General features: G+C 30.4%; 347 protein-coding genes, 15 tRNA genes, 1 other RNA gene, 14 pseudogenes and 1 CRISPR repeat array (1 of these 378 only partly in view). Of the genes and pseudogenes, 146 read left to right on the forward strand and 231 right to left on the reverse strand.

Annotation, left to right across the window (positions count from 1 at the left end; genetic code table 11):
• Nucleotides 1-503: the 3' portion of an enterochelin ABC transporter substrate-binding protein CeuB gene (gene ceuB / locus FBF20_RS06910; protein ID WP_002852385.1), read on the forward strand. The gene continues 490 nt to the left of window position 1, outside the view; 503 of the gene's 993 nt are visible here — the last part of the coding sequence; the start codon falls outside the window, past its left edge; its stop codon occupies nt 501-503.
• 72 nt (nt 504-575) lie between these two features.
• Here the strand turns inward: ceuB and FBF20_RS06915 are convergent.
• From FBF20_RS06915 to nrfH, 4 genes are all read right to left on the reverse strand, one after another.
• Nucleotides 576-665, reverse strand: a tRNA-Ser gene (locus FBF20_RS06915).
• 63 nt (nt 666-728) lie between these two features.
• A complete protein-coding gene (locus tag FBF20_RS06920; protein WP_002855904.1) occupies nt 729-1,283 on the reverse strand; it encodes a membrane protein in 555 nt (184 codons plus the stop codon).
• Between the two features lie 135 nt (nt 1,284-1,418).
• On the reverse strand, nt 1,419-3,251 hold the full coding sequence (locus FBF20_RS06925) for an ammonia-forming cytochrome c nitrite reductase subunit c552 (protein WP_002867305.1): 1,833 nt from the start codon (nt 3,249-3,251) through the stop codon (nt 1,419-1,421).
• A 14-nt stretch (nt 3,252-3,265) separates the two neighbouring features.
• A complete protein-coding gene (nrfH, locus tag FBF20_RS06930) occupies nt 3,266-3,781 on the reverse strand; it encodes a cytochrome c nitrite reductase small subunit (protein WP_010891930.1) in 516 nt (171 codons plus the stop codon).
• Nucleotides 3,782-3,945: 164 nt separating this feature from the next.
• Between nrfH and FBF20_RS06935 the strand changes: the two genes are divergently transcribed.
• Nucleotides 3,946-6,054, forward strand: coding sequence for an RNA degradosome polyphosphate kinase (locus FBF20_RS06935; protein WP_223209681.1), 2,109 nt, complete (start codon nt 3,946-3,948; stop codon nt 6,052-6,054).
• An 84-nt stretch (nt 6,055-6,138) separates the two neighbouring features.
• On the opposite strand, the gene ssrA is transcribed toward FBF20_RS06935, so the two are convergent.
• Nucleotides 6,139-6,497, reverse strand: a transfer-messenger RNA (tmRNA) gene (gene ssrA, locus FBF20_RS06940).
• Nucleotides 6,498-6,908, reverse strand: coding sequence for a hypothetical protein (locus FBF20_RS06945; protein WP_002783915.1), 411 nt, complete (start codon nt 6,906-6,908; stop codon nt 6,498-6,500).
• Between the two features lie 90 nt (nt 6,909-6,998).
• On the opposite strand from FBF20_RS06945, the gene ruvB reads away from it, so the two are divergent.
• Both ruvB and FBF20_RS06955 read left to right on the forward strand, forming a co-directional pair.
• Nucleotides 6,999-8,006 carry a Holliday junction branch migration DNA helicase RuvB gene (gene ruvB, locus FBF20_RS06950; RefSeq protein ID WP_002856258.1) on the forward strand — a complete coding sequence of 336 codons (1,008 nt, stop codon included), beginning with the start codon at nt 6,999-7,001 and terminating at the stop codon, nt 8,004-8,006.
• Between the two features lie 3 nt (nt 8,007-8,009).
• A complete protein-coding gene (locus FBF20_RS06955) occupies nt 8,010-9,053 on the forward strand; it encodes an AI-2E family transporter (protein WP_002859651.1) in 1,044 nt (347 codons plus the stop codon).
• A 29-nt stretch (nt 9,054-9,082) separates the two neighbouring features.
• Here the strand turns inward: FBF20_RS06955 and fumC are convergent, their stop codons facing one another.
• Genes fumC through FBF20_RS06975 form a run of 4 tightly spaced genes read right to left on the reverse strand, consistent with a single transcriptional unit; the run spans nt 9,083 to nt 17,807 of the window.
• The gene (gene fumC, locus FBF20_RS06960) at nt 9,083-10,474 is read right to left on the reverse strand and encodes a class II fumarate hydratase (protein ID WP_002889950.1); all 1,392 of its coding nucleotides are present in this window, start codon (nt 10,472-10,474) and stop codon (nt 9,083-9,085) included.
• Between the two features lie 55 nt (nt 10,475-10,529).
• Nucleotides 10,530-13,655, reverse strand: a complete 3,126-nt coding sequence (locus tag FBF20_RS06965) for a S8 family serine peptidase (RefSeq protein ID WP_002889952.1) — start codon at nt 13,653-13,655, stop codon at nt 10,530-10,532.
• A 2-nt stretch (nt 13,656-13,657) separates the two neighbouring features.
• A complete protein-coding gene (gene glmS / locus FBF20_RS06970; RefSeq protein WP_002855784.1) occupies nt 13,658-15,454 on the reverse strand; it encodes a glutamine--fructose-6-phosphate transaminase (isomerizing) in 1,797 nt (598 codons plus the stop codon).
• Between the two features lie 4 nt (nt 15,455-15,458).
• Nucleotides 15,459-17,807, reverse strand: a complete 2,349-nt coding sequence (locus FBF20_RS06975; RefSeq protein ID WP_002898705.1) for a hypothetical protein — start codon at nt 17,805-17,807, stop codon at nt 15,459-15,461.
• 142 nt (nt 17,808-17,949) lie between these two features.
• Here FBF20_RS06975 and mqnE point away from each other — a divergent pair, with 142 nt between their 5' ends.
• The 6 genes from mqnE to FBF20_RS07005 are packed head-to-tail and all read left to right on the forward strand — an operon-like array spanning nt 17,950 to nt 24,593.
• The gene (gene mqnE / locus FBF20_RS06980) at nt 17,950-19,014 is read left to right on the forward strand and encodes an aminofutalosine synthase MqnE (protein ID WP_002858079.1); all 1,065 of its coding nucleotides are present in this window, start codon (nt 17,950-17,952) and stop codon (nt 19,012-19,014) included.
• Between the two features lie 9 nt (nt 19,015-19,023).
• A complete protein-coding gene (locus FBF20_RS06985) occupies nt 19,024-20,343 on the forward strand; it encodes an NCS2 family permease (protein ID WP_002889957.1) in 1,320 nt (439 codons plus the stop codon).
• Nucleotides 20,344-20,356: 13 nt separating this feature from the next.
• On the forward strand, nt 20,357-20,800 hold the full coding sequence (locus tag FBF20_RS06990) for a phosphoribosyltransferase family protein (protein WP_002852389.1): 444 nt from the start codon (nt 20,357-20,359) through the stop codon (nt 20,798-20,800).
• Between the two features lie 44 nt (nt 20,801-20,844).
• On the forward strand, nt 20,845-21,543 hold the full coding sequence (locus FBF20_RS06995; RefSeq protein WP_002853724.1) for a VacJ family lipoprotein: 699 nt from the start codon (nt 20,845-20,847) through the stop codon (nt 21,541-21,543).
• A gap of 9 nt (nt 21,544-21,552) precedes the next feature.
• The gene (locus FBF20_RS07000; RefSeq protein ID WP_002852394.1) at nt 21,553-22,122 is read left to right on the forward strand and encodes a phospholipid-binding protein MlaC; all 570 of its coding nucleotides are present in this window, start codon (nt 21,553-21,555) and stop codon (nt 22,120-22,122) included.
• Complete coding sequence (locus FBF20_RS07005; RefSeq protein WP_002858465.1) at nt 22,122-24,593, forward strand: RND family transporter; 2,472 nt, start codon at nt 22,122-22,124, stop codon at nt 24,591-24,593. Before FBF20_RS07000 ends, FBF20_RS07005 begins: the two co-directional genes overlap by 1 nt.
• Nucleotides 24,594-24,623: 30 nt before the next feature.
• On the opposite strand, the gene rdgB is transcribed toward FBF20_RS07005, so the two are convergent.
• Complete coding sequence (gene rdgB / locus FBF20_RS07010; RefSeq protein WP_002853680.1) at nt 24,624-25,226, reverse strand: RdgB/HAM1 family non-canonical purine NTP pyrophosphatase; 603 nt, start codon at nt 25,224-25,226, stop codon at nt 24,624-24,626.
• A gap of 166 nt (nt 25,227-25,392) precedes the next feature.
• On the opposite strand from rdgB, the gene FBF20_RS07015 reads away from it, so the two are divergent.
• Entirely contained in the window at nt 25,393-26,688 is a 1,296-nt protein-coding gene (locus FBF20_RS07015; RefSeq protein WP_002857990.1) for an MFS transporter, read from the forward strand.
• Complete coding sequence (locus FBF20_RS07020; protein WP_002855690.1) at nt 26,685-27,494, forward strand: alpha/beta hydrolase; 810 nt, start codon at nt 26,685-26,687, stop codon at nt 27,492-27,494. Before FBF20_RS07015 ends, FBF20_RS07020 begins: the two co-directional genes overlap by 4 nt.
• On the opposite strand, the gene FBF20_RS07025 is transcribed toward FBF20_RS07020, so the two are convergent.
• Complete coding sequence (locus tag FBF20_RS07025) at nt 27,487-29,148, reverse strand: 4Fe-4S dicluster domain-containing protein (protein ID WP_002857979.1); 1,662 nt, start codon at nt 29,146-29,148, stop codon at nt 27,487-27,489. The two genes, FBF20_RS07020 and FBF20_RS07025, sit on opposite strands and share 8 nt — an antisense overlap.
• Nucleotides 29,149-29,225: 77 nt before the next feature.
• Here FBF20_RS07025 and selA point away from each other — a divergent pair, with 77 nt between their 5' ends.
• The 4 genes from selA to FBF20_RS07045 are packed head-to-tail and all read left to right on the forward strand — an operon-like array spanning nt 29,226 to nt 33,645.
• The gene (gene selA / locus FBF20_RS07030; RefSeq protein ID WP_002858009.1) at nt 29,226-30,548 is read left to right on the forward strand and encodes an L-seryl-tRNA(Sec) selenium transferase; all 1,323 of its coding nucleotides are present in this window, start codon (nt 29,226-29,228) and stop codon (nt 30,546-30,548) included.
• Complete coding sequence (selB, locus tag FBF20_RS07035; protein WP_002857930.1) at nt 30,545-32,350, forward strand: selenocysteine-specific translation elongation factor; 1,806 nt, start codon at nt 30,545-30,547, stop codon at nt 32,348-32,350. The genes selA and selB overlap by 4 nt, the downstream gene beginning before the upstream one ends.
• Before the next feature lie 48 nt (nt 32,351-32,398).
• Nucleotides 32,399-33,109: a DsbA family protein gene (locus FBF20_RS07040; protein ID WP_002858436.1), complete on the forward strand. Its 711-nt coding sequence runs from the start codon at nt 32,399-32,401 to the stop codon at nt 33,107-33,109.
• A gap of 5 nt (nt 33,110-33,114) precedes the next feature.
• Complete coding sequence (locus tag FBF20_RS07045; protein WP_002858393.1) at nt 33,115-33,645, forward strand: lipoprotein; 531 nt, start codon at nt 33,115-33,117, stop codon at nt 33,643-33,645.
• A 44-nt stretch (nt 33,646-33,689) separates the two neighbouring features.
• Here the strand turns inward: FBF20_RS07045 and fldA are convergent, their stop codons facing one another.
• The 3 genes from fldA to FBF20_RS07060 are packed head-to-tail and all read right to left on the reverse strand — an operon-like array spanning nt 33,690 to nt 35,193.
• Nucleotides 33,690-34,181 (reverse strand): flavodoxin FldA, encoded by a 492-nt coding sequence (gene fldA / locus FBF20_RS07050; RefSeq protein ID WP_002855629.1) that lies wholly within the window; start codon nt 34,179-34,181, stop codon nt 33,690-33,692.
• A complete protein-coding gene (locus tag FBF20_RS07055) occupies nt 34,181-34,876 on the reverse strand; it encodes a hypothetical protein (RefSeq protein WP_002855633.1) in 696 nt (231 codons plus the stop codon). Before FBF20_RS07055 ends, fldA begins: the two co-directional genes overlap by 1 nt.
• Before the next feature lie 2 nt (nt 34,877-34,878).
• Nucleotides 34,879-35,193 (reverse strand): DUF2325 domain-containing protein, encoded by a 315-nt coding sequence (locus FBF20_RS07060; RefSeq protein ID WP_002855637.1) that lies wholly within the window; start codon nt 35,191-35,193, stop codon nt 34,879-34,881.
• Nucleotides 35,194-35,363: 170 nt separating this feature from the next.
• Between FBF20_RS07060 and FBF20_RS07065 the strand changes: the two genes are divergently transcribed.
• Together FBF20_RS07065 and FBF20_RS07070 are read left to right on the forward strand one after the other, a co-directional pair.
• The gene (locus tag FBF20_RS07065; RefSeq protein WP_002856117.1) at nt 35,364-36,788 is read left to right on the forward strand and encodes a catalase; all 1,425 of its coding nucleotides are present in this window, start codon (nt 35,364-35,366) and stop codon (nt 36,786-36,788) included.
• A gap of 56 nt (nt 36,789-36,844) precedes the next feature.
• On the forward strand, nt 36,845-37,315 hold the full coding sequence (locus FBF20_RS07070) for a Cj1386 family hemin-binding protein (RefSeq protein ID WP_002855628.1): 471 nt from the start codon (nt 36,845-36,847) through the stop codon (nt 37,313-37,315).
• On the opposite strand, the gene FBF20_RS07075 is transcribed toward FBF20_RS07070, so the two are convergent.
• On the reverse strand, nt 37,316-37,972 hold the full coding sequence (locus FBF20_RS07075; RefSeq protein ID WP_002855654.1) for a transcriptional regulator: 657 nt from the start codon (nt 37,970-37,972) through the stop codon (nt 37,316-37,318).
• Nucleotides 37,973-38,139: 167 nt separating this feature from the next.
• On the opposite strand from FBF20_RS07075, the gene FBF20_RS07080 reads away from it, so the two are divergent.
• The 7 genes and pseudogenes from FBF20_RS07080 (at nt 38,140) to feoB (ending at nt 45,988) form a co-directional block, all read left to right on the forward strand.
• The gene (locus tag FBF20_RS07080; protein WP_002852401.1) at nt 38,140-38,502 is read left to right on the forward strand and encodes a RidA family protein; all 363 of its coding nucleotides are present in this window, start codon (nt 38,140-38,142) and stop codon (nt 38,500-38,502) included.
• Between the two features lie 3 nt (nt 38,503-38,505).
• A pseudogene (gene dcuC / locus FBF20_RS07085) lies at nt 38,506-39,945 on the forward strand (C4-dicarboxylate transporter DcuC).
• 12 nt (nt 39,946-39,957) lie between these two features.
• Nucleotides 39,958-41,120: pseudogene (locus tag FBF20_RS07090) on the forward strand (PLP-dependent aspartate aminotransferase family protein).
• 9 nt (nt 41,121-41,129) lie between these two features.
• On the forward strand, nt 41,130-42,497 hold the full coding sequence (gene purB / locus FBF20_RS07095) for an adenylosuccinate lyase (RefSeq protein WP_002857989.1): 1,368 nt from the start codon (nt 41,130-41,132) through the stop codon (nt 42,495-42,497).
• Between the two features lie 8 nt (nt 42,498-42,505).
• Nucleotides 42,506-43,846 (forward strand): annotated as a pseudogene (locus FBF20_RS07100) (MmgE/PrpD family protein).
• 79 nt (nt 43,847-43,925) lie between these two features.
• Complete coding sequence (locus tag FBF20_RS07105; RefSeq protein ID WP_002779147.1) at nt 43,926-44,150, forward strand: ferrous iron transport protein A; 225 nt, start codon at nt 43,926-43,928, stop codon at nt 44,148-44,150.
• A complete protein-coding gene (gene feoB / locus FBF20_RS07110) occupies nt 44,147-45,988 on the forward strand; it encodes a ferrous iron transport protein B (RefSeq protein WP_002865443.1) in 1,842 nt (613 codons plus the stop codon). The genes FBF20_RS07105 and feoB overlap by 4 nt, the downstream gene beginning before the upstream one ends.
• On the opposite strand, the gene FBF20_RS07115 is transcribed toward feoB, so the two are convergent.
• The 5 genes from FBF20_RS07115 to gap are packed head-to-tail and all read right to left on the reverse strand — an operon-like array spanning nt 45,985 to nt 51,181.
• The gene (locus tag FBF20_RS07115; RefSeq protein WP_002903876.1) at nt 45,985-47,478 is read right to left on the reverse strand and encodes a hydrogenase small subunit; all 1,494 of its coding nucleotides are present in this window, start codon (nt 47,476-47,478) and stop codon (nt 45,985-45,987) included. The two genes, feoB and FBF20_RS07115, sit on opposite strands and share 4 nt — an antisense overlap.
• Nucleotides 47,479-47,481: 3 nt before the next feature.
• Entirely contained in the window at nt 47,482-48,306 is an 825-nt protein-coding gene (gene fabI, locus FBF20_RS07120; protein ID WP_002780456.1) for an enoyl-ACP reductase FabI, read from the reverse strand.
• Nucleotides 48,307-48,309: 3 nt separating this feature from the next.
• The gene (locus tag FBF20_RS07125; protein WP_002855528.1) at nt 48,310-48,981 is read right to left on the reverse strand and encodes a triose-phosphate isomerase; all 672 of its coding nucleotides are present in this window, start codon (nt 48,979-48,981) and stop codon (nt 48,310-48,312) included.
• A complete protein-coding gene (locus tag FBF20_RS07130) occupies nt 48,978-50,180 on the reverse strand; it encodes a phosphoglycerate kinase (protein WP_002855324.1) in 1,203 nt (400 codons plus the stop codon). Before FBF20_RS07130 ends, FBF20_RS07125 begins: the two co-directional genes overlap by 4 nt.
• 2 nt (nt 50,181-50,182) lie before the next feature.
• On the reverse strand, nt 50,183-51,181 hold the full coding sequence (gene gap / locus FBF20_RS07135; RefSeq protein ID WP_002780453.1) for a type I glyceraldehyde-3-phosphate dehydrogenase: 999 nt from the start codon (nt 51,179-51,181) through the stop codon (nt 50,183-50,185).
• Nucleotides 51,182-51,240: 59 nt separating this feature from the next.
• On the opposite strand from gap, the gene nadD reads away from it, so the two are divergent.
• Nucleotides 51,241-51,786: a nicotinate (nicotinamide) nucleotide adenylyltransferase gene (nadD, locus tag FBF20_RS07140; RefSeq protein ID WP_002855470.1), complete on the forward strand. Its 546-nt coding sequence runs from the start codon at nt 51,241-51,243 to the stop codon at nt 51,784-51,786.
• A 27-nt stretch (nt 51,787-51,813) separates the two neighbouring features.
• Nucleotides 51,814-52,140, forward strand: a complete 327-nt coding sequence (rsfS, locus tag FBF20_RS07145; RefSeq protein WP_002855339.1) for a ribosome silencing factor — start codon at nt 51,814-51,816, stop codon at nt 52,138-52,140.
• A gap of 30 nt (nt 52,141-52,170) precedes the next feature.
• Here the strand turns inward: rsfS and FBF20_RS07150 are convergent, their stop codons facing one another.
• On the reverse strand, nt 52,171-52,548 hold the full coding sequence (locus tag FBF20_RS07150) for a DUF1090 family protein (protein ID WP_002855539.1): 378 nt from the start codon (nt 52,546-52,548) through the stop codon (nt 52,171-52,173).
• Nucleotides 52,549-52,595: 47 nt separating this feature from the next.
• Nucleotides 52,596-53,985: pseudogene (pgmL, locus tag FBF20_RS07155) on the reverse strand (phosphoglucosamine mutase PgmL).
• A gap of 102 nt (nt 53,986-54,087) precedes the next feature.
• Between pgmL and fliL the strand changes: the two are divergent.
• Nucleotides 54,088-54,624, forward strand: coding sequence for a flagellar basal body-associated protein FliL (gene fliL / locus FBF20_RS07160; protein WP_002855429.1), 537 nt, complete (start codon nt 54,088-54,090; stop codon nt 54,622-54,624).
• A complete protein-coding gene (acpS, locus tag FBF20_RS07165; RefSeq protein WP_002825806.1) occupies nt 54,624-54,971 on the forward strand; it encodes a holo-ACP synthase in 348 nt (115 codons plus the stop codon). The genes fliL and acpS overlap by 1 nt, the downstream gene beginning before the upstream one ends.
• On the opposite strand, the gene FBF20_RS07170 is transcribed toward acpS, so the two are convergent.
• The 18 genes and pseudogenes from FBF20_RS07170 to FBF20_RS07245 all read right to left on the reverse strand — a co-directional run bounded on the left by FBF20_RS07170 (nt 54,972) and on the right by FBF20_RS07245 (nt 73,522).
• Entirely contained in the window at nt 54,972-55,391 is a 420-nt protein-coding gene (locus FBF20_RS07170; RefSeq protein ID WP_002855518.1) for a hypothetical protein, read from the reverse strand.
• On the reverse strand, nt 55,388-56,749 hold the full coding sequence (locus FBF20_RS07175; RefSeq protein WP_002890764.1) for a cytochrome P450: 1,362 nt from the start codon (nt 56,747-56,749) through the stop codon (nt 55,388-55,390). The genes FBF20_RS07170 and FBF20_RS07175 overlap by 4 nt, the downstream gene beginning before the upstream one ends.
• Entirely contained in the window at nt 56,746-57,867 is a 1,122-nt protein-coding gene (locus FBF20_RS07180; protein WP_002890766.1) for a hypothetical protein, read from the reverse strand. Before FBF20_RS07180 ends, FBF20_RS07175 begins: the two co-directional genes overlap by 4 nt.
• 72 nt (nt 57,868-57,939) lie before the next feature.
• Nucleotides 57,940-59,124, reverse strand: coding sequence for a capsule polysaccharide modification protein KpsS (gene kpsS / locus FBF20_RS07185; RefSeq protein WP_002890768.1), 1,185 nt, complete (start codon nt 59,122-59,124; stop codon nt 57,940-57,942).
• On the reverse strand, nt 59,121-61,190 hold the full coding sequence (locus FBF20_RS07190; protein WP_002903881.1) for a capsular polysaccharide biosynthesis protein: 2,070 nt from the start codon (nt 61,188-61,190) through the stop codon (nt 59,121-59,123). The genes kpsS and FBF20_RS07190 overlap by 4 nt, the downstream gene beginning before the upstream one ends.
• Complete coding sequence (locus tag FBF20_RS07195) at nt 61,187-61,699, reverse strand: cytidine diphosphoramidate kinase (RefSeq protein ID WP_002818256.1); 513 nt, start codon at nt 61,697-61,699, stop codon at nt 61,187-61,189. Before FBF20_RS07195 ends, FBF20_RS07190 begins: the two co-directional genes overlap by 4 nt.
• Entirely contained in the window at nt 61,689-62,450 is a 762-nt protein-coding gene (locus FBF20_RS07200; protein WP_002875234.1) for a CTP:phosphoglutamine cytidylyltransferase, read from the reverse strand. Before FBF20_RS07200 ends, FBF20_RS07195 begins: the two co-directional genes overlap by 11 nt.
• A 1-nt stretch (nt 62,451) precedes the next feature.
• Entirely contained in the window at nt 62,452-63,054 is a 603-nt protein-coding gene (locus FBF20_RS07205) for a gamma-glutamyl-CDP-amidate hydrolase (protein ID WP_002872737.1), read from the reverse strand.
• Complete coding sequence (locus FBF20_RS07210; protein ID WP_052791404.1) at nt 63,045-65,384, reverse strand: PEP-utilizing enzyme; 2,340 nt, start codon at nt 65,382-65,384, stop codon at nt 63,045-63,047. The genes FBF20_RS07205 and FBF20_RS07210 overlap by 10 nt, the downstream gene beginning before the upstream one ends.
• Before the next feature lie 14 nt (nt 65,385-65,398).
• Nucleotides 65,399-66,160 (reverse strand): class I SAM-dependent methyltransferase, encoded by a 762-nt coding sequence (locus FBF20_RS07215; protein ID WP_002859690.1) that lies wholly within the window; start codon nt 66,158-66,160, stop codon nt 65,399-65,401.
• A 52-nt stretch (nt 66,161-66,212) separates the two neighbouring features.
• On the reverse strand, nt 66,213-66,986 hold the full coding sequence (locus FBF20_RS07220; protein ID WP_002857879.1) for a class I SAM-dependent methyltransferase: 774 nt from the start codon (nt 66,984-66,986) through the stop codon (nt 66,213-66,215).
• A 66-nt stretch (nt 66,987-67,052) separates the two neighbouring features.
• On the reverse strand, nt 67,053-67,514 hold the full coding sequence (locus FBF20_RS09000) for a DUF2972 domain-containing protein (RefSeq protein WP_314725330.1): 462 nt from the start codon (nt 67,512-67,514) through the stop codon (nt 67,053-67,055).
• The gene (locus tag FBF20_RS09090; RefSeq protein WP_002917703.1) at nt 67,514-67,750 is read right to left on the reverse strand and encodes a DUF2972 domain-containing protein; all 237 of its coding nucleotides are present in this window, start codon (nt 67,748-67,750) and stop codon (nt 67,514-67,516) included. The genes FBF20_RS09000 and FBF20_RS09090 overlap by 1 nt, the downstream gene beginning before the upstream one ends.
• 423 nt (nt 67,751-68,173) lie before the next feature.
• Nucleotides 68,174-68,926: pseudogene (locus tag FBF20_RS09005) on the reverse strand (capsular biosynthesis protein); the annotation flags it as partial.
• 55 nt (nt 68,927-68,981) lie between these two features.
• A complete protein-coding gene (locus tag FBF20_RS07230; RefSeq protein WP_168952610.1) occupies nt 68,982-70,841 on the reverse strand; it encodes a DUF2972 domain-containing protein in 1,860 nt (619 codons plus the stop codon).
• Between the two features lie 43 nt (nt 70,842-70,884).
• Entirely contained in the window at nt 70,885-71,607 is a 723-nt protein-coding gene (locus FBF20_RS07235; protein WP_002917465.1) for a glycosyltransferase family 2 protein, read from the reverse strand.
• The gene (locus FBF20_RS07240; RefSeq protein ID WP_002917464.1) at nt 71,604-73,127 is read right to left on the reverse strand and encodes a capsular polysaccharide biosynthesis protein; all 1,524 of its coding nucleotides are present in this window, start codon (nt 73,125-73,127) and stop codon (nt 71,604-71,606) included. The genes FBF20_RS07235 and FBF20_RS07240 overlap by 4 nt, the downstream gene beginning before the upstream one ends.
• Nucleotides 73,124-73,522 carry an HAD-IIIC family phosphatase gene (locus FBF20_RS07245; protein WP_002917463.1) on the reverse strand — a complete coding sequence of 133 codons (399 nt, stop codon included), beginning with the start codon at nt 73,520-73,522 and terminating at the stop codon, nt 73,124-73,126. Before FBF20_RS07245 ends, FBF20_RS07240 begins: the two co-directional genes overlap by 4 nt.
• Nucleotides 73,523-73,640: 118 nt before the next feature.
• Between FBF20_RS07245 and FBF20_RS07250 the strand changes: the two genes are divergently transcribed.
• On the forward strand, nt 73,641-73,790 hold the full coding sequence (locus FBF20_RS07250; RefSeq protein ID WP_079460345.1) for a sugar transferase: 150 nt from the start codon (nt 73,641-73,643) through the stop codon (nt 73,788-73,790).
• Nucleotides 73,753-74,850, forward strand: a complete 1,098-nt coding sequence (locus FBF20_RS07255; protein WP_224168543.1) for a class I SAM-dependent methyltransferase — start codon at nt 73,753-73,755, stop codon at nt 74,848-74,850. Before FBF20_RS07250 ends, FBF20_RS07255 begins: the two co-directional genes overlap by 38 nt.
• Nucleotides 74,851-74,875: 25 nt before the next feature.
• Here FBF20_RS07255 and FBF20_RS07260 read toward each other — a convergent pair whose 3' ends face one another.
• From FBF20_RS07260 to FBF20_RS09010, 4 genes are all read right to left on the reverse strand, one after another.
• A complete protein-coding gene (locus tag FBF20_RS07260; RefSeq protein WP_052791390.1) occupies nt 74,876-76,798 on the reverse strand; it encodes a hypothetical protein in 1,923 nt (640 codons plus the stop codon).
• On the reverse strand, nt 76,792-77,928 hold the full coding sequence (locus tag FBF20_RS07265) for a methyltransferase domain-containing protein (protein WP_002891092.1): 1,137 nt from the start codon (nt 77,926-77,928) through the stop codon (nt 76,792-76,794). Before FBF20_RS07265 ends, FBF20_RS07260 begins: the two co-directional genes overlap by 7 nt.
• Entirely contained in the window at nt 77,921-78,955 is a 1,035-nt protein-coding gene (locus FBF20_RS07270; RefSeq protein ID WP_002891091.1) for a radical SAM protein, read from the reverse strand. Before FBF20_RS07270 ends, FBF20_RS07265 begins: the two co-directional genes overlap by 8 nt.
• A 118-nt stretch (nt 78,956-79,073) precedes the next feature.
• Nucleotides 79,074-80,837, reverse strand: coding sequence for a hypothetical protein (locus FBF20_RS09010; protein WP_248276691.1), 1,764 nt, complete (start codon nt 80,835-80,837; stop codon nt 79,074-79,076).
• 107 nt (nt 80,838-80,944) lie between these two features.
• Here FBF20_RS09010 and FBF20_RS07280 point away from each other — a divergent pair, with 107 nt between their 5' ends.
• From FBF20_RS07280 to FBF20_RS07290, 3 genes are read left to right on the forward strand one after another with little or no spacing between them, the layout of a single operon-like run.
• Entirely contained in the window at nt 80,945-81,244 is a 300-nt protein-coding gene (locus FBF20_RS07280) for a hypothetical protein (RefSeq protein ID WP_002891079.1), read from the forward strand.
• Nucleotides 81,244-81,966, forward strand: a complete 723-nt coding sequence (locus FBF20_RS07285; protein ID WP_032599106.1) for an SDR family oxidoreductase — start codon at nt 81,244-81,246, stop codon at nt 81,964-81,966. The genes FBF20_RS07280 and FBF20_RS07285 overlap by 1 nt, the downstream gene beginning before the upstream one ends.
• Entirely contained in the window at nt 81,959-83,299 is a 1,341-nt protein-coding gene (locus FBF20_RS07290) for a fatty acid--CoA ligase family protein (protein WP_002917584.1), read from the forward strand. The genes FBF20_RS07285 and FBF20_RS07290 overlap by 8 nt, the downstream gene beginning before the upstream one ends.
• Before the next feature lie 54 nt (nt 83,300-83,353).
• On the opposite strand, the gene FBF20_RS09015 is transcribed toward FBF20_RS07290, so the two are convergent.
• The 20 genes from FBF20_RS09015 to FBF20_RS07395 all read right to left on the reverse strand — a co-directional run bounded on the left by FBF20_RS09015 (nt 83,354) and on the right by FBF20_RS07395 (nt 107,274).
• Complete coding sequence (locus FBF20_RS09015; protein ID WP_224168545.1) at nt 83,354-85,105, reverse strand: hypothetical protein; 1,752 nt, start codon at nt 85,103-85,105, stop codon at nt 83,354-83,356.
• 92 nt (nt 85,106-85,197) lie between these two features.
• A complete protein-coding gene (locus FBF20_RS07305; RefSeq protein WP_002890917.1) occupies nt 85,198-85,863 on the reverse strand; it encodes a nucleotidyltransferase family protein in 666 nt (221 codons plus the stop codon).
• Complete coding sequence (gene gmhA2, locus FBF20_RS07310; protein WP_002890914.1) at nt 85,851-86,456, reverse strand: D-sedoheptulose 7-phosphate isomerase; 606 nt, start codon at nt 86,454-86,456, stop codon at nt 85,851-85,853. Before gmhA2 ends, FBF20_RS07305 begins: the two co-directional genes overlap by 13 nt.
• On the reverse strand, nt 86,444-87,463 hold the full coding sequence (hddA, locus tag FBF20_RS07315) for a D-glycero-D-manno-heptose 7-phosphate kinase (protein ID WP_002917287.1): 1,020 nt from the start codon (nt 87,461-87,463) through the stop codon (nt 86,444-86,446). Before hddA ends, gmhA2 begins: the two co-directional genes overlap by 13 nt.
• Nucleotides 87,460-88,491 (reverse strand): GDP-mannose 4,6-dehydratase, encoded by a 1,032-nt coding sequence (locus FBF20_RS07320; protein ID WP_002917288.1) that lies wholly within the window; start codon nt 88,489-88,491, stop codon nt 87,460-87,462. Before FBF20_RS07320 ends, hddA begins: the two co-directional genes overlap by 4 nt.
• Nucleotides 88,492-88,499: 8 nt before the next feature.
• The gene (locus FBF20_RS07325; protein WP_002890912.1) at nt 88,500-89,540 is read right to left on the reverse strand and encodes an NAD-dependent epimerase/dehydratase family protein; all 1,041 of its coding nucleotides are present in this window, start codon (nt 89,538-89,540) and stop codon (nt 88,500-88,502) included.
• A complete protein-coding gene (locus FBF20_RS07330; protein ID WP_079460764.1) occupies nt 89,533-90,720 on the reverse strand; it encodes a GDP-L-fucose synthase in 1,188 nt (395 codons plus the stop codon). Before FBF20_RS07330 ends, FBF20_RS07325 begins: the two co-directional genes overlap by 8 nt.
• Nucleotides 90,721-90,723: 3 nt before the next feature.
• Complete coding sequence (locus FBF20_RS07335; protein WP_002889995.1) at nt 90,724-91,653, reverse strand: FkbM family methyltransferase; 930 nt, start codon at nt 91,651-91,653, stop codon at nt 90,724-90,726.
• A 2-nt stretch (nt 91,654-91,655) separates the two neighbouring features.
• On the reverse strand, nt 91,656-92,201 hold the full coding sequence (locus FBF20_RS07340) for a dTDP-4-dehydrorhamnose 3,5-epimerase family protein (RefSeq protein ID WP_002889981.1): 546 nt from the start codon (nt 92,199-92,201) through the stop codon (nt 91,656-91,658).
• Complete coding sequence (locus tag FBF20_RS07345) at nt 92,201-94,069, reverse strand: hypothetical protein (RefSeq protein ID WP_002917295.1); 1,869 nt, start codon at nt 94,067-94,069, stop codon at nt 92,201-92,203. Before FBF20_RS07345 ends, FBF20_RS07340 begins: the two co-directional genes overlap by 1 nt.
• Entirely contained in the window at nt 94,053-95,327 is a 1,275-nt protein-coding gene (locus FBF20_RS07350; RefSeq protein ID WP_002917297.1) for a hypothetical protein, read from the reverse strand. The genes FBF20_RS07345 and FBF20_RS07350 overlap by 17 nt, the downstream gene beginning before the upstream one ends.
• Nucleotides 95,312-100,048, reverse strand: a complete 4,737-nt coding sequence (locus FBF20_RS07355; RefSeq protein WP_002917300.1) for a CDP-glycerol glycerophosphotransferase family protein — start codon at nt 100,046-100,048, stop codon at nt 95,312-95,314. Before FBF20_RS07355 ends, FBF20_RS07350 begins: the two co-directional genes overlap by 16 nt.
• A gap of 27 nt (nt 100,049-100,075) precedes the next feature.
• On the reverse strand, nt 100,076-101,014 hold the full coding sequence (locus FBF20_RS07360) for a LicD family protein (RefSeq protein WP_224168547.1): 939 nt from the start codon (nt 101,012-101,014) through the stop codon (nt 100,076-100,078).
• A 215-nt stretch (nt 101,015-101,229) separates the two neighbouring features.
• Nucleotides 101,230-101,619 (reverse strand): adenylyltransferase/cytidyltransferase family protein, encoded by a 390-nt coding sequence (locus FBF20_RS07365; protein ID WP_002874993.1) that lies wholly within the window; start codon nt 101,617-101,619, stop codon nt 101,230-101,232.
• Entirely contained in the window at nt 101,619-102,566 is a 948-nt protein-coding gene (locus tag FBF20_RS07370) for a KpsF/GutQ family sugar-phosphate isomerase (RefSeq protein ID WP_002874992.1), read from the reverse strand. The genes FBF20_RS07365 and FBF20_RS07370 overlap by 1 nt, the downstream gene beginning before the upstream one ends.
• Nucleotides 102,567-102,575: 9 nt before the next feature.
• Entirely contained in the window at nt 102,576-104,234 is a 1,659-nt protein-coding gene (locus tag FBF20_RS07375) for a polysaccharide biosynthesis/export family protein (protein WP_002781121.1), read from the reverse strand.
• 1 nt (nt 104,235) lies between these two features.
• Nucleotides 104,236-105,354, reverse strand: a complete 1,119-nt coding sequence (locus FBF20_RS07380; protein ID WP_002874991.1) for a capsule polysaccharide transporter — start codon at nt 105,352-105,354, stop codon at nt 104,236-104,238.
• Nucleotides 105,354-106,016, reverse strand: coding sequence for an ABC transporter ATP-binding protein (locus tag FBF20_RS07385; RefSeq protein WP_002781126.1), 663 nt, complete (start codon nt 106,014-106,016; stop codon nt 105,354-105,356). The genes FBF20_RS07380 and FBF20_RS07385 overlap by 1 nt, the downstream gene beginning before the upstream one ends.
• Nucleotides 106,013-106,795 carry a capsule polysaccharide transporter KpsM gene (gene kpsM / locus FBF20_RS07390; RefSeq protein ID WP_002871866.1) on the reverse strand — a complete coding sequence of 261 codons (783 nt, stop codon included), beginning with the start codon at nt 106,793-106,795 and terminating at the stop codon, nt 106,013-106,015. Before kpsM ends, FBF20_RS07385 begins: the two co-directional genes overlap by 4 nt.
• A gap of 71 nt (nt 106,796-106,866) precedes the next feature.
• Nucleotides 106,867-107,274: a hypothetical protein gene (locus FBF20_RS07395; protein WP_002818956.1), complete on the reverse strand. Its 408-nt coding sequence runs from the start codon at nt 107,272-107,274 to the stop codon at nt 106,867-106,869.
• A 74-nt stretch (nt 107,275-107,348) separates the two neighbouring features.
• On the opposite strand from FBF20_RS07395, the gene ciaI reads away from it, so the two are divergent.
• The 3 genes from ciaI to FBF20_RS07410 are packed head-to-tail and all read left to right on the forward strand — an operon-like array spanning nt 107,349 to nt 109,352.
• A complete protein-coding gene (gene ciaI, locus FBF20_RS07400; RefSeq protein WP_002867263.1) occupies nt 107,349-107,912 on the forward strand; it encodes an intracellular survival protein CiaI in 564 nt (187 codons plus the stop codon).
• A gap of 35 nt (nt 107,913-107,947) precedes the next feature.
• A complete protein-coding gene (gene dut, locus FBF20_RS07405) occupies nt 107,948-108,637 on the forward strand; it encodes a dUTPase (RefSeq protein WP_002876056.1) in 690 nt (229 codons plus the stop codon).
• Between the two features lies 1 nt (nt 108,638).
• Nucleotides 108,639-109,352 carry an EI24 domain-containing protein gene (locus tag FBF20_RS07410; protein ID WP_002819467.1) on the forward strand — a complete coding sequence of 238 codons (714 nt, stop codon included), beginning with the start codon at nt 108,639-108,641 and terminating at the stop codon, nt 109,350-109,352.
• Here the strand turns inward: FBF20_RS07410 and tilS are convergent.
• Complete coding sequence (gene tilS, locus FBF20_RS07415) at nt 109,335-110,300, reverse strand: tRNA lysidine(34) synthetase TilS (RefSeq protein WP_002867260.1); 966 nt, start codon at nt 110,298-110,300, stop codon at nt 109,335-109,337. The genes FBF20_RS07410 and tilS overlap by 18 nt on opposite strands.
• A complete protein-coding gene (gene rimO / locus FBF20_RS07420) occupies nt 110,290-111,609 on the reverse strand; it encodes a 30S ribosomal protein S12 methylthiotransferase RimO (RefSeq protein ID WP_002904227.1) in 1,320 nt (439 codons plus the stop codon). The genes tilS and rimO overlap by 11 nt, the downstream gene beginning before the upstream one ends.
• 74 nt (nt 111,610-111,683) lie before the next feature.
• Here rimO and FBF20_RS09020 point away from each other — a divergent pair, with 74 nt between their 5' ends.
• Together FBF20_RS09020 and prfB are read left to right on the forward strand one after the other, a co-directional pair.
• Complete coding sequence (locus FBF20_RS09020; protein WP_052821006.1) at nt 111,684-113,330, forward strand: alpha-2,3-sialyltransferase; 1,647 nt, start codon at nt 111,684-111,686, stop codon at nt 113,328-113,330.
• 137 nt (nt 113,331-113,467) lie between these two features.
• A complete protein-coding gene (prfB, locus tag FBF20_RS07435) occupies nt 113,468-114,565 on the forward strand; it encodes a peptide chain release factor 2 (protein WP_002890491.1) in 1,098 nt (365 codons plus the stop codon).
• Between the two features lie 157 nt (nt 114,566-114,722).
• Here the strand turns inward: prfB and FBF20_RS07440 are convergent.
• The 3 genes and pseudogenes from FBF20_RS07440 to FBF20_RS07450 all read right to left on the reverse strand — a co-directional run bounded on the left by FBF20_RS07440 (nt 114,723) and on the right by FBF20_RS07450 (nt 117,067).
• Nucleotides 114,723-115,037 (reverse strand): annotated as a pseudogene (locus FBF20_RS07440) (hypothetical protein).
• Between the two features lie 121 nt (nt 115,038-115,158).
• On the reverse strand, nt 115,159-116,277 hold the full coding sequence (gene truD / locus FBF20_RS07445) for a tRNA pseudouridine(13) synthase TruD (RefSeq protein ID WP_002890496.1): 1,119 nt from the start codon (nt 116,275-116,277) through the stop codon (nt 115,159-115,161).
• Nucleotides 116,246-117,067, reverse strand: coding sequence for a thiamine-phosphate kinase (locus FBF20_RS07450; RefSeq protein ID WP_002867254.1), 822 nt, complete (start codon nt 117,065-117,067; stop codon nt 116,246-116,248). The genes truD and FBF20_RS07450 overlap by 32 nt, the downstream gene beginning before the upstream one ends.
• An 86-nt stretch (nt 117,068-117,153) precedes the next feature.
• Between FBF20_RS07450 and FBF20_RS07455 the strand changes: the two genes are divergently transcribed.
• The 10 genes from FBF20_RS07455 (at nt 117,154) to FBF20_RS07500 (ending at nt 124,851) form a co-directional block, all read left to right on the forward strand.
• Nucleotides 117,154-118,227: a DUF5644 domain-containing protein gene (locus tag FBF20_RS07455; RefSeq protein ID WP_002904232.1), complete on the forward strand. Its 1,074-nt coding sequence runs from the start codon at nt 117,154-117,156 to the stop codon at nt 118,225-118,227.
• The gene (locus tag FBF20_RS07460) at nt 118,224-118,607 is read left to right on the forward strand and encodes a hypothetical protein (RefSeq protein WP_002899071.1); all 384 of its coding nucleotides are present in this window, start codon (nt 118,224-118,226) and stop codon (nt 118,605-118,607) included. Before FBF20_RS07455 ends, FBF20_RS07460 begins: the two co-directional genes overlap by 4 nt.
• Nucleotides 118,600-119,283, forward strand: coding sequence for a 16S rRNA (guanine(966)-N(2))-methyltransferase RsmD (gene rsmD / locus FBF20_RS07465; RefSeq protein ID WP_002899073.1), 684 nt, complete (start codon nt 118,600-118,602; stop codon nt 119,281-119,283). Before FBF20_RS07460 ends, rsmD begins: the two co-directional genes overlap by 8 nt.
• A 58-nt stretch (nt 119,284-119,341) precedes the next feature.
• Entirely contained in the window at nt 119,342-120,388 is a 1,047-nt protein-coding gene (locus tag FBF20_RS07470) for a flagellar basal body P-ring protein FlgI (protein ID WP_002826014.1), read from the forward strand.
• Nucleotides 120,388-120,729, forward strand: a complete 342-nt coding sequence (locus FBF20_RS07475; RefSeq protein WP_002851191.1) for a hypothetical protein — start codon at nt 120,388-120,390, stop codon at nt 120,727-120,729. Before FBF20_RS07470 ends, FBF20_RS07475 begins: the two co-directional genes overlap by 1 nt.
• 62 nt (nt 120,730-120,791) lie before the next feature.
• Nucleotides 120,792-120,989 (forward strand): flagellar biosynthesis anti-sigma factor FlgM, encoded by a 198-nt coding sequence (flgM, locus tag FBF20_RS07480; RefSeq protein ID WP_002779262.1) that lies wholly within the window; start codon nt 120,792-120,794, stop codon nt 120,987-120,989.
• 42 nt (nt 120,990-121,031) lie between these two features.
• Nucleotides 121,032-121,466, forward strand: a complete 435-nt coding sequence (locus FBF20_RS07485) for a flagellar protein FlgN (RefSeq protein ID WP_002779263.1) — start codon at nt 121,032-121,034, stop codon at nt 121,464-121,466.
• A 9-nt stretch (nt 121,467-121,475) separates the two neighbouring features.
• Complete coding sequence (flgK, locus tag FBF20_RS07490) at nt 121,476-123,302, forward strand: flagellar hook-associated protein FlgK (RefSeq protein ID WP_002851396.1); 1,827 nt, start codon at nt 121,476-121,478, stop codon at nt 123,300-123,302.
• Between the two features lie 16 nt (nt 123,303-123,318).
• Nucleotides 123,319-124,083, forward strand: coding sequence for a TIGR02757 family protein (locus FBF20_RS07495; RefSeq protein WP_002851318.1), 765 nt, complete (start codon nt 123,319-123,321; stop codon nt 124,081-124,083).
• Between the two features lie 3 nt (nt 124,084-124,086).
• The gene (locus tag FBF20_RS07500) at nt 124,087-124,851 is read left to right on the forward strand and encodes a TSUP family transporter (protein ID WP_002851426.1); all 765 of its coding nucleotides are present in this window, start codon (nt 124,087-124,089) and stop codon (nt 124,849-124,851) included.
• On the opposite strand, the gene FBF20_RS07505 is transcribed toward FBF20_RS07500, so the two are convergent.
• The 30 genes from FBF20_RS07505 to FBF20_RS07650 form a co-directional block, all read right to left on the reverse strand.
• The gene (locus FBF20_RS07505) at nt 124,844-126,025 is read right to left on the reverse strand and encodes a type II secretion system F family protein (RefSeq protein ID WP_002851165.1); all 1,182 of its coding nucleotides are present in this window, start codon (nt 126,023-126,025) and stop codon (nt 124,844-124,846) included. The genes FBF20_RS07500 and FBF20_RS07505 overlap by 8 nt on opposite strands.
• Nucleotides 126,022-127,581: a GspE/PulE family protein gene (locus FBF20_RS07510; RefSeq protein ID WP_002864463.1), complete on the reverse strand. Its 1,560-nt coding sequence runs from the start codon at nt 127,579-127,581 to the stop codon at nt 126,022-126,024. The genes FBF20_RS07505 and FBF20_RS07510 overlap by 4 nt, the downstream gene beginning before the upstream one ends.
• A complete protein-coding gene (locus tag FBF20_RS07515) occupies nt 127,571-128,158 on the reverse strand; it encodes a membrane protein (protein WP_002851370.1) in 588 nt (195 codons plus the stop codon). The genes FBF20_RS07510 and FBF20_RS07515 overlap by 11 nt, the downstream gene beginning before the upstream one ends.
• A 3-nt stretch (nt 128,159-128,161) precedes the next feature.
• Entirely contained in the window at nt 128,162-128,770 is a 609-nt protein-coding gene (locus FBF20_RS07520; RefSeq protein WP_002851464.1) for an ATP-binding protein, read from the reverse strand.
• A complete protein-coding gene (gene mshL / locus FBF20_RS07525) occupies nt 128,763-130,175 on the reverse strand; it encodes a pilus (MSHA type) biogenesis protein MshL (protein ID WP_002862130.1) in 1,413 nt (470 codons plus the stop codon). Before mshL ends, FBF20_RS07520 begins: the two co-directional genes overlap by 8 nt.
• Nucleotides 130,153-130,464: a hypothetical protein gene (locus tag FBF20_RS07530; RefSeq protein WP_015016496.1), complete on the reverse strand. Its 312-nt coding sequence runs from the start codon at nt 130,462-130,464 to the stop codon at nt 130,153-130,155. Before FBF20_RS07530 ends, mshL begins: the two co-directional genes overlap by 23 nt.
• 23 nt (nt 130,465-130,487) lie before the next feature.
• Nucleotides 130,488-134,048 carry a pyruvate:ferredoxin (flavodoxin) oxidoreductase gene (gene nifJ / locus FBF20_RS07535; protein ID WP_002851382.1) on the reverse strand — a complete coding sequence of 1,187 codons (3,561 nt, stop codon included), beginning with the start codon at nt 134,046-134,048 and terminating at the stop codon, nt 130,488-130,490.
• Nucleotides 134,049-134,140: 92 nt separating this feature from the next.
• Nucleotides 134,141-134,782, reverse strand: coding sequence for an HAD family hydrolase (locus FBF20_RS07540; protein ID WP_002851542.1), 642 nt, complete (start codon nt 134,780-134,782; stop codon nt 134,141-134,143).
• Complete coding sequence (gene cadF / locus FBF20_RS07545) at nt 134,782-135,741, reverse strand: fibronectin-binding outer membrane protein CadF (RefSeq protein WP_002851185.1); 960 nt, start codon at nt 135,739-135,741, stop codon at nt 134,782-134,784. Before cadF ends, FBF20_RS07540 begins: the two co-directional genes overlap by 1 nt.
• 124 nt (nt 135,742-135,865) lie before the next feature.
• Nucleotides 135,866-136,255 carry a 30S ribosomal protein S9 gene (gene rpsI / locus FBF20_RS07550; protein WP_002851459.1) on the reverse strand — a complete coding sequence of 130 codons (390 nt, stop codon included), beginning with the start codon at nt 136,253-136,255 and terminating at the stop codon, nt 135,866-135,868.
• Between the two features lie 2 nt (nt 136,256-136,257).
• On the reverse strand, nt 136,258-136,683 hold the full coding sequence (gene rplM / locus FBF20_RS07555) for a 50S ribosomal protein L13 (protein ID WP_002779321.1): 426 nt from the start codon (nt 136,681-136,683) through the stop codon (nt 136,258-136,260).
• 83 nt (nt 136,684-136,766) lie between these two features.
• The gene (locus FBF20_RS07560) at nt 136,767-139,532 is read right to left on the reverse strand and encodes a RecB-like helicase (RefSeq protein WP_002851192.1); all 2,766 of its coding nucleotides are present in this window, start codon (nt 139,530-139,532) and stop codon (nt 136,767-136,769) included.
• Entirely contained in the window at nt 139,529-141,895 is a 2,367-nt protein-coding gene (locus tag FBF20_RS07565; RefSeq protein ID WP_002890523.1) for a PD-(D/E)XK nuclease family protein, read from the reverse strand. The genes FBF20_RS07560 and FBF20_RS07565 overlap by 4 nt, the downstream gene beginning before the upstream one ends.
• Nucleotides 141,892-142,413 carry a FixH family protein gene (locus tag FBF20_RS07570; protein ID WP_002869790.1) on the reverse strand — a complete coding sequence of 174 codons (522 nt, stop codon included), beginning with the start codon at nt 142,411-142,413 and terminating at the stop codon, nt 141,892-141,894. Before FBF20_RS07570 ends, FBF20_RS07565 begins: the two co-directional genes overlap by 4 nt.
• Nucleotides 142,400-143,002, reverse strand: coding sequence for a hypothetical protein (locus FBF20_RS07575; protein ID WP_002851454.1), 603 nt, complete (start codon nt 143,000-143,002; stop codon nt 142,400-142,402). Before FBF20_RS07575 ends, FBF20_RS07570 begins: the two co-directional genes overlap by 14 nt.
• Complete coding sequence (locus FBF20_RS07580; RefSeq protein WP_002858872.1) at nt 142,999-143,100, reverse strand: hypothetical protein; 102 nt, start codon at nt 143,098-143,100, stop codon at nt 142,999-143,001. Before FBF20_RS07580 ends, FBF20_RS07575 begins: the two co-directional genes overlap by 4 nt.
• Entirely contained in the window at nt 143,097-143,318 is a 222-nt protein-coding gene (locus FBF20_RS07585; protein WP_002864471.1) for a DUF4006 family protein, read from the reverse strand. Before FBF20_RS07585 ends, FBF20_RS07580 begins: the two co-directional genes overlap by 4 nt.
• Nucleotides 143,315-144,178: a cbb3-type cytochrome c oxidase N-terminal domain-containing protein gene (locus tag FBF20_RS07590; RefSeq protein ID WP_002851306.1), complete on the reverse strand. Its 864-nt coding sequence runs from the start codon at nt 144,176-144,178 to the stop codon at nt 143,315-143,317. The genes FBF20_RS07585 and FBF20_RS07590 overlap by 4 nt, the downstream gene beginning before the upstream one ends.
• On the reverse strand, nt 144,178-144,441 hold the full coding sequence (locus FBF20_RS07595; protein WP_168952611.1) for a cytochrome c oxidase, cbb3-type, CcoQ subunit: 264 nt from the start codon (nt 144,439-144,441) through the stop codon (nt 144,178-144,180). Before FBF20_RS07595 ends, FBF20_RS07590 begins: the two co-directional genes overlap by 1 nt.
• Before the next feature lie 4 nt (nt 144,442-144,445).
• Nucleotides 144,446-145,111: a cytochrome-c oxidase, cbb3-type subunit II gene (ccoO, locus tag FBF20_RS07600; RefSeq protein WP_002851187.1), complete on the reverse strand. Its 666-nt coding sequence runs from the start codon at nt 145,109-145,111 to the stop codon at nt 144,446-144,448.
• 12 nt (nt 145,112-145,123) lie between these two features.
• Entirely contained in the window at nt 145,124-146,590 is a 1,467-nt protein-coding gene (ccoN, locus tag FBF20_RS07605) for a cytochrome-c oxidase, cbb3-type subunit I (RefSeq protein WP_002851405.1), read from the reverse strand.
• A gap of 125 nt (nt 146,591-146,715) precedes the next feature.
• Nucleotides 146,716-147,396: a butyrate response regulator transcription factor BumR gene (gene bumR / locus FBF20_RS07610; RefSeq protein WP_002864474.1), complete on the reverse strand. Its 681-nt coding sequence runs from the start codon at nt 147,394-147,396 to the stop codon at nt 146,716-146,718.
• 2 nt (nt 147,397-147,398) lie between these two features.
• Nucleotides 147,399-148,610: a butyrate sensor histidiine kinase-like phosphatase BumS gene (bumS, locus tag FBF20_RS07615; protein ID WP_002851243.1), complete on the reverse strand. Its 1,212-nt coding sequence runs from the start codon at nt 148,608-148,610 to the stop codon at nt 147,399-147,401.
• Entirely contained in the window at nt 148,607-149,266 is a 660-nt protein-coding gene (locus tag FBF20_RS07620) for a sulfite exporter TauE/SafE family protein (RefSeq protein ID WP_002851528.1), read from the reverse strand. The genes bumS and FBF20_RS07620 overlap by 4 nt, the downstream gene beginning before the upstream one ends.
• Nucleotides 149,263-150,381 carry a glutamine-hydrolyzing carbamoyl-phosphate synthase small subunit gene (gene carA / locus FBF20_RS07625; RefSeq protein WP_002851156.1) on the reverse strand — a complete coding sequence of 373 codons (1,119 nt, stop codon included), beginning with the start codon at nt 150,379-150,381 and terminating at the stop codon, nt 149,263-149,265. Before carA ends, FBF20_RS07620 begins: the two co-directional genes overlap by 4 nt.
• The gene (locus tag FBF20_RS07630; protein ID WP_002851269.1) at nt 150,381-150,932 is read right to left on the reverse strand and encodes a DUF507 family protein; all 552 of its coding nucleotides are present in this window, start codon (nt 150,930-150,932) and stop codon (nt 150,381-150,383) included. The genes carA and FBF20_RS07630 overlap by 1 nt, the downstream gene beginning before the upstream one ends.
• Nucleotides 150,933-151,024: 92 nt before the next feature.
• A complete protein-coding gene (locus FBF20_RS07635; RefSeq protein ID WP_002851265.1) occupies nt 151,025-151,543 on the reverse strand; it encodes a MotE family protein in 519 nt (172 codons plus the stop codon).
• Nucleotides 151,536-151,964, reverse strand: a complete 429-nt coding sequence (locus FBF20_RS07640; RefSeq protein WP_002797496.1) for a flagellar export protein FliJ — start codon at nt 151,962-151,964, stop codon at nt 151,536-151,538. The genes FBF20_RS07635 and FBF20_RS07640 overlap by 8 nt, the downstream gene beginning before the upstream one ends.
• Nucleotides 151,961-153,211, reverse strand: coding sequence for an adenylosuccinate synthase (locus tag FBF20_RS07645; protein ID WP_002851458.1), 1,251 nt, complete (start codon nt 153,209-153,211; stop codon nt 151,961-151,963). The genes FBF20_RS07640 and FBF20_RS07645 overlap by 4 nt, the downstream gene beginning before the upstream one ends.
• A gap of 27 nt (nt 153,212-153,238) precedes the next feature.
• A tRNA-Sec gene (locus FBF20_RS07650) sits at nt 153,239-153,336 on the reverse strand.
• Between the two features lie 139 nt (nt 153,337-153,475).
• Between FBF20_RS07650 and yedE the strand changes: the two genes are divergently transcribed.
• Nucleotides 153,476-154,684, forward strand: a complete 1,209-nt coding sequence (yedE, locus tag FBF20_RS07655; protein ID WP_002858372.1) for a selenium metabolism membrane protein YedE/FdhT — start codon at nt 153,476-153,478, stop codon at nt 154,682-154,684.
• Nucleotides 154,685-154,687: 3 nt separating this feature from the next.
• Nucleotides 154,688-154,915: a sulfurtransferase-like selenium metabolism protein YedF gene (yedF, locus tag FBF20_RS07660; protein WP_002855447.1), complete on the forward strand. Its 228-nt coding sequence runs from the start codon at nt 154,688-154,690 to the stop codon at nt 154,913-154,915.
• 15 nt (nt 154,916-154,930) lie between these two features.
• Here the strand turns inward: yedF (FBF20_RS07660) and putP are convergent, their stop codons facing one another.
• The 13 genes from putP to nspC all read right to left on the reverse strand — a co-directional run bounded on the left by putP (nt 154,931) and on the right by nspC (nt 172,345).
• The gene (gene putP / locus FBF20_RS07665; protein ID WP_002851539.1) at nt 154,931-156,400 is read right to left on the reverse strand and encodes a sodium/proline symporter PutP; all 1,470 of its coding nucleotides are present in this window, start codon (nt 156,398-156,400) and stop codon (nt 154,931-154,933) included.
• 17 nt (nt 156,401-156,417) lie between these two features.
• Entirely contained in the window at nt 156,418-159,906 is a 3,489-nt protein-coding gene (locus tag FBF20_RS07670) for a proline dehydrogenase family protein (RefSeq protein ID WP_002851452.1), read from the reverse strand.
• A gap of 130 nt (nt 159,907-160,036) precedes the next feature.
• Entirely contained in the window at nt 160,037-161,059 is a 1,023-nt protein-coding gene (gene selD / locus FBF20_RS07675) for a selenide, water dikinase SelD (RefSeq protein WP_077409355.1), read from the reverse strand.
• 9 nt (nt 161,060-161,068) lie between these two features.
• Entirely contained in the window at nt 161,069-161,641 is a 573-nt protein-coding gene (gene yedF / locus FBF20_RS07680) for a sulfurtransferase-like selenium metabolism protein YedF (RefSeq protein ID WP_002851218.1), read from the reverse strand.
• Between the two features lie 110 nt (nt 161,642-161,751).
• Nucleotides 161,752-163,854, reverse strand: coding sequence for an aspartate chemotaxis receptor CcaA (gene ccaA / locus FBF20_RS07685; protein WP_002851362.1), 2,103 nt, complete (start codon nt 163,852-163,854; stop codon nt 161,752-161,754).
• A gap of 109 nt (nt 163,855-163,963) precedes the next feature.
• Nucleotides 163,964-164,701 carry a winged helix-turn-helix domain-containing protein gene (locus tag FBF20_RS07690; protein ID WP_002822570.1) on the reverse strand — a complete coding sequence of 246 codons (738 nt, stop codon included), beginning with the start codon at nt 164,699-164,701 and terminating at the stop codon, nt 163,964-163,966.
• Complete coding sequence (gene fdhD / locus FBF20_RS07695; RefSeq protein WP_002851178.1) at nt 164,694-165,476, reverse strand: formate dehydrogenase accessory sulfurtransferase FdhD; 783 nt, start codon at nt 165,474-165,476, stop codon at nt 164,694-164,696. The genes FBF20_RS07690 and fdhD overlap by 8 nt, the downstream gene beginning before the upstream one ends.
• A 166-nt stretch (nt 165,477-165,642) precedes the next feature.
• On the reverse strand, nt 165,643-166,575 hold the full coding sequence (locus FBF20_RS07700) for a formate dehydrogenase subunit gamma (RefSeq protein WP_002851174.1): 933 nt from the start codon (nt 166,573-166,575) through the stop codon (nt 165,643-165,645).
• A complete protein-coding gene (gene fdh3B / locus FBF20_RS07705; RefSeq protein WP_002851264.1) occupies nt 166,572-167,213 on the reverse strand; it encodes a formate dehydrogenase FDH3 subunit beta in 642 nt (213 codons plus the stop codon). Before fdh3B ends, FBF20_RS07700 begins: the two co-directional genes overlap by 4 nt.
• A complete protein-coding gene (locus FBF20_RS07710; RefSeq protein ID WP_010891941.1) occupies nt 167,210-170,014 on the reverse strand; it encodes a formate dehydrogenase subunit alpha in 2,805 nt (934 codons plus the stop codon). Before FBF20_RS07710 ends, fdh3B begins: the two co-directional genes overlap by 4 nt.
• Nucleotides 170,014-170,205 carry a twin-arginine translocation signal domain-containing protein gene (locus tag FBF20_RS07715; protein ID WP_002851537.1) on the reverse strand — a complete coding sequence of 64 codons (192 nt, stop codon included), beginning with the start codon at nt 170,203-170,205 and terminating at the stop codon, nt 170,014-170,016. The genes FBF20_RS07710 and FBF20_RS07715 overlap by 1 nt, the downstream gene beginning before the upstream one ends.
• Entirely contained in the window at nt 170,180-170,893 is a 714-nt protein-coding gene (locus FBF20_RS07720; protein ID WP_079005335.1) for a molecular chaperone TorD family protein, read from the reverse strand. Before FBF20_RS07720 ends, FBF20_RS07715 begins: the two co-directional genes overlap by 26 nt.
• A gap of 303 nt (nt 170,894-171,196) precedes the next feature.
• Nucleotides 171,197-172,345, reverse strand: a complete 1,149-nt coding sequence (gene nspC, locus FBF20_RS07725; protein WP_002858431.1) for a carboxynorspermidine decarboxylase — start codon at nt 172,343-172,345, stop codon at nt 171,197-171,199.
• Nucleotides 172,346-172,468: 123 nt separating this feature from the next.
• Between nspC and cueO the strand changes: the two genes are divergently transcribed.
• From cueO to FBF20_RS07745, 4 genes are read left to right on the forward strand one after another with little or no spacing between them, the layout of a single operon-like run.
• Nucleotides 172,469-174,010, forward strand: a complete 1,542-nt coding sequence (gene cueO / locus FBF20_RS07730; protein ID WP_002868028.1) for a multicopper oxidase CueO — start codon at nt 172,469-172,471, stop codon at nt 174,008-174,010.
• Between the two features lies 1 nt (nt 174,011).
• Nucleotides 174,012-174,233 (forward strand): MoaD/ThiS family protein, encoded by a 222-nt coding sequence (locus FBF20_RS07735; protein ID WP_002779488.1) that lies wholly within the window; start codon nt 174,012-174,014, stop codon nt 174,231-174,233.
• Nucleotides 174,234-174,680 (forward strand): molybdenum cofactor biosynthesis protein MoaE, encoded by a 447-nt coding sequence (locus tag FBF20_RS07740; protein ID WP_002781229.1) that lies wholly within the window; start codon nt 174,234-174,236, stop codon nt 174,678-174,680.
• Between the two features lie 3 nt (nt 174,681-174,683).
• Nucleotides 174,684-175,874 (forward strand): molybdopterin molybdotransferase MoeA, encoded by a 1,191-nt coding sequence (locus FBF20_RS07745; protein WP_002858151.1) that lies wholly within the window; start codon nt 174,684-174,686, stop codon nt 175,872-175,874.
• Between the two features lie 119 nt (nt 175,875-175,993).
• Nucleotides 175,994-176,227: direct repeats of the CRISPR family, unit length 35 nt; unit sequence TTTTAGTCCCTTTTTAAATTTCTTTATGGTAAAAT.
• 144 nt (nt 176,228-176,371) lie between these two features.
• Here the strand turns inward: FBF20_RS07745 and cas2 are convergent.
• The 3 genes and pseudogenes from cas2 to cas9 all read right to left on the reverse strand — a co-directional run bounded on the left by cas2 (nt 176,372) and on the right by cas9 (nt 180,646).
• Nucleotides 176,372-176,803, reverse strand: coding sequence for a CRISPR-associated endonuclease Cas2 (gene cas2 / locus FBF20_RS07750; RefSeq protein ID WP_002876340.1), 432 nt, complete (start codon nt 176,801-176,803; stop codon nt 176,372-176,374).
• Nucleotides 176,796-177,686: a type II CRISPR-associated endonuclease Cas1 gene (cas1, locus tag FBF20_RS07755; protein WP_002819068.1), complete on the reverse strand. Its 891-nt coding sequence runs from the start codon at nt 177,684-177,686 to the stop codon at nt 176,796-176,798. The genes cas2 and cas1 overlap by 8 nt, the downstream gene beginning before the upstream one ends.
• Nucleotides 177,683-180,646, reverse strand: a pseudogene (gene cas9 / locus FBF20_RS07760) (type II CRISPR RNA-guided endonuclease Cas9). Before cas9 ends, cas1 begins: the two are co-directional and overlap by 4 nt.
• A 207-nt stretch (nt 180,647-180,853) precedes the next feature.
• Between cas9 and dcuC (FBF20_RS07770) the strand changes: the two are divergent.
• A pseudogene (dcuC, locus tag FBF20_RS07770) lies at nt 180,854-182,308 on the forward strand (C4-dicarboxylate transporter DcuC).
• Between the two features lie 20 nt (nt 182,309-182,328).
• On the opposite strand, the gene purM reads toward dcuC (FBF20_RS07770), so the two are convergent.
• Complete coding sequence (gene purM, locus FBF20_RS07775; RefSeq protein WP_002876346.1) at nt 182,329-183,318, reverse strand: phosphoribosylformylglycinamidine cyclo-ligase; 990 nt, start codon at nt 183,316-183,318, stop codon at nt 182,329-182,331.
• A gap of 60 nt (nt 183,319-183,378) precedes the next feature.
• On the opposite strand from purM, the gene coaE reads away from it, so the two are divergent.
• From coaE to FBF20_RS07790, 3 genes are read left to right on the forward strand one after another with little or no spacing between them, the layout of a single operon-like run.
• The gene (gene coaE, locus FBF20_RS07780) at nt 183,379-183,984 is read left to right on the forward strand and encodes a dephospho-CoA kinase (protein ID WP_002890120.1); all 606 of its coding nucleotides are present in this window, start codon (nt 183,379-183,381) and stop codon (nt 183,982-183,984) included.
• Nucleotides 183,981-184,730, forward strand: coding sequence for a diaminopimelate epimerase (gene dapF, locus FBF20_RS07785; protein ID WP_002876348.1), 750 nt, complete (start codon nt 183,981-183,983; stop codon nt 184,728-184,730). The genes coaE and dapF overlap by 4 nt, the downstream gene beginning before the upstream one ends.
• Nucleotides 184,705-185,436: a glucosaminidase domain-containing protein gene (locus FBF20_RS07790; RefSeq protein WP_002851407.1), complete on the forward strand. Its 732-nt coding sequence runs from the start codon at nt 184,705-184,707 to the stop codon at nt 185,434-185,436. The genes dapF and FBF20_RS07790 overlap by 26 nt, the downstream gene beginning before the upstream one ends.
• Here the strand turns inward: FBF20_RS07790 and FBF20_RS07795 are convergent.
• From FBF20_RS07795 to tupB, 7 genes are all read right to left on the reverse strand, one after another.
• The gene (locus FBF20_RS07795) at nt 185,433-186,470 is read right to left on the reverse strand and encodes an ATP-binding protein (protein WP_002851155.1); all 1,038 of its coding nucleotides are present in this window, start codon (nt 186,468-186,470) and stop codon (nt 185,433-185,435) included. The two genes, FBF20_RS07790 and FBF20_RS07795, sit on opposite strands and share 4 nt — an antisense overlap.
• A 64-nt stretch (nt 186,471-186,534) precedes the next feature.
• Nucleotides 186,535-186,984 (reverse strand): Dps family protein, encoded by a 450-nt coding sequence (locus FBF20_RS07800; protein WP_002851546.1) that lies wholly within the window; start codon nt 186,982-186,984, stop codon nt 186,535-186,537.
• 129 nt (nt 186,985-187,113) lie between these two features.
• Nucleotides 187,114-188,334 carry a glucose-6-phosphate isomerase gene (locus FBF20_RS07805; protein WP_002855462.1) on the reverse strand — a complete coding sequence of 407 codons (1,221 nt, stop codon included), beginning with the start codon at nt 188,332-188,334 and terminating at the stop codon, nt 187,114-187,116.
• Nucleotides 188,328-189,152 carry a UTP--glucose-1-phosphate uridylyltransferase GalU gene (gene galU / locus FBF20_RS07810; RefSeq protein WP_002851421.1) on the reverse strand — a complete coding sequence of 275 codons (825 nt, stop codon included), beginning with the start codon at nt 189,150-189,152 and terminating at the stop codon, nt 188,328-188,330. The genes FBF20_RS07805 and galU overlap by 7 nt, the downstream gene beginning before the upstream one ends.
• 81 nt (nt 189,153-189,233) lie before the next feature.
• On the reverse strand, nt 189,234-191,207 hold the full coding sequence (gene acs, locus FBF20_RS07815; RefSeq protein ID WP_002851288.1) for an acetate--CoA ligase: 1,974 nt from the start codon (nt 191,205-191,207) through the stop codon (nt 189,234-189,236).
• Nucleotides 191,208-191,344: 137 nt separating this feature from the next.
• A complete protein-coding gene (gene tupC, locus FBF20_RS07820; RefSeq protein WP_002868367.1) occupies nt 191,345-192,340 on the reverse strand; it encodes a tungstate ABC transporter ATP-binding protein TupC in 996 nt (331 codons plus the stop codon).
• 1 nt (nt 192,341) lies between these two features.
• Nucleotides 192,342-193,028, reverse strand: coding sequence for a tungstate ABC transporter permease TupB (gene tupB, locus FBF20_RS07825; protein WP_002851481.1), 687 nt, complete (start codon nt 193,026-193,028; stop codon nt 192,342-192,344).
• Between the two features lie 78 nt (nt 193,029-193,106).
• Here tupB and tupA point away from each other — a divergent pair, with 78 nt between their 5' ends.
• From tupA to FBF20_RS07845, 4 genes are all read left to right on the forward strand, one after another.
• Nucleotides 193,107-193,916, forward strand: coding sequence for a tungstate ABC transporter substrate-binding protein TupA (gene tupA / locus FBF20_RS07830; protein ID WP_002851335.1), 810 nt, complete (start codon nt 193,107-193,109; stop codon nt 193,914-193,916).
• A gap of 141 nt (nt 193,917-194,057) precedes the next feature.
• Nucleotides 194,058-194,825, forward strand: a complete 768-nt coding sequence (locus tag FBF20_RS07835; protein WP_002851457.1) for a LamB/YcsF family protein — start codon at nt 194,058-194,060, stop codon at nt 194,823-194,825.
• Nucleotides 194,826-194,834: 9 nt separating this feature from the next.
• Nucleotides 194,835-195,575: a 5-oxoprolinase subunit PxpB gene (gene pxpB, locus FBF20_RS07840; protein WP_002851148.1), complete on the forward strand. Its 741-nt coding sequence runs from the start codon at nt 194,835-194,837 to the stop codon at nt 195,573-195,575.
• Nucleotides 195,556-196,521 carry a biotin-dependent carboxyltransferase family protein gene (locus tag FBF20_RS07845; protein WP_002858255.1) on the forward strand — a complete coding sequence of 322 codons (966 nt, stop codon included), beginning with the start codon at nt 195,556-195,558 and terminating at the stop codon, nt 196,519-196,521. The genes pxpB and FBF20_RS07845 overlap by 20 nt, the downstream gene beginning before the upstream one ends.
• Here the strand turns inward: FBF20_RS07845 and FBF20_RS07850 are convergent.
• Nucleotides 196,518-197,414: a DMT family transporter gene (locus FBF20_RS07850; protein ID WP_002869215.1), complete on the reverse strand. Its 897-nt coding sequence runs from the start codon at nt 197,412-197,414 to the stop codon at nt 196,518-196,520. The two genes, FBF20_RS07845 and FBF20_RS07850, sit on opposite strands and share 4 nt — an antisense overlap.
• Nucleotides 197,415-197,446: 32 nt before the next feature.
• The gene (locus FBF20_RS07855) at nt 197,447-198,025 is read right to left on the reverse strand and encodes an NAD(P)H-dependent oxidoreductase (RefSeq protein ID WP_002851227.1); all 579 of its coding nucleotides are present in this window, start codon (nt 198,023-198,025) and stop codon (nt 197,447-197,449) included.
• 99 nt (nt 198,026-198,124) lie between these two features.
• Here FBF20_RS07855 and FBF20_RS07860 point away from each other — a divergent pair, with 99 nt between their 5' ends.
• Both FBF20_RS07860 and FBF20_RS07865 read left to right on the forward strand, forming a co-directional pair.
• Nucleotides 198,125-198,472, forward strand: coding sequence for a helix-turn-helix domain-containing protein (locus tag FBF20_RS07860; RefSeq protein ID WP_002855295.1), 348 nt, complete (start codon nt 198,125-198,127; stop codon nt 198,470-198,472).
• Nucleotides 198,460-198,909 carry a lipocalin family protein gene (locus tag FBF20_RS07865; RefSeq protein ID WP_002851461.1) on the forward strand — a complete coding sequence of 150 codons (450 nt, stop codon included), beginning with the start codon at nt 198,460-198,462 and terminating at the stop codon, nt 198,907-198,909. Before FBF20_RS07860 ends, FBF20_RS07865 begins: the two co-directional genes overlap by 13 nt.
• Before the next feature lies 1 nt (nt 198,910).
• On the opposite strand, the gene FBF20_RS07870 is transcribed toward FBF20_RS07865, so the two are convergent.
• From FBF20_RS07870 to FBF20_RS07895, 6 genes are all read right to left on the reverse strand, one after another.
• Nucleotides 198,911-199,987 (reverse strand): alcohol dehydrogenase catalytic domain-containing protein, encoded by a 1,077-nt coding sequence (locus FBF20_RS07870; protein ID WP_002851455.1) that lies wholly within the window; start codon nt 199,985-199,987, stop codon nt 198,911-198,913.
• Nucleotides 199,988-200,214: 227 nt separating this feature from the next.
• Complete coding sequence (locus tag FBF20_RS07875) at nt 200,215-203,310, reverse strand: type I restriction endonuclease subunit R (protein ID WP_002858356.1); 3,096 nt, start codon at nt 203,308-203,310, stop codon at nt 200,215-200,217.
• Nucleotides 203,311-203,312: 2 nt separating this feature from the next.
• Entirely contained in the window at nt 203,313-205,079 is a 1,767-nt protein-coding gene (locus FBF20_RS07880; protein ID WP_002851428.1) for an ATP-binding protein, read from the reverse strand.
• 10 nt (nt 205,080-205,089) lie between these two features.
• The gene (locus FBF20_RS07885; protein ID WP_002851154.1) at nt 205,090-206,232 is read right to left on the reverse strand and encodes a restriction endonuclease subunit S; all 1,143 of its coding nucleotides are present in this window, start codon (nt 206,230-206,232) and stop codon (nt 205,090-205,092) included.
• Nucleotides 206,233-206,450: 218 nt separating this feature from the next.
• Nucleotides 206,451-207,917, reverse strand: a complete 1,467-nt coding sequence (locus FBF20_RS07890; protein ID WP_010891943.1) for a helix-turn-helix domain-containing protein — start codon at nt 207,915-207,917, stop codon at nt 206,451-206,453.
• Entirely contained in the window at nt 207,914-209,416 is a 1,503-nt protein-coding gene (locus FBF20_RS07895; RefSeq protein ID WP_002851467.1) for a class I SAM-dependent DNA methyltransferase, read from the reverse strand. The genes FBF20_RS07890 and FBF20_RS07895 overlap by 4 nt, the downstream gene beginning before the upstream one ends.
• A 54-nt stretch (nt 209,417-209,470) precedes the next feature.
• On the opposite strand from FBF20_RS07895, the pseudogene FBF20_RS07900 reads away from it, so the two are divergent.
• A pseudogene (locus FBF20_RS07900) lies at nt 209,471-209,774 on the forward strand (SAM-dependent DNA methyltransferase); the annotation flags it as partial.
• 11 nt (nt 209,775-209,785) lie between these two features.
• Here FBF20_RS07900 and FBF20_RS07905 read toward each other — a convergent pair.
• Nucleotides 209,786-210,421, reverse strand: a complete 636-nt coding sequence (locus FBF20_RS07905) for an NAD(P)-dependent oxidoreductase (RefSeq protein WP_002851545.1) — start codon at nt 210,419-210,421, stop codon at nt 209,786-209,788.
• Nucleotides 210,422-210,613: 192 nt separating this feature from the next.
• Here FBF20_RS07905 and FBF20_RS07910 point away from each other — a divergent pair, with 192 nt between their 5' ends.
• From FBF20_RS07910 to FBF20_RS07920, 3 genes and pseudogenes are all read left to right on the forward strand, one after another.
• A complete protein-coding gene (locus tag FBF20_RS07910) occupies nt 210,614-210,946 on the forward strand; it encodes a helix-turn-helix domain-containing protein (protein ID WP_002851392.1) in 333 nt (110 codons plus the stop codon).
• 84 nt (nt 210,947-211,030) lie between these two features.
• Nucleotides 211,031-211,978: pseudogene (arsP, locus tag FBF20_RS07915) on the forward strand (organoarsenical efflux permease ArsP).
• A gap of 9 nt (nt 211,979-211,987) precedes the next feature.
• Nucleotides 211,988-212,310 (forward strand): annotated as a pseudogene (locus FBF20_RS07920) (metalloregulator ArsR/SmtB family transcription factor).
• A gap of 7 nt (nt 212,311-212,317) precedes the next feature.
• Here FBF20_RS07920 and FBF20_RS07925 read toward each other — a convergent pair.
• Nucleotides 212,318-212,749, reverse strand: coding sequence for a MerR family transcriptional regulator (locus tag FBF20_RS07925; RefSeq protein ID WP_002851141.1), 432 nt, complete (start codon nt 212,747-212,749; stop codon nt 212,318-212,320).
• Between the two features lie 79 nt (nt 212,750-212,828).
• Between FBF20_RS07925 and FBF20_RS07930 the strand changes: the two genes are divergently transcribed.
• Complete coding sequence (locus FBF20_RS07930) at nt 212,829-214,817, forward strand: methyl-accepting chemotaxis protein (RefSeq protein ID WP_010891944.1); 1,989 nt, start codon at nt 212,829-212,831, stop codon at nt 214,815-214,817.
• A gap of 42 nt (nt 214,818-214,859) precedes the next feature.
• On the opposite strand, the gene FBF20_RS07935 is transcribed toward FBF20_RS07930, so the two are convergent.
• The 21 genes from FBF20_RS07935 to FBF20_RS08035 all read right to left on the reverse strand — a co-directional run bounded on the left by FBF20_RS07935 (nt 214,860) and on the right by FBF20_RS08035 (nt 238,241).
• Nucleotides 214,860-217,226: a paralysed flagellum protein gene (locus tag FBF20_RS07935; RefSeq protein WP_002871959.1), complete on the reverse strand. Its 2,367-nt coding sequence runs from the start codon at nt 217,224-217,226 to the stop codon at nt 214,860-214,862.
• A 21-nt stretch (nt 217,227-217,247) separates the two neighbouring features.
• Nucleotides 217,248-218,636: an NADH-quinone oxidoreductase subunit N gene (locus tag FBF20_RS07940; RefSeq protein WP_002871958.1), complete on the reverse strand. Its 1,389-nt coding sequence runs from the start codon at nt 218,634-218,636 to the stop codon at nt 217,248-217,250.
• The gene (locus FBF20_RS07945; RefSeq protein WP_002871957.1) at nt 218,626-220,113 is read right to left on the reverse strand and encodes an NADH-quinone oxidoreductase subunit M; all 1,488 of its coding nucleotides are present in this window, start codon (nt 220,111-220,113) and stop codon (nt 218,626-218,628) included. Before FBF20_RS07945 ends, FBF20_RS07940 begins: the two co-directional genes overlap by 11 nt.
• A gap of 1 nt (nt 220,114) precedes the next feature.
• A complete protein-coding gene (gene nuoL, locus FBF20_RS07950; protein WP_002890154.1) occupies nt 220,115-221,905 on the reverse strand; it encodes an NADH-quinone oxidoreductase subunit L in 1,791 nt (596 codons plus the stop codon).
• Between the two features lies 1 nt (nt 221,906).
• Nucleotides 221,907-222,203 (reverse strand): NADH-quinone oxidoreductase subunit NuoK, encoded by a 297-nt coding sequence (gene nuoK, locus FBF20_RS07955; protein WP_002851490.1) that lies wholly within the window; start codon nt 222,201-222,203, stop codon nt 221,907-221,909.
• A complete protein-coding gene (locus tag FBF20_RS07960) occupies nt 222,200-222,718 on the reverse strand; it encodes an NADH-quinone oxidoreductase subunit J (RefSeq protein ID WP_002864418.1) in 519 nt (172 codons plus the stop codon). Before FBF20_RS07960 ends, nuoK begins: the two co-directional genes overlap by 4 nt.
• Nucleotides 222,715-223,356, reverse strand: coding sequence for an NADH-quinone oxidoreductase subunit NuoI (gene nuoI, locus FBF20_RS07965; protein WP_002851456.1), 642 nt, complete (start codon nt 223,354-223,356; stop codon nt 222,715-222,717). The genes FBF20_RS07960 and nuoI overlap by 4 nt, the downstream gene beginning before the upstream one ends.
• 9 nt (nt 223,357-223,365) lie before the next feature.
• Nucleotides 223,366-224,364 carry an NADH-quinone oxidoreductase subunit NuoH gene (gene nuoH, locus FBF20_RS07970; RefSeq protein ID WP_002851149.1) on the reverse strand — a complete coding sequence of 333 codons (999 nt, stop codon included), beginning with the start codon at nt 224,362-224,364 and terminating at the stop codon, nt 223,366-223,368.
• Complete coding sequence (locus tag FBF20_RS07975) at nt 224,357-226,819, reverse strand: NADH-quinone oxidoreductase subunit G (RefSeq protein ID WP_002851440.1); 2,463 nt, start codon at nt 226,817-226,819, stop codon at nt 224,357-224,359. The genes nuoH and FBF20_RS07975 overlap by 8 nt, the downstream gene beginning before the upstream one ends.
• Entirely contained in the window at nt 226,816-227,508 is a 693-nt protein-coding gene (locus FBF20_RS07980; protein ID WP_002851266.1) for a hypothetical protein, read from the reverse strand. The genes FBF20_RS07975 and FBF20_RS07980 overlap by 4 nt, the downstream gene beginning before the upstream one ends.
• Nucleotides 227,505-227,732 (reverse strand): NADH-ubiquinone oxidoreductase subunit E family protein, encoded by a 228-nt coding sequence (locus FBF20_RS07985; protein ID WP_002824979.1) that lies wholly within the window; start codon nt 227,730-227,732, stop codon nt 227,505-227,507. The genes FBF20_RS07980 and FBF20_RS07985 overlap by 4 nt, the downstream gene beginning before the upstream one ends.
• Nucleotides 227,729-228,955: an NADH dehydrogenase (quinone) subunit D gene (gene nuoD, locus FBF20_RS07990; RefSeq protein ID WP_002864417.1), complete on the reverse strand. Its 1,227-nt coding sequence runs from the start codon at nt 228,953-228,955 to the stop codon at nt 227,729-227,731. The genes FBF20_RS07985 and nuoD overlap by 4 nt, the downstream gene beginning before the upstream one ends.
• Before the next feature lies 1 nt (nt 228,956).
• Nucleotides 228,957-229,751, reverse strand: coding sequence for an NADH-quinone oxidoreductase subunit C (locus FBF20_RS07995; RefSeq protein WP_079263777.1), 795 nt, complete (start codon nt 229,749-229,751; stop codon nt 228,957-228,959).
• The gene (locus tag FBF20_RS08000; RefSeq protein WP_002777888.1) at nt 229,748-230,251 is read right to left on the reverse strand and encodes an NADH-quinone oxidoreductase subunit B; all 504 of its coding nucleotides are present in this window, start codon (nt 230,249-230,251) and stop codon (nt 229,748-229,750) included. The genes FBF20_RS07995 and FBF20_RS08000 overlap by 4 nt, the downstream gene beginning before the upstream one ends.
• Complete coding sequence (locus FBF20_RS08005) at nt 230,233-230,622, reverse strand: NAD(P)H-quinone oxidoreductase subunit 3 (RefSeq protein ID WP_002890158.1); 390 nt, start codon at nt 230,620-230,622, stop codon at nt 230,233-230,235. The genes FBF20_RS08000 and FBF20_RS08005 overlap by 19 nt, the downstream gene beginning before the upstream one ends.
• Nucleotides 230,623-230,734: 112 nt before the next feature.
• Entirely contained in the window at nt 230,735-231,400 is a 666-nt protein-coding gene (locus FBF20_RS08010; protein WP_002876088.1) for an ATP-binding cassette domain-containing protein, read from the reverse strand.
• Nucleotides 231,393-232,103, reverse strand: coding sequence for an ATP-binding cassette domain-containing protein (locus FBF20_RS08015; protein ID WP_002890160.1), 711 nt, complete (start codon nt 232,101-232,103; stop codon nt 231,393-231,395). The genes FBF20_RS08010 and FBF20_RS08015 overlap by 8 nt, the downstream gene beginning before the upstream one ends.
• A complete protein-coding gene (locus tag FBF20_RS08020; protein WP_021034254.1) occupies nt 232,100-232,894 on the reverse strand; it encodes an ABC transporter permease subunit in 795 nt (264 codons plus the stop codon). Before FBF20_RS08020 ends, FBF20_RS08015 begins: the two co-directional genes overlap by 4 nt.
• The gene (locus tag FBF20_RS08025; RefSeq protein WP_002890163.1) at nt 232,881-233,825 is read right to left on the reverse strand and encodes an ABC transporter permease; all 945 of its coding nucleotides are present in this window, start codon (nt 233,823-233,825) and stop codon (nt 232,881-232,883) included. Before FBF20_RS08025 ends, FBF20_RS08020 begins: the two co-directional genes overlap by 14 nt.
• Nucleotides 233,825-235,360: an ABC transporter substrate-binding protein gene (locus FBF20_RS08030; RefSeq protein ID WP_002890164.1), complete on the reverse strand. Its 1,536-nt coding sequence runs from the start codon at nt 235,358-235,360 to the stop codon at nt 233,825-233,827. Before FBF20_RS08030 ends, FBF20_RS08025 begins: the two co-directional genes overlap by 1 nt.
• A gap of 109 nt (nt 235,361-235,469) precedes the next feature.
• Nucleotides 235,470-238,241, reverse strand: a complete 2,772-nt coding sequence (locus tag FBF20_RS08035; protein ID WP_100626455.1) for an FAD-binding and (Fe-S)-binding domain-containing protein — start codon at nt 238,239-238,241, stop codon at nt 235,470-235,472.
• 151 nt (nt 238,242-238,392) lie between these two features.
• Between FBF20_RS08035 and cgb the strand changes: the two genes are divergently transcribed.
• Nucleotides 238,393-238,815 (forward strand): single-domain globin Cgb, encoded by a 423-nt coding sequence (gene cgb, locus FBF20_RS08040; RefSeq protein ID WP_002814418.1) that lies wholly within the window; start codon nt 238,393-238,395, stop codon nt 238,813-238,815.
• Nucleotides 238,816-238,834: 19 nt separating this feature from the next.
• Here the strand turns inward: cgb and FBF20_RS08045 are convergent, their stop codons facing one another.
• Both FBF20_RS08045 and FBF20_RS08050 read right to left on the reverse strand, forming a co-directional pair.
• On the reverse strand, nt 238,835-240,466 hold the full coding sequence (locus tag FBF20_RS08045) for a multidrug ABC transporter permease/ATP-binding protein (protein ID WP_002851469.1): 1,632 nt from the start codon (nt 240,464-240,466) through the stop codon (nt 238,835-238,837).
• 49 nt (nt 240,467-240,515) lie between these two features.
• Nucleotides 240,516-241,811: an MFS transporter gene (locus tag FBF20_RS08050; RefSeq protein ID WP_002851344.1), complete on the reverse strand. Its 1,296-nt coding sequence runs from the start codon at nt 241,809-241,811 to the stop codon at nt 240,516-240,518.
• 86 nt (nt 241,812-241,897) lie between these two features.
• On the opposite strand from FBF20_RS08050, the gene FBF20_RS08055 reads away from it, so the two are divergent.
• The 16 genes from FBF20_RS08055 (at nt 241,898) to hisIE (ending at nt 253,160) form a co-directional block, all read left to right on the forward strand.
• Nucleotides 241,898-242,695, forward strand: coding sequence for an MBL fold metallo-hydrolase (locus FBF20_RS08055; protein ID WP_002851251.1), 798 nt, complete (start codon nt 241,898-241,900; stop codon nt 242,693-242,695).
• 87 nt (nt 242,696-242,782) lie between these two features.
• Nucleotides 242,783-243,001 (forward strand): translation initiation factor IF-1, encoded by a 219-nt coding sequence (gene infA / locus FBF20_RS08060; protein ID WP_002781436.1) that lies wholly within the window; start codon nt 242,783-242,785, stop codon nt 242,999-243,001.
• Between the two features lie 171 nt (nt 243,002-243,172).
• The gene (gene rpmJ, locus FBF20_RS08065) at nt 243,173-243,286 is read left to right on the forward strand and encodes a 50S ribosomal protein L36 (protein ID WP_002781429.1); all 114 of its coding nucleotides are present in this window, start codon (nt 243,173-243,175) and stop codon (nt 243,284-243,286) included.
• 2 nt (nt 243,287-243,288) lie between these two features.
• The gene (rpsM, locus tag FBF20_RS08070) at nt 243,289-243,654 is read left to right on the forward strand and encodes a 30S ribosomal protein S13 (RefSeq protein WP_002800121.1); all 366 of its coding nucleotides are present in this window, start codon (nt 243,289-243,291) and stop codon (nt 243,652-243,654) included.
• A gap of 9 nt (nt 243,655-243,663) precedes the next feature.
• A complete protein-coding gene (rpsK, locus tag FBF20_RS08075) occupies nt 243,664-244,056 on the forward strand; it encodes a 30S ribosomal protein S11 (protein ID WP_002779544.1) in 393 nt (130 codons plus the stop codon).
• Nucleotides 244,057-244,083: 27 nt separating this feature from the next.
• Nucleotides 244,084-244,710 (forward strand): 30S ribosomal protein S4, encoded by a 627-nt coding sequence (rpsD, locus tag FBF20_RS08080; RefSeq protein ID WP_002851551.1) that lies wholly within the window; start codon nt 244,084-244,086, stop codon nt 244,708-244,710.
• Nucleotides 244,711-244,722: 12 nt separating this feature from the next.
• Entirely contained in the window at nt 244,723-245,736 is a 1,014-nt protein-coding gene (locus tag FBF20_RS08085) for a DNA-directed RNA polymerase subunit alpha (RefSeq protein ID WP_002851403.1), read from the forward strand.
• Between the two features lie 3 nt (nt 245,737-245,739).
• Entirely contained in the window at nt 245,740-246,093 is a 354-nt protein-coding gene (gene rplQ / locus FBF20_RS08090) for a 50S ribosomal protein L17 (RefSeq protein ID WP_002890899.1), read from the forward strand.
• 172 nt (nt 246,094-246,265) lie between these two features.
• The gene (gene hisG, locus FBF20_RS08095) at nt 246,266-247,165 is read left to right on the forward strand and encodes an ATP phosphoribosyltransferase (protein ID WP_002858407.1); all 900 of its coding nucleotides are present in this window, start codon (nt 246,266-246,268) and stop codon (nt 247,163-247,165) included.
• 7 nt (nt 247,166-247,172) lie between these two features.
• On the forward strand, nt 247,173-248,459 hold the full coding sequence (hisD, locus tag FBF20_RS08100; protein ID WP_002858444.1) for a histidinol dehydrogenase: 1,287 nt from the start codon (nt 247,173-247,175) through the stop codon (nt 248,457-248,459).
• Nucleotides 248,456-249,514 carry a bifunctional histidinol-phosphatase/imidazoleglycerol-phosphate dehydratase HisB gene (hisB, locus tag FBF20_RS08105; protein ID WP_002858024.1) on the forward strand — a complete coding sequence of 353 codons (1,059 nt, stop codon included), beginning with the start codon at nt 248,456-248,458 and terminating at the stop codon, nt 249,512-249,514. The genes hisD and hisB overlap by 4 nt, the downstream gene beginning before the upstream one ends.
• Nucleotides 249,511-250,098 (forward strand): imidazole glycerol phosphate synthase subunit HisH, encoded by a 588-nt coding sequence (hisH, locus tag FBF20_RS08110; protein WP_002869766.1) that lies wholly within the window; start codon nt 249,511-249,513, stop codon nt 250,096-250,098. Before hisB ends, hisH begins: the two co-directional genes overlap by 4 nt.
• On the forward strand, nt 250,095-250,826 hold the full coding sequence (hisA, locus tag FBF20_RS08115) for a 1-(5-phosphoribosyl)-5-[(5-phosphoribosylamino)methylideneamino]imidazole-4-carboxamide isomerase (protein WP_002851391.1): 732 nt from the start codon (nt 250,095-250,097) through the stop codon (nt 250,824-250,826). The genes hisH and hisA overlap by 4 nt, the downstream gene beginning before the upstream one ends.
• On the forward strand, nt 250,811-251,767 hold the full coding sequence (locus FBF20_RS08120; RefSeq protein WP_002851346.1) for a COG2958 family protein: 957 nt from the start codon (nt 250,811-250,813) through the stop codon (nt 251,765-251,767). Before hisA ends, FBF20_RS08120 begins: the two co-directional genes overlap by 16 nt.
• On the forward strand, nt 251,768-252,535 hold the full coding sequence (gene hisF, locus FBF20_RS08125; RefSeq protein ID WP_002851492.1) for an imidazole glycerol phosphate synthase subunit HisF: 768 nt from the start codon (nt 251,768-251,770) through the stop codon (nt 252,533-252,535). It begins immediately after the preceding gene.
• A gap of 1 nt (nt 252,536) precedes the next feature.
• Nucleotides 252,537-253,160, forward strand: a complete 624-nt coding sequence (gene hisIE, locus FBF20_RS08130) for a bifunctional phosphoribosyl-AMP cyclohydrolase/phosphoribosyl-ATP diphosphatase HisIE (RefSeq protein WP_002890904.1) — start codon at nt 252,537-252,539, stop codon at nt 253,158-253,160.
• A gap of 24 nt (nt 253,161-253,184) precedes the next feature.
• On the opposite strand, the gene FBF20_RS08135 is transcribed toward hisIE, so the two are convergent.
• Nucleotides 253,185-254,345 (reverse strand): 2,3,4,5-tetrahydropyridine-2,6-carboxylate N-succinyltransferase, encoded by a 1,161-nt coding sequence (locus FBF20_RS08135; RefSeq protein WP_002851311.1) that lies wholly within the window; start codon nt 254,343-254,345, stop codon nt 253,185-253,187.
• A gap of 25 nt (nt 254,346-254,370) precedes the next feature.
• Nucleotides 254,371-255,477, reverse strand: a complete 1,107-nt coding sequence (locus tag FBF20_RS08140) for an Mrp/NBP35 family ATP-binding protein (protein ID WP_002851177.1) — start codon at nt 255,475-255,477, stop codon at nt 254,371-254,373.
• A gap of 122 nt (nt 255,478-255,599) precedes the next feature.
• Between FBF20_RS08140 and FBF20_RS08145 the strand changes: the two genes are divergently transcribed.
• From FBF20_RS08145 to prfA, 6 genes are all read left to right on the forward strand, one after another.
• The gene (locus tag FBF20_RS08145; RefSeq protein WP_002851397.1) at nt 255,600-256,715 is read left to right on the forward strand and encodes a bifunctional 2-C-methyl-D-erythritol 4-phosphate cytidylyltransferase/2-C-methyl-D-erythritol 2,4-cyclodiphosphate synthase; all 1,116 of its coding nucleotides are present in this window, start codon (nt 255,600-255,602) and stop codon (nt 256,713-256,715) included.
• Nucleotides 256,712-257,599, forward strand: a complete 888-nt coding sequence (locus FBF20_RS08150) for a response regulator (protein WP_002851295.1) — start codon at nt 256,712-256,714, stop codon at nt 257,597-257,599. Before FBF20_RS08145 ends, FBF20_RS08150 begins: the two co-directional genes overlap by 4 nt.
• Entirely contained in the window at nt 257,577-258,737 is a 1,161-nt protein-coding gene (locus FBF20_RS08155; protein ID WP_002851486.1) for a sulfate adenylyltransferase, read from the forward strand. Before FBF20_RS08150 ends, FBF20_RS08155 begins: the two co-directional genes overlap by 23 nt.
• 4 nt (nt 258,738-258,741) lie before the next feature.
• On the forward strand, nt 258,742-259,242 hold the full coding sequence (locus FBF20_RS08160) for a phosphatidylglycerophosphatase A (RefSeq protein ID WP_002851418.1): 501 nt from the start codon (nt 258,742-258,744) through the stop codon (nt 259,240-259,242).
• A gap of 78 nt (nt 259,243-259,320) precedes the next feature.
• A complete protein-coding gene (rpsT, locus tag FBF20_RS08165) occupies nt 259,321-259,584 on the forward strand; it encodes a 30S ribosomal protein S20 (protein ID WP_002851317.1) in 264 nt (87 codons plus the stop codon).
• 18 nt (nt 259,585-259,602) lie between these two features.
• A complete protein-coding gene (gene prfA, locus FBF20_RS08170; RefSeq protein WP_002851189.1) occupies nt 259,603-260,670 on the forward strand; it encodes a peptide chain release factor 1 in 1,068 nt (355 codons plus the stop codon).
• Between the two features lie 13 nt (nt 260,671-260,683).
• Here prfA and FBF20_RS08175 read toward each other — a convergent pair whose 3' ends face one another.
• Nucleotides 260,684-261,439 (reverse strand): HugZ family heme oxygenase, encoded by a 756-nt coding sequence (locus FBF20_RS08175; protein WP_002851503.1) that lies wholly within the window; start codon nt 261,437-261,439, stop codon nt 260,684-260,686.
• A gap of 193 nt (nt 261,440-261,632) precedes the next feature.
• Here FBF20_RS08175 and FBF20_RS08180 point away from each other — a divergent pair, with 193 nt between their 5' ends.
• The 4 genes from FBF20_RS08180 to FBF20_RS08195 are packed head-to-tail and all read left to right on the forward strand — an operon-like array spanning nt 261,633 to nt 266,302.
• Nucleotides 261,633-263,762, forward strand: a complete 2,130-nt coding sequence (locus FBF20_RS08180; protein WP_002917123.1) for a TonB-dependent receptor — start codon at nt 261,633-261,635, stop codon at nt 263,760-263,762.
• Complete coding sequence (locus tag FBF20_RS08185) at nt 263,737-264,723, forward strand: iron ABC transporter permease (protein WP_002851460.1); 987 nt, start codon at nt 263,737-263,739, stop codon at nt 264,721-264,723. Before FBF20_RS08180 ends, FBF20_RS08185 begins: the two co-directional genes overlap by 26 nt.
• Nucleotides 264,723-265,499, forward strand: a complete 777-nt coding sequence (locus FBF20_RS08190) for an ABC transporter ATP-binding protein (RefSeq protein WP_002851136.1) — start codon at nt 264,723-264,725, stop codon at nt 265,497-265,499. The genes FBF20_RS08185 and FBF20_RS08190 overlap by 1 nt, the downstream gene beginning before the upstream one ends.
• Entirely contained in the window at nt 265,496-266,302 is an 807-nt protein-coding gene (locus tag FBF20_RS08195) for an ABC transporter substrate-binding protein (protein ID WP_002851399.1), read from the forward strand. Before FBF20_RS08190 ends, FBF20_RS08195 begins: the two co-directional genes overlap by 4 nt.
• Here the strand turns inward: FBF20_RS08195 and FBF20_RS08200 are convergent.
• Complete coding sequence (locus tag FBF20_RS08200; protein WP_002851158.1) at nt 266,299-267,156, reverse strand: radical SAM/SPASM domain-containing protein; 858 nt, start codon at nt 267,154-267,156, stop codon at nt 266,299-266,301. The genes FBF20_RS08195 and FBF20_RS08200 overlap by 4 nt on opposite strands.
• A 165-nt stretch (nt 267,157-267,321) precedes the next feature.
• Here FBF20_RS08200 and FBF20_RS08205 point away from each other — a divergent pair, with 165 nt between their 5' ends.
• The gene (locus tag FBF20_RS08205; RefSeq protein WP_002851199.1) at nt 267,322-268,581 is read left to right on the forward strand and encodes an MFS transporter; all 1,260 of its coding nucleotides are present in this window, start codon (nt 267,322-267,324) and stop codon (nt 268,579-268,581) included.
• Here FBF20_RS08205 and mutY read toward each other — a convergent pair.
• Nucleotides 268,567-269,586 carry an A/G-specific adenine glycosylase gene (mutY, locus tag FBF20_RS08210; RefSeq protein WP_168952612.1) on the reverse strand — a complete coding sequence of 340 codons (1,020 nt, stop codon included), beginning with the start codon at nt 269,584-269,586 and terminating at the stop codon, nt 268,567-268,569. The two genes, FBF20_RS08205 and mutY, sit on opposite strands and share 15 nt — an antisense overlap.
• A 72-nt stretch (nt 269,587-269,658) precedes the next feature.
• On the opposite strand from mutY, the gene FBF20_RS08215 reads away from it, so the two are divergent.
• The 7 genes from FBF20_RS08215 to FBF20_RS08245 all read left to right on the forward strand — a co-directional run bounded on the left by FBF20_RS08215 (nt 269,659) and on the right by FBF20_RS08245 (nt 272,573).
• Nucleotides 269,659-270,411 carry a hypothetical protein gene (locus FBF20_RS08215; protein ID WP_002851224.1) on the forward strand — a complete coding sequence of 251 codons (753 nt, stop codon included), beginning with the start codon at nt 269,659-269,661 and terminating at the stop codon, nt 270,409-270,411.
• A gap of 71 nt (nt 270,412-270,482) precedes the next feature.
• Nucleotides 270,483-270,557 (forward strand) — tRNA-Gly (locus FBF20_RS08220).
• 9 nt (nt 270,558-270,566) lie between these two features.
• Nucleotides 270,567-270,655 (forward strand) — tRNA-Leu (locus FBF20_RS08225).
• An 18-nt stretch (nt 270,656-270,673) separates the two neighbouring features.
• Nucleotides 270,674-270,747 (forward strand) — tRNA-Cys (locus FBF20_RS08230).
• A gap of 21 nt (nt 270,748-270,768) precedes the next feature.
• Nucleotides 270,769-270,856, forward strand: a tRNA-Ser gene (locus FBF20_RS08235).
• A gap of 204 nt (nt 270,857-271,060) precedes the next feature.
• Nucleotides 271,061-272,071 carry a bifunctional diaminohydroxyphosphoribosylaminopyrimidine deaminase/5-amino-6-(5-phosphoribosylamino)uracil reductase RibD gene (gene ribD / locus FBF20_RS08240; RefSeq protein ID WP_010891948.1) on the forward strand — a complete coding sequence of 337 codons (1,011 nt, stop codon included), beginning with the start codon at nt 271,061-271,063 and terminating at the stop codon, nt 272,069-272,071.
• Nucleotides 272,052-272,573, forward strand: coding sequence for a hypothetical protein (locus FBF20_RS08245; RefSeq protein ID WP_002851161.1), 522 nt, complete (start codon nt 272,052-272,054; stop codon nt 272,571-272,573). The genes ribD and FBF20_RS08245 overlap by 20 nt, the downstream gene beginning before the upstream one ends.
• Nucleotides 272,574-272,580: 7 nt before the next feature.
• Here FBF20_RS08245 and FBF20_RS08250 read toward each other — a convergent pair whose 3' ends face one another.
• The 4 genes from FBF20_RS08250 to FBF20_RS08265 form a co-directional block, all read right to left on the reverse strand.
• Nucleotides 272,581-273,945 carry an L-serine ammonia-lyase gene (locus tag FBF20_RS08250; protein ID WP_002851484.1) on the reverse strand — a complete coding sequence of 455 codons (1,365 nt, stop codon included), beginning with the start codon at nt 273,943-273,945 and terminating at the stop codon, nt 272,581-272,583.
• Between the two features lie 14 nt (nt 273,946-273,959).
• Nucleotides 273,960-275,210: an amino acid transporter gene (locus FBF20_RS08255; RefSeq protein ID WP_002851351.1), complete on the reverse strand. Its 1,251-nt coding sequence runs from the start codon at nt 275,208-275,210 to the stop codon at nt 273,960-273,962.
• A 259-nt stretch (nt 275,211-275,469) separates the two neighbouring features.
• The gene (locus FBF20_RS08260) at nt 275,470-275,886 is read right to left on the reverse strand and encodes a PepSY-like domain-containing protein (RefSeq protein WP_002843383.1); all 417 of its coding nucleotides are present in this window, start codon (nt 275,884-275,886) and stop codon (nt 275,470-275,472) included.
• A 63-nt stretch (nt 275,887-275,949) separates the two neighbouring features.
• Nucleotides 275,950-276,693, reverse strand: coding sequence for a DUF4261 domain-containing protein (locus FBF20_RS08265; RefSeq protein ID WP_002890186.1), 744 nt, complete (start codon nt 276,691-276,693; stop codon nt 275,950-275,952).
• 157 nt (nt 276,694-276,850) lie between these two features.
• On the opposite strand from FBF20_RS08265, the gene exbB reads away from it, so the two are divergent.
• Genes exbB through FBF20_RS08280 form a run of 3 tightly spaced genes read left to right on the forward strand, consistent with a single transcriptional unit; the run spans nt 276,851 to nt 278,338 of the window.
• A complete protein-coding gene (gene exbB / locus FBF20_RS08270) occupies nt 276,851-277,276 on the forward strand; it encodes a TonB-system energizer ExbB (RefSeq protein ID WP_002851166.1) in 426 nt (141 codons plus the stop codon).
• Nucleotides 277,269-277,658, forward strand: a complete 390-nt coding sequence (gene exbD, locus FBF20_RS08275) for a TonB system transport protein ExbD (protein WP_002851470.1) — start codon at nt 277,269-277,271, stop codon at nt 277,656-277,658. The genes exbB and exbD overlap by 8 nt, the downstream gene beginning before the upstream one ends.
• Nucleotides 277,655-278,338, forward strand: coding sequence for an energy transducer TonB (locus tag FBF20_RS08280; protein ID WP_002851568.1), 684 nt, complete (start codon nt 277,655-277,657; stop codon nt 278,336-278,338). The genes exbD and FBF20_RS08280 overlap by 4 nt, the downstream gene beginning before the upstream one ends.
• A gap of 12 nt (nt 278,339-278,350) precedes the next feature.
• Here FBF20_RS08280 and FBF20_RS08285 read toward each other — a convergent pair whose 3' ends face one another.
• Nucleotides 278,351-279,220: a hypothetical protein gene (locus tag FBF20_RS08285; RefSeq protein ID WP_002851445.1), complete on the reverse strand. Its 870-nt coding sequence runs from the start codon at nt 279,218-279,220 to the stop codon at nt 278,351-278,353.
• Nucleotides 279,221-279,223: 3 nt separating this feature from the next.
• Nucleotides 279,224-279,385, reverse strand: coding sequence for a hypothetical protein (locus FBF20_RS08290; protein WP_002778908.1), 162 nt, complete (start codon nt 279,383-279,385; stop codon nt 279,224-279,226).
• 94 nt (nt 279,386-279,479) lie between these two features.
• Here FBF20_RS08290 and FBF20_RS08295 point away from each other — a divergent pair, with 94 nt between their 5' ends.
• Complete coding sequence (locus tag FBF20_RS08295; RefSeq protein WP_002851386.1) at nt 279,480-280,463, forward strand: MnmA/TRMU family protein; 984 nt, start codon at nt 279,480-279,482, stop codon at nt 280,461-280,463.
• A gap of 85 nt (nt 280,464-280,548) precedes the next feature.
• On the opposite strand, the gene aroC is transcribed toward FBF20_RS08295, so the two are convergent.
• Genes aroC through FBF20_RS08315 form a run of 4 tightly spaced genes read right to left on the reverse strand, consistent with a single transcriptional unit; the run spans nt 280,549 to nt 283,711 of the window.
• Nucleotides 280,549-281,637, reverse strand: coding sequence for a chorismate synthase (gene aroC / locus FBF20_RS08300; protein ID WP_002851463.1), 1,089 nt, complete (start codon nt 281,635-281,637; stop codon nt 280,549-280,551).
• Nucleotides 281,637-282,311: a ribonuclease III gene (rnc, locus tag FBF20_RS08305; protein ID WP_002851153.1), complete on the reverse strand. Its 675-nt coding sequence runs from the start codon at nt 282,309-282,311 to the stop codon at nt 281,637-281,639. Before rnc ends, aroC begins: the two co-directional genes overlap by 1 nt.
• A complete protein-coding gene (gene rnhA / locus FBF20_RS08310; RefSeq protein ID WP_002851277.1) occupies nt 282,298-282,738 on the reverse strand; it encodes a ribonuclease HI in 441 nt (146 codons plus the stop codon). The genes rnc and rnhA overlap by 14 nt, the downstream gene beginning before the upstream one ends.
• Nucleotides 282,725-283,711, reverse strand: a complete 987-nt coding sequence (locus FBF20_RS08315; RefSeq protein ID WP_002851401.1) for a CDC27 family protein — start codon at nt 283,709-283,711, stop codon at nt 282,725-282,727. Before FBF20_RS08315 ends, rnhA begins: the two co-directional genes overlap by 14 nt.
• A 69-nt stretch (nt 283,712-283,780) precedes the next feature.
• Between FBF20_RS08315 and dnaG the strand changes: the two genes are divergently transcribed.
• The 13 genes from dnaG to FBF20_RS08380 all read left to right on the forward strand — a co-directional run bounded on the left by dnaG (nt 283,781) and on the right by FBF20_RS08380 (nt 295,796).
• Nucleotides 283,781-285,598 (forward strand): DNA primase, encoded by a 1,818-nt coding sequence (dnaG, locus tag FBF20_RS08320; RefSeq protein ID WP_002851181.1) that lies wholly within the window; start codon nt 283,781-283,783, stop codon nt 285,596-285,598.
• An 81-nt stretch (nt 285,599-285,679) separates the two neighbouring features.
• The gene (locus FBF20_RS08325; protein WP_002858971.1) at nt 285,680-285,952 is read left to right on the forward strand and encodes a NifU family protein; all 273 of its coding nucleotides are present in this window, start codon (nt 285,680-285,682) and stop codon (nt 285,950-285,952) included.
• Nucleotides 285,939-286,490 (forward strand): hypothetical protein, encoded by a 552-nt coding sequence (locus FBF20_RS08330; RefSeq protein ID WP_002851410.1) that lies wholly within the window; start codon nt 285,939-285,941, stop codon nt 286,488-286,490. Before FBF20_RS08325 ends, FBF20_RS08330 begins: the two co-directional genes overlap by 14 nt.
• Nucleotides 286,474-287,757 (forward strand): UDP-N-acetylmuramoyl-L-alanyl-D-glutamate--2,6-diaminopimelate ligase, encoded by a 1,284-nt coding sequence (locus FBF20_RS08335; RefSeq protein WP_002865460.1) that lies wholly within the window; start codon nt 286,474-286,476, stop codon nt 287,755-287,757. Before FBF20_RS08330 ends, FBF20_RS08335 begins: the two co-directional genes overlap by 17 nt.
• Nucleotides 287,758-287,760: 3 nt before the next feature.
• A complete protein-coding gene (locus FBF20_RS08340) occupies nt 287,761-288,072 on the forward strand; it encodes a YbaB/EbfC family nucleoid-associated protein (RefSeq protein ID WP_002851172.1) in 312 nt (103 codons plus the stop codon).
• Nucleotides 288,069-289,163, forward strand: a complete 1,095-nt coding sequence (locus FBF20_RS08345; RefSeq protein ID WP_002851505.1) for a PDZ domain-containing protein — start codon at nt 288,069-288,071, stop codon at nt 289,161-289,163. The genes FBF20_RS08340 and FBF20_RS08345 overlap by 4 nt, the downstream gene beginning before the upstream one ends.
• Nucleotides 289,160-290,005 (forward strand): polyprenyl synthetase family protein, encoded by an 846-nt coding sequence (locus FBF20_RS08350; protein ID WP_002851379.1) that lies wholly within the window; start codon nt 289,160-289,162, stop codon nt 290,003-290,005. The genes FBF20_RS08345 and FBF20_RS08350 overlap by 4 nt, the downstream gene beginning before the upstream one ends.
• Before the next feature lie 10 nt (nt 290,006-290,015).
• Nucleotides 290,016-291,914: a transketolase gene (tkt, locus tag FBF20_RS08355; protein WP_002851237.1), complete on the forward strand. Its 1,899-nt coding sequence runs from the start codon at nt 290,016-290,018 to the stop codon at nt 291,912-291,914.
• Nucleotide 291,915: 1 nt separating this feature from the next.
• On the forward strand, nt 291,916-293,025 hold the full coding sequence (locus FBF20_RS08360) for an MlaE family lipid ABC transporter permease subunit (RefSeq protein ID WP_002851140.1): 1,110 nt from the start codon (nt 291,916-291,918) through the stop codon (nt 293,023-293,025).
• The gene (locus FBF20_RS08365; protein ID WP_002851414.1) at nt 293,026-293,748 is read left to right on the forward strand and encodes an ABC transporter ATP-binding protein; all 723 of its coding nucleotides are present in this window, start codon (nt 293,026-293,028) and stop codon (nt 293,746-293,748) included.
• Between the two features lie 2 nt (nt 293,749-293,750).
• On the forward strand, nt 293,751-294,641 hold the full coding sequence (locus FBF20_RS08370; RefSeq protein ID WP_002851168.1) for an MlaD family protein: 891 nt from the start codon (nt 293,751-293,753) through the stop codon (nt 294,639-294,641).
• A complete protein-coding gene (locus tag FBF20_RS08375) occupies nt 294,641-295,240 on the forward strand; it encodes an ABC-type transport auxiliary lipoprotein family protein (RefSeq protein WP_002851511.1) in 600 nt (199 codons plus the stop codon). Before FBF20_RS08370 ends, FBF20_RS08375 begins: the two co-directional genes overlap by 1 nt.
• 55 nt (nt 295,241-295,295) lie before the next feature.
• Entirely contained in the window at nt 295,296-295,796 is a 501-nt protein-coding gene (locus FBF20_RS08380) for a flagellar FLiS export co-chaperone (protein WP_002851413.1), read from the forward strand.
• A 368-nt stretch (nt 295,797-296,164) separates the two neighbouring features.
• Here the strand turns inward: FBF20_RS08380 and map are convergent, their stop codons facing one another.
• From map to FBF20_RS08410, 6 genes are all read right to left on the reverse strand, one after another.
• Complete coding sequence (gene map / locus FBF20_RS08385; protein ID WP_002858416.1) at nt 296,165-296,923, reverse strand: type I methionyl aminopeptidase; 759 nt, start codon at nt 296,921-296,923, stop codon at nt 296,165-296,167.
• A gap of 1 nt (nt 296,924) precedes the next feature.
• Complete coding sequence (murI, locus tag FBF20_RS08390) at nt 296,925-297,677, reverse strand: glutamate racemase (RefSeq protein ID WP_002851499.1); 753 nt, start codon at nt 297,675-297,677, stop codon at nt 296,925-296,927.
• Nucleotide 297,678: 1 nt separating this feature from the next.
• A complete protein-coding gene (locus tag FBF20_RS08395; protein WP_002851417.1) occupies nt 297,679-298,137 on the reverse strand; it encodes a C40 family peptidase in 459 nt (152 codons plus the stop codon).
• An 8-nt stretch (nt 298,138-298,145) separates the two neighbouring features.
• On the reverse strand, nt 298,146-299,315 hold the full coding sequence (nhaA, locus tag FBF20_RS08400; protein ID WP_002851220.1) for a Na+/H+ antiporter NhaA: 1,170 nt from the start codon (nt 299,313-299,315) through the stop codon (nt 298,146-298,148).
• Nucleotides 299,312-300,460 (reverse strand): Na+/H+ antiporter NhaA, encoded by a 1,149-nt coding sequence (nhaA, locus tag FBF20_RS08405; protein ID WP_002890191.1) that lies wholly within the window; start codon nt 300,458-300,460, stop codon nt 299,312-299,314. The genes nhaA (FBF20_RS08400) and nhaA (FBF20_RS08405) overlap by 4 nt, the downstream gene beginning before the upstream one ends.
• 142 nt (nt 300,461-300,602) lie before the next feature.
• Nucleotides 300,603-300,785: a YjfB family protein gene (locus FBF20_RS08410; protein WP_002787583.1), complete on the reverse strand. Its 183-nt coding sequence runs from the start codon at nt 300,783-300,785 to the stop codon at nt 300,603-300,605.
• 322 nt (nt 300,786-301,107) lie between these two features.
• Here FBF20_RS08410 and FBF20_RS09025 point away from each other — a divergent pair.
• From FBF20_RS09025 to traF, 9 genes and pseudogenes are all read left to right on the forward strand, one after another.
• Nucleotides 301,108-301,310, forward strand: a pseudogene (locus tag FBF20_RS09025) (hypothetical protein).
• A 351-nt stretch (nt 301,311-301,661) separates the two neighbouring features.
• Complete coding sequence (locus FBF20_RS08420; RefSeq protein WP_002890195.1) at nt 301,662-303,752, forward strand: FTR1 family protein; 2,091 nt, start codon at nt 301,662-301,664, stop codon at nt 303,750-303,752.
• Nucleotides 303,749-304,288: an iron transporter gene (locus FBF20_RS08425; protein ID WP_002778842.1), complete on the forward strand. Its 540-nt coding sequence runs from the start codon at nt 303,749-303,751 to the stop codon at nt 304,286-304,288. Before FBF20_RS08420 ends, FBF20_RS08425 begins: the two co-directional genes overlap by 4 nt.
• An 82-nt stretch (nt 304,289-304,370) precedes the next feature.
• On the forward strand, nt 304,371-305,774 hold the full coding sequence (locus tag FBF20_RS08430) for a Fe-S-containing protein (RefSeq protein ID WP_002851347.1): 1,404 nt from the start codon (nt 304,371-304,373) through the stop codon (nt 305,772-305,774).
• Nucleotides 305,761-307,053: an ABC transporter permease gene (locus tag FBF20_RS08435; RefSeq protein ID WP_168952613.1), complete on the forward strand. Its 1,293-nt coding sequence runs from the start codon at nt 305,761-305,763 to the stop codon at nt 307,051-307,053. Before FBF20_RS08430 ends, FBF20_RS08435 begins: the two co-directional genes overlap by 14 nt.
• Nucleotides 307,043-308,161: an FtsX-like permease family protein gene (locus tag FBF20_RS08440; RefSeq protein WP_011050013.1), complete on the forward strand. Its 1,119-nt coding sequence runs from the start codon at nt 307,043-307,045 to the stop codon at nt 308,159-308,161. Before FBF20_RS08435 ends, FBF20_RS08440 begins: the two co-directional genes overlap by 11 nt.
• Nucleotides 308,158-308,811: an ABC transporter ATP-binding protein gene (locus FBF20_RS08445; RefSeq protein ID WP_002860103.1), complete on the forward strand. Its 654-nt coding sequence runs from the start codon at nt 308,158-308,160 to the stop codon at nt 308,809-308,811. Before FBF20_RS08440 ends, FBF20_RS08445 begins: the two co-directional genes overlap by 4 nt.
• A complete protein-coding gene (locus tag FBF20_RS08450; protein WP_002851267.1) occupies nt 308,808-309,296 on the forward strand; it encodes a TlpA disulfide reductase family protein in 489 nt (162 codons plus the stop codon). Before FBF20_RS08445 ends, FBF20_RS08450 begins: the two co-directional genes overlap by 4 nt.
• The gene (traF, locus tag FBF20_RS08455) at nt 309,257-309,760 is read left to right on the forward strand and encodes a conjugal transfer protein TraF (protein WP_002867533.1); all 504 of its coding nucleotides are present in this window, start codon (nt 309,257-309,259) and stop codon (nt 309,758-309,760) included. Before FBF20_RS08450 ends, traF begins: the two co-directional genes overlap by 40 nt.
• A gap of 9 nt (nt 309,761-309,769) precedes the next feature.
• Here the strand turns inward: traF and FBF20_RS08460 are convergent, their stop codons facing one another.
• From FBF20_RS08460 to recA, 12 genes and pseudogenes are all read right to left on the reverse strand, one after another.
• Nucleotides 309,770-310,207 (reverse strand): DUF411 domain-containing protein, encoded by a 438-nt coding sequence (locus FBF20_RS08460; protein WP_002867532.1) that lies wholly within the window; start codon nt 310,205-310,207, stop codon nt 309,770-309,772.
• A gap of 299 nt (nt 310,208-310,506) precedes the next feature.
• A pseudogene (locus FBF20_RS08465) lies at nt 310,507-310,915 on the reverse strand (hypothetical protein).
• A gap of 175 nt (nt 310,916-311,090) precedes the next feature.
• Nucleotides 311,091-311,175, reverse strand: a tRNA-Leu gene (locus FBF20_RS08470).
• Between the two features lie 5 nt (nt 311,176-311,180).
• Nucleotides 311,181-311,257 (reverse strand) — tRNA-Arg (locus tag FBF20_RS08475).
• A gap of 14 nt (nt 311,258-311,271) precedes the next feature.
• Nucleotides 311,272-311,348: transfer RNA gene (locus tag FBF20_RS08480), tRNA-Arg, on the reverse strand.
• 4 nt (nt 311,349-311,352) lie between these two features.
• A tRNA-His gene (locus FBF20_RS08485) sits at nt 311,353-311,429 on the reverse strand.
• A 24-nt stretch (nt 311,430-311,453) separates the two neighbouring features.
• A tRNA-Pro gene (locus tag FBF20_RS08490) sits at nt 311,454-311,531 on the reverse strand.
• Between the two features lie 42 nt (nt 311,532-311,573).
• Nucleotides 311,574-312,422, reverse strand: a complete 849-nt coding sequence (locus tag FBF20_RS08495; RefSeq protein ID WP_002867530.1) for a DNA ligase — start codon at nt 312,420-312,422, stop codon at nt 311,574-311,576.
• The gene (gene cgpA / locus FBF20_RS08500; protein WP_002867529.1) at nt 312,422-313,084 is read right to left on the reverse strand and encodes a glycoprotein CgpA; all 663 of its coding nucleotides are present in this window, start codon (nt 313,082-313,084) and stop codon (nt 312,422-312,424) included. Before cgpA ends, FBF20_RS08495 begins: the two co-directional genes overlap by 1 nt.
• Nucleotides 313,074-313,277 carry a hypothetical protein gene (locus tag FBF20_RS08505; RefSeq protein WP_002839177.1) on the reverse strand — a complete coding sequence of 68 codons (204 nt, stop codon included), beginning with the start codon at nt 313,275-313,277 and terminating at the stop codon, nt 313,074-313,076. The genes cgpA and FBF20_RS08505 overlap by 11 nt, the downstream gene beginning before the upstream one ends.
• Nucleotides 313,278-313,342: 65 nt before the next feature.
• Nucleotides 313,343-314,587, reverse strand: coding sequence for a phosphopyruvate hydratase (eno, locus tag FBF20_RS08510; protein ID WP_145699601.1), 1,245 nt, complete (start codon nt 314,585-314,587; stop codon nt 313,343-313,345).
• Entirely contained in the window at nt 314,587-315,618 is a 1,032-nt protein-coding gene (gene recA / locus FBF20_RS08515) for a recombinase RecA (protein ID WP_002851424.1), read from the reverse strand. The genes eno and recA overlap by 1 nt, the downstream gene beginning before the upstream one ends.
• Nucleotides 315,619-315,723: 105 nt before the next feature.
• Here recA and FBF20_RS08520 point away from each other — a divergent pair, with 105 nt between their 5' ends.
• The 5 genes and pseudogenes from FBF20_RS08520 to FBF20_RS08540 all read left to right on the forward strand — a co-directional run bounded on the left by FBF20_RS08520 (nt 315,724) and on the right by FBF20_RS08540 (nt 323,144).
• On the forward strand, nt 315,724-316,584 hold the full coding sequence (locus tag FBF20_RS08520) for a menaquinone biosynthesis family protein (RefSeq protein ID WP_052797069.1): 861 nt from the start codon (nt 315,724-315,726) through the stop codon (nt 316,582-316,584).
• Between the two features lie 11 nt (nt 316,585-316,595).
• Nucleotides 316,596-316,865: a flagellar biosynthesis protein FliQ gene (gene fliQ, locus FBF20_RS08525; RefSeq protein WP_002851290.1), complete on the forward strand. Its 270-nt coding sequence runs from the start codon at nt 316,596-316,598 to the stop codon at nt 316,863-316,865.
• Nucleotides 316,862-317,638, forward strand: coding sequence for a UDP-N-acetylmuramate dehydrogenase (locus FBF20_RS08530; protein ID WP_002874559.1), 777 nt, complete (start codon nt 316,862-316,864; stop codon nt 317,636-317,638). Before fliQ ends, FBF20_RS08530 begins: the two co-directional genes overlap by 4 nt.
• A 209-nt stretch (nt 317,639-317,847) precedes the next feature.
• Nucleotides 317,848-321,188: pseudogene (locus FBF20_RS08535) on the forward strand (hypothetical protein).
• A gap of 201 nt (nt 321,189-321,389) precedes the next feature.
• A complete protein-coding gene (locus FBF20_RS08540) occupies nt 321,390-323,144 on the forward strand; it encodes a hypothetical protein (protein ID WP_002851245.1) in 1,755 nt (584 codons plus the stop codon).
• Between the two features lie 3 nt (nt 323,145-323,147).
• Here FBF20_RS08540 and FBF20_RS08545 read toward each other — a convergent pair whose 3' ends face one another.
• The 6 genes from FBF20_RS08545 to topA form a co-directional block, all read right to left on the reverse strand.
• A complete protein-coding gene (locus FBF20_RS08545; protein ID WP_079462637.1) occupies nt 323,148-323,915 on the reverse strand; it encodes a hypothetical protein in 768 nt (255 codons plus the stop codon).
• A 39-nt stretch (nt 323,916-323,954) separates the two neighbouring features.
• Nucleotides 323,955-324,719: a 3'(2'),5'-bisphosphate nucleotidase CysQ gene (locus tag FBF20_RS08550; RefSeq protein ID WP_002868269.1), complete on the reverse strand. Its 765-nt coding sequence runs from the start codon at nt 324,717-324,719 to the stop codon at nt 323,955-323,957.
• 79 nt (nt 324,720-324,798) lie between these two features.
• On the reverse strand, nt 324,799-326,067 hold the full coding sequence (locus tag FBF20_RS08555) for a citrate synthase (protein WP_002858460.1): 1,269 nt from the start codon (nt 326,065-326,067) through the stop codon (nt 324,799-324,801).
• A gap of 114 nt (nt 326,068-326,181) precedes the next feature.
• Nucleotides 326,182-327,357, reverse strand: coding sequence for a cation:proton antiporter (locus FBF20_RS08560; protein WP_002855678.1), 1,176 nt, complete (start codon nt 327,355-327,357; stop codon nt 326,182-326,184).
• Nucleotides 327,338-328,174 carry a biotin synthase gene (locus FBF20_RS08565; protein ID WP_002851400.1) on the reverse strand — a complete coding sequence of 279 codons (837 nt, stop codon included), beginning with the start codon at nt 328,172-328,174 and terminating at the stop codon, nt 327,338-327,340. Before FBF20_RS08565 ends, FBF20_RS08560 begins: the two co-directional genes overlap by 20 nt.
• A 1-nt stretch (nt 328,175) precedes the next feature.
• Complete coding sequence (gene topA, locus FBF20_RS08570; RefSeq protein WP_002878738.1) at nt 328,176-330,278, reverse strand: type I DNA topoisomerase; 2,103 nt, start codon at nt 330,276-330,278, stop codon at nt 328,176-328,178.
• Between the two features lie 194 nt (nt 330,279-330,472).
• On the opposite strand from topA, the gene FBF20_RS08575 reads away from it, so the two are divergent.
• Nucleotides 330,473-331,744: an MFS transporter gene (locus FBF20_RS08575; RefSeq protein WP_002851183.1), complete on the forward strand. Its 1,272-nt coding sequence runs from the start codon at nt 330,473-330,475 to the stop codon at nt 331,742-331,744.
• A 27-nt stretch (nt 331,745-331,771) separates the two neighbouring features.
• On the opposite strand, the gene secY is transcribed toward FBF20_RS08575, so the two are convergent.
• From secY to rsmA, 24 genes are all read right to left on the reverse strand, one after another.
• Entirely contained in the window at nt 331,772-333,037 is a 1,266-nt protein-coding gene (gene secY / locus FBF20_RS08580; RefSeq protein WP_002864789.1) for a preprotein translocase subunit SecY, read from the reverse strand.
• Complete coding sequence (gene rplO / locus FBF20_RS08585) at nt 333,037-333,429, reverse strand: 50S ribosomal protein L15 (protein WP_002851292.1); 393 nt, start codon at nt 333,427-333,429, stop codon at nt 333,037-333,039. The genes secY and rplO overlap by 1 nt, the downstream gene beginning before the upstream one ends.
• A gap of 4 nt (nt 333,430-333,433) precedes the next feature.
• Complete coding sequence (gene rpsE, locus FBF20_RS08590) at nt 333,434-333,877, reverse strand: 30S ribosomal protein S5 (RefSeq protein WP_002779428.1); 444 nt, start codon at nt 333,875-333,877, stop codon at nt 333,434-333,436.
• A gap of 11 nt (nt 333,878-333,888) precedes the next feature.
• Nucleotides 333,889-334,245: a 50S ribosomal protein L18 gene (gene rplR, locus FBF20_RS08595; RefSeq protein WP_002785535.1), complete on the reverse strand. Its 357-nt coding sequence runs from the start codon at nt 334,243-334,245 to the stop codon at nt 333,889-333,891.
• 9 nt (nt 334,246-334,254) lie between these two features.
• Nucleotides 334,255-334,791: a 50S ribosomal protein L6 gene (rplF, locus tag FBF20_RS08600; RefSeq protein ID WP_002851302.1), complete on the reverse strand. Its 537-nt coding sequence runs from the start codon at nt 334,789-334,791 to the stop codon at nt 334,255-334,257.
• Nucleotides 334,792-334,869: 78 nt separating this feature from the next.
• Nucleotides 334,870-335,265: a 30S ribosomal protein S8 gene (gene rpsH, locus FBF20_RS08605; RefSeq protein WP_002851353.1), complete on the reverse strand. Its 396-nt coding sequence runs from the start codon at nt 335,263-335,265 to the stop codon at nt 334,870-334,872.
• A gap of 9 nt (nt 335,266-335,274) precedes the next feature.
• Nucleotides 335,275-335,460, reverse strand: coding sequence for a type Z 30S ribosomal protein S14 (locus FBF20_RS08610; RefSeq protein WP_002851478.1), 186 nt, complete (start codon nt 335,458-335,460; stop codon nt 335,275-335,277).
• A 1-nt stretch (nt 335,461) separates the two neighbouring features.
• Complete coding sequence (gene rplE / locus FBF20_RS08615) at nt 335,462-336,007, reverse strand: 50S ribosomal protein L5 (protein ID WP_002851453.1); 546 nt, start codon at nt 336,005-336,007, stop codon at nt 335,462-335,464.
• A gap of 3 nt (nt 336,008-336,010) precedes the next feature.
• A complete protein-coding gene (gene rplX, locus FBF20_RS08620) occupies nt 336,011-336,244 on the reverse strand; it encodes a 50S ribosomal protein L24 (protein WP_002779437.1) in 234 nt (77 codons plus the stop codon).
• Nucleotides 336,244-336,612, reverse strand: coding sequence for a 50S ribosomal protein L14 (rplN, locus tag FBF20_RS08625; RefSeq protein ID WP_002779438.1), 369 nt, complete (start codon nt 336,610-336,612; stop codon nt 336,244-336,246). The genes rplX and rplN overlap by 1 nt, the downstream gene beginning before the upstream one ends.
• Entirely contained in the window at nt 336,612-336,863 is a 252-nt protein-coding gene (rpsQ, locus tag FBF20_RS08630; RefSeq protein ID WP_002851549.1) for a 30S ribosomal protein S17, read from the reverse strand. Before rpsQ ends, rplN begins: the two co-directional genes overlap by 1 nt.
• A 9-nt stretch (nt 336,864-336,872) precedes the next feature.
• Nucleotides 336,873-337,058 (reverse strand): 50S ribosomal protein L29, encoded by a 186-nt coding sequence (gene rpmC, locus FBF20_RS08635; protein ID WP_002851566.1) that lies wholly within the window; start codon nt 337,056-337,058, stop codon nt 336,873-336,875.
• Nucleotides 337,045-337,470, reverse strand: a complete 426-nt coding sequence (gene rplP, locus FBF20_RS08640; RefSeq protein ID WP_002779441.1) for a 50S ribosomal protein L16 — start codon at nt 337,468-337,470, stop codon at nt 337,045-337,047. Before rplP ends, rpmC begins: the two co-directional genes overlap by 14 nt.
• Nucleotides 337,471-337,472: 2 nt before the next feature.
• Nucleotides 337,473-338,174: a 30S ribosomal protein S3 gene (gene rpsC, locus FBF20_RS08645; RefSeq protein ID WP_002851138.1), complete on the reverse strand. Its 702-nt coding sequence runs from the start codon at nt 338,172-338,174 to the stop codon at nt 337,473-337,475.
• Nucleotides 338,174-338,599, reverse strand: coding sequence for a 50S ribosomal protein L22 (gene rplV, locus FBF20_RS08650; RefSeq protein ID WP_002851214.1), 426 nt, complete (start codon nt 338,597-338,599; stop codon nt 338,174-338,176). Before rplV ends, rpsC begins: the two co-directional genes overlap by 1 nt.
• Nucleotides 338,600-338,609: 10 nt before the next feature.
• Nucleotides 338,610-338,891 (reverse strand): 30S ribosomal protein S19, encoded by a 282-nt coding sequence (rpsS, locus tag FBF20_RS08655; protein ID WP_002851509.1) that lies wholly within the window; start codon nt 338,889-338,891, stop codon nt 338,610-338,612.
• Nucleotide 338,892: 1 nt separating this feature from the next.
• Nucleotides 338,893-339,723, reverse strand: coding sequence for a 50S ribosomal protein L2 (gene rplB / locus FBF20_RS08660; protein WP_002825501.1), 831 nt, complete (start codon nt 339,721-339,723; stop codon nt 338,893-338,895).
• Nucleotide 339,724: 1 nt separating this feature from the next.
• A complete protein-coding gene (locus FBF20_RS08665) occupies nt 339,725-340,006 on the reverse strand; it encodes a 50S ribosomal protein L23 (protein WP_002878732.1) in 282 nt (93 codons plus the stop codon).
• A 2-nt stretch (nt 340,007-340,008) separates the two neighbouring features.
• Nucleotides 340,009-340,623 (reverse strand): 50S ribosomal protein L4, encoded by a 615-nt coding sequence (gene rplD, locus FBF20_RS08670; RefSeq protein WP_002783544.1) that lies wholly within the window; start codon nt 340,621-340,623, stop codon nt 340,009-340,011.
• Entirely contained in the window at nt 340,620-341,195 is a 576-nt protein-coding gene (gene rplC / locus FBF20_RS08675; protein ID WP_002779987.1) for a 50S ribosomal protein L3, read from the reverse strand. The genes rplD and rplC overlap by 4 nt, the downstream gene beginning before the upstream one ends.
• A 9-nt stretch (nt 341,196-341,204) precedes the next feature.
• Complete coding sequence (gene rpsJ / locus FBF20_RS08680; RefSeq protein ID WP_002779353.1) at nt 341,205-341,516, reverse strand: 30S ribosomal protein S10; 312 nt, start codon at nt 341,514-341,516, stop codon at nt 341,205-341,207.
• Nucleotides 341,517-341,713: 197 nt separating this feature from the next.
• Nucleotides 341,714-342,475: a pseudouridine synthase gene (locus tag FBF20_RS08685; protein ID WP_002853086.1), complete on the reverse strand. Its 762-nt coding sequence runs from the start codon at nt 342,473-342,475 to the stop codon at nt 341,714-341,716.
• A gap of 35 nt (nt 342,476-342,510) precedes the next feature.
• A complete protein-coding gene (locus FBF20_RS08690) occupies nt 342,511-344,505 on the reverse strand; it encodes a ribonuclease J (protein WP_002864793.1) in 1,995 nt (664 codons plus the stop codon).
• Nucleotides 344,474-345,274: a 16S rRNA (adenine(1518)-N(6)/adenine(1519)-N(6))-dimethyltransferase RsmA gene (rsmA, locus tag FBF20_RS08695; RefSeq protein WP_002853083.1), complete on the reverse strand. Its 801-nt coding sequence runs from the start codon at nt 345,272-345,274 to the stop codon at nt 344,474-344,476. Before rsmA ends, FBF20_RS08690 begins: the two co-directional genes overlap by 32 nt.
• A gap of 80 nt (nt 345,275-345,354) precedes the next feature.
• On the opposite strand from rsmA, the gene FBF20_RS08700 reads away from it, so the two are divergent.
• From FBF20_RS08700 to FBF20_RS08710, 3 genes are read left to right on the forward strand one after another with little or no spacing between them, the layout of a single operon-like run.
• Nucleotides 345,355-345,891: a purine-nucleoside phosphorylase gene (locus tag FBF20_RS08700; protein ID WP_002853142.1), complete on the forward strand. Its 537-nt coding sequence runs from the start codon at nt 345,355-345,357 to the stop codon at nt 345,889-345,891.
• A gap of 22 nt (nt 345,892-345,913) precedes the next feature.
• On the forward strand, nt 345,914-346,984 hold the full coding sequence (gene rlmN, locus FBF20_RS08705) for a 23S rRNA (adenine(2503)-C(2))-methyltransferase RlmN (protein WP_002853156.1): 1,071 nt from the start codon (nt 345,914-345,916) through the stop codon (nt 346,982-346,984).
• Entirely contained in the window at nt 346,981-347,079 is a 99-nt protein-coding gene (locus tag FBF20_RS08710) for a hypothetical protein (RefSeq protein ID WP_032584024.1), read from the forward strand. Before rlmN ends, FBF20_RS08710 begins: the two co-directional genes overlap by 4 nt.
• Nucleotides 347,080-347,092: 13 nt before the next feature.
• Here FBF20_RS08710 and FBF20_RS08715 read toward each other — a convergent pair.
• Nucleotides 347,093-347,169: transfer RNA gene (locus FBF20_RS08715), tRNA-Met, on the reverse strand.
• Nucleotides 347,170-347,304: 135 nt separating this feature from the next.
• Here FBF20_RS08715 and FBF20_RS08720 point away from each other — a divergent pair.
• The 4 genes from FBF20_RS08720 (at nt 347,305) to FBF20_RS08735 (ending at nt 348,151) form a co-directional block, all read left to right on the forward strand.
• Nucleotides 347,305-347,392, forward strand: a tRNA-Ser gene (locus FBF20_RS08720).
• Between the two features lie 46 nt (nt 347,393-347,438).
• Nucleotides 347,439-347,514: transfer RNA gene (locus FBF20_RS08725), tRNA-Ala, on the forward strand.
• Nucleotides 347,515-347,517: 3 nt separating this feature from the next.
• Nucleotides 347,518-347,593, forward strand: a tRNA-Val gene (locus FBF20_RS08730).
• A gap of 27 nt (nt 347,594-347,620) precedes the next feature.
• Nucleotides 347,621-348,151 (forward strand): GNAT family N-acetyltransferase, encoded by a 531-nt coding sequence (locus FBF20_RS08735; RefSeq protein WP_002878728.1) that lies wholly within the window; start codon nt 347,621-347,623, stop codon nt 348,149-348,151.
• On the opposite strand, the gene leuD is transcribed toward FBF20_RS08735, so the two are convergent.
• Genes leuD through leuA form a run of 4 tightly spaced genes read right to left on the reverse strand, consistent with a single transcriptional unit; the run spans nt 348,131 to nt 352,742 of the window.
• Nucleotides 348,131-348,733, reverse strand: a complete 603-nt coding sequence (leuD, locus tag FBF20_RS08740; protein ID WP_002853150.1) for a 3-isopropylmalate dehydratase small subunit — start codon at nt 348,731-348,733, stop codon at nt 348,131-348,133. The genes FBF20_RS08735 and leuD overlap by 21 nt on opposite strands.
• Nucleotide 348,734: 1 nt before the next feature.
• Nucleotides 348,735-350,147, reverse strand: a complete 1,413-nt coding sequence (gene leuC / locus FBF20_RS08745) for a 3-isopropylmalate dehydratase large subunit (RefSeq protein WP_072227287.1) — start codon at nt 350,145-350,147, stop codon at nt 348,735-348,737.
• Complete coding sequence (leuB, locus tag FBF20_RS08750) at nt 350,134-351,210, reverse strand: 3-isopropylmalate dehydrogenase (RefSeq protein ID WP_145699603.1); 1,077 nt, start codon at nt 351,208-351,210, stop codon at nt 350,134-350,136. Before leuB ends, leuC begins: the two co-directional genes overlap by 14 nt.
• On the reverse strand, nt 351,207-352,742 hold the full coding sequence (gene leuA / locus FBF20_RS08755) for a 2-isopropylmalate synthase (protein ID WP_002867508.1): 1,536 nt from the start codon (nt 352,740-352,742) through the stop codon (nt 351,207-351,209). Before leuA ends, leuB begins: the two co-directional genes overlap by 4 nt.
• A 319-nt stretch (nt 352,743-353,061) precedes the next feature.
• Between leuA and FBF20_RS08760 the strand changes: the two genes are divergently transcribed.
• Nucleotides 353,062-353,691 carry a hypothetical protein gene (locus tag FBF20_RS08760; RefSeq protein ID WP_002853105.1) on the forward strand — a complete coding sequence of 210 codons (630 nt, stop codon included), beginning with the start codon at nt 353,062-353,064 and terminating at the stop codon, nt 353,689-353,691.
• A gap of 35 nt (nt 353,692-353,726) precedes the next feature.
• Here FBF20_RS08760 and FBF20_RS08765 read toward each other — a convergent pair whose 3' ends face one another.
• Together FBF20_RS08765 and queF are read right to left on the reverse strand one after the other, a co-directional pair.
• Nucleotides 353,727-354,371 carry an outer membrane beta-barrel protein gene (locus tag FBF20_RS08765; RefSeq protein WP_002890434.1) on the reverse strand — a complete coding sequence of 215 codons (645 nt, stop codon included), beginning with the start codon at nt 354,369-354,371 and terminating at the stop codon, nt 353,727-353,729.
• Between the two features lie 137 nt (nt 354,372-354,508).
• Nucleotides 354,509-354,892 carry a preQ(1) synthase gene (queF, locus tag FBF20_RS08770; RefSeq protein WP_002834281.1) on the reverse strand — a complete coding sequence of 128 codons (384 nt, stop codon included), beginning with the start codon at nt 354,890-354,892 and terminating at the stop codon, nt 354,509-354,511.
• A 159-nt stretch (nt 354,893-355,051) separates the two neighbouring features.
• Between queF and FBF20_RS08775 the strand changes: the two genes are divergently transcribed.
• Nucleotides 355,052-355,651, forward strand: coding sequence for an NAD(P)/FAD-dependent oxidoreductase (locus FBF20_RS08775; RefSeq protein ID WP_002783528.1), 600 nt, complete (start codon nt 355,052-355,054; stop codon nt 355,649-355,651).
• A gap of 4 nt (nt 355,652-355,655) precedes the next feature.
• Here FBF20_RS08775 and metA read toward each other — a convergent pair whose 3' ends face one another.
• The 4 genes from metA to ruvC form a co-directional block, all read right to left on the reverse strand.
• The gene (gene metA / locus FBF20_RS08780) at nt 355,656-356,537 is read right to left on the reverse strand and encodes a homoserine O-succinyltransferase (protein WP_002783526.1); all 882 of its coding nucleotides are present in this window, start codon (nt 356,535-356,537) and stop codon (nt 355,656-355,658) included.
• Nucleotides 356,538-356,620: 83 nt separating this feature from the next.
• Nucleotides 356,621-357,892: an O-acetylhomoserine aminocarboxypropyltransferase/cysteine synthase gene (locus FBF20_RS08785; protein ID WP_100608099.1), complete on the reverse strand. Its 1,272-nt coding sequence runs from the start codon at nt 357,890-357,892 to the stop codon at nt 356,621-356,623.
• A 425-nt stretch (nt 357,893-358,317) separates the two neighbouring features.
• On the reverse strand, nt 358,318-360,885 hold the full coding sequence (gene flgE / locus FBF20_RS08790) for a flagellar hook protein FlgE (protein ID WP_070254005.1): 2,568 nt from the start codon (nt 360,883-360,885) through the stop codon (nt 358,318-358,320).
• A gap of 203 nt (nt 360,886-361,088) precedes the next feature.
• Nucleotides 361,089-361,571 (reverse strand): crossover junction endodeoxyribonuclease RuvC, encoded by a 483-nt coding sequence (ruvC, locus tag FBF20_RS08795; protein ID WP_010891952.1) that lies wholly within the window; start codon nt 361,569-361,571, stop codon nt 361,089-361,091.
• Between the last annotated feature and the right edge of the window lie 95 nt (nt 361,572-361,666).

Here is a 361,666-nt window from a genome sequence, read left to right on the forward strand (position 1 = left end):
GCTCTTTTGAAAACAATGTCTTAAGCGTTGCAAAACTTTATGGTTTAGAAAAAGAAGCTTTAGAAAAAATTTCAGATATTAAAAATGAAATTGAAAAAGCCAAAAGTATAGTTGATGAAGATAAAAAAGCTCTTATCATTCTTACAAATTCTAACAAAATTTCAGCCTTTGGTCCTCAATCTCGCTTTGGGATTATTCACGATGTTTTAGGGATTAACGCGGTAGATGAGAATATAAAAGTAGGCACACACGGAAAAAGTATCAATTCTGAATTTATATTAGAAAAAAATCCTGATTATATTTTTGTTGTTGATAGAAATGTCATCTTAGGCAACAAAGAACGTGCTCAAGGCATACTCGATAATGCACTTGTCGCTAAAACCAAAGCAGCGCAAAACAAAAAAATCATCTATCTTGATCCAGAATACTGGTATTTAGCAAGTGGAAATGGACTAGAGTCTTTAAAAACTATGATTTTAGAAATCAAAAACGCTGTAAAATAATATAACTTCGCAAGGGCTAGTCTCTTGCTTCGATACTTAATAAAATACTTGGGATTTTCAAGAAAGTTTTAGTGGCGGACAGAGAGGGATTTGAACCCTCGAGACCCGTTAAGATCTGCACCCTTAGCAGGGGTGTGGTTTCAGCCACTCACCCATCTGTCCAATAAAGTAAAGTATGATTATACAAAAAAATAAATAATACCTAGCTTAAAAAGCTAGGAAAAATCAAAGGCTAAGATAAGCCAAAAGCAAAGTTACAACAACCCCTACTCCAAGAACTGCAAATTGTTTACTTCTATCTTTTTTATTTGCAAACAAAGTAATCATAAGCCCTGAAATATAAAGCATAAATAAAGTAATACCAAAACCTACGCTAAGCACAGAAAAATACCAAGCACCCTTATCTTTATGAAGCATAATCATATCTCCAAGTAAAGATCTTGTTTTTAAGGTAATATTGTATTCATTAGTAGAATTTTGAGTTATATTAGCACTATAATGAGTTCCACCTATTGTTATACCTTTATCTTTACTTTTAATTATATTTGTATTAGATGGTACTTTTAAACCATTTGTTTTTAAATACTCTATTAAAGCTTCTCTTTCTTTACCACTTTCTATAACTTTTGACAATTGATACTGCTCAACTTTTAAGCCCACATCTTGATTAATACCAAAAATATACGCTATACCCGTTAAAGCAAAAAGCAAAGCACAAGGCAAAAAGAACAAACTAAGATAGATATGAACCTGTCTAAACAATTTATTTTTATTGATCATTTTAACTCCTTTTTGATTATCAAAATTTGTGATATTTTGACAAAACAAAGTGAAGCAAAAGTGAATTTTAAATAAAAAGTTTATATTTTTTAAAACAAAGAAAAGAAAAAGCCCTATGATTATAGGGCTTAAGAATTATTTTTTATCAATCACTTGATAATTATAAGGAGCAAGCTCTTTATCATGCTCTAAAAGTTCTTTTGGAGGATTGCCATTAACATCTTTTTCATCTGCATAGTAACGCTCTCCAGCTTTATGATTATTAACATCTACTTTATAATAAAGCTCTCCTGGATTAAATTTTTGAATATCTTCAAAACCTAAATTTGAAGTTTTAAAATCTTTAATTCCATTTGCCGCTGCAATTTCTACAAGTTTAGTTTGTCCCATTCTTGCCATATCAACAGCTTGCAATAACATTCTTGAAGCTTCGCGAGGATTATGGAAACCAGTTGAGTTTTCAGCATTAACAAAATCCGCTCTCATTTGAGCTTTACGATGAAGTTCTAAAACTTCTTTTAGCTCTTCGCTAATTTTTTTCGCATCAGCTTTTCCATCGCTTTGGAATTTTTCCATATTGCCTAGTTCATCGCGTAATTTTTTAGTATCCATAATCAAACTAACAATTGCATACTCTGCAGTTCTTTGATCATGTGCAACGCTGTTTTGTATGTCAAGCACTTGAGCTTTTAAATAATCTTCACTTTGTTTATGACAAGACTTACAAGCAGAGTTAATATCTCTTAAAGGAGAAGTGATATTGTGTTGAGTAACCTTTTTAGCTCCTTCTCTAACATAAGGCATATGACAATCCACGCAACTTACTCCATTTGCAGCATGCACACCGCCACTATAAAGTTCACTTTCTGGATGTTGAATTTTAATAATTTGCGCTCCTGTTAATTTATGAGTAAAATCAGCTCCAAATACTCCACGAACTTTATCATAATAATCATCTAGCATTTCAATTCTAAATGGTTGTCCTTTTTTCCACTCACTCCAAGGAAAAGTTAAAACTATACCATCGGTTTCAATCTCTTTAGCTTTATTGCCATCTCTCCAAAACTCATACTCATCATAATTTTTCTGAGTTCCATTCCACCATTTTTTAGAACTATCATCTACAATAGTTTCACCCATTACTTTTACTTTTTCCCCTGTTGGTTTAAAATAGTATTCAACATGACATTGAGAGCAAACTAAAGTTCTCATTTCTTCTCTTGTAGCTTTTACGCCTTGTACTGGATCTTTTTCATATCCTCTAGAAACTAAAGCATTAATAGCTGCTGGACGAGTAAGTCTTAAACTCATATCATTTGGATTGTGACAATCTGCACAAGTTACACCCATTCTTTTACCACCATGTGGGCCTGCATGTTCAGGTGAATTTTCTACTATACCATCAACAGCTGGGATATTTTTAATCATAGTCCAATAATTTGTAGAGTTAAAAGCAGTAAAATCTCCTTTAGCAACATTTTTTATAAGCCATGGAGTCCATCCACTATGACAATTCATACAAGCTGCAGGTTGACCTTTAAAAGCAGCAAGTCCATGGGCATTAAGAAAATCTTTGTTGTTTCTTGCTGTTTTCATTTGATCTACTTGAACCCAAAAATGCCCTCTTTCTTCATTGAAATCAAGACTAAAAGGATATCCTGCCCAAAGTATGGTTAATTGAGGAAAGCGAATTAATTTTGAATAAGCTAAATTACCACCAAATTCAGTAGCCTTAGGCTCTTCTTTTTCAACCGTTAAATACATTTTTAGTTGCTCTGGAAAAACCTTACCCCATTTTTCAAAATTTGGATCATCATCGCTAAGCAAAGAAAAATCAGCATTTGCTGCAATGGCATTTTTATTTGCTTCATCTTCTTTTTTTTGATTGATATCATTATTTAGCCATAAAACTCCCGCTATAAGTAAAACCAAAACGACAATACCTAAGCGTAAAATATTTTTTTTCATTCATCTTCTCCTTATTAAATTCCGTGTTTATGTCCAACATCTTTATGACAAGAAGCACAATTTAATGACTTGTCTGCATGTGGATTTGTTGTAGCATTGATAGCTGTTTGAGCAAAATCTGCATGACAGCGTATGCAGTTTTCTTGCACCATTTTTCTGCTTTTTTCAGTCGCACTCAAATTTGTAGGCAACTCATCAAGTTTAAAAGTAAAAGCATAAGCATGTCCTAAACCACTTTGCGCTTTAGCTATCCACTTAGCTACAAAATTATGTGGCAAATGACAATCCACACAAGTTGCTCTTGGTTCGCCTTTGACTTTTTGAGAGTGTGGTCCTGCCATGTATTCGTTATAAACTTCATTCATAATATGGCAGTTATTACAAGATTCACTTGCATTGCTTAAATAAGATGTGCCCTTAGCGTTATAAAAAGTATAAAACCCAACCGCAAAGAAAACAAAAAGCAAAACAAGAAAAATAGTAAAAAGATTCGAAGTTTTCTTCAAAATTTTCCTCCTTAAAATTATCATTTCTTAAAATCTTCAATGAAACAACAATGTCACAGAATTTCCCAGAAATAAATTTTGTGATTCTAACATAGATGAATTTAATATAATTTTAAAGATATATTTACTCTTAATTAATCTAAAAAAATTTAAAACTTTTATTCAATAATTTCAAAATAAATGATAAAATACAACTAAAAAAGGAAAAATTAATGCAAACAAGTCCTGATATGTTTATCAATCGCGAACTTTCTTGGCTTCGCTTTAATTCTCGTGTTTTAGACCAATGTTCTAAAAATTTACCCTTGTTAGAAAAATTAAAATTTATAGCTATATATTGCACTAATTTAGATGAATTTTATATGATACGCGTCGCAGGCTTAAAACAACTTTTTTCAGCTGGAGTTAATGCAAGCAGTAGCGATGAAATGACCCCGTTACAACAATTAAAAGCCATACGCAAATATTTACACCAAGAAAAAGAACTTTTGGAGCGTTATTTTAATGAAATCACAAGTGAATTAGAAAAAGAAAATCTTTTCATAAAACATTATGAGAATTTAGATGAAAATTTAAAACAAAAATGTGATGAGTATTTTTTCTCTAATATTTTTCCTGTTATTGTTCCAATAGCTGTTGATGCTACTCACCCTTTTCCGCATTTAAACAACTTATCTTTTTCACTAGCGGTTAAAATTTGCGATAAAGCGCATCCTGAACTTGTAAAATTTGGAATGATTAGAATTCCAAGAGTTTTACCTCGTTTTTATGAAGTAAGTGCAAATATTTATGTTCCTATAGAAAGTATAGTCCATCAACACGCAGAAGAAATTTTTCCAGGCTATAAACTCTTAGCTTCAGCAGCATTTAGAGTGACTAGAAATGCAGATATGGTAATAGAAGAGGAAGAAGCTGATGATTTTATGATGATTTTAGAACAAGGCTTGAAGCTTCGCAGAAAAGGAGCTTTTGTAAGATTGCAAATTCAAAAAGATGCAGATGAGCAAATCGTAGAATTTCTTAATACTCACATGAAAATTTTTCATAAAGATGTTTATGAATATTCTATTTTACTCAATCTCCCTAGCCTTTGGCAAATCGCAGGAAATAAAACCTTTACGCATCTTTTAAGCCCACTTTACACGCCTAAAACTTTACCACCTTTTGATGAGAATTTATCTATTTTTGATGCTGTAGAAAAAGAAGATATACTCATTATACAACCTTTTGAAAGTTTTGATCCAGTTTATAAATTTATCAAAGAAGCAAGCAAAGATCCTGAAGTAATTTCCATAAGAATGACACTTTATAGAGTTGAAAAAAATTCCAATATAGTTCAAGCTTTAATTGATGCTGCAAGCGATGGAAAACAAGTAACTGTGATGGTAGAATTAAAAGCACGCTTTGATGAAGAAAACAATCTTCATTGGGCAAAAGCTTTAGAAAATGCCGGAGCTCATGTTATTTATGGCATTACAGGTTTTAAAGTCCACGCTAAGGTTTCTCAAGTCATACGCAAACAAGGAGATAAACTTAAATTTTATATGCATTTAAGTACGGGAAATTATAATGCAAGCAGTGCTAAAATCTATACTGATGTGAGTTATTTTACAAGCAAAGCAGAATTTGCAAGAGATACGACAAGCTTTTTTCACATCTTATCGGGCTTTAGCAAAAATCGTCGCCTTCAAACTCTTTCAATGAGCCCAAATCAAATCAAAGAAAAAGTTTTAGAAATGATACGCATTGAAACAAGCAAGAAAAATGAAGGTGTGATTGTAGCTAAAATGAATTCTCTTGTAGATAGTGATATCATACAAGCGCTTTATGAAGCAAGTATGGAAGGAGTGCAAATCGATCTTATCATACGCGGAATTTGTTGCTTAAAACCTGATGAAGAATACAGCAAAAACATACGCGTTAGAAGCATCATAGGAAAATACTTAGAACATGCTAGAGTATTTTATTTTAAACATAGTGAGCCAAATTATTTTATATCGAGTGCAGATTGGATGCCAAGAAATTTAGAGCGTCGCTTAGAACTTATGACTCCTATATATGATGAAAGAAGTAAAGCTAAATTAGCTCAATTTTTACGCTTGCAACTTAGTGATAATGTTTTAGCTTATGAGCTTAAAAACAATGGAGAGTATGAAAAAATTCCTTCTTCTGAAAAAATCATAGATTCTCAACAAACCTTAGAAGAATATGTAAGTAAAATTTATAAAACACTTAAAAAAGATACAGATCAAAGTCGTGCAACGCACTTAGCTTCCAAACTTTTTAAGGAAAACTAAAAGTTTTTAGGGTTTTACACCTTAAAAACTTTAAACTATGAATTTTTATTAATCTTCAAATTTCAATAAACATTGATTTAAAACTGGTGGAAGCGAGGGGAATCGAACCCCTGTCCAAAAATAATCCCACAAAGACCTCTACATGCTTAGCAAAGATGACTACTTCACCCTACTTCGCTCATCTTCCAAAACTCAAAAGCAAGGCTAAGACTTTATTTCACCTCAACGCTTGTCAAACGCAAGGCTACACTATCAAAAATGACCGAAAATTAAGCTAGATAGTATGACTTAAATTTCAGGCTCAACTGAACTTACGCAGCTTTAGCGTAAGCAGGAGCGAATTTAACGTTGTTTGCGTTTAATTTTATTTGGGCTTTTTACGCTTTGCCCAAAGCGACATGCCATCTAAGCAGACTTACTCCTGTCGAAGCCAAGTCGCTCCCTTATTTAGAAATAATATTTGGAACATTAACAATTAAAGGATTAAAAACCGCTAAAACAGAATCATCATTTTCATATGAACGACAATATTTTTCAAACTGATCACTCATCAAAAGCATCCAATCCGTAAATTCATCACTAGCAGGCCCATTAAAGCGATTTGCTTGCGCCATCATCTCTTCACAAAATACACAAAAATCAGTCACTTCTTCAAGATTTAAGCGTCTTGCTGCCCAAGCGGTATTGTGTGCTAAAGTTTCAAGCTCTTTTATGGCTTCTTTATAACGCACACTATCGCTTCCAAGCTTGATGATTAAAGGTTCAAACCTATCGCACATGGTTCTAAAAAATTGTAAAAATTTTTCTATATCGTCAATTTCATAATCTAATTCTAATTTTGTTAAAATTCCCATTTTTAAACCATAATCATTAAAGTTTAATGTAAATTCTAGCAAATTTTAGCTAAAATCTTATTTTAATTTTTCCAAAATATAAGCAAAGATATGGATAGAATAGTAGAAATAGAAAAATACTCCTTTGATGAAACTTACGAAACTTCGTTGCGTCCTTCAAATTTTGATGGTTATATAGGTCAAGAAAGCATTAAAAAAAATTTAAATGTCTTTATAGCTGCAGCCAAAAAACGCAATGAATGTTTAGATCATATACTTTTTAGTGGTCCTGCAGGACTTGGAAAAACAACACTAGCTAATATCATCTCCTATGAAATGAGTGCAAATATCAAAACAACCGCCGCTCCTATGATAGAAAAAAGCGGAGATTTAGCCGCTATTTTAACCAATCTTAGCGAAGGGGATATACTTTTTATCGATGAAATTCATCGCTTAAGTCCTGCTATCGAAGAAGTGCTTTACCCTGCAATGGAGGATTACCGCCTTGATATTATCATAGGTAGTGGTCCAGCTGCTCAAACCATAAAAATCGATTTACCAAAATTTACTCTTATAGGGGCTACAACGCGTGCAGGTATGCTTAGCAATCCTTTACGTGATCGTTTTGGTATGCAATTTAGATTAGAATTTTACAAAGATAGCGAACTTGCCCTAATCTTGCAAAAAGCAGCTTTAAAACTTAATAAAACTTGCGAAGAAAAAGCCGCACTTGAGATCGCTAAAAGAAGTCGTTCAACTCCTAGAATAGCTCTAAGGCTTTTAAAAAGAGTTAGAGATTTTGCCGATGTTAATGATGAAGAGATTATCACAGAAAAAAGAGCTAATGAGGCCTTAAATTCTTTAGGAGTTAATGAGCTTGGTTTTGATGCGATGGATTTAAGATATCTTGAACTTTTAACCGCTGCCAAACAAAAACCTATCGGACTTGCAAGTATTGCTGCGGCTTTAAGTGAAGATGAAAATACCATAGAAGATGTAATCGAGCCTTATTTATTAGCTAATGGCTATATAGAACGCACTGCAAAAGGGCGTATAGCAAGTGCAAAAAGTTATAGTGCTTTAAAACTAAACTATGAAAAAACTTTATTTGAGGAGTAAATTTTGCAAAATGGAAAATTCTTTCTTATAAGCTTTATTTTAGTCATTTTATTTCTTTTACTTTACCTTTTTAAAGGTTTTTTACTTGTAATTATCATAGCTAGTTTAATGGCGGTAGCTACCTCAAACATCAATGCAAAATTTTTAAATCTTACTAAAGGACATAAATTTTTAGCTTCCATTCTTACAACAGCTTGTATGGTTTTGCTTTTCTTTGCACCTTTTGTTTATGCTATGATAGAACTTGCCAAAGCTTTAAAGAATTTTGATATTAATTTAGTTACACAAACACTTGATTATGTCAAAAACTATCAATTCACCTTGCCTGAAAGCTTTAATTTTTTAGAACCTAAAATTAAAGAATTTTTAGCTTCTATAGATTTAAATAGTATTTCTAAACAAATTCTAAGTTATGCTTCAAGTTTTACAAAATCAGGAGCTAAATTTCTTATAGATATGGTTTTAATTTGTGTGTTTTATTTCTTTGCAAATCTATATGGAACAGAACTTGTTATCTATCTTAAATCCATCATTCCTATTGATAAAAAAGAACTCGATGATGTTTTAAGCGAAGTGGGTAATGTTATGGCTGTTGTGCTTTACTCTATGGTAATTGTAGCAATATTTCAAGGTGCACTTTTTGGTTTAATCACAATATTTTATGGTTATGATGGAATTTTAATGGGAGTAATTTTTGCTGTAAGTTCTCTCATACCTGCTATAGGAGGAGCTTTAATTTATGTGCCTGTAAGTCTTTATGAATTTGCCTCAAACAATCTTAACTCAGCTCTTGTTATTTTTATTTATTCTGTAATTGTAATTTCTTTTATAGCAGATACTTTAATCAAACCTTTAATCATCAAATGGATCAACAAAAAACTTGTAAAAACTCCCACTAAAATCAACGAACTTTTAATTTTCTTGGCCATGATAGCAGGAATTTCAACCTTTGGTTTTTGGGGTATTATACTAGGTCCTGCGATTTTAACTTTTTTTGTATCAACTTTAAGAATGTATGTGATTTTAAAAGATAAGAATTTAATTTAACTTGCCTTAAAAAAGGCAAGTTTTATGTTCTAGGCTTTTGGGCCTATCATTTTAGTAGGATCAACAAATTTATTGAAATCTTCTTCGCTAACCAAACCAAGCTCCATTGCGCTTTCTTTTAAAGAAATACCTTTTTTATGGGCATTTTTGGCTACTTTAGCAGCGTTTTCATAACCTATGTATGGGTTTAGAGCGGTAACTAGCATTAAAGAATTATGAAGATTATGATCGATTTTTGCACGATTTGGTTCTATGCCTACAGCACAATGGATATTGAATGAATGCATAGAATCAGCTAACAAATCAAGACTTTGCAAGAAATTATAAATAATCACAGGCTTAAACACATTAAGTTCAAAATTTCCTTGACTTGCTGCAAATCCGATAGCTGCATCATTTCCCATCACTTGTACAGCAACCATAGTAACAGCTTCACACTGGGTAGGATTTACCTTACCTGGCATAATCGAACTTCCTGGCTCATTTTCAGGGATGATAAGCTCACCAAGACCGCATCTTGGGCCTGAAGCTAACCATCTTATATCATTTGCAATTTTCATTAAATTTGCAGCCAAACCCTTCATAGCTCCATGAGTAAAATTAATCGCATCATGACTTGTTAAAGCATGAAATTTATTTGGACTTGAAATAAATTTTGTACCTATAAGTTGAGTTAGCTCTTCACTTACTTTTTGGCTTAATTCTGGATGCGCATTAAGCCCTGTTCCTACTGCGGTTCCTCCTATGGCAAGTTCTCTTAAAGTTGGTAAAGAAGCGATGATTTGCTCTTTTGAATGCAAAAGCATAGAAAGATATCCACTAAATTCTTGTGCTAGAGTAAGTGGAGTAGCATCTTGTAAATGCGTGCGTCCTATCTTGATAATACTATCAAATTCTTTTACTTTTTTTTCAAAAGTTGCAATAAGCTCATCAAGCGCAGGGATAAGCTTTTTCTCTACTTGCTCAACCGCAACGATACTCATAGCTGTTGGAAAAGTATCATTTGAACTTTGACTCATATTAACATGATCATTTGGATGTACAAGCTTTTCTTTGCGAAAATCCCCGCCCATGATTTCAGTGGCACGATTTGCAATAACTTCATTCATATTCATATTGCTTTGTGTGCCTGAACCTGTTTGCCAAATCGCAAGTGGAAAATTATCATCAAATTTACCTGCGATAATCTCATCGCAAGCTTGAACTATAGCATTTTTCTTAGCATCATCAAGTTTGCCAAGTTTGTTATTGACCAAAGCTAAAGATTTTTTAAGATTTGCAAAAGCATAGATTAAAACCTTTGGCATTTTCTCGCAACCGATTTTGAAATTTTCAAAACTTCTTTCAGTTTGAGCTCCCCAATATTTGTCATTTGGGACCTTAACTTCACCCATGGTATCATGTTCAACTCTGTATTCCATAATTTTTTCCTTTGATTAAAATTTTATTTATTATAAGCTAAAAAAATAAATACTTTCAAAAACGTTTTCCTACTGAACTCATTAAATGCAATTCATAGGCATTATGAGAAAATCTATTCATTAACATAAACTGCCAAAATACATTGTTTTTATATAAAAATTCTGAATTAAAACCTTGACTTAAAATATTATCTTTTAATTTATATTTTTGAATAAAAGTAATAGGAAAATCAACAAAACTAGCCTTATTTTCTAAAGTTCTTCCATAAATTCTTTTTTCAAAAATTACAAAAGTAGAAAAAGAAGCTTGATAATCATCTTGCTCTATATTTTTAGCAAGATTAAAACCTAAATTTGCATTTATGCTATGATGTTTTAAACTTTCATAATTTTTAGCAAAAGGACTTTTATTTTCTTTAAAATCTTCTTGATAAAAAAAACTATGTGTAAAATACATTAAAGGATTAAAAATAAAATCTTGACCTAAAATAATATCTTTAGTTACACCAAGCTGGGCTGAAGTTTGCAATGTTTTATATTTGCCTTCAATTGGCTGCTCTACTACAAAACGATTAAGAGTATTAAATCCTACACCTATACCTAATCCACTTAATATTTTTATAAAATCTAAATCATGGTTATAATTAAGCAATAAATCCATGTTATAACTCTTCAAATCACTACCATTATTAAAATTAAATTTAGCGCTAGAAAGAGATAAAGCATAAGCTAAAAAGCCTGATGAGAAATTTTCTCCTAAAGAGATATTAGCACCTGTTTTTTGACCTGAAAAATCTTTATCTTTATAGTATTTATAACTTGGAGTAAGATGCCAAAAATATTCTTCATTGCTAAAAATTCTAGGTAAATAAGTACTAGCAAGTAAGATATTATTGTTTTGTGCAAAATTATTAATATTAAGAGGATGAAGGGTAAATAACATATTATTTTGCATTAAATTAGATTGATTATGATTACTAAAAGTGCTTAAATACCCTGAACCTTCTATTCTATTTAATTTAGTCTTTACATCTATTCCATTATCTAAAGAAGCAAAAAATTCCTGATAAGTCTGACTCAAGTCTGCCCTAGATCGCAATTGTCTTAAAGCATTTCCCAAGCTTGTATTAGGAATTTCGTAGGCATTTGGCTTTAAATTAGGTTTTATTAAGGTTTTATTAATACTCACTAAATCATCACTTAAAATAAAATCAAAATTTAAAGCATAGGTATTTTGTATCAAAACATGATTAAAAGATGATAAACTTTTTTCCAAATCTCCTAAATTAATTTTCACTGGCTTATTTAAGATATAGTATTTAGGTAAAGGAATATATTCTAAATTCCCGCTCTTAATATCATAAGTTTTTGCAATCAGTTTAGAATTTTTATAATTACCAAAATCAAGTTGCAATTTAGAGTCAACTCCTTCTTGAGTATAAGTTCCTTGCACGGTTAAATCATTCAAATCTTCATTTCCAGGTCTAACTATGCCTTTATTGTTTAAATTTTGCCCTACAATACCATTACCGCTTAATATTGCTTTTTGTTCTACATAAGCATTATTTTTAACTTTTCCTTTAAGCTTTAATTCTCCTTGTTTGATTAAAGTTGCACCCTCATAAGTATTTTGACCACTGATAATCAAAATACCTTCACCTTCTTTAGATAATCCTATGTTAAGATTAGCTAAATGTGTAGGTTTATTAATAGCACTTGATAAATGAGTACTTTCATCCCATTTTCTTTGACTAATATCATTAGAAAATTCAGCATCATAACCTGCAGTGTTTATAGTATAATAAGCTGTATTAGGTTCTTGCTCATATTTTAATACATCCTGATCACTGAGTCTGTTTGCATCTAAAATACTCAGTCCTTTTAACGCCTTTTGTGCATCTAAAATTCCTTGTCCAAATAATTCTTCTTTCTCAACTCTAACTACTCCATTAATAGAACTAATAGTAGAAGTATTAAGTTTTTGTGACTGCGCACTATCTCTATTATCCCAAATATAATCACTATAATCAATCCATTGTCCATTAACTTGAACTTGTATTCCATTGTAAAGCTGTTTTAAATCCCGTTTTATTTCATCTTCTATCCTAGGTGGATCTTGCGAAATATACACAATAAGAAATTTAGGTTGATTTGTTCCATCGGTTACTTGTTTAACAGTAAATTTTGGAGCCTTATAATTTTTATTTGCTGTACTTAACAGTATATCAGCAATTTGCTTACCATCCAAAAAGGGGAAATTTTGCTTGACCAGTGCCGCTGTTCCACTTACCATAGGTGCTGCCATAGAAGTTCCACTTTTTTTTGTAAACTTATCATTAGTGCTTGAATCAACATTATTAATATTTACTCCAGCAGCAACTAAAGAAAAATTCGTAGCTCCCTTAAAACCATTACTAAAATCAGCCAAACCTTGACTTTTAATTATTAAAGTCCCATCTGATTCTAAAGTAATCTCATTTGCATCCAAAGCTCCAACAGCCAACCAAGCTCTTAAAGATTCATCATAACTTGGTAAAATCGCATGCAAAGCAGGGCTAAGAATTCCTTCATTACCAGCAGCAAATACATTTAATACTCCCTTGTCCTTGCTAAGCCTCATCATATCATTAGCAACCTTATCTGCTTTCATAACATATTCCAAAGGAGTATTACAGATATTATAGCTTGTCCCTTGATTAGTTTGAGTACAATCTACTAATCCAGAATTTGAAGCCTTAAGATTAAAATAAGGATAAAAATTAATACCCCAGCTATTATTAATAATACTCACATCTTTGAAAAAATTATAAATATCAGGAATTTGAGTGTAAGAGCCATTTGGAAACACCCCAGCTCCATAAAATTTTGCCCCATAAGCCACTCCATAAGGTTTGCTATCGCCTATCTTTGCTCCAACAGCTATACCTGCTACATGACTTCCGTGTGTTGATTTTTTCAAATCAGGTATAAGCTGTTTCCCAGCTGTATCAGTAGGATAAGTAGACTTTAAAATCTTATCCTTTAAACTAATATGATCTTGATTAAAAGCATCATCGGCTACACCTATTATAATAGTATCTCCACTATACCCTAGCTTATGTACTTTATCAATATGATGAAGTTCAAATTCGCTTAAAGCAAAAAGTTTACAAACTAAAGTTAAACAAAAAAATTTTTTCATTTCTATTCTACCGTTACGCTTTTAGCCAAATTTCTTGGCATATCCACATCATTGCCAAGTCTTATGGAAATTTCCATCGCCAAAAGTTGAGTAATGACCATCATTTCAAAAAATTCACACATATAATGATCTTGCTCATTGGTTTTTATAAAATCATCACTTAAATCAAATTCTAAAGGTGAAATGCTAAGCACTGTAGAATCCCTAGCAATAAGCTCTTCAACATTTGATTTTGTTTTTTCATAAAGCATGTGCTTTGGCATTAAAGCTATAGTATAAAGCTTAGAATCAGCCAAAGCAATAGGGCCATGTTTCATCTCTCCTGCAGGATAACCCTCAGCGTGAAGATAAGATAATTCTTTAAGTTTCAAAGCTCCTTCTAAAGCCAAAGGATAAAACACATCTCTGCCTATAAAGAAAAAGCCATGTCCATCTAAATAACGCTTGGATAAACGATGAATTTTTTCATGTAAAGCCTGTTTTACACTCACGCAATTTGGAGTATGCAAAAGTGCTTTAATTTCAGCAGAAACATTTAAATTTCTTTTTTGTGCCATAAAAATAGCAAGCATCCAAAGTGTTAAAACCTGAGTAGCAAAAGCTTTAGTTGAAGCAACTCCTTTTTCTATGCCCGCACGAGTTAAAAGACTTAGATGTGCTAAACGCACTATATTAGAATTATCCACATTGCAAATTGCAAAAGTCTTAGCACCCTGCTCTTTTGCAATCTTTAAAGCCTCTAAAGTGTCTGCTGTTTCTCCACTTTGAGAAATAACGATAAATAAAGAATCTTTTTTTATAATTGCTTCACGGTATCGAAATTCACTTGCAATTTCTACTTTAGCTTTAACTTTAGCAATTCTTTCAAACAAATAAGCACTTGCCATTGCAGCATGATAGCTTGTTCCACAAGCACAAAGCGTGATTTCATCTACTTGACTTAAATCTTCATTGTTTAGCTCATCAAAAACGACTTCATCGCCTTGAATACGCCCCATTAAAACTTCACTCATCACGCGACTTTGTTCATAAATTTCTTTTTCCATAAAAAAACGAAAGCCGTCTTTTTTTGCATAAGCCTTATCACCTGAAAGCTTAGAAAAACAAAGTGATTTTAAAATATCATTTTCATAAACGACAAGCTCATCTTTACTCGCGTATCCCAAGCTTAAATCTTCAAGATACATTACCTCATCACAACTTCCTATCAAAGGCGCATCACCTGAAGAAAAATACCATTCTTTATTTGCATTTTTACCGATAATCAAAGGAGCAGCATTTTTTGCAAAATACACATGATTGGGATCTTTTTTTGTTACTAACAAAGTAGCAAAAGCACCGCGAAGTTCTTTGATGGTTTTTTGCCAAGCTTCAAAAACTCCCAAATTTCTTGCATAAAATTCAAAAAGCTGAACAATCACTTCTGTATCTGTTTGACTTAAAAAACTCACGCCTTCTTTTTCAAGTTTATCTTTAATTTCTTTATAATTTTCTATAATACCATTGTGAATCACGCAAGAATACTGTCCTAAATGAGGGTGTGCGTTGATTTCAGTAGGTTTACCATGGGTTGCCCATCTTGTATGACCTACAGCAAAACCATAACCTTGACTTTCAAAATCTGTGCATTTATTCGCCAAATTTTCAAGCTTTCCTACAGCTTTAAAAAAACTAAGTTCGCCTTCTTGCATCACTGCCATACCCGCACTATCATAGCCACGATATTCTAATTCTTTAAGTCCATTTAGTATAATTTGTTTTTTTTCATTATTTCCTATATAGCCTACGATTCCACACATTTTTTTACTCACTTATTAATAAATTAACTAACTTTTGCTCGCTATGTTCTAATTTTTCATTCTTTTGAAAAATAAAAATATTACGCGTCCTTTGTCTTATGGTTTGAATTTTTGCTGCACATAAAACAAGTTCAAGTTCATTAAAAACATTCATCAAATACGCCATTAAACCCTGCTGATCTTTAGTATTAAGACCTAATTTGGCATACATTTTAGAATAGTTTAAGTCTAATTTTAACTCCTCTTTTTTAATGATTGGCTTTTTAATTTTTTTCAAATTAAAACCAGAAAGATTTGAATTTAAAAGCTCACAAAGTTTTAGTTTTTGCTCATCACTGATAATATTATCATATTCAAACCTTAAATAAATTTTATCATCAAAAAGTTCAAAAAAATTCATGAAAATAAGATTTAAATTTGTTAAAGAACTTAAAATAATGGCAATATTAAAATGAAGTGGTGCAACAATTTGCAAACTAAGATTTGTTTCATTACTAAACCAAAATTTAAAATCATTTTCTTTGGCTAATTTAGAAATCATAACAATATCTTCAAAAGTATTTTTTATAATAAAAAGATTTGATTTGATATGTATGATTTTATCCTGCAAAATTTCATCTTGCTCTAAAAAAATCTTACTTCTTTTAAGTGTTAATTCTTTTTTTACCCTTCTTGCACTTTCTTCAAGTAGATTTTCATCTTCAAAACCTTGTTTTGCATTTTCTAAAAGTTTATCAAGAACTCTAAAATAAAAAGCATTATAATTTAAAGCCTTAGCCTTTAGCCAAGTTAAAGTATATAAAAGCTCTAAATTTTCTAAATTTTCTAGCTTAGAAACCAAACTACTTACAACAATAGGATTGTATATATCTTCTTTTTCTACAAGATCTTTTAAGGCATTATTGTTTTTAAATATTTTAAGACCCCATTCTAAAATTTCATTCTTTAAATCAAATTTGGAGCAATACGCTCTATATATGCCTGCTAAAGAAATTTCATTTTCACTTTCTATAGCACTTAAAAGTATTACGAGCTTTAAAATCATTTTTTCATCGGTTTTAAGTTTTTGGAGTGTCTCAAGCTCATCTTCGTATTTTTCAAATTCACTTAACATAAGAAAAACTTGCTCATCAAAACTATAATTTCCTTCTTCATCGCTTAAAAAACGAACTGTCCAAAAAGGCTTGCATAAATCTTTTAAAATTCCACTATCAAGCAAAAGTTTTAAAACACAAAAACTATGCCTTTTATAAAAAATTTTCTCAAAAAGTATTAAAGCTTTTTCTATATCTTTTTTACCGTATTTCAATCTTCTTAGGGCAAAAACCAAGTGAAGATCGAAAATAACCTGTTTATCTTCAAGTTTTAATAAGTATTCTAAAACTTCCACAAGAGTTTTAAATTTATATTCTTGTTTAAGAGTATGATTTAATCCATCTTGAATTTGCTTTGCTAAAAAGTGTGTATAAAAACCTATAGTATGCATACTTTGTAAAGCCTTTTGAACCAACAACTCATTTGCTCCAAAATGTTTTTTAGCTTTTTTATACATTAATTCACTCAAATCATGAACATTAATAAGTAAAAACTCATCCTCATCTTTAGCACTTAATAAATTCATCGCTGATTTTAAAGAAAGTAAAAAATCTCCAGCTAAACGCAACTCGCTTAAATTTTTTTCATCTATAAAATTTAAAGCATAATTTTTTGGAGAAGTCTTAAAAAGAACAAGCAAACTCTCTAAGGATCTTAAATGATTTAATCCGCCAAAATCTTTTAAGATATTAAATTCCTGCTTTATAAATGGAATATCAAATTCTTTAAAATTTTCTAGCAAAAGCTTGGCAAAATCATTTTTATTTTCTTTTAAAATACTCTCAAATTTTGTCTTAATCCCTTTAAATAAAATCCTAGAACCACATATGAAACGAGTTTGTATTATAGAAGTCTTAAGCTCATTGCTAGCATTATAAAGTCCGTTAAATTCTAAGATAACAGAGTCAATTTGCAAATGCGCATCATTTAAAATTTCGATAAAAGCCTTAATCATAGGTTTTAAATGAAAAGCCTTAATATCTTTATAAACAAAAATCAAAGAAATACTTTCATTAAAACAAAGACTATTATTTGCATATGCTTTGCTTGCTAAAACACAAAAAGGGATATTATCACCTGGAGGTGAAAAATCATCAAAATAATCTTTAAGAACTATATCATAAGCTTTTTTTATGAAATTATCCATATTTTTAGAATGATATAAGCTAAACGCCCCTTGCTTAAGAAAAAATTTTCTACAACTTTGGGTATAGGAACTAAGATTTTTTTTAAAAATTTCCAATTCTTTATTTAACAAAATTTCTACTCTCTTTAAATTTTAATATTTTAATAATAATCTTAACAAAAATATCTTTTATTTTGGCTTTTTCTATAAACTCTTTTTCAGTAAGCAAAAATTATAATGCTTTATTTAAAAACAGCAAAAGAGTAAAATTAAAATGAAAAATTTAATCACCAAACTAGAAAATGAAGAAAGATTAAACCAAGAAGAAGCCAATGCACTTTGGGATCTAGATCTTTTTACCTTAGGCAAATACGCTCACAAAAAACGCACTAAACTTCATGGAAAAAAAGTCTATTTTAATATCAATCGCCATATCAACCCAACTAATATCTGTGCAGATACCTGTAAATTTTGCGCCTTTTCAGCGCACCGAAAAAATCCTAATCCTTATTTGATGACTCATGAAGAAATCATGAAAATCGTCGATGAAACCGTAAAACGAGAAACCAAAGAAGTGCATATCGTTTCAGCTCACAACAAAGATACAACTTGGCAATGGTATTTAGAAATTTTTAAAATGATAAAAGAAAAATATCCTAATCTTCATGTAAAAGCTATGACTGCTGCTGAAATTGATTTTTTACATCGTCGTTTTAAAATGAGTTATGAAGAAGTGATAGAAAAAATGCTTGAATACGGCGTTGATTCCATGCCAGGTGGTGGAGCTGAAATTTTTGATGAAGAAGTGCGTAAGAAAATTTGTCATGGAAAAGTTAGCAGTGAAAATTGGCTTAAAATTCATAAACTTTGGCATGAAAAAAGCAAGCAAAGTAATGCTACCATGCTTTTTGGACATATAGAAGAAAGACATCACAGGATCGATCATATGTTAAGACTGCGTGATCTTCAAGATCAAACCGGTGGATTCAATGCTTTTATCCCTTTAGTTTGGCAAAGGGATAAAAGCTTTATACAAACTGATAAAATCATGGATAGTGAAGAAATTTTAAAAACCATTGCCATTTCTCGTTTAGTGCTTGATAATATCAAAAATATCAAAGCTTACTGGGCAACAATGACTTTAAATTTAGCCATGGTAGCACAAGAATTTGGAGCTAATGATTTAGACGGCACTATAGAAAAAGAAAGTATACAAAGTGCAGGTGGTGCAAAGTCCGCCAAAGGCACAAGTTTAAAAACTTTTATCGATATGATAAAAACTTCAAATCTTATTCCTGTAGAACGCGATAGTTTATACAACGAGCTAAAAACCTACTAAGGAGAAAAAATGAGCTTTTTTAAACTCAAAGAAAACAATACGAGTTTTAAAACCGAAGTTATAGCAGGACTTACTACTTTTTTAGCTATGGTTTACATTATCCCCGTAAATTCTAGCATAGTAGGAAATACAGGAATGCCTATAGAAGCTTTAATCACCGCAACAGCTTTAATTACCATAGTTGCAAGTGCTTTTAATGCTTTTTTTGCCAATACTCCTGTAGCTATGAGTGTAGGAATGGGTTTAAATGCTTATTTTACCTTTGCGGTTTGTTTAGGTCAAAACATAGCTTGGCAAAGCGCCTTAGGAGCTGTTTTTATTTCAAGTATTATTTTTCTCATACTTTCTTTTACGCATTTTCGCCTTTGGGTAATCCGCAATATCCCAAAAGATTTACGCCTTGCAATTTGTGCGGGCATAGGTTGTTTTATTGCATTTTTAGGCTTAAGTCAAATGGGTGTGATAATGCATAATAAAGATACCTTAGTCAGCATAGGAAATTTCAAAAGCCCTCATGTGCTTTTTGGAATTTTCACTCTAGCTTTAATCATCTTTTTTTGGGCTATAAAACTTCGCGGAGCTTTTATTTTGGGGGTATTAGCAAGCTCTATTATTGCTTGGATTTTCCATTTAGACAATGCAAGTTTTCCTGTGCAAATCTTTTCTTGGCCAAATTTTAGCATGGAAAATGGTTTAGGAGCCATCTTTTTACAACTTAATATCAAAAGCGCCTTAAATATTACTATGATACCTATAATTCTTACTTTTTTTATCACTCAACTTTTTGATAGCATAGGAACTATCACAGGTGTGGGTGAAAGAGGAAAGATTTTTGATGATCCCAAAAATGGAGAAAAAAAACTAAGCAAAACCTTAATGGCAGATGCAACAGGATCAGCCTTAGGAGCTATGACAGGCACTTCTACAGTTACAGCCTTTGTTGAAAGCACTACAGGGGTTGAAAGCGGAGGAAGAACTGGGCTTACAGCTTTAGTTGTAGCTATTTGTTTTGCTTTTACACTTTTTTTACTGCCACTTTTTAAAGCCATTCCTGCAAACGCAATATACCCCGTACTTGTAATGGTTGGAATTTTAATGTTTATGGAAGTTAAAAATATAGATTTTAAAGATAGTGCTATAGCTGTAGCAAGCTTTTTTACTATTATCATGATGCCTTTTACTTACTCCATCACCACAGGTTTTGCTTTTGGTTTTCTTTCTTATTTACTTGTAAGAATTTTTAAACGCGAATGGGATAAAATCAATCTTGGCATTATAGTTTTAAGTTTATTATCTTTGGGTAATTTTTTACTTATGGCACTACAATAAATAAGGATATATAATGATATTTTACTCCTATGAAGAATTTAAAGAAGATGTAAAAATTCTTGCTAAAGAAATTAAAGAAGATTTTAACCCTGATGCACTTTTAGCTATAGCAAGAGGGGGGATGAGTTTAGGACACTCTTTAGCAGTGGCTTTAAAAACGCGTCAACTTTTTGCTTTAAACTCAATTCATTACGATAATACGAAAAAACTTGATACTATTGAAATTTTTAACATTCCCGATTTAAGCAAGCACAAAAAAATTCTACTCATTGATGATATAGTAGATAGTGGAGAAAGTTTAGCAGAAATAAAAAAAGTTTTGCTTGAAAAATTTCCTCATATAGAACTTAAAATTACAACCATTTTTTACAAAAAAACCGCTCTTTTAGAGCCTGATTTTAAAGTAAAAGAAGCTACTGAATGGGTGGATTTTTACTGGGATATAAATCTTGATTAAAAATTTGCTATAATTTTACTTTTAAAATTTTTAGGAGTTTTTGCTTGAGAATAAAATTTATATCTTTTATTTTAATTTTTTTTACTATTTTTGCTTTTGCTAAAGAACAAAATTTAGATGATTTTGAACAAGAATACCAAAACTATCAAGTAAACGATCCACTTTCAGGATATAACAAAGCTATGACAAGCTTTAATGTGGCTTTGTATGATTATGGTTTGCGTCCCGTTCTTAAGGGCTATAACGCTATCACTCCTGAATTTATAAGATTAGGGGCAAGAAATTTCTTTGATAATTTACTTGCTCCTTTGCGTTTTGTAAGCAATGTTTTGCAGTTTAAATTTGAAGAAGCTGGAGAAGAATTTAAAAGATTTACCGCCAATACCATCATGGGTTTTGGTGGACTTATGGATGTGGCATCAAAAATGGGTCTTAAAAAACATCCCGCGGACTTAGGAACCGTTTTGGCTCACTGGGGTGTAGGAAGCGGTTTTCATATTGTCTTACCTATACTTGGTCCTAGCAATCTTAGAGACACTCTTACTTTACCTGCAACTTGGTATGCAAGTTTTACCGCTTACATTGATCCTACTTGGGCAAGTATAGCTATAAGTGCTTATGGATTTGGTAATGAACTTAGTTTTAGGCTTGATGAAATTGATGAAATTTATCACAACACGCCTAATTTATATCCATTCTTGCGTGATGCTTACGAGCAAAGACGCAATGAACTTAGCAAATAAAGGAAATTAATGAAAAAAATATTTTTAATCTTGACTTTATTTTTTAATGCTTTTGCCTTACAACTAGATGAAATTTCTAGCACTATGCAAAAAAACATTGATGCAAGCTTAAAACTTTTACAAGATAACAAAGAAGACAAAAAACAAGCTGCTAATGGAATTTTTAAACTTTTTGATAGCATAATAGATTATAAACTCATGGCGAAACTCAGTCTTTCGAAAAATTATTCTAAATTAACCCCAAAAGAACAAGAAAAATTTACCACAGCCTTTGAAACAAGTCTTAAAAAAAGTTTTACCGATAAACTCAGTCTTTATAAAGATCAGGTTTTAAAGGTCAAAAATGGTGAGTTAAAAAATGAAAAACGCTATTTTTTAACCACTTCTATGGTAGTAGATGGGGAAGAAAAAAATATCATTTTCAAATTTTACAATGATAATAACAACTGGCTTATTTATGATGTAGATGTTTTAGGTGTGAGTATAGTACAAACTTATAGATCACAATTTGGAGATATTTTAGCCAACCAAGGCTTTGATGCCCTACTTCAAAAACTTGAAAGTATTGTCATAGAATAATGTTTGCAAAGCTTTTAAAGTTTTTTATTTCTCGTCCAAAAAGTACTTTTTTTGGAACGTTGTTTATATGCCTGTTTTTAAGCTTTTTTGCTTTTAAGCTTAGCGTAGATGCAAGTGCTGAAAGTTTACTTTTAGAAGATGATGCAGATTTAAAAACTTTTAGAGAAATTTCAAAACATTATAAAAGTGATAATTTTTTACTTTTAGCCTTCAAACCCTATGATGAAAAACCTTTTTCAAATGAAAATTTAGCCAAATTAAAAAAACTTCATGAAGAATTAGAAAAAGCCCCTTTAGTAGAACGCGTTTTTAGTATCATCAATGCCCCTTTGCTTCAAAGTTCGCAAAATACGGATTTAAAAGAACTTTTAAAAAATATCCCAAATATAGAAAGCCAAGATATAAACCGCACAAAAGCCCAAAATGAAATTTTAAATAGTCCCTTTTATAAAAATAATATCATCTCAAAAGATGGAAAAGTAACAGGGCTTATTATTTACTTAAAGCCTGATACAGTTTATAATAATCTTATAGAAAAACGCGATCTTGCTACCGATGAAAAAGAAAAAGATCAAATTCGTCTTGCCATAAAAGAACATCAAGACAAGCAAAAAGTTATCACGAAACAAAGTCTAGATACTATTAAAAGCATAGTTCGAAATTATGAAAAAAATAAAGATACGCTCTACCTTGGTGGCGTAAGCATGATCGCTGATGATATGATAGCTTATATAAAATCTGATCTTGTGCTTTATGGTGTTTCTCTTGTATTTTTACTAGGACTTGCACTTTATTATTTTTTCCGCTCATGGCGCTTTGTTTTTTTACCTCTTTTTATTTGTTTTATAAGCTTAAGTGCGGCTAGTGGAGTTTTTGCGCTTTTAAATTTTCAAATCACGGTTATTTCATCAAATTACGTTGCTTTGGTTTTAATTATCACCTTAAGTGTAGTTGTTCATTTGATCACGCATTTTATCGAAAGCACCCAAAATCATCCCAAAGCTAAAGTTGAGCGCATAGTGCTTGAAACCTTACTAGCGAAAGCAAATCCTAGCCTTTATGCCATTGTTACAACGATGATAGGATTTTTTTCTTTAATCCTATCAAATATCGAACCTATCATAAAACTTGGCATTATGATGAGTATAGGTATAGGTTTAGCTCTTATCTTTAGTTATTTGTTTTTAGCAAGTATCTTAGTTCTTTTAAAACCAAAAAATTATCATAAAAAAGAGTTTAAATTTAATCTTTTAGCCTTTTGCGCCAAAACCGCTCTTGATCCTAAAAAGCGTCGCATGATTTATGAAATTTCAGTTCTTGCTATAATCTTAGCTTTAATAGGCATTTCAAAACTCAGAGTTGAAAATTCTTTTGTCAATTATTTCAAAGATGGTAGTGAAATCAAAAAAGGACTTTTGGTTATTGATAAAAATCTAGGTGGAACCTTACCTTTAGAAGTGATCATTCGTTTTCCAAATAATAAAAACGATCAAAATGCAAGCGATACTCTTGATAGTTTTGAAAGTGAATTTGAAAATTTAGCCACACAAGAAACTTATTGGTTTGACTCTAAAAAAACACGCATTGCAAAAAAAGTTCATGAATTTTTAGAAAACAAAGAATTTGTAGGTTCGGTTTTAAGTCTTAATAGTCTTTTAACCCTAGGGAAAAATATTAACGATGGAAAAGAGTTGGATGATTTTGCCCTTGCGTTTTTAAATGAAAATTTGCCTGCCAAATTTAAACAAGACTTGCTTTCACCTTTTGTAAGTATAGAAAATAACGAGTTAAGATTTAGCATGCGTATTGTTGATTCTGATCCGAATTTAAGACGTAATGAGTTTTTAATAGATCTTAAAAAACAGCTCAACGAGCTTGTAAAAAATGATGGAGTAGAAGTTCAAATCACAGGCATAATGGTGCTTTATAATAATATGCTCCAAAGTCTTTTTTCATCGCAATTTGATACTCTTATATTTGTAATTTTAGCTATTTTTATACTTTTTATCATTGTTTTTAGAGATTTAAAATTTTCAGTTGCGGCTATATTGGTAAATGTTATTCCTTTAAGTGTGGTTTTTGCTCTTATGGGGCTTTTAGGTATTCCTTTGGATATGATGAGTATTACTATAGCTGCTATTGCTATAGGCATAGGCGTTGATGATGCTATACATTATATTTATCGTTTTAGAGAAGAAATTAAAAACAAAAGCCTAGAAGAAGCCATTATGATTTCTCACCTTAGTATAGGTTCGGCACTTTATTATACTACCATTAGCATAGTTTTAGGTTTTAGTGTTATGATGAGTAGTAATTTCATTCCAACAATTTATTTTGGAATTTTAACCGTTTTTGTAATGATTTTGCTTTTAAGTGGAAGTTTGTTCTTATTACCAAGCTTTTTAATCACTATTTATTCTAAGAAAACCAAGTTTCCAAACCAACATAAAGAGCATATATTAAAACAATAATAGCTATATATTTTAAAAAATTTTTCATTTTTATCCTTTATTTAAAATCTTTAAAATGATTTTTGCAAGCTCTAAAGCTTTAAAACGATGAGAGATATTATTCTTCTCATCCACGCTAAGCTGGGCTAAGGTTTTATCAAAACCCTTTGGAATAAAAAGGCTATCATAACCAAAACCATTTTCACCTTTTTCTGTATCTATTACTTTTCCATGCATGGTTCCATGCGTACTAAATTCCCCCATCAAACCTACCATAGCAATAGCAGCAACATAATATGCCTTACTTTGTTTAAAACCTTTTTTTATCATTTCATTGACAAGTTTATCACGGTTACTTTTATCATCGCCCTTACCGCTAAATCGAGCAGAATAAATTCCTGGATTTCCTTCTAAAACATCTACACAAATGCCACTATCATCACTTAAAGCGATAAAATCTTTTTTTTGCTTTTCATCCAAAGCATTAAAAACCGCTCTTGCTTTAATCAAGGCGTTTTCTTTAAAAGTTTTTCCATTTTCTTCAATCTCAAAAGGCATTAAAACTTCATCAAAAGCATAAATTTCAAAATCTTTTAAAATTTCTTTAAGTTCTAAAACTTTATGTTTATTGCTCGTAGCTAGGATAATCTTCATAACAAAAGCTCCAAAATAATATCAAAAACAAAAATATGATTTTATAAAATTTATCCTTGTGCGTAGCTTTTAAATACAAAATGGTAAAACGATGTTAATCAATGCTTAATCCATTTCATAGTAAAATTATCCTAATTTAAATTTCAAATTTAATAGGAAATTGATAATGCTAAATAATGTCTTACCCTTATCTTTCATAGTTGGAACAAGATTTTTTGGGCTTTTTATAGTTTTGCCAGTTTTAAGCCTTTATGCTTTAAAACTTGAAGGTGCTAATGAATTTTTAGTGGGACTTTTAGTTGGTGTTTACGCCTTAACCCAAATGATTTTACAAATGCCTTTTGGGATTTTAAGTGATAAAATTGGTCGTAAAAAAACCATGCTCATTGGACTGATTATTTTTATAATAGGCTCTTTAATCTGCTCTTTTGCAGAAAATATTTACACCATGCTTTTAGGGAGAATGCTCCAAGGTGCAGGAGCTATTGGAGCAGTAGCTACGGCAATGATAAGTGATTTTATCACAGAAGAAAATCGTGGTAAAGCCATGGCGGTAATGGGTTCTTTTATAGGACTTAGTTTTGCAGCTTCTATGGTAATTTCTCCTTTAATGAGTGCAAAATGGGGTTTATCTAGCCTTTTTGATCTTAGTGCGGCTTTGTCTCTTTTATGTATAATTTTACTTTATACCGTTGTACCTAAAGAAAATAAAATCACTCATGAAAATGAAAAAACTCCTTTTTTTCATCTTATTAAACAAAAAAATTTAGCCCTTATGAATCTTACTAATTTCATGCAAAAAATGCTTATGAGTATAGCATTTTTAAGTATTCCTATTATTCTAGTAAAACATTTAGGCTTTGCTTCTGATAAACTTTGGATTGTTTATAGCGCTTCTATGGTAGCAGGTTTTATCGCTATGGGCTTTGCTGGAAGTTTAGGCGAAAAAAAAGGTTTAGCTAAACAAATTTTACTCTTAGGAATTGTTTTTTTCATACTTTCTTATCTTTTTTTTGCTTTTAGTAATTCTATTGATTTTTTTATCATAGCAGTTGTGATTTTTTTTATAGGTTTTAATTTACACGAACCTATTATGCAAAGTTGTGCATCAAAATTTTGTAAAGTTCATGAAAAAGGTGCAGCATTAGGGTTATTTAATGCTTTTGGATATGGTGGAAGTTTTATAGGTGGTATTATCGGAGGGATATTTTTACATCTAGATACCTTAAATCTTTTAGCTATTATTTTAGTAATTTTAGCTCTAATTTGGCTTGTGGCATTATTTTTCTTAAAAAATCCAGCTGATTTTAAAAACCTTTATCTACCTTTAGAAACGCCTTTAAATTTCAGTACTTTTGGTGAAAATTTAGGGGTTGTAGATATTTATAAAAACTCTAAAAATCTTGTTGTTAAATTTGATAGCAAACTTACAAGTAAAGAAGAATTAGAAGGCAAATTATGAAAAAAATATTATTTTTATTCTGTTCTTTTTTTCTAGCTTTTGCAAAACCAAGTCTAGAGATACCCAAGCTCTCAAAACAAGCAAAACAAAACTTTATTTTAGAAAATGTCAAATTTAATTATAATGGCACAATATATAAAATTTTTATAGCTAAAAACAAGAATGAAAACTCAAATTATAAATATAAAATCATTTATTTACTCGATGGAAATGCCTTTTTTCCTCTTTTTTTAAATCTTTTCAACACTCCTGTCAAAGAAAATCTTTTAATTATTGGAATAGGTTATGATAATAATTTAGCTTTTGATACACAAAAACGCACTAAAGATTATACGCCTACAACAAATTTAAATAAACAAGGTGGAGGTAGTAAAGAATTTAGAAATTTCTTAATAACCCAACTCATCCCTTATATCAACAAAATGTATCCTATTGATTTTAGCCATCAAATTCTCTTTGGACATTCTTTTGGAGGACTTTTTGCCATTGATACACTTCTTTATGATAGTAAGATTTTTAGTCATTATTTTATTATTTCACCTTCTTTATGGTGGGATAATAGTGAGTTTTTACCTAATATCATAAAATTACAAACTTGCCCTAAAATTTACATCGGATTAGGTTCATTGGAAACAAATTCAAGTATTATCAAAGGTGTAGCTAAGCTCAATGCTCAAAAACTTAGCGAAAAAATATCCAAAGAAACTAATTGTAAAACTCATTTTAAACTTTTTAAAAATGAAACTCATGGAAGTGTCATATCTAAAGCTATGCTGTGGATGAAAAAGCTTCTTGATCTTAATTAATCATTGCTTTTATCATCACTTTTGCCTTGCAATCTGCACAGCAATAAAGTGTTTTGATTTTATTCTCATCATTACCAAATTTAGGTTTCATTAAATTGGCTATTTTTTCTACGGCTTTTTTGGTCGCAAATTCTTTACCACATTCTATACAGGCAAAAAGCTCATCTTTTGCCATGGTTTGATATTCAAAATAAGAAGCTCTAAACTCCATTCCACTACGAAATAATTTTAAAGTATCTTTTTCAGCACAACTTAACTCACAATACCCACAAGTCGTACAAAGAGAAGCATTAAATTTCAAAGCATTTTCTTGTTTATCAGCGATTAAAGCTCCTACATTACAGGCACCCACACAAGAAAGACAAAGCGTACAGGTGTTAGGATTGATTTCTACCTTACCATAACGCAACCATTCGCCACTTTCCATACTGCCAAAATCTTCATTTTTTATCATTTCCTGCATTCTTTTGGCAAAATTTTCTCTTGTAGTTAAGGTGTTATTATGAAAATCATATTTTAAATCTTGTATGAATTCTTGCTCTTTTAAAACATTTTGCAATTCTTTTTCATCTTTAGCAACAAAAATAGCTTTTTTTTGAAATTTTCTCTCAAAAAAAGTATTTAAAAGTACAATAGCCTCGTTGCTACCACGAGATACAAAATCCGTATAAAAAACCAAATTTGCTCCACTATTTTGCAAAAGCGTTAAAAAATGCATAGAAGAAAGCCATTTTTCACCCTCTATCATAAAGGGTAAAACATCTTTTGGTAAAGCAAGATTTAAATTTTCTAAAGACATTTTTTTAGGAATGATTAAAATTTTTTTATCTTTATAAAACTCACAAAGGGTAAAGAAACTTTCTCTTGGCATAGGAGCATAATCAAGCGATCCGCTAGGACACACGCTAATACATCCTCCACAACCCAAACAATCCACTTGAGAAAATTCCAAATGTTTGTTTTCATCATCTTTTAAAATCGCCACAGTAGGACAAATTTCAGCACATTTTGCACAATGCTCACTGCGTCTTTCGTGGTATTGACACACACTAGCATTATAGCTAATATAAGTTTTATAATGATATTTTGGACTTTTGCTTTGCAAAAACTCAAACAATACTTCAAGATTTTCAAAATTTAAAAGATTATAACATCCACTTTGTCTTGTAAAATCTTTACGCACAACGCTTAAATCCTCAGCTTTAAAAAGTAAAAAATCAAAATCTATTTCCACTTCTTCGCCTTGATTTTTAACCACAGCACAAAGCTCCCCTACACTTCCAAAAACAGCTAAAATTTCTGCACTGCTTAAAGCAATAACCTTAAATTCATGTTCTTTTAAAAACTCTACAGTTTGAGCGTCACCATCTGCGACAATCAAACGATTTTGCACTTCTTTGCTTTGTTCTAAATCAAGCCCCAAATCATAAACGCTAGCTCTTGCTTCATAAAGCGTTAAAACATTTTTACTTTGCTCTAAAATTTCATCTTGAGAATTTTTAAGATAAAAATTAATCTCAGGGGCATAAATTTGTGCTTTTTGATTTTTATCATTGCAAATTAATGCTTCTTTATCATTTGCCTGATCTAAAATTTCAATAGCATCAGGCAAAGGGATTAAAACATCATTTTTTATATAAACAAAATCTTGCATTGTCTTCCTTAATCTCTTTAAAACATCATTTTATAAATTCTATGTTAAAATAACCAAATATTTTCTTAAGGCTTAAGATGAACAAATTTAGAACTTTTCCACAAATTAACACTCTTATTGAAGATGAGAGTTTAAAATCCTATCCTTTTTATATCAAAGCATTTTTTTGTAAAAAAGTTGTCGCAAAACTAAAAGAAAATTTTTTCCAAGATGAAATTTCTAAAGATAAACTACTTTTAGAAATCAAAAAAGAAATCAAAACTTTTTACCGCAAAGATTTACAAAGTGTGATTAATGCAAGCGGAGTGGTTATACACACAAACCTTGGTAGAAGTGTAATCCATGAAGAACTTTATGAAGCGTGTAAAGATATCATTTGTAATTATTCTAATGTAGAGTTTGATTTAGAAAATGGAAAAAGAGGCTCTCGCTATGCTTTGGTACTAGAAAAACTTAAAATGCTTTTTGAATGTGAAGATGCTTTAGTGGTCAATAACAACGCTGCGGCAGTTTTTTTAGTGCTTAATTCTCTTTGTTATGATAAAGAAGTCATAAGCTCAAGAGGAGAACTTGTAGAAATTGGCGGAAGTTTTCGTGTGCCTGAAGTGATAAAAGCTGCAGGTGTAAAGCTTTGCGAAGTTGGAACTAGTAATAAAACACACTTAAAAGACTATGAACAAGCTATCAATGAAAATACCGCTCTAATTTTAAAAACCCACAAGTCTAATTTCGCTCTTATGGGTTTTCACAGTGAAGTAAATATAAAAGATCTACATGAACTAGCAAAAGAAAAAGAGCTTTTGAGTTATTATGATCTAGGTTCTGGCTGGTGTGAAAATTTAAATGAAAAGCTGATTAAGAATGAACCTAAAATCAGAAAACTCGTGCAAGAATGTGATATTTTAAGTTTTAGCGGAGATAAACTTTTTGGCAGCGTACAAGCGGGCATTATACTTGGAAAAAAAGAACTCATAGAAAAACTTAAACAAAATCAACTTTTAAGAATGCTAAGAGTGGATAAATTAACCCTATCTTTTTTAAACGAAAGCTTAAAAGCTTATTTACAAAAAGATTATGAAAAAATTATTACCTTAAAACTTTTAAATGATGACTTATCCTTTATAGAGAAAAAAGCTTTAAGAGTGCAAAAAGAATTAAAATTTCAAACCCAGCTTAAAAAAAGCAAAAGTTTAGTAGGAGGAGGTTCTATGCCTGATAAAAGTTTAGATACTTATATACTAACTTTTCAAGGAGATGCTTTAAAACTACAAACTCGATTTAGAAAAGAAAATATCATAGGACGCATTGAAAATGATGAATTTGTTCTTGATTTTAGAACTATACGAGAAAATGAACTTCAAAAACTTATTCTTACAATCAATCAAATGGAAAACTTATGAAATCTGTTATTATAGGAACCGCAGGACATATTGATCATGGAAAAACTTCACTCATTAAAGCTTTAAATGGTTTTGAAGGCGATAGTTTAAAAGAAGAACAAGAAAGACAAATCACCATTAATTTAAGTTTTTCAAATCTTAAATTAAAAGATAAAAACATTTCTTTTATCGATGTTCCAGGACATAAAGATTTGGTTAAAACTATGGTAAGTGGAGCTTTTGGCTTTAGTGTTTGTTTATTTGTCGTAGATATTAACGAAGGTTTAAAAGAACAAAGTTTAGAACATTTAGAAATTTTAAAAATTCTTGATATTAAAAATATCATTTTAGTGCTTAGCAAATGTGATCTTTGTGAAAATATAGAGCAAAAAAGTGTAGAAATTTTAGAAGAGTTAAAAAATTTAGATTATCCCATTTTAAAAGTATTTCACACCAGTATAAAAAATAATCAAGGCATAGAAGAATTAAAAAATTATCTTTATACCATAGAAAACAAAGAAAACGATGAAGAACTGATTTTTCATTATTATATCGATAGAGTTTTTTCTCTAAAAGGCATAGGAACTGTCGTTACAGGCAGTCTTAATGAAGGAAGCATCACTTTAAATGAAAAAATCATCTGTTTAGACACTCAAAAAGAACTCATTGTTAAAAATATACAAAACCACGATACTAATTTAGAGCAAATCAAAGCTTGTAACCGTGTGGCTTTAAGTTTAAATTGTGATTATAAAGAGTTGAAAAAAGGTTATTTGCTAAGTAAAAAAGGTTATTTTAAAGCCTTTAAAGAATGTGATGCTTTAGTTAAAGCAAAAAATTTACAAAATAGCAAAATGATTTTTTGTGTAGGTTCAAGACAAATAGAATGCAAAATAAATATATTAAAAAAACTAGAAAATGATGAATTTTTTGTGCATTTTAGTTTTGATAAAAATGTATTTTTAAGTTTTGATGAGGCTTTTATTTTATTACAAAATAATCGTGTTATAGGCGGTGGTAAGGTTTTAAATCCTTTAAGCGAACCTTTAAAAAAAGAACAAAAAAATAAATTTTTAATGTTTTTGAAAAATAAAGATTTTAAAGCAGCTTTTTCTTTCTTAAAAGACGCACATAAATACGGCTTTGGTTTGCTTTCAAGCTATCAGAGATTTAAACTCTCTCATCAAAAAGCATTGAAATTAGCAAAAGAATTAAATCAAGTATTTGTTGATGAAAAAAATCTTAATGTATATCATTTACAAAGCCTAGAAGAAATTAAAAATTTCATCAAATTCATACTTGAAAAAAATCCTTATGCCATGCTTTCAGCACATTCTTTAGCTTTAAGGATTACTTGGGCAAGTGAAAATTTTTGCGAACTTGGGCTTAAAGAAATGTCAAATTTATTGGATTTTCAAAATGGAATTTATTTTAAAAAAGGTATAGATTTTGAAAAACTTCAAGAAAAAAACAATAACCAAATGTATGAAATTTTAAAAAAACAAGGTATTAAACCCGAAGCTCCTTATAATCTTTATGATTTTTTAGAACTTGATAGAAAAAGCGGAGATAATATACTCAAAAAACTTACCCAAAAAGGCTTGGTTGTAAGACTTTCACACAATCTTTTTATAGAAAAACAAGCTCTTGAAAAACTTATGCAAGAATGTTTAAATTTATTAAAAAATCAAAGTCTTGATGTGCAAAGTATGAAAGAATATTTTAATCTTTCAAGAAAATATGCTATTGCTTATTTAGAATACTTAGACAAATTTCCTCAAGTAAGTAAAGAAGCTGAAAAAAGATTTTTAACAAACATTTAGAAAATCATTATAGAATTAAACATAATTTATTTAAAGGATTTATAAACTATGAAAAAATTAAGTTTAATTCTTGTCTGTTCAGCATCTTTGTTTGCTGCAAGTAATTCAGAAATTAGTGATTTTTATTCAAAAAGCATTAAAGCACAATTTCCAAATGCTACCGTTAGTGTATCAAATCGTCAAAAGGTTGGTAATACGGGTTTTGAAAGTGTTATTGTAAGCGTTGAATTAAATGGACAAAAACAAGAAAACATTCTTTTTACAAAAGATAGTCTTATTACCCCTGATCTTATCGACTTGAAAACGGGAATTTCTTATGCTCAAGAATATGAAATGAAAAAATTTCAAGAAGCAAGAGAAAATTTTACAAAAAATGCTAAAGCTGTAGCACAAAAAGAAACCATGGTAATAGCTTTGGGAGATAAAAATAAACCTGCAATTTATGTTTTTTCAGATCCTGAATGCCCTTATTGTAGAGAACATTTAGCTCAAATTGATGATGAACTTAAAAACTATCAAGTTAATTATATTTTAACTCCAGTACATGGAAAATCTGCTTTTGAAAAATCCGCTCTAATCTACAAGGAAGCAAAAAAAGCAAAAAATGATAAAGAAAAAATCGCAATTTTAAACAAATACTATGATGCAAATATCAAAAATTATCCAAAAGTAAGTGATGCAGAATTAAAAGAAGTTTTTTCCTTATATGAAAAATATCGCTCATTAGGTCTTAGCGCTACTCCAACTATTATTAAATAAACCTAATGTCTAAATTTGCTTTAATTTTAAGCTTTTTTATAGCACTCTTTATGAGTGCTTGCACCAATGCAACTTTCACACAAAGCTTTATTCAAACAAGCAATGAAGGCATTTTTATCAGATCACAAAAACAACAAAGTTTTAAAATTTCCTTTCAAAATCCTAGTCAACTTCAAACTACTCTAGATAGAGATTTGGCTTTAAAACTTAAAAATTTAGGCTTAAAAGAAGTAAAAGAGAATGCAGATTATGAAATTTTAATCAATCTTGTAGATATGAAAAAGCATTCTTATGCTCAAAAAATCACAACTTCAGCAAGATTTTTTTATGATTTTGATCCTTTGGAAAGCGATGGAGAATGGATGGTAGAAAACTACTATACTATGCAAGTTAATTTACAAATCAACTCTAAAAATCACAATTCTCAAAAAACAAGTCTTCTTGCAAGAACAGCTTATCTTGGAAATAAAGAACGCTGTCAATTATCTTTAGAAAATAAAATTATAAATCAAATAGTGAGTTTTTTTTATTTTTAAGAAAAGACAATCAAGAGTATAAAAACTCTTGATTTTAAGAATTATTAAGCAAAATAAGGTTTGATTTGTTCTACCCAAGCATCAATTCTTGATTCAGTTTGATCTTCTTGATTATCATTGTCAAGAGCAAGTCCAACAAATTTACCATCTACAACCGCATCGCTTGCTTCAAATGTATAACCATCAGTTGAAACTTCTCCTACCAAATTTGCACCTGCATCTTTTAAATTTTGAGCTAATTTACCCATGCCGCCACAAAAAGTGTCAGAATAACTTTCACTATCACCCATACCAAATACAGCTACAGTTTTTCCACCAAGACTAAGCCCTGAAAAATCAAAACCATCCCAATCATCTTGTAAATCACCACTTCCCCAAGTTGAAGTTCCACAAATTAATTTATCGTAAGAATTCATTTTAGCTGCATCAATATCTGAGATATTAAAAACATCGCTAATTCCAAGTTTTGAAGCAATTGTATTAGCCGCTCCTTCTGTATTTCCCATAGCACTACCATAGATTACTGCTACTGACATTATTTTCTCCTTATAATTTGATTTGATATTTTATACGGAACTAATTTTAACATAGTTTTGTTTAAATCACACAAAAAATGTTTTATTTCAATAAAATGTGTGAAATTTTTGTTACGCGGACAAACAATATAAAATTTTTCAAAATTATTTTCTTTTATTAAATTCAATAATTCATAAATTTCATTTTCAATTTCTAAATTATGTGTATTAATCTCTTTGCAAAGTGGCAAAATTGCAAATTTCTTATCTATTATAATAAGATCACCATCTTGATCTATATTTTTTCCATTATTTTGAAAAGAAACCTTATCATAAACATAGGAGCTAAATAAAATTTGCGCATCAAAACAAATGCCATAAAGATAAATTCTTAAAAGTCTTAAAAGATCGACATTCTTAGATATTTTAGTATTAAAAATCAAGCTTTTTCTTTTTTGAAAGTAAAAAGCGTATGTATTAAGCTTGATATTTATATTTTGAATCTTACCAAATGAAACATGCATTATATTATGCAAAAAATTTCCAAATATCATTTTTAAACTCTTGGTATTTTTTGCATATAAAAGAGGAATTTTTAGAGCACTATCAACGCTCGCATTATATTGAGTTAAAAAAGTCAACATAAGCTCTTGATTGTTTAAATAGCGATAAATTTGCGGTATAAATTCTTGCTTATCATCAAATCCAAATAACATCTTTAACCTTTATAGCAAGAAAATTCTTTATTAAGATTAAAAATTTTACAATATTCACAATACACACAACTTACACTTCTTTTTGCACAAACTAATGGAATTTTACGCTTTTTAGCTTCATTTTTGATTTTTTTCATAGTATTATGATTTAAAAAGCTTGTTAACATTACTATACATTCTGTATCACAAGGAATCGGCTTGCGATTAACTCTATTTTCATTACGTGCATCCCAGTGTTCTATTTTTTTAGCACCTAAATCATGTAAAACAGCTCTAATAGGAGTGATTTCATCTGCACCAATAACCAAAACTGACATAAATTCTCCTTTGTGATTTTTAAAATATATTTTGATAATTATTATTATAATATAAAAAAACTAAATTTATTTTGAAATTTATTATCAATAAAATGCAATTATTCAGTTAATTTTAATTTTTAATAGATATAATTTACTAATTAATAAAATTTATTATTTAGGAGAAAACAATGAAAAAATTGACTAACGATTTTGGAAACATTATAGCTGATAACCAAAATTCATTAAGCGCAGGCGCAAAAGGACCTTTACTTATGCAAGATTATCTTTTGCTTGAAAAACTTGCTCATCAAAATAGAGAAAGAATTCCAGAAAGAACCGTTCATGCTAAGGGAAGTGGAGCTTATGGCGAAATAAAAATTACAGCAGACTTAAGTGCTTATACCAAAGCTAAAATTTTTCAAAAAGGCGAAGTTACTCCATTATTTTTACGCTTTTCAACAGTAGCAGGTGAAGCAGGTGCAGCAGATGCTGAACGCGATGTGAGAGGTTTTGCTATTAAATTTTACACTAAAGAAGGAAACTGGGACTTGGTAGGAAATAACACTCCGACATTCTTCATCCGCGATGCTTATAAATTCCCTGATTTCATCCATACTCAAAAAAGAGATCCAAGAACTCATCTAAGAAGTAATAATGCTGCTTGGGATTTTTGGAGTTTATGTCCTGAAAGTTTACATCAAGTAACCATTCTTATGAGCGATAGAGGAATTCCTGCAAGTTATCGTCATATGCATGGATTTGGAAGCCATACTTATAGTTTTATTAATGATAAAAATGAAAGATTTTGGGTGAAATTCCATTTTAAAACCCAACAAGGGATTAAAAATCTTACCAACCAAGAAGCTGCCGAGCTTATAGCAAAAGATAGAGAAAGTCATCAAAGAGATCTCTATAATGCTATAGAAAATAAAGATTTTCCAAAATGGAAAGTTCAAGTTCAAATTCTTGCTGAAAAAGATATAGAAAAACTTGGATTTAATCCTTTTGATTTAACAAAAATTTGGCCTCATAGTTTTGTACCTTTGATGGATATAGGCGAAATGATTCTAAACAAAAATCCTCAAAATTATTTTAATGAAGTTGAACAAGCTGCCTTTAGTCCAAGCAATATCGTTCCTGGAATTGGCTTTAGCCCTGATAAAATGTTGCAAGCTAGAATTTTTTCATATCCTGATGCACAAAGATATAGAATAGGAACTAATTATCATCTTTTACCAGTAAATCGTGCAAAAAGCGAAGTGAATACTTACAATGTCGCTGGTGCTATGAATTTTGATAGTTATAAAAATGATGCTGCTTATTATGAACCAAACAGCTATGATAATAGCCCAAAAGAAGACAAAAGCTATCTTGAACCTGATTTAGTCTTAGAAGGCGTAGCACAAAGATATGCTCCACTAGATAATGACTTTTATACTCAACCAAGAGCTTTATTTAATCTTATGAATGATGATCAAAAAACTCAACTTTTTCATAATATCGCCGCTTCTATGGAAGGAGTTGATGAAAAAATTATCACTAGAGCTTTAAAACATTTTGAAAAAATTTCACCTGATTATGCAAAAGGAATTAAAAAAGCTTTAGAAAAATAATTTTTACTTGCCACTTTTGGTGGCAAACTAAAGATTATAATAATTAAGGAAAAACAATGACAACTCTTAGTTTAGAAGAAGAAAAAAGATTTGAAGAGCTTTGTAAAATGGCTTTTAATTTTGCAAGAAATAATGAATATGAAAATCTTAAAATCATGATAGAAGCAGGTTTAAATGTAAATTTAAAAACTCATAAAGGCGATAGCTTGCTTATGCTTGCAGCTTATAATAATTCTTATGAAAGCGCTAAAATGCTTTTAGAAAAAGGTGCAAAAGTAGATGAAAAAAACGATCGTGGACAAACCCCATTAGCGGGAGTTTGTTTTAAAGGATACTTACCTATGTGTGAACTTTTAGTTAAATATGGAGCAAATATTGACGAAAATAATGGTTTAGGAATGACACCTTATACCTTTGCTATTATGTTTGGACGCAAAGATGTGGCAGAATTTTTACTCAAAAAATCTAAAAATAATTTTTTAAAGAAAATGAGCCTAAAAATACTAAAATTTATCAAAAAATTTTAGTTATTTTTTAAATTTCTTCAGATACCTATAAACACTAGGTTCTGAAATTTTTAAAAATTTTGCTACGATAGGAACCGCTCCTTTTATATTAAAAATACCTTTTTCATATAGCTTTTCAGCAATTTCTTCTTTTTGAGCAATGCTTAATTGATAATCAGAATTTAAATAACTAGAATCTACACTTTGAACTAAAATATCCTCTATCGAGTGACTTAATGTTTCTATGCTTGAATCATTTTGAGAAAAACTAATATTTCCTAAAATATCACCCATATCTCCAATTTTTTCTAAATCAATCATCTTGCATATTAAATCTCTCATAATGCTAGTATCATGATTGATACACAAAATACCTACTAATTTGTCATGATTTTTAATAAAAAAAGTAGATCCTCTAATTAATTTTGATTTTCCAACAAGAGCCTTATAATCACATAAAAAATCTTTTTCTAAATATTTTTTATTTTGCATAAGCTCACTTGCAAAAGCAGTCAAGGGAGAATCTAAACTTCTCCCACTAATGTGATTGTTAGCAATTGCCGCAATATAGGCCCCATCTTCAGTAATTACATGAAAAACTATCTCATATTGCTCACCTAAAACTTCTCCTAAAAAATATGTCAACTTTATAAATTGTTGTTTTTGTCCCTCATCCATAAAACTGCCTTCAATAAAAAATTAATATAATATTAAATTCTACTCTTTATACTTTAAAACATTTCTTAAAAATAAAATTTTATTATTATGATAATAAACTATTGACAAATTATTATTGTAGTGATAAAATGCATTCTGCTTAATCTATATTTAACAAAGGAGAATTCATGTCAAACTATCCAAAGGCCATTGGTCCATACTCAGCTTACAGAGAAGTAAATGGACTTTTATTTATATCAGGACAACTTCCTATCAACCCTGCTTCAGGAGAAATAGAAAGCTCTGATATCAAAGAACAAACCAAACAATCTTTAAAAAATATCGGTGCTATCTTAGAAGAAAATGGTATCAGTTATGATAAAGTGATTAAAACCACTTGCTTTTTAGCTGATATTAATGATTTTGTAGCATTCAATGAAATTTATGCTGAATTTTTTAAAGCTCCTTATCCAGCAAGAAGTGCTTTTGCGGTAAAAGATCTACCAAAAAAAGCTAAAGTAGAGATAGAGATCATCGCTCAAAAAGGATAAAACATGCTAGGTATTGTTTTTTCTTTATTTAGTGTTTTTTTGCTTGTTTTTATGCTTTATAAAAAAATCAATGCTCACATGGCATTGCTTTTAAGTGGTTTACTTTTACTTTCCTTAGCTGCTCTTTTTGGACTTTCTCCACATATTGTCGCTAAAGGTTCTTTAAATTTAGGTTTTTTTGATATTTTTCAAGTTTTCAATCAAACCATGTCAAGTACATTAGTAGGGCTTGGACTTACACTTATGACTATAGCAGGTTTTTCTGCTTATATGGATCATGTAGGGGCTTCTTATGCACTTTTTAAAGTTTTTGAAAAACCTTTAAAAGCCGTAAAATCTCCTTATGTTTTACTCATAGTTGCTTATTTTATCGTGCAACTTTTAGTTCTTTTCATCCCTTCTCACGCAGGCTTGGCACTTTTACTTATGGTTACTATGTATCCTATACTTGTACTTCTGGTGTTTCAAAACTTTCTGCCTTAAGTGTGATTGCGATTTGTCAATATATCGATCATGGACCTGGAAGTGGAAATGTGATCATGGCATCAAAAGTAGCTGAAGTTGATCCTGCAATTTATTTTGTTCATTATCAACTCCCTACAACCTTGCCTATCATTATAGCTGTAGGTATTGCGATATATCTTTGCAATAAATTTTTTGACAAAAAAGATAATTTTGCCTTCAATGCACAAGAAATTGAAAAAGAACTAAATGAAAATGAAGGTAAAGAAAAAGAACTTAAAAAGCCTCCTAGAATTTATGCGATTTTACCTATAATTCCTTTGGTTTTAATCCTAGGATTTAGTTCCGTGCTTGATAGCATCTTGGTTTTAATGGGAATAAGTAGTGCCCAAGAAGTTAAAGCAGCTGCTAGCACTGCAATTAAAATGAATGTTCCAGTAAGCAATGGTGATTTCAACTTTTGTGGCTATTATTTTTGAAATGATACGCTATAAAAGCGTTGTAGAAACTCTTAATTCTATTATGATTTTCTTTAAAGGAATGGGACATTTATTTGTTATCACAGTTTCACTCATCGTTTGCGGTCAAGTATTTGCAAGTGGTCTTTTATCTGTAGGTTTTGTAGATACTTTAATAGAATTTTGCAAAAATGCAGGATTTGGAGTTTTGGCTATTATTATCGCCGTTTCAATCTTGCTTGCGGTTTGTGCTTTCTTAATGGGTTCAGGAAATGCGGCATTTTTTAGCTTTGCTCCACTTATCCCAAATATAGCAAAACACTTTGGAGTTGAAACTATCACCATGATAGCACCAATTCAAATCATGACGGGCTTTGGAAGATGTGTTAGTCCTATTGCACCAGCGATCTTAGCTATCTCAGCTATTGCAAAAGTAAGTCCTTTTGCCGTAGTTAAAAGAACAGCTATTCCTATGCTTGTAGCGGCTATTGTAAATGTTATTATGACTTATATTTATCTTTAAAAAGGAGAAAAAATGAACTCAAAAACTAAACTTATTCATTGTGGCAGAGGCGATCAAGGTGCTGAAGTAAGATCAGTCAATCCTACACTTATGCGTGCATCAACCATACTTTTTAAAGATCACGCAACTTGGAAAAATACAGAGAATTAAGAAAAACAGATCGTGTTTTAAGCTATGGAGCTAGAGGAACAACAACCAATTTTGAACTTGAAAAACTTATTTGCACTCTAGAGGGTGGTTATAGAGCACAACTTTTTCCAACAGGACTTGCAGCATTAGCCATGGTACTTTTAAACTATGCAAGCAAAGATGCACATTTTTTAATCACTGATGCAATTTATGGGCCTGTAAGAACGATTTGCGAATTATTTTTAGACAAAATAGGCGTTGAAATTGATTTTTTAAAAGCTGATGCAAGTGATATAGAAGAAAAAATCAAACCTAATACCAAGCTTATCCTATGCGAAAGTCCAGGTTCTATACTTTATGAAATCATAGATTTACCAAAACTTTGCAAAATTGCTCATGCATATAATATCCCTGTAGCTATTGACAATACTTATTCTAGTGGATATTTTCTAAATCCTTTAGAACTTGGAGTAGACATTTCAGTTATCGCCGCTACAAAATATCTTAGTGGACACTCTGATGTAACCATGGGTATAGTAGTAATCAACGAAAAAGAATGGAAAAATTTTGACAAACTTCCAGAAGCTTTAGGCTTTACAACAAGTCCTGATGATGCTTACTTAGTACTTCGTGGTATGAGAACACTAGATGTAAGAATGAAAGCTCATGAAAAAAGTGCTGATGAAATTGTAGAGTTTTTACAAAGCAGAAAAGAAATTAAAACAATTTTCTATCCAAAACTCAAATCCCACCCAAATCATGAAATTTTCATGCGTGATCATAAAGGTGCAAATGGTATGATTACCATAGAATTTGCAGAAGGTTATAACAAAGATGATGCTATTAAATTTGTAGATAAACTAGAATACTTTTCAATTGGTGCTAGCTGGGGTGGATATGAAAGCTTAGCCACCGTAACTACTCCGCCTAGAACTGCAACAGACCTAAGTGCAAGAGGACTATTTGTAAGATTTCATATAGGTCTTGAAGATACTAAAGATTTAATTGCTGATTTAACACAAGCTTTTGATAGTATTAAAAAATAAGGAGATAAGATGACAGGAATTAGCGTATTTGATCATAGATTACTAGCAGACTCATGGAGCACGCAGGAAATGCGTGCTATTTTTTGTGAACAAAACCGCATACAAAAATGGCTCGATGTTGAAGCAGCTTTAGCAAAAGCACAAGCAAAACTTAAAATTATCCCTAAAAAAGCAGCTGATGAGATCGCAAAAAAAGCTCATTATAAATTTATGGATATGGACTTTATCTTTGCTGAATTTAAAAAGACCAAACACCCTTTAGTTCCTACTGTAAGAGGATTAGAAAAAGCTTGCGATAATAATTTAGGCGAATATGTACATTTTAGAGTAACCACTCAAGATATCATCGATACAGGACTGGTTTTACAATTTAAAGAAGCAATGACTCTTGTAAAAAGCGAATTAAAAGCTATCGCAAAAGCCTTAGCGAAACTAGCTAAAACCCATAAAAACACTGCTATGATGGGAAGAACTCTTGCTTTACAAGCTTTACCGATCACCTTTGGGCATAAGGTAGCCATCTGGCTTAGCGAGCTTGATCGTCATTTTGAAAGAATACTTGAACTTGAAAAAAGACTTTATGTAGGCAGCATAGTAGGAGCTGTTGGAACCAAGGCGAGTTTAAGCGATGAATGCAACGAAGTAGAAAAGCTAACTTTAGAGAATTTAGGACTTGAAGTGCCTAATATCTCTTGGCAGAGCACACGTGATCGCTTTATAGAGCTTGGTTTTGTACTAGGCAATATCAATGCAACTTTTAACAAAATCGCTCATCAATTACTCATACTCTCACACAATGAAATCGATGAAGTAGCAGAACCTTTTGGCAAAGGACAAGTAGGATCTAGCACTATGCCACACAAAAGAAATCCTGCAGTAAGCGAAAATGCAGTTACAGTAAGCAATGCCTTTAAGGCAAATTTAGCCATTTTAAGCGATATTGAAAGACACGAGCATGAAAGAGATGGGCAAGTTTGGAAAATGGAATGGAAACTTTTACCTGAAATGTTTTTAATGCTTTCTGTGGTTTTAGCAAATATGAAATTTGCTCTTAGTGACCTAGAAGTTAAAAAAGATAAAATGCTTAAAAATCTTGACACTCTTAAAGGCTTTGTACTGGCAGAACGCGTTATGTTTGCACTAAGCGATCATTACGGCAAACAACACGCTCATGAAATCGTTTATGAAAACGCTATGCTAGGTATCGAACAACAAAAAACTTTCAAAGAAGTATTGCTTGCAGATACAAGAGTATCTCAAGTCTTAAAAGAAAAAGATATCGATGCTTTACTTGATGCAACAAGTTATGTAGGATATGCACCAAAACTTGTAGATGAATTTTTGGCAAAAATCAAAAATAGCGCTATCTTAAAATAGGAAAAATCATGTTCTATAGCGAAATTTTGGCGGATTTTATTTTCAATCTTCAGTATGAAAATATCCCTAATACAGTTGTTCAAAGAGCTAAAGAGCTTATGCTTGATAGCCTTGGAACGGCTATAGCAGCGAGTAAGGAAGAATGCGTTTTAAATGCCTTTAAAGCTTTTGAAAATTTAAGCACAGAAAAAAATACCCCTGTATGGGTACATGATAAAAAATTAGATCCCATTTATGCAGCCATGCTAAATGGCATTGCTTCTCATGCACTTGATTTTGATGATACGCATACAGAAGCTATTTTGCACGCAAGTGCGATTTTAACTCCTCTTTGTTTAAGTTATGGTTTTCATGTTAGCAAAGATGCGAAAAAAATCATCAAAGCTTTTATAATAGGCTGGGAAATTGCAGCTAGAGTAGGCATTGCAAGCAAAGGCACTTTTCATAAGCGTGGTTTTCATACCACTGCTATTGCAGGAATTTTTGGAAGTGTGAGTGCAAGTGCAATCTTGCTGGATCTTAACAAAGAACAAATCATCAATGCTTTAGGACTTGCTGGAAGTTTTGCAAGTGGGATTAATGAGTTCTTATCCAATGGCTCTAATTCAAAAGTCTTACATATAGCAAATGCCATTAAAAATGGAATTTTAATCGCTAACTTTGCTAAAAATAACATGAGTGAACCTCTAAGCATTTTTAAAGGTAGGGATAATATCTTTAAATGTTTTGGTATAGAACAAGAATGCGATAAAACAGAACTTGATAAAGGCTTGGGTGAAATTTAGCAAAGTATGCAAGTTTCTATAAAGCCTTATCCAAGCTGCCATTTTGCTCATGGTCTTATTGATTGTGCCATAGCTTTAAAAAATGATGGCTTAAAAGCAGATGAAATCAAAAGCATTCGTTGTTTTGTAGATGAAGTTCCTATTTCTTTTATTTGCGATCCTTTAGAAGCAAAATACACTCCAAACAGTGCTTATGAGGCCAAATTTTCCATGCCTTTTTTAATGGCTCTAGGATTCTTTGATGGTAAAATCACTCTTGAATCTTATGAAAATTTAAAGCGTGAAGAAGTACTAGAATTTGCTAAAAAAATCAGTTACAAAAAAAGGAAATCTCAAGGCTTTCCAAAATATTTTCCAGGGCATTTAGAAGCCAGTTTGCAAGATGGACGCATAATCCAAAAAGATGTTTTTATCAATAAAGGTAATTTTGATAATCCACTAAGTTTTGAAGAATTAAAAGCTAAATTTTTAGCCAATGCACAAATTTACCTTGATAATACTAAAGCTAACAAAATTCTAGATCAAATCATCAATCTAGAAAATTTAAACCACTTTTCTTTTTAAATATTTATCCTTCTTTTTAAGAAGGATAATTTCATTACACTTTTTTATTATAATATTTATTATTAATTTAGGAATTACAATGACTTTAAACGAGTTAAAAGATGGACAAAAGGCTATTATTGTCAATTTAAACGCTCACAAAGAACTCAAAAATAGACTTTTAAGCTTTGGATTTATTAAAAATAAAAACTTGAAAAAAATTCACTCCTCTTTAAAAAATGCCACCATAATGGTAGAACTTGATACAAGTTGTGTTATCCTAAGATCTGATGAAGCTAAAACCATAGAAGTGAATCTTATATGAAAAAAATCAAAATAGCTCTTGTAGGTCAGCCTAATGTAGGCAAAAGTCTTCTTATTAATGCACTTTGCAAAGCCAATATGAAAGTAGGAAATTTTAGCGGAGTTACTATAGAAAAAGCAAGCGCAAAAACTTTTTATAAAAACTATGAATTTGAAGTCATTGATTTGCCAGGAACTTATTCTTTAGATGGATATAGCGAAGAAGAAAAAATCACACGTCATTTTTTAAATCAAAATGACTATGATGTTATTGTTAATGTTTTAGATGCTACCAATTTAGAACGCAATCTTATCCTTAGTGCAGAACTTTTAAGCCTTAATAAAAAAATGCTTTTAGCTTTAAATATGTGCGATGAAGCCAAAAAAGAAGGTATAGAGCTTGACACTTCTATTTTAAGCCAAGAATTTCAAAGTCAAGTTGTTGAAATTTCAGCAAAAACAAAAGAAAATTTAGAACTTTTGCTGCAAAAAATTATTATTTTATTTGAAAGTAAATTTATTCCAAGATCTCAATTTTACACTCCGCTTTGCGAAAAAAGTCCGGAAAAAGAAGATTTATTATATTTTATTAATGAACTTTCAAAAAAAATTATTACACACAAAAAAGAAGAAAGAAATTTAACCAAAAAAATCGATGCCTTACTTATCCATAAATTCTTTGGCTTACCTATATTTTTATTTTTAATGTGGCTTTTATTTCAACTCACCTTTAGCTTAGGGCAAATTCCTATGGATTATATAGAATCGGGCTTTAATACCTTAGGTGAATTTGTTAAAAACAATATTTCTAATACCTTTATCGCTTCAGCTTTGGCTGATGGGATTATCGCAGGTGTTGGTGCTGTGATACTTTTTTTGCCTAATATAATGATTTTATTTTTAGGCATAGCTCTTTTAGAAACCACAGGCTATATGTCAAGAGTAGCTTTTTTACTTGATGGGATTTTACATAAATTTGGTTTGCATGGTAAAAGTTTTATTCCGCTAATCACTGGTTTTGGTTGTTCGGTACCTGCTTTTATGGCTACACGCACTCTTAAGAACAAAAGAGATAGGCTTTTAACTCTTTTTGTGATCAATTTTATGAGTTGTGGGGCAAGACTTCCTGTATATGTGCTTTTTATCGGTGCTTTTTTTCCAAGTGAAAAAGCAGGAAATTATCTTTTTGGAATTTATATTTTAGGTGCGATTTTAGGACTTTGTGCTGCAAAATTTTTAAGAATGACAGCATTTCGTGGACTTGATGAACCTTTTGTTATGGAAATGCCAAAATATCGTATGCCAAATTGGCATTTAGTTTGGTTTATGGTTTATAATAAAGCCAAAATGTATCTTAAAAAAGCAGGAACTTTCATACTTTTGGCCTCTTTGCTCATATGGTTTGCTAGCAATTTTCCAAAAAGTGAAGAAAATTTAAATGATTTTAATGCTCAAGAAAGAGCTATAGAACAAAGTTATTTAGGACAATTTGGCAAAGGCATAGAACCTATTTTTCAACCCCTTGAGTTAGATTGGAAATTAAGCGTATCTTTAATCAGTGGTTTGGCTGCTAAAGAAGTGATGATCTCAACTATGGGCGTGCTTTATTCACTAGGAAAAGATGTAGATGAAACAAATAATGATTTAAAAGGAATTATCGCTAAAAACATACCTATACCAAGTGCAGTGGCTTTTATTTTATTTGTAATGATTTATAATCCCTGCTTTGCAGCAACTATAGTTTTTTCAAAAGAAAGTGGAAAGCTAAAATATACTCTCTTTCTCTTTCTTTTTACCTGCACAAGTGCTTATATAGTAGCTTTTATAGGGCTTCATATTGCTAAAATTTTATTAAATTAACTTGCTTTTAATGATGAAATTTTAGTGATATTATCCCCAAAAGTTTTTAAAATACTATAAGCAATACCTTCAAAATCAAGCCCACCGCAAAGATAGATCAAAGTCATACGAAAAGATTTACTCACATCAAGCTTTGGTTTTTCAGCGTTCATATTTAACTTAAAATCATAAGGACTTGCATGTTTAAAAGCATAATTTTTTGCCGCAATTAAAAAATCATTCTTATCTTTTAAAAACTCTCCTTTAACTAAAATAAAGCTTATTTCAAGATATTTCCAAAAATCTTTTGAAGGCATAGGATTTTCATCAAAATTTTGCTCTATAAAAGTATAGTTTTTTTCAAAGGATTTTTTATAATTTTCTACAAGCAAAGCACCTAATTTATTTTTAGCTATATTTTGTAAAATAAGTTTTATATTGCTTTCAAATTCAAAATCTATTTGTTCTAAAATTTTAATTTGCTCTTCTAGAAAAAATTCTTGTTTTAACTCTTCATTACAAAGTTTAGCGTAAGAAAAAATATTTGCCATAGGCTTTTCATAATTCCCAAACTCATCCCAAAAATTTTTCTCACTACAGGCTATACAACCATGTCCTGCGGCCACTGGCCAAGAAGTTTTAGCATTGAATTTCACTTTAGGACAGTTATTGTAAGTATAAGGTCCTTTACAACCTATCTTAAATAAACAAGCTCCATTCTTTGCAGCCTCATCGTCAAAATGTTCAGCAAAAATCCCACTTTCAAATTTTGCCTTTCTTTCACACATATCATGCAGGCATTTACCATAAGCCCAAACAGGACGATTTTGCTCATCAAGTTCAGGTAAAACTCCAAATAAAGCAAAAAAACTTAAAGTCGCAATGATATTTATATCACTTGGAGGACAACCTGGGATATTTACTACTTTCTGACTTAAAACTTCACTAATACCACAAGTTTTACTAGGATTTGGATAAGCAGCCTGAATACCACCATAACTTGAACAAGTACCCACTGCAAAGATAGCCTTGGCTTTAGCGGCTAGTTTTTCTAAAATTTCATAGCCACTCTCTCCTTGTGCTCCTATAGTAAGAAAAAAGGTATCAATGGCTGCAACACCACCTTCAACCGCTAAAATAAAATCTTCTTCTAAAACATGCTCTAAAAGCTCTTCAGCTTTAGTGCCATTTGCTGCCATTAAAGTTTCATGATATTCTAAAGAAAAAAAATCAAAAATAAGCTCATCAAAACTTGGCAACTCAGAACGCAACAAACTCTCACTACACCCTGTACATTCACAAAGATGAAGCCATACTAACTTTGTCTTAGGTGCGATTTGAAAAAATCTTTGAGCAAGAGCTGGAATTTCATTGCCTAAAGATAAATGCCTAGCAAGAATTTTTACACTTTCTTCATTAATAACCTTATCCTCTTTTAAAGTAGAATTTTCAAGTTTTTTAATGCGATCTTCAAGTATATTTTTTAATTCTTCATTGCTAAGCTTTGCCATTTTTTATCCTTTTTGATTATCCCAACAAAGAACAGTTTGCCCTTCTTCATTTTTTTCAACATCACCCATACCCATGATGTTATATCCTGCATCGACATAATGTATTTCACCTGTAACACCATTTGCCAAATCGCTAAGTAAATACATAGCCGAATTTCCTACATCTTCTATACTAACATTGCGTTTTAAAGGAGAATTGATTTCATTGTATTTTAAAATCATTCTAAAATCCCCTATTCCACTTGCTGCCAAAGTTTTAATAGGACCTGCTGAAATAGCATTAACACGGATTCCTTTTACCCCTAAATCTCTTGCCAAATAACGCACAGAACTTTCAAGTGCAGCTTTTGCTACACCCATAACATTATAATGAGGCACATATTTAACCCCTCCAAGATAACTTAAAGTCAAAATCGAACCCTTATCTTTTAAAATAGGTAAAACTGCACGCGTTAAAGAAAGTAAAGAATACACAGAAGTTTGCATAGCTATATCAAAAGCTTCTTTTGAAGTTTCTAAAAAAGAATTTTCTAAAGCTTCTTTTGGAGCAAAAGCAACCGCATGCACTACAAAATCAATCTCGCCTAAATCTTTTTTGATTTTTTCAGCGATAGAATCTAAATGCTCGTTATTATTTACATCAAGCTCATAAACAAAATTAGAATTAAACTCTTGTGCTATAGGTTCTACGCGTTTTTTTAAAGCATCATTTAAAAAAGTAAAAGCAAGCTCGGCTCCTTGATCAAAACATGCTTTTGCTATGCCATAAGCAATAGATTTATTATTTGCAACCCCTACAATAAGGCCTTTTTTACCCTTCATAATCATCTTTTATCCTTTGATTAATTTTATAAAATTTTCTACTTTTAAAGCTGCAGAGCCTATCAAAACTCCACCACAATGATTTACACTTAAAATTTCTTTGATATTATTTTCATTCACACTTCCACCATAAAGCAAAGGTACTTTGGTTAAACTCGCTAAAAATTCAAGCACTTTAGCGATATCTGTACTTTGTGCGCTCACTCCCGTTCCTATAGAATAAATAGGCTCATAAGCGATGATGAGTTTTTCATAATTTAAATCAATAATTTCAAGTTGTTTTTTTAAAAACTCTAAAGTCTTGCCTGAATTTTTTGTATCTAAATTTTCACCTATACAAAAAACAATTTTATAACCATGCTCTTTAGCAAAATCAAATTTAGCCTTAATAAATTCTTCATCTCCTAAAGCTCTTCTTTCAGAATGCCCGATTAAGACACATTTAATCCCAAATTCGTCCAAATGTTCTTTTCCAAGCTCGCCTGTAAAAGCACCATTAACACAAGGATAAAAATTTTGCGCTCCTTGTATGAAGTTATTTTCATTTTCTAAAAATGCTATACTAGGTGGAAAAACGATAATATCATCGCATTTTACCCCCATAGTTTTATTTAAAATTTTAGCATAAATTTTAAAGCTTGCTCTTGTGTGATTGCATTTTAAATTTGCAGCAAAGATCATTCATTTTCCTTAGATCTTAAAGCTTTTACACCTGGAAGTTCTTTGCCTTCTATAAGTTCAAGAGAAGCACCACCTCCAGTAGAAATAAAAGTCATTTCATCTGCATCACCTGCACGCGCAACCACATCAGCCGTATCACCGCCTCCAACAACAGAAGTTGCATGTCCTTCGCTGATATAATGACTCATTTTAATGCTACCTTTTGAAAATTTATCAATTTCAAAAACACCCATAGGTCCATTCCACCAAATCGTTTGCGCATCAGAAATCACCTCCTTAAAAAGTCTCACACTCGCAGGTCCTATATCTAAACCCATCCAACCATTTGGAATTTCTTGCGCTGGAACAAATTTCATCGGCGCATCTTGTGAGCACGCAGGAGCGGCTACAACATCTACTGGAAGATAAATTTTCACTCCTAAATTTTTACCCTTGGTAAGAATTTTATTAGCTTCTTCTAAAAGTTCTTCTTCTAAAAGTGAATTTCCTATATCATAACCTAAAGCTTTTAAAAAAGTAAATGCCATACCTCCGCCTATGATTAATTTATCTACCTTTGGTAATAAATTTGTCAATGCTTGAAGTTTTCCACTTACCTTTGAACCTCCAACAACAGCGACAAAAGGACGTGCTGGATGTTTGATAAGATTGCTTGCAAAATCAATTTCTTTTTGGAGTAAAAATCCTGCGCCTTTGTGTTTTTCATCAAAAAATTTAGTAATCGCCTCTACACTAGAATGTGCTCTATGGCATACTCCAAAAGCATCATTGATATAAACTTGAACCATAGAAGCAAGTTCTTTGGCTAAATTTTCATCATTTTTAGTTTCGCCTTTTTCAAAACGCAAATTTTCAAGAAGTAAAATTTCACCCGCTTTTAAATTCATAGCTTTGGTTTTTGCATCTTCGCCGATAACATCTTTTGCCATAACAATTTCTTTATCTAAAAGTCTAGCAAGACGCTTAGCCACAGGTTCTAAAGAATATTTAGAGCTAATTTCTTTTGGACGCCCTAAATGAGAGGCTAAAATCACACTACAACCATTATCCAAACAATATCTTATCGTAGGAATAGCTGATCTTATGCGTCTATCATCAGTGATATTTAAAAAATCATCTTGAGGAACATTAAAATCACATCTTATAAAAACTTTTTTCTTAGCTAAATCAATGTCTTTTATAGAAATAATATCACTCATGATTAAGCCTTATTTGCAATATATACTGCCATATCTACTAGACGACTTGAATAGCCCCATTCATTATCATACCAAGCAATTACCTTGATAAAATCATCCGCAATCACTTGAGTTAAATCACTTGCTACAATAGCTCCATAAGAACAAGTGATAAAATCGCTTGAAACTCTTTCATCATCATCTACCATTAAAATGCCTTTTAAATTTGTAGCTGCAGCTTTTCTGAAAGCTTCATTGATTTCATCTTTGCTAACTTTACGGCTTAGTTGTGCAGTTAAATCCACGCTTGATACATCAATCACTGGCACACGCATACTTTGTCCATGAAGCTTGCCATTAAGTTCAGGCATAACAAGTTTCATAGCTTTTGCTGCGCCTGTAGAAGTTGGAATGATATTTTGCGCTGCAGCACGAGAACGGCGTTTATCTTTAGCTTTAGCATCAATAATACTTTGTCCATTTGTATAAGCATGTATTGTTGTCATAAGTCCTTTTTCTATGCCAAAATTATCTTGTAAAACACGACAAACAGGACCTAAACAATTTGTTGTACAACTTGCATTAGAAATAATGCTTTCACCCTTGTAAAGTTCTGAATTTACTCCTAAAACATAAGTAGGAGTATCATCTTTTGCAGGAGCACTCATGATCACTTTTTGTACTCCCATATCTATAAATTCTTGACATTTTGCCATAGTTAAATGCGCTCCTGTGCACTCTAAAACAATTTGTGCGCCGTGTTTTGCAAAGTCAAGATCTTTTACATTGCGACTTTTAAATACTTTGATTTTTTTACCATTTACCACTAAATCATCGCCTTCACTATCAACACTGCCTTTAAATTCACCATGTACTGTATCGTATTTAAAAAGGTATTTTGTAAGTTCAATATCCGTAGTATCATTTATCGCCACAAGCTCAATATCATTTCTTTCTAAGATGATTCTTGCAACACATCTGCCTATGCGTCCAAAACCATTTATAGCAACTTTTACAGCCATTTAATTTCCTTTTGCAAAATATAATGCTAATATTCTACAAAAAAAAGGTTAAAATTTTAATGAAGATAGCACTTTTTGGTGGCAGTTTTGATCCACCACATAATGGACACAATAGCGTTATTTTAGAGGCTTTGGAAAAATTAGATATTGATAAGCTTATTATTATGCCTACTTATATCAACCCTTTTAAACAAAACTTTAGTGCTGATGAAAAGCAAAGATTCTTATGGGTTAAAAAACTTTGGGGACATTTTCCAAAAGTTGAAATTTGTGATTTTGAAACCAAGCAAAAACGCCCTGTTCCTAGCATAGAAAGTGTTAAGTATCTTTATAAGCTTTATAATCCTAGTAAATTTTATCTTTTAATCGGCGCAGATCATTTAGAAAAACTTCATCTTTGGCATGATTTTGAAAAACTTAATTCTTTAGTAGAATTTGTTATTGCTAATCGCAATGATATAGAAATTCCTAAGAATTTTAAAGATTTAAAAACCGATAAAAAAATCGCTTCTTCTTTCATACGCAACACTTTAAATACAAATGAAGTTTGCGAAGAAATTAAAGATGAAGTAAAAAAATATTATGAAAAATTACAAAAAAATTGATACAATTTCAAAAATTAAAGGACAATAATGCAAGAAAGAATAGATTTAATCGTTAAAATTTTAGATGAAAAAAAAGCTGAAGATATCAAAACCATTGACATGAGCGAGCAAGAATACTTTGTAAAATATGTCATTATCGCAGCTACTTTAGGAGAAAGACACGCTCTATCCTTGATCGATGAGCTTAAAACACAACTTAAAGCCAAAGGTGAGGAATTTTTAAACATAGATAGTAGCGAAGAATGGAGTGTGATTGATCTTGGTGATATTTTAATCCATCTTTTAACACCAGAACACAGAGGAATTTATAATATAGAAGAATTACTAGAAAATCTTAAAAAAGGTAGGGTTTAAAAAGGCTAAATTTAATTAGCCTTTTAATTTTTAGAGATTATCAATATATTCTTTAATTTCTTTTTTGATTTTCTCTTTTTGTTCTTTTAAAGCTTCTTTTTTAGCTTTATACTCAGCCTTACTCATATAATCTTTTTGTTCTTTTAAAGCATCAAGTTCTTTTTCGATTTTTTCTACTTCTTGTTCTTTAAGTTTTTTAGCTTCTAACTTTTTATCATAAAACATAGGATCTTTAGCACAATCATTTTGTACTTGTTTTAAAGCAAGCTCTAAGCTTAAAGTTCTAGCTGTATCATTATGCGCTTTAGAAAAACTGATTTCTTTATTGATACGATCAATTTTTCTATCACATTCACTTGCGCCAAAAGCAAACGCACATAACAAAAGTAGAACAAGTATTTTTTTCATTTTTAATTCCTTTTTAAAATAAATTTAAATCGCGAAATATTATCTCATCAATTCTTAAGCCTAGCTTTTATCTCATTAAACAAACTAAATACCGTACTTTCAAGCTCTTTTGCTCTTTCTAAAGAAGTTGCTTCAAAGCGTGTGATAAGATAAGGGCTGGTGTTAGATGCACGAAGCAAAGCCCATCCATCGCCAAAATCTATCCTAGCTCCATCAATTTCACAAAGACTTTTAACACCTTTTAAAGCTCCTTTTTCAATCTCTTTTTGAAATTCTTCCACAAGTTTAAATTTTTCTTCTTCATTTACAGGAATTTTAATTTCAGGTGTAGTATAAAGTTTTGGTAAAGCTTTAATCATACTTTCTAAATCAAAACCTTTATAAACAAGTTCTAAGGCTCTTAAAAATGCGTAAATTCCATCATCATAACCAAAATATCTATGTTTAAAGAAAATATGTCCACTCACTTCAGCAGCTAAATCAATATCTTTTTCTTTCATCATTTTTTTGATATTAGAATGTCCTGTTTTTCCCATAAAAATAGTTCCAAATTTAGCCACTTCATCAAAAAGATTTTTAGAACATTTTACCTCACCTAAAATGCGTGGATTAGGAATATTTTTAGCAAACAAATAACAAAGCTCATCTCCACAAAATACATAAGTTTTACTCAAAGCAACCATTCTATCAGCATCCCCATCAAAAGCAAAAGCTAAAGAATAATCTTGATTTTGATTTAAAAACTCTCTAATCGCACTTAAGTTTTCTTCTTCTGTAGGATCTGGAGCATGGTTTGGAAACTGTCCATCAGGCTTTGCAAACATTACATGAGCTTTTAAATTTAAAGCCTTGATTAAAGGCTTTATCACCACTCCAGCCGCACCATTTGTGCAATCAACACCAAATTTATAATTAAAATCCTTTAAAAAACTAAATTGCTCGCACATAAATTTCACATAAAGGCTTAAAATATCGTATTTTTCTACTTCTAAATTTTCTTCAATATCATCATCTAAATGCTTATAAACTTCTTTTGAAAACTCTTTTAATTCCACGCCAAAAAAACTTTCTTTATTGATAGTGATTTTAAAACCATTATAATCTTTTGGGTTATGAGAGCCTGTTATCATAACATTTGCATCAAATTTCAAGCCCTCATAAAGACTAAAATATCCCAATGGAGTTGGTACAAGCCCTATATCATAGATTTTTATTCCCGCTTTGTTAAGTCCACTCACTAGATAATTAAAAAGTTCATTTGCACTATATCTTGCATCATAGCCCACACTTACATTTTTACAGCCTTTATTTAGCATGGTTTGTCCCAAGCAAAAACCTATAGCCTTAACACTTTTTTCATTTAATTCTTTGCCATAAAGCCCTCTTATATCATATTCTCTAAAAATCACATCTAACATTTTTTTCCTTCAAATTCATCTCTTCTTTGACCTAAATTTATCGTTTTTCTAAAGCAAATTTGGATAGAAAAGAAATTTTTGCTACAATTTTACATTAATTTCACTAAATGAAGGAAAATTTATGGATGAAGAATTAGAAAACGAAGAAACGAAAAAGAAAAAAGGTGGTTCACTTGTAATTATTATTGTTATTTTACTTTTTGTTTTACTTCTTAGTATTATGGGAGTGATTGCTTGGCTTATTTCAAGCAGTTCAAGTGATGAAAGCGAAGTCAAAGAAGCTCCAAAAGAAGAAGCAAAAGCCGATAAACCTAAAGTTTCAGCTCCTACTCAACGAGGTAGTGATTTTGCTAATATAGGTCCTATGTATCCACTTGATCCTTTTACCCTAAATCTACTTAGCGATAGTGGCTCAAGATATGTAAAATGCACTATAGAACTAGAACAAAATAGCGAACTTTTAAAACCTGAACTTGATAAAAAAGTCCCGGTGATTCGTGATATTATTATTCGTACATTAACAGCTAAAACTTTTGAAGAAGTAAGTACACAAAAAGGCAAAGAACGTTTAAAAGATGAGCTAGTTGGAAAAATCAATGAAATTTTAACCGATGGCTTTATTAAAAATGTTTATTTTACGGATTTTGTAGTTTCTTAATGCGTGTAGGCTGTGATATCATCGCCATTTCTAGGATAGAAAAAATTCATTCTAGACATGGCAAAAATTTTTTGGATAAATTTCTAAGCCCAAAAGAACAAATACTCATTAAAAATCCAGCAACTCTAGCAGGTCTTTGGGCTGCTAAAGAAGCCGCTAGCAAGGCTTTAGGTGTTGGAATTTGTGAATTATGCAGTTTTTTTGATATTGAAATATCAAAAGATGAAAAAAACGCACCTAAATTAAAATATTCTCAAAAAATTACAAAAGATTTTAATATCACTCAAACTTCCCTAAGCATTTCTCATGATAATGGTTTTGCTATAGCCATAGTGGCTATAGTTTGATTATTTTCCTATAGTTTGCTTGTCTAAATTTCTTGAAATTATGAAATCTACCACAGGTTGTTCTCTTTTATTTGCTCTTTTACAATGATCTTTTTGAAAAAAATCTGTGATTTTTATAACAATCCTTGCCCATTTTTTACGATTTCTTTCACGCCACGCATGAGAAGAAACGCTCTCCCAAGCATAGCCATTAAACAAGCTTGCATTTACAAAATGATCTAAGGCTCTAACACCCTGTCTTGCTCGTGCGGTATTAAAAAAAGTTCCTATAATCACGATAAAAAGATATCCTAAAACTGCTAAAGGTACTATTGCACAAAGCAAAATAGTACCTGCTAATTTTTCTTTTAAGCTTCCTTTTAAGGTGCGTTTTACACGACGACGAAAATTGGCGCGAATTTTAGTTCTAACTCTTTTCATAGCTTTCTTTTGCTAAATTTTATCCTCATACCATTAGCCGAACGCACTGTTAAACGCCCTACTACATCAGGTACAAAACCTTCTTCAAGTTCTAGTTTGTAAGTTTTTAAAATATTAGCCAAAATCAAAATCGCTTCTTGCATAGCAAAACCTTGTCCTATACAAATTCTTTCCCCTACCCCAAAAGGCAAATAAGCATCTTTTTTGTACTCTCCTTCAAAACGAGAAGGATTAAATCCATGCGGATTTGTCCAAAATTCTTCATGTCTGTGTATCAGCCAAGGAGCAATCACCACCCCAGAACCTTTTTTAATAAGCTTATCTCTAACTTGGGTATCTTTTTTTGCCTCTCTTGCAAAAAAACCAACAGGAGGATAAAGTCTTAAAGATTCTTTAAAAATATTTGTTAAGTATTTAAACTGTCTTAGATGCGAAATTTCAATGGCTCCACCCTGTAAAACCTGAGTAATCTCCTCGTAAGCTTTTTCTTGCTCCTTAGGATAAAGACTGAGCAAATAAAGCGTCCATGTCAAAGAACTTGCTGTGGTTTCATGTCCTGCTAAAAAAAGCATAGCCACTTGATCTAAAATTTCCTCAAAAGAAAAACGCTTATTTGTATCAGCATCCACTACTAAAAGCAAAGATCCTAAAATATCTTCAAATTCTGCATTATCTGCCATATCATATCTTGGTTTTATGATATCACTTAAAACCTGTCTGATCACATCTCCGGCTTTAGCACGCTTACGATCTCCTAACACATAAGAAAGCCATTTTGGAAAACGAAACATACGACGCATGGCTGTATGCACGCTTTGCTCTTGAAAAGTCACAAATGCGTTTAAGATTTTTTTACCTTTTTCCTCATCGAGTTTTGAAGACATAATGGTGCGAAAAATCACATCAGCGGTAATAAAAGTCATAGCTTCATCTACTTCGATAACAGCATGATTTGGATACTTGCTAAAACGATCCATCATATCTGCCACAGCTTCACTCATAAGATTAAACACTTTATTGATACGAGTCATTTCAAAACTTGGACGCAAAAGCTCTCTTTGTTTTTTCCAAACTTCACCATTTGTAGTAAAAATACTCTCCCCTAAAAGCGGACTTAAAAGCTCATGTAAAAATGCACTTTTAGGAAATTCTCTAACCTCATCAACCATCATTCTTTTAACTTCTTTAGTGTCATTTATGACATAAAGATCAAAATTTGGCATCTTCACATAGCCTGTTTGCATTTTATAACTACGCTCATAAAGCCCGTCAAGCCAAGATCTACGCTTTAACAAAAAAGTTAAAAGCGTAGAAGCTTTATTTTTATAAGGTTTTGGAAAAAAGGGGCATTCACTCATATTTTTACCTTTTCTTCTAAAAATTTAGGCATTATGATGAAAGAAAAAAAATCATAATCACCTTTAACACTAATACTATAAAGATATAAAAAGTGCGCTTTGTTTTTATCTCTTTTTATTTTTTTATACTCATGTTTTTCATATAAAGTGTGAAATTTAGCACTTAAAAATGGGGGTGTAAATTTAGCATTTACGCCACTCGTGCGGAAAAAATCCACTTGAGGAAAACATGCTCCATCAATAATCGATGTATAATCATACCATTTTAAATCAAACCTTGAAACAAATTCAAGCTTCTTTCTAAATTCATCCGCTTTTTTTTGATAACTCACTAAAGGAATGCATTCTCCTAGAGTAAGAATTTTTAACTTATGAAGTAAAGATAAATCTAAATTTTGTCTTAAAATACACTCCAAAACTTCTATACAAACTATAGTTCCAACACTATGTGCTACTAAAACAAGTTCATAATCTTGTTTATTTTCATTTTGTTTTAACTTATCTACTATGGTATTCGCAAAAAGCTTGATTCTTTCTTGCATAGTGCCTGTTTTTTTATCTTGCCAAGTAGCACAAAAAGCACAAATTCTTGCTATCCAAAATACAGCTAATTTCTTACCTAATTTAAATAAAAAATGATTTAGTAAAAATCCTAAAAAACATCCTATGATGATAGCTAAAGAAAAATGCATATAATTTTGCAAAAAAGCAAAACTTCCAAAAGCCACAACCAAAGAAAATAGTAAAGAAAATAACACATAAAAAAAAGGATAATAACCTGTGATAAGTTGATAAATCGACTCTTTGCCAAATTTGATAAAAAGCCCTGTGATAGTATAAATTCTAAAAAAACTATAACAATCTGCCAAAGCATCTTTATAATTTTCTGACCAATTTTTCTTAACAATATCATTCCATGTTAAAAAATGATATGTAGTTTGTACTCCTTCGCAAGAAATTTGAAAAAAAGGAAATTGCTCATTTTTTTCAATTTTACTTAAATCAACTTTAATGTTAAAAGCATGAGAATAATCTTTTAGGTTTTTTTTAAATAAATCATAATAAAATCTATAACTTTTAGGATCATATCCTGCTATATAAAATACTTCCCTATCCATACAATAATTTCTTTTTGCTTTTAATTATAACAACTTTGCTTTAAAAGCTCTCTTAATCAAAGCTTTTTAGTCTTATTTGTCTAAAAAGAAATTTTTATAAAAATTGCCGTTGAATTGATTAGTTTGTAAAAGATATTTTTTAAAATTACATACTAAAACAGGATTGGGTTTATAAGCATGAGCTTCACGCCAAAAAAATTGAAGTTTTTTTGGATAAGATAAGCCTTCAAAATCATAAAAAGCATTGCCACAAACCTTAGTCGGACAGCCTTCTAAAATAGCACTAAGGCCTACTGTTGAATTTATAGTAATACAACCCAAAGCCTTTCTTAAAAGAACTGGCAAGTGGGTATCATGAACATATAAAACCCTTCCTTCTACATGATATTTTTGACTTAAATCATTTATGAGTTTAGAATAATTCTTATAGCCCCTATCCATGGGATGGTGTTTAAAAACTAGATAAGATTTAGCTCTTGCATGGTTTGCAAAAGAAAGTATGGTTTCCTCTATAAAGTGCTCTATGCTTTTTTTGTAATGATATTTAATTTGCGTATCGCTATAAACTTGTAAAATCGCCAAAAAGTACTTTTTTTCTAAATTATAAATCTTTTCATTTAGTTTTTTTTCTGTAATCTTATAAAGATACTTTCTATACAATGATCTAAACCAAAATAAAAATTCAAAAGGATATAAAGTGCGATGATGAAGTTTGTTGTTAAAAAATGGAGCCAAAATAAAAGCAAACAACCAATACAAAAAAGCATCAAAAGCCATAAATTTAAATCCACCTGGAATTTCTTTTATGCTTTCTTTGGTAAAAATATTTTGAGAAAGATAAAAATTTTTATCACGCGGTAAAGAAGAATTTGCATTCACTCCATCTTTTTCCAAAGTAATACAATAAGGCCTTAAATATCCTTCTTCAAAAATCCATATTTCAATTCCTAATTCTTTAGCCACTTTAATAGCCTTAGTATGTATAATGCGACAGTCATTATACATTAAAATAGCATCGATTTTTTTGCTTTGAAAAAAATCTCTATAGAAATTTTCAAGATCTTTTTCATCGCACTTACACCTCGTTCCACTAGGATAGAAAAAAAAATCTCCACCGTTAAAATTGAGTTTAAAAACTTTGGTTTGTTTTTTTTTCATTTTTATTGCAAGATGATGAAAAAAATTTCCCACAGGCCCTTGCAAGAGTAAAACATTTTTACCGCTAAATTCTTTTTTAATTTTAGTGCTAAATCTCATTTCTTTGCTAAAAATTCATAAAATCTTCTTATTTTTCTAAGCATAAAAGTTTTAAAATCTATTGCCAATTTTATATATTTTTTTGAAAAATAAGCTTTTTGTAAATTTAGCATTATATCTAAACAAACTTCAATTTCACATAAAGTTTTTGTTTTAGGATTTATATATCTTGGATATGCTATCAAAGCACCTGCTACAAGCTCTTCTAGGCTTAGTTTTCTTGTTCTTCTTTCGCATCTATATTTATCTTTTGTTAAACCCCAGCCCGCATAAAAAGGCATACCATAAGTAAAAACTTTTTTAGCTCTTAAAAGAGCATCAAAACCACTTGTAGAAGTAATAGTGTGAATTTCATCAGCAATTTTTATAGCACTATCGATACTGCAATCTTTTACAATCTCATCACAAAATTCCAAGATGAGTGTTTCATCTTTTAAACCTACACGGTTGCCACTTAACACATCAGGATGAGGCTTAAAGATGATATAAGCATCTTGATTTTTAGAACGCACCTCCTTAAGCAAATCAAGAGTAGATAAGCCAAAACCCCCTAAAATCATCGAAGCATCATCTTCAACTTGAGCAGGGATTAAAATAATTTTTTGCCCTGTTTTGACATTGATTTTTAAGTCTTCATGCTTTAAGCCATTATATTTTGAAAAGCGGTTCTCAAGTAAGATTTTTATAATATTTTTTGCCCTATTTAGCATATTTTCATCAAAAATTTCGTTTTGCAAAAGCTCTTCTAATTTACTTGCTTTATTTGGATCTATGTAAAGTCCTTTATCATCAACAATTAAAGAAAAAGGGCGCGTAAGATCAGAACCTAAAGAGATTGAGCGAATAAATCCATCTTCAACTAAAGAAATTTTGGGAGTAAAATGGAGCAAATTCTCATCTTGCGCTTTTTTTATAAGAGTAGTTTTAAGAGCGTTATAATCTATCCTTTTACCCCAAATGAAAAATTTATCATTTTCTTTTAATTGTATATTCTTTAAACAATCTAAGAAATCTAGAAATATGATTTCATTGTTTTTAGCTATAAAAAAAGGTTTTACAAATTTCCTTTTCCATTTTGAAAATCCAAAGAAAAAAAGTCTATTAGAATTTGCCTTTTCTATATCTTTATATTTTGCTAAAGTTTGAATAGTATCAAAAATATTACTTTTTTGATTTAAATAAGGATTAAAATACTCAGCATAAAGTATATAAGCAACATAGAAAACTTCTTCTAAACTTCTTTTTTGCATCCTTCTTTTACACTCTAATTTATCTTTTGTTAGACCCCAACCTGCATAAAAAGGCATACCATAACAAATACATTCACATTCTTGCATCAAAGCTTCAAAACCCATACCAGAAGTTTTGGTATAAACCTTATCAAAAAACTCAAGCAAGGCTACGGGATTAAAATTTTCAGTAATTAAAATACATTCTTTAGGTAAGGAATTTATATCTAAATCACTTTGTTTTTTACCGCTTAAAACATCGGGATGGATTTTTATATAAATTTTAGATTTAGGATTTTCTTTTATGGCATCTTTTATCATATCGACGGTTTTAAAACCTTTAGCAAGCCCAAATTCAAGTGAGGCATCATTGGCCGTTTGGGTGATGATTAAAACCCTTTTTTCATCTTTTTGAAAATAATCATCTGGAATATCAAGATTGTTATTATACTTGCTAATTTTATATTTTTTGATAAGCTCTATAGCTTTTTTAGCTTGCTTGATTTCTTCATCTTTAAATTCATAAGTATTTAAAAGATTTTCAAGCTTTGAAGGTGCTGTTGCATCATAATAAATGCCTATATCATCTTTAACCATAGAAAAACTTGGGCTATTTTCAACCCCTAAGTTTAATGAGCGGATAAATCCATCTTCTAAAAGTATGAATTTAGCCTTATATTTTTTAGCTAAATTTATAGCTTTTAAACCTGATTTTTTGCGTCCCCAGCCAAGGAAAAGATCATCTTTATTTATTTTTGAATTTTTCTTATACAAAGAAATGGTGTAAAAATTTCTAACATTAGCAATAAGTTTTTTTGATATTGAGTAATGCTTCACAATGCCAATTTCTTTATTATAAGTTCAACTTTTTCTTCTAAATTATTTCGACAAGAATTATTGATCACTAAATCAGCCTCTGGTTTATCAAATTCTATATCAACACCAACTACATTATCAATTTCTTTATTTAAAGCCTTAGTATAAAGCCCTTTTTGATCTCTTTGTATTAATTCATGCATATCGCATTCTATATAAATTTCATAATAATTTTTTAATTGCTTTCTATTGTAATCATAAATCTCATTAAACATTGAAATCGTAGTGACAATAACCATCATACCTTGATCGTTTAAAAATTTTGCAAATTTAGCTCTTTTCAAAGCCATATCTATGCGACCTTGTCTATCGTATGCATAATGTCCTAATATTTCTCTTAACTCATCTCCATCTAGATAAATAAGGTTTTTATATTTTAGTTTTAATTTCTCATACAAAGCTTGACCTATAGTTGTTTTTCCACTTCCAGCTAAACCAGTAAGCCAAATAATATAAGGACTATTTATCAATTTGCACCTCTAAATCACTCATAAAATCAATTTCACACCAATTGCCATCAATTTCCACTGCTTTTGCGTTGTTGTATTTTTCAATTAAAGCTTGCAAAAAACTTGTCATGTACATATTTTCAAAATTTTTATTATCATATAAAATATCTCGATCAAGCATTCCATAAAAAGCAATAACTTCGGAAAGAAATTGATAAGAAAATTTAAAAAGTCCTATATATTGAGCTTCTATCTCATCATAGGCATTAGCTTTTTTTCCAAGTTCTATAATATAACCATTTGTCATCTTTAATGTTTCAGCATCTTCTAAAGGATTTGCAAAGCGTTTGCTCCAAAGCTTACGCCAAGACTTATCAACTACTATAGCAAGTTCTTCTTTGGCATTTATAAGCTTTTGCACGCAATCTTGAAAATAAACAATATCCGCATAGGAAATAATCAAATCTTGTTTTTCTTCGATGCATTTTAATATAAAATCTTTAGCGCAAAAAAAAGTATGAACCATATTGGTTTTATCATATTTTGAATTAATAAAAAAATGCTCGATATCATATTTATTAAGATAATTTTTTAGCACTTCGTTTAAATATCCACCCACAACAGCTATTTCATTTATACCTGCTGATTTTAAAGCTTCGATTTCATAATCTATGATTTTTTTATTCTTATACTCAACCATACACTTTGGTTGATCTTTTGTTAAAGGCATCAGCCTTGATCCAAAACCTGCTGCTAAGATAATTGCATTCATATTATTCCTTGATTAAACTAAACCACTCTTTTAAAATTTGAATATTATTAAGTCCATTTTCTCTTTCAATATGCCACATTATACCAAAAATATTTTCATACTTATGTTTAAAAGCTTCTATAGTATTATCTTTTGCTAAGCAAAGTTCTACAAGATCTTCGCCTAATTTTTCAATAGCAAAATTATGAAAAGAATTACTTATAAATTTTTCTTTTGAGAAAAATATTTCATGTTTGCCTATATGATTTTCACAAGGACTTATATGGCTGTTAAAATAATGAGCTATCATCTGAGCCCCTCTGCAAATTCCTAAAAGTGGTATTTTTTCTTCTAAACAAATTTCTATAACTTGCTTTTCATATAAATCTCTCTTTTTGGATAAAACATTAGGACTATAAAAACTTAAATCATTGCCACCGCTTAATATCACAGCTTTTATTAGATGTTTATAATAAGAAAAATCTATTTCATAGCTAAGAGGAAGAGGAGTAAAATTTTTAAATAAATCTTTATTAAATAATTTTCCCCAATCCAAAGCCAAACATTCTCTTTCTTCATGATAACTATCGTTGCAAATAAGCCTTTGAGTAATACCTATAAACAAAATATTTGCTCACTTTCACATTCTATATTTATTTTTTTAGCTTTTAAATATTTTTCAAAATTTTCTTCTCCAACTCCTATAACAGCAGGCATTCCAAGTTCTGAGGCACGAATGGCCATATGCGAATTAGCACCCCCATAACATGTAATAAGTCCTGCTATATTTTTTGTAAATAAATAATCATATCCGGGATCTGCCGCATAAATTAAAACAATCTTTCCTTCTAAATCTTTATCATTTTCCTTTGCCGTAAATGCAGTAATACTCTTTTGTGTAATGAAATTTGGAATAATGCTATGATTATAAAAAGAAAAAATTTCATCGGCATTGCAAAGCAAAGAAGGAAGTTTTATAGCTTGTGTAAGTTCATATTCTTTTTTATTGCGATTAATTTCTTCTACAAACTGCTCTTTTGGATTTATAGAATAAAGACTAGAATAAAGATTTAAAATGCTTTTTATATCAAGATGAGCCAAATCTTCTTTTTCAATGCCATAATATTTGCCTAATTCTTCTATATAAACTATAGCTTTAGAAAGCAATCTAGTGAATTCAAATTTAACGAGCTCTCTACCCTCGATAGCCTGTTTTAAAAAATCAAAAAATTCACAAGCATTAATCTCTAATCCATGCTCTCTAAGTAAAGCATTTAAAGCTTTTGTCTTTTCTTTTGAAAAAACAAAAGCTTTATCTTGTAAATAAACTTTACTATCTTTTTGATCCACATCAAAATAAAGTTCAAAATCTTCATCATATCTTGGAGATAAAATATTATAAGTTCCTGCTCTTAAATGTCCAAAATCTTTCAAAAATTGATCTTTGTTGTGAAAATTAAGATGGTTTGTTTGTTTGCTTAAATTTTTGCTCACTGTATTGAGTGAATTTAAAAAATCATCTTTTTCCTCTTTGGTTATAAAATCAATCTCAACTAAAGAATTTAAAAGTTGCATTGCTACAAATGCAGCCCTAGCCACCCCCGCAAAAGGCAAGGTTCCATAACGCTTGCATTCTTCAATAAGCCAATAAATTTTATCAATTAAAGAAAAATTAGAATTAATAATGCCATCATATCTTTCTTTTAGCTTATAAGCTTTTTGTATATCTTTTAAATAAAGCCCTGATCTAGGATTAATAATCTTATTTGTAAGTTCTAATAATGAAAATTCTAATCTTTTGATTTCATTTTCATTAAAACCATGATTTAAAAGTTCTTCTAATTTTTTAGAACTATTAAAGTCATAACAAGAATAAACAATATTAAATTCAATCTTATCGTGCAATTCATGATTTTTATTAAGCTTATCTAAGTAAAAATTGACAAGTTTTTGTGCGATATTTTCATCTAATTTTTTTGGTATAAAAGAATTAAAAGATAATCTTACATCCACATAAGGAATGCCTAAAAAAGAATGGATTAAAGGATGGGATCTTAGATCTCTATAACCATAATTATCTCTTTGATACGCCCAGATATTATCCGTAATGATTTCTTTATATAAACTAAAAGCTAAACGCTTAGGTCTTAACCCTATGATTTCAGCTGGATTCCAATCAGGCATTACCCCAAAAATGGCTTTATCTCCCAAAACTCTAGATCTTGATTCTTTTAAAGACTCAAAACGTTTATAAAATCTATATAAAGCTTCTTTTGGTAAAGAATGAAATAAATTATTTTTTTCATGCATAACCAAAGGACGCACTTGTAAGCAAAAAAGTTCTTCCTTATCATCTTGAATAGCAAATGCAAATTCAACATCTAAAAAATGACAATCATATAAAACTTCTAATTCTTTTATAAGTTCTATAATTTTTTGAAGTCTAATATCTTTAAATTCTAAATAATTTCTGTAATGATAGTAAGTTTTTGCACTCTTACTGCTTCCATCTGTAATAGAGCTATTTGAACCATTTTCATCATATTGAAGACAAAAATAAGGGGAAAAATTATCTTTATCAACACTAAAACCAACTCCACAAAGAGTAATGTTTTCAAGCATAGGTTGAACTAAAATTTCATCGCTTTTTGATGGCATAGAATTGGCAACTTCATATAAAGCTTTTAATAACTCATCTTTAGAATCAGCTTTAATATTTGCCAAAGAAAGAAAAGCACCTGCATTGGAGTTTTTCATACTATCTTCACTTAAAGAAGAACTTCTTATAATGAGTCTATTAGCCTTTAAGGTTTGAATGTCCTGTAAAACTTTATCTTCATTTGATATTAATTCTTCAAGCGAAGTTAAAACCAAAGGTAGAACTTTTGCTTTTTTTAATTTTGTTTGTAAATTTTTTAAATTTTGTGCTTTGGTTTTAAAATTTAACTCCGCCATGTTTTTCCTTAGTTTTATATTTTTTTAGCACTCCAACAACGAGTGGTATATTTTATGCTAAATTCCTTAGGAAGTCTTTGTGAAATTTTATTACTAATTTTATTAAAAAGTTCACTTCCTTCATCAGTCTCCAAATCCCAGTAAGGATTTTTAACACTTTTCCATGCATTAATATAATTTTCAATGCTTTGATGAAAATAAAAATCCTCTTCAATATAAACAATATTATCAAAAAGATCCTTTCGACTCTCTATAATTGGTCTTTGATCTTCTCTTCTTGTTCCCCTTGTATAATTTGGTACAAATTCTACAATAGTATCTTCAGCTATTTTTTGCACAGGATCGTTTAAATCCCTGTGATTCCACATACAAGAAAAATATCCCTCTGATTTTAATAAGCGATGCGCTTCCTCTAAGGCTTCATTTCTATCCATTACATTAAAACTACTACCAAAAGTCACCCAATCAAATTCACTATTTTGGAGTGTTGAGTTTAAGCCTGTTGCTCTAACCCAGTCAATCTTTTGATCCTTGGTTCTTTCTATCCCGATCTCACGCATCGCATCATTTGGTTCTACAGATACTACCTTACATCCTCTTTCTAAAAGCATAATACTTAAATTTCCAGTTCCTGCACCGATATCAGCGACTTTAATATCTTTTTTTCCAACTAAGCTAATAAGCATATCTATAGTTTTTGGAGCATAATTTGGTCTATAGCTATAAAATTTAGCATGCTTGGTATAATCCCACACTTGTTCTACTAGTTTTTGCATTTTATTTCCTTTTTTTCATCTTTGACAAGCTTGATGAAAAAAAGGAGGTATTTTATGCTTTTCTAGCTGTCCATGCTCTTATTTTATAAGGAATCTCTATACTTTGCATATGAGAAATTTTAGCTTCTATCATCTCTAAAATTTCCTTCCATCTTTTTTCACCTGCTTGTGCTTGTATATCATTTACAGAATGCCAAGCTCCAAGATAACGCTCTTTATCCCAAAACTCTTTATAGTCACACTCCATAAAAAAGCAGTCTATGAAATCTCCTGTTGAAACAAGAATTTCTTCCCATTTTTTAACATTTTGAGTGCCACTGCTTACACGAGCAAGATCTGGAACAATATGTTTAATCTCCTTTTCAATTTCATCAAAAACCGAACCCTCTACAATGTGGCGAGGATTCCAAATCGCAGTAAAATACCCCCCCCCTGTCAATATACGATTAAATTCTGGGAGAGATTTTTTAGGATCTGTCCAATGGAAAGAACTAGCCATGATGACCCAATCAGCTTGATTATTGCTCATGCAGGTTTCTTCGCCACTCCCTTTATGCCAAGAAATATTTGATAAATTTTGTGTAAATTTTTGCCCTTCTTCACGCATATTATCGTTTGGTTCCACAGCACTAATTTGGCATCCAAACATTTCTCCCAACATCTTAGTAAGTTTTCCAGTTCCAGCTCCTACTTCAACAATATTTAAATCTTTTAAATTTTTATTTTTATCATTGATACAAGCTACAAGTTTTTCAAGTAAAAACGGACTATAAGCAGGTCTATTGTGATAATGTTTTGCAACTTTTGTAAAATCCCCTTGTTTCATATTGATTCCTTTCTCTAATTTTAAACACAATTATATCTTTTTTTTATTAATTTACAAATCTTTCTCCTAAATATTACCATTCAACTCCTTGCACATTTGTTCAAATTCTTGATAGTATTTCCAAGAAGCTACTATATCTGGACGATGTTGTTTAATATGAACAAGTTCTTTATCTAATATGTTTTTTAACTTAACTCTTAATTCTTTATTTTCTTTTAAATAGTTTAACACGTCTTTTTCTTTAAATAATTTAGCTTTTTCTAGGTCTATTCTCTCTTCTAAAGCTTCAATAAAATTATTCAAATATCTTTTAGCAACATCAAATAGCTTAGAATCTTGCTTTAAACGCTCAAATTCTTGTGGTTTTAAAAATATTCCCAAATTTTCATATTTCAAAGGTTTATCAAAAAATTCTTTAGTAAAGTTGATATATTCTTTAGATTGTTTATAAATTTCAATTAAATTTGTAGATGTGATTTGAAGATGGATGCTATCATTATCTTTATAAATAACTTTGTTATTATAAATTAAATTTTTTTATCAATAAATAAATTAATAGGTATAAAACCTGCTAAATCTCCATTCATAACTCCTTCAAAAAATTTTTTATCCGTTGGTTTCTTAAAACCAAATTTGTTAGCTAAATCACACATTGTATCGAATGCCTTTGCTGGTTTTATTTCTTCCATGTCAATATAAGTAATATCTCTATTTGAAAATAATAAGCAAAGCGATGTCTGATACATTGTATCTTCATTAATCATCTAGGTAAATATTTCATGCTTGGCTTTTCTGAATAGTAAAAATTTTTTCCAATATCGCCAACATACATTTTATTCTTAAACACATCACTATAATCATTGTTTAAACATATCTCCTTCATACTTTTTGGATTTAGAATAGGATGATTTACTCCGGTTTTTAGTCTTGATATGGGATCTCTTACCAAAAAAAAGAATTGGAATTTTATTAATTAAAGTCAAATATTTACCTATATTATTCATTCCTTGCGTTAAACTGTATTGTCCATATGTTATAATTGAATATAAATTTTCAATCCTAGAAAAATGGTAATAATCTATATATCTATTTTTCATTAAATCCATATGATGATACAAATATCCAATGCCACAAACATTAAAAAATGACATCATTGCAGCATGCCCAGATAATCCACCAGATAAAAACACAAATTCATAATTATCAGGTAAAGGTAGATTCATTTCCCAAGCAAGTTCAGCTGATATGTTTTTATAGTTTATTTTTTCTTTTTCATCATTTAGTTTTTTAGGATCAAATAATGAAGGGTAAGGATGGTTTTCTTTTTTATATTTTTCATTAAAATCATTTGATAATAGCCATTCTTCTATAAGATCAAAATTTTGTATAAAATAATTAAAATTATAGAAAATATTATCAAGTATAGGTTGATAATCTTGATGAATTTTTAATATATTTTGTATTCTTGAAAATTCTTTTAAAAAGAGTTGTTTATTTTTAGAAATTACTTTAACGATATTTGGACTTAATTTCGCAAAATCATTAAAAATTTCTTTAAATATTTTAAATTCTCTATTGGCTTTTTTAATATTTTTAGCTAATTTAAATATACTTCCTTTATGTAAATTTTGAAAAGTTTGTATAAGAACTTCACCAAGCATATAAGATAAATGAAATTTATATTTTAAAGCCTGCTCATAATCGCTGCATGTTTCTAAATTTGGATATTTGAGTTGAGGAAAAACTTGTATGGTTTGTTGATAAATTTTTTGTTCTTTTTTGTGTTGTTTGTTTATTTGATAAAGTTTTTTAAATAATGCTATATACCCCCCCCCATATTTATAATTATTTCTTTGATGACTAAAGTCAATCATAACTTTGCCTAATTTATAAGCTAAATGATTTTTTATTCTTTCTATGGCTGAGTTTGGGTTATGCATAAGGGGCATCCTTGTTTAAAATAAATATCTTATAATTAATTATAACTCATTTATACTAAATATTACCATCCAACTCTTGACACATTTTTTCAAATTCTTGATAGTATTTCCAAGATGCTACTATATCTGGACGATGTTGTTTAATATGAACAAGTTCTTTATCTAATTTGTTCTTGTATTTCATTAAAATATCAGGATTTATTCTCATAAAATTTAAAATTTCGCATTCATTAATTATTTTTTTTCTTTCTTCTTTATAAAACTCCTCTAAATTAAATATGAATTTTTTAAAATAATTTATTACTTTAATATTTATGTCTTGGTTGCAATGTAAATATTTAACATTATTTTTGCTTAAATATATATTAACTCCAATATCTTGCAATAAAAATGGACTATCTATAAAATATTTCGTATAATCCAAATATTCATCTGAAGATAATTTATATTTTGTAACTTCAAATTCTATTCTATTTCCTTCATACTCCATATAAAATGTCTTTGGAAAAAACAAATAATCAACATGATTATCAGACGAATTTAACTTTGAACTAAACAAAACAGAAGACTCTGGCGGATTAAAATGAAGTATTTGAGACAACCGAGTTAAAGTTTTGAAAGAATTTTCAGGCATGATATCAATCATATCTAAATAATATATTTTCTTAATTACATTTTGCAATTCTTTAATTTTAATATTTAGAATATAAAAATTTCCATATTTATCATCTGCATATTCTTTAACGGTATTCAAGGTTGGCTTACCATTCTCATCTGGATATGCGTAAGGGACTTGAATATTAAAAATTTTCTCTATAGGATAATTATCTATATCTATATAATTACAAATTTTATCTTTAGGATGTTTTAAATTTCCATAATGATTTACAATAGGTCTTAAAACTGATATGGGATCTCTCATAACACAAATTGCAGGAATTTTCTTTTGAATCAAATTATAAAACTTAATTCCAAAATTGAAACTATACTTATTTAAACATCCAGCAAGAATAATTGCATTATAAGCCTTTGAGTTCACAAGCATACGATAAGAATCTATATACTGAAATAACGGATCTCCCCAATGTCTATTAACATTAATGTCACATAACCTTAAGTATCTTGTCATAGCAGTTGTTCCAGCACCATGAACCAACAAAAACACAAATTCATAATTATCAGGTAAAGGTAGATTCATTTCCCAAGCAAGTTCAGCTGATATGTTTTTATAGTTTATTTTTTCTTTTTCATCATTTAGTTTTTTAGGATCAAATAATGAAGGGTAAGGATGGTTTTCTTTTTTATATTTTTCATTAAAATCATTTGATAATAGCCATTCTTCTATAAGATCAAAATTTTGTATAAAATAATTAAAATTATAGAAAATATTATCAAGTATAGGTTGATAATCTTGATGAATTTTTAATATATTTTGTATTCTTGAAAATTCTTTTAAAAAGAGTTGTTTATTTTTAGAAATTACTTTAACGATATTTGGACTTAATTTCGCAAAATCATTAAAAATTTCTTTAAATATTTTAAATTCTCTATTGGCTTTTTTAATATTTTTAGCTAATTTAAATATACTTCCTTTATGTAAATTTTGAAAAGTTTGTATAAGAACTTCACCAAGCATATAAGATAAATGAAATTTATATTTTAAAGCCTGCTCATAATCGCTGCATGTTTCTAAATTTGGATATTTGAGTTGAGGAAAAACTTGTATGGTTTGTTGATAAATTTTTTGTTCTTTTTTGTGTTGTTTGTTTATTTGATAAAGTTTTTTAAATAATGCTATATACCCCCCCCCATATTTATAATTATTTCTTTGATGACTAAAGTCAATCATAACTTTGCCTAATTTATAAGCTAAATGATTTTTTATTCTTTCTATGGCTGAGTTTGGGTTATGCATAAGGGGCATCCTTTAAATAAAGTCAAATGGTAAAATGTTAATTTTATATTGAAATTAATCTTTCGTAATCTTCTGGAGTTCCGCAAAATATAATTTCATCTAATGAAATTTTATGATATTTTATATGTAAGCCTTTTTTTATAAGATAATTATACATAGGAGCTATATACAATTCTCCCTTGCTGAAATCATTTTCAGCCTTCATTCTATCAAAAATTTCTTTAAAATCTTTTATTTTTTTAAAATAATAAAGTCCGCTGCTGCAAAGATTTGAAATTCTTTCTTTCTCAGCAGTTTTAATCACATTGTCATTTTCATCAGCTAAAACAAAACTCCATTGTTCTCCATCTGCCTCAAATACCTCTAAATAGCCATCAATTTTACAAAAATCTAGAATAGTAGGTAAAGAAAAATTTGGCCTAAAGGTATCGATGTTAAAAATTAAAACACTCTCATCATCTTTAATATTTGCCCTTTCTAATCCAAGTCTTACTGTATGGGCTTGACCTAAAGTTTCTTGTTCTAATCTTACACTTTCGTAAGATTTTATTCCTAGTTTTTTACATTCTTCTTTTATAAAATTGCTAGTATTCTCAATATCTCTATATATAAAAAGAAATTTAAAGTCTTTAAAATATTTTTTAAAACTATTTACGGCATGAAAAAAAACACTATTTCCTTTTAAATCAAGCATATATTTAGGTTTATCATAGCCAGCCTTTGTAAAACGACTACTAAGTCCTGCCATAGGAAAGATTATAATCATTTACTCTCCTTAAAAAAATTATCATAAAGCATAAAAGTATTTGCCAAAAAAGCCATTTGTTTTTCTTTAAAATCATTATGCAAAGGTAACATAGATAAAAACAAATGCAAAGTCAAAGCTTTAATATTATCATCTATATCAAACACATCTAAAAATTCTTTTTGAATATCCAAAATATTTTTATCTTCTTCTATAAAAAACTCTATATTATCGTTATTAACTTTACACTCAAAAAATCCTGCAATAATAAAATCATAAAGCCCAAAAACAGAATGAACTAATTTTGCAAAATCATATTTTTTATCTCCATAAGGGGTAATTTTTCCATTAAAATCAAACCCTCTTGGATCAAAGGTTTTTATGGCACCAGCTCTAAAATCATACATAATATTTGAAAAACAAAAATCTCCATGTATTAATGAAAATTCATCAATATCGTTCATATAAAAATCAAGCTTATCTACTAAAGTCAAAATACTTGGATAAGATTTTGAATTGATAACAATATTTTTGTGCAAATCAATTCCACTTTGCATGCTAAATTCTTGCAATCTTTTTAAAGTTTTTTCCTTACAATTAAAATTTATATCTTTATCATTGCTTTTAAAAGAATGCAACTTATCTAAAAATTCTTTTAAAGACTTAAATATTCTTTTCCAAACATAACTAGGTAATTTTCCAAAAACATACAATTCTGCTAAAGTATTATTGCAAATATATTCTATTTCATAACTATCCTCATAAGTTATAACTTTAGGGGTATAGATAAATAGTTCTTTGGGCAAATTATCAAACCAATTAATCTCTGCTTTTATTTTTTCTTGCCAAGAAGAAGACTTTTTTATATAGCCATTTGAAATATCTATATTGTTAAAATTTCTTTGTGTGCTTACAGCTTTTTTAGAGTGGAAATAACTTGTTATAAGACCAAAATCAAGCCAAGTATCATTTTTTATAATATCAAAAGCATAAGCTTTAGAATAAGATTTTATACCGTCTACAAAAGAATAACTACTTTCAACTATACATTTTATCAAAAACTGAGGATGAGAAAAACTATAAGCTCCTGCTAAAATCAAATCATCTTCTATTGTTTTTAACGGTGTATGAAATTCATTATCCAAATAAGCCCAATCATAATTTTCCTTAACTTTTGCAACCTGTAAAGAATTTTCTTTGAATGCAAGTTCTTTGAAAAAAGTATCCCCGTGTAAAATATAAAGTTTTTCATCAAAAGCACAACAAACATTTAAACAATAAACCACAGATTCACCTAAAGATAAATTATTTGGCACAAATAAAATTTCAACATTAAGTTCTTTTAATTTTTTCTCATCAAATTTACTTAACTTAAAATCGCTGGGTAAAGATAAAAAAACTTTTTGATTACAATTTTTAAAAAGCTCTATTTGATATTCATACAATCTTTTATTACCAAGCGGTAAAAAAGATGGAGGAATTTTTCCAAATTCTAAAGTAAAATCAGAAGATGAATATTTCGCAGAAGTTATGAGTATCATTTATTACCGCCATCTTTATGAGGATTTTCTTTTTTTAAAAGTTCTTTAATTTGCTCATAATTTAAACTTATAAATTCGGACGGACGAATGGCTTTATCATCAACATAAAATCCTTCATACCCACACCAAGGTTTACCTATGATTATTTCATCATACGGTACATCATGTTTTTTAAGCCAAGAAATAATGATAGGCAAAGTATGAAATTTAATTTTTTCAAGATCGCCATTAAATGTACGCATGTTACGACTTGTGAAAATATTGATTTTAAAGCCTTGTTTTTTATACTCTTTTAAAGTTTGAATTAAATCAAAATTTGGCTTTTTATCAATATAATCAACATTCTCTTCATCAATTGTTAAAGTTCCATCCAAATCAATAAGTAGAGTTTTCATGATTTTACACTTAGTTTTTTATAATTTCATATTTATTTTCTATACAAAAAGAACAATATTAACATATTTTATATAATATATGGAAAAATCTAAAAGAATTTTATAAAAAAGGAAAATTATGCACTGTCCATTATGTCAAAACAAAAACAATCAAAAAGAACTTTTTAAGACTTTAAATGCTTTTACTTCAACTGTAAAGTTTGATACTAAACAATTTATTAACAACCTTGATGATAGCAATAGTAGCTGCGGGGGGGGGGTATTGTAAAGGTAACAATATTATAACTCTAGTGCAATGTCAAAATTGTGGCTATGTATTTAATTCTACATTTGACTTAAATAAAATCTCACAAGAATATCAAAACAAAACCTACCTTTCTAGAAAAATAGTATCAAAAGCTATGAATAATACGACAAAATTAATCAAAGAAAATTTGTTAAAATATATCGACAAAAACAGTACTTGCTTAGAAATCGCTCCAGGAAGCGGAGATATGGTAAATGCTCTCATACATGATATAAAATTTATGTACACCATTGACCCATCTTTAATTTCTTTAGAAATGGAAAATATAAATAATCTTAAACATATACAAGGGTTTTTTAATTTTAATACATTAAAAACAACATTAAAAGATAAAATTGATTTAATAATTTTTAGACATTTATTAGAACATATTAATACTCCATTTCATTTCTTAAGCGATGTTGCAAAACTACTGAAAAATGATGGATTAGTATATATAGAAATTCCAAATTTTTCAAAATCGGTTCAATACTCTAGGTTTTATGATATTTATAATGATCATTGTGGATACTACTCAAAAAACACAATTATTAATGTGATGTTAAAACTTAATTTTACTTTACTAGAAGATATAATTTTACATAATGGCGATATATTAGGCTTAATTTTTAAAAAAGAGTTATCTAAACCACAAAATACCATATATCCAATAGAATTATTTGATAATACTGCCGAGAAATTTAGTTTAAACATTCAAAAATTAAATAATTTATTAAATAACCATAACTCTATAGGAATCTATGGAGCTGGTTCTCAAGGTTGCTCTTTGCCTTGCTATATCAATCAAGCAAATTGTATTAAAATTAAAAAATGTTTTGATCTTGATGCAAGAAAACATGGGATGTATTTGCAAAATTCTTCAATTATCATTCAAGAACCAAATATAGAAAATTTTAAAGACCTTAAAGCCATTATCATAGCAGCGCCTTTATATGAAGAAGAAATTATAAAATCTTTGAGAAAAAAAGGATATAAAGGAGATATTATTACCATGGAAAAAGAAATTTTTATTATAAAATAAAAAATACTCGAACTAAAAAGAACGCCTAATCCAATTTCCTCTTCAATCTAGGCACATCTTTGAATATAAATTTGATATACCCACCTTTATACCAATTTTTGCTTGCTTTAATAAAAGCTTCACCTAATTTATATGAAAAATAATTCTTAATTTTTAATGCCTCTTCATAATCAGAACAATCTTCCAAAGGAGGTAAAACTAACTCTGGATTTATTTTTCTTCTTTGAATATAATCAAGCTGTTCTTTTTGATGCTTGTATCGTATATAGAATAAGACAAAAGGCATTTTTATATATCCCCATATACTTTTTGAATTATCTATTATGGCTTGACCTAATTTATATGCTAAGTGATTTTGTATTTTTGTTTTTGCTAAATTACTGTGATTTTTAGAAATTATTTTATATTTCTTAGCAATTAAATCAAAAAAATCAATAATTTTACCAATCTGAACTTCATTAAATATCTTATTTTTTTTAATATGCCAAATATCTTTATTTAGTTCATTCTTTACATCTGGAAAACTTATATTATCAAATAAAAAATTATTAAGATATGAAAATTTTATATTCATTTTCACTACTCTTAGTTTTAAAAAATCTACCCATTGGCTTAAAAAATAATGCGATAAAAATCCATTTCCTGGACTCATACAAGTTTGCGGAAAATTTTTAAGAAATGTATTAAAATAAGGATTTTCTTTATTTTCTTTAGCATATGCCCAAGTTTTCATATAAATTTCCATTGCATTTCTTCTACCTATTTGCAAACTTCCATCTAGACCACAAAAATACCTTGCATCATAGATATCATTTAACTCTAATAAATGCAAGTCTTCAATTTTTATATCATTCTTTTCTATAACATAATCAGGTCTAACACGTATAATAAAATCATATTTAAAATTATTTTGCTTTTCATATTCTTCCATACTTTTATAAACTTGGTAGATTCCATAATATATTTTAGAATCATTTTTTAATTCCCCTAAACGATTAACAACTTTAGAATATGATTCTAAAGTCACTTTTTTTATTTTATTATTTAAAATCAATATATCTTTAATAGAAATTGTTTTATTCAATTCTTTTGAAATTACATTAAAAACATTCGGAAATTTCTTAGAAAAATCGATATTAGACATTATGAGTTCAGGAGGACATCTATGAAGCATAGGATGAAAAAATCTTCTAATCCATCCTATACCATTTCCACCAGAACCTGGCCATAGATTTTCCATATTCCAAGAGTATATAAAAACATCAATATTGCCAAGATGAGAGAAAGAATCAATTAACGCTTTAATACTATCACGCCAACCAGGTCTTAACTGCCCATTTAGACATAAAGCTATCCTACTTCCTGAATAAGATTTTTTTTGATAAAAATATTCTCCTGCAATAACTCTTAATTTATCATAATACAATCTTCCACCTAAAGTATTTAAAAAATTACTGTATATAATTTCTAGCATAATAAAATAAATTCCATCTCTAAAAAAAATATTACTTGAATTGATGTAAAAAAAATCTATTGAATTTTTTAAAAAAAAAGACTGTAAGATTAAATCTTGAGAATTTCTTACTTCATTTAAAATTTTTAAAAATAGTTGGCAATCTTCATAATTTATAATATCTAAACGAGAAGATAAAAATCCTATATATGAAGTCTTATATTTACCAGATAAGAAATTCTCATTTATAGACTTTTGCTTTAAACATAAAGACATAAAATCATATAAGTCTTTAGAATCAATACCTAAAAATAATGATAATTTATTAATATAATCAAAATTTTGTAATAAAAAATCATATTTCCCTAATTTATATACTAAAAGTAAATATTCATCAGATAAATTTTCTTTATTTAAAAATTTGTCAATAAATTCATAACTCCAATTATCTATAGCTTTTTTAACTAAACTGTCCACATTATTTATATTTAACATTTTATAATCTCTACATTACTATTAATGTTTCTTATAATATCCTTTTCTATCTCATCATTATAAATACCAGCATTTAAAATAACTAAACAATTATCATTATGTTTTAAATTTTTTGGACATTCAACCATAAAGCTAGTACCATATAGTCTTTTTCCTTGTTTATTTAAGTCATTGTCTAAAATATTCACAATTTTATTGGTTTTTAACCCTTTAAAAACTAGGTACTGGGAGAATAAATGCGCCCCAAAAAGATAGACTTTTTTAGTAGTATTTTCTAGAACTTTATTTAACTCAACAATTTTTTCTCGATAATATTCTTTCATATCCAAAAATAATTTTTTATTTTCTTCGTACTGATTTTTCAAAGTTGCTTTCTCATTATTAATACTTTCATCTTTACAAATACAATAAAAAATACTATGTTCCTTAAAATATTTTTTATCAAGAATTTTAAATTTGTATTTATGCAACAAAAATTCTAAAACACATTCACTTAGAAGTATAGTATGCTCAAAATTAAAACAATTGGGAAATTTATTTCTAAGCCATTTTTGCATATTTGGTAAAGAAAATATCATTTTATCACCATTTGCTAAAATAAAAGAAATTTCTTCTAAAAATTTACATGGATCATAAATATGTTCAAAGGTATGACTATGAACAATAGTATCAAATTTTTTATTATTAAAAATTTCCTTACAAAAAAATCCATCTATATAGTCAACATTTTCATATTTATTTTTAGAATTTGGTTCAACTATAGTCCAATTTAAATCCAATAAATTTAAGCAATTCTGTGAAAGCTTTCCATGTCCTCCGCCTATTTCTAAAATACTTTTAGGATTATTTTCTACAATAAAATCTGCGAATTTTTTATGATGTTCTTCCCAAAGTTCTCCAATCGTTCCAGAATTATGTCCATTTTTATACAATAATTCTAGTGGAATAAGATTTTTAAGTTGAATTACGCCATATTTTGAAATAGCCCATTCTTGTTCACAAATCAAATCATCTTTCAAATCAGTTTCAACACAGCCGCAAAATAAAGGAAATGTATCTTTAGATAAAAACTCTAATTCTGTATTGCTAATAACACATTTTTTTCGCGAAATATATTTTATACTATTCATATAATGCACCTTCTATGCATTTTTTACAAATAGGATTCTTGGCATAATCGCATTTTTTATGCAATTCTCTTAATTGTTTTATTTTAGCATGACTCCAAAAATATTTTAAGATATTCCCATCTTCTATCTGATTTTCTCTTAAAAAATCATAAATATTCCCCAATGGCATCTCTTCACCATAAAAATTACAACAAGGGAGAACTTTCCCTTCTGCTGTAAATACTAATAATTTATATGGCTGAGAACATTGAAATTTCTTTTTTCTTTCAGTTGTCCTACTAAATAATTCTTGTGTACTTTTTGGCGGCTTAACCATTTCTTGAACACCTATCATATCTACTTTATTTTTCCAAAAATCAATAAAATTATCTAATTCATGTTCATTAATTTCTGTACGAACAAAGTTTACCCTTACTAGAGGAGTTAAACTTTTCATCTCTTTTTTTAACTCCACTAAAGTTAAAATATTAGAAAGAACTTGATTATAATTTCCACCAGGTCTAATTTTTTTGTAAAGTTTTTCAGAGTTTGCATCAATAGAAATTTGAATTCTATCTAGACCCACTGCTATAAGAGACTTTATTCTTTCCTTGTTAAGAAGCATACCATTTGTTGAAAAATAAATATCTTGAACACCTTTGTTTTTTGCATAAAAAATAAAATCCTCCAAATCATCTCTTAAAAGTGGCTCGTTTAAATAGTTTAATCTTACAGCCTCTAGCCCATATTTTACTCCTTCGTCAATAATTTTACAAAATAATTCAAACGGAAATTTATATTGCTTTTTTTCACTATTTAACTCGACAGATAATGGACACATTGGACATCTAAGATTACAAGTAGCATTAAGTTCAAAATCAATCTGAATAGGAAAATTTTGAATTATCTCTAATCTGGAAAGTTTCTCATATCTTTCTCTATAATCGTTCCATTTCCTTTCATTTTTAATTTTACAAAGATCATTTATTTTTTCACTCCCAACAATTCCTGTAAATGAAGTTATATTTCTTTTCAATTCGCTAGTCATAATTATCTCCCTTTGTTAAGATATCATCTTAATTTATAAACATTTTAACAAATTTTACATTAAAAAATCTATTATTACAATTTCTTATGCTTTGTGAAAATTTAAAAAATTTCTTATTTCACCCCTTCTTCCCAAACTCCCTCTTCAACCTAGGCACATCTTTGAATATAAATTTGATATACCCCCCCCCATACCAATTTTTATTAGCCTGCATTAAAGCTTCGCCTAGTTTATAAGTAAAACATTCTTTTTCTTTTAAAGCTTCATTATAGTCAGGATAAGTTTCTAAAGGAGGTAAAGCTAAATTTGGATTTTCTTTTATTTTTTCTTCATAGGCTTTTTGTTCAAATTTATGTTTGTCTTTTATATAAGATAATACATAAGGTATTCTTATATATCCTAATATACTTTTTGAATTAGCGATTAAAGCTTGTCCTAGTTTATAGGACAGATGGTTTTGAATACGAGCTTTAGCTGAATTAGCTTGAATAAAAGTAATTTTAGGATTTATTATGCTCATTTTTATACCCAAAGATTTAGCAAGTTTTTTACTTTCTAATTTTTTAATAATCAAATCTTGTTCTAGATTAGCTAATTCTAAACGTTGTTTTTTAATAGGAAAAGAATTAAGTTCATTTTGTAGGGTTGTTTTTTCTTGATTTAAAGTAGAGATGATATTATCTTTTTCTTTGATTTGTTTTTGCAAAGGAGCTAATTTAACTGGATCCATTCTAAAATTATATTCTTCTATAGCTGTTTTATAATCCTCTACTGGAGGAACTAAATAAGTAAAATCATATTCTTTGTCAATTGTAATATTTTCATTTTGTATAAGTTTAATTTCTTCACTAAAGTCAAATTTTCCATTTTGATCAGCTAATAGAAAAGCGGATACGTCGATGTAATTTAACGTATTTTTCTTATTTTCGGAAAAAACTACCATAAAAGAATTTTCTGTTGCAGGTTTATTTGTTTCAAATTTAATATAAGTATTCTTATCAATTATAAAATGTTTTTTTATATCTAAAAAAGTATTATAGCATGCTGCTGCTTTTACAATACAACATGTATCATTAGTTATTGCAATATTTCCGTAACTTTGTCTTTTTTTCATCCAATTTTTTATTTTTAATTCTTCATTATATGTGTGCATCCCTATTAAAATGAAATTACTATACTTTGTTGGAAATTTCAATTTAGTATTTAATTCTATTCTATATGTTTGACATTCTTGAAACAATGGATGTTTTTTTAAAGAGTATTGTAAATTACCTTCGATTAAATCCAAATCAAGAGGTGTTAAATACAAAAATAGAGGATTGTGTTGTTTTATATTTATTTTTGATTTTTTGAAATTTTCTATATTGGTTACTATATTTTTTCCAAGATTATACATAATTGTAGAAATTTGATGAGCTGGATCTGGATGCGATAAGAAAAAATTTAAAATTTCTCTACTTTCGTAATAACTATGCATATCTATACTATTAAATCCATATTTATTACACAACAACTTATGAATATTTCTTATATATTTTTCAACTTCATTCTTGTGAGTATTTACCAACAAAAGATTTAAAACTTTTTCATTAATTTTATATAATTCTTCATATAGCCAACAAGTATTTCTAATACACTCTTCAAAACCAATATCATCAAATACAACCCTATCAACATCTGCTAAGTTACATTCTAAAATCACTAAATCTGCTTCTTTTATACGTTGTTTATATTTCAATATTGTATAAATTTTACTAGAAGCAATTGACCCACCTATTGATAAATTATCGAAATCAACATTACTTTGACTTAAACCAGCTCTAAGTCCGCCAGGTAATATAGAATTGCTTGCACCCATTATTAAAATTTTATTTTTTCTCATTACATTTTCCCATATTGATAATTTGTTATACTTTTTAAGTATAATTATATCTCATATATAATAAAATATAAATTATTTAATCAAACACACAACAAAGGATTTGTTAGATGAAAAATAAAATTCAACAACATATTATACAAACACTTCGATCATCAGCAGATGAATATGAAGTAGATGAATTAAAAATAGCAGATGAACATACAAAATTATATAATGGTTTTGGTGGTTGTTTAGACTCGCTAGCTCTAGTAAATTTAGTTGCTGATTTGGAAGAACTTTTAAGTAGAGAATTTAATAAAGAAATCATTTTAGCAGATGAAAAAATGATGAGTGCAAGAAATTCTCCATTTAAAGACGTTGAAAGCTTGACCAATTATATAGTTAAAAAACTCCAAGAGCAAGAATGATGCAAAAAATTATCATTATCACAGGAACTAGAAAAGGCATAGGCAAAGAATTAAGTGAATATTATTTAGCAAAAAATCATATAGTTTGTGGTTGCTCAAGAGGTAAAGCAAGTATAAATCATAAAAATTATAGACATTTTGAATTAGATGTTTGCGATGAAAAAACTGTAGTTTCTATGGTAAGAAGTATAAAAAAAGAATTTGGAAAAATTGATATTTTAATTAATAATGCTGGCATAGCAGCTATGAATCATATATTAACCACTCCATTTAAAAGCTTAGATAATATTTTTAAAACTAATGTCTATGGTAGTTTTTTGTTTATAAGAGAAGTTTCAAAGATTATGAGTCAAACTTATAAAAAAGAACAAGTTGCTATGCCTTATAGGATTGTAAATTTTTCTACTGTTGCAGTTGCTTTAAGGTTGGAAGGGGAAGCTATATATGCTGCATCAAAAGCAGCTATTTGCAATTTAACTCAAGTTTGTGCTAAAGAATTAAGTTCATTTGGCATTACTTGCAATGCCATAGGACCTACCCCAGTTCCTACTGATTTAATTAAAAATGTCCCAAAAGATAAAATACAAGATTTACTTAATAAACAAGCTATAAAAAGATTCGGAAATTTTCAAGACCTTGCTAATGTGATTGATTTTTTTATTAATGAAAAAAGTGATTTTATAACAGGGCAGATAATATATCTAGGTGGAGTAAATGGATAAATTTAAAAATATCTTTTTAAATAAAGTTTTTAATAAAAATCAAGAGCAATATGCTTTAATCTATGAAGAACAAAAATATACTTACAATGATTTGTATAATAACATCATCAATAAAATCAATTTATTAACAAAGCTTAAAGATATAAATATTGTGGGTATTACAGGAGATTATGATTTTGAAAGTATAAGTTTATTTTTAGCATGTATTGAGCTTAATAAAATAATCATTCCATTTATCAATGAAAGTGAGATTGACAACAAACTTGCCGAAGTTAATTGCGATATTTTATTTAAAAACAATCAATACGAGCTACAGAAAAAACATTGTAACAATCATGATTTAATCCAAAAACTCATAGATGATAACAAACCTGGTTTAATTTTATTTTCAAGTGGCAGCACAGGTAAACCTAAAGCTATGGTGCATAATCTTGATAAGATTTTAAATGCCTATCTTAATAAAAAATCAAAAAAACTTAATATTTTATTGTTTTTAATGTTTGATCATATAGGTGGTTTAAATACTTTGTTTAACTGTCTTAGTATGAATGCTTGTGCAATTGCTATAAAGGAAAGAAAAAATATTGAAGCTCTAGCTCAAACCATAGAAAAATATCAAATTTCACTCTTACCTGCTTCACCTTCTTTACTTAGTTTAATGTTGGTAGCAAATGTAATTGAAAAATATAATTTAAGCTCTTTAAAGATTATTAGCTATGGCACAGAAAAAATGCCAGAAGCTTTGCTTGTAAAATTAAAACAAACTTTTCCAAAAGTTAAATTTCATCAAACCTTTGGTACAAGCGAAGTAGGCATAGCTCAAACAAAAAGCTTCGGAAATTACTTTAAATTGGAAAATATAGCATATAAAATTATCAACAACGAGCTATTTTTAAAAAGCAATATGCAAAGTTTGGGTTATTTAAATGCTGATAACTCTGTTTTTACAAATGATGGATACTTTGCTACTGGCGATTTGGTTGAAGTGATTAATGAAAATGGTGAAGAATATATTAAAATTATCGGAAGAAACAAAGAAGTTATTAATGTTGGCGGAGAAAAAGTATTACCCCAAGAAGTAGAGGGTATATTAATGCAAATACCATTTATACAAGATTGTTTAGTCTATGGACAAAATAATCCTCTAACGGGCCAAAGTGTCTGTGTAAAGATTGTATTAGAACAAAATGAAAATCCTGCTAATTTAGAAGCCAAAAAGGAAATAAGACTATTTTGCAAAGATAAACTAGCTAGCTATAAAATACCAACCAAAGTAGAGATTGTTCAAAAGTTAGAAATCAGCGAACGGTTTAAAAAAATAAGAAATTCTTAACTCTTTCTTATTTTTTGTAAATTTCACCCCTTCTTCCCAAACTCCCTCTTCAACCTAGGCACATCTTTGAATATAAATTTGATATACCCCCCCCCCATACCAATTTTTATTAGCCTGCATTAAAGCTTCGCCTAGTTTATAAGTAAAACATTCTTTTTCTTTTAAAGCTTCATTATAGTCAGGATAAGTTTCTAAAGGAGGTAAAGCTAAATTTGGATTTTCTTTTATTTTTTCTTCATAGGCTTTTTGTTCAAATTTATGTTTGTCTTTTATATAAGATAATACATAAGGTATTCTTATATATCCTAATATACTTTTTGAATTAGCGATTAAAGCTTGTCCTAGTTTATAGGACAGATGGTTTTGAATACGAGCTTTAGCTGAATTAGCTTGAATAAAAGTAATTTTAGGATTTATTATGCTCATTTTTATACCCAAAGATTTAGCAAGTTTTTTACTTTCTAATTTTTTAATAATCAAATCTTGTTCTAGATTAGCTAATTCTAAACGTTGTTTTTTAATAGGAAAAGAATTAAGTTCATTTTGTAGGGTTGTTTTTTCTTGATTTAAAGTAGAGATGATATTATCTTTTTCTTTGATTTGTTTTTGCAAAGGAACTAATTTAACTGGATCCATTCTAAAATTATATTCTTCTATAGCTGTTTTATAATCCTCTACTGGAGGAACTAAATAAGTAAAATCATATTCTTTGTCAATTGTAATATTTTCATTTTGTATAAGTTTAATTTCTTCACTAAAGTCAAATTTTCCATTTTGATCAGCTAATAGAAAAGCGGATACGCCAAAAAAATTTAAAACATTGATTTTATTATTAATTAAAAGAGTGCCTGCTGAATTTTCGGTATGAGGTAAATTGTTATAATTAAAGAAAATATATGATTGCTTATCAATTATAAAATTAGTTTCATAAAATCCAAAACAATAATTATAAGCCGCTGCATTCTTAACTATACTTTTTTTTAGATTTTGTATAACTATGCTAGAATAAGTTTTTCTAATCTGATCATTAGTTTTAGCATATTTTACCTTATTCCATACATGTATTGCACATATATAATAATTAATGAAAGTATGTGGAAATTGTAATTTTATATCATTTTTTAAATAATATACTTTTTCTCTATGTTGTAAATCTTTTTCCTCTGTTAAAATTATATCTTCTTTATCGCATATAAACATATCTGGGGTACAAATAGAAAAGTTGGGGTTAATTTTACACATATTCAGTATTCTAGGAGGATAAAAATTCTCTATATTATGTGCAATATTTTTTCCAAGATTATACATAATTGTAGAAATTTGATGAGCTGGATCTGGATGCGATAAATAAAAATAATGGATATTTTTATTTATATAAAAGTCATGAACACTTATAAAATTAAATCCATATTTTTGACAACATTGTTTGTGTGCAGAATGAATAATATTGGCGAGTTTATTATGTTGATTAAAAAAATGTTGTTCAAATAATAATAAATCAACTACTTTGATATTTAAAAAAAATAATTCCTCAAATAACCAGTTAATATTTCTATAAGACTGCTCAATAGTCATATTTTGACAGATAACTTCATATAAATCTACTATATTAGTTTCCACAATTATTAAATCAGCTTCTTTGATTATTTTAATATTTTCTTGCTTATGTAATGTATATATTTTCGATAATGCAGAACTTCCACCTAAAGACAAATTATACAATGTGATATTTTCTTGCCTTAAGCCAAGTTGCAAACCATTAAAAACCAACGAATTGCTTGCGCCCAATAAAACAATTTTTTTCATAAATAATTCCTTAAATATTATAATTTATTTTTTAATTTTTAAAATTAATTTAGTTTATAGAATTATTGCCATCATCAAGCAAAACTACATTTTTATTGTTCATTTTTAAACCTTTCGTAATCACTAGGCACACCAATATCTATAAAATAATCATTAAAAATTTCAGCTCTAGTCTTTAATTTTTCACAATTTTCTTGTAAAAACTCTTCAAAAGAAAATTTTTTCTCTAAATCAAATTCATTAAAAATATCTTTAGTTAAAAGATAAATTCCACCATTGATTAAACTTTGCTTTTTAAATATTTTTTCCTCAAAAGAAATCACAAAACCTTGCTCATTAACATTTACTGTGCCATATCTATCAAAATCATTCATTTGTTTTAAAGCAAGGCAAATTTTACTTCCATTTAGCTTTAATTTGCTTAAATCTATGCCAAAAAAAGTATCGCCATTTAAAACATAAACTTCATTTTTTATAAATTTCAAAGCCTCTTTTATAGCTCCACCCGTTCCTAGAGGCTCTTTTTCTATACCGTATTTTATTTTTATGCCTAAAAACTCATCTTTAAAATACTCTTTTATCACTTCATATTTGTATGATACCGCTAAGATAACTTCTTTTATGCCTTGCTTTTTAAGATACTCAAAAATAAATTCTAAAAAAGGCTTATCATTTATCGGTGCCATAGGCTTTGGAATGTCTTTTATAACACTTTTAAGCCTTGTTCCTAAGCCGCCACAAAGTATTATTGCTTGCAAGAAAAACCTTTGCCGAAAAGCTCTTCTTCAACGATAGCACAAATAATATGTCCTATTAAAATATGCGCTTCTTGAATTCTTGGAGTGCAAGTTGAAGGCACTTTGATACAATAATCACAAAGCTCATTCATAGCCCCGCCATTAGCTCCGCTTAAGCCTATGCTTATGATTTCTTTTTGCTTGCAAAGCTCTAAAGCCTTTAAAATATTTTTACTATTTCCACTTGTAGAAATTCCTATAAAAACATCTCCCTTAACTCCTTGAGCTTGCACTTGTCTTGCAAACAAATTTTCATAACCATAATCATTGCTAATAGCAGTTAATATACTCGTGTCCGTTGAAAGTGCAATACTTGCGATCCCTGGTCTATCAAAATAAAATCTACTTACAAATTCCCCTGCAATATGCTGTGCATCTGCTGCGCTACCACCATTTCCTGCAAGTAAAGTTTTGTTACCATTTTTATAAGCTTTTATGACTTCTAATGAAGCATTCTTAATAAGAGTTATTAAATTCTCATCTTTTAAAATTTGCTCTTTTGCTAAAATAGAATCTGTAAAATGTTCTTTTATATAGGAATTTAAATTCTCCATGATTTAACCCCCTCTTTTGTAAATGAAAAATCTTGCACATAACCTTGCTCTTTGCTTAAAGCTTTGATTAAGTTGTATTTTTTTGTAGGATCCACAAAGAAAAACATAAATCCACCTGCTCCTGCTCCACTAGTTTTGCCACTATAAGCTCCATTATCTATAGCTAGTTTATAAATTCTTTCAAGCTCATCATTGCTAACGATTTCTGAAATGATTTTTTTTGACTGCCAAGACTTGCCTAAAATTTGTGCCAAAGCATCAAAATCCGCCTTAAACAAAGCTTCTTTCATCTTTATAGCATCTTGTTTTATAGCGTGCATAGCTTCAAGGGATTTTTCATCTCCGAGCTTTCCTTTTTTATGTTCTTCTATATCTTTTGCTTCTCTTGTAATATTTGTAAAATAAAGCACAGTTCTAGCTTCAAGCTCACTAGCTATCCAGTTTTTAATACGCAAAGGATTAACAATGACTCTTTTATTATCATAAAATTCCATAAAATTAAAGCCACCAAAAGTTGCGGCGTATTGATCTTGTGCTCCGCCTACTATGCCTAAATCTTCTCTTTCTATCTCATAAGCAAGCTTAGCGATTTCATATTCTCCTAAAGGTAGATTAAGCCATTCTGCAAAGGCTTTTATAACCCCTACAACCAAAGTTGAGCTTCCGCCCAAACCACTACCACTTGGTACATCTGAGTATGTATGCAAAGAAAAACTTAAAGGTTTTTTTGTAAAATCTTTTACAATGCGATTATAAATACTTTTAAAAATATCTAATTTTCCATCATCTCCTAAGAATTCTTTACTTTCGTACTCAGAGTAAGAATTTGTATCAGGAGAATCAAAAATGATTTTTGCATCTTCTCTTTCGATCAAAGTACAATGTATGTATAAAGATATAGTCGCATTTAAAACATAACCTGTGTATTTATCACAATATAAATTTATATCAGTCCCCCCACCTGCTAAACCAAGGCGGAGAGGAGTTTGCGTGCGTATGGTTTTCATCTATTTAAAGGAATCCTTCCTTTTTTTATCTCATCTCTCCAATGATTTAACAAATCCTCAAACATTTTTCTAGCTGCAATTTCTGGCTTCCAGCTGATATAGTTTTTGATTTTAGTATTGTCAAACATTTGATAGTCTGCATCAATAGGACGTAGTCTTTCTTCATCTTGTTCTATTTTTATATCTTTTCTTGTAGAAAATCCTAAAAGTATATCTATAACTTCAGGAAGCTTAAAAGCCTCTTCTCCTGCTATATTAAAAGCTTCTCCGCAAGGAATATTACCCTTTTGACTCTCAAGAGAAAGTAGATAATAAGCCCTTATAGCATCACGACAATCTTGAAAGGTTCTTACACTCGAAAGATTTCCAACCTTAACAACAGGCTCTTGATAACCCGCTTCAATTAAAGCAATTTGTTTTGCAACTGTACTTTCAAAAAACACATCAGAACGTCTTGGACCACTATGTGTTCCCATTCTTGTAACAAAGGTGCGAATGTTATAAGCTTCACCATAAAATCTTCCCAAATAATCAGCGCCGATTTTGCTTATACTATAAGGACTTGCACCGTGAAAAGCTGTTTCTTCATTAAGTTTAATCCCTACTTTTGCTTTACCATAAACTTCACTTGAAGAGCAGATATGCACTACAGGGTCATATCCATCTTTTGCCTTTAAAATTCTAATGTTTTCCAAAATATTTGCTGTGCCTATGATATTTGTTTGTAATGTTTCTATAGGTATGTCAAAAGAAGTTTTTGGGTAAGACTGTGCGGCCAAATGAAAGATCACATCCGGTCTTTGACTCTCAAAAAGTTTTTGAAGACTAGAGTAATCATTTAAATCTGCATAAAAAATACCTATTCTATCTTTTTTATTGATCCTATCACTTAAGTGATAGATATTGTCCATAGGTTCTTGCCAACGCATCATACCTATAACATCATAATCCGTATTTTCTAGCAAAAAATCTGCCATTTGCGAGCCAACTTGCCCTGTAAATCCTGTGATTAATGCTGTTTTTTTCATAACTGTTCCTATTGTCTTATATTTTGCTCTTTTAAATACCATTCGTACATCATTTTAATGCCGTCTTCAAGCTTGATTTTTGCCTTCCAGCCTAAATTTTGCAACCTTGAACTATCTAACATTCTATCCATTGTAGAATCTGGTTTTGAATTGTTAAACATAATTTCACCCTTAAATCCAACAATATTTTTAATCAAAAAAGCAAGTTCTTTTATACTTAAAAATTCCCCACTTCCTACATTAAAATGCGGTTCATTAGATGAAACAATATCTTTAAAATCTATATTTTTCATCACATAAATAGAAGCATCAGCTAAATCTTTTGCATGAATAAATTCCCTAATTACACTACCGCCACCCCAAATTTCTACGCTATCTTTACTTACACCAAATTTTTGTAAATATTCCATTGCTTGCTCTAAGGAATTCATTTGCAAATCCTTTAGAACCTCATCAATTTTATTTTCATCTAAAAGTTTTGCTAAATGAAATTTGCGAAGTAAAGCCGGTAAAACTTTTGCTTTTTGTAAATCAAACTCGGTTGTCTCTCCATACAGGTTTGCAAGATATAAAGTGATAAAATTTGTTCCATATTGTAAGTTATAACTTTCGCACATTTTTGTTCCTATAATTTTTGGCAAACCATATGCAATGGCTTTTAAATCTAGCTTTCCATCTAATAAATTCTCTTCTTTAATAGGATTTATAGCTTTTTGAGGGTAAGCCCAAGCAGATCCATAAAAAACAAGCTTTTTAACATTATTTTGATAAGATGAATGAATAATATTTGCTTGAAGTACGCTATTTTCATAAATTACATCGGCTGGAGTAAAAAGCCCTAAGGTATCAAGCTTGGCAGCACATAAAAAAACATATTCTGGTTTTTCTTTTGCGAAAAAATCAGTCACAGCTTTTTGATCTACTAAATCTAATTCTTTTCTTGTTTTTACGATAATATTATTAAAACCCTCATCTATAAGTGTATTATAAAGAGTTTTTCCTAAAGTGCCACCATGCCCTGCTATATAAATTTTAGAATCTTTAAGCATTGCAAACCCTTTTTGTAGAATTTGCAAAATCATAAATATTATTTGTATAAAAAGATTGAATGTTTGAAAAGATAAAGTATTCAAAGTTTAATCCCCCCCCCCATCTAATCGAGCTGTTATTATTATTCTGAGTTTCTTGATTATTTTTATACCATTCATACATCATTTGAATTCCTTTTTCTAAATCAATTTTATGTTTCCAACCTAAAGAATGAATTTTTGAGCAATCTGTAAATTTCTGCATTGCACCATCTGGGCGATTTAAATTAAAAACTAAATTTCCCTTAAATCCTACTATATTTTTGATTAATTCTGCTAATTCTTTAATAGTGATATTCTTATGTGGGCCTATATTTAAATGAGTGTTGATAATCTCAGTATTACCACCTTTTAAATCTTTAAAATCTATATTATTCATGATAAATAAACAAGCATTTGCTAAATCTTGACTATGTAAAAATTCTCTTGTCGGTTTTCCACTACCCCAAATTTCAACATTATTCTCATCTACACCAAATTTTTTTAAATAATTCTTAGCTTCTTCAATGGAATCAAATTTTAAATCATTTAATAAGTCCTCATATCGTTTTTCATTTAAAAGCTTCGCTAAATGCATTTTTCTTAAAATTCCAGGCAATACATGAGATTTTTCAAGATCAAATTTATCGTTATTGCCATATAAATTTGTAGGAGTGATTGCTATAAAATTTGTATTGTATTGCAAATTATAACTTTCACAAAGCATCAAGCCTGAAATTTTAGCAATTGCGTAAGGTTTGTTAGTATACTCAAGATCTCCACTTAACATTTGATCTTCACTAGTTGGTAATGTTGCATTTTTAGGATAAACTGTAGTTGAAGCTATGAAAAGTAGCTTTTTTACTTTATGCAAATAAGCATTATGAATAACATTGCACTCTATCATTAAATTTTGATAAATAAAATCAGCACGATAAGTATTATTAGCTAGAATTCCACCCGCTTTAGCTGCTGCTAAAATAACATATTCTGGCTTTTCTCTCTCAAAAAAATCAGCCGCAGCCTTTTGGTTTGTTAAATCGAGCTCAAAGTGAGTTTTAAAAACAAGATTTTTATAACCTTGTTGCTTAAGTTCATTAAGTATAGCACTGCCCACAAGACCACTATGACCCGCTATGTAAATTTTAGAATCTTTTTGCATCATTTATCCTTGAAATCTTAATGGAATTTCAGGATTAGATGGCCAAACTGGAAAATCTAAATTTTGCAAATTTCCGCATTCTTTTCTGTAATGTAAACCCTGCATTAAATTTAACTCATTTCTTCTTAGATAACTTACTTCTAAGGTAGTGCTAAAAAATAATCCCTTAGAATAAAAAATCTTTCCGTGATTATTTAAATGTGTATGTATTGGAATAAAATATTCATTAAGTTTTTTTAGTAAACTTATTCTTTTTTCAACCCCATCTTGCTCTTCAGGATTACACCCATGAAATTCGAATATAACTTGTGAAAAATATTTATTTAAAATACTTATATCAATATTTTCAAGCATATCCCATTCACAATTTTCAATATCACATTGCAAAATATTTGGCCTACTCTCATCTAAATTATTATCTTTTAAAGCTTGTGCTAAAGTAATTGTATTTTCGTTATTTGTATTGCCTATAAATTTTTTATGAAAAATAATATTTTCATGACTATAAGGACATTTTTCTATGCTAGCATCATATTCAATTACCTCAAATCCTCTTTGAGCCATTTCCAAATCCCAAGGGGAACTGTCTGAAACACCTAAAGAAAGAGCTTTTGCATCAATATTGCTCATACACCCCCCCCCATTATACATTACATAACCACCATCTCCATTACCACCAATTCTTAGTAAATTATACAAAGGCAGTTCCAAAGGTCGAATAAGATTTAAATAATTTACAATATTCCTATAACACTGCTCATTGTTATTTATGCGAATATAATTTCTATCTCTATCTTGTAATAATAGGAATAAAATTTCCTTATCTCTTTTATCAATATCTAAATTTGAAATAATATTTGACATTAAAATTTGATAAGACAATTGATTGCCAACTTTAATATTAACATTTAACTCTTGTAATAATTTTTCCATATTTATCCTTTATTTTTAGTTGCTAAAATATCACGTTCTGAAAGAATAGGAGAATTTGTTGGCCAATCTATACCAATTCTTTCATCATTCCATGCATAAGTAAATTGATCATGTGCATCCATATATTCTCCTAAATAAGCACATTTATAGTAATACACTGCACTTTCACTGCTAACATAATGAGCATTTCCAAAACCTGCTGGAACTAAAATGATTTGCTGATTATCTTGATTTATGATGAATCTTTCATGCTTCAAATAAGTTGGTGAATCTTTTCTGCAATCAACCACAACTTGATGCACTTCTCCATAAACACAAGTGGCAAGCTTATAAGTTTTTACATCGCCATGGATACCGCGGATAACATTATGTTTAGAATGTATGAATTTATCGTGTATAAATTTTAATCCATTTGGTAAAAGCTTATCTACAGCCTTGCTTGTAAAAGCTGTCCAAATTTCACCCCTTAAATCTCTAAATTTGTTAGGAGTTATAATATACACTCCTTTTAAAATTTTTGATTCTTGTATATCAAATTTTATTGCCATTATTTGCCTTTTTTATTTTTATATTCTTTTTTAAGTTTATATAAATCAAACCAAAATTTAATATATCCACCTTTATACCAATTCCTACTTGCTTGTATAAAAGACTTTCCTAGTCTATAAGTAAAACTTTCTTCTATAGTTTCAGAGTGACAATTATAATAATTTTTCGATATTAAATGTCTAGTGCGATACCGATGATGATACAAACAAACAAGAATTTTTATAGGTATTCCTAATATACCTATAAAAGTTTTAGAATTATGGATTAATATCACTCCTATTTTATAAGATAAATGACCACATGACTTATTAACCATATTATACAATTGACCTTTTTTAGAGTATTCTTCATATTTTAACAAAAAGTCAATACTGCTAGATAGTTTTTCTTCCAGCTCAATATTATTTTTTATTCTTTTGCAATCTAACTTCAATTCTTTAGTAAAATTTGGAGGTATAAAATCTACAAAATAAAAGTTCTTTATAGTATTAGATTCCAAACATATACAATTTATTTTCATTAAAGAACAAAATTGCTGCAAAAGATTATGAGCTGAATTAAAATTAGGAAAATTTTTAAAAAAATCTATGGATTTATTCAAAAAACCATATTTCCATAGTGATAAATAAATTTCCATTGCTCCTCTTCGTCCAGCAGCAAAATTATCGTTAAGTCCACCATATAAACTTTCATGGTGCTTTATCATAAGATCATTTATATATAATTTTTCAAGTTTATCGATTGAAAAATTTATATTATACTCTACATCAGGCCTAACTTTAATAATAAAATCGTATTGAAAATTATTTTCCGCTTCATACTGAACCAATGATTTTAATAATTGATAATTAGAATACCATATTTTCGAAGCATTAATAAATAAATTGTTTCTATCTAAAGGATATTTTTTTAAAAAATCTTCTTGATTTTCTATAATTACTCGTTTAATGTTATTTATATTTTCCAACCTTTCAGCATCGAGCCGAACGGAATATTCTTGATTTAATTTAGAAAAAACATTTGGAAAATATTGTTTTAAATTATTTTTATGCATAATTTCCTGAGGAATAGATTTTAATAATGTTTCATCTAATAATCTTTTAGCCCAATTTCCTCCTGCTCCATTTAAACCTGGCCACAAAAATTTTGAATCCCAAGTAAATAAAAAAACATCAACATCAAACTGAAAACTTTCTATCACTTTTTTTAAATTTAATTCCCACTCTACTCCTCTCATAGCACCACTTATACATAAAGCGATTTTTTTTGGAGATTTTAAATGTTGAGTATGAAAAGTATTAAAATTATAATTTAATAGAAATTTTTCATAATAAACTCTAGCACCGATAGTCATCTTTGTATGAAAATTTTCTTGTAAAATAGTTAATATATTTCTTACTTCATTGCAAAAAAAATCTTTATTTATACAAGAAAAATAATCAATAACTCGTTTAATAAAAAAAGATTGAAAAATTATAAAAAAACTATTTTTAACTACATAAGGTAATAATATTACAATAGATTCTTTTTTTAAACAAAAATTTAAAATCCATTGAGAAATTATATAATTGATACATAATGGAGTGTATTTTTCTTTTTTAATATAATCAATTATTTTTTCATCGTCAAGTGTTTTTATTTCAACTAAAAAATTATAAAACTCGCAAAAATTACCAAAATACATATCATTCCACCAATTTTGTTGTGGTGTATTTTTAAATAATAAAATTAATTCATCTACATTTCCAATCTGATATAAGAAATCTATATACTCTTTAGACTGTTGCTTAGCTAAATCCTCCTTGTAGATATCTTGAATTATATCAAAATTCCATTCTTCAAGTGCATTTTTAATATTTCCTTGCATTTTGTTTAACCTTATTAATATTACGAATTTGGAAGAAAAATTTAATTAATCCTCCTTTATACCAAGATTTACAAGCTTTTATAAACTTTTCTCCAAGTTGATATGTTGTGCTATTTTTTTCTATTATAGCTTCATCATAATCTGTATAATTTTTTAAAGGTAAAGATTTAAATTTAAAATCAACTGTTTTATGGACAATAAAAACAGCCCATAATATAAAAGGTAATTTAATGTAGCCAAAAAAAGAATTATATTTTATTAAAATCCTTCCTAATTTATAAGACAGATGATTATATATTATAAATTTAGCTGAATTAGAATAAATAACATTATCTTTATGATTTAACCCAATTTTTTTTCGCAATTGATAAAGCTGTAAATCTTTAATTTCAATATCTTGCTCTAAACAAATTAATTCCATATTTTGTTTTTTTATCGGAAGAGAATCTAAACTTTTTTGCAAGGATAATTTTTCTTCATTTAGAATTAAAATTTTTTGATTAAGAGCATCTAAATCTGATTTTTTAATATCAACAAACATATATTGATTGATTTGTTGCATTCCAGAACGCCAAGGCCTAAATTCATACTCCCATCTATACTTGATAAATATGTTATATATACTTTCATCCTCTAAATATGCCTTATGTGGATGCTTAACTAAGCCAAAATTACTAAACCATACTAAATCACCTTCATTTGGCATTCTAGAATCCAATAAGCCAAACCTAAAAGCATTGGATGAACAAAAATTTGTTTTAGGTGGCAAAGGAAACTCTCGAAATACGCCTTCCCAACCATTTTGCGGTTTTCGAACGGGATTATAAACCTTAATATACTCATCCAATCTTAAAGGTTTAAAAAACATAATATCAGGTCTTGTATACAAATGATAGTCGTACTTCACGCCACATTCTTTTTCATAATCCAATTTTAAAGAATTTACCTTTTCCAAAGTAACATACATTCCAGATTTATTGCCATCCGAAATAGGGGATTCTATAAGATATTTTTTTGGTTGATAAATTCCTATAATTTCTTCCAAATCATGAATTCCTATCTTTACACCTGTTAATCCTGGATACTTTAAATGAGAATGAGCACTTCCAGTATCAAATTGATCCCATGTGTGTAAAAATATATCTATTTTCCAACCATCTTGCTCATTTGCATCTATAATATTATCAAAAAAACTTTTATAAGTTTGTTCATAAGTTCTTAAAGCACCAAACAAATGAACTGCTAATTTTTTTTCCATGCAATACCTTTTTTTTGTTTTTTCATAGATCTACTAATTTCATTAATTAAAAATAAAAGATTTGAATATTTTTCACATCTTTTTTTTATTTTCATTAAATCAAAACATATATTTTTGTAAATTTTACCCCTAAACAATAACAAAGTTACCAATAAATCATGTTGTATTTTAACTAAATTTTTATCTAAGTATTTTTCTACAATATCATAATGATCATAACGCAAATTTAAATGAATCCAATGAATTATCCAAGCCGTATTGCTAGCATCTTCAAGCATAGCTTTTTCTATAAACTGCAAGGATATTTTAAAATCTTTTTTTAGATCTAAAGATAATTGGTATAATCTAAAAAATGCCATGGATTTATACATAGAATCTAACTGCAATTTATTAATATTTTCTTCAATGATTTGATACTGCTTTTCTTTGGAAAAAATTTCATGAAATGAAATATCTTTTTTGATACCAGAGAAAAAAGAAGGACATTGAGAAAATGCAGATTTCTGCAAAGAAATTCCTGGAGTATAAATCAATTTTGCATAAGAAAGAAAATTCATTTCAAAAAACGCCCTTTCAGTAACATCTAAAAATTCAGAAGCAAACTGATCAGCTAAAATAATTTTTTCATTATTAAAATAATCAATTAATTTTTTGCTAGCAATAATATCTTGACTAAAAATCACAATTTTATAATCTTTAATTTTATTTTTTATAATTTCTATAGCAATTTCATATGGAAAATATTTATCTCCCACAAAAGCATATAAAGAAGCCTTTTTATATGTTGAAGAATAAACTATATCTGCACCTCTGATATGTATTGCTATAAATTCGCCCAATTTACTAGCAGTTTGTTCAGCATATTTAATTATATTTTGATATTTGTTTGAAAATTTTATTTTCTTGTAAATCTCTGCAAAATCTTTATAACATTGTTCTTCATTATAGCCTTCTATCCAATTACTTAATGCTCCACCTTCTATTCCTGGAGCATACCAACCCCATTTTTGCTCGAAAGGACCATTTTTTATATCATTAAAAGTTTTTTTCTCTTGATGAATTCCAAATCCATGATTGCTTGATATATCTTTACAATCATCAATGTAATATTTTTGTATAAATTCTTCACTAAATATATCACCAACTTTACCTAATGCAAATGGAATATGCTTTATAGAATTGAACATTTCATGTGTATTCCCTATCACATCTTCAATCTTTCCCCATTTAAAATAAAATGGCAAATTAGTTTTTTCGGATAACAATAACCCTGCCATCATCGCAAACAGTCTCATACCAAAGCCATCAGGCTTTGCCATAATGATACATGGAGACAATATACACCTGTCATTTTTATACCCTTCGAAACTAACTCCAAAAAGATAATTAAATTTTTCTAAAATAATATTATTATACTCGACAAAGTCAAAATTACAAGTTTGAATAGATTCTTTTAAATATTTTATCATAGCTTTTGACAAACTATCAATATCAGGATTTACCAATAATCCTCCACGTGAATTTAAAACCGATCTATTGCCTGTTATATTTGTTGCTATTATTGGTTTTTTTAACACCAGTGATTCGAGTAAAACCATAGGCTGCCCTTCATGCAATGAACTCAATATAAAACAATCAGCTTTTCTTAAATAAGGATAAGGATTATTTCTATTTCCAAGAAGATATACATTTTTAACATTATTTTTTAAAATATACAATTTTAAATCTTCTTTTAAAGGTCCATCGCCTAATATCATTAGCTTAATGTTATTAAATTCTGAGCTAATTTTTTGAAAAGCTTTAATAAGCATTAATTGATTTTTTTCTGGTGATAATCTAGCAATATTAATAAAAACTTTTCCACCATCATTAAAAATACTTTCATCTTCTAGATACTCTAAAACAAAACCACTTTTAAATAATATATTTTTATAATCTATAATATTATTCATAAAATCAAATTTATCACACTCTACTTGATAAGTATCAGATAAATTATCTCTATTTAAATCACTTAATTCTCTTGAAACAGAAAGAATGTGATCAAAATATTTATAAACATTAAAAATTTTTTCAAGATACGGGAATCTTACATCAAATTCGCCTTTCATATCATTGTGAAGATAAATAATCTTTTTTGCATTTGTTTTAGCATATGCAAATCTATAAACCCATAACTCCCCATAACCATCAAAACTAATCAAAGAATTAAATTTCGAATCCCCATATAAACATCTAAAATCACGTTCAAAGCATCTTGCAAAAATATTTTCTTGCTCTTGATTTGCTCGTTTATTTTTATAAACAGGATTACTTAGCAACCAATTTTCTTCTTGAGTTTGACTTAAAATATTAGGATTACCTAGAATATAAACCTTATCTCTTATTTGATTAATATATTTCATGCAAGTTGGACTTTGTCTAACTTGCCATGAATCAATAGCAACATAGACATTATACTCATTTAAATTTAAATAATTTAAAAAATTTACAAAAGATACACTCATGCCATTATTACCCAAACCTCCAGGGTAAATTAATAAATTTACTTTATTATTAAAATTTTTATATATTTTTTCATCTTTAAAATTATCAAAAAAGAAAAATTCAATAACTCTTTGCGTTGCAGCACCATCTTCATTTAATACAAACATATCTTTAATCTCTTGAGAAATTTTACATTTCTCAAGCATTAATGGATTTTTCAAAATTCCTAAAACTTCTTGAGGAGTTTTACAATAAACAGAATTTAACATTTCAACATCAAAATATAAGCCGTGTTGATTTTTGTATTCCTCATAGTCATAAATATAGTAAATAATTGGTCTATTTAAAACCATAAAATCAAATGCAATTGAAGAATAATCAGTTATTAATACATCAACTATTGATAAAAGCTCATTAGTATCTATATCTCTAGGAACACTTGGAATCCCATTATCTTTAAGTTTGTCTTCTAAATTATAATGACCTCTAAATACAACAACAAATCCAGATTTTTTAAATATTTCAAGATCTTTAATAAGTTTTTCAATATTTAACTCCGCATTTTCAAATGAATTGCGATATGTTGGTGCATACAATATAACCTTATCACCAATTTTAATATTTAGTCTTTCTCGTATTTGTTGTTTTTTAAAATTATTTATTTTTAAAGTAATATCAATTCTAGGATAACCGCTCTCATAAACTTTTCCTTGGAAAATATTTTCAATATCATGTTTTTGCATTAAAACTTCAGATGTATGCTTATTTGGAGATATAATATGGGTTGATTGTAAAAAGTCCTTCTGGGTAACTTCAAATTCCATGAAACCCCGTCTCATATCCTTTCCTAAATATTTCCATGGTGTTCCATGCCAAGTTGCCAAGTATTTTTGTTCAGGTTTTCTTATAAAAAATCTACAAAAAGATCCAGAATTAATCAAGTATTTTGCGCTTGCTAAATATTTAAAATATAATTTAGAAAAATATTTTACAAAAATAATTTTTTTATTTTGTCTAAATTCTAAAGGAATAGATTCGAAATCTTGTAATACCCATATATGGATAAAATTATCAAATCGGGGATCATTTAAAAGATGTAAAAAAATCGCATAGGGATTACATGACATAAACTGTGCAGTATGTGTTTGATATAAGATAGCATTCTGTAAAATATCTTCATTTTCATAATAATCCAAATATATAACTTTTTGTCTAAAAAAATCATCTTTTAAAAAATTTAAATTTTGATCAAAAATATTATTATTAATTCTATTGATTTGAGCAAAGATTTTACATGCCTCTTTGTGATGATCTAGCTTCATTAAACAATTAGCTAATCTATAAAAATACTCTGCACGACAATAAGAGTCTCTTTTAAAAGCTTCTGTATAAAATATAGAAGCCTGTTCAATCTTGTTTTGCTTTTCTAAAACTACCCCCAATCTATAATGATACACAGAACAATGATAGTTATTTTCTATAGCCTTATGATAATACTTTTCAGAATTTTTCCAATCATAAAGCATTTCAAAACTAAAAGCTATTTTGTAAAATATTTTATCTAAATATACTATCTCTAGCTCTTGGATTTTGTTTAAATAAGCTACATTAGCTTCACTCCAATAACCCATTTTTTCATGAAAAACGCCTATACCATATATATCAGATTCTAATTCTTCGTCAAATTTTATAGCATATCCATAAAATTTATTTGATAAAACTATATCTTTAATTTTCTCACAACAAAAACCAAGCCTATAATACCATACAGATTCAATTGGTATCTTTTGTTTCTCTTGAATTAAAATGGACTCTTTGTAATATTTTACTGCATCGTTATATCTTTTCATAGCTTCACAAGCAATTGCTAAATCTCTTAAGAGAATGAAATTCTGTTCATTTCCATGATTTAACTCTTGCTTAAGTCTATCAACTTCTTTCCACCATAATTTTTGCTCTAAAAAAAAACCAAATTTTAAATGATTATAAACTTGTTTTAATTGTTTTCTCCAATTTGGAGTTTCTTTTAGAAAACATGCTTGCTCAAAAAAAACTTTAGCATCATTCCATTCTTTTAAATGAAAACAACACATTCCCGTTTTAAAATATGCTTTGGCATTATCTCTAAAATTGTTAGATGCTTTAATAAAATACTTTTTAGATGCTTGATATTTTTTTCTCTTATATAGTATAGAAGCGAATAAAAAATATAACCCAAACATACAATACTTCATTTTTTCTCCCTAATATTTATTTTTATTTTATACTTTTGTATTTTTTTTAAAGAACGATCTATAAAGATGTAACTTATATTCTTGTTCATTAAAAATTACCGCATTTGGAGTATCTAGAATATTATCAAAATTTTTTTTGGGAATTCTCCAATCGCCATAATTTTCACTTAAATAACGATCATATTCTTTAAAACCAAAATATTCTTTACCTAAAAAATCATACTTAATTAAATCAAAAGTTGAGTTATACCATTTAACAGCAGATCCTAAATGATAATGCTTGCAACCATCTTTATAGTGAATAAAAATATCAATCAATATACCATTGATATGTTTAAGCTTAATCCCACCTTTCCATTTTGGATCATGAATATAGAAAGTACCATATTGTTCTAAAGCTATTTTTAATTCATTGCTAAAATCTTCTTCCCAAACCCCAACATCAATATCATAATCATTTGATATAAAATTCTTTTCCCTAATACAACCTAAAAAAGTACCACTGGCTAAAAAAAACTTTATATTTAATGAATTAAAAACACTAGATAAATCTTCCAAAGCTATCAAGGCATCATATTTTGAAAAGTATTTTTTTTTAGTATTTTTTAAAGAAAATTTTTCATGTAGCTTTAATGAATTTTTTAGATAATGTTCAGCTATATCATAAGCTTCAATGCTAGCTGCAGCACTAGATATATATTTTTGAATTTCAATCTTTGTGCTAATATTTCTTTTTTTTTCTATGTATTTTAAATACAATTTTTCCATATTTTTAAGTTCTATTTTAGTATTAACCAACTTGCTCATTAACATCCATATTTTTAAACGATTAGATTCTTGTTGAATTTTTTCTAATTCATATAAAGCTTTGGTTTTATCGCCCAATAAATATAATAATTGTATTTTAAGTAATTTACCATCTATATTTAAAGGATATTTTTCTAAAAATAAATCAATATAATTCAAAGCTTTTTTATACTCAGCGTAAAAAAAATAAAATTCAGCCTGATAATAAAAAACCGTCTTCATGTTTACTTTGGATAAATAACTGCACAATTTTAAAAAAATAAAATGTCTACTTTTTTTCTGCATTAAATATATCAAAATCATATGCAACAGAATTAAATACAAATACCCCTTTTTGCTTTCACGAAAGCTTTTGCGAAATATACCTTTTAAATTCATAATTTAATTCTCTCAATAATTTCTGTCGTTGAAATACTTGGGGTTCTTTCAAAATAAATTACATCACAAATATCATTAAAACAATCAAATTTACCTTTCCAATCATCTCCCATAACTAAAATATTTGCTTGGTATTTTAAAAGATAATCTCTTTTTAATTCCAATGCTTCTTCTAAAAATACACAAGACACGCATTTTAATGAAGATATTATATTTAATCTCTCTTGCTCGCTGTATATAGGATAACGATGCTTTTTAGCAAAATTTAAAGAATCTGATGATACACCAACAATTAATTTATCTCCAAGAGATGCGGCTCTTTCTAGAATCCTTAAATGACCATAATGAAACAAATCAAAAGTACCAAAAGTTATTACATTTTTCACTATACCCTCCCTATAGCATAAAGTTGAATAATCCCTACAACTTTTTCTTCTTTTTCTACTATAATTTCTTTGATTTTATGTTTTAACATGATCTCTTCTGCTTCACTTGCCATAGCATCAGCATCGACTACTTTAGGATTTGTACTCATGATTTCTTTAGCTCTAAAATCAAATCTTGGTTTATCGCTTGTCTTTAAAGCACGACGCAAATCCCCATCAGTGATGATACCCACTAATTTTTCATTCTCAAGTACCACACAAAGCCCTAGCTTTCCACTAGTCATCACATCAACAAGATCGTTAAATTCAGTATCAGGATGCACTATAGGAAGGTTACTTGAAACCATAAGATCTTTTACCTTGGTTAAAAGCCTACGTCCCAAACTTCCCCCTGGATGAAAAAGAGCAAAATCATCAGGCTTGAAATTTCTTACCTTCATCAAAGCAGCAGCTAAAGCATCCCCCATAACCAAAGTTGCGGTTGTCGAAGACATAGGAGCAAGCTGCAAAGGACAAGCTTCCTTTTTCACAGCTATATTTAAAAATATATCGCTTTGCTTTACAAGGGTGGAATTTTTTTTACCACACATTACTATAAGTGGAATTTTACGCTTTTTTATAGCTGGAATGATTTTTAAAATTTCTTCAGTTTCTCCTGAATTTGAAATAGCAATTAAAACATCTTCAGGAGTTAGCATTCCAAGATCTCCATGCAAAGCCTCTCCTGGATGGATGAAAAAGCTTGGCGTTCCTGTACTTGCTAAAGTAGCTGCTATCTTAGCACCTATATGACCCGATTTGCCCATTCCACTGACTATGCAACGCCCTTTGGTATTTAGCATCAAATTCACAGCTTGATTAAAATTTTCATCTAAATTTTTAGCCAAATCCAAAATAGCTTGTGCTTCTTTTTCAAAGACTTCTTTGGCTATTTCAAGAGTATTCATTTTTAAACCTTAAAGATTAAGCACAACATTGGTTGCAATAGCAATTTGATAAAGAATTTGAGTTAACATTGAAAAAATTTGCAAATTCTCACTATCTACTTTTGGCAATACCAACACAGAATCGCCTGGTTTCATATCTATACCACTATGATATTTTTCAGCTTTTCCATTGCTTCGTATCACCAAAACTTTTGAAGTATCCGCTCTTTCTCCATAACCTCCTGCAAGATTGATATAATATCTTAAATCTTTGCCCTTATCATACACAAAAGCTCCAGGTAAAGAAACCTCACCTTGAACTATGATGAGATTATTCTTACTTGGTACATTAATAGTATCACCATCTTCTAAAATAACCGAATTATAAGACTTTGGATTATCAATGACAATTTGACCCTTAGGCTCTACTTGCTTAGCTCTTTGGATAAATTCTAAAATCGTTTTTGCTTGTTGAGCTCTTATAGCTGCACCTTGAGCTGTAACAGAACCACTAGTTAAAGCTAGAGTTTCAAGCTCTTTAAGCTGAGCATTGATAAGTTCTTTTTGAGTTCTAGCTACACTTTTTCTAAACACTTGTAAAGCTTGCATGTTTGATTGTGGATTAGCTTTAATTAATTTAGAAATATCTTCTAAAGTCGTTCCTTTACCCACAACTAAAGTTTTTAAACCATTATGCTCGCCATTTACACTTATAGTTATATTTTCAGAAACATACTCAGGGTGAAATTCTACCTCATCTCCCGTTCTAAGTAAAACTTTTGAAAATTGCATTTTATTATAAGCACTGACATCAAGTTTATGATCTTCACCATAACTTTTTACGATAGCATTAGTCACGATAGGTTTAGCACCTGATACTCTAGCTAAGTCAGCTAAAGTTTTAATATCATTTGAAAGTTCAAAACGAAAAGGTCTTTGCACATCACCGTTAACAAAAGCGTAATTTTGAACATTTCCTACTAAAATAACATCTCCACTTCTAAAAGGAAAAAGATCCATTTGCCCCTTTAGTAAAAAATCATATAAATCAATATTTTTTATCACGCTGTTATTACGCAAAATTTGAATATCTCTAAAACTTCCATATTCTAAATTTATACCCCCTGCTTTATCAAGATACTGGATCACTGAATCCGAACTAAGTCCTTGATAAAGTCCTGGAGCATTAACGCTTCCTGTTACAAAAACACTGACATTTTGATAAGCATTCATATCTGCATAAACAAAAACATTGCTTTTATAGATTTTATTAACACGTGCTTTTATAACACTTACAAGGGCGCTATTTTTCACACCTAGTAAATTTACAGCTCCTACTTTAGGGATAAAAATATTTCCTTGAGAATCCACCACTAAAACTTGCGAAAACTCAACAGCTCCCCAAATTTTAAGACTGATTTGATCACCAACTGCGATCTTATAATCTGGGTTATAAACTCTTTGATTGTAATTTTTAAAATTTCCATTAAAAAGATGAGCGCCAAATACTAAAATTTGATGAATTTTTGTAAGATTATTTTCTTTATTTGCTATATCATAATTTGAGCTTAAATTTTGATCTATGCTAGTTGTAGTAGAACCTTGATCCTCTGCTGAAATGATTTGTGAAACATCCACAGCTCCAAAACATAAAATACAACTAAAAAGTAAAATTAATATTTTTTTCATTTTAATACTTATGCTCCTCTATTATCATTTTAATAAATTTAACAATCCCAAAAATCAAAGATAATACAATAAACGCTGTTAAAATATCATAAATTCTTTCAGGATATTTTGCGCTTTCTGGAATATCTGGACTTTGAATGATGACAAGTTGTTTTATTTTTCTTAATGCTTCTATTCTAGCACTTTCATAAGCTTTTAAAGCTGCTTCATAAGCTTTTTGCGCAAAAGTACCTTCTATAGTTAGATCTTGAAATTTAGCAGCCAAATCATTAAGCTTTTGAGAAGAATTGTTAGCTGAAATTTTAGATTTTTCCCTTAAAAGCTGCTTTTTAATCGCTTCAATTTCTGCTTTAAGTGCTACTACTTCAGGTGCCGCATCATTCATATAGCTTTGTAAAGTTAAAAGTTTAGCTTCTTTTTGAGCTAAATTAGTCTCAATTTGCGCAACCAAACTTGCTTTAGCTTCAGCTTGTTTCAAGGGATCAAAAACCCCATATTTATTTTGAAAAGCAATCAAATCATTTTGTGCTTTTTGATATCGTTCTTTGTATTTTTGTACTTCATTTTCAGCAAAAGCCATTTGTTCTCTAGCTGCTTTATGAGAGATTTCGTTGATAAACTTTTCGCTTTCTTGCATAATAGTTTGAGCAATCAAATGAGCTGATTTAGGTGTAAAACCTTCTACTTCTACCTGCAAAAGCTTAGTAGTTTCATCCGTATGTACCTTAACTCTTGCTTGGTAATATTTAAGATAAGATTCTATCGAACTTGAATCCCAAATTTTAAAAGGCAAATCTATATGTTGTTCTTGATAAAGACTTTTAAGTTTAATTTTCTCATCCAAAATTTTTAACATATCACTTGATTCTATATAACCTTTTAGATAATTTAAATCTTCGCTTGCTGTAGAAGTACTACCAAGCAAAGACAAAATTCCACTTGTTTGAGCACTTTCTCCACTTGTTGATCTAACATCTAAAATCATCGTGCTTACATATCTTGGTGCTGCAATCAATGTATAATAAATCACAACAAAAATCATTATAAACCAAACAATTTTAAAAGAATCAAATATACTTAAATCTTTGATTTTTTCTAATAAAGTTTTATTTTCTTCCATTAAGCTTTTCCTTGATATACAGCTATTCCTTCATCTACATCATCATAAACCGTAATTTGTCCATTTTTCATATAAATTATTTTATCACACCATTCTTTAATTTCAGCTACATTATGAGATACCATAATCACCTTTGATTTGCTTAATCTTTCTCTATATAATTTCACGCTTTTTTCCCTAAAAGCAGGATCTCCAACAGCTCCAGCCTCATCGATTAAATAATAATCAAAATCAAAAGCCATACTAAGTCCAAAAGCTATCCTAGCACTCATTCCCGAAGAATAAGTCTTCATAGGCTCATCAAAAAATTTTCCTATTTCAGCAAAATCTTCCACAAATTTTACTTTTTCTTGAAGTTCTTTACCCTTATATCCATACACCCTAGCTACAAATTTAGCATTATCTCTGGCAGTTAAAGAACCTTGAAAAGCTCCATTTAAACCCAAAGGCCAAGATAATTTTTTATTAGTAATTATCTTGCCACTATCAGGAAGCTCTGCTCCGCTTAAAAGTCTCATGAGAGTGGACTTGCCTGCGCCATTATATCCCATTAAACCTATGCTACAATTTTCAGGAAATTCAAAAGTAAAATTTTTAAAAACATAATGCCTTCCACCACTAAATAAAGGATAAGATTTAGTTAGATTAATTAGCTTTATCATTCTTTTTTTGCCGCCGTTAGAGCTTGTCTATTATAGTAGTAAATAAAAAGCCCTATAAATAAAACAAGTAAAATCCAAAATATAGCATAAAAATAACTATATTCATCTTGCAAAGGATAATTTTCAAAAAAATTAAATCTTAAAAGCTCCATTATGTGAAGCAAAGGATTGTAATAAAATATATCAAGTAAAGGACGAGGAGTTAACCAAGTGGGAAATATAATCCCAGAACTCCAATAAAATACTATACTAAAATAAGCTAATAAAGTTCTTAAAGGTTCTACAAAGTGCCAAACAATAGCAAAACAAATCCCTAAAGCAAAAGCTGAGCATATGAGTAAAAAAATACAAAATAAAACTCCAAGTAAATGAACAGGAAATACATCGAGTCTAAAGAACCACCCTGCAAAAAAAAGCACAGTGATAAAAATCACAAAATAAATACAAAATTCAAGCAAAGTTCTAGCAATAAATACATGTATAGGTTTTACAGGTTTATAGGCAAACAAAGATAAATTTGCCCCTATTCCATTCATAAGCTGAGTTACTATACTTCTAAACATAAAAAAAGGCATAATGCCTGAAATCAAAAACATAAAAATAGAAATTCCTTCAGGCATAACTTGATGATGATATTCCCTAATAACAGTTCCTATAATAGTCACCAAAAGCACAACACTCATAGGCTCTCCAACTACCCATATATATCCAAGATACCTATTTTTTCCAAATCTAGTTTTTAACTCTCTAAAAAATAAAGCGTGAATTACATTTAACATTTATTTTCTATACCTAACAATTTACATAAACTATAATCATAACTCATTTTTTTAAATAAAATCATAAAAATTTATTTTTTACAAAATTCAAGCTTTTTACTAAGTCCTAAAGCATTGTTAGTAAATTTAAGCCAAAAAAGCTCTAAAGCATAAATTTTTGCACTTTTATCAAGCTTAGCAAAGGGAAATTTAGAAAAATAAATTTTCATTTGTTCCTTGTTTGCGATTTTAAACTCGGCCTTAGCTTGCACACCTTTTAAAAAAGCTATTTTATTTTCTTTAGCTATATTAAGTGCTATACTTGAATTTTCACTGGCTAATCTTATATGCTTAGTATCTTCATGAGAAGCGATAATAAAAGCTAAATTCTTTTCATCAAAAGCATAAAAAGCACTAGCCGTATAAACACCTTTTTCATCAATCATAGCCCAAGATAAAAGCTGCTCATTTTTTATAAATTCTAAAATTCTTTCATCCATATTATAAAAATTATACTAAAATATTTTTAAAAATAACCGATTTTTGATTTAAACTATAAATATAAGGGGAAGAAATGCAAATTGATGCTAGTAAAAACCAAAGTTTTTCGATGGATTATACAACAAAAAGTGGCAAACACTTAGCCTTATCTATGTATGACAATCAAAGCATAAGTTATGCAAATAATGAAGAAGGTAAAACTCTTAATCTTAAGCGTCAGTATGGTTTTAGCTTTACTTTTGAAGGCTCTAAACTCACACAAAATGATCTTGATGAGATTAAAAATGCTATGAAAGAAGTTGAACCTATGATCAAAGATTTTTTAGCAAATTCTAAAGTTGGAGAGTTAAAGCCAAAGGAAATTATCGAATCAGCTATGCAAATGGCAAATGTTCTACCAACTCCAAATGATAAAAACCATCAAAATGCTATTATGAATAATTTTACAAATAAACTCAGTGATTTGCTAAAACAAAATCAAACAAATGATAAAGATATCAATACTTCTATGCTTGAAGATAGCAAAAAACTTCTTGATGAAGTTTTAGAACAAATGAAAAAACAACTTGAAAAACAACAAGAAAAAGCCAAGGAAAATCAAGATAAGACAGATGATAGTTTAAATCTTTACGCTTAAATCATATAATATTAAAAATTATCAAGGAGTTTTAAATGACAAATATCGAAATTTTAGAAAATATGCTCAAACTCCAACAAAAACTCAACGATGAAACAAACGGCTTAAATTGGGAAAATGGCTACACCAAAGAAGGAAAACTGATCAGTTGGAGACGCTGTATTTATATGGAATGTGCAGAACTTATAGACTCTTTTGCATGGAAACATTGGAAAAACATTTCAAATCCGACAAATTGGGAAAATGTGCGTATAGAGATTGTCGATATTTGGCATTTTATTTTAAGTCTTTTACTTGAAGAGTATCGCGATAAAAACAATAAAGATTTCAAAGCTATAGCCACAGAAGTTAATGCTGTAAGCGTGTTTCAAGATTTTTGCAAAGAAGAAGAATACCCTAATGAGGGTGATATTTATGGCATTTTAAATGATATAGAGCTTATTATCCATAAATGCAGTGGTTTTGGATTTAATCTTGGAGAATTACTTTCAACCTATTTTACTCTAGCTATTAAATGTGGGCTAAATCTTGAAATTCTTTATAAGACCTACATAGGTAAAAATGTTTTAAATATTTTTAGACAAAACAATGGTTACAAAGATGGTAGCTATAAAAAAACTTGGAATGGCAAAGAAGACAATGAAGTTTTAGCTCAAATTTTAGAACAAGAGCTTGATTTTGATACTATTTATAAAAAACTAGAAGAATGCTACAAAAAGGCATAATTTGGATATTTTAAAACTTGCAATCAAAGATTTTTTAAGTCTTAAATTTTTAAAATTTGCCTTAATTCCTTTGATTTTTAGCCTTATACTGATGCTTTTTTTAGGAGTACTTGGCTTTTCGGCCTTGCTTGATTATTTTAATTCTTTATTTAGCGTTGGAGAAGATTCGTTTTGGGCGTGGTTTTATGCTCTTCATTTTGTACAAATTTTAATCACCATCATAAGTTTTTTATTTTCAGGTTTTATTGTTGTTTTTGCTTCGGTTTTTTTAGCCCTTTTTATCACTTCTTTTCTTACTCCTTTTATCGCTAAAGAAATCAACCAAAAATATTACCATTATGATAATACAAACGAAGTTTCAACCTTAAAAACTATCTTTGAAATTTTTAAAATATTTATAAAATTTATAGGGATTTTATTGCTTTGCACCTTGGCTTTATTTTTACCTTTTATAAATATTTTTGTATATTATCTTGCTTTTTATTATCTCTTTCACAAACTTTTAATGATTGATGTTACAAGCACGATTTTAGACAAAGAAAGTTTTAAAAATTTTCATTCTGATTTTTCGCCTTTAGAGTTTAAATTTAGCACTCTTTGTTTTTATCTACTCTCATCAGTACCACTTTTAGGACTTTTTTTGCAAGTATTTTTTGTGATTTTTCTCACACATTTAAGCTATCAAAGAATTTTAAAACTAAAAGCTAAGGCTTGAAATATCGATTTTGTGATTGTATAAATAAGCTCTTAAAAGTCTTGGAATTTTAGCTATTCTACACTCTTCTTTGAAATTTTTAGGTAATTTTTGACAAGTTTCATACTCAAAAACAATAGCTTGTTCGTTTTTATATGCAAGTGCTATTTTACCACCTAAAACACAATCACCCTTTAAAAGCTCTTTTCTTTGTGCCGTGCTTAAAAGCAAACCTTTCATTTTCACCGCTCTAGCAATCAAGCTTTCATTTTTAGGGCAAATAAGAAGTCCTTGAATTTCTTTGATATTTTCAAAATCATAAAGTTTTTTCCTGTCTTCATCAAGATAAGAAAAACTTCTTTTTAAACCCTGATGAAATTCACTCACAAAGGCATTAGAGAAATTTTTTCTTATATAATTTCTAAAATATTTTTCATTTTCATTACTTTCATCATGGAAATAAAAAATATCTTTTTCTTTTAAAAAAGATGAAATTTCATCTTTACTTATAAAGAGTAAAGGGCGTAAAAGTGTATAATTTTGGCGTTTTTCACACTCTTGCATACCTAAAATTTCAGCCAAACCTGCTCCTCGTGAAAGTTGCATCAAAAACCATTCAAATTGATCGTTTAAATGATGGGCTAAGATAAGATGATCATAATCTTGCTCAAGACAAATTTTTTCAAAAAAATCATAGCGAAAATCTCTGGCTTTTTTTTCAAAATTACTTTGAAATTTAGGAGCGTGTTTTATGAAAATTTTTTTATGAAATTTTAAAGCAAGTTCTTTGGCTTTTAACTCTTCTAAATCACTATTTTTTCTTGTTTTGTAATTTATCATCACAAGATCAAAGTCGATCTTTTCTTGCATTAAAAGATAAAAAAGCGCACTAGAATCACTTCCATAAGAAAAAGCGAGTAAATTTTTACCCTTTTTTAAAAGGGCTAAAATTTCATCTTTAATTTGCATCTACTTTTCTTAAAGCCTTAGCAAGGAGCTTTTTATCAAGGTTTTGTAAAATTTCACATTCATAAATTTGCCCCATTTCTAAATTTCCACATTCGCTTTCATTGATAAGAATTTCCCCATCAATCTCTCTATCCCATCTTAAATCTTTAGCTGCGATGAAAAACTCTCCCTCACTACTTTCTCCTGTGCAAACTACTAAACGCTTTTGCCCTACTTCTTTTTCAAAACTTTTTTCTATCACTTCATTAACAATTTTTTCTATGATTTTAAGCCTTTTATTGATCACTTTAAAAGACACTTGCTCCATATCAAAAGCGGCTGTATCTTCTTCCTTAGAATACGCAAAAACACTCACTCTATCAAAACCAAAGTCTTTAACAAACTCACAAAGCTCTTCAAAATCTGCCTCACTTTCACCTGGATGCCCTACGATAAAGCCCGTGCGTAAAAAGCTATTTGGCGCACTTTTCATTAAATTTAGCATTTCTTTAAGTCTTGTGCTATTTGCCCCACGCTTCATGATTTTAAGCATATTATCACTTATGTGCTGTAAAGGCATATCAAAATAATTTACAAAAATTTCAGAAGCTATAATGCGTTTGATCAAAGCTTCACTCGCACTCGTAGGATAAAGATATAAAATTCTAGCCGCTCTTATGCCTTTGATTTTTTCCACCTCACCGATTAAGCGTATAAGCCCATCTTTTTCACCCTTATCAAACAAATAAGAACTCGTATCTTGTGCAATAAAAGAAAAGTCCTTATAACCTCTAGCTACCAAATCTTTAAGCTCAGCTATAATGCTACTTATCTCGCGAGATTTTAACTTGCCTTTAAAACTTGGGATAGCACAAAAAGAGCATTTTTGATTACAACCTTCAGCGATTTTTATAAAAGCATGGGAATTTGAACCTGTGATAATACGTTTGAAATTTTCACTCTGTAAATAAGTCGAATTTGAAAATAAATTTGTTTTTTTAAGTATCATTTCATCGATTCTTTCATAATCACCCACACCTGTGAAAAGATCAACCTCAGGAAGTTCTTTCATAAGTTCTTCGCGGTAACGCTGCATCAAACAACCCGTAACCACCAAAAGAGAATCTTTTTTTCTTTGTTCGTGCAAATCCAAAATCGCATTAATACTTTCTTTTTTTGCACTATCGATAAAACCACAAGTATTTACGATTATAACATCAGCTTTGCTTGGTTCATCGCAAAGTTCATAAGCACTAAGGCGCCCTAGCATGATCTCACTATCGACTAAATTTTTATTACAACCTAAAGACATAAGATAAAGTTTTGACATTTTTCTCGCTTTTTTAAATTTTTTGATAAAATAATTCCTTAAAATCATATCAAAATAATAATTAGGAAAAATTTATGAATGAAAAAAATGTAGTTTTATTAGGTGAAAGTCATTTCGCATTTAAAAATGGGGTAACTCAAGGAATTCTAGATACCGGATTTAAGTGTTTTAATCTATCTTTAGGCGGAACTCCAAGTTTACAAAATTTATATGAGTTAATCAGAAATAAAAAACTTTTAGAAAATGCGGATTTAATTATTACAGGATCAAATACTCATGATATTGCACAATATAATTCTATCGATTTATTTCCAAAAAGCTATCAAGTGATGAATTGGCTTTACAAAGAATTATATTTTTTAAAGAAAAAAATTATTTGTTTTATTGCTCCAACACCTCAAAAATGGTTGAATAAAAACTGTGTAAAATATGTAAATACACTCCATATAAAATTAGCAATTAAATACGGATTTAATGTAATTAATGTAAATAAAAAACATTTAGAATCTTCATATAGCTTAATACAAAGAGATGAAGCTCATGATTTTGATTTTATAATGAGAGAACTTGGGAGAAATATAGCAAATAATATTGAAAATTTTTCTTTTCCAAAAAAAATAAATATTATAAATGATAATCCACAATTTTATTTTTATCCAATTGAAAAAGCAATAAATTTAAATTTCACTAATTTCAAATTCAAACAAAGTTGGTTATGCAGTGAAAAAGTTTATTGCATAAAAAGTAAAGAAGTTATTAGTTTTAATAAAAATACTTTTAATCTAAATTTATTAGGAATTCATCTTTGGAATGATTCAGGTATTTGTGAAATTCAAATTAAAAATCCAAAAGATCAAATTTTCAATCGAAGTTTAGATTATAACTTCTCATACTTTTTTGACACATACAATAGACAATTTAAAATCACTAATGATACTAAAATTTTAAATAATGGGGTAAACAATATTAATCTCATCTCCTTCTTCCTAGCTTCCCCTGAAGGTAATTACCATACAGAAGAAATAGATCTTGAAGCTTTAGCTAATGAAAACATAGAAATACCAAAAGAATATAATTTTAATCATTTAATTCCTCCTATAGAATTATATAAAGAAATTATAGATGAGTATTGTTCTATAATGGATCCAGTTAAATTAGCTCCTTTGCAAAAACAAATCAAAGAAAAAGATAATATCATCTCTACTTTAAATCAAGAAAAAACAACCCTACAAAATGAACTTAATTCTTTTCCTATTAAAAAACAACGTTTAGAATTAGCTAATCTAGAACAAGATTTGATTATTAAAAAATTAGAAAGTAAAAAACTTGCTAAATCTTTGGGTATAAAAATGAGCATAATAAATCCTAAAATTACTTTTATTCAAGCTAATTCAGCTAAAGCTCGTATTCAAAACCATCTGTCCTATAAACTAGGACAAGCTTTAATCGCTAATTCAAAAAGTATATTAGGATATATAAGAATACCTTATGTATTATCTTATATAAAAGACAAACATAAATTTGAACAAAAAGCCTATGAAGAAAAAATAAAAGAAAATCCAAATTTAGCTTTACCTCCTTTAGAAACTTATCCTGACTATAATGAAGCTTTAAAAGAAAAAGAATGTTTTACTTATAAACTAGGCGAAGCTTTAATGCAGGCTAATAAAAATTGGTATGGGGGGGGGGTATATCAAATTTATATTCAAAGATGTGCCTAGGTTGAAGAGGGAGTTTGGGAAGAAGGGGTGAAATAAAAATTTCAAATCTTCGCAAAACAGTAAGAAATCGTAATAATAGATTTTTTAATGTAAAATTTGCTAAAATAATATCTTAAAAATGAAGAAAGAAAATTTTTATGGATAATTACGAATTTAGCGAACTTTTAAAAACTTTAAAAAACAAAGTCGGCAACATAGCCTCCATCATCAAGCCTGAAAATATCCAAACAAGGCTTAAAGAAATCGAAGAGCTTGAAAATTCTCCTTCTTTTTGGAGTGATGTTAAACAAGCAGGAGTCATAGGTAAAGAAAAAACTAAAATCACCAATCTACTTAAAAACTATGAAAATGCTTTTAATGCTCTAAATGACGCAAGCGAACTTTTCGATCTGGCCAATAGCGAAAACGATACAGAAACACTTGAAGCTTTATTTAATGACGCACCAAAACTTGAAGATACCATCACAAGTCTTGAAATTTCCATGCTTTTAAGCGGGGAAAATGATGGTAAAAATGCCATTGTTTCCATTCACCCAGGTGCAGGTGGAACGGAAAGTAATGACTGGGCAAGCATACTTTATAGAATGTATTTAAGATTTTGTGAAAGAGAAGGTTTTAAAGTCGAAACTTTAGACTTTCAAGAAGGCGAAGAAGCAGGACTTAAAGATGTGAGCTTTTTAGTTAAAGGAGAAAATGCTTATGGTTATTTAAAAGCTGAAAATGGTATCCATCGTTTGGTAAGAACTTCTCCTTTTGATAGTGCAGGACGCCGTCATACAAGCTTTTCAAGTGTTATGGTAAGCCCTGAACTTGATGATGATATAGAAATTGAAATCGAAGAAAAAGACATAAGAATAGATTATTACAGAGCAAGCGGTGCAGGTGGACAACATGTCAATAAAACAGAATCGGCTGTGAGAATCACGCATTTTCCAACCGGCATAGTCGTACAATGCCAAAATGACAGAAGTCAGCACAAAAACAAAGCCACCGCTTTTAAAATGCTAAAATCTCGCCTTTATGAACTTGAACTCATGAAACAACAAGATAGTGCTAATACTGGAGAAAAAAGCGAGATAGGTTGGGGGTATCAAATCCGTTCTTATGTGCTTTTCCCTTATCAGCAAGTCAAAGACAATCGCAGCGGAGAAGCTTTTTCTCAAGTGGATAATATCCTTGATGGGGATATCAAAAAAATGATAGAAGGCGTTTTAATTTCCTTAAAAGCGGAGTAACAGGCTTAAAAATAAGTAATTTCTGCAAAATGTCGGTATAAAAAAATTAGAAAGATAGCGGGATTTTCCCGCTTGTTTTATTATCTTGCATAAAACCTAAGAGCATCATTCACAGAATAATAAACTCTTTTCTTAAAATCTTTATCGCAATAAACACTCACAACTTTATAGTCTTTTTATCGTTTGGATTTAATAAGAAAACATAGCTTGAATATGGAGTTTTATCTATTTCTAAATCACGCTTCATTTCTTTAATTTTGCCTTCTGGATTGTTAATATCACTAATTGTTCTGACTGAAGTATAATCATAAAGTTTATAATTTGGATATTTTTTCATAATCTCTTGATTACCTAAATCAAACATAGCTTGATCGTTGCCATTGTTTTTTTACTCGACTAAATCGCCATCGCCACAATCTACAATCAAAGTCATAGCTCCTAAAGCCAAAGCACTTGTTAAAATCTTTTTCATTATTTTTGCTCCTAGTTTTAAAATTAAATTAATATAACTATACCTAAATTTAAAATTTAAATATCATTTTTGCAATAAATTCTAAAGTAAAAATCACGTAAAAATTTAACTCATAATTATTTCACTCAAACAAATTTTTATGCAAAATTTCTTCTAAAACCACAGTAGCATAAGAGCCTTTTTGCAAGAAAAACTCTATACAAAAATGAGCTTTTTCTTCATCATAACGCCATTTTAACTCTTCTAAATATCCCCACATAAAGCGTCTTGAACCTTGCATTTTAGCCTTAAACTCCAAAGTATCTTTAAAAATTTCATTTTCTAAATTTAAGGCCAAACCTTCTCCTGTTTCATAAGCCTTAGCACCGATTAAAAGCCCCATGGCGCTTATATCTCTTGCCTTAAAACGCCTAAGCTCAGCACTTAAATCCTCGCATAAAAAACACTTTCCAAAAGGATAATGCCCTAAAACCTCACCTTTTAAAAGCTTAAAAAATTGTTCTTGTTTTTTAAGTTCCTTAGCTTCTTCTTTAGAAATTTTATAAATTTGGATCAATTCTTTTTCGCTAAAATCATTTGCAAAATGCGATAACTCCACTCTTTTACTCAAATAGCGATTAAAAAGCTCACTTTGAAAAGCTGAAATTAAAAACTCTTTCATTTTTACATTTTTCATTTTTTTGCCACGCAAAATTTCAAGCCCTTCTTTATAATTATCCCCAAATTTTCCAAAACGCTGATAACCAAAATAATTCGTAAAACCTTGCTTATCCAAATTCATCAAAGCTTGTTCTAGTTTTAAAGCATCGCTTGGTAAAACTTTTTTTAAGCGTATGAAAAAAGTATTTCCTTTTAAATGCCCTATTCTTAGCTTGTTTTCATGGGTAAAAATTTCTAAAATTTTAAGTTTAGGATGAGAAAAATTTGACAAAAAACTCTCAAATTTTTTAGGCATAGAAAGGTATTGAAAGGTTGATCCTTGCTTATCTTTAAGCCCTGCATAACCAAAATCTCTTATTTTAACCCCGCTTGTTTCGCTTAAAATTTTTAAAGCTTCATTTGTGGTTAAATCTTTTTTATTGATATGCAAAATAAGATGTTCACCCTTACCGCTAAATTCATACAAAGGCCTTTCACGCACTACAAAATCATCGCTATTTTTACTAAAATACGCATTAATAGGACTGTGTTTTAAACTATACAAAGGCTTAAAAATGGTGTTCTCTTCCTCTAAATTCATATTTTCCTTTCACTGCTTTTCCAAAGATATTTAATTTCACGCCGTGTTTTTTGGCTATTGTTTTTATATTTTGACGCTCTTTTTCATCAAAAGCAAACAAAATTTCATATTCTTCTCCGCTATAAAGCGTATAATCATCGAGTTTTTTAAACCAAGAAATACCGCATTTATTTAAGGCTAAAAGTCTTGATAAATCCTTGCTTAAACCATCTGAAATATCCATAGCACAAGAAATTAAAGGTGCGATTTCATAAAAAAAACTAGCTCTTAATTTTGGCTTTATAAATACATGGTTTGGTTTTAAAGTGCCCCCATTTTGTAAAATTTCAAGCCCTTTTAAACTTCGTCCTAATTTTCCCGTATAAGCAAGTAAATGCCCCTTTTTTAAACCTTTTCTAAAAACAGCTTTATCGTTAATCTTTGAAATGATAGTAAGACTAATGTCTATTTTATCATTGCTTATAGTATCACCGCCTATGATTTTTATATTAAATTTCCTAGCTGTTTTTAAAAAACCTTTTTGCAAGGCTTTGATCTCATTTTCGCTTAAATTTTTTGGTAAAGCAAGTCCTAAAAGTGCGTATTTTGGTACAGCATTCATTGAAATAGCATCTGAGATATTAACAAGCATTGCTTTTGTAGCAATTTGCTCTAAGCTAAACCACTCTCTTTTAAAATGCACATTTTCAAAAAACAAATCCTTACTAAAACACCAATCATCAATAATAGCTCCATCATCGCCATTTTTTTCATTTAAAAAAGCTTTGATAATAAAATCTTCTTTGTTCATAATGCGTGATTTTATAAAATTTCCTTTTAAATTCTAGTGAATTTTAGAAAAATTTTATATAATATAAAAATATTTAAGGAAAAACCATGAAAAAATTAGAATTAAGAATTTTTAGATTTGATAAAACCAAGGATTATGAGGCTTATTATAAACCTTATATTTATGATAATTATGAAAATTTTGCAAGTTTTTATGATCTGCTTTTGCAAGTTCAAGATGATGATATTTATTTTGATTTTGATAAAGATGAAGATACTTACATAGTTGTAAATAAGCAAATCATACCACTTTTTACACCTTTAGAAAAAATAGCAAAAGAATTTGATTTTAGTCTTTGTATCGAGCCTTTAAGCACAAAAAGAGCCATTAAAGATCTTATCATCGATAAAAATGATTTTTTAGACAAATACAAATATCTTGAAAAATTTGGTGATGAAGAGGATAAAAAACTTTATGCAAAATATGATTATTTATATTATGCAAGTGAAATTTTAGACTATCTTCCTGAATATATGGGCGATGGAGTGTTTTATTTGGCTTCAAAAATGATAGAAAAATATCCTGAAAAAAAGATAGAAATTTTAAAAACTCTAGCAGATAAAGAAAAGGGTATTTTTTATCATCTTGAAAGCAAAAATGAAATTTTAGAAACAACGATCAAAAACCTACAAAATGAAATTTTAAATTTAGGGCTTTTTGATAAAAATATTTTACACTTTGATTTACCTAAAACCAATGCTTTTGATAATGAGATCAAAGAACTTAAAGAAATTAAACATAATTTTAAAGATTTCAATATAGCTTTTTATGGTTTTAATGCTTGCGATACTTTAAAATCCAAACTTAAGGCTAAATTTATTTCCTATGAAAACAGTATAAAAAATAATGGCTTTAGCTTGCTTAATCTAAATCCTACGCTAAGCTATAAAATAGCCGCAGATATTATTTTGGACGCTTATGATAGCGGGGCTGATTTTATGGTAGTAAAAGAAGAAAAAGATTTTTATCTTTTTGATACTTGTGCTAAAAAACTTATGCAAACAAGTGGAAGGGAATTTGAAGACTTTTATATTTTAAGCCGTTTTGAGTTTTTAGCCCTTATCCAAGGCATACAAGCTCCATCATTAAAAAATCACACTTTAAAGGTTAATTTGATATGAAAATCTCTTTAGAATGCAAAGATCTCATCATAGAAAAAACTTTAGAACTTTTTTTAAAAGATCATTTGGTAATGAAAAAAAATTGTGATTTCATCATTAGCGATGAAAAAATTTATACCGCAAAACCCTTATTTATCATCTCTAAAAACTCTCCATTTTTAAGCATACCATTTAGCAAAGAAGCCTTGTTTGAGTCTTTAAATGAATTTGATAATACCTTAAAAGCAGCAGCTTTGCAACTTGCACTTGAACAAAAAAGACTGCTTGAAGAAAAAATTGACGCTATTGCTTTGGAATTTAAAAAAGATTATGAAAATAAAATCGATCTTGCCATAAAAGATCTTAAAAACAAACTCGTAAAAGCACTTAATGATGAATGATGAATTTATAAGCGTTAAAGACTTTTTTAATCACAATGAAAAAAGAAAAAAATTTCTTCAAAAACAAGAAATTAAACCTCCTAAAGAAAAAACAAAAAAAACTAAAGAAACAAAGCTTTATACAAATATAGAAAGTGGTAAATACAAAGGGAAAAAACTACTTTTACCTAGTCTTACAACAACAAGAAGTACTAAAAGCATAGTCAAAAGTTGTGTTTTTAATGTAATAAGAGAAGATTTAAGAAGTAAAATTTTCATTGAAGCCTTTGGAGGAAGTGCTTTAATGGCGGCTGAAGCACTAAGTAATCATGCTTTAAAAGCTTATGCTATAGAACTTGATGCAAAAGCTTATAAAATTGCTTTAGAAAATGCTAAAAATATAGATCCAAATTTAGAAGTGATCCATGCAAATACTTTTGAAATTTTACCTAAACTCATAGAAAATTCAAAAAATGAAATCATCTTATATCTTGACCCACCTTTTGATACCAGAGAAGGTTTTAGCGATATTTATGAAAAAATTTACCATTTTTTAGAAAATTTAGATTTAAAGACTTTAAATTTAATCATTTTTGAACACCACTCAACCATAAAAACTCCCGAAAAAATCCAAAATTTTCAAAAAGTCAAAGAAAAGAAATTTGGATCAACTAGCTTAAGCTTTTACGCTTATTAACTTACTTGGAACACTTCTTGCTTGATCTATCATCAACAATAGATTAAAGGAAGAATCCATGAGAGTTTTAACGATATTTTTACTCTTTATGACAAGCATTTTTGCAGTGCAAATCAAGGATGTAGCAAACACTGTAGGTGTAAGAGATAACCAACTTATAGGTTATGGACTTGTTGTAGGGCTTAATGGAAGCGGCGATGGAACAAGCTCTAAATTTACACTACAATCCATCTCAAACCTTTTGCAAGGTATGAATATCAAAGTAGATCCTAACGATATCAAATCAAAAAATACCGCAGCTGTTATGGTTACAGCCAAACTTCCAGCCTTTGCAAAAAGCGGAGATAAACTTGATATTACCGTTTCATCTATGGGTGATGCAAAATCTTTACAAGGCGGAACACTTTTACTGACTGCACTTCGTGGGATTGATGGTGAAATTTATGCCATAGCACAAGGCTCTATCTCAACAGGAGGTTTAACACCTAGACCAGGAGGAGCAGGTTCTCACTCAACTGCTGCAACTGTAATGGGCGGAGCTAATGTAGAAAGAGAAATTCCACAAAATTTTAGCCAAAACAATGATCTAACCTTAAGTTTAAAAGTAGCGGATTTTAAAACCGCAAACGATATAGAAAGAGTTTTAAATACTGTCTTTGGCGAAGAAGTAGCTAAAGCCATCGACTCTCGCACAGTAAAACTCAAAAAACCTGAAGATCTTTCAAATGTTGATTTTATGGCAAGAGTTTTAGAACAAGATATAGCTTATAAACCACAAAGCAAAGTTATCATCGATGAAAGAACAGGAACAGTGATTGCTGGAGTTGATGTAGAGGTAGAACCTGTTTTAATCACTCATAAAGATATCACTATAAAAATAGATCCAAACAATAACGCAGTAGCTAATCAAAATGAAATCGATATGAAAGATGGTGGTTTTGTAGATCCAAGTTCAAATACCTTAAGAATCAACAATGCAAAAAGCACAGTTGCAAATATAGCTAGAATGCTTAACAAACTTGGAGCAACCCCAAATGACATTATTGCTATTATGGAAAATTTAAAGCGCGCAGGTGCAATTAACGCGGATTTGGAGATCATCTAATGAAAGTGGATAATTTTTTAAATACTTATAGTATGAATAGCGCTTTACTTGATCGTGCAGCCAAAGCAAGAAGTTTAGAATCAAGCATCAAAATAAATGACAATGATATAGTTACAAAGAGCAAAGAAGATAAAGCCTTAAAAGAACAAACCAATGCTTTTGAGGCATTTTTTTTAAAGCAAGTTTTAGACGTATCTTTAAAAAGTCAAAATTCACTCTTTGGAAAAGATGCCAGCGATGAAATATACTCTTCCATGTATAATGATACCATGAGTAAAGCTTTAAGTGGAGGTATGGGTTTTTCAAAATTATTATACGATTTTTTAAAAGAAAGGGGTTAAGTTTTTTAAATTTAGGTCGATATGGTTTGTAGAGGATTATAACTAAGATCAAGGAGGCAGAAATGATCAATCCTATACAACAAAGTTATGTGGCAAATACCGCATTAAATACAAATAGAATAGATAAAGAAACTAAAACAAACGATACTCAAAAAACGGAAAATGATAAAGCGAGTAAAATCGCAGAGCAGATTAAAAACGGTACTTATAAAATCGATACAAAAGCTACAGCTGCTGCGATTGCTGACTCTTTAATCTAAAACTTTCATTCTCCTTTTTTTTGAGAGAGAAAAGGAGAAAATATGCTTAAACAAAGACTTGATGAAGTAAATGCTATCTTAGCAAAACTTATTGCTTTAACCGAAGAAGATATAGAAAATATCAAAGTGGCTAAACATGAGAGTGTAACGCCAAGTGTAGAAGAAAAAAACAAACTTATCGCGGAATTTATTACAGCTAAAAAACAACTTGATGTTGCCTTGGTTGAGCTAAATAATAGCTCTACAAAAGGGCTTAGTGAACTCTTAGATGATGAAGATAAACAAAAACTAGATCTACTTAAAAAAAATCTTCAAAACCTTCATAGTAAAAACAAAGAGTATGCTAAATTTGTTCTTATTGTCAAAGATTTTCTTGATGGCTTAGTAAATAAAATGTTTGATATCAATGATGGAACAAATAATGCTTATGGAGATAAAAAGACAAATCCAGAGTCAATTTTCAAGATCAATGTATAAGGATTTATAATGGGTATTTTTGGAACATTATACACAGGTGTTACAGGCTTAAAGGCAAGCGAAGTTCAAATCGCAACAACTGGAAATAATATCTCAAATGCTAATGCAACTTTTTATACACGCCAAAGAGTGGTGCAAACTACAAATGGATATATTACAACAGGTGGAGTTCAAGTAGGCACAGGAACTGCTGTAGAAAGTATAGTGCGTTTGCATGATGAGTATTCTTACTATAAATTAAAAGGTGCATCTACTCAACTAGAATATACTAAATATATGGCTTCCACTTTACAAGAAATTGCGCAGCGTTTTCCCGACTTACAAAATACTGGAATTTTGCAAGATTTAGAAAATTATAACAAAGCTTGGAATGATTTTGCATCTAACCCTAATGAAAATGCCACAAAAATAGCCCTTGTAAAAGCTTCTCAGACCTTAACAGAAAGCGTTAATAACACTTTTGCAACCTTAGATAAAATCCAAAAAAAAGTAAATGATGATATTAAAAATACAGTTGATGAGATTAATAGAATTGGCGAAGAAATTGCTACTATAAATAAACAAATTTATGGACAAGAAGCCTTACCAACAGAACACGCAAATGAACTTAGGGATAGAAGAGATGAACTTGAGCTTACTCTTTCAAAGCTAGTTAGTGCAGTTGCAAGCAAAAATGAAATCAATCAAGACAATCGCCTTGATACAACCATCACTGATCCAGGACATCAATACAATCTAAGTATAGAAGGTTTTAGTATAGTAGATGGAATAAATTTTCATCCTTTAAAGCTTGATTATGATGATAAAAATAAATCTTATAGCATTTATTATGAAACTCCTGATGAAAAAGTTCGCGATCTTACTGCAAAAATTAGCGGTGGACAGCTTGGTGCTCAACTTGACTTACGCGGTAGAAACTATAGCAAAAGCGAAGGAAAATATGAAGATGGAATTATCCAAGGTTATATGGATTCTTTAGATACTTTTGCTAAGACCATGATCAATGAAACTAACAATCTTTATGCAAGTTCTGCGAAAAGTTCTGTTACTTCTGATTATCTATCTGGGCTTAAGGGAGATATTCCTTTAGTTAATTACGATAGAACCATACAACCAGGAAGTTTTGATATAGTCATTTATGATGATAAAGGCGATAAAAAACTCACCAAAACCATCACCATAGATGTAAATACAACCATGAATGATATCATGCGCCAAATCAATGCTAATACAGATGATAATGACAATAAAAATTCAAACGATGATGTTGATGATCATATCAATGCAAGTTTTAGCTACGATGCAAAAACTGGAGATGGTTTATTTCAAATCAATGCAAAATCAGGTTTTAAGGTAGCCATTGAAGATAAGGGCACAAATTTCGCAGGTGCGTTTAGCATAGGTGGTTTTTTCAGCGGAACTGATGCAAGTGACATGAAAGTAAAAGATTCCATCTTAAATGATCCAAGTACAGTAAGAGCAAGCTCAAATGGAGTTGATAGTGGTAATGACATGGCAAATAAAATCATCCAACTTCAATATAAAAAAGTTAATTTTTATAATGAAGATGGCACTATCGATAATCTTACTATGGAAGAATATTACCGCAAACTTACAGGTAAAATAGCCTCAGATGGTGAAAATAACAATGTCGTCAATTCAAGCAATGAAACTCTTTATAATTCTGTTTATAGCGAGTACCAATCTAAAAGTGGCGTAAATACAAATGAAGAATTAGCCGCCCTTATACAATATCAATCAAGTTACGGTGCAGCAGCAAAAATCGTCTCAACCGTAGATCAAATGCTTGATACCTTACTAGGGCTTAAATCTTAAGCTCTAGTAATATCAAATGAAAAATTTTATCCATCTTAAAGCTAAGCTCGATTTTTTAGCCAATCAAAAAAATACCAATCATTCCCTTTTTGAAACTCCAGATCCTTTGCAAATTGCTAAAATTCACAATGATGAATTTATTGCCTTAATTTGTGCTTTATTTGCCTATGGAAATGCTAAAAATATAGTAAATTTTCTAAAGAAACTTGATTTTTCTTTATTAAACCTTCAAGAAAAACAAATAAAAAAAGAACTTAAAAATTTAAAATACCGCTTCCAAAATGAAAAAGATATACAAGAAATTTTTATCACTCTTTCAAGGCTGAAAAATGAAATTTCACTCTACGAACTTTTTTATCAAGCCTATCAAGAAAGAGAAAATACCACAGATGCCATCTTAGCTTTTATGCAAAAAATCAAAACCTTAAATTCATATTCAAGTTATGGATATGATTTTTTCTTTGGAAAAATTTGGCAAAACACCCCTACTTCACCTCTTAAACGCTATAATATGTATCTAAGATGGATGGTTAGAAAAGATGAACTTGATCTTGGACTTTTTACCAAAATTCACACCAAAGATCTTTTAATTCCACTTGATACACATGCACATAAAATTTCCTTGACTTTAGGACTTCTAAAGCGTAAAATATATGATTATAAAAGTGTTTTAGAACTCACACAAAATTTAAAAAAATTAGATGCAAATGATCCCATAAAATATGACTTTGCACTCTATCGTTTAGGGCAAAGTAAGGAAATTGACAAATTTAAGGAGTGAAGAATGGGTTTTGAGCACTTAAATACGATTTATTATTTCATACTTTTTTTTGTAGCTCTTTTTGCTGGTTTTATAGATTCTATTGTAGGTGGAGGAGGGCTTATTACTCTACCAGCACTCATAGCCTGTGGAATTCCTGCGCATTTATCCTTAGCAACAAACAAACTCCAAAGCGTCTTTGGTTCTTTTACGGCTACTTTAACTTATTTTAAATCCACCACTCTACCTCGTCTTGCTTGGGGTGTTTTTTTCACAGCCTTAGGAGCAGCTATAGGAAGTTATAGTGTTCTTTTTGTAAAAGATGAGCAATTAAAGCTTATTATCTTAATCTTTTTAACTCTTACCTTCTTATATACAGCCTTACGTCCCAACTTAGGCAAACACGAAAGCGAACCTAAAATAAAAAATATCAAAATTTTTCATTTAATTTGTGGCTTAACTTTAGGATTTTATGATGGATTTTTAGGGCCTGGAACGGGTTCATTTTGGATTTTTGCTTGTGTGATGCTACTAGGTTTTAATATGAGAAAAGCGAGCATTAATACTAAAATTTTAAATTTCACAAGCAACATCATTGCTCTTGCTATATTTTTATGGCAATATGAACTTTTATGGGCTGTAGGTTTGCTTATGGGTGTAGGACAAGTTTTAGGAGCTTATTTAGGCTCAAAACTTGTATTAAAAACTAATGGAAAGTTTATAAAAACTTTATTTTTAATCGTTGTAGGAGCTACTATTATTAAAGTAGCTTGGGATTATTTTAGTTAAAATTGACCCCTGAGCTAAGCTCCCACATAGGTAAAAATATACCTAAAGCCAAAAACAAAACTAAAAGCGCTACAAATAAAGTCATCATAGGCTCTAAAAAAATCAAAAATCTATCCATCAAATTTTCGCTTTTTTGTTGATAATATTTGGCAATTTCTTCACTTAATACTTCAAGTCTTCCACTTTTCATCGCAACACTAAGCATAGAAAACACCAAAGAATCAAAAATATCAATCTTTTTAAAAGCCTGACTTAACTCAAGACCAGAATCTATAAAACTAAAAAGTTTTTTATACTGAAAAATTAAAAATTTATTTTCAAGCCCTATAATAGCTAAATCAAAAGCTTTAGATATTGAAATTCCATTTTTTAAAAGCAAAGAAAAAACCATAAAAAAATAATAATTTTGATTATAAATAATCAAACGAGAAATCAAAGGTACTTTTAAAAATAAAAAATCGCAAGAAAAAGCAAAAGAATGAAAATTTTTATAAGCTAAAATAAGCATAACAATAAAAATAACAAACAAAAATATGCAAAAAATTCCATAGTCATCTAAAAAATTATAAATTTCTAACATTACATGCGTGATAAAAGGCAAACTCGCGCCTAAATTTTCAAATAAATCTTTAAAATTAGGCACTACAAAAAGCATTAAAAACAAAAATGCTCCGATAATACTTAAAAAAACCAAAGTAGGATATCTAAAAGCCTTTTTTAATTGTTTTTGACTCTCTAAGCTTTTTTCTCGAAGTTTAGAAATTTGACTAAACACTTCACTGATTTTTCCTGTCTTTTCAGCCGTTTTAATCAAAGCTAACTCCGCACGATTTAATCCAAAATTAGCATTTTCAAAAGCTTGATTTAGATTTTGGGCTAAAATTAAATTGTCTAATATTTTTTTCATAATCTTGCAAGAATGCATAAAATATAATTCTCTAATCGCTTCTTGAACACTTAATCCAACTTCACACAACAAAGCTAGCTCTTTAAAAAAGAGTATAAAATTTTCATCCTTTAATCTCTGAAAATTAGATTTTTGAATTTCTTTTATATCAATGATTTTCCAATTCTTTGATAAGGCTTTTGCTTGTGCTGTATTTAAATTTTCAGCTTTTATAGTTTTTGTATAATTTTGATTGTTTTTAAGAAATTCTACTTCATAAAATTTCATCTTACAACCCTTAAAAGCTCATCTATACTTGTAAGACCTTCTTTGGCTTTTTTTAAACCTTGTTCAAACATAGTTTGAAAGCCATATTTTTTTGCAAGCTCCATTAAAATCGTTTTATCTTGATTTTCCCTAATTGCACAAGCTAAATCTTCATTGATCTCTAAGCACTCAGCGATTAATTCTCTGCCAAAAAATCCACTATGATGACAACGCTCACATCCTTTTGGTTCAAAAAATTCACCTTCAAATTCAATATAATGTTTTTTGCTTTTTTGCTTACACCAAGGACAAAGTTTTCTAACCAAACGCTGTGCTATAACAAGACTCAAAGCCGATGCTATCAAGTAACTTTTTGCTTGCATATCCAAAAGCCTATCAATGGTACTAAGAGCATCATTAGTATGCAAGGTGCTTAAAAGCAAATGACCTGTTAAAGAAGCTTTAAGTGCAATATCTAAACTTTCTTCATCGCGAATTTCTCCTATCATGATAATATCAGGATCTTGCCTTAAAATTGCTCTTAAAACACTATTAAACTCGACTCCAACTTTTGAATTGAGCAAAATTTGCTGCACTAAAGGAATTTTATATTCTATAGGATCTTCTGCGGAAATAATCTTTTTTTCAATACTTTTCAACTCATTTAAACACGCGTATAAAGTTGTGCTTTTACCACTACCTGTAGGACCGGTTAATAAAATCATTCCATTGGGACGATGTAAAATCTTTTTTAAAATTTCTAAATTTTTATTTCCAAGATTTAGTTTATACAAATCCAAAATTTCTTTATCATGTTTTAAAATTCTTATAACAACACTTTCGCCATAAATCAAAGGCAAACATGAAACACGAAAATCATATCTTTCATTTTCAAAATCTAATTCAAAACTTCCATCTTGTGTTTTTCTTGATTCAGCTAAATTCAAACAAGCTAAAAATTTGACATGAAAAACCAAAGCTTCATAAATATCCTTCTCAAAAATAGCAAATTCACGCAAAATTCCATCAACCCTAAACCTAATCAAAGCATCATTATTTCTTGCCTCTATATGAATATCACTCGCATGAAAAGATAAAATTTCATGTAATAAAAAATCAAAAATTTGACTGATGCAACTTTGATCATCTCTTTTGTGATTTTCTTGCCATTCAAGTCTAAGCTTAATGCTTAATCTTTTAATCTCCTCTTGAATGCGAATTTGATTTAAAATTTTAGCTATCTTTAATTCATCGGCAATTGCAGTGTCGATTTTTTCACAAATCATAAAAGTCTTAACTTGCTCTAAAAGCTCTAAAGAACAAGGTTTGGATCTAATAATCATAAAGCCGTCATTGTTTTTAATAAGCAGAAATTTAAATTTTAAAAGTAAAGAAAAAGGTATACCTTCATAAATAAAATCATTATCTTCATCTAAATCAACAAAATGTAAATTACAAAAATTTGCTAATTTGTTAAAAAAATCCCAAGAAGTGATATTAAATTTAGTGCAAATTTCATCAAGACTTATTTCATTATCAATATAAGCTTGAAAAATTTTATCCATTCTACTTTCCATCTAATTCCATTAAACCATAATAATTTATATAAGCATCTAAAGCACTTTGAGCTTCTTTTTCTTCACCTAAAGCTCTTTTAGCCTGAGCAAAAATCAGCCAAGAATCTTGTTTTTGCTTGTCAAGTTCATTGGCTTTTAAAGCCCAAAATATTGTCTTTTGATAAGCTTTAATATCAAAATACTTCTTAGCTAAATTTAATGCCTTTTCATAGCTTGGATTTTGATAAAAAGATTTTTTTAAATCAGAAATATTTAAAATTTTAGAATCAATTTCTATCTTGCTAATATGTGTATTTTCCTGCACCGCTTTAACTTCTTCTAGTTCTTTATATAACTTTTCCCTAGAAATCTTATTTTTTTCTTGTAAAATTTGCGCTTGAAGAATCTTTTGCTCCAAATGCTTTTTATGTTCAATAGCCTGCAAATAAATATTTTTTTGCTTATTATATTTTTGCATTAGCACAAAAAAACAAAATGCTATTACTGATATTAGAATAATTAATAATAAATATTTTAAATATTTTTTAAGTAAAAAGTATTTATACCTAAGCTCAAGCTCTTTAATTCTTTCTTGCATATCTTACCTTAATAAGCCATTCTCTAAAGCACTAAGCTTTAAAATATACTCTTGACTTTTGTTTTTATCAAAAAAACTATTTATCTCATAAAAACTTTTTAAAGTTTTATCAATATATCTTAAATTTCCTTGAGAAATTTTTTGTAAAAACTTAAGACATTTATTTGAAAAATTCATTCCAAATTTCAATTTAATATAATCATCAAGTTCTAAAAGACTAATATTTTTCAATTTAAAACAAGCACTTAAACGACTTTTAAAATGCTCTTTTTTAAGTATATTTAACTTTTTATGAGAACTTAAAACAAAACTTATAGAATCACTATAAATCCTGATGCTTTCTAGCATTGCATAATCATACATTCCCACTTCATCAAGAATGATTAAACTCTGACCTTGTGAAATCAAAAACTCAATTTTTTCTTTTAAGAAACTCTGATCTTTAAAATTTTCATTAATAAAATCAACATTATATTTTTTTGCCAATCTTTGCAACAATACACTTTTACCACTACCACTTTTTCCCCATAAAAAAATAAAAGCTTTTTGGCTTTCTAAAATTTGATTGATTTGATGAAAAATTTCTTCTCTAAATGGAATAATTTTACTCATAATGCTTAAATCCTAGATCTTTAAGACTTGGAGCATTTACGCTATCTACTATACTTGGAGTGATAATAAAAACGATTTCGGTTGCTTTAGAATTTAAAACTTCTCCTTTAAACAAAGAACCTAGGATTGGAATTTTTGATAGAAAATTGATAGAATTTTTCTCATTAGATTTATCGTGAGAAATCAATCCGCCTAAAATTAAAGTTTGATTATTCTCTACTTGCACAACACTAGAAAGCTTTTTTTGTATGGTATCAGGAGCAATAGTTCTTGGTTCTTTTTGTCGTTTATTATCTTCTGGATACTTAAAATCACTTAAGCTTGGATTAATCCTAAGCATTATTTTTCCATCATCAGAAATTTCAGGCAAGATATTGAGTAAAATGCCTACAAAAATAGAATAATTATTATAACTTTCACTAACAGTAGTCCCATTTTCAGTACCTTTAGAACTTTCTTTAACTTGATAATTTATAGTATCGCCTACAGAAATAATGGCTTGTTGGTTATTTAAAGCCATAAGCTTTGGATTAGAAAGCACGCTAGTTTTTCCATTTTGAGAAAGAAAGTTAATAATAGAATCAAAATTTAAATTCGCCCTTAAACCCAAATTCTTAACAAAACCTTGCCCATTTTGAAACTGAATAAAAGAATTTTCATTATTTACTTGTGAATTTAAACCTATATTAAAATTTTGCCAATTAATCCCACTAGAATGGCTTTCATTTAAACTCACAGCAAGTATGCTAACATCGATAATAACTTGTTTTTTAAGACGATTTTCTAGTTTTTGCAAATAATTTTTCACACTTTTTAACTGAGAATTTGTTCCAGTTACTATAATAAGACCTGCATTGGGATTTATAATGGGAGTTTTAGCCTCATAATCTTCATGAGAATTTTTTAATAATACAATAATCTCTTTTTCTATATTTTGCCAAAAATCAAATTTTTCCATACTTTTAATCATGTTGTCTTCTGCATCATCAAAACTACCGCTATATTCACTTTGCCTTGGTTTAGCGTCTACAGACGCTTTAGTTATGCTTTGTCCTTCTCTGATAGAAGTGATATAACTTATCTTAAAAATCTTCGTATTAATGCCTGAAATTCTTAAAATTTTACCATCAAAATCATAGCTAAGATCATGCTCTTTGATAAAAAAATTAAAAATTTCGTCCAAACTCATTTGATGAATATTGACAGAGTTTTGCAATGTTTCTAATTTTTCTTTGGCAATTTTATCTTTAACAATAATACTGAAAGAACAATATTTTGCAAGCTCATCAAGACTTTCTTGTATGCTTAATTTTTCGTTAATACTGATATCAAAAAGACGCTTTTGACAATCTAAAGCATAAAGATAATGGCAAAAAAGAATGTTAATTAATATTAATCTTATCATTTTTATTTATTTGGATTGCAATTTCTAAATTATCATATTGGAATTTAATCTCTTTAGTATTTATTTCATATATTATAGCATCATCAATCATATCACCTTTTTTATACCATCGATCATAAATTTTTACTTTATCAAGTATAATTGCAGTAATTTTAATATGTCTTAATTTTTCAAAAGTAGGATTCACAAATGGGTTTTGAAGAGTATTAAAATTTATACGATTTTCTTTATCTATAAGTTTAAAATACTCTTCAAAATTATCTTGTGCAAACAAAGTGCTAAAACACAATGTAGCACTAAAAATATATTTTATCAGCTTTCGACCTCATTGCTATAATCAGCCATAGCAATACGCTTAAGCTGTCTATAGCGACGTTGAGCGTCTTTTTTATTGCGTTCAAAAAGCTCAGCAGCGTGTTCAGGATTTGCTTTTTTAAGTGAATTATAACGCACTTCATTCATCAAAAATTGCTCATATAAATCCCAATCAGGTTCTTTTCCTGTTAGAGTTAAAGGATTTTTTCCTTGCTCTTCTAAACGAGGATCAAAGGTATAAAGTGGCCAATAACCACATTTTGTAGCAAGCTCACCTTGCTCTCCTGAGTAACCCAGCCCACCTTTAATACCATGAGCTATACAAGGAGAATAACAAATCACCAAAGATGGTCCATCATAGGCCTCAGCTGCAGTGATAGCTTTGATAAGATGAGTATAATTTGCCGTTGAATTTACTTGTGCTACAAAAATATAACCATAAGTCATAGCAATTTGACCTAGATCTTTTTTCTGTATAGGTTTGCCTGCTGCTGCAAACTGTGCTACAGCTCCTGTTCTAGAAGATTTTGAACTTTGACCGCCTGTATTAGAATAAACTTCTGTATCAAGCACTAAAATATTTACATTTTCTCCACTTGCTAAAACATGATCAAGTCCGCCATAGCCTATATCATAAGCCCAACCATCACCACCAAAAATCCAGTGAGATTTTTTACTTAAATACTGTTTAAGCTCTAATATATCTTGTACAGCTTTAATATTTTTATTTTGCTCTAAAATAGGGATCATTTTATCTTTAATTTCCACAGACATAGCACCATTGTCTTTATTTGCAATCCAATCTTTAAAAAGAGCTGATAAAGCATTTGGAACTTCTTGCATACTTTCATTCATGATATGTTCAATGCGGTGTCTTGTATTTTCAGTTGCAATTTTCATACCCAAACCAAACTCAGCATTGTCTTCAAAAAGTGAATTTCCCCAAGCAGGACCGTGTCCATTTTTCACACTTTTTCTATAAGGAGTTGATGGAGCTGAACCCCCATAAATAGAACTACAACCTGTAGCATTAGCCACAATCATTCTTTCACCGAACAATCTTGTAATTAAAGTAATATAAGGAGTTTCCCCACATCCAGGACATGCCCCATGGAATTCAAATAAAGGTTGGGCAAATTGCGCTCCTTTTGTGGTTTCTTTATTTAAAATATCATCTTTATAAGTAATTTCTTTAAATAAATAATCCGCATTTTCTTGCTCACCAAAATCCATCTCTTCTTGAAGTGGTACCATAACCAAAGATTTTTCTTTAGTAGGACACTCATGAACACAAAGCTCACAGCCTGTACAATCAAGTGGAGAAACTTGAATTTTAAAGCTTAATTTTTCTCCTTTGGTTCCTTTAGCTTCTAAAGCATGATCTTTTACACCGCGAGGTGCATTTGCCATTTCTTCATCATTAATCAAAAATGGCCTGATAACAGCATGCGGACAAACTGAAGCACATTGATTGCATTGAATACAATTTGCCTCTATCCATCTTGGTACCATAACCCCAACACCGCGTTTTTCGTATTCGGTTGTGCCGTGTTCAAAACTTCCATCTTCATAACCTAAAAAGGCTGAAACAGGTAAATCATCACCCTTAGCCGCATTCATAGGTTTTACGATTTTTTCAACAAATTCAGTACCTTTATAGGCATTGGTTTGTTCTTTTTCTTTAAGCTCTAAATTTTTCCAATTTGGATCCACTTCAACTTTTACAAGTCCATCAGCACCCACATCAATAGCCTTGTAATTCATTTCTACAATAGCATCGCCTTTTTTACTATAAGATTTATACGCAAGCTCTTTCATGTATTTTTGTGCGTCTTCATAAGGAATGATTTTTGCAAGTTTGAAAAAGGCTGATTGCATAATGGTATTTGTACGATTTCCCAAACCTATATCACGAGCTAGTTTGGTTGCATTGATGATATAAAAATTTACTTCTTTTTCAGCTAAAGTTTTCTTTACTGCATCTGGAAGTTGTCTTATGGTTTCTTCAGCATTCCAAATACTATTTAAAAGGAAAGTTCCTCCTTTGCGAATTCCTGCTAAAACATCATAAATTTCCAAATAAGCCGCTACCGAACAAGCGATAAAATGCGGAGTTGAAACAAGATAAGTTGAACGGATAGGTTTTTTAGAAAATCTTAAATGGCTTCTTGTATAACCCCCTGATTTTTTAGAATCATAAGCAAAATAAGCTTGAGCGTAAAAATCCGTTTTATCTCCGATGATTTTAATCGAGTTTTTATTTGCACCCACAGTTCCATCAGCACCAAGTCCGTAAAATAAACATTCGATCGTACTTTCATCTCCAAGTGAAATTTTCTCTCCAGTACTCAGTGAAGTATGAGTTACATCATCAATTATACCTACAGTAAAGCCATCTTTTGGATTATCAAGTTTAAGATTTTCAAATACTGCTATCATTTGAGCAGGATCAACATCCTTTGAAGAAAGTCCGTATCTTCCACCCACTATAACAGGAGCATTTTCTCTTCCATAGAAAGCTGATTTTACATCAAGATAAAGTGGTTCTCCGAGACTTCCTGGTTCTTTGGTTCTATCTAAAACCGCGATTTTTTTCACTGATTTTGGCATAACATCAAAGAAATATTTTAAACTAAATGGGCGATAAAGATAAACTTTTAAAATCCCTACCTTTTCACCCTTGGCATTAAGATAGTCCACCACTTCTTCAAGTGCTTGAGTTACAGAACCCATAGCAACAATCACACACTCTGGCTCTTTGTGACCATAATAAGTAAATGGTTTGTATTCTCTACCTGTAATTTTTGAAATTTCTTGCATATATTCATTAACAACATCAGGTAAAGCATCGTAAAAACGATTGCTTACTTCTCTAGTTTGAAAATAAATATCATCATTTTGTGCTGTTCCACGTGTTTTTGGATTTTCTGGATTTAAAGCATTATTTCTAAATTCAAGCAAAGCTTCTCTATCTAATAATCTATCAAAATGCGCATAATCCATTACTTCAACTTTTTGAATTTCATGGCTTGTTCTAAAACCATCAAAAAAATGTAAAAATGGCACTCTTCCCTTAATTGCAGCTAAATGTGCTACACCAGCTAAGTCCATGGTTTCTTGCACAGAATGCGAACAAAGCATAGCAAAACCAATTTGTCTTGCTGCATAAATATCTTGATGATCACCAAAGATAGACAAAGCTTGAGCAGCCAAAGAACGCGCTGCTACATGGATTACACAGGGGAGTAATTGACCTGCTATTTTATACATATTTGGAATTTTAAGGAGTAATCCTTGAGAAGCCGTATAAGTTGTAGTCAAAGCCCCAGCTTGTAAAGATCCATGCACACTACCTGCAGCTCCTGCTTCACTTTGCATTTCTACGATTTTTACAGGAACTCCAAAAAGATTTTTTTTTCCTGCAGCTGCCCACATATCGGTATAATCAGCCATAGGAGAACTAGGTGTAATAGGATAAATTCCAGCAACTTCAGTAAAAGCATACGCAGCGTATGCAGCAGCCTCATTTCCGTCCATAGTTTTCATAATTTTACCCATTGAGACCTTCCTTTATATTGATAATTTTTATAATTTTTTAACTATCAATTTACTATAAATTCTCTTAAAAGGCGTTTAACGAAAACTTGAAATTAGTTTAATCTAGCTATATAATTAACAGCCTCATATGCATTTAAAAATACCATAGAATGAGCTTTTAATTCATTTTCATTGCCATAGCCACAAGTTAAGGCCAAAGGAGTGATATTAGCAGAAATTGCAGCTTGAATATCTAATATTGTATCGCCTATCATATAGGCATTTTCTTGAGTTTTATTGAGTCCTTTTAAGGCTAAAATTATAGGTTCGGAACTTGGCTTTGGATTTGTGACATCTTCAAGAGTAATTAAAGTTTTAAAGAATTTTTTAACTCCCAAATAATCAAGCAGAATCGGAGTAAATTTACCTCCTTTTGTTGTAACTATACCAAGATCTGCAATTTCGCTTCCAAGTTCTAATGCTTCTTTTGCTTTAGGCAAAAGAGTGGTTTGTTCTAAATAAATTTGTGCATAAATTTCACGATAAGCTAATACAAATTCTTTACTTAAATTTACTTTATCTGGATAAAGCATTCTAAACATTTGCTCTAAAGGATAACCTATGAGATTTTTGATTTCTTCATTATTTTTAGAAGTTAATCCAAGGGCTTTAAAAGCTCCTTGGAAAGAATTTAAAATAGCATCAGTAGAATCAATTAAAGTGCCATCTAAATCAAATAAAATAGTTTTATTCATTATCTTAAAATAAATTTAGCATCCACTCTTCTATTATCCGCTCTACCTTCTTTAGTGTCATTGCTTGAGCGAGGATTATCTTGACCATAACCTACTGTTTTGATGCGACTTTTTTCTACACCATATTTTTCAAGTTCATTAGCAACACTTTTAGCACGTCTTTCAGAAAGCTTTTGATTATAAGCTCTTGAACCGATATTATCTGTATGTCCTTCAAGAATAGTATCATATCTTTCATTTTCATCTAAAACTTTTGCAATTTCTTTGATTTTTTCTTGAAAAGTTGGATTTATAGTAGTTTTATCAAAACCAAAATGACCTTCCAAAGAAATAGTTTTTTCGCAACCATTTTCATCTAACAAAGCACCTTCTCTTGGTTCAACAGGACATTTTGCTTGTGGAGTTGCACGAGTATCAGCAACTTCTTCTACAGCTTTTTCCTTTTTGCCACCAAAACCAAAACTAATACCTAAAGTTGAAACCCAATTATGGTTTGCATGATTGAAATTAATTTGATCTCTAGTTTCAAGTCTTAAAGCCAAAGAATCACTAAGACGGAATTTTACACCCGCGCCATAATGTCCAAATCCACCGCTTTTATTATCATAAGCAGCATTTGAAAAATCCTCATATCCTCCACCTGCTAAACCATAGAAATAAAATTTCTCACCTACATCAATACCTTTAATAGCACTCAAATAAGTTCTTGTAATATCTGTAGTTTTATTTGTATTTGTATATTTAACATCAGAATAATGCTCTAACCCAAATTCTAATTGATCAAGCCAAAAATCGTCAAAATGATAACCAAGTCTAATCCCTGGTGCATAACGATTATCCATATCTAAATTACCTTCAAAGTAATTATAGTTTAAAGTTGGAGTGATTTCAAATTTTACATTGTTATCAGCACCAAATAAAACACTTGCCAAACCTAAACATAAGAATATTTTTTTCATAGAAAAAACCTTTCATTGTGTTATAAAATAAAAATTTAAATTTTGCAATTATAACATAAATGATAGAAAAAAGGATGAGTTTTATAAAAAATTGTAGAAAGGTGGGAAAATCCCACCAAAAATATTAACGTTTAGAGAATTGTGGGCTTCTTCTTGCTTTGCGGCGTCCATATTTTTTACGCTCAACAGTTCTACTATCTCTAGTAAGAAGTCCTTTAGGTTTTAATAAGGCTCTAAAATCAGCATCCATAGCTGCTAAAGCTCTTGAAATTCCATGTCTTAAAGCTTCAGCTTGAGCACTATAGCCCCCGCCTAAAGTAGTTGCTTTAATATCCATTGAAGTTTCTTGTTTAGTCACAAGTAAAGGTTGAACCACTTTAAGCTTAATCGCCTCGTGTCCACCAAGCCAAGTGTTTAAATCAACACCATTAACACTAATTTTACCACTACCTGGTTTTACCCATACCTTTGCGATAGCAGTTTTTCTCTTACCTGTTGCGTATGTTGTTGCCATGATTATTTTCCTTCTTTAGCAATTTGTGCAGTGTGTGGGTGCTCACTACCCGCATAGATTTTTAATTTTTTAAGCATAGCTCTGCCCAAATTTGTTTTAGGAAGCATACCTCTAACTGCTAATTTATATAATTTTGCAGGATTTTTTTCAAGTAAATCACCAAATTTTTCGCTTTTTACACTTCCAAAATATCCTGAATGTCTATGATAAAGCTTATCTTCTGCTTTATTAGCACCTGTAAATACAGCTTTTGAAGCATTGATGATAATTACATAATCACCACAATCAACATTTGGAGTAAAGCAAGGTTTGTTTTTACCTCTCAAAATTGTTGCTACTTCAGTTAAAAGACGACCAAAGCGTTTGCCTTCTGCGTCTAAAACAATCCATTCTCGTTTTACTTCGTTTGGCTTTGTTATCTTTGTCATAATTTTTACCTTTGCCAAAAATTTAAAATGTGATTGTATAAAAAATAATATTAATTTTTACTTAATTTAAGTAAAAATTAAGTTTATATTTCCAAAATTTGAATTTCATTTTCCAAACAATAAACTATAAAAGCACGCACTTTATCTTTTTGCAAAATTTCACTAATGGCGATCTTATAAGTTCCTACCTGCTCTTTATGTTTATCTTGCATAGCAAGACCTGTTTTATAATCAATTATAAAAGCTTCTTCATCTTTTAAAGCAAGCAAGTCTAATTGTTTAATTTCTCCATTAAAACTCAAAGCTTGTTCTTTTAAAAGCTTTCCATCACCAATCAAATTTTGAAATTGAATATTTTTAAGTAAAATTTCAATTCTTTTAAAAAGCTTTTCAAAATCACTCTCATCTAAAAAATGTCTAAATTTACTCTTGCATCTTTGAGTAAGTATTTGAAAATTTTCACCCTTAGGAAGTTTTAAATTTTGCATAAAAAAGTGAAAAGCATTTCCAAAATATAGTTCTTTACTATCAAGCCTTTCTTCACTTTGAATTTCTTGCAAGGTAATTTTTTCAAATTTTTGCAAAGTTTGAATGCTTTCTTTTTTAACGCTTAAAATTTGTTCTTTGCTTTCTAAAAAACCTCTCTCTTGAGAATGTATATTTAAAAATCCCCCCTTAAAATAACTTGGATAATTTCCATTTACACTTTCTTCATTTCTTTTTATGATGATCAAACTTTCCTTAGCTCTTGTAAAAGCCACATAAAGTTTATTAATATCATCTTCATAATTTGCTCTTGTAATATTTTCTTTAAAAAGAGTATAAATAGGCTCTTTAGTAAGCTCTCGAATTTTATCTTTAATATGGAGTTGCCAACCTTGATTGATATCATATTCAAGCATGATATCTTCATTGTTTGAATTGTTTTTAGATAAACTATCAAGTAAAATCACATGATCAAATTCCAAACCCTTAGATTTATGCACACTCATAATACTAATTCCCATATTTTGTTCGCTTACTATTTTCAAAGCACAAGGCTCAAATAAAAGCTTTAAAAAATTCTCCTTAGTTTTAGCATATTCGATAAATTGTATTAAAGCGATATCATTTAAATCAAGTTTTAATTCTTTTATTAAAAAAAGTACATTTTCCATAGCATTTTTTGAAAAATCAAGGGTAATTTTTCTCGGCTCAAAACCTAAAAGTTCCTTTAAAAATACCAAGTAAAACTCATCACCAAAAATACAATATTTAGCATATTCTAAAACAAGTCTTACACTTGCTTTATTTTCAAGTAAAACATTGCTTTGAGTAAATGCAGGAATATTTTGCTCTCTTAAAAAATCCAAAACCATATCTGCATCACTATTTTTCCAACACAAAATACAAATATCATCATAAGAAATATTTTTAGATCTTAAAAAATTAATTTGCTCAAATAAAGTTTCTAAAGTCTTTTCCTTAATTTCTTGGGCTTGGTTTTTAACCTTTTGTTCCTTAGACTCCACAATACGCACAAAACCGCCTTTTTTACTTTCTAAGGCAAATTGTTCTTTATAATCTTTGATTTTTTCTTTAAAAGTTTCATTAACAAAATCAACCAAAAGCTCTTTAGAACGATAATTAGTATTTAAATTATCACTTTTAATTTGACTAAATTCTTGTTTTAACAAATCAAATAATTCTTTTTTTCCTTTACGAAAGCGATAAATACTTTGTTTTTTATCTCCTACATAAAAAAAAGTGCGATTTTTCTTAACCCCTTCTCCTGAAACAAGCTCAGCGATCAAAGGGCGTAAAATTTGATATTGGATCACGCTTGTATCTTGAAATTCATCAATAAGCAAATGCGAAATAAAACCATCTAAACGAAAATAAATCATATCCTTAAATTCACTGGTTATTAACTCATAAACTTTTTTACTCACATCTTGGAAATTTAAGGTATTTTTATCTTTATGAAATATATTTTTAGCTTCACTATAATGATTTAAAAGATTCATTAAATTAGCAATTTTATAATTTTCAAGCTCTATGGCATAGGTATTTAAAGCATTTATAAGCTCCATTCTTTTTGCACTAAAATGCAGGTTAGTACTTTCTAAATCTTGTAAATATTTTGTACTTTCAAATTTTGTCATAAAACTTGATTGCATAAACACGGATAAATCTAAAACTTCACTTTTGAAATTGTCACACAAATTTTTATAATTTTTTACATGAGTAAGACCCAAACAATAACTTCTTAACTCACTATAAGCTTTATTGATATAAGCTTTAGTTGGATTTAGAATTTTAGGACGATTTTGAAAATAAGCATTCTCATAAAATTTTTCAAGCTCGTTAAAAAAATTTTCTTTCTCATCAACTAAATTAATATAATAAGCCAAATCTTTTAATTCATCTTTTTTAAGAAGTTTTAAAAAAATCTCTCTTACATCAAGCCTCTCTTCACTCATTGTAAAATCACTACTTAAGCCCAAATTTAAAGCAAAAACACGCAAAATTTTTCCGAAAAAAGCATCAAAAGTACTGATTTTTAACTCTGTTCTTAAAAATTCTTCTTTTTTAGCATCTCTTAAAGAAATAAGCTCTTCTTTATCTTTACCTAAAAGCTTGCAAAGTTCATTGCATTCACTGGTTTTATTTTCTTTTTCTAAGTTTAAAAAAGTCTCAATAATTCTTTTTTGCATTTCATTAGCAGCTTTTTTGGTAAAAGTCAAAGCTAAAATTTCATTAATCCTAGCTCCTTTTAAAATAAGTGCTACAAAACGCACACTCAGGGCAAAGGTTTTTCCGCTTCCTGCACTCGCTTCTAATGCTAAAAAAGGCTCAAATTGACTCATTTTAATTCCTTTTTATAAATGAGTTTATAAGGACAATACTCATCTTGTTCATTTTCAAACTCTATTTCTTCCTTACTCATAAGAACTAAATCTTTAAGTCTTTCTCTTAGCTCATCTAAACTTTTGGCTTTTTGATGCAATATTTGCATACTATTTAAATCATAAAAACCCACGCTTGCATTTTCATCATATAAAGCTTGGTAAAAAGCAAGTTGATAAGAATTACTTGGCACTTTTCCACTTTTATAATCAATAATCAAATTACCTTCTTTTGAACTATCGATACGATCTATAGTACCCTTAAGTTTTATACTATCTGTTCCGAGCTTTAAAATATTGTTTAACTCAAGCTCTGTATGTGCGACATAAAAGCCTTTTGAAAAATGCTCTTTTTCATTTTTAGCAAATTGTATAAATTTTAATTTAAATACTTCAAGATCAAGTTCACTGATATTGTATTTTTGATATTCTTTATCCAATAAATTTGCAAAAACTTTTATATCAAAATTATTATTTGCATAATTTTTATAATAAATTTCAAGCATTTTATGGATAAAATTTCCTTGATTTTTCGCTTTGCTTTCCTCGCTTAAAACCCTAGGTTCTGCTAAATTTAAAATATAACGATAATAATAAGTTCTTTTTTGATTTTCCAATAAATTAAAACGACTAAAAGAAAGCGGAAACTCGAAAGGATTATGCTTTAAAATAGGAGCTTTTATAGGAGTTAGATTAGGTTTTATGCCTTCATAGTCTAATTTTAAAGCATTAAGATAAGCTTTTTGGTGGATATGAGTTTCATAAAAAAAGTCAAAATCAAGTTCATCTAAAAAACGTGATTTGCTTTTTTCTTCATTTTCCACAAAGCAAATACTTACTTCTAAAGCATTCTTCATCAAGCTTTCATAATAAAATCTTTGTAAATTTTCTCTTCTATCATAGCTAATCAATCCTGCTTTTTTACGCACTTCATTGTTTAAAAAAAGCTCATTAACACTTCTTTTAGGAATAAATTCTTCATTAAAATCAACCAAAATCACTCCATCAAAACAAAGCCCACGACTTTCTAAAAGTCCCATTACCGTAACCTTACCTCCACCTACATCACTAAGGGAAAGTTGTGAAATTTGCATGAAAAAAAGATGGATCAACTCTTTAAGAGTTAAAGACTGATTTTTCAATAAATCTTTAATAAAATAAAGTTCTTTTCGTATCAAATAAATAAGCTCTTGCTTTTCATTTTCTAAAAACAAAGCAAGTAATTTTTCAAAATATTCAAAATCACATTTCTCATCAAAATACTTTTTAAACTCTATAAAATCAAGTTTTAAAGAATGTAAAAGCGTATTGTGATAATCAAAAATCATCTGCGTGTCTTCAAAATAATCCTCTTGATTTTTATAAATAAAAGAAGCACTACTAGCACTTTCATAAAGTGCTTGAAATTTTTGATAAAACAAACTCTCTTTAATACTAATTCCACTTGCAAAGTTAAGCATATTGTCTTTATCAAAAAGTCTTAAAAACTCACAAAAACTTTCATCTGGAGTTATAACTGCAATATTTTCAGGCTTTAAACCTTTGCGTACAAAATGTGAAATTTCATCCATAACAAAAGCACATTGCAAAGCCCTTAATTCAAAAGATTTGAGTTTAATTTTTGAATTTTTTGTTTTAAAAATTTCTTCTTTTAAGATCTCTTGTTTTGAAAGATTGATTTCATAATGAGTGTTTATTTTTAAATCAAATATTTTTAAAAAATCAAGTTTTAAAAGATATTCAAGATTAAATTTACTCGTTTTAAAACTTAAAACCACTTCTTTAATCTGAGAAATTTCACTTAATAAATTTTCTTCAAATTTACTTAAAAAACCTTGCAAATCATAAACTATAGCTTCATACTCATCTAAAAAATCTTTATTAAGAGTGTAATTTTTAGGTAAAGAAAGATCATCATAAAAAGAATTCTTTTCAAGCAAAGCAAGATAATTCTTATATACCTCATCTAAAATTTCCAAATGTTCATTATAGGTGGCATAATAATCATTGTTTTTAAGATCTTCTATGCTTTTTTTTTCCAAACTCAGTTCTTTAAAAAAAGAAAAAAGATATTCGTTATTTTTCAAAAAAGCAAAAAATTCTACCGAAATTCCTAGTTTTTTTTCTAAATCCTTACTTTTTAGACAAGCTTCTTGCATTAAAAGCAAACTTTCATAAGAACTTGCTTTGTGAAAATTGCTCAAACAAACTTTATCTAAAAATTCACCTATATGAATAGCACTATCTAATAAAGCATTTTGCTGTTTTTTTTGATTATAATATTCTCTAATTTGCCTTGAAGAGCTAAAAATTCTTAATTTCATTGAGCATTTAATTCGTAGCTAAAAAAACCCACTGTTTCTTGATTTGCATAAAACTTTAGCTTAAGCTCCCATCTACCTTTATCTAATTTAGGTAAAGCGATACTTAAAATTCCATTTTTAACTTGTCCTTCTAACTTTTGATCAAAATTTTTAGTGAATGGTCTTGTAAGAAGAACTTGAACTTTTAAATCATCAGAATTTATATTTTGTAATGCAGAAATTTTAAAATTTGCAACATAGGAATTTTGATCCACTTCATAACTAGGAATTTTTCTTTTACCTATAAAAGTGATTTTATCATTTTGAAAATTTACTTTAAAAAATTTATCAAAATTTACTTGTTGTTTTTGTATTTGATTGTAATTATTTTCAACATTTTGATAAGAGTCAAAATAAAAATCATCCTCATACACAGGATGGTGACTTGCTATAAAAATCGTTACAATACAAGCAATAATTATAGCCAAAAGTGAAAGCAAAATACCATAAGGCCAAAAACTTTTTTTAGTTTCTAACATTTTTTTTCCTCTTTATTCTTCTTTGTGCATAGTATAACAATGCAAAGCAAATAAATCCATAGATAAGTATTCTTAAAATATTGATAGTATCACGATTTGCATTACCTATAGAATGTTCTAATTGTAATCCCAAGGATTTTGCCACACGATCTACAATATCTGCATAACCATTAAGTATAGCAGCATTATAAATATCACCTTTATTTGTAGCTAATATCGGCAAAATAGATCCTGTTCCAGGATAAGGACTAAGCACAGCTTCTTTATCAATCAAAGCTAAAGCACCTTTTGAGCCTACTATATCAACTTTGTGAGAATTTTTTGACAAAAGAAGCAATATATAAGATTGAGGAAGTTCTTTTTGTTTATTTAATAAAGTTTCAATTTCAGTTTTATCACCAACCATAACGCCGATAAAAATATTACTTTTTTGGTAAAGCTCTTTTCCTATAAGATTAATCTCGTTACTTACTTTTTGACTTAAAATATTTTCATTAAAAAGTACAGCATCAAGAGCAAAAACCCTAGAAGGCAATAAAACAAAGAAGAAGATAGCTAAAAAAAAGCCATCTTGTAATATTTTTTTCATCCTATATGAAGATGATTTACGGTCAAAACCGACCAAGCGGTGATTGCAGCAGCAACAACTAAACCAATAACAATTAAATATTCCAAAGCCTTACTCATTGTGCTTCCTTTATACTTCTATGATCTTGTTCTTTTGAACCAAACATCTTTACACTTTGTACATCTTTAAGACTATATGGCTTTTGCATCACTTCTTGCTGAGCTTTAAGACCCCAAATAGTTAAAACTGCTAAGATAACAAGCAACAAAACCGTAGCAATTAACATACCTGTAACACCTGAAAGAGAAAACACGCATCTATTATTATTTTCCATCATTCACCCCTTGAAAGAGAAATTACATACTCGCCAACAGCTTCTTTTTGAATATCATTAAGTGTTGGAAAACTCGGCATTGTTCCTATAAAACCAGCCTTACCACTATGTAAAACATCTACTACAAAAGCTGCAGAACCGTATTTTGTAAGATCTGGGAACATTCCATCTTGACCTTTTCCATCTTCTCCATGGCATGCTGCACAAGTTGCATAAGCTTCTTTACCTTTTGCTACTAAATTTTCATTTGCAGTTTTCTTAATAGCTGAAAGATCTTTTGCTACATAAGCAGCAATAGCAGGGATATCTTCTTCTGCTACACCTAAATCAGCAGCACCAAGCATTTCTCCACCTGGAAAATTCATACCTTTTGAACCATGTTTAATTACATTGATTATACCTTCTTCACTACCCCAAATATTTAAATTTTGAGCTTTACCATTGATACCATCTCCTGTAATTCCATGACAAGCCGAACACTGAACTAAAAAGATATTTTGACCCATTGCTATTTTATCTTCAGGAGATAAATTTTTAAATTTTTCTTCAAATTTTGTATTATGAGTTGCTACTTCTTCATTATATTGACCTATACTTGAAAAAGAATTTAAAGGATATCCCCATAGAAAATACCAAATAGCCCAAACAATAGTCAGGAAAAATACCACAGCCCAACCAGTAGGAACAGCATTTTTATACTCTCCTATTCCATCCCAACTATGTTCACTAAGCTCTGACTCGCCTTTTTTTTCTTTCATTTGCTTAAACATTCTACCCACAATAACTAGTGTGATTAAAATGATAAGAATAGCTCCAATTAAAGATAAGAGATTAACATTATCTTCTAAATTTAACCATTGCATTAAGCACTCCTTTTACTTTCTAATACACTATCATCAATATCATCTTTTAAGGCAAGGTTTACATAATTTTCATAATTTCTCTCGCCTTTTTTTTCTGTTCTATATAAATGATACCAATACGCATATAATACTATTGACAAAAACATCACGAGTGCAAAAAAACCATAACCTTGGAAAATCTCCCACTCATGTTTTTGAACTGTTGCTAAATCAAATGTGATTAAATTTTTAATCACATCAAAAACTATTGATAAATGTTCCATCATCTTACTTTAAGCTATTTAAATAAGCGATCAAAGCAACTATTTCTTTGATTTCACCTTTAGCAAAAGCATCTTTTACTTCTTGATTTTTCATTTGATCAACTATAGCCTGAGCTTCAGCTTTTACTTCAGCTTGTGCATCCTCCCAAGAACCAAGTTTTGTTCCATTTTCTGCATCATAAGGAACATTGAAAACTTTTTTCACAGTTAAAGCCTCAGCATAAGCAGTTTCAATATCTGCATTATTTTTAAACATATGCTTATATGAAGGCATAATAGAATCTGGAACAACAGAAGTAGGATCCCACATATGATTTTCATGCCAATCAGCCGTTCTATAATTTCCTACACGAGCAAGATCAGGTCCTGTTCTTTTTGAGCCCCAAAGAAAAGGTCTATCATAAGCAAATTCACCACTTACAGAATACATACCATAACGATCTGTTTCTGATTTAAATGGACGAATAAGCTGTGAATGACAAGCATTACAACTATCTTTAATATATACTGCACGCCCTGCAAGTTGTAAAACCGTATAAGGTTTTTTACCTTCAATTGGTCTTGCATTTTCTGCAAAATTTGGTAAAACTTCAACTATGCCTGCATAAGCAATCACTACAAAAACAGCTACAGCAAAAAAGAATGGATTTTTTTCTAACCAACTAAACATATTTTCTCCTTTTTATGCTGCCATAGGCGAAGCGCTTTTTGGTTCTTTATCAAGCACTCTTCCACAAGCAATTGTTTTGTAAATATTATAAGTAAACATAAAGAAACCGATAAGATACAACAATCCACCAATCGCTCTAATCCAATAATAAGGAACAATAGCCACAACAGTATCAATAAAGCTATAAAGCAAGTTACCATACTCATCTGTCGCTCTCCACATCATACCTTGAGTAATACCCGCAATCCACATTGAAGCAAAATAAAGAACTATACCTGTGGTTTGGATCCAAAATTGAGCTTCCATTAAAGATTTGCTATAAAGCTCTCTTTTGAAAACTCTAGGAGTCATATGATAAAGCGCAGCCATAGTCATAAATCCTACCCAACCTAATGTTCCATCATGAACATGTCCTGGAATCCAATCTGTAAAGTGTGCTAAAGCATTAACAGATTTAATTGAAAGAATTGGCCCTTCAAGTGTTGAGAACATATAGAAAGTTGATGCCAAAATCATAAATTTAATCAACGGACTCTCGCGAAGCTGACTCCACTCACCTTTCATAGTAAGCAAGATATTAATCGCTGAACCCCAAGAAGGTAAAATCAATACTACAGAGAAAACCGAACCCATAGTTTGCATCCAATCAGGTACAGTTGAATAAATCAAATGGTGACCACCTGCCCAAAGATAAACAAACATTAAGCCCCAAAATGCAAATAAAGAGAGTTTATAAGAGAAAATCGGCTGACCACTTTCTTTTGGCAAGAAGTAATAAATTTGAGCAATAATACCCACAGTAAATACAAATGCCACAGCATTATGTCCATACCACCATTGTACTAAAGCATCATTTGTTCCTGCATACATTGATACACTATGCCACCATTTACCCATTCCAGTAACAAAATAAGTTGGTACTTCCATGTTGTTAAAAAGATAAAGCATAGCTATACCTAAAAATGTAGCTATATAATACCATAGAGAAATATAAAGGGTTTTTTCACGGCGAATTCCAATAAGTCCAAAAATACTTACACCCCATAAAACCCAAACAAGAACAACAAGAATATCTAAAGGCCACTCAAGCTCTGCATATTCTTTAGATGTAGTCACACCCATAAACAAAGATATAACAGCTAAAACCATAGTAAGCATATAAAGCCAAAAATGAAGCTTACCAACAGCCATTAAAAATCTTGACTCAGCCATACTCACTTTAAGAACACGCTGACCTATATAATACCAAGTTGCCCAAATCCCTGAAAGCATAAAACCAAAAATCACACCTGAAGTATGAAGTGGTCTAAGTCTTGAAAAAGTGGCATATTCTCCTGCTAAATAATTTAAATTAGGATATGCCATTTGAAAAGCTATAAGAGTTCCTATAGCCATACCAACAATGCCAAACAATATGGTCGCAAACATAAAATATCTTGCAACCGTATAGTCGTAATTTAATACATTACCTGGATGCATCGACTTTCTCCTTAAAATTTTTGATAACAAGAGAATATTATAGAATATTAATTATACATTTTTTCTTAAAAATGATAATTTTGTTAATCATTTGTTATGTTTTATATTTTAAGGCTAAATCAGTCTTATTTATTGATATTTATCTTATAACCTAAACTTGGCACATTTTTTATAAAATCTTCACCCACTTTATCTCTTACTCTTTTTATAAAAGTTCTAACAGCAGTATCGCTCACATGTTCACCTATCCAAACATTTTTCTTAATATCTTCATGCAAAACCAAAGCTCCAGGTTGCTTTAAAAGCAAAGAAATAAAAGCCAATTCTTTTTTAGTTAAAACAATTTCTCCACCACTGTAAATTAAAGTTCGTTTAGTTTTGTTAAATTGATATTCTTCAGAAATTTTTACAAGCATATTTGCTTCAATTTTTTCACCTATCAGATAATCTAAAACTTTAAACAACTCTTCTATATCAACAGGTTTAATCAAATATTTATCTATACCAATATCAATAGAACGCAAAAGTCTCTCTTTCTCTGAATACGCACTAAGAACAACAATTGGGACATCATCTGAAATTTCTTTAATCTCTCTTGCCATATCCAGTCCATCCATAATAGGCATAGCAATATCTGTGATAACTAAATCTGGCTTAAATTTTTTAAATTTTTTAAGCCCCTCATCTCCATTTTGAGCTCCGATTACTTTACTAAAGCGTTCGCTTAATATATTAATCATTGATTCTCTAGCCTTAACCTCATCTTCAACTACTAATATTATCAATTCTTTACATTCTTGTGACATTTCTACTCTACCCTCTCTTTTAGTTTTAAAAATATCTCAAAACAAGCCCCGTCTTTTCCATTTTTAACTTTTATTTTTCCTTGGAAACTTTCGATAATTTGTCTACTTATATAAAGTCCTACTCCTATACCTTGACTAGGATGTTTTGTTGTAAAATAAGGTTGAAAAATTTTATCTAAATTTTCTTTATCAATCCCACCAGCATTATCTTTTATTGTAATTTTCAGATAATTTTTTCCAAATTTTGAAAAATTTATTGTTATGATTTTCCTTTTTTTGTTTTTAAATGCTTCTATTGAATTTAAAATCAAATTAAGAAAAACTCTTATTAAACCATTCTCATATGCCAAAACTTCATAATCACTTTTCGAAACAATATTAATATTTACATGATTTTTTTCTATAGTTTCAAAAGCAATTTCCAAGGCTTTATTTAAAGTCTCTTTTATAAATACACACTGCTCTACTCCTTTGTTAAACAAAGTTCTAAACACATCAATTGTTTCTGACATATTTTTAATCATATCTTTTGATTGTGAGTAAATTTCAGCAAATCCTTTTTCATCTTTAAGATTTTGCTTCATTTGAAACATGGCAATACCGAGCTCATTTAACGGTTGTCTCCATTGATGTGCTATATCGCTAATCATTTGTTCTAATGAAGATTTCAAAATCTCTTCATATGCTATTTTAATATCTTTTTCATTTTTTTCCAAGGCAATTTGCATTTTTTTCTCAAATTTTTTACCTAACTGTATAAATTCTTGTTGGTGATTTTTAACTGTATTTTCAAGATTAATACTTAATTCTCTTAATTTAGCGTGATTTAGAGCAAGCTCTTCATTAAGCTTAAAAGAATTACTAACATCATGAGAGAATGCTACTATTTCTATTAATTCATTATTTTTATCCAATATGGGGATTAATAAAGTTTCAAGATAGAAAGTTTTGCCTAATTTATCAATATTTTTAAAAATAACTTGATAAGGTTTTTTATATGAAAGTTTTTTTAAAAGTTCTTCAATATAACATTCCTCAACATCTGGATGTTTAAATATTGAATGTTTTTTTCCTATAAGCTCTTTTTTACTATATCCACTTATTTGACAAAGCTTATCACTGACAAAAATTAAATTTCCTTGAACATCAGCTCTTGAAAAAATTGTATTTTTTTCAAGAGCTTTAAAAAACTGATCTTTAAAAAAATCTTTCATTGAAAAGCCTTAAAACCTATATAGGCAAGATTTATACCGTAACAAACAATAACGCCATACGATAAATAATTAAATAAATTTTTCAAAAAATCACTAAAAAACTGTGAAATTTTAGAAAAAAATAACATCGCAGGTAAAGTTGATATTCCAAAAATCATCATTACCAAAATACCTTCAAAAATATTTTGCTTACTCATTGCATTGGCTATAAAAAAATACACCAATCCACAAGGAACAAAACCATTTGAAAATCCTAAAAATATGGCTGATTTTAATCCTTTAAAATTTTTAGATTTTTTAATAATTTTCTTTACAAAACTATCAAAAAAAACATTATTTTCAATAAAAGATAACATATTACCTCTAAAAATAAGAGCAAAACCCAAAATCATCATAAATATACCAAGAATAAAAAATGACAAACTTTGAACCTTGGCATTGATTGCCAAGATATTCCCAAAAGTCCCAAAAATTATCCCTAAAACAATATAAGCAAAAATTCTAAACAAATTATAAATAAAAGTTAATAAAAATAAATTATTGCTTTTTGAATTCAAATTTATAAAAAGTAAATTAAAACCACCACACATAGAATAGCAGTGTCCAAAACTAGATAAAAAAGCAACGCTGATAATAGCTAAAAAATCTATACTCACATCAAATTCATAAATTCTTTAAAAATATACTTACTTTCATGAGGACCTGAAGAACTTTCTGGATGATGTTGCACTGAAATAATAGGATAGTCTTTATATCTTACTCCTTCAACATTATCGCCAAATAAATTTCTATGAGTGATATGAGCCACTTGAGCTAATTCTTCTGGAACATTATAATTATGATTTTGTGCGGTAATTTCTACCGTTTTTGTATCAAGATTGATCACAGGATGATTTGCTCCATGTTGTCCAAATTTCATTTTATAAGTTTCATATCCAAAAGCATTACTTAAAAGCTGGTGACCTAAGCAAATTCCAAGCATAGGAATTTTAGCTTCTGCAAGTTTTTTAATCTCTGCAATCTCTTGTTTTAAAATCCTTGGCTCACCTGGACCATTAGAAAGAAACACGCCTTGAATTTCACCTTTTTTATACAGAGTAATCAACTCATCTGCTTTAACATTATATGGATAAACTTCTACTTCAAAACCTACTTCTACAAGTTCATTTAAGATATTTGTTTTAACACCATAATCTATAACAGCAACTTTTTTCTCACTTCTTTTAGCATCATTAAATTTTTGAAAACTAGCGTTCCAAACGCCTTGTTTATGAGAATAATTTTTCTTAGTGCTAACTTCTTTTACAAAATTTACTTCATCAATTTTTGCTGATTTTTCTAAGGCGATTTTTAAATCTTCTTTATTTGAAATTTCAGTTGAAATTACAGCTCTTAAATTGCCATTATTTCTTATCATTTTTACTAGATATCTCGTATCAAGTTCATAAATTCCTATTTTTCCATGTTTTTCAAGATAATCTTGCAGACTTTCTTTAGCGCGAAAATTTGAAAAACTGGAACTTAATTCACGCATTAAAACACCACTTGCAAAAATTTCCTTGCTTTCATTATCATTTTCATTGGTTCCCACTATACCAATTTCTGGCATGGAAAATACGATAAATTGCCCTGCATAAGAAGGATCTGAAATAATTTCTTGATACCCTGTTAAAGAAGTGTTAAATACAAGCTCTCCAAAAAAAGTACCGCTCTTTCCAAAAGCCTTAGCACTTAAAAAAATATCATTTTCTAAATAAATATAAGCCTTCATTAAAACATACCTTTTTTTCTAAGCTCTTCTTGATAGAGTTTTTCAAAGATAAGATCGTATTCTTCGCTACCTGGAATAGGTTTTGTTTTATAATTGCTAATTTTCTCATAAACCTCATCTTCAAGTTTTTCATAAATTTTAAGATAAGACTCTATGCTTGAAAAGATTAAATTTTTAACTCTATTTTCACTCACTATAAAATTAATATAATCATTCTCTACAAGTTCTTCTAAAATTTGATGCGCTAGATGATTATGTCTATCTTCAGAATCTAAAATCACATTAAATTCAGGAGCTAACTTTTTCTTCACAAGCCAAAACATATTTTTACGATCTACTTGCATAAGCTCCATTTCATCTTCTTGTTGCTCTAAAAGCTCTTTTACTCTTTCATCTAATTTTCTTTCATTTAGAATATCTTTCTCTAAAACTTCTATTATACATACCTTAAGCTTTTCTAATTGATCTTTAATTTCTACAAAAGAAGAATTAGCTATATCTAACATCATTTTATTTGCGATATAAGGAATATGTGGTAATTTTATACGCATCTTAAAAACCTTTTATTTGATAATGTTTGAAATAATAGCTTATTTTTGGTAAAAGAATGTTAAAAATGAAAAATTTTCATTATTTTAATCACCTAATTACTAGCATTATTATCTAAATTTTTCAAAAGCAAAGTAAGCTCGCTAGCTTTTTTTGGATCCATTTTAGATAAAACACCTGAAATTTTACGCGATTCCAAAGAAAGCATTATTTTGCTTGCATCCTCTGCATCCATTTGACTTAAAACATCTGCAATGGCTGCATCTTTCATTTGGGAATAAATTTCTTTAACCCTACCTTGTGTTTTATCATTGATTGAATTTAAAATCTTTTGTTGTTCTTCTACAAGCCTTGCGTTTTCAAGCTTTAATTCTTCAATTTTTGCCAAAGTTGCATTAACCTCAGCCTCTTTTTTTTCTAAATTTTCAAGCCTTTCTTTTTGCAAAGCTTCAAAAGAGGCTTTATAAGCTTCTAAAGATTGTCTTGCTTCATCAAATTCTCTAGTTTGCAATTCAATTTGAGCTTTTCTAGCTTCAAAATACTGCTCACAATCTTGTTCAGCTCCAAAAACTACACTTGAAATAAAAACTAACAATATAAATTTTTTAATCATCTTTTTCTCCTTTGAAAAAACGACTGATTGCAATTTCATCTAAAAATTTTTCTTCAGCCTTGGCAAGTTCTTTTTGCTTTTGTTTAATTTCCTCGGCTTCTAAAACCTTCATTTTTTCATAATCTAAATGTGCTTTTTGATATAAAAACTGATAATGATTCATTTCTTTTTTAGAAAGTTCTACTTTCTCCTTAGCTCTTGCCAAAGCCTCGCGTCCTACTTGTGCCATACTTAAATTCGATCTTAACTCTGCTATAGATCCTGATTTTGGCAATACGCCTAAACTTTCACACTCTTGGCGTGAAAGTTCATAAGCTTTTTCATGTTCAAGCTGTCTTTGTTTGGCTTGATTAAGATTTGATTCTGCTTTATCAAGTTGTTGTTTTCTTACCTTTACAACAGAATTATATTTACTTTTCATAAGATGATAGTATCATCTCTTTCAGGGCTAGTAGAAATATACTTTACCTTAACCCCTGCAAGCTCTTCAAGTCTTGCTATATATTTTTTAGCATTTTCTGGCAATAAATCATAATCTTTTATACCAAAAACTTTATCCCAACCATCCATTTCTTCATAAATAGGTTGAACATTTTCTAAATCACTTGGTATATAGTCGATTTCCATACCCTTATATTCATAAGCACGACAAATTTTTATCTTTTCAAAACCATCTAAAACATCAAGCTTCATCAAAGATAAAGCATCAAGACCATTAAGCCTTGCTGTATATCTTACAGCAACCGCATCAAACCATCCACAGCGTCTTTTGCGTCCCGTGCTTACGCCAATCTCTTTTCCAATTTGCGCAATTTTTTCTCCATCTTCGCCCTTATCCTCAGTAGGAAAAGCTCCATTTCCCACACGCGTTGCATAAGCTTTTACAATACCTATAATATTTCCCGCTTCTTTAGGATTTAACCCAAGTCCTGTTAAAGTGCCTGCTGAAATAGTACTTGAACTTGTAACATAAGGATAAGTTCCATGATCAATATCAAGCATAGAACCCTGAGCTCCTTCTAAAAGTACTCTTTTATCTTCATCTAAAGCCTTCCAAAGCATTCTTGTAGTATCTGTAATATAAGGAGTTAAAATTTCATTAAAACGTTTTAAATCAGCAAGCAATTCTTCAGCACTTGGAATTTCAATTTCAAGCATTTCAAAAAAAGTTTTATTAGCTTCAAAATCTTTTATCAAAGCCTCGCAAAGTCTTTGTGGTTCTAAAAGCTCTCCAACTCTATGTCCTGTACGATTAATCTTATCTGCATAAGAAGGTCCTATACCCTTACCTGTTGTTCCTATGGCATTTTTGCCTTTGAGCTTTTCTTTTGCAATGTCTATTAAAGAATGATGTTTTAAATTTAAATGAGCTCTATCGCTGATATATAATCTACCTTTTAAATTTTCAAATTGAGCCATTTCAGCAATCAATACTTCAGGAGAAACCACAACTCCATTTCCGATAATATTAATACATCTTGGATGCAAAACTCCACTTGGCATAAGATGAAGCGCATATCTTACACCATTTACCCAAATCGTATGTCCTGCATTGTGTCCACCTGCACTTCTGCAAACAAAATCATAATTTTCACATAATTTATCAACTACCTTACCTTTTCCTTCATCGCCCCATTGAATGCCGACAATAATATCTGCTTTGCTCATAAAAATTTCCTTGATTTTACTTAATATTGGCGAGAAGATGAGAGAATCGAACTCCCCAAAGAATAGTCAACTATCCTTTCATCTGATTTGAAGTCAGTGGCGATCACCAGATACGCTAATCTTCCAAAGTGATAATTATAGCGATTTTTAATGAAAAACAAAATAAATTTATCAATATTCTTTTTGACTTCATATTAAATTTAAGCTATAATCTCACTCTTTTTTAGCATCAAGTTTTGATGATTACATTTTTAGGATCTTTCTTTGAATTCTTTTAAACAAAAATATTTAATCAATTTTTGGGACAATTCCCGTTCTATGATTGCACTTGGAATTTTAAGTGCAGTGTATTTTGGGATTTTTGGTGGCGTTTGGGCTGTTACTGGAGAAATGACACGTTGGGGTGGCGAGTTTTTAGAGCTTTTAGGTATGAATTTAGATGGATATTCTTATTACCAAAAGCAAAATTTAAATGGAACCCCTTTAACAAGAACTGATGGTATTATGCTCATAGGTATGTTTATAGGTTGTTTAGTAGCCGCACTTTTAGCTAACAAAGTCAAATTTCGTCTACCTGCTAGCAATATAAGAATTTTTCAAGCAATAGTAGGTGGAATTCTTTCAGGATATGGAGCAAGACTTGCATTTGGATGCAATTTAGCTAATTTTTTTACAGGTTTACCTTATTTTTCTTTACACACTTGGCTTTTTACTGTTTTTATGGTTTTAGGAATTTATCTAGGAGTGAAAATTTGCAACACTTCCTTTTTTAAACCTAAAGCTAAATTAGAACGTGTAAATAAAGAAAACTTGCCGTTAAACAAGCAAAGTTTGCGTACAAAATTATATTTTAACTTAGGCATATTGCTTTTCATAGCCTTTTTAGTTTGGGTGTTTTATCTTGTTTTTACAAATGGCAATATCAGCACACAAAACAAACAAAGTCTTCTAGCTTTAGCACTGATTTTTGGTTTTGTTTTTGGCTTTGTTATTTCTAGAGGGCAAATTTGTTTTACTTCTTGCTTTAGAGATTTATTTTTATTTGGTAGAGATAATGCTATAAAAGGCGCATTAATCGGTATGATTATCGCCTCTTTAATCGCTTTTGCTTTTATCTTGCAAGGTCATACTAGCAAACTCATAGAACTTTCTCCTGCTGTAGCTGTGGGAGCATTTTTGTTTGGTTTTGGTATAGTTTTTGCCGGAGGTTGCGAGTGTGGTTGGACTTATCGTGCCTTTGAAGGACAAAGTCATTTTATAATAGTAGGAATTGCAAATATAATAGGAACTATGATTTTAGCTTTAAGTTATAACTTTTTACCAAAAGCTTTTAAAGAAGGTATAAAAATCAATCTTTTAACTGAATTTGGCAATTTAAATGGATTTTTTATCAACCTTATTTTATTCATCTTAATGTTTGTTTTTGTAGTATTTTACAAAAAACACTTTTTTAAAAATCAACTTAAAGGATAAACAGTGAAAATTACTTATAGTTTAAATTTACAAGGTGAAGCTTGTCCTTATCCTGCTATAGCAACACTTGATGTCTTACCTAAGCTTAAAAGTGGAGAAATTTTAGAAGTACTTTGTGATTGTCCACAAAGTATCAATTCCATACCTCAAGATGCAAAAAACCGTGGTTTTAAAGTGCTTGAAATCGATCAAAGTGGACCCACACTAAGATTTTTAATCCAAAAGCCTTAAAAAAGGCTTTTATTCTCAAAGCTCTTTTAACATCTTTTCATAAGCTGCCTTAGTTCCAGATCTTACATTTGTAAACAAACTTGCAATAATAATCACCACCGAAGCTACTAAAAACCCTGGAACTATTTCATAAAGACCTGAATTTGCAAAATTCTTCCAAAGCACCACAGTAGCAGCTCCTGTTATCATACCTAAGATCGCTCCTACTCTTGTCATCCTACTCCAAAATAAAGAAAAAAGCATTACAGAACCAAAAGAAGCTCCAAATCCAGCCCATGCATAAGAAACTATACTCAAAACACTTGAGTTTTTATCAGTAGAAATCAAAAACGCTATTACAGCTACCAATAAAACACCTAATTTACCTAAATTTAATACAATATGACTTGGTGCATCTTCTCTAAAAATCTTTTTATAAAAATCTTCCGCTATAGTAGAACTTGAAACCAGCAATTGTGAACTTGCCGTACTCATAATAGCCGCTAAAATAGCACTGAGTAAAATACCTGCTATCCAAGGATTAAATAAAAGCTGCGACATCACGATGAAAATCTTTTCAGGATCTTGCAAACTTAATTCAAATTTATGCACATAAGCTATACCTAAAATACCTATCATACAAGCACTTAAAAGACAAACCGCCATCCAAGCAATACCTATAAAAGTGGCCATAGGAATATCTTTAGTAGAACGAATCGACATAAAACGCACTAAAATATGTGGTTGACCAAAATAACCCAAACCCCAAGCAAGTGCAGATATAATGCTTACAATTCCTACTCCTTCGCCCATAGATAAAGCTTGTGGCTTTATTTCTCTTACTATATTCATCGCTTCACCAAAACCACCTAAATGATAAAGCATAACCAAAGGTACAATAATTAAAGCCATCATCATTAAAAGCCCTTGTATCATATCCGTCCAACAAACCGCCTTATATCCACCTAAAAAAGTATAAGCAACAATAATAATCGTTCCAGTAGTTAAAGCATAATCGTATCTGATACCAAAAGTACTTTCAAAAAGTTTTGCTCCGCTTACAAGCCCTGATGAAACATAAAAGGTAAAAAATATCAAAATTACCACCGCACATACAATGCGCAGTATATGTTTATCATCATCAAAACGAGTTTCAAAATAATCAGGAATAGTCAAAGAATTTGCAATCACACTGGTATAAATTCTAAGTCTTTTTGCCACAAAAATCCAATTTAAACTAGCTCCTATAGTAAGCCCAATTGCAATATAAGAATCTATAAAACCACTTACATATAAAGCTCCTGGTAAACCCATTAAAAGCCAACCACTCATATCAGAAGCCCCTGCGCTAAGTGCAGATATCACAGGCCCCATAGTACGCCCACCTAGAAAATAATCCTCTGAATTTTTATTTTGCTTATAAAAATAAAAACCTATATAAAGCATTAATAAGGCATACACTACAAACATCACTGCTATTGGGGTATTAATTTGAACCACTTCCATCAATCTCTCCTTGATCATTAAGATATTGCTCTAATGCCTAAATTTCCATAACGATGAAAAGATATACTTAAAGCTTTTTCATTAAAATAATTTAAAAGTTCAAAACGACCATTTAATAATGGCTTTTCTCTTATAATGATTTTAGCAAGCTTTGCAGCCTCTTTATAAATCTCATCATTTACATCTGGCTTTGCTAAATAACGCACTCTTTCATATTCTTTAATACTCTTGATAAAATTTTCTTTATTTTCTTTTAAAAACAATACTTTTGCTCCTATGCTTTGAACAATTCGTTCTATCATACTAACATCTTGTTCATCATAACTGATACTTAGATCAATATTTGCAATATTTGCACCTAAAACCACACCTAAAACATCTTTTAAGCTTTCATTTCCACAAAGTCTTAAAACCATATTCTTTATTTTAGTATAAGAAAAAAGATTATCTTCTCCACGAATATTGACATAATCTTTTGAAACACTAAACTCGTTTTTATAATGATAAGCATAAGATTGAGACATTTTAATTAAATTGTTTATAAAATCTTGTGCTTCTTTTAAATCTATTTGTGCTAATTTTTTTGAAAATTTATCTTCAATTAAATGATCATCAAAATCTTCTTGCTTAATCTCTAAAAATTGAGTGATATAATTATAAATTCCCACTTTTCTACCCAAACCTATAGCTGATTTTTTAATCCCACCAAAAGGTTGACGCAGCACTATAGCCCCTGTGGTTGGTTTATTGATATAAATATTTCCTGCTTCTATGTGAGTGTGAAAATACTCCCATTCTCTTTCATCTAAGCTTTCAAAACCTGCAGTTAAACCATAACCTGTGGAATTTACTATATCAATAGCTTCTTTTAAGTCTTTAGCCTTCATCACACTTAAAATCGGTACAAAAAGTTCATTCATATGAGTAAAATCACCCTTTTTAGTGCCATATTTTATGCCTGGAGTCATCAAATAAGGATTATCCTCTAAAAACTTAGGTTTTAATGCCCATTCTTCATAAGGTTGTAATTCATCTAAGGCCTTTTGAACTTTAGAACTTGGCTTATCAGCTAAAGTACCTAATTTATTTTTAAATTCAAAAGGATTGCCCACTGCCATAGAACTCGCAGCATCCACTAAAGTCTTTTTAAATTCTTCATCATGATAAACCTCTTCTTCTAAGACTAGCAAAGAAGTAGCTGAACATTTTTGACCGCTATTGCTAAAAGCAGAATGAATGATATTTTTAATCGCACTATCACGATCAGCAAATTTAGAAACTATAGTCGCATTCTTTCCGCCAGTTTCAGCACTTAAAAGCAAGGTTGGATTAGCTTTTAACATGGCATAAGCAGTATCCTCTCCTCCTGTAAGAATTGAAAATTTAATCGCTTCATCAATAAGTAAATATTTAGAAATATCACTTCCTTTTGAAGGTAAGAAAATCAAAGCATCTTTTGGAATACCCGAATCCCAAAAACACTTACAAAGCATATAACCTGTTAGAGTTGAAAGTGAAGAAGGTTTGTAAATCACCACATTACCTGCGGCTAGTGGTGCAGCTATAGTACCTACTGAAATTCCTATAGGAAAATTCCAAGGAGCTATGGTAACCCCTATACCTTTAGGTGTGAATGTAACTTTTGGATTTTGTTTTTTAAGCTCTTCTAAAGAGTGCGGATAAAACTCTATAAAATCAATAGCCTCGCTTACTTCAGGATCGATCTCTAAAAAGGTTTTGCCCACTTCTAAAGCTGCCAAACCTATCAAATCCCCTCTTCTTTCTCTCATCAGTTTTGCACTTTTGGCTAAAATTTGATAAATTTCATCATGACTTTTTTGTGTAAATTTGGAATTTTTAGCTACTTCTAAAGCTTGTTTGATTTCTTTTTCTCCTGCTAAATAAGCCTTTCCTATAACTCTATCTTCGATCTTATCTTTAACTTCTAAAACATTTAAATTTTCTGCTTTAAAATCAAGTTCGCCTATAACAGGATAAACATCATAATCTTTTAAATTTTCATATTTAGTTTTAATTTCTTTAGCCCACACTCTATTTTGTGCTAAAATAAAATCCGTATCGCTTTCATTGCTAAATTTTTTACCTTCATAAGAACTTATGATATTTGATTCTTTATTTCTATCTTGCTTACGATGTGTAGTATTATCAAGAGTTTTTATGCCTTCTAAAGATTTTAAAAAAAGTTCTTTTTGGATATTCCAGTTCTTATCTCCTACTTTAAGATTGAAAAAATAACGCATAAAATTATCTTCACTTGTATTTTCATCAAGGCGTCTTACAAGATAAGCAATGGCATTGTTAAAATGTGCTTCATCGCAAACTGGGGCATAAAGGATTAGATCATGCATTTTAGATAATTCATAAGAACATTGCAAACTCATACCTTCAAGCATTTCAAAAGTAAAAGAATCCAAAGCACCCACTTCACTTATGCGTGTATAAGCATAAGCAATCTCAAAGATATTATGACTTGCAATTCCTATGTTGATGTATTTATAATTATCTCCTTCAAGAATAAAATCAAGCATTTTATTATAATTACTATCAGTATCTATTTTTTTGTAAAAAGTAGGAAGCTCCCAACCCCTTTGAGACGCAATGGTTTCTTCACTTTCCATATTAGCACCCTTAACAAAACGGATCTTAATAGGCTTCATACCTTTTAAAACCCTCTCTTTTGAAAAAGCAAAAAGTTTTTTAAGATACTTATAAGAATCAGGAATATAAGCTTGCAAAACAATCCCTGCTTTAATATCAAATTTAGCCACACTTTCCATAAAAGCTGCAACGGTGAGCTCTAAATCCCTAAATTCTTCCATATCAAGATTGATAAATTTAGATACACCTTGTTTTTTCTCTTCTTCTAAGGCTAAAGCATAAAGATAATCTAGTCTTTTTACGACCTCTTCTTTAGAATAATTAAAATCTATAATATTAATTTGTGAAAAAATAGTAGTAATTTTTATGGAAATATAAGTGATATAGCTTGATTTTAAGGCTTCTTCGTATTTTTGCATACGATATTTACTCTCAGCTTCACCTAAAACCTCTTCGCCGATTAAATTCACATTTAAGGTAATTTTATCTTGCTCTTTTCTTTTCTTAATATGTGGTTCTAAAACACTAGGATTTGCATCTAGAACCATAGCTTTAGTATCTTCTCTTAAATGTTTGACAAAAAAAGGTACACTTAAATTAGGAGCAAATTTGCCAAAATTTAAAAAGCTAAAAAGTAGGAATTTTTCAAAAGTACTAAAAAAATCCGCTATGCCATATTTACTCAAAGTATATTCTATAAGCTCAAAACTTGCATTTTTATCTTTACATCTAAAAGAACGATCTAAAAGCTCTATAAGCATAACTTTATTTTTGGGATTATTAAGAAGTTTTTGCATTTTAGCATGAAATTCTTTTTCAGAATTTGAAATATTGGCTTCTATTTGTCCTTGTAATTCTTCAGCTAAGGCTAAAGCTTTTTGTATCATTTCGTATCTCCTAAGATAAAATAAATTTTAATAAATAATATATAAATAAGATAAAAAATAATATTTTAAATCATAGAAAATGTATAAAAAATGATAAAAAAAATTTTAATGGGTATATAAGTAACAAAAATTAAGAAATGATAATATCATTTTCTTGCTTATTTACAACCTTAGCAATAATTTTAGCTTGAATATTTTCATCTTCTAGTTTTTTTAAACATTCTAAGGAATCTTTTTCACTTATAGAAATTAAAAGTCCTCCTGAAGTTTGTGGATCACAAAGTAATAATTTTTCTTCATTTAAATCAGGGGTAAGTTCTTTTATAAATTCTAAATTTTTATAAGCTCCAGCAGGAATTAAACCCATATTAAAATACTCTTTTACTCCATCTAAAAAAGGAAGTTCACTTTCAAAAATTTCAAAAGAAATATTTTTATTTAGCATTTCTTTTAAATGTCCTAAAAGTCCAAAACCTGTAACATCACTCATGGCACTTGGATGAAATTTAAGAGCAATTTGACTGGCTTTATAATTTAACTCTATCATGTTTTTAAGCATTATATCTAAATGTTTTTGATTTAACATTTGCGCCTTTAAAGCTGTACTTAAAATTCCTGTTCCTAAAGGCTTGGTTAAAATGATACAATCTCCGATTTTAGAAGTATTATTAGCAATAAATTTACTAGGATGTACTTTTCCTGTAACACTAAGTCCAAAAAAAAGCTCGGTGCTTTCTATAGTATGGCCACCCACGACTAAAGCATTACATTCTTTAACTTTATCATTTGCACCTTCTAAAAGCTCTTTTAAGATGTTTAAATCATGATTGCAAGTATCAAAACCTACTATATTTAAGGCATTAATTACCTCTGCACCCATAGCAAAAACATCGCTTAAAGCATTTGCTGCAGCAATAGCACCAAAATGATAAGCACTATCTACTATAGGAGTGATAAAATCAAGCGTTTGCACCAAAGCTAAATCGGGGCTGATTTGATATACGCTTGCATCTTCATTATTTCCGATATCACTAAGTAAAGCAGGAGTTTTTTGCATGAAATTTAAAATTGTTTTAAGACCACCCGGGCTTAATTTCGCTGCTCAGCCTGCTGCTTTAACAAAATGCGTTAAATTTTGATTTTTATATTGCAGTGTTTTTCCTTATAGAGTAATGATTTTTGCTTTACCAAAAAGCTCGTTTAAAATTTCATAAGCATTGCCTATATTTCCTATTTTAAGTTCTTTGCTTTTATTAAAAAATTCTAGACAAGCTCCACAACTTATGATCTCAATACCTAAATTTTCAAGTTCTTTCATAGCTAAATGTGCTTTATGATTTTCATCAACATTGATTAAAACACTTTCATTTACGCAAAGAATTTTACTTGGAGCATGATCTAAATTTTTTAAGGTACTTAAAAATCCTACAAGTAAATTTTGTCCCAATTCACCCTCACCCACTTTGTCGGTTTTTAAAAATAAAACATTATAATCGTGAATATTTACTTCACTAGAATCAAAATTCTTTTTTTGTACTTTGATGCAAAACTCTTGTGCATTTTCATCTACAACAGGGTTTAAATTTAAAGAGTTAAGAAATTTTACAACATTATTTTTTGAAATAATAGAATTTAAAACAATTTCTAAAATTTCATTTTCTTGAAGTTTTTCAAGAGCGTTTTTTGTTTCAACTATAGGCTGAGGACAAGATAGATTGCGACAATCAATTTTCATTATTTTTCCTTGATATTAGCTTTGAAAAATAATATTATTTTATTACTTGTTTTGTGTTTAAAAATTTTAAATAATATAGAAAAAATTTAAAAGCTCAAAAATGAGCTTTTTTAAAATCTTTTTTTATTCACATCTTCAAGAATTGCCGCAGCAATTTGATTGACTTCATTTGTTATATTATTGGTGACATTTGCAACTTCGACATTTTCCTTAGTTACAGTTTCAAGTTGTGCTATAGCATCGTTAATCTGTGTGATTCCTGCTGTTTGTTCTTTTACAGATTCTGCTACTTCATTTACGCTTTGAACAAGTATATTAATATTTGCCTCGATTTCAGATAAGGATTTTCCTGTTCTTTCCGCAAGCTGTCTTACCTCATCTGCAACAACTGCAAAACCACGCCCATGTTCTCCAGCACGTGCAGCTTCAATAGCTGCATTTAAAGCAAGAAGATTCGTTTGCTCAGCGATATCTTTAATCACATTGACAATATTTTTTATATCATCAGCTTGTGAAGCAACCTCAACTGTTTTTCCACTTACATTTTGCATAGAAGAATTAATCTCCTCCACAGCTGCAGCCGATTGTTCTAAAGAACTCGCTTGTGCATTAGAGCCATCAGCAAGTTTTTGCATAGAATTTTTTAACTCTTCTGACTGATTGGCTAAATCTTTAGCAAAATTTGAAGAAGCCAAAAGCATCTTTTTAATTTCTTTGCCTAAAATATTAGTTGTAATCTCAACTTCACCTTTAGCATTAAATACTTCTGTACTAAAATCAAGAGCCTTATAACTATCAAAAACTCTATTAATTTCATTCATATTAGAACCAATTTTACTTTGTAAAACATCAAGCATCCTATTAAGAACATCTTTAAGTTCTACTAATTGAGGATTTATAGGATTTTTAGTAATTCTTGCAGTTAAATTACCCTTTTCGATTTCTCTAGCAGTTTGCACCGATTCATCTACAGCATTTTGATCTTGTTCTAAAGATATTTGAATCTTTTCAATATTTTCATTTATGATTCTTCCCATTGCTCCTAGCTCATCATTAGCACGAATTTCAATAGCCTTAGGTTCAATTTTTTCATGATTTAAAAAACGGAAAAATGATTCTAAAGAACTAAGAATCACAGGCAATCTAGATGCGACAATTTTTCTTACGCAATAATAAACCACTCCTAAAACAACAAAAATAAAAATAAAAGATGCACCAAGAATAATTAATTGTAATTTTTTTAAGGGTTTAAATACTGAATATTTAGGAGCAGTTACCAAAACTGCCCAAGAACTATCTTGCACTTTAAAACTATTAATCGCAGCATAAGAATCATCACCATCAGAAGCTATATAGTTAAAAACTCCATTTTTTCCTTCACTTATGGCCTTATAAGTTTCTTGTGCACCTTTATTAGGATTGATATCTTTTAAATTTTTTAAAACTAGATTTTTATTTGGATGTATCGCCATAAAACCATCTGAATTTAAAAGAACTCTTAATTCACCATCATATTTTTGACCTTTAGGGTCTAAAAGATAAGTAGCAATATCTGAAAAATCTAAAGTCATGCCTATGACACCTACAACTTGATTTTTTCGATCAAAAATAGGTATAGCAACATTTACAGCATCAAAATCTTGACCTTCTAAATTCATCTTAATAGGACGGCCTATATATACTTTATTTTCCCCATATTTTGCTTTTTTTAATATATCTTGCACAACTTGCAGATTAGCTATTTCATCACTAGCTTGTATTGCTTTTATTCCGCCTTTATTATCCTTTTCTTCATCAGCGTAAAGCATAACAAATTTTCCACTTTGAGTATTAAAAAATTTACTCTCTTCTTTAAAGTATTCTGGCGGATCAATAAGATATAAATAAGTAAAATTAGAATAAGCACTATTATCAAAAGTATTGGTTATAATATTTGTTATATTGTCTATATCTAAATCTTCTTTAGAGGTTGATCTAAACATTTCTGTTAAAGTACCTGAAATACTTTTATTTAAAGCGATCATTTCCCCAAAAATTCCTTGAGTTTGAGTAGCATATTCTTTCGTGATAGAAGCAAGAATATCTTCTGTATTTTTGGTAATATTTTGACTTACTTGTTTTGTGATTAATGAAATTAAAATAACAAGTCCAATAACAACAACAGCTGCCACAGAAAAAATAAGTTTTAAACCTATATTTAAAGATTTAAACATCTTATAACTCCTAAAATAAAAATTTAGATTCTAATTTTAACATATTTTTAAAAAAATAATATTAATTAATTATAAAAAAATTATGTATTAGTATTTTTTGATAGAAGATTTATTTTTTTCCTTTTAAAAACAATTCTTTAAAGCGTTTATTAGCGTATTCTTCTATGTCTTTTTGCAAAATAGAGTAATTTTCCATCAATTCCATAGCTCTAGGAGTAAGTTTTGTTCCTGATTCTTTAGAGCGTCCTTGTCTTGTGCTAACTAAAATTTCTTGAGAATTTTTTTGTAAGGTTTGTAAATGCATCCAAGCTTTTTTATAATTAATCCCCATAAGTTTAGAAGCATGTAATAAACTACCTGTTTGTCCGATAAGTTCTAAAAGTTCTGTTTTTCCTCGACCAAAAAGCAAATCTCCATCCGCATTTTCAATCCAAGTTTTTGTTCTTACTATAAATTGCTTACCTTTTTTTTCTTTAAAACAACCAAGTTGACAATACTTTACATCAACCTTATAAGTTTTTAAAGCTGAACGCATACTTTTAAGTCCACAACCTTCTTTAGCAATATCTCTTGCATCTTTACAAAAAATTCTACGCTTTTCATCTAAACTAGGTTCTATTTTTTTAAGCACTTCAATCTTTGCTTTTTCAAAATCTAAATGTCCAAATTGCCCCAACTCGCAATTATCAATTCTCATGTGATTTTCATCGGCTAATTGTCCGATTTTTTCTATATTTATATTAAATTTCTTTGCAATTTTAAAAGCCGTACCACAATCTAATTTTTCATTGCTATTTAACAATTCTCTCATATATGAGATGATTTCTTTTTCTTGATTTTTATCCATGAATTCTAAATTCTCCACTATAAATATTGATCTTATTTTCTCTAGCAAAACCACAAAGCGTTAAATCAAATTTTCTTGCTATCATAACCCCTAAACAAGTAGGAGCCGTGCGTGAAACAAGCACTGGAATTTTATGCATAACTGCTTTAGCTACCATTTCAGAACTTAGCCTTCCACTAACCATTAAAAAACATTGACTTAAATCAACCCCAGCTAAACACGCTTTTCCTAAAGCTTTATCTATGGTATTATGCTGAGCTATATCTTCACCTATAAAAAAAGTTTTCTCATCTACAAAAAGCTTAGCCGTATGTACACAGCCTGTTTTCTCGTAAAGCTCGCATTGAGTATAAAAAGTACTCATTTGTTTTAAAATTTCATCTTTGCTAAATTTTGCATCAGAACTAATTTTACTCGCTTCAATAGCTTCTGGATCGATATTGGCAGTATGTGCTCTACCGCAACCACTTATAACTACACCTTCAGCATTAAGCTTTGCTAAATTTTCTTTATCAATCTTTGCTTTAATATGCACACTCATACCATCATCTTTTGTTTCTATGCTCTCAATATCGCTTACTTTCGCAATGATATTTTCACTCATTAAATATCCTATTGCTAATGCCTGTTCATCTACAGGAGTTGCCATTAAAGCACCTACTTTTTCATCATTAATAAAAATTTCAAGCTTAATTTCACGCACTAAAGTATCATTGCATGTAAAAGATTCATCACCTTTATATTTTAAAATTTGAGTTGTAAATAACGGATCCATACCTTATCCTTTAAATATCTTTAAATAATATTATATCAAAAAAACATAAATAACAAATTTATATATGGAAAAATAGATTTTAGATTCAACTTATAAAAGAAAATTCGTTCTATTTATTTCAAAAAAGCTTAAAACTACCGCTATGTAATAACATAGCGGTTAAAGATTAAATTTTCACATTAGGATCATAAGAAAAACTAGGTTCAATTTGCTTTTTATTGCTTAATTCTTTATACCAATAAGAATGTAAAATATAAACCTCTTCTTCTTCTTTATAACCACTAATCATAGAATGGATACTACCTTTGATTGCAAATACTGCCATATAAATATGCACACCAAAAAACACTGCACACACTATACCCAAGAAATTATGCACTATAGCTGAAATTCTCAAAAGTTCAATTTGAGTTAAACCAAAAAGACCTTGAATTGCCGTGGAATTAAAATCAAGAAAATACATAAATCCACCTGTAATTATCATCAAAAATCCACCAAATACAGCTATATAATACCAAGATTTTTGACCAAAATTAAACTTACCTGCAGGTACAGGACGTTTGATTTTACTTAAATAACCACCTACTATCATCATCCATCTGATATCATAACTTGCAGGAAGCATTCTTTTAATCCAGCATAAAAACATAGGGATTATAGAGATGATAAACAAAATCGTTGCAAAAGCGTGTAAATTTTTACAAACCCTTACAAAAACTCCACCCCCAAAAACTTCTCCAAACATCATCACAAAACCAGTTGGCACTAAAATCACCCAAGAAATCGCTGCGATAAAATGAAAAAGTCTTTCAAATAATGTAAAAGCATAAATTTTCTTTCCATCGTGTGAAAATTGCTTAGGTCCTATAACCATATAATGCAAAGCAAATGCAGACAATACCGCAATAACAGCGATTAAAGCTATAGTAGCTATATATTCACCTTGCAAAGTTGTCCAAAGTTTGCCAAAAGTATCATAATTTGGGATATTTGTAATACGATGAAAATCCCAAATTTGAGTATCTTGTCCCATTCTCTCGCTACCATAAGCAAATAAACTCACTACGCTTAATAAAAGCGTTACAAATACTTTTCTCATAAGCGTTCCTTTCCTGTGTAAGCAATCTTCCATTCCAAACTTTCCGAAGGATTTGGAATGCCATAATTTCTATTCATAAGTCTATTATGATAAATCTCTTCTATTTTAGAACTTTCACCTACTAAAAGTGCTTTTGTCGAACACATCGCAGCACATACAGGGACTTTTCCTTCTGCGATACGATTTTGACCATAAAGTTCTCTTTCTTTTTCTGAATTCGTTGCTTCAGGGCCACCTGCACACATAGTACATTTATCCATAATGCCTTTATTTCCAAAAACACTATCTTTTGGAAATTGTGGTGCACCAAAAGGACAAGCATAAAGACAATATCCACAACCTATGCAAATTTCTTTATCATGCAAAACAATACCATCAGCACGGATGTAAAAACAATCCACAGGACAAACGATAGAACAAGGAGCATCATCACAATGCATACAAGAAATAGAAGTTGAAACTTCTTTTCCTTGAATTCCTTCATTTAAAGTAATCACACGGCGGCGGCGAATATGAATAGGAAGCTCATGTGCTTCATCACAAGCTACCGCGCAACCATTACAATCAATACAACGCTCATTATCACAAAAGAATTTCAAGCGTTCTTTTTCTAAATTTGCAAAATTTACCTTACTCATTTTCCATCCTTACTGATTCTACAAAGTCCACCTTTAGTCTCTGGAATCTGACACATGATATCATAACCATAATTTGTTACCGTATTAGCACTTTCTCCGCTTGCATAAGGCTTAGTTCCTTCTGGGAAATTGTGCGTTAAATCCACGCCTTGCATAACTCCTGTAAAATGGAAAGGCAAGAAAATCATATCTTTTGCTACACCTGGATTAACCTTCACTCTTACATGAATTTTAGTACCTTCTGGAGAATGCACCCAAATCATATCTCCTGCTTTAATGTCTTGCTCTTTTGCTAATTCAGGATTGATCTCACAAAACATTTCAGGTGTTAAACGCGTTAGATACATAGATGCTCTATTTTCCATACCTGCACCATTTAAATTCACAAGTCTTGCAGTAACAAGATTAAGCGGGAATTCTTTAGAATAATCCTTAGCTTGTTGCACAGAAACAAATTTAGTATCCACGCGGTAAAGCGCTTTTTGATCTTCAAAACTTGGATATTTTTGCACCAAATCGTTTCTTGGAGAATGTAAAGGCTCACGGTGGAGTGGAATTTTATCTTTAAAAGTCCAAACTACAGCTCTAGCTTTAGCATTTCCATAAGGAACTATGCCTTTTTCTATACATTTAGTTGCTATGATATTGCTATCATCATAAGACCAAGTTGATCCCATTTTTTCTTTTTCTTGAGCACTTAAAGTAATACCTAAAACTTTTTCTATATTATCTTTAGTAATTTGTGGATAACCTGTATCAATAGGTGAATTTAAAGGTGCATTCTTAGCAAGTAAACTCTCTCCTTCATATTCAAGTCCAAAATTGTTTCTAAAGCCCATACCACCTTTTGCTACTTCAATGTCGGTATTATAAAGCACAGGAGAACCTGGGTGCTTATCACTCCAACAAGGCCAAGGAAGCCCGTAATACTCGCCAGCAACTTCGTCTTTTCCTTCTAAAGTTACCTCATCAAATTTATCCCAGTATAAAGTATGCTTTTTAAGCCTTTCAGGACTCCAACCATTAAGCCCTATACTTCTAACTGCTTTTGCAATTTCTCTTGTTGCATTTTCAGGCCAAACAATCTCACCTTTTTCATCGCGTAAAGTCTTGGTAAAGTCTTCATAAAAACCTAATTTTTTAGCAAGCTCAAATAAAATTTCTTGATCTTCCATGCTTTCATAAAGTGGATCTACAACTTTAAATCTCCATTGTCCGCTACGATTTGTTGCTGTTACACTTCCGCTTGTTTCAAACTGTGTTGCTGCAGGTAAAAGATAAATTCCATCTTTTCTTTCTGCAATAATCCCTGCTTCATTTACAAAAGGATCGGCTAAAACTAAAAGCTCTAAAGCTTCCAAACCTTCTTTAACTTTTACTTGTTGTGCAGTCGAAGTAATACCATTTCCCATAACTACTAAAGCTTTTAAAGGCGTTCCTGCATTATCGATAGCATCATTTCCATCTTTTCCATTTAAAGCCGCTGCCCACCATCTAGCAAGTGAAAGCCCAGTTTTATGCATCCAATCTTTGCTTACAAAATTTCCTAAAAGCCACTCATAATCCACACCCCAAATTTTGGCATAGTATCTCCAAGTCGCTTCATTTAAAGGATAATAACCTGGTAAATTTTCGCTCAAACAAGCCATATCTGAAGCACCTTGAACATTATCGTGTCCGCGTAAGATATTAACTCCACCACCAAATTTACCTATATTTCCAAGTACCATTTGCACAATAGGTGCTAAACGTGTATTTGAAGTTCCTACAGTATGTTGAGTTAAACCCATAGCCCAAATAAGCGTAGTTGGTTTGTTTTTAGCTACTTCGTGAGTGATTTGCACCAAAAGTTCTTTAGAGATCCCTGTAACATTTTCCACTTCTTCAACTGTCCATTTTGCTGCTTCTTCACGAATTTTATCAATTCCAAAAACTCTTTCATCAAGATATTTTGTATCTTCCAAGCCTTCATCAAAAATGATTTTTAACATTCCATACATGAAAGCAATGTCAGTTCCTGGACGAATTCTTGCATAAATATCCGCTTTTGCTGCACTTTTTGTAAATCTAGGATCTACAACGATAAGCTTTGCACCTTTTTCTTTTGCTTTTAAGAAATGTCTAAAACCCACAGGGTGATTTACCGCTGGATTTGCTCCAATGATAATGATACATTTACTTCTTTGGATGTCTCCAAGATGGTTTGTCATAGCGCCATAACCAAATGTATTCGCCACACCGGCGACTGTTGCGCTGTGTCAAATTCTAGCTTGATGATCTACATTGTTCGTTCCAAAAAATGCTGCAAATTTTCTTATATAATAAGCTTGTTCATTATTAAGTTTTGCAGAACCTAAAAACATAACACTTTCAGGATTTTCTTTACGATAAGCAGCTAGTTTTTCTCCGATCTCACTTAAAGCTTGCTCATAACTTATGCGTTTCCATTCTCCATTTTCTTTTTTCATAGGATATTTTAAACGCACATGTGAACGCACCATATCGATCATATCAGATCCCTTGCAGCAATGTCCACCTGAACTCACAGGATGATCTTGAGCGATTTCTTGACGCACCCAAACACCATTTTGCACTTCTGCAATAATCCCACAGCCTACAGAACAGGCTGTACAAACTGTTTTTACTTTTTTACTACCTTCATAAGCTTCTTTAAGCTCATCAGCACTCGCTTCTCTTAAAGTTTCACTTCTAGCAAGCAACGGTGTTGCTAGGCTTGAAAGTGCTGCCATTTTAAGAAAAGAACGACGCGTAAGCTTGATATTTTCACCTACACTTGACATTACTCAGCCTTTATATAATAATTTTCCCAATTAGCACTTCTTTGAAAAAGCACTTCTTTTTTCTTACTTTTACCTTTAACTAAATCTTTTCTTTCTTCATCTTTAGCTAGAGCTAAAGTTGTGCTACCAAGCACTCCAGCAGCCCCTAAGGCAAAAGCGGATTTTTTAAGAAATTCCCTGCGATTTTTCACGAGTCCTCCTTTGTTTATTTGCTTCTCTTCTTAAAAATTCTGAACGCGATAGATCGTTTTGCACTTTTTTAGAATTTATTTTTGCAGGTTTTTCCACTTCAAAGCAAAGTCTTTCAAATTCCATAAAAGCCGATGCAATACTTGCAATTTCCTTATATAAATTCGCATTTTTATTCATGAAAACATCGCCTAAAAACTCATCAATGCTTTTATTGATCACTTTTTCAAAAAGCTCTTTGGCTAAATCATCTTCATTTTGCCTTAAAAATTCACTCATCAACAATAAACAAAATCCAACACTATCTTCACTTTCTTTAAAAAATTTTTCATTGCGTCTTATTTTACTTTTGACTAAAATTTGACGCACGCAAAGTAAAGGATTTGAATTTTCAAAACCTTCTTCTATGTAAGAAAAAGTCGTTGGAATGCTATTTTTAAGACTTAAAAAAAGCAAATCATATTCTTTAAAAAATGCTTGTATAGAATTTTCATCATCTAAATGCTTAAGCAAGATATCAAAATTTGATTTTAAATTTTCATCAAATAAACATTCTTGCATTGTCTTTAAATACTCTTGTAATTTTGACAATCTTTCTTCAGAAAATGAAAAAACAAAAAGCTCTCCTAGACATTGATAATAAAGACTTCTAGCTAATCTTAATTTTTCCAAATCCATTAAAGCTTCCATGCATTCAAAATTTTCAAAAATAGCTTTAAATTTTGCTTGAATGAATATTATGCAAAATATACCTAATATTCATTTTAAAGCCGATTTTTAAATCGATTTATCTTAATACTATTTGATTTAAAAATCACTGAATTTCAATAAAATTCCACAAGGATTTAAAATATTAAAAAATCATACCAAAGTATTGAAAATTAGATATTTGAGTTGATTTTATATTTGAAAAAATAAAATACTTTGCATAAAATTTACATCTTTGATTCTCTTCCGAGTAAAATTAACATTTTATGCAAATTATAAATAATACTAATTTCTTAAAGAATAATCCTTATAAGAAAATTCTCTTATCATTTGAAGTTCATTTTTTGCATTTAAAAGCATGAGATTTGGAAGTCTTATACCATTAAAAGTTGTGTTTTTCACAATGGTGTAATGAATTTGATCTAAAAAAACAATTTTATCGCCGATTTTAAGCTTTTTATCAAAGGCGTATTCTCCCATTACATCACCCGCTAAACAAGTATTTCCAGTAAGCAAATAGGAAAATTCGCTTTCTTTTAAGTCTGAAATTTTTTCATTTTCTCTTGTGGCTAAAATTCTAGCATTTAAAACTTCACTTGTATAAGGCATGATGATAGTATCTGGCATATGCGCTTCGCTTGAAGTATCTAAAATAGCAATTTGTTTTTCATTTTCTATGATATCTACTACACTAGCCACCAAATTTCCTGTTTGCCAACCCACCGCTTCGCCTGGTTCAAGATAAACTTGCACACCGTATTTATCACTGAAATTTTTACACAAAGCAATAAGCTTTTCAACATCATAGCCTTTTTTAGTGATGTGATGTCCTCCTCCAAAATTCACCCATTTCATTTGCCCTATCCATTTGCCAAATTTCTCTTCAAAAACCTTTAAAACAGCTTCTAAAGCACCAGCACTTTCTTCGCAAAGTGCGTGAAAATGAAGTCCTTCTATGGTACTTAAATCCACATTTTCAAAATCTTTAGCACGAATTCCAAGTCTTGAGTATCTTCCACAAGGATTGTAAAGTTCTTTTGGGGCTAGAGAAAATTCAACATTACAACGAAGACCTAAGGAATTTTTTTGTGTTTTAGCTTGAAATTTATGAAATTGAGCTAAAGAGTTAAACACTATATGATGAGATAAGCTGGCTATTTCACCTATTTCATCTTCTTTAAAAGCAGGCGAATAAGTATGAATTTCTTTATCCATGTATTCTTTAGCAAATTTTGCTTCCCAAAGTCCGCTACAAGTACAACCTTTTAAGTATTCTCCAACAATTTTCATCGCTCCTGAAAAAGCAAAACCTTTTAAAGCTAAAAGCACTTTAGCACCACTTTTTTCGCCAACACTTGCTAAAAGCTCACAATTTTTTCTTAATTTATCTTCTTCTAAAATATAAGCTGGGGTTTGAATTTTTTCATAAAACATTATTTTTCCTTGATTAAATTGCTAAAATCATAACAAAATTAAACCAAATTTTCAAAATAAATATTTACTAAAGTTAAAAAAATAATGACTATAATACAAAAAATCAAGCAAAAGGAAAAACTAATGAATAGAAGAAATTTTTTAAAATTTAATGCACTCACTCTAGCAAGTATGGGTGTAGCCTATGCAAATCCTATGCATGATATGCACTCCATGCATAAAAATCATTCTATAAATCATGACTTAGATACTTCTTTTATAAACTTTGCTCCAAAAAATTTAAAGCTTTTAGATCCAAAACAATTCCCCCAAGGAGAAATTTTAAAAGCCTTGCCTTTACTCAAAAATGAAAGTAAAGAAAAAAATATTTTTCGTGCTACCCTAGAAATCAAAGAAAATCATATAGAGCTTATCAAAGGTAAAAAAACCTTATTTTATACTTACAATGGCCTCGTGCCTGCTCCAAAAATAGAAGTTTTTGAAGGAGATAAACTTGAAATTTTAGTCAAAAACAAACTCAAAGAAGCTACAACTATACATTGGCATGGCGTTCCTGTGCCACCTGATCAAGATGGAAGCCCACATGATCCTATCTTAGCAGGAGAAGAAAGAATATATCGTTTTGAAATTCCTCAAGATAGCGCAGGAACTTACTGGTATCATCCACATCCTCATTATACGGCTTCTAAACAAGTTTTTATGGGTTTAGCAGGGGCTTTTGTGATCAAAGCAAAAAAAGATGCTTTAAGTCATTTAAAAGAAAAAGATTTGATGATTAGCGATTTGCGTCTTGATGAAAACGCTCAAATTCCAAACAACAACCTAAATGATTGGCTAAATGGTAGAGAAGGAGAATTTGTACTCATCAATGGACAATTTAAACCTAAAATCAAACTCGCCACAAACGAACGCATACGCATTTATAATGCTACTGCAGCAAGATATTTAAATTTACGCATACAAGGAGCTAAGTTTATACTTGTTGGTACTGATGGTGGACTTATAGAAAAAGCTATTTATAAAGAAGAACTTTTCTTAAGTCCTGCTTCTCGTGTAGAAGTTTTAATCGACGCTCCAAAAGATGGGAATTTTAAGCTAGAAAGTGCTTATTATGATAGGGACAAAATGATGGTAAAAGAAGAATCTAATACCCTATTTTTAGCTAGTATTAGCCTAAAAAAAGAAAAATTAGAACTTCCAAAAAATTTAAAAATTTTCAAACCTTTAGAAGAACCTAAGGAATTTAAAGAAATAATCATGAGTGAAGATCATATGCAAATGCATGGAATGATGGGAAAAAGTGAAAATGAATTAAAAATCGCTCTTGCGTCTATGTTTTTAATCAATGGCAAAAGCTATGATTTAAAACGCATTGATTTAAGCTCCAAGCTTGGAGTAGTTGAAGACTGGATAGTGATAAACAAATCTCACATGGATCATCCTTTCCACATACACGGCACGCAATTTGAACTCATCTCATCAAAACTCAATGGCAAAGTTCAAAAAGCCGAATTTAGAGCCTTCAGAGATACTATAAATGTGCGTCCTAATGAAGAGTTAAGACTTAGAATGAAACAAGATTTTAAAGGACTTAGAATGTATCATTGCCATATTTTAGAACATGAAGATTTAGGAATGATGGGAAATTTAGAAGTAAAGGAATAAAATGGTAAAAGTGGAATTTTTAGGCCCTATAAATAAAGAAAATTTAGAACTTGAAGTAAAAAATTTAAAAGAATTAAAAGAAATTTTGCAAAAAGATGAGAGTTTAAAAGAATGGCTAGAACTTTGTGCTGTATCTTTAAATGATGAAATCATTTTTGATGAAAACACCAAGTTAAAAGATGGTGATAAAATAGCACTTTTACCGCCAGTTTGTGGAGGCTAAATGAAACATTTTACACTTTATCAAGGCTCTTTAGATATTCCTAAAATTTATAGCCAATGGTATGAATTTTCCAAGGATAAAAACTGCGGTGCTTTACTGACTTTTTGTGGTATTGTGCGTGAAGAAGGAGGTATTGAGGCACTTAGTTTTGATATTTATGAATCGCTTTTAAAAAAATGGTTTGATGAGTGGCAAAAAAGAGTAGATTTTGATGGTATTAGCTTGCTTTTTGCTCACTCTATAGGCGATGTAGCGATACATGAAAGCTCGTATTTTGCAGGAATTTTAAGCAAACAAAGAAAATTAGGACTTAAACTTCTTAATGAATTTGTTGAAGATTTTAAAGCAAGTGCGCCCATTTGGAAGTATGATGTGATAAACAAAGAAAGAATTTATGCCAAAGAAAGATCAACCAAGCTTTGCGGTGCAGGACTTTTAAAAGGATAAAAAATGCTAATGTCTTATGAAGAAAGTTTAAAAATTTTACATTCTCATATCAAAACTTATGAAAAGATTGAAAAAATAGCTCTTACAGAGTGTTTAGGACGCATTTTAGCTCAAGATATAAAAGCCCCTAAAAATCAGCCTGAATTTCCAACCTCGGCTATGGATGGTTATGCGATCAAATTTGAAGATCAAGACAAGCCTTTAAAAATTTTAGGCCTCACACCTGCGGGTACTATGCCACAATTTAGCGTACAAAATGGCACTTGTGTAAAAACCTTTACAGGCTCACTCATGAGCGAAGGAAGCGATACTTTAGTCCCTGTTGAAAATATACGCATAGAAAATAATACTCTTTTTATAGAAAAAAAAGTTCCCCAAGCTTTTGCCGTGCGTGCGGTAGGAGAAAACTATAAAAAAGATGAAATTTTACTCAAAAAAGGCACAAGGTTAAATTATAGCGAGATAGCTCTTTTAGCTGAACTTGGATTTTTTCACATTAGTGTGTTTATAAAGCCTATTGTAGGGGTTTTAAGTAGTGGAAGTGAGATCAAAGATCTAGGAGAAGCCTTGGAAAATCCTGCTCAAATCCGCTCTTCAAATCATATCGCCATAGCTAATTTAGCTAAAAATTTAAATTGCGATACAAGGGTTTTTCCTCTTTTAAAAGATGATGAGAAAGCCACTTTTTCCACCCTTGAAAGTGCTTTGCAAAGTTGTGATATTTTGGTTACAACGGGCGGGGTTTCTATGGGAGATTTTGACTTTTTAAAAAAAGCCATCAAAGAATACGAAATCATCATCGATAAAGCCGACATAAAACCAGGTAGACATATCAAAATAGCTAAGGCTAATGAAAAATTCATCATCGCCTTACCAGGTTTTCCTTACTCGGCTATGGTAATGTTTAATCTTTACACAAGAGAGATTTTAAACTCTTGGTTACTTCAACCTAAAGACTATATTTGCAAAGCCTTTTTACAAGGAAGTTACAAGAAAAAAACACCTTATTTGGAATTTGTCGCTTGCAATATAGAGTTTAAAAATGGACGCATTTTAGCCAATCTTGAAGGCAAAAAAGAAGGCTCTAGTGCGATTATAAACAATCTTAACAATAAAGCTGCCCTTATGGTGGTGCCAAAAGAATGTGAAATGTTAGAAAATGAAAGTTTAGTAGATATTATCTTTATGCCTTAAAATTATTTAAATAATTTTATTTCGATTTTAATCAACCCTAAATTTCAATAAGTTTCAAATTCGCAACCTCCTTTTAGTGGAGTAATTAGCCCTAGCGGAGTTTCAATCCACTAGGGTTTATTTTAGTCCCTTTTTAAATTTCTTTATGGTAAAATTAGTAGCTAAGAATAAAATAAGAAACACTGGTTTTAGTCCCTTTTTAAATTTCTTTATGGTAAAATGTTGGAATGCTTAAGCAGGGGTGGAGTGAAGTTTTAGTCCCTTTTTAAATTTCTTTATGGTAAAATGTTAAAAGGATTTTGCTTTGCGATTGGGAAGTTTTAGTCCCTTTTTAAATTTCTTTATGGTAAAATAGATATTTACCAGATAATGAAAATTTCGGGATTTTTTGATAAAAAATAGCAAAAATCATGCTATAATCTCATAAGAAATTTAAAAAGGGACTAAAATAAAGAGTTTGCGGGACTCTGCGGGGTTACAATCCCCTAAAACCGCTTTTAAAATTCAAATAAATTTTGCTGATGATATTTTTCTTGTTTTTTGTTTATTTGAATTTCTTCATTATTTGAATTTTTGTATTTAAATTCTCCATGACTATCTATATCAAAAAGCGTTACATTGGTTTCGTTATTAACTTTTTCGTTAAAAACTATGCCACCAAGCAAAAGCTCCATTTTATCAAACTGCTTTTCAGTGATGATTAAAGCCCTTACATTTCCATAAGGTGGCAAAATCTTTTTTACATTTTCAATAGAACTTTTTGCAGAACTTAAACCCTTGCAAATACGCATATAAACGCTAAATTGTAGCATAAAATAACCCAATTTTATAAGATTGTTTCTAAATTTACTTGCTAGTTTTTGTTCTTTTTTACTTTTAGTTGGCACATCAAACATCAAAAGCACACGCATAAATTTATCTTCAATCATCAAATTTTACTATCTTTAGCTCATCTTCATACAATAAAGCATTTTTAAAATTTGCCACATAATGATTTATCGCTCTGTTTAAAGGATAATTTTGCCCATCAAAATTGATTTTGCTTTGTAAATTGCCAATCAACGCTCTTTTATCATCTTTGCTTAAAAACTCACTTTCACCCTTAAGCTTTAAAACACAATCATCAACACTAGCCCTAAACACTTCTATCAAATCATCGCAAAGCGCAAAAGAATTATAAATATTATCGTGCTTTATGCCAAGCCAAGGCAAAAGCCCACTTATACAAACTGCTCTAATAATACAAGCTCTAATGATTGCATAGCCATAATTTAAAGCAGAATTTTCAAAGCAAAGCTCATCTCTTGAAAAAGAAACGCCAAACAAAGTTTTAAAATAAAGCGCCGCCGCAACAGCTTCGATATTTTTACTATCATTTAAGCTTACTTTTTTAGCCAAATTTATAAGCTCATTGCTTTGCTCTATTTTATTGTGTTTTTTCAAAACAAAGGCTTGATTTAGGATTTTATTTTTAATGATTTTTTGCCATAAAATAGCCTTTTTTTGAGCACTTACATTCATTTGCTCTTTTGCGATTTTTGCACTTTGAAAATGCCCTAAAAAAGGAGTAAAAACACCATTTATACTATGAGTTTCATCGCAGGTTAGTAAGATGATTTTATGCCTTGCAAAAGCGTTAAAAAGTGCGGAACTCAGGCTTACTTGTAAGCTTTCTAAAACGATGATATTTATATCTTTTAAAAACAATTTGGCTATATTTTCATCTTGCTTAATCACAAGATGATTTAACTCTAAATTTAGCTTGGCATTAGAGCTAATAAGCAGTGTTTTAAAAGCTTCATCGTAACTCATTTTTTAAAATCTTCTCTTTGTCTAAACTCAGCCTTTGTCACTTCTCCAAGTGCTGAAACTATGTATTTTTCAAATACTTTTAGATTTTGAATTCCTATGCTTTTTGCGATTACTTCTTTTTCATTTGCATTTTTAAACAATATTTTTTGATTTTTGCTTAGCGTTTCAAATTTATTATCGTGTTTTGAAACAATCAAACTAACAGTAGAGCTTGTAAAAGCATTAAAATAAACAAGTTCTGGCTCTTGCATATCTTTAGTTTGAATTAAAATCAAACTATCTTTGTATAAAGAAAAGCAAAACTCATAATTTTCATCCATTAAAATCCAATCTTTTATAAGACCTGACTTTTTATCTTTACCTTGCACCACGGCTTTATTTGGTAATACTTTTAAAGCAAAATCCATAGTATAAATTGGCACGGCATAAAATTTATTTGTCTTTTTGTGTTTAAAAATATCCACTCTAAACATATCGCCATTTTTAACTATTTTACCATTTACTTTGCGGATTTTACCAAGCTCTAGGGCTTTTAAAACTCCTTCTTTTCCGCCGTATGATTGATAGAATTCTTCTTCTTTTCTAAATGTTTCTTCATGTAAAGCTCCACTTGGCTTTTTTCTCTCAGGTTTTGAGACAAAAATTTCATCAATTTTATCTAAAACCTTTTGCCTAAAACCACTAAAAGGCTCAAAAAACTTCCTTTTGTTTTTATAATCTAATTCACTAATTTTTTTTGCATAAAGTTCTGCACTGTTGCTTTCTTGCTCTTTTTTAAAATCTGAAAAAGCCTTTACGATAGAGTTGTTTGCATAAGCAATAATTACTGCATCGATGGCGTGATGAAGATGGTTATTTCTATCCTTAGCGCTAAAGCCCCAAGTGTGTCTTAAAGCCGATGTAAGCATACCGCTTTTTGCTTCTACATGCACTTTTGAGCCTTTTTGTGTGTCGTTTAACTTTGTATTTTCATCATCGCTTAAAGGTAAAAAATCTAAATAATCTTTAGTGTAGTTTAAAACAAGCCTTGCGATGTAGCGAGTATCGTTTAGATTTCTATCTTTAAAGTCTTTTTGCTCTTTGTCTTTGTAATTTTTATCTAAAATTCTTTTTTGCTTTTTAGTAGGTAAATTTTTTGCTAAAACTTCAATTTTCTGCCATTTTGCACTATCATTGCCAAAGGCTTCAAAGGGGGTTTGATTAAGTTTTTCTTGATTTTGCTTGGTAAAAACTAAAACTTTATTCATATAAGAATCATCAAAACTTCTAGAATAAGGGTAAATGTGATCAATTTCAAGCATTTTTTCATCTTGCAAATCACTAATTTTAATCTTTTCTCCACTATAAGCACAAAATTCTTTTTGTTCTTTAAATAATCTTAATTTTAAAATATTTTTGCTATTTATTTTTAAGCCTAGTTTTTCACATTCAAGTTCGGCGTCTTTTTTGGCCTTGTAGTTTTCGTTTTGCTCTTTTTCTATTTTAGCTCTTTGGCTGTGATTTTTACCTACTTCTCTTGCTAATTCAATGTTTATTTTATGCACTTTACCGTATTTTTTAAGTAAGGCATTTAAGACCTTTCTATATTCTTTAATCGCCCTTAAAACCACAGGATTAGTTACTTCATCTTTGTAATAAGTTTCATTAAATGCGGGTAAAAAGTCTTTTTTATCTTCATTGATTGCTACTTTTAAATTAAGCTCATTGTAAGCTTCATCGTATTTTTTACCTTCAAGCATTAAAGGAGTGATAAGTTTTAAGGCTTTAAAACTTATATTTAAATGGTCTTTAAATTCCAATTTGCTTAAACTATCAATTTGATTTTGATTTAAATCATATTTTGCTAAAGCCTTTTTAAGTTTAATCTCATCTTTTATAAGAGTAATATCTTTTGCTATTTCATTTAAATTATCTTGGCTTAAATTATGCTCACCTAGGGCTTTTATAAATTCTTTGTATTTTTTAAACTCAATAAAATAAGTTCCTTTTTCTCCTTTAAATTCATAATCATCGCTTAAGCCCAAAAGCTTTTTTGTTTGTTTATAAGTTAGAGTGCCGTTTTTTAAAACTTCATTTAAAAGGGTGTTTAAATCATCTTTTGTATATAAAATTCCTTCAGTATTTTTAAGATTGTTTAAAAGATTGATAATTCTTGTAAGTGCTACAAACATAAAAGCTAAAGGCGAATTTTTTGGCGCTCTTTTTTCATCAGTAAAAAAACTACAATTTCCCACTAAATGAGAAAAATCTTTTAAAGCCCTTTTATAAAATGCTACACTAAGCACTTCTTCTTCAAATTTCTTTGAAAAAGAAAAGCCAAATTCTCTTTGTTTTTGAAAAATAAGCTTTAATTCATCTTTTAAAAAACTTTACGCTATGCAGCGTTCATAACTTTCTTTTTTATTTCTAACATTTATAAATTCTTTGGAATTTTCTTTGAATTTTTGAAAATACTCTTTATAAAGATACTCTCCCACACTTTGATAATTTACTAGTTTTTCTTCATTTTGCTTGATAGCTTTTAAAATCTCGCTCTTTTCTTCATCACCATTATTTTTAATATCATCATAGCCACGCCTTTTTGCAATATGTAAAATCACTCTTGCAAAATCTTGCTTACTTAAAAGCTCGTTTAAAGCTCTAAATCTTAACTCATAAGGGCTAATTAAAGAGCCTTTATAAGCCTTAGCTAAACTTTCATCAAAGCTTTGATAATCTTCATAATTTAACTTAAATTCATTTGCGATTAAATGTTTTAAGTGATTTAGCCTTGCTTTGCGTCTAGCAAGGCGTTTTCTGGCACTTCTTGCAAGGCGTCTTGGCAAGGCTAAGGATTCTCCTGTTTTGGGATTTTCAGCCTTTGTAAAAATCCTAACTCCACAATCTTTTAACTCATCATTTTCACTAAATGCCCAGCCAATAGAGCTTATTCCTATATCAAATGCCAAAATTCTTGCCACACTAGATCCTTTTTAATATTTATGATTTGTGTATAATTATAATACAAAAATCATTTTTTTAAACAAACATAAACTTTTCAGTAACCAAACTATACATATTATTAATTTTATAATGCAAAAAATAAGTAAAATTTTAAATGAAAAATATTTATTAGTTAAATTTTAGCTAAAATAAAATAAAAGCTAATAATAACTTTAGGAGAAATCATGCCAATTTTTATGATATGTTCTACACTTTTAGCGGTAATTGTTGTTGCTTATTATATACTTAAAAAATACAATCCTATTTTTGTATTTTTTCTTTCAGGTATTATCTTGCTTATTTTTGCTTTTTATATCACAGGAACACCTATACCAAAAACTCCAAGCAGAGAGTATACAAGCTTTTAAATGTTTTACCTGATAGTTATCTTTTATCACAGCGACTTTTAAAAGTCAGCTTTCTGGAGCAGGGCTTATTATCATGAGTGTGGCAGGCTTTACTGCTTACATGAAACATATCAATGCTTCGGCAAAACTTGCTTTTTTAGCAAATAAACCCTCAGGAAAAATCAAAAAATAAATACTTAATTTTAAGTGGAACTTTTGTTGTTGGAATGGCTTTAAAAATCGTCATTTCTAGCTATGCTGAATTGCTTTTGCTTTTGTTAGCATATATTTATCCTGTTTTAATCTCACTTAAAATCCGTCCTATTACAACTGTATGTGCGCTTTCTTTAATTGCACTTGATTATGATCCAAAAGATGGAAATTCAATCAATATGGCAGATATGGTAGGACAAAGTGATAATGTCGTAAGGCTTTTTTTAAATTACCAAATTTATAGTGTGATTACCTATGTTGTAATTATTGCCATCTTGATTCCTTTTTATTTTGCTTGGATTGATAAAAGAGATAAAGAAAAAGGTGTTTTAAATGATGAAGTTGAAATTCCGCAAATCATTGATCCTAAATGCCCTACTTTTTACATACTCTTTCCTTGGTTACCTGTTGTATTTTTATTTATAGCGTATTTTTTTACTATCAAGCTCGATGTTGTGATAGCAAATTTTGTAAGAATTTCTTTAGTTTTTCTTGTTGAATTTGCAAGACACAGAAATGCTAGAAAATTAGGCGAAGATATGATGGTGATTTTAAAAGGCTATGGCTGAAATTTTTATCTCAGTCGTAAGCATAATCATCGCCGCTGGAGTATTTGCTGAAGGCATTAAAGCACTTGGTGGAGTTAATATCCTTGCTAACGCGGTTTCAAATCTTGGAACAGGAAATTTTGCATGGTTTGGAATTCTTTTGAGTATAGCTATTTTAAGCTTTTTAGTTTATTTTGCCACAGTGATTATGGGAAGTGGAATTGCCGCTTTTAATACTTTTGGAAAACTAGCTCCTGATATAGCTACAAAATTAGGCGTTGCACCTATTACTCTAGTTTTACCTATAGAAATTGCATCTTGTTTAGGTCGTGCAGCTTCACCAATAGCAGGCGAAATCATAGCTTTAGCTGGATTTGCAAAAGTAGCTCCAATGGATATTATAAAACGAACCACTCCTCTTTTACTTATCGCTATGCTTGTAAATGTGCTTGTAGCCTTTTATCTAGCACAAACCAATCCTTTGCCAAAAGAACAAAACACTACAAAAATAGAACTTAAAATACAAAAATAAAGCGTATTAACGCTTTATTTTCATTCTAAAACAATACCTTCATTAATGCAAATTTCGCCGATAATAAAGGCATCTGAATTTTCTAAAACCTTACTTACATTAGAAGGATCTACAACCATTACTAAACCCACTCCCATGTTAAAGCTTCTATACATTTCGCTTTCTTCTACAGCCTGTCCTATAGTATAAAAAATTTCAGGAGTTTTAAGATGATGTTTGCGTATAGTTGCACCCATACCACGAGGTAAAACGCGTGGTAAATTTTCTACTAAACCACCCCCTGTAATATGAGCTAGAGCACTGATATAAGGCTTTAGTGTAAGAAAATCACGCACATAAATCCTTGTAGGTTCTAACAAAATATCAATTAAATTTTTACCCTCTATCTTGTCATCAAATTTTAATTTTAAACTTTCAAAAAGTACTTTTCTAGCTAAAGAATAACCATTTGAATGAAGTCCTGAACTAGAAAGTGCCAATAAAATATCACCATTTTTAACAAATTTACTTCTATCAATCTCATCTTCTTCAGCCATACCCACTGCAAAACCCGCAAGATCAAAATCATCTTTTGCATACATTCCAGGCATTTCAGCAGTTTCTCCGCCAATTAATGCACAATTTGCCATCTTACATCCCTTGGCAATGCCTGATACAACAGCCTTTGCTACTTCTACTTCGAGCTTGGCTGTAGCATAATAATCTAGGAAAAACAAAGGCGTAGCAAAATTACAAATCAAATCATTCACGCACATTGCTACTAAATCTTGCCCTATAGTATCATATTTTTTAGCATCAATTGCCAAGCGAAGCTTGGTACCAACCCCATCTGTTGCACCTAAAATCACAGGCTTTTTAAAACCACTTGGCATTCTAAAAGCACCAGCAAAAGAACCAATTCCACCTACAACATTATCATTAAAAGTTTCTTTAACCAAAGGTTTTATAGCCTCTACAAAGGTATTTCCATTATCTATACTTACGCCTGCATCTTCATATGAAATTTTCATTTATTTTCCTTTAAGAACTAAAAAGGTATTTTAACGAAAAAAGTTTTAATAAGGCATAAGATGAAAAATGCTTTTTTTGTAACCGCTTCAATTGCTTGTGGTAAAAGCACTTTTATAGAAATAGCGAATTCTTTAGACTTTAAAAGCATTAGCGCAGACAAAATCGCTCATAAAATTTTAGATGAAAATGCTTTAGAACTTGAAAAGATTTTTTCTCCCTTTAGTTTAAAAAATTTACTCACAAAAGAAAAGAAAATCGATAGAAAAATCCTTGGAAAAATTGTTTTTAACAATAAAGAAGCTAAAAAAATCTTAGAAAATTTCACTCATCCTAAAATTCGAGCTAAAATTTTAGAACAAATACAAATTCTAGATAAAGAAAATAAAGCTTTTTTTGTAGAAATTCCTCTTTTTTTTGAAAGCGGTGCTTATGAAAATTTAGGCAAAGTCATTGTAATTTACACACCTAAAGAATTAAGCCTTAAAAGAATCATGCAAAGAGATAAGCTCAGCTTAGAAGCTGCAAAAGCAAGACTTGATTCTCAAATAGATATTGAAGAAAAACTTAAAAAAGCAGATTTTATCATTAAAAATACTAATTCTTATGCCGATTTTAGGCAAGAATGTGTTAAAGTAATACAAGAAATTTCTAAAGGAAAAATGTGAAATTTTATAAATATTGTGCAAGTGGGAATGATTTTGTCATAACAAATGCTGATAGAAAAGAAGATAGAAGTGCTTTAGCTAAAGAACTTTGTAATCGTTATGAGGGTATAGGTGCGGATGGCTTTATCGTGATATTGCCTCATGAAAAATACGACTTTGAATGGGAATTTTATAATAACGATGGCTCAAGGGCTGCTATGTGTGGCAATGGCTCAAGGGCTGCGGCACATTTTGCACATCATATTAACAAAATAAATCCTAACATGAGTTTTTTAACCGGTGCAGGAGTAATAAAAGCAAAGGTAAATCAAGATAAAGTTGAAGTATCTTTAGGCAAAATAAAAAGCGTGCAAAATACTTTTGAAGAATTAGGAAAAACTTGGCAACTTTGCAACACTGGAGTTCCACATCTAGTACATTTTTGTCAAAATTTAGATGAATTTGATACAATGCTTTGTCAAAAAATGAGACAAAAATATAATGCCAATGTTAATTTTGTAAAAATTTTAGATGAAAATCATTTAAAAGTTCGCACCTATGAACGCGGAGTTGAAGATGAAACCTTAGCTTGTGGCACAGGAATGGGGGCTTGTTTTTATCTGGCATTTTTAAATAAAAAAGTACAAAATAAAGTTAAAATAACTCCTAAAAGTGGTGAAGAGGTAGGGTTTGCATATAAAAATGAAGAATTGTTTTTTGAAGGAAAGGTAAAGTATTGTTTTGAAGCCAATTATAATTTTTTTTAGTCTTTTTCTAATCCCACTTTTTGCTGATGATCTAAAGAGTGGATTTGGAGAAGAATATTACAAACTTGATATAGATCAAAAAAGACAAATTTTTTTTATAAAAATGAATGAAATGTTTGATCAAAGCTTTAAAAAAATTGAACAAGAAAGAGCTTTTATCGAAGCCTTTTTTAAAGATGCTTACAAAACAGGCTTTAGGACTTCAAACCAAATAAATCTTGAAAAACTTATCACGATAAAAAACAAATATCGCATTGAAAATCTTTATGATTTTGCAGAATATAAAAAACGTATTCAAAAAATTCCAAAATCCATGGGTATAGCCCAAGCTTTAGTTGAAAGTGCTACAGGTACCAGTCGCTTCGCAAGAGAAGCAAACAATCTTTTTGGAGAATGGACTTGGGGTGAGAAAGGTTTAATTCCTGATTTAAGACATCCAGATAAAAAACACAAAATTAAAATTTTTGATAGTCTGCAAGATAGTGTTGACTCTTATGTTTTAAATTTAAATCGTCATTTTGCTTATGAAAAGTTTCGCGATGCAAGAGCTAAATTTGAAAGCGAAGGCAAAGAGATAACAGGGCTAGAGGCTATTAAAACTTTAGATTCTTATTCTGAACGCAAGGGATATTATATCAATCTTATTACAAAAATCATCAAACGATACAACCTTGAAAAATACGATACAAACTCAAACAACACCTAAAATCCAAGTGAAAATTTATCAAAAGATATGACTTCAAATTTAACCCCTTGTTCAAAAAAATTATCCTCGCTTGAAAGAGTGATAAAAATCACATGAAAAATTCCAAGTTCTAAAGCCTTTGGTAAAATTTTCTTAGCACGTAGCTTGATCAAATCAATATCTAAAGTTGGACTTGAAATATAAGCAATTTTAGATATTTGGCTATAAAAGTTAAAGTATTTGTTATAAAAAAATTCTTCTTTAAATTTAAACAACTCGCTTAAAACTAAATTTTCAAATAAATGTGAAAAATCCTTTGAAATACAAAGATTATTTCTTAGGCCAAAATCTTTAAAATAAATCTTTTGAAGTTTTTTTTCATCATGTTTTAAGGTATAAATCACATAAGTATTTTCTAATTTTTTTATAGCTTGATAAACACTATCTTTTGAAGTTTTTAATCTTTTTTTGAGTTCTATAAATATCTTAGAAATACTGATTTGCTGACCCAAATTTAAAGCTAAATACTTTAAAATTTCTAATTCTAAAAGAGTGAAGCTTTGTCTTAGAAGTATGTTTTTTTCTCCAAATTTACTGCGTCCACTTTGCAAAAAAAGACCTACTAAATTATTTATAGGTAAATTTTTCTTACTTACACTAATAAATTCTTCAAAATCAAAATAATCAAGTTCAAGCTCTTCAAACCCATTTACATTTAAATCTTTTATATTTGTACTTAAGATGATGGGAATGTTAATTTTTTCTAAATTAGGGATAAAATCCAAATTATAAAGGCAAAGAATTTTAATTTGTAAATTTTCATTCAGAAAATCAGCAAGTCTTTCTAAACTTTGTTTTTCAAAGCGTGTATCATATAAATCTAAAAACAAAATTTCACTTGCTTTAAATTGAGATAAAAAATTAAAAATAAGTGTTTTTTTACCACAAAATCGTGGGCCTTTTATGATAATATTTGGTTTTGAAATTTGATTTTTTCTTTCATAACTTACTTCAAATTTAGGGTGGTTTTCATAAAAAAAATTAAGTACTTTCAATTTTATCCTTTAAAAAAGGATATTATAACCTAGTTTGTATAATTGGGGCATAAAGCCCCTTAAATTACATTTTGCAAGCACCTTGTAAAGTAGCGCCTATCATCCAAAGACTTTTTTCATATTTTGCGATATTTTCTTGTGCAAAAGCAGCTGTTGTAGTATCACTTTCTTTTTCTGCTGCTTCATTGAGTTTTTTAAATTCTGCTAAAAGATATTCATAATCTTGTTTGATCAGTTCTATGACTTCAAGCGGAGTAAAGCAATCTTTTGCAACTTTTGGACTTTTTGCATTTTCCATTAAAACTTTTTGGCAAGTGATAGCTTTTTCGCCAAGTTGTAAAACTCTTTCAGCACAACTATCAAAAAGTTCTGCCATTTCTTCATAAGCTTTTTCTGTGTACTCGTGTATAGAAAAAAATTGCAAACCTTTTACATTCCAGTGATAATTATGAAATTTAACCCATAAATGATGAGCATCTGCTTGCATTTGTAATAATTGTTTTGTAACTGACATGATTGACTCCTTTTTTTAATTTTTAAAATTATAACATAAAATTCTTAAATAATAATTATTATTATTAATTAAAAATTTTTATTATAATTTTAACTTAAAATCATTATACTCTTTTTTAATGAATTTTGATTAAGAATTTAATATATTTTTTAAGATCAACTTTCCAACTTCCACACCAGGTTGATCATAAGTGTTAATCCCTAGCATAACACCGCAAGTTGAAGTAAAAAGTTCATAATAATACATCAAATATCCCGCATGCCAAGCGTCAAGTTTTTCAAGTTCTATCACATCAACACTCAAATTTTCAGCGATTAAAGCGTGCATAGTTGCATCACATTGAGCGTTTAAAAGTTCGTGAAGATTGACTTTATTACTTAAAGAATCTAAAAATTTAAAATGAATATCAGGGATAATAGGTGCTTTTTGAGCGTCTTTGATTTTTAAAAAAGTTACAGTTTTATTTTTAGGTCCATCCATGATGAGTTGTAAAAAACTATGTTGATCTCTTGCGCCAATGAGTGCAATAGGAGTTAAACCTATGCGTTTATAGCCTTGCTTTTTACCTAAACTTTCAGCAATAAGCTGGATATACCATTCATTAAAGCCTTTAAAAGCATCGCTATATGAAAAAAGTACATTGATATTGGCATTTTTGTGTGTACAATAATGATAGGCTTTTTGTAAAATTTCATCTTTTTTGTGAGTAAAAAAATCTTCAAAACAAGCTTTAGCTCCTTCTAAAAGAGCTTTGGCATTATAGCCACAAAAACAAAGTGGAACTATACCTACGGCTGAAAGTATGCTAAAACGACCTCCTACATTTGCAGGGATAAAAAAGCATTTAATACCTAAATTTTCACCTTCTTGATGAAGTTTTGAATCCTTATCGGTAATAAAAACAAAGTATTTTTTTAATTCTTGCATATCAAGTTTAAAATGTTCAATAAGAAGTTTAAAAAGCGATACAACTTCTATAGTACTACCTGTTTTGCTGATGATTAAAAACAAACTTTCTTCAAGCTTGATTTTTTCTAAAGTCTTATTAAAAGAATGCGAGCTTGTGTTATCGAGTATAAAAAGCTCTCTTTGGTTGCTTTTTTCATTAAAAAGCATATCACGCAAGGCTTTTACACCACAACTTGAACCTCCCATTCCCACTAAAACGATATTTTTTACATACTCTTTATCTTGAATAAATTGCAAGCTCTCATCGATTAAATTCAAACTTGTGTCAATAAGATGATAATACCCTATATCTCCACTTTTTACCTCATCATTAATACGATTTGCATAAGAACTTATAGTGTGAATTTCACTTTGTTTAAAAAAAAGCGTATTGTTTAACATTTACTTTTCTCGTAAAAATAATTTGTCGCCTCTACAAAGCCTTCTACACTTCCACAATCAAAGCGTTTCCCTTGAAATTTATAAGCTAAAACCATACCATTGGTTGCTTGAGTTAAAAGCGCGTCGGTAAGTTGAATTTCACCATTTTTTCCTGCTTTAGTATTTTCTAAAATTCCAAAAATATCAGGAGTTAAAATATATCTTCCTATGATAGCAAGATTACTTGGAGCTTCATCAGGACTTGGTTTTTCTATCATAGAATTAACCATGATAAGATTTTCTTCTACAAAATTTCCAGAAATTACTCCATAGTTTGAAACTTGCTCTTTTGGTACTTCCATCACAGCTATGATGGTGCAGCGATATTTTTCATAAATTTTTACCATTTGAGCCATAACATTTAAGCCTTCTTCATTAACACACAAATCATCAGCCAAAATTACGCCAAAAGCTTCATCGCCAACCAAAGGTCTACCTTTTAAAACCGCATCACCTAAGCCTTTCATTTGATTTTGTCTTGTAAAAGTAAAGGTACAACGATTGATCAAAGAGCGAATTTCATCAAGTAAGTATTCTTTTTTTGTACCTGAAATTTGATGTTCAAGTTCATAAGAAATATCAAAATAATCCTCCAAAGCTCTTTTTCCACGCCCTGTGACAAATCCCATATTTTCCATTCCTGCTTCTAAAGCTTCATCAACTCCATAATGGATCAAAGGCTTGGTTAAGATAGGTAACATCTCTTTAGGTAAAGTTTTTGTTGCAGGTAAAAATCTCGTCCCATAACCTGCCGCAGGGAAAATACAAGTTTGAAGCATAAAAATTTCCTTTTATTTTTTTATCATTATAGCTTATTTTTATGAATTTTCATGCAACAAGGCAAAGTTCTTTTTGCCTTGTTATTCAAACTCTGCCTTAGCTAATTTAACAATGGTTTCTACTACTTTAGAATCTTCAAGTGTTGAAATATCCTGTTTGATTTCTTCGCCTCTTGCTATAGTTCTTAAAATTCTTCTCATTATTTTACCACTTCTAGTTTTTGGCAAACCTGGAGTATAAAGAATTTTTTCTATTTTAGCTATAGGTCCTATTTCTACTCTTAAAATGTCATTAAGTTCTTTTAAAGTTTCTATAGCTCCGCCAAGATCACAACTGGATGCAGGACTTAAAACCACAAAAGCAAACAATGACTCGCCCTTAATCGTATCCAAAATACTCACTACAGCTGATTCTGCTACACTTGGATGTTTAGCAATAGCGCTTTCAATTTCAGCCGTTCCTATACGATGTCCTGCAACATTAACCACATCATCTGTTCTTCCTGTGATGGTAATATAACCATTTTTATCATAAAAAGCACCATCGCCACTAAAATATACAGCTTTTCCATCTTTTTTAGCTTGAGAAAAATAACTTTCTATATAGCGTTCATCATTGCCCCAAATTCCACGAATCATCGAAGGCCAAGGTTTAGTTATACAAAGCAACCCATCTTCACCTTCATCTTTTTTATTGCCTTCTTCATCAATAACTTCCGCAAAAATCCCTGGCAAAGGCAAGGTGGCACAACCTGGTTTTAAAGGAGTGGCGCCTGGTAAAGGCGTGATCATATGCCCACCTGTTTCTGTTTGCCACCAAGTATCGACTATAGGACTTTTAGTTCCCCCTATTTCATCATAAAACCACTTCCAAGCACTAGGATTGATAGGCTCTCCAACCGTTCCAAGCACTTCAAGCGTACTTAAATCATATTTTCTTGGCTCATTAGGTGCATCAGCATGAAGCATTCTTATGGCAGTTGGCGAAGTGTAGAATTTGCTTATTTGATACTCTTCTATCATTCTCCACCAACGCCCAGAATTTGGATAAGTAGGAGTTCCTTCATGCATTATAGTCGTTGCCCCACATGCTAAAGGCCCATAAACTACATAAGTATGTCCTGTAATCCAACCCACATCAGCACTACACCAATAATTATCATAATCTTTAATATCAAAAACCCATTCCATAGTCATTTGTGCCCAAAGTATATATCCTGCACTTGCATGCATAACTCCTTTTGGCTTGCCCGTTGATCCTGAAGTGTAAAGCAAAAACAACAAATCCTCACTATCCATAATTTCGGGTTCACACTTATAAGACTCATTTTTCACAAGTTCGTTATAAACATAGTCCCTTCCTTTAATATATTCTATAGGCTCATTATTGCGTATAACTATAAGTACTTTTTCTACACTTTCACACCCTTCACTTAAAGCCTTATCTACTGCAGGTTTTAACATATAAGGTTTGCCACGACGAAAAGCACCATCAGCCGTTACTACAAGTTTAGCTCCTGCATCTATAATTCTATCTCTTAAGGCTTCAGGAGAAAACCCTCCAAATACTACACTATGAATAGCCCCAATCCTTGCACAAGCTAACATTACTATAGCTGTTTCTGGAATCATAGGCATATAAATTACAACCCTATCGCCTTTTTTTACTCCGAATTTTTTAAGCAAATTGGCCGCCTTGCAAGTTTCATGCAATAATCTTCTATAAGTATAAACTTCATAATCCCCCATTTCACCTTCAAAAATCAAAGCAGCTTTATTGCGTCTTGTTTTCATATGACGATCAAGACATTGATAACTTACATTTAAAGTTCCACCTTCAAACCATTTATAAAATGGAGCTTTATCCTCATTTAGCACTCTTGAAAAAGGCGAAAACCACTCAATCTTCTCAAATGCTTGTCTTTTCCAAAAACCTTCAAAATCTTCCTTGGCTTCATCGCATAAATCATAGTATTCACATAAATTTTTTATACGAGCATTACGAGAAAATTCTTTACTTGGCTTAAAAAGCTCTTGATTATTTTGATTAAGCATAAAAACTCCTTTATGGTTGTTTTTAAACATTATATAAGAGTTTATTTGTATTAAATACAAATTTAAAAAATAATTAAGATAAATTTTATAAAAAATGGGAATATTTGTAATATTTTATTTAAATTTTATAATGTATGTTAATTTAAGAAACATATTGCATCTTCATAAAAATAAAGACTAAGTTCTTCGTATAATTTTAAATCGAATCTTAAAAATTCTTGTTTTTCCAAGGCAAATTCTAAAATTTTATCCATACAACTTACCCTTATAAAAACATCACTTTTCCTACTTCTAAGTGCTATAATATAACATTTTTCTAAAATAAAATCATAATTATTTTTTGGAATATTTTTAGAATTAAAAAAAGAAATTTTATAAGGATCAATAGCAATTTTGCTTGGAGGTTTTTTAAAATCTTTATATTTTTTACAATTACTAAAATCTATAAAATTACAAAATTTCACACCTTGATTTTCTAGTTCAAAAACATTAGTATTTTCAAATTCTAAAATTTCTCCACTGTGCAAATAAAGTTTTTTTTGCGCCAAAGAATCTAAAAAATGTTTATCATGACTTGCGATTAAAAAACCTGTATTGAAATTTTCATGCATTTTAAGAATAGTTTTTTTAAATAAAAGTGTAGTATTTTTATCCAAAAAAGCACTTGGTTCATCAAGTAAATAATACTTCGCTCTTACGCTTAAAGCTATAGCAAAAGCTATTTTTTGACTTTGTCCTGATGAAAGTTCATTAGGATGTTTACTTAAAAGACTTTCATCTAAATTTAAAAACATCAAACTTTCTTTTATGCGTTCTTCAATATCTTCTTTAATCCCATAAGTTTTTAAGGTAAATAAAAAATTTGCCCTTACACTACGATTTAACAAAATAGGCTCTGGAAAAAGCAAATAAATTTCACGCTTTTGCTTATTATTAGGTTTAAAATTTCCAAAATAAGAAATATTTTTTGAAAAATCTCCTTCTAAAAATTTTAATATTCTTAAAAATGTAGATTTTCCACTTCCATTCGCTCCCATTAAGATGCTAATTTTACTTGTATCAAGTTTTAAATTTTTGATTTTTAAAACTTCTTTGTTTTGATAGTTGAAAAAAAGATTAGAAATTTCTATCATTTTATGTTCTTTTGAGTTTGTGCGTGATGAAATTTAAACAAAAGGCAATGAGAATTAAAACCAAAGCCAAAGCTATACCGCTAGCAAATTCGCCTTTGTTTGTTTCAAGAGAAATAGCTGTGGTTATGGTTCTAGTATCGTATTTGATATTTCCACCTACTATCATCGCTACTCCTACTTCTGCTACAATGCGTCCATAAGCTAGTGCAACGACGCTAATCAAAGCAAAGCGTAATTCATAAATCATCGTTAAAACAAGTTTTAAAGGACTTAGGTGAAAAGATTTTATAAGTAAAAAATGTTTTTTATTCATATTTTCTATCAAATTTGAAAAAAGTGCGATCACTATAGGAAGCGCTAAGATAAACTGCCCTAAAATTAAAGCCTTTATAGTAAAAAGCAATCCAAATTCTCCCAAAGGTCCTCGACTTGAAATCAGTGCATAAAGTATAAGTCCTACTGCAACTGTTGGAAAAGAAAGGCTAGTATCAACTATAAGTTTTATAAAACGCTTCAATTTAAATTCAAAAAAACCTAAGATAAATCCCAAAGGAAAACCTATAAGCAAAGCTAAAACTATAGAAATACTTGAGCTTAAAAGTGTAGTTTTTATAGCTGAAATTACGCTTTCATCAGCATTGAAAAGTAAAAATAAAGCCTGTTTAAAACCATCAAAAATATAATCCAAAAATATCCTTTTTAAAATAAGTAATTTTAGCATAATTATGCTAAAATATTTTTTTATATAAATTTATAAGGAAAAAAAATGAAAAAAATCATTTCTTTAGCCCTTGCTTTAGCTTTAAGTGCAAGTGCAGCAGAACTTAAAATGGCAACTACAACAAGCACTGACAATACAGGACTTTTAGATGCTCTAAAACCTCTTTATGAAAAAGAAAGTGGCAATACCTTAAAATGGGTTGCCGTAGGAACAGGTGCGGCTTTAAAAATGGGTGAAGATTGCAATGCTGATGTGCTTTTTGTGCATTCTCCAAAGGCTGAAAAAGAATTTATGAAAAAAGGCTTTGGTGTAGATAGAACTCCTGTGATGTATAATGATTTTATCATCATCGCAGATAAATCTTTAGCTTCTAAATTTAAAGGTAAAAATTTAAAAGAAAGCTTAGAACTTATCAAAAATGAAAAGCTTACTTTCATCTCAAGAGGCGATAAATCAGGCACTGACAATAAAGAAAAAAGCCTTTGGAAAAATCTTGGCGGTGTTCCTGAAAAGCAAAGCTGGTATCAACAAAGCGGACAAGGTATGTTAGCAAGCATTAAAATCGCTGAAGAAAAAAAAGGTGTGATTTTAACCGATCGTGGTACTTATATCAAATATGAAGCCAATGAAAAAGGCAAACCAAACTTAGTCATTGTAAATGAAGGCGATGATAGTCTTAAAAATTTTTATTCTGTTATAGCGACAAATCCTAAGCATTGTAAAAATGTAAATTATACAGAAGCTAGTAAATTTATCAAATGGGTAACAAGTGATAAGACTTTAAATTTCATTGCTGATTTTAAACTTCTTAATAAACCTTTATTTGTAATTGATGCAAAAACAAGAAAAGACTAAAAATTAAGCAGGTTTTAACCTGCTTAAAATATCATTTTTTACTTATTGTAACTTTTTTATTTATTTTTCAAAACTTTTAGCTTATTTAAAATTCTTCTTTAGATATAATAAAATCAATAATTAAATATACAAGGTCAAATAATGTTCAAAGTGGATTTAAATAGTGATTTAGGGGAAAGTTTTGGCGCCTATAAAATGGGAATGGATGAAGAAATTTTAAAATTTGTAAGTTCAGTAAATGTCGCTTGTGGCTTTCATGCGGGTGATCCTTGTGTGATGGATGAAACCTTAAATTTAGCCAAGCAAAATGGTGTTTGCATAGGAGCACATCCATCTTATCCTGATCTTTTGGGTTTTGGAAGACGCAATATGCAAATAAGCTTTGAAGAGGCTAAAAACTATGCCTTGTATCAACTAGGAGCTTTATTTGGCTTTGCTAAGGCAAAAGGTATGAAAATACAGCATTTTAAAGCCCATGGGGCGCTTTATAATATGGCAGCTATTGATGAAAATTTAGCCTTAGCACTTTGTGAGGCAGTGGCGAGTTTTGATGAAAATATTATTTTTCTAGGGCTTAGTAATTCTGCTATGAATGAAGCAGCTAAGAAAAAGGGTTTAAGATATGCTAATGAAGTTTTTGCAGATCGTGCCTATAATGATGATGGCACTTTAGTTTCAAGAAAATTAGAAGGGGCGTTAATACACGATGAAAATTTAGCTATCAAACGCGTGATAAAAATGATAAAAGAAAGCAAAGTTACAAGCATAAATGGCAAAGAAATTGATTTAAAAGCCGATAGTATTTGTGTTCATGGGGATAATGCAAAAGCTTTAGAATTTGTTAAAAAAATCAAAGAAAATTTAAAAAAAGAGCAAATTCAAATTTGTGCTTTGGAAAATTTTATATAAGTTTTAGCAATGTTTAGTGTGCATTTTAGTGGAAGTAAAGCTTTGCTTTTGCGTTTTGAGCAAGAAATTTCACCTCAAATCAATGCCTATGTTTTAAGCACAGAACAAAGGATACAAAAAGCCCTAAAAGAAGGTGAAATTTATGGGATTGATGAGTTGGTAAGTGCTTATGCAAGCTTGCTTATATATTTTAATCCTTGCGTGCTTTCTTTAAATTCCTTGCTTGATTTTTTGGAAAAAATTAAAAAGGATATTAAACTTGCAGAACAAAACTCAAGTCTTTGTATAGAAGTTCCACTTTGTTATGATGAAGAATTTGGGCTGGATTTAGAATTTGTGTGCAAACACAATCAAATTTCAAAAGAAGAGCTTATATCTCTTCACACTAAACCTTATTATCTTGTTTTTATGCTAGGTTTTATGGCAGGTTTTCCTTATCTTGGAGGTTTAGATGAAAGACTTTTTACCCCACGCCTTTCAAGCCCTAGAGCAAAAATAGAAGCTGGAAGTGTAGGTATAGCCGATAAACAAACAGGAGTTTATCCCATATCAAGTCCAGGGGGTTGGCAAATCATTGCTAGAACACCTTTGGAATTTTTTGATAAAGAAGATGAAAAAAATCCCACTCTTTTAAAAGCGGGTATGTTTTTAAAATTTAAAGCCATTTCAAAAGATGAATTTTTCGATATCCAAGAGCAAGTTGCTAAAAAAGTCTATCAAAAGGAAATTTATGAGTATAAAAATCATTGAAGCATCTATAAATTCAAGTTTGCAAGACTTTGGTAGAAAAAAATTTGCTAAATTTGGCATAGCAAGAAGTGGAGCTATGGATGAAGATGCTTTAAGAATGGCAAATATCTTGCTTGGAAACAAACAAGATGAAGCAGGAATTGAGCTTTGTTTAAAGGGTGGAAAATACGAATTTTTAGATGAGAATTATTTTGTTTTAAGTGGAGCTGAATTTGAGGCAAAGCTTGATAATCAAAAAATCAAAACTTGCAAAGTATATCAAGCAAATAAAGGCGATATTTTAGAACTTGATTTAGCAAAAATAGGTTTTCGTGGGTATTTATGCGTAGCGGGTGGCTTTGAAGTAAAAAGTTTTTTAAACTCTAAATCCAGTGATGCTAAAATGGGAGCTGGAGTTTTTGAAGGAAGAGCTTTGCAAAAAGATGATATTTTAAATACTCATAATACTTTTATACCTTTTAATTTAGAAGCTAGAGAATGTGAAAATCCTCTTTTTAAAAGCCCTAAAGAGCCTATTATACGCGTTATTTTAGGAACAAATGAAGATGCTTTTACCCAAAAAGGCATAGAAACCTTTTTAAATACTACTTATAAAGTAGGTTTAAAAAGCGATAGAATGGCAATTTATGCAGAATCTAGTGAAAGTATAGAGCATAAAAACTCAGCAGATATCATCTCAGATCCTGCGGTTTTTGGAAGTATACAAGTGCCAAAAAGTGGTATTCCTATCATTTTAATGGCAGGAAGACAAAGCACAGGAGGCTATACAAAAATAGCCACGGTTATAGAAAATGATCTAAGCTTACTCGCACAAGCTAAGTTAGGTTCTAGCTTTAAATTTCAAAGCATTAGCATGCAAGAAGCCTTAGAACTTTATAAACAAAGAGAAATGAAATTTAAAGCTATGGATCAAAAAATCAATCTTGATTTTGAAAATTTAATCTAAGCTTTTTTGCCATAAATATTGATAAAATATATAGCACCTATAGCCAAGGCACAACCTAACAAGGTAAGTGCATTTGGCACCTCATCTAGTATAAAATAACTACAAATTAAAGCACTAGCAGGAGTGATTAAAACAAAAGAATTTGCCTTAACGCTTCCTAAAATGTGAATCCCATAATAATAAATACTAGTTCCTATAATAGTTGATAAAAAAGCCACGACAAACATACTGATCCAAAATTTAAATTCAAAATGAAAAATTTCATAACTTTTTACATCAAACAATATCCAAGAAAACATTAAAATAGAAATGAGATTAATATAAAAGTTAATCGCCAAAGGGTGAGCTCCTTTGGCTTTATGATTAAACACTGCCATCAAAGCCCAAATAAAAGAACAAGTTAAAAATAAAATATTAAATTTACCAAATAAATCTTCTAAACTCCCTAAATTTAGCAAACAAAATCCAGATAATAAACCTAAAAATAAGCCTAGAATTTCACTCTTTGTGATCTTGTGAGTTGATTTTTTGTTTTTTTGAAAAAATATCGCTATCATAAATATCAAATAAGAAAAAATAGGAATCATAGTGGTTACTAAAACTCCTCCTTTGCCTGCCAAGCCGTGCTTTATAGCAATAAAAAATACAAAGGCATAAAGCCCATTTAAAACTCCTGCTATCAATACCCATTTTAAGGCAGTTTTTTCGATTTTAAGAGGAATTTTTAAGAAGTTTAAAACAAAAAATGAACCCAATACAACAAAGAAAAAACGCCAAAAGGTAATAATAGAAGTATCCGTATAATTTGCTAAAATCTTAGATGTTGGCCAAGATGAGCCCCATAAAAACATAGCAATAACAAGCAAGATATACAAATACTTTGTTCGAGTCAATGTTACACCTTGAAATTTTTAAGTCAAATTTTTTAAAAAATTTTTTTCAAGTGTAGTTCATACTCGTTTAGATATTTTTCCACTTGAGGATTTTTTACCACATCATTACACATAAAAGTTGGTAAAGCTTTCATACCTATAAATTCATGAGCCTTATGCAAATGCCAATACACCATATCTACACCCTTTCCTTCAAAAAATTCATTTTTATCATTAAAGGCTTCAAGAGGTGCATTCCAAGTGAGAGAAAACATGTATTTTTTACCATGATCTAAACCACCTTTTCCGTAGTTTTTACTAGGATTTTCATGAGTTCTTCCATCATTTTTAAAAAGCACTCCAGCACCCAAACCAAACACTTCATCGATATATTTTTTAACTATCCAAGGCTCCCCCATCCACCAAGCTGGCATTTGATAGATCACAGCATCAGCTTTTATAAATTTTTGTATCTCTTCTTTAGGATCATATCCTTGATCTATGTGAGTTTGATCTACCTCGTATCCTAGTGTTTTTAAAATTTCTAAAGCATGATTATGCAATGTCAAATTAAGTTGTCCTTTTGAATTTCCAAATTCTTTAGCACCATTAAGCAAGAGTATATTTTTCATTTTTATCCTTTTTTAAATTTTATGATACAATTATAACTTAGCATAATATCATTTTCAATACAGAAAATAAAGTAATATACTATACTAAAGGAATGTTAAATGACTAAAGAGAATTCTCCGTGCAATTTCGAAGAATGTGGATTTAACTATACTCTAGCATTAATTAATGGAAAATATAAAATGAGTATTTTATACTGCTTATTTCGCTATGAAATCGTGCGTTATAATGAACTCAAACGCTTTTTAAGCTCCATATCTTTTAAAACTTTAACCAATACCTTAAGAGAACTAGAAAACGATGGTTTAATTATCAGAAAAGAATACGCTCAAATTCCACCCAAGGTAGAATATAGCTTATCCAAACGTGGACAAAGTTTAATTCCCATTTTACAAGCTATGAGCAAATGGGGCAAGAAAGACAAAAAAGGGAAAAAATGCTTGAATTAATTGGCGAACTTTCTTTGCAAAATTATATGGGAGAATGGCTTGAAATAGCTAGAAAACCGGCCTTTTTTCAAAAATCTTGCCTAAATTCAAAGGCAAAATACGAGCTTAAATACAAAAATGGCATTCCTTATGTAGAAATTGAGAATTTTTGCAGTAAAAAAAATGAAATTTCAAGTATAAAGGGTAAGGCAAAAATCGTTTCAAATAGGCAATTAGCAGTGAGATTTAACATCTTTATGAACCTTTTTAATAAAGTAAATTATGAAATCATTTTTGTTGATAGCGAGTATAAAGTTGCCATTGTGGGTAGTCCTGATAAAAAATATCTTTGGATTTTAGCAAGAAATATAATAGATGAAAAAAATATAAAAGAGCTTTTAAACATCGCTAAGCAAAGGGGATTTGACATTAGCGATGTGGTTTTTGATAAGTATTAAATTATTCTTTTGTCATATCAATGACATAGCGAAATTTAGCCTTTCCTGAGGTTAGATTTTCATAAGCTTTATCGATTTCTTGTGGGGTAATAAGCTCGGTTTCTGGATAAATTCCGTGTTTTAAAGAAAAATCAAGCATTTCTTGAGTTTCAGCAATACCACCAATTAACGAGCCATAAACCTTTTTACCTGCCTTATGTACAAAGGTTATCACGCTGATACTTGGAGCAACTTCGTGAGGTGGCAAACCCACTATCGCCATTTCACCGCCAAATTTAAGCAAATCCAAATAAATAGCAGGATTATAAGGCGTTGGAATGGTTGAGATGATTAAATCAAAACGTTCTTTTACAGCGTTTTTATCGCAGCTTGTGTAAAATGAGCTTACACCCATAGCCAAAGCATCGGCTTTTTTGTTTTCATTTCTAGCAAAAACGCTAACCTTTGCACCCATTTTCACAGCATATTTAACCGCCATCATACCAAGTCCGCCAAATCCCGCTACTGCTACGCTTGAGCCTTCTTTGATATTTGAAAATTTAAGCGGAGAATAAGTGGTAATTCCTGCACAAAGCAAAGGCGCGACTTTTTCCATCGGTGCATCTTTTGGCACACAAACGGCAAATTTTTCACTTACAACTATGTTGTTTGAGTAGCCCCCATAAGTGTTTTCATTGCCATGAAATACATCACAACTATTGTAAGTAAAGATGGTTTTGCCATTTTCGCAAAACTGCTCTTGTGAGCGTTTGCAAGCATCGCACTCACCGCATGAATTTACCATACAACCAACCCCTGCGTAATCTCCTACTTTAAATTTACTCACATTTTTACCCACAGCGATAACTTCTCCTGCTATCTCATGCCCAGGCACGCAAGGATAAGTAGCTTCTCCCCACTCGCTTCTTGCGGTGTGAATATCGCTATGACAAATGCCTGCATATAGGATTTTAATCAAAATATCATTATCGCCAATAGCATGGCGGCTAAATTCAAAGGGTGTAAATTTCGCATCCTTGCTAAGCATTGCATAGCCTTTACTTGCGATGCGATTGTTTTCTAAAATTTTGTATTGCATTTTTGCTCCTTTTTTGATTTTTTATAATTATAAAACATTAGAGTAGCTATAAGTCAAGAGTGAAAATAATTTTTTAAAAATTAGTATAAATACTGGATACTAGTGAAATTGTATAAAATTAAGCAAATTTTATAACAAAGACATAGTTGCAACGACAAATCAAGCTATCTATAATAAAGATAAAAGAAAATAATACAAACAAATTTAATTTCAGTATCGCTTAAATTCTACTCGTTAGCTAATTCCTTAGCCAAAATTTCAGCTTGAGCTAAAACTCCATCAATTGCAAGTTGTTGCATATCAGGTGGATAACCATACTTATTTAACACTCTTTTTACAGCTACTCTTAATCTTGCTCTTACATTTTCTTTTATCATCCAGTCTATACTTACATTGTTTTTGATAATTTGCAGTATTTCACTAACGAGTGCTAATAGTTTTTCATTGCCTAAAATCTTTTCATACTCATCATTACAAGCAAGTGCTGAGTAAAAGGCGTATTCATAGTCTTTTAAACCTAACTTCTTAGCCTCATCTTCCATACTTACTATGCTTTTACTCATATTTATTAGCTCATCTAGTGCCTCGCTTGATGAGATTAGCTTATTGTTATATTTTTTGATAGCATCACTAAGCATTTGTGCTAATTTTTTAGCCTTTGTTAGGCTTAGCTTTTCTCTTGCTTTTATCTCATCATTTAGTATCTTTTTTAGCATTTCAAAGGCTAAATTTTTACGCTTCATATTCTTTACTTCTAGTAAAAACTCATCAGAAAGTATAGATATATCAGGCTTTTTTATACCACTAGCATCAAAAATATCCACCACTTTAGATGATACAATAGCTTTATCTACTACTTGCTTTATCAAAGCTTGATTAAGCAAATTTTCATTCTCATTTTCTTTAGCAAACTTTAAAAACCTAGCCTTTATCGCATACATAAAAGCGATTTTATTCTTTATGCTCAAAGCTTTTTCGTGTGGCATAGCTATCGTGTAGGCTTTATCAAGTGCTGCAAATTCTTTTATAAATCTGTTCTTACCATCTTCATTTGATAATATATGCTCTTCTACATCAAGTATATATTCAAGTTTAGCCCCCGTATCAAGTTCAAAGTATTTTTCATAGTCATTTGGCAGCATTTGTTCTACGATTTCAAGCTTTTCTATCATCACTTTTACAGCGTCTTCTTGAGTAGTGATTATATCGCCCTTGCCACCACTTTCACTATAAAATGATAAAGCTTTTTTCAAATCACTTGCAATCCCAAGATAATCCACCACAAGCCCACTAGGTTTATCCTTATAAACCCTATTTACTCTAGCTATAGCTTGCATTAGATTATGCCCTTTCATAGGCTTATCTATATAAAGAGTATGAAGCGATGGCACATCAAAGCCAGTTAGCCACATATCCACCACTATAACTAGTTTTAATTCATCGTCTATATTTCTCATACGATTTGCCAAAAACTGCTTTTGAATCTTACTTGTATGATGTTTACTAAACTCTACCCCATCGCTAGAGCTTGAAGTCATCACTACTTTTATAGCCCCGCTACTTAGCTCATCGCTATGCCAACTTGGTCTTATTTTTATGATTTCATCATATAGTTTTATAGCTACGCTTCGGCTTATACTTACTATCATACCTTTTCCGCCGAGCTTACTAGACCTTGTTTCAAAGTGTTTTACTATATCTTTAGCGATTTGTTTTAGTCTGCTTGTGCTACCTACTAAAGCTTCTAGCTTAGTAGCTTTTGCTTTTTGGCTATCTTGGTTTTCAAGCTTTTCATCTAATTCATTTACAAGCCTTTTTCCTTCTTCGCTTAGCTCTATTTTGGCAAGTCTGCTTTCATAATATATACTCACAGTAGCACCATCTTCAACAGCTCTTGATATATCATATATATCTATGTAGTTTCCAAAAACTGCAGGGGTGTTTATATCATGGCTTTCAATTGGCGTTCCTGTAAATCCTATATAAGTAGCATTTGGCAAAGCATCACGCAGATATTTTGCGAAACCATAAACTATCTTTTGCCCTAGCACATCGCCACTTTTTGACTTTTCTTCTACTACTTTTGCATCAAAGCCGTATTGGGTTCTGTGTGCTTCATCTGCAATTACGATGATATTATCTCTAAGCGATAAGCACTCAAATACATTATCATTTTCTGGACTAAATTTTTGAATAGTAGTAAATACCACTCCACCACTAGCTACCCTTAAAAGCTCTTTTAAATGCTCTTTATCGTTTGCTTGTTTTGGCTCTTGTCTTAAAAGGTTCGCACAACTTGCAAAAGTACCAAAAAGCTGATCATCTAGATCATTTCTATCCGTGATAAGCAAAATCGTAGGATTATTTAAAGCCTTTATCGCTTTAGCACTATAAAACACCATAGACAAAGACTTCCCACTACCTTGCGTATGCCACACCACGCCACCTTTTTTATCTCCGTCTTTGCTACTTGCTGTGATTGTTCTACTAATGGCTTTATTTACTGCGTAGTATTGATGATAGCAAGCGATTTTTTTGGTAGTTTTTATACTTAAAATACCATTTAAATCTCTTATTTGCTCTTTTTCAAAAACTATGAAATTGCAAATGATATCTAGCAAGGTTTTTGGATTTAGCATACCATCTATTAAGGTTTTAATTTCTAAAGACTTGTTTGGAGCGTAGTTTATCCCATCGCTACTTTTCCACGCCATAAACCTTGAAAAATCAGCCGAAATACTCCCCGCCCTAGCAAAATACCCATCGCTTATCACACAAAAAGCATTATATGTAAAAATACTTGGGATTGTTTGTTTATAAGTGTTTATTTGATTATAAGCTGAGTTTATCGTGGCGTTTTCATCGCTTGGGCTTTTTAGCTCCATTAAAACAAGCGGAATTCCATTTATATATAGCACTACATCGGGGATTTTGTTTTCTTTAGCTTCTGTGATGCTTAGCTGGTTTGTTGCTATAAATTCATTGTTGCTTGCATTATTAAAATCAATTAGATTTATGATATCAGCTCTGCTTTCGCCGTCTTTTGTAGTGTTTATATTTACCCCATTTACAAGCTTATAATGAAAGTTTTCATTGCTATCTAAAAGGCTAAGATGATTTTTGCTTTTTAGCTCCTTATAAATTTCATTAGCTTTTGATAAATCAAGCTGTGGATTTAGCCTACAAAGTGCATTTACAAGGCTAGTTTCTAGCAAAACTTCATCAGTGGCTCTTACAGGCTTTTCATAGCACCACCCATGCTCAAGTAGTGATGATATAACAAACTGCTCTAAATCAAACTCACTAGTCTTCGCCTTGCTCATTTTTAGTTATCCTTTTTTATCAAATCTACTTTGTTAAAGCTATCAATAAGTTCATTCATAAAATCAACATGATAATCTTCTAAATCATTTTTTGTATATTTTTCACGAGCCCTAAATGCGTTTTGGCAAATTTCTTTTTTTCTTGATTCAGTGTTTAATATAAATCTTTCTTTCTCTTCATTTCTATCAGCAATACATTTTTCTAAATAATCCAAAATTGACATATTTTTAAATGCTAGTTTTTTTCTATCACTTATCTGAGAGTTTGTTATCGTATTGTATTGTTTATACTTAAGTATAATATTAACTGCATCTACTATTATTTTTATAGGCATGAAATCTTCAATCTCCCAAATATCTCTATTATTTTCTTGTATCGATTCTCCATATCTTTTTAATTTTTTTGCATCTAGCTTTATGTTTGGATATAAATTATCTTTTGATATTTTATTGTATTGTTTTCTACCTTCTTCATCGTTATCAAAAATACATATAAAATATGGTTTAAAAGAAGTATAACTGCACTGATTATTAAAATATTCTAAAAAACCTGCTATTTTAGTTGCACCACCAGAATGTATTATATTTGGCATAGATAAATTTAAAATTTCTATTAGCATTTGCAAATATTTCTTATCTTCTTCTCCTTCAACTAAAATATTATAAGGCATAATATCCCAATTATCATTGGTTTCTATACCTAAATGTTTTTTAATAACAGATAACTTTTCAAACGCAGTGCCTATATAAATCGGTTTTGTGTTAATTTCTTGAAATACTCTACCTTTTTTTCTAGCATAAATCTTTTCTTCTTTTGTCAATTTAAACAAATGAGTATTGACTAAATTATTAAAATCTACAAAGTATTGAGAATGTGTTGTCATAATTATAGGCTGCTTTTTCTCTCTTACAATATTTTTAAATATTTCCATAATCTTTTTTTGTAATTTTGGCTGCAAAAATGCTTCTGGTTCATCAATTGCCCATATTATATCTGTTGTAATTTTATCTGTAATATATTGCATTAAAGATAAAAGTACTATTCTTTGAGCACCACTCCCTTTATGATCCATTAAGTGGTCATTTCCATCGTCTAAAGTAACAGATGTCATAGTTTTTACAACATCTCTTAATTTTTCAAATTCGGCAAATCTAATTTTTATTTCCTTGTCTTTTAAGGTGTTATCAAAATCTAACATTTGTTTTAAATATATATTAATATCCTTTTCTATATCTTCTATAGCTTTCTTTGATTGTTCTATGAATAATTTCAATGTTCTTAAAGGCTCACTTTGCTTTTTTCGTTTATTATCTAAGGCTAACAAAGCATCGTTTTCTAAAATAGCAGAAATTACGCTAGGCATATTCACATTACTTGCTTCTATAAATAAAAGTTTAAAACTTTCTACAATATCTCTAGCAACTTTCCATTCAACCATCTTTCCATTTAATATATACACAATCTTATCTTTATGAAATTCAACTTTTAAAATATGTGTGACATTATTTTTTGTAAAATAGCCTATTAATTCTGTTTTTCTACCACCAGTTGATCCCTTTTGAATATGATATGGTCTATCTTCATTTTGATTATACTCCACACCATTATTATGATTAAAAAATAAATTTAAGGCTCTCAAAAAATTAGTCTTTCCAATATTATTTTCACCGCAAATTGTATTTATATTATTATTGTCTATATTTAAAGTAATATCCAATAAAGAACGAAAGTTTTTAACCTGAAATTTTACAAACTTATATTTATTCACACATTCTCCTTTAGTTAGTTATTTTTATTTCTCCATTTAGGAGTTTTGGGATAAGTATATCACGCATATTTTCTAGGGTTTGAATTTCTCCTAGATTAAATATAATTTTTTCAAAAAAATCATTTAATTGTTTAGAATAACTCACAATCTCTTCACTCGTAAGCTTAACAAATGGACAATTTTCAATATCTGTCGCACTTATATTTTCTTGAGCACTGCCAGTAGCTGAATTGATAACATAGTCATAACCAAATTCAGAAGTTAAATGTATATATGCTAAAAACCTAGCTCCTAAAAACCTTTCTTTTACCATTCCTACTCGCTGATTTAACCATAATTTTTTATTTGTACTTGGAACGATACCCATTTTACCTATCTCAGCACCAGTCATTGCAAATAAAATATCTCCAGAATTTATATTAAATTTGTTATTAACTTCATTTATAGTATTTTGGCTTATCTTATCAGTATTTACAATATCTACAATTCCATTTGAAATATTTTTTATCTTTATTACTCCATTGTTACCATAATCTATAAAATCTTTACTCTTAAAAGCAAAACCATTTTGCATAGATATAAAATCACTAATAGTGCTATTAAATTCTCTATCTTTAAACCAATTTAAAAAAAGAGTTTGGGCGAGTTCTTCTAGGGTTTTGTTTTGCTCGTGTAGTAGTTCTATCTTGTCATCAATACTACTTAAGATAGTAGCAATTTGCCTTTGCTCTTCTAATAGCGGTAATAAAATTTCTATTGTTTGTAAATCATTTTTATTTACCGAGCCAAAAACACTACCAGACTCATTATTTATAATAACACTTCTTAAGTTGTGTAATAAGTAATATAAAAATTCATTTTCACCATTTTTTGCATTCATGGAGCATAAGCCCCTACCGATACAAATATCATTGTTTGCGAAATTAATATCTCCGACAGGAGCTCTCACACTAAATAAAATCTCACCCTTTTTAGCTATTTTTTTATATTCAGTGCAATATGTATCAAAATAAGGATATTTCCTACCAAAAGTCCTATTGCCTTGTAAAAATGGCATACCTATATTATCAAAATTATAAAATTCTGATTTTGGAGATTGCCCCATTGTTATCTCTGCAATATCCCCAAGCTTACATTTTTTCCAATTATTCATATCTTAATCCCTTGGAATTTATTTGCGTAAAAAATCCAAAAAATACACGAAATAAATTCGAGAATTTAAATTCGGAATTTCCTTTGTTTAAGCTTGGTTTAAAAGATAATGACGAAAGCATGACAGAAGAAAAAACGCTAAAAGCTCGTATTTTAAAGCTATGTGATATATAATTTAAGCTATTTTTAAATAATTTTGACGAAAGCATGACATAAAACCTAAACAAAAAATGGAACATATTTAACATGTTTTGTAGATTTATTTTCTGGATCTTGCTGCTTAATCAAACCTGCCTCTAAAGTATCGCTAATTATTTTTGAAGCTTTTGAATGTTGCTTATCACCTATTTTAAATCTAGCTCTTAAGCTAGCATTTGTCATGGCTTCTCTTGAAGCCCATTTTAAACAACAATGTTGATATGTAGCTCTTATTCTATCTTGCTTGGTCATATCTTCTAAGGGCATATGAGAAAATAAAATTGCCTGAAAATAATCTTCATTATTTATAAAATCTGGTGCTGGCAATTGATAAGCTTCAACGCTATCTATAACCTTATCCACACCAGAACCCCTTTCTTCACATATACCCATTATTCTCATTAAATTAGCCAACTTATCATTCCGTGACTTTGATGGCATGTCTATTAATCGTTTAATATCTATAAGAGATTTTCCATTGTTTGTTATTTCTATTCTATCGCTATACATTTCAATCATTGGATTTCTACCATTTATTGTAAAATCTTGATGAATTATCGCATTAGCTACAAGTTCCCTTATTGCGATTTCTGGATATAAAGTAGTATCTTTTCTTATCGCATTCTCTATCACTTCATTTTTAGGAACATACTGCATTATATATGAAATCAATCCTTGAAAACCAATAGCATATCCTTTTCTACCTTCTAATTCTTCTAATGTATGAATTTTGTTTTTACCTTGATACCTTATAAATCTAATTCTTTTTCTATTTAAGCCTTTAAATTTTGTTAAATCTTTTGCAAACAAGATAGCACCTAAATTAGTAATAGCAAAAGAATCATTCAAATTTTTAACTAAACCATGCTCAATTAATTTTTCAATAATATATTCATCTGAAGAATAATTATCGTAAGATATATCTAACATATCAAAACACTTACTGTAATCCAATAAATCATATATATCTTGAATATTTAAATTTGATTTAGCTATTTCATTTTCAAAAGAAAAGCCTGAAAGAACTTGCCATAATTTTTTCTCTTTTTCTGGATATTTATCCAATTCTTTTCTATTACTGCCTATCCTTATATAAGCTTTTTCTTCAAATTTTATTGGTGAAATCTTAGTTGCCTCAATTTCAAATACCACCAACCTGATTTCTTTTTCCGTTATTTCATGAATTTTAAATTCTATATTAGGTTTTAAAACTTTATGCAACCAACTTTCAAGCTCTTCATTTCCCTTTTTTTCTTGTTTTGGTTTAAAATTTGTACCGACAATATTAAGCGTACCATCTTCAATGCCAAAAATTATATATGCTTTATCTATACCCAGTAAAGCAGCTGTATTTGACAAAGCAGAAATATTTTTTCCTAATACAATAAAATCTTTATTATTTTTCTTATATTCAACCACTTCATTCTCAAATTGGTTTGCTTCTAACAATCTTAGTACAAATTTAAAATCCATAACCGTCCTTATCATTTAATCTTCTCTAAGTTTTTTAAGATAATTTCACTTAGCTCTTGCTCAGTTTTGATTTGGGATTTTAACTTTGCTAAAAGCTCGTTAAATCTAGTATCAAAATCAAACTCATCATCACTATCAGCAAGCCCCACATAACGCCCTGGGGTAAGCACATAAGAAAGCTCTCTTATCTCATCTATGCTAACACTTTTACAAAAGCCTTTTATGTCTTCATAATCAGTGCCGTTTTTCCATGCTTTATAAATATTTGCGATTTGGTTTATATCGTCTTTGTTTAGGGTTTTGTTGCGTCTATTTATCCTAGTTCCTAAATCTCTTGCATCTATAAAAAGCGTTTTTTTGACTGTCTTTGGTAGCTTTTGGCGTCTTATAAACCAAAGTGATGCAGGAATACCTGTATTTAAAAACAGCTTTGCGGGTAGATTTACTATACAATCTATCAAATCATCTTCAATAAGTGCTTTTCTAATGGCTGCTTCATTTGTGGTGTTGCTTGTAAGTGCGCCTTTAGCTAGGACAAATCCCGCTACACCGCCGTTTGGTGATAGATGATATAAAAAGTGCTGTATCCAAGCGTAGTTGGCGTTGCTTGCTGGTGGGACGCCGTATTTCCATCTGCCATCGTTTTCTAACAGTTCGCCGCTCCAGTCCGAGTCGTTAAATGGTGGATTGGCTATAATAAAATCGGCTTTTAAGTCTTTATGAGCGTCGTTTAAAAATGAGCCTTCGTTGTTCCATATCACTTGTGAGCTTTCGATTTTTCTTATGGCTAGGTTCATTTTGGCGAGTTTGTAGGTAGTCTGATTTGACTCTTGACCATAGATTGAGATGTCATCTAGTCTGCCTTGGTGAGATTTTACAAACTCTTCGCTTTGAACAAACATACCGCCACTTCCACAGCAAGGATCAAACACTCTGCCTTTATATGGCTCAAGCATAGTTACTAGGAGCTCTACGACGCATTTTGGAGTGTAGAATTGTCCGCCTTGTTTGCCTTCAGCTAGGGCAAATTCACCTAAAAAATACTCAAATACATGACCTAAAACATCGGTGCTTTTACCAGTGTCAAAGGCGATATTTCCTATAAGATCTATAAGTTCGCCTAGGCATTTACTATCTAAGTTATCTTTGGCATAGACTTTTGGCAAAACTCCTTTTAGAGTATCGTTGTGTTTTTCTATCTCGTCCATTGCTTCATCTAGCATTTTGCCTATTTTGGGATTTTTGGCGTTATCTCTTATGTAGTTGTAGCGAGATTTTTCTGGAACGAAGAAGATATTGTCAGCTAGGTATTCATCTGCATCTTCTGGGTCGGCTCCATCATCTTGTTCTTTTAATAACTCTTCGTATTTTTGCATAAAGCTATCGCTAATGTAGCGTAAAAATATAAGTCCTAAAACTATGTGTTTATACTCTGCTGCGTCGATATTTTTGCGTAATTTATCAGCACTTTTCCATAACGCATCTTCTAGTTTTATTTCTTTTTTCTTTGCCATTTTTATCCTTAAATAATTTTATTAAGTATAACAAATAGTATTTTAAAAGCAAATGATGATAAGGTGTATTACTACGAGCTTATACCACCTTACAAGCTTACTAAAAACAAGCCTTTAGAATACGCACATTTTAAGGAATTTCTAAAATGCTACAAAGAAAAGAAAAATCACTGCTAATTCTTGGCTGCTTAGCAAAAAAGAACTTGAAGAAAGAAATTATGATTTAAGTGCTAAAAATCCAAATGTAAAAGAAGAAAAAATCCTAAGAACTAGCGAAGAGATTTTAAATTCTTTAGAAGAAAATTTAAAACTTCAAAATAAGTATTTAAAAGAAATAAAAGATGCCTTAAAAGCATAAGGCATCTTTATTTATAGGCTTATTACCCCAATGCGTGTGTTTTCATAGCAAGAATTAAGCACTATGTCTATCATAGCACTAGCATAATCACTATAGCTGATTTTACTTTCATTGTTGGCATTCACTTCAAATTTTTCGCCTATGATTTTATAATGATTGCTTTTTGGAAGATCTGGTGAAAAAATAGCAGATGGGCTCACATATACCCATTTAAAACCTTTTTCATTGCGTAAAAATTCCAATACTTCCGCACTTGCTTTAGCTATATCCAAATACTCTTTAGGAAAATCAGGCATATCCATAAGTCTTGTAGTATGATTCTCATCCATATACAAACTTCCAGCACCCCCTACAACAAATAATTTAGCCTTACTTCCTTGTAAAATTACACTCAAGCATTCTATATGCTTTTTATGTAAGCTTAAATTTTCCCATTCTCCAAAAGCGTCAATAATAATATCAAAATCTATCAGATCTTTAGAATCAAGTTCAAAAAGATCTCTTTGTACTATTTTAGCTTGAGGTAAAAATTCATTCATTTTAGAGCTATTGCGTACAAAACATACTGGCTCTAAATTTCTTTTTAAAGCTTCTTTGCTGATTTCTTTGCCTACTTTACCGCTTGCACATAAAATTGCTATTTTCATAATATCTCCTTTTTAAGTATTTTTACATAAAAAATGCAATCTAGAAATTATAAATATATTTACTACTAAAAATCAAGTAGATATTATTTTATAATATAGTATCTATTTTAGGAGTATTATGTTATTTTAGTATTTTAATGAGATAAATTTTTTTAAAAAATATGTTATAATTTTAAAAAATAAGGATTTATAATGAAAAAATATCATTCTCTTTGTCCTATTGAAACCACGCTTAATTTGATAGGAAATAAATGGAAAATTTTAATTATTCGAGATTTGTTGCAAGGGACTAAAAGATTTGGAGAGTTAAGAAAAAGCATTTCATTTACAAAAAATCAAAACATCTCTCAAAATGTCCTTACACAAAATTTACGAGAATTAGAAGAAGCAAAACTGATCAAACGCAAAGTTTATGCAGAAGTTCCTCCAAAGGTTGAGTACTCACTTACATCTTTAGGCAATAGTTTAGAATCCATCTTAAAAAGTCTTGAGAATTGGGGAAATAGCTATAAAAATATCGTTTAAGTAATAAATTAATATATCAATATATATTAATTTATTAATTTATACATGTTATATTTTTTGGAAATATTTTTAAAAGGATAAAAAATGCAGTCTTTTTTAAATACTTTCAAAGAGTTTTTATATCTATTTACTGAGCTTTCTGTACTTTTTATAGCTATTTCTTTTTTAGTTTCTATTATCAATCAAAAATACGAAGGAATTTTTTAAAAACAACTTGCTGGTGACAAAATTTCAAGTTATTTTAAAGCTATATTTTTAGGTGCTTTAACGCCATTTTGTTCCTGTTCTACCATACCGCTTTTAAGAGCTTTTTTAGAAGCGAAAGTAAAACTTAGCATAGCTTTAGCTTATCTTTTTACTTCGCCTCTTATTAATCCTATTATTTTTTCCATGCTTTTTGTAACTTTTGGTTTAAAGTTAAGTTTGATTTATGTGGTTTTTTTGATATTTTTGATATTTATTATTTCTTTTGTTTTTTCTAAATTTAAGGAAGATAGTTTTTTAAAACATATTCCTAAAAATACAAAATCAAGTATTTTTACCCAAAGCGCTCACAATCCTAGCAATTTTATTTTTAAACAAAAATCATGCTGTGCAAATACTCAAGATAAGTCTAAAAATATAACGATAAACTATAAAGAATTATTCAAAGAAAGTTTGAAAAATTATAAAAAATTATTACCTTATATCGTTGTGGCAGTTTTTATCGGTGCTTTTATTCATGGTTTTATTCCTCAAGAAATTTTACAAAAATACCTAAATGGCAATGAAATTTTAAGCATTGCATTAGCGGCTTTTTTAGGAATTTTCCTTTATTTAAGAGTAGAAACTATTATTCCTATAGGCTTAGCACTTTTACAAATGGGAATTTCTCAAGGAGTGATTATGAGTTTTTTAATCGCTGGTGCTGGATGTTCTTTACCTGAGCTTGTTTTACTCAAACAAATGTTTAAAATGAAATTTTTATTTTTATTTGTTATGATTATTTTAGGCGTGGCTATATCTTTTGGAATTTTTATTAATTTAATTTAAGGAAATAAAATGCAAAAATTTTTAGCCATTATTTCGGCGATCAATGATGAAAGTAGGGTTTTGATTTTACATCATCTTTTAAGATACAAAGAACTTTGTGTTTGTGATCTACAAGAGCTCTTAAACATGGGTCAATCAAGACTTTCAAGACATTTAAAAATTTTAAAAGATGCGGGTTTTTGTATGTAAGGCGTCAAGGAACTTGGGCGTATTATGGGATTAATAATGAGCTTTTAAAGCTGCATTTAGATCTTTTTGAAAATATCAAAAATTTAGAGCTTAAAAATGCTATTAAAAAAAATGAAAATATTATTACCCAAATTTGCCCTTAATATAAAATCAACCCTTAAACTTATGCAATTTATCACAAGGTTGATAGTCCTTGCTTTCTGGATTAAACCCATCGACTTCATTTGCAAGCATTTCTTCATAAATTTTTATCTTTTTGCTTAAAACTTTTTCACTTTCTTTTAATGTTTTAATCTGGTTTTGTAATTTTTTCTTTGTTTGCTTTAACATCTCTTGTCTTTCTTTAGCAGTTTTTATACCCAAAGAGCAAAGTTTTATATAATGTTTGACTTGTTCTATTGGCATACCTGAAATTCTAAGCCATTCTATCCATTTTACCCATTCTATATCGCTTTTTGAAAAATATTTCACACTATTTTCATCTTTTTGAACAAAAGGAAACAAACCTTTTTTAGCCCAAAATCTTAAAGTATGAGCACTAATTTTTGTTTCTTTTTCTACTTTTTTTATAGTATAAGCCATATTTTCTCCTTTATTTAAGATAAAAATAAAAATTTATTTTATTTTTTTGTGATAAAATAATAGCCAAATTATTAGTTTTATGCTAAAAATAACAAAGATTAAAAGGAAAATAATGAATAGTATTAAAATCAAACTTTCCCTCATTGCAAATTTAATTGCAATTTTTGCCTTAATTGTTCTAGGTATTGTAAGTTTTTATTTTACAAAAACCTCACTATATGAAAGCACTCTTAAAAATCAAACTGACCTACTTAAAGTCACACAATCTACCGTTGAAGATTTCCGTTCCACAAATCAATCTTTTACTAGAGCTTTAGAAAAAGATATCGCGAACTTACCTTATCAATCTTTAATCACTGAAGAAAATATTATTAACAATGTTGGTCCAATATTGAAATATTATCGTCATAGTATAAATGCACTAAATGTTTATTTAGGTTTAAACAATGGAAAAGTTTTACTTAGTCAAAAATCTAATGATGCAAAAATGCCTGAATTACGTGATGATTTAGATATAAAGACAAAAGATTGGTATCAAGAAGCTTTAAAAACAAATGATATTTTTGTTACACCAGCATATTTAGATACAGTTTTAAAACAATATGTAATAACGTATTCTAAAGCTATTTATAAAGATGGTAAAATCATAGGGGTACTGGGTGTCGATATACCATCAGAAGATTTGCAAAATTTAGTTGCAAAAACCCCTGGAAATACTTTTTTATTTGATCAAAAAAATAAAATATTTGCAGCAACCAATAAAGAATTATTAAATCCATCCATTGATCATTCTCCTGTTCTAAATGCATATAAACTCAATGGTGATAACAACTTCTTCTCTTATAAGTTAAATAATGAAGAAAGACTTGGAGCTTGTACTAAAGTCTTTGCTTATACAGCTTGTATTACCGAAAGCGCTGATATTATAAATAAACCTATTTATAAAGCTGCATTTATTCAAGCCATTGTTGTCATTATTGTAGTAGTATTTAGCGTCATCCTCCTTTATTTCATCGTATCAAAATACCTCTCCCCACTTGCAGCTATCCAAACAGGTTTAACTTCATTCTTTGATTTTATCAACTATAAAACAAAAAATGTTTCTACTATAGAAGTAAAAAGTAATGATGAATTTGGACAAATCTCAAATGCTATCAATGAAAACATTCTTGCTACTAAAAGAGGTTTAGAACAAGACAATCAAGCCGTTAAAGAATCAGTTCAAACCGTATCAGTTGTAGAAGGTGGTAATTTAACAGCAAGAATTACTGCTAATCCAAGAAACCCACAGCTTATTGAACTTAAAAATGTTCTAAATAAACTTCTTGATGTTTTACAAGCTAGAGTAGGTTCTGATATGAATGCTATTCATAAAATTTTTGAAGAATACAAAAGCTTAGACTTTAGAAATAAATTAGAAAATGCTAGCGGTAGTGTAGAATTAACTACTAATGCTTTAGGTGATGAAATAGTTAAAATGCTAAAACAAAGTTCAGACTTTGCTAATGCTTTAGCTAATGAAAGTGGAAAATTACAAACTGCTGTTCAAAGCTTAACCACTTCTTCAAATTCTCAAGCTCAATCTTTAGAAGAAACTGCAGCAGCTTTAGAAGAGATCACTTCTTCTATGCAAAATGTTTCAGTTAAAACTAGTGATGTTATCACTCAATCTGAAGAGATTAAAAATGTTACAGGTATTATAGGTGATATTGCAGATCAAATCAATCTTTTAGCTTTAAATGCAGCTATTGAAGCAGCTCGTGCTGGAGAACATGGTAGAGGCTTTGCAGTGGTAGCTGATGAAGTTAGAAAGTTAGCTGAAAGAACTCAAAAGTCTTTATCAGAAATTGAAGCTAATACTAATTTACTTGTTCAATCTATCAATGATATGGCAGAAAGTATTAAAGAACAAACTGCAGGTATCACTCAAATCAATGATAGCGTAGCTCAAATTGATCAAACTACTAAAGATAATGTTGAAATTGCTAATGAATCAGCTATTATTTCTAGTACAGTAAGTGATATAGCTAATAATATCTTAGAAGATGTTAAGAAGAAAAGGTTTTAACCTTAGATAACTAGCCAAAAAGCTAGTTATCTCTAAATTTACTTATTGATTTAAAATTTGATTTTTACTCTTACATAAATTCTGCCAATTTGAAGCACTTTTGATTTCAAGACATTGTTTTAAACTTTCTTTTTCAGCTTGTATATTTTGCATTCTTTCATAAGTTAAGGCTTGGATATATAAAGCTCTTGCTCTATCTTCATCTGAAAGTTTTAATTTAAGTAAATCTGTTAAAACAGCTAAACTTTCTTCATTTTTATTGATTTTAGTCAAAGCATCAAGATATATAAATTCTAAATTAGGACTAAAAAGATTTATACCTTTAAAATTTTGATAGTCAATGGCCTTAGGTGCGTAAGTTAAAATAGTTGTTTGCATATTGTGATCATTAGCATAAGAAAGTAAAGCATCATAAGCTTCCACCATACTAAAATTCATTGGAAAACTTTCTAAAATTTGCAAAATTTTAATGGCTTGATTGTAGTCATTTAAGCGCAATAAAGACAAAAATTGCAAATAATAAGCCTTAAAATTCTCATCATCGCTTTTTAAAATTCTAGAATTAGCTATATCTTTAGAAATTTTAATCACCTGAGGATATTGTTTATTATCAAAAAGAATAGATGCTTTTTGAAGACCATAAAATATAGAATCTTCATTATAATTTTTATCTATATAATCAAGTGCTTGTTCAACATTAGAAGTTCTGATAAGACAAGCTAACATTTGTTTTTTATTCTCAATTTTCTGACCTATATCATAAGCACTAAAATGCATAAAAATATTTGCAGCATTGATACAATTATCAGCTTTTATCGCATTTTTTAAATCATTAATGGCTGCTTTCTCTAAAAATTGAGTAGCATTTGGAATTTTTTTACTTTCTATAAGATCTTTATAAGCTAAAATAGCACTAAAATTTCCCTCTTTATAATAAAGTGCAACATCTTCATCTAAAGCTTTATTTGCAATATTCTCATCTTTATTTGCATATTGCTTCATTAAATCTGTATAACGCTGATGCAAAAAGCTTGCATTATTATCACCTAAAGCAAAGAATACCTCATCACTTGCTTTTTTAATTTCATCTAAATACTTACCATCTAAATAATCATCCATATACAAATCAAGGTATTTTTTAGCATCACTAGATCTGTTAGCATGTGATAAAACCAAGGCTAAATCTTTTAAAGTTTCTTCATAACTTGGATCAAGTTTGGACATTTTAGCAAAGGCATCTTCATAAATACTTGCACTTATATCAAATTGTCCCTTTTGATTAAATAATTTAGCAAGTTCTAAAGATCTTGGAATATCTTTTCCAAAATATTCAGGATTGGCTTTTAAAATGGTATTAATATATTCTATAGCTTTATTTACTTGCTCATTTGAAAGCAAATTCTTTGCCAAACTCATAGCTGCTCTTGCAGCTAAATCTAAATTTTTTGTATTAAAATAAGTATTTTCATAAATATTTACAGCTTTTTCTTTTTCATTTAAATTATAAATATAGTCTGCATAATCAAGTTTTGATAACTGAGTAAAATAATTATTAGGTTGTTCATTATCCAAAATCGACATTGTATACTCTACATCAGCACGCTGAGCTAAAGCGATATAAGTTCTTAACATTATATGTAAAACTTCTGAAAAATTTTTATCACTTGTAAAAGTACGCGTCCAATTTTTAGCATCATCAATCATCTTTTCTAAAATTTGTTGATCACGCATGCTTGGATCTTGAGTGTAAAGTTTATTTTGAGCTCTTAATTTATAAAGTATAAATTCACTAGTAAAAACACTGCCACGATATCTATTGATAGCACTTTGTGCATCAATCACCACTTGATTGTAATTAGCCTTATCGTATTCTTTTTTGATGCGTAAATAAGTATTGATATCTGCACTTTGAGGAATAACAACAGGATCAGAATTTAAATCCAAAGCTCCAACATAAGGCAAACTCTCATGTGGAAAATTGATATTAAAATCGAGTCCATCATAGTCTTTAATAGGTGCTAGTTCTGGTGTAAAAATAAAAGTAAAAGCCTTACTTTTATGCGAACTTGATGAACTGAGTTCTTTATCTATATAAATATTTTGAGAAGTGTCAAACATTCTTGCTTGTATTTTTGGCAAAATGATCATTTTAATTTTTTGAGCTTCTTGTATAAATTTTAAATCAAAAGCAGAAAAACTCTGATCTTTTAATTTATTATCAACCATACCTACAATATCACATTCAAAATGAACTTTTGCTTCGGTAATAAATTTTTGACATGTAAATTCTAAATCATTACTCGCATGTAAAACTGCAAAAGCTTGATTATTTTCGCGACCCGTGTTTAAAACAAGCTCAAAAGCAAAAGCATTTAAAAAACTTAATAAAATTAAAAATAATATTCTCATAAAATAATTATAGCAAAACTCTTATAACATTAACAATATAACAAAAGTGCTTACACAAACACAAAAAGCTAAAATAAAATTTTGTATAAAACTAAACTTAATATTATGAACCCTATCATTTTTCATAAATAAAGCATGAATTAAAATCTTTAAATACGCATAAAGCATAATAACAGAAGATAAAGCCACAAAAAGCACCAAATACCAATATCCATTTAAAATTGCTGTATTTAAAATCATAAATTTACCCCAAAACACTCCAAAAGGCGGGATACCTGCTAAAGAAAGCACACTAATGCTTAAACAAAAAGCAATTAAAGGTTTTTTAACCAAAAGCCCATTTAAACTCTCATAAGAATTATTCTCATAATTGCTTAAAATCATAAATACAGCATAATTTGCAAAAGCAAATAAAGTCCAATATCCAAAAATAGCAAGCAAAATTCCATCAAAATTTTGTTCTTTTAATAAAGGAATGCAAGCTACCAAAACCAAAGAAGAATGCACTACAGAACTATAAGCAAACATTTTTTTGATATTGTTTTGACTTAGAGCCGCAAAAGCACCTATAAGCATAGAAAAAATCGCTAGAACTATTATGATATATTCAAAACCTGTATTATTTAAAAAATCAAACAAACGAATAACCACAACCAACATGGCAACTTTTGGCACAACTGAAATAAAAGCAACCAAATTTGTATGTGCTGCATAATACACATCTTTAAGCCAAAAATGAAAAGGTGCCAAAGAAAGCTTGATTGCACAAAGAACAAAAATCATCACTCCAGCACCCAAAAGCATGGGATCTTTTTGAAACTCATTTTTTAACGCTAAATTAGCAGATAAATCTAAAGTTCCTGTTTTTAAATAAATAAAAGCTACAGCCATAACAAAAAACCCAGCTCCTACAGCCGCTACACTAAAGTATTTTATCGCACTTGAAATAGCATTATCACTTCCACGCATTGCTATTAAAGTATAAAGTGCTAAAGAAGAACTTTCAAGTCCTATAAAAATAAGTACTAAATTTGAGCTTGAAACCATCAAAAGCAAAGATGCAATCATAAATAAAAATAAAGCATAAAATTCACCCTGATTTTCTTCTTTTTGCATTAAAAGATATAAAAATGAAAAACACAAAATCACCAAAGAAGCATAAAATGAAACAATATCATTATTTAAAGTAGCCAAAAAAGCTTTTGCTTCTAAACCTTGAGCATTTGCATTATTTAAAATCAAAAAAGCACTTACAATCAAAGACAAAGAACTTATGCCGATATAAAACGATCGATGAAATTTCCAAAAACCAGAGCAAAGCAAAAGAACTATTGCAGTTGTAATTAAAAATAAAAATGGATAAGATAAGCTTATATTTAAAAGTTCTAAATTTAAAAAATTATTTAACATTTGCCTCTCCTATTTTAGATAAAAAATCTAAAGTATTTTGCTCAACAGCTCTAATATTCATTGTTTTTATAAGATTATCCACATCTTTTTGTATCGGCTTTAAAAGTATATTTGGCATAAGCCCTAGTCCAAAAATCATTACTACAATGCACACAAGCGCTACTATTTCTCTAAAAAGTAAAGAAAAACCCTCTATAAAGCTTTGTTTTTGCATGAAAAATATTTTTCTAAATACTGCGAACATATAAATCGCTCCTAAAATAATCACCAAACCTGCCAACAAAGCGTAAAATAAATTAATCTTTGCTATACCTAAAAGAATTAAAAACTCTCCCACAAAAGAAACAGTTAAAGGCAAAGAAACACTCGCAAGTAAAATGAGCATAAAGAAAATTGAAAATAAAGGTGCTTTTTTGGCTAAAGAATGGTAAAAAGAAATATCATAAGTATGATATCTTTGGTATAAAAGTTCAACCATTAAAAATAAAGCTCCCGTTACAATACCATGTGCAAACATATAAAAAACCGCACCACTAATACCCAAAGCATTTAAAGAAAAAATTCCCAAAATCATCACACCAAGATGTGAAATAGAACTATAAGCGATCAATTCTTTAATATTTTCTGCCCTATAAGCAATTAAAGCATTATAAACGATACTCACTATACATAAAGCTACAATTAAAGGCATAAAATACACACTCGCATCTGGAAAAAGCGGTAAACAAAAAAGCAAAAATCCAAAAGGAGCCATTTTAAAAACTACAAGCATTACAGAAACAAGAACAGGCGAATTTGCATAAACCTTAGGTGCCCAAGTATGAAGTGGAAATAAAGGAGCTTTGATAGCAAAAGCGATAAAAAATGCTCCAAAAAGTAAAAGTTGCTCTGTAAAATTTACTGCCGAGGCATTATTTTTCCAAATTTCTAAGTCAAAAGTGAAGATGTTTAAAAGTTGATAATTTAAATAAGCTTGATAAATCAATGCCACAAGCATTAAAATTGAACCCGCAAAAGCATAGATAAAAAATTTTACCCCTGCTCTAAAATCTTTACCATAAACTCCCATAATATAAAGCAAAGGCAAAAGAGAAAATTCCCAAAAAACATAAAACAACAAACCATCTTTTGCGCTAAAAAGTCCCATAATAGCAAATTCTAAAAAGAATATACAAGATACAAGCGCTTTTTGTTCCAGCTTTAAAAATAAAAAGCTTAAAAATATCATCAAAGAACTTAAAAGCATCAATATAAGTGCGATACTATCTACTCCTACATGAAAGCTAAAAAATTTCAAAATTTTAAAAGAGAGATTATAATCAAAGCTTGTCCCTTGTAAAAAATCCGCAAAAATATCCAAATTTAAAGCCAAAATCATAAAACTTACAACAACGCTAAAAACCTTAATGCCTCCACGATTTAAAAGCAAAACCACAAAAGCAGAAATTAAAGGAAAAAATATCAAATAATTTAGCATTTTACACCATCCATACCAAAATCAACAAAATCACAAAAGTTGCCACCAAAAATCTAAGCATTAAGTTTAAACTGTTTGGCATAATCATTTTTTGTGAAATAATTTGAGAATACAAAGCAATTTTTTCAACTATTCTATCAAAAATATAAAGATCACAATGTTTTAAAATCGCACATAAACTTTCATATTTTGAAACGATAAATTGATGATAAAACCTAGGAATAAAATAATCATTACTTAAAAGTTTGTGAATTTTATTTTCTTCAATACTTTCCTTAAACCAAGAATTTTTATAAGCAAAAATAGCCAAAATTACACCCAAAATAGCTGCTACACTCGCACAAATCATTACAATTTGATTTTGTGCATCAATAAAAACTAATTTTGTGCTTAAATATTCAAAAAAACTATGTTCAAAAAATCCTGCAATAATAGCTAAAACCATCAAAGGACTCATAGCCAAAAGTGCGATTTTACTTGCTTCATGTGGATGTTCATTGTGTCTTGCAGGGGTAAAAAATACCAACATTAAAAGTCTAAAGCTATAAAATGCTGTTAAAAAAGCTGCGATTAAAAGCACTAAAAAAATACCATGGTGAAAAGAAATGAAAGAATATCCTAAAATCAAATCTTTAGAGAAAAATCCTGCAAAAGGATAAATTCCTGCTAAAGCTAAAGATCCTATACACATCAAAATAGCTGTAAATTTTAAAGGTTTAAAAAGTCCACCCATTTTTTTAATGTCTAATTTATCATTCATAGCATGCATTACATTTCCAGCACCTAAGAAAAGTAAAGATTTAAAAAAAGCATGTGTAGCTAAGTGAAATAAAGCTATACCATAAGCCCCAAGTCCTGCAGCCACAAACATATATCCAAGTTGCGATAAGGTAGAATAAGCAATAATGCGTTTTAAATCCCTAGCCACCAAAGCCATAGAGGCTGCAAAAATCGCTACAAAAGCTCCAAGTAAGGCAATAATATAAGAAACTTCAGGAACTAAATCATAAAGCGTACTTGCACGAATTACCAAATAAACCCCCGCTGTTACCATGGTTGCTGCATGGATTAATGCAGAAACAGGAGTTGGCCCTGCCATAGCATCAGCAAGCCAAGTGTGAAAAGGAAATTGTGCAGATTTTCCCATAGCCCCTATAAATAAACAAGTTGCGATTAAGATCAAAGCGTTGTGATCTAGGCTTTGTGCCATGGAAAAAACTTCATCATATTTTAAAGTTCCTGCTTGCAAATAAAGCCAAAAAATTCCTAAAAGCATACCCAAATCCGCAATACGATTCATAATAAAAGCTTCATTAGCCGCAAAAGAATAAGTATCATTTTTATACCAAAAACCTATGAGCAACCAAGAGCAAAGCCCAACGCCTTCCCAACCTACGAAAAGTCCTAAGAAATTATCACTCATAACTAAAAAAAGCATAGAAAAGACAAAAAGCCCCAAATAAGCAAAAAATTTATTAAAACCTTCATCATGAGCCATATAAAAAATACTATAAAAATGCACACAAGTAGCTACAATACCTACAACACTCATCATAGTAAGCGAAATAGCATCTATATCAAAGCCAAAATTTACTCCAGCAAACCATTCAAACAAACTCACATTAAAAGCTTCATTGCAAAAAAGCAAATACAAAGAACAAAAAGCACTCAAAGCTACTAAAAGTGAACAAATTATCCCTACAAATTGTTTTTTCTCACTCAAAGCAAAACAACTTGCAAACAAAAAAGCTACAAAAGGACTAAAAAGAGAAATCAAAGCTAAATTTTGCATACTAAGCCTCCACTTCTTTTAAGCTTTTTAATTCCAAAGTGCCTTTTCTTCTATACCAAAGCACACACAAAGCTACACCAACAGCTACTTCACAAGCTGCTACACCCATGATAAAAAGCGCAAAAACCTGTCCATTTAAATCATTGTGCATTTTAGAAGCTGCTACTAAGGCTAAATTAGCACTATTTAATAAAATTTCACTTGAGATAAAAAGCATGATGAGATTTTGTCTTTTTAAAATCCCTACAAGTCCTATGACAAACATTAAAATAGCGACGAAAAAATACTTTTCTATCATTGTTTTTCCTTTGTTAGCTCTTTATGAGTAAGCACTATAGCACAGACTAAAGCAATCAAAAGCAAAATAGCTATAAACTCAAAAGCTAAAAGATATTTTGAAAAAATCGCTAAAGCCAGTTGTTTATTAAAATCAAACAAAGCAGGATCATTTAAAGGCAAATCCGTGCTGATATTTTGGTATTTAAAACCTATAAGCATGGCCAAAAGTAAAATCGTACTTAAAACCACCAAAGTAAAAAAACTTTTTTTAGCTTTAAGTTGTTCTTTAAATTCTTTAGAAGCATCAAAAAACATCATCGCAAAACTATAAAGTCCAAGTACAGCTCCACTATAAACAATAATTTGTATCACGCCTAAAAACTCTGCATCAAGTAAAAAATAAAATCCCGATAAAAATACCATTCCACCCGCTAAAGCAGAAAGAGAATAAAGCATATTTTTACTTAAAACCGCAATGCCAAAAAAGCCTAAAACCACTACACTAAAAAATACAAAAGCCAAATTTTCTATCATTTATTTTCTCCTTGCTCTTGTGTATTTTGATTTTCTAAGGCTCTTTCAATCATCACATCATAATAATTTGGCGTTTTTTTAACCCACAAATTTGCATCCTTTCTAAGACTTCCTGCTCCTTCAAATTCAACTTGATTTTTAAGCTTATCAATAGGAGTTAAAAAATCTTGCTTATAGCCAAAATAAGACCTTTGCTCGGCTGCATTTTCATACTCTGTGCCATGCACTATAGCAAGTTCAGGGCAAACCTCAGCGCAAAAACCACAATAAATACAACGCCCTAAATTAATACTATAATTTTCTACTTTTTTACGCCCATTTTCATCTAAAGAAGTTTCCATTCTGATACAATTACTAATGCAAATTTTTTCGCAAAGCCCACAACCTATACATCTTTCATTTTCGCTTTCTATAAAACGCATCAAACGATGAACAGCACGGTAACGATTGTCAAGCTTTACCTTTTCAAAAGGATATTTAATCGTAGCGCTATTATTTCTCTTAAGTAATTCTCTCATCATCACAAAAAGCCCTACAAAAAGCTCTAGTTTAACGCTTCTACGCAAAGCTTGTGAAATTTTCTCCCAAGTGCTAACAGGAGTTTTTCTTTTCTCATCTACTAAATAATAATTTTTCATATCAAACTCCTATAAAAGAACTGTCAAAGCAGTGATTAAAAGGTTTAAAACAGCTAAAGGGATTAAGATCAAATAGCACATTTTCATCACTTGATCTGGACGCAATTGCGGAAAAGCAGCTCTTGCCCAAAAATACCAAAAGAAAATAAAACTTGATTTTACTATCATCATAATCCAACCAGGAATAATCCAAAAGCTATTAAAACCCCCTAAAAACAAAAGAGTGACCAAAATAGCTCCAGCTATCATAGAAGTATATTCACCTATGAAAAACATACCCCATCTTAAACCCGAATACTCCGTTCCATAACCCGCTACAATTTCAGCATCATTTTCCGTCAAACAAAGCGGAGTTCTATTAGTCTCTATAAATAAAGCAATTATAAAAAGCACAAAAGCCAAAGGTTGTTTAAAAATAAGCCAAGAAAAAAATCCATCGCTTTGATAATTGTTAATATCCACCAAAGAAAAAGAACCTACAAGCATTATAATAGCAATCAAAGCTAAAGCTCCTACGCTTTCATAGGAAATAATCGATACAAGCCCTCTTGCAGCCCCTAAAATCGACCATTTATTATTACTTGCAAGTCCACCCAAAAACACCGCATAAAAGCAAAGTCCTGAAGTGCCGATGACAAAAAGCAAAGCTACATTGATATCTGCCACTATAGGCTGAATCACCCTTCCAAATAAAGTAAATTCAGGTAGCATAGGAATAGCTGCTAAAGAAACAAAAGCACAAATAGCAGAAATCAAAGGTGCTATAGCAAAAATAAATTTTTGCGAATTTGAAGGGATTATATCTTCTTTAGTAAAAAGTTTTATCATATCAGCTACAAGTTGAATAAGCCCAAAAGGCCCTACCATATCAGGCCCTATGCGTCTTTGAAAATAAGCTAAAACCTTTCTTTCAGCATAAGTTGCAAGACCTGCTAAACTCGCAAATATTGCAATGATAATAATACATTTAATCAAAGTCTCTAAAGCAAAAAAAGCAAAATCACTCATGGTTTGCTCCTAATTTTTCTAAATTCGCCACAACAAATCTTTCATCAAAAAAGCTTAGCGTATCAAGTTTTTCATCAAAATACGGCAAGAAAGCTCCATTTTTTATATCCTTATCCACACGCACACTAAGGCTTAATTCTTTATCTTTTATTTTAAGTTTTACAAGATCTTTATCTTTTAAATTTTTCTCTTTAGCTAAATTTTCACTTACACCTAAAAAAATCACCTCATTAATCGCACTAGCACGATTTGAAAATCTACCAAATTGATAGCTAGGATTAGCACTATAAAGCAAAATTTCATCTTCTTTTAGGCTTAAATTTTCAAAATTTGGAGAGATGAATTCTTTTTTAGCAACTTGTTTGAAACATTCTAAATTAAGCTCATATCCCCTTTTACAATCGCCTGCATTGGTATAAAAATTGTCTAAATGATCAAAATCAATCGGAGAAAAACCTTTATTTATAGGGAGTCTCTTAGTATAATTTATAGTATATTCCTCATCAAAACCTAAAGCATTAGCCAAATCATTTAAAAAATATCCCTTAAATTCTAAAGCAGCATTAGTTGGTACCACTCTTTTATCATAATTTAAAAAAGTTCCTTCTTGCTGATTTAAACTCGCACTAGCTAAATTTGCATGCTCTTCATAAGAAAAACTAAAATCACCTTTTTCATTGTAGCCTAAAGTCTTGCCTTCTTGTGTATTGTTATCCAAATCACAAATCATAGCCACACCTAAGGTATTAGTATGCGTAGGATTTAAAAAGACTTTAAAAGGAGTAGTATTTTGGATCAAAGCAAGTAATTTAGCAAGTTTTTTCGCATTTTTATGAAAATAAAAATCACTCCCTACAACAAGAGTAAAATTTGCTTTTTTAAGCAATAAATCTTCTAATTTATCTTCATCTATGCCTAAATTTTTAGCAAAAACAGAGCGTTGTACTTCTATGATTTTTTTTACTTTTTTAGGTACGACTTTTTTTACTTCTTTTTGAATTTCATTGCCTTCTTCATCTTTTTCTATGACTTGTTCTACAACTTCTTCGTTGATACTTTCTTCTATTTCTTTATTTTCACTAACAAAAAACTCTGCTAAATGAGTTTTAATACCTTCATCTTGGCTAAATTTTTGAAGTAAAAAATATAAAATTTGCTCTTCATCGCCATTTTTATGAATGTGCGGGATAAAATTTTTAGAATATTTTGCTATACCCATATCTTCCATAGGATGAAAATAAAGCCCTGAGCCTTTATTCATCACTAAAGCATTATTGATTTTATAGCTAAGCGTTGGAGCATCATATCTTAAAAGCATTCCAGCTACAACCAAAAAATCACTTTTTGTTATATCTTGAGTATTAGCGCTATAAAACTCACCAGAATTAGCGATAAATTCTTGTAAAAATTCTTTAAATTTCAAAGCTTCTTCATTGATCAAAGAAAGATTAAATTTCTTTTTTAAATTTTGTAAAATCAAAGCTTCTTCATTGGTAATAAAACTATTAAATTTAATGTTTTTAATTTCATTTTTCTCAAAAAGCTCCACAAGTTCTTTAAAGGCTTTTTCATCTTTATCCGCCTCATTTTGCGTATCAAAAGCAAACCTTGCAGCCTTATTTAAACTCGCAAAGGCAAAATCATTACTCACACGATAAATTTTTTCTTTTTGATTGCTAATGCCGCTTTGCTTAATATCATAATACATCAACTCACAATCGCTTGAATGCGGATTTGAAGCAGGGATTCTTTTAAGTTCCCAAATATTTGAAGTGTATTGAAATTTCGAACCTATCAAAGCTCCTGTTGGACACACGCTTGTACATTCTCCACAAAATGAACAATCAAGCGTATCACCATTTGCAGGGCCTATCAAACTTTTTTGAAATTTAGTCCAAATCGCATAAGCATCTTTTCCCATGCTCTCTTTAAAGCTATTATCCACACTATCTCCGCCACGAGGAACAGTCTTTAAAGCACTTTCGCCGATTTTATCCTTACAAACTGTAATACAACGCTCACACACTATGCAAAGTGCGGGATCGTAATTAATCATTCCCCAATGTTTATGTGGTTTATGCGTGTCTTTAATCCAATGTTTTTGAACATTTACACGACTTTTATGAGTAAAATTTTGCAATTCACACTCGCCTGATTTATCGCAAACTCCACATTCTAAAGGATGATTGATACAATAAGCTTGCATGATCTCATTTCTTTCATCCCAAAGATTTTGTAAATCACTTTCTACAACCATACCCTCTTTTGCTTTAGTATTGCAAGAATATACCTTTTTACCATCAGCTTCAACCATACACATACGACAAGCCAAAGTAGGACTACAGCCCGAAAGATAGCAAATCGCTGGGATAAAAATATCATTTCTTCTTGCTATATTTAAGATATATTCGCCTTCTTCAAAGGCGCAATCTATACCATTAATCTTAACTGTCATTTTGCTTCCTTTATGCGAATTGGAGTAAAATCAAAACCATTATTTTCATAATTTAAAAAAGCTATGGTGCCTTGTAAATTTTCATCTAAACAAAGCTTAGTTTTAAAACTAAAATCTTTAGCTAAAATTTCAACTTCACTTTGATCTTTGCATTTTGCAATTTGTAAAAATTGCTTTGAACAATGTAAATTTTTATCTTGCAAATTTGCTCTAAAAAGCACTAACCCGTCATAATTATCGAGTTCTTTTAGGGTGTTTAATTTTGCCTTTTTAAAATCGCATTCTTCTTCATCGCTATCTAAAATCTTTAATCCATATTTTACACTTAAGAAATTCAAAAAATATTTGATATTTTCACTATCTTTATAAGAATGGATATTTTTATCTATAATTAAATACTTAACCTCTTTTAAAAAAGCAAGCACTTCGCCTGCTTCTTCCTCTCCAAAACAAGATTCAGCACTTAAATATCCCTCATCTAAATCGCAAAATTGTCCTTCATCGCTTAATTTACAAAGCAAGGCCAAAACAAAACTCAAACTTGCAATTTCGCATTTGTAAAATTTAGCTTTTAAGTTTTTATCTTCCAAACAAGAAATATTAATGCTATTTACACCTATTTTTTCACATAAATTTTTGTTTTTAAGGCTTGGCATATCTAAAAAACAAAGAGCATTATCATAAATCATACCCTCTCCTTTTTTATAACAATAGTCCAATCGACTTGATTAAATTTCAAAGAATTTAAAAGCTCACAGCCTTGTTCTTTTACAAAAGAAAAACTTTTTTCAACAGGAGAAAAATCGCCGATTTCAAAAAGCACCACTAAAACCTCACCTTGTTTTGCTTCTTTTATGATTTGTGCTAAATCTTCAAAAAGCTCTTTGCTTTTTCTTAAATCTACCCTTCTCATCGATCTATCTCACCTAAAACTATATTTACATTACCCATAATGGCTACAACATCAGCTAAATAAGTACCTACAAGCATTTCTTCAAAAAACGCACAATGCCAATAACTAGGCGTTCTAGCCTTTAAACGATAAGGTCTTCCTGTACCATCACTATGGATAAAAAAGCCAAGCTCACCTTTTGGACTTTCAGTAGGCACATAAACTTCGCCTTTAGGGGGTTTTAAACCTTGAGTGATTAAAACAAAATGCTGCATTAAAGAATAATTCTGCGTTAAAATTTGTTCCTTTGAAGCACTTACATACTCAGGATGCGTAGCTAAAATTTCAGGCGAAGTATCTTTATAAAGCATGGCACATTGTCTAAGGATTTTCAAACTTTCACGAAATTCTTGCATATAAACTTTATATCTTGCATAAGAATCCCCTTGCGTAGCATAAGGCACACCAAATTCAACTTCATTATAAAGCAAATAAGGCTCTTCTTTGCGTATATCGTATTTTATGCCACTTCCTCTTAACATCACACCCGTACAACCCCAATTTAAGGCTTGTTCTTTAGTAACCACACCTACATTTTCAGTTCTTAAACGCCAAATTCTATTATCATCTAAAAGATCTTCATAATCTTTTAAATCATTTGGAAATTTATCGCAAAATGCAAGCATTTCTTCTAAATAATTCTCAGGTAAATCAAGCATAACCCCGCCTATTCTCATAGAAGAATGCGTAAGCCTTGCACCGCAATACTTTTCTATCAAATCCAAAACATACTCTCGTTCTCTAAAACAGTATAAAAATACACTCATCGCACCAATATCAAGCGCATGAGTAGCAAGCCAAAGCAAATGCGATGTGATACGGTTTAATTCTAAAAGTATCATGCGTATCACTGCGGCACGGCGTGGAATCTCTAAACCACAAAGCTTTTCAACCGCTGCACAATAAGCATAATTATTCGCTGAAGCAGCGATATAGTCCATTCTATCAGTAGTAGGAATAAATTCTTGATAAATCATATTTTCAGCCATTTTTTCCATACCACGATGCATATAACCTATACAAGGACGCGCTTTTACAACTTGCTCTCCATCGAGTTCTAAAATAAGACGCAAATTTCCATGCGCTGAAGGATGTTGAGGGCCTAAGTTGATAATCATTTTTGAGTCTTCTTGCTCAAAAGCTATATTTTCATAATAAGGTTTTAACTTGCTAGGAATTTGCATTTTAACGCCTTTTCTCTAAAATTTTTGCTTCATCACGTTTTACTTTTTTTACAAAAGCCACACCTTCATCTTCTTGATATTCTTGTTTAAAGGAAATTTCCTTCTTTTGACCACCTTTTGGCACTTCATGGTAAAGTCTTGCAAAATTTAGCGTATCTTTATCATCAGCAAAACCAGAATCTCTTTGTTCTTCGCCCACTACTTCGCGGTATTCTTTGCCAAAAATTTTATCAATCTCATACCATCTTGCAAACTCATCGCCCTTTAAAGGATAAGTTTTTAAAAGCGGATGTCCAAACCAATCATCAGGCATTAAAATGCGTTTTAAATTGGGATGATTTATGATGAAAATTCCAAACATATCATAAATTTCTCTCTCACTCCAATTTGCCCCTTTAAAAACATGAGCCACGCTTTGCAAACGCTCTTTTACACCTACAAAAGTTTTTATTCTCACTCTTAATTTTTTTTCTAAATTTAAAAGCTGATAAAACACTTCAAAACCATTTTTATCTGCTATAAAATCAATAGCACTTGCTTCTGTAAAACTTAAATAACCTAAAGTTTTAAGCATTTGCAAGGTTTTAACATTGTCTTCTTTTTTAATTTCTATTACCCAAAAATCAAGCTCTACAAAGGAATTTAAAATTTCTACTTGAGTTTTTAAAACTTCAAAATCATCTTTAAAAATACTTTCATTAACATCAGATTTTACAGTATGTGGCGCGTGATAAAATCTATCTTTGTAATAATTTTGAGTTTGAGCATTTTTTTTATCGCTATACTTTCTCATTATACCAACCTTTTAGGTGCGATTTTACGACTTGCTTTTTCTTTGCGGATCTTTTTTTGCAAAATCATCAAAGCAAACTGAAAACTTTCGGGGCGTGGAGCACAGCCTGGCACATAAATATCTACAGGTATAATTCTATCCACTCCTTGAACCGTAGAATAAGTATTAAACATACCCCCTGTATTGGCACAACTTCCCATAGAAATCACCCATTTAGGATCAGGCATTTGATCGTAAAGTCTTCTTGTAAATTCAGCATGCTTTTTACATAAAGTTCCTGCGATAATCATCACTTCACTATGGCGTGGTGAAGCTCTAAAAATCGTTCCAAATCTATCAAAATCATATCTTGAACCCCCAGCCGCCATCATCTCAATCGCACAACAGGCAAGTCCATAAGATAAAGCCCATAAAGAATTACTCCTGCCCCATTGAACTAGTTTATCCACACTAGTTAAAACTACGGGCAAACCACTTGCATAATTTACTTGATGCTCTGCCATGCAAACGCTCCTTTTTTATAAGCATATAAAAATCCAACTCCTAAAAGTACAATAAAAACAAAAACTTCTAAAAGCCCAAACCAACCTAAATCTTTAAAAATTAAAGCCCAAGGAAATAAAAACACAACTTCTATATCCAAAAGTATGAAGATTAAGGCGATGACGAAAAATTGAGAGTTAATCTTGTTAGCTTGTTTAACAGGAATAGGACCACATTCATAAATTCCAAGTCCTAATTTTTTGCGATTTTTTGCGGCAAAATTATTACCGATTTTTGAAGCTAAAAAAACCAGTCCAAAAAAAATAACACTAGCAAGTACTAGCATTAAAAAAATACCAAAATAAGGATGCGAAGCATCTATATGAGACATTTATTCTCCTTTTTTAAAGCACTTTAATCACTCCACAACAAAAATTAAATTTACACTTTTCTTTATTTTACTCTAAACTTTCTATATTGAAACTTATATTAAAAAATATTTTTTAAAGTTTTAATTTTTTATGATTAAATTTATAAAAAAGATCACTTTGATGGGTTATAAATATATAAGAAATATTATTTTTTTGCTGATAGTCATATAAAAAAGTTAAAATTTCTTTAGAGGTTTTAATATCAAGCGCTGAAGTAATTTCATCTAAAATCAACAATTTAGGATTTAAAACCAAAGCACGGATAAGACCTACACGCGTGGCTTCTCCTCCGCTTAACTCATAGGGTTTTTGTTTTAAAATTTGCTTTTTTAGACTAAAAAAATCAAAAAATTCTAAAATCAAATCATCATTCTTTTGTAAATTAAAATTTTCCAAACCATCTTGTATAAGATTTTTGATTTTTTTATAAGGGTTTAAAGCCATTTTTTGATCTTGAAAGCAATACTGAATTTGCTTTCTTAAAAGTCTTTGTTTGTTTTTATCAAGCTTGTGTAAGTTAAGATTTTCATACCATACCTCACCCTCACTTGGATCTTCTAAAAAACAAAGAATTCTAGCTAATGTGCTTTTACCTGCACCACTTTTACCTAAAATTATTAAATTGTCATTTTCATTTAAAGAAAAATTGATATTATCAAAAATAATATGTCTTTCTTTTTTTAAATACCAATGCTTTTTAAGCTCATAAAACTTACTTAAATTACAAACTTTAAGCATTATAATACCTTAAAAATTCATCTAAGCTATATAAATTTAAACTATTTTTTTCTAGCATAAGAATTTCATCTGCTAAAGAATTTACCAAATTTAAATCATGAGTGATGCAAACTAAGGCTGTGTTATTTTTTAATTCTTCTAAAATCGATATAATCTTAGAAGCGTTTTCTTTATCCAAAGAAGCTGTGATTTCATCACAAATTAAAATTTGGGGTTGATTTAATAATGCCAAAGCTAGGCTCACCCTTCTTGCCATACCCAAACTTAATTCATTAGCATAAGAATGCCACAAACGATCAAGATTTTCAAATCCTAATTTTTGAAAATAAGAAAAAGCGTAATCTTTTCTTTCTTTTTGTTTTAATTTTGTATGAGTTTTTAAAACAAGATGACATAAATTTCCAATATCCAAATAAGGATAAAGACTAAGCTCTGCATCTTGCAAAACAAGTGCCACTTTAGAACGAAAATTTCTAAGCTCTTCTTTATTAAAATTAAAAATACAAGAATTATGAAAACTTAATTCATCAAAACTTATTGTGAAATTAGAATCTAAAAATCTTACCAAAGCTTTTCCTAACAAACTTTTGCCCACTCCACTTTGTCCTAGTATCATTAAAGTTTTGCCTGTTTTTATATCTAAATTAATATCCTTAAGTAATAAATTATTCTTCAAACTGATATTTAAATTTCTTACCTTCAAGATCTTATACCCCAAATTTTTTGTAAAAAATTACCCAACCATAAAAGAGGTAAAAACAACAAAAGCAAGCTTAAAAGTGGAAAAAGTATCATCCACCAAGCGCCTATAAAAACTGCTTTTGAAGACTCACTCAAAAGAGTACCTAAAGTTGGAATTTCAAATCCTAAACCCAGTCCAAAAAAACTCAAAGTAGCTTCTGTGGCTATAGCATGAACGATATTAAATATAAAAAGTGTAAAAATCAGTGTTTTTAAAGCAGGTATTAAATCTTTAAAAAAAGCTCTAAATTTAGTTCTTCCAAGCACTATATTTGCTTTGTAAAAATCTAAATTTTCAAGTCTTTTTAATTCACTTTCTATAATTCTTGCTATGAAACACCAATGAATTAAAGCGATTAAAAAAATCATCAAAAACACATCAGAAGTTATCATACTTTGAAAAAACATCATAAGTAAAAAAGCAGGCAAGGCTAAAAAAAACTCTAAAATACGCATCCAAAAAACATAAAAAAAACATCGCGCTAAAAACAAATAGCACAAAGCAAAGATAATAGACAATAAAGATCCACCAACACCTATAATCAAAGAATTTCTCAAAGCAAAAAGCAAACGAGAAAACAAATCTCTGCCTAAAAAATCAGTCCCTAAAATATAAGTAAAATTAGGAGCTTGATGCAAATTTTCTAAATGAGTGCTTAAAATATCAAAAGAAGCTAAAAAAGGTGCAAACAAGGCGCATAAAAACAAAAAAATTAAAGGCGCAAGAATGATAAGAAATTTAAACAAAATCAAGCCTTCTTAATCTAGGATTTAAAATCCTAGCTACAATATCACTTAAAAATGTAAAAAATGCTGCAAGCAAAACGCTAAAAAATATAAGTGCAAGTACAACAGGATAATCTTTAAAAATAATACTTTTAAAAAGTAAAGACCCAAGTCCCTCGTAAGCAAAGACACTTTCTACCACATAAGTTCCCATCATAAAACTTAAAGCACTTCCCCCAAAATAAGCCACAATAGGGCTTAAAGAATATTTCAGAACTAAAAAATAAATATCTTTCTCCCTTAAAGCTCTAGCGTATAAATTTTGAATAAAAATTTGAGAAAAACTTTCATTGATAAAATTTCTAGCAATCCTTAAAAATAACGCCAAATGTGATAAAACGAGCACCAAAACAGGCAAAATCAAATGCTCTAAACGATTTAAAAAATCATCTTCAAAGCCTATATCACTACTTCCCATAACAGGCAAAATTTTCCAAAAAATTCCAAAAATCAAAACAAACAATAAAGCCAAAACAAAAGGAGGTAAAGCAAAAAAATTAAAAGCTAAAAAAGTGATGATTTTATCTATAAAACTTTCTTTATAAGAATATCCCAAAAGTGCCAAAAAAACACTGAGTAAAAATAAAAGCATTAAGGCACTAAAACCCAAAATAAAAGTATTAAAAATTCTTTCTTTTATAAGCTTTAAAACACTTTCTCCACTTAAAAAAGAAACTCCTAAATCTCCTTTTAAAGCCTTAAAAAGCCAAATTTTATACTGCCCTAGCAAAGGCTTATCAAGCCCTAAATTTTGTTCTATTCTTTGAACAAATTCTTTACTTTGTGAATTAACTCCATTAGCATAAGCTATACTGCCTTTACTAAAATGAAGTAAAACAAAACATAAAAAAGTGCTAAAAAATGCTACGACAATACTAAAAACTAAGCGTTTTAGCACTATTTACTCCACTCATAAACATTCCAAGTAAAACCCACTCCGTGATGACCTAAAGTCCTTGCTTTGATACCTTTTAAATCTTTATTATAAACTAAAGCAAAATCAAGATAAGCTAAAAAAATAAAAGGGGGATTTTCATACAAAGCATCTATAAAATCTTTATAATATTTTTTTCTCTCTTCTAAATTTGAAGTATTTCTTGCTTTTTGCAAGGCTATATCCACTTTTTTATCATGATAATGTCCAAAATTCCAACCCTCATCATTTAAAGCACTATCTTGCGAACTTTCAAATACCCTAAAAGTGTGAAAATCAGGATCTAAAGGACTTCCCCAGCCTATTAAAAAACTATCTACTTTAGAATAATCAAAACTTCCAGCAGGCTTTGCTACAACCTTAGCTATAACCCCTATTTTTTTAAACTCGCTTTGCAAAATTCCTGCCAAACTCACCCTTAGAGGATCATTACTCATAGTCCAAATTTCAAATTCTAAAATCTTGCCATCTTTTTCAAAAATACCCTCATCGTTTTTCTTAAAACCTAAAACCAAAATCAAATCTTGGGCTTTTTTAGGATTGTATTCATAAGTTTTAAAAGCTTTAGAATCCGCCCAAGAACGCTCTAAAGGATGATTGGCTACAAAACCATAATCATGCAAAAGATTTTTGACTATACTTTGCTTATCAACAGCATAATTTAAAGCCTTTCTTATTTGAATATCTTTTAAAAATTCATTCTCTAAATTAAACATTAAAGCTCTATAATCAGCAGATCTTTCACGCAAAATTTTAAAATTTTCATCCTTTTTAAAAATATTCAATAAAGAAACATCAATCAAAGCCGCATCAATTTTGCCATTTTTAAGCTCTACGCTTGCAACCGAAGGATCAAAAATATGTTTGATGATAAGTCTTGGGGTTTTTACTTTTGTAAGATAAAAATTCTCATTAGCTTTAAACTCTACATATTCGCCCTTTTTCCATTTTACAAATTTATAAGGACCTGTACCTATAGGATTTTGATTAAAAGAGCTTGTGTTTAAATTCTCATTTTCAAGCAAATGTTTAGGAAGCATTCCTATGCTTAAAGCATCTAAAAATGCAGGATAAGGTTTAAAGAGTGTGATTTTTACATGAGAAGGATTTAAAATTTCCACACTTTTAATGTCTTCAAAATTGACATAAATAGAAGAATTGTTTTTAGGATTTTTAAAGGCTTCTATACTAAATTTCACATCATCAGCACTAAATTTGACTCCATCATGCCATAAAACATCATCTCTTAAAAAAATATCATAAACAAGCCCGTCTTTACTAATATCCCAAGACTTAGCCAAATCAGGTTTTAAACTCATATTTTCATCAAAACGCGTAAGCCCTGAAAATACAAGATTAATCACTGCATCATGATCCTCGCTATAAGCAGGATTTATCCTTGCGATTTCATTTTCAACTGCTATAATAAGTGTATCTTTTGGAATTTTAGCCTCAAGATTCAAAAACAATAAAAATAGTAAAACAAACCATCTAAGCACTTGTAACTCCTCAAATTTAAAATTTTAAAGAATTATAAAATAAAAAATAAGAAGCCACAAGCTCTATGGGGGGATAATTTGCTTTAAATTATGGAGTTTTATTTATCAATTAAATTGCTTCACTGCATTCATCCAATAAATACGCTATATGCTGCCAAGATATACCCGTAGCATCGCTTAATCCTATCTCGCAAGTGCTTGATGTACTAAACCCGCGCTTAATATTTGTTTTGGCATAAAATTTTTTAAAGCCTTTTGTAGCACTAATATTTAATTGAGGCTTGAAAAAGCCCTTGTATCCAGCAAACCCACAACAATAGGTATCATTATCTATTAATACTTTTCCATTCGTACATAGCTTTGTAAGCTTAATTATATTTTCATTTAAACCAAGCTTTCTAGCAGCACACATGATATATAATCCTACATTCTCATTGATTTTATCAATGCGTAACTTGGGAGCAATAAATTTTAATAAATACTCGCTTAAATCATAAATTTCGTACTTTGAATGATCACTAATTAACTTAGCACTACAAGCACTATGATCTAACACTATGGGTGAGTCTATATTGCTTAAAAAGTCATTGATTTTTTGTATATTTTTATCTTGAATATCTTGAAAATTCTCATAAGCCTTACCACAACATAAATCATTGGGTGCATAAATAATGCCTATATTTGCTTTTTTACACAAGCTTTCAAATACTTCTTGCAAACTTCTTTTATCATGCATTTTTTCATTTGGTTTAAAGCTTTTATTAAGACAGCTTGTAAAATAAACCACATTGCAAACTCTTTTATGACTTTTTAGCTCATAATCATTCACCTTAGGCAAATACGCCCTAGTTCTTGGTATAATGCTAAGAAAATTGCTTGCTTTTTCAAGCTTATTATCAAGACTTAAATTATCAAATTTATTTGCGATACTTAATGAAAATTTAGCAATTTTTAGAGTTTTTTCATGATTTTTATATGCTAGATTTCCTAAAATTTTAGATATAAATCCTATATTATTTTTTCTATATTTTAATGAAAAATCAGCAAAATTAATCCCCAAAGGACATGAAAAAGAGCACACCCCACAAGCAGCACAAGAGCTGTCTACTAAATGATTGTAATATTTTTTAATATCCTTTAATTTTGCTTTTGACTCATCATCATTTAAGCTTTCAAGGCGTTTAATCTCTCGTAAGATCGCAATTCTTTGTCTTGGAGTAATTGTATATTCATTTGATGGACAAAATCTTTCGCAAAATCCACATTCCATACAGGTATTTAATTTCTCATCAATCCAACTGACTTGTTTGATATTTTTCTTATAAATATCTTTATCATCGCTAATGATTACATCGGGATTAAATAAACTATCCTTATCAAAGATACTTTTGATTTTTTTATTGATCAAATAAGCTTGCTTACCCCACTCTACCTCCACAAAAGGTGCCACCATACGCCCTGTGCCGTGTTCAGCTTTTATACTTCCACCATAAGAAGCTACTATATTAGACATTTCTTTAACTAGATTTGAAAAATTATCAAATTCAAGCTTATTGTTTAAATCCGGTGTGACAATAAAATGGATATTGCCTGCTAATGCATGGCCAAAAATGATTCCATTATCACCAAAGCCATATTTATAAAACAATTCTTGAATGCTTTTAATTCCATCGGCTAAATCCTCGATATTAAAACACACATCTTCAGTAATTACCGTTGAACCTGCCTTTCTAAGACTAGCTGCTATAGGCAAGAGTGCTTTTCTAATCTTCCACCATAAATCATATTCGGCCTTATTCTTGCTAAAATATGACTTATAAGCCAGTTTGGAAATTTCTTTTATTTTATTTATATTTTCATCAAGCTTAAGCTCATTACTATGCTCACTTTGGATCAATACACAAGTATTGCCCTCTTTAATATCAGCTAAAATATCTCTTAACTCATCATAAGTTGATGCAGCTTTTAAACTTGCATAGTCCATTATTTCAGCAGAACTTACAAAATCAACTTTAGCAAATTCTTTTATAGTGTTTGCAGCATTATTGATATTATCAAAAAACAATAAAGCACAGGCCTTAAATTCCAAATCATCCAAAACAGCAAGCTTAACTTCGCTTACAAATCCCAAAGTCCCTTCAGAGCCAATAAGCAAGTGTGCTAAAATATCTATTTCATCATCATAATCAACAAAGGCATTAAGGCTATAACCTGTGGTGTTTTTGATTTTAAATTTTTTGATTATTAAATCTTTTAATTCTTTATTGGCATTAATCTTTTCTTTGATCTCTCTAAGTTCATTAATTAATTTTTTATTTTCATCTTTAAATCGAGCCACGCTTAAAGCATCGCTGGTATCAAGCATACTACCATTTGCCAAAATCACCCTAATACTTCTTAAGGTTTTATAGCTATTATCCTTAGTTCCACAGCACATTCCGCTTGAATTGTTATTTATAATCCCTCCAATTAAAGCTGAATTTATAGTAGCTGGATCAGGTCCTATTTTTTTCTTCAAAAAAGCAAGACTTTCATTAGCATGAATGCCTACTACACCACATCCTAAAGTAATTTCGTTAGCGTCTTTGTTAATTTTTATTTTTTTAAAGGCAAATTTAATCACTACAAGCACTCCATCACAAGAGCTTTGTCCACTTAAACTTGTACCTGCTGCTCTAAATGTTATAGGAGTTTTATAAGTATTTGCTAATTGAATAATTTGCTTAATTTCATCTTCATTTTTAGCAATAATCACTATTTTTGGAATATAAAAATAACACGACGCATCAATGCCATAAGCATAGCATCTAGCATAATCATTAAAAATTCTATCCTTAAAAATATACTTAGCCTCATTATAAAAAGCTTTAAAATTTGCCATAGTCCCTCTTTTTAATTTATTATCAATTATATAATTTAATAATTTAAAGATAATTTTAAATTTATATTTTTGAGCATAATTTTAACACAAGTCAATTTTTTTCTCCTTTTTAAGATATAAAATATCTCTTTTACAACAAAAAGGAGAAACTATGACAAAAGAACAAATTCAAATCATCAAAGATTGTGTGCCTATTTTGCAAAAAAATGGAGAGGATTTAACCAATGAGTTTTATAAAATAATGTTTAATGATTATCCTGAGGTAAAACCTATGTTTAATATGGAAAAACAAATTTCAGGAGAACAACCAAAAGCTTTAGCAATGGCGATTTTAATGGCGGCTAAAAATATAGAAAATTTGGAAAATATGAGAAGCTTTGTTGATAAAGTTGCCATAACTCATGTTAATTTAGGAGTTAAAGAAGAGCATTATCCTATAGTTGGAGCTTGCCTTTTAAAGGCTATTAAAAATCTTTTAAATCCTGATGAAGCCACTCTTAAAGCTTGGGAAGTTGCTTATGGAAAAATTGCTAAATTTTATATCGATATAGAAAAAAAGCTCTATGATAAATAATATAAGCCCATTTTGGGCTTTAATCAAATTTTTCTACTAAATTTTTAGCTAATTCCTTTATATTCTCACCCTTTAATTCGCTGATTTCACCATTTTGAGCCAAGAAAATTCTATCAGCACTATCAAAATATGCATCATCATGTGTGATAGCAAAGATTGTTTTACCTTGCTCTTTTAGCAAAGGTAAAAGTTTTTTATAAAAAAATCTTCTAAAAACAGGATCTTGATCAGCCGCCCATTCATCAAGCACTAAAATATCCCTTTCTTCAAGCAAGGCTATAAGCATAGCTAAACGCTTTTTTTGCCCTGTAGAAAGTTTGGTTAAGGTCAGTTCATTATCTTTGACACTTGTTTTATTTTTAAGTTCTAAAAACTCCAACCAAAAAGCAATTTTTTCTTCGCTTGCAAAATTTTCTTTATTTAAGGTTTTAGTAAAAAGATGAAAATCGCTAAAAACAGCAGAAATAAGAGATCTATACTCATCTAAATTTTTATCATCTATAAGCGTATCATCAACATAAATTCCGCCTTTGCTTGGCTTAAAAAGTCCTGTCAAAAGCATACAAAAAGTGGATTTACCACTTCCATTTTTACCTATTAAAAATACCAATTCACCTTTTTTAAGTTCTATATTTACAGGATTTAAGTGAAAATTTTCTTCATAAGCAAATTGAGTATTTCTAAAAGAAATTTTTTTCCATTCACTGATATAATGTGTTTTTTTAAAACCTTCTATATAATCATCTAATTCCAATTTTGCGATCTTATCCAAAGCGATTTTTGCCAAAAGCAAAGTAGGAAAAGATCCTATCATAGATACTAAAGGGGTTCGTAAAAACAAAATAGAAAGAGCTATAGTTGTAGCATCTGCAACACTTGCCCATTCAAATTTTAAAGCTAAGTAAAACTCTACACCCACTAAAGCCAAAAGAGTTACATTTGTCCAGTTGTTTGAGAGATTGTTAAAAAGATTGCCTAAAGTACTATTTTTCTTTTTCAATCTTGCATTATTTTCAAATTCATCTTCATAGTAAAGTTTGGCTCTATCACGATTGATCAAAAGTTCTTTATGTCCATCTAGTATATTTTGGTAATTATTTTGCAAAGCATCATCATTTTCCCTTGCCTTTCTAAAATACTGATATACTTTCATCATCAAAAAATTATTAGTAATAAAAATAACCATAATCCATACCACACACAAAGCAAAAATTTGTGGTGAAAGATAACATAAATAAACACTAGTGCATAAAATCAATATACTTGATTGTAAAAAATCAGGCAATCTTAAAAGCCCAAAAGATATATTTCTCACATCACTTCCTAAAGAAGCTAAAATTCTAGCCTTACCTACTTTAGCCACTCTTAACAAAGGGGTGTCTAAGATCTGCTTTACTACGCGCCTTTGCATTTTAAAAATAAAATTTTGTCCAAAAATACTAAGTCCAAGTTCAACTATGGTAGAACTTATAAAAAAAATCAAAAGCAAAACAATAAAATAAAAAATAGGAATGTTTTGTGCATTTTTAAGCAAATAATCATTGATAAAAACAAGAGTTAAAACTCCAACAGCGCTTGTAATAAAAGAAAAAAGCAAAAAAGAAATCAACTTTAATTTATTTTGCTTAAGTAATTCCATAATAAAAGGCATTTATAAACTCCAAAATATAATTTTAATTATAACATTTTAAGAGTGATTATCAAAATTTTATTTTATCTTTTACTATAAAAACAGCACAAATAGCCAATAACGCTAAAAAAATCATATATATACTCATACCATATAAAAATGGATTTTCATTTTTACTCGCAAGTGTATTAAGCCAAAAAACGAGTTGCGGAGTAATACCGCCTGAAATTGCATAAGAAATATTATAAGAAAAAGAAATTCCTGAAAATCTTATTTTAGCTCTAAAAACTTCACTCATTAAAATAGGTGCGAACACATTAATCCCACCTAAAAAACAAATAATCGAATACAAAATACACACCAAAACCAAATTTTTAAGCTCATATAAAGCATAAAAATATAAAAAAGAAAAAAATACAAAAGTTAAAGAAAAGAAAATGCAAATTTTAAATAAACCAAATTTATCTACAAGATAACCCATAAAAGCCCCGCCTAAAGCTATTCCCAAAATTCCTAATATCTGTAAATAACTTCCTTCAACCCCACTTAAATTTAAAATACTAGGCATAAATTTAGGCATCAATAAAACAAGCACAATAACACAACCTGTTAAAACCCAAGTCATCATCATTGATGAAAATAAATTTTTTACAATATCCTTTTCTTTAAATAAATCTTTAAGCGGAAAAGAACTAAGCGATGATTCTTTTTTCATTTGTTTAAAAACAGGAGTTTCTTGCAAAAATCTACGCAAATAAATAGAAATAATCCCAAAAATTCCACCTACAAAAAAAGCAATACGCCAAGCATAAGCAGCAATTTCTTCTATGCTAAAAAAAGCATTAATGATTAAAAATACTATACTTCCTAACAAAATTCCTAAAGCCATAGCTGAATTTAAACAGCTTAAAAAGAAAGCTTTTTGTTTTTCTTGACAATACTCTCTTACAAAAACCCAAGCTCCAGGCAATTCTCCACCTATAGCTATGCCTTGAAAAATTCTTATAAGTATCAATAAAACAGGAGCTAAAAACCCAAGAGTTTCATAACCTGGAATAAAAGCTAAGACAAAGGTAGGAAGAACCATTAGTAAAATACTTAGCATAAACATATTTTTACGCCCAAATTTATCTCCAAAATGTGCCATAACTATACCACCCAAAGGACGTGCTAAATATCCAGCTGCAAATGCTCCATAAGTATTTAATAAAGCCCAAAATTCACTCATATCTTTAGGAAAAAATACATTGGCTATATATTCAGCAAAAAAGACAAAAATAATAAAATCATAAAATTCTAAAGTTCCTCCTAGTGAAGAAAGTCCTAAGATCTTAATTTCCTTTGTTCCAAATTTTGATTTTCTCATTGATTAATTACCTTAAATTTTAAAAACATTGTTTTTATTATACTATAATCATTTCCAAAATATTATCTAAAAATTTAAGGATAAATATGTTTAATTTTATAACCACTCTTTTAAAAACCAATCTTTATTTTTTAGAAGAAAAAACCACAAGCAAAAATTCAAATCAAACCCATATAATCTCACTTAAACAGTCTGATGATGAATTTTTAAATTTATTATTTTCTTTTTTAGTGCCACAAAGCGATGAAGATAAGAATTTTATAGAAAAAACTCGCACAAAAATCAAAAGAAATGAGCATAATATTGTTCTGATAAAAAATCCAAATTTTAATGCTTTAATAGACACAGGGTTTTTAGATACTATTGACACATTAAAAGAAAAATTACATATCCATAAAACCGATTTTAAAGATATCACTCATATTATCTTAACACACGCACATCCTGATCATATAGGTGCTTTAATGAGCGAAGAAAATCTTTTTCCAAAAGCTCAAATTTTAATTGATAAAAAAGAATATGATTTTTGGATCAAAAGCGATAGACAAGAAATTAAAAACACCTTGCTTAAACTTAAAAATATAGAATTTATCGATCATTCCAAAGATTTGATCTTTCAAAATTCAGGCATTAAAGCCATACCTGCTTACGGGCATACCCCAGGTCAAAATGCTATCATAATTGATGATAAAATAGTCTTTTGGGGAGATTTACTTCATCTTTATGATATACAAATCCCAAAACCTAAAATCGCTATAAAATTTGATATAGATCAAAATGAGGCTATACAAACAAGGGAAAAACTACTTAAAGAATTTAAAGAAAGAAAACTCAAAGTTATAGGGACTCATGTGCCTTTTATCAAACCTAAATTTTTAGATTAATTACTTAAAAATTACTAAAAATTAAGTAAAAATTTTAATAATTTTTGCTAAAATTATAGCCTTTTTATTTCATGAAAGGAGAAAATTTTGGCAAAAGATGATGTAATTGAAATTGATGGCACCGTACTTGAAGCATTGCCTAATGCAAATTTCAAGGTTGAACTTGACAACAAACATGTAATTTTATGTCATATTGCAGGAAAAATGCGTATGCATTATATAAGAATAATGCCAGGTGATAAAGTAAAAGTAGAACTTACACCTTATAGCCTTGATAAAGGGCGTATAACTTTTAGATATAAATAATCTAAGTTATTTAAAAGCTAATTTTAGATAAAATTAGAGTTTTTGCGACAAATTACATCGAACTATATGAAGAAGTATTTTTAAAATCCACCACTTATTTTGAAAATAGTTGGTTATTCATAAAACCTGATGTAGTCGTAAATCAAGTGGAATTCATTCAAGGAGACGCTCATGAAAGTGAGACCATCGGTTAAAAAGATGTGCGACAAATGCAAAGTAGTTCGCCGTAAAGGCGTGGTTCGCATTATTTGCGAAAATCCAAAACATAAACAAAGACAAGGATAAACATGGCTCGTATTGCAGGTGTGGATTTACCAAAGAAAAAAAGAATTGAGTATGGACTAACCTATATTTATGGTATAGGACTTTTCACTTCAAGAAAAATTCTAGATAAAGTAGGAATTTCTTATGATAAAAGAGTTCATGAGTTAAGTGAAGATGAAGCAGCAGCTATCCGTAAAGAAATTCAAGAAAACTATATGGTTGAAGGGGATTTGAGAAAACAAGTTGCTATGGATATTAAAGCACTTATGGATTTAGGAAGCTTTAGAGGTTTAAGACACAGAAAAGGCTTACCAGTTCGCGGACAAAAAACAAAAACAAACGCAAGAACTAGAAAAGGTAAGAGAAAAACTGTTGGTGCAAAATCATAAGGATAAATCATGGCAAAAAGAAAAATCGTAAAGAAAAAAGTAGTTAAAAAAAATATAGCAAAAGGTATTGTTTATATCAGTGCGACTTTTAACAATACTATGGTTACAGTAACTGATGAAATGGGAAATGCTATCGCTTGGAGTAGTGCAGGTGGTTTAGGATTTAAAGGTTCTAAAAAATCAACTCCTTATGCAGCACAACAAGCAGTAGAAGACGCTTTAAATAAAGCAAAAGAACACGGAATTAAAGAAGTAGGCATTAAAGTACAAGGACCAGGAAGCGGTAGAGAAACTGCTGTTAAGAGTGTAGGTGCTATGGAAGGAATCAAAGTAACTTTCTTAAAAGATATCACTCCATTAGCTCACAATGGTTGCAGACCGCCTAAGCGTCGTCGTGTCTAAGATATAAGAAAAATTTAGGAGAATATTATGGCAAGATATAGAGGACCAGTAGAAAAATTAGAAAGACGCTTTGGTGTTAGCTTAGCATTAAAAGGAGAAAGAAGACTAGCTGGCAAAAGTGCACTAGATAAACGCCCTTATGCACCAGGACAACACGGAGCAAGAAAAGGTAAAATTAGTGAGTATGGACTTCAATTAAGAGAAAAACAAAAAGCTAAATTTATGTATGGAGTAAGCGAAAAGCAATTCCGTCGTTTATTTGCTGAAGCAGCAAGAAGAGAAGGAAATACAGGGGTATTACTTATCCAACTTTTAGAACAAAGATTAGACAATATAGTATATAGAATGGGTTTTGCTACAACACGTCGTTTTGCAAGACAACTTGTAACACATGGACATGTTTTAGTAAATGGTAAAAGAGTGGATATTCCTAGCTTTAGAGTAGAAGCAGGTGCTAAAATCGAAATTATCGAAAAAAGCAAAAACAATCCTCAAATTACAAGAGCTATCGAACTTACAGCACAAACTGGAATCGTTGCTTGGGTTGATGTTGAAAAAGATAAGAGATTTGGAATTTTCACAAGAAAACCTGAAAGAGAAGAAGTTGTCATTCCGGTTGAGGAAAGATTTATCGTTGAGCTTTACTCTAAATAATAGGGGCTAAATATGAGAAATATTACAACATCTGCTTATACGCCAACAGAATTTACAATAGAAAACATTAGTGATACTGTGGCTAAAATCAGTGCTTGGCCTTTTGAGATCGGCTATGGAATCACCCTAGCCCATCCTTTACGCCGTTTACTTTACACTAGCACCATAGGATATGCTCCAACTGCGATTCATATTGATGGCGTAGCTCATGAATTTGATAGCATGCGTGGTATGCTTGAAGATGTAGCACTTTTTATCATTAATCTAAAAAAACTACGCTTTAAAATTAAAGGCGACTCAAATAAAGAAATAGTAGAATTTAGCTTTAAAGGCTCAAAAGAAATTTACGGCAAAGATCTAAATAATGATCAAGTAGAAGTAGTAAATAAAGACGCCTATCTAGCAACAATCAACGAAGATGCTGAACTCAAATTCACATTGATCGTTGAAAAAGGTATTGGCTATGTACCAAGCGAAGAAATTAAAGAGCTTATAAATGATCCTAAATTTATAGCTTTAGATGCTTTCTTTACACCTGTAAGAGAAGCAACCTATGATATTGAAAAAGTTTTATTTGAAGATAATCCTGATTATGAAAAAGTGGTTTTAACCGTAACAACTGATGGACAAATCACTCCAAATGAAGCTTTTCAAAATGCTCTAGAAGCTATGTATAAACAATTATCAGTATTTGATAAAATTACCAATGTTAGAAGTGTAATTAAAAATCAAGCAACAAGCAATGAACTAGAAAATACTAAATTATTGCAAAACATTACAGATTTAAATTTAAGTGCTAGAAGTTATAATTGTCTTGAAAAAGCAGGAGTGGTTTACATAGGCGAGCTTGCTTTGATGAGTGTAAGTGAACTTGCAGGGCTTAAAAATTTAGGTAAAAAATCTCTTGATGAAATTAAAAACATCATGGAAAGCATAGGTTTTCCTGTGGGAACTTCTAAGCTTAGCGATAATAAAGAAATACTTAAAAATAAAATCGCAGAATTAAAAGCACAAAACGAAGGATAAAGAATGAGACATAAACATGGATATAGAAAACTTGGCAGAACTTCATCTCATCGTGCTGCCTTATTAAAAAATTTAACTATAGCTTTAGTAAATAGCGGAAAAATCGAAACCACTCTACCAAAAGCTAAAGAATTAAGAGGTTATGTAGAAAGATTGATTACTAGAGCAAGACTTGGAGATTTTAACGCTCATAGAGCAGTTTTTGCTTCATTACAAGATAAAAACGCTACCAATAAACTAGTAACTGAAATTGCTCCAAAATTCAAAGATCGCAATGGCGGATATACAAGAATCATCAAAACAAGAATTCGCCGTGGTGATGCCGCTGAAATGGCTTTCATCGAATTTGTAGTTTAATCAAATCCTAGCTTTTGCTAGGATTAATACTTCAATTAAATATCCTAAAAATAAAAAGTTTTAAATAATTATTTTAAATAAAATTAAATTTATTTATTTTCTAAAACCCTTGCTAAAAATTCAACTACTTATGCTAATATAAGTTTTTAATTTTTAATTTCAAGGATATGTTATGCAAGAAAACACTCGTTTACGCATTGCGATACAAAAATCAGGTAGACTTTCAAAAGAATCCATAGAGCTTCTTTCAGAATGTGGTGTTAAAATGCATATCCATGAACAAAGCTTGATCGCTTTTTCTACAAATTTACCCATAGATATTTTACGCGTTAGAGATGATGATATCCCTGGGCTTATTTTTGATGGGGTTGTAGATTTAGGCATTATAGGGGAAAATGTTTTAGAAGAAAATGAACTTGAACGCCAGTCTTTAGGAGAAAATCCAAGCTATAAGCTTTTAAAAAAGCTAGATTTTGGATATTGCCGTCTTTCTCTTGCCTTACCTCAAGAAAATAAATTTCAAAATTTGAAAGATTTTGAAGGCTTAAGGATAGCTACTTCTTATCCACAACTTTTAAAGCGTTTTATGAAAGAAAATGGGATTAATTATAAAAATTGTACGCTTACAGGTTCTGTTGAAGTAGCCCCTAGGGCAAATTTAGCCGATGCGATTTGCGATCTTGTTTCAAGCGGGGCAACTTTACAAGCAAACAATCTTAAAGAAGTTAAAGTCATTTATGAATCTCGTGCTTGTTTGATTCAAAAAGAAAATGCTTTAAGTAAAGAAAAACAAGCCTTAGTGGATAAAATTATGTTGCGTGTAGCAGGAGTAATGCAAGCAAGAGAATCTAAATACATTATGCTTCATGCTCCAAAAGAAAAGCTTGATAAAATTCAAGCCCTACTTCCAGGAGTTGAAAGACCGACTATCTTACCTTTAGCACACGATGAAAAAAATGTAGCTTTACATATGGTAAGTAAAGAAAATCTTTTTTGGGAAACCATGGAGGCTTTAAAAGAAGAAGGTGCGAGTTCGATTTTAGTTCTGCCTATAGAAAAAATGTTAAAGTGAGTAAAAAATGCAAATTTTAGTATATGATAATTTGGATGAAAAACAAAAAGAAGAAGCGTTAAAACGCCCTGCTATAAGTGCGAAAGATGAAATTTCAAAAATAGTAAGTTCTATCATTAAAGAAGTGCAAGAAAAAGGCGATAAAGCTTTGATAGAACAAGCTTTGAAATTTGATAAGGCTGAAATTTCAAAGATTAAAATCACTCAAGAAGAAATCACTCAAGCAAGCAATCGTTTAGATAAAGATTTACAAGAAGCTATTTTAGTGGCTTATGAAAATATCAAAAAATTTCACGAAGCCCAAATCCCACATGAAATCGCTCTTGAAACTACAAAAGGCGTTAAATGTGAAGTTTTAACACGCCCTATAGAAAAAGTAGGACTTTACATACCAGGGGGTTTGGCACCTTTGTTTTCAACGGTTTTAATGCTAGCTATTCCTGCAAAAATTGCAGGTTGTGAAAAAATCGTTTTAGCAAGTCCTGCAAAAATCAATGATGCTGTGCTTTTTTGTGCTAAGCTTTGTGGCGTGGATGAAATTTATCAAATGGGCGGTGCAGGAGCTATAGCAGCTTTGACTTACGGTACCCAAAGTGTTTTAAAGGTGGATAAAATTTTTGGCCCAGGAAATGCCTTTGTAACCGAAGCAAAACGCCAAGTAAGTAGTGATATAAACGGAGCAGCTATTGATATGCAAGCAGGACCTAGTGAAGTTTTAGTCATAGCTGATGATTTAGCTAATGAAAAATTTGTAGCTAGTGATTTGCTTTCACAAGCTGAACATGGTGCAGATTCTCAAGTGATTTTAGTGTGTTTAAGTCAAGATTTTGCTAAAAAAGCAAGTGATGAAGTCCAAAGTCAATTAGAACTTTTGCCTCGCAAAGAACTTGCAAGCAAAAGCATTGCTAATTCACGCATTATCATAGCTAAAGATTTAAATCAAGCCTTAGAAATTTCAAATCTTTACGCCCCTGAACATTTGATCATACAAACTCAAAATCCACGAGAACTTTTAAAAGGTGTAAAACACGCAGGATCAGTATTTTTAGGAGCTTATTCCCCAGAGTCTATGGGTGATTATGCAAGTGGGACAAATCATGTTTTACCTACTTATGGACTTACTAAAACGCATTCTAGTTTAGGTTTGGCAGATTTTAGTAAAAGAATGACCGTTCAAGAGTTAAGTAAAGAAGGTTTTTTAGCTTTAGGTAAAAGTGTTGAAATTTTAGCACAAAATGAGCATTTAGACGCGCACAAAAATGCAGTAACTTTTCGTTTAGAAAGCTTAAAATGAGTCAAAAAATCCTTTTTATAGATAGAGATGGCACTTTAATAGAGGAGCCAAAAAGCGATTTTCAAATCGATACTCTTGAAAAATTGCGTTTTGAAAAAGATGCTATTCCCACTCTTTTAAAACTAAAAAAATTTGGATTTAAATTTGTTATGGTAAGCAATCAAGACGGTCTTGGAACACCAAGTTTTCCAAAGGAAAATTTTGAAATCGCTCATGAAAAAATGCTTGATATTTTAAAAAGTTGCGGTATAGAATTTCAAGATATTTTTATTTGTCCGCATTTTGAAAATGAAAATTGTGCTTGCAGAAAACCTAAAACCGCTATGTTAGAAGAGTATATCAAACACGAACTTTATGATAAGGAACAAAGTTTTGTTATAGGAGATCGTGAGAGTGATATGATCTTGGCTTCAAATTTAGGCGTGCGTGGTTTAAAATACGGCGAACTTTCTTGGAAAGAAATAGAAAATGAAATTTTAAGTTCTTTTAGAAGCGCGAGTTATCAAAGAACTACTAAAGAAACAGATATAAAAGTAAAGGTATGCTTAAATGGGGGTAAGGTTAGCATTAAAACAGGTATTGATTTTTTTGATCACATGTTAGAGCAAATCGCTGTACATGGAGGTATAGGGCTTGAAATTTCTTGTAAAGGAGATTTGGAAATCGATGAGCATCATAGCGTTGAAGATGTAGCCTTAGCACTTGGAGCTTGTATCAAAAAAGCTTTAGGGGATAAAATCGGCATTGCAAGATATGGTTTTGCTTTACCTATGGATGAGTGTTTGGCAAGTTGTGCAATGGATTTTTGCAATCGTCCCCATTTAGTCTATAAAGCCAAATTTAAAAAATCTCATTTAGGGGCTTTAAGCACAGAAATGATCGAGCACTTTTTTTATTCTTTAAGCTATGCTATGGGCGTGAGTTTGCATTTAAAAGTTAAAGGCAAAAACGATCATCATAAAGCCGAAGGGCTTTTTAAAGCCTTTGCAAAAGCTTTGAAAATGGCAGTAAAAATAGAAAGTGAAAATTTAGCCAGCTCTAAAGGAGTGATATGAAAATCATCATCATCGATACAGCCTGTGCGAATTTAGCATCTTTGAAATTTTGTCTAGATAGATTAGGTTTTAATGCAACTATCAGTAGGGATTTAAAAGAGCTTGAAAGTGCGGATAAGCTTTTTTTACCTGGAGTGGGTACCGCAAAAGAAGCAATGAAAAATTTAGAACAATTTAATCTTATTAATTTTATTCAAAATACCAAAAAACCTTTGCTTGGTATTTGTTTAGGTATGCAAATTTTAGGAAATTTTTCTGAAGAATTAAATCAAGAAACCTTAAAACTCATAGATTTTACAACTCAAAAATTTAAAGCTAAAGAAGGCTTTACTTTTCCACATATGGGATGGAATGAAGTTTATAGCTCTCATGCTTTGTTTAAAGGCTTAGAAGGGGCTTATTTTTATTTTGTGCATAGTTATTGTGTAGGACTTGGGAAATACACTATAGCAGATTGTGAGTATTCGCAAAAATTTAGCGCAAGCGTAATGAAAGATAATTTTTACGGAGTGCAATTTCACCCTGAAAGAAGTAGCGAGGCTGGGGAAATTTTAATTTCAAATTTTATTAAGGATATAGGATGACTCAAATCATACCCGCACTCGATCTTATAGATGGCGAAGTGGTGCGTCTTGTAAAAGGGGATTACGAACAAAAAAAAGTATATAAATACAATCCCTTAAAGAAATTTAAAGAATACGAAAAAGCAGGAGCGAAAGAACTTCATCTTGTAGATCTTACAGGTGCAAAAGATCCTAGCAAAAGACAATTTGCTTTGATAGAAAAATTAGCCAAAGAAGTCAGTGTCAATTTGCAAGTAGGTGGAGGTATACGCTCTAAAGAAGAAGTTAAAGCTTTGCTTGATTGTGGAGTAAAAAGAGTAGTTATAGGATCTATGGCAATTAAAGATGCGACTTTATGTCTTGAAATTTTAAAAGAATTTGGTAGTGAAGCTATAGTTTTAGCCTTAGATACGATTTTAAAAGAAGATTATGTTGTGGCTGTAAATGCTTGGCAAGAAGCAAGCGATAAAAAGCTTATGGAAGTTTTAGATTTTTATAGCAATAAAGGCTTAAAACACATACTTTGCACAGATATTTCAAAAGATGGTACCATGCAAGGAGTAAATGTAAGACTTTACAAACTTATCCATGAAATTTTTCCTAATATTTGCATTCAGGCAAGTGGTGGAGTAGCGAGCTTAAAAGACCTTGAAAACTTAAAAGGAATTTGTAGTGGGGTTATCGTAGGAAAAGCTTTATTAGACGGAGTTTTTAGCGTAGAAGAAGGGATAAGATGTCTAGCAAATTAAGCTACAAAGAACTTACTTTAGAAATTTTAAAACAAAGTGACAGACCTTTAAGTGTTAATGAAATTTGGCAAAAAGCTCTTGAACAAGGCTTAGATAAAAAGCTTTCTAGCATAGGACAAACTCCAATTGCTACTTTAGGGGCTAGGATATATGTTGATATAAAAGAATTGCAACACAATTCTTTGTTTATCAAAGCTTCCCAAAAACCTACAACTTTTTGGCTAAAAGAAAGAGAAAATGAACTTTTAAAGCTTGATAATAAAAATGAAATTACTAACGAAAAACAAGAAAAAAATAAATTTCATGAAAGAGATTTACACCCCTTGCTTGTAAAATTTTTATATGAAAATTTAGATTTTAATTTAAATTGCAAAACAATTTACCATGAACAAAGCAAAAAGGGTAAAGGCGGGGAAGATAAGTGGAATTATCCTGATATTGTAGGGGTTTATTTTCCTTATGATGATTATGAAAAAGAGACCATAACACTTTTAGAAAATATCAAACAAAATAGTTATAAGCTTTTTTCTTTTGAACTTAAAATTGCTTTAAATTTTTCAAATTTAAAAGAATGCTATTTTCAAGCTGTAAGCAATTCTAGCTGGGCAAATGAAGGCTATTTGGTTGTTTTACAAGAAATTGATAGCGAAGTTTTAAGTGAGTTAAGACGCTTAAATCAAAGTTTTGGCATAGGAGTGATAAAACTTGAAAAAGATATTTCAAATTCTCAAATTTTAATTAGTGCAAAAGAAAAAGAACTTGATATTCAAACACTAAATATGCTGATCAATAAAAATCCAAATTTTAAAGAATTTATTGATGATATAAACAAACAAATTAAAGTGGGCAAAGAAGCAAAAATTCAAGCTAATTTTGATGAAATTAAAAGCGATGAAGAAATGGAAAAATATCTTAAAGAAAAATGTATTTTGGAGAAATAAATGCTTACAAAACGCATAATTGCATGTTTAGATGTCAAAGATGGCAGAGTAGTAAAAGGAACACAATTTAAAAACCATAAAGATATGGGAGATATCATAGAGCTTGCTAGGTATTATTCTCAAAATGGTATTGATGAGCTTGTTTTTTATGATATTGCTGCAAGTGCTAGAAAAGAACGCATATCAAGAGAATGGGTAAGTGAAGTAGCAAAAAATATCAATATTTCTTTTTGTGTTGCAGGGGGTATTAAAAGCGAAGAAGATGCAGCTGAACTTTTGGCTAATGGGGCAGATAAAATTTCTATCAATTCTCCTGCTTTAAATGATCCAAGCCTAATCACACGCCTTGCTAAAAGCTTTGGCGTGCAATGCGTAGTAGTAGGGATTGATAGTTTTAAAGATGAAAATGGAAATTTAAAAGTATTTCAATACACAGGGGATGAAAAAACAAGTAAACATAGTGGAAAAAGCACTTTAGAATGGGTTAAAAAAGTGCAAGATCTGGGTGCAGGCGAAATTGTTTTAAATATGATGAATCAAGATGGTGTTAAAAATGGCTATGATTTAGAACAATTAGAAGCTGTATATAAAATTTGTAAAGTACCTTTAATCGCAAGTGGGGGAGCGGGAAAAATGGAACATTTTTTAGAAGCTTTTAAACTAGGTATAGATGGGGCTTTAGCTGCTTCTGTTTTTCATCAAAAACTTATAGACATTAAAGAATTAAAAATTTATCTTAAAAATCAAGGCTTAAGTATAAGGATATAATATGCAAAATTTCAAAGAACTTAATGAAAAAATCGCTTGGCAAAAAGTGGATAATCTTTTACCTGTCATCATCCAAGATGCAAAAACTTGCGAAGTTTTAATGCTAGGCTTTATGAATAATGAAGCCTTAGAAAAAAGCTTAGAAAGTGGCAAAGTAGTCTTTTTTTCACGCACAAAACAGCGTCTTTGGATGAAGGGTGAAGAAAGTGGAAATTTCTTAAATATCATAGATTTAAGCTTAGATTGTGATAATGACACGCTTTTAATTTTAGCAAATCCTGTAGGGCCTACTTGTCATACGGGCGATATTTCTTGTTTTGAAAAAATTTCTAAAAATGCAGATTTTGTTTTTCTAGCCAGACTTGAAAAACTTATTAATACACGCAAAAATGCCGATGAAAATACTTCTTATACAGCAAAACTTTTCAAAAGTGGTACAAAACGCATCGCACAAAAAGTTGGTGAAGAAGGCGTAGAAACAGCTTTAGCAGCGACAGTAAAAGATAAAGAAGAGCTTATTTGTGAAGCAGCGGATTTAATGTATCATTTAAGTGTTTTACTTGCAGATGCAAATCTTAGTTTCTCAGATGTGATTTCAAAATTAAAAGAAAGACATAAAGCTTAAAGCTTTATGTAAAATAAATTTATATCAATGCAAGGCTTCATTAAGTTTGACTGCTTTTTTATTTAAAGCTACTATCATAGCACCACTTATAGAATCTTGACGGAAATGTAGCCCATTTAAACCTTTAAGCTCTAAGCCTTTGTAAATTTCTTTATCAAAATTAAAATAAGGATTAAGTTTAGCAAGTTCTTCGGCATCTTTGAGTAAAAATTTCGTTCCTTCTAGCACTGCAATACCTGCATCAACTATACAATTATCCCCTAAAGGAATTCCTGTCACTGAATTAGCCCCTAAAAGACAAGCCTTGCCTACGCTTATAGCATTGCCACTTGTTCCACTTAAAACACCTAAAATCGAAGCTCCGCCACCTACATCAGAACCTTCTCCTACTATAGCACTTGAACTAATACGCCCTTCAACCATACAAGCTCCTGTTGTACCTGCATTAAAATTCACATAACTTGCCCCTGGCATGATGGTTGTTCCTGCTGCTAAAGACGCACCCATTCTTACTTTAGAACTTTCTAAAATTCTTGTATTATCCTCAGGGATAATATGTGCTAAAAATCTTGGGAATTTATCAACAAAATCGATTTTTGGATATTGATTGCTCATTTTTAAACGCATTTCATTTGCTCTTAAATACTCAAGCTCGATAGGCTTATCATCACTCCAAGCTACATTGCTTAAAAGTCCAAAAGCTCCATTTAAATTGATACTTCTTAAAGGTACTTTTTTAGTAGAAAGCAAATAAAGTTTTAGATAAATACTTTCTACACTTAAAGGTTCTTTATCTTCAAAAAGACAAACAAAAGAAAATTCATCGTCTTTAAATTTATCTTTGATAATCTTTAATAAATCAATATTTTGATGCCCATCTTCTTCTAAAAAAGGTTTAAAACAAGAAAGTGCAAAATCAATATCTTCTAATTTCAAAGTTTGCACAAACTCACTCGCATTAAAATCAATCTCCACGCCCCTTTGCATAAAAGCTTCAAGCATGATTGCCGCTGAGCCAAAATTTTGCTCATAGTTAATCAAAGCAAAACTTGCTTGTAAGATTTTATTTTTATTTAACTGTCCTCTATCAAGCCTTGCTATACCAAAAGCTTTAGGTTTTTTATAGCCACTTTTTTGCTCGATTTGTTTGATTAAAAGTAAAAAATCTTCTTTAGTATTAATCATTTTCTTTTCCTTATCCACTTAATTTTTAATGCGAACACGCACTTTTTCCATTCATCACAGGTTGTATAGCAGAATTATCCGCACCACCTTCATTGTTAATTTTTTCTATAAAGCTCCAAATTTTTTCAGCCGCCATTAAATAACGCTTTGAACTCACACTTTCAGGGTGATAAAAACTCACAGGCTTGCCTTCATCTCCACCTTCTCTTACTATCATTTCTATAGGAATTTGTGCTAAGACTTCACTTTTATAGGCTTTTGCCATATCCTCAGCCGTTCCTTTGCCAAAAATATCATACTCTTTACCGTTATCAGGACATAAAAATCCACTCATATTTTCAATCACACCCGCTATAGGAATGTGAAGTTTATTAAACATATCTAAAGCTCTTTTACTATCGTCTAAAGATACGGTTTGAGGCGTACTTACACAAACTCCTGCAGCAATAGGAATGCTTTGTGCAGAAGTAATTTGCGCATCGCCTGTTCCTGGAGGCATATCCAAAAACAATACATCAAGCTCAGGCCAAATTACATCAGCTAAAAGTTGCTCAATTGCTTTCATGATCATAGCTCCACGCCACATAAGGCCTTGACCCTCTTCGATCAAAACCCCCATACTCATCATATAAACACCATGAGTTAAAATAGGCTTTAATCTCTGCCCTACTACTTCAGGCTGAGTTTTGGTTTCACCTAGCATTCTTGGAATATTTGGCCCATAAATATCCGCGTCTAAAATACCTACTCTTTTTCCCATTTTAGCCATGGAAATTGCTAAATTTACTGTAGTTGTAGATTTACCCACACCACCTTTTCCACTTGAAACCATGATGAAATTTTTTACTTGTGGAGCGATATTTTTTCCACTTCTTGAATTACTTTTTTCTTCAGGAATTTTTGGAGTAATGATATTAAGTTCAATATTTTTTAAAGCCAAACTCGATAAAGCTTCAATAGTATTTTTACGAATTTCATTAGCTACTTCAGGATTTGCTGAAACGATTTCTATATCAATGAATACACCATCATCTTGAATTTTAATATCTTTTACAAAGTTAAAACTCACTATATCCTTTTCAAAACCAGGATATTTTACAGTTTTTAATTTCTCTAAAATTTGTTCTTTCATATTTTTTCCTTGTCTTTTAAAAAAATCAATTTTACTAATAAAATGATAAAATTTAGCTTTTTATAAGTGTATAATATGGTAACATTATAAAAACCAACAATATTAAAAAGAGGAATGAAAAAATGAGTGAAATGAGCCTCATTATGTTAGCAGCTGGAAATTCTACTCGTTTTAATACAAAGGTAAAAAAACAATTTTTACGACTTGGAAATGACCCTCTTTGGCTTTATGCAACAAAAAATTTAAGCTCTTTTTATCCTTTTAAAAAAATAGTTGTTACCTCTAGTAATATCACTTATATGAAAAAATTTACCAAAAACTATGAATTCATAGAAGGTGGTGATACCAGAGCAGAATCCTTAAAAAAAGCCTTAGAGCTCATAGATAGCGAATTTGTTATGGTAAGTGATGTAGCAAGGGTATTGGTGAGTAAAAATTTGTTTGATCGTTTGATTGAAAATTTAGATAAAGCAGATTGTATTACCCCTGCTTTAAAAGTTGCAGATACAACACTTTTTGACAATGAAGCCTTGCAAAGAGAAAAAATCAAACTCATTCAAACCCCGCAAATTTCTAAAACCAAATTGCTTAAAAAAGCCTTGGATCAAAACCTAGAATTTACAGATGATAGCACAGCTATAGCTGCAATGGGTGGAAAAATTTGGTTTGTTGAAGGTGAAGAAAATGCAAGAAAACTAACCTTTAAAGAAGATCTTAAAAAACTTGATTTGCCTACACCTAGCTTTGAAATTTTTACTGGCAATGGTTTTGATGTGCATGAATTTGGAGAGAATCGCCCTTTGCTTTTAGCAGGAGTGCAAATTCATCCTACTATGGGGCTTAAAGCACACAGCGATGGAGATGTTTTAGCTCACTCTTTAACCGATGCGATTTTAGGTGCTGCAGGACTTGGAGATATAGGAGAGCTTTATCCTGATACTGATATGAAATTTAAAAATGCCAACTCCATGGAGCTTTTAAAACAAGCTTATGATAAAGTCAGAGAAATAGGTTTTGAACTCATTAATATAGACATTTGCGTCATGGCACAAAGCCCTAAACTTAAAGACTTTAAACAAGCTATGCAAAGCAATATAGCTCATACTTTAGATTTAGATGAATTTAGAATCAATGTTAAAGCCACAACAACGGAAAAATTGGGTTTTATTGGAAGAAAAGAAGGTATGGCGGTGCTTAGTAGTGTAAATTTAAAATATTTTGATTGGACAAGATTATGAAAGTTTTAATTATTGAAAATGAAATTTATCTAGCGCAAAGCATTAGCATTAAACTAAGTGATGCTGGATATAGCTGTGAAATTATTAACTCGTTTGATGAATACAATGGTGAAAAATACTATGACATTATACTGCTTTCTACAAATACTAATAATTTTCTAAAAGCCGTAGGTCAGTTTAAACATAGTATTATTATTTTGCTTATTTCTTATATAAGTACAGATACAGTTTCAAATCCTTTGAAATTAGGTGCTAGTGATTATATTCAAAAACCCTTTATGATAGAAGAGCTGATTAGAAAAATAAAGCATTATCAGGATTTTAGAAAACTTTCAATCCTTAATAAAGCTTATCAAAGCTATATCAAATCAAGATTAGAAACAATCAAAATTCCAGAGTATAATTATAAAAAATTAAAACTTCCATTGATATTAAAATCCAACAAGCAAAGCAGTGCTGATGCTTTTGTTTTTAATTATGCAAATGAATGTGACATTACTCTTTCTTTTATTGATTTAACATCTACAAATTCAGTTGAAAAAGTTATGAAACTTCCCACAGAAAACAATCTTTTATTTTTGAGTAATTTTCAAGCATTAAAAGCAGCAGAAAAGGAAAAACTCCTAGATTTTATACAAAACAAAAATGTTATTTTGCATACCAATTCAAATACAGATGATTTAAAAATAAACTGCATTAATTTAAATGATAATGAAAAAAATATCAATAGCAATGAAATTTTAACTATAGATGAGTATGTAAAATATGTTATTATAAATTACCAAAATATATTTCCTGATACTGATCTTTCAAAAAAATTAGGCATTTCACGTAAATCTTTATGGGAAAAAAGGAAGAAATATGAAATCAGCAAGAAAAAATAAAAACATTATCATAGATCAAAATGAATTTGGCATCTTATCACTTATTAAAGAAGGTTTGCTAGGCACTTGCACTCATTTAATGAATGAAAAAGAAGTCAATGAAATCATTAAATCAGGAAAATTTAAAGGAGAAAGCTTTCCCTATCCCTTAAGCTTTGCACCAAAAAATGCCGAAGAAGCACTAAATGATATAAAATCTGGCGATAGAATCGATCTCATGCTAGATGAAAAAGTAGTAGGACATATAGATTTTAAAAGCCAATTTAAAAATAATAAAAATTTTTCTGATATTTTCAGTCCTAACACTTGCTCTTTAGAAGACATGGGAACAACTTGCATAAGTGGAAAAATAGAAATTTATAATTCTCAAATTGAAAAAATAAAAGAAAATTTTCAACAAATCAAAAACAATCTTAATGCACAAAAAATTACTGCTATAGTTTCAAGTTTTGATCCTTTGCATCGTGCCCATGAAAGAATGTTTCGTTGGACTATTGATAAAGCAGATTTAGTTGTAATTTTTCTTGTAGAATCTTTTGATGTAAATGGGTTTGAATTCGAACTTAAAGAAGCATATTTGAAAAAATTTATTCAAAACTATCTTCCACCGGATAGAATTTTCATTTTTCCATTAAAAAATATTAATATTTTTCACGCTCATTTAAATCCTGGCTTAGAAAGTATTATCGCAAAAAGTCTAGGTTGTACCAAACTAGTAGTAGGACAAAATCATACAGGACTTGGAATGTTTTATGATGATAACCAACCAAAAACCATACTTGATGATTTTTCCAAGGACTATGGCATAGAAGTGATCGTTTTGCCTGAATTTGTATTTTGCGATCAATGTCGCATGATTGTTAGCACAAGATCTTGCCCTCATGGTTGTCATCACCATTTGCACTATAATTCTCAGTCTTTAAAAGATTTACTAAGAGCGGGTATCATTCCTCCAGCAATTTTCATACGCAAGGAAGTATCTAGTGTTATTTTAACTTCTCTTTTTCCAAATAGATTAAAAAATATGCAAAAAATTTATAATGAGCTTTTTCCAACTGATGGAATTTTAGAATACAAAAATGATGAAGAATTTTATCAAAAACTTTTAGAAATTCATCAAATGTCTTATATGGTGTAATAAAATGCAAAAATTATTTTTAACTTTTTTTTATTCAGGTTCTGTAAAAAAGGCAAGTGGGACTTTTGGTACTATCGCTGCTTTAATACCTGCTTTTTTTATACTTAAATATCTCGGGATTAATACTTTGTTTTTACTAAGCATTTTAATTTTTGTTGCAAGTATTCGTGTTATAGATGATTATGAAAAAAAAACAGGAATTCACGATGACAAACACATAGTTATCGATGAGGTTGCTGGAGTTTTTCTTGCTTGTGCTATTGCAGCAAGTGTTGAAAACTCGATAGTCAATTTTATTTTGGCTTTTGTTTTATTCAGACTCTTTGACATTACAAAACCTTCTATTATTGGTAAGATAGATAAAAAAGTCAAAGGCGGACTAGGTGTAATGCTTGATGATATGTTAGCAGGATTGTTTGCTGGACTTTTAAGTGCGGTAATTTATGGATTTTTACTTAAATTTAATTTAGTTTTTTGGGATATAAATTTAAAAGATTTATTTTGAAATTTTGCTTAAATTAATTAAATTTTAAATTTTATTCTTATATAATTTAGTCTTTAATTTCAAAAAAGGAAAATATAAATGGCAAACCATAAATCTGCTGAAAAAAGAGCAAGACAAACTATTAAAAAAACAGAAAGAAATAGATTCTATAGAACAAGACTTAAAAATATAACTAAAGCCGTAAGAGAAGCTGCAGCAAATGGAAATAAAAATGCTGCTAATGAAGCTTTAAAAGTAGCTAATAAAAGCATTCATGCTATGGTAAGTCGCGGTTTCATTAAAAAACAAACTGCTTCTCGCCGTGTAAGCCGCTTAGCCCTTTTAGTAAATAAAATCGCATAATTTTCTATATAGTTTTTAATGTTAGCTAGCAAACTAGATCCTTTTTTTAAACGCTTTGAAGAGTTAAATTCTCTTCTTAGCAGTTCTGATATACTCAACGATATCAGTAAAATGACTACACTCTCTAAAGAACAAAAAAATTTAGAACCTATCGTTTTAAAAGCTAAAGAGTATTTAAAAACTTTAGACAATATAGAAGAAAATAAAGCTTTGCTAAACGATCCAGAACTTGGGGAACTTGCAAAAGAAGAACTAAAAACTTTAGAAGAATTAAAACCGAAACTTGAAGAAGAGATTAAAATTTTACTTCTTCCTAAAGATCCCAATGATGAAAGAAATATTTTTCTTGAAATTCGTGCAGGCACAGGTGGCGATGAGGCATCTTTATTTGTGGGAGATCTTGTAAAAGCTTATGCAAGATATGCTGAAAATCGCGGCTATAAACTTGAGATTGTAAGCTCTAGTGAAGGAAGCGTAGGTGGATTTAAAGAAATCATCATGCTTGTTAAAGGAACAGGGGCTTATTCAAGACTTAAATATGAAGGTGGAACGCACCGTGTTCAAAGAGTTCCTCAAACAGAATCCCAAGGACGCGTGCATACTTCTGCTATCACCGTGGCAGTAATGCCAGAAGTTGATGATATAGAAATCGAAATCAATCCAAACGATCTTAAAGTTGATGTTATGCGATCTTCAGGACATGGTGGACAAAGTGTAAATACTACTGATTCAGCTGTTCGTATCACTCATATCCCTACAGGTATAGTTGTAGTCAATCAAGATGGAAAAAGCCAACACAAAAATAAAGAAAGTGCGATGAAAGTCCTAAAAGCAAGGCTTTATGAAATGCAAGAGAGTGAAAGACTAGCAAAAGAAAGTGAAGCAAGAAAATCACAAGTAGGAAGCGGAGATAGAAGCGAACGCATTCGCACTTACAATTTTCCACAAAATCGTATCAGCGATCATAGAATAAATCTTACTTTATATCGCTTAGATGCCATTATGCAAGATGGGCTTTTTGATGAAATCATAGAACCTTTAATCACTCATCATCAAGCCCAAGCTTTACAAGAACAAAATTTATAAGATTTTATATAAATTAATGCTTATGTAGGAATTTATGTGGATTTCCACTAGCACCTACATGTGCAACATTTCCATTTTCTATATCATAAGCTTGACCAAAACCTTTTACAAAGCGTCCTTTTTTAAATTCAAGCTTTACTAGATGAAAATCAAGCATCTTGCGTATAGTTTTAATGCCTCCTTCTCCTCCGGTTTGTTTTTCAAACTCATCATAAATTTGATCAAATCTTTCACCTCTCTCTAAAAAGCTTGCATTTACTCTATAGCGCAATCTTTTACGAAGTATAACAGAAACAGCTTTACTCTCATCCTCTAAAAACATTATTTCTATATTGTTTGGATTTACTTTGATGTTGTTAAAATGTTCACTTACTTCACTTATATAAATATAATTTCCCCATTGTGTGCTTACAAAAGGTGCATACGAGCAAACAACTTCTCCATTTGCATTTAAAGTTGCCAAAGCTACAGAATTAAAACTTAGCATAAATTCATTTAATTCTTTTTCTACACCACTAAAATTTTGCTCGCTCTTTGCACTCATGCAAAGGGATATTATAGCATCTTTAATCGTGTTTTCATCGGCTTTTTTAGGAAATTCCACTCGTAAATTTTCTTTATCATTGTAAACAAGATCTAAGCCATTAAAATCAACACTTTTTAGAAAAACATCTTGTACTTGCTCAATACCACCAAATTTTTTACAAAGATCGACTAAATTTGATTTATGATGATCATTCATATGAGAAATAATGCTTTCAAAATTCATTTTTATCCTTTCTTGATTTTAAAATAAAATATTAAAAAAAATGGTATCAATTATCAAATTAAAAAGCACTTAAAATATATAAATTATCTATTTTAACAAAAATTTATACTAGATTAAGTTAATAAAGGATAAATTTATTTCTAAATTATTATGATATAAATTATCATTATTTATTTTATTTAAGGAGTAAAATTTGCACCCAAATAAAAAAGCTTTTAAATTATCTTTATTTGCATTATTGCTAATAACTAATTTAAATGCACAAGAATCAAATAAAGCTATCAATCTACAAAAAGTTGTTGTTAGTACAACAGGTTTTGAACAAGATGCGGATTCAAATTTACGCAATGTAATCAGCATAGAAGGCAAAGATCTACAAAATAAAGGTTATGTTTCTTTAGAACAAGCCTTAGAAAGAATTTCGAGCATTAGTTTTGTAAATTTTGGACTTGGACGCAATATAGATATGCGTGGACAAGGAAATAAATCCAATATAGCTGTAAAAGTTATGATTGATGGGCATGCTATTAATGTTCTTGATAATTCCCATGGTGTAACCCCACTAGATAGTATCAATTTAGATAATGTAGAACGCATAGAAATCATACCTGGGGGTGGATCTGTGCTTTATGGAAGTGGTACTATAGGTGGCGTGATTAATATCATTACAAAAAAACAAAAATCAGATGCTTTTGCTATAAATTTAAAAAGCAGTGCTTATGATCATGGTGGACTAGGTGGAAATTTAGGTATCAATGGTGCCAAACAAATAAATGAAAATTTAGCTTTTAGCTTTGATATACAAAGTTTTAACCTTGATGGATATCAAGAAGGTTATAATGAAAAAGGTTATTTTATCAACACAAAAACCTATATTGATATCAATGATAATAGCGATTTAACTTTGGGTTATAATTATTTTAAAAGCAAAAATACCAGCAGTGGCTATCTAACAAAAGCACAAGCTCAAAGCGATCCAACCCAAAAAGGTAAGAGTGATAATATCACACAAATCAATCGCCCTGAAATTTCTTTGGATTATCATTACTATTTTGATGATATATGGGAATTTAACCTAGAAGCTTTTTGGCAAAATCAAAAGATCAATTATCTAAAAGATGTTTCTACAATGAGCTACATGAATATGAGTCTTCCTGTATATCAAAATGGAAGTGGTTTTGAAGACACGCTTACAGGGATAAGTTTAAAAAACAAACTAAATTATGCAAATAATTCTTATTTTATTTTTGGTTATGAATTTGCAAACCATGATGCAAAAAGAAAGAGTTTGGTGTATTATAGCGTTCCAAGTGTCATAAATTATCACAGGATGACAACTTTAATAGATATGACTAAACAAAGCCATTCTATTTTTGCTCTTGATTCTCATAATTTTAATGAATTTTTTACTTTATCCGGTGGAGCTAGATATGAATTTAGCTCTTATAATACCGATAGATCTTATAGAAATGAAATGAGTATGAACGGAAGACCCCCATCACCTACTATCATAGACTCAACAACACTTTTTGATACCAATAAAAACGCCAATAATTTTGCTTTTGAAATCACTCCAAATTTTAAATACTCAGACACAGGAAAGCTTTATATCAAATACGAAAGAGGTTTTGTCTCTCCAAGTCCAGCACAATTTGTCAACAAGGATAAAAATTCACAAAAGTATTATTCTGCAAATTTAAATCCTGAGATCTTTGATACCTTTGAACTAGGTATTGATGATTTTTGGTGGGATTTTTACGGCTTTAATCTAACTTTATTTTACACCCTAAGCAAAGATGAAATTTCTTATCTTGGAAACCCTCATTCTACTAGTGGATCTTGGTGGAAATATTATAATATAGATCAAACTCGCCGTTTAGGAGTAGAATTAAGCCTGAGTCAAAATTTTTTAGATGATGATTTAATCTTTAGAGAAAGTCTAACTTATCTTGATGCTAAAATTTCTAAAGGTGTTAATGACGGCATGAGAATTCCTTATGTTTCAAAAATCAAAGCCACAGCTGGGCTTGAATACGCTTGGAATAAAAATTTCTCAAATTTTATTGATTTAACCTATTTTTCTAGAGCAAAAGATGGTGGAACTATAGATGAAAATACAGGAAAAATGTCTAAAAATTCTTGGATAAGGGATTATTTTTTAACAGATATTGGCATGAAATATAATTATAAAAAACTACAAATTTTAGCAGGAATTCGCAATCTTTTCGATAAAAGATACTACACCTATCAAGACAGTATAAATGATCAATACCTAGTTGGAAATGGCAGAAACTACTATGTTGAATTTAAATACGCATTCTAAAATTTTAGTGATTATAGGGCTTTTGGTAGCTTATATAATCGCTTCTTTTACAGCACTTTGCTTAGGAGATGAGAATTTAAATCCAAAAGAGCTTTTTTCATATATCTTTAGCCAAGATGAAATTTTAAGACAAATAATCATAGATGGACGCTTACCACGGATTATAATGGCGATTTTAATCGGTATGCTTTTAGCTAGTAGTGGGGCTATCACTCAAAATGTATTTTCAAATCCTATAGCTGATCCTTATATCATAGGTATAGCTTCTGCGGCAACCTTTGGAGCGGTTTTGGCGTATTTGTTAAAATTGAATGATTATTATTATGGAATTTTAGGTTTTGTTTGCTCTGCCTTTTTTGCCCTAGGAGTTTTTAAAATTTCTTCTAAAGCTTCTATAGCAACTTTACTCATTATCGGCATAGCAGCTTCATCTTTTTTAGGGGCTTTTACTTCTTTTTTCACTTATCTTATAGGCGAGGATTCTTTTAAAATAGTCGCTTGGCTTATGGGAAATATAGGCAATGCTTCTTGGTTTCGTGTGGGAATTTTAATCTTGCCTTTAATTTTTTGTTTGTTTTATTTTTACGCTCATAAAAACGAATTAAACATACTTTTAAGCGGAGATGATGAAGCTAGAAATCTAGGGGTAAATGCTCAAAAATTAAAGATAAATTTACTCATTGTCTCATCCTTAGCTGTATCTTTTGCGGTTGCTTTTAGCGGACTTATAGGCTTTGTTGGACTCATCATTCCTCATACTATAAGACTTTTGCTTAAAAATTATAATAATGCCTTAGTTATCCCTTTATGTACAGCATTTGGAGGATTATTTTTACTTATTTGTGATACTTTAGCAAGAACTCTTTTAGCTCCTGTGCAAATTCCGATTGGAATTTTAACTGCATTTTTTGGAGCTCCTATTTTTTTATACTTAGCTTTAAGCGCTAGGAGATTTTTATAATGCTAAAAATACATAATTTAAGCTTTGCTTATCACCAAAAAGATTTACTAAAAAATATTCATTTAGAACTTAAAAACCAAGCTTTTATAGGAATTTTAGGGCCAAATGGCTCAGGCAAAAGCACTCTTTTAAAACTTATACTTAAAAATTTAAGTCCAAATAAAGGAGTGATAAGTCTTTTTAACACAAATATCAAGGATTTTTCTCTTAAAGAATTTGCCAAAATTTGTGGCTTTGTGCCTCAAAAATCAGAATTAAACACCCCTTTAAAAGTCATCGATGTGCTTTTAATGAGTAAATATCCGAATTTAAAACACGCTTTTAGTTCTTATTCTAAAGAAGATATTTTAGAAATTAAAGAATTTGCTAAGGATTTAAGACTTGAAAATTTTCTAGAAAGAAGCATACTTTCTTTAAGCGGAGGTGAATTTCAAAGAATGCTTTTAGCAAGAGCTTTGCTTAAAAAGCCAAAAATTCTTTTTTTAGATGAACCCACTTCAGCCCTTGATTTAAACTATGCTATAGAGCTTTTAAACCTTTGCGAAAAACTAGTTAAAGAAAAAAATATAGCCGTTGTTGCTATCTTGCATGATTTAAATTTAGCTTCTATATTCTGCGATAAAATCCTTTTTTTAAAAGAAGGGGAGATAAAGTATTTTGGAACGAGCAAAGAGCTTTTTACTCAAGAAATTTTAAAAGAAATTTATGATTTAAACTGCGAGATTATTTATAAAAATTCTAAACCTTATATTTTAGCTTTAAAGGAGAAAAAATGAAAAAAATTTTAATTATTATGAGTTTGTTTTTAATCGCACTAAATGCAAAAGAACGCCTTGTAGTGCTTGATCCTGCAAGCATAGAAACCCTTTTTATGCTTAAGGCTGAAGATCAAATCGTAGGCATTGCTACTTTACAACACTCAAATATTTATCCTAAAGATCAAACCTCAAAACTTACAAGCGTAGGCACTTTTTCAAATCCTTCGCTTGAAAAAATAGTAGCATTAAAACCAAGTTTGGTGATTTTAAGCTCTTATTCTTTAAATTTAGAAGAAGGACTTAAAAATTTTGGTATCAAAAGTATCAATTTAAAAGCCGAGCGTTTAGAAGATATAACAAAAAATATCACAACCTTAGGCCAAATCACCAAAAAAGAAAAAGAAGCAGAGCTTTTAAAACAAGAATTTAACCAAAAATTTAAAAAATTAAGCGATAAACCCCTAAATAAAAGTGCGATTTATCTTTATTCTAGCAACCCTTTAATGGCCTTTAATGATAATTCTTTAATAGCTGATATTTTAAGACTTATAGGGATTAAAAATTTAAGCCCGCAAAGTCAAATTTCAAGACCTGTTATATCAGCAGAATACATACTGAAACAAAATCCAGACATACTCATTCTTGGAATTAATGCTAAAAACAATCTTTTAGATACAAATGCTTTATTGAAAAATACCAAAGCAGTTAAAACAGGAAGTATTTATTTTAACAAAGATACACCTATATTATTACGTCTTAGTCCTAAGATAATAGATAGAATTCAAGAATTTAAAACAAAGCTAGAAAATAACAATTTTTAATCACCCAATCTTGCTTTAAAAAATTCGCAAGTTTGACAAAGTTTTTCTATGCGTTTATCTTCTTCAAAAGCTTTTTTCATCATCTTTATACGCGGTGATCTAAAAAGCTTATCAAAGTTATTTTCAAAAACATTTCCCAAGTTAATATCTGCTTTAGTATCCAAACAGCAAGGCACCAAACTTCCATCACTTAAAATCCCAATTTGCTCTTTTAAAGCATGACATTTTCCTTTTTTATAAAGGGGTTCATCTTTTAAATTTGGCCATTTAAAAAGTTTATTTTGATGAAGCAAAATATGTCTTTGCAAGCGATTTTTACTTAAGTTTGCATCGATCTTAGCTTCAAATTCTTTGGCTAAAAACTCATAAATTTTTAAATTTGACTTAGGTGCTTTAAAATTAGCATCTAAATTCCAAAGTCTTAGATTGATAAAAGAAAGGCTTTTTTGCTCTAAATGCTTTTTGCAAAGTTCTAAAATAGGCTTAAAATACTGTTCTAAAGAAATTTTGCTTTGACTTAAAAAAGACATTAAAGAAATATTGATTTGATGGATATTCTCATACCCTAACAATAAAGCTTGATTTTTAGAATTTAGATAAAAGCCACTTGTAGTGATTTCAAGTTTCATAGCTTCATCTTTTGCGATTTTTAGATAATTTTCCAAATTAGGTAAAAGCAAAGGATCACCCAAAAGATGAAAGGTAAAAAGCTCAGCTTTATTAGAAATTTCATAAGCTAAGTTTTGAAATTTTTCTTCACTCATTACCCCGCGAATTCCTTTTTGAGAAGGACAAAAATCACATTTTAAACCACAAATATCGCTTAATTCTATATATATTTTTTTAAATTTCATTATATTTCCTAGAGTAAACATTTTACCAAAATTTATGAAATTTATTAAAATATGTAACATTTTTATCGATATTTTTATCTTTTTTATTTCTCTTCTTTATTTTTAAATATATTAAACAAAAATCACACTATACTTAAATAAAAATCTAAAATTAAGGAAGGGTTTATGCAAGAGCTTACTCGCACGAAAAAAATTCGCTCTATTATTGCTGCAAGTAGCGGAAATTTAGTAGAGTGGTTTGATTTTTATATCTATGCTTTTACAGCAACTTATTTTGCTCATACTTTTTCAACTTCAGATAATCCTGTTATCCAGCAAATCAATGCCTTTGGGGTTTTTGCAGCAGGATTTTTTATGCGTCCTATAGGCTCTTGGCTTTTTGGCTCTTTAGCTGATAAAGTAGGTCGTAAAAAATCTATGGTTATATCAGTGGTTTTAATGGCTTTAGGCTCTTTTATGATAGCAGCCTTACCAAGCAAAGATACAGTGGGCGATCTTGCTATTATCTTGCTTTTAATAGCAAGACTTATTCAAGGTCTTAGTGTAGGCGGGGAGTATGGCATAGCAGCTACTTATCTTTCAGAACTTGCTACGGAAGGAAAACGCGGTTTTTACTCATCTTTTCAGTATGTAACCCTAATAGGTGGTCAACTTTTGGCCGTTGCAAGCATTAGTATAATGTTTTTATTTTTTAGCATTGATGATATGAAAGATTATGCTTGGAGAATACTTTTTGTAATAGGCGGAATTTTAGCACTAGGCTCGCTTTTTGTAAGAAAAATGATGAATGAAAGTGCTACAAAACTTCACCAGCATGAAGATCGTGGTACTTTAAAGGCATTATGCAAATCTTGGAAACCTTTTTTAATGGTACTTGGGGTTACCTCTGGAGGTTCTTTAGCTTTTTACACCATTACAACTTATACTAAAACTTTTATGGAAAATACGGGTATGGATAAAATGCTTGTTAATAATCTTTTCTTAGGTGCTTTATTTATACTAATGATCATTCAACCTCTTTTTGGATATATAGGAGATAAAATAGGTCACAAACGATCTTTAATTGTATTTTGTATTTTGGCATTGGTAGGAATTTATCCTATTTTTTCACTTATAGCCAATAACGCACAAAATAATCCTTCTTTGACATTTATGTTGGTGGTATTATTGTTTGTTATTTTAAGTTTTTATACTTCAGTTGCTGGGATTTTTAAAGCAAAACTTTTTCCTGAACATGTAAGAGCTTTAGGGACAGGTTTAGGTTATGCTATTTCAAATGCTGTTTTTGGAGGATCTGCTCCTTGGGTTGCTTTACAATTTAAAAATGCAGGTATAGAAAATGGCTTTTTTATATATATAGCTATTTTTACAATCATCATGCTTATAGCTACTTTATGTTTGCCTAAAAAATCAGAGCTTAATTAATTTTAACGCTTTTAAAGAAAGTGCCGAAAGTGCGGTACTTTCTAACTCTTTTAAGGTTTTAAATTCATAATTTTTATTTTCATTGTTTAGAATTTGATGATAAACCTTGATATTAAGTTTATACTTAGTATAGCTGTGCTTAAACTCCCCTACAAAACCCATATCTTTAGAAAGTTTATACTCTCCTTCTTTAAAAAAAGGAAAATTATACATACCCTTATAAAGCTTATCTTGGCTTTTCTGTATCGCAAATTTTTTATTAAATTCAAACAAAAAAAGATTTAAATTTAAACTCTCATAAAGTATTTTTTTAGCTCTTAGATAAAGCTCTGTATGAAATTTGCCTTGACAAAAATCATACAAAGGACAAATCCTACACTTTGCATTTTTACCCACACAAACCAAAGCCCCTATATCAAGCAAAGCTTGGTTGTGATCAAAGGCATGATTTAAATTTAAAAGCTCTTTAGCTCTTTTTTCAAGTTCTTTCATGCTAGGATTTTCCAAAGCAAAAAGACGAGAAAGCACACGGCGTATATTGCCATCAACAAAAGAAACCTTTTGATCGTAGCCAAAACAAGCTATAGCGCCTGCTGTATAAGCTCCTATACCACTTAATTTTTTTAGATCCTCAACATCTTTGGGTAATTTAGCCCCAAACTTATCCACGCATTCTAAGGCTGCCTTTTTTAAATTTCTAGCACGAGTGTAATAACCAAGTCCTTGCCAAGCCTTTAAAAGCTCGTCTTCATTAGCATTAGCCAAACTTTCTAAAGTAGGAAATTTTTGCAAAAAGGGGAAATAAAACCTTTCTAAAACTGATTTAACTTGAGTTTGCTGAAGCATAATTTCGCTGATATAAACCCCATAAGCTCTATCAATATGCTTTAAACTTTCATCACAATTTTGACTTTGTAAATTACGCCAAGGCAAAGTTTTGCGTCCATTTTTTTCATACCAAAGAAGTAAATTTTCTTGTAGTTTTTCAAGCTCTTTTTTTTGCATAAATGAGAGTATAACAAAAAATTTTAAAATTTTTTGCTAAAATTAGCTCAAATTAAATTATTAAGGATATCCATGTTAGCTTTTTTTAAAGGTTTAGGTGTAGGTTTTTTATGTTTATTACTTTTTGTTGCAGGAGTAGTTTTTAATGTAGAATTTTTAGGCAAAAAAGACTCTAATCATGATTTATATTTTTCAAGAAATATAGAAGTAAGCAATACGCTAAAACCCGATATTTTATATGCAAATATTAATTTTTGGGCAAATGAAAATTTAAGTTCAAAAATTACATTAGACAATAGTGAAAAAGCTGAAATCACAAATACTTTCAATCAAATTTTAGAACGCTCAAAAAAAGAAAATTTTTGTAGCGGAGGAAGTTTTTCTTTAGAACCTAATTTTTCCTATAAAGATGGTATACAAACTCCAAAAGGTCAAAGATTTGATGCGAATTTAGAATGTGAATTTAAAGAAAACCAACTTGCAGATTTTAACAAGCTTTTAAATGACATCAATTCTATCATAGCTAAAAATAATTTCATCAGCGTTTCAACACCAGCCATACAAACAAAATTTTCAAAAGATACACTAAACAACAACAAAGAAAATCTCTACAAAGAGCTTTTAAAAACATCATACGAATATGAAAAAACTTACTCTTTAGATCTTAATAAAACTTGTGTATTGAAAAATTTACAAGTAAATGCCAATACCAATATCGCACCTAGAATGCTAAATGCGAAATCTGACAATATAGAACTTTCATCTCCAATTATCAGCAAAAAAGAACAAATTTTAAATGCAAAAGCTTTATTTATTTGCAAATAACTTATAGCAAAATAAACTCCTTTTAAGTTTATTTTGCTATACTTTTATCTTCAATTCTTTCAGAAATTTATGCGGGAATAGCTCAGGGGTAGAGCACAACCTTGCCAAGGTTGGGGTCGCGAGTTCGAATCTCGTTTCCCGCTCCATAATCACCCGCCCGGGTGGTGGAATTGGTAGACACAAGGGACTTAAAATCCCTCGGAATTTTTCTTCCGTGCCGGTTCAAGTCCGGCCTCGGGCACCACTTTTTCAACATTATCAGGGCGACATAGCCAAGCGGTAAGGCATGGGCCTGCAAAGCCTTGATCTCCGGTTCGAATCCGGATGTCGCCTCCAAAAGGCAAAACTTTACTTTATCGGGAGATGGCTGAGTGGTCGAAAGCGGCGGTCTTGAAAACCGTTGAGGGTCACACCTCCAGGGGTTCGAATCCCTTTCTCCCGGCCACCAAGACTTTCTAGTTTATCAAGCTTATATTATTCCTGAAATTATAAAGGATACTACAAATGAAAAATAATACTTCGGTCTTACTATTTTTGTTATATCCTAAAAAAACTTAGAAAAACTATGGCTAATATAATTAAAAATAAGAAATACAAATGGAAATTTAGAATTTGTTATCTTAAAACAAAAATATAAAATTTTAAAAATATGTCAAATTTTAAAATACAAGGTAGGCAAATGAAAGAATTTTATATGAATTTAGCTTTAAATGAGGCTTGGAAATATCAGTTTTTAACCTATCCAAATCCGGCTGTAGGCTGTGTAATCTTAGATAAAAATGAAAAAATTTTAGCCATAAAAGCTCATGAAAAAGCTGGATTAGCTCATGCGGAACTTAATGCCATAGCTCATGCTTTTAAAAGCTTAAGACCTGAAATTTCATTGCCCAAAGAAGCAAACGCCTTACATGAGTTTATTTGCAAAAACCATCAAGGTGTATTTAAAGATAGCATAGCTTTTGTAACGCTTGAGCCTTGCTCTCATCAAGGAAAAACACCTCCTTGTGCAAAACTCTTTAGCGAGCTAGGTTTTAAAAAAATTTTCATCAGCGTTAAAGATGAAAATAAAATCGCAAGCGGTGGGGCTGAATTTTTAAAAAAACAAGGTATAGAGGTTGAATTTGACATACTTAAAGAAGAAGGAAAAAAACTTTTAAAACCTTTTTTAAAATGGCAAAAAGGGCAATTTAAACTTTTTAAATTAGCCCTTTCTATGAACGGCTCACCTTTTGGCAAAATCGTAAGCAATGAGCTAAGTCGCACTTATGCACATGAAATTAGAGCGGTGATTGATTTGCTTGTAGTCGGTGGAGAAACCATAAGAAAAGATTGCCCTATATTAGATGCTAGGCTTTGCAAAGCAAAAGCGCCTAATCTTTGTATCTTAAGCCGTCAAAATATAGATAATTTTGATAAAAATATCCCTTTATTTAAAGTTCCAAACCGCCAAATTTATACCCAAATTCCAAGTGAAGCTAAATTTTTAATGTATGAGGGTGGAGAAAATTTTCTCAAAATCTTTAAAGATGAAATAGATATGTTTTTGATTTTCCAAAGTTCAAGTTTAAATGATGAAAAAAATGTTACAATACCTTTAAATTTCAAGCCACTTTACAGGAATTTTTTAGGGAGTGATACTTATGGCATTTATGAACTTTAGTGGATTTTTTTATGCGAGAAATGATTTAAGATTATTTAAAATAGAAAAGAAAAATGAATTAAAATCCTTTTTTTACAAGGACTACACCCTATCAAGCTACAAAGATGATTTAAATTTAAACAATGAAATCTTTTTTTATCAAAGTTTAAAAGAAGGCTTATTTAAGGAAAATGATGAAATTTTAGTTTCAAATTTGGGTAAAAAGATCATACTTTTTAGAAATTTCACTCAAAATTGCGATAATTTTAATGAGACAAAATTAAAACAAATATTGCTTTTATTTTTTTTGTTATTAGCGAGTGTATTTTTTGCAAGTTTGGCTATGATTAATGAATTTGGAGCCATAGATCTTCTTTTTTTAACGATTTGCTTATTGCTTTTAGTGATGGGAGTAATCAATCTTGGCTTGCTTTTTAAGCAAATTCGCATTCTTAAAAGTTTTTCCAAAGAAGAAATGAAAGAATTTTTAAGTCAAAGAATGAAAAAATACACTAAAGTGTAAAAACACTTTAGCATACTGTTTTTAAATTTGTAGCAAGACCACCTAAAGAAGTTTCTTTATATTTATAATTCATATCTTTTCCTGTTTCATACATGGTTTCTATAACCTCATCAAGGCTTACCATAGGAGTGGATTTGCGTGTCATTGCCATTCTAGCAGCACTTATGGCCTTAATGGCTCCAAAGGCATTTCTTTCTATGCAAGGAATTTGCACAAGTCCTGCAACTGGATCGCAAGTTAGACCTAGATGATGTTCCATTGCCATTTCAGCAGCATTACATGCTTTAAAAGCATTAGCTCCTAAAACTGTTGCCATAGCCGCAGCTGCCATAGAACTAGCACTACCAATTTCTGCTTGACAACCTGCTTCTGCTCCGCTAATACTTGCATTTTTCTTATAAAAAGAACCTATAAGCATTGCTGTTAATAAAAACTCTATAACCTTTTCATCACTAAAACCTATAGTATGATTTTTAAGATAAAGCATAACAGCAGGGATAACAGCACATGCTCCATTTGTTGGTGCGGTTACGACTTTTGCTCCGCTAGCATTTTCTTCAGCAATCGCAATAGCATATAAAGAAATAAAATCGATAATACCCATAGGATCAGCTGTCATCGCTACTCTTTCTTTAAGTCCTTTAGCTCTACGCTTTAAATGAAGTTTTCCAGGCAAATAATCTTCATTCGGGTGCGTACCATTATAATACACTTCTTGCATCACTTCCCAAATTTCAAGACAATAAGCACAAATTTCCTCTTTAGTGTGAAATTGCAATTCATAACGATAAGAAAGCTCTGCCAAATCCCAATCTCTTTTATCGCAAAGCTCTAAAGCTTCTTTAGCGTTATTAAGCTCTATATCTAGTTTTTTCTTTTTATTTTGGTTAGAATTTTTACCTTTTTTTTCTAATTCCGCAGCTGTTAAAACAAAGCCTCCACCTACAGAATAATAAGTTTCCTCATCAACTAACCCACCTTTACAATCATAAGCTTTAATTTTCATACCATTCTCATGTAAAGGTAAAAAATCTTTAGAAAATATCAAATCTTTTTCATAATTAAAACTAAGTTTTTTCTCGCCACAAAAATCAATTTGAGCATTTTCAATAGCATTTTTATTTACTTCATCTTGTATTGCCGCACTTAAATTTTTAGCTTCTAAGCCATTTAACCCCCAAATCACAGCCTTATCACTCAAGTGTCCTTTGCCTGTTAACGACAAAGAACCATAAAGAGTAACCTCAACTCTATCAATTTCATCAAGCTTTTTAGCAACTTTTTTACAAAATAAATTTCCAGCAAGCATAGGCCCTAAAGTATGAGAAGAAGAAGGGCCAACACCTATTTTAAAAATGCTTAAATTACTCATTTTTTATCCTTAATTTATAAAAGATCATGAATTGCAGCAGAAATTGCAACTATCCCCATTACCAAAACAAAAAGATCTAAAAATTTATTACGAAACCTTGCCAAAATATCAAAACGATAAATACAATAAAGCGGCATTAAGAAAAGCAAAATAGCCAAAACAGGACCACCAATAGCCTCGATAATTCCTATAACACTTGGATTTTTATACGCAACAAGCCACGCGATAGCAAAGGTAATGATCGCTGTTAAAGTTTGAGCGAATTTACCTTGAATTCTACCATTACTTGCTTTATATAAAATACCATTTAAGCCTTCTTGAGAACCAAGATAATGCCCTAAGAAACTTTTGCTAATAGCCACAAGTGCAACAATAGGTCCAACATAAGCTAGTAAAGAAACTTCAGGAAATTTATTTGCTATAAAAGTAAGAATATTGATATTTTGATCTTTTGCTGATGCAAAATCTTCTGGTGTAAAGGTTAAAGCACAAGAAAAAACAAAAAACATTACAACAAAAACCATAAGAATAATTGCCAAAGAAATAATTTTTCTAGCGCGAGGTTCAGCATAACCACCATATTCTTTTTTACAATAACAAGCAAGTGAAGAAATGATAGGAGAGTGATTAAAACTAAATACCATCACAGGAATAACAAGCCATAAAGTAACCCAAAAATTACTTGTTGAAATTACGGAAAAATCAACATTTGCAAATAACGATAAATTCCATTGTGGAATTAAAAGCAATGAAAAAATAAATAAAAATATAATAAAAGGAAAAACAAGAAAACTCATTGCTTTTGTTACAACATTTTCACCAAGAATAGAAATCAAAACCAAAACTCCAACAATCAAAAAACTCACCCACCAACGAGCAGCATGAGTAAGATCTGCATTGAAATTGAACTGATTGATTAAGAACTCAAGCAAAGTTGTTGTAAGATTAGCACTATAAACCAATAAAATAGGCAAAATAGCAAAAAAATACAAAAGTGTAATTAAAAATCCACCGCCCTTGCCAAAATAACTTTCTGCAACAAAAGTAATATCATCTTTTGGATTAGAACTTGAAAGCACAAAGCGACATAAATTTCTATGAGCTAAGTAAGTCATAGGAAAAGCTAAAACAAGTATAACTAACAAAGGTATCAATCCACCAAGCCCAGCACTAATAGGCAACAAAAGTACGCCGGCTCCAATAGCTGTTCCAAAAAGAGATAAAACCCACCTTGTATCGTGACTAGTCCATTTAGGAGTATTCATTATTCTTCCTTAAATTTAAGATTACATCTCTTTTATTTTAGCAAAATATTTATAAATAATTATTTTTTAAAAAAAATATTTTAAATCTTATGTAACATTTTGTAAATTTAATTTTATAAAAAAACAATCACTTGTATCAATACAGTATTATTTTAAAACTAAATATATTTTGAGTTTTGCAATCAAAAAATAAAAATTTGGAAGACTATGCTTCCAAATTTTTGCATCAAATTTTCTAAGGGAGTTAAATTTTCAAAAATTAATCTAATTTTTGACCTAGGATATTTCCTTGCATATCTGTATAAACTTCCATATTGTTATTAAACTTAAATTTATAACCATTAATTTCTTTGTCTACTTCAAGAATTTGAGCATTTGGTTGAGTTGCACTCACTTTTTTCATAACATTAGGTAAGATAGTATGTGGCAAAGCCTTATATTTTCCATCAACTTCTTTCCACTCTCCATTGATCATAAAATCAATTTCAGTTCCATCATTTAAAATCACATCATAAGAATCTATATCTTTTTTCACCAAACCAATTTGAGCGGTTTTAAAATTTTTAGAAATAAATTCTTTGGCATTATTTGGAAGTTCGCTAGCAGGAACAACCATATCTTTAGCTAAAAGCACCGTAGTACCCAACAAAGCAAGTAAAGTTAGTTTTGCTTTCATAATTTCTCCTTTTTTTCTTGGTTGGCGAAAGTTTAACTCAAAACTGTGAAGTGAATGTGAAACTTAAAAAATAATTTTCAAGCTTTCATTCTCAACACTTATACCTTGACTTTTTATAAATTTTATTTCTTTTCCATCTTCAAATTTTAAAATATCTTTATCTTTTAGATTAATATCATAAGTTAAAATATGCAAAACAATATCATAAATACAAAAGAAAAGTTCTTTTTCTTCTATGTTTAAATCACAAACTTCAAGTTCTAATTTATCAAAATTTCTAAGCCCATAAGTATAAGCATTAACTCCATTTTCACTAGGATAAACACTAACATATATCCAATTATATACCGGCAAGCGATTATCATCTAACATTTTTGCATTTTCTATATAAAAACTGGGCTCTAAAACAACTGCACCTGTATAAAAACCTAAAGCATGTTTATTATCCAAACATAAAACTGCAATTTTCGTAAACATTTTAGCTTGTTCTAATTTGCTTTGATCTTGACTTAGCACCGCTATAAGAAGATGAGCTTTATGTTTTTTAGTTTGCTCTAAGGCATCTTTCCACATAAAATTAAAATTTGCATAGTATTCTACTTCGTGATTAGGTATAGGATTGTTAATCAAATTTAGAGTAACTAACATATTTTCATATGAAAAAATCACGCCCTCTTTGGTAAAATTTTCATCAGCTATTTTTATATTAAATTTATCTTCTAAAATGCTTTTTAACTCCGAAAAATTAAAATCAACTTCATCAAGAAGAACAAAAGAGGTAAAATTGTGATTTAAATCTATAGTCATGTTAAACCCTATTAAATTTTTATAAATTATAACCTAATAAAAATAAATACTATAAACAAGAATTTCTTAAAAATTATGATAATTGATATTAATTATAAATTTATTTTTTATACAGTATAATCTTTTAAAATTTATAAGTATATTTTTGGAGAAAAATATGGAATTTTTAAAAGATTACATCGATTTAATTATCTTTTTAATTCTAGGAATTATGGCATTTATAGCTTTTTGGTGTGTTGTAGAAAGAATGCTATTTTTTAGAAAAATTAACTTTAAAAATTATGAGAATCAAGAGCAATTTGATGATGCGATTAGTGAAAATTTAACCACTATATATATCATCTATTCCAATGCCCCTTATATAGGACTTTTAGGCACTGTAATAGGCATCATGGTTACATTTTACGAAATGGGCTTGGCGGGCAATATAGATGTCAAATCTATAGTCGTGGGGCTTTCTTTAGCTCTTAAAGCTACAGCCTTAGGACTTTTGGTTGCTATTCCTGCTTTAATGGCTTATAATGCCTTACTTAGAAAAGTTTCCCTCTTAAGCAATGCTTATAAGGCAAATAAAAATGCTTAAACTACCAAAAAATGAAGGTTTAAATATAGTCCCATTTATAGACATTATGCTTGTTTTGCTTGCTATAGTACTTAGTATTTCAACCTTTATTGCGCATGGAAAAATTCAAATCTCACTTCCTTCAAGTGAAAATGCTACCAATATAAGCAATAATGAAAAAAAACTTCTTATAACCATAGACGAAAAAAATACTTTTTATTTAAATGATAAATTAGCTGATTTAAATGAAGTTCAAAATGCTATTTTTTCACTTGATAAAAAAACCATAGTAGAACTAAAAAGCGATAAAAATGCTAAATTTGAAAGCTTTGTAAAAATTATAGATTTTTTAAAAGCCAAAGAACATGAAAATTTTCAGATTCTTACTGAGAAAAACAAATGAAAACTTTATTTTTAAATCATAAATACCAAGCTTCTTATATAACTTTTATAGTCTTTATACCTTTACTTTTTGTCATTTTTCACTCAAATGACTTTTTTAAAATGGAAATTAAAAATGAAGATTCTTTTTCTTTAGCAATAAAACAATTTACCCAAACTAATCCAACAAATGAGACTAAACCAACAGAATCCATTATAGAACCTATCAAACCAAAACCTCAGCCAAAAGTTATTAAAAAAACTCCTGAAAAAATGCAAAAAAAGATAAAAAAAACACCTCCACACCCAATACCAAATAAAACCCCAATAGCACCAACTCAAGAAGTTAAAACTTTTGCAAAAACAACTGATACAAATGTCAAACCTAAGATCACTCAATTAACACAAGGAAAAGATAATCACCCTGTATTAAAAGAAATCCAAAAAGCTATACAACAAGCACAATTTTATCCAAGGCAAGCAAAAAAAATGCGTATGCAAGGAACTGTAAAAGTAGAATTTTTATGGAAAGAAAACAAAACTTTAGCAGATTTAAAAATCATAGAAATCTCGGGATATGATTTGTTAGATAAAAGTGCTTTAGAAAGCATAAGAAAAGCTTCTTTAAATTTTCCACACTATAATGGAGATTTAAGAATTACACTACCTATTATATATGATTTTAAAACCCTAAGAGGATAAAATTATAATTTGCTACACTCTCTTATCTACAATTTGTGCTTCTTGATTTTCAATTTTATTTTGAAAATCTTTACTTAAATTCTGACTTAATTCTTGCAAAGATTTTTGCTTCAGTTTTTCAAATTCTTCAGGATTGCTAGCCTCAAGCTTTGCCTGCTCATCAGCACTTAAAGCACTTAAACCTTTTTCTTGAGCTTTTTGAAGCAAATCTTCGTCTTCTTTTTCTTTGATATTATTTTCCTTATCATCTTTTTTATTGATTTTTTGCGGATCTATGGTTTTCATAGCATTAGCTCCACCACCTGATGCTTCTTTAATGTCGCTTAAAATTTCTCTCATGCTAGGTTCTTTAACATCACTATCATCAACTTTACCATCTTTATTTACATCTTTATCAATAAAAAAATTTAATTTTTCTTCTATATTTGCATCATCAGATATTTTTTCATCACTTGTTTTAAAGCCTAAATTTTGCATACTTTGTTGAAGGGTACTTGTATTAAAATTTAATTTTACACTTTGTTGTTTATTATTTAAATTTGAATTTAAAGAACCAAAATTATCTTTTACACTTTCAAACCAATTTGAAACAAATTGATTTACTTCGCCATTAAGCCTTATACTACCATCATTTCTAGCAACATAATTCATATAAGAACCGAAATTTTTTTGTAAACTACTATAATTTTCATCGCTTAAATTTAAAGCTATAAGTTCACCTTGCTTATTTTCAAAAACAACCTTAACACCATCGCTATTTAAACTCGAAAGATCTTGCACGGGAATTTTATCTTGATCTTCTTTTTTTAATACGCTAAGCTCTTTTTTATCAACATTATTAGTTAAAGAATGGGTTAAACTAGCAGAAGTATCGATTTTCATTATTTATCCTTTTTTACATTTTGCAAATAAACCTAAACGACACATTTTTCTCTCATGTGAATTTTTTAAAGAATTACACTTTTTAAGTTCTTGCTCGTAGTTAGCACAAGAATTTGCAAAAGCAAAAGAACTCAAAATGCTTAAAACCAAAATTATTTTTAACATTTTCCAATCCTTATTTTAAAGATTTTTTAGTTAAAATTATACCTTTTATAATCGACAAAATCTTAAAAAACTTTATAATCTCAGAAAGGAATCAATGAAAGCATTAGCTCTTTTTAGCGGTGGGCTTGATAGTATGCTTGCAATGAAACTCATCACTGCACAAGGCATAGAAGTTAAAGCTCTAAATATCAACATAGGTTTTGGAAGCACAAGTGATAAAAGCGAAATCATGAAAAAGCGTGCGGCAATGGTAGGTGCAGATTTTGAAATGATAGATGTAAGAAATTCCTATCTTCAAGAAGTGCTTTTTAATCCACAATATGGCTATGGCAAACATTTTAATCCTTGTATAGATTGTCATGCTTTTATGTTTAAAACTGCTCTTGCTATGTTAAAAGAAGAAAATGCAAGTTTTATCATCACAGGAGAAGTTTTAGGACAACGCCCTATGAGTCAAAGAAGTGATGCAATGGCAAAGGTTAAAAAACTTGCTCTTGATGAAGAAGATTTAATCTTGCGTCCTATGTGTGCAAAAAACCTACCTCTAACCAAACCTGAAAGAGAAGGTTGGGTAGATAGAGAAAAACTCGAAGGTATTATTGGAAGAAGTCGTAAAAGACAACTTGAACTTGCAGCTAAATTTGGCTTAGAAGACTTTGAAAGCCCAGGTGGAGGTTGTTTGCTAACTCTTGATAGTTTTGCTAAAAAAATTCGAGATTTCATAGAATTTGACAAAGATATGCAGGTTAATGACGCACAACTTTTAAAATATGGTCGTCATTTAAGATTACCCAATGGAGCTAAAATGATCATAGGTAGAAATGAACTTGAAAATACTCTTTTAAAAGGTTTAAAAACTCCTAAATATGAAGCAATAGAAATTGGGGATTTAATCGGAGCTTACTCTTTGGTAGATGAAAAAATTTCAGAAAAAGACTTAGAACTTGCCTTAAAAATAGCCCTTACCTATACTAAACACGAAGTAGGAAAAAGCTATGAACTTAAATTTAAAAATCAAGCTTATACAAGTATAGCTTTTGAAAATAAGGCTGATATTAATCAATTTTTTATTAGTTAAAGTATAAAGTATTTAGCAAAACAAGCGATATAGTATTTGAATCTTTTCAAAATATTGCAATCAAGCCCATGAAAATGGGCTTTTTTTATTTTAATCCATAAGCATTTTTTAAATTGTTTAAATTCGCACTCGCATTCAAAAGCAAACAATCAGCCAAAACTAAACGTACCATAGCACTAGCTACAACACTTCCTCTAACACCTACACAAGGATCATGCCTACCTTTGAGTTCAAATTTCAAATTATTGCCAAATTTATCTATACTTTCTTGCTTGGCAAAAATAGAAGGAGTAGGTTTAAAATAAGTTTTTAAAATAAGATTTTCTCCATTTGAAATTCCTCCTAAAATTCCTCCGCTATGATTGCTTAAAAACTTGCCATCTTTTAAAGCATCATTATTACACGATCCGCGCATTTTGCTTGCATTAATACCTTCGCCTATTTCAACTGCTTTAACAGCATTAATTCCCATTAAAGCATGAGCTAATTTAGAGTCTAACTTATCATAAAGAACTTCTCCAAGTCCTATAAGCATACCACTAACTTTTGTAAAAACAGCAGCGCCTACGCTATCTTTTGAATTTCTAGCATTTAAAATTTCATTTTTAAAGTCACTTTCTAGTTTTGGATCAAGGCAAAAAATTTCACTTTTCTTAGCAAATTCAAAATCAAATTCTTCTTCTTTCAAATTTGATACAAAAGTTCCTACTCCAAAAACACCACTTTGAACACAAATATCAAATTCACGCAAAAGCATCGCTGCAACTGCACCACCAGCCACTCTAGCAACACTTTCCCTAGCGCTTGATCTACCCCCACCCCTATGATCTCTTATGCCATATTTATAAAAATAAGTAAAATCCGCATGAGCAGGACGAAATAGATCTTTTAAATTATCATAATCTTTAGAATGAGCATTTTCATTAAAAACTACTATAGCTATGGGATGACCCGTTGTATATCCTTCAAAAACCCCGCTTAAAACCTGAGCTTTATCGCTTTCTTTTCTTGGTGTTGCAAATTTACTTCCGCCTTTGCGTTTATCAAGCTCATTTTGCAAAAATTCTTCATCAAATTTAACCCCAGCAGGCATTCCATCAATAATACATCCAACAGCCACACCATGAGACTCACCAAAACTTGTAAATTTCAATCTCGTACCAAAGGTATTCACTATAAAGCTCCTAATTTCTCAAGTGCAATTTTTGCTGCCATTTGCTGTGCTTCTTTTTTGCTTCCTGCAATAGCTCTTGCAAGTTCTTTACCATCAAGCATTAAAGCAATTTCAAATTGCTTTAAATGATCAGGGCCAAAAGCACGCACTGTTTCATACTGCGGAGTTTGTCCGATTTTTCCCTGTGTAATCTCTTGTAATTTTGTTTTATAATCTTTTATAAGAATTTTTGCATCAATTTGAGGGAAATTTTTTTCTATAAGCCTTAAAGCAATAGTTTTTGCAAACTCGAACCCAGCTTCTAAATGTATAGCACCTATAATGGCTTCTAACGCATCTGAAAGTATAGAAGGCTTTTCTTTTCCTCCATTGTTTTCCTCAGCAACACTCATAAGAATAAAATCGCCCAAATTTAAACTATTTGCAATTTTTGCAAAAGACTTTTCATTTACTAAAGCTGCTCTAAGCTTAGATAAATCTCCTTCGGCATCTTTGGCGAATTTATGAAAAAGGTATTCACCTACAACTAAATCAAGCACGGCATCACCTAAAAATTCCAAGCGTTCGTTGTTGTAAGATTTTTTAAAACTTTTATGGGTTAAAGCATGTATAAGAAGATTTTTATCTTTAAATTCATAAGTTAAACTCTGCTCTAGCTTTTCAATGTTTTTCATCATTTTCCCTTGCAATTTTCAAAGCAGCTTCACGCGCCAATGTATCACACCTTTCATTTTCCAAATGTCCATTATGTGCTTTTACCCAAAAAGCCTTAATCTTATGAGATTTTGCCACTTTAATATATTCCTTCCATAAATCTATATTTTTTTTACCTTTAAAATCCTTTTTTATCCATCCTTCTAGCCATTCATTAATACTTTGAACCATTAGGTTAGAATCTGTAAAAAGCGAAATTTCACAAGGCTCTTTTAAAGCCTTCAAAGATTCAATAATTGCCATTAGCTCCATTCTATTGTTAGTGGTATTAGCCTCAGCTCCAAAACCTTCCTTTTGATACTCCTTATAACGCAAAATATAAGCCCATCCGCCAAAACCTGGATTATTAAGACATGAGCCATCTGTATAAATTTCAATGTGTTTCATTGTTTTTCACTTCATAAATAATTTTACAAGTATTAAACTCATAACAAACAGGACAGTGATAAAAAAACAAAGGCATTACATTTTTACACTCAGAACAACGATATGAAAATTCTAACCCCGCATTAAAAGAATTATCTTTTAAAATTTTTAACATTTTAAAGTTAGAATTTTTAAAAACAAACTGGTGCGTATCATCATGCTTTGAAATTTTACCCAAAGCATAAAAGAATTCTAAAAAATCTTGATTTTCTAAATTAAACGCTTCATTTTCTCTATAAAGCAAATCACAAATATCAAAAAAATTTTGCCCTAAAAACATATGATATTTTTCAAAAACTAAACGCCCCAACATAGGATTATCTTCTATTTTAAATTCTAAAAGTTTTTTCTTTTTTTCTTCATCAGTAATATTAAAAGTACAAAGTTCTAAAGCTTTGATAAAATCACGCTCTTTTTGTACATCTTCATTAAGCTCAAAAAGACATTCTAAAAGTTCTAAATTTTCTTTATAAGAACGAAGTTTTAAATAAACAATTTTTAAAAGTTTTAAGGCTTGTATATTTCTTGGACGCAGTTTTAAAGCTTGTAATAAAACTTCTTTTGCACGCTCTAAAAATCCTGCTTTAAAATAAACTTTTGCTAAAGAAAGGAAAATAAATTCTCTTTCTTGTTTATCTTTACATTTTTCAAGAGCAATCAAATAAATTTGAGTTGCTTTTTCAAATTCCCCGCTTTTAGTAAAAATTTCAGCCAAAAAACTTAAATTTCCAAAACTCAAGCTACTATTTCTTAATAACTCTTTATGAGCGTTATCCATTTCAAATTTTTTTATAAATTTTTCAAGCTTTTGTTCTTCATCTTTGTTAGCAAATATTTTCCAAATATAATTTGCAACAGCTACAACAAATACTAAAATGGTTAAAATTATAAGCCCTACTAAAGGGTCTCTGTATTCTACAAAGAAAAAATCCATAGTCTCGCTCTAAAAATTTTATGCCAAATTATAGCCAAATCTTTGTATAATTTTAACAAGGTTTGTAAAATGATAACTAAAGAAAGTATAGAAAATTTATCCCAAAGACTTAATATTGTTGATATTATAGAAAATTATATTGAAGTAAAAAAACAAGGCTCTAGTTTTGTATGTATCTGTCCTTTTCATGCAGATAAAAACCCGTCTATGCATATCAATCCTATCAAAGGTTTTTATCATTGTTTTGCCTGCAAGGCTGGTGGAGATGCTTTTAAATTTGTAATGGATTATGAAAAATTAAGTTTTGCTGATGCAGTTGAAAAAGTTGCAAGCCTTAGTAATTTTACTTTGAGTTATACAAAAGAAAAACAAGAAAATAAAAAAGAGCTAAAGTCTATACTACCAAGCTTAAATGCGTATTTTAAAGATAATCTCAAACACCACAAAGAAGTTTTAACCTATCTTTACCAGAGAGCTTTAAATGACAAAGATATAGCCAAATTCGAATTAGGTTTTGCAGGAGCAAGTGAAGATAGTATAAGATTATTGCAAAATCAAAAAATTCCTTTAGAAGATGCTATGAGTGTTGGAGCTTTAAAAAAAGATGAAAATAATGAATTTTACGCAAGTTTTATATGGCGTATCACCTTTCCAATCTACGATCATAAAGACTTATTGGTAGGGTTTGGAGGGCGCACTTTAAATCCCAATGTACCGGCAAAGTATGTAAATTCACCCCAAAATATACTTTTTGATAAAAGTAGAATTTTTTATGCTTTTAACATCGCTAAAGAAAATATAGCCAAAAAAAAAGAAATAATAGTATGTGAAGGCTACATGGATGCAATAGCTTTTCACAAAGCAGGGTTTAACAATGCTGTAGCAGTTCTTGGAACAGCATTAACCGAACATCATCTACCCTTAATCCGCCGTTATGATGCAAAAGTGATTTTATGTTTTGACAATGATGAAGCAGGATTAAAAGCTGCGACACGATCTGCATTTTTATTAAGCACAAACAAAATAGACGGTAAAGTGGCAATTTTGCAAGGCGGAAAAGATCCTGCTGAGCTCGTAGCAAAAAATGAAAGCACAAAACTCCATAATATACTCGATGAAGGAATAGAGCTTGGTGAATTTTATATCAGACGCTTAATATCCACTCATTCCATAATTTCTGCTCTTGATAAACAAAAAGCTTTAGAAACTATACAAAAATTCACCTTTAATCTTGAACCTTTAGTGGCAAATTCTTACACTAGTCTAGTTTCAAATTTATTAAAAGTGGATGAAAAATTTATTGTCTTATCACAAAATTCAAAAAAAACCATACAAACCCCTTTAATTTCTCAAAATAAATACAATTTTCCTAAAGAAAAAATTCACATTGCAGAATTAGAACTTATAGCTTTTTTAAAACAGCATCCAGATATATGTAACGATTTTAAGCAAATTAGTGATAGTGTTTGTTTTAAACATAAGATTTTATTGGATAAAATTTTAGAAAAAAAAGGTTATGAAGATAGTGATATTAGAGAATTTGAAAGTAAAAATATTCGAAAAAATTTAAACTATAGCGAATTCTTGTTAGGTATTTGCAAGGTTAATTTAGCTTTTTTAAACAATGTAAAAATTAAAAATTCTACACTCGCATTAAAAAAACAACTTTTTACGCTTATTGATAAAAATTTAAATCTTTTAATTAAAAATTTAAATACCGCAGAATTAAATAATTTTTTAAAAGAATATTTAAGCTTCTTAAAATATGAAAAAAACGAAGAAATTCTGCAACAATCATTTAGAAACTTAAATGGAATTTTTGGTAACAAAAACTTTACAGCTTATGATTTAGGATTTAGCATACAAAATAATGACGAACCTTTTTAATTTATTTAAATTTCAAGCCTTAATTTACCTTTTTTTAAACACAATCACGCTAAAGTATATAAAAATTTTTAAGGATAAATTATGATGCCTTTTAGTGATGAAGAGCTTATAAATCCTGTTAAAGCAAGTTTAGAAAAGAGCTTGCCTATGCTTGAACGTGATGGCGGAGGGCTTGAATTTTTAGGAATTAAAAATGGGATCGTTTATGTCCATTTAATAGGAGCTTGTAAAGGCTGTGCATCGAGTGGAACAACGCTAAAATACGGTCTTGAAAGGCAACTTAAGATTGATATTCATCCGGAAATCACTATAATCAATTTAAACGGCGGAGCAGACGAATTTGCAAAATTATAAAAAACTTGGAATTGAACATTTTTACAAGAAAGATTTTAAAACTGCAAAAATGTATTTTTCTATGGCTTATGAAAAACGCAAAAATAAACGCTTGCTAAATTTTATCTGCCTTTGTGATCTTGCTTTAAAATCTCCTAAAGAAGCTTCTTTACTTTTTGATTTTTATATAGAACATTACAAAATCTCTAGCATTGATAAAGACTTAGAAGAAATTTTAAGTACAATTGAATTTAAAAAACAAGAAAACAAACAGGAAAACGAATTTGAAGATGGGCATGCGTTAAATTATCAAGATTTTTTAAAAAGCGAAGAAGAACTTGGCTTTCAAAAAAGTTTTGAAAATATCATTAACAGCACTAAATTAGTTATTGATAATCGTGATGATTTTTTAGATTTTTTGGAAAAATTACTTGATAATGGCTATAAAGATATGACTTTAAATTACATAGAAAATGTTATGCCTCATTTTTGGGCAAATGATAGATTTATCAAACTCCAAGAAAAACTCATGGGATTTAAAAGTGAAATTAAAACTTGAAAATTCATTCATTACAGATAACACCTTAGAGTGTGAAAAAGAATGCTTTTTTTTGCAAACCACACAAAATGCTAAATTTCACGCTCAAGCCTTAGAAAAAGGTGCAAAAATCATTGATGTAAATGAGTGTAAAAAACTTTTAAAAATCGATGAAAAGATTCAAATCATAGGAATCACAGGAACCAATGGCAAAACCACAACCGCAGCAGCGATTTATTCTATCTTATTGGATTTAGGTTATAAGTGTGGGCTTTGTGGGACAAGAGGAGCTTTTATCAACGATGAACAAATCGATGAAAAATCCTTAACCACCTCCCCTATTCTTAAAACCTTAGAATACCTACAAATAGCCACTCAAAAAAAATGTGATTTTTTCATCATGGAAGTAAGCTCACACGCACTCGTTCAAAACCGCATCGAAGGCTTAAATTTTGCTGCTAAAATTTTTACCAATATCACTCAAGATCATTTAGATTTTCACGGTACTTTTGAAAATTATAAAGAAGCAAAAGAACTTTTTTTTACCGATGAGAGTTTAAAATTTATCAACAAAGATGCTTTGGCTATTAAATTTAATGTGCGTAATGCTTTTACTTATGGCATAGAAAATCCTGCTTTATATCAAATCAAAGCTTATTCTTTAGAAGAAGGCATTAGTACTATTGTAACAAATAAAAATCAAACTTTTCACATAGACTCGCCCTTGCTAGGACTTTTTAATCTTTACAATCTTCTAGTTGCTAGTGCTTGTGTGAATGAACTCGTAAAGCCTGATTTAAAAGACTTGGAAAAAGCTATCAGTGGATTTGGCGGGGTTTGTGGCAGGGTAGAACAAGTAGCAAAAGGTGTGATTGTAGATTTTGCTCATACGCCTGATGGCATTGAAAAAGTGCTTGACACTCTTAAAAATAAAAAACTCATCGTTGTTTTTGGAGCAGGTGGAGATAGAGATAAAACCAAACGCCCTTTAATGGGAAAAATCGTCGAACATTTTGCAAAAATTGCTATCATTACAAGTGACAATCCACGCAGCGAAGAACCAAAAACCATCATGGAAGAAATTTTATCAGGCTTTACTAAAAAAGAAAAAGTTTTAATGATAGAAGATAGAAAAGAAGCTATAAAAAAAGCTTTAGAACTAAAAGAAAATGACGATTTAGTCGTTATTTTAGGCAAAGGTGATGAAACTACTCAAGAAATTAAAGGGATAAAATATCCTTTTAGTGATAAAGTAGTTGTTAATGAAATTTTAAAAAATCAAGGATAATCAATGTTTGAAAATATGGATTTTTCTAAAATGGGAGAACTTTTAAATCAAGTTCAAGAAAAAGCAAAAAATATAGAACTAGAACTTGCAAATCGTGAATTTAGTGCCAAAAGCGGAGCAGGACTTGTTAAAGTAAGTGCCAATGGAAAGGGTGAAATTATCGATGTTAGCATTGATGATTCTTTACTTGAAGATAAAGAATCCTTGCAAATTTTACTTATTTCTGCAATTAATGATGTTTTGGCTATGGTTGCACAAAATCGTTCAAGTATGGCGAATGATGTTTTAGGCGGTTTTGGAGGTATGAAATTATGAAAAAAATTTTAATTATTTGCATGCTTTTTACTTTGTCTTTTGGTATAGAAAGACCTAAATTTGAAGATTTTTTAGCAGGTTATGAAAGAAATAAGGCAAGCATGCTCAACTATGAAGGAATGCCAGCTTTTGCACTCAGTGAAAATTTACTTGCTGTGTTAAAACAGCCTAATGCTAAGCTTAACAAATATGTAAAATACGATCCATTTTTAAATTTATATCTTGTAAGAACTGACTTTAGCCTAATCCCTACTCCTATGGGTGATGAAGAAAAACTTACTCGTAATGATTGGGTTGGAATTTGGGATCCTAATAAACCTTATATAGGGCATATTAAGTATTTAGCTCAAAATATTGATGAAAAAGATCAACTTGATTTTAATTCTAAAATAGGACTTTTAGGGACTCCATGCTGTGAAATGATGGGGATTGCTTTAAATAATAGCTCTTTTATAGGCAATCGCTATTTAAAACATTTTATGAAATATAACGATGTTTATTGGGGGGATATTGGCGTTGATTTTGTTGTTCGAGAAAATAAAATTTATGTTAACAATGTAAGAAAAAATCCACAATTTTTAATCAATGATCAAGTTATAAGTGTTGATGGCTTACCCGCCAATGATTTAAGAAAACTCAATGAAAAAATTCTTTTTGCAGATCGCGGAAGCACTCTTTATTTTCAAGTGTTGCGTGATAATATGGATTTAAATATTTCTACTGAAGTTTTTGCAAAAGATTTGAGCAAATTTAACCTTCCTGATTCTAAACCAAAACCAAAAATTACAAATTTCACAAGCAATCTTGGTTTAACGGTTAATGCTAGTCTTGTTGTAACTAAAATAGATCCAAAATCAAAAGTATCAAATGCAGGATTTATGGTAGGAGATAAAATTTTACGCGTTAATAATATTATTTTAAATAATTTTAAAGAATTACAAAATATTTTAAGTGCTGGTAATGACTTTAGCATCTTAATTGAACGCAAAAGTACTAAATTACCTTTATCAAATTTCAACAATGAACTAGGCGGAAATGCCAACTCAGGTGGCGATGGTAAATTTCAATTTTTCATAAGGCTTACTAAGTGAATTTAAAAGAACTTTTTATCCATCACTTAGAAAAAAATCTACCCAAAGTTGAAAGCTTTCATCCTTTTTTCAATGAAGCTTTAGCACTTATGTTAAAAGCAGGAGGAAAGCATTTTCGCGCACAATTGCTTTTAAGCGTAGTGCAAAGCAATAAACCTGAACTTTTAAATCAAGCTTTAGATGTAGCTTTAGCTTTGGAATTTATCCATACTTATTCACTCATACACGATGATTTACCCGCTATGGATAATGCGGACTTTAGACGAGGAATTCCAACCTTACACAAAAGCTACGATGAAACTACAGCCATCTTAGTAGGTGATGCTTTAAATACCGAAGCTTTTTTAGTTCTAAGTCATGCTCATTTAAAAGATGAAATCAAAATCAAACTCATCAAAACCCTTGCCTTTAATGCAGGACTTAATGGAATGGTCATAGGACAAGCTATTGATTGTTTTTTTGAAGACAAAAGACTGAGTTTAAATGAACTTGAGTTTTTGCATACACATAAAACCGCAAGATTGATCGCCGCAGCTTTAAAAATGGGTTGTGAAATTTGCGAACTTAACAACGAAGAAAGCAATCAAATTTACAAACTTGGTTTAAAACTAGGACTGATTTTTCAAATCAATGATGATATTATCGATGTAACTACAAGTCAAGAACAAAGCGGAAAGCCTACCAACAACGATATTCATAAAAATTCTTTTGTCAATTTGCTTGGACTTGAACAAGCCATAAAAACAAAAGAAAATCTTCTTAGTGAATGCGAACAAGACTTAGAAAAACTTAATGAAAAACTCGCACAAATGATACAAAATTTAATAATTCAATACTTATAAAGGCAAAATAATGAACATTCAAATTTTACAAGAACAGGCAAATACTCTAAGATTTTTAAGTGCTGATATGGTGCAAAAAGCAAACTCAGGACACCCAGGTACACCTTTGGGCTTAGCAGATATTTTAAGTGTTTTAAGTTATCATTTAAAACACAATCCCAAAAATCCAACTTGGCTAAACCGAGATAGACTTGTATTTTCAGGCGGACATGCAAGTGCTTTGCTTTATAGTTTTTTACATTTAAGCGGCTATGACTTAAGCTTAGAAGATCTTAAAAATTTCCGCCAACTTCATTCTAAAACCCCTGGACACCCTGAAATTTCAACTCTTGGAGTAGAAATCGCTACAGGCCCTTTAGGACAAGGCGTTGCCAATGCTGTAGGCTTTGCTATGGCAGCAAAAAAAGCACAAAATTTGCTAGGCAGTGATTTAATCGATCATAAAATTTATTGTCTTTGCGGAGATGGGGATTTACAAGAAGGCATTTCTTATGAAGCTTGTTCTTTAGCAGGACTTCACAAACTTGATAACTTCATACTTATTTATGATAGCAACAATATCTCTATAGAAGGCGATGTAGGTTTAGCCTTTAACGAAAATGTAAAAATGCGTTTTGAAGCACAAGGATTTGAAGTTTTAAGTATAAATGGACACGATTATGAAGAAATCAATAAAGCCTTAGAACAAGCTAAAAAATCCACAAAACCTTGTCTTATCATCGCAAAAACAACTATAGCAAAGGGTGCAGGAGAGCTTGAAGGCAGTCATAAAAGCCATGGCGCACCTTTGGGTGAAGAAGTGATTAAAAAAGCCAAAGAACAAGCAGGCTTTGATCCAAATATCAGTTTTCATATCCCACAAGCAAGCAAAATCCGCTTTGAAAGTGCTGTAGAACTTGGGGATTTAGAAGAAGCAAAATGGAAAGATAAGCTTGAAAAAAGTGCTAAAAAAGAACTTTTAGAAAGGCTATTAAATCCTGATTTTAACAAGATAGCTTATCCTGATTTTAAAGGAAAAGATCTTGCTACAAGAGATAGTAATGGTGAAATTTTAAATGTTTTAGCTAAAAATTTAGAAGGATTTTTAGGTGGAAGTGCAGACTTAGGCCCTTCGAATAAAACAGAACTTCACAGTATGGGAGACTTTGTAGAAGGTAAAAATATCCATTTTGGTATCAGAGAACACGCTATGGCAGCGATTAACAATGCTTTTGCAAGATATGGAATTTTCTTACCATTTTCGGCAACTTTTTTCATCTTTAGCGAGTACTTAAAACCTGCCGCAAGAATAGCAGCTCTAATGAAAATCAAACATTTTTTCATTTTCACACACGATAGCATAGGCGTGGGCGAAGATGGACCAACACACCAACCTATAGAACAACTTAGCACTTTTAGAGCTATGCCAAATTTTTTAACCTTTAGACCTGCTGATGGGGTGGAAAATGTCAAAGCTTGGCAAATAGCCCTAAATGCTGATATTCCGAGTGCTTTTGTGCTTTCACGCCAAAAACTCAAAGCTCTAAATGAACCTGTTTTTGGAGATGTAAAAAACGGAGCGTATTTACTCAAAGAAAGCAAAGAGGCTAAATTTACACTTCTAGCAAGTGGAAGTGAAGTTTGGCTTTGTCTAGAAAGTGCAAACGAACTTGAAAAACAAGGTTTTGCTTGTAATGTTGTTTCCATGCCTTGTTTTGAACTTTTTGAAAAACAAGATAAAGCTTATCAAGAAAGATTGTTAAAAGGTGAAGTTATAGGTGTTGAAGCAGCACATTCTAATGAACTTTATAAATTTTGCCATAAAGTATATGGCATAGAAAGTTTTGGAGAAAGTGGTAAAGACAAAGATGTGTTTGAACGCTTTGGATTTAGCGTTTCAAAGCTTGTAAATTTTATCCTTAGCAAATAAAATGAATACAAATTTCAAATTTCAAAATAATACTCTTTTTATCTTTGGAATTTGGGATAAAACAAGTATTTATAAGTTAAAAATAAAAGATTTTTTAGCTTTGATCCAAAGCAAGGAAGTGATTTTTGATTTTAAAGATCTAAAAGCAATCGATACCGCTGGAGTGAGATTTTTCCTTGCTTTGGAAAATGACCTTAAAAATAAAAATATTAAAATCACCAAAGAAGGCTTAAATTCACGCTTTCAAACCCTTTTTGAACTTTGTGAAAAAAACTACCAAAGACTAGGCAAAACAAAAAAATCACATCAAAATTTCAGTGAATACTTTATCGATCTTGGAAAATTAAGTTTAGAACTTTTAAAAATTTTAAGAAAATTCATCAATTTCACAGGAGCTTTTTTCACAAGTCTTTTTTTATGCCTCAAAAATCCTAAAAATTTTCGCTTTATTGCTTTTTTATATCATATAGAAAATTCTGCTTTTAAAGCCTTACCTATAGTTATTTTAACCGCTCTTTTAGTAGGAGTGGTTTTAGCCTATCAGGCTGCTTACCAACTCGCACAATTTGGAGCCAATATTTTCATAGTGGATTTGATGGGAATTTCAGCCACTAGAGAACTTGCACCTTTAATCGCTGCCATAGTGATCGCAGGAAGAAGTGCAAGCTCTTATACCGCACAAATTGGGGTGATGAAAATTACTGATGAAATTGCAGCTATGAATACTATGGGTTTTCGTTCTTTTGAATTTATTGTTATTCCACGTGTCATGGCTTTGGTAGTAGCTATGCCTTTAATCGTTGCCATTAGCGATGCAATCAGTATTATAGGTGGAATGATGGTTGCAAAATTAAATCTTGATATTTCTTTTGCCGAATTTTTAAGACGCTTTAGAGAAGCTGTAGATATAAAACATATCTTTATAGGACTTGCAAAAGCACCTATTTTTGGATTTTTGATAGGACTTATTGCTTGTTTTCGTGGTTTTGAGGTAAAAAACACTACACAAAGTATAGGAATTTATACAACAAAAAGCGTTGTAAATGCTATTTTTTGGGTGATAGCTTTTGATGCTTTATTCTCTGTTATTTTAACTTCTACAGGAATTTAAATGGTTATTAAAGCACAAAATATCATTACAAAATTTGGAGAAAAAATTGTCCATGATGGCGTAAGTTTTGAAATCAAAAAAAACGAAATTTTTGGTATTTTAGGAGGTAGTGGAAGTGGAAAATCCGTCCTTTTAAAACAAATGCTTATGCTTGAACATTTTGATGATGGAGAATATGAAATTTTAGGCTATAAACTTAAAAATATCAACGAAGAAGATGCACTTGCTTTGCGTAAAAAATGGGGTGTGGTTTTTCAGTTTGCTGCACTTTTTAGCTTTTTTAATGTTTATGAAAATATCGCTATTCCTTTAAAAGAATACACTCATTTAGATGAAAATAGCATACAAGAACTGGTTTTAATGAAGCTAAAAATGGTAGGCTTAAACGAAAGTGTTTTAAAACAATTTCCAAGCGAACTTAGTGGCGGTATGCAAAAAAGAGTGGCAATTGCTAGAGCTTTAGCACTTGATAGTAAATTGCTTTTTTTAGATGAACCTACTTCAGGACTTGACCCTCATAGTAGTCGTGAATTTGACGATTTGGTTTTAGAGTTAAAAAAAAGTTTTGATCTAAATATCATTTTGGTTACACATGATAAAGAAAGTATGAAAAATTTACTCGATCGTTTTATCATTTTAGAAAATAAAAAAGTTGGATTTTGCGGCACTTATGAAGAATTACGCTTGCAAAATGAACGACTTTTTAAAAGATTTATGGAGTAAAAGTGGAAAATAGAGCAAATTATTTTTTTGTAGGACTTTTTGTTTTTGGAGTATTTTTTGCAAGCCTTGGTTTCATACTTTGGCTTGGTGGATACTCTAAAGAAGAAAGTTTTAAGTATTATGAAATTCACACACAAGAATCCGTTGCAGGACTTGGCATAAAAGCACCCGTAAGGCTTTTGGGCGTGGAAGTAGGTAGCGTAGAAGAAATCAGCATTTACAATCAAGATGAACTCGGCGTTAACATACGCATCAAGGTCAAAAACAATACCCCTATAAAAGAAGATACTTTTGCTACTTTGCAACTTCAAGGTATCACAGGACTTAAATTTATCCAACTTCAAGGCGGAAGTAAAAATAGTAAAGATCTAGTATCTATGCAGGGAAAACTTCCAGTCATTCCTTTTAAAGAAAGTTTTTTAGCGACCATAGACAGACAAAGTGAACATATTTTTTCTTTGGTTAAAACGGCCGATGATAAATCAAAAGAACTTTTAAGCGAAAAAAATCTTAAAAATCTAGAAATCCTTTTGCAAAATCTAGCAGAATTAAGTGCAAATTTAAACGCTAATTCTAAAAATTTAAGTCTTAATCTTTCAAACGCAAGTTTAAAAATAGGAAAAATGGCTGATAATATAAGCCTTAGTGCGCAAAATTTCAACTCCAGTCTTAAAAACATAAAAGAAAGCACAATGATTTTAAAAAATTTCATAAAAAAAGCTGATGAAAAATTAAACACTTATGATGATATTAAAGCATCTTTGATGCAAAATTTAGAACTTTTTAAACGGGTTTTAATTGAAAGCAATATTCTAATAGAAAATTTACAAAACAGCCCTGCTGATTTGATTTTTAAAGAAACTAAACCTAAACTTGGACCAGGAGAAAAATAATGCTAAAGCAATTATTCTGTATTTTGACTTTTATTTTTATGTTATGCGGATGCTCTTTAAGACACGAAACCATCAATAAAAATGAAAATATCATATTAAAAGACGAAGGAATAGACTCAAATATTTTTTTTAAAAAAACTGGTAAAATTCTTAAAATTCGCAATGCAAATGCACCTTTGTATTTAAACTCAAGAGCTATTGTTTATATAGATAATGGTTTTAGCAACAAATACGCACATTATTTCTGGGGAGATTTACCAAGCAATCTTTATTCTTTTTTAATTTTATCAAAATTTGAACAAAGCAATATTTTTACAACCTTACTTTCTTCAACAAGCTCTTTAAGTGCGGATTATTCTCTTGAAAGCAGGATTAACTCTTTTGAGCAAATTCTTAATAACAATGAAAACTACGCTCAAATTTCTATAAGCGTAAATTTCATAAATCTTGAAAACAATCAAATAATAGCTCATAAAATTTTCAATACCAAAGAAAAAATAGAAAAAAAAGATATCCGCTCTACCTATAATGCTTTTCAAAAAGCCTTGAATAAAATTGGCAATGAGATTGTTTTTTGGGTAAATTCTAACTTATCCTAATTTAGGAACACTTTTTGCTTTTTAAATATTTAGCAATATTTTTGAAAGGTAAACAATGAAAAGTGATTTAGATATATTTAAAAAACACTTAGGTGAAATTCAGGGCGTGAATGAATTTAAAGCAAATCAAATTTGCTCTCAAATCAATGATGCAAATGATTTTATAGGAGCACTTCAAGTGCTTGATATGTCTTTAAAAAAAATAGAAAAAAGCATTCTAGAAAGAATAGATGAAAATTCAGATGATATGCAAAAAAGAACTCTTGATGCCACAGCGTCACAACTTATACAAAACTGCTCTTTCATGGGAACAGCTCTTTTTGGAAATATTTTCAATGTTTATGTTGGTAAAAAACTTTTTGAATTTGAAATTGCTAATCCACTTTTAATTCTTCAAACAAGTAATTACGAAGGTGTATTGGCCTATATACAAGATAAAAGAGATGAAATAAAAATCATTCTATCAGAATTATCAACCGCAATTACCATGGGCGAAACTATGGATAATGCTGGAATTTATAACTCTACAATGGATTTTAAAAATTTATTTAAATAAGAATAGTAATCGTTTGTTCTCTTTAAGCAAATATAATATATTTTAGCTTAAAGAGATTTTCCAAACTCTAAAAGAGAGTTAGGCTACGAATAAAAAGGGGGAGGGAAATAGCCTAACCCAAACGAGATCTTAAAAGATCTCTTTAAACTAAAATAAATATTTAGATAATTTAACAATTTTTATTAAATTATCTAAACCATATTTATGTTTTAGTTTAATACGATGTGACATTTTATTCTAAAAACACTTAATCTGCTATAAAATATCATTTAGTAACTTAACTTATTAAAGAATATTACTACAATATTATTAAAAAATTTTAAATTTTTAGGATTTTAAGAAAAAAATATTATTTTTATAATTTAATATCATATCATAGAAAGAATTTCAGCACGCCCATTAATCACGGCAACACAATGTTCATAATGAGCCGCATTCAGCCCATCAATACTTCCAGCATCCCATTTTCCATTATAATGCTTTGGTGTTCCATCTTTTTGGCATATCATAGGCTCTATGCAAAACACCATTCCATTTTTAATTTTAGGGCCACTTTTTGCACTCGCACCTTTTTCTAAATAGTTTAAAATTTCAGGCTCTCCATGGGGCTTTCGTCCTATACCATGCCCGCAATATCCACGAAGCGGGACAAAACCTCTTACATGGATAAATTCGCCTAAAGCAGCTGAAAGTTCCTTAAAACGCATTCCATCACGAATAATATCTATAGCATGATATAACGCGTCTTTAGCACAAGAGATTAAAGCTTTATCAGCGGGTGAAACTTCTCCTATAGCAATAGTTCTTGCTGCATCCCCATAATACCCATCAATCAAACTTCCCACATCAAGACCTAAAATATCACCCTCTTTGATAATTTTATCATCTGGAATTCCATGGATACAAACTTGATTTAAAGATGTGCAAATGGCACCTGGAAAACCATAAAGTCCCTTAAATGATGGCTTGGCGCCAAGGCTTAAAATATAATCTTCTGCCATTTTATCGATTTGTTTTAAGCTCATTCCTATTTTAATTTCATTCTCTAAAAAATTTAAAGTTTTTGCTACAATTTGATTTGCTATTCTTAATTTTTCTATTTCATCTGGTTTTTTCAATTCTATCATTTTATTTCCTTAATAAATTTAGCCAAATTTTAGCAGTATTTTTTAAAGATTCAACATCGCTTGAAGCATAAAAATGTAATTTTGCTTTATGATTTTTCAAATCTATATTTTCTCTTTCTTTAAGAAATTCAACTATAGCATCTCCTGAATGAATTAATTTTGTTTTATCACCAAAATACTTACTTAAAGAACGTCCTAGTAAAGGGAAATGAGTGCAAGCGAGTATCAAAGCATCTGGAGTTGTGATATTTTTAAAATAATATTCCATAGCACTTTGCAAAAAATCTCCTTCAAAAATACCTTCTTCAACCATAGGCACAAAAAGCCCTGTAGCTAAAGCATTTATATTTGTATATCCTTGAGATAACAAACGCTTTTGATATTCTTCTGATTTAATGGTTGCTTTTGTCGCAATGACTAAAATTTCTTTATTTTTATCATGCAAAGCTTTTATCGTTGCTTCAACCCCTGCATCAATTACGCCATATACTGGAAAATGTGCTTTTGCTCTTAAAGCATCTAAAGCATAAGCACTAGCAGTATTACATGCAATGATAAGCATATCAATTTGAAATTGTTCAAAAAAATCCAATGCTTCAAGACAGAACTTTATAATAGTATCTTTATCTTTCACTCCATAAGGAACTCTTGCGGTATCTCCATAATAGATAATTTCATCAAAAAGCCTAGCTTCATAGAGAGATTTTAAAACACTAAGCCCTCCTACTCCGCTATCAAATACACCTATTTTCACTTTAATACCTTCTTGCTCCTATATAACGAGCCTTCCAATAAGAACTATTTAGCTCGACTTCTTTTACTCCATCTTTAGTAGATAAATGTATAAATTTTCCCTTGCTCATATAAATACCAACATGCATACCATTTGGCCCTCTACCTGTCTTAAAAAATACCAAATCTCCTGTTTGCAATTTTGATTTAGAAACTTTTCTTCCAGAACCTAATTGAGTTTTTGTAGTGCGAGGTATGCGTATATTAAGCTGAGCTAATGCGCTCTGTGTAAATCCTGAACAATCAGCACCTTTTTTACTAGTTCCACCTAAAACATAAGGGGTTTTTTTCCATTCATTTGCAATAACCTTGAGCCTTGCTTCTTTATTTGTGTTGTAACTAGGACGATAGTTTAGATTCTGATAAAAACTACATCCACTTATAAAAAATATAATCGTGATGATGAAAAAAATATGCCTCATCAATCCCCTTAAGATCGAGTAGTAAAGAATTTAAGATAAATAAAACCCCAAATCCCAGAACAAAATGAGGCTATGAGAATAGCTAAGTTATCTGCATAATTAAAAATATCACTAACTTCATACGCCAATCCATCAATAAACAAACTCATTGTAAAACCAATTCCTGTAAGTATGCAAACCCCATAAAGTTGTTTCAAATTTGAACCTTGGGGCAAAGCTGCAAATTTAAAGCGGATTGCCAAATAAGAAAATAAAAATACACCCACTTGTTTACCCACAAAAAGCCCTAAGAAAATACCTATACTTACACCTGAAAAAATTGCTCCTATATCGATATTGGATAAATTTACTCCAGCGTTAGCAAAAGCAAATAAAGGTAAAATAATAAAAGCAATCCAAAATTTTAAGCTTTCATAAATTTCTTCTAAAAATGCTTCCCCATTTTTAGTTTGCATCGGTATAAAAAATGCTGTTACAATTCCAGCTAAAGTTGCATGTACTCCACTTTTTAAAACACTAATCCAAAGAATAACTGAGCAAATAAAATAAAAAGACTTTCTTGTTATCCCTAAAAGATTTAAAATAAGCATTACCAAAATAGCAAGTCCTGCAATTACAAAAGCAGCTATTGATAATTTTGTCGTATAAAAAATAGCTATAATTAAAATAGCACCCACATCATCAAAAATAGCCAAAGAAAGTAAGAAAATTTTTAAACTTGATGGAATGTGCTTGCCGCACATCATTAAAATCGCTAAGGCAAACGCTGTATCTGTAGCTGTAGGTATTGCCCAACCTTTTAAAGTATAAGCATCTCCTATATTCACCAAAGCAAACAACATTGCTGGTATAAGTATACCCCCTAACGCAGCCATAAAAGGCAAAACAATATTTTTAGGATTTTTAAAATCTCCGTGCAAAAATTCCTTCTTAAGCTCAAGCCCTATAGCAAAGAAAAATATAGATATAAGCCCATCATTTATCCAAAGTAAAAAAGGCTTGTTAAGCTCAAATTCACCTACACTAAATCCGACTTTTAAATTTAGAAATTCTCGATAATGTTCGCTAAAAGACCCGTTTTGCACAAGCAAAGCAAGCAAAGTGCAAACTATAAGTAAAACGCCGCCAAAAGCCTCATTTAAAACTAAAGTTTTTAATTTATGTACTATATTATTCATTTAACAATCTTAAGATAAACAAAACCAACAATGGCACTTAAAAAACTAGCTACTAAAATAGCAAGTTTATCCGCATATTCAAAAATATCACTATTTTTATAAGCCAAACCATCAATAAACAAGCTCATCGTAAAACCGATGCCTGTTAAAATACATATACCATAAAATTTTCCATATTTAATATTTTCAGGTAATTTTGCAAGTTTAAGTTTGATAGCAATAAAACAAAAAGTGAAAACACCTAATTGTTTTCCTAAAAATAGTCCTAAAATAATCCCAAGACTTACAGGAGAAAATACTGAACCAAGATGCATATCTCTAATATCAATTCCAGCATTGGCAAAAGCAAATAAAGGTAAAATAAAATAAACTACCCAAGGATTTAAATCCTTAAGAACTTCATGTAAATAAGGTTTTTTATTTTTTGTATCAAGAGGTATAAACAAAGAAATGATCACACCAGCCAAAGTTGCATGCACTCCACTTTTAAGCATAGCTATCCACAACACAACACCTACCAACACGTACAAAGAAAGATGGGTGATGTGATAATAATTTAACAAAAGCAGAGCAAATATACAAAACAAACAAATAATAATTGCTAAAGCTGAAAGCTGATCTGTATAAAACAAAGCAATAATAACAATAGCACCCAAATCATCAAAAATAGCTAAAGAGAGTAAAAAAAGTTTTAAACTTGTAGGAATTTTATTTCCCAAAAGCATTAAAATACCCACTGCAAAAGCTATATCAGTTGCTGTAGGTATTGCCCAACCTTTCATAGCAAAATCATGAGAATAATTAATAGCAATAAAAATTAAAGCCGGAGTAATCATACCCCCTAAAGCTCCAAATATAGGTAAAGATACAGCTCTTATATTTTTAAGTTGCCCACGTAAAATTTCATATTTTAACTCAAGCCCTATACATAGAAAAAATATAGCTATCAAACCATCATTTATCCATAAATCCAACGATTTTGAAATTTGAAAATGATCAAATCCTACTGTAAAATTAGCATGAAAAAAATCTGTATAAATAACACTTAAAGAAGAATTTTTACATAATAAAGCTAAAAATGTAAAAAATATAAGCAAAATACCAGGGAAAGTTTCACTTAAAACCATCTTCTTTATCATTTGCATCCTTGCTCCTAAGTAAATATTTGTAAAAATTTAATACGATAAATAAAATGGTAAAATTATAACGAAAAAATACTAAAGAAATAATTATTTAAAAAAACAAGCCCAAGATACCAAAAAGTTCTTAAGCTTGTTCTTAAGATATTTAAGCGTAAATATCCAAACCACTAGAGCTAGAAGCTTGTGGAGCGGAGGCTTGAGAGACACCTTCCATACCTTCGATGAGTTCATTCATCAATGCCTCGTTTGTGTCCATAGATTTTTTCAAAACTGAAGTATTAACAGCAGTCATTAAATTAACATTACCCATAGAAACATCTGAAACCATACATCCTCCTTTTAGATTGAGTCTTAAGACTTTATTTAAATCGGATGATATTTTTAAAACTTAATATTTTTTACTAAACTTTTTAAAATTTTTCAAGGGAACCAATATCTGAAATTAAAAATCATAAATTTTTTAAGATAAAATCCTATTTTAAAAATTTTTACACTATGAAACAATAAGCAAAATATAAATGATTGATGCTTTTAAAAGCGAATTAAATGGATAAAAATTTATTTCAATAAATTTAAGTTTTATCTTGTTTTATACAATTTTTAATATAATCTAAAATTATAATTTTAAATGAGAAATCAGGAGCTTGCTAATGTTACTTAACACGCCTTGCAGGGGGATAATAGATACAAATTTTGAAAGCAAAAGAATTAGCATAACTTCAACTTTAAAATTTCAAGAAAAAAAGAAAAAGTAGAAGCTAAGGCTGAGAAAGAAGAAGCAAATAAAGACAATAGCAATTCTACAAACACAAATACCAATAAAAAAGATAAACTTTTGGATATATCTGCTTAGTCTAAAATATACTATAGCTATATCTCCTTAAAGAATACGCAATAAATGATTTTTTGATTTTTATTAAGCTTTTAAAACATCGAAAAAAGGAAAAATTAAAAAACACAAAAACAATATCCCAAAGTCCATAGCTTAGAAGAAGACCTTGCGATACTTAAAAACAACCCATATTAAATCACAAAAATAAAATATATTTAAATATTTATTAAAATACATTTTATAATTTAATAAAAAAATATTATCAACATAAAAGCTTATTTTTTAGTTCTATTTAAGATTTTTAGTATTATACTAGCCATTATTTATTTTGATAATAAATATTATTTTTATCAAAAATCAAGGATAATGATAATGAAAATTTTTAAAATTATATTTTTAATTATAAGTATTTTTTTATCAAGCTCAGCTTTTGCTAGGGTAGATGATTATATTAATGAAGCAAATCTTATCAAAGATATGCTAAAACAAAGCATAGAAACTTATAAAAAGGGCGATAATCTAGGCGCCAAAAAGCTTAGCGAAGATGCGTATTTTCAACATTTTGAAAATATGGAAGGCTCAATAGGAAGAAACATAGGAAGAAAAGCTATCACTATGGAGCGTAAATTTGTAAATTTGCGTCGCATGTATAAAGATGAAGCTCCTTTGACACAAATTAATGCTTTAATTGATAGTCTTTATTATGATCTTGATGAAGTAGCTCCGATTTTACAAAATGGATATCGTTTAAAAGCAGAAGCAAGCGATATAAACTATGATAAGGCTAAAGCTGAAAAATCAAGCCTAGAAGCCAATGCCAAACGCGAAGCTGATGCAGAAGCTTTAATCGCACAAATGATGGGTGTAGATAAAAAAGATTTAGCACAAAGCTCTTTAACCACCCAAGCTCCTATACCTATAAATAATGATACAAGCAAACTTACAGATGATAATGCAAGCACTGATTTACAAGCTGCCGCTGCAATGGACGTAAGATTGCAATTTATACTAGATAATATCTCTACCAAATTTTCACAGGCAGCTAATGCTTTTAAAGAAAAAAACTACCAAACTAGTAAAGATTTTTTAAATGATGCCTTATTTAGTGATTATCGCAATACCAAAGTAGAAATTTTAGTAAATAAATTTACCAAAGCAGGAAACGATCAAAAAATTCAACAAGCCATACGCACCCTTATACGCCAAATCAACGATGCAAAAATAGATGAAAAAGGCTTAAGAGATGGCTTAGATAACATAGAAGAACAAATTTTTGATGTTTTCTTACAAATTCCAAATTCAGAACTTTCAAGTTTGCAAATTTCAGGCTTTAATGATGAAACAAAAGGCAAAGATTATGCCAAAGTTTCTAATGATATCAAACTTGCTTTAGATGAAATTTTAAAAAATTATGATGGCTTTAGTGCTTCTATAGTAGATGATTTACAAGGAATTTATCTAGATATTTTTGAAGCAAGCGGTATGGAAAATAAAATCGGTGCTGTAGATAGCGGCTTAAAACTTAAAATAGAAAGTTTATTTTCCAAAAGCGTAGCTCTTATCAAAGCAAGTACAGATAAAAAAGAGCTTGAAGCTACTTTTAATGACTTAGAACAACTCATAGCCAGCAGCGTGGATAAAATTCAAGATTCTACTCCTTATTCGCTGTTTATATGGGCTTTAGGTATTATTTTGCGTGAAGGCTTGGAAGCTTTGATTATCGTTGTAGCCATTGTTTCTTATCTTGTGCAAAGTGGCAACAAAAATCGTTTAAATATCGCCTATAGTGCTCTTTTTACAGGAGTAATTTTAAGTTTTGTTACCGCTTTTGGAGTTTCTTGGCTATTTAAAGAAAATGCAGGACAAAGTAGAGAGCTTATAGAGGGTATTACCATGCTTATAGCCGTATTACTACTCTTTTATGTGGGCTTTTGGCTACTTTCAAACGCACAAAATAAAAAATGGACAAGCTTTATCAAACAAAGTGCTATAGATGCTATATCAAACAATAGTGCAAAAACCCTTTGGATTACCGTATTTTTAGCTGTTTATAGAGAAGGTGCAGAAACTGTGCTTTTTTATCAAGCCTTGCTTTTTGATGCTAAAACAAGCACTGATTTTGGTGCTGTTTTTGGCGGACTTGGACTTGGAATTTTAATACTTATTGTTTTATATTTTCTTTTAAAAGCAGGAGCCATTCGCATACCTGTAAAACAATTTTTCTATATCACTTCTTACATTATTTTTTACATGGTTTTTGTTTTTACAGGCAAAGGCATAGCCGAACTCATAGAAGGAAAAGTCATCATTCCTAGTCTTATACCTATGAATTTTGAACCGATTTTATGGCTTGGAATTTATCCTTACTATGAAACTTTAATCCCTCAATTTATAGTTTTAATTATGCTAATTATTGGCATTTTAATAACAAAACAAATTTCAAAAAAAGGAGTAAAATCATGATAAAAAAAGTTTTATCAGTAGTTGCTGCAGCTGCGGTTATTAGTACAAATTTATTTGCAGGCGAAGTGCCGATCGGCGATCCAAAAGAACTTAATGGCATGGAAATAGCCGCTGTTTATTTACAACCTATTGAAATGGAGCCAAGAGGTATTGATTTAGCTGCATCTTTAGCAGATATTCACCTAGAAGCTGACATTCACGCACTTAAAAACAATCCAAATGGTTTTCCAGAAGGTTTTTGGATGCCTTATTTAACTATAGCTTATGAACTTAAAAATACCGACACAGGTGCAATTAAACGTGGAACTTTGATGCCTATGGTGGCTGATGATGGTCCTCACTATGGTGCAAATATTGCTATGGAAAAAGATAAAAAAGGTGGCTTTGGCGTAGGAAATTATGAACTTACTTTTTATATCTCAAATCCAGAAAAACAAGGTTTTGGACGCCATGTTGATGAAGAAACAGGTGTGGGTAAGTGGTTTGAACCTTTTAAAGTAGATTATAAATTCAAATACACAGGCACGCCAAAATAATTTTACGCTCGGATTTTCCGAGTGTTTGAATATTTTTATTTTTATTTGAAAAATTAAAATAACAATGTTTAAAGAGTAAATTATGAGTATATATTTTGTGCATTTTCTTATCAGTGTTTTACCGCTAAGTATTTTAATGGCCTTTATCACTCCTAATAAAAAATATATTTTTAAAAGTTTTTTCGTAGTTTTTTTGGGCTTTTTATTTGGATATTTTGCTTTTTTTATCGCAGCACAATTTTTAAAAACCGAAAATTTAATCTTTAATTTTGATTTTGTTTTTATAGGTTTATTGCTAGTAAGCTTTATATTTTATTTTTGGAAAAAAATTGAAATTTTAAATTTTATTTTATTGGGAATTTTAAGTTTTTGCACCGCTTTGCATTATTATTTTTTAAGTCAAGATTTCCCTATTTTTACTAGCTCTTTAATCGATAGCGAAGGTATAAGTTCTTTAGGTTTTATTGCTTTAGCCTTGCTTGTTTGTATTTTGATTTTCTTCTTTTTAAAATGGCAAAAAAATTTTAATCAAAAAACAAGCTTTATGCTGTTTTTACTGCTTATCCTTATAGAAAGCGATAAAGCTCTAGCCAATATCTTGCTTACTTTAATGCGAAATTCCATCATAGAAACTCATGCTTTTTTGGTGAGTTTTGTAGGAAAAAGTAATTATTTTGGTGTTTTTGGAATTTATGTTTATTTAATTTTCATCACTTTTTTAGCATTCTTAAGCTTAAAAATTCGCAAAAAAAATATAAGCAAAAAACAAATTTTAGATATAAATTATCGCAAAAACGAAGCTAAAACAAGTCTTATTAATCGCTATTTTTCCAGTGTTTTTATCTCCTGTGTTGTAAGTTTTTGCATTGTTTTATACTTTTTTATGGTAAGCTCTAAGCCTTTAACCATAGATGAGCCTAAAGAAATTTTACCCGATAAGAATGGCAAATTTATCTTTGATATAGCTCTTTTAAGGGACAACAAACTCCACCGCTTTGCTTATATCAGTGCTGAAGGCAAAGTGATAAGGTTTTTTCTTATCAACAAAAGAGAAGATAAGGATTCTCCTGTAGCTGTTTTTGATGCTTGTATGATTTGTGGAGATATGGGCTATATCAAAAAAGATGGACAACTCATTTGCATTTCTTGCAATGTGCGTATTTTCTTGCCAAGTGTAGGTAAAAGCGGGGGTTGCAATCCTATCCCACTCAAATACGAATACGATGGTAAAAAAATCACCATAGATGTTAAAGATGTAATAGCAGGATCTAATTATTTTAGTCAAATCAAAGAAATTGAAGTGCAAGATCCTGTATCAAAAACAAAGGTTATAAACACCCAAGCTCCTTTTTCTTATAGCTATAAAGGGGTTACTTATTATTTTTCAAATCAAAACAACTATGAAGAATTTAAAAAAGATCCTACAAAATATGTAGAAGAAAACGAAGCCCAATTTTTAATCCAAAGGAGAAATGATGTTGGCTAAAATGATTTTTAACTCTATATTTAAAAACAAAATTCAAAAATTTTTAGCCTTTCTTACTTGTTTTTTAGCCACGCTTTTGCTCTCTACTATGCTAAATATTACCCTAAGTATAGGTGATGAAGTAACTAAACAACTCAAAAGCTATGGCTCTAATATCCTTGTTTTACCCAAAGGCTCAAGCCTTAGTATAGAAATAGGTAATGAACTTTATGAACCCTTAAAAAACAAAAACTACCTAGAAGAAAAAAATTTATATATGATTAAAGACATTTATTGGCGTAACAACATCACCGCACTTGCTCCTTTTTTGGAAGGTAAAATCACAATTGAAAACTCCCAGCAAAAAGCACTTATTTATGGTGCTTATTTTCAAAAAGCCATAAAAATTAAAGATGATGATGATTTTATCACAGGTATAAAAAGTCTTTATCCTTATTTAGCAGTGCAAGGAGAATGGGCAAAAGATGATAGCAATGAAATCATGCTAGGCGAAGACTTTGCTAAAAACAATAAACTAAAATTAGGAGATACTATCAAACTCATAGGAGAAAACAATCAAAGCAAAGAAGCAAAAATCGTAGGCATTTTACTTCATGCCAATCCTAAAATGTCAAATAAAATCATCGCTCCTTTAAATTTAGCTCAAGATTTACTCAACAAACAAGGGCTTTACTCAAGTACAGAAGTAAGAGCTTTTACCATACCTGAATCAGCCCTTTCTGAAAAAGTACGTCGCATGGGCGAAGAAAAATTAGATCAGTTAGAATATGACAAATGGTATTGCTCAGCTTATGTAGGCTCAATCGCTAGTCAAATTAGCGATGGCTTGCCAGGTGCTGATGCAAAAGCTCTAAATGCTATAAGCGATGCTCAAAGCTTGGTGGTTAAAAAGATCCAATCCTTAATGGGCATTACTTGCATTATTTGTCTTATTGTTGCAAGTATTGCGATTTCAAGTCTAATGAGTTCTGAAATTCATCGTAGAAAAAAAGAAATAGGACTTTTAAAAGTACTTGGTGCTAATACTTTTCAAATTTATCTCATCTTTGCTGGTGAAAATTTAATCGTAGCTTTATTTGCTGCTTTATTTGGATTTATTTTTGGCACAGCACTTTCTCAAATCATCAGCCTTAGTATTTTTGGATATTTTATTGATATAGCCTTTATAGCTTTACCTTTAAGCTTTATTTTTGCAGGACTTATTGCCTTACTAGGTTGCTTGCTTCCTATAAAAAATATCACACAACTTTCAGCTGCAGGAGTGCTTTATGGTAGATAAGTTTTTCCTTAATGAACTTTTTAAAAGCATTAGCTTTTCTTATCAAAGACTTTTTATTATAGTTTTAAGTGTTTTTATAGGAGCACTTACTTGCTCAGCTTTTTTAAATATTTATTTTGATATTGACACCAAACTTTCTAAAGAATTAAAAGCTTATGGAGCAAATGTAATGATAAGTCCTAAGCGGGATGAAAATTTTATCTCCAATGCTGAGTATGAAAAAATAAAAGAAAATTTAAAGGCTAGGGCTTTAACTCCTTTTTTGTATGATTTTTTAAATTTAGGCAGTACAAGCGGAGTAGTTTTAGGCACTGATTTTAGGGCTTTAAAAATCACTAAACCTTTTTTAGAAGTTAAAGAAGGAAGCTTTTCTCTAAATGATTTTGATGAAAATTCAGCCTTTTTAGGAGTTAATTTAGCCAAGCAACTAGGCCTAAAAACAGGTAATGAACTTCAAATTTACAATCCAAACAATGGAAAAAGCATAAAACTTACCATAAAAGGCATACTTTCAAGCAATGATGAATTTGATAGCATTGTTTTAGCCCCTTTAAGCGTGGTGCAAAATTTAAGCGATAGAGCCGGTATTAACTATGCTAATGCTGTAGTTTATGGAAATTTTGATGAAGTTAAAGCCAAAACACAAGCAATCAACAATGAATTCATCGATGCAAAACCTATATCTTCAGTATCCTTAAGTGAAGGTTTAGTACTTGGAAAAATCAAAGCTTTAATGTTTTTAATCATACTTGTAGTATTGATCATAGTCACTACTAGCGTTAATACAACCTTAAGCTCTATTATATTTTCTCGCAAAAAAGAAATCGCACTGCGTTTAGCCTTGGGTGCGAAAAAAAGTGAAATTTTTAAACTTTTTGCTAGTGAATGCTTTATAGTAAGTTTTTTTGCTAGTTTAATCGGAGCTTTTTGTGGGATATTTTTAGCCAATGTCTTTGGTTATTTGATTTTTAATTCTAGTATTGATTTTAGATTTATAGCTGTTTTTATAGCCTTAATCATTTCTTTGATTTTTGCCTTTTTGGCTGCATTTTTTCCTATAAAAAGAGCATTAAAAATCAATGTGTGTGAAAATTTGAAAGGTGAATGATGAAAAAAGAACTTATTAAAATAAACAACTTAAATAAAGAATTTGGCAAAGTTAAAGCCTTAAACAATATCAACTTAAGCGTCTATGAAGGAGAATGGCTTGCCATCATGGGTCCATCAGGAAGTGGAAAATCAACGCTTTTAAACATACTATCACTCATGGATACTCCAAGCTCTGGAGAGTATATCTTAGACAATGAAAACCTAGAGCAAATGGATGAGGAGCAAAAAATCACCTTGCGTCGTGAAAAAATAGGACTTGTCTTTCAACAATTTCATCTTATCCCCTATCTTAACGCTTTAGAAAATGTTATGCTTTCTCAGTATTATCACTCAAGCGTAGATGAAGAAGATGCCAAAATGGTTCTTGAAAAAGTAGGACTTTCACATAGACTCACTCATTTACCTAGCCAATTAAGTGGCGGGGAACAACAAAGAGTTTGTATAGCAAGAGCTTTGATCAACAACCCAGAGCTTTTACTCGCAGATGAACCCACAGGAAATTTAGATGAAGCCAATGAACAAATCGTTCTTCAAACCTTGCAAAAATTAAAAAATGAAGGCAAAACCATAGTTTTAATCACACACAATCCTGATTTAGCCAAATTCGCAGATCGAACCCTTATCTTACAACATGGGGTGTTAAAATGAAAAAAAGCCTTTTAATCTTAAGCATTTTGTTCTTGCTCAATGCTTGTTCTTTTGAAAATTCAAAAGATACTGGAAAAGTTGGAGAAAAAAGCGCTGAAATTTCAGCTAAAGATACCTTAGGAAAAGCTGTAAAACTTGCTGATGATAATACAAGTTTAAAAGTCTTAGTCTTTTTTCAAAATGGTTGCCCTTCTTGCTTAAAAGAACTCCCTTCTTTAGATGAATTCATACAAAATCACCCCAATAAAATCAGTGTTTATGCTATAAATTCCATCGATAATGCCAATGTGGTTAAGGTTTTAGCCGAACAATTTGACTTTAAAAATGTAAAAGTTTTAAAAGACGATCTTAAAATTACCAATGATCGTTACGCTGTGTTTGCAACCCCTACTACCATCATCATTAAAGATGGGATGATAAAAGATAGAATTTTAGGAGAAAAACCATGGGAATTTTTCGAATCCAAGCTTATTTCTTTGCTTTAATCATAGCTTTATTTTTTGTAGCTTGTGATAGTGGAGAAAATTTTAAAGCTTTAAATAGTGATAAAACCTATAATTTTGCCTACAATGGTTTTGAAAAAAGCCTAAAACTAAATGATAAAGCACAAAATTTTGCCTTAATATTTTTCACAAAAGATTGTGGAGTTTGTAAAGAACAAATTCCTATTTTACAGAATTTGGCTAAAAATTATGATTTTAATATCTTTGTGGTTTTAGGTGATGCAAATGATGCAAACGATGCAAAAGCTTGGGCTGATGAAAAAGGTTTATCTAATTTAGCAATGTTTTATGAAAAAAGAGCAGCTAAATACCTTTCAAGTGCCATTGGGGAAATATATGGAGTGCCTGTGCTTAGTTTTTTCAAAGAAGGAAAAATGGATGAAAAATTCATAGGCTTAACTCCTTATAGCATACTTGAAAAAGAAATCAAAAAAGTAAAAAGCTAAGAATTTACTTTAAAGCTTTTTATCTCCTATAAAATATCCATAAAGCTCATAGCTTCCATCTTTTTTCATCAAAATTACAGGATATTTTTCACTATAACCTTGTTCCATTCCTGGGCTTCCTTGCGGCATGCCAGGAGCTGAAATTCCTATAACATCTTTAGGTTTGTTTTCAAGCAACCATGCTATAGCACTTTCAGGAACATGCCCTTCAATAGCATAGCCTTCGATCACACCCGTATGGCAACCTTGATACTCATCTTTTATACCCATTTTTTCTTTGATTTTAAGAAAATCATTGGTTTTGTGAACACTAACCTCATAACCCTTAGCTTTCATATAATCAGCCCAAAGATCACAACAGCCACAAGTAGGACTTTCATAAACTTGTATTTCCTTAGCTTGCGTAAGAGTGAGTAAAAAAAGAATGGTTAAAATTATTTTTTTCATAATTGCTATCCTAAGTAAAAAATATATAATAATACTTTTATAAAGTTAATACCATCACATTTTTAACACTAAAAATGAATTTACAAAAATTTAATCAAGAAAAAGATTTTTAATGAGTGCTGATTTTGTCTTTACGGTAAAGATATAAAAGATAAAACGATTTAAAAAACTAGAAATTTTTAACTTAAAAAGCTTAAAATTTAGATATACTTTATACTTACTATGTTTTTTCATAGTATGTTCTAATAGTGGATTTCCACTAAGAGTGAAAACTCAAGGCGGATTTTTATTTGCAATATTTACTTAATAGAATAATTATGATCAGCTGTTCCTCCACATAAATACCCCTTCTTATCAAAACTTGCAATTTCGCAAGAAAGAGTAGAGAGCTTAGCTCTTTTACCATCACTAGTTAATATAAGAACTGTCTTATAATAAACATATTTGCTTTATCTAAATATTCTTTTTGTATTATAGCTTGAGTTGAATTATATTCTTTTGGATCAACTTTTGCAACAATATCTGCTTCATAAAAAGTTGCCTTTTTAAAAAGTGGCTGATCTATAATTGGTTTGATACTCTCTTGGAAATATTTGTTTTGCATTTCGCTTGCTGAAACTGGAACTAAATTTTTTTATTAATAACTATCAAATCTGCAAATGCTGACACATTTAAAGCAACTAAAGCTGCTAAAGCTAATTTTTTCATTTTAATCTCCTTGAATTGAATTTTGTATATTTTAATTATTTTTCAAATCTTTTGCAAGATAATTTTTAAATTTATCTAAATTAAATTTGCATTTTATCTAACAATCATAAGAAATTTTAAAATGAAATAAAAATTTATGAGAAATCAACTCTTGTTTGAAAATGATAAAAGTAAGTGGTGCGGATGAAAGGACTTGAACCTTCACGCATTGCTGCACCAGATCCTAAGTCTGGCGTGTCTGCCAATTTCACCACATCCGCTAAAGTGGTACGCCCAAGAGGATTCGAACCTCTGACCTACGGCTTAGAAGGCCGTTGCTCTATCCAGCTGAGCTATGAACGCATATAAAATCTTGGTGGTGCGCCCGATAGGAATCGAACCCATAACCTACAGATCCGAAGTCTGTCGCTCTATCCAGTTGAGCTACGAGCGCTTAGTGGGGTGAGTGATGGGAATTGAACCCACGACCCTCAGGACCACAATCTGATGCTCTAACCGACTGAGCTACACTCACCATTTTGTATAAATTTATAAAAAATGGTCGGGGTGAAAGGATTCGAACCTTCGGCCCCTTGGTCCCAAACCAAGTGCGCTAACCAGACTGCGCTACACCCCGAATAAATAAAAGGAAATATTTTATCACAAAATAATTTTAAAGTCAAGGATTTTCATCTCTTATTCTTAAAAAAACCGGAAAGCGAGGTAAGGAATTTTTGGTCAATCCATTAAATTTATAAGTCACAATACTACCAATTTTTGGAGGATTTTTTCTATCTTCATCTTTTAAACCACTGCCTATTTTAATGATTTGTCCATTAGGCATTTTACAAAGTAAGGCACCTACTTGATTTTCAAATTTACCCTTGCCCTTGCGAAATCCTACTAACTCACACTCTGCATCATCATAGGGTTTTAATTTCATAGCATTTTTACTTCTGCCTTTTTCATAAGGACTTAAATTTTTGCGTATGACAATACCTTCACCTTGATTTTTTATAATGCTTTCGTAAAATTGATTTAAATTATTTTGATTTTCAACTGGAATTTGAGAAATAATTTTTATATAGGCACTAGGATATTTTTGCAAATACTCTTCTAAAACAGCCAAACGATTTTTAAGAGTACAAGTAGAAATTTGAAATTCTTCGCAAGCATTTGGCACATCAAAAATATTATAAGTTACTTCCTTCCATAAGGTCAAATTACTATCGCCACTACGAATTAAAGCTGAAATTTCATCAAATTTATTTCTTGCTATCCAAAGCTCACCATCAATAGCAAAAGGAGGGAAATTTTTTGTAAAAAAGTCAGGAGTTTTTATTTTGTAATTTTGGCGAGTTTTTAGATATTTCCCATCCCAAATTCCACGCACTCCATCAAGTTTTTCGCTCATCAAATAAGCATTAAAATCTTTAGAGTTAAAATCTTGCTTATCGAATTTGCTAAGAAGTAAAATTTCATTAGCAAAAACTAAACAAGCACAACATATTAAAAAAACAAACCTCATCAAAGCAGATTAATCATATATCCAGTTGCATCTTTTTGAATACTATAATTATAAGTTCCATCAAGATATATTACAAGTCGATAATATCCTTTATGAGATCCAAAGTCTATGCGTTTAAAAATAGAATTGCTAAGGCGTATGTTTTTTGTAGGGCTAATCATTTTAGATCTAAAATCTATAACGATTTTACTTGGATTTCCTACTGAAAAATCTGTAATCATTTCATCACTAGTGTTAAGTTTTATTTTATTTTTATAAACCGCATAAGAAATAAAATCATAAATCTTTGCAACCTGCAAAGGTATTTCAACATTGGCTGTTGAGTTTGATTCTTGTTTGGAGCTATTTTTTTCAGGTATAGTAACTGAAACATCGAGTACTTTTGAAGGATCAGGACTTTTAAATCTTGATATAGTATAAGTATCGTGCCAATCAATACTTTTATTGACATCTAAATCGATCTTATCTTCACTTCCGTCTAAATTGATATAATTAAAAGTGATGCTTTTTAAAATTCTTGCACTAGAATTAAATTTAACTTCCTCTTTTTGAAATTCAGGTGGAGCAACCAAGGTTATATTTTGATCTGTCTTAAAAGGATTTTCATCAGCATATAAAAGAGAGGTAAAAATAAAAAATATTGCCAAAATTCTAGTTTTCATTTGGGTATAATCCTTTTAATTCAAAATAATCTTTTTGTGCTTTAGCATTTTGTTCTTTGAGCAAAATAATCTTTTTATTAAGCTCTTCTTTGGTATTTTCTAAGCTTAATAAAGTATCTAAAGAATACTGCCCAAAAAACATATTGCCAAAATAAATCGCTCCAATTACAACAAGAAAAGCCCAAAAAATCATTTTTATAACATGGGTATAAAAACTTTTTTTTCTTGTGCTTTCGTCGTATTCTTTAAGTAAATCGCTCAGAGCTTTTCTCCTAAGTATTCATCGCTTTCAAGTTCAATTTCAAGCAAGCGATTGTATTTTGCGGTTCTTTCACCTCTTGCTAGGGCTCCTGTTTTAATTTGTCCTGTATTTAAAGCCACAGCAAAATCCGCTATAAAAGCATCTTCACTTTCGCCGCTTCTATGACTCATCACACATTTATAGTTATTTCTTTGCGCTAAACGCACAGTTCTCATAGTTTGGGTAATAGTTCCGATTTGATTTGGTTTGATAAGTACAGCATTTGCCATTTTTTTGATGATACCTTCTCTTAAAATATCTTCATTGGTCACAAACAAATCATCGCCTACAAGCTGAATTTTATTGCCCAATTTTTCAGTAAGCTTAATCCAACCTTCAAAGTCATTTTCAGCTAAGCCATCTTCGATACTGCAAATTGGATATTTTGCACAAAGTTCTACATAGCGTTCGATCAAAGCCTCGCTTGAAAAAGCCTTGCCTTCCATGTGGTATTTACCATCTTTGAAAAATTCTGTACTTGCCACATCAAGAGCAATTTTTACACGATTTTCATAACCTGCTTTTTTGATACAAGTCATTAAAAGATCGATAGGTTCTGTGTTGTTAGCTAAATTTGGAGCAAAACCGCCTTCATCACCTAAAGCCGTAGAATGTCCAGAATTTGCGAGTTCTTTTTTTAACATCGCATAAATTTCACAAACTGAACGCAAAGCTTCTTTAAAGCTAGTAAAACCAAAAGGCATGATCATAAATTCTTGAAAATCTACATTGTTGTTTGCATGAGCACCGCCATTTATGATATTACACATTGGCACGGGTAAAATGCTCGCATTTGCACCACCTAAGTAGCGATATAAAGGCATTCCCAAAGCAGCTGCAGCCGCACGAGCTGTTGCCATAGATACGCCTAAAGTCGCATTTGCACCTAAATTTGAGTAATTATTTGTTCCATCGAGCTCACGCAAAGTATCATCAAGTTGAGTTTGATTAAAAGCATCTAGTCCTAAAATTTCATCTGCAATGGTCTCATTGACATTTGCAACAGCTTTTAAAACGCCTTTTCCGCCAAATCTTTCATCATTATCACGCAATTCTAAGGCTTCTTTTGAACCTGTACTTGCACCACTTGGAACTATGGCCGCACCTACACTTCCATCGCTTAGCGTAACTTCGGCTTTTACGGTTGGATTTCCTCTACTATCAAGAACTTCATAGGCTCTAACATCTTCAATTACTAACATTATTCTTCTCCTTCGTCATCTTCGCTACCGCTGATCATACCTTCTATTCCCATAGAATTTTGAATTGCTTTTGTGATTTCATCTGCAATTTCAGGGTTTTCTTTTAAGAAAGCTTTTGAATTTTCTCTACCTTGTCCAAGTTTTTTATCTTTATAAGAAAACCACGCACCACTTTTATCTACGATATCAAGTTTTACACCATAATCGATCAATTCACCTTCACGGCTTAAACCCTCTCCAAACATCACATCAAATTCAGCTTGTCTGAATGGAGGAGCAACTTTATTTTTAACTACTTTTACTTTAACGCGGTTTCCTATAGGTTCTTCGTTTTGTTTTAAGGTTGCTACTTTTCTAACATCTAAACGCACAGAAGCATAAAATTTTAATGCATTTCCACCTGTTGTGGTTTCAGGAGTACCATAACCCATAGCACCGATTTTCATACGAATTTGGTTGATAAAAATTACTGTGGTATTCATTTTATGAACTATACCTGTAAGTTTTCTTAGAGCTTGAGACATAAGTCTTGCTTGAAGTCCTACATGTTGATCGCCCATATCGCCTTCAATTTCTGCTTTTGGAGTAAGTGCTGCAACGCTATCTACTACGATAAGATCTACTGCGCCACTTCTTGCTATAGTTTCTACAATTTCTAAGGCTTGTTCTCCAAAATCAGGCTGAGAAACATACAAATCATCTGTATTTACACCCAAATTTTTAGCATATTTTACATCAAGCGCATGTTCTGCATCGATAAAAGCACAAACTCCACCTGCTTTTTGGCATTCTGCGATAATATGTAAAGTTAGAGTGGTTTTACCTGAACTTTCAGGTCCATAAATTTCTATAATTCTTCCTTTTGGAACACCGCCTATACCTAAAGCAAGATCAAGCCCAACTGAACCTGTGCCTATGCTATCGATTTGCTCGACTTCTTTATCCCCTAGTCTTAAAATAGTGCCTTTTCCAAAGGTTTTATCTAAACTTTTTAGGGCAGCGTCTAGAGATTTTCTTTTATTATCATCCATAACTTTCCTTAAAAATTCTAAATTTTTAGTTAGAATTCTAACAAAATAAAATTAAATAATGATTTATTTTGCTAGAATTAAAGCAAAGATTTAAAGGAAGCATAGATGAAAAAAATTACTATTGCACATTCTCCTGATGCTGATGATATTTTTATGTATATGGCAATTAAATTTGGGTGGATAGGGAATGATTTTGCTTATGAAAATACAGCTTTAGATATACAAACTTTAAATGAATTTGCCTTGAAAAATGAATTTGATGCTACGGCTATTTCTTTTGGGCTTTATCCTTTAATCGCTTCTGAGTATGCACTTTTACGCACAGCAGTGAGTTTTGGTGAAGGTTATGGGCCAAAACTCATCAAGAAAAAAGACACGCATTTAAAAAGAAATTTTAAAGTCGCTTTGAGTGGAGCAAATACCACCAATGCTTTGATTTTTCGTATGAAATACCCTGAAGCAAGAATTATTTATAAGAATTTTTTAGACATTGAAAATGTAGTTTTAAGTGGCGAAGTAGATGCAGGAGTTTTGATCCATGAAAGCATTTTAGAATTTGATCAAAGTCTTTGCGTGGAAGCAGAACTTTGGGATATATGGCTTGAATTTGCTAAAGAAAATTTGCCTTTGCCTTTAGGTGGAATGGCTTTGCGTCGTTCTTTACCTTTAAGCGACGCGATTAAGATCGAAAGAGATTTAACCAATGCTGTAAAAATTGCCGATGCAAATCGTAAAATTTTAGCCCCTATGCTTATGGAAAGAAAACTTATCCGTGTTGATGAAGAAAAACTTGATACTTATCTTAATTTATATGCCAATAAAAACTCTATTAGCATGAATCAAACTCAACTTTTAGCTGTAGATACGCTTTTTAAACTAGGATATGATTATAAATTTTATGATAAAATCATACATGTAAATGATTTTCTTATCCCTAGCGAATACGAAGAAGCTAGAAATTCTTAAAAAGGATAAAAATGGATGAAAGTACCTTAGTTGCTCTTGGAGTGCAAACCTTTAAAATCACACTTTTACTTTCCTTGCCTATGCTTTTAGCAGGACTTATTGCAGGGCTTGTGATCAGTATTTTTCAAGCAACTACACAGATTAACGAAATGACACTTTCTTTTGTTCCTAAAATCATCTTGGTTGTAGTTATTTTAATCTTTTTAATGCCTTGGATGACTACAACTATGATTGATTTTACTGAGAATATACTAAATCAAATTCCAACTTTTATCAAATGATCATTGATTTTAAAAAATACTCTTCTGTGCGTATAGGAAATGAATTTGAAGTTTTAGTTTTGGATCAAATTTGTGATTTTGATGGTTTTTTAATAGGCGGCGCAAATAACCTTTTAGTTAGCCCAAAACCTAAAAATATAGGAATTTTAGGAGATAGTTTTGATTTTATACAAATTTTAGATCAAAATAAAGATTTTATACATCTTCGCATAGGCTGCAAAACAAAATCAAGCAAAATGTATCGCTTTGCTAAAGAAAATAATCTTAAGGGTTTTGAGTATTTAAGCAAAATTCCTGGCACACTTGGTGGTCTTTTGAAAATGAATGCAGGGCTTAAAGGAGAGTGTATCAGTCAAAATTTAATCAAAATTGCTACTTCTGAAGGCGAAATTCTAAGAGCAAATATAAATTTTGATTATCGTTTTTGTCCTTTAAATACGCATTTTTTTTGGGCTGAATTTAAACTAAACTTTGGCTTTGATACCCTTAAAGATGAAGCTTTAAAAAATGCAAGAAGCAACCAACCTAGTGGAGCAAGCTTTGGCTCTATCTTTAAAAATCCGAAAAACGACTTTGCAGGACGTTTAATCGAAGCTGTAGGACTTAAAGGATTTAGCAAGGGAGATGCTATGTTAAGCGATAAACACGCAAATTTTTTAATCAATAAAAAAAATGCAAGTTTTGAAGATGCGTTTTTTCTTATCGAATTGGCTAGAAAAAAAGTCTTTGAAGAATTTGGCACAAACTTAGAAAATGAAGTGATTATAATCTAAACACACAAAACAATAAAAGTCTAAAAAATTTACTCTTAATCTAACTTTAAATAAAATACAAATTCAAACCATATAGTTTTATAATAATAAGTATTTAATAATAATTTAAGTATAATTATTATATAGTCTTCACTATTTTCTTATTATAGTTTTATATTATTTTTAAATATAAACAAGAAAATATAAATATAAAAGGAAAGGGAATATTTATGAATAAAACTGCATTAACTAAAACATACACAAAAGATATACAAAATTCCTGTTTAAATTCTAAAAAGATAGTTTTATCTTTAGCTACTATTTCTTTTTTGGCAAGTTGTACTCATGCTACACTTACTCCTGAAATAAAAACTTACGAAGAGACAAATAGACATGCTAAAGCTAGGTCAGGTCTTCAATCTAGAAATTCGAATAATGAGACTATAAATAATTTACAAACTTCAACTAAAACTATAAGTGGCACCGGCAATACTCTAGTTATAGAAAGTAGTGGAACTATTACTATTTCTAATGGTGGGCAACAAGCAGTAAACTTTCAACCAAATTCTTCAACTTCTACCTTTTTAAATAAAGGAACTCTTATAGGTGGAAATAATACTGCTAGTGTTCAACTAGGAGCAAATGGAAATAACGGTGTTACCATAGAAACCTTTGATAATCAAGGTATCATAGGCAATGGTTCTTCTAAATTTGGAGTAACAGTTTGGGGGGGGGGAGTAAAGATAACCCTAAATCTATAATCAATAATTTTAGTAATAGTGGAACTATTCACTCTAATACTGGTGAAAGTATTTATTTTGGTAACGCCAAAATATCAAGTTTTGTTAATAGTGGGACTATTAAGAGTAATCAAGGTGCAGGAGTAAATATATCTCAAGGAACAAGTATAGAGAATTTTAACAATACCGGAACTATTGAAGGCAAGAAAGATGGAATACAGATAAATGCTAATGTAAAAACATTAATAAATACGGGAACCATAAAAGGACATGCTATATCTATAAGATTAAATGGAACTATAGACCAATTGATCAATGAAGGCATTGTGGATGGTGAAAGTGCTGGTATTTACATGAGCGGAGGTCGTGTTAAAACTCTTACAAATAAAGGTACCATTAATCAAAACAATTCGGCAACTTGGGCTGCTGGTATAAAACTCCAAAATAACAGTACCATAGAAAATATCATCAACACAGGATCTATCCATTCTAATGCTTTTGGAATATCTGTAACTGGTGGTAAATTTGGAACACTTACTATAAAAGATGGAGGTCAAGTTTATGGAAAATACTCGGCAATAGGAGTGGGTCAATCGCAAACTCTAGGAGATTTATATATAGATGGAAGTTCAAGTAAAATTTATGGAGAAGAAAATGGAATTGTATTAGATGCTAACTCACGAACTCAAAAAATAGAACTTAAAAATGGTGGCATTATAAAAGGTAAGATCCATGGTATAAGATTGGATAATGGTGCCTCTTTAAGTGGAGAAATGATTTTATCTGGCGAAGGTTCTAGGGTAGAAGGTGGAAGTGGTGCTGGTATATTGAATCGAAGTGGAAAAATAGAAGGCTCTATAACCATAAAAGATGGAGCAACTGTTACGGCTACTTCGAATCACGCCATAGCTAACTATCGCTCAGGAAGTATAACAGGTGGTATTACTGTTAGTGGGAAAAACACTAAACTTCAAGGAAATATAAGCAATATAGGTAATGCTTCTATAGGTAGTGATATCAAGATAGAAGATGGAGCTAAGGTAGAAGGTGGTCTTGTTAATCAAGGTAATGGAAGTATCTCAGGAAGTGTTCAAGTAAGTGGTGGTAGTAGTATTGATTCCATTACCAATGAGGGTAATGGAGCTATTTCTGGTTCAATTACTGTAGATAAAGATAGTAAACTTGATTCTATCACTAACACTTCTACATCATCTACAGGTATAAGTGGTTCTATTACTAACAATAGTGATAATAAGCTTAAAATTTCTAATTCAGGTAATATCGGTGGTAAGATTGAAAGTACAGGTAGTGCTGATATGGTGATTAGCAATAGTAATGGTGGAACTATTAGTGGCGGTATTAGTTCTTCAGGAAGTGGAAGCACTAGTATTTCCAATTCACAAGGCTCAACCATAAATAACGGCATCACTGTTTCAGGATCAGCACAAGTTGAAATCTCCAATCAAGGCTCAGTAGGTAAAGATAAAAATGGTAATACAGTAACTAACAATGGTAGTGGTAGTGTTGGAATCAAAGATTGGCTTGTTTCTACAGATAAAAACACAGGTAAATTAAACACTGTGGTTATAGGTGGAAGTGGTAAAGATAATGTAAAAGTAGAAAACATCACCGTAGATCAAAGCAATGTTGATCTTGAAGAGCTAAACGATATAAACAACATCATCTCAGGTGTTAATCAAAACAATATTGGCAATATAGGAACCAATGGAAGTGGAGAAATATCTTTAAGCTTTGATCCAATAACAGGAAAGCTTACTACAGATTTTAATCTTAATGCTTCCATATCAGGTGCAACCTTTAGATCTTTAATCTCTACTACTTCAAGAAGATCAACCTTTATAGATAATGTTATGGGTAATTCTATGCAAAGCTTTGCTTTAGCTTCTTCAAGTAAATCTCAAAGCATCGCTATGTCTGAAAAGGGTAATTTATATGCAGATGCAAGTGATTATATAAAGAGTGATTTAAATAATGGAAGCTATGGTTCTAATAAAGAACATTCTTTATTCATCCTTCCTTATACTTCTTCACAGAATGTTGAACTTTCTTTAAATGAAGAAAGTAAAGGACACACTAAAGGAACCATTATAGGTTATTCTACTTTAAAAGACAGTGGAATATATGGTGTGTATGCAGGTTATGAAGATACAAAAATGGGTTCAACTTATTTTGATATTAATAATAGAACCTATTATGCAGGTTTAAAATACTTTAATACCTTATTTACTACAGAAAAAGGTCAAGAAGTTTATATCAAAGCTCAAGGTAAAGCTGCTTTGATTAAAAATGATTTAACTGAAAAAATAGGAAATAATGAAGCTAAAGCTGAACCTAATTCTTATGCTTATGGAGTCAATACAGCCTTAGGTATGAATTTTATTTCTAATAAAGATATATTCTCTCCTGAAATAGGTCTTGCTTATGAAGTAGGTTATACTGAAGCTTTTTCTATGAAAGACACCATAGGACAAGCAACAGTTAAAGGTGGAGAAAGAACCTATGCAAACTATTTAAATCTTTTCTCTACTAAAACAAGTCTTACTTGGTTTAGAGATTGGTTGCCTAATTTAAAAACTTCAGTAGAACTTGGAGCTAAGTTTAATATCAATCCTAAAGTAGAAGCTGAGGCTAGATTTGGTAATATAAAAGTAAGTGATGAGTTTGATTTACCAAGAGTACAAAAATTTGTAAGCACTTCTTTTATCGTTCCTGTTAATGAAGCTTTCTATTTTAGTTTAAACTATAATGGAATGTTTGATAAAGATGGCAATACCCATACAGGATTTGCTCAGTTTAATTATCTTTGGTAATCTTATAAAAGATAATACTTAGTTTAATTAGTTTACTCTCCTACTTGTTAAAAATTTCATCCTGATAATTTTAAAATTATTAGGATGGATGTTTTTATTGTATTTATTTTTGTTTTATTATTTAATTTTATAAAAATATAATTATCTTTTTATGCAACTTATAAGATAATATTGGATTTAATGTAACCATCAAGGAAAAATATGTTTGATAAAATTCATTATTATTATTTTAATGCTAATTATGAAAAATGTTTGAACTTGAGTGAGCAATTTTTAAAAGAAAGTCCAAAATTTGCTTTAGAATTTGCTACGCTTTCTTCTTATAAACTTTCTCTTTTTCAAAAAGCTTTATATTATGCTCAAGAGCTTTTTTCTTTAAATCCTACAAGTTTTAATGGTCTTATGCTTGCTAAAAGCTATATTGAAAATTTAAGACTTGATGAAGCCTTGAATTTATTACAAACACTTTTAACTCGCAAAGATGATTTAGAGGATGAACTTAAGTTAGAATTGGCTTTTATTTATAAACTGAGTAATAAACTAGAAGAATCTGAACAAATTTTCAAAGAATTGCTTTCTAAAGATATGTATAATCTTAATCTATGGAAAAATTATGCAGAAATTTATTTTAAACATGATTTTACTAAGGCATTAAATGCACATGAGCACTTGTGTCATTTTATGCAAGATTTGATTGATAAACTACAAAAAGGAATCATTGCTGAACAAACCAATCTTAATTTAGTCAAACTCGAAGATAGGCTTCATAGTAAAACCAAAGAAAATCTTACCATTTCTAAAATAGAAGATTTTTTAACTCATCAAATTTTACCCCAAAAAGCATACTTGCTTTTTAAGCTTTTTAGAATATCTGATTCTTTAGAACTTTTTCAATCACTACAAGAAGCCAATCAACACCATGCACAGTTTTGGCAAAACTATGCTAAGGTATTAGAATTTAACTCAAACTATCAAGAAGCTTATCATGCTTATAAAAAATGTCTTAGCTTGGATTCTCATGCAACCTATCAATTTGATTTGGCTTATCTTTTGATGCGTATGGGAGTGGATGATAATTTTGAAGAGGGCAAGAAATATTATGAAAGCAGATTATTTTATGCTCATAATGAAACTTTTTCTACTTATCATTATAATGAAAGCCTAAAAGCTTTTAATAAATTTGGCGTTGATGCTTTTAAAAATAAAGAAGTTTTAGTATTTTGCGAGCAAGGCTTTGGCGATACTATAATGTATGCAAGATGCTTAGAAAAACTTTGCAAAATCGCTTCAAAGGTTTTATTTGCTCCTCAAAGTGCCATGTATGAAATGTTTAAAAATCAAATCAAATTTTTAAATCAAAATGATGATATTTTTAAAAATGTAAAGGTTTTAAAAAATCTACCTACAAATTTTGATTATGCTATTCCTATTTGTTCTTTGCCTTTTTTTATTGATATTAAGCTTGATGAGATTTTACGATTAAAAACACCTATATTGCCACAGAAAAAACCGCATAATCAAAGAAAAAAACTTGGTATTTTTTATGCTACTCCTAATGCTGAAAATTCTGATTTATTAAGAAATGTAAAATTTGAATTTTTATTTGATGTATTAAAAGACTTAGATTATGAGATCATTTCTTTTCAAATGCAATTAAAAGAAGAATTGCCTAAGGTAATAGAAGATAGAAGCAAGCTTATAAAAAATTGGAATGATACTCTAAATTATTTATATGATATTGACTGTATGCTTAGTATTGATAGTGCTATAGCGCATTTAAGTTTAGCTATGGATATTCCTACTATAGTTCTTTTACATCCTAGATTTGATTGGCGTTGGGGAAAATTTGAAAATCCTAAAAGTTATTTTTGGCCAAAAGCAAAATGTTTTATCATAAAAGAACAAGAAGAAACAAAAAGAAATTTGCAAAAACTGATTAAAGATATTTTAAACTAAAGCTTAGTTTAAGAGCTTTAGGTGGAAAATTTGGTTTTTGATAACATCAGCTAGCATTTTTGGCATTTGATTTACAATATCTTGATAATTTTGCTTTGCATCTTGATTTTTTAATGTCAAATTTAATTTTGCATTTTTTGCTACAAGAATTTTTCCATTGCTTGTAGAAATAATTTTAAAATTAACACTAGCCACACCCTCTTTACTAGTTGTGATAAAATAATTTGTAATATTTACATAAAAATCTTGCAAATTTACCACCACAACATAATCTGTAAATTTGGCATACATTTTAGCCTTATCTTTTTCTTGTGTTAAAAAAGGACTTACATTTATAAGTTTTGCATCCTTAGGGCTAAAATATGACAAAGTTTTAGGACTTTGATAAATACCATTTGCAGCAGAATTAACCCAATTAAGCTTTAAACTTTGAATCAAATTTTTAGCAAATAATGTAGAAAATTCCTTATCACTCACCCTAAAACCATCTAAAAAATAACCAAAATTTTTCCTAGAAGTTAATACAATGGCAAAATCAATATCTTTATCTTTGGTGATTTGCGATTTTTTTTCAATCAAGGTAGAACTATCAAACAATGCTTTTTGTTGATTTAGATTTGGATTTGCAACATTTTGATTTAGATCTATTACTTCAAAACTATCTGCGCTTTTTTCAATTTTAATAACTTTTTTCTGAGAAAAATTATTCGCTAAAAGATTAGAACTTAAAACTAAACTTAAAAATAAAATGAAACAATACCTCATCTTCATCCTTATAAACTATTTAAATATAAAATTATACTCTTTATTTTATAAAAAATCTTGTAAAAAATTCCTAGATGAAACACAAATAAAAGGATTGGATTTATAACTTAAAGGGTTATATAAAATGTATTTTTTAGAAAAATCGCCCATAAATCCTCCATTTTGATTAATCAAAAAATCTCCTGCTACAATATCCCAAATATTAAGCTTTTCAAATCTTTTATAAACTCCTGCCCTAGCCTCTAAAATAGCACAAAATTTCAATCCAGAGCCTATATTAATAGCTTCTAATTGATGCTCTTTTGCAAAGTCTTCATCTTCTTTGCTAAGATGATTAACACTCAATAAGGCTTTATATTTATTTTTCTCGTATTCTTGCTGGTCAATTTGCAAAGGTTTATCGTTTTTATAAACCTTGGTTTTTGCATGAGCATAGAATATATCACCTTTTGATGGATTTTGTATGAGCGATAAAACAGGGCGATTGTCATGAACCAAACTTATCATAACGCAAAATTCATCACTGCCTTTTAAAAAACCACTTGTTCCATCAAGAGGATCGATAAGCCAAAAAGTTTTTAATTCTTCACACTCTTCTTTGCTGAGTAATTTTTCTTCTGATAGAATTTTAATATCCGTAGAACCCAAAATATCATTTAGAATTTTATTAGAAGCAAGATCTGCTGATGTAAGCGGGCTTTTATCTTCTTTTTCCCAAGTTTTGAAATTTTTTCTCTCTTCTAAAATAGCTTTAGAAGCTTGATTGCTAGCATTTATAGCAATTTCTAAAAATTTATCAAGATTAAGCATGATTATAAACTTTCTATAAGATTTTTTAAAATTATACAAGAAGATTTTGTGGAATTTTTAATTTCCACAAAAATTTTAATTAAATTTTACTAGTTTCACCCAAATAAAGTTGTCTTGGACGGACTATTTTAAGACTTTCTTGCTCTTTTTGTTCTATCCACTGAGCTATCCATCCTGGGGTGCGCCCTATAACAAATAAAGTAGCAAACATTTCATTTGGAATACCTAAGGCTTTTAAAATAAGTCCACTATGAAAATCAACATTCGGATATAACCCTCTTTGAACAAAATAATCATCGCTTAAAGCAATCTCTTCTATACGCGTTGCTACTTTAATAAGATTGGTATCAATACCCAACTCATCAATAAGTTGATCACGAAGCTTTTTCAGTACTTTTGCTCTAGGATCAAAATTTTTATAAACCCTATGCCCAAAGCCCATCAAGCGGAAAGGATCGTTTTTATCCTTAGCTCTTTTGATGAATTCATCTACCCTATCAACACTACCTATTTGCTCAAGCATTCTAATAACACCTTCATTAGCTCCACCATGTGCATGACCCCAAAGCGCACCAATACCTGCTGCTATACAGGCATAAGGATGAACATGAGTTGAACCCACAGCACGAACTGTTGAAGTTGAAGCATTTTGCTCATGATCTGCATGAAGCATAAAAACTGTATCAAGTGCTTTTACTTCTATAGGTCTAAGCTCTACATGATCGTAAGGATAGGTTCTTAACATATATAAGAAATTTTCTGTAAAACCACGATCTAAATTTGGATAAGCCATAGGAAAGCCGTGTTTATATCTATAAGCGGTGGCCACTATAGTAGGGATTTTAGCTACTATTCTAGCTGCCATTTCCATATATTCTTCTTTTACATTCATGTTTAAATGATCAGGATAAAAAGCACTAAGCGATGAAACAGCACCTTGTAAAACTGCCATAGGATGAGCATTATCAGGGAAAGAATCAAAAAGACGGTGCATACCTTCATGGATAAAAGAACGCTTTTTCATTTCATAACGAAATGCTTCAAGACGCGTAGCATCAGGTAATTCTTTATAAAGTAAAAGATGAACCACATCTAAATAAAGTTTGTTTTCAGCAAGCCACTCTATAGGATAGCCACGGTGCATTAAAATTCCATTTTCTCCATCAATATAAGTGATTTTTGATTTACAAGTAGCTGTAGAAGTCAAGCCCTCATCATAAGAAAACATTCCTGTTTGTTTATAAAAACTTGACATATCTACAACGCTTGGCCCAGTTGTACCATCATATATAGGAAATTCATAGCTTTTTCCATTTCTATTATCGGTTATAGTAACGGAATTTGACATTTTCGCTCCTTTTATTGTTACTTTTATTAATTCTAACAAAAAAGGGCGATTATGAGTTTTTTTATTATTAAATTTTTAAGATTTTGTTTGCTTTTTTGAGTAAAAAAGTAACTTTCATTTTTTGGAATTAGAAAGAAATTTAATCATACTCATAACAATAATAGCCTCAAATAACGCTGTTAAAATAAGCGCTGAATAAAGCTTCTCATCAATAACCTTGCCCGAATAACCCAAAGTAGCTGTTGCTATAAGCAAGGTTAAAGGCATAGAATGACTAAGACCAAATAAAATCATATTTTTAAAACCAATTCTTTTTAAAAAAACACTTGCACATAAAATTCTTAAACCCACCATAACAAACATAAGTAAAAATGCTTGTAAAACGATTTTATAATCTAAAATCATTTTAAGATCAAAGGTTGAACCTATATGGATAAAAAAAATAGGGATCAAAAACCCGTGTCCAAAAGTAGAAAGCTTGTGCTCAAGATCTTTTTTATGATCAAAAAAAGTAGCTATAAATGAACCTGCTATAAAAGAACCAAGAACGATTTCAAGTTTTGTAATAACCATAGCAACAATGATCAGTATAAAAATGGCCATACAAAATCTTATATCTTTTTCATTTTTATCTTCCCATGGCATAAGCACAACTTTAAGCTGAGGATACCACCAAAAAAGCACACCAAGCATTTTAAATCCAAGCAAACAAAGCCCCAAAAAGATATTAAGATATAAAATACTTTGCGCTACATCAATAATACCTGTTCCTTCGCGCAAAAAAGCTCCCGCTATAGTCAAAAGCACAATAGAAATCACCTCAGCTAAAGTAGCCACTATCATAGCAATATTTAGCCAATAACACTCTTTTCCAAAATCCTTAAAAAGTAAAGATAAAAGCCCTACACTCATCACAGGTATAATGATAACAAATACTAAAGAAAGTCCAAAAATCCATACTATAAAAGAAGATAAAGCGTAAAGTAAAAAAATATAAAAAAAACTTTTTTTAGCAATTTCTTTATCCATATTAAAGAAGGCTCTTAAATTTACCTCCATACCCGCTATAAACATTAGATAATAAAAACCTACATTTGCCAAAAGTGCAAAATTTTCACTTTTTCCTATGAAACCAAAATGCGCTATTATTGCCCCTAAAATAATTTCAGTAGCTGAAAGAGGCAAGCGTAAAATTTTTGCAATATGCGGAGAAAAAAGTAAGCATAAAGCTATAACAATAAGAATTTTTAAATCAATTAAAGCCTGTGTATCAATGACACTCTGATGCAAAAGTAAATCCCATTTCTTTTAATTTTATTATATCTTGACTTGGTTCTTCACCTTTAGTGGTTAAATAATCCCCTATAACAATAGCCCCAGCACCTGCTTGAAAAATTTCATATTGTCTTTCTCGTAATACCACTTCACGCCCACCTGCTACCATTACCACGCTTTGCGGTAAAGCCTCTTTGGTATCACGAACAATTTTTAAGGCTTCATCAGCGCTAAGTCTTGGAACTTGTAGTTTTAAATTTTCATTTGCTATAAAAAAATTAATAGGCGTTGAAAAAGGTTGTAATTCTTGCAAAGATTTTCTAAAACTTAGCCTATCTTCTTCACTCTCACCCATACCATAGATTCCACCACAACAAAGCATAAGCCCTGCTTCTTTAGCGTTTAAATTGGTTTGAAATCTACTTTCCCAAGTATGCGTGGTGCAAATTTGTGGAAAAAATTCCTTAGAACTTTCAAGATTGTGATTATAAGAAAAAATTCCTGCTTTTTTAAGTTCTTTGAGTTGTTCCACGCTTGCCATGCCATTACAGGCAATTAAAAGCAAGTTAGGCACTTCTTTTTGCACGGCCTTAGCAGCTTCGCAAACATACTCAAGCTTTTCATCATCAAGCCCAAGTCCTGCTGTAACCAAACAAAAACCCAAGGCTTCATTTTTCTTTGCCATTTTTGCTTCTAAAACGATTTGTGAAAGTTCTTTACGACGATATTTTTGAATATCTGTTTTTACATGAGCGCTTTGGGTGCAGTATTTACAGTCTTCTGAACAATTTCCACTCGCTATATTTGAAATAGCACAAAGCATGATTTGCATTCTAATCCTTCATTTCTTTTTTGATTTTACACTTTAAACATTCTAAGAATGTACCTTTTTTAAGCTCTTTTATCACTAAAGTTTCGCCACACTCTTCGCATTTTTCTTCACTTGGTTTGTATTTGCTTATAAAATTGCATTTTGGATAAGCACTACAGCCATAAAATTTACCACGTTTTGAAAAGCGTTCTACGATTTCACCTTTTTGACAACTTGGACAAGTAATGCCTGTACCATTAGCTTTAGGTTTTGCGGCTGTATTTTCGCTTTCGTTTTTGCTTTCACCTTTTAAATTTCTTGAATACTTGCATTTTGGGAAATTTAAACACGCTACAAATTCTCCAAAACGCCCTTTTCTAATAGCAAGCTCTCCGCCACAATCAGGACAACTTTCGCCTAGTTTTGTGACAGTTTTTTGACTAGCTATTTTTGTTTTTCCTTCTTCGATTTTTCTCATAAAAGGATAGTAAAATTCTTTTAAAGTTTCTTGCCAATCTGCCTTATCTTCTGCGATTTCATCTAGGGTATTTTCAAGGTTTGAAGTAAATTTACTATCTACTATATCGCTAAAATTTTTCTCAAGCACTTCGGTTACATTAAAAGCAACATCGCTAGGAATGAGTTGTTTTTTATCTATTGTTACATAATCACGGCTTGTAAGTATAGAAATGGTTGGTGCATAAGTAGAAGGGCGACCTATGCCTAAACTTTCAAGTTTTTTTACAAGTCCTGCTTCTGAATACCTTGAAGGTGGTTCGGTAAAATGTGAGTTCATTTCTAAATTTTGCACTTTTAAATTTTGGCCTATTTTAAAATTTGGCAAAATTTTATCCTTATCCATATCACCATAAACTTTATAATATCCATCAAAAAGGATTTTTCTACCGCTTATTTTAAAAACTGCTCTATCATTTTTTACAAATACATTTTGAGTTTGAGAGATAGCAGGACTCATCTGACAGGCTAAAAAGCGATTGTAAATAAGTGTGTAAAGTTTTAACTCATCTTTGTCTAAAAATTTAGCCGCAATTTCTGGAGTAAAACTTAAATTTGTAGGGCGTATAGCTTCATGAGCTTCTTGAGCGCCTTTAGTCTTTGTAGTATATACATTTGCTTTGCTTGGAAGATAGTCCTTGCCAAAATTTGCTTGTATGAATTTTCTTGCATTTTCTACTGCTTCTTTGGCTAAATTTAAACTATCGGTTCTCATATAAGTAATAACCCCCATCACGCCTTCATGGGTATTTACTCCTTCATAGAGCTTTTGAGCTATCATCATGGTTTTTTTAGGGTTAAAACCAAGGCGATTGCTGGCACTTTGTTGTAAAGTTGAAGTCATAAAAGGAGGCGGCGGAGCGATTTTTCTTTCTTTGCTTTCAATGTCACTTATACTATAAACTTCATTTTTACAAGCTTCTAGTATAAGTTTAGCACGATCTTTGTTGGTAATGGTAAGTTTTTCTATCTTGGCTTTATCAAACTCAACTAGTTCTGCATCTAAATCTTTTTGAAAAATCATATCAATACTAAAGTATTCTAGGGGTACAAAGGCACGAATTTCTTTTTCACGATCGACTATGATCTTTAAAGCCGCACTTTGAACACGCCCAGCACTAAGTCCTCTTTGAATTTTTTGTCCTAATAAAGGGCTGAGCTTATACCCTACAATGCGATCTAAAAGACGTCTGGTTTGCTGAGCATTTACAGAGTGCATGTTTAATTTTCTTGGATTTTTTAAAGCATTTTCTATAGCGCTTTTAGTGATTTCATGAAAAACAATGCGTGGTAAGGTGTTTTCATCTTTTCCTATAGCTTTTGCAATATGATAGGCTATAGCCTCTCCTTCTCTATCTTCATCCGTTGCAAGATAGACTTCTTTGGCATCTTTGGCTTTGCTTTTAAGTTCTTTAACTAAGGCGCTATGATCACTTGTGATTCTATACTCAGGGATAAATTCATCATCTTCTATTTTAATCCCAAAGCTTGATTTAGGCAAATCTCTAATATGTCCTTTAGAAGCGATAACTTCATAATCTTTTCCCAAAAAATTTCCTATGGTTTTAGCTTTTGCAGGAGATTCTACTATGATTAAATTTTTCTTCATTTTGCACCCTTGTTAAATAAAAAGCTGAATTTAGCTAAAAATATTTAAAATTCTACTTATAAAATATATTTTAATCAAGCTAAAATATTTTAAAAACAAAACTATCATAACAAAATAAATAAAATATAATTTTAAGTAATTTTAAATACAAACCATAATTTTTGGAGTATAATAAAATAAAAAAGGTAAAAATTATGAATGACAAAACTTATAAATTTCATCCAAATGACACAAAAATGGATAAAAAAATAATTCAAATTACTGAAAAGTCCGGATTTAAAGCAGCTGTGTTTTCTATGGCTGCTATGACTATGCTAGGAAGTGTGGTCATTTCATCTGCTCTGCCTGCTATCAACAGACATTTTGAAGAACTTTTAACCCAAAGTGGCGCTACTCTTGCTTCAAGTTTCACATTAGCTCATCTTGATATACTTGTTCGCTTAGTTTTAACCATCCCTGCTATTTTTGTTGTCATTTTATCTCCATTTGCTGGTATTTTAATGGATAAATTTGGCAAATTAAAATTCATTCTTCCAGCTATGGTGGTTTGGACTCTTTCTGGGATAAGTGGCTTTTTCTTAAATGATATTTATGCTATACTGACTTCAAGAGCTATTTTTGGTATGGCAACTGCTTTTATAATGACAGGCGCTTCGGCTTTGCTTGGGGATTATTATAGTCGTGGTGGCTTTAATCGCAGAGAAAATGCTTTAAGTCTTCAAGGATTTTTTTGTGCAGTAGGGGGTGCTGTTTTTATTTCTATTGCGGGATTTGTTTCAAGTTATTCTTGGCGTTATCCTTTTTTGGTATATGGACTTGGAATTTTAATTACCTTAATGGCTATCATTTATCTTTTTGAACCTAGAAAATTTAAATTCTATAATCATACAAAAATAGAAACAAAAACAAATTATTGGCAATTTTTCCCTATCTATTTTATAGGTTTTTTTATCATGGTAGTTTATTATATTTCGCCAACTCAACTTCCTTACTATATAGAAGAACATTTGGGATTGGATCCTAAATATATAGGTATTTCGATGTCTGTATCTGCACTATGTTATGGTTTTTTCTCTCTAAGCTATAGATATATTATAAAATTCTTAAGTATTAAAACTATTTATGTTTTAACTCTTTTTATCGTATCTTGTTCTTTTTTGCTGCTTTTTTTAGTAGATAGCTTTTTCACAGTTTTAATCGCCTTAGCTTTGCTTGGAATGGGTGGAGGTATTATGCTTGTAAATAATACGGCTTATCTTTTTTCAATCTGTCCTGAAAATGCTCGCTCTAGGGCTTATGGAATTTTAGCAAGTTGTATATTTTTAGGACAATTTTTAAGTCCTATTATCTCTCAACCTATCGTTAGACAAATGGGTCTTGTAGATGCTTTTTTAATATGGTCAATAGTAATTTTTATAGTGTGCATTGTGTTTTTATTTTTAAAGCAAAAACCTAGAATAAATTAGCAAGAAAAATCTTGCTAATTTTATTTATTACAAACCTACCGCACTTAAAGTTTGGTATTTACTCATATAAATTTGAGCTTCAATTTTTCTCATCGTATCAAGTGCTACTTGAACTACAATAAGTACAGAAGTGCCGCCAAAATGAAAAGGCACACCCATAAATTTCACCAAAACCCAAGGTAAGGTTGCAACAAGCCCTAAATAAATAGAACCTGATAAAGTTAAACGAGAAGCCACTTCGTTAAGATAACTTGAAGTTCCTTCACCTGGACGAATTCCAGGGATAAAACCGCCTTGTTTTTTCAAATTTTCTGCTATGTCTTTAGCGTTAAATACGATAGAAGCATAAAAATAAGCAAAGAAAATTACAAACAAGAAAGTTAGAACATGAAACAAATAACCATTTGGATTTAAAAAGTCATTAATGGCTTGTAGATAAGGATTTGTACTAGTTTGTAAAATTGTTGTTGGAAACATCAAAATCGCACTAGCAAAAATCGGTGGAATAACCCCACTAAGATTGAGTTTAATAGGAATATAATTCATAATGCGTTTGTTTTGATTTTGCATTACAACTTTACGAGAATAAGAAATAGGAATTCTTCTTTCTCCAAGTTCTATATAAATAATCACCCCTATGGTGATTAAAATCAAAGCAAAAATTGCAAAAGCGGTTAAGAAATTCATCTCGCCTGAATTGATTTGTCCTACAGTTCCTGAAATCGCTCTTGGAATACCTGAAACAATACCTGCAAAAATGATTAAAGAAATACCATTTCCTATACCTCTTTGTGTGATTTGTTCGCCAAGCCACATTAAAAGCATAGTTCCAGCAAGCATAGAAATAGCACAAAGTGCGATAAACATATTTAAATCTTCCACCATTATAGCCCCTGCACCACCACGACCGTGCAAGCTTTGCAAACCTATAGCAACGCCTATACTTTGAACCAAAGTAATCACAATAGTCGCATAACGGATAATTTGCATATATTTTTGCATACTATCACGCTCTTTTTTCATCTTACCAATATTTGGAAAAGTTGCTGCAAGAAGCTCCATAATAATAGAAGCAGTAATATAAGGCATAATACCTAAAGAAATGATAGAAAAGCGTTCAGCCGCTCCACCACTAAAAACATTAAATAAACCCAAAGCATTGTTTTGATTGTTATTAAAAAATTCCGCAATCACATCAGCATTGACGCCAGGAACTGGCACATAAGCCAGAACCCTATAAGCAAATAAAAATGCTAAGGTGATTAAAATCTTATTCGTCAATGCTCTATTCATTATTTTGATCCGGTGACGCTAATATTCTCGTCTTTGATTTTTGATACTAAGTCTTTTGCACTTGCACCAATTAATTTGATTTTATTCACAGATTTTGAAATTTTGTGAACACTTTTAATGCTCTCAAATGTAATTTCACTAAGCTCTTTTACAGCTGTGATTTTTTCAACATTGATCACATAAGGTTTTTGAATTTTAGAAGTAAAACCTACTTTTGGTAGTCTTCTTTGAAGTGGTTGTTGACCCCCTTCAAAACCTCTTTTTTCATTATAACCTTTTCTAGCAGTTTGACCTTTACCCCCTTTAGTAGCAGTCTTACCCATGCCAGAACCTTGACCACGGCCAATTCTTTTAGTTTTATGCGTTGAACCCGCTGCTTTTGTTAAATTCATCTTCTTATCCTTTTAACATTGTTAAAGCTTTGATTGTAGCACGAACCACATTAGCTGAATTATTTGAACCCAAAGACTTGGTTAAGATGTCTTTAATACCTGCAAGTTCCACGATAGGGCGTGTAGAACCACCTGCGATAACTCCTGTACCTTCGCTAGCTGGTTTAAGTAAAATTCTACTTGCGTTGTATTTCACCTCTACATCGTGAGCGATAGTTGAGCCTTTAGTTTTAACTTCAACGATATTTTTAAACGCATCGTCAACAGCTTTACGGATGGCATCTGGAACTTCCTTAGCCTTACCATAACCAACACCTACCAAACCTTTGCGGTTTCCAACGATAACTAAAGCAGTAAATCTAAATCTTCTACCACCTTTAACAACCTTAGTAACTCTGCCGATATCGACGATTACTTCTTCAAATTCTTCTCTATTATATTTTTCCATCGATTTACCCCTTATAGCCTAATGCCATTTTCTCTTAAAGATTCAGCCAATGCTGCGATAACACCATGATATACATAACCATTTCTATCAAAAACAGCTTGTTCTATCTTTTTAGCTTTTAAAGTTTTAGCAAATTCAGCAGCGATTTTTTTAGCACCTTCTTTATTTGCTTTAACGCCAAGTTTGCGTCCATCAACTGCTGCTAAAGTTACAGCTTTTACATCATCAATCGCTTGGATATATAGAGTTCTGTTTGATTTAAATACAGAAATTCTTGGAAAATTTTCACAACCTGAAATTTTCGCTCTAATTCTTTTTTTTCTTTTGATTCTTAAAGTTAGTTTTCTTTTTAATACATTTGCTCTCATATTCTACCCTTACTTCTTAGATGTCTTACCAGCTTTGCGGATAATGCGTTCATCAGAATACTTAACGCCTTTTCCTTTATATGGCTCTGGCGGTCTAAATTCACGAATTTGAGCAGCAACTTGACCTACAACTTGTTTATCACTTCCTTTAACTGCAATAGTATTTTTATCCACTACAATTTCAATTCCTTCTGGAATATCATAATTAATAGGATGAGAAAAACCAAGGCTTAGTTCTAAAACTTTACCTTTTAAAGCTGCCTTATAACCAACTCCATTGATTTCAAGAGTTTTTGAAAAACCTTGAGTTAAACCTACAACGATATTGTAAGCTAAAGCTCTGTAAGTTCCCCAATAAGCTCTACTTTGTCTGTCTTCACCTTTTGGAGAAAAAAGAATATTATTATCTTTAATCTCAACATTTACATTTGCTTTAGTATCAAGTTCTTTTGCCAAATTTCCTTTTTTAAATTTAAGCAAATTTCCTTCTAATTTTACTTCTACTCCTGCTGGAATAGCAATCGGTTGTTTACCTATACGAGACATATTTTTCCTTTTTATTTGTCTAGGATATTTCTACTTTTTTAAAAGAATGGATACCCAATGCCATAAAAAGCAGATTTTTTACCAAATGGTACATAAAATTTCGCCGCCAACACCTGCTTTATAAGCTTCATCATTAGCTAAAACACCATGACTTGTGCTAACTACGATAGTACCATAACCATTTTTAAAACGCTTGATTTCATCTTTACCTTTATAAACACGACGACCAGGCTTAGAAATTCTTTTAAGCTCATTGATAACACTCTTACCTTTTTCATCGTATTTTAAAACTACATTGATAAATTTCTTTTTATCTTCTTCAATAACATTAAAACTCTCAATATAGCCTTTAGCTTGAAAAATTCCAACTAAAGCTTCTACAACTTTAGAATGTAAAAGCTTGGTTGTTTCAAGCTTTCTCATTCCTGCATTTCTGATACGAGTGAGTGAATCTGAAATAATATCATTTATCATATTTTATCCTTACCAACTTGCTTTCTTAAGACCTGGAATCAAACCTTCATTGCCCATTTTTCTTAAGCAAACTCTGCAAATTCCAAAATCTCTATAAACCGAATGCGGACGCCCACAAATTTGGCATCTTGTATAAGCTCTAACCTTAAATTTAGGCTTGCGTGCCGCTTTTGCAATCATTGATTTTTTAGCCATCTTACTTTCCTTTTGTAAATGGCACACCGATAAGTTCTAATAACTTTTGTGCCTGTTTGTCATTTTGTGCTGTTGTAACTATAGAAATGTTCATACCATGAGTTCTTAAAATTTTATCATACTCCACTTCTGGGAACATCAACTGCTCATCAAGACCGAAGTTATAGTTTCCGCGTCCATCAAAACCATCTCTACTTAAACCTCTAAAGTCTTTCACCCTTGGCAAAGCAATAGAAATTAATTTATCAAGAAAAGCATACATATTTTCTTTTCTTAAAGTTACCATTACGCCTACAGGAAAACCTTCGCGAACTTTAAATCCTGCAACTGATTTTTTAGCTTTAGTAATCACAGCCTTTTGTCCTGCAATTAAAGAAATAGTATCTGCAACATTTTGCAATACTTTTTGATCTTTAGCCAACTCACCAGCACCTACGCTGATAACTACTTTTTCGATCACAGGGATAAGCATAGGATTTTTAATATCAAATTCTTTAACCAATGCAGGTTTAATGCTTTGATTATATTTTTCTTTTAATCTCATCATCGCTTACTCCTGAACTTTTGCCACATTGGAAATATCCATTGGCATTTCTTTATTGATAAAACCACCATTTGGGTTTTTCTCACTCGGCTTAATAGCTTTTTTAGCGATTTTACATCCTTCAACTACCACTTTAAGTGTTTTTGGATATACCGCTAAAACTTTACCTGTTTTACCTTTATCATCGCCTGTGATAACCTTAACGCTATCACCTTTTTTGATTTTTAATTTAACCGCCATTATAATACCTCCGGTGCTAGTGAAACGATTTTCATAAAGCCACCATATCTAACTTCTCTGCCCACTGGCCCAAAGATACGAGTTCCGATAGGCTCTCTTTTGTTGTCAAGAATAACCGCAGCATTTTCATCAAAACGAATCAAAGAACCATTATCTCTATGAATTTCTTTTTTAGTTCTAACGATAACCGCTTTTACCACTTGACCTTTTTTAACTTTTCCATTTGGTAAAGCTTTTTTAACAGATGCAACGATTACATCACCTACGGTAGCGTATCTTCTTTTGCTACCCCCTAAAACCTTGATACACATTAATTCTTTTGCACCGCTATTATCAGCAACTGCAAGTCTTGTAAAACTTTGAATCATTACTCAACTCCTGTAGCTAATACAGATTTTAAGCGAAATGATTTTCTTTTTGAAAGTGGTCTGCATTCTACTGCAACAACAGTATCACCCACTTTAACTTCATTTCTCTCATCATGAATTAGATATTTTTTAAAGCGTTTAACAATTTTTCTATATCTTGGATGAACCACTTTTCTTTCAACCAAAACACTTGCGGTTTTTTCACCAGCGATTTTAACAACAACGCCTTGAATTTCTCTTTTAAATGCCATTTTCTATCCTTATCTTAAAGCGTTAATTGCTGTATTTATTCTAGCAATGTCTTTTTTTACTTGGCTAATCTCTTTTGGATTAGTAAGTTGCATTGTTTTTAGCTTTTGTTTTAAAGTGAATAAAAGCACCTTTTTTTCTTTTAGCATTGTTGCAAGCTCAGCTGCTGTTTTATCTTTAATCTCAGTATATTTCATTTTGGCTCTCTCTTGTAACAAACTTAGTTTTAAATGGAAGTTTATGCATAGCTAAAGTCAATGCTTCTCTTGCCATTTCTTCGCTTACTCCTGCCATTTCATAAATGATACGACCTGGCTTGATATTCATTACCCATTCCTCAACAGCACCTTTACCTTTACCCATACGAGTTTCTAAAGGTTTTTTTGTCAAAGGCTTATCTGGAAAAACTCTAATCCAAGTTTTTCCTTGTCTTTTAACAAAACGAGTTAAAGCGATACGCGCTGCTTCGATTTGGCGTGAGTTAATGCGTCCTGCTTCAGTTGCTTTTAATGCAAATTCACCAAAAGTAAATTCTGTTCCACGATTAGCATAACCTCTGTTACGCCCTTTCATCATTTTGCGATATTTAGTTCTTTTTGGCATTAACATGATTATTTACCCCTTCTTGTGCGTCTTGGCTTTTTAGCTGGAGCACTTTCTTCAGTTTTTTCAGGTTGCATACCTTTGTGCAATACTTCACCTTTAAAGATCCATACTTTAACTCCTATGTTTCCATAAGTAGTTCTAGCTTCTGCAAAACCATAATCGATTTTTGCTCTTAAAGTATGAAGTGGAACGCGTCCTTCAAGATACCATTCTGTTCTTGCCATTTCAGCACCGCCTAAACGACCGGAAACTGAAACTTTAATTCCTTTAGCACCTGCTTTTTGCGCACCTTGGATTACTTTTTTCATTGCTCTTCTAAAAGCAATTCTTTTTTCAAGTTGAGTTGCAACACTTTCAGCAGCAAGTTGAGCTGAAGCTCCTGCTTTTCTTTCTTCTTTGATATTGATATTTACATCTTTACCGATTAAATCTTGCAATTCTTTTCTTAAATTATCAACATCACTACCTTTTTTACCGATGATGATACCTGGTCTTGCAGCAACTACAGTAACGCGAAGTTTTTTAGCAGTTCTTTCTACTAAAATTTGGCTAATTCCTGCGTAATAAAGTTTTCTTTTTAAGAAAGCTCTGATTTTGTAATCTTCACCGATATTTTCTACTAAATTTGCTTTAGTTGGAAACCATCTTGATTCCCAGTTTCTATTGATTCCTAGTCTTAGACCAATTGGATTAACTTTTTGTCCCATTAGCTTTCCTTTTTCACTGTTGCTTTTTTAGTGCTTGTTGTTTTTTTAGCTGGAGCTTTTGTTGTAGTAGTTTTTTTAGCTACTGTTTTTTTCTCTTCAGATTTCACTTCCGCTTTTGCCACTTCTACTAAAATATGTGAAGTTGGTTTTCTAATACGACTTGCACTTCCTCTAGCTCTTGGTCTAAATCTTTTTAATACCGCAGCTGCGTCAACACGACAACTTTTTACAATCACTTCGTTTGCTTCAAAGCCACCATTTGCTACTGCGCTTGAAATTGCGTTTGCAATGTATTTTGCACCTTTATTTGGCATAAATTTTAAACTAGCCATAGCTAATTCTGCATTCATCCCCTGAACTTCTCTAGCAATCAATCTTGCTTTAGTTGGAGATAATCTTATGAATTTAATTAATGCTTTACTCATATCTTATCCCTTACTTACCAATTTTCTTTTGCACAGAGCCTTTATGCCCTTTAAATGTGCGTGTTGGAGCAAATTCACCAAGTTTATAACCGATGTGATTTTCAGTAATATAAACCGGAATGAAGCTTTTGCCATTATGAACATTAAATGTAAGTCCTATCATATCAGGAGTAATTGTGCTTCTTCTTGACCAAGTTTTAATTGGTTTATTATCATTAGCCTTTTTAGCAGCGATGACTTTTTTCATTACATGATCATCAACAAAAGGACCTTTTTTTAGTGATCTAGCCATCTTACTTTCCTTTTCTTCTTGAAATTATTAGCTTATCGCTAGCCTTTTTACGACGAGTTTTCGCACCTTTGGTTGGTTTACCCCACGGAGTTACTGGATGACGGCCTGAATTTTTCTTACCTTCACCTCCACCGTGCGGGTGATCTACTGGGTTCATTGCAGAACCACGAGTTTGCGGGCGGATACCTCTATGGCGATTTCTACCTGCTTTACCGATAGTTACATTAGCCCATTCTTCATTTCCAACTTCGCCGATACTTGCCATACATTCAGCTAAAACTTGTCTCATTTCGCCACTTGCAAGTCTTAAAATAACATATTTTTCTTCTTTACCCATAAGTTGTGCATAAGCACCCGCAGAACGAATCATTTGACCGCCTTTACCTGGTTTTAACTCAACATTATGAACAATAGTACCCACAGGAATGTTTTTAAGTTTCATTGCATTACCTGGTTTAATATCAAGTCCGCTTTCAGCAGCTGCAACGATATCACCAACGCTTAATCCACGTGGTTGAAGAATATATCTTTTTTCCCCATCTTTATAAGCAATCAAAGCAATTCTACAATTTCTGTATGGATCATACTCGATTGCTTCTACTTTGCCTTCTATACCGAATTTACGACGTTTAAAATCAATAATTCTGTAAAGTTTTTTAGCACCCGCTTCTTTATGACGACTTGTAATTCTTCCATAGCTGTTACGACCCGCGTGTGCTGGAAGTTTAACAAGTAGTGAGCGTACACTTGGTTTAGCTGTAATATCTTCAGAACTTAAACCTGTGATATATCTTCTACTTGGAGTATATGGTTTATAAGTTTTAATTGCCATCTTAAGCCTCCGTATTTTCTAAGCTAACACCTTCAGGTAGCTTAACATAGAATTTTTTGTAATTGTTTCTTTGACCTAAACGACCTCTAAAACGCTTAATTTTTCCATCCATTCTTAAGGAATTGATGCTTTTTGGAGTTACACCAAAATACTCTTTTAAAACCACTTTTAAGCCTGTTTTAGTCATTTTTGGCGAAGTTTGAATAACTACGACACCTTGCTCTTGCAAATTCAAACTTTTTTCTGTGTAAAGTATAGTCTTTATATCAGTAATATCTGCCATAATTATCCCTCTTTTGTAATAGATTCTAACGCTGATTTTTCCATAATAACAGCATTAAATACAGACACTAAATAAGCATTTACTTCAGTTACATCAACTACATAGCAATTTGCTAAATTTCTGTAAGCTAAAAGTGTTTTTTCATCTAGTAAATCTTTAACGATTAAAGCATCTTTGACGCCAAGTTTTTTAATCACAGCGTTTGCATCTTTTGTTTTACCACTTTCAATAGCCAAAGAATCAGCAGTAAATAACACACCTTTAGCTGCTTTATCTGCTAAAGCTCTTTCAAGCGCCAATCTTTTTTGTTTTTTATTTACTTTTTGGAAGTAGTTTCTTTCATTTGTTGGACCAAAAGCAACCGCACCGCCTACCCAAACGTTAGTTCTTGTTGAACCCGCTCTAGCACCGCCACGACCTTTTTGTCTCCAAGGTTTTTTACCACCACCACTTACATCACTTCTACCTTTAGTATGAGCTGTATTTGCTCTTAAACTTGCAAGGTAAGATTTTACATACAAGTAAAGATTGTGTGGATTTACTTCCGCATATTTTGAAGGTAAATCAAGTTCACCTGCTTTTTCTAATTTATCATTTAAAACAACTACTTTACTCATTTTGCAATCCTTATTTTACCCATAGCACCATTATAACCTGGTACTGCACCTTTAACTACTAAAATTTTATTTTCAGCATCATAAGATACAACTTCGTTTTTAACGGTCACTTTAGTATTTCCATAGTGTCCTGCCATTTTCATACCTGGTTGAACACGACCTGGCCATTCTCTATTACCAATAGATCCATGGCGTCTGTGAAATCTAGAACCGTGACTTGCTGGACCCCCTGCGAAGTTATGTCTCTTCATAACACCGCTATAACCTCTACCTTTAGTGTTAAAGCTTACTTTTAAAATTTTTGCTTCATTTAATGGAGTTTCATCTAAATCTCCTGCTTCAGTATTTGCTACTTCTAAAGTCGCAAATCTATTGTATTCTGCAGAAAGATTGTATTTTTTTTGTTGTCCTGCGACACATTTATTACTTGCTTTACCTTTTGGATATGCTACTAAAGCCTTTCCGCCTTCAACTTCACATACTTTTGCATTTACAACTCTTAGTAAAGTTACAGCGATACTTGGATTAGTAATTGTTCTGCTCATTCCAATTTTTTCTACAATATATTCCATATCTTATCCTTACTTACCCATAGCTCTTACTTCAACGCTTACTTCTGGCGCTAAATCAAGCTTAGTTAAAGAATCAACTGTATCTGGAGTCGCTGCTACTATATCTAGCATACGCGCGTGAATTCTTATTTCAAACTGCTCACGAGAATCTTTGTTAATGTGTGGAGATTTTAAAACTGTATAGCGTTTGATTTTAGTAGGCATTGGTATCGGACCTCTGATATCCGCACCTGTTCTTTTAACAGCTTCTACGATTGCTGCAACTGTTCTGTCTAGTACTCGATGGTCATAAGCTTTTAGCTTAAGCCTAATTCTTTCCATAATATTTCCTTTAAAAAGAACTCGTTAGTTAAAAACTAACCAATTTATAAAAATTGAAATGAGAGTATATAAAATCTTGTTTTCAAAGTCAAGGAATTTGATGAAATTTTTCTATTATTTTCCTTTTAAAAAGGATAAAAATAGAATTTTTAGAATTTAAAAATTATCATTATTTTTTAAATTTTTATATATAATGGTCAATATCTTATTTCATTAAATTTTAAAAAATCTCTTAATTTTTCATATTCGCCATTTTCTAAATAACGATGTTTTCCCGCCTTCAACATACCAAGATCTAAAGCCCCAAAAGCAACACGCTTAAGATCCATGACTTCAAGATCAAAATGTCCAAAAAAGCGTCTAAGCTCTCTATTTTTACCTTCATTTATAACCACTCTAAGCTTAGTATAACCTCCACTTGATCCAAAAATTTCAAAGTCTATAAAAGGAGCAAAACTCATAGAGGTAATTTTAGTTTTTGCATGTGCGCCTTTTTTTTCGTTTTTAATCTCAAGTCCATTTTGCATCGCTTCAATGACTTGTTTGCTCACCGTACCTTTAACTTTAAGGTAGTATTCTCTTTCTAAATCGCTATGCATTAAAGCATCGGCAATCACAGGAGAATCTGTAAGCAAAAGCAAGCCCTCGCTTGCATAATCTAGTCTGCCTACACTAAGCCAAGTACTAAATTGTCTTGGCAAGGTATCATATATAGTTTTTCTTCCACGATCGTCTTTTTTACTGACAATTTCGCCTTTTTGTTTATGGTAGATTATCACGCTAAATTGCGTTCTTTTTTGCACTCTTTTACCTTTAACAAAGACTTTATCATCAAATTTAACTTCATCGCTTAAAAGGGCAATTTTGTTGTTTATTTTTACTAAGCCTTGTTTGATAAGTTCATCGGCTTCACGGCGTGAATAGCGGGTGTTATGGGATATAAATTTATTAATTCTCATTTGATCTTCCTTAAAAAGGGCGTTTTTGCCCTTTTTTACATTACAAAAATAGTTGGAACTATGGTTGGGTATTTTTTAATCTTTCTAAAGATGTGTTTTCTTAAAACTTGGCGGATTTGATTTTCTAAAAATCTTGGATCATTGAGTACTTCATCTTTAACATTGATGAAAAATTGTCCTAAAACTTCAGCCATATCTTTGCTAAAAGCATGATCGTGTTTGTCAGCTACTAGCCCATAGCTAAATACTCTTGGTTTGTTGATCAGTGTTTTTGTAGCTTTGTCAATTTGTGCGATAATAACTACTATACCACTATCTGCAAGTTTTTGGCGATCTATAACTACATCATCGGCGATTTGTTTGTTGATTTGATTATCTACAAAAACTTTACCTGTTTTTACGGTTTTTATGCGTTTGACATATTTTTGGCAAAGTTCTACTTGATCGCCATCACTCATAAGATAAATATTTCTTTCAGGGATACCGCACTTCATCGCTGTTTCTTTGTGTTTGGTGATGTGATTGTATTCTCCATGAACTGGTAGGAAAAATTTAGGCTTAGTAAGGGTTAGCATAAGCTTTTGCTCTTCTATACTAGCGTGTCCGCTTACATGAATTTCACTAAATTCTTGATACGCTACTTTAGCTCCTGCTTTTAAAAGATAGTCAAGCACCGCAGAAACACTTGCTTCATTTCCTGGTATGGCTTTAGCTGAAATAATCACTTGATCTGTAGGTTTGATTTTTATAAATTTATGCTCATCAGTTGCCATTCTATAAAGCGCACTCATGGTTTCGCCTTGACTTCCTGTAGTTACGATAAGCACTTCATTGTCTTTATATTTGCTTACTTCATCAGCATCGATGAAAATTTTTCTATCAAGTTTGATGTAGCCTAATTCCATAGTGGTATAAAGATTTCTTTCCATAGAACGACCGATCACACAAACTTTTCTACCGTATTTTAAACCATAAGTGATAGCTTGATAAACGCGGTGGATATTAGAACTAAAAGTACTCATGATCACCCTGCCTTTGGTACGTGCAAAGATTTGATCAAAAGTTGGCCCTACGGAGCTTTCACTTTTTGTATAACCTTCTTTGTACGAATTTGTACTATCGCTTAAAAGACATAAAACCCCTTCTTCTCCATAATGTGCCAAACGTCCTAAGTCTGTTGGATAGCCATCGATTGGAGTTTGATCAATTTTAAAATCACCTGTGTGGATAATCGTTCCTGCTTTTGTTTTGATCGCAAGCGCTGAAGCATCAATGATAGAATGCGTGATGTGGATCCACTCTATATCAAATTCGCCTATCTCATAAACACGGCGTTTTTCTACAGGGCGAAACCATTTGCGTTCTGCTTTTAAGCCATGTTCTTCAAATTTGTTTGAAATCATTCCTAAAGCCAAAGGTGTAGCGTAGATAGGAAATTGGAATTCTTTAAAGAAATAAGGCACTGCACCGATATGATCTTCGTGTGCATGAGTGATCACTATACCACGAATTTTATCTTTAATTTTTCTTACATAGTCAAAATCAGGGATGATAATATCTACCCCATGCATAGTTCCATCAGGAAAACTCATACCTATATCTACTATAATTGCATCTTTATTGGTTTCAAAAACACTGATATTTCCACCAATTTCTCCTAAACCTCCTAAAGGAGTGATGCGGATTTTATGCTCGCTAGAATTATTATATTTTAAAGGGTGTAAGCGGTTTTCATGTGAAATACGGTTAGCTTCTATGCATTCTGCAAGAGCGATTTGCCAATCTTCATTACCTGTGAGTTTTGAAGGAAGATTGCGATTTTTCTTCTTTTTTTTCTCAGTTTTATTTTCTGAGTTTTCAGAATTTTCCTTGTTGGAATTTTGATCAATTTTTGGAGTATCATTTTCATTTTGCAAAGAATCAGCTAATTTTTTTCTACGATTTTTATATTTATAGCGTTTATTGTTTTTTGAATTTGAGTTCGGATTTTGTTCGTTTTTATTTATCTCTTTGTTTTCGTCCATATTCATCCTTTAATTTGTCATAAATTTTAAGGTATAAATCAACGCAAATTTCATGTGGTCTGATGTTTTCTTTTAAGCCAAGAGTGCTTAAAACTTCTAAAACTTTTGCTTTATATGTTTTTAAATTTCCTAAGAGTTGTTTTCTAGGAGCTTTAAAACAATCTTTTAGAAAATTTTTGAAATTTTCTATTTCGCAAAGTTCATCAAAATCCTTAGTTTTAATCAAACTCATCACCGCTGACATAACTTTTGGTGGAGGATTAAAACATTGTGGATCAACATCAAAAAGTATTTTTCTTTCGCAAATCATTGCACTTAAAACACCTAAGGAAGAAAACTCACTATTTCCTTCTTTAGCGCAGAATTTTTCAGCCATTTCCCTTTGTGCCATTACAATAAGCCCTAGACAATTTTTATCTTCTAAAGCTTTTAATATAATGTGACTTGCAACATAATAAGGCAAATTTGCAACCAAAAAATATGGTTTTTCATCAAGACTAGGATTAAAAGCTTCGCTTGCGTCTTGATGGATCAAGTTAAATTTTCCACATTCAAGTTCTTTTTGAAATTTCTTTTTTAAAATAGGTATGAGATCATTATCGATTTCATAAGCTTTTACTTGAGAAATTTTTAAAAGTTCTTGCGTTAAATCACCTAAGCCAGGCCCAATCTCAATGATATTGTTCATCTCTTTGGGTATGGCTTGGATGATTTTTGCTAATACGCTTTTATCGATTAAAAAATTTTGTCCGTATTGTTTTTTTGCTTTAACCATAAGAAATAATTTTATCTAAAAATTCTTAATTAAGTCTTTTTAGGTAGAATTATTTTTTGTAAAATTTCATAAGGATCAAAATGATTATTTGTGCGGGTGGAAATGAAAATTTTTCTTTTGCAAAAGCTATAGGCATAGGTTTGGTTGAATCAGCTTTTCATTTGAGTCAACTTTGCTTCAAAGAAAAACCATCAAAACTTATATTTATAGGAACTTGTGGGCTTTATGATAAGGGAGAGATTTTAGAAATTTATAGAAGTTCGCACGCTTTTAATGTAGAATTTTCTAAAATTTCACATGCATTTTATACTCCTGCAAAATATGAAATTTGCTTAGAAAAAGAAAATGTTTCTCGTGAAACAATAAAAATCAATTCTTCAAATTATATTTGTCAAAATTCAAAAGCGGCAAAAGAATTTTCAAAATTAGGTTTTTTTGCAGAAAATATGGAAGCCTTTTCTGTTTTGAGCGTAGCTAAAAATTTAAATATTGATGCAGAGTGTATTTTGTGTGCAACAAATTTTTGTAATGAAAACGCTCACGAAGATTTTATAAAAAATCATCAAAAGGCAAAAGAAAACTTAGAAGAATACTTAAAAAAATATCATTATATTTAAAAATTCAAAAAGGAAAATAATTTTGAAAGAGCTTGTTAATATTTTAGATTTTTTACCTGAAGAATTAGGAGAAAAAATCAAACCGATGTTTCGCGTGAAACAAATTTATCAATGGATTTATCAAAAATATGCCAATAATTTTTCCGATATGTCAAGTTTGCCAAAAGATTTGCGTTTAGAACTTGCGCAAAATTTTCATTTTTCTCCTGTAAAATGCGTTAAAAATGAGCAAAGTAAAGATGGAAGTATAAAATATCTTTTTGAACTTATCGATGGTTTAAGGGTAGAAAGTGTGCTTTTGCCTATGAAAGAAGAAAAAATAGACGCAGAAGGCAAAAGAATTTCTCATGCGAGATATACTATCTGTGTTTCTTCTCAAGTAGGTTGTAAAAGTGGATGTAGTTTTTGTCTTACTGCCAAGGGTGGTTTGAAAAGAAATTTAAGTGCAGGTGAGATAGTCGGACAAATTTTATGGATCAAAAAACAAAACAATATCCCTTATGAACGCCGTGTAAATATAGTATATATGGGTATGGGCGAGCCTTTGGATAATCTTAAAAATGTTTCTAAAGCGGTAAAAATTTTAGCGCAAAATGAGGGACTTGCTATAAGTCCTCGCCGTCAAACCATCAGTACTAGCGGTTTGGCAAAACAAATCAAAGAATTAGGTCAAATGAATTTAGGTGTTTTACTTGCTATATCATTGCATGCGGTTAATGATGAGCTTCGAACCGAACTTATGCCTATCAATAAAGCTTATAATATCGCTGCGATTATGGATGCGGTGCGTGAATTTCCTATAGATCAAAGAAAAAGAGTGATGTTTGAATATCTTTTAATTGATGGTATCAATGATAAGCTTGAACACGCTAAAGAATTAGTCAAGCTTTTAAATGGCATTAAAGCCAAAGTGAATTTAATACTCTTTAATCCACATGAAGGAAGTTTATATAAACGCCCTAGTTTAGAAAATGCGATTAAATTCCAAGATTTACTAAGTAATAAAGGTGTAACTTGTACTATAAGAGAAAGTAAAGGACTTGATATCTCAGCTGCTTGTGGACAGCTTAAAGAAAGGGCAAAAGAACAATGATGATGTTAGATATTTTCGAAATCATTTTTATAACAACTGTTGTAATTATAGGTTTTGGTGGAATTGTTTTTGTAGTAACAAAAGAAAAAAAATAATTATTACATTTAATGGTGTCAAGGGGGAGACTTGAACTCCCGACCTCCGGCTTATGAGACCAGCGCTCTAACCAGCTGAGCTACCCTGACTAAAAATAAAAATATAATTATACTACTTTTTACTAAAAATTTTCTGATTTTTAAAAAAAATAATTTTATTTTCAATATTTAAAAAATTTCTTTATTTTTAAAGCTTTTATAGATATAATGAACGCTTTATTTCATAGACAGGTGTCCGAGCGGTTGAAGGAGCACGCCTGGAACGCGTGTAAAGTGCAAGCTTTCGAGGGTTCGAATCCCTTCCTGTCTGCCATCAAATAAACTTTAAGGCAAACTAAGTTATAATACAAACTTCATTTGGGGCATTAGCTCAGCTGGGAGAGCACAACGCTGGCAGCGTTGGGGTCAGCGGTTCGAACCCGCTATGCTCCACCATATGGTTCCGTAGCTCAGCTGGTAGAGCACTACCTTGACATGGTAGTGGCCGTTGGTTCAAGTCCAATCGGAGCCACCATCACCCTTCCTTATACAAAGGATTATCATGCAAAACACTATCATACAAAAAGCCGTCAATAAAGATTTAAATTCTATACTTGAAATCACAAAAGATGCTTTAAATGCTATGAAAACTATGAATTTTCACCAATGGGATGAGAATTATCCAAATGAAATAGTTTTTCAAGAAGATATACAAGCACAAGAACTTTATGTGTTTAAAGAAAATGATGAAATTTTAGGCTTTATCTGTATCAATGAAAAATTTAAACCTGAATTTTACAAACAAGTTATTTTTAACAAAAATTATGATGATAAAGCCTTTTATCTACACCGTTTAGCTGTCAAACAAAAGGCAAAAGGCAAAGGCGTGGCACAAAAACTTTTAAATTTTTGCGAAAATTTTGCCTTGGAAAATCACAAGGCAAGTTTAAGAGCAGATACTCATAGTAAAAATTTTCCTATGAATTCGCTTTTTAAAAAGCTTGATTTTAATTTTTGTGGAAACTTTGACATACCTAATTACCAAGATCCTTTTTTAGCTTATGAAAAAATTCTAAACCAAAAAGCTTTTTGAGTTTTTTTCATAGGCTTTGATTTGTGCTTCATGTTTTAAAGTTAAAGCTATATTATCAAGCCCTTCCAAAAGACAAATTCTGTGAAAATCATCTAAATCAAAAGAAAAAATCTTATCTTTAAAAAATACTCTTTTTTCCAACAAAGAAATTTCTATATTTTTATCTTGGGATTTTTTTAACTCATCAACTATTTCCAAAACCTCATCTTTAGCAAGTTCTATAGTGAGCAAACCGTTTCCTAAGGCATTGTTTTTAAAAATATCCGCAAAAGAAGGTGCAATAATAGCTCTAATACCATAATCAACCAAAGCCCAAGGCGCATGCTCTCTTGAAGAGCCACTACCAAAATTTTCAAAACTCACCAAAATAGAGCTATTTTGATATTCTTTTTTATTGAGATTAAAATCCATATTTAAAACACTTTCTTTATCATCTAAATAACGCAAATCATGGAACAAATGCTTGCCAAAACCTTGCTTAGACACTGCAAGTAAAAATTGCTTAGGTATAATTTGATCTGTGTCTATATTGGCATATTCTAAAGGACAAGCTATACCTTTGTGTATAATAAATTTTTGCATATTAAACTCCTAAATACTTTCTATTATCACAAATAACACCTTCTATGGCACAAGCTGCTGCACTTGCAGGACTCATCAAATGAGTGATAGAACCTTTACCTTGTCTGCCTACAAAGTTACGATTTGAAGTTGAAGCAACTCTTTGACCTGAATTTGCTTTGTCATCATTCATACCAAGACACATAGAACACCCTGCATATCTCCACTCACACCCTGCCTCGATAAAAATCTTATCAAGTCCTAAATTTTCAGCTTCTTTTCTTACTTGCATTGAACCAGGCACGATTAAAGCTTTAACATTTTTATGAATTTTGCGCCCTTTTAAGATATCAGCAGCTATTTTAAGATCTTCTAAACGCCCATTTGTGCAAGATCCTATAAATACAATGTCGATTTTTACCCCTTCTATAACTTGATCTTGCTCTAAATTTACATAATATAAAGCATCAAGCAAAGATTTTTGCTCGCTTTGATTTTTAAAATCACTTATTTTTGGAATTTTTTCATCTATGCCAATCACTTGCGAAGGATTTGTTCCATAGCTAATTTGTGGTTTTATCTTGCTTACATCTAGAGTAATACTCGCATCATATTTTGCTCCTTCATCGCTTCTTAAACTCTTCCAATACTCACAATACTTTTGAAATTCTTCTCCTTTAGGTGCAAATTCCTTTCCCTTAATATACTCAAAAGTGATCTCATCAGGAGCTATCATACCTACTTTCGCTCCAAATTCTATAGCCATATTACAAAGAGTCATTCTAGCTTCCATGCTTAGATTTCTTATAAGTTCTCCGCAAAATTCTATAGCATAGCCTGTGCCTTTTGCTGTGCCGTATTGTGCGATCAAATACAAAATCAAATCCTTAGTATAAACGCCTTTTTGAAACTGCCCTTTACATTCGATTTTCATAGTTTTAAGTTTGGCTTGTTTTAAAGTTTGCGTTGCCATGACATGCTCTACTTCACTCGTGCCTATACCAAAGGCTAAAGCTCCAAAAGCCCCATGTGTTGCCGTATGAGAATCCCCACAAACTAAAGTAACCCCAGGTAAAGTAAAGCCAAGCTCAGGACCTACTATATGAACTATGCCTTGATTTTTATCTCCAAGTCCTAAAAGCCTTACTCCAAATTCCTTAGTATTTTGCATCAAAGTTGTAATTTGCTCTTTTGCCATATCAGAACAAGCATTTAAATCCACACTTTTAGTTGAAACATCATGATCTATGGTAGCCAAAGTTAAATCCGCTCTTGCCATTCTACGCTTAGCCATTTTAAGCCCTGAAAATGCTTGAGGGCTTGTTACTTCATGGATTAAATGTCTATCGATATAAAGTATAGGAAGTTCGTTTTTGCCTTCATAAACCACATGAGCATCAAAGACTTTCTCATATAAAGTTTTAGCCATTATTATTCTCCTTTAAAATTTCTAAAATACAATCCCCCATTTCATCGGTATTTAAATACGACTTAGCATTTAAATCCTTAGTCATTTTTCCTTGTGCCAATGCCAAAGATATAGCATTTTCTATATCCTGTGCGGCTTGTTCTTCTTTGAAACTATACTTTAACATCAAAGCCGCACTTAAAATTTGAGCTATGGGATTAGCTATATTTAAATGAGCTATATCAGGCGCACTTCCACCTGCTGGCTCATAAAGTCCAAAACCTTTATCGTTTAAACTTGCTGAACTTAACAAACCCAAAGATCCATTAATGGCAGCTAACTCATCACTCAAAATATCACCAAAAAGATTTGAACAAAGCATAACATCAAAAATGCTAGGATTTTTTACAATCTGCATCGCAGCATTATCCACATACATATACTCTAAGTTTATATCTTGATAATCTTTTACAACATTTGCCACCACTTCTCGCCACAAAATAGAACTTGCTAAAACATTCGCCTTGTCGATTAAATGCACTTTTTTCTTTCTTATTCTTGCACTTTCAAAAGCGATATGAGCTATCCTTTCTATCTCTTTTTTAGTGTAAATTTCAGTATCATACGCACTTTCTTTACCTAAATCTTGCTTACCAAAATAAATCCCACCTGTAAGCTCTCTAACACATAAAATATCCACTCCTTTTTGGATAATCTCATTTTTTAAAGGTGAAGCATGAGTTAAACTTTCATAAATTTTACAAGGACGCAAATTTGCAAACAAATTAAAATGCTTTCTTAAAGGCAAAAGCGAGGCTCTTTCAGGTCTTTGATCTATGGGCAAATTATCCCACTTAGGCCCACCCACAGAGCCAAATAAAATCGCATCACTTTGCTCACAAAGCTTTAAAGTTTCATCACTTAAAGCCACTCCATAAGCATCTATACTTGCACCGCCTATTTTAGCTTCATTAAATTCAAAACTAAAATTGTATTTTTGTGCGATAAAAGTTAAAATTTTTAAAGCTTCTTTCATCACCAAAGGCCCTATGCCATCTCCTGCTAAAACAGCTACTTTATAAGTTTTCATGCCATTTTCCTTTCTTCTACTTTTAAAGAGCGATAAATCGCATTGTAAGCACTCGCAAAAGCTTGTGCTGAAGCTTCTATAACATCTGTTGAAAGTCCTTTTCCATGGAATTTTCTCCCTTTAAATTCCAAATCCACATCCACTTGCCCTTGAGCATCTACTCCTGAACTTTTTGCATTGATACTATAAGCTTTTAACACAGGCTTTAAATTCGTTATCCTAGCAATGCAGTTAAAAACTGCTTCAACAGGACCATTTCCTGTGCAAGCTTCAGTTTTTAGCTCTTCTTTGATACGCATACAAACACAAGCGGTTGGGATATTGCCACTAATCACGCTTAATTTTTCAATCACAAATTCATTTTCTTCTTCATTTTCATAGCTTAAAAACATCAAAGCTTCCAAATCATAATCATATACTTGACCCTTTTTATCCGCAAGGCGTAAAAAACGCTCATAAACATCATCTAAATTATAAGTATTTTCATCATAGCCTAAATTTTCAAGGCAAGTTTTTATCATAGCCCTTCCACTTCTTGCCGTCATTAACATACGATTGTCATGAATTCCTATGGCACTAGGGCTTATGATCTCGTAAGTTTGCCTATTTTTAAGCACTCCATCTTGATGAATGCCTGAACTATGAGAAAACGCATTGCTACCCACTATAGCTTTATGCGAAGGTATGCTTTCATTAGTGATAGCTGAAACTAATTTTGAAGTTTTAAAGATATTTTCACATTTAATATCAGTATAAAAACCTTTTAAATAATCTTTCCTAGTTTTTATCGCCATAACCACTTCTTCTAAAGCACAATTGCCCGCCCTTTCGCCAAGTCCATTTATAGTGCACTCTATCTGTCTTGCACCTTGTAAAATAGCACTTAAGCTATTGCCCGTTGCCATACCTAAGTCATTGTGACAATGCACAGAAATGATAGCTTTGTCTATATTTGGCACTTTGTTAAATAAAATTTTGATGATATTAGCAAATTCACTTGGCAAGGTATAGCCTACTGTATCTGGGATATTTATAGTTTTAGCGCCTGCTTTTATCGCATTTTCCACCATAAAACAAAGATTATCTATCGGAGTTCTTCCTGCATCTTCGCATGAGAATTCTACATCATCAGTATAAGATCTTGCTCTTATAATCGCTCTTTTTGCCATAGACAAAATTTCATCAAAATCTTTTTTTAATTTATCTTGCATATGCAAAGTCGAAGTGGCTATAAAAGTATGAATTCTAAAATGCTTTGCCACTTTTAAAGCTTCATAAGCCATATCTATATCTTTATCCAATGCTCTAGAAAGTGCACAAATAGTTGAGTTTTTCACCTTAGAAGCGATCTTTTGCACCGCTTTAAAATCCCCTTGTGAAGATACCGGAAAACCTGCTTCTATAACGTCTACGCCTAAATTTTCAAGCGCTAAAGCGATTTGTAATTTTTGATTGATACCCAAAGAACTGCCTAAAGCTTGTTCTCCATCACGCAAAGTGGTATCAAAGATTATGATTTTATTATCTTTCATGATTTAATCCTTTAAAACCAAACAGACTGAATGAATTAAAAATTCAAAAACTTAACAACAATGATAAAAAATTAAAAATGTAAAAAATGATTAAAAATAAAATTGAGTTTTAGAGTGAGAGTTGCAGTAGCAGATTAAAAGTATTGTCTTTACTTTTTTGTTGGACTGAATTTGAAATTTCAAAAATTTGTTTCATCTTTTCCTCCTTTGTTAAAATTAATACTTAATGTATCATATTTTTAGTAAATGTGTTTGTAAAATTCTTAAATTAAGAAAATTATTGATATAATTGTAATTTTAAGTAACAAAAAGGAAGTTGATGTTAAAAGAACTCTTAGAGATTAAAAAAGAAATGGAACCTGTTATCCACGAAGCCAATGTGAAATTAAATGTCCTAGCTCGTGAAGTCATAGTCCGAAAAAAAGAATACGAAATTTATGGGCCTATGGTAGATCGTGTTTATCTTGATAATGCCATTTATGTTAAAGTTATGTCAAGTGGACGCGATGTAAAAACAGACAATGTGACTATAAAAAATGGTTTTTATATGGTTTTTGTTGCCCCTGAAAAAGAAAGTACAAAAGATATCAAAAATAAACTCAAAGTAGCTTATGAAGGACTTGATAACAAATTTATCGCTACACTTATACGATCTTGCCAACGCTTTAAAGAGATCATAAACAAAACCCAAGCTACACTTGCTAAAGCTTCTAAAATGAATGTGGTAGTAAAAACGAATTTAGGTGAAGCAAGTGCTGCTCTAAAATTTAACATCACTATAGAATATACTAAAGAGAATCAAAAACTCACTCGTGAAAATTCAAAATCAGCAGGAAGTTTCAGAGATACTAAAACTTATATCAATCTTGTAGTAGAAAAAAATACAGATTCTCAAATTTGTGAAAAACTACTTGATGATGTTGAAAAATACTTTATCGGTGGAGGTTGATTTCATTAATGCAAGTTATAAAAACTTGCATTAGATTAAAATTTATAATTATATCCTAAATATACACCATAATTTGTTTGTTTAGGATCGTAAAAGTTTGAACCCACTTTATTTTGATAAAAATTTCTAGAATTATAATGAATTTGCTCTGCTTTAAAGCCTAATTCTATTTCATTATGTGGTGTCAAATCATATAAAGCACCTATTTTCGCTCCATAAAAATAACCGTCAAAATTTTGCGACAAAGATAAAAAGCTTGTTTTTAAGGTAAGATCTGTTCTTGCATATCCTCCATACACACCTAAAACAGCTCTGGTTTTTTCAAAAAGCTTAGGAGTAAAATCATAACCTGTTAAAAATTTATGTGTAGTAAAATCACCTTCGATTTGAATTTTAGGAGTTTTGATAAAATCACTAAATTCATCAGAATAATTATAACCAGCATAAATTCTATGATTTTCATTTAGACGATATCCAAGTTTTAGACCAAACGATGGTATATTACCTGAAATATCTCCATTAAAATTTTGCTTTGTATTCTTATGTTTTAACTCACTTTTTACTTGAGCATGCATCCAAGCTGCATCAGCACCTATAAAAAAACCAGAATTCTCATCTGCTAAAGCCAAATTTGAAAACAAAGTAGTACTTGCGATAATGCTTAATAATTTTTTATTCATAACCTAACTCCTTATAATAAAATTCGATCTAAAAAATTTAGATCTTTTTATATTATATATTCTTCAAAGATTAAATAAGAATTTTTGATAAAATACTTAATCTTTGCATAAAAATATGTTAATATTTTACTCAAATATTATTTTGGCACTACCATATCGCTACGACATTCTATCACCGTATGCACATTTCCACGCGGGTTAAAATCCCCCACAACTTTAATCCATTTTGGTTTTAATTTATCTTTTAAAGTATTGTAAATTTCATTGATACTTGCTTCATGTGAAACATTTCTATACATAAAAGTATTGATATAAAGTTTTATCGCCTTAAGCTCAACCACAAATTTATCAGGCATATACTCAAGATAAATCGTCGCAAAGTCAGGATAACCCGAACGCGGACAACAACACATAAATTCAGGTAAAGTGATTTTAATGATATAATCATTTTTAGCATCATTTGGCCAAATTTCCATATTTTCTACATCAAATTCTTTAATTTCTTTTTCACCATAACGCATGAGCTTTCCTTATTGAAAATTTTTAGAAAATTATATAAAAAATTACTTTTAGAGCAATTGAAAAATAAACATTTTTAGCAAATTGCATAAAAAAGACAAATATTATATTAAATAAAGCTTTTTATACTAGAATAAGGCAAATCTTTCAAAAGGAAAAAAATGAGAAAATCAATTGCAATTATAGGCGGTAGCATCGCAGGACTTAGCGCGGCTTTATTTTTCGCTTCAGCTAAAAATGAAGAACTTGACTTTGATATCACTGTTTTTGATGAGGGTAAAGCAGATTTAAAAGCAGCAGCAATTTACAATGTTCCTTTTTTCCCAAAAGGTGCAAAAGCAGATGAAATTTACACTCACATAAAAGCACAAATTGCTTCTATGCTCGAAGTAAAATACATCGATTCAAAAGTAGTAAGCATAAGCGGAGAAAAAGGAGATTTTACTGTTAATGATGAGCAAGGCTTGGGTATAAAAGCAGATTATATCATCGTAGCAACAGGGGCAAACAAAAGCGATATCAAAGAACTTGAAGATTTTGTAATACCGCATGAGCTTATACCAAAACCAAACAAATTTTGCTTCAAACATCACGGGAGACAGATTATCAAAGAAGGAATTTACGCAGCAGGACTTGCTTCAGGTGTTACGACTATGGTAGCTTGCGCGATGGGAAGTGCCAATGAAGCAGCTTGCGCGATTTTAAGCGATATCAAAGGTGCAGTAAGCGTATATCACGATACACCTACTACAAGAGTTTAAATCATCAAAGCACAAAAGGTGTGCTTTGATACACATCATAATTGAGCCAATTTGCAAAAATGGTATTTGCATTTGAACGCCAATTGTATTTTATATTGCCCTTTTTATCATAATAATTTTTAGCTTTTTGTATGAAATTATCTCTTACATATTCTTGATGTAAAGTCTCTTTAAAATATTCCAAATGCCCTAAAATAAAAATATTCTTTTCATCTCTTAATAAAGCCGAACCGATTTTTTTATTTCTAAGCAAAATTTTTAATTTCCCTTGTTTTTGTAGTGCTAAAATTTGCTCTTCATCCATGCTAGAATGTCTTGAATGAGGCATTAAAACCTTTTCATCTAAATTTGTTAAAAGCAGATCAGGCGAAACTTTATCATGCTTATAGACTCCAAAAATTTTCTTATCTAAAGAGATTTTATCCACACCATAAAAGTATTTTAAAGCAGCCATGGCACCCCAACAAATATACATAGAACTTGTTACATTTTGCTTTAAAAAATCAAAAATTTCTAGCAATTCTTCCCAGTAAGCAACCTTTTCAAAATCCATTTGTTCCACAGGAGCTCCCGTAACGATAGCACCGTCAAATTTATGTTTTTTAACCTCTTCAAGACCCTTGTAAAATTTTTCCAAATGAGTAAAAGGAGTATTTTTACCCACATAGCTAGTCGTGGCTAAAAGTGTGATATTTACTTGCAAAGGAGAATTTGCAAGTAAGCTTAGAATTTGATTTTCTGTTTCAATTTTTTTTGGCATAAGATTGACAATCAAAATTTCTTGCGGCCTGATATCTTGATGCTTTGCTCTCCTTAATCCCATGATAAAAGCATGCTCTTTTAAAAGCTCATAAGCGGGTATATTTTCTGGAATAATCAGTGGCATTTTTTCTCCTTTATTTAATAAACCTTATTTATGATAAAGCATGATGGAATTTTTATCTCATTCCACTCAATGCAAACACACTTTTAACTTTCTATAGCTTGTTTTAAATCCGCTATCAAATCATCGCTATTTTCAAGTCCTATGCTTAAGCGTATAATAGCTTTCGTAATGCCTGCTTTTTGGAGTTCTTCTTCGCTTAGTTGCGAATGAGTAGTAGAAGCAGGATGGATGATCAAAGACTTGCTATCACCCAAATTTGCAGCAAGTAAGAAAAGTTGAGTTTTATCACAAATTCTTCTAGCATGCTCATAATCTTTAGCTTCAAAGCTTAAAAGCCCGCTAGCAAAATTTTTATCAAAATATTTTTTAAATAAATTATGATAAGCATTACTTGCTAAAGTAGGATAATTTACGCCCTTGATATCAGGATGAGAATTTAAAAAATTCGCAACTTTTTCAGCATTTTGACTGTGTTTTTCTATACGCACTGCCAAGGTTTCAAGTCCTTGTAAAAGTAACCAAGCATTTTGAGGTGCTAAGCTAGCTCCTAGATCTCTAAGCCAAGTGATGATGACTCTAATACTAAAAATCGGCAAATCAAGTGTATTTAAATTCAGTCCATGATAACTTGGATCAGGAGTGTTAAAAGCTTTATATCTATCGTTATTTTTAAGCAAGTCGTTTAAATCTTTTCTTTCTATAAGTGCTCCACCCAAAGCACTGCCTTGACCGCTTACATATTTACTTAAACTATGCACGATTACATCCACGCCATGTTTAAAAGGTTGGAGTAAGAAAGGAGTAGCAACGGTATTATCACAAATGCTAACGATTTTATGTTTTTTTGCTATTTGGCTTATTTTTTCTATATCAGCTATGGCAATTTGAGGATTTGAAAGACTTTCGAAAAAAATCGCTTTTGTGTTTTGATCTATAACTTTTTCCAAGCTATCTAAATCATCGATATCAAATTCCCTAGCTTCTATGCCAAAATTTTTAAGTGTGTGAGAAATTAAAGTTTGAGTCCCACCATAAATTTTGTTCGAATACGCGACATTATCTCCCGAACTTGCTAAATTGATAAGAGCATAAAAACAAGCTGCCATACCGCTAGCAACAGGAATTCCAAAAGCCCCTCCTTCGACATTAGCAAGTCTTTGTCCTAAAACATCGCTTGTAGGATTGCTAAGTCTTGAGTAAATATTGCCAAGTTCTTGAAGATTAAACCTTGCTGCAGCTTGATCCAAATTTTCAAAATTATACGCAGTGTTTTGATATATAGGCACACTAATACTTCTTTGAGTATCAAAATTATAAGCTCCGTGTAATGCTAAAGTTTCTTTATTGAAATTCATTTTTTATCCTTATTGTGTCAATGAAAAAATGTTAAAAAGCTTTTTATCGGCTTTAAACTAGGCTATTTGAAAATGTAAATTTATAGAATATGAGTATATACGAGTAGATTAAGCGTGCCAAGCACGCATACAGAAAGAAGAAAGCATTAAGTTAAAACTAATATAAGACATTTTTTCTCCTTTCTAAAAAATTATTGATTATTCTATCTTTAAAAAATAAAATTAAAATTAAATTTTAAAAAATTTATATCACATTGCTTAAAATTTTATTGCAACTCACCCCCTAGCAAGAGTGAGTTAGCAATAAATTGAAGGCAGTTCAAGCCTAAGCCTAGTATTACAAGACTACCAAGATAGGCTTGTAAAGCAAGGCTTGCTCCCTTAAGGGAGCAAAAAACAATATTTTATAGAATACTAAGCTTAAATTATTGTTTAAGCTGGATTAGAGTTTGAAGCATTTGATCACTCGTTGAAATGGTTTTTGAATTTGCTTGATAACCTCTTTGAATGATAATAAGCTCTGTTAAAGAACGACTTAAATCCACATTTGACATTTCAAGAGCTGAGGTTTTCATTTCACCACGACCTCCTGTTCCTGCTTCACCTACTACGATATTACCACTATTTGCAGTGACTTTAAAAAGATTTCCACCAATTTCCTCAAGACCTGAGTTATTTGCCACTGAAGCCATTGCTATTTTTGCTACAGCAAAGGTTTTGCCATTAGTAAATTCACCTAAGATATTACCTTTGTCATCCACACGGATAGCATCAGGTTTTAAGTTACCTGAAGTATAACCATCAGTTGCCTGTCCTGTTAGAGTTGAAGCAGAATTTGAGCTTACAAGGCCGTCATTGCTTCCACTTGTTCCAAAAGAAAGTTTGATTTGTTGATTTGGTGCGGCACCATTGTTTGGTGAGAAATTTATAGTTTTTGGTGTATAGTTTGATAAAGAACCATCGTTGTTAAATCTTGCTGTTCCTACGATGATATTGTTTGGTCCTTCACCTGTAGTGTTAATCTCTGCAGGTTCTGGTACACGGATGATCATTTGCCATTCATTACCCCCATCTTGAGTGGTACTTTGCTTAACAAACTGCACTTCTAAAGTATGTTTTGAACCTAAGGAATCATAAATTTCAAGTCCAGCTGAAAAAGCACTTAAGAAGAGTTGTTCGCTTTGGCGATTAGAATTTCCCACGGTTAAAACTCCATCAAAACCTTTAAAAATAGTTGTAAAAGCATCATTTTTACTAATTTTACCTTGAGTATCAGTATAAGCTGTTACATTAAAACTTATATTATGAGGTTTTCTATTATCTTGTCCACCTGGAGGTGTTACACCTGGCCTAGCTGGAATTTCATTTGGATTTGATATTATAAATTCGCCTGTTGCACCCACTGTAACTTTTACTCCTTCATTAACATCTCTACCATCAGCTTCAAATCCGCCACTTCCATCATAATCCACCCCATATCTAGCATCTCTTTGTAAAAGCTCTCTTAAATCCTCTGTGGTTCTAAAAGTTCTTGGAGTTGTATTTAACAAAGAACCTTGAATGGCATTCATATAATTATTTTCAGCAGTACCAGCAGTATTTTGATTTGCAGGATTAAAAACAGGTCCACCATCTGGATTATACATAGGATCTAATTCAACTGGAGTTGAACTATAAATATATTTATGTGCTGTTACTATTTGTATTCTATTTTGATTTTGAGCAGCATTTCCTGCTATCCAAGCACTTCCAGCACCATTCACTATAGGATTACCAGCAGGTCTTAAATTGATATTATTCCAATCAAAATCTGCGGGATTACCAGTAACCCTTATATTAATAAGTTCTCCAGCTGAATTATTGGCATTAACTTGTAAATCTATATTTTTCATGTTATCTGTAGTGCCATCGGCATTATCATTGATAAAATCAATCCCACTACCATCTGCTTTTTTTACCGCTTTTACTCCTGTTCCATCCCTTGTATCCGTTGGTGCAGTGAAGGTATTGATATAAGCTATAGCTTCATCTAAACTTTTTATAGAATTATTCTGTATATGAACTCCATTTAAAGTAATATCCAAAGTTGTAGGTTTTTGTTCATGTCCCCAAAATATAACAGGATTTTGATTTACTTTTTGATTAGGATCAAAAACACCATTATTACCTTGATTTGCTTGAGCTCCTTGTCCAGCTGTACTAAACTTAGCATCTGCATAAGATACCCAAATCCCTTGTCCATCTCTAAGATTTAATCCTGTGCCATTAGCATTAAAAAGTGATCCCGCATCCACACCCTTTTCCGTCACTTCTATAGAATTTTTGGAAGTCGTGTAAAACTGAGTGATTCCTGTATCATTTTCATTTTTTGCTGTTCCATCTTTTTTGTTATATCCATGAACAGAATCAAGTCCATATATAGGAGTTTTAGCTGTTCCTATATTTAAACCACTATTTAAATTCGCTTTGATGGCTACTTCTGTGGATTGCGCTGCAGGGATATGCATACCTGGATCGATAAAAATATTTTGCGGAGTTCTTGAGCTATCTATACTTTGAGTATCCCAGTTGATATTCCACCCTTGGACAACAAAACCTGCATTATTAACAAAATTTCCATAAGCATCGAGTTTAAAATCCCCGCTCCTTGTAAGATAGTTTGTAAGACCACCATCATCACTCACCATAAAAAAACCATCACCATTTATAGCAACATCAGTGTTTTTATCTGTGGTTTGAACTGAACCTTGAGAATGAATTCTAGTTGTAGAACTTACTGAAACACCAAGACCGATTTGAAGTGGATTAGATCCGCCTCTTCCATCAGTTGGAGCTGTAGCGATTTTCACAGTTTGGCTAAACATAGTCCCAAAATCTGCACGGGAGTATTTAAAACCAGTGGTATTAACATTTGAAATGTTATTACCTTCAACATCCATCGCAACTTGATGTGCTTGTAGTCCGCTTACGCCAGACCAAAGTGATCTCATCATCTTAAATCCTTTATAAAATATTGCTTTAAAAAATTTAACGCTTTGGCTTTAAAAAACTTTTGCGTTTATGTGAAGTTTACAAGCAAGTTCTGTTCCAACTTTTGAAATTTTTTATGAATTTTTTAAAAATTTATAGAAAAAATTTAAAGGTATTTTGGGAGTTTATGAAGCTTTGGGCTTTTGTGTAATAAAAATTACCAAAATCACACCCTAACTCTTAAATTTGCTGCATGGGTTAAAGCTACTGCGATAGCATCTGTGATATCCAAAGGCTTGATATCTTTACTAAGTCCTAAAAGCCTTTTTACCATAAAAGCAACTTGTTCTTTAGTTGCTTTGGCTTTTCCTGTAACGGCTTTTTTTACTTGTAAGGGAGTGTATTCTGCAAAATCTCCATGAATTTGAAGAATTTTTAAAGATAGGGCTCCGCGAAATTGTGCGAGTTTTAAAACGGTTTTTGGATTGTAAGCAAAAAAGATATCTTCTATAGCCACCTCATCAAAAGAATGATTTTTAAAAATCAAGTCCAAACCCTCGCAAAGCTCTGTGATTTGATACTGTAAGGTACTTGGCTTTATCTTTATAAGTCCTGCTTCTATGAGAATGTTTTTTCCTTTGTCAGCTTCTATGATAGCATAACCGCAATTTCTCGAACCTGGATCTATACCTAAAATTTTCAAATTCATACCTTTTGAAAAATAAAATACAAAAGCGGATTTTAACCTTTTTTTATAAAATTTAAGATAAAATTTATACATTATGCAAAATTTAAAGAGAGATT

Origin of the sequence: Campylobacter sp. CFSAN093259 (genome assembly GCF_012889985.1) — a bacterium.
GTDB lineage: Bacteria > Campylobacterota > Campylobacteria > Campylobacterales > Campylobacteraceae > Campylobacter_D > Campylobacter_D jejuni.

What these genes read in the sequence shown, in the direction of transcription:
- FBF20_RS08140 (WP_002851177.1), bottom strand. Translation starts at nt 255,477, where the DNA reads ATGAAAGAACAAATTTTAGAGAAATTAAAAACTGTAAAATATCCTGGT.
- FBF20_RS07370 (WP_002874992.1), bottom strand. Translation starts at nt 102,566, where the DNA reads ATGAATACTCTTGAAATAGCCAAAGAAGTCTTTGAAAAAGAAGCACAA.
- FBF20_RS08735 (WP_002878728.1), top strand. Translation starts at nt 347,621, where the DNA reads ATGCAAAACACTATCATACAAAAAGCCGTCAATAAAGATTTAAATTCT.
- nuoI (WP_002851456.1), bottom strand. Translation starts at nt 223,356, where the DNA reads ATGAAAAATTATTATTTAGTAGATGAGAAAAGAAAAACTCCTGTTAGC.
- metA (WP_002783526.1), bottom strand. Translation starts at nt 356,537, where the DNA reads ATGCCACTGATTATTCCAGAAAATATACCCGCTTATGAGCTTTTAAAA.
- rnc (WP_002851153.1), bottom strand. Translation starts at nt 282,311, where the DNA reads ATGAAAAACATTGAAAAGCTAGAGCAGAGTTTAACTTATGAATTTAAA.
- FBF20_RS08295 (WP_002851386.1), top strand. Translation starts at nt 279,480, where the DNA reads ATGAAAGCATTAGCTCTTTTTAGCGGTGGGCTTGATAGTATGCTTGCA.
- tkt (WP_002851237.1), top strand. Translation starts at nt 290,016, where the DNA reads ATGAACATTCAAATTTTACAAGAACAGGCAAATACTCTAAGATTTTTA.
- FBF20_RS08365 (WP_002851414.1), top strand. Translation starts at nt 293,026, where the DNA reads ATGGTTATTAAAGCACAAAATATCATTACAAAATTTGGAGAAAAAATT.
- FBF20_RS07735 (WP_002779488.1), top strand. Translation starts at nt 174,012, where the DNA reads ATGGTAAAAGTGGAATTTTTAGGCCCTATAAATAAAGAAAATTTAGAA.
- cgb (WP_002814418.1), top strand. Translation starts at nt 238,393, where the DNA reads ATGACAAAAGAACAAATTCAAATCATCAAAGATTGTGTGCCTATTTTG.
- bumR (WP_002864474.1), bottom strand. Translation starts at nt 147,396, where the DNA reads ATGTCACAAGAATGTAAAGAATTGATAATATTAGTAGTTGAAGATGAG.
- FBF20_RS08010 (WP_002876088.1), bottom strand. Translation starts at nt 231,400, where the DNA reads ATGCTTAAAGTTTGTAATTTAAGTAAGTTTTATGAGCTTAAAAAGCAT.
- gap (WP_002780453.1), bottom strand. Translation starts at nt 51,181, where the DNA reads ATGGCTGTAAAAGTTGCTATAAATGGTTTTGGACGCATAGGCAGATGT.
- FBF20_RS08055 (WP_002851251.1), top strand. Translation starts at nt 241,898, where the DNA reads ATGTTTAATTTTATAACCACTCTTTTAAAAACCAATCTTTATTTTTTA.
- FBF20_RS07235 (WP_002917465.1), bottom strand. Translation starts at nt 71,607, where the DNA reads ATGATTATAATCTTTCCTATGGCAGGACTTAGTAGTCGTTTTACAAAG.
- FBF20_RS08425 (WP_002778842.1), top strand. Translation starts at nt 303,749, where the DNA reads ATGATAAAAAAAGTTTTATCAGTAGTTGCTGCAGCTGCGGTTATTAGT.
- FBF20_RS07355 (WP_002917300.1), bottom strand. Translation starts at nt 100,048, where the DNA reads ATGAAGTATTGTATGTTTGGGTTATATTTTTTATTCGCTTCTATACTA.
- FBF20_RS08145 (WP_002851397.1), top strand. Translation starts at nt 255,600, where the DNA reads ATGAGTGAAATGAGCCTCATTATGTTAGCAGCTGGAAATTCTACTCGT.
- cas2 (WP_002876340.1), bottom strand. Translation starts at nt 176,803, where the DNA reads ATGATTGAAGATAAATTTATGCGTGTGCTTTTGATGTTTGATGTGCCA.
- FBF20_RS08050 (WP_002851344.1), bottom strand. Translation starts at nt 241,811, where the DNA reads ATGAGAAAATCAAAATTTGGAACAAAGGAAATTAAGATCTTAGGACTT.
- FBF20_RS07645 (WP_002851458.1), bottom strand. Translation starts at nt 153,211, where the DNA reads ATGAGCAAAGCAGATATTATTGTCGGCATTCAATGGGGCGATGAAGGA.
- rsmA (WP_002853083.1), bottom strand. Translation starts at nt 345,274, where the DNA reads ATGGTTAAAGCAAAAAAACAATACGGACAAAATTTTTTAATCGATAAA.
- ccaA (WP_002851362.1), bottom strand. Translation starts at nt 163,854, where the DNA reads ATGTTTAAATCTTTAAATATAGGTTTAAAACTTATTTTTTCTGTGGCA.
- FBF20_RS07670 (WP_002851452.1), bottom strand. Translation starts at nt 159,906, where the DNA reads ATGATACAAAAAGCTTTAGCCTTAGCTGAAGAATTACAAGGACAAATA.
- FBF20_RS07395 (WP_002818956.1), bottom strand. Translation starts at nt 107,274, where the DNA reads ATGGATGAAAGAATTTTAGAATTTATAAAAAATGAGCAGCTTTTATCT.
- prfA (WP_002851189.1), top strand. Translation starts at nt 259,603, where the DNA reads ATGTTAGCTAGCAAACTAGATCCTTTTTTTAAACGCTTTGAAGAGTTA.
- fdhD (WP_002851178.1), bottom strand. Translation starts at nt 165,476, where the DNA reads ATGGATCCGTTATTTACAACTCAAATTTTAAAATATAAAGGTGATGAA.
- FBF20_RS07585 (WP_002864471.1), bottom strand. Translation starts at nt 143,318, where the DNA reads ATGATGGAAAATAATAATAGATGCGTGTTTTCTCTTTCAGGTGTTACA.
- exbD (WP_002851470.1), top strand. Translation starts at nt 277,269, where the DNA reads ATGCTTAAACTACCAAAAAATGAAGGTTTAAATATAGTCCCATTTATA.
- FBF20_RS06920 (WP_002855904.1), bottom strand. Translation starts at nt 1,283, where the DNA reads ATGATCAATAAAAATAAATTGTTTAGACAGGTTCATATCTATCTTAGT.
- rpsT (WP_002851317.1), top strand. Translation starts at nt 259,321, where the DNA reads ATGGCAAACCATAAATCTGCTGAAAAAAGAGCAAGACAAACTATTAAA.
- FBF20_RS06985 (WP_002889957.1), top strand. Translation starts at nt 19,024, where the DNA reads ATGAGCTTTTTTAAACTCAAAGAAAACAATACGAGTTTTAAAACCGAA.
- FBF20_RS08200 (WP_002851158.1), bottom strand. Translation starts at nt 267,156, where the DNA reads ATGAAATTTAAAAAAATATATATAGAATTAAGCGATATTTGTGGTTTA.
- cueO (WP_002868028.1), top strand. Translation starts at nt 172,469, where the DNA reads ATGAATAGAAGAAATTTTTTAAAATTTAATGCACTCACTCTAGCAAGT.
- dnaG (WP_002851181.1), top strand. Translation starts at nt 283,781, where the DNA reads ATGATAACTAAAGAAAGTATAGAAAATTTATCCCAAAGACTTAATATT.
- FBF20_RS08280 (WP_002851568.1), top strand. Translation starts at nt 277,655, where the DNA reads ATGAAAACTTTATTTTTAAATCATAAATACCAAGCTTCTTATATAACT.
- FBF20_RS07345 (WP_002917295.1), bottom strand. Translation starts at nt 94,069, where the DNA reads ATGCAAGGAAATATTAAAAATGCACTTGAAGAATGGAATTTTGATATA.
- FBF20_RS08530 (WP_002874559.1), top strand. Translation starts at nt 316,862, where the DNA reads ATGATCATTGATTTTAAAAAATACTCTTCTGTGCGTATAGGAAATGAA.
- hisG (WP_002858407.1), top strand. Translation starts at nt 246,266, where the DNA reads ATGCAAGAAAACACTCGTTTACGCATTGCGATACAAAAATCAGGTAGA.
- FBF20_RS07885 (WP_002851154.1), bottom strand. Translation starts at nt 206,232, where the DNA reads ATGAATAATTGGAAAAAATGTAAGCTTGGGGATATTGCAGAGATAACA.
- rsmD (WP_002899073.1), top strand. Translation starts at nt 118,600, where the DNA reads ATGAATGATGAATTTATAAGCGTTAAAGACTTTTTTAATCACAATGAA.
- ruvC (WP_010891952.1), bottom strand. Translation starts at nt 361,571, where the DNA reads ATGAATTTGAAAATTTTAGGTATAGATCCAGGTTCGAGAAATTGCGGT.
- rplN (WP_002779438.1), bottom strand. Translation starts at nt 336,612, where the DNA reads ATGATTCAAAGTTTTACAAGACTTGCAGTTGCTGATAATAGCGGTGCA.
- FBF20_RS07520 (WP_002851464.1), bottom strand. Translation starts at nt 128,770, where the DNA reads ATGAGTAAAATTATTCCATTTAGAGAAGAAATTTTTCATCAAATCAAT.
- FBF20_RS07500 (WP_002851426.1), top strand. Translation starts at nt 124,087, where the DNA reads ATGGGTTTTGAGCACTTAAATACGATTTATTATTTCATACTTTTTTTT.
- FBF20_RS07000 (WP_002852394.1), top strand. Translation starts at nt 21,553, where the DNA reads ATGAAAAAAATATTTTTAATCTTGACTTTATTTTTTAATGCTTTTGCC.
- hisF (WP_002851492.1), top strand. Translation starts at nt 251,768, where the DNA reads ATGCTTACAAAACGCATAATTGCATGTTTAGATGTCAAAGATGGCAGA.
- FBF20_RS08255 (WP_002851351.1), bottom strand. Translation starts at nt 275,210, where the DNA reads ATGAATACTCCTAAATGGACTAGTCACGATACAAGGTGGGTTTTATCT.
- rpsD (WP_002851551.1), top strand. Translation starts at nt 244,084, where the DNA reads ATGGCAAGATATAGAGGACCAGTAGAAAAATTAGAAAGACGCTTTGGT.
- feoB (WP_002865443.1), top strand. Translation starts at nt 44,147, where the DNA reads ATGAAAAAAATCAAAATAGCTCTTGTAGGTCAGCCTAATGTAGGCAAA.
- rplB (WP_002825501.1), bottom strand. Translation starts at nt 339,723, where the DNA reads ATGGCAATTAAAACTTATAAACCATATACTCCAAGTAGAAGATATATC.
- FBF20_RS07115 (WP_002903876.1), bottom strand. Translation starts at nt 47,478, where the DNA reads ATGGCAAAGCTTAGCAATGAAGAATTAAAAAATATACTTGAAGATCGC.
- FBF20_RS08120 (WP_002851346.1), top strand. Translation starts at nt 250,811, where the DNA reads ATGTCTAGCAAATTAAGCTACAAAGAACTTACTTTAGAAATTTTAAAA.
- bumS (WP_002851243.1), bottom strand. Translation starts at nt 148,610, where the DNA reads ATGAAAGATTTTTTTAAAGATCAGTTTTTTAAAGCTCTTGAAAAAAAT.
- ccoO (WP_002851187.1), bottom strand. Translation starts at nt 145,111, where the DNA reads ATGTTTAGTTGGTTAGAAAAAAATCCATTCTTTTTTGCTGTAGCTGTT.
- FBF20_RS07870 (WP_002851455.1), bottom strand. Translation starts at nt 199,987, where the DNA reads ATGCAATACAAAATTTTAGAAAACAATCGCATCGCAAGTAAAGGCTAT.
- FBF20_RS07150 (WP_002855539.1), bottom strand. Translation starts at nt 52,548, where the DNA reads ATGAAAAAAATACTTGTTCTACTTTTGTTATGTGCGTTTGCTTTTGGC.
- hisH (WP_002869766.1), top strand. Translation starts at nt 249,511, where the DNA reads ATGAAAATCATCATCATCGATACAGCCTGTGCGAATTTAGCATCTTTG.
- FBF20_RS07860 (WP_002855295.1), top strand. Translation starts at nt 198,125, where the DNA reads ATGACTAAAGAGAATTCTCCGTGCAATTTCGAAGAATGTGGATTTAAC.
- FBF20_RS07350 (WP_002917297.1), bottom strand. Translation starts at nt 95,327, where the DNA reads ATGGAAAAAAAATTAGCAGTTCATTTGTTTGGTGCTTTAAGAACTTAT.
- FBF20_RS08555 (WP_002858460.1), bottom strand. Translation starts at nt 326,067, where the DNA reads ATGTCAAATTCCGTTACTATAACCGATAATAGAAATGGAAAAAGCTAT.
- FBF20_RS07945 (WP_002871957.1), bottom strand. Translation starts at nt 220,113, where the DNA reads ATGCTAAATTATTTGATATTTTTTCCTTTAATTTCTGCTTTTGTGGTT.
- rimO (WP_002904227.1), bottom strand. Translation starts at nt 111,609, where the DNA reads ATGTCAAAACTTTATCTTATGTCTTTAGGTTGTAATAAAAATTTAGTC.
- FBF20_RS07985 (WP_002824979.1), bottom strand. Translation starts at nt 227,732, where the DNA reads ATGAGAAGGGTAGATTTAAGAAAAAGCAAAGAGCTTTTTGAAGATTTA.
- FBF20_RS08315 (WP_002851401.1), bottom strand. Translation starts at nt 283,711, where the DNA reads ATGGATTTTTTCTTTGTAGAATACAGAGACCCTTTAGTAGGGCTTATA.
- yedF (WP_002851218.1), bottom strand. Translation starts at nt 161,641, where the DNA reads ATGAAAATTGATTGTCGCAATCTATCTTGTCCTCAGCCTATAGTTGAA.
- FBF20_RS07635 (WP_002851265.1), bottom strand. Translation starts at nt 151,543, where the DNA reads ATGATTAAAAAATTTATATTGTTAGTTTTTATTTCAAGTGTAGTTTTT.
- selA (WP_002858009.1), top strand. Translation starts at nt 29,226, where the DNA reads ATGAACAAATTTAGAACTTTTCCACAAATTAACACTCTTATTGAAGAT.
- FBF20_RS08765 (WP_002890434.1), bottom strand. Translation starts at nt 354,371, where the DNA reads ATGAATAAAAAATTATTAAGCATTATCGCAAGTACTACTTTGTTTTCA.
- FBF20_RS07340 (WP_002889981.1), bottom strand. Translation starts at nt 92,201, where the DNA reads ATGGCAATAAAATTTGATATACAAGAATCAAAAATTTTAAAAGGAGTG.
- hisA (WP_002851391.1), top strand. Translation starts at nt 250,095, where the DNA reads ATGACTCAAATCATACCCGCACTCGATCTTATAGATGGCGAAGTGGTG.
- FBF20_RS08290 (WP_002778908.1), bottom strand. Translation starts at nt 279,385, where the DNA reads ATGTTAAAAATAATTTTGGTTTTAAGCATTTTGAGTTCTTTTGCTTTT.
- FBF20_RS08575 (WP_002851183.1), top strand. Translation starts at nt 330,473, where the DNA reads ATGAATGACAAAACTTATAAATTTCATCCAAATGACACAAAAATGGAT.
- queF (WP_002834281.1), bottom strand. Translation starts at nt 354,892, where the DNA reads ATGCGTTATGGTGAAAAAGAAATTAAAGAATTTGATGTAGAAAATATG.
- FBF20_RS08000 (WP_002777888.1), bottom strand. Translation starts at nt 230,251, where the DNA reads ATGGCAGAGCATCAAGTAAATTATGCAAGTGGTTTGCCCGTAGTTTTA.
- FBF20_RS07935 (WP_002871959.1), bottom strand. Translation starts at nt 217,226, where the DNA reads ATGAGAATATTATTTTTAATTTTATTAAGTTTTTTAAATGCTTTTGCT.
- tupA (WP_002851335.1), top strand. Translation starts at nt 193,107, where the DNA reads ATGAAAAAAATCATTTCTTTAGCCCTTGCTTTAGCTTTAAGTGCAAGT.
- rpsE (WP_002779428.1), bottom strand. Translation starts at nt 333,877, where the DNA reads ATGGAAAAATATAATAGAGAAGAATTTGAAGAAGTAATCGTCGATATC.
- FBF20_RS07215 (WP_002859690.1), bottom strand. Translation starts at nt 66,160, where the DNA reads ATGCAAAAACTAGTAGAACAAGTGTGGGATTATACCAAGCATGCTAAA.
- FBF20_RS08410 (WP_002787583.1), bottom strand. Translation starts at nt 300,785, where the DNA reads ATGGTTTCAGATGTTTCTATGGGTAATGTTAATTTAATGACTGCTGTT.
- FBF20_RS07980 (WP_002851266.1), bottom strand. Translation starts at nt 227,508, where the DNA reads ATGATTTATGATAATGCTCTTTGTTTTTTAGATATGCCAAGCCTTAAA.
- ccoN (WP_002851405.1), bottom strand. Translation starts at nt 146,590, where the DNA reads ATGCATCCAGGTAATGTATTAAATTACGACTATACGGTTGCAAGATAT.
- FBF20_RS07280 (WP_002891079.1), top strand. Translation starts at nt 80,945, where the DNA reads ATGAAAAATAAAATTCAACAACATATTATACAAACACTTCGATCATCA.
- FBF20_RS07700 (WP_002851174.1), bottom strand. Translation starts at nt 166,575, where the DNA reads ATGAGAAAAGTATTTGTAACGCTTTTATTAAGCGTAGTGAGTTTATTT.
- FBF20_RS08760 (WP_002853105.1), top strand. Translation starts at nt 353,062, where the DNA reads ATGTTAAAAGAACTCTTAGAGATTAAAAAAGAAATGGAACCTGTTATC.
- FBF20_RS07855 (WP_002851227.1), bottom strand. Translation starts at nt 198,025, where the DNA reads ATGAAAAATATACTCTTGCTTAATGGTGCTAAAGAATTTGGAAATTCA.
- topA (WP_002878738.1), bottom strand. Translation starts at nt 330,278, where the DNA reads ATGAAGAAAAATTTAATCATAGTAGAATCTCCTGCAAAAGCTAAAACC.
- FBF20_RS06925 (WP_002867305.1), bottom strand. Translation starts at nt 3,251, where the DNA reads ATGAAAAAAAATATTTTACGCTTAGGTATTGTCGTTTTGGTTTTACTT.
- FBF20_RS07510 (WP_002864463.1), bottom strand. Translation starts at nt 127,581, where the DNA reads ATGGAAAGTAGAATGGATAAAATTTTTCAAGCTTATATTGATAATGAA.
- cadF (WP_002851185.1), bottom strand. Translation starts at nt 135,741, where the DNA reads ATGAAAAAAATATTCTTATGTTTAGGTTTGGCAAGTGTTTTATTTGGT.
- FBF20_RS08345 (WP_002851505.1), top strand. Translation starts at nt 288,069, where the DNA reads ATGAAAAAAATTTTAATTATTTGCATGCTTTTTACTTTGTCTTTTGGT.
- FBF20_RS07045 (WP_002858393.1), top strand. Translation starts at nt 33,115, where the DNA reads ATGTCTAAATTTGCTTTAATTTTAAGCTTTTTTATAGCACTCTTTATG.
- FBF20_RS07560 (WP_002851192.1), bottom strand. Translation starts at nt 139,532, where the DNA reads ATGAGTCAATTTGAGCCTTTTTTAGCATTAGAAGCGAGTGCAGGAAGC.
- FBF20_RS07180 (WP_002890766.1), bottom strand. Translation starts at nt 57,867, where the DNA reads ATGGATAGGGAAGTATTTTATATAGCAGGATATGATCCTAAAAGTTAT.
- fdh3B (WP_002851264.1), bottom strand. Translation starts at nt 167,213, where the DNA reads ATGAGTAAGGTAAATTTTGCAAATTTAGAAAAAGAACGCTTGAAATTC.
- acs (WP_002851288.1), bottom strand. Translation starts at nt 191,207, where the DNA reads ATGCTTAATCAAAATAATCAAGAGCTTTTTAAGCCAAGTAAAGAATTT.
- FBF20_RS07210 (WP_052791404.1), bottom strand. Translation starts at nt 65,384, where the DNA reads ATGGCGGAGTTAAATTTTAAAACCAAAGCACAAAATTTAAAAAATTTA.
- FBF20_RS07805 (WP_002855462.1), bottom strand. Translation starts at nt 188,334, where the DNA reads ATGTTAAACAATACGCTTTTTTTTAAACAAAGTGAAATTCACACTATA.
- FBF20_RS07895 (WP_002851467.1), bottom strand. Translation starts at nt 209,416, where the DNA reads ATGGCAAAGAAAAAAGAAATAAAACTAGAAGATGCGTTATGGAAAAGT.
- FBF20_RS07320 (WP_002917288.1), bottom strand. Translation starts at nt 88,491, where the DNA reads ATGAAAAAAACAGCATTAATCACAGGATTTACAGGGCAAGTTGGCTCG.
- rnhA (WP_002851277.1), bottom strand. Translation starts at nt 282,738, where the DNA reads ATGAAACACATTGAAATTTATACAGATGGCTCATGTCTTAATAATCCA.
- prfB (WP_002890491.1), top strand. Translation starts at nt 113,468, where the DNA reads ATGGATAATTACGAATTTAGCGAACTTTTAAAAACTTTAAAAAACAAA.
- rdgB (WP_002853680.1), bottom strand. Translation starts at nt 25,226, where the DNA reads ATGAAGATTATCCTAGCTACGAGCAATAAACATAAAGTTTTAGAACTT.
- FBF20_RS06965 (WP_002889952.1), bottom strand. Translation starts at nt 13,655, where the DNA reads ATGAAAAAATTTTTTTGTTTAACTTTAGTTTGTAAACTTTTTGCTTTA.
- FBF20_RS07335 (WP_002889995.1), bottom strand. Translation starts at nt 91,653, where the DNA reads ATGGAAAAATTATTACAAGAGTTAAATGTTAATATTAAAGTTGGCAAT.
- FBF20_RS08340 (WP_002851172.1), top strand. Translation starts at nt 287,761, where the DNA reads ATGTTTGAAAATATGGATTTTTCTAAAATGGGAGAACTTTTAAATCAA.
- FBF20_RS08360 (WP_002851140.1), top strand. Translation starts at nt 291,916, where the DNA reads ATGAATACAAATTTCAAATTTCAAAATAATACTCTTTTTATCTTTGGA.
- FBF20_RS07290 (WP_002917584.1), top strand. Translation starts at nt 81,959, where the DNA reads ATGGATAAATTTAAAAATATCTTTTTAAATAAAGTTTTTAATAAAAAT.
- FBF20_RS07170 (WP_002855518.1), bottom strand. Translation starts at nt 55,391, where the DNA reads ATGAAAAGAGTTAGAACTAAAATTCGCGCCAATTTTCGTCGTCGTGTA.
- FBF20_RS07250 (WP_079460345.1), top strand. Translation starts at nt 73,641, where the DNA reads ATGCACTGTCCATTATGTCAAAACAAAAACAATCAAAAAGAACTTTTT.
- FBF20_RS07380 (WP_002874991.1), bottom strand. Translation starts at nt 105,354, where the DNA reads ATGGAAGAAAATAAAACTTTATTAGAAAAAATCAAAGATTTAAGTATA.
- FBF20_RS08610 (WP_002851478.1), bottom strand. Translation starts at nt 335,460, where the DNA reads ATGGCTAAAAAATCAATGATTGCAAAAGCGGCACGCAAGCCTAAATTT.
- exbB (WP_002851166.1), top strand. Translation starts at nt 276,851, where the DNA reads ATGGAATTTTTAAAAGATTACATCGATTTAATTATCTTTTTAATTCTA.
- FBF20_RS08505 (WP_002839177.1), bottom strand. Translation starts at nt 313,277, where the DNA reads ATGATTTTTTGGGCTTTTCTTGTTGTAATTGGAGCGATTTATTTTGGC.
- FBF20_RS08375 (WP_002851511.1), top strand. Translation starts at nt 294,641, where the DNA reads ATGCTAAAGCAATTATTCTGTATTTTGACTTTTATTTTTATGTTATGC.
- rplQ (WP_002890899.1), top strand. Translation starts at nt 245,740, where the DNA reads ATGAGACATAAACATGGATATAGAAAACTTGGCAGAACTTCATCTCAT.
- FBF20_RS08665 (WP_002878732.1), bottom strand. Translation starts at nt 340,006, where the DNA reads ATGGCAGATATTACTGATATAAAGACTATACTTTACACAGAAAAAAGT.
- FBF20_RS08265 (WP_002890186.1), bottom strand. Translation starts at nt 276,693, where the DNA reads ATGACTATAGATTTAAATCACAATTTTACCTCTTTTGTTCTTCTTGAT.
- FBF20_RS08195 (WP_002851399.1), top strand. Translation starts at nt 265,496, where the DNA reads ATGAAAAAAATTTTAATTATTATGAGTTTGTTTTTAATCGCACTAAAT.
- rpsH (WP_002851353.1), bottom strand. Translation starts at nt 335,265, where the DNA reads ATGATAAATGATATTATTTCAGATTCACTCACTCGTATCAGAAATGCA.
- recA (WP_002851424.1), bottom strand. Translation starts at nt 315,618, where the DNA reads ATGGATGATAATAAAAGAAAATCTCTAGACGCTGCCCTAAAAAGTTTA.
- FBF20_RS07940 (WP_002871958.1), bottom strand. Translation starts at nt 218,636, where the DNA reads ATGTTAAATAATTTTTTAAATTTAGAACTTTTAAATATAAGCTTATCT.
- FBF20_RS07255 (WP_224168543.1), top strand. Translation starts at nt 73,753, where the DNA reads ATGATAGCAATAGTAGCTGCGGGGGGGGGGTATTGTAAAGGTAACAAT.
- putP (WP_002851539.1), bottom strand. Translation starts at nt 156,400, where the DNA reads ATGGAAGTGGTTCAAATTAATACCCCAATAGCAGTGATGTTTGTAGTG.
- nspC (WP_002858431.1), bottom strand. Translation starts at nt 172,345, where the DNA reads ATGTTTTATGAAAAAATTCAAACCCCAGCTTATATTTTAGAAGAAGAT.
- FBF20_RS07200 (WP_002875234.1), bottom strand. Translation starts at nt 62,450, where the DNA reads ATGAATGCAATTATCTTAGCAGCAGGTTTTGGATCAAGGCTGATGCCT.
- FBF20_RS07175 (WP_002890764.1), bottom strand. Translation starts at nt 56,749, where the DNA reads ATGAGTGAATGCCCCTTTTTTCCAAAACCTTATAAAAATAAAGCTTCT.
- FBF20_RS07475 (WP_002851191.1), top strand. Translation starts at nt 120,388, where the DNA reads ATGAAAGTGGATAATTTTTTAAATACTTATAGTATGAATAGCGCTTTA.
- rpsS (WP_002851509.1), bottom strand. Translation starts at nt 338,891, where the DNA reads ATGGCTAGATCACTAAAAAAAGGTCCTTTTGTTGATGATCATGTAATG.
- FBF20_RS07930 (WP_010891944.1), top strand. Translation starts at nt 212,829, where the DNA reads ATGCTAAAAATAACAAAGATTAAAAGGAAAATAATGAATAGTATTAAA.
- FBF20_RS07265 (WP_002891092.1), bottom strand. Translation starts at nt 77,928, where the DNA reads ATGAATAGTATAAAATATATTTCGCGAAAAAAATGTGTTATTAGCAAT.
- FBF20_RS08545 (WP_079462637.1), bottom strand. Translation starts at nt 323,915, where the DNA reads ATGAAGATGAGGTATTGTTTCATTTTATTTTTAAGTTTAGTTTTAAGT.
- FBF20_RS07070 (WP_002855628.1), top strand. Translation starts at nt 36,845, where the DNA reads ATGACAACTCTTAGTTTAGAAGAAGAAAAAAGATTTGAAGAGCTTTGT.
- rplO (WP_002851292.1), bottom strand. Translation starts at nt 333,429, where the DNA reads ATGAATTTAACAAAAGCAGCGGGTTCAACGCATAAAACTAAAAGAATT.
- FBF20_RS07580 (WP_002858872.1), bottom strand. Translation starts at nt 143,100, where the DNA reads ATGAGTAAGGCTTTGGAATATTTAATTGTTATTGGTTTAGTTGTTGCT.
- FBF20_RS07025 (WP_002857979.1), bottom strand. Translation starts at nt 29,148, where the DNA reads ATGCAAGATTTTGTTTATATAAAAAATGATGTTTTAATCCCTTTGCCT.
- FBF20_RS07455 (WP_002904232.1), top strand. Translation starts at nt 117,154, where the DNA reads ATGAAAAAATTAGAATTAAGAATTTTTAGATTTGATAAAACCAAGGAT.
- FBF20_RS07245 (WP_002917463.1), bottom strand. Translation starts at nt 73,522, where the DNA reads ATGAAAACTCTACTTATTGATTTGGATGGAACTTTAACAATTGATGAA.
- selB (WP_002857930.1), top strand. Translation starts at nt 30,545, where the DNA reads ATGAAATCTGTTATTATAGGAACCGCAGGACATATTGATCATGGAAAA.
- FBF20_RS08045 (WP_002851469.1), bottom strand. Translation starts at nt 240,466, where the DNA reads ATGCCTTTTATTATGGAATTACTTAAGCAAAATAAATTAAAGTTGATT.
- FBF20_RS08085 (WP_002851403.1), top strand. Translation starts at nt 244,723, where the DNA reads ATGAGAAATATTACAACATCTGCTTATACGCCAACAGAATTTACAATA.
- rpmC (WP_002851566.1), bottom strand. Translation starts at nt 337,058, where the DNA reads ATGAAATATACTGAGATTAAAGATAAAACAGCAGCTGAGCTTGCAACA.
- FBF20_RS08565 (WP_002851400.1), bottom strand. Translation starts at nt 328,174, where the DNA reads ATGCAAATCATGCTTTGTGCTATTTCAAATATAGCGAGTGGAAATTGT.
- FBF20_RS08775 (WP_002783528.1), top strand. Translation starts at nt 355,052, where the DNA reads ATGAGAAAATCAATTGCAATTATAGGCGGTAGCATCGCAGGACTTAGC.
- FBF20_RS07020 (WP_002855690.1), top strand. Translation starts at nt 26,685, where the DNA reads ATGAAAAAAATATTATTTTTATTCTGTTCTTTTTTTCTAGCTTTTGCA.
- cas1 (WP_002819068.1), bottom strand. Translation starts at nt 177,686, where the DNA reads ATGAGTTACGATGAAGCTTTTAAAACACTGCTTATTAGCTCTAATGCC.
- FBF20_RS08445 (WP_002860103.1), top strand. Translation starts at nt 308,158, where the DNA reads ATGATGAAAAAAGAACTTATTAAAATAAACAACTTAAATAAAGAATTT.
- hisB (WP_002858024.1), top strand. Translation starts at nt 248,456, where the DNA reads ATGAGTCAAAAAATCCTTTTTATAGATAGAGATGGCACTTTAATAGAG.
- FBF20_RS07845 (WP_002858255.1), top strand. Translation starts at nt 195,556, where the DNA reads ATGAGTATAAAAATCATTGAAGCATCTATAAATTCAAGTTTGCAAGAC.
- FBF20_RS08495 (WP_002867530.1), bottom strand. Translation starts at nt 312,422, where the DNA reads ATGAGGTTTGTTTTTTTAATATGTTGTGCTTGTTTAGTTTTTGCTAAT.
- FBF20_RS07130 (WP_002855324.1), bottom strand. Translation starts at nt 50,180, where the DNA reads ATGAGTGATATTATTTCTATAAAAGACATTGATTTAGCTAAGAAAAAA.
- FBF20_RS08150 (WP_002851295.1), top strand. Translation starts at nt 256,712, where the DNA reads ATGAAAGTTTTAATTATTGAAAATGAAATTTATCTAGCGCAAAGCATT.
- FBF20_RS08380 (WP_002851413.1), top strand. Translation starts at nt 295,296, where the DNA reads ATGAAAAGTGATTTAGATATATTTAAAAAACACTTAGGTGAAATTCAG.
- FBF20_RS07015 (WP_002857990.1), top strand. Translation starts at nt 25,393, where the DNA reads ATGCTAAATAATGTCTTACCCTTATCTTTCATAGTTGGAACAAGATTT.
- fliL (WP_002855429.1), top strand. Translation starts at nt 54,088, where the DNA reads ATGGATGAAGAATTAGAAAACGAAGAAACGAAAAAGAAAAAAGGTGGT.
- FBF20_RS07450 (WP_002867254.1), bottom strand. Translation starts at nt 117,067, where the DNA reads ATGAACAAAGAAGATTTTATTATCAAAGCTTTTTTAAATGAAAAAAAT.
- FBF20_RS08710 (WP_032584024.1), top strand. Translation starts at nt 346,981, where the DNA reads ATGATGATGTTAGATATTTTCGAAATCATTTTTATAACAACTGTTGTA.
- FBF20_RS07515 (WP_002851370.1), bottom strand. Translation starts at nt 128,158, where the DNA reads ATGCAAGAAAGAATTAAAGAGCTTGAGCTTAGGTATAAATACTTTTTA.
- hddA (WP_002917287.1), bottom strand. Translation starts at nt 87,463, where the DNA reads ATGAAAACCATACGCACGCAAACTCCTCTCCGCCTTGGTTTAGCAGGT.
- FBF20_RS07485 (WP_002779263.1), top strand. Translation starts at nt 121,032, where the DNA reads ATGCTTAAACAAAGACTTGATGAAGTAAATGCTATCTTAGCAAAACTT.
- eno (WP_145699601.1), bottom strand. Translation starts at nt 314,587, where the DNA reads ATGTTAGTAATTGAAGATGTTAGAGCCTATGAAGTTCTTGATAGTAGA.
- FBF20_RS07690 (WP_002822570.1), bottom strand. Translation starts at nt 164,701, where the DNA reads ATGGATAAAAATCAAGAAAAAGAAATCATCTCATATATGAGAGAATTG.
- FBF20_RS07325 (WP_002890912.1), bottom strand. Translation starts at nt 89,540, where the DNA reads ATGCTTAAAGATTCTAAAATTTATATAGCAGGGCATGGTGGCACTTTA.
- hisD (WP_002858444.1), top strand. Translation starts at nt 247,173, where the DNA reads ATGCAAATTTTAGTATATGATAATTTGGATGAAAAACAAAAAGAAGAA.
- FBF20_RS09015 (WP_224168545.1), bottom strand. Translation starts at nt 85,105, where the DNA reads ATGAAAAAAATTGTTTTATTGGGCGCAAGCAATTCGTTGGTTTTTAAT.
- rplR (WP_002785535.1), bottom strand. Translation starts at nt 334,245, where the DNA reads ATGAGAGCAAATGTATTAAAAAGAAAACTAACTTTAAGAATCAAAAGA.
- FBF20_RS07330 (WP_079460764.1), bottom strand. Translation starts at nt 90,720, where the DNA reads ATGCAAAAAGATTCTAAAATTTACATAGCGGGTCATAGTGGTCTTGTG.
- FBF20_RS08135 (WP_002851311.1), bottom strand. Translation starts at nt 254,345, where the DNA reads ATGATTAATACTAAAGAAGATTTTTTACTTTTAATCAAACAAATCGAG.
- FBF20_RS07055 (WP_002855633.1), bottom strand. Translation starts at nt 34,876, where the DNA reads ATGTTATTTGGATTTGATGATAAGCAAGAATTTATACCGCAAATTTAT.
- FBF20_RS07590 (WP_002851306.1), bottom strand. Translation starts at nt 144,178, where the DNA reads ATGCAATGGTTAAATTTAGAAGATAATGTTAATCTCTTATCTTTAATT.
- FBF20_RS08550 (WP_002868269.1), bottom strand. Translation starts at nt 324,719, where the DNA reads ATGCTTAATCTTGATAAATTTTTAGAAATTGCTATAAATGCTAGCAAT.
- FBF20_RS08700 (WP_002853142.1), top strand. Translation starts at nt 345,355, where the DNA reads ATGATTATTTGTGCGGGTGGAAATGAAAATTTTTCTTTTGCAAAAGCT.
- galU (WP_002851421.1), bottom strand. Translation starts at nt 189,152, where the DNA reads ATGCTTCAAACTTGTATTTTCCCTGCGGCAGGTTATGGGACGAGATTT.
- FBF20_RS07910 (WP_002851392.1), top strand. Translation starts at nt 210,614, where the DNA reads ATGAAAAAATATCATTCTCTTTGTCCTATTGAAACCACGCTTAATTTG.
- FBF20_RS08450 (WP_002851267.1), top strand. Translation starts at nt 308,808, where the DNA reads ATGAAAAAAAGCCTTTTAATCTTAAGCATTTTGTTCTTGCTCAATGCT.
- flgK (WP_002851396.1), top strand. Translation starts at nt 121,476, where the DNA reads ATGGGTATTTTTGGAACATTATACACAGGTGTTACAGGCTTAAAGGCA.
- FBF20_RS07505 (WP_002851165.1), bottom strand. Translation starts at nt 126,025, where the DNA reads ATGAAATTTTATGAAGTAGAATTTCTTAAAAACAATCAAAATTATACA.
- FBF20_RS08160 (WP_002851418.1), top strand. Translation starts at nt 258,742, where the DNA reads ATGCAAAAATTATTTTTAACTTTTTTTTATTCAGGTTCTGTAAAAAAG.
- FBF20_RS08395 (WP_002851417.1), bottom strand. Translation starts at nt 298,137, where the DNA reads ATGAGGCATATTTTTTTCATCATCACGATTATATTTTTTATAAGTGGA.
- FBF20_RS07075 (WP_002855654.1), bottom strand. Translation starts at nt 37,972, where the DNA reads ATGGATGAGGGACAAAAACAACAATTTATAAAGTTGACATATTTTTTA.
- FBF20_RS07975 (WP_002851440.1), bottom strand. Translation starts at nt 226,819, where the DNA reads ATGACAGTTAAGATTAATGGTATAGATTGCGCCTTTGAAGAAGGCGAA.
- FBF20_RS07005 (WP_002858465.1), top strand. Translation starts at nt 22,122, where the DNA reads ATGTTTGCAAAGCTTTTAAAGTTTTTTATTTCTCGTCCAAAAAGTACT.
- rplC (WP_002779987.1), bottom strand. Translation starts at nt 341,195, where the DNA reads ATGGAATATATTGTAGAAAAAATTGGAATGAGCAGAACAATTACTAAT.
- nuoL (WP_002890154.1), bottom strand. Translation starts at nt 221,905, where the DNA reads ATGCAAAATTTAGCTTTGATTTCTCTTTTTAGTCCTTTTGTAGCTTTT.
- ribD (WP_010891948.1), top strand. Translation starts at nt 271,061, where the DNA reads ATGTCAAATTTTAAAATACAAGGTAGGCAAATGAAAGAATTTTATATG.
- FBF20_RS07720 (WP_079005335.1), bottom strand. Translation starts at nt 170,893, where the DNA reads ATGGAAGCTTTAATGGATTTGGAAAAATTAAGATTAGCTAGAAGTCTT.
- FBF20_RS09020 (WP_052821006.1), top strand. Translation starts at nt 111,684, where the DNA reads ATGAATGAAAAAAATGTAGTTTTATTAGGTGAAAGTCATTTCGCATTT.
- FBF20_RS07260 (WP_052791390.1), bottom strand. Translation starts at nt 76,798, where the DNA reads ATGTTAAATATAAATAATGTGGACAGTTTAGTTAAAAAAGCTATAGAT.
- pxpB (WP_002851148.1), top strand. Translation starts at nt 194,835, where the DNA reads ATGTTTAGTGTGCATTTTAGTGGAAGTAAAGCTTTGCTTTTGCGTTTT.
- purM (WP_002876346.1), bottom strand. Translation starts at nt 183,318, where the DNA reads ATGAAAATTTCATATGAAGATGCAGGCGTAAGTATAGATAATGGAAAT.
- map (WP_002858416.1), bottom strand. Translation starts at nt 296,923, where the DNA reads ATGATAGAATTGAAAAAACCAGATGAAATAGAAAAATTAAGAATAGCA.
- FBF20_RS07905 (WP_002851545.1), bottom strand. Translation starts at nt 210,421, where the DNA reads ATGAAAATAGCAATTTTATGTGCAAGCGGTAAAGTAGGCAAAGAAATC.
- FBF20_RS08245 (WP_002851161.1), top strand. Translation starts at nt 272,052, where the DNA reads ATGGCATTTATGAACTTTAGTGGATTTTTTTATGCGAGAAATGATTTA.
- rplX (WP_002779437.1), bottom strand. Translation starts at nt 336,244, where the DNA reads ATGGCGGTTAAATTAAAAATCAAAAAAGGTGATAGCGTTAAGGTTATC.
- rplF (WP_002851302.1), bottom strand. Translation starts at nt 334,791, where the DNA reads ATGTCTCGTATAGGTAAACAACCGATTGCTATTCCAGCAGGAGTAGAA.
- rplD (WP_002783544.1), bottom strand. Translation starts at nt 340,623, where the DNA reads ATGAGTAAAGTAGTTGTTTTAAATGATAAATTAGAAAAAGCAGGTGAA.
- FBF20_RS07080 (WP_002852401.1), top strand. Translation starts at nt 38,140, where the DNA reads ATGTCAAACTATCCAAAGGCCATTGGTCCATACTCAGCTTACAGAGAA.
- FBF20_RS07740 (WP_002781229.1), top strand. Translation starts at nt 174,234, where the DNA reads ATGAAACATTTTACACTTTATCAAGGCTCTTTAGATATTCCTAAAATT.
- FBF20_RS07240 (WP_002917464.1), bottom strand. Translation starts at nt 73,127, where the DNA reads ATGATACTCATAACTTCTGCGAAATATTCATCTTCTGATTTTACTTTA.
- rplE (WP_002851453.1), bottom strand. Translation starts at nt 336,007, where the DNA reads ATGATGAGATTAAAAGAAAAATATAATCAAAGCATTAAACCTGCATTG.
- rplP (WP_002779441.1), bottom strand. Translation starts at nt 337,470, where the DNA reads ATGTTAATGCCAAAAAGAACTAAATATCGCAAAATGATGAAAGGGCGT.
- FBF20_RS09010 (WP_248276691.1), bottom strand. Translation starts at nt 80,837, where the DNA reads ATGAGAAAAAATAAAATTTTAATAATGGGTGCAAGCAATTCTATATTA.
- FBF20_RS07800 (WP_002851546.1), bottom strand. Translation starts at nt 186,984, where the DNA reads ATGTCAGTTACAAAACAATTATTACAAATGCAAGCAGATGCTCATCAT.
- FBF20_RS08175 (WP_002851503.1), bottom strand. Translation starts at nt 261,439, where the DNA reads ATGAATTTTGAAAGCATTATTTCTCATATGAATGATCATCATAAATCA.
- FBF20_RS08285 (WP_002851445.1), bottom strand. Translation starts at nt 279,220, where the DNA reads ATGAAAATCGATACTTCTGCTAGTTTAACCCATTCTTTAACTAATAAT.
- FBF20_RS08430 (WP_002851347.1), top strand. Translation starts at nt 304,371, where the DNA reads ATGAGTATATATTTTGTGCATTTTCTTATCAGTGTTTTACCGCTAAGT.
- rpmJ (WP_002781429.1), top strand. Translation starts at nt 243,173, where the DNA reads ATGAAAGTGAGACCATCGGTTAAAAAGATGTGCGACAAATGCAAAGTA.
- acpS (WP_002825806.1), top strand. Translation starts at nt 54,624, where the DNA reads ATGCGTGTAGGCTGTGATATCATCGCCATTTCTAGGATAGAAAAAATT.
- FBF20_RS07630 (WP_002851269.1), bottom strand. Translation starts at nt 150,932, where the DNA reads ATGCGTATAAAATTACCACATATTCCTTATATCGCAAATAAAATGATG.
- FBF20_RS06945 (WP_002783915.1), bottom strand. Translation starts at nt 6,908, where the DNA reads ATGGGAATTTTAACAAAATTAGAATTAGATTATGAAATTGACGATATA.
- nuoK (WP_002851490.1), bottom strand. Translation starts at nt 222,203, where the DNA reads ATGATAGAAAAGTATTTTTTCGTCGCTATTTTAATGTTTGTCATAGGA.
- hisIE (WP_002890904.1), top strand. Translation starts at nt 252,537, where the DNA reads ATGCAAAATTTCAAAGAACTTAATGAAAAAATCGCTTGGCAAAAAGTG.
- nhaA (WP_002851220.1), bottom strand. Translation starts at nt 299,315, where the DNA reads ATGAATAATATAGTACATAAATTAAAAACTTTAGTTTTAAATGAGGCT.
- nhaA (WP_002890191.1), bottom strand. Translation starts at nt 300,460, where the DNA reads ATGCAAATGATAAAGAAGATGGTTTTAAGTGAAACTTTCCCTGGTATT.
- fumC (WP_002889950.1), bottom strand. Translation starts at nt 10,474, where the DNA reads ATGGAATACAGAGTTGAACATGATACCATGGGTGAAGTTAAGGTCCCA.
- FBF20_RS07890 (WP_010891943.1), bottom strand. Translation starts at nt 207,917, where the DNA reads ATGATAAGGACGGTTATGGATTTTAAATTTGTACTAAGATTGTTAGAA.
- ciaI (WP_002867263.1), top strand. Translation starts at nt 107,349, where the DNA reads ATGCAAATTGATGCTAGTAAAAACCAAAGTTTTTCGATGGATTATACA.
- FBF20_RS07745 (WP_002858151.1), top strand. Translation starts at nt 174,684, where the DNA reads ATGCTAATGTCTTATGAAGAAAGTTTAAAAATTTTACATTCTCATATC.
- FBF20_RS07960 (WP_002864418.1), bottom strand. Translation starts at nt 222,718, where the DNA reads ATGATAGAAAATTTGGCTTTTGTATTTTTTAGTGTAGTGGTTTTAGGC.
- secY (WP_002864789.1), bottom strand. Translation starts at nt 333,037, where the DNA reads ATGAATAGAGCATTGACGAATAAGATTTTAATCACCTTAGCATTTTTA.
- leuB (WP_145699603.1), bottom strand. Translation starts at nt 351,210, where the DNA reads ATGAAAACTTATAAAGTAGCTGTTTTAGCAGGAGATGGCATAGGGCCT.
- FBF20_RS07065 (WP_002856117.1), top strand. Translation starts at nt 35,364, where the DNA reads ATGAAAAAATTGACTAACGATTTTGGAAACATTATAGCTGATAACCAA.
- truD (WP_002890496.1), bottom strand. Translation starts at nt 116,277, where the DNA reads ATGAATTTAGAGGAAGAGAACACCATTTTTAAGCCTTTGTATAGTTTA.
- FBF20_RS07375 (WP_002781121.1), bottom strand. Translation starts at nt 104,234, where the DNA reads ATGAAAAAAATATTAATTTTACTTTTTAGTTGTATTTTATGTTTTGGA.
- FBF20_RS08420 (WP_002890195.1), top strand. Translation starts at nt 301,662, where the DNA reads ATGAAAATTTTTAAAATTATATTTTTAATTATAAGTATTTTTTTATCA.
- FBF20_RS07270 (WP_002891091.1), bottom strand. Translation starts at nt 78,955, where the DNA reads ATGACTAGCGAATTGAAAAGAAATATAACTTCATTTACAGGAATTGTT.
- nadD (WP_002855470.1), top strand. Translation starts at nt 51,241, where the DNA reads ATGAAGATAGCACTTTTTGGTGGCAGTTTTGATCCACCACATAATGGA.
- FBF20_RS07595 (WP_168952611.1), bottom strand. Translation starts at nt 144,441, where the DNA reads ATGGAACATTTATCAATAGTTTTTGATGTGATTAAAAATTTAATCACA.
- FBF20_RS08215 (WP_002851224.1), top strand. Translation starts at nt 269,659, where the DNA reads ATGTTAGCTTTTTTTAAAGGTTTAGGTGTAGGTTTTTTATGTTTATTA.
- FBF20_RS07385 (WP_002781126.1), bottom strand. Translation starts at nt 106,016, where the DNA reads ATGATAAAGCTAATTAATCTAACTAAATCTTATCCTTTATTTAGTGGT.
- FBF20_RS07230 (WP_168952610.1), bottom strand. Translation starts at nt 70,841, where the DNA reads ATGCATAACCCAAACTCAGCCATAGAAAGAATAAAAAATCATTTAGCT.
- rpsK (WP_002779544.1), top strand. Translation starts at nt 243,664, where the DNA reads ATGGCAAAAAGAAAAATCGTAAAGAAAAAAGTAGTTAAAAAAAATATA.
- mqnE (WP_002858079.1), top strand. Translation starts at nt 17,950, where the DNA reads ATGAAAAATTTAATCACCAAACTAGAAAATGAAGAAAGATTAAACCAA.
- dut (WP_002876056.1), top strand. Translation starts at nt 107,948, where the DNA reads ATGACAAATATCGAAATTTTAGAAAATATGCTCAAACTCCAACAAAAA.
- flgE (WP_070254005.1), bottom strand. Translation starts at nt 360,885, where the DNA reads ATGATGAGATCACTTTGGTCTGGCGTAAGCGGACTACAAGCACATCAA.
- traF (WP_002867533.1), top strand. Translation starts at nt 309,257, where the DNA reads ATGGGAATTTTTCGAATCCAAGCTTATTTCTTTGCTTTAATCATAGCT.
- FBF20_RS07640 (WP_002797496.1), bottom strand. Translation starts at nt 151,964, where the DNA reads ATGAAAAGTAAATATAATTCTGTTGTAAAGGTAAGAAAACAACAACTT.
- nifJ (WP_002851382.1), bottom strand. Translation starts at nt 134,048, where the DNA reads ATGGGTAAAATTATGAAAACTATGGACGGAAATGAGGCTGCTGCATAC.
- FBF20_RS08785 (WP_100608099.1), bottom strand. Translation starts at nt 357,892, where the DNA reads ATGAATTTCAATAAAGAAACTTTAGCATTACACGGAGCTTATAATTTT.
- FBF20_RS07925 (WP_002851141.1), bottom strand. Translation starts at nt 212,749, where the DNA reads ATGGCTTATACTATAAAAAAAGTAGAAAAAGAAACAAAAATTAGTGCT.
- coaE (WP_002890120.1), top strand. Translation starts at nt 183,379, where the DNA reads ATGAAAAATGCTTTTTTTGTAACCGCTTCAATTGCTTGTGGTAAAAGC.
- FBF20_RS08460 (WP_002867532.1), bottom strand. Translation starts at nt 310,207, where the DNA reads ATGAAAAAAATAATTTTAACCATTCTTTTTTTACTCACTCTTACGCAA.
- FBF20_RS08685 (WP_002853086.1), bottom strand. Translation starts at nt 342,475, where the DNA reads ATGAGAATTAATAAATTTATATCCCATAACACCCGCTATTCACGCCGT.
- rpsJ (WP_002779353.1), bottom strand. Translation starts at nt 341,516, where the DNA reads ATGGAAAGAATTAGGCTTAAGCTAAAAGCTTATGACCATCGAGTACTA.
- FBF20_RS08440 (WP_011050013.1), top strand. Translation starts at nt 307,043, where the DNA reads ATGGTAGATAAGTTTTTCCTTAATGAACTTTTTAAAAGCATTAGCTTT.
- FBF20_RS08260 (WP_002843383.1), bottom strand. Translation starts at nt 275,886, where the DNA reads ATGAAAGCAAAACTAACTTTACTTGCTTTGTTGGGTACTACGGTGCTT.
- FBF20_RS07105 (WP_002779147.1), top strand. Translation starts at nt 43,926, where the DNA reads ATGACTTTAAACGAGTTAAAAGATGGACAAAAGGCTATTATTGTCAAT.
- FBF20_RS08250 (WP_002851484.1), bottom strand. Translation starts at nt 273,945, where the DNA reads ATGAGTAATTTAAGCATTTTTAAAATAGGTGTTGGCCCTTCTTCTTCT.
- nuoH (WP_002851149.1), bottom strand. Translation starts at nt 224,364, where the DNA reads ATGAGTGATTTTGCTTTTTTTGCTTTAGAGACTTTGATTAAATGTATT.
- FBF20_RS08435 (WP_168952613.1), top strand. Translation starts at nt 305,761, where the DNA reads ATGATGTTGGCTAAAATGATTTTTAACTCTATATTTAAAAACAAAATT.
- purB (WP_002857989.1), top strand. Translation starts at nt 41,130, where the DNA reads ATGACAGGAATTAGCGTATTTGATCATAGATTACTAGCAGACTCATGG.
- tupC (WP_002868367.1), bottom strand. Translation starts at nt 192,340, where the DNA reads ATGATAGAAATTTCTAATCTTTTTTTCAACTATCAAAACAAAGAAGTT.
- ruvB (WP_002856258.1), top strand. Translation starts at nt 6,999, where the DNA reads ATGGATAGAATAGTAGAAATAGAAAAATACTCCTTTGATGAAACTTAC.
- FBF20_RS07040 (WP_002858436.1), top strand. Translation starts at nt 32,399, where the DNA reads ATGAAAAAATTAAGTTTAATTCTTGTCTGTTCAGCATCTTTGTTTGCT.
- FBF20_RS07470 (WP_002826014.1), top strand. Translation starts at nt 119,342, where the DNA reads ATGAGAGTTTTAACGATATTTTTACTCTTTATGACAAGCATTTTTGCA.
- FBF20_RS07575 (WP_002851454.1), bottom strand. Translation starts at nt 143,002, where the DNA reads ATGAAAAAAATATTACAAGATGGCTTTTTTTTAGCTATCTTCTTCTTT.
- mutY (WP_168952612.1), bottom strand. Translation starts at nt 269,586, where the DNA reads ATGCAAAAAAAAGAGCTTGAAAAACTACAAGAAAATTTACTTCTTTGG.
- FBF20_RS07125 (WP_002855528.1), bottom strand. Translation starts at nt 48,981, where the DNA reads ATGATCTTTGCTGCAAATTTAAAATGCAATCACACAAGAGCAAGCTTT.
- kpsS (WP_002890768.1), bottom strand. Translation starts at nt 59,124, where the DNA reads ATGAGATTTAGCACTAAAATTAAAAAAGAATTTAGCGGTAAAAATGTT.
- FBF20_RS07570 (WP_002869790.1), bottom strand. Translation starts at nt 142,413, where the DNA reads ATGTTAGAAACTAAAAAAAGTTTTTGGCCTTATGGTATTTTGCTTTCA.
- rpsQ (WP_002851549.1), bottom strand. Translation starts at nt 336,863, where the DNA reads ATGGCATTTAAAAGAGAAATTCAAGGCGTTGTTGTTAAAATCGCTGGT.
- rpsC (WP_002851138.1), bottom strand. Translation starts at nt 338,174, where the DNA reads ATGGGACAAAAAGTTAATCCAATTGGTCTAAGACTAGGAATCAATAGA.
- FBF20_RS08540 (WP_002851245.1), top strand. Translation starts at nt 321,390, where the DNA reads ATGTTTGATAAAATTCATTATTATTATTTTAATGCTAATTATGAAAAA.
- fldA (WP_002855629.1), bottom strand. Translation starts at nt 34,181, where the DNA reads ATGTCAGTAGCAGTAATCTATGGTAGTGCTATGGGAAATACAGAAGGA.
- rplV (WP_002851214.1), bottom strand. Translation starts at nt 338,599, where the DNA reads ATGAGTAAAGCATTAATTAAATTCATAAGATTATCTCCAACTAAAGCA.
- FBF20_RS08520 (WP_052797069.1), top strand. Translation starts at nt 315,724, where the DNA reads ATGAAAAAAATTACTATTGCACATTCTCCTGATGCTGATGATATTTTT.
- nrfH (WP_010891930.1), bottom strand. Translation starts at nt 3,781, where the DNA reads ATGATAATTTTAAGGAGGAAAATTTTGAAGAAAACTTCGAATCTTTTT.
- FBF20_RS07565 (WP_002890523.1), bottom strand. Translation starts at nt 141,895, where the DNA reads ATGAAATTAAGAATTTTTAGCTCTTCAAGGCAAATTAGAGAATATTAT.
- FBF20_RS07460 (WP_002899071.1), top strand. Translation starts at nt 118,224, where the DNA reads ATGAAAATCTCTTTAGAATGCAAAGATCTCATCATAGAAAAAACTTTA.
- FBF20_RS08190 (WP_002851136.1), top strand. Translation starts at nt 264,723, where the DNA reads ATGCTAAAAATACATAATTTAAGCTTTGCTTATCACCAAAAAGATTTA.
- tilS (WP_002867260.1), bottom strand. Translation starts at nt 110,300, where the DNA reads ATGCAAATTAAAGATGAAATTTTAGCCCTTTTAAAAAAGGGTAAAAAT.
- FBF20_RS08205 (WP_002851199.1), top strand. Translation starts at nt 267,322, where the DNA reads ATGCAAGAGCTTACTCGCACGAAAAAAATTCGCTCTATTATTGCTGCA.
- flgM (WP_002779262.1), top strand. Translation starts at nt 120,792, where the DNA reads ATGATCAATCCTATACAACAAAGTTATGTGGCAAATACCGCATTAAAT.
- FBF20_RS08185 (WP_002851460.1), top strand. Translation starts at nt 263,737, where the DNA reads ATGTTGAATTTAAATACGCATTCTAAAATTTTAGTGATTATAGGGCTT.
- FBF20_RS07865 (WP_002851461.1), top strand. Translation starts at nt 198,460, where the DNA reads ATGCTTGAATTAATTGGCGAACTTTCTTTGCAAAATTATATGGGAGAA.
- fabI (WP_002780456.1), bottom strand. Translation starts at nt 48,306, where the DNA reads ATGATTATGAAGGGTAAAAAAGGCCTTATTGTAGGGGTTGCAAATAAT.
- nuoD (WP_002864417.1), bottom strand. Translation starts at nt 228,955, where the DNA reads ATGCAAATTCCTAGCAAGTTAAAACCTTATTATGAAAATATAGCTTTT.
- FBF20_RS09090 (WP_002917703.1), bottom strand. Translation starts at nt 67,750, where the DNA reads ATGATTAATGAAGATACAATGTATCAGACATCGCTTTGCTTATTATTT.
- FBF20_RS08035 (WP_100626455.1), bottom strand. Translation starts at nt 238,241, where the DNA reads ATGGCAAATTTTAAAGCTTTTTATAATGAGGCTAAGTATATTTTTAAG.
- FBF20_RS07495 (WP_002851318.1), top strand. Translation starts at nt 123,319, where the DNA reads ATGAAAAATTTTATCCATCTTAAAGCTAAGCTCGATTTTTTAGCCAAT.
- rsfS (WP_002855339.1), top strand. Translation starts at nt 51,814, where the DNA reads ATGCAAGAAAGAATAGATTTAATCGTTAAAATTTTAGATGAAAAAAAA.
- FBF20_RS07060 (WP_002855637.1), bottom strand. Translation starts at nt 35,193, where the DNA reads ATGTCAGTTTTGGTTATTGGTGCAGATGAAATCACTCCTATTAGAGCT.
- rpsM (WP_002800121.1), top strand. Translation starts at nt 243,289, where the DNA reads ATGGCTCGTATTGCAGGTGTGGATTTACCAAAGAAAAAAAGAATTGAG.
- glmS (WP_002855784.1), bottom strand. Translation starts at nt 15,454, where the DNA reads ATGTGTGGAATCGTAGGCTATATAGGAAATAATGAAAAAAAACAAATT.
- FBF20_RS08690 (WP_002864793.1), bottom strand. Translation starts at nt 344,505, where the DNA reads ATGAATATGGACGAAAACAAAGAGATAAATAAAAACGAACAAAATCCG.
- FBF20_RS07220 (WP_002857879.1), bottom strand. Translation starts at nt 66,986, where the DNA reads ATGAAACAAGGGGATTTTACAAAAGTTGCAAAACATTATCACAATAGA.
- carA (WP_002851156.1), bottom strand. Translation starts at nt 150,381, where the DNA reads ATGAAGGCTTATATTTATTTAGAAAATGATATTTTTTTAAGTGCTAAG.
- FBF20_RS06990 (WP_002852389.1), top strand. Translation starts at nt 20,357, where the DNA reads ATGATATTTTACTCCTATGAAGAATTTAAAGAAGATGTAAAAATTCTT.
- cgpA (WP_002867529.1), bottom strand. Translation starts at nt 313,084, where the DNA reads ATGAAAACTAGAATTTTGGCAATATTTTTTATTTTTACCTCTCTTTTA.
- gmhA2 (WP_002890914.1), bottom strand. Translation starts at nt 86,456, where the DNA reads ATGGAGAATTTAAATTCCTATATAAAAGAACATTTTACAGATTCTATT.
- FBF20_RS08325 (WP_002858971.1), top strand. Translation starts at nt 285,680, where the DNA reads ATGATGCCTTTTAGTGATGAAGAGCTTATAAATCCTGTTAAAGCAAGT.
- FBF20_RS08155 (WP_002851486.1), top strand. Translation starts at nt 257,577, where the DNA reads ATGAAATCAGCAAGAAAAAATAAAAACATTATCATAGATCAAAATGAA.
- FBF20_RS07835 (WP_002851457.1), top strand. Translation starts at nt 194,058, where the DNA reads ATGTTCAAAGTGGATTTAAATAGTGATTTAGGGGAAAGTTTTGGCGCC.
- kpsM (WP_002871866.1), bottom strand. Translation starts at nt 106,795, where the DNA reads ATGTTAAATGTAATTCACGCTTTATTTTTTAGAGAGTTAAAAACTAGA.
- mshL (WP_002862130.1), bottom strand. Translation starts at nt 130,175, where the DNA reads ATGATAAGATTAATATTAATTAACATTCTTTTTTGCCATTATCTTTAT.
- fliQ (WP_002851290.1), top strand. Translation starts at nt 316,596, where the DNA reads ATGGATGAAAGTACCTTAGTTGCTCTTGGAGTGCAAACCTTTAAAATC.
- FBF20_RS07875 (WP_002858356.1), bottom strand. Translation starts at nt 203,310, where the DNA reads ATGAGCAAGGCGAAGACTAGTGAGTTTGATTTAGAGCAGTTTGTTATA.
- FBF20_RS07285 (WP_032599106.1), top strand. Translation starts at nt 81,244, where the DNA reads ATGCAAAAAATTATCATTATCACAGGAACTAGAAAAGGCATAGGCAAA.
- rpsI (WP_002851459.1), bottom strand. Translation starts at nt 136,255, where the DNA reads ATGGCAACAACATACGCAACAGGTAAGAGAAAAACTGCTATCGCAAAG.
- FBF20_RS08005 (WP_002890158.1), bottom strand. Translation starts at nt 230,622, where the DNA reads ATGTCTCATATAGATGCTTCGCATCCTTATTTTGGTATTTTTTTAATG.
- FBF20_RS07540 (WP_002851542.1), bottom strand. Translation starts at nt 134,782, where the DNA reads ATGAATAAAACTATTTTATTTGATTTAGATGGCACTTTAATTGATTCT.
- leuD (WP_002853150.1), bottom strand. Translation starts at nt 348,733, where the DNA reads ATGCAAAAATTTATTATACACAAAGGTATAGCTTGTCCTTTAGAATAT.
- leuA (WP_002867508.1), bottom strand. Translation starts at nt 352,742, where the DNA reads ATGAAAGATAATAAAATCATAATCTTTGATACCACTTTGCGTGATGGA.
- rplM (WP_002779321.1), bottom strand. Translation starts at nt 136,683, where the DNA reads ATGACAAAGATAACAAAGCCAAACGAAGTAAAACGAGAATGGATTGTT.